Consider the following 461,373-nt stretch of genomic DNA (forward strand, 5'->3'; position numbering starts at 1 on the left):
CCTTGGTGGAAATTATGAAGTGATTCACCATACGCAATTCCTGAAACAGCTGATGGAGGAGGGAAGGCTAAAGATTGAAGGCGGAAGTTTCAAAGGAAAGAAAATCACCTTCCATGATCCCTGTTATCTGGGTCGCGGGAACAACGAATACGAGGCTCCGCGTATGCTTTTGGAAAAACTTGATGCCGAACTCGTAGAGATGAAGCGCTGCCGGACAAACGGTTTGTGCTGTGGTGCGGGAGGTGCCCAGATGTTTAAGGAGCCTGAAAAAGGGGATAAGGATATCAATGTGGAAAGGACAGAAGAAGCTTTGGCTGAAACTCCAAACATCATTGCAACAGGTTGCCCGTTCTGTAATACTATGATGACAGACGGAATTAAGCATTTCAATAAAAATACGGAAGTGGAGGTTAAGGATATTGTTGAACTCCTGGCCGAAGCTGAAGATCTCTAGCTAGACATGAGATTTCAGACATTAGATTTCAGATGTACAAATGTCTGAAATCTAAAATCTAACATCTAATATCTAAATCTATGAAAATCGAAGAATCCAATATAACAGAAACCAACGACTACCGGGTAATTATTTATCCTGCGTCGCGTCCTTTCACCCCAAAGGAGAGTAAGGTAATAGCAGAAAAACTCTACGATTTCCTGGCTACTTGGGCAGCACACGGAAAACCGTTATCTTCGTCCTTCAAGATAGAAAAGAACCAATTTATCATTGTTTGTGTTGATGAGGAAAAGGAAGCTGCTTCCGGTTGCTCCATCGACTCGCTGAGTGGCATTATGCGGGAGCTGGATCAGGAATTTAACCTGGGACTTTTTGACAGGATGAAAGCCAGTTTTGTAGAGGATGGTGAAGTGAAAACCATGAAACTACAGGAGTTCCGAAAAGGTTTGAAGGAAGGCAACATCTCTCAGGACATTGAGGTTTTTGATTTTTCAAAGAACAGCTATATCGCTTTCCTCAGCGACTTCCTGCTGCAACTGAATAAAAGCTGGGCAGGTATTTACATAAGTTAACAACAAGGCGAAATCCCTGACAGGGAATATTTTCGCTGTGCAGCCTGAGACTTATCCTCTAATTGCCCATGCTTAAAATCCTATTTCTTACAACTGCACACAGTTACAATGATGACAGGATTTTTCATCATCAGGCCAAAGAACTGAGGTCACAGGGGCATAGGGTGAAAGTATCGAGTCTGAGCTCAGACTATGCAGGTCAACTGGAGGGTGTGGAAATTGAGTCACGCCATATTCTTAACAGTGGTACCGCCAGTAAACTGGAATATTTTCTTAAGGTTTGCGAAGGTTTTAATCCGGACCGCATCATCTGTTCTGAACCACTGGCTGTTATTGCCGCAAACAGGTATACAAAGAAGCATCGCGCAACCGTCATCTACGACATTACCGAATGGTATCCTTCCGCCAGGATGGTTGCTCCTTACCCTGATCTTCTTAAACCCCTGCACGCACTAAGGTTTTTGCTCATCCATATTTATGCGGGGGCAGTAAGTGACCTGTTTATATTCGGTGAGTCCAGTAAGAAGTTCCCGCTTTCCAGGATATTTCCCTTCAAAAGAAAATTACTTTTACCTTATTATCCCGCGCCAGGGTATATAACTGAAAAGATTAATGTATTGAGCCGAGACCGCATTACTTTGGCTTATACAGGAACCTTCAGCAGGGAGAAAGGAATTGAGAATTTTTTTAATGCTGCTGCTGAATTGCGCACCCGCCGACCCAACCTTAGAATAAATATCCTGCTAGTCGGAAGTTCAGCAAGTGAGGATGGGAAGACGTACTTTGACAGACTTCTACAGAAATACCAGTGGGAGAACATCAGGATTCTTCAACCTGTGAGTCTGGAATCCTTCACCGAAAGCCTTACAGATGCTGATGTCTGTTTTGATTTGAGGCCTGTGACCTTTGAGAACCACCACTGCCTTCCGATAAAGATCTTTTACTACGCTGCCGCAGGAAAACCCGTAATTTACTCCGACCTGAAAGCTACGCGTAAAGGTGTGGATGTCTTGGATTTCGGTTATCTGGTAAACCCTGAGGACAGTGCTGCTATTGCAAGCCATATTGAAAGGTGGCTGGATAACCCAATGGAGTACAACAGGTATGCACACAACGCCCGTAAATCATTTCAGAAAAAATATAATTGGGACAGGATCAAAGCCTCTTTCAAGGAATTTGTAATCAACGGTAAAAATTAAGTGGATGCAGAAAACCTTCATCCATACTTTTCTCTCGCGGGCACTTATTCTGGTTCTCAACTTTGGAATCATCATTTTTGCTACCAATGTTTGGGGCAGCCAGGGGAAGGGAAGCATTTCCATGCTTATTGCCGATTTGTCCATTATCGGTTTTTTCAGCAATGTTTTCGTGGGTAGCATTACTTATCTTACTTCAAGATATAAAACAGCTGATATACTTGGTGTAGCCTATATCTGGTCCATAGTGGTGGGTATTTCCATACCGCTGGTAGTCCATTTTTCGATACGTCCGGTCTATGATTTAAGTTACCTTGTGCTTCTGTCTGTGCTGTTTTCATTACTCACAGCAAATATTAACTATTTCATAGGCAAACAGGATATCCCGAAATTTAATCTTTACACCATCCTTCAGCAGGGTGTGCATCTGGTGTTCCTGCTGGCTGCGGTCTATATCTTTGGTTTTGACAGTCTTGATGCCTACTTTATCACCCTAATGGCATGTTATGGTACTCTTTTCCTGGTCAGCACCCTCCAGCTTTATAAATCTGCCCAATTTCCTGAATTTTCGCTTTCAGGAACTGTGATCCGAAGTATGTTCAGTTACGGATGGAAAACACAGCTGAGCGCGCTGATGCAATTTATGAATTACAGACTGTCATTCTATTTTTTGGAAGTTTACCGCGGAATTGCCAGTGTAGGGGTATTTTCAATTGGTGTGGCACTTTCTGAGGGAATTTGGGCGGTAAGCAGGAGCCTTTCCACCATACTGTACGCTAAGGTGGTAAACAGCAGTGACCACCTGGAGTCGGTGGATACCGCTAAGGTCTCCATAAAACTCAGCTTCCTTGTAACATTATTCTTTATCCTGATAATTCTCTGTGTTCCGGCAAATGTTTACACGCTGGTCTTCGGTGCGGCTTTTCATCAAACCAAACTTATCTTCATGCTTCTGTCACCGGGCATTCTTGCCATCGCGGTAAGCAATATTATAGGTTCTTATTTTGCGGGCGTGAACAGGCTTCGGATACTGAACGTCAAATCTCTTGTGGGACTTGTCTTTACCGTGTTTTCGTCTGTATTTATTATTCCGGAATGGGGCATCATTGGTGCCTGTGTGGTGACTGCCGTTTCCTATTGCCTTTCTTCCGGCATCCTGTTCTGGCAATTCTATAAAACAACAACTTTTAAAGTTACGGATTTACTGCCCACAAAACACGAACTTACCTTAGTTAGGCAGTTGTTTCGCACCCGAAAATAAATGGTCGGTTCAGTGGAACTCTGTATATTTGTTAACATGAAAAACGTGATATTTTTCCTTGCCGTGGCTTTGTTGTCCGCAGCCAGTTGCCGCAGCGAGAATCCGGATGATATCCGGCGGATCGATCAGGTGCTGAACATCTACATAGATTCGCTGGGCCAGGATATGCTGGACAACACCCTTCCCGGTTCCTATATTTCTGTTACGATGAATGATGTGGATGGCCTTACGGATAATGCTCCTGTACAGTACAACCTTAGGAAAGATGAATCAAATATGTCCTTTATACAGTATACTGCCGGCGCGCGGCGGATCCTGCTGGAAAGTTTACCCGGCAATAAAGAAATCTACCGTTCCAGAATTGCGCTTAATATGAGAAAACAGTTGAATGACAGTGTACAGAGTGTTACAAATGATACCCTGGTGCTTAATTATACCTTAACGCCGCAGGTATTCGAAATTTCCACAGCATTATATAACGGTGTACCTGTTTTCACCAAGACTCCGGGCGCAGCCAATGTCATTAAAATAAACAAATAATCCGTAAATTCGCACTGTACAGGGTTTTGCCTGCTTTTCTGCAGCATATTTCCGTCAGTTTTCAAAATTCAATAATTAGAAATGTTACAAGTCAGTTACTTACGCGATAATAGAGACCTTGTGCTCCAGGGCCTCGCCAAAAGGAATTTTAAACAGTCTTCTTTGGTTGATGATGCCATCCGTCATGACGATGACAGAAAGAAATACCAGTTCGATCTGGACCGGAACCTTGCGGAGATAAACCGGATTTCCAAAGAGATCGGCATATTTATGAAAGAAGGTAAAAAGGAAGAAGCTGAAGCAGCTAAAGTCCAGACCGCCCAATTCAAGGAAAACGTTCAGACTCTGCAGCAGCAACTCAAGGACTCCGAGGCGAAGCTTCAGGAAATCCTTTACCTTATTCCCAATATTCCCTTTGAAAAAGTAAAGGCCGGAACAACTGCCGATGACAACGAAATCATCTACCAGTCACATGATGTCCACGGCTTGGGCGAAGGTGCAATCCCGCACTGGGAACTGGCAAAGAAATACAACCTTATTGATTTCGAATTGGGCGTTAAAATTGCAGGTGCCGGTTTTCCGGTTTATTTAGGTAAAGGCGCACGTTTGCAGCGCGCTTTGGTGCAGTTCTTCCTGGACAGAAACGTGGAAGCCGGATATATAGAGGTAAATCCGCCGCACGTGGTAAATGAAGCTTCAGGTTATGGTACGGGCCAACTGCCGGACAAGGAAGGACAGATGTATTTTGTAAATGAAGACAATCTGTACCTGATCCCTACGGCTGAGGTTCCTGTAACCAATATGTATCGTGATGTGATTATTGATGAAGCAGATCTGCCGGTAAAAAATACAGCTTTTTCCCAGTGCTACCGTCGCGAAGCCGGTAGTTACGGCGCCCATGTACGCGGTTTGAACAGACTGCACCAGTTTGAGAAGGTTGAGATTGTAAGGCTGGAGAAACCTGAAAACTCCTATGCTGCACTGGAAGAGATGGTAGAGCATGTAAAAGGCCTTCTTACCGATCTGGAACTGCCTTTCCGCATCCTGAGGCTTTGTGGCGGCGATATGGGTTTTACATCGGCTATGACCTATGATTTTGAGGTTTGGAGCGCTGCTCAGGAAAAATGGCTTGAAGTATCTTCAGTTTCTAATTTTGAAACCTTCCAGGCCAACCGTCTTAAGTGCAGATTCAAAGGTGCCGGAAAAACACAACTTGTACACACGCTTAATGGATCGGCGCTGGCCTTGCCACGAATTATGGCTGCACTGCTGGAAAACAACCAGACCACAGAAGGAATTAAACTTCCTGCCAAAGTAGCGGGTTATGCTCGCTTTGACCTTATTGGATAGCATTTTCATCTTCAAAAAATATAAAAACCACCTGATTACGGGTGGTTTTCTTGTTTGACTTGGGCGGTAAATTACCGCTTGCGGTTAAAGTTGCCATTATTTGGTATAGATAACCACTTTCCTGTCTTTGTTCCTGAGGTTTTTACCATCGTCCCAAATATCCGCGCTGCGCACGTTTATTTTTACAGTCCTGTCGTCTACCTGCTCCACAAAATCATGTTTTCCCACGATTGATTTTATCGGCTTCTGAAATTTAAGTGTATTGGTGAAATTACCGTTAAACATTTTTGCCATACCAATGATTCCGGAGGCCATTTGGCGGCCATAGGCCTCTATTGAATCCTGTTTTGTACGTGGGGTAGCTGCCTTTTCGTTTACTTTCACCTTCTGCATTTCATAAAGCGGTTCCGCGATATTGAATTTTTCGGTGTTGATCTCAAGTTTTTCACCGTCCCATCTTGCAATGTCCTGTAAAGGAATTGTTTTCAGTTCTTTCCTGCTGGCGAACAGACTGGCCACTTCTTCAGGCATCAGCTTGTCGTATTTGAGCGAAAGACCCATGATTTCGTCTTTCTGGCGGTTTACTTTTACATACATCTTTTTTAAGGCGCCAACCTCCTTTTCATTCAGCACAATTTTCCCGTCTTTCTGCATATCGTACAGACTTTGCCAGTTTGTAGAAAGTTTGGTAATGTCCGGCAGTGATTCTGACTTTCCTGAAGAATTCAGCATCTTCAGAATTCCCATCGTGCTTTGGTCCATCAATATGCTGGATTCCATACTGGTGGCCGCGTCTTTATAGTAGGTAGTTTCAGTATTTACCGAGCAGGACTGCATAATTCCCAGTGCTGCGGCGGCAAACCCTAACGTTAGTTTTTTAAGCATTTATCTTTAAGTTTGGCTTTTTTGATTCAAAATAGGGACCAAAGTTAAAGGCTGCCTTACAGCAGCCTTCATTTTCAATTTATTTCATTTCAGTCTGTTAATGACATGTGGAGTGATCGCCGCGCTGGTGTTCCTCGGAACCGTTATGGTTCACCTGCATGGCCTCATGTGCAGGCGAGAGGTAAGGAATTCCCAGTTCCATCCCGCGGATAACGAAAAGGGTTCCCAAGACAAGCATCATAACCGGAATTACCTTAAGGATCTTTATCCGGAATGCATTGGTCATCAAATTACCCAGTAAAACCACTGCGAACATAAACGGGAAAGTTCCCAGTCCGAAAACGGCCATAAACAATGCGCCCTGCCAGATGCCGCCGGCAGCCAGCGACGCTGTAAGGGCCATATACACCATTCCGCAGGGCAGGAAGCCGTTAAGGATACCGGTAGTGAACCGGGAGCGGTAATCTGCCTTTTGCAGCAAAGAAGCAAGTTTCTTCTTTACCTGAAGCAGTAAGCCCGACAGCCATGGGATCTTTGATGCAAAATCCCTCCCACCAAATGAAAAAACTGCCATGAAAATAAGCAGGATTCCCACCGCGATGGTTAAATATTGCTGAAGTCCTGCTATTTGAAATCCCTGGCCCACGATGCCCAGTAATGCTCCCAATAGTGCGTAGGTGACTATGCGTCCCAGATTATAAGTAATATTCTGCAGATGATAGTTGGCGGCCTGCTTCCTTGTAAGTCCCATGGACATGGCAATGGGTCCGCACATACCTATGCAGTGAAAACCTGAACCTATGCCCAGTACCAGCGATGATAATACTAGTGCATTTTCCATTTTACCATATTAAATCGTAATCCAACTGGTATTTTTTATCGGCCCTCGTCCAGAGCACGCGCAACACATAATTTCCTTTGGCAAGTACGGCCGCCGGAATAAAGAGGCTGTTTCGGCTGTCCAGGTCCATCTCCTTGATCACGTCCAGCTTTTGGTCTTCTGCACGGTGCAGGTCTATTGTGAACTGTGTATTGCTGTTGTTATAATCCTTAGGAAATATAACGCGGATGCCTGACTGGTCCTGCACGTATTCCGGCTTTTCAGGCAGGGCACCGGCAAGTGCCTTGGCATCTATGACATCCTGATAGGCGAGTTCTGCTTCATAATAATCATCTGTGATAAGCTCTGAGTTTTTCCATGTACTGGTGAAGTAGAAGATCATGGAAAGGATAAATATGATAAACAGCCCTAAGGCAAGGGCAACTCCATGGCCCCAAGTGAATTTTTTAAGCATTTTTATTTTAGTTAAAACTGTAATTTAAACGGACCCTCAAAATAAGTTTCGTATTCATCTATGAGTTTGCCTTCCGGATCGTAAATTCCAATAGTGATATTCTGTTTGGCCCTTGTAATTTCGTTTTCAGGGAATGAAACTGATACTGACCCTTTGGTCATTTTATCTTTATCTACCACTACTGTCTGTGCGCCGTTGGCAGAAACCGTACCGTGGTTGGGATTTGTAATCTTAAGCGTCACCGCTTTCTTATCGTTTGTCTTGTTAAGTAATGTGTAGTTGTATGTATTATAGATTCTGCCATCGCGGATCACATAGGATGAACCTACAGGCTTAATGAATTTGGCCTCCATTTCACCGCGGTTGTAAAGCAGGAAGCCAAGGAAACCGATAAGAAGTATCAGTACGGCTGTATAAGCTTTCATCTTGTTGCTGAAAACGAAGGGCTTCTGCTGTTCAATCTCGTCTTCTGTGGCGTAGCGGATCAGACCCTTCGGCAAACCAACTTTTACCATTACTTCGTCACATGCATCAATGCACGCGGTACAGTTTACACATTCCAGCTGCTGGCCGTCGCGGATATCAATGCCGGTAGGGCACACCACCACACACTGGTTGCAGGCAATACAGTCTCCCTTTCCGGCAGCACGTCTGTCTTCTCCTTTACGCCATTTCGCACGGTTTTCGCCACGTTTGAAATCGTAGAAAACATTAATGGTCTGTTTATCAATAAGCACACCCTGAAGTCGGCCGTAGGGGCAAACCAATGTACATACCTGCTCCCGGAACCACGCGAAAACAAAATAGAAAGCGCCTGTAAAAAGAATCATTACCAGGAAATTGGTAGGATTCTCGAAAGGTCCTTCACGCATGATTTCGAATACCCGACGGTATCCCACGATATACATGAACATAAAGTGGGTAATGATTACCGAGATCAGCGCAAAGATGGTCCACTTCAAACCTCTTTTCCATATTTTCTCTGTATCCCAGGCCTGGTTATCCAGACGGATCTGTTTGTTACGGTCGCCTTCAATGGCATATTCCACTTTGCGGAATATCATTTCGAGGAAAATAGTCTGCGGGCAGATCCATCCGCAGAATATCCGGCCGAAAACCACCGTAAAGAGCAGAATGAAGACAATGGATGCAATTGCCCCCAGTGCCAGTATAAAAAAGTCCTGGGGATAGAAAGGTTTACCGGCAATATAGAATTCCCGGTCCAGAACGTTGATCAGCAGTAAAGGATTTCCGTTGATCTCGACAAAGGGGATTCCAAAATAAATGATTAATAAAATAACTGAAACCAGATATCGGTAATTGGTATACCGGCCTCTGGGTTTTCTGGGATATACCCATTTTCTTTTGCCGGACTGATCCATGGTGCCTACAGAATCCCGAAAAGTTTCGGGACTGACCACCTGTCCCTGTCCGCCACTGTATTTTGTATCTTCTGACATAATTTATATTTAACCGAAAAAACATAATCCGTTACCTTTTCAATGCTGAACCGATAACGAATTATGCCTATACTATTTCATTTTTGATTTTTATTCTTCCCAGTTGGCCGGGTCACCCTGTGGATTCTGTCCACCCTGTGCCGGAGTAACCGGTGGTTTTTCCTGGTTGATATGATACACATATGCTGCCACGTTTTGGATGTCGAAGCCGCTAAGTACACCATTTTTCCCGAACGCCTGCATGGTAGGGTTGTTTTGGGAACCGTTTTCAACCATGTGGAAAACGTTTTTGAAGAGTGTTTTCTCAGGTTGGTTAATCCAGAAATTATCTGTCAGGTTAGGTCCAATACCGCCCTTACCGCCTTCCATATGGCAGGAAATACAGTTTGTCTTAAAAACTTCTTCACCTGCGGCAATATTATCTGCCGAGTACACCGCGTTCTCAATTGTTGGCGGCGGAGTTTCCTTCATCCACTTTTCAATGCTTGCTATCTGCTCCTTATGCTCAGCTTCGTATTCCTTATATGGATCTGCAAAATCGGTCAGGAAATAGGAAGTCATATAAACGATACAGTAAGCTACGCCAAAGTAAAACAAACCTAACCACCATTTTGGCAACTGGTTGTCCAGTTCCATAATACCGTCAAAGCCGTGGTCGATCAGGATATCCTTCTCTACAGTACTGGACTGTTTCTTAAAGGCGGCATCATAGAGTCTTCTGAAATACGGTGTATTCTTCCCTTCCAGGTATACCCTTTGCTCATCCGGGCTCAGTTTTTTGAACTGATCATTCTCGATAAGGTCTCCAATCGCACTGTGAATAAATGCCATTACAATACTTATAATCGCAGTTCCCCAGAAATAAGGCGAAGTGATAAAGGAGGTGTTCTGTACAAACATATAGTACAGTATAAAGAAGATTGTCAGTATTATCAGGATATTAATATAAACCGGCGTTCTTTGTTTCATGATATTTAGTTTTGTGTATTAAAAGGTTGATCGTCGTCTAAGGGTGCGTTTTCCTCTTCACGGTAGTGTTTCTTCGGCCGGCTGAATACGTAGAATACAAGGCCCAGGAAAAATACCATAAGGAGAAGCAATGAAATGATCTGAAGCCACGTAGCGCCGTCGTCATTTGCCATTATATCCTTTAAACTTTGAGGTATCATAATACTTGAATTTTTCGTTACCTGTTAATCGATATTGGCGGTTTTAATTTCAGTTGTTTTAATATCCGTACCCAATCTCTGCAGGTAAGCAATCAGCGCAATGATTTCCTTTTTCTCAAGTTCGCCGGCCGGTCTCTGTGCATAAGCTGCTTTCAAATCGGGTGCTTCATTATAGATTTCCTGTACAATCATAGCCGCCTGAGAATTTGCCCACTGATCTGCAGAATCAATTTCAGGTTTCGTATAAGGAACATCGAACACATTCCTCATCAGATTCAGTTTCGCTGTCATGTTGGAGCGGTCCAGGTCATTGGTAATTAACCATGGGTAACGTGGCATAATGGATCCTGCAGATGTAGACCTTGGGTTATACATATGCTTGTAGTGCCATGAACTTGGGTTTTTACCACCCTGTCTGTGTAAATCCGGACCGGTTCTTTTTGAACCCCAAAGGAACGGACGGTCGTACACGAATTCTCCCGCTTTGGAATACTGTCCGTTCTTACCGTTGAAACGTACTACCTCGTCACGGAATGGACGGATCATCTGTGAGTGACATGCATTACATCCTTCGCGGATATACAGGTCACGGCCTTCAAGTTCCAGAGGAGAGTAAGGTTTTACCGCCGAGATGGTAGGTACATTTTCCTTAATGGTTAGGGTAGGGATGATCTGTACCGCACCACCAATTGCCACTGCAATAAATGACAGGATAGCAAGGTATACAGGCATTCTTTCCAGCCAAAGGTGTGCACCTTCGCCTTCTTTTCTCTTGTTGCTGATGTTTCCGAGTGGGGGTGCTTCTGCAGGAACCTCTTTTTGGAAGGATCCCTGTCTAACTGTCTTTACAACGTTCACTGCCATAAGGAGTGCACCAACAAGGTAAAGAGATCCACCTACAAATCTCATGATATAGTAAGGAATAATCGCTGTTACGGTATCCAGCCACTGCTTATATACAAGTGTTCCGTCCGGGTTGAACTGCTTCCACATCAATCCCTGGGTAAATCCGGAGATATATAAAGGAACGGCGTAGAAAATGATACCCAAAGTACCTAGCCAGAAGTGCCAGTTAGCCAGTTTAACCGACCACAACTTGGTTCTCCACATTATAGGCATTAAGTAATAAATCATACCGAAAGCCATGAAACCGTTCCAGCCTAAAGCTCCAATGTGAACGTGACCAATAACCCAGTCGGTATAGTGACCGATCTTGTTTAATGTTTTTGTTGCTAAAAGTGGTCCTTCAAAGGTGGCCATACCGTAGCAGGTAATTGCAACTACGAAGAATTTCAGCACAGGATTTTCCCTAACCTTATCCCAGGCACCTCTAAGTGTAAGAAGTCCGTTAAGCATACCTCCCCAGGACGGTGCAATAAGCATGATGGAGAAACCGGTAGCCAGAGCCTGTGCCCAGCCCGGTAAAGCCGTATACTGAAGGTGGTGAGGGCCCGCCCAGATATAAACAAAGATAAGTGACCAGAAGTGGATAATGGATAGCTTATAGGAGAATACAGGTCTGTCTGCTGCTTTTGGCAGGAAGTAATACATCAGACCCAGAATTGGAGTCGTAAGTACAAAGGCTACGGCATTATGTCCGTACCACCACTGTACAAGGGCATCCTTCACACCGGCGTAAGCAGAGTAGGACTTCCATCCTGTAAATGACACAGGTACTTCAAGGTTGTTGAAGATGTGAAGCATTGCGATCGCGATCCAGGTACCAAGGTAGAACCAGATAGCCACATAAAGGTGACGTACACGTCTGATCGCAATCGTTCCAAACATATTCACCCCGAAGATGATCCAGATCACAGCGATGAGGATGTCGATTGGCCACTCATGCTCAGCATATTCCTTGGAGGTGTTTATACCCATAAAGAAAGTGATCACCACGGAAACAATCATCAGCTGCCAACCCCAGAAATGGATCCAGGAAAGCGTGTCACTCCACATTCTTGTTTTCAGCAGACGCTGTGTAGAGTAATAAGCTCCTGCAAAGAAACCGTTACATACAAACGCGAAGATCACCGCACTCGTATGCAGCATCCGGATACGTCCAAAACCGAAGGCACCCTGGGAATTGATGAGACCCTGAATGTTTCCGGACGCCAGACTTTTAATGGTATCATCGTCTGTACCCAGGAAAAATTCCGGCAACTCAGGATAAAACAGCATTAAGGCTGCTGTGAGGCCAAATAAAAACCCTACGATACCAAATATGACGGTTGCGTATAGAAAGGCCCGTACAATATTATTGTCGTAACTAAACTTTTGTGTTTCCATATTAACTAATCACTTTTTTCTTCTGTATTAATTTTTTTATTTTCTGTCTCTGTCTCTCTTTCCACCGGATTGTCACGGTCCAGAAGAATCCGGACGGCCGGCGACTCATCGTCTTCGAATTGCCCGTTTCTCGCGTTGTAGATGAAGATGATCAGGAAAACAATCCCCACCGAGACGCTGCAAAGGATCATCAGATAGAGTATATCCATTTCAGAGGCAAATTTAAGGTAAATGAAAGGCCAAATTTAATGAAAAATAATGACATTAATCACCTCGCTATTAAATCAATTAATTTAAAAGCCGTCTAAATAAGGGCTGCTGCAAGCCGCACTATATAGGCCTTCCGAAATATTTCATACTGCGTATCCATGTGGTCGCAGAGGTAAAAGCTACCACGCTGATGGAGCTTATAGGCATCAGTATCGCAGCAACCAGCGGTGACATATATCCCAGCACCGCGATGGTAAGGCCTACCACATTATAGGTGAGGCTAATCGCAAAGGTGATTTTTACAATTGTTATCGCGTCACGCGTAAGCTTCAGGTATTTGTTCAGTTCTGCAACTTTTTCACCGTTAATGATCACATCGGACGAGGGAGTAAAGGAGTGGGTATCATCGGCTACCGCGATTCCTACATTGCTCTGTTTCAGGGCGCCGGCGTCATTCAGGCCATCTCCCAGCATTGCGACTTTCTGACCTTTGTCCTGCAGCTCGCGTATAAAATTCAGCTTGCTTTCCGGATCCTGGTTAAACTTCATTTCCTGCGCCGTCGGAATCATGCTGCGCAGGTGGGCTTCCTCAGAAGAATTGTCTCCACTAAGCACATGTATTTGATAGCTAGTCAATTTGCCAAAGAGCCCGGGCAGATTTTCGCGGTATTCATTCTTAAAAATAAACCTTCCTAAGAACTCATTATTTTTGCTGATGTAAACCGCAGTCTCCATGTGCTGTGACTGCTGCCCATTGAAACTTGCAGAACCAATTTTGTAATGTTGTCCGCGTACCGTTGCGCTGTAACCTTTGGACGGAATGTCCTGAAAGCCTTCTGCTTCAAAATAAGAATCCTCAACATCCAGAAACTGGTACAGTGATTTTGAAAGGGGATGATTGGAGTTCTTCAGCAGTGATTTTAGGTTTAGCAGGTCGGCTTCTGCAATTTCCTGCCCGGCATAATTGATGCTCGACTTCTTGCTTTGGGTAATTGTGCCCGTCTTGTCGAAAACAAGAGTACCCACCTTAGCCAGTTTTTCGATCGTCAGTGTGTCCTTCACGTAAAATTTATTCCTCCCCAGAATCCGCATGATATGACCAAAAGTAAAAGGAGCCGAAAGCGCGAGGGCACAGGGGCACGCTACAATCAGTATGGCTGATACTACCTGCCACATTTTCTCTGCATCGATGCGGATCCAGTAAATTGCGGCCAGCAGGGTAATTGCCAGAATAATGATAGTGAAATACTTGCTTATGGTGTTCGTAAGTGTATCCAGACCGGTTTCGTGCTTTTTGAAGGCTTCTTTGTTCCAGAGTTGGGTTAGGTAACTCTGGTCTACATTTTTGATGGCTTCTACTTCCAGGATGGAACCGATCTGTTTTCCGCCCGCAAATATCTTGTCGCCGGGTTGCTTCGTTACAGTGGCGCTTTCGCCGGTGATGAAGCTGTTGTCTATATTGCCGGAGCCGCTTATCAGTATAGAGTCTACCGGTATAATTTCATGGTTGCGCACCATGATTCTGTCGCCTATCTTCAGTTCGGACAGCAGGATGTTTTCCTGTTTCCCGTTAAAGTCCAACCGTGTAACAGCGATAGGGTAAAAAGACTTATAGTCGCGGTCGTAAGAAAGTGCGCTGTAAGTTCTTTTCTGGAAGAACTTGCCCAGAAGCATAAAGAAGAGCAGTCCGCAAAGGGTGTCGAAATAGCCCGGGCCATAATCTGTTACGACTTCATATATGCTTCGGCCATACAGAACAAGTATACCAAGTACAATCGGCACGTCTATATTGATGACTTTATTCCGCAAGCCGTAAACCGCCGATTTGAAATAATCCGAAGCCGAATAGAAAACTACCGGCGTGGAAAGCAGGAAAAGAATGAATCTGAAAAGATGTTTATATTTATCAAACCAGAAATCCGTAGAGCCTAGAATTTCGCCCGCATATTCCGGGTAGGAGAAAAACATTCCGTTCCCGAAGGCAAATCCCGCGATACCCAGTTTGATGAGGAGGCTTTTGTCCCAGTGTTCATCTTTGCGGTCGGCAGTTTCCATATTGATAACCGGTTTATATCCCAGGTTAGTGAGGAAAGTGGCCAGCTCACTAAGTTTCAGCTGATGATGGTTAAATGATATCTGCACCGTTTTCCTCGTAAAATTAACCTGCGAATAGCGGATCTCCGGTTTCAAGGTGTGCAGGCTTTCCAGCAGCCAAATGCAGGAAGAGCAGTGTATAACAGGAATTTTAAACGTAACCAGGGTGGTTTCACCTTCAGAAAAATCTGTAACATTAGTGAAGATTTCCGGTGTATCCAGATAGCCGTATTCCAGGGAGTTTTCGTCCGGCCTCACCCCGGAATTGCGGTTCAGTTCATAAAAAGTCCCGAGATTATTAAGGTTCAGGATTTCATAAACCGATTTGCATCCGTTACAGCAAAAAATTCTGCTGTCGTAGCTTATGCGCTCTTTTTCTGCAGGTTGCCCGCAGTGAAAACAATTATCTGACACAGTACTTCTATATATGACCTACAAAAATAGGCCAAAAAAGGTTGTCCCTACGGTATAAAAATCCTACTTTTGCTGATAAATATCATAAAAAATGTCGCAGGAAAAACAGGTGATTTTAGAGGCCAGCATCAGGGATATTTTCAGCAAAGAAAGCCTGAAGGAAAGGCTGTCTGCTGAAGATTTTGAACGATACCAGTCGGCTACTGAAACTGTGAGCTATCATAAGGGTGAAATTCTTTTTGATGAGCAGGAACTTCCAAAAAGTGTTTTTTATCTGCATGAAGGTACCGCCAAACTCTCCAAACAGGGTGCTTACGGCAAGGAACAGATCCTTAGATTCATTAAGGAAGGCGATATCATCGGTTACAGATCACTGCTGTGCGGCGAAAATTTCCAGGCTAAAGCAGAAGCGATGACGGATGTGCAGGCTACCAAAATACCGGCGGACCTGTTTATGCATCTGCTGGAACATGACAGTAAGATGTCTTTCGTAATGCTTCAGAAAATAGCATTTGAATTAGGCGAAAGTTCAAACACAGTTACCTTTTTGGCACAGAAAACTGTCCGCGAACGGCTTGCCGAAATCCTTCTTTTACTGGAGCAGAAGCTTGGAACCGATCCGGAGGGCTTCATCAAGATCTCACTTACACGCGAAGAGATTGCCAACCTTATCGGTACAGCCACCGAAAGTGCCATCCGCCTGATTTCCGAATTCAAGCAGGACAGCCTTATTGAAACCGAAGGCCGCAATATCCGGATCCTTAACCACGAGAAACTCATCAAGTTGGGACATGTGGTTCTTTAACTGAGAGTCTGTTCACCTCAGGGCCCTGTGCCCAACTGTCCTTCACCGGACAATAATCCATAAAAAACAACCATGTCTGTACATTCAGAACTTAAGAAAATTACCACCGAAACTTTGCGGAAGATGAAGTTTGACGGTGAAAAGATCACCATGCTTACTGCATACGATTTTACAACGGCAAAGATGGTGGACAGCGGTGGAGTGGATTCCATTCTTGTAGGCGATTCTGCCGCCAATGTGATGGCCGGTTATGAAACCACTTTACCGATAACACTGGACCAGATGATATATCATACCCAGTGTGTGGTGCGCGGAGTGGAAAGAGCGCTGGTTGTGGCTGACCTACCTTTCGGGACCTACCAGAGTAATTCGGACAAGGCCCTGGAGTCGGCCGTACGTATGATGAAAGAGGGTGGTGCCCACGCCATTAAGATTGAGGGCGGTGTTGAGATCGAGAAATCCATTAAGAAAATAGTAAATGCCGGTATTCCCGTAATGGGCCATCTCGGACTTACGCCACAGTCCATTTACCAGTTCGGAACCTATAAAGTAAGAGCTAAGGAAGATGCCGAAGCCGAAAAACTTTTAAGTGACGCTAAACTTCTGGAAGAACTGGGCTGTTTCGCGCTGGTGCTTGAGAAAATTCCGGCGGGACTTGCGAAAAAGGTTTCCGAAAGCATTTCTATTCCAACTATCGGAATTGGTGCAGGTGCCGATTGTGACGGTCAGGTCCTGGTTTATCACGATATGGTTGGAATGAACAAAGGCTTTTCACCGAAATTTTTAAGACGTTACCGCGACCTCTATACGGAAATCACGAGCGCAGTATCTGAGTATGTAAAGGATGTTAAGTCCGCGGATTTCCCTAACCAAAACGAAAGTTATTAAATGAAAAATACCCAAATGATTCAGGGCATCCTGTCGATCGCGGCAATATTCTGCCTGGTTGTGGGCTGGTTCAATTTGTTTTCGCCGGAAATCAACGCTCTTCTGTCCCAAAAAATCTTTTATATCTTAATTGGAGCCAGTTTCTTCTTCCAGGCTCCGTTTTTGAGCAATCCAAAAATGCGCTATCCCATGTATCTGGCTGCAGCCTTCTGCATTATAGGTGCATTGCTTCCGGACAGTTTGAATCTTCAGTTCCTTAAAACCGCAGGTTTGTTTGGTGGTGTACTTCTGTCCATCTTCAACCGGCCGCGTCAGGTTCGTAACTAAAATTTGCCCAATCATTTTGTAATCAAATCAGGATATTACTGTTGTTAAAAGCAGCAGTATGTCCTATGTCGTAATCCGAAAACCGCCAAATTCCCGTACTTTTGCTTTTTTTAATGAATATGGGAAATGCAAAGCTGCAGTTTGAGGCTTCACAAATCGTTTTTGAAGATAATCATCTACTTATCGTCAACAAAGGAACGGGTCAGCTTGTACAGGGCGACAAGACCGGCGACCACTCTTTGCTGGACCTTATAAAGGATTTCATCAAAAAAAGAGATGCCAAGCCAGGTAATGTTTTCCTGGGGCTGGTGCACCGGATAGACAGGCCTACTTCCGGTTTGGTGATCTACGCCAAGACTTCCAAAGCGCTCACAAGGCTGACCCAAATGGTTAAGAACCGGGAAATCAAAAAAACCTATTGGGCAGTTGTGCCCAAAGTTGAAATCCCCGAAAAGCAGCGCCTTATCCATTATCTTCAGAAAAACGAGAAGACAAATAAGGCAACTGTCTTTATCAAACCCACAGATAATGCCAAGGAATCCATCCTCAACTATCAACTGATAAAGACCCTGGACAATTTCCAGTTGCTTGAAGTTGACCTCGAAACGGGCCGTCATCACCAAATCAGGGCGCAGTTATCCAAGATAGGTGTTCCTATAAAAGGCGACCTTAAATACGGTGCCGCCCGGTCCAATCCGGACGGTGGCATTCATCTGCATGCGCGGCATTTAGAGTTTGAACATCCTGTTACCCATCACAACATCCGTGTAACCGCGCCGGTGCCTCTGCACGATGCGGTTTGGAAAGCTTGCGAAGAGGAATAAACGCAGGCGGGACTGAACGGTCTTCAGTTCACCGGATTTCACTGTGTCCTCTGTTCAAACCTCCGTATTCTCCGTGGTTAATAAAAAACCCACTTCCTGAGGATCAAAACCCACTTTGTGTCCTTTTGAAAACCATTGTGCTCTTTGTGGTTAAATAGATCAACTGCTTTTTCAATTCTGGCTCTTCAAAATATTTTGGGGTTGCTTCGCTACGCTTCGTTCTGGTCGCAATGACGGCTTTGTGAAAGTGGTGCCGCACTTATTCTTTTTACTTTTGCCTGGGTCTTCAGTTCACCCGATTTCACTTTGTCCTCTGTTCAAACCTCCGTATTCTCGGTGGTTAATAAAAACCCCACTTCCTAAGGATCAAAACCCACTTTGTGTCCTTTTGAACCATTGTGCTCTTTGTGGTTAAATAAATCCACTACTTTTTCAACTCTGGCTCTTCAAAATATTTTGGGGTTGCTTCGCTACGCTTCGTTCTGGTCGCAATGACGGCGTTGTGAAAGTGGTGCCGCACTTACTCTTTATACTTTTGCCCTGGGTCTTCAGTTCACCCGATTTCGCTGTGACCTCTGTTCAAACCTCCGTATTCTCGGTGGTTAATAAAAAAACCACTTCCTGAGGATCAAAACCCACTTTGTGTCCTTTTGAAAACCATTGTGCTCTTTGTGGTTAAATAAATCCACTACTTTTTCAACTCTGGCTCTTCAAAATATTTTGGGGTTGCTTCGCTACGCTTCGTTCTGGTCGCAATGACGGCATTGTGAAAGTGTTGCCGCACTTACTCTTTTTACTTTTGCCCTGGCGCTTCAAACCCAGTACATAAGCATAGTAAACAGAAAAGACCGCAACAATCGCTGCGGTCTTCCTTATATGACTATTATGTACTGTTACATTGCTGCCTGTCTTGCTGCTTCAGCTGCAATAAGGTTGAGTGCGGATCCTGCTTTGAACCAGTCGATCTGCTGCTCGTTGTACGTGTGGTTTGCCATAATGGTGTCTTTCGTACCGTCGGCATGTACGATTTCCAAAGTAAGTGGCTTGCCAGGTGCAAACTGATCCAGATCCAGGAAGTTTACGGTGTCATCCTCTTCAAACTTCTCGTAATCTGCTTCGTTCTGGAAAGTTAGACCTAACATCCCCTGCTTCTTAAGGTTGGTCTCGTGAATCCTTGCGAAAGACTTCACAAGAACCGCCATCACGCCAAGATGCCTTGGCTCCATAGCGGCGTGCTCACGGGAAGAACCTTCACCGTAGTTCTGGTCGCCCACAACAATTGAAGAGATACCTGCTGCCTTGTAAGCTCTGGCAACCTTAGGAACTTCATCATATTCGCCCGTAAGCTGGTTTTTCACCTTATTGGTTTCCATGTTATAAGCATTTATGGCGCCGATAAGCATGTTGTTTGAAATATTATCCAGGTGACCTCTGTACTTTAACCATGGGCCCGCCATAGAAATGTGGTCGGTGGTACATTTTCCGAAGGCTTTTATCAGAACTTTAGCACCCGTAATGTTCTGCCCGTCCCATGGTTTAAAGGGTTCCAGCAACTGAAGTCTGTCTGAAGCCGGGTCTACCGCAACCTGAACATGAGATCCATCCTCAGATGGAGCCTGGTAGCCGTTATCGTCCACTGCAAAACCTCTTGGAGGAAGTTCAAAACCGTTAGGTTCATTCAGTTTAATTTGCTCACCGTTTTGGTTAGTCAGTGTATCGGTGATAGGGTTGAAATCCAGTCTCCCTGAAATTGCAACTGCGGCAACCATTTCCGGAGAGGCTACAAATGCATGGGTATTTGGGTTGCCATCGGCTCTCTTCGCAAAGTTTCTGTTGAAGGAGTGGATGATTGAGTTTTTCTCGCCTTTTTCAGCACCTTCTCTGTCCCACTGACCTATACATGGTCCGCAGGCATTTGTAAAGATTCTGGCCGATTCAAACTTTCTGAAGGAATCCAGGAAGCCGTCTCTTTCTGCGGTGAATTTCACCTGCTCGGAACCGGGGTTGATACCTAAGATTGCTTTTGGCTTCACGCCTTTGGCAACAGCATCCTCAACAATTGAAGCTGCTCTGGACAAATCTTCGTAGGAGGAGTTGGTACATGATCCGATAAGTGCCCATTCCACATCCAGCGGCCAGCCGTTAGCTTCAGCCTTTGCTCTGAATTCGGAAACGGGAGTCGCCAAATCCGGAGTAAACGGACCGTTCAGATGAGGTGCAAGTTCATCAAGATTGATCTCGATTACCTGATCGAAGTACATTTCCGGATTTGCGTAAACCTCCGCATCACCGGTCAGGTGTTCTGCAATCTGGTCAGCAGCATCTACAACGTCCTGTCTGCCGGTGGCAGCAAGGTATCTTCTCATTGAATCATCATAACCGAATGTAGAAGTTGTAGCTCCGATTTCTGCACCCATGTTACAGATAGTTCCTTTTCCTGTGGCAGAAAGGTTTTGTGCTCCTTCGCCGAAATATTCAACGATGCAGCCTGTCCCTCCTTTCACAGTCAGGATTCCGGCTACTTTCAGGATAACGTCTTTTGCAGAGGTCCAGCCGTTCAGTTTTCCGGTTAATTTAACACCGATAAGTTTAGGCATCTTAAGTTCCCACGCCATTCCGGCCATTACATCTACAGCATCAGCACCACCAACACCTATGGCTACCATACCCAAACCACCTGCGTTTACAGTGTGTGAGTCGGTACCAATCATCATTCCGCCGGGGAATGCGTAATTTTCCAGTACAACCTGATGAATGATCCCTGCGCCCGGTTTCCAGAATCCAATACCGTATTTGTCGCAAACAGAACTCAGGAAATTAAATACTTCAGAGTTTTTGTTAATGCCTTCCTGTAAATCGGCTTCAGCACCAACACGTGCCTGGATCAGGTGATCTGCGTGTGCTGTAGATGGTACTGCCACCTTGGCTTTACCAGCCTGCATAAACTGAAGAAGTGCCATTTGCGCAGTAGCATCCTGCATGGCCACACGGTCCGGTGCAAAATCCACATAAGAATTACCTCTTTCGTAGGCCTGAGTGGCATTTCCTTCCCAAAGGTGTGTATAAAGGATTTTTTCAGAAAGTGTTAGTGGCTTACCTACGGCTGCTCTTGCTGCGGCAACTCTCTCAGGATAACGCTCATACACTTTTTTGATCATATCAAGGTCGAATGTCATATCTGTATGTTTTATTTGAAAATTTAGAAACCCAAATTTACGAATTTTTAAGTTTAAAACAGTTTATACCCATTTAGAATAAGTATAAATAGAATGCAGCGAATCTATGGTGACTGCCTGAGGAACGCAATTGACGATGGTCCAGTTCTAAGTTGAGGCGTTATGCTTGTCTGTCTGCGCGATATTTTCTGAATTCCATTCTATTTTTTTCACGAAGGTATTCTGGCGCACCGGGCATTCCCACAATTCGCAGATCTCACATGAGAATGGTTTGCAGTCGTCCATATGAAAGTTGAACTCAATTCGCCTTGAAGAGTTTTCGGCAATGAGTTTTACAGCGTCCTCCATCTGTTGGTGGGCTTCCCGCAGTTCCAGATACCAGGGCAGGGTGAGGTGTGCGTCTATGTGCAGGCCGCTTCCGTGCTGCTGGATCCGCGTGTTATGGAGGTCTATCCACTGCGGCCGCCGGTTGTCATTCATCACTTTGGCCAGTTTTGCAAGCATTCCTAAGTCAGCTTCGTCCATAATTCCGCTCAGTGCCCTGCGGATAATCCTGTAACCGATGAAGATTATATAAACTCCGAAAATAAATGCCACGGCGGCATCCAGCCAATAGATTTTTGTATAGTATACGAGAATCATACTTAACACTACACCTACTGTGGTTAAGGTATCGCTCTGGAGATGTTTTCCCGAACTCTGGAGAACGGGCGAATTCTCCTTCAGCCCCTTTCGGTATGAAATGTATCCCATCAGGTAATTGATTCCGGCGGTTACAGCGATGATTAGGATTCCCCAATCCAGTTGTTTGGGAATATTACCGTGCAGAAGTGAATCGGCAGCTTCCACAATGATAATGATACCGGCAAAGATAATCAGCGCTCCCTCTACGCCGGACGTTACAAATTCAACCTTGCCGTGCCCGTAGGGATGCTCAACATCTTTCGGTTTGGCTGCCAGGTAAAGTGAGTACAGACCCATGAATCCTGCCACAATATTCACGATGCTTTCCATGGCATCGGAAAATACCGCATCCGAATTGGTGAGGTGCCATGCCACCAGTTTGGCGATAAACAGGACAATACCCACCAAAGCCACATTCCTCTGGAAGGCAAAGTTTTTCCTGGGTGAATCTTGAATTTCTGACTTCATATTACATATCAATAAGGCTGAATGTTTGAGCCTTCTAATAAAAAATGCTCACCTGAGTGAGCATTCATTTTAAACTAATTTATTTTCTACCAGGTATTCTGCTATCTGCACCGCATTGGTGGCGGCACCTTTTCGCAGATTATCGGCCACGATCCAGAGATTGAGGGTATTTGGTTGCGAGGAATCGCGCCGTATCCTTCCTACGAACACTTCATCTTTACCTTCGGCCAGTAGTGGCATGGGATAAATATTATTTTTTACATCGTCTAAAACAATAACACCTGCAGTTTCGGACAGGATTCTTTTAACCTCATCCAAATCAAATTCCTTTTCAAACTCAATATTTACACTTTCGGAATGCCCGCCCTGCACAGGCACGCGCACGGCTGTTGCTGTAAGGCTGAAACCGGAATCGCCCATAATCTTTTTGGGTTCGGTCATCAGTTTGATTTCTTCCTTGGTGTAATCATCATCAGCAAAAACATCACAGTGAGGCAGCGCATTCTGAAATATCCGGTAAGGATAGACGGTTGGTACATTCCCGCTGTTCAGGATTTCGGCATTCAACTGGTCTACGGCATTTTTACCCGTGCCGGTAACCGACTGGTAAGTGGATACCACCACTCTTTTTAAATTATATTTAAGATTAAGTGGGTGAAGTACCATGACCAGCTGGATGGTGGAGCAGTTCGGGTTGGCAATGATGCGGTCCTCTTTTGTAAGTGAAGAAGCATTGATTTCCGGAACAACCAGTTTCTTATCTGCTTCCATACGCCAGACTGACGAATTGTCAATCACCGTTGTACCGGCTTCGGCAAAGCTGGGCGCGTACTTCAGCGATGTTGTGCCTCCGGCCGAGAAAAGCGCAATATCGGGCCTCATGGCGATGGCATCTTCCATGGAAACGATGGTGTATTCGTTTCCTTTGAAGGTTATTTTATTGCCTACTGATTTTTCTGAAGCAACCGGGATTAGTTCGGTAACGGGAAAGTCCCTTTCTTCCAGAACCTTCAGCATCACCTGTCCTACCATTCCTGTGGCGCCTACTACTGCGATTTTCATACTTTATATTGGTTCAAATTGTTTAATTTTTGTTCAAATCGTTCAAAATTGTTAGTGACGGTCCACTTCTTCATCATATCAACAAAACAGACTCTTTGTCATTCAGAAGTGATCTCATGAGGCTGAATATCTGCCTGTATAGATTCCTGCGGAATGACATAATACGTACCAATAAATGGATGGTGTCTGAACCATCGGAACAATTTAAACGCTGCTAAGCGCCAAAAAGTCTCTGCCACTGGAATGCCCAAGCCATCAGCAAGAGCGCAACCAAGCCCATAATTACCCAACCCATACGCAGGGTATCGTTTGTTTTGAATTTTTTATTCAGGATGGTAAGCAGAACTGCCGCAACAATCATAGCAAACGGATGTTCAACATAGGTGTTTCTGGCAGTCGAATCACTCATTAGAGTTCCGGCTTCGGTAGCAGCTTTAAAACCAGGTGAAAAGAAGAACAGCATCACCAGTCCTACAAGTGCCTGAAGGTGGAAGAAAATCATGGTGAACAGTGTAGATTTTCTTAACAGTTTTGAAATTTTTCCTGAATAGCCAAACATGGTAAGCAGCAGTGCCACAAGGAAAATGACTGACAGCAAAAGGATTAGATAAGCAAAACCGCGGTGTGCCTGAAGCATAATGTTGAAATCCATAATTTATTTTTTTTAGTTAATGGCAAAGATAAAAAAAATCCCGACCTAAGGCCGGGATTTGAGGTTATTTGCGGGATAGAACCGCAGTCCTGTTAGAAAGAATATTTCATACCAAACATGGCAGACCAGGTAGTAAATCTGGAGCTTGCCGCTCTTGTTGGAGAGGTAAGCAACTCGTTACCCGATCTCTGCATCTGGAAAGTTGGATCCGGCGAAAGTGCTCCCGTTCTGCCAAGGATAGCAGCACCGTAAGAACTTACGTTGTTGTCCTGGATTCCCCACTCAGAGTTAAGCATATTTCCGAAATTGATTACATCCAGCGTTAACTGTACTTTATCACCTTTCTGAATCATATTCTTGAACAGATTCTGGCTTAATCTTACATCTACTCGGTTAAGCCACGGTAAAAGGAATTTGTTCCTTGGCAGAATCTGTCCGCGGTATTCTTCCAGACCATTATCCTGTATGAACTTATCAAAAGCTTCCCTTTGCTGAGCTGCGGTGAAGAGCACTGTGGTATTGGCTCCTGATCCCGTAGTAATGTCGGCAAACTTCATATCGGCTGTATTTGTAGGGATATAAAGAAGGTCATTTGCAAGTCCGTCACCATTTACATCGTTAGAATAGTAGTAGGAGTATCTGCCCTGGTTGGCTCCGGAATAGTAAACACCAATTGTTGTACCGGTTGGTTTAAGTTCGTAAGATACGTTAGCAACTATACGGTGAGGCACTGCAAAGTTAGAGATGCTCAGGAAATCCTGATTTGGCGTATCAACAACCGGGGATGCTAACCATGACGAAGATGCATTGGAACCTGAGTTGGAAGACACTTCTTCAGCCTGTGAATAGGTATAGAACGCTGAGCCGGAAAGTCCTTTCCATGGACGCAGGTTTGCTCCTACAGTGGCAGAGAAGGCGTAGCCTTTACTGTCAGTATTTGTCAGGATAGTAGCGTTGTTCGCTCCGATTGCCGTATTGTACTGATAGGAAGCCGCGTTTGGATAATAAGCACGGTCTGCATAAGTCATTCTTTCAGAGGACGGTTTTCTGTTGGCTCCAAACTGGAATACAGCGTTAACGTCTTTTGTGTAAAGAAGGTCTGTACTTAATGTCAGCAAAGAGTTTGGAACTCTATAGTCAATACCTAAGCTGGATCTCCAAACCTTAGGCATCCTGAAATCACTGTCTACAAGTGCGAAAGTACTTGGAGCACCGTCTTTAGGCGACTGGATAAATACACTTTCAGCACCTGCAGGAACATTATTCAGGTGATAATAGATATCCTGCGGCTGGAAGGTTACATTGTTAATCCATCCTGCAACCTGTGAGTAAGATGTAGGCTCTATAGTGTTCTGAAGTACACCGGCATTTGTTGGCATATTGGTTAACCATACAAACGGTACACGTCCGGAGAAGATTCCGCTACCACCACGGATGGTAAGTGTACGGTCGCCCATTACATCGTAATTAAATCCAAGACGCGGTGAAAGCATTACCCGGGATTTTGGCCAGCTGCCTGATGAGTAATGGGTAGGATTTCCGTCTTTATCCAATAGCTCCAGTGCATCAATCGCAGGGTTTGCTGTAAGTTCATTCTGGTAGAATGGCAGTTCTGCTCTTAAACCAAGAGTGAAGTTAAATCTGTCGCTAAGCGCGATTCTGTCCTGTACGTAAGCAGAACCCAAGCCGAAGTTAACGCGGGAATAAGTGTCCTGGTTTGCATAAGGATAAGTAAGTCCGAACATGATAGGCGCCACCTCATTAGGTGTACCCGTTGTTAGGAAGTCTGCAACAGAAGCATATCTGTAGTATCCGGTTCCCATACGCGTGTAGGAGTTACCGAATTTCTGCATCTCATAAGCTACACCAGCAGTAAACGTGTGGTTGTCTACGTTGTAGGTTAGGTTATTGGTGATGGAGAAGTTATTGTTGATTACATCGTTCAGGTAAGAGAAGAGTTCGGTACCGAAGCTGATGTAGTTTCCGCCGGTAGGCGATCCGTCCCAGATGTCAACAAACGGGAACAGGGTATCCGATGGAGTAGTCCTTAGGTCCTGGATTTTTGAATAGGTGAAAAGTAACTTGTTGGAAAGGCTTGAACTGAATGTAGAGTTAAGTTCAGCAGTAAGTGACTGTACTTTGTTTTCTACATTGAAGTTACCGTTCTCAAAAGTCATCGCTCTGTCGCTCACACGGCTCCAGGCAGATCTTGGAGACGGTCCGGAAGAAGCGTTTGCAACCTGCATGGAAGTTCCGTCCAGCACGTTGTAACGAACAGCAAATTTATGCTTATCGCTGATGTTCCAGTCCAGACGTGCCAGGAATTTATCTCCCTGCTGCTGTGCCTCGTTGGCATAACCCTGGTATCTTCCCGGATCGTAACCCCAACGGTTGATCAGGTGGTTACGTACAGCGATAAGATCGGATTCCTTAACTCTCGTAATATTGTTTTCAGGATCTGAAACACCGTCCTGGGAAGCCTTCCAAAGATTCGCACCCGATGCGTTTCCACCGGTCATCGTCTCTCTTTCCGCGCTTATGAAGAAGAAAAGTTTATTCTGAACAAGCGGTCCGCCAATGGTGAAACCGTTAGTCATTTGCCCACCGGATACTTTCTCCAATTCATTGTCATTGATTTTCCATCCGTTCAGCTCCTTACCGTTATAATATCCGTATAAAGACCCGTGGAATTTATTGGTTCCGGATTTCGTAACCGCGTTGATACCCGCACCGGTAAATCCGGACTGGGTAACGTCGAAAGGTGCGATGTTTACAGAAATCTCCTGTATTGCATCCAGAGAAATGGGCTGCGAGCTGCCTCCCGGAAGAAGGTTTCCGCTTAATCCAAATCCGTTGTTGAAGTTAGCACCGTCAACCTGAAGGTTGTTATATCTTGCATCTCTACCGGCAAATGAATTTCCGTTGGCCTGTGGTGTAAGCCTGGTGAATTCCGTGATACTGCGGTTAGCCTGTGGCAATTCCTGGATCTGCTTTTGACCTACATTGGTAGTAGCTCCTGTTTTGTTCACATTTACACTGCGGCCACCGGTAATAACTACCTCCGCGATATTTTCAGTCCTTTCGCCAATAACCGGGTTCAGCGAAAAAGGTTGTCCAAGCTCCAGGTATACATCTTCATAAACAAGCGGTGCATCACTGCCTGAAACAATTTCTACACGGTAAGGGCCGCCAACCCGCATGTTGGAAAGGTTGAACGAACCGGATGCATTTGCTGTAGCGCTGTACACAGTTCCGGAAGGAATGTGGGTAGCAGTAATTTTAGCACCGGAACTTTGCTTCCCGTCACGTGACGTTACAATGCCTGTCATGCTGCTGGTTGTAACCTGCGCGTGTACAGTTCCATAACCTGCGAATGCTATTGCAGCAATCAGAACGGTCTTCTTCAAAGGATTAAAATTCATATCAAATAATTAGAGATTATTATTTCTGCGCTGCAAAAATAATCTTTAATTATTTAAGAAGTATTAACATTGGGTTAATTATTGGAAAATAAGAATACTGTTATCTTAAAATACTGATTAAGAGGAATGTGGCAAAAGGATACATGATTAATATCATGTTATGCGCGCCATAAGGCATTGAATAATCATCAAAAAAAATAATATATAGGCGGTCTGTAAATAATTTAATCCTGAACGGCTTTAAGGCTTAAATCAATATTGGCTGCTGAATGCGTAAGTGCGCCCGCCGAAATAAAATCGACTCCGGTAGCAGCTACCCTGTGCAGCATATCCCTTGTAATGCCGCCTGAAGCTTCGCTTTCGCATTTGTCGTTAATGAGTTGCACAGCCCTCGCCATCGTTTCCACATCCATATTATCGAGCATAATACGGTGAACGCCTGCCTTCAGTGCTTCTTCCACTTCCTCCAGATTACGGGTCTCCACTTCAATTTTAAGTGGCTTCTTCAGTTTCTTTATATAATCCTTAGCCATTTTCACCGCATTGGTGATGCTTCCGTTATAATCAATGTGGTTGTCCTTCAGCATGATCATGTCGTAAAGCCCGTAACGGTGATTGGTGCCGCCGCCAATGGCCACCGCCCATTTTTCACAGATTCGGAAGTTAGGAGTAGTCTTTCTGGTGTCCAGTAACTTTGTTTTCGTACCCAACAGCCGCGAATCCCATTCATGGGTCATGGTGGCGATGCCGCTCATACGCTGCATGCAGTTCAGCACCAGCCTTTCTGTTGAAAGTATCGAACGTGCACTTCCTGTGACATAAAAAGCAATGTCACCCACCTTTGCCTGCTGCCCGTCTTCAATCAGAACTTCTACATTGAGGTTCTTGTCGAATTGGTTAAAGATGATCTTAGCCAGTTCCACACCTGCCAGAATGCAGTCCTCCTTTACAAGAAGTTTCGCTTTTTGCTGAAGATCCTTAGGAATAGTAGAAAGCGTAGAGTGGTCGCCATCCTGAATGTCTTCTTCCAGGGCGTTTTTAATAAAAATCTTAAGTGCTTCCTTGGTTACGTATGCCGGTTTTTTCATTTTGAAGATGATATTGGTAGTTTAAACTTATCTGTAATATTGAATTTCTCTTTTCCATAAATACAAATCTTCCCCGTCTACATTTTTAATACATTCTATCCAGTTATTATATTTGTCTAACTTATATTTAAAAATGGTCACTGTGGGATTCCTGTCTTTTTTGTTTTCTCCCCAATTATCCAAGTAAAAAAGTTTTTTAATTTGATTGCGTTTATCATATTCAAATCGAATTTGATGCTGTAGGTTCCCTTGGTAATAATGTGTTTTTCTATTTAACTTTCCATCATCAAAATAGGTGTATTGCGTTGAAGAAACACTTGCATATCCTCCTTCTTTAATTTCTTCGTGATATTTTCCGCTTTCATCTAAAATTAAGTATGTGTATTTGTCGTCCTGTAGTTGGGTCTCTTTAATTATTCTGCCTAGGGAATCCCGTTCGAACTTGGTGTGACCCTTTTGAAACAACTTTTTATTATAGTAATCAGTTTCATAATCATAGAATTTTGATTCTTTAATCTGAAAATCCTTGTCATAGTAATTTACTTGAGTGAGTTTTTGTCGAAAAACCGAATCATATCCCCTTTGGAAAGAATTTTCTCCAACTTTTTTCCATATAAAATCTGTCACTGTAAAAATACTGTCGGTCCGCGATAATGTGTCAAATTTTGTTAATATAAAAGGAGTGTCAAATTCGCGGTTATTAAAATAGGTTTTAGTCGGTTCATTTTCCCATTTGGTATGAGATTGAGTAAACTTTAATTTTTTGCTTATGCCGGCATAAATAAATTTTTCTTCACTCGTAGAATATTTGCTTTTGGATTTTTTCTTTATTAACCTTCCTAAGCTGTCATACTTATAATTGTAGTCACGCAAAATCTCACCGGATTTATAATACCAGGTTTCTGCTGTAATTTTGCCGTCTTTATCGTAATAAGTTTCATTATTAGTGTATCTGCAGAAATCACTTTCAAACCAGCTTCTCCTCATACTTGCTCTTAAATTCTCAGGAGTCGTTATTATTGCATGTCCATATTCACTATCTCCCTGCATAAAAGTATACGGACCCGAATTATTCAGGAAAACAACATATTCTTTAACATACTTAGGATTTCCCATAATTGAGTCCCTCATAACCTGAGCTTTACAATAAGAACAAATCAGAAACAGAATTAAGCCAAATTTTTTCATCTTGTATGTTAGTAGCCGGTAATTGTTAACGGTTTCTTTTCCAGATCTTTATTGTAGAATGAGCCTTTGTTCTCCTTCATCTGTATGGAATGTTTGATGATGAGGTAGGATACATTCACCAGGTTTCGGAGTTCGGACAGTTGTGGCGAGAGGATGGAGTAGTTGTACAGCTCCGTAACCGCATCAAAGATTTCCTGCTGCTTTCTTTTGGCCAGAAGCAGGCGTTCATTACTGCGTACTATGCTTACCAGGTCACTCATCATTTCCTGAAGCTGGCGGCGCAGGTAGGTAATGATCACCATTTCGTCCATCATCTTCATGCCGGCTTCATTCCATTCCGGTACCGCTTTCAGGTCATCAAAGTTAAAATCGTTGATGGTAAGGAGTTCCACCGTCTTCAGTGCAGCTTTGTGACCGAAAACCAAACCTTCCAGCAGCGAATTGGAAGCCAGTCGGTTGGCACCGTGGAGTCCGGAGTTGGTGCATTCGCCCACAGCGAAGAGGTTTTTAATTGAACTTTGGCCGTCGCGGTCCACTTCTATGCCGCCCATGAGATAATGGCAGGCCGGAACTACGGGAATAAGCTGTTTGAAAGGATCAATGCCTTCGCTCAGACATTTCTGGTAAATATTGGGGAAGTGTTCCACAAACTTTTCACGGTCCATTTCGCGGCAGTCCAGTCCTACATAATCATCGCCTGAAATCTTCAGTTCATTGTCGATGGCCCGGGCTACAATATCACGGGAAGCCAACTCTTCGCGTTCATCATATTTATGCATGAATTTTTCGCCGTTTTTCAGACGAAGCTTGGCGCCGTCGCCGCGCAGGGCTTCGGAAATAAGGAATAGCATTCCGTCCCGTTTGGAATATAAAGCAGTGGGGTGGAACTGATAATACTGCATATTGGAAACTTTGCCGCGTGCACGGTGCACAAAGGCAATCCCGTCGCCGGTGGCAATTTCCGGATTGGTGGTGTTCTTGTAAACGTGTCCCGCGCCGCCGGTGGCTACGAGGGTAATCTTAGCCGTGATTTTCTTTATTTTCTTATTCTTTGCATCCAGGATATAGGCGCCGTAGCAGGAAATATCACCTTCAACAAGTTCCTTTCCGGGTACATGGTGCTGCGTAATGAGGTCAATGACGTAATGGTGCGGCAGCATTTCAATATTTGCCGACTTTGTGACGGTCTCCAGCAAAGCCCTTTCAATTTCGGCACCGGTGATGTCTTTATGATGTACAATACGGTTTTCGGTATGTCCGCCCTCGCGTCCCAGTTTAAAGTCGCCGCCCTTTTCCATGTCGAAGCGGGTGCCCCAGTCCACGAGTTCCCGAAAACGTTCCGGACCTTCGCTTATCACCATCTTTACCGTCTCCAGGTTGTTTTCACCATCTCCGGCGCGCATGGTATCGTCTATATGTTTCTGGAAATTATCATTATTGAAATCGGTAACTACGGCCAGTCCGCCCTGGGCATATTTGGTATTGCTTTCGTCCTCATCGGCCTTCGTAACGATGATGATTTTGGCCTCAGGCATCCTTTCGGAGATCTTGATGGCGTAAGAAAGTCCCGAAATTCCGGAGCCAATGACAAGTACATCTGCTTTGATCATGTTTCCTATAAAAATTTAAACAGTTTGTCGTCCGGCTTCCGTACTTTTTTCATCCGCTGAAAATCATCGTCGTCGGCACGGTAACCCAGCGCTAAGGTCACTGCAACTCCTTCAGTGCTGGTGTCAAGCTTTAAAATTTGCTCCAGGACCTCCTTTTTGAAACCTTCCATGGGGCAGGTGTCCACATTTTCCAGCGCGGCAGCAAACATCAGGTTTCCCAGGACAATATAGGCCTGTTTCTCGGCCCATTGCTGTACTTCTATATTTTGAGTGTAGGTTTCAATACCCCGGCGGAACATTTCCATACTTTCCACCGGAACTTCACGGACTTCAGATATATGGCGGAAATAGCCGTCTACATAATGTCCGTCCACTTCCTTTTTTGCAATAATAACGATAAGATGTGAGCAGGTTGAGATTTGTGACGGGTTGTGAAAGGCGGGAATCAGGTTGTTTAACATTTGCTGACTTTCAACCACTACAATTTTGTAAGGCTGCAAGCCTAAAGAACTTGCGGAAAGTTTTCCGGCCTCCAGAATATCCTTCACGGTTTCTGCGGCAACCTTCCGGCTAGGATCAAATTTTTTAACAGAATAGCGCTTCTGTAAAGATTCAATATAGTTCATGAAACAAATATAGGAATTGACGTGTAAGGAGTTGTTATAAAACAGATATTTTACAGGTTTCGAACGGAAATTTGCTAACTTAGAAAATTGGACACACAAGTGCCAGCACCTTTTTCTATGATTCCTGTCTTTTTCCACAAATTTTATTCCGTAACCGACACCTTGTGCAATATCATTCTGTTGTGTTTAATTATGTTGGTTTCAGTTTCGGTTAAAGCACAGATGAGTGAATTTTCTAAAATTGAAGTGAAGTATATGACCACTTTTCTGCGCGACACAACCGACGTGACAAGTAAAAGGCAGGAAATAACGGTGTTGAGGGTTGGCGACAACAGATCCATCTTTAAAAGTGAGATGAAGTTGGTTCGGGATTCCCTTTTAAACGAAAACGAAGCACAGGTTAAACGGGAGGTAGCAATGGGTCAGTTCACCTTACGGATGCCAGGAAATCTACCAAGGGTTGCCTTCAGACCGGAGGTCTACAGGTACGGAGAGAAGATCACTGTCTATGATCAGTTAAGCTTAGACGTGTATTCCTTTGACGCACCCAATGCGCTGAAATGGAACATCACCAAAGAGAAAAGAAAGATTGCAACCTACAACTGCCAGAAAGCGGTGGCGCGGTACGGCAATAGAGATATTATTGCCTGGTTTACCAACGAAGTACCAATGGACGAAGGTCCTTATACCTTCAAAGGGTTACCGGGACTTGTGGTTGAAGTGTATGACTCTAAAAAACATTACCATTTCAGCCTGATCAGTGTGAGGCAATGGATGAAACGGATGACACCACCGCTGCGTAATGTAATACCAGCGACCTACGAACAATTCAGTAAAAAACGTCAGGAGTACCGCGACGATCCTACTGCTTACGTATCCCAAAACGGTATAAAGTTACCGGCACCCGCTAAAGAGCTGCGTGACCTTGCGCGAAGTAACCGTCAGCGGGATAATAACTTTCTCGATTAATCAGAAAAGACCACCGTCCTTCTGGCTTTCAAAATAAGCATCGACCTCCAGTATGGGTGATTGGGCAGCTTTTACAGCCAGCTGGTCGCAGATTTCGTTTTCCACATGCCCGGCGTGGCCCTTTACCCAGTGAAAAGTGGTTTTGTGTGTTTTCAATAACGGTACTAAACGGCGCCACAGGTCGGGGTTCTTCACGTTTTTAAAACCTTTCTTTATCCAGCCATAAATCCATTTTTGGTTAATGGCATCGGAAACATATTTGCTGTCTGTAAAAATGTGGATGTCATTATCCGGCGACTTCAGTTTCTCCAGCGCGACAATCACCGCCATAAGTTCCATACGGTTGTTGGTGGTTAGACGGTAGCCTTTGGAAAAACGCTTCTCGTAGTTCTTTTCCGGAACTTTCATCACAATACCGTAACCGCCCCTGCCGGGATTACCGCTGCAGGCACCGTCTGTGTAGATTTCAATTCTCAGCATTTAATATCAGTTCCTAGAATGCGAAATCGTCATCATCGTCCAGATCGTTCATGGAGGAACCGGAAAGGCCTGAAACTCCGGAATTATCCGGCAGGTCAAAAGCGGCACCCGGCTGGATGGTGGTCTTGATCTTTTCAAAACCGCTGGGTTCGTCCTGCTGTCCGAAATTGGAAGGCTGATAGCCGTACCCGCCACCAAAGAGATCGAGGTCGGCAAATTTCGCGATATTTTTGTGGAAGGATAATCTTACATCCGCTGTGGCACCGTTCCTGTGTTTTGCGATGATGAGTTCTGCCTGGTTTTCGGTTGGTGTTTCCGCACCGTCTTCGTCATTATCCCAAGTGGCGATCTTATAATATTCCGGCCGGAAAATGAAGGACACAATATCCGCATCCTGCTCAATCGCACCGGATTCACGCAGATCCGACAGCTGTGGTCTTTTTCCCGGCCTGGTCTCAACACTTCGCGACAACTGCGACAGGGCAATCACCGGCACGTTCAGTTCCTTGGCGATAGCCTTCAGTGACCTGGAAATCGTGGCAATTTCCTGCTCCCTGTTTCCCGCACCCTTGCCGGAATTGGCGGTCATCAGCTGAAGGTAATCCACCATGATAATTTTTACGCCATGCTGCATTACCAGCCTACGGCATTTTGCACGGAAGTCGAACACCGATAGTGACGGTGTTTCATCAATATAAAGCGGCGCATTTTCCAGAGCTGACACGTTGGAGAACAGTCTTTGCCATTCTTCATCACTCATCTGTCCTTTCCGTAGTTTTTCGGAAGAGATGCCGGTTTCCGAGGCAATCATACGGGTGATAAGCTGCACGGAAGCCATTTCCAGTGAGAAGAGCGCCATGGGAATGTCATGCTGAACCGCAATATTCCTAGCCATAGAGAGCAGGAAGGCAGTCTTACCCATTGCCGGACGTGCGGCAATAATGATGAGGTCGGAATTCTGCCAACCACCGGTTTCTTTATCGATATCGCGGAAGCCGGAGGGGATTCCGGAAATCCCTTCCTTGTCCTTCAGGGATTTTATGGTTTCAATGGCCTGCTTCACCAGCGAGTTGGCCGTGTCAAATCCTTTTTTGATGGTGCCGTTGGTGATCTCAAAGAAGCTTTGCTCGGCTTTATCCAGAAGTTCAAATACATCCGTAGTTTCCTTGTAAGAACTGTCAATAACGTTTGCCGAAACATTGATTAGGCTTCGCAGGATGTATTTTTCAAGTATCACCCGCACGTGGTATTCGATATGGGCACTGGACGAGACGCCCAGAGTAAGTTCAATGATATAATGGTCGCCGCCGGCCTGGCCCAGTTTCTCAGCTTTTTTCAGTTCATTGATGACGGTAACCATATCCACAGGGTGGTTTTCCAGATACATTTTCTGGATGGCTTCAAAGATTGTCTGATGCCGCGGATCGTAAAATACATCAGGCTGCAGCAGGTCTATGGAATAATCCAGTCCTTTCTTGTCGATAAGGAAGGTACCAATGACCAAACGTTCAAAATCCAGCGCATTTGGGGGCATTTTACCGTCTGAAATAGAGAGTTCGCGGGCAAAATTTCCGTGTATAAGAGAGGATAAAGTTTCTTTTTGAGCCATAGTGCAAAGATAGTTTTTTTGCGATGTCTAAGAGAAGTGATTAACTAACATAAAGTGCAGATGCTTGATAAAAGTCTGCACCTGAACAGAATAGGCTGTTGATAAAAAAAATCACCCTGCGGAAGGCGGGGTGATTTACAGAATTGCTTAGTTTAGATTAATCTCTGTTTTTTACCAGGATCCATCCGGAGTACTGCGTTGGTACATCGGTTACAGGGTCGTTCCAGGTTATGGTATACCAGTAAGTTCCGGTTTCCACTTTTTTCTTGCCTGTGCGGCCATCCCACTGGTACAGGTTTTTCTGATTTCCTTCATGGATTTTTGTTCCATAACGGTCATAAACATTTAGGATGAGATTTTTCTTGTGGCCGAGAGCCGAATAATCCAGGTAATCATTAACACCATCGTCATTTGGGGTAATTGCGTTGATGAGGTTTGGAACTGTTACCTCAATAAGTGCAGGGTCGCAGTCGTAGGCATCTTTAACATAAATCATGGCCTGACCACGGGGTACATTGGTGAATACATTGGAGTCCTGCCAGTTGATTCCATCAATTGAATACTGGTAAGGAAGCGTACCTCCTGTAGCAGTGATGGTAATGGTATTGTTTGTAATATCAAGTTTTGTAATTACAGGCGTTGGCGACGCGTACACTTTTACCGTTTGTCTGGTCACACAGCCGTCTGTCGTGAGATCTACCCAATACTCACCGACAGTTACGTTAGGCAGCACTTGTGTAGTAGCACCTGTGCTCCATTGGTAAGCCTGGAAGCCTGGTCCTGCATCAAGGGATGTTCTGTCTTCAACACAGATAATTTTATCCTTAAGGACTGATGAGTACGCAGGCGGTGTAACTACAAGATTGATTTTTGCGATATTCCAGCAGCCGTTTACGCTGATAATTCTGGCGTATACCGTTGTTGAGCTGGACAGGTACACATTCGGGTTGGCAATGCTGTTCGTGTCACTGATCGCGTCCTGAAGTGAAGGGTAGAATTTCTTGGTATTGGGAACCGTAGTTGTAATGTCAGCTGTTGTAAGATCAAACTCAGACATTTGCGGGTTGCCGGGCAGGAAACATTCTGTAAGAGTCGCTTCTTTTACATCAATCGGTGGGTAGAATGCCAGGGTGATGGTAGTGCTCTCTTCACAGCCGAATTCATTGATGTATTTCACGTAAACAATTCCCTGTGCTGACATATAGGCCTGCGCTGCGTTATTGGAAATCTCATTGGTTCCGTTCTGCATATCCGATAAAGTAGGAAAGTACTGAATGGAGGTCATATTCTGAGTTCCGTTATAAACCGTAGCTGTAGTAAGGTCGTACAGCGCTACACCACTTGTGTAGTTGCTGCAGGCAGTAAGTGTTGCCGGTGTCAGTTGGAATGATACATTCTCAAAATTAACTGTTCCAAATTCTTTACATTTACTGATGGGACTGTCCGGGTTGTTAGGGTCCACATAAGAAATTGCATAATGGTATGTTGTAGTGGTATTTACTGAGATTGGATTGACAATCGGGTTATCTCCGGCCAGCAGGTCATTCGTATTCAGGTGATAAGAAACTACAAAGTTTGGATTTCCATTTACGATTTGTGGTGTAAGAGTAGAGAAGTCAAACATCTGTGGGAACTCGCAAAGCTTTACGGTCCCGTCAAAATTTTGTCCCGGTTGCTGGAAAGGATAGGGCTGAATGGCAGGATCGTCAAAAGGTGAAAGTAACTCGGCAGTACCGCTCCACTGCAGGGTAAAGCCGTTGGTTGATTCACTATAATTATCTACGACAAGATAATAGGTTTGGCCGGGCAGTACATCAAGATATCCACTCCACTGAACTTGCACAGCAGGATGAACTACAGTTAGACTAAGACCTGTAGGACCGTCTACACCCGAATAATTACATCTTATTGGCGCACCAGCACCAATTCCTACTTGCGAGCATGGAATATTGGGTCCATAAACTGCGAAGTCATAGTCATCATCAGGGTCGTTGGGGTTAATTGTAAAGGCCAGTGTACCTGCCGATCCGGCAGTAAACTGATACCAAACGGTCATGTTTTCGTCACTGTACATACATCCCCCAAGTTCTTCATCAACAAGACCGATGCCCGAAGGTGTATAAGAAATATTGGAGTTTCCGCATACGGGAATTGCAGATATACAGTCTGACTGACCATAGCTGAAAGCCGATATTATAATTAATAAGGAGAGTAAAAGTTTTTTCATGAGGTTCCGGGTTATTTGGTTAATGTTGTTAAAACGGATTCATTGAAAGAGGCGTAATATTCCGCGATTTCCATTCCCCAGTTTGGGTCCGTTTTAGTTTTAGGTGTAAAAGTCCTGAACTTCTTCAGTGCTTCCTTATAAAGTTCAATACCTTCAGTCTTACTGCCTCCCTTATCTGCCGAAGTATGATACTTAAGTTCTGCCCTAAGCAGTGCAGCTCTCGGATTGTTAGCATCAAGTTTTAATGCCATTGCCAGGTAGTCAGCAGCCATTTTTCTGTCCTTTTCCGAGTTTTTTAAAGCAGCTTTTTGTGCGTGAAGCATTCCAAGTAACGCCACAAACTCTACATTGTTCAATTGCTGTTTGGTAACAGGTGAAAGATACTTAAGGCCAGTTACAGGGCCATCCAGTGCGGCATCAGATTTTCCCTCCTTCACGTAGGCCTGGCTTTCCTTCAGGCAGTTAAGGGCCGTATAGTAAATAGGCTGCCAATGGCTGTTTCCGTTACCAGCCAGGCTGGCAAAACTGTATCGGAGATTAGTAAAGTCCTGTACCGTGGTGGCAGTCTTCATTTTTCCGAGATTTTCAAGCATCTGCTTTTCGTAATTGCCTTGTGCACTGACGATTGCAGCAAAAGCAAATAAATAGAAAGTAATTAATATTTTTTTCATGTCTAAAAAGTAATGTCATCAAAATTAGATATTTATTACGTAATCAACAAACTTTTCCTTTTTTAATGTGAAATCGTAATGAGACTAATACTCCATCTGCCTTAATTTCTTATTTCGGCTCACTGCCAGTGCTATAAGAAGGGTCATCGTTCCTCCAAAGACTACCGACCGCACCACACCCAGCAATTTAGCTGCCAGGCCACTTTCAAACTGTCCCAGTTCATTACTGCTCATAATAAAAATTGAATTCACACTCAGTACACGTCCGCGAATTTTTTCAGGAGTTTTAAGCTGCACGATCGTTCCGCGGATCACTACTGAGATTCCATCCAGAATTCCGCTGAGCACAAGGAAAAAGAAAGAAAGCCAGTATAGTCTGGACAGACCAAATCCTATGATACAGAGGCCGAATCCCGCTACGGCAAAAAGCAGGATTTTTCCCTGGTTTCTGCGTAACGGCACAAATGCCAGCGTGACGATAATAATCATGGCTCCGATGTCGGGAGCAGCGTTCAGTAACCCGAATCCTTCGGAACCTACTTTCAGGATATCACTAGCGAAAACGGGGATCATGGCCACCGCACCGCCAAAGAGTACCGCAAACATATCCAACAGCAAAGCACCGAGAATCTCTTTTGTTTTGTAGATGTACTGCAGCCCCTCTTTCATGCTTTCCATCACTTTCATCTTTTCGCCCTGATTTTCACTGTGGTGTTTGTTGATGAACCAGAAAAAGAGCGAAGCCAGAAACATAAGGGCTACAATAATAAAGAGCGTTCCGGAAATATCAAACCAATGAATGAAGAAGCCGCCCAGTGCATGTCCGGAAACCGAAGCGGTTAGGAAAGTGGCCTGGTTCAGGGTTACTGCCGCCGCCAGTTTCTTTATTCCGACTACTTTTGGAATCATGGACGGAACCAGCGGACCAATAAATGCGCGGCAGATGCCGGTGAAGAAAACAGTTCCGTAAATGAAATAAGTAATTTCCCGGTTGGTAAGCGTGTGGGTACCCTCGGCAAAAAAAGCCAGTGCCGCCAGAAAACCGATCAGGATGACATAAGCATAATTGCAGATGAGCAGCAGCCGTTTTTTTTCGGTATTGTCTATTACGTGACCGGCATAAAGTGCTGAACTCACGGCCGGAATGACTTCGGAAAGACCTATGAGGCCAATTGCGAACGGATCTTTGGTGAGTTGATAGACCCACCATCCTAAAAGTGTAGCCAGCATCCGGAAGGAAAGGACAAGGAAGAAACGCCCTGCCATCAGGTTCCTGAATTCCGGTATTTTCAGGGTTTGAACCGGTCGGAAAGAAATCATTCGGCAAATATATAAATGGGGGAGTTAAAATAATCTATCAAATGAAGCATTAACATATGCACATTTCTTATTTTGTTATTTTTGCCATATGAACTGGATTATACTGATTATCGCTGGGCTTTTTGAAACAGGATTCGCCACGTGTCTGGGAAAAGCGCAGGAAACCGAGGGCCGTGAAAGTCTGTACTGGTGGCTGGGCTTCGGCAGCTGCCTTTTTATTTCCATGTTCCTGATGTACAAATCGATAAGTGGAGAAAACGCAATTCCCATCGGCACTGCCTATGCAGTTTGGACGGGAATTGGTGCGGTAGGCGGTGTACTGGCCGGAATATTCATATTCAGCGAGCCGGCCACCTTCTGGCGGATTTTCTTTGTAATTACGCTTATTGCCTCTGTGGTAGGGCTAAAAGCAGTATCCTCTTAAATATTCACTTTATTCGTTACTTGTCGCTTTGGTAGAACTGATGACAATTGCTGCCACACCCACTGCTCCAATTACATAAGCGGCAGTCTGGATCTTGGCATTCCTGAGATCTTTGGATTCTTTTACGTTCTTTTTGGCGATGGAGACGCGTGTGGAATCTCTTTTAGTGGAATAACCTACGATGCTGTCAGCGGTTAGGTTGGAGAACAGCATTTTTTTGGTTTCAGTGCTGTTTTTCAGTTTGAAACTGTAAGGTTTTCCGGCTCTGAGGTTGGAGAAATTATTCTGATTTACATCGTCGGAATATTTTGTAGTCGCGCAGGACGAAAGGGCAAAAACACCGGCCAGTAAAATTGATTTAGAGGATAAAGATAGTCTCATTGGATTTTTTTGTTTGCTCAAATTTATAAATTTTTTTCACAAGAGCAGGAACCTCTGCCAAATTGCGCTTAAATTTTATATCCGGTTAAGAGATCGGCAATCTGTCTGTCATTGGCCAGTCGGGGGATCTTATTCTGTCCGCCCAGCTTTCCTGCCGCTTTCGCATATTCGTGGAAAGCATTGCGGGAAAGGCGTGTAATTTTCAGCGGCTGCAGCACATTGCCTGTGATAAGGTCATTATAATAAGTGTTCCGCCGGCGCATTTCTTCATCCAGTTTCTGGCTGAATGCACTCAGGTCCTCAGGCTCTTTTTCAAATTCAACAAACCATTCATGGTAAGGCAGTCCAACCTCGGGAGTAACCTGTGGAGCCAGATGAAACTCGGTAATCTGTGCAGGGAGATTCTGGACCGTGGATTTCAGTGCTTCTTCCACTTCGAAGGCAATCACATGTTCCCCAAAAGCCGATGTATAATGTTTGGTGCGTCCGGAAACCATGATGCGGTGCGGGTTTTTACTGATGAAACGGACTACGTCGCCAATAGAATATCTCCAAAGTCCGGAGTTGGTGGTAAGTATAAGTGCGTAATCTTTGTTGAGTTCTACATCTTTAAGCGTAAGCCTTGTGGCCTCCGGCTTGCCATATTCTTCCAGTGGGATGAATTCGTAAAATATTCCATGATCGGTTAGCAGCAGTAAACCTTCCTGCTGATAATCATCCTGAAAGGCAAAAAATCCTTCGCTGGCAGGGAAGGTCTGGATAATGTCCACCTCACCGCCCAGAAGCTCTCTCATCTTTTCACGGTAGGGTTCGTAGTTTACTCCACCTGTTACAATAAGCTGCAGATTGGGGAAAAGTTGGGTGATTTTCCTGCCGTTCCTTTCAATGAGTTTTTCAAAATACATGATCAGCCAGGGTGGTATCCCGGAGATAAGCGTCATGTTTTCCTTTTCGGTTTCCACAGCGATCTGGTTCACTTTGGCTTCCCAGTCGTCGATCATATTGGTATCCCAGCTTGGCAGTCTGTTTTTCTGTAAGTAGGCGGGGATATGGTGAGCTACAATTCCGGACAGCCTGCCTGTTTTGATTCCGTACACCTCTTCGAGTTCGGGGCTGCCCTGCAGGAAGATCATCTTGCCGTTTACGAAATCGGCATTTCCTTTTTTTGCGATATAGTGGAAGAGTGCACTCTGCGCGCCTGCCAGCTGAAAAGGCATGCCTTCTTTAGAGATTGGGATGTATTTTGAACCGGACGTGGTTCCGGATGTCTTTGCGAAATATAAGGGAGTGTCGCTCCAGAGGATGTTGCGCTGCCCTTTTTTCATCTTTTCAATAAAGGGGCGCAATCCTTCGTAATCAGTAACCGGAACTCTTGCCTGAAAATCCTCAATTGAATGTATCTCTTCAAAATGATGCTGTCGGCCAAAAAGTGTCTTTTCGGCAGTACGCACCATCGCAAGTAACTGTTCCTCCTGCCTGGCTTCAGCATTCAGTTTAAAATCCCGGGTTTTCTTTACATGATTACCTGCCCAAATCTGTGCGGCTTTTTTCTTTAGGAAATTTAGCATAAGGCAAAAGTAAAGAAAGTATCCTGATCTTAGGTTACCAACAAAGAGCATCCGACAGAACTGCCGGATGCTTTAAGGTGGTGTTGATGTTCTATCTCACAAGATTGTTCTTTTTCAGCTGGTCCCCAAATTCGCGCTGGAAACGGACGGCATCTGCCTGGAGCTGTTTCAGGAGTTCTGCCTGGTTAACGGGTTCGCGCAGGGAGCGTCCGCCATAGTTGGTGAAATACTGCCTGCCGTTGGCATTAGTTACCTCGTATATGGTAGCCTGCAAATTAGGTACTTCAATGCGTGATACCTGCATCATGTTCATTCCCGCAGTGCCACCCAGTGCTGTGAGGTCGTTCGCCAGTTCTTTGTTGCCCAGCTCACCCAATCGCCATCCTCCATCTGCCTGACTGGTGCCGATAACTGTTACCACGGCATTGTCCGCTACAAGTGGAGTGGAAAGGCGGCGCGAATCTTCCAGCATTGTGGCTATGGAGTCACGCTGGTTTTGTATTAGCCGTTCAAAGTTTAAGGTCATTTCCGGTACTGCCTTACCCGGCGCTGATCTTTCCAGTGCGGCTGCATCAATACCCAGGTTAAATTCCTTATAGTTCTTTACCAGTGATAACAGGTCATTTTTTCCTTTCATAACGGCCTCCTCAGAGGTTTTGAAGAGATTTTCCTTTACAGGCTGGTTACCGTCATTATTGTTCATGCCCGAATTTTTATTGCAGGACGTCAGCAAAAAAGTAAGCAGTCCGGCTAAAAGTATAAATATAGTATTTTTCATGTCAGATATTTTTTTGATTATTTCTTAGCGATATCGTACCAGGTAGACCAGTGTGTTGAAGTCCCGGGAGGGTTCTCGTATTCTTCATAGGTGATGAACCTTTCCTGGCCCGAGCAGGGTGCCCATGGATCGTTCAGGGCCAGATAGCGCGTACCATTCAGGGTAATATATCCTTTTATCACAAGTACATGCCCTACAACACCGGGAGTGCCATAAGCGTAGCCCATAGGTTTTTTAGCACAGAAGATCTGTTTTTTCAGGGCATCCCAGCTAAGTGCGGTATTGGTTTCCGTGAATTTCAAACCTGCAAAATCCAGCTCCAGCCAGCCCGGCTTGTTGCACGCCGAGTTTTTTGGACAATTGCTCCCCTGATTCTGAGGTGTACAGCAGTTATTCATGCTGAATCGGTGATTGGCAAGGCTGCATTGTGTTACACTGATTGCAAAATGCTGGGCAAGCATTTGCGTGGTAGCCGCCCAGCACCAGTTGTTGGTTTCCTGCGGACGCAGAGTATTAGCCACATTACCGAGGGTTTCCGGTTTACAGCAGCTGCTTAGGATGAGCAGCAAGGCAAAAAATCCCATCAACGCGTTTTTGAAATCATTTTTCATCGTATTGTTTTTTTTGTGTTTCCTACTCTGTTGGCTTTTCGGACTCCGCCATTATTTTATGTAAAATTAAATGGAAGAGCGGAAAAAAATACAGGAAAAACACTTATTTTATAAATAATATTCATAATCGTGTGTTCAGATATTAAAAAAAAGCTGCTTCATAAGGAAGCAGCCTGATATTGATTTTTCAGATTGGATGTTTTATCTGGTGCAGTTTGCAGTCCAGGTCTTACCGTCTTTTGTGTAGAATATATCCAGGTCGTTATTGTCAATCTTGATGTAACTGGTACCGGTTGATCCTACGCTTACGAGTGTATTGTCGCCGGTTTGCTGAAATTCTATTCCGTTAAGGTCAGGAATTCCGTTCGAGAACTTGAAGTTGTACTTGGTTCCGCTCGCGATCTTTGTAACAAAGACTTTTCCGTCGGCAGTGTTAATGTTATTGCTGCCGTCCACATAGGAGATACTGCCGTTATAAGTTCCGGCAAAGAAATCATTGTCTGCAGGATCATCATCGCGGCTGCACGATACAATTACGAATAGAGAAAGAATGAGGATGCCAAATGTTTTCAGGAGGTTTTTCATACTAAAAATTTTATGTTAAGTTAATGTTATTTTGCTAGAGGATGGCGCGGAGGCCTTGGCGGTCTTGGTGGCGCGTCCGGTCTGCGGGGTCTATCTCCCGGATACAGTTTTTGTCCGTCCGGTGTGATAATATAAGGTCTTTCGCCCGGTTTTGGTGGTGCAGGTCTCGCCTTCTTCGCCTTTTTATTCTTAAGAAATTTAGGCAGCGGTGGCTTCGGAGGTTTGGGCGGCAGTTTTTGAGCCGATGTATATCCTAAACCCAGTACGATAAGCATTGATGTCAGAATATTTTTCATAATACAGATATTTTAAGCGCTACAGATTCAAAAAGGATGCAAATCTGTGCAGCGGTGTAAATTCTGAATACACTGCATGAAATTTTGTAAATTTGACCACTTCAAAAAGCGGTTTCAGAATGTCCTGAAACCGTATTTTTGCTTGCTACATTTTACGCATGGAATTAAAAAACATCAGCGAAAGTTTACTCCCGGAACTTCTGCGGCTGAATTTCGGTGAAACACTTTTTTCAGAACTTGACAAAAACAGGGCGGTCACTGTAAAAGGATTTGCCGGCTCTGCACCATCTTTACTCGCTGCCGAATATTTTTTCGTACATAAGAAAAACCTCCTTTTCCTCGTGAATGACAAAGAAGAGGGACTTTATATTACTGCCGAGATGGAAGAGCTGGTGGGTCAGGAGAACGTTCTCTATTTTCCACCGTCCTATCTTGAGCCTTATCAGGTGGAGAAAGTTCAGAATGCAAACCTTGTTTTAAGGACTGAAGTTCTGAATTCTCTGAGTTCATCGACTAAACCACGTGTAATTGTGGCCCCGTTTGCTGCACTGAGTGAGAAAGTACTTCAGCAGGAAGATTTCAAGGCGATAACGCATACGATAAAGGTGAGAGACCTTCTGGATTTTGATTTTATACTGGAGCTTCTGACTCAGTACGAATTTCATCAGACCGATTTTGTGTCGGAGCCCGGTGAATTTTCTGTACGAGGCGGGATTCTGGATGTCTTTTCATATTCGGCCGAACAGCCATACCGTATCACCTTTTTCGGAAGTGAAGTTGAAAGTATTAAGGTGTTTGATCTTGAAACCCAGCTTTCCAAATCGTCGGTTCCGGAGTTTCAGTTGGTGTCCAACATGAATTTCACGGCGTCCGGTACCAAGGTTTCCTTTTTCAGCCTGTTGCCTGCCGATTCTGTTGTTTTTTCAAAGGATGCCTACCTTGGCATTAAAAGGATCCGTGACTTTTTTGCCAGGGCCGAGCAAAATTTCAGTGAACTCAGTACGGCTCTGAAACATAAGCCGCCGGCAGAACTTTTTATTTCTGAGACTGAACTTACCGAAAGGATAACCTCTTTCCCTGTTATCGATTTTACTGCACAACAAATCTTTACTTCCGGAGTATTCCAACTGAGCCAACAGCCGCAGCCGGTTTTCCACAAAAACTTTGAGATGCTTGCGCGGGATCTGAAGGAAAAGAAGGAGATGGGATATCAAACCTGGATTTCCTTTTCATCGGAGAAGCAGATGGAGAGGCTTGAAAGCATTTTGGAAGAACTGAACCACGATGTATCATTCCGCCCATTTAAAAGTGAGCTTCACGCTGGCTTCGTGGATGCTGACCTAAAGGTTTCGGTATATACAGATCACCAGATATTTGACCGCTTTCAGCGCTTTAAAGCGAAAAATAACTTCGCGAAATCTGAACAGCTCACCCTCAAAGATCTTCTTTCCCTGAAGGTAGGTGATTATATTGCCCATATTGACCATGGAATTGGAAAATTCATGGGTCTGGTAAAGATAAACAACAACGGCAAAGTGCAGGAATGCTTTAAACTCGTATACAAGAATCAGGATTTGCTCTATGTAAGTATTCATTCGCTGGATAAGATCTCCAAGTACAACGGCCCCGACGGCAAAGAGATCGTGTTGTCCAAACTGGGCTCGCCGGCCTGGAAATCCCTGAAGCAGAAAACCAAAGCCAAGGTAAAGCAGATCGCCTTTGACCTTATAAAACTTTATGCACAGCGGAAATCGGCCAAAGGATTCAGTTACGCACCTGATTCCTATCTTCAGAATGAGCTTGAAGCCAGCTTTATCTATGAGGATACGCCGGACCAGGAGAAAGCTACCCAGGATGTAAAGAAAGATATGGAGGCGCAAACCGTAATGGACCGTCTGGTTTGCGGAGATGTAGGTTTCGGTAAGACTGAGGTAGCCATCCGTGCCGCTTTCAAAGCAGCTACCGACGGAAAGCAGGTGGCAATGCTTGTTCCTACGACCATCCTGGCTTTCCAGCACTACAGGAGTTTTCAGGAGAGGCTTAAAGATTTCCCGGTCGCAATTTCCTACATGAACCGGTTCCGGACGGCCAAACAGAAAGCTGAGACACTGGCGGGTCTTAAGGACGGCAAAATCGATATTGTAATCGGGACGCATCAGTTGGTTTCGGATAAGGTTAAATTTAAAGACCTCGGTCTGCTGATTATTGACGAGGAACATAAATTCGGGGTATCTGTTAAGGATAAGCTAAAGACGATGAAGGCAAATGTGGATACCTTGACGCTTACAGCTACTCCGATTCCGCGGACCCTTCAGTTTTCCCTGATGGCTGCGAGGGATCTTTCTGTAATCAAGACTCCACCACCAAACCGTCAACCTGTGGAAACTCATATTGTAGGTTTTGATGAAGAGCTGATCCGGGATGCGGTTTCCTATGAAATACAGCGGGACGGTCAGGTATTTTTCATCAATAACAGGATAGAGAATTTGAAGGATATTGCCGGACTCATCCAGAGGCTGGTGCCCGATGCTAAGGTGATCACCGGACACGGCCAGATGGAAGGCAAACAACTGGAACAAAATGTCCTGGATTTCATGAACGGTAAATATGATGTGCTGGTCTCCACCACAATCGTGGAAAGTGGGGTAGATGTTCCCAATGCCAATACCATCTTCATCAATGATGCGCAGCGTTTTGGGATGGCAGACCTGCATCAGATGCGCGGACGTGTAGGCCGGAGTAACCGCAAGGCATTCTGCTACCTTATTACGCCACCGTTTGATATGGTAACCTCCGATGCACGCAAGCGGCTGGAGGCAATTGAGCAGTTTTCGGACCTGGGCAGCGGCTTCCAGATTGCCATGAAGGATCTTGAGATCCGTGGTGCCGGTGATCTTTTGGGTGCCGAGCAAAGTGGATTCATTAACGAGATGGGTTTTGAGACTTACCAGAAAATCATGCAGGAAGCTCTGGAGGAACTCCAGCATAATGAAGAATTTGAAGATCTTTTTGAGAATGAAGAAGACCGCCGGAAACTGATCAGTGCCACTAAAGAGGTAAATATTGACACAGACCTTGAGCTGATGCTGCCGGACAGCTACGTGCAGAGTACGGAAGAAAGACTGAGCCTGTACCAGAGACTCGCGGAAGTGAAGTCGGCCGCAGAACTGGCTGTATTTGAAAATGAACTGAAAGACAGGTTTGGTAATTTACCGCAGGAAGCCCGTAACCTCCTGAAGTCGGTTGAGCTGAAATGGCTTGCCGCTGAGGTTGGGTTTGACAAGTTAATAGTGAAGAACGGCGTATTCCTGGGTTACTTTCCGGCGAATCCGCAAGACAGGTTTTATCAGAGCGATAAATTCCGCCACATCATCACTTATCTGACTCAAAATCCGGCGGAGGCAACATTGAAGGAAAAGAGTACTAACGAGGGTACGCAGTTAATGATGCGAAAGGAAAAGGTTAAAAACGTAGATGAAGTAACTGCGGTATTGGAAAGAATTTTAAATTAAATTTTAAAGGAAGTGCGTCCGTAACATAAAATCAGTTAGATTTGTTTAAAATAAATCTAATATGAAAAAATATTTACTCTGGTTCGTCAGTTTCCCGCTGCTTGGTTTAATTCTCTCCTGTGTGCCGCCTGATCCTGCCATGGTGTACGGATGGAACACCAATACGCCTGCAGGAATTACCGGTCCGCGAATCCTCCATAAGATAGACAGTGCCAATGTGACACGTAAAGAATATGTATCATCGCCCTCGGGCGTACTGGAAACTGTAAAATATTATGATACCGATGACGTAATTAAACTTTTTTACAACAGCAATAATAAAGTCAGCAAAATGACGCTTACTGACCCGGACATGTCAATGGACCTCAATTTTTCATATAACAGCGCAAATAAGATCACCAATGCGGTTATGACTACCAAAATGAATAACAGCAATCAGACGGTGATGGAAGAGACTCATTACTGGCTGGTATACAATAATATTGGTCAGCTAATTAAGGCAGACTGGAAAAGCAAGCTCTTTCCTTCAATAACAGGACCTTTCACTCATTACGGTGTCATCAACCTCACCTGGGTTGGTGATAATATTGTAAAGGTAATGCAGAACAATTCAGGCATTATTCACCCGGACGGGAGCATGGAGCCGCTGGATCCTATGGCCTCAATGGTTTATAAATTTGAGGATTACGATAACAAGATAAATCCATACACTACATTACCCGCAGAATTCAATATTGGAATGGGTATTCTGGCACCGCTCACCTTTTTCCAGTGCAGTTACAATAATCATCAGAAACTGCAGATGGAATTTTTAAACATGCCGGTAACCACCTATGGAAATTATATCTATGACACCCAGAATTATCCCGTGTCAGATGTCAGCGGAGTTACGAAATATATCTACAAGCCGGTACAGTAACGGAAAAGTAATTTAATATAGCTGAAGGCGCATTTAGGTGCGGGGTCGGAAACTTTAACATCAAATTATTGCCTTATCTTCAGAAAAAAAAGTAGTTTTGTATGTTATAAAAATTATAAAATTTTAATATGAAGAGAATATTACAATTTTTCAGTCTGATAATAGGTCTGGCCGTATTTAACTCCTGTGCGGAATCTGATCCTGCCGCAGTGTATGGTTTTGAGGATCCCAATGACATTTCGGGACCCCGTATGATCAGAAAGGTAAGTGATAATAACCGGACAGTGGAAGAATATGAACCCAATAACGGCAAGCTTTTCAAGGTAGTGCGCAATGCTTATACGGGTACTGCTCTGCAGGAGAACCAGAGTATTATCCTTTATTATCTTGGTAACAGGATTTCCAAGATGGAAATCATAACCACTGTTCCAAGTGGTCCGGGCACCGGCCGCCACGTACTGATCCCCAATTATGACAATACAACCGGAAGAATGGTAAGTCTGATGAATGATTTCTATGTGGGAAATACGCATACGAACCATTCAATAAGTATATTCAATTATGACGGCACAGGCAGGGTAATAAACGCTTACAAGAAGACAGCTGCGGTAAACCCAGCTACTCCTAATGTGTATGTATATCCGAACACGGTTACAGATGCCATTACCTACGACGGTCCAAATGTTGCCAAGGTGGAATCAAGCAAAAATGTCCTGGACATCAATACGGGAGTTATTACCAGCAGTGTGAAGAACACCTACGAATATGTGAATTATGACTGGCGGAATAATCCTTACCTGGGCATTTCAGACAATTATATTATCAATATCGCCAGTGTGTTTCCGGAAATGTACGCTTATATGTCCGACAATAACCCTGCGAAACTGAAGTTCACATCCGGTTCTGCACCAATGGTTGAAACGGTTTATTCCTATAAATTTGATACGCATAACTATCCTGTGACTAACGGCTTCAGGTCCTTCACCTACCAGCCGGCACCGCAGTGATAGCATGGGTCTGCCTGAAATTCATGCATACCGCACTGCCGCATTATAAATCATAAAAATACAAACAACCGAAAATGAAAAATATATTATATCTATTTGTATCGCTATTCCTTGTCCTGTCTGTTCAGTCGTGTAAACGTATGGGCGATGACGACGGAAACCTTCTGAACGATATGGATTACAATCAGGGAGGTATAGGTGAAGACCGTTTCTTTTATCAGGAGGTAACCTCAGCCGATACGATTGCCGGATATCACTACAACGGCAGAAAGCTTGTGAAAGTAGTAGGTAACAATACGGTAACCAACATCAGTTATTCCGGAGACCAGATTAATAAGATTGACTTTACCGGAGTGGTAGCAGGCGACAGTATAATCTACGCTCAGCTGTTTAACTATGATCCAAATAATAATACAAAGCTTTCAACAATAACTGAAACCAAAACTGTTTATCCTAACATTGCAGCACAAACGGCACCTCTGGTATTCCAGAAATCCAGAGCCCTGTATTCTGTTAAATTTAATGCAAACTCAAAACTGGATTCAGTAATTATCCGGAGAGGAAATGAAGTACCTGCCCAGAATTTTGTATTTACATCTTACCAGAAGTCGGCTTATCAGTATGATACGCTATGGAACGTTACTAAAGTGACCAACACCTACGGTAATGTGGTTGGGAATGTCCTGGGTGCCGCAATGGTTACTGAGTCTTATGACTTCTCTAACTTTGATGATAAAAGAAGCCCATACTCGCTTCTTCCTTTCGGGTACCTGCTTCACAAAACATTTGAAAACTCATTCAACTCTTACCGGTTTTCTGTGAATAATCCAAAGCGCGTAATGTACACAAGTGACGCAATCCCATTGCCTGTTCTGTATAACACCTTGTATACGTATGATAAGCTTGGGTATGCCGTATCTGGTTGGGGATCCAATTATGAATACCGGCCTTTCTAAAACTGAAACTTTAACTACGGGAAATGTAACTGCATTTCCCTTTTATTTTTATTAAAATTATGATGACGGGAAAATTTAAGCAATTAGGTATTTCATTGGCAGCAGTCCTAGCGGTAACCTCATGTGCCGATTCATCGGGAGATTTAGTAGGTCTGGAAAACACCCTGCCCAATTACACCGAGGTGAAAGTTTTAAGCAAAGTAAATATTGCGGAAGCTGGTGCCACTCCGTACGATATAAATTATCTGTACAGCAGCGGAAAGCTTACTGCAGTAACTGCCAATAATAACTCAGCCTCTTACACTTTGGAATACAGTGGCACCCAGATTTCCAAAATCATTAAAACTGATATGCAGGGCACGCAGCCTCAGGTTATTACTTCAATACTCAGCTACAGCGGCAACGTGCTTACACAGATCACCGGTACCATTACAGACGCGGGTACGGTTTCCGGTACGTTCAAATCGGACCTGGTTTATACCGGTGCTAAACCCAGTCAGATTAAGACCACACTTTATCTGCCAGGCTCAACCGTTGAGGCGGGAAAGCTGACATCAGACCTGGAATATTCAGGTAACAATCTTTCCAAATGGGTTTACAGCGCTGAAGTAAGCGCCGGTCCGGTGGTGGTTTCTCCTGTACAGTTTACTGCCACATTCAGTAATTACGACGGTAATACCAATCCTTACCGTACACTGCCGTTTGCCTTTACAGTTGCAACAGCAAATTTTGATATAGACGGTGCCGGTCCTACTGGTCTTTCATCCAACAATTATCAAACGGTTACCATACAGACGGGAGCAACCTCACAGTCTGAGACTCGGACACATACCGTGGGTACAGCCGGATTCGTCACTAAAACCCAGTCACCTTCCGCAGCTTGGACTTTTGATTATCAGAATCTTTAATACGCTACAGAAGTAAATAGATCTCAACTTCGCCGAAGTTGGGATTTTTTATACATAAAAATTACTTTTGCAAACTATAAAAATGAAGGTCGTGAAATATTTGATTGTAGGACTGGGAAACAAAGGAGAGGAATACGCAGAAACGCGCCATAATATAGGTTTTAAAGTTGCAGAGAAGATTGCTGCAACCATTGAGGCTCCCTTTAAATCTGCTAACTTTGGCTGGCTGGCGGAAGGAAAATACAAAGGGCGCAAAGTCTTTATCCTGAAACCGGATACCTATATGAATCTGTCCGGTAATGCAGTGAAATACTGGCTGCAGAAAGAAAATATTCCGCTGGAGAATCTTTTGGTCGTTACTGATGATCTGGCACTGCCCTTTGGCACACTGCGCATGAAAATGAAAGGATCCGACGCTGGCCACAACGGTCTTAAGAGTATACAGGAAAAACTTCAGACGCAGAATTATCCTCGTTTACGCTTTGGAATCTCTGCGGATTTTTCAGAAGGGAAGCAGGTGGACTACGTTCTTGGGAGATGGGAGGAAAGTGAAAAAGAAAAACTTCCCGATCTAATCGGAAAGTTTTCTAATGCCTGTCTCTCATTTGTATTTGCCGGCATACAGAATACAATGACCGCCTTTAACGGTAAATAGAAGTTAAAGCCAGGTTACAACTCCGCTTTCTACACAGTAGTTGGCACCAACGATCTTAATGCTGCCTTCCTTTTCCAGATTTCTCAGCGTCTCACTTTGCGCCCGAATCTGGGAAATCGTACGCTTAATATTGCATACATTAAGCCTTTCAAGCAGATCTTCATTCGAGGAAGACCTTTCTTCTCCCTCGTTGATTACTTCATTAATGCATTCTTCGAAGTTGCCGATGAGGTGATTCAGGTTTTCCATGCCTAAACCTTCAACTTTTCGGGCGTCCAGACCACCTTTCAGGGCACCGCATTTACTGTGTCCCAGTACGACTACGAGTTTGGAACCGGCTACATTGCAGGCAAACTCCATCGAACCCAAGATATCGCGGTTCACGAAGTTTCCGGCAATACGAATGCTGAAAATATCGCCCAGGCCCTGGTCGAAAATAAGTTCGGCAGATGTACGGCTGTCAATGCAACTCAGAATGGCCGCAAAAGGCCACTGCCCGGCACGGGTGTCATTAACCTGCTCCAGTAGGTTACGGTTTACTTTAAGGTTCTGTACAAAGCGCTGGTTGCCTTCCTGCAGGAAAGTAAGTGCTTTTTCCGGGGTAGTTGTGGTTTGGGTTTCTAAAGTATGTGCTTTCATTAATTTTTATTGTAGGTTGTTATTCTTGAATTAAATTGCTCTGCGGTGTGCGATAATGATGTGTGAATCCTGATCTTCCGCATATTCTTTGTAAGAGGTTTTAAATCCAAGCAGATTGACCTCTATGTCTTCTTCCTTTGCTCGGATGTTGGCAAATTCCTGTATCATTTCCAGTATATCGGTTGCGATATAGGAAGTAGACCGTGCATCGATGCAAACCTTAGAATTAGGTTTCACATTTTTAAGTGTTTTTTTAATTGCCGCTTTGTTCAGGAAGGAAACTTCTTCGGCCAGTTTAATATTGATCTCATCGGCATCATTAAGCTGTTCGCGGCTCAGGTAGTATGCTCTTTTCATATTTCCCTGAAGGATGTAGAATACCGAGATCAGCAGACCAATACCGACTCCCTTAAGCAGATCCAGTGATACAACTGCAATAATCGTGGCAATAAAAGGAATAAACTGATATTTACCTTTCTTCCAGAAATGCATAATGGTCGCAGGCTTGGCCAGTTTATAACCAATGAGGATCAGAACTGCCGCCAGTGTAGAGAGCGGAATAAGGTTCAGTATGAACGGGATGGTAAGGACAGAAACCAAAAGCAGCCCGCCGTGAATCATTGTTGACAGTTTGGAAGTTGCACCTGCATTCGCATTGGCAGAACTTCTTACTACAACGGAGGTCATTGGCAATCCTCCGATAAGCGAGGAAAGCAGGTTACCGATGCCCTGTGCCCGCAGTTCACGGTTAGTATCGGTAATTCTTCTGTGCGAGTCCAGTCTGTCTGAAGCTTCAATACATAGAAGGGTCTCGATGGATGCCACTATCGCGATTGTAGCTCCAACTACCCATACCTGTACATTCAGGAACCCACTGAATGCTGGAAATACAAGCATCCCGCGGAAATCGTCCAGACTTTTTGGCACGGGCAGAGATACCAAATGTTCAGATCCGATAGCCAGGCTGCTGCCGGTAACGGTGAATAAATAATTAAGAAGTATTCCGGACACCACAGCAACGAGGGCCCCGGGAATCATCTTTATTTTCTTCAGCGCCGGAACATTATCCCAGGCCAAAAGGATTGCTACCGAAACAAGTGTCACTATTACAGCACCCGGATGAATTCCACCTGCCATTGCTGCCAGTGAGTTCAGGCTGAATCCGTCAGCTCCCAAAACAGAATCTGTAAATCCGCTTTCAAAGCCAAATGCGTTTGGAATTTGTGTTATGATGATGATGATACCAATACCCGCCAGCATTCCCTCAATCACATTAGTTGGGAAATAGTTGGAAATACTTCCTGCGCGCAGGAAGCCGAGTAGAAGTTGCAGAAGCCCGGCTATTAACCCGGCACACAGAAACAGCTCAAAGCTGCCCAGGCCGGTAATAGCGGTAAGTACAATGGCAGTCAGTCCTGCCGCGGGTCCCGATACGGATATATTTGAATTACTTAGAAATCCTACCACCAGGCCACCTATGATACCGGCTATGATTCCTGATAACGGCGGTGCGCCGGAAGCCAGTGCAATGCCGAGGCATAGCGGTAAGGCTACAAGAAAGACTACGAGTCCTGAAGGGAAATTCTCTTTTATCCCTCCATATAATGATTTTGCTTTTTTCATTTTTTGGTAAAGTGTTGAGCATCCGTTTAACAGATAAACAGTGCAGATTGAAAATTTAAAAAAGTGCACAGCATTGCTGTCCTGAATATCAATATCCTGGTCAGTTTACATGTGAAAATACTTCGTTAAAGTTCCGGAGGGGGAGAAAAAATGGAGAGAAAGGGGGACAGATGTACCGAATCATCTGCTAAGTGGAAAGATTTGCTAAGCAAATCTGTTCCGAACTTCAGGAAATCATTTATATTTAAAGTATTCGGTATTGTTTTCTCGTGCAGTACCAATGGTCCGTGCTGGGTTTCTTCTTCAGAGACCATAACAGTTGAAACCGGAATATCCCAACCCAATGTGACAGCCATACTGGGTAAGACCATAAAGTTGAGAAAAATCGCTAATGTGATTAGACTCCAGATCCGCATCGGTAAAGACTTTTTAATCAATGAAGTTCCTGTTTTTTTTCCTGCTCATCACCCAGTCGGAGTTCGTCAGGTTATATATTTTCTGAATATCCTTAAGGATACTCTCAAAATCAATTTCCTGGTCAATTATCCTGCCTGTCTTCAGGTCAAAGACCCAACCGTGTACGATTGGATATTCATCTACGAGATACTGTTCCTGCACGACGGCCATTTTTATGACGTTGATGCACTGTTCCTGCACATTAAGCTCTACCAGTCGGTTATAACGTGCTTGTTCGTCAGAAATCTGATCCAGTTCCGACTGGTGCAGCCGGTAAACATCCCGGATATTGCGCAGCCAGGGGTTCAGCAGTCCCAGATCTTCCGAAGTCATTGCAGCCTTTACACCGCCACAGCCATAATGTCCGCAAACAATAATATGCTTAACTTTTAAATGCTCTACCGCGTACTGAATCACCGCTGTAGAATTCATATCCAGGGTGTTAACCAAATTAGCCACATTTCGGGTTACGAAAACCTCACCTGGTTTCATACCCATCATTTCCTCGGCTGAAACCCTGCTGTCCGAACACCCAATATATAAATATTCCGGGCTTTGTGTTTCAGCAAGTGTCCTGAAAAAATCAGGATTTTCGGCAACCTTGCGCTCAACCCATTTACGGTTATTCTCGAAGATAGCGTCGTATGATTTGCCCATAAGCAATGATTCAATATTACAAAGTTATTCAATTACTGATAACTTTTTCGGAAATCCAATAGATTTTATTAATAATGCAAAAATAGAATATTTACCGTGAAACCCGATATTTTTAACAGCATTTAACGCGTGATATCTATTTAACAAGTGCCTTCAAATAGTCACCGTAGCCACTTTTGCCATATTTAGCGGCAGCTTCCAGCAATTGCGTTTCATCAATAAATCCTTTTGAAAAAGCGATTTCCTCAATACACGAAATCTTAAAGCCCTGACGTTTTTCCAGTACTTTCACAAATTCAGACGCTTCATGGAGCGAATCAAAAGTTCCTGTATCCAGCCAGGCAGTACCACGCGACATCACTCCCACCTCCAGTTGCCCCATTTCCAGGTAAATGCGGTTCACATCAGTGATTTCGAGTTCACCTCTCGGTGATGGTTTCAGGTTTTTTGCAATTTCAACTACAGAATTGTCATAAAAATAAAGCCCCGGCACAGCGAAATTTGACTTCGGATGGTCGGGTTTTTCCTCAATGGAAACAGCTTTAAATTGTTCATCAAATTCAACAACTCCATACCTTTCAGGATCTGAAACCTGGTAGGCGAAAACGCAGCCTCCTTTTACCATGGTTTTACTTTCCAAAAGTTTGGGCAAACCTGCACCGTAGAAAATGTTGTCGCCCAGAACCAATGCTACTGAATCGTCCCCAATAAATTCTTCGCCTAAAATGAAGGCCTGTGCCAGGCCGTCCGGCGTGGGCTGAACTTTATATTCGATCTTGCAGCCAATCGATGAGCCGTCGCCCAGAAGCTTGATGAACCCCTCCTGGTCATGCGGTGTGGTGATGATCAGAATGTCCTTAATCCCCGCCAGCAGGAGCGTAGACAGAGGATAATAAATCATTGGTTTGTCATAAACCGGCATAAGCTGCTTGCTTACAGCGATCGTTAACGGATAAAGTCTGGTACCGGACCCACCGGCTAAAATTATTCCTTTCATTTTGTGTTGTTATTTTGTTAGAAGGTTAGAAGGTTAGGAAGTTTCAGTATAGGGGAAACGCTATTCCTTCAAGCTTGCTATTAAACGCACTAACATGTTTTTTATAAAATAAATTCTTTCTACAATTTCTTCATTTTTTTTCATAAAATGCAGACGTTCTGCTATTTCCAGCTGAGTATCCAGTTCGCTAAGAGAACCCAGTGCGATATAAAGAAAACGTTTCAATTCCGCGCTTCCTTTTCTTCCACAGCCTTCGGCAATATTTGAAGGCACGGAAACTGCAGCTCTTTTTAGTTGACTTGTTAGCCCATAAATTTCTTCCTTTGGAAAAACAGCAGTAGCACGATAGATCTCTTCAACAAGAATCATGGATTCCTGCCAAACCTTTAGATCCTTATGTGACCGAACATCCATCTCTTCCACAGGTAATTATAACAACTTTCTAACCGTCTAACCTCTTAACCCTTAAGTGTATTGTCTGTCATAATACTCCTGGTAGCTTCCTGAAGTGACATGCTCCAGCCATTCCTGATTCTCCAGGAACCAGTCAATGGTCTTGCTAAGGCCTTCTTCAAAGGTAACAGATGGTTTCCAGCCTAATTCTGCGTTCAGTTTCGTCGCATCAATGGCGTAACGCTTGTCATGCCCCGGTCTGTCTTTTACATAGGTGATGAGTTTTTCCGAATAACCAGCCGGCTTGCCCAGCTTTTCATCCATTTGTCTGATGAGTTCCTTTACCAAGTCAATGTTCTGCCATTCGTTAAAGCCGCCGATATTATAAGTTTCGCCGGTTTTTGCCTCAAAAAAGATGCGGTGAATGGCTTTGGCGTGGTCTATTACAAAAAGCCAGTCCCGTGTATACTTCCCGTCGCCATAGATAGGTAGTGGTTTTTCGTTGATGATATTTGAAATACAAAGCGGGATCAGTTTCTCTGGAAAATGATTAGGACCGTAATTGTTGGAACAGTTGGAAACGATGAAGGGCATGCCGTAAGTGTTCCCGTAGGCGCGAACTAAATGGTCCGAAGCGGCTTTACTTGCAGAATAAGGCGATTGCGGGTCGTAGGGCGTTGTTTCCAGGAAAAAACCTGTTTCGCCCAGACTGCCGTACACTTCATCCGTAGATACATGGTAAAACAGGTTGGTGCGCGTTTCATCCGGAAAGTTTCCATGGGTATGGTCTGGGTTTAAGGTCCAGAATTCGCGGCAAAGGTTCAGCAGGTTGGCTGTTCCGTTTACATTGGTGTTTATGAAGGCATTGGGGTCTGTTATGCTCCTATCTACATGACTTTCGGCCGCAAGATGGATCACGGCATCAGGATTATATTTTTCAAACACCTTTCGGAGTTCTTCCGGTTTGGTAATGTCCGCCTTTTCGAAAACATAATTGGGTTCGTTCTCTATATCCTTTAGGTTTTCAAGATTTCCGGCGTAAGTAAGGGCATCCAGATTGATGATTAAAGCTTCGGGATGGTTCTTTACAAATTCCCGAACAACATGGGAACCGATGAAGCCGGCGCCGCCGGTAATGATGATGTTTTTCATTCTTATTGGTTTATCACTGTGTTTTTTATTGTCCTTCGGCCTACACTTTTATAAAAAAATCCGTGCTGTTCCAGCGTATCAACGGAATACATGTTCCGGCCGTCAAAGATGGCTTTATGTTTAAGGCGGTCCGCGATCAGGTCAAAATTAGGGTTTTTGAATTCTGGCCACTCAGTTACAATCAGCAGACAGTCTGCACCTTCAAGTGCAGAATACATATCTGCAGCATATTCAATTTGGTCGCCCAGAAGTTTGCGCACATTGTCCTCCGCAATGGAATCATATGCAACCACATTTGCTCCTCTGTCCAGTAATGCCCGAATATTGTCCAGGGAAGAGGCCTCACGGATATCATCTGTATTGGCTTTAAATGCCAGACCCCAAACCGCAATCCGGCGACCTTTCAGATCGCCGCCGAAATAATTTGCAATTTCCGGAATGAGGATGGTCTTCTGGGTGATGTTCACCTGCTCGGTGGCCTGTAGTAACTGAAAGTCAAATTCCTCACTTTTCCCGGAAGTGATCAGTGCTTTTACATCTTTAGGGAAACAGCTTCCGCCATAACCAATGCCCGGAAACAGGAAGCGGTGACCAATCCGGTCGTCGGATCCCATGCCCAGACGTACCTTATCCACATCTGCTCCTACCTTCTCGCAGTAATTGGCAATTTCATTCATGAAAGTGATCTTGACTGCCAGGAAAGAGTTGGAAGCATATTTGGTAAGTTCAGACGATTTCTCATCCATAAATATAATAGGGATGCCTGTATTGGTGAACGGCTGATAAATGGCAGACATTATTTCGCGAGCCCGTGCCGAACTGCAGCCAACTATCACCCGCGAGGGATTCATTGAATCTTCTACCGCGAAACCTTCCCGCAGAAATTCCGGGTTCGAAACTACGTCAAATGCGATGTCTGTCCGGGAGCTTATCACCTGCCTTACTTTATCGGCAGTACCTACAGGTACCGTGGATTTATTTACGATCACTTTATAATCACTCATGTAAGTGCCTATTTTTTCGGCGACGCCCAGGACATAGGACAAATCTGCGCTGCCATCCTCACCAGGTGGCGTAGGGAGCGCCAGGTATATTACCTCACTTTTGTCAAGAGCTTCTTTAAGGTCAGTGGTGAAAAACAGCCGCTGAGCCTGGATATTCCGGGTAAACATCTCTTCCAGATTGGGCTCATAAATTGGTATTTTACCCTCTTTCATAGCCGCTACCTTTTGCTCATCAATATCTACACAATATACGGAGTTCCCCAGTTCGGCCAGCGTTGATCCTGTAACCAGACCTACGTATCCGGTCCCTACAATCGTAATATTCAAAATTTTTACTTTATAATTGCGCCAAAATTACAGAAAATTTACCTTTTATTATCAAATAATAGAAGATGCTTAATGATAGCGGTTAGAACATTTTCCTGCGTGGTAGTATCTTATACATATATCAGGACTTTTCATGCCAGCGTACACCCAATAATCTGAGAATCAAATCTGTTTTGTGTTTTAAGAATTTATTTGTATATTTGCACAGGAATTGCGGAAAAATGAAAAGGCTTCGAAAGAGAGCCTTTTTTCGTATCAGCAACCGTTCAGTAGATTATGGAGTTTAGAGAAAAGATAGAAAGCCTGATTGGCGAATTTCTGAAAGAGCGTGAAGATCTGTTCCTTATTGATCTTCGCTTTTCTGCCGCAGATGATATCACTGTCATTTTAGATGGTGATCAGGGTGTGTCGGTTCAGGATTGTCTGGATGCGAGCCGCGCAATTGAATTCAATATGGACCGCGAAGAGCACGATTTCTCACTGCAGGTCATGAGTGCAGGGCTCAGCGAACCTCTGAAATCAGAAAGGCAGTTCCGTAAAAATATTGGTCGGGAGTTGGACGTCCTGCTTGCAGACGATACCAGGGTGGAAGGCGAGCTACTTACACTGGATGAAAAAAGTATTACCTTAGTACTCCGGTACCGAAAGCCCAAGGAAGTGGGGAAGGGCAAGGTTGATGTAGTGGAAGAAAGAGAGATTCCCTACTCAGAAATAAAAAAAGCGCTGGTAACAGTAAAATTTTAACAATATGATGACCGACGGAGTTTCCGTACTACTCATTATTATCACTATATAGATTATGGACAGTTTAGCGTTAATTGAAGCGTTTGGCGATTTTAAAGACGAGAAAAGCATCAGTAAGATTGACTTGATGGCTATTATTGAAGATTCATTGAAAACGCTGCTAAGAAAAAGATTTGATTCAGACGATCACTTTGATGTCATTGTAAACCCTGATAAAGGCGACTTTCAGATTTTCCTGAATAAAACTATTGTGGAAGACGGAATGTCCGAAGACGATGATCTGGAAATTGAATTGCAGGAAGCCAAAAAAATAGATCCTACCTTTGAAGTGGGAGAAGATTATACCGTTGAAATTCCGATTGCTGAATTAGGCCGCAGAAATATCCTTACACTTAAGCAGATTCTTGCTACCAAACTTCAGGAGCATAATAACGGACTTTTGTATGCGCAGTTCCATGACCGTATTGGTGAGATTGTTGTTGGAGAAGTGCATCATATTAGGAAACAGCACGCGATACTGTTGGATGATGAGGATAATGAATTTATCCTGCCGAAGGAAAATCAGATCCCTTCAGACTTTTTCAAGAAAGGTGAAAGCATACGTGCGATTGTGGACAGTGTAGACTTTAAAGGTTCTAAACCGCAGATCATTGTTTCCCGAACTTCACCAAAGTTCCTGGAAAAACTTCTGGAGCTTGAGATTCCTGAGATTCAGGATGGTACTATCATACTTAAGAAGGTGGTAAGGATCCCCGGCGAAAAGGCGAAGATTGCTGTTGATGCCTATGATGACAGGATCGATCCTGTAGGTGCCTGTGTGGGAGTGAAGGGGTCCCGTATCCATGGCGTGGTGCGCGAACTGAAGAATGAAAATATTGATGTTATCCAGTGGTCCAAAAATCCTGAGATTATGGTGAAAAGAGCCTTGGGTAATGTAACGGTTAATAAAATTGACATCAATGAAGAGCAATCCTATGCAATGGTGTATACTCCGGTTGAAGAGATTTCCAAAGTAATCGGCAAACAGGGGCAGAACATTAAGCTTGCTTCATGGTTAAGTGGTTTTGAAATTGATGTATACCGGGAAACCAGTGATGACGATGATGTAGAACTGGACGAATTCAGCGATGAAATCAGCGAGTGGATCATCAAGGAATTTAAGAAAGTAGGATTAAACACTGCAAGAAGCGTCCTGGATAAGGATACTGAAGCATTGGTAAACCTTGTGGATTTGGAAGAGGAGCAGATCGATGAGGTGAAGCAGGTTCTTAAGGAAGAACTGGAAGCTTAAACGCGCCTCGTAAAATGCTGTACTGGGTACACGGGATTATAAAAATAAAATAGTAAATATTTGCATGCCAAAAATTAGATTAAATAAAGCGTTAAAGGAATTCAATATTTCAATGTCGAGACTTGTGGAGTTTCTGCAGGGGCAAGGCTTTGCTGTAGATGAAAATCCTAACGCTCAACTGGATGAAGCGGCATATGGAGCACTGAAGGCAGAGTTCATGAAGGACAGTGAGCAGCGTAAAGCTTCGCATGAAGTGGTTATGGCCAAAGTTCCTGAGGAAAAGCTGGTCGCGGAAGAGAAAGCACCGGAAGTGATTAAAGCGAGAGCTTCCGTAAGACCGGAAGCCAGGATCTTAGGTAAGATTGACCTTAACCCAAAGAAACCTGAAGCTCCTGCGGAAAAGCCGGCGCCGGCTCCGGAAACACCTGTGCAGAAAGAAGAGCCTAAACAGGAGACTCCAGCTGTGATTGAAAGGCAGGAATTCAAGATTCTTGACAAAATTGATCTGTCGCAGATAGAAAGCGGAAAACCGCGCTCATCCAAAAAGGAGCAACAAAAGCCAGAACCTGCCAAAGCGGCAGAGGAAAAGAAGGAAACTCCAAAACCCACAGAAGCCCCCAAAGCGGAAACTCCCGTGGCTGAAGCAACTAATGCAGCAGATACAGAGACACCGTCGGTACCTGCAATTCAGGAATCTGAAAACTTAGGCGATAATAAAATTGAAACCGTATACCAAAAACTGGATGGTCCTAAAATCTTAAAGCAGACTGTAGACCTGTCCCAGTTCAATAAGCCTAAATCTCAGGGAGCCAACAGCGCTGGTGCCAAAAAGAAAAGAAAACGTATTGAAAAGCCAAATCCTGCCGGTGGGACTCAGTCCGGTAGCGGAGGTGCTGGAGGGCAGGGTAACAGACCCGGCGGTCAGGGTAACCGTCCGCCAGGCAACCGTCCACCACATCAGGGCGGCAATAAGCCGGGAGGCTCCAGACGAGGTGCAGACCGCGTAATGCCGGTTGAGCTTACTGATGAGCAGGTGAAAAACCAAATCAGGGAGACTCTGGAGAAGCTGACCAACAAAGGCGGCAAATCCAAAGGCTCCAAATACAGAAAAGAAAAACGGACTTACAGAAGGGAGCAGGACGAACTGCAGGAGCAGATTGATGCTGCAGACCGCACCCTGAAGGTGACCGAGTTTATAACCGTGGGCGAACTTGCAAGCTTGATGAACGTAAGTCCGACTGAAGTTATTTCAGCGTGTTTCTCACTTGGCGTAATGGTAACAATGAATCAGCGTCTGGAAGCAGATACGCTCTTGCTTGTTGCTGATGAATTTGGTTATAAAATCGAATTTTCCGATGCAGATATTGAAGAATCAGCTGCTGAGGAAGAAGCTGATGCAGAAGAAGATCTGGTACCGCGTGCGCCTATTGTAACAGTAATGGGTCACGTAGACCACGGTAAGACCTCGTTACTGGATTACGTAAGGAAAACCAACGTAATCGCAGGCGAGTCAGGTGGTATTACCCAGCACATCGGAGCTTATAATGTACAGCTTGAGAACGGTCAGAAAATAACCTTCCTTGATACTCCGGGGCACGAAGCCTTTACCGCGATGAGAGCCAGGGGTGCACAGGTTACCGATATTGCTATTATCGTAATTGCTGCTGATGATGATGTGATGCCACAAACGAAGGAGGCGATTTCTCACTCCCAGGCTGCAGGGGTACCGATGATTATTGCACTGAACAAAGTGGATAAACCAAATTCCAATCCCGACAATATACGTCAGCAACTTTCCGGAATGAATATCCTTGTAGAAGAATGGGGTGGTAACGTACAGTCTCAGGAGGTGTCTGCCAAATTTGGTAACAATATGGACGCATTGCTGGAAAAAGTACTTCTGCAGGCAGAAATTCTTGAACTGAAAGCCAATCCAAATAAAAATGCACAGGGTGTCGTAATTGAAGCGTCGCTGGATAAAGGCCGCGGATATGTAGCAACAATTCTGGTTCAAAGCGGAACACTGAAGGTGGGCGATTACGTTCTGGCGGGTAAAAACCATGGAAAAGTAAAAGCCATGCTGGACGAAAGAGGTAAACCAATGCAGTCCGCAGGTCCGTCAATGCCTGTAACGATACTTGGCCTGGACGGTGCTCCGGGAGCAGGTGACAAATTCAGGGTATTTGATGATGAAGGTGAAGCCAAAACTATCGCAACCAAGCGTGAGCAGCTTCAGCGTGAACTTTCTATCCGTACCAAAAAGCATACAACACTGGAAGAACTGGGCAGAAGAATTGCGCTGGGCGAATTCAAGGAGCTTAATATTATCCTGAAAGGGGACGTGGATGGATCTGTGGAAGCTCTTTCAGATCAGTTGCAGCGTCTTTCAACCGAGGAAATCAGTATTAATATACTGCATCAGGGTGTAGGACCAATCACCGAATCCGATGTAAACCTTGCCACAGCCTCCGATGCCATCATCATTGGATTTAACGTTCGTGCCGGAGCAAATGCGAAAGAACTTGCGGATAAAGAAGAAATTGAAATCCGTACTTACTCCGTGATCTATGCTGCTATTGAAGAAGTAAAAGAGGCAATGGAAGGAATGCTTTCACCGGAGATTAAGGAACAGGTGGTAGGTAATGTGGAAATCCGTGAGGTATTCAAGATATCTAAGGTCGGAAGCATCGCCGGGTGTATGGTTCTCAGCGGAAAAGTAGGACGTAATTCAAAAATCCGCCTGCTTCGCGACGGTATCGTGAAATTTGACGGCGAGCTGGAGAGTTTAAAGCGTTTCAAAGACGATGTAAAGGAAGTAACAAAAGGTTACGAATGTGGTCTGAACCTGAAAGGGTACAACGACATTGAAGTTGGAGATATACTTGAAGTCTACGAGGAAGTAGCCGTGAAAAAAAAGCTTAAATAAAAATGATTTTCTAATATTAAAACCTGCTGATTAGCAGGTTTTTATTTTAATTGAATTCTAATTTATATTTATTCTAAATAAGTAAGTTCCTCATATTAATAATTTGTTAATATTGTATTCTGGTACAGAATGGTGGTGCGAATAATCAGATGATATGTTCAATTATTAAATAAATTGGCATACTTTAACAATTTATATCTGTAAATTTGAGATAAATATCTAATAATGCAAATCTTATTTGTGAGATTTAAATATTATTAACATATTTGCGTACTAAAATATATTAAAATTTTGTTAATATGAATGTTAAATTACGAGTATTAAGTGCAGGTGTTCTGTTTTTTATAGGGCACACTGTTTCAGCTCAGCAGCAGGAAGTGGATACCACGCAAACTGCTGAAATCGAGGAGGTAGTTGTACTAGGGTATAATAGAACTGCCACTAAACCAAAGGATGTTACAGCATCCACTACTGTGTCACAAGAAAAGTTTGAAAACCGTCCTACGACATCTTTCTTGAATTCATTACAGGGAGAATCTCCCGGTCTGACTATTAATGCTGCATCTGGGCAACCTGGGTCAGGAAAAATTGATGTGATCATCCGGGGTATTGGTTCTTTAAGTGCAGGTTCTGAACCTTTATATGTTATTGATGGAATTATTTCAAATGCTACGCAGTTCAGAAACCTGAACGATAACGACATTGAAAGTGCTTCTGTACTTAGAGATGCCGCGGCAACATCGATTTATGGTAACCGTGCGGCTAATGGTGTAATTGTTATCAAGACAAAGTCTGGTCGGTACAATGCTCCAATGAAGTTCTCATATAATGCTTCTACCGGGATGAGTTTGCTTCCGGAAAACAAATATGACCTTAATGATGCGAAGCAGGCGCTGAAACTGGAGCAGATGGCGGGCCAGGGTATGGGTGCTGATATGACAGATGCTGAAATAGCTGCATATAACGGTGTTGATACCAACTGGAGAAAAGTGTTCTTCAATCCTGGATTTACTCAGAGACATGACTTGGCGATGACGGTGGGTGGTGAGAATATGAATCTTTACTCTTCTCTTGGGTATATGGAGCAGACGGGTATTGTACCTGCAACTTCAGATTTCAAAAGATTTACATTCAGAAATAATTTCAACGGTAGATCTGAGAACGAACGTTTTCTTTATGGAGCACAAGTTGCTCTTTCATATTCCAGAAGACATCAGCTGGATGAGGAAACCAACACTGCAATCAGAAATAACTCCGTTCAGAACCCTTTACATGGTGCTAACGCTGGATTGCCTTACTTAATGTCCGGACAGTATGCAAACGGTATCGACTTATATAACGCAATTGGAACCGACTTTAGCGGTGGTAAGAATATCTTTGCGCTGGAAGACGTTGTTAAAGGTTCAATGCCTAACCGAAGAAGTGAGATAGGGATTCTTACAAATGTTAACATGAGTTATAAGTTAACAGACGCGTTGACTTTAGGAAACAAAACAGGTATCGACTGGAAAAACTCTGAAACCATATTTGCAAGAGCTCCATGGAACTATTTAGCTTTGGCAGTATCAATGGGTCAGGGGACAACTGCTTTACCTGCAGATCAGATACTTCCTGGTTTCGAAGATATGGCAAAAGCCAATGAGTTCAATATCAACAATGTAACAAGTCTGCAATATTCAAAAGTATTTGGAGAAAAACACACAGTTAACGCTGGTGCCTATCTGGATTATTTGAAGGTTCATTACAATACTACGAGCCAAAGAAGAACAGGTCTTGATTCCAGAACCTGGGTTTTTGGTAATGGTACTGGGTATGCGGCGCCACTGTATTTCGATAATGGAACAGGTGCACCAATTACTTATTATGTGCCAAGTGCTTCAGCAGGAAAAATTACAGCTGGTGGCCTAGCATATTTTGCTACTCTTGATTACGATTACGATGATAAATATGGTTTCAGTGGTTTGGTAAGAAGGGATGCTTCTTACCGTTTCATCGACGAAAACAAATGGGCAACTTTCTGGTCTGTTGCCGGTAGATGGAACATCGATAGAGAAAGTTTTATGGAAGGTTCTGCTTTCGATATGCTTAAGTTAAGAGTTTCCTATGGTGTACAGGGTAACCAAAACATCATTGCAGTTGCTTCCGGAAATAACCCGATGCTTGCAGCGACTAACTTGGTTCGTGAGGTATATGTTACTGGTAATGGGTACAACAACACCCCGGGTGCATTAGGCTTTGGTGGTTTGAAAAACCCGGATACGCAATGGGAAAAGATCTACCAATTTAACGTTGGTTTGGATTTTGTAACACTTAACAGAAAACTCGAAGGTAATATCGATGTATACGATAAAACTACAAAGGATCTATATAACGGAATTAACCTATCGGCTGTAACCGGTCAATATGGTATTGATGGTAACAATGGTGAACTTAGAAACCGTGGTGTTGAAGGTTTACTGAAATATACTCCAATCAGAAATCAGGATTCTAAACTTACATTCTATGTAAATGGTGGATACAACGAGAACAGGATTATGAATATCGCTGTAGAGGAGACATCAGGAGCAATTAGAAACGTTGTGGGAGGTCCGGCTTTCCAGTGGCATTATGCGCCGTACCTGGGTGTGAATCCATCTAACGGTAATGCGTTATTCCTTGATGCAAACGGTAATCCAACAGAAATTCTGGTAGCAGATGTTGATGATCGCGCAACTGGTAAAAATATGTTCCCGCTTTGGAGTGGAGGTTTCGGATTTAATTCTGAATACAAAGGTTTGTATCTTGATACTCACTTCTCATTCCAACAGGGCGCATGGAAGTATGATAACGCAATGGCTTGGTTATATGATCCAACTTCCATCGGCGAATGGAACCAGGCTTCAGATATGTTGGATGCTTGGTCTCCTACAAATACAGGCGGATCGCAGCCATCTTTGAATGCCACTAACTTGACATTTGCGGATTATTCGGACAGATTCTTGAAAGATGCATCTTTCATCAGGCTTAAGAATATTGCACTTGGTTATAATCTTCCAAAACGTGTAATTGAAGGTACATTCGTGAAAAGTATGAAGGTTTTTGTACAGGCGGAAAACCTTTACACATGGACCAAATGGCCAGGATATGACCCAGAACCAAACTTCTCATATTCACTGTCTGTATATCCGAATATGAAAACAGTTAGTTTAGGTACTAATATTGAATTTTAAATTATAAATAGAAATGAAAAAAATCAGATTATTAGCATATGCTATTTTGACTTCCTTTTCCATACTGTCTTGTACTGATGCTTATGAAATCATACAGGATGGGGAACTGACAGAAGAAGTGGCTCTACAGACGACAAAGGATCTTCGGGCGTTTCTAAATGGAAATGTTTACGGAGCCTTAAATACGCAGAATTCAATCTGGCTATCGTCAGTATTTACTGACGAAACTGGATTAGCACCAAATAATTCCGGATGGTATTTTGCAGAGCACAGATATATTATCAACCCTGATAACGGTTATGTGGCTGGTATCTGGGGAGATAATTACCTACTTATTAACAGAGTTAACAGACTGCTTAGAGCGGCAGAAAAAATTACTCCTGCGGCGTCAGAAGCAGCGAACTATAATTCAATACTTGCCGAAGCTCGTGCTATGAGGGCTCTGGCTTATTTACAGCTTCAGTCATATTTCACAACTGATATGGCCGATAATAATGCTTTAGGTGTGATTCTGTTAACAGATGTTCCAGAACTTACGGCACAAATGCCCAGAGTTGCGAATTCACAGATTTATGCTTTGATGGAAGAGGATCTTAACTTTGCTGATGCAAATCTGGATACTGTAAATCCACTCTCATATAAGTTTGTAACCAAAGGTATGATTCATGCAACTATGGCGCGGATGTATGCTTACAGAGAAATGTATACTCAGGCTCAACAGCATGCCCAGTGGGTCGTATCTAATGGACCGGCTTTAACACCTGCTGCAACATATCCACAGATTTGGACCGATGCAATTCAGGGAGAAGTAATCTTTGCAAGAAGCCACCCGTCCACAGAAGGAGCTGGAGGTATTGCAAGATTTTGGACTACTAACACAACAGACATTACAGGTTCGCCCTTGTTAAAGATGGGTATGAATTTGTACAACCTTTTAACTCCCTCACCAAACTGGGGTGATGTTAGAAAAACGGTGTTCGTTGATGCTACTTCTGAAGGTAATACGATAGTTATTAATAAGTATCCAGGAAAAGCAAATACGCCGTTACGTAACGATGTGAAAATTTTCCGAACTTCAGAAATGTATTTCATTTTGGCCGAGGCAGCTGTAGCTCAGGGAGACTTGGTTACTGCCGCTAATCTGGTTCGTTCTGTGAGACTAGCCAGAAAAGTAGCTAACAATACAACCGCTGTTCCATCCATCACCTACGCAAATGCTGGTGAAGCTTGGAGAGACATACTAAAAGAAAGACGTATTGAACTGAGCTTCGAAGGTCACAGATATGTAGACCTTAGAAGATTGGGCGAAGTTGCGGGTGTAAGTATTGACAGAAGTCCACTTGATGACGGTGGTAAATTCCTTGGAGCACCTCTTACACTTCCAATTTCGGATTACAGATGGACATTGCCTATCCCTTCTGCTGAGAAATTGGGTAATCCTTCTATCGTTCAGAACCCGGGTTATAACTAATCTTAAATTATTTGAATAATGAAAAATATTAAATTTATAGTATCACTGTTCCTGCTGGGACTATTTGTATTTTCTTGTCGGGAAGATCATACCGAACCAGTATACAATGGTGAGTCCTACGTACACTTTAATGAAGGTGTGGTGAAATCAGAATTTGTGCAAATCGGTACAGCTTCAAAAGATGTTGTAATTTCTTACGGAACAATCAAGCCAGTTGTGGGTTCCCACCAAGTTAAACTGGTTGTTGATCCGGTAAAAAGTACAGCCGTTGCTGGAACTGATTATGAAATTATTAACGGTACTGATGAAATCACCAATGGTGAGGTTGCCGGAACGTTCACAATCAGAATGAAAGAACCGGCGGTTCCAGGAGTTACAAAAACTTTAGTGCTTAAGTTGGAGTCCAGTACGATTTCAACAGCTGTTTTCGACAATGAGTTTACACTAAACTGGAAACTTCAGTGTCTTATTAACAACTTCCTTGGGACTGGAACCTTCAATTATGCGGGATGGTTCAATGGTACAGGTCAGCATATGATCGAGGAAGTGCCAGGACAGCCTAATACACTAAGGATTATAGATTTCCCAACAATAGGAACAAACTTTGTCTTCACATACGATGAGGCTGGTTTGGTATCTTTTGAACCACAGGATACAGGCGAGTTCCACCCTACTTATAATCAGAATATTATGCTGCGTATGTCGCAGAGTAATTTTGCAAATCATGGAAATTCAACCATTGATATGTGTGCTAGAAAACTTAATCTTAGAGTTAACTACTACGTATCAGCAGGTTCTTTCGGTAACCAGCCTGAAACTTTCACTGGCTTCTAATTTGCTTCTATTTATAATAGACCCCGCACCATGTGCGGGGTTTTTTATTTCCTTTATTTTCTTACTTTTGTTCTACAATTTTACTGATGAGATACCTATTTTTCCTGGCGCTGCTCTTTTCCAACCTATACGCTTCACAGGTCGTGAACAAGACAGACAGCAATAGGGTGAAGCCTGCCGACACTCTGGTTATTGATTCGGGTACCAGGGATTCTTTGAAGATTTTTAAACCTACCATACAGGATTATAAATCCTTTACACAGTTTTCAGAAAAACAGGTGATTGACACTGTTCTTTCCGGCGAGAAAACTTATGTCTTCACCCAGTGGAACAACCGTGATAACTTTGGCAGGATTCAGTTCGCAAATATCGGAGCAGGCTTTAATCCCTTGGTTTATGAGTTAAATCCTGAACAAAATCTGACCTTACTTCCCGAAAACAAATCTTTTGGATTTCTGGGAATTAAAGATATACGCTACTATGATGTAAAAACGCCCACAACTACGTTTATTTATCATAATGCGATGCGCAACGGCGCCGCACTCAATTCAACCTATACACAGAATATCGGCAACAATTTTAATTTTGCCCTTGAGTATATGGGACTCCGTTCGCAGGGAATCTATAGTAACTCCCTGGCTGCAAATAATAATACTGTTTTTTCCGGCCATTATATCTCGGACAATTTGAAATACGAGGCCTTCGCACATTTTATACATCAGAATGTGAACAACCAGGAATACGGTGGAATTGCGAATGAGGAACTTTTCAGATCCGATGCCGATGCGTACGACAACAGGGCAAATGTGGAAGTTACTCTGCAGGGGGTGACCTCACAGTTTTCGGCGCGCAGGTATTACTTTAGCCACCAGTTTGCACCATTTGATCCTGTAAAGTATCCATTCAAGATCCGTCATACCATTTACCATCAGGGTAATAAGTACCGCTTCTCGCAGGATGCGCTACAGGATTTTTTCTATGACACACCTTCCGGGCTTGTGCCGGGATTTTCTTTAAGCACTGGAAAATTCTCCAATAACCTAAGCAATACAGTGAGTCTGGTTTTGGATAATGAGCGGTTCAGGATTGATGCAGGAGTCAGGCATCAGCTGATGACGCTCGGAGTTACAGAGCCATTGAACTTGGCCGATTTAAGTGTACCATCAGAAATCCGCGAAAACAGAATAGGAGCGGTCGGAAATCTTGGGGTTGATCTTTGGGACCGAATCGCGCTTAATTCCTTTCTGGAGGTTTCCCGTGGTGAGCAGTTTGGAAATTACCTGCAGTCACGTAATCAGTTTAGGTTTGAACCTGTTGAAGGCTATTTTGTAAATGCTAAAGTGAACTTTCAGTCGGCTGCTCCCAGCTTCAATTATCACCTGAACACATCCCCTTATAAAGCCTATAATTTTTATGCAGGCGATCTGAAAAACCAGAATGTGCTTGAAATTGGGGGGAATGTTAATCTTAAATGGTTCGAAACCCAAGTCTTCGCTAATTATTTCAGAATTGATAATTACACCTATTTCCGGGCTGCGGTCCCACAGCAAAGTGATACTCCACTGAATATATCGCAGATTGGTGGCGATGCGACCTTCAGGTATGGAAAGTTCGGACTTAATTCCAGGTTGCTTTTCCAGAAGACGCTGACCAACAGTGACCTGTTCCCTGCTCCTGATTTTGTAGGAAGGGCCAATCTGTTCTTTCAAACCAAAGCCTTTAAGAATGCTGCCGAAATCCAGACAGGGATGAAGGGGCACTTTTTCACCAAGTTCGGCTCGCGGGAGTATTCACCTATTCTCAATGAATTCACTGTTCCTGGACCTCAAGGATATCAGATTGGCGGAATTCCTGTAATTGATGCCTATTTCAATCTTAAGGTAAAGCGGATGTTCTTTTTTATAGAAGGCCAGCATCTAAATACCTTGATTGATAATAATAAAGTATTTACAGCACCCTATTACCCATTCTATGATTTTCGTCTTAATATTGGAATCGTTTGGTATTTAATAAGTTAATAAACCGGTTTGAAATTATTTAAGAAAATACCTTTTGTGGAAATTAAGGAAATCCCTGATATGATCAAGGATTTTCTAAACTCGGATATTTCTTACGCTGAGGGCCACCTCTTTTCGCCTGCCAATATTAAAGCTAAGATTGCAGCGAAAAGTGCTGATTTCACCTCCGCACACCGGAAAGTGCTCTATGAAGTAATGCGGGAGCAGAATGCTGGATTGCAGGATGAAGTACAGCGTCAGCATCTGGATCTGCTTCGGGAAAGCACTACATTTACTGTGACCACGGGTCATCAGCTGAACCTGTATACAGGTCCCGTATTTTTCATCTACAAAATTCTTCAAACCATAAAAACTGCCACCTATCTCAAATCACAGTTTTCGGAATACGATTTCGTACCTGTGTTCTGGATGGCTACAGAGGACCACGATTTGGAGGAAATCAGTTTTTTCAATACCGAAAACCAGCGTTATGACCTGTCTGCCACTTCAGGTGGCGCAGTGGGCCGTATTGTTCTGGACGATGTGTCGTTTATTGACGGTTTCGCACAGGAATTCAAGGATACGGTATTTGGTACCGAATTGATTTTGATGATGAAGGAGGCCTATACTCCCGGCAATACGTTGGCTGAAGCAACGCGCAAGCTGGTGAACCGGCTTTTTGCGGAGTATGGCCTTCTGATTATTGACGGCGATGATGCACGTCTAAAACGGCTCATGATTCCGGCTTTCCGCGAAGAACTGATTAATTCTGAAATATTGAAAAACACAACATCCAGGGTAGAGTTTCTGACCGCGCGGTATGGTAAAGTGCAGGTCAATCCGCGGGAGGTCAATCTTTTTTACCTCACTGAAAGCAGGAATCGGATTGATAAGTTAGGTGGAGAATTTGTGCTGGCCGACAGTGACCGGACATTTACCCAGGATGAGATCATCAGCGAACTTAAAAGTCACCCCGAAAGATTCAGTCCAAATGCGTTGATGAGACCTGTGTACCAGGAATCGGTTCTACCAAATATAGCCTATATCGGTGGAAATGCCGAGATCATGTACTGGCTGGAACTGACAGGCTATTTTCAGGACAAAAACATTCCCTTTCCGGTTCTGATTCCGCGAAACTCCTTTTTAAATATCAGCAGTAAAACACTTAGCAAATTGTCCAGGCATTCGCTTGAGATCGATGATTTCTTCGGAGATTATAGTGAGGTAATCAATTCCAAAATCCTGCAGGACAACGCAATCCTGAAATTGCTGAATGAAAAGGAAGAGGAAGTGGCCGCGGCTTTCAAATCCATCCGCGAAATGGCTGCCAGAACCGAAAAGAGTTTTGGGAACCTGGTTGCTGCAGAAGAAACCCGACAGCTTAAATCCTATAAAAGAATGTGCCGGCGGCTGCTTCGTGCCGAGAAGGTAAAACAGTATGAGCGCGTAACCGCACTTCAGAATCTTTTTTTAAAGGTGCATCCGGGTGGGAAGTGGCAGGAACGGGTGTATAATTTCAGTGTATATTACGCTTTTGAAGGTAATTCTTGGCTTAAATCTTGTTTGGAGGAAATGGATGTACATACGTCCAGTTTGGTAGTGATGGTAGATTAATCCTAAAGCCTTAATTTTGTAAGGAATTCTTGTAATAAAGATGATGAAGAAAATATTCATAATGTCCGTCTTCCTGCTGTTCAGCAGTGTTTCGGCGCAACAGAAAATGCATACTGTGGCCAAAGGCGACAATGCCTACAACATTGCCCGCAAATACGGCATTTCACTTGACGAGTTTTATAAACTTAATCCTGCGGCCAAAAGTGGTAACCTCAAAATCGGAGATAAAGTTACTGTTAAAAACGGTTCTGCTGCCTCTGCCTCCTCAGCGGTTAGTTACATTACCGTCCAGTCCGGACAAACACTGTACGGTCTGCTCAGACAGTATAAAATCAGTGAAGCTGAACTCCGAAAGCTGAATCCGGGTCTGGAATCCAACCTTAAGATTGGCGACCGTATTGCTTTGCCTGCTTCTAACGTCAGCCGCTACGCAGACAGCAATACTTCGGGTACTTCTGAAAAAGCAAAACCATCTGCGCCCGTATCTGCATCTGCCAACACCTACACTTCCAGCGGAATATCTTCTGACAATTTTGTTACCTATACTGTGCAGTCCGGCGATACAACTTTTGGCATCGTTAATAAATTTTCGGTAAGTCTGGATGATCTGATAAGGCTGAACCCGGATCTTGCGAAGGGCCTTAGAAGCGGAATGGTTTTGAAGGTGAAGCCGGCTGATAAAGCGTATGTTAAAAAGTCCGGCGATGAACTTAATGTTGTGGTCATGCTTCCTTTCGGTTATGAGTCCGGCGACAGCAAGTATAGAACTATGTCCCTGGATTTCCTTTCGGGAGCCAAGCTCGCTATAGAAAGAAATGCACGCCGCGGGCAGAAACTGAATGTCAAAATTGTAGATGCGGGAAGTGAGGCCACCTTTAAGAACTCACTAACTCAAATTAACAGAGATAATACCGATCTGATCGTAGGTCCACTTTTCAAATCCAGTATACTTGAAGTGCTGGACTATGTGAAGGACAGCAAAATCCCGATTGTTGCACCTTTTGCCAATTCAGATGACCTTTATGGATTCAGTAATCTTATTATTGTTGAAACTAACGAGCAGACTTATGCGGACCGCATCATCCAGGAAGTAAAAACTGCCCACACTGACCAGAGAATTTTTATAGTTGCAGATGGTGACCGTACCCACGCAAATTATATCCGAACCGGACTTATAAAGGCACTTAAGAATCCAAATATACAGTTGGTGAACTCACCGTCAGAGATTACGGCAGATACGAATATGATGACAGGACAATCAGTGCCCGTGATCGCGGTTCTGGCCAGCAATGATGACAGTACAGGGCAGGCGTTTGCCGAAAAGATGATCGCAATGTCCGGTGAGGTGCAGGGAATGAAAGCATTCAGTATGTTTTACGTACCTGCATTTGAAAAGAAGGCCGACGAGCTTGGTAAGGCTAGTTTAGTGTACGTAATGGACAGAACCATTAATACAGAAGGTTCTTTTGAAAAAGAGATTCTGTCTGAATTCAACAGAAAATATTGCAAAACCCCCGGTAAGTACGCAATTATCGGTTTTGATGTGATGAATGATATGTTAAGCCGCGAAAACAGCCGCGGTGAGATCTTCAGTCAGATGGGTAAGACCCAGACTCAGTTGGCAACCAAATTTGAATTTGAACGTATACATAGAAACGGTGCTTACGTTAATACAGGTTACCGTGTAGTCCGTTTGGTACCCTGAAAACTTATTTCTTAAAGAAGTGCGGCATTGAAAATACATTTCAATGCCGTTTATTTTACGTAAATTTGCCGCATTAATTACTAATTAAAGTAGATGAAAGCACTTGTATTTCCTGGGCAAGGTTCACAGTTTGTTGGAATGGGAAAAGAACTATACGATTCCCGCAAAGACATCAAAGACCTGATGGAATCTGCCAATGATGTCCTTGGATTTGATATATTGTCGCTGATGTTCAGCGGTGCTGAGGAAGATCTTAAAAAGACAGAAATAACCCAACCTGCCATTTTTATCCATTCTTTGGCTGCACTGAAAGCTACTGATGCATTGGGCACCGAAATGGTTGCAGGGCATTCACTGGGTGAATTTTCCGCGCTGGTGGCAAACGGAGTGCTCTCTTTTCAGGATGGTTTGAAACTGGTGCATGAGCGTGCCAGGGCCATGCAGGAAGCCTGTGATGCTCATCCAAGTTCAATGGCTGCTATCCTGGGGCTGGAAGACAGTAAAGTGGAGGAAATTTGCGCCTCTGTAAATGGAGTGGTCGTTCCTGCTAATTATAACTGTCCGGGTCAGCTGGTAATCTCCGGCGAAACTGAAGCGGTTGAAGAGGCCTGTGTACGGATGAAAGAAGCCGGTGCGAAACGGGCGCTTTTGCTTCCCGTGAACGGAGCCTTCCATTCACCTCTGATGCAGTCTGCTCAGGATCGTCTGGCGATGGCTATTTCAAATACAAAATTCAGAAATTCTACAATTCCCGTATATCAGAACATAACGACTACTGCCGTATCTGATCCTGAAGAAATCAAGAATAACCTGATTGCCCAACTCACTGGACCTGTGAAATGGACCCAAAGTGTTCAGAATATGATTAAGGATGGTGCTACAAAGTTCGTTGAAGTCGGACCGGGTAAAACTTTACAGGGTCTTATTAAAAAGATAAACTCCGAAGTCGTAATTTCATAATCTGCTTATGATGGGCAGAATATTTTCGCCGGGAAAATTATTGCTGACTTCAGAATACTTTGTCCTGGACGGTGCTCTTGCTCTGGCTGTTCCTACAACGCCGGGTCAGGAGTTTTTTTTTGAAGAAAAGGAAAACGGCCGAAGCGAAGTCTTTTGGGAGGCATTACATCAGGGCCACCCTTGGCTGCAGGTGAAGCTGGATTATAAAACCTGGACCATTCTGGATACCAATTTACCGCAACCGGCAGAATTTGTGCTTCGTCTGTTGCAGTATATCCAGCAATATTCACCTACAAAATTTCAAGGTTCTGACACCTATTACCTCAAAACCAACCTGCAGTTTCCGGCAGATTATGGTTTAGGCAGCAGTTCTACGTTGATAAATAATATAGCTGAGTGGTCGGCCTGTGATGCCTATGCTCTAAATGAGATACTCTTGCATGGCAGTGGCTATGATATTGCAGTTGCGCGGGAGAAGAATGCAGTACTGTTCCAGAACTCTCCGGAACTGATGGTGGAAGTGGTGAACTATTCGCCGCCATTTAAAGATGACTTAATTTTTGTGCACATTAACCGCAAACAGGACAGCCGTGCGGGAATTAAGCTTTACCGTAGTAAGGAAAAGTCTGCGGAACTGATCAACCGGTTTTCCGCGTTGACTCAGGAAATTTATGAATGTACTGCGTTGCATGATTTTCTGGAATTATTGGAACTTCATGAAAATTTGGTTTCAGAATTCCTGGGAATACCGAAGGTTAAAGATCAATTGTTCACCGAGTACCCCGGAACCATCAAAAGTCTGGGCGCCTGGGGCGGCGATTTTGTAATGGCCTCCAGGGTTAAAGACTATCGTTCCTGGTTTGCGTCGCGTGGCTATACACGGGTTTTTGAGTGGGATGAATTGATTTCAGCCAAACCGTAAATGATTCTGTGCAAAATATTGGTGACCAATATCATTGTGTTTTAACATGTATAGCTTAGTAAATTTGCTTAAATTTGGCCCATTCAATTCGAAAAAAATCTATTTCTAGCATGAAACACATCAAAATTATTCAGCAGCTGAATGATCTGGGTATAACAGGTTATCAGGAAGTGGTGTACAATCCGTCTTATGAAGAACTTTTCCAGGCTGAGAACTCAGCAAAGAACGAAGGATTTGAGAAAGGCATCCTGACTGAGTCGGGCGCAATGTCCGTAAAGACCGGAATCTTCACAGGCCGTTCTCCGAAGGACCGTTATATTGTCCTGGACGACGAAACGCGTGACACTATTTATTGGGACGGCAAAGTAAACCTGCCTACATCCCCGGAAATATTCGCAAGCTGCAAATCTTTGGTTATGGACCAGCTGTCCAAATCCGAGAAGATTTATGTTGTTGATGCGTTTTGTGGCACCAACCCCGATACTCGTCTTAAGGTGAGATTCATTATGGAAGTGGCCTGGCAGGCACACTTTGTAACCAATATGTTTATCCGCCCTTCCAACCATGAGCTTGAAAACTTTGGTGCACCGGATTTTATGGTGATCAACGGTTCCAAAACTACTAATCCTAACTGGCAGGAGCAGGGATTGAACTCCGAGAATTTCGTGATGTTCAATCTTACAGAAAAGATGCAGATCATTGGCGGTACCTGGTATGGCGGCGAAATGAAGAAAGGAATGTTCGCTATGATGAATTATTACCTGCCGCTTAAAGGAATGGCTTCAATGCACTGTTCTGCAAATGTTGGTGAAGAAGGCGATGTGGCCCTTTTCTTCGGACTTTCAGGTACCGGAAAAACTACACTTTCTGCAGATCCAAAAAGATACCTGATTGGTGACGATGAGCACGGTTGGGACAATAACGGTGTCTTTAACTATGAAGGCGGTTGCTATGCCAAGGTAATTGATCTTTCTGAAGAAAAAGAACCCGATATTTTCAGAGCCATCAAGAGAGATGCACTTCTGGAAAATGTTGTTGTAGACGAAAATGGTAAGATTGATTACACAGACGGATCTATTACGGAGAATACGCGTGTTTCCTACCCGATATATCATATTAACAAAATTGTCCTTCCTTCCAAGGCCGGTCATGCAAGTAAGATCGTTTATCTTTCTGCTGACGCGTTTGGTGTATTGCCACCGGTTTCTGTACTTACTGAAGACCAGGCTCAGTATCACTTCCTTTGCGGCTATACCTCAAAACTTGCTGGCACCGAAAGAGGAATTACTGCACCTGAACCTTCTTTTTCACCAGCGTTTGGTGAGGCTTTCCTTACCCTGCACCCTACAATGTACTCCAAAACACTTATTGGAAAGATGAAGGAGCATGGAGCTAAAGCATATCTTGTAAATACAGGCTGGAACGGTACCGGAAAAAGAATTTCCCTGAAAGATACACGTGCGATAATTGATGCAATTATCGACGGCTCAATAGACCGTGCAGAAAAGGTGACTATTCCGATTATGAACCTGGAGGTTCCGACAGCATTACCTAATGTATCTGAAGGAATCCTTGATCCGCGTGATACTTATGAAAATCCTTCAGAATGGGAAACTAAGGCCAAAGACCTTGCTGCCAGATATATCAAGAATTTTGAGCAGTATTGTGACTCCGATGAAGCGAAGAAATTAATACCTTCAGGACCTCAACTTTAAAAAGTCAGGTTTCGAATTGAAAAATCCCCGAATTTATTTTCGGGGATTTTTTGTGGTTAATTATTTAGGCTTAAAATAGCCAGCCTGTAGCCTTTTATTCCGAAGCCAGTGATCACACCGTCTGTATGCGCTGCGGTTACGGATTTTTGGCGGAATTCCTCGCGTTTGTAAATGTTGGATATATGAACCTCCACCTTTGCCGCTGAGATGTTTTTCAGGCAGTCTGCCAGCGCGTAGGAATAGTGTGTATAAGCGCCGGGATTGATTATAAGCGCATCATAGTTGGCCTCCTGTAAACGGTTGATCAGATCGCCTTCCACATTGGATTGGTAGAAATCAATATGATGTGTACTGAACTCAGCCTTGAGCGATTTTAGTACTTCCTCCATAGTCGTGTGGCCATAAATCTCCGGTTCCCTTGTGCCCAGCAAATTCAGGTTAGGACCGTTTACAATCAGTATATTCATATAGGGTAGATTTATCTCAAATTTAGACATAAAAAAACTTCCGAAAAAATTTCGGAAGTTACTTGGTAGCCCGTAGGGGAATATTAATATACTTCAATAAAACACAATAAATATTCATTTCGTTGATTTTAAATAATTTACAAATATTTAAGAAACATTAAAGCGTTATAAACAATATTGAACATCCCTTGAATTTGTCCCTGATTTTTGAAGTAGGGACCAAAATCAATTCAGTTCAACCTTCTTAATTTAGTCATAATTATTTAGAACGATTTTGGAGTAATCGAACAATAAGTGAAAGACTGAAAACTTGTCTTTTGTTTCATTTGATTTTTGGTGTAGAGACCTGTAAGAACCTTCAAAGTTTGGTGCAAGAATCTCAGACTGCAAATCTTTAATAGTAGTCAAATTTTTATTAGATTTTAACTTTTTATTTATTATTGGAAAAATTGAAGAATGGGATATTTTGGGGTTTTCAATAAATCCGATTTGCCCTTCATAAGGTATTCGTCCTTTTACATAGCTTCTCTGTGAAAACTTTATAGTATCACCTATGTAAGCAATAGAATCTGTATTAGTTTTAATTCTTTTACATTCTATTGCAAAATAAGTCAACTTATCTTCTAAATCTAATTTCAAATAAGGATAATCAATTTTAATATCTATTTTATCGTCATGCATTAAACCATCCTTAGCATCATAATATGATTCAGCAGATTCCTTATTGATAAAATTCTCTATTGAATATTCATTAATGGGGCTGTCATTTAAAAGATTGATATTTTCCCTCATATAATCATCAACAAGTCCATTTCTTAAAAAATCTTCTTGCTTTATTTTCCCCCTTGTAGCATAATCATATTTCTTTCCATCCTTTAAAATAAGATGATAGCAGTCAATTACATATCTCATTATTTTCCTAACATGAGATTCTATAACCCGATTTCTATTCTTTTTAAAATTATCGGCGTTACTAATCATTGGCAGAAATGTTATTAAGACGTTTTAATTCTGCTTCTTGAATAGCCTGCTTAAATTCTGCAACATCATACCATGCCATTGCACGATGCCAACATTTATATTCATTTGGCTTTATAATATAAAAAGAATCACTTTCAAATCCTTTTATATCCTTTTGAATATATAGATTTTTTGATGGGTCGCTGGTATCTGTTATTCTTTCAATAGTCAAATTATTTGCCAGTTTCTCCAAAACATCTTTTTCATCAGTATTTTTAGGATATGATATTTTTTCTTTTGGCTTTTTGTCTGTAATAATGAAATTCATTGCAATGAAATGTCTCATTGTAAAAATCTCAACTTTTACAAACTCATCATAATATATTTCCTCAAATTCTTTTATGTAAACATCGGCATATTTCTCTAAAACTTGTTTTTGGTTACGGTGGTCAGAATCATTAAAATTAGTAACAAGATGCTGTTTGCTTTGTTGAAACTGATAACGAGAGACATTTAAAGCATAATCAATTAAATCCTTCTCGTAGTCTTTGACACCATAAGAGTCATTAATTATTTGATTATTTTTTTGGAGCAAAAAATGATTTACAGAAGGCTTTCCAAGATTAAATTTGTCATAAAAAGTGGCATAATATTCAATAATTGATTTAGCATTATTAACCAATTTTTCTAATACTGATTTATCAAAATCAAGCAATGGCATCCTTAGTAATTCTTCATCAAATCTTATAGCGGGTCTAGTTGCTACTCCCCAGGCACCAGAAATTAGAAAAAGAAAGTATTGACTTAAATCAGATTTAAGTAAAGAATATAATAATAATATAATATTTTCAGTTTTTGAAGAGATAGAAAACACCCCTTTTCTAAAAACAAAATCCTCACTTGAAAAAGAAATTAGTGGTTCTGATTCATTAAGAGCCTGTTCTTTAAATAAAACTTTATTGCCCAAAAAAATATTTTTATCTCTCCCCCTCGACAAATAAACGTCTTCTTTATTTAGAGATTTGTAATTTTTGGTATTAGTGTAGCCCTGTTCAATCTGAGAGTTTTCTAAAATTTTCATTCCAATTAATTCTGGAAAAAAATTCGGATCTTTCCCTCTTTCTATACCAGCCCCTTTATAGATAGTGTTATTATTGATAATTGACCCAATATTTTTTTGAGGTAATACTTTCAAGAAATTAAAATCCAAATAACTTCCATATAAGGCAACCTTAAACATCCAATCATTTTCTAAAAAATATTTCTGTGGTAACGCTTTTTGATCAAACCTTTCAATAACTAACATTTTGAAATATTTGATAAAACGATTAAATTTAACTGATTGATGATTAATTATATTCTTTTGGCAATCATTATCTTTTGATAGTCTAAAATAAACGATACTAGCAGGACTATTTTTCTTCTCAAAAATTAATCTTCTTACTGGGGATAAATCAAAAAACTTTTCTACACAAAATGTAGTTAAGAAATCCTTTTTAAATCCTTTAGTTTTTTGTGAAACATTATAGAAAATTGTACTAGTAACAATGAGTGCCGATTGTGTTTCATCACTCATAAAATCTTTAGCTCTCAAAAGAAATGACTGAGCAATTTCAAATCTGCCAACTGTTTTTTTATTGTCCTTTAACCATTTAACATGAACTACATCTTCTTTTTTGCTTTTCCATGGTGGATTCCCCAATATAAATTTTGGTGGATTATTTTTTATTACTTTATTAAAATCATGTGACTTATCAAAGAAATTAGCTTTGAAAAGATTAGTCCCTAAAAGATTAGGGAATGGATACTTATCAATGTCTTTTGGCTGTTGATAATCCAATAATGCTATATAAATTGAGAAACAAGTAACTTTTAGAGCCTCTTCATTTATATCAATTCCAAACAGATTATTTTTAGCAATTTCTCTAATTTTGTTACTAAATTCATTTTTATTTGAATCTCCATTAAGTTCAATTTCTTTTTCAATCATTCTTCTCAAAGATTGAACTAAGAATATTCCCGAGCCAACTGCAACCTCAAAAATTTTACATTCTGAAACATTATTTTGATTCAGATATTTATCAACAGTATCTGATAAAATATAATCAACTAAAAAAGACGGAGTATAAACTGCTGAATCTAAATCTTTAGTCTCATCATCAATCAAAGATTCATAAATACCCGATATTACTTCAACAGGAATAATTGAAAAATCAAAAATCTCAAAGAAAGAGCCTTCAAATAAAGAGCCTTGTTGCTCAAGCTCTCCTTTAAAAACATCAGCTAAATAATTTGCTTGAATTTGATTTAACTTTATATCTGTCTCTTTGAAAAGAACACCATTGAAATTATCATTAAGTCTTTCAAATAATTGATTGAGTTTTTCAGGTTCTGAAATTAAAAGAATAAAGTTTTTTCTTTTTTCATTAAGTGATTCGCCTGAAATATACGCCTCATCAATCTTGATACCTCTATCAATTAAATATCGAATAAAAATTAATCTTAGAATCAAAGAATTGGCAGATTTCTCATCAAGAAAATTTGATTTTGTTTTATCAGTTAAATAATTTCGTACATCTTTAATGTTTTGAAATAGTCTCTGATTAACCCGTGTTTGGTTTTCGTTTTTTTTAGACAAGTATTCATCTTGAAACCAAGCCCAAGTTTCCCCCGACTGCAAACTCCAAAAAGAAAATTTCTCGTCTCTTTCTTCATCAGATATTTCAACCTCTTGGAGATAACCGCCTCTACCATCTTTATTTTTGATATAATTTAAAGCATTATAGATAGAAATATCTTTGTCTTTTAATATAAAAACGATTGGGGAATTATCAAAAGACCAAACTTTTTTATGTATCTCAGATTCTTTATTTAAATCATCAGAATTGGTTAAATCAAAAAACAGTAATAAAGGTTGGTTATTGAATACATAGACTGCATCGGGAGAAATTCTTTTAATTTTATTTAGGATATCCGGATGAAAATCAAAATCATAAGAGCCATCCTGTTCATTTTTATAAAAAACAGTATTTTCCAAGTTTAACTTAATCAGAAGTTTATGTAGTTCAGAATTTTTCACCTTATTGCAAAGTTACAATAAAATATAATTCTTGCCGATTAAAAAACATTACCAAATCCCCTTGTCCCAATATTTAAATTATTAAATCAAATTTCTCCATTGCGGTTGCTTTTATTTCATCAGCAATATCTATATAGGGTTTCATGGCGCTGTAATCACTATGTCCAGTCCACTTCATTACTACTTGCGGAGGAATCCCAAGTGATAATGCATTGCAAATAAATGTTCTTCTACCGCAGTGAGTTCCAAGTAAAGAATATTTCGGTAACACTTCGTCAATTCTTTTTTTTCCCATATAATAAGTCTGCGTAATAGGTTCATCAATTTCTACTAACTCTGCCAACTCCTTTAGGTAGTCATTCATTTTTTGATTGCTAATAACGGGTAAAGCTCTATTTTGCACAAAATCTTCATCTTTGTATTTTAACAAAATTTCACGACTATGCGCATTAAGGTCGATTGTGAGATTATCAGATGTTTTTATAGAATTTATTTCAATGTGTTTTTCTTTGACGTCCGATTTCCGTAAATTAAAAACATCAGAATATCGCAGACCGGTAAAGCATTGAAATAAGAAAACGTCCCGAATTTTTTCAAGATGTTTTTTGTTTTCGGGAATTACATATTCACGAAATCTCTTCAATTCATCCTGTGAAAGAAAAATAACTTTTTTCGGAATGTTCTTTAGTTTTGGTTGAAATAGTTCGAAATAGGAATTTGTTTGATATCCTTTTCTTTTTGCCCATTTTAAAAACCACTTTAAAGACTTAAACTCTTTCAGAATAGTAGAGTTTTTATGATTTTTTGATTCCAAAAAATGTTGGAACTTGTTATAGCCCTCCTCATCCAAGTTGTCAAATTTTAAATTGGGATTAAATTCTGTTAACTTGTTTTTTAGCGTATTCATCTTCATCAAGGTTTTATCTTTCCAATATGAGTTTCTTGATTCTTCTTGAGTAAATAGGTCAAAAACATCAAAAAAAGACTTTTCTTCTACAATTTCAGTTTTCGAAGTTCTCCCAACTTCGCAATTAAAAGATTCACGGAATTGTTTTGAGCATGGAGACATTACATCAACTTCAAATTTTTGAAAAGTTCTTTGACAAGCCGATTCAAATTCTTGAATTTTCCTGTTGATAATGCTTGCGAAAATTTTCTTATCGCCGTGAGTTGTATTGGCCTTACAGCGTTGTGTTTCCTTGCTCCATTTTTGTATTTCTACTCTATATCCCAAATTGAAAGCCACAATATTGCCATCCCACTTAATGCGATATCGCAGTTTTGCAGTAGGATTGTCTTTTTCCCTGTCAAGAAGAAATTGAGCGTGATACTTTATATTCATATTAGAAAAATTGATTATCGATTTTCAATAGAACCCAATTTAAAGTCCCGTATTGACACTCCTTCTGCTTTTATAAAGTCATCTAAAGAGTATTTTAAAGTCTTTATCAGTTGGTTGTCAGCATAAATATTTATTGTTTTGGACAAGGTTGGTAAAGTTGTTTGTTCTGAACTGTTTTTATGTGTGTAGATTTTTAAAGAAAAATATAAAACAGGTTCGCGGGTTTCAAAAGATTCAATGGGCTTTAATGAGTTTGCTAATATTCCTGTTTCATTTCTATTACTTGTAAGCTCCTGGGAAATCTTCATTAAGTCAGTGAAAGATGTATAATTAAACCCTCCTGCTTCATCTTTCCAATTGTTCGTTCCCATTGTATTTGTAACAACTGAAATATCCTTATCTCTCGTATCAACAATCTGTTCTAAATTTCCATTATTCACTTTTACAATACGAAGCCATATATTTTGATTGTATTTCTCAATGTCCCCTTCGTTTATTATCTCAATTTTCAACTTTTTTTGAATTTTTATTAAATCTGCTTTTTCATCTTCTAATTTCTTATTTTCTTTTTCCTGATATTTTGAAAAAACCTTTTGTGCGATTTCTGCATCTCTACTTTTCCAATTATTCAAAGCATTTTTCTTCTGCTGAGCAATCACGATTCCCCCAAATAAAATAGCACTAATTATCAAAATCCTTTTCATAGTTATTTTTTTAAAATTTCAAGAAGTATAGTAACCTGTCTCATGCTATCCGATAGTTGCTCTTGACTGGTTTTCAATCTTTCTGTTAGTTCTTTTTGTATTTCTTGATAGCCTTTTTGAAGTTCTATCATATTAGAAAACTCGCTATGCGAAATAGTAACATTTCCACTAATATTTCCATTAATGTTGCTGTTTACATTATTTCCTGAGCCATTATTATTAATGTTTTGGTTGTTGGTTTTTAGCATTTCACCTGATTCCGAAATAAACCACTCTGGATTCAAATCGGTATAAGTGTATAGTATTTTTTCAATAGTATCTGAGTTGAGTCCCGAGTTGTTTTTTATAGCTCTGCCAATTAAACCAACAGACAAACCAGCTTCAACAGTGATTTTATTGGGGTTTAACCCTTTGTAGGTCATGTAACTTTGCAATCTTTCAGTTATAGTCATCTTTAATTTTTTTTTTGTTTTTGAGATTAAAATATAGATATATTTCAATATTTATTTTATATTTGCAATACAAATATAGTAAAATATATACAAATAAGTATTTTTTTAGAACAAATTACAATAAAAATTTCAAAATGGAAGATTATAATAGACCAATTTGGCAATTGACCATAGGTGAATTTGTGGAAATTTTAGATGCCAGAAAACAAGAATCATCAGAAAACCCCACACAAGAAAAGGTATTTAATGAAAAGTATGTTTACGGTCTTTCTGGATTAGCAAGAATATTGGGATGCTCTAAAAATCATGCAGGAAAATTGAAAAGTAAGGGAATTTTTGATGAAGCCATCATTCAAAATGGGAGAAAAATTATCATTGATTCGGAAAAAGCATTAGAACTTTTTAAAGATAACAGCTGATGGAAAACATAACCCCACAAACACCTCTTTGCAATCTGACCGTAAAAGAATTTTTAGAGATATCTAAAAATTTAAATTCTGAAAATATGTATGAATACGGTTTAAAAGGTTTGGCAAAAATTCTGGGCTGTTCCATTTCAAAAGCATCCAAGATTAAATCTTCAGGAATTTTGGATGAAGCCATCATTCAGAAAGGAAACATCATCATCATCGACAAGAAAAAGGCTATAGAACTTTTTGCAAGCAGTTAGAAATGTATTACTTGGAACTTATCGACCGATTTTGGGACTTCAATCACAAGGCAAGACTTGGCTCTTCGGCAATTTCGCTCTATCTGTACCTTTTGAAATTAGGAAAGGACAACGATAGTTATAAGGTCGTTATTTCCGATGTTGCACTCGGTAATGCATTGGGAATAACTAGAAAAACCGTAAAACCGACCAAAGATAAACTTCGCGAGTTGGGTCTTGTTGAATTTGAGTCCAAAAGTGGATTTCCTTGTAATTACAGAATTCTGTTAAATTACTTATCTGATATTCCCATACTGGAGAAAATAGAGAAGGAAAAAATCGAAAAAGTACCAAGTTTGGAAATTGTTGAAAAACATGAAACTTTAAAGAGAAGCGATTCGTCCAAGGAAGTTGTTCCCAAAATCAGTAAATCTAGTGATAAAGTTTCCATTACTGATACTTCCAAAAGCAGCAAGTCAAAAATTATTCCCGAATTGGAAGAATTTATTCAGTTTGCAACAACTTTAGAGGATTATCAGCCTCTTTTGGACTCTGTAATTGAAGAAAAATATCATTCGTGGTTAGAAAACGACTGGCGGAATAGTTCTGGAAGACCCATTTCCAACTGGAAATCCTCATTAAAAAGTATCCTGCCCTATTTGAAGAATAGTCAAAATGATGATACAGTTTCCGTCGATTCCATTCCAAATATCAAACGACCGAAAACATCATGAAATCAATAAAAAGTCGATTTCATTTCTAACAAATCGTAAAAACTTAAAACAATGAAAATATCTGACTTAAAACCTGGTCAAAAAGTAACCATCAATAAAATATCTTACGAATATCTGGGTATCCAGAAAGTGAGGATCCCCAATATAGGAGAAGCCGAAAAAAGGGTGTTCAAAGCAACTGGTGTTGATTCCTACAAACACTACAATCTCATTGATGGAGACAAAACACTGAAAAGTGAGAAAATAAAACTAGTAAAGAAAACTGTTCGAACCAAATAATTACCATCTGAAATCAGGAAATAAGAAATCAGGAACATTAAGAATAGAAAATGTCTTTATCTGAAAAAGATTTGCGCCATGTCCGAAAGAAGTTTGAGGACAAGGGAGAAAAAGTTCCCGACAAGATTCGGCTGGGAAACCATTTCGTGGACGACTTTATTTTTGATGACCAACAAGCGGCGGACATCCCAATCAATGCGCTTCGAGTCATTTTCAATATCGTTGCAATTATCGGCAATGAACAGTTTCGTCCCGAAGACCGTCCGAAGCAACTTTCCCTATTTGATGAAGAATTTGAAACAGAAAATAACATTTTCGCCTCCATCAAAATCCGGAACAGTAAAATTTCTCCGAGTGGTTCCACAAAGCAGGTTGTGGATGCCTATGAGTTTCTCGCCAAATTTAAGATGGGATGGTACAAATCGCTTAATTCAAAAGGGAAAGAAATCAAAACATTTGGCGGACTTATTTCTACGCCAACCTATGACCAAAGAGGTTTTACCACATTTCTAATTAGCAGTTACTGGCTGAAAAAATTATTGGTTATTCCCGAATATAATTATGTACTCTATCATCTGGTGTATAATATCAGAAACAACAAACACATTATTTTCTCCATCTGGCTTTCAAAAATTCCCGAATCGGGAACAATGCTGAAGCTGGGTAATTTCAATAAAAAGTTTGGGTTAAATTATAAAAATACCAAAGATTTCTGCTTCAAATTTCTAAAGCCCATCAAAATCAATCTCGACAGATACAATAGTTTTTCTTTCCAATACAGGTATGAAAAGGATTCCATATTTATTGTTCCTATCTTAACCAAAGGATTTTCTCATCCATTTGAAGAAGCAAAAAAACTTATAGAATCAAACCAAGAGAATTTTAACCAAAGTCATAAAATTAACCGAAGATTGCTCTATTTCAAAAAACGATATAGATTAGACGAAGCCGAAACAGTCCAGTTTTTCCATCAATACGAAAATATACCGCAGACAAGGGAACTGATTGAAAGAGCCTTCAAGGAATTTATTAGGAACTGCAGAATGAGAAAGATAGCATCGACCGACTTTAAAGGTCAAAAATTTCTTATTGAAATTCAGGCACACATCAAGCATTTGTATAGAAATACAAAAATGGGAGAAATATTCCCTAATGGCTATCCGATGATTGTCTGATTTCGGAATTGCACTCACCACCAATTCGGAATTGCACTCACTAAAGTTAAAGAAATGTTAAAAATGAACAAAATAACAGCATCGAATTCGGAATTGCACTCACCCGAAGATTTAGAAAACACAAAAATTGTGGATAACCTAGCTGTTTTGTGGATAACTACGGTTATCAGAATAAATGGAAAAATCGATTCGGAATTGCACTCACCCCAAAACAGGCTTTATTTCGGAATTGCACTCACCCAAATTTCGGAATTGAACTCACTAGTTTTCGGAATTGAACTCACCGAAAAACACCATTAAATCCTTTGTGGCAAAAGAAGAATGCCGTTTGCTAAAAGTAATATAAAAATAAATTAAAAGTCTTTTTTATTTAAAAGGGAAATGTGGATAAGTAATTTGCATTAAAAGAAAAAAAATGAATTGCGAAAAAGTCAAGAAAAACGTCGGAATTCGGGCGGTTTTGGAGTCGTTCGGGCTGTTTCCGGTCAAAGAAAATCCGAAAACTGCGTTTTATTTTGCGTTGGACCGGGAGGAAAAAATTCCAAGTCTGGCGGTCGATTTTGTCAAAAACAAGGCGTTCGATTTTGGAAATGGAAAAAGTTACGATGTGATTTCAATTGTCCAACAGATAAAGAAATGTTCCGTTTCAGAAGCATTGAAATGCCTTTCAACATTGGATTTTAGAGTTCAAAATGAAATAAAATATCACGAAACTACTGGTCAAACATGCAATCAGATTTTAGAAATCAAAGAAATCCAGCATCCTGCATTAATTCAGTATCTGAAGTCCCGAAGAGTTTTTGAGCAAAAGCATAGGGTTAAGGAAATTCACTACGAATTGAAAGGAAGAAAATATTTCGGAATTGGATTTCAGAATAAGTCCGGAGGTTTTGAGATTCGCAATCCACAGTCAAAAATATGTTTGGGAAAAAAGGATGTGACGTTGATTGTTAATGATAACAATCTCAAGAACGAGATTCTCATATTTGAGGGCTTTTTCGATTATCTGACCTACCGAAATTTAGACAAATCAGATAATTCAAACTGTGATTACTTGACTTTAAATTCAACTGCAATGTTTTTCAAGGTGGAAGAAAAACTGAAACAATATGAGAAAATTTCACTTTTTCTAGACAATGATAAGAATGGGAAATCGGTTAAATTAAAAATTAAAAGTCAATACAAAAATGTAGAGGATTGCTCTTTAATTTATCATAATTTTAAGGACTTGAACGAGTGGTTTTGTAATATTTGATCAGTTTAAATCATTGGAGAAACCATTTTCCAATGAATTTCCTTTAGTTTTCCATTAACAACCACGTCCATTGATTAAGTTTCCCAACTGCGGTTGGGCTTTTACGTTTGCAAATGTAGGACGGCACCACCCACACAAAAAAATCTTTTTGGGTTTCTAAAAAAATTCTTTCCACAAGCTCCAACAATTTTTCCAGACACTCCTAAATCCTTCGGACAAAAAGATTTCAAGCCCGATTCGGAATTTTCTGCCTTTATCCAGCGGAACCGAATCGGGTTTTGTATGGATGGTGCCGTCCTATGTTCATGGGCAAAGAAAAAGCCGGAACCTCAGTTGTACGAATCAAATCAACCATAGACGTTCTTTGAAATCAACGGAAAAACAATAAAAATCCAGCAAAAAATACTGTTTTCTAACTTAATATAAAAAAAGAAAAATGCCGAGTGTCCTCGATACCAAATCAATTCACTCCCAACATTTGACCTTTGACAAAACAAAAATTAACAAAATATTAACATTTTAAAATTTAAGATTATGAACACAATCGTAGGTAGAATTACCAAAAATGCAGAAATCAACACCTTGAAAAACGATAAACAGGTCGTAAACTTTTCGGTAGCACCCAATGACTAAATTACTAAAAAAAGTGGAATTGAAAAGCATATGCGGCTAAATATTTAGGCTTTTCAATTCAAGACTTCATCCCGCATTTTGCCAATACAATGTTGAACTAAACCTTCGGTAGCTTTCTCAGCGCTATATTTAGTTACTTTGTAAAACTAATTAAAAATCAGTAAAATGGCAACAAAAAAAAGAGTGTAGAAGAGCTTAGAGAAAACAAGATCATCAATCAGGCAAAGCGCGAAGTTCCGGGATTTGCGGAGCTTTTGCATAGGTTTGAACGTACGGTTTCTGTATTGGGAAGAAGCCAAAGTACCTTTCAAAATTACTCCAGACACGTCGCTGCGGTGTCGCTACATTTCGGAAAAATTCCTACAGAATTGGATCCCGAGCAAATTCACGATTACCTTTTTTACCTTCAGAAAAAATCAAAATCACCTTCACAGTCGTATTTTAAACACACCGTTTACGGACTTCGATTTCTGCTTAAATCGGAAGGTTTGAGCTATGATTATTTGAGTCTTCCGGAAATTAAAAGAGAGAAAAAACTGCCTGTAGTGCTTAGTAAACAGGAGGTTTGGCAGATGTTGTCCGGCTGTAAACTTTTAAAACATAAAATTTTGATCGGCATTCTTTACGGCTGCGGATTGCGCTGTATGGAAGTTCGAAATCTCCGTTTGTGCGACTTAGATTTTGGTCGAAAACAACTCAAAGTGGTTCAGGGAAAAGGCAAAAAAGACCGCTATTTACCACTTTCCGAACATCTGATTCGTGGGCTCAAAAAGTATATCGAAGCGGAAAAACCGGAAGATTATCTCTTTGGAGAACCTCGTGGAGGGCGTGCTGGTGGCGATTTCGATTCCCGTTACTCCCAGCGCGGCGTTCAGTGGGCGGTAAAGCAGGCATCAAAAACGGCAAATATCCTGAAAGAAGTGAGTGTCCATACGCTTCGGCACAGTTTTGCGACGCATCTTCTGGAAGATGGGATGGATATTTTGAGCATCAAAAATCTTCTCGGTCACGAAAGTATCGATACCACGCTGGTTTATCTTCAAATTGCCCAGCTTTCAACCCAAAAACTCTTTTCACCGCTCGATACCCTTTTTTCAGAATTTGGGAAAAAATGAGCGGTTTAAAAACCTCAAAAAAACAGTCAGTTCAACCTCAATCTCAACCTCAATACGAAGTCGCCGATGTTTTAAACAAATTAGGTTCAAAATTGGAAGATTTAGGACTTAATTCTTGGCAATTACGAACACTTTCAGCGTTGAAAAAATGCCGTACCTCTGCTTTGGGTGGTCATATTGACGCTTGTGATGAATGTGGAAATGTAAGCATCAGTTACAACTCCTGCCGAAACCGTCATTGCCCAAAATGTCAGAGCAAAAACCGAGAGCAATGGATTGAAAATCGGGAAACCGAACTGCTTCCGGTACCTTATTTCCACGTGGTTTTTACGCTTCCTGATGTATTGAACAAAACCGCGCTTCACGAGCCCAAAATGTTGTACGATTTTTTATTTGAATCTGCCTGGGAAACGCTTCAAACGTTTGGTGAAAATCGAGGTTTAAAAATGGGAATGATTGCTGTTTTGCACACTTGGGGGCAGAATCTGAGCCTTCATCCGCATTTGCACTGCATTGTTCCGGGCGGTGGAGTGGATGAAAGCGGAGCTTGGAAAAATCTACGTTCAGACGGCAAATTTTTGTTTCCGGTAAAGGCTTTGAGTAAAGTTTTCAGGGCTAAATTTTGTGAGAAATTAAAAGATAAAAACTTTGAAGAGTATACCAAAATCAGGCAAAATCTGTGGGAAAAGTCTTGGGTTGTTTACGCCAAAAAGCCTTTTGGAAGCCCAAAATCTGTGGTAGAATATTTGGGCAGATACACGCATAAAATCGCCATCAGCAACCAGAGAATCAGGAAAATTGACGCGGAAACGGTAACTTTTTCTTACAAAGATTACCGCCAAAAAGGCATCAAAAAGCAGATGGTTTTGAGCCATGAAGAGTTTATCCGCCGTTTTGTGATGCATATTTTACCGAAAAGATTTGTAAAAATCCGTCATTATGGTTTTTTGAGCAGCACCTGGAAGCGTATCAAACTTAAAAATCTACAACAAAATTTAGGCATCCAGCCCAAAGAAAAGCTTCCGCCAAAAGCTTTTCAGCCGAAATGTACGTGTTGTAAAGATGGAAATCTTGTGACGATTGCCACGTTCGATCTACGAGGTCCGCCAAGTTGGTTTTTGGAGATGAGCCGAAATTTACCTGCTCCTAAATCTGCATTTTAGCGGATTTGGGTAAGGGAAATGTTAACCTAACGTGAAGGAAAGCACGATAAAACCAAGAAAAACTCGCCAAAATCACCCACAAAAAAAGAGACTCTTCTCAAAGTCTCTTGTATCTCTAAAAATCTTTTGTCGATAAACCCATAGTGTGGGAAAATACCCAACCAAAAGCTGCCGAAGGTTCCGTTCAACAGGGTTTTCATTGTTCGTGCTGCGCACGCAACGAAAACTTAGCTATTATCTGCCGTATTTTTCATTTCTTTTTAATACATACTTGTGAAATTCCTGTCCAGTAGCAAGTTCCAGAACCAAGTTTTTTGAACTGTTGCGAATGTAATTTTTTAAGATTTAATTGTTTGTCAATAATTGTGGCTAAAAATTGAGCCTTTCTTCGACATTCATTTGGTTCAATTGTTTTTGATTCACTTTCTGGATAGACTTCATCAAAACCCTTGTTAAGAATGATTTTATTTTCTGTCACTGTAAAATTTAGTATATCGCCATCTAGATAAAAGTCACCACAATTAATTTTGTCATCCTCATTTTTCAATTGTAATATTCCATTATTCTTAAGGTCATTTATAATTATTTTCGCAATATTCTTATTTATTCTCTTTGTTTTGGTTATGTCCCTTTTACTTTTTTGTTTATGAAATTTTGAATTGATAGTTCCAGAAAATTTTTTATTATTTTTTTCTCTTAATATTACATTTTGCTCTCTTCCACAAAATGATATTTCATAAATCCTATTTTGTGAACTTACAGTGTTAAATAAAAATATCAGAATTACTACAGCGAATCTCTTCATAATATGGCAGATAACGGTTACGTATTGGCGATGGTGCGGCTTTAACGCGGACTTTTTCTTATTATAAAATAATCTGCGGAATATCAAAAATAATTAAAATTGCGATTCCTCCGCGCTATTGCCAATACGATGTTATCTGGCGTTTTTATTTTCAATTAATTCTTTCAGCAAGTTTTCTAGAACTTCATTTCCGTTTTGTTGATAGATAATTCCGTGGTCACCATTTGCTATAGATTCAAAATGCCAATTCCTTGACTTGTTTGTGTTATATATTTTTTCTACATCATCAAACTTAAAAACAGAATCATCTTTTGTATGGATTTCATAAAAAGGTTTATCGAAATTGAAATTAATATTTCCAATCTCTAATTTAGGATTAGCAGAAATCGCATAAAAACCTGTAAAAATACTTGGTCTTTGAGAAGCAAACCAAAAAGTTGCTGTGCCACCATTTGACATTCCTCCCAAATAAATATTTTTTTTATCTATATTATAAGTAGATTTAACTTGAGTCAGAATTTTATAGATGTTCTGAAAAGCCTTTTTTTGATTCATCCAGCCAAAATCTTTCTTACCAAATGGATAAATAATTATGGAATTAAAATGGTCTGCAACTTTAAAAATTGGTTCTTGCGTTATTTCAGGTTTATCAAAATTGAAATTTTCTGTCGAATTAATTCCTCCGTGTAGATATATTATCGCTTTTGTAGGTTTATTAGCGTTGTAATTTTTGGGAACAAAGACTAAATATGGAACATTGATATTTTCCGCGCTTGAATAATATAATGCAAAGCCAGAATTGGCGGTATTAAATTTTGATCTTTTTTTTTGAATAGCATTCTTTGTTATAGTGGAAACCCATTTTTTAGATTTTGCTTCTTCAATTAATTTTTTATCTGCAAATTTATTTTGCATAGTGTTGATAATTGAAGCCCATTTTTCTGTGCTTTTTAATTCCTTGAAATTTTTATCTTTTTTAATAAAATCTATTTCTCCATCTTTTAATCCTAAACCTTTTTCAGCAGCAACATTAAGCCAGTTTAAAGCATCTTCGTCTTTTTTACAATTGACAGCAGAAAGAGAAGCATAGTAATAGTCGTATATGGTACCTTGATTACTATCTATTAATAGAGGTTTAAATATTTCATAAGCGTTACAAAAATCTTTTTTGCTTACAAATTCTTCTGCTTTCGCTATTTGTTGTTCATAATTTTGAGCAAAAGAGAAACTAATAAGTAAAGTTGCTAAAATTGTAAAAATTGTTCTTTTCATACTTTTTTTTAAAATGACAGATAACGTGCCGCGTATTGGCGATGGGCGGGATTTTTAGCACTGAACTTTAATCGAAGAACAGAAGTTGAATTTTGCACTTCCGTTGATACGAAGCCGTTCAGCCCGCCTATTGCCAATACGATGTTGTACGACGTAGTTATGTTTTGGGTTTTAGTCCAGCTAAATATTTTCGTATGTCATTTTCTAATTTATCCGGGTATTTGTACTCTAATTTTTTTGACAATTCAGTTCCTATTTCTGAAACTAAATCAGTCATTGAAAATAGAGCAGTCCAATTTTCCTTTATATCGCTCCCTGAAAATGTTTGTTCTGTTTTAGCCCACATTTCCTGGTTAAGATACTTTTTGAAAAGTCGTCCATATTTATTGGTCGTTATGTTCCAATTGTGTTCACTTGCAATGTGCCATTCAATTAAAGGAATTAGATATTCTGTGCGAATAACGGTTTCCGACATAAATTTCGCATAGAATATTTCATCTCTCACAAGACACTTTGCCACGTAAGTTGTGTCCCACCAAAAATCGTTTATTAGATTTTGAAACTCTTTTTCAGACGGTTTTTTGATAATGGAAATTTGATAAGTTGGTTTCAGCATTTGCTTTGTAATACCATCTTTATCAATTAAAATTTTATAACCAATATCCCAATCTTCTGGTAATTCTTTCTCTTGCGTTTCCTTTATAAATTTTGATTTGCTGTAAAGTTTAAAATCTACTTTCACACCGTCTTCATAAAGTAGCATTTTCATTGCGTGTTTATGGTTAAAACAACTTTCGTCTTCTTCAATCATAGCAATTGGATTTCCGAATTTAAGCGTCCAGCTTTTGTCTGAAATGTAATTTGTATTATCCTCAAAAACAAATTCAATGTCTAAATCACTAAATTCGTCAACAAGTGCTAAAGGATTTACAAGTGAACTTGTCAGAAGAAGAACTCTTACATCTTCGTTTTTCTCCGACCATTCTATAATTGTTCTTAACTTTTCTTCTCTGACTTTCATTTTGTTTGGTTCGGTTTTACTATGTCGTACAACGGGAAACGCATTGGCGAAGTGGCGGATAAATTGAGCCGAAAGTTCAATTTAGCAATAACGTAGCCGATGTGTTTCCAAAGAAGCTAATTTATTAAAAAAAAGCTGAATGTGGAACACATTCGGCGGATAAAAAAGCACGAAAGTTCAGTTTTGCACTTAACCCGCCATTTTGCCAATGCGATGTTATGTGTAGTTTTTTTGTATATTTGTCAGATGAAATTATCAGATTAGCATATTTACTTTACGCAACGTATAGGAAGAGAATAGTTTAGTACTATTCTTTGTCTCCTTATTGTCTTATTGTAAATTAAATATGTTAAATAATGAAAAATTTCTTCGAAAGTCCTTTTAAAGGAAAAATAATCAAAGACCACATAACTAATCCCAATATAATTTCGGGTAAATATTCTTATTATTCCGGTTATTATCACGGTCATTCATTTGATGATTGTGCTCGTTATCTGTTTCCGGACAGGAATGATGTCGATAAACTAATTATCGGTTCTTACTGCTCAATAGGGAGTGGTGCAAGTTTCATAATGGCAGGTAATCAAGGTCATAAATATGATTGGATTTCCAGTTTTCCATTTTTTTATATGTCTGAATTTGATGTTTTCAGTAAAAGCCAAGATGGATTTCAAAAAGCAGGAGATACAGTTGTTGGGAATGATGTTTGGATTGGTAGTGAAGCTATGATAATGCCAGGAGTTCAGATAGGAGATGGAGCTGTTATTGGCAGTCGTGCTTTGGTTACAAAAGATGTTGAACCTTATTCAATTGTAGGGGGAAATCCAGCCAAATTAATAAAAAAGAGATTTAGCGATGATGACATCCAAAAGTTGCAGGAAATGAAATGGTGGGAATGGGATGAGGAAAATCTTTTTGAAGCAATGCCAATTCTTTGTTCAAATAAAATCGATTTGTTGTACAAGTTTTTTAGAAAAATGAAATGATAAAAAGAAGGTTCCGGAATTCGGAGCCTTTTTGTTTTAACTGCGTTTGCGGCTAAAATTACACATAACGGGAAACGCATTGGCGAAGTGGCGGATAAATTGGACAAAAAGTTCAATTTAGCGAGAACGTAGCCGATGTGTTTCCACAGAGCTAACTTACAAATAAAAAGCGAATGTGGAACACATTCGGCGGAATAAAATGCAGAAACTTTCAATTTAGCACTTAACCTGCCATTTTGCCAATGCGATGTTATGTGAAGGAATTTTTAGTATCTTTGTATTCAAATAATTCACATTTTATGTATTTCAGCAAGCCTTGGTAATTAAAAATTAAAGTAAATTATTAAATCGTCTTTTTGAGACGGTTGCTATTTGGTACGTTAATTTTTAATTTAAAATAAGGTAATAATGAAAAATATAAAACCCTTAACTTTTCCGTTTAATTCGGAAAATAATACATCCATAAAACAAAGTCTTTTTCGATTTCGAGAATATTTTGATTCTTCTACAATTGTTGGTTTAGGCGAAAACTCACATTTCATAAAAGAGTTTTTTACATTCAGGCATCAAGTTATTGAGTTTTTAGTAACTGAATGTGATTTTGACACCTTGGCATTTGAGTTTGGTTTTTCTGAAGGATTAGAAGTTGATAAGTGGATAAAATCACAAATTCCATTCGACGATTTGGATAAGTTACTGTCACACTTTTATTATCCAAATGAGTTTAAAGATACTTTGCTATGGCTTCGTCGGTATAATCAAGACAATAATAATCAAATTACCTTTTTAGGTGTGGATATTCCTAAAAATGGAGGTTCTTATTTTCCAAACTTTCGTATTGTATCTGATTATTTGCAAAGACTTTCAATCGTTTCTTCTGATGTCTTACAGAAGATTTTAAATCTTGCTGAGAAATTTGATTTCTATTCGACTTCTCAGCTTGCGTTAAATTTATCGCTTTTTGATGAAGCTGAACATAATGAATTAAAAGCATTGCTATTAAAAGTTTACATTCGTTTGATTACTCTTCAACCAAAATTAGAAAGTTTAGAATTTCAATCGATAGTTCATCAAGTTAAAGGCTTGATTTATATGAATTATAATGCTGATGCTATGGAAAGTTTCATTACTGAAAGGGGAATTGAAGGAGATATGGGAGCAAAAGACCAGTATATGGCAGAAAGCATTGATTGGTTTTTGAAAAATTCACTTGGTAAAAAGATTATTTTGGTTGCCCACAATGCTCACATTCAAAAAACTCCGGTAGATTTTGATGGATTTATTAGTTGTTATCCAATGGGGCAAAGACTTTCGATGACTTTTGGAGAAAAATATAAAGCATTTGCAATAACTAATCTACGTGGAGAAACTGCGGCATTGTATCCTGATAATGATTATCAATTTGGCTTTAGGGTTGATAAATTTCCACTTGATTTTCCAGAGTCGGATTCTGTTGAATTTATTATGCAAGAATTTGGAGGAAAAGAATGCTGTTTACTAATGAACAGAAGTACGGAATTAAAAAATTGTAATAAGATTCGATTTGATTCGATGTGCCTAAAAACTGAAATAGAAGAAGCTTTTGACGGAATTTTTCTAATAGAAAAATCAACTGTTTCAGAAGTAGTGGATTGAGAATTTATAAATTTAATTTCGAAACGGCACTTTCTTTTTGGAGGTGCCGTTTTATTCTTTCACATAACGTTTGGCAAATTGGCGATGGAGCCGACTTTTAGCACAAATGTTGAATAGAATTACTAATCTTCAACATTGCACAAAAGTTCAATAGAAGTACTTCACCGGCTCTATTGCCAATTTGTTTGTTATGTGCCGTTTTATTCCATTTTATACATTTAACAATTGCTGAAACGTAAAGTCGGGTTTAAACATTTCAATTTCGTTTTGAGTTGATTCTTCTTGTGCTTCTTTGCCATAGATAAACATTTGCTGTTCATAATTTTTAACAGCCTCTTCAATGCTATTAAATTTTCCATCGGCTAGATTATCAGACAATATCAAGGCATCCACCAACCCACTATTTACTCCCTGCCCTGCAAAAGGCGGCATCAAATGTGCGGCATCCCCAATCATTGTTATGGGTAATGGGCGCTTGCTTTTCCAAGGCTTTTCTAAAGGAAATATCCGTGTAGCCAATCCTACAAATGACAACGTCGTATGAATCAATTCTTTGTAGCGTTCGTCCCAATCGGAAAATTCTTTCAGAAGAAAATCAACGACACTATTTCTGTTTTGAAAATCTACCTGCGTTTGGTTTTTCCATTCATCAGGTGTTTTAAAACTTATTCCAAAATGCAATGCACCATTATTATTGGGGTTAGCAAATAATAAATTACCTTGGTGAGATGCCATTAGCCGGTTTCCATTGCATAGCTGAAAAAATCCAGGACAGTTTATCTCTGGTTGATGAATATCGGCTTGTATATTGAAAGTACCTGTTTCTTCAACTTCCGTGTCGGTAACAAATTTTCTTACCTTGGACATCCCGCCATTGGCAAGAATAACCAAATCTGCTGTTTCACTCGGTTTATTCTCAAAAGTTAGTGTCCACTTCTTCTTACCAGGTTCAAGCATAACAAGTTTTCTATCCCAAATAACCGTGTCGTTTTCTAAACTATTCAACAAGATAGCCCTTAAGTCATTTCTGTTTATTTCAGGATTGTCAAATCGATTTTCGGGCTTTACATTTTTTGTGGATAAAATATTGCCTTTTTCATCAGCAATATTTACACCCATTGGTAAGGCTAAGTCATAATAAGTTTGTAACAATCCCGCTTTTTTCATTGCTTCCTGACCTGAACCTTTGTGTAGGTCAAGGGTTCCACCAAAAATTCTTGCCTCTCGGTCGTTGTCTCTTTCGTAAACTGAAACGTCTATGCCGTTTTGCTGTAATAATTTTGCCATAGTCAGTCCAACGGGTCCACCACCAATTATTGCAACGTTCTTATCACTAAGTAAATTCATTTGTTTGTCTGTATCTATTCGCATTGTCATTCAAAAATGGCACATAACGGTCAAGTATAAGCGTAGTGCGGGATTTCGGAGCAATTCACTGTCCGCCCACCACAAAGTTTCTTAGGAGCAAAAATGCTCAAATTTAGCAGTTCAGCCCGCATTACGCTTATACAATGTTGGCGGTAGTTTTTTTTATTCAATTCTCCTTAATACCCCCTTTAATTTTGCTTCAACTCCAAGATTATCAAAAAGTTTTTCAGTCAATGTTAATGTCTTCTTGAAAGCTGTTTTAATATCTGTCGGATCTAATTCTGATGTTGTCTCCTGAAATAACGAATACCAATCTGGGTCTATGTCTTTTTCCAAGCTTTTTGTTGGACTTTCCCAATGTTTGGTTTGGTATGTTTCAATTCTTATTAACCAAAGTAAATATTTTTGAACATTTGATAAGCTTTGGTAAGCGTGAGCAAATTCCTGTCGTTTAATTAAGTTGCTTGTTGTAAGTAAAACATTCAACAATGATTGGCTCAACCACAGGATATTTTCATTTGTTGTTCGATCAGGTACTTTAGTTTTTATTTCTTTGAGCGTGTTAGTCAATAAATCTTCTTTATCTACTAAAATCATCTTGTCAAAGTCGCTAAACTCTACCAAACCGTCCCACGATTTGATAACTTCCATTTGGTCGTTTGTCAAAAAATGAAACTCCCCCCTTATCATATTTTCAAAAATGGCAACTTCACTTCCATACTCGTTGGTAAAATATAATGCCAAAGGATGAATTTGGCTTACCCAATTTTCAGCGGAAAAATTTTCTTTATCCTTCAAGAAGATGTAGAATTCAATATCTGAATATTTGTCCCCTTCATTTTTGGTAAATGACCCGTACATAAATACGGCAGAAATATTTTTATCATTTTGAGCTATTGACTTTGTTTTGTCAATCATTTGTAACTGTGTCATTTTCTAATTTTTTAATATTAACAATCGCCCTTTCTACTTTGCGTATTAAAGGATATTTCAATTCTTATTCTATCTTACAGTTACTTATAGCTTCATTTTCTTGAATGTTTTTCGTTGTTAATTGTTTCTTCAAATTACCGCCAACACTCAAATATATGAATATTTATGAATCAAGCATCATAAAATCGTAATTTTTTTTGAATCTTTATTAAGTATTTGTATATTAATATTTTATAGCTATATTTGGATTGCGTATTTTAAATTATTGGCGGCGGATAACATCCAACGCCATCTGATTTTAGCTTTTTTTAATATATAAAAAATACGCAGTGGTGGTATGGATTTTTCAGACAAAAGATTTCAGTTTTCCTCCGGAACTCACAACGGCTCCAACGTTATTTGGGTGCAGTTTGAAAAAGACCGGCAGCTCATTTCCTTTCTGCGCGAACACACAAAAGCACGGTGGTCCGCCTCACAAAAAAAATGGTATGTTACCGATAACAGGCACTACCGCAAACTTTTTGGGCTGCCCGAGAAAATAACCGGCAAGGCAGTACTCTCCAAAATTCACCTTGTCAATTTGCCGGAGTTCCAGCGTTTCCAGGAACATCTCCTGCTGAAGCGGTACAGTCAAAATACCTTACGCACTTACAGCATAGAATTTGCACAGTTGCTCTACATCCTAAAAAGTTATCCCGTGCAGGAGCTTTCTCCCGAACGTTTGCGGTCTTATTTCCTCTACTGCCACGAAAAACTGAAACTCTCGGAAAGCGAAATCCACAGCCGCATGAATGCCGTAAAGTTTTATTTTGAGCAAGTGCTCCACCGCCAAAAAATGTTTTTCGACATTCCGCGCCCAAAGAAAAAGCTGCTGCTTCCCAAAATGCTCAGCAAAGCTGAAATCAAGAAAATAATAGCTGCCACACTAAATCTCAAACATTCACTTGTTCTGAAAGTGTGTTACGGCATGGGGCTCCGTGTGAGTGAAGTGGTAGCGTTAAAACTTTCCGATATCGACAGTGCGGAAATGCTGGTGCGCATCGAACAGGGGAAAGGTAAAAAAGACCGCATCGCCGTACTTCCCCAAAGCTTACTGCCCGAATTGCGGGAATATTACCTGAGCTACCGCCCAAAGGTTTACCTTTTCGAGGGTAAAGAAGGCGAGGCATATTCTGTACGGTCTGCGCAGGCGGTATTTAGGAAGGCGATGGAAAAGGCAGGCATTCGCAAGAAAGTCGGTATTCACGGATTGCGCCACAGTTTTGCCACTCACTTAATGGAAACAGGAACCGATATCCGCTTTATTCAGGAGCTCCTTGGGCATAATTCCATTAAAACCACCCAAATCTACACGCATGTGACAGACCTTTCAAAGTCCAGGATAAAAAGTCCGCTGGATTCTTTATAATTTTTTTCTAAAACGGCTGTTCTTTCCTGTTTAAAAGTGTTTCTCCATTTTGATATTTGCTCTTTCGTAAACTCCACTTTCAAGTTCAACTTCTTCAAACCCATATTTTCTAAATAAATGAATAGCCGATTGCAACGTTGTGTTTGAGTATAAAATAAGTATCGTTATTTGTTTTTGTTTGGCAATATTTAAGCAATGTTCAATCAATATTGTCCCAATACCGTGTCCCTGTGCTTTGTCGCTGACAGCCAATTTACCTAATTCGTAAACCGTTTCACTTTTCTTTAACAGTGAGGCTGTACCAACAATTTCACCATTGAGTTTAGCATAATAAATATGGCCGCCTTTGTCTATGATATGCTTTTGGGGATCTGAAAGTGATGCAACATCACCTTCTTCTATACGAAAATATTTTTCAAGCCACTCGTAATTCAGTGTCTTAATTGGTTCAGATAACTCTTCTGAAAATTCTATGATATCAACCAAGTTTTTTTTACTCATTTGCCGGACAATTACATTTATAGATTTTTTTAAATCGACTGTTCTTCCCTGCTTACATCACTTCTTCCACAGTATAGATCCAATTTAAAACCAAAAATAAATTGGAGAAATAACAGATTTATTATAGATTTTTCTATTTTTTTAAAGAAATTAATAACTTAAAGATCCGCTGAACTAAAGCTTCGGCAGCTTTAACAACCGCCTAAATCTGTAACTTTGTAAAATTAACTAAAAACGGGTAAACCGCCCAAAAAAGAGACTCTTTCAGAAATCCCCTGTAAATCTCTAAAATCCTTCGCCGATAAACCCATAATGCTGAAAAAAAACTCCCGAAGCTTCCGTTAAATAGGGTATCACTGTTCGTTATTCGCACGCAACAAGAACTTAGCTGTTGAACTAAACCTCCGGTAGCTTTTCCCATTTGCCGTTTTAGTAACTTTGTTTTTATTAACCTTTTAAAAACTCATGAAATGGCTAAAAAAAAAAATCTACGGAGGATTTAAGGACCAACTATATAGCTCCAACAGATAATTGTATTCATGATGGCTCCACAGTTAATACAAAGAGTTTGGATATTGTTATGACGTATTTGGGACATTTTAAAATTTAATCTGATTCTCCGCAAACACACCTAATATTTTTAGTATATTAGCGCTCAAAAAGCAGGGATTATGAACATATTCAGTTTTACGGCTCATTTCGGTTCGGAGGAAGATTGTCGTTTGCATTTCAAGGAGCAGCGTGATAAGGAAGGGGTTGTCTGCAAGCGATGCGGGGGCACTTCCCATTATTGGTTACAGGGTAAATGGAGTTATGAATGCAAAGGTTGCCGTTTCCGCACCTCGTTGCGCAGCGGTACGATCATGGAGAGCTCCAAGCTGCCGTTTCTGGTGTGGTACAAAACGATGTTCCTGATGAGTTGCACAAAAAAGGGATTCTCCACCAACGAACTCCAGAAGCAATTAGGATTGAAGCGTTACGAACCGGTATGGGCGATGGTACACAAACTCCGCAGGGCGATGGGCAACCGGGATGCAAGGTATACACTGGAAGGGATGATAGAACTGGATGAGGGTTACTTTTCGGTGGCCAGTAAGGAAATCGAGCGAGGCAAGGGTACACGTGGCCGGGGAGCCGAGGGAAAGCAGAACGTTGCGGTGATGGCCGAAAGCACCCCGTTGGAAGATATCGAAACGGGCAAAAAGGAGAAGCATGTGCGTTATTTCAAGGCCAGGGTACTGGATAGCCATCAAAGTGAAGGAATCAACGGCGTGGTCAGGGACTGCATGGAGGATGATGCCATCGTATTTTCGGACAAAAGCACTTCTTACGTTGACATCTCCGATCTGGTGGAATTGCACGTCACCGAGAAATCAGACGCCAAAACCACCAAGGAAACACTCAAATGGGTGCATATCGCAATCAGTAATGCAAAACGGACATTGCTGGGCAACTACCATAAAATCAAAAGGAAATACTTACAGTTGTATCTCAACGAGTTTATTTACAAATTAAACAGACGGTATTTTGGAGACAAACTCTTTGACAGAATAGTAATTGCGAATATAACAGGTGCATAAACGGATAATCAGAATCTTTAAACATCCTAATTAACTACCTGCGGATTTTAGGTATTATTATAGAAGCCCCCATGAATAAATCGCTCATCATTTTCGGCATCGTCAACATAACCTCGGACAGTTTCTCCGATGGAGGCCGGTATCTGGCGCCAGACGCAGCCATTGCGCAGGCGCGTAAGCTGATGGCCGAGGGGGCAGATGTGATCGACCTCGGTCCGGCATCCAGCAATCCCGACGCCGCGCCTGTTTCGTCCGACACAGAAATCGCGCGTATCGCGCCGGTGCTGGACGCGCTCAAGGCAGATGGCATTCCCGTCTCGCTCGACAGTTATCAACCCGCGACGCAAGCCTATGCCTTGTCGCGTGGTGTGGCCTATCTCAATGATATTCGCGGTTTTCCAGACGCTGCGTTCTATCCGCAATTGGCGAAATCATCTGCCAAACTCGTCGTTATGCATTCGGTGCAAGACGGGCAGGCAGATCGGCGCGAGGCACCCGCTGGCGACATCATGGATCACATTGCGGCGTTCTTTGACGCGCGCATCGCGGCGCTGACGGGTGCCGGTATCAAACGCAACCGCCTTGTCCTTGATCCCGGCATGGGGTTTTTTCTGGGGGCTGCTCCCGAAACCTCGCTCTCGGTGCTGGCGCGGTTCGATGAATTGCGGCTGCGCTTCGATTTGCCGGTGCTTCTGTCTGTTTCGCGCAAATCCTTTCTGCGCGCGCTCACAGGCCGTGGTCCGGGGGATGTCGGGGCCGCGACACTCGCTGCAGAGCTTGCCGCCGCCGCAGGTGGAGCTGACTTCATCCGCACACACGAGCCGCGCCCCTTGCGCGACGGGCTGGCGGTATTGGCGGCGCTGAAAGAAACCGCAAGAATTCGTTAACTTTTCGGTGGCCAGTAAGGAAATCGAGCGAGGCAAGGGTACACGTGGCCGGGGAGCCGAGGGAAAGCAGAACGTTGCGGTGATGGCCGAAAGCACCCCGTTGGAAGATATCGAAACGGGCAAAAAGGAGAAGCATGTGCGTTATTTCAAGGCCAGGGTACTGGATAGCCATCAAAGTGAAGGAATCAACGGCGTGGTCAGGGACTGCATGGAGGATGATGCCATCGTATTTTCGGACAAAAGCACTTCTTACGTTGACATCTCCGATCTGGTGGAATTGCACGTCACCGAGAAATCAGACGCCAAAACCACCAAGGAAACACTCAAATGGGTGCATATCGCAATCAGTAATGCAAAACGGACATTGCTGGGCAACTACCATAAAATCAAAAGGAAATACTTACAGTTGTATCTCAACGAGTTTATTTACAAATTAAACAGACGGTATTTTGGAGACAAACTCTTTGACAGACTAGTAATTGCGAATATAACAGGTGCATAAACGGATAATCAGTAAATTTAATAATAAATTGGAAAAGGAAAAAGACATATTAGACAATCTTGAACTACGTTCAGAAAACGTGCAGGATATTCTCACGCAGCCGCCACATTGGATGATTCGATGGGGAAACACGGTAATTTTCGTCATTCTCCTGATGGTTCTCTTGATGAGTTATGTAATTAAATATCCTGAGTTTATACCTGCCCCCATAGTCGTAACTTCCAAAAATCCACCTGAAAAACTTGAAGCAAGAACAAATTCTAAAATTGAAAAAATTTTAGTGAAAGATCATCAGTCTGTAAATAAAAATCAAGTCATGATGGTGCTTCAGTCAGCTGCTGATTACAAGGATATTCTAGCTCTAAAAGATATAGTTGATTCAATGTCATCATCACAAGTTCTCTACTTCCCTACTCAACAGGCATCAACCTTCAAACTTGGCGAAATACAGGGAGAATACAATAGTTTTGCAAAAGCATTGCAGGATGAAAAACTTTTTACTCGTCTTAAGCCCTATGCTCCTGAAAATATTGCAGCAAACCAAAGTCTTGGGGAATACAGGGCAAGGATTGCTACATTACAACAGCAGCGGAACTTAGAAGTTACAAAATTTGACCTTACCAAAAAAAATACTTGCGCTCCCAAGAATTGTTCAATCAAGGTGTAATTGCCGCGATGGAACTAGAAAATGAAAAAACAAAATTTCTACAGGCAGAACAAAATTTGAAAAATATCAATATAACATTGTCACAGATGCAGGAAGCGGTTTCAAATCTAAATAAAACCAAAAGCGGTGCATCAATAAATACTGAGAAAGATAAGATTACATACAGCTCCCAAACGCTCCAATTATTTGAACAGCTAAGAAAATCACTGAGACAATGGGAACAAAATTATCTCATTATTTCTTCTACTGAAGGAGTAGTTAGTTTCCAACAATTTTGGGGCGAGAACCAATTTGTAAAACCCGGTGATATTGTGATGTCTGTTCTACCCAATGATAAGGAATTAGTTGTTGGTCGGATGTTGATTCCATCAGTGAATTCCGGTAAAGTTAAACCAAATCAAAAGGTTTTAGTAAAGCTTGATAATTACCGATACCAAGAATATGGAATCGTTGAAGGCAAGGTCCAAAACATTTCTCTTACTCCAGATGATAAAGGGAACTATTATGTTGACGTTTTGCTTCCAAAAGGATTGCGGACTTCTTTTGGGAAAAAGTTGCCATTTGACAGAGAGCTCAAAGGAAGTGCCGAGATTGTCACCGAGGATTTAAGGCTAATTGAAAGGTTTTTCTATCAAATTAGGAAATTGTTGGGGTATCAAGCTTGATGTTTTTTTTAAAAAAATAATTGTTAATGCTAAGATTTCTTACAGAAACGAGGGATTTCCGTGCATTATTAGTGCAAATTCTCAACAAATAAAGTCATCTTTTTCAAAAACCTGCCTGATTTAACCACAGGCAATTTTTCAACCTGCGTAAATTGGGCACATCCCAATCACAAAGCCGCGTAAAAAAGCCCATTTCCAAGAGAATCTTTTTCATTATTTTTAATTCCAAGATTATCTAAACTAAAATCTAAAAAATAACTCTGAAATAATCATCTACAGAATTTTCAGTCCTTCCGATTCTTTTGTTAAATATGCACTCCCAAAGTAACCACCTGCGAAAAATAGACACAAGTTCAAAATCAACCTGGGTAAAATAGACCCACCCTACATTTTCCTAAATGATAAGCATTCTGACAAAAATTTCAATGATAAAAAGACACACCTTCCTTCAAAACCTGCACCAAATAAACTTATCTTTTTCAATAAGTTGGGTAATTTAGCTACAGGTTATCATGCAACCTGCGTAAATCAGCCACATCCTACTCGCAAACGTGGGTAGAAAAGTTACACCTCAATTCTCCCCGTTTTCCATGTTTTTTTCCTTCCAAAGCAACTTTATCATAAAAAACCGCAAAACAACCCTAATATAAGCATTCGAGGAACCTTTTCAGACCTCTAAAAAAATCAGTAAACTTTTGTTGCAAGATGTGTCTTTGTACCCACAAACTTTTCAAGTTTTGGGACAAAGACGGTCTTGCCTTTTTGCAAAAGGGGAAAAAACGGCGGAACTTGTTTTTTTTAATCACCAAATCTGGTTCAAGCATCTAAACTCGTCTAAATTATTCTTTTTTAATCTTCGGAGAATCTAAACTCGTCTAAATTGTTCTTATTTAGCCCACGCCCCATGAACACTATTGTTTTCACGGATTTGATGTCCCAATTTTGCAACAGAAATTTTAATCAAAAAAATGAAAGCAACCCTCTATGTTCTCCTGACACTTTTTGCCATCAACCTCAATGCGCAGGTCGGAATAAACACACAGACACCCGAAACTACTTTTGATGTAGTAGGAAAACCAAACGACACCTCACATCATGACGGGATTATTCCTCCAAGGATAACGGGCGACCAGTTGGCGAACAAGTTTTACACACAGGCAAAAAAAGGTGCGGTTGTATTTGCCACCGCTCCGGCTTCCAATCTTTCGGGGCAGGTCATCAATATTTCAGAATCAGGAATGTATTATTTTGACGGCAACGTATGGCAGAATTTCGCAAAGGAGAAACAGCCTGTCGAATACAGAATTGTACTCACCTTCGATCCCAACAGCACCGCCGCACTGACAGCAACTTCAACTTGGTCCGCCCCTGTAAACTATTCGGGAAATAGCCACGCCTATCTTACCTCCTCAAAATATTACACCATCGGAACCAAAAATTTCGGAGGACTAAAGGGAGCGGTTTTGTTCAGAAAAGTACAGGGAATTGTAAATGTATGGTTTCAGATGTACAGGTCTTCTGATTCCGCACCGATTACGGGAAACGCCTTCATCAGCATTGCGAGCATCTACAGCGACATCGGATACATTCCCAACCAGATTGTCTTACTGCATACGGAAAATTCCACGCAATATTTTCCAGCCCTGCTGGAGAATTACAGCATCCAGATTCCGCAAACCTCCCTAAACGCAATGTCCACATCCTACTACACCTACGGAGAAGTTCAAGGATATTCCAACTGGATCAAGCCTTATCTGCCCTAATTGATGATTCAACAAAGTCCTTAATGGAAAAAGAAGACTACATAAAATTCAGAATATCCAAAACCAAAAAACAGGACTGGAAAAAAATATGCAAAGACAGAAACCTCACATTGACCGACTTACTGACGGCATCAGTTGAGAACAGAATTTTAGACAACGAAAGAAGACAGATACTGGCGTTCATTGAAAAACAAGACAACGTCTTCATCAAGATAGAGACCAACATCAACCAGGTAGCGAAAATTGCAAACGGACAAAAGTTTATTTCGGAATCAGAACTGAAAAACTTCACCGCAAAGCTTTCAGAAATCGCCAAATTGAAGAAGCAGCAAAACCAAATCTTCGAAAAGATCTATGAAATGCTCGCAAAATGATTGTCAAGATTATTCCTGCTTCAGGCTCGGATTTTCACGGCGTTCAGTACAACGACAAAAAGATGGAGAAAGGAACAGGAGAACTGATGCTGATGAAAAACTTTCCCTCCTTCATCAATGGGGAAAGCAGTCCGGAGCAGGTTCGGGACTACTTCAAATCCATTTCAAAAAATGAGAAGGTAAAGAAACCACAGTTCCACGCCGTCATTTCTGCAAAATATCAGAATCATGGCAAGGAAGAAATCACCGAAATCGCCAAAGACTTCATGCAGGAAATGGGCTACGGAAAACAGCCGTTCATAGTTGTTTACCACAGCGACACCGAGAACAACCACGTCCATATCGTCTCCACAAGGGTTGACAAGCAGACCGGAAAGAAAATCAACGACAGTTACGAACGCTTGAAAGCCCAAAAAGCATTGGCAGATACACTAGAAAAACGATACGGAGTAAGTTCCGAGGAAAAATTAGAAAAACTGCTAAACTATCAAATTGCTTCACTCAGCCAACTGGAACTCCTGCTTGAAAGAAGCGGGTTCAAACTAACTAAAGACACAAATGATGAAAATGACTTTTCCATTCTGAAGAACGGGGTAAAACTTAAAACCATCCACGGTAACCAAATCAGTTTTACCCCCAATTCGGACAACGGACGAATGAGACAGCTGAAAGCCATTTTGAGCAAATACAAAGACCTCTGTTCCAATAAAGTCTTCAAGGTAGAGGACAGAAGGGCGCAGGAATCACTGCTACCGGAAGAAAGGCACAGCGACCATTGGAAACCCAAGATAGAGTTCGAGAGCGAGCTCCAGAAAAAATTGCGGGACATCTACGGACTGGATGTGGTCTTCCACCACAAGGACGGACAGAAACCCTTCGGATACAGCATCATCGACCACAAATCGGGAAAGGTGTTCAAGGGAAGTGAGATCATGAAGATGGACGACCTGTTTGAGATGACCGATGAGAAAATTGACAAGAAACTTTTTGAAAGTCTAAAGGACTATAATCTGGCGGACAGTTTTTCAAAACAAATATTAATGGAGCATCTGAAACGCCAGAATCCCGAAAACGCTATAATAGAATTTATGCTTTTCGAGTCTAAGAAAATAAAGAACAGGGAGGTTTTCAACGCCATAAAAAACGAGGTAAAGGATTATGTCGAAACACAGAATAACAAGGATGTCCACCTCATAAAATCGGAAGATGGAAAATATTATGCCGTCCACTCCAAACTGCATTATGTGGGTTCATTGGAAAACTTAATTGGAGAGAATGCCTATCAAAAATTCCTCAATCCAAGCAAAGAATTGACACCGGAAAGTAGAGATGAAAATCTTTCCAAGGAACTGGATAGAACCATAGACGACCTGATTTTCCAATTCACCAAACCGTCGGGAGGAACAGGGAGAGACCCTGCCGAAGAAGAGTTAAGAAAAAGACGCAAAAATAAAAAAAGAACATAAGAATGATCATCACATTTGCCACCCAAAAAGGCGGAACAGGGAAAACCACCCTCGCCATCGCATTCGCCAACTATCTCTCCAGAATTTCTACAAGGAAGATCAAGGTGTTTGATTTCGACTACCAAAAATCCTTCTTCAACAAATGGAGGGAGGATGCGGACTCGGAACTGCCCAAACTCTACGAGGTGGAAGTCATTGGCGAAGATGACGATGAGCCGCCTTTCGAGGACTTGGAACAGGTTGTCGACCTGAAAGAAAGCAAAGACCTGTTCCTGTTCGATCTGGCGGGAACACTGGACCAGAGATACAGCGATGTTTTGGTGTACAGCGACTTCATCATCATTCCCTTTGAGTATTCCGATGTGTCCGTAAAATCAACCTTGGTATTCAAAAATCTTCTGGGTTTGTTGGAAAGCGAGGCGGAAAGAATCTTCATCCGCTCCAAATACGACAAGGGCTACAAATATCTCAACCAAAAGGAAATGGATATCGAGTTGGCAAAATACGGAACTCTACTAGAAAATCCCGTGTTCAAGAGAAACTGCCTCCAAACCATCGACACGAGAAAACTCACCTACGAGCAAAAATACGCCGTAAAGAAGCCGTTCGACGAAATTATACAGCAGATCAGCGAGGTCAAAAAAGTTGCGCTTTAACGAGAGACAAAAGAGACAAGAAAAAAATAATCCATAAACCACAAACCTCAAATCAATACATTATGTTAAAATACTCACTCATCCTTTTAGGAGCCTACTTTCTGTACTATGCCGGAAATATCGTCTACGACCTTTTCCTAAAAAAAGAGAAAACCGTTCAGACCGATGTTGCAGAAGAATACTCACTCGGCGACTTTGCACAGGCGGAGAATGAGGAACCCACCTTGATCGGCATCGAGGATGTGGAAAATCTCAAAACCCCGAAATCATTCCTAAAAAGCGAACCCATTCCGATTCAAAGACAGAACAATTTTGAAGACAATCCCAGTTTGGAAGAATTGAGGAAACGATTTGAAGAGGAAGAGGATTTGGATGGGACCAGCTCAAAACAGCCCGAAACCAAACACCATGAAAATCCGCCACAGCAAACGGAAATCAGCAAAAAGCCAGAAATTATTGAGCCAATAGTTTCCAAGAAAAAAAATGATGCACAGAGCAAGAAAGACCAATGGAAAGAATTTGTCAACCTTTCTGAAACCAACGTAAAACTGGTGGACAATATTGAGGGACAAAAGGTTTACCACTCGACGATTTAACCAATTTACCATACATAACTAACCTAAATTTTAAAAATGATGAAAAATTTTATCAGAAAAAACGTGACAAAAAAGAAAGTTCTAACCCTTGCCTTGGTGATGCTGGCAATGACCCCGATGCTTGCGCAGGGCGGAGCGACCGCCATCTCCAATGCCGCTTCCGACATTAAGGACTATTGGGACCCCATCAAGCTGATATTAAAGGCAGTCGGTGGACTCGTAGGATTTATCGGAGGATTGAGGGTGTACAACAAATGGACGAACGGCGACCAGGATGTCAACAAAGAAATCCTCGGCTACGGCGGTGCGATGATCTTCCTTATCGTGGTTCCGGAATTTGTAACCGCATTCTTTGCTTAAGATGGGATACTACCTGTACAAGGGGCTCAAAAAACCCCTTGTATTCTTCGGACTCAAAGGCAAATACATCATTTATGCGGTAGCCGTCATCGGCGCAGGTGTGGTTGCGGCACTCATCTTATCCAAATTCGGATTGCTGGGTTCATTATTAGGTTTATTGGTAACCGCAGGAGGTGTCTACCTCATTTTCAAGAAGCAGGACAAAAACGGACTCTACGACAAGACCAAAAATTTTGACCAGATATTCATTTTTCCAAAAAAACTCAACAACAAAAGATTTTTAAAAGATGGTAAAGACAAAGAAACAGGCATTTGACATTCCCTTCATCGGCTACGATTACGGAAAGGATTTTGGATGGGATTTTGATGTCCTCTTCGGACAGTACGGGAATCCGATTATCGGCATCAGAATTAAGAACATTGTGGAACAGTATTCCGCCGACCCAGACAACTACCTGAACTTCCATACCGTGCTGAATCAAGTCGTATCCATTATTGGCGAAGGAAGAATCGTTCAAAAACTCGACATCTTTTCCAAAAAGAGATATACCGCCGAATCCTCCAACCAGTTCCTCCAGCAGAAATACTCCGAGCATTTTGACGGAAGACTATTTAAAACCATCGAAACGGTACTCCTGTTTACGGACATTGTGGACGACAAACTCAAGAAGAAAAACAAGCACTACCAGTTTTCCGAAAAAAGTTACAAGGAACTTCGCGACAAATGCCAAAAGGTGTTGATGCTCTTGAAGCAGAGCGGTTGCGAACCCCAATTTTTATATGAGAAAGATTTTGAATACTACATTTCGGGTGTATTGTCGATGCAGTTTACGGAAACCCCGGTTTTTGACAATATCAAAAGTACCAACGAATATCTCCAAATCGGAAACCGCTTCGTCAAAAATATTTCCTATGTGGATGTCGAAAATATCGACCTGCCTTCAGAAATAGACCCTTTTTCCATACTGGGTGGAAATGGAGCCGCATCGGAAACAGCGGTGGACAATTTCACCTTCATCAATGAATTGGAGGATTACGAAGCCATCATCTACAATCAGGTCATCACCATTCCCCTGCAGGCGCAACAACAGCGGGAACTCGACAAAAAGAAGAAAAAGCACGAGGGAGCGGCAAACAACTCGCCATCCAACGCCATTATTGCAGAAGAAATCCAGACCCTTCTGCACAATATCGCCATCGACGGACAACTCGTGGTCAATGCCCATTTCTCCCTAATATTTTCAACACATACACTGGAAAAAATGGAAGGGATACAGTCGATGATTGAGAACAAGCTCTTTACGAAGGGGATTATCGTTTCCAAGAATGCCTACAACCAGCTCGAACTCTTCCGCTCCGCCATTCCGGGCAATGCCACGGAACTTCGAGAGTACGATTTATTTATGACGACAAGCGAAGCGGCCTTGTGTTTTTTTTTTAAAGAAAGTTACCCCGTGAACGAGGAATCCAATTTTTATCTGCGGTTTACGGACAGACAAGGCGTTCCTTTGAAAGTTGACCCAGCGGATTTGCCGATGAAGACGGGAAGAATCAACAACAGGAACAAATTTGTCCTCGGGCCATCAGGTTCTGGAAAGTCCTTCCTGATGAACAATATCGTGGAGCAATACCTGACCTACAATTACGATGTGGTGATTGTGGACACGGGCGATTCTTATTCGGGTACCTGCAAATACAAAGGCGGGAGATACATCCAGTACACCGAAGAAAAACCCATCACCATGAATCCCTTTCTGATGGACAAAAAAGAGTTCAACATCGAAAAAATAGAATTTTTGACCAATTTGATTTTCCTGATTTGGCAGGGTCCCGACGCCACGATGTCGTCCGCACAGAAATCCATTTTGGACAATGTGCTGATGTCGTACTACCACCAATATTTCAATTCGGGAACAAGGTGGTATGAAAGCAAGACTTCGGAAGAACTCATTCTCTATCTGAACAAATACAACATCCACGAGGAGGATATTATTTCAGATTTTGAGAAGCAGTCCAATGGACAAAACAACTACTACGACATTTTGGGAATCGCGTTCGATGCGGGTTCCGACGAAATCAAGGAGGCGTTCCGAAAACTCGCCATCGAATATCATCCGGACAAAAATATGAACAACCCGAATTACGACAGCGAAAAATTCTACAAGGTTTACGAAGCTTATGAAACCTTGAACGATGAAGATAAGAGAAAAATCTACAATGAGACGCAACTCATCCTCATCAAGTCCAACGAGATTATCAGGCAGCCGAAAACGGCGGAAGAATGGAACGAGTCCTTCCGAAAAACCATCATCAAGAAAATTAAGGAGCTCGAAGAAAAATTGGAGGCAAAAGAACTTTCCTTCAACGGATTCTATGACTACTGCGATAAATTTCTGCCCCTTTACCTGAACAATAAGAAACACCACATCACCGAAAAGGAATTTAATCTAAGGACATTCTTGTTCGTGCTGAAGGATTTCTACAAAGGCGGAAGATATGGAACGACACTCAACGAAAGTGCAGACAACACGCTCTTTGACGAACCATTCATCGTCTTTGAAATCGACAATGTGAAAGACAACCCGAAACTGTTTCCGATCGTGACACTCATTATCATGGATACCTTCATCCAGAAAATGCGTCTCCGAAAAGACCGAAGAAAGGCGCTCATCATCGAGGAAGCATGGAAGGCGATTGCCAGCAAATTGATGGGCGGATATATTCTCTATCTCTACAAAACCGTAAGAAAGTTTTGGGGAGAGGCGGTGGTCGTTACACAGGAATTGGACGACATCATCGGAAACGCCGTCGTAAAAGACAGTATTATTAATAACTCGGACACCTTCATATTGCTGGATCAGACCAAGTTCAAGGACAACTTCGACAAGATTGCATCACTGCTTTCATTGAACAAGGTGGAACAAAACAAGATTTTCACCATCAATAATTTGAACAACAAGTTTGGAAGAAGCCGTTTCAAGGAATTTTATCTGAAGCGGGGTTCCAAAGGAGAAGTGTACGGCAATGAGGTTTCCTTGGAGCAGTATTTAACCTACACCACGGAAAAACCCGAAAAATCCGCAGTCGAATACTATGTCCAACAATACGGAAACTACGACGAGGCTTTGCAAAAAATTGTAGGCGATTTGAAAAATTTCGGAGACAGCCTTGAAAACTTGGTATCGCTCGTCAACCTTTATCAAAAGCCATTGGACAAAAAGGTGGTTTCCTATTACAGGATGATGAAGAAGACGCACAAAGGGCAAAATATCTTCAAAATCATCTCGCAGGAATTGGAAAACCGAAATATCCATTTTTCAGAATTAATCAACCAAAAACACGAGGAATATGAAAAAGTATAAGCCCCAAAATCCCCAAAGGGGACTTTCAATAAATTCCCTCTCTTGGAGGGTTTGGAGGAGGCTTTTCCTGTTGATTCTCCCCCTTTGGGGGACATGGGGCTTCTCCCAAAACACCTACATCGACCCGACGGTAACGGCGGCGATGATCCTCTATTCAGAAAACTTGAAAGCCAAGCAGAACGATGTGATTGATGAAACCTCCAAACTGAAGGATGCCCAAGCGTGGGTGGGAACCCAGATGGTGGTTGCCAACGATATTCAGAATAAGATTCTGAAAGGTCTGAAGGAAGTTTCGGGAACCTTGCAGAACGGAATCCAGGTGAAGGAGATTTATTCGGAACTCAACAAATGCTACAATTATTCATCGCAGGTAGTTCAGTTGGCATCGGCACATCCACAATATGCCATTTTCGGGGTAAAGGCTTCACAGAAAACCTATGAACAGAGTATAAAAATAGTGACTGATGTCTCCGACATCCTCGCCTCGGGAGAGCTGAACCTTGCCACTGCGGGAGACCGATACAAGATATTGCACAACATTTCCGAGAATGTCAAAAACCTAAAGCTTTGGCTTCTGGCAATCAAGTTAAGACTGGAAAAAGCCAATCGTTTGGGATTCTGGAACTCCATCAATCCATTTGCAGGATACATCAATACCGACAAGGGAATTGTAGAAAATATTATGAACCGATACAAAAGAAATTTCTAGCCCCTGTCCCCAAAGGGGAACAATGTAAAAAAATAAGATGAAAATGAAACATCCCATAATTAACGCTTTAAAAAGCCCCCTTCGGGGGTTTGGGGGCTTGCTGATTTATTTTGTGCTCACTTCATCCAGTGGCGGCTCCACGCCGTCTTGGCAGCAGGAAAACGTATCCTTTCCGATGATGAACCTAGAAATCAAGGCGACGATGGATGAAAACGAGAGGCAGAAGGAGATGCGGAAAAACCAAATTGCCAATGCCACGGTGGAAACTGCCAACAAAACCCAGTGGAACAATTTCAAGGACAAGGTGACCAAAATTCAGGACAGACTTCGAATCGTATCGTTCGCCATTCAAGCGATTCCCACAGGAATTGCGATGAGCAGGGAGATTACGAAAATCACCCAAAACCAGCAAGCCATTATCCATGAAATCAGTACCGCACCTTATTCCATCATCGCGGTTCTGCCTTCACAGGTTCAGTTTGTGGATGATCTGCAAATGGTGACGAGGCTGATTGTCGGGATTGTGGTTTCCTATGGGGCAATGAACCAGATGGAAAAGTCGGAGCGCAAGATTTTATTGGATTATGCCTTGGGAGAAGTCAAGACGCTGAGCAGAAATTCTACCCATATGCTTTTAAAGATTCGGGACATCAAGGCAAAAGTCTTACGAAACAAAAGAGCCTTTCAATACTATGTGAATCGGGACAAACAGGTGGTCGAGAACATTATGAAAAACATCAAATCCTTTTAAAAATGAGAAAACTATTTATCGGAGGAATCTTGTTTTTTTCTGTTGGTTTTGTAAGCGGACAGCAGATTGTTATCAACGACAAACTCTTGGTGCAGATGACCACCAACCACGGCGTAAGGCTGGGAAGCGAGCAGGCATTTCTAAACTCTTATGAAAAACAGAAGGAACTGTACGACGACATTAAAAACAAGACTGCAAAGGTCATCGCCATTCAGGAATACATCTACCAACAACTAAAAAATGTCAACTCGGCACTCACGCAGAGCAAAAAGTTAATCTATCTGTACCAATATCTGGGAAAGGTAGCGAACAACTCCAACAAAATGCTGGACTTGTCGGCGCAACATCCAGAATATGCCGTCTTGGTTTCCAAATACTATGTCGAAATCGGCAAACAGACCTTAAAACTCAAGCAGGAAGTCACGCAGGATATTTTGAACGAGAACAAGGATTTCCTGATGGATCCGATGGACAGGGAGATGCTTATTGAAAAGGTGTTTACCCGAGTTCGGAACATCAATGGAAACATCCTCTACATCATATTGCGGTTAGAAAACGCCAAGAAGATTCCGTACCTGTACCAGGTTCCAGTGCTAAGAAACTACCTCAATATCGACAGGGCGATTGTCGGAGACATTATCCAGAAATACAAATACATATTCAATTAAAAAGATGAAAAAATTAGTTAAAAAATTTGCCCTCGTTCCGCTTTTGCTGACAGCAGTCGGCGTATTCGGGCAGTTTACCGTAAAGCGTTTGAACGACCCCTCCATCGTAGCCCAGCACAAAAGGATGGTGTTCCAGAGTTGGGGCGATTGGCGTCCCTATCCAAAATACCTTTTGGGGATTCAGACCAACTTCGCGTATGCCACCGTTTGGGGAATGTGGGCTCCCAGCAGAAACAGGGATTATAAGGATGGAGAAGATATCCGACCGCTAAAACCGACGGGACTTCAAAACCAGCGTTTTGCCCAAGTGAAATTTCAAGAGGAAGAGGCAAAAAAGATAAAGGCGGCATCCGACACCATCTATAAAAGAAGCGTCCAAGACTTTGCCCATTGGACTTCGGCGACGGTCGATGCAGACCCGCTCTGGTTGCTCTACTACAAAAGGATGCTCAGACCCATTACCGAATTTCCAGACAATCCTCAAAACTTTATCGAATGGAGGCTGAAGAACCAGCAAACCTACGAAACGCTCAATACCACGGGAACTTTAAAAAGACTTCAGGAGGAATTGGACTTAATCAAGGAAAAATATTCAATGTCGAGGTCGATGGATATGCCGAGAGGAAAACGCTTTTTGATGTACCATGACACCCTTATCAAATGGAGAAGGTTCGTGCAGGAATTAAGGAAACACAACGATAAGACGACACTTCTTTTGGACTATAAAAATATTCTGAAAAACCATTCGCCTTATGCATTGCCACAGGCTTGGACTCCCGCTTCCGACAAGCAGATCATCCACAACACGATGCAGCAGTACAAACATAAATTTTAGTGATGAAAAGAAATACTACACCCTTATTTTGCCTCTTGGCAATATTGCTGCCGATAATCGGCTTTGCCCAAACCGACGGCGACTACAGCAACCTGCTCCAATTTCTAAAGGGCGACGGCGCATTTGAGAAATGGTTTATGGAGGTCTTTACCAAACTGGACAACAGCGTTCAAAACGGTGCTGTCGGATCCGCTTTGGTTGGAAGGGCGATCGGAGGACTGGGAGCGTTGATGTATCTCGGATACATGGGTTGGCAAATGGCGGCGGGCGACCGGGAATGGGAAATCACCCCGATGCTCAAACCAATCCTCATTGGATTTACCCTGGTGTATTGGAGTGGTTTTGTCAATCTGATTCAGGCACCCTTTGAAGCCATTGCAGAACCGGGAATCGCCATTTTCAGCGACATTGAGTCCGAAGTGAATGATTTGAGGATTCAACGATTCAAGAAACAGCAGCAGCTACTCGATGCCGTCATCAAACTGAAAGCCGACGAGGATGCGAAGCAGGACGTCATCAACAACACCGGCAAAGATGCCGACGACTCTTGGTTCGACATCAGCGAGGGACTGGACAAACTCATCCAACCCATCAAGGAATGGCAGTTACGGATGGAGTTCCAGCTCCAAAAACTGGTTGCAGAAATTATCGAGTTCGTTTGCCTTTCCATCCTTCGAATCTGTGTCTACCTTATTTTCTTCATCCAAAAAATTTGGGCCTACATCCTCATTATTTTGGGGCCTATTGCGGTAGGTATGGCGCTCGTTCCAGGATTTGAAAACTCGCTGTACAGCTGGGTTTCCAAGTTCATCAACATCAACCTATACACCTTTGTAGCCTATACCATCATCAATATTGGTCAGCAACTGATCGCTTCGGGTTATGAAATGGAGATTGAGCGGTATGACACGCTTTTAACCAATGGAACCATCACCAATTTAGATGCCTTGATGGTTTATGTGAGCAATTCGGGAATGATCTACAACCAGCTCTTTACCTGTGTCGCCTATATCGTGACGGGAATCGGGGTATTGATGACGCCCACCATTGCCGACACCATTGTTACAGCGGGAGGTGCAGGTGCGATGACCAAGATGAAGAGTGCTGCTGGAAGAATGGCGAGTGCCGCTAAAACAACGGTATTGGCAGCCAAAACCGGTGGAGCTTCCGTAGCGGGAGCAGCAGCAAAATCGGCTGCATCAGGTTCCGCATCGGGAATGGTCAACAGTGCGATGAATAACAACAAAAAATAAATAAGATGCTGATCAAAAATATCGAACAAAGAATAAAAATCAACAAGGTAGTTTCGCTGGGAACAATAGCATTTGCCGTAATTATCGTATTGGCGGGCTTCTTCTTTGCCTATCGGATGATTCAGGATTCAAGAAAATCCATCTACATTTTGGACAACGGGGTTCCGGTACTGGCAAAGCAGACCGATGTCTTGTTAAACAGACCCGTAGAATACAAAGCCCAAATTGAACTGTTCCACCGACTATTTTTCACCTTGGCTCCCGATGATGCCTACATCAAGGAGAATATTCAAAAATCACTGTACCTCATTGACGACAGCGGAAAAAAAGAATACACCAATCTCAAGGAAAAAGGCTTCTACAACCAGATTGTGGCCTCCAGTTCCATGGTCAGTATTCATACGGATTCCATCTCGCTCAATATGGAGCAACAGAAATTCTCCTTTTTCGGAAAGCAGATGATTACCAGAAAGTCTGCCGTGATTACAAGAAAATTGATTACCGAAGGATACTTTGAGGACATCATCCGAAGTCCAAACAATCCGCACGGTGTGATGCTTAAAAATTGGAGGATTATCGACAACGAGGAAATCTCCAACCAAACCAAAAATTCCTATTAAAGATGAAAAATTTTCTAAAACAAACCGCAAAAAAGGGATTGGAATGGGCGGCAAAAAATCCGAAGAAGTTTTTCACCCATTCGATGGTTTTTCTCTCCGTGTCTTTTATCGGATCGCTGATACAGGGAATTTTCTTTCCGAGCCAGTCGACATTTAAAATCAAGCCCCCAAACCTCTATTCCAAAAGCAACACGACCCAGCAAATTAATAAAAACCAAGAGAAAGAAATGGAGAAAATAGTTAATGAACTCAAAATTTTAAAAATGAAAAGGGACCGAAAAGAACTCCAAAAAGAAGACAGCCTGAGAATAGAATATTTGTACAACCAATACCAAGAACTGCAACATGGACATTAAGAAAATCAACTTTAAGGAAAAAAAATATGTGATGCCCCTTCTGGCATTGCCGTTCCTGCTGCTCTTTGTGTATGTAGGTGCCCAATTTACCAAAGAGGACACCTCTAAAAAGGACAAGCCGAAAGAACTTTCCCTGTCTCTGGGAGAAACACGGGACTCCATCATGACGAAGAACGATGCCTACGACGCCTTTTTCAAGAAGGACGACAACAGGACGATGCTCGGAGGATTGGACAAGGAAGAGGACAGTCTGCTCAGTTATGAAGACCAGTTGTCTTTGGACCAGAAAAGAAAGATCGATTCACTGAAGGCGGTCTCCAGCAGACAAAATCAGCAGGCGTCAAAAGGAGGCAACTCTTCCTATTACAATCCAAAACAGCAAAATGAGGACAAGGATTTCAAGAGGTCTTCTGAAATCATCCGAATGCTGAACGACAAGTCCAATGGGAAACAGGAAAATGAGCAACTTTCAGAAAATCAAAAATCTAGTAATCAAAATGCACAGCAAGACCCCGTAAAATATCTGAAACAGCAGATGCTCGTCATGGATTCCCTAGAAAAAGCGAGGGATCCCGAATACCAAGCCAAACTCTTGGCGGAACAGAAACTCAAGGCAAACAAGGAAAAGATGGACGAGTTCCTCAATTCCACCTTCAATGTCGGCAAGTCGGGAATCAACAGCGAGTTCAATGCCTTCTACAGGGAAAATGAGAACAGTTTTATCAAAGCCGTCATTGATGAAAACAACAAGGGATTTCTGGGAAGCAGAATCCGGTTCCGATTATTGGAAGACATCTTCGTCGGCAACAGAAAAATTGAGAAAGGCTCCATCCTTTACGGGCAAATCTCGGGATTTTCCATGCAGCGGGTTGACCTCAAGATTGTCTCGGTATTTACCAAGGGAGAAATTCTTCCCGTCAACCTTTCCATCTATGATATCGACGGTTTGAAGGGACTTTATGTTCCGGAAAGCGTCTTCAGGGACATGATTCGGGAAATGGGGAGCAACTCCGTACAGGGAACACAGATGGATATGGGCGGACAGGGATTTTTCACGAGCATCGGCTCAAAATTGTTCACTTCCACCTCCAAATCCATAGCCAACCTCATTAAAACCAACAAAGCCAAACTGAAATACAACTCCTATGTATTTCTCATCGACGAAAAACAGCTTAAAGACTCACAAAACCAACAAAAGAAATAAAAATGAAAACAGCAATCAATATCCTATTATTCCTTATATCCAACCTTTTTATTGCCCAAACCGCAACCAAGGAACAAGTCATTTCGGAATTGCCCGAACTAGTGATTACGGAGGGCGTCAACCTGCACATCATCTCACCGGAACCCATCCAATATGTGGATTTGTCCACCCAAAAACTCACGGGTGATCTACCGAACATCAATATCGCGAGAATCAAGATCACGGATGCTCCTACCAACGTCGACCCAAAGGAAAAGGCAAAAACCACCTCTTTATTGAATGGCGACAAAATAGGAATAATAACCGTTGTAGGTCAGTCTTTTATTGCCCAATATAAGGCTATTTACAGAAATTCGGAAAATAAAAACACCGTGACCAACATCCATATCCAGCCAGAAGAGATGCAGCCGATTGAACTGGACAAAACCCGTTTTTCCAACTTGGAGCTGACCAAGTTTGCGATGGACATCATCCAGAAGAAGACGGAAGAAAATCCAATCAGGGAGCAAAAAGACCTTAAACTCAGTATGCAGCTCAACAATGTGTACGTTATCAGCGACTACATCTTTCTCGATATGACCTTCAAAAACAGCTCGAACCTGAGTTACGATATCGAAGACCTAAAATTTTCCATCGAGGACAAAAAAATCTACAAGGCGACCAACAATCAAAGCATCGAGATGACACCGATTTTTAGACTTTACGCCCCGAAACATTTCAGGAAAAATTTCAGAAACATCTATGTCTTCAAAAAATTCACTTTTCCGAACAGCAAGGTGATGATGATCCGCCTGATTGAGGAACAACTCTCGGGAAGAACCATCGAGATGAAGGTGAATTATTCAGATATTTTAAAAGCAGATACATTTTAGTTATGAACCCATTACCAACAGAATTAATTATTGTCCTTCTCCTGGCGTTCATCGCTTTCATCGCTTCTTGCATATCCATATTTTTTTTATTCCGTCTCAGAAAAGCAAAGAAGGAAATAGAAAAGGAAATTATAAAAATGGCTTATCTGAAAGCGTGGTATAAGGAGATTGCAGTGAAGATTTATGGTAAAGACCGTATTGAGGAAAAAGAGAAAGAGTTTTTAAAAAACTACAATTTATAGGAAGTAATGCAGGAACAACAACACCAAATTAAGATTTACGGATTCCTTCAGAAGGCGGTTTATGCGGTCGTGGCATTGGATTGTGCGTCGCTTTTCTACCTCGATGCAGATATTCCTATAGTTTCAAATCTATTGAAAAATTTCTCGAAGATGAGTTTCTTTTACCCACCCATCAACGCAAAGTTTGCGACCCTGATTCTGATTGGATTGGTTGCTGTCGGGACAAAGGCGAAGAAGAAAAAGGATTTGAACATCGCCACGGAAATCGTAATCCCCATGATATTGGGCTTGTTGATGATTTTTTCTTCACTCGTTTGGCAAAACGAGGCAGGAAACTCCAAACTCCCTAAAATTTTTCCTGCACTGAATCTTTATCAGGTCATCTATGCCGTATTGTCTTTTTTGGGTGCAGTAATCCTTCAAATGGGAGCAGACGCCATCTCAAAACTCATGCAACAAAAAATGGGAAAAGACCGATGGAATGTAGAGGAAGAAAGTTTTGCCCAAAATCAGGAACTGGTAGAAACGGACACCTCGATCAATATCCCATATCTCTTCAGATACAGTAAAAAAATCAACAAGGGATGGGTCAATATCAATCCATTTCGTGGGACGATGGTGATTGGAACGCCTGGAAGTGGAAAGTCTTTCGGAATCATCAATCCCGCAATCAGGCAAATGATAGCGAAAGGCTTCTGCCTGTGTATTTACGATTTCAAGTTTCCCGATTTGGCGCAGATTGCCTACTACCATTATCTGTTGAAGAAAAGCAAAGATTCAGGGTATGAATACGATTTTCATGTCATCAATCTGAACGAGGTAGAAAAATCCAAAAGGGTAAATCCATTGAAAAAAGAATACATCCAAACCTTGGCGGAAGCACAGGAAATGGCGGAGTCAATGGTATCGTCGCTCCAAAAGGGAGGTTCAAGTTCGGGAGGCGGCTCCGATGCTTTTTTCACCCAATCTGCCATCAACTTTCTTTCGTCGAGTATCTACTTTTTTGCCACCTACGAGGACGGAAAATATTCGGATTTACCACATATCCTGTCCTTTATGAACCGAAGTTACAAGGAGATTTTTGACACACTTTTTACCAACGAGGAAATATTCTCACTGCTTTCTCCCTTTAAGACGGCGTATGAAAACAAGGCATTTGACCAGTTGGAGGGACAGGTCGGAACCTTGAAGATATTTCTCTCACGATTGGCGACCAAGGAAAGTTTCTGGGTGTTTTCGGGCGACGAAGTGGAACTAAAAATTACGAACAGGGAGAATCCTTCCATCCTGATTTTGGCATCCGATCCAGGAACGCAGGACATCAATTCCGCCCTTTATTCATCGGTTTTAAACAGGACTTTACGACTCATCAACTCCAAACACAATTTGCCGGGAGGAATTATTGCTGACGAGTTTCCCACCATCTACATACATAAAATCGACAACGTGGTGGCGACCGCAAGGAGCAACAAAGTGGCGGTCTTATTGGGACTTCAGGAAATCCCACAACTCCGACAGTTTTACAAAAAAGAAGTTGCCGACACCATTTCCGCCATTGTTGGAAATATCCTTTCAGGTTCCGCAAGGGACAAAAATACTCTGGAATGGCTGGAGAAACTGTTCGGAAAAATCAAGCAAAAATCCTATTCCCAATCCATCTCCCAACAAGGAACGACGACCAGCATCAACGAGAAAATGGACTTTATGATTCCTGCAGGAAAAATTGCGACGCTCAAAACTGGCGAAATGGTCGGAATGATTGCTCAGGGCGAGGAAAACGACACCGAGGAATACAAAACTTCGGCGATGAACGGCAAAATCAATTTGGATATGAAGGCCATCAAACAGGAAGAACACAACTATGTGAAAATGCCTTCCTATTACTCATTTGTCGACAAAATGGGAAACAATAGGAAAAACGATGTCCTGATGACCAACTTCAGAAAAATCAATAAGGAGGTTGAATTAATCGTAAATGAATTTACTAAAAATGAAAAATAGAACGACAATAATAACATTAACAATTCTCCTTTTAACAGGCGGTTATTCCATGGCTCAATTCAATACGCTGATGCCGACAAAACCACACAAAACGGAAGACTTTAAAATTATGGAAACCCCAAAAGAGGAGAATTCCAACCAAAAAAAGGAGAAAAAATCGTGGAAAGAAATCTTCAACATCACCCCAAAATCGGAACTGAAAAACGAAACCGAAAGTTCAATGAAGATGTTAACGAGTCAAATCGACTCTCTAAAGACGATGCTTAAAAACTACCATAATGGAAACAATCAAAGTAACGTGGACTACAAAAAGATGAAAGATTCACTATTTGAACTGATGCAAAATTTTCAACCCGAAAAAAAGCAGGAAAAGGATTTTGAAACCACCTTTGAAGGTTTACGGAAAAATATCTCAATGCCTTTGCGCAATAGAATTAGCGTGACTTCGCCTTACGGAACAAGGATGCATCCAATTTTCGGCACTGCAAAAATGCACAACGGAATTGACCTCAAAGCCAACTACGAAGATGTTCACGCCGTGCTTGATGGAATCATTACCGAAGCAGGTTGGGATTCCAAAGGCGGTGGAAACTACATCAAAATCAAACATTTCAACCGATTTGAAACCTCCTATCTCCACCTCTCCGAAATCTACTACAAAGTCGGAGAAAAAGTCAGGGCGGGCTTCATCATCGGGAAAAGTGGAAACACAGGGAACTCTACCGGACCGCACCTGCATTTTGCAGTAAAGGAGTTTGGACAAAGCATCAATCCCTACCATTTCTTAAACGACCTAAACAAAGCAAACAATTTAATAGCAACCTACTATGCAAACTGAAAACCTACCTACCGAAGAACTTAAAAAGTTCGGAATCATCAATGAAGATTTGTCATTTTCAAAAAAACTGAAAGCGGACGACATCCAAAAATTTCTGCAGGGCTACACGATTGTCGCAGACAACGACAAAAACAGGGCAACTTTCCAACTCACGGAAAACAACACCCGACTGAAAGTCATCTTTCTGGAGCGGGATAAAAGCATCTCCGAAATCCTCAGAAACAGCAAGGATGGAATTGAGTATTCCACTATTCAAGACCTTTCAAACAAAAATGAGAAGAAACTTTCGCTTGAAAAAAAGGCATTCATCTACGACAAGGAAAACAACATCGTCGCCGAGTTCGACCTCATTAAAAATGCCACCGAACTCACCGCAATCATTGCCGACAAGAAGGATGTCGCGGAAATGAACCGCTACAAAAACGAACTTCAGAAACTGAAAAATTTCCTGATGGATAAAATCGACCAATATCCCGAAATCGCCAAGGAAATTTCCAACGACTTGAACATCGTTTCCAGAGAAATCAACACCGTAAACAGCATCTCACCCGATGAGAAGCAGATTTCAAAAGGTGGCAATTCCGAAATTGACCTGAACGTCAATGACAGGGATAGGTACGAAGACGCGAACAGAAACCGGGAAGAGCAGGAAGAAGAAATCGAACAGGAAATCGAACAGGAACAGGAAAAACGCCGTGGATTCCGCAGATAAATTTTTGAAAAGATGGAAACAGAAACGATCAATTACCAGAGCAAATATGGACCGAACACGAATTTCCAATTTCCGACGGACGAGGATACGCAATATCTCAAAACGTCGGCGGGCGAAATATTACCGTACAAACTCTTCAGTGGGAGAAATGATGCTGACCCAAATTCCGCCATCCTACGGGAAAAGGACAATCAAGGTTACGCCAATGACTTTGCGCTCGTAGAGCGGCAGTTTTCGGAAAACAAAAGTCTTTCATTCATGGCGGGAACCAAAATTTCTGATGTGAACGATGTGGCTTGGCTTTTCCGTGCGCTTGAAGACGAGGCGGTGGAACACACCTTTGCACTCTACAAATTCAAGGACGACAGTTATCTCGTTCAACATCTTTCGACAGGCGGAATTACTTCCACCGTTGTGGATTTACGGTTGTTGACGGGAAACGTCTTCAAAATGCAGCCCGAAAGCATCACGCTCGTCCACAACCATCCGAGCGGACAACTGATTTCGAGCAAACATGACCGACTCATGTTGCAAAGACTGCACGAAATTTTCGACCATACAGGAATAAAGGTGGAAGACGGCATCGTCATCAATCTGCGTTCGGGGAAATATTTGGTATTCAACGGAGATTTGGGAAGCGACCGTGTTCTGGAACTTTCCGAGCAAAATCAACAGCAGGGAAAAGTCAGCACCTTTTCCTTTAACAAGCAGATTTTTGCCGCCAATTATCAGCCGTTCAAAATCAACAGTCCCGAAGATTCCGCCGCCTACATTTCAAGCCAAAAGTTTGGACTGTCCGACAAGACGGAAGCCATCATCCTGAACAATGCGAACGACATCGTTGGGAAATTCATTCTTCCGCAGCATCGACAGTTCGAGAAACTGACCGAACTGATGACGATTCACGCCGGAACGGGTGTCATCCTTTATGGAAACAATGTAAACGAGCAGATGTACAAGGAATACCGCGACAAACTCGAACTGATGGGGTTCACGGCTTTGGATGCGATTTTATTGGAAAGCGGAAACTACCACTCCCTTTACGAAAAGACCAAAATCAACGTCTATGACCACCTTTTGGACAAATTCAGCAAGAACCATCTGAATGCGGAACCCATTGTCGGCGTATCGGAAAACAACCTAAATAATAGTTACTCTAAAAATTTTAGAAATATGGAAGAACCACCACAAAAGGATTACGTCAAACTGTTTATTGACGATTCCGAAGGTCATACCAAGCACGAATTTGAAATCTCCTTGACGGAAGACGACAAAGTGAACTACAGCCAGATTGCCTCAAAAATCCAGCTGTATCGAAAGCCGGAAGACCATGTTTTGCTATTCGTTGGCGGAGAACTGCTTACCTACGAGGGAAATGAGGAAACAGAAAAAATCATCGATTCCCTTAAAAGTCTTTTTCTTCCCGATGAGAAAAAACGGAGCAATTTATTCAGCCAAAGTAATTTTCATTCGAGATTTAAAGAAGAAATGGATGCCACAAGGTCAGGATTTTCGATAGACGACATCATTGGAGAGCCTTCTATAAAAGATTACGCCAAAATGAACGGAGATGACTTAACACAACACCTCAATAAAAACAAAGAATATTTTAACAATCAAACCCCAAACATTATGGAAACACAAAAAGAATTCAACCAGGTAGATTATCTAAAAAATCAGCTTAAATACCTCGGTTTCGGCGAAGACGAAAAACTTCACAAAGAATTGGAAAAAGGCATCAAGTCCAAAAACCAGCAATTCGAAATCAAAACTTCCTCGGACAAGGCACTGCCCGGAAACAAGGTTGATTTTGCCTTGAAATTCAACAAGACGGAAACGGGTGGTGTTTTCCTCAACTCTTACGACGCCAAATTGAAGAACGAGAAAGGCGAAGAAATCACCCACAATTTTTCGGTAAACAGAGAAAATACCTTTACCGCAAAAGAAGCCGTAAATCTTTTGGAGGGACGGAGCGTGAAAATCGAGTTCCACAACCCCAAAAGCGACCAGTCGGAAACCGCCTTCGTGCAGTTCAACTTTGAGGAGCCAAAGACGGAGAAAGGAAACTATATGTTCCAGAATTTCTACAAAAACTACGGTGTCGATACCGACAAAATCGTGGAAAAAGCCAACCTCGTTTTCGAAAAGCCGGAATACAGGGATAACACCATCAAGTCACTTGAAAAAGGAAATGTGGTGAAAGTGAAATTTGAAATGGACGACAAGGTGGTGGAAGGAAAAGCAGTGCTCAATCCGCAATACAAGAACCTGAACCTTTACGACAACGACATGAACCGCATCAACACCAACAAACCTTTGCAGGGAATGGAAAATGAAGAAAAACAGGAGAAAGCCCATGTGAAGGAACAGAGCATCAAACGATAATAAATAATACCTGACTATTATCCGAAGGCGGTAAGTCAAATTTTGATTTGCCGCTTTTTTTAAAATGTAATCATTATGAACATCAAATCCATATTTTTAGTTTTCGTTTCAGTATTTATCCTAAATTCCTGCCACAAGGAAATCAAATCCGAAAAAGGCGGAATCGACCTCATTACCAATGTCTATTTTGATGCCTCCAGAGGATTGGACAAGATGCAGAGTTTCCACATCTCGAAAATGAGTTATTCGGAAAACCAAATTATCGAACTGGTTCCAAACCACACCTTTCCCGAAATGAATCAAAATGCCTATCTCGTGAGAGATTCTTTCTGCTATCCATTGGATGCTGAAAACGGCAACATCATACTTTCCGATATTCTTGAAAAACAAAAACCCGCATTGGTTTGGAACAAGAAGGACGGCGCCATATTCTCAAAAGAAATGATTCCGAACTATAATAACAGGCGGAAACTCTCCGACACGGTGTTATTCAAGAAAAAATACAGACGCTTCGAAATCAATTCGCCTTGGAACTATACCCGTTTCTACATCTATCCGACAGACACGATTCTGCCGTATTCCCTCTACAGACACGCCGAAAAGGATTATGGCGGAAGATTGGAGCGCATCGATTCCTACAATAAAAAGACCGACATCTTTGTAAGCCTGCAACTGCTTCCAAGAAAAAACTGGGACGACACGGCGAAAGACATTTTTGAGTTCAACCACTTCGTAAAAAACAGAAAAAGTGAGTGAGACATCCTATTTAAATCATTCTAGTTCAGAAATTTCCATTATTGAGGGAACTAAAAACGAACTGATTGTCTTTAACAGCGATAACGACAAAGATTCGTTTTTGGAACTTTTGAAACTAAACAATCAAAACAACGGCAGAACCCTTGTAACACTCAATTATAATGAAAATACTGGAAGCTTTGTCGAACGGTTTAAAAACTACGACGGAAAGATATTTCTGTGTCTAACCGGTGATGATGACGGAAATAGGTCTACACAAAAAATCCTCAATGAATTTCAAAATAAAAATATCAAGGACATCCGCCTGCTGTATGGAATTTCTGAAAATGGGAACCAAAACCTGGAAGAATATTTAAAAAATAAACTCCAAGTTCAAGAGAAAAATACTACTTTAGTTGAACAAAAAACGATAAGAAATGAAGACGATGGAACTCAATCCGAAGGAATTTCCGACACTCAGCACTTGGGAGCCGAACTTTCTCAACGAAATTCTGGAGAATCTAACCAAACAAGCAAACCCAAGCAAAACGGAAATCACTTTGGAGGACAAGCTGTGGACGGCAACCATACTGGAAATGGACTTGAAGACACAATCTGGAAGCATCTGGTCGGAAAACCAGAGCGAGGACCCGTTGACGGAACACAACCGCAAAATGCTGCAAAAAATGAGGGAGCAGAACATTCCTTGGGCGGAATCGTATCCGGGAGAAATGTATCCAATAGAATAGCAGAAATAGTAAAAACATCTACTCAAAACAATGAGGCATTAGGGGTTCTTATTTCAAAATATAAAGGTCAAAAACTGACCAATGAACAAGTTGCGGAAGTTGTTTCCGCAGCTTGTTTTGTTTCCAGCGATAAGCAAGTTAAACTCAAGGAAAGTCTTAACATTACCGAGGATTTAAAAGAGATCTGTCATCAATTCAAAAGTGGCGGAACAGCTAAAGAAGGCAGGGGTATTTTGGATGAATACTACACCGATTCAAGGATTGTAGATGCCGTCAGAAATTTAATCAAAGACCAGTTTAAGAACAGGCAGGAAATTTCGGTATTGGAACCCAGCGTTGGAACGGGAAATTTTCTGTATGCAGTGAAAGAATTGGGAATCAAGTCCAATATCACTGCCTTTGAAATCAACGAAACCACCGCAAAGATTGCGAAAATCCTTCATCCCGAAGCCCACATCCATCTCCGCTCCTTTGAAACCGAGTTTATCGAAGAGAAAGGCAACAAGAAGGAATTTGCCGAAAAATACGATTTGGTTATCGGTAATCCACCCTACGGCGACCATCGCGGATTATACAAAGGTTTGGGAGAAGAACCCAAAATCTCCAAATACGAGGACTATTTTGTCAAAAGGTCTTTAGATTCTCTTAAACCCAATGGAGTTTTGGCAATGGTGCTTCCTTCGGGTTGGTTGAACCGACAAGCCCAACTAAAAAATGCAGATATTTTGGAAGGTTTTCGTCTGCCGAATGGTGCTTTTGCCGGAACTCAGGTAGGAACGGACATTATTATTCTGCAAAAAAATTCCCAGAAAATTTCTACAGATATTTCCAATTATTTTGAAAAACATCCCGACAGGATTTTAGGGGAAACCCGAGAGAAAACCAACCGTTTTGGGAGGTTGGAAAACTATGTCTATGGAAATTTAGAGGACGCCTTATCTAGGATTGAGCAACTCAAAAATAAAAAGCAGACCGAAAGAATTGGAAACCTCTTTGAAGATTTGTTTTTGGAGGTTGATCAACCTAAAGGAGAATCAAAAAGCAAAACTTTAGAAAACACCATTCCCGCTAAAACAGAAGAAATTGACCTTGCAGAAACGAAAGATAAAATTGAGCAAGTTCTTTCCAGACTTAATGAAGTAAAATTCAAATCTCCCGCAATTGAAAAGGAGATTGAGAAGTATTTCAAACTCCAAACCCAAATTTTTGATAATCCCCCAAATTTTTCGAAAGACCAAATTGATGAAATTCATCGTAAAGCGGATAAAATTATCCAGTCCCACAAAGAGAAAAATGCGGAATATCGAATTCAGACCAAACCGGAAATCAAGAAAGGGGTTTTAAAATACCAATTTTTCAAAGCCGATGAAATTGTGAATGCCTCGCTTCAGAACAGTACCGATATTACTAAAGAACAGATTGAGGCATTTCGGGACACTTCCTACGACGGCACATTAAACAATCACGGTAAGCACTACCAATTTGCCAACTATATGGACGGAAATTGGGTTCACGATTTTTATTACGCCGAAGGGAATATCTACGCCAAATTAGAACAACTGGAAATAGACTTTAAGGACAGGTTCTCGGTTGGCGGAACAGAAAATCAATATGAGAAACAAAAGGATTTACTCCTCAATGTTCTTCCAAAACCAAAAACTTTAGACGAAATCTCAATCAGTCCGAATCATGAATTTGTCCACCAGTTTGATTTGGGATCCATAGAAAAGGAACGCTGGAATCAAAACACAAGACAGACGGAAACTGTAACGGTTCCCTATAATCTTGCAGAAAAATTCAAGGATTTTGTCGGAACGCTTTCCAGTGAGGCATTTGCAGGTTCTTCATCTTGGGAAGTAAGAAGTTTTGTAGACAACGAAAACGTTACCGGAAGCGACAAGGAACGGAATGCCTTGGTTCGCGAAAGACGAAAAGTCGCCGCCAACGACTTGTTTCAAAAATTTTTGAGGGAAGAATTGTCGGACGCTTTAAGGAAGCGTTTTGTCAATGATTTTAACCGAAACTACAACAATATCTATGTTCCGGACTATTCAAAGTTTCCTTTGTTTTCAAAAATCCATTTGAATTTTAAAGGTCGAGAACTTAGATTAACTGAAGTTCAGAAAGCCGGAATCGGAAGGCAGACCACGAAAGGTGTCGGATTACTTGCACATGAAGTGGGATTTGGAAAAACATTGTCTGGAATCCTGTCAATGCACGAAGCGATGGAAAGAGCAAATGCGAAAAGACCGCTGATTGTCGTTCCCAATGACAGCATTCTGAAACAGTGGGTGGAAACCATTTTTGAAACCATTCCCGAAGCCAAAGTGAATGTCTTGGGAAATCTCGGAAAAGACTTCGACCTCTCAAAATTCGACAACAAGGATGGGGAAATCACCATCGTCACTTACGAGGGTTTTAACAATATCGGTTTTTCTGAAAATATTACCCAAAATCTGGCTTCCAAGTTCTCCTATATTTCAGAAAATGAATTAAGAAGTGTAAACACCATCAGCGAAAGGGATTTTCAGAAAGAACTGGAAAAAGAAAAAGAACTGGTGGGTAAAATGAAGCGTGGCAAGATTTACGATTGGGAAGACTTTGGTTTTGACCATCTGACTTATGACGAAGTCCACAACGCGAACCATATCGTAGGAAAAGTAAGAATAAAAGACCGCCGATTTGCTTCAGACTTTAGAAATCAAAACCAGCAGACTTCAAAGTTGGGTATCAATACTTGGATGGCTGCGCAATACATCCAAGAAAAGAACGACGGTAGAAATGTTACCTTGCTTTCTGCAACGCCATTTACCAATAAACCACTGGAATATTATTCTATTCTCTCCTTGATTGCGAACAAGAGATTAGAAGAATCGGGCTACTTCAATGTGAATACCTTCTTTGAAACCTTTATGGAGGCAGACAACGACATGGAGATTGACGCAAAAGGTGATGTGAAATTCAAGGCGAATGTTCGACGTTTTAAAAACAATTCGCTGTTTCAGCAACTTTTATCTGAATTTATTGATATCAAAGGCGAAGAAGACAATCCAGAATTGGTGCGGCCCAACCGAATCAACAAGGAATATAAGATTGAGCAGAACTATTTAACGAGTGAGCAATACGAAATGCTCAATGAAAACTTTACCGAAACCCAAAAAGGGGCAATTCTTACGCATATCCTTAATGCCCGTTTGATTGCGATTTCACCATATCTTTCTCCCTATTATGAAGGAGAAGAACCGTCTTTAGAAGAGTTTATAGAGGATTCTCCGAAACTAAAACAAACGATGGATTTGATTCGGCAGAACAAAAACGACATTCCGGATTCGGGACAGATTATCTACTCTGAATTAGCTGTTTCGGAATTTCCGAAACTAAGGGAATATTTGGTACGGGAGGTCGGCTACAAACCGGAAGAAGTCGGAGTCATCACCGGAGCAACCAGCAAACCAAACCGTTTAAAGATTCAAGATGATTTCAATTCCGGAAAAATAAAGGTGGTCATCGGAAGCGAGGCGATTCAGGAAGGAATGAACCTTCAGGAAAATACGACGGATATTTACATGCTTTCTCTTCCGTACAACTTTACCTCTCTACGGCAAGTGGAAGGTCGTGCTTGGCGACAAGGAAATAGGAACGAAAATGTAAGAATCAACTTTATGTTGACCAATGACAGCATTGATGTCTTTATGCTTCAAAAATTGCAATCCAAACAGGCAAGATACTTGGAGGCAATGAAGAAGGGAGCCGATGTTTTAGATATTTCTGACATCAGCACGCAGGAAATGAAAACCGCCATCATCACGAATCCCGAAACCAGAGCGAATATAGAAATTGAACTGATGAAAAAGCAAATTGAAACCGAAAAAAATAAATTTTTGGCTGATTCTGCTTTTGTGCTTCGAAAATATGACAGTTTTATTAAAATTCAGGAAGAAGTAACTAAAGCGCAACATAACTACAACCGAATCTTAGGCTATTCCAAGGAAGAGGGCGACAATGCCGAATACTGGAAAAACCAGCTTCCATTTTATCAGAAAACGATTGATTTGACAAAGGAGAAAGTCCAAGAGGAAATTGATATTCTTTCTCAAAAAGGCGTGAATGTGACGGAGATTGAACAGCAGACAAAAATTACTGAAGATAAGATTGCTGAATTGGATAAAAGGTTGGAGGATTTGCCTAATGTTCGGGAGGGATTGGTTGAGAAGTATAGGGAGGAGAAGGAAATGCAGTTGAAAATTAATGAGAGTAGGGGTTATTTAGAGGAGAGAATGGTGGAGAATTCACAATTATTTAAGACGAATATTATCAGAGTAATTGATAAAAATTTTGAAAATGAAAATGTACAAAAAATAGAAATACAACAATATGGAAGAAAGAGATAATAAAAAAACAGGGACTTGAAGTCCCTGTTTTAGTCCCCGCTATGCGTAAATCACTGATTTACAGCGTGTGTAGTAGCCCGTAGGGGAATCGAACCCCTCTTACCAGAATGAAAATCTGAGGTCCTAACCGATAGACGAACGGGCCATCCTGTTTATAATTACGCTAACTTGTTAACGTGCTTTGTAAGTTTACTCTTAAGATTAGAGGCTTTATTTTTGTGAATGATGTTTCTTTTAGCCAATTTATCCACTAAAGCAATCACTTTTGGAAGTTGCTCAGACGCTGCAGTTTTATCCTCTTCATTTCTTAGTGCCTTCACAGCTGTTCTTGCAGTTTTGTGATAGTACTTGTTACGCAGTCTTTTCGCTACGTTCTGTCTGATTCTCTTTAAAGCTGATTTATGATTTGCCATTATTTGTCTCTCAATTGTGGGTGCAAAGATATAGTTTATTTTTTATCCTGCAAATTTATTTTAAAAAAAATTAAAAAAAATTGCTTTTGTAGCCTATAGGGGAATCGAACCCCTGTTGCAAGAATGAAAATCTTGAGTCCTAACCACTAGACGAATAGGCCGGTGAATTTCGGACTGCAAAAATAGGCTTTAATTTTGATCTCCAAAAATTATTTCAGCTCTATTTTGCTACTTTCTGGATAACGGAGTTTTTAATTCCTTTTTCCTCCAGTGATTTCTGAAGTGCGATGGCATCTTCCAGCGTTTTTACATTACCGTAAGTATAATAGAACATTCCGTTCAGCTTCTCGCGCTTTACGTCCTTAAGGTTTTTCACAATATATGAATCAGAGGGAAGTTTGTCCTTGCCTACAAATACTTCAAGAGTGTAGTAACCGGAGCGCAGCGCCTGTTCGGGTACGAATCCGACCGGTGAAGCCGTTCGGAAACCTGCGTCACGGGCTGTTTTCAGGTTGGCATCCCGTACACTGGCCAGGTTAGATACACTGTAATAGTATTTGTACAGGCCGTTCTCCTTAAGAGCCAATATGTAATTGAGTCCTTTGAACGCAGGGTCACCGTAATTGTATTTAATTGGGCTGCTCATCAGCAGGATCCGGAAGTCATTTTTAAGTGGTACCTCCTTTTTTTCCTCTTTTTTGGGAGCTGCGGCGGGCTCAGATGCATTTACTTTGCGTGCATATCGGATGATGGCATCATATATCTGAGTGGCTGTCTTTTTCTGTCCCTCTTCGCTGTAAAGAAAATAGGCGTCGTCATAATTGTTTACAAAGCCCGTTTCAATAAGCACTGACGGCATGGCGCTCATCCTTAGGATGTGCAGGTTAGCCTGTTTCACACCTCTGGAAAACCGTCCTCCTTTTTCGAAATTCTCCTCAATAAAACTGCCGATAAACAGGCTGCGTTCCAGGTATTTACTTTGCTGAATTTTCAGTGCGATAAGTGATTCGGGTGAAGTAGGGTCGTAGGAGGCGAAAACTTCGCGGTCTTTGGCGTCCAGATAGATTACATCGTTTTCCTTTTTCGCTACCTCCAGGTTTTCGCGGTTTTGATTGGGGCCCTGCACGAAAGTTTCCGTACCGCGCGCGGTAGCACTTTTCGCCGGAGATGAGTTTACGTGTACGGATACAAAAAGGTCGGCTTTACTCCGGTTGGCAAGGTTAGTACGCTCAGTGAGGGAGGGATAAACATCAGTTTTACGTGTGTAAATAACTCTGAAGGCCTTATTTTCCTCCAGCATCCGGCCTAATTTAAGTACGATGCCCAAAGTGATGTCCTTTTCGCGTGGCGTACCGAATTCATACGATCTTGTTGCGCCCACATCATGGTCACCGTGTCCTGCATCCAAAACGATCGTAAACTTCTTTTGGGCGGTACCTGCAGTAAAAATTATTAAGAAAAGAAGTAAGAAATATTTTTTAAAACAAAAGTTTGTTATCATCATCAATTCTTAAAATTTATTATAATTTTGCTCGCAAATATTAAACAGTACCGGTATCAAAAGCGCCTCCAAAAATATATTACATATTTTAATTATCCTAATTTTTAACAGTTTTTTAGCACCACTGCATGCTCAGAACACTGCTGAAAATAAGGTGGTTAGTGACTCCGTACGCCGTACTGATACTGTACGTGTGCGGGGAGAGCAACTGGCTGATATCGTGAGGACTAAAGCGGACAGCGAACGGAATGACTTTCAGCATAAAATGACTTATCTGAACAAAAATGCACAGGTGAAGTATCAGGATATGCAGATTGATGCGGATTATATACGCATAGACTGGCGGAAAAATGAGATCTATGCACGTGGCGAGGTGGACAGCGCCGGCAGAATCATTAAACCAGCTGTGGCCACCCAGGCCGGTAAATCTTATGAATACAACGATTTTCAGTACAATTACAAAACCAGGCAGGCCATGGCCTATAACGCCCGGACCGAGGAGAGTGAAGGCGTAATTGTAGCTCAGAAAACCAAGAAATACAATGATTCGGTCTTTTTCATGCGCCGGGGACTCTTTACTACAGACGAGTATTTCCTGAAGAAAAAAGATACCGTTGCCGACTATCACCTGCTGGCTCCCAATATCAAACTGATTAAAGGCAAGCAGAATTCCCAGGTGGTTACAGGACCTGTACAGATGTATATTGAACAGGTACCTACACCTCTGATCCTGCCGTTTGCGATCCTTCCTTTTTCCGACAAAAGATCTGCCGGTATACTGATTCCGAGTTTTGGTGAAAGGCAGGATGTAGGGTTTTTCCTGAACAGTTTTGGATACTATCAGCCAATCGGTGAACATTTTGATGCAAAGATCATGGTTGATTTTTACACCAAAGGCAGCTGGAACATCAGGCCGGAAACGAACTATGTAAAGATGTACCGTTACAACGGTAACTTTGCAGCAGATATCGGATCTACCGTGCGGGGTATTAAAGGCCTGGACGATTACAGCAAGGTGAACACCTACCGAATCTCCTGGCGGCATTCGCAGGATACCAAGGCTAATCCTCTGCTGAATTTCAGTGCGTCGGTAGATCTTGTAAGTTCAAAATTCTACAACAATACGATCAACAACAATTATATATTTAACCAGAATGTGCTGAATACACAGCAGAATTCTACCGTGAGTGTAACAAAGCGCTTTCTCACATTGCCTGTGACCATTACCGGAACCGCCTCGTACTCCCAGAATTTTTCATCGGGACTTGCTGATTTAAGATTGCCCCAGATTAATGTGGCGGTGAACCAGTTTTATCTGTTTAAACCCCGTACCGGCATCCGGGAAGGACTCCTGGAAAACATTACTGTGAATACCGGCCTTAACTTTACCAACTATGCCAACACCGGCGAGGGCGAAATGTTCACAGAAGCCATGTGGGACAAAATGCAGACAGGCCTGCGGAATAATATCACCTTGGGAACGAATACCAATATCGCTAAATATTTTACATTTTCCGTAGGCGCTAATATCGACAATGCGCTTACCACCAAAACGCTTCGCAGAACCTACAATCCGATCACCAACGAGGTGGAAAATAATTTCAGTAATAAAATTGGCGGGTATTCGGTTTTCAGCACCAGTGCAAGTATTCAGACCACTCTTTACGGCACCAAAATCTTCAAGGCCGGCTCGGCCATCCAGGGAATCAGGCATATGGTAATGCCCAGTATAGGATTCAGCTACCGACCCGATTTTGGAACTCCCGGATTCGGATACTTCAGCAGTTATTATGATGCTGCCGGCTCCAATATTCCGTATTCAATATTCGATCAGGGTATAGTGGGTTCGCCTACCAGTGGTATGGAAGGGGCAGTGAATTTCAGTATCGGTAACAATATTGAAATGAAGGTGCGCAGTAAAAAGGACTCCACCGGAGTCAAAAAGATCAAAATTTTTGAAGCACTCAATATCGCAGGTGGTTATAATCTGGCAGCCAAAAACAATAAATGGTCTGTGTTTACTGTAAACGGTCAGTCTTCTTTTCTGGACAGTAAACTCAGTCTCAACAGTAGCTTGATCATCGATCCCTATGAGAATGTATTTGTGCCCGAAGAAAACAGGGTAGTGCGTACGGAGAATTTTGGTAAATTTAATGTACAGGGTTTCAACCTTCAGCTGTCTTATCCATTAAGTGACCTTATTTTCGGTGAAAAGGAGGAACTGGACAAGAAGTACAGCACCAAAGGCGAGATCAGAAATGAGAATTATTATTTTGATGATGACAATTATGCACGCTTTCATCAGCCCTGGACACTTAATATAAATGCGAATTACAGCTATAACAGAGGAGGAACGCTTTTCGGAAATACTGTGGCCTCTGTGGGGCTGGACGGCAGCATACAGCTTACTCCCTACTGGAATATCAATGGCAGCACCCACTATGATTTTATGACACAGGAACTGGCTTATACACGAGTGGGTTTCTCGAGAGATCAGCGGAGTTTTACAATAAATTTCAACTGGGTTCCTTTTGGACAGTATAAGGTTTACGACTTCTTTATCGGTATAAAGGCAAATATCCTGCAGGATGCTCTTAAATATAAGGACAGAAGTTTCACGCAACCTAACGCCCCATTCTAAGATTTCTTGCTGCAGCAGGCTGCTAAATTGCAGCTTTATCGCTAACTTCATTGGTTGACTGTTCCCGATTTAAGTTTTATATTTGCAAAAAATAAAAAATCTATGAAAAAAGTAATCACCACTACAAACGCTCCTGCTGCAATCGGTCCTTATGCACAGGCTAATATGGCCGGCGGCGTGCTCTATATCTCAGGTCAGATTCCGGTGGATCCTGCAACCGGTAATTTGGTGGAGGGTATTGAAAAGGAGACCCACCAGGTGATGAAAAACCTGAAAGCGATCCTGGAAGAAGCCGGTATGACATTTAAGAATGTAGTAAAAGCTTCTATTTTCCTGAAAAGCATGGATGATTTTGCGGTGATGAACGATATTTACGCGTCTTACCTGGATGCGGACAGCTATCCGGCACGTGAAACTGTACAGGTGTCCTGTCTTCCTAAAAATGTGGATATTGAGATCTCAATGATCGCCCATCAGGATTAATGAATTTTCTGCGAAATACTTTTGCGGTTCTTGTAGGTCTGACCATAGCATTGTTGGTGATCACTCTGGGTATACGAACCAATCCGGCCTGGATTACTTTTGAAGATTTTGCCCCATTTGAACATTGGGAAACATTCCTTAAGTCAGTGGAAGGCGATTACCGCTTCTTTGGTTTCCTGCTTCTCTTTACGGGTATTGGCTCAGTTATAGGTGGTGTGGCAACAGCTATTATTGTAAAATATGGTAAGGTGGCCTACGCAATTCTCATCGGCTTTGCGTTACTTTTCCTGGCAATGCTGGATATTATTATTTTTCCCTACCATCCCACATTTTACAAAATCTGTATCTTCCTTACCTTCTTTCCGTTTTCCTGGATTGGGGGCAAGATTGTGGAGGTAATCTATGAACGCAGAAAACGGCGCCTGCGCGGGACAGAACCTCAGGAGTAAATTGTGACTGTTATAAACAGAAGTGCCCCGGGACTCCCGGGGCGCTTTCCTTTACAATTATAATAATTAGTTAGGCATAACAAATCCTTTAGTATAGATACGGCCGTACTCGTCTACAAATTTGATCTGTACATTCCCTCTGTGGTTTTTAAGCAGGTTTTCTACATCTTTTTGAGAGTTTACCGGTTTACCGTTGACCTCAATTACAATATAGTTATCTACAATTCCAATTTTAGCCATCTCGCCACCTTCCTGCACGTTCTTGGTCACTACACCGCTGTTCAGTCCGTAATCTGTCTTGAACCTGTCGCTGAGCGGTGAGAAATCGGCGCCTATTTTTTCGCTTACAGTAAGGTCAGCCTTAGTCCTTACTGATGTATTTCCCTTCTGATCTTTAAGTACTACACGTGAAACCATTTCGCGTCCGTTCCTCAGGTAGGTGACATTGACTGCATCACCCGGTCTTTTACTGCCCACAGCCAGTGTAAGGTCTGCGAAATCGGAAATCAATGTATTGTCCACTTTAGTAATTATGTCTGCTTTTCTCAAGCCGGCATCCTCCGCACCGCTCTTCTCAGTCACTTCTGTAACATAAATTCCGTTGCCTACCTTCAGGTTGGTCTTAAACTGCTGGTTGTACTGTGCAACCTGCTGGTCATTCGATAGGTCCAGCGAATTTACACCCAGGAACCCCCTTTGAACAAGGCCGTACTTCTTAATGTCTTCCACAATCTTCCTGGCAAGGTTAGAAGGCACAGCAAAACCATAACCCTGGTAATAACCATTGGTTGATGAAATGGCAGAATTGATACCGATCAGATCACCATTTGGATTTACAAGGGCACCACCTGAATTTCCTGGATTAATTGCGGCATCCGTCTGGATGAAACTTTCAATTGGATTGCTGGCTTTGCCCTGACTGCCCAGAATTCCGATTCCGCGTCCCTTGGCCGAAATAATACCTGCAGTAACTGTAGAGTTCAGCCCAAGAGGGTTACCTACTGCCAGTACCCACTGACCCACCTCTACATTGTCTGAATTCGCAAAATTGAGGTAGGGTAATCCCTTTTCTTCAACTTTGAGTAAGGAGATATCAGTGTTGGGATCAGTTCCTACCAATGTGGCGATATAACTTTTCTTATTGCTTAAAACTACCTCAAGCTTATTGGCACCTGCTACAACGTGGTTATTGGAGATAATATAGCCATCCGGCGAAATAATTACGCCTGAACCCATTCCTGAGGGAATATTATCCGGTCTTTGCTGGTTTCGCTGACTTCTGTTGGGCTGGCCGAAAAACCACTCAAAAATATCCTGCTCACTGCTTCGGCCCGCAGACCTGTTAGAGTAGTTTTTAATCGTTACAACTGCCGGTACGGTCGTTTTGGCAGCTTTCACAAAATCTTCACCCAAAGCTGCCTGGTTAAAGCCGGCAAAGGAAACATCATTTTTGGCCGTGGAAAAATATCCTGTATCTGCAATGGAAGCATCATTGTTTACGTAATTGATAGCTCCGAAAGTTGTAGTGCCGGAAACTACACCTACGACGGCATACGGTAATAATTTTTTAAAAATATTCTTCATAATATCTCTCTATTGTCTTTCTAATTTAAACAAATATGATGCTATATAGGTATCTTGTCATATTAAGATGTTTCATCTTTAACTAAAATTTAACTACTAAACGCCCCTATTTATATATTTTTAAGGGATTTGCCTGCTTTTATTGAAGATTGGGTCAGAAGGGCTGTTTAAAGTTCTGTCATTTTGACCTCTAGAGCCATTTTTAAATAGCTTATCTTTGCAAAAATTTATTACAAAAATGACAAAAAGCGGTAAAATAGAACTTATGGCGCCGGCCGGCGACTTCACTGCCCTTCAGGCAGCTCTTGATAACGGAGCAGATTCTGTTTACTTTGGAGTGGAACAACTTAATATGCGCGCCCGGGCTTCCATGAATTTCACCCTGGGAGATTTGCCGGAAATTGCCCGCAGATGTGGGGAAAAAGGCGTGCGCACCTACCTTACACTTAATACCATTATATACGACCACGATCTTTCTATTATAAAGACGCTTCTGGATACAGCCAAGTCGGCTGGCCTTACAGCAGTTATTGCAATGGACCAGGCGGTTATTTCTTATGCCCGCCAGATTGGTCTCGAAGTTCATATTTCTACCCAGATCAATATTACAAATATTGAGACGGTGAAATTCTATGCACTCTTTGCAGATACCATGGTGATGAGCCGTGAGTTAAGCATCACACAGATCAAGAAAATCTGTGACCAAATCGTGAAGGATGATGTTCGCGGACCTTCCGGCAATCTGGTCGAAGTTGAAATTTTTGGTCACGGCGCACTTTGTATGGCCGTTTCCGGAAAATGTTACTTAAGCCTGCATTCAGCTAATTCCTCGGCCAACCGTGGAGCCTGTAAACAGAACTGCCGTAAAAAGTATACAGTAACCGATCAGGAAACGGGCTTTGAGATTGAGCTTGATAATGAGTATATGATGTCGCCTAAGGACCTTTGCACCATTGGATTCCTTAATGATATCGTTGATGCCGGTGTGCAGGTGCTGAAGATTGAAGGCCGGGGCCGTGCTCCCGAGTATGTAGCCACCGTGACGAAATGTTACCGCGAAGCGATTGATGCAGTAGCCGACGGCACTTTTACTCAGGAAAAAGTGGAGGACTGGATGAAGCGGCTGGAAACTGTATATAACCGTGGTTTCTGGAGCGGATACTACCTGGGACAGGAATTGGGTGAATGGTCTTCCAATTCAGGATCCAGCGCGACTCAGAAAAAAGTATACGTTGGAAAAGGCAGACATTTCTATCCAAAATCCAGTATCGCGGAATTCCTTATTGAAGCTTATGATGTGAACGTAGGTGATACGGTTCTTATACAGGGCCCAACTACGGGCTCACAGGAAATGGTACTGGAGGCCATGCAGGTGGATACCAGACCCGAAGCGGACAAAGCAACCAAATCCGATGTAATTACTTTTAAGACCGATTTCAGGGTAAGACCAAGTGATAAGCTCTACAAGATCGTTCAGTCATAACAGACCGGGCAAATCAATATCAAACGCATTCTATGATTATAGTTACGCTGCAGCGCGATAAATGTATTGGCTGTAACTACTGTGCTGAGTTTGCACCGGAGTTTTTCCGGATGTCCCGTAAAGACGGAAAATCAGTTCTGTTGAAGTCAGCAGATAAAAAAGGATTCTATACTCTTAAAACTCCCTCAGTTGATGCGGTGGAACCCTGCGAAAAGGCGGCTAAAGCTTGCCCTGTGAATATTATTTCTGTGAAAATAACTTAGCCTATGACTAAGCACGAATTACGGACTTTGTATCTTGAAAAGAGAAAAGCGCTTACTGAAACGGAAGTTAAATCAGCCTCCGAATGCATCTTTTCGCGTTTCCGTGAGGCTTTTCCGGTTACAGCCGGTCAGAAATTCCATATTTTTATCAGTATCAGTAAATTCAATGAAGTCCATACCGCCCCGTTCATCAAAGAGCTTTGGGAAAAAGGGGCACGTGTGTTCGTTCCTAAGATGTTGGACGGCGAAATAATTTCCGTTGAAATATTTCCGGACACCGAAATGATTCAGAACAGTTGGGGTATACGTGAACCGGAATCCAATAAGGATGCGAGGGTAAAAGATTTCAACTATATAATTACCCCATTGCTTTATTGTGACCGAAGTGGGGGCAGAGTGGGTTATGGGAAAGGTTTCTACGACCGGTTTTTCGCCACCCTTGAGCCAAACTGCAGTAAGGTGGGGGTGGGATTCTTTGCGCCGGGATTACCGGTGGCCGATCTGACAAAAGAGGACGTACCTCTTGATTATCTGGTTACACCTGATGAAATACTGTCTTTTAGTATAGGTTGCTGATAAAAATTCAGGAAAAAGAACTTGAATTCTTTCTTAAATCTGATTTCAGCGGGAACCAGTACATACTGAGCTTCACGCTGGAAACTACCGATGGGCCGGTTGTTGCGGTCAAAGTACTGAACGTCAAAACGGGCAAAATTCAGCGTATCCTCCTTAAAATAGCGTTCTGTAACTTCAAAGTTGCCAATACGCGCATTCCCAACATTCAGGCTGTCAAGTTCTGTAAGAAGGTTGTGGACGGTGAGTGAGTCGGGTTTATAGAAATAACCCAGAATTTGCTTATAAAGTGCAGCATCGATATCAGTATCCTGCTTTCCGGCTTTGTACAGAATAGAAAGTTCCAATACTTCCCGAACCTTTTGTTTGGTAATCTTATTGATGGCCTGCGCGCTGTCCATCTTTGTAGAGGGGTAGCTGGATTTGTTACTGTTGTATTTTACCTGCTCCAGGGACAGGTTGGGTGCCTGCTCTTTCTTACAGGCTACAGCCAGAAGAATTACGAATATCATTAATAACCTAATTATTTTCTTCATCTTCATTTATTTTAAATTTGATGGACACTATTTTTCCCTTTTCCCTAATCATCTCAATTACTGACAGGTTTCGGAGCGAGGTCGTAGGAGTGGTCACCAGAGTGATGTATTTCTGCTTATCCAGGGTTTCTATCCCATACAGGTCACTGTCATAAACCTGGTAAATGACGGCATTGTCACTTATACGGTTTTCAAGCTCGCTGCGTTTTTGTTTTATCAGTGTTAACGCCTCATCCGGGTTGCCGGAAATATCTTTTTTTGAGAAATAATAGACGGCCATTTTATAGTCGTCCGGCTTCAGTTCTAAATTTTCCTCACGCGGCGCAGTTTCCAGGTTTCGGTTTACACTCAGGTTTTCATAAAACGGTGAGGTAATTTCCATGCGTAACACCTTGTCTTTTGTGGAATACTGGAAGCACTCACCGGGTGGAATTCTGTACATAATGGGAGACTCGTTTTCTTTAATCACCTTGATCTCCAGCATATTCTGTATAGAGGCATTCCGGTCGGCGTCAGAAAAACAGTACATATAAGTCCTCTCAAATATCTTATCTCCAAATGCCAGCAATCCGGTCAGAACAGCCAGTACGATCGTTGCTGCACCTAGAAGATATTTTCTGATGGATTTCCGACGTGGAATCTGTTCCGTATCGTACGTATCGAAGGAGGGGCGGATTTCTTTAACCGGTTGATTTTCAGTATCCGATTTTTGTAAAATAACAGGGTTAGGTTCTTTGCTGGCGCTTTTTTCAGCAATTGAAGGTGCCGATTCTGCTGCTGGTGTGGCCTGGGGATTTTCCTCCTCCTGCGACAAAACAGCTGCTGCCTCGTTGAGAGATTCATCACCTAGGCTGCAGTTTTTCCGGAAGTCGTGCCATGAAACGAAACCCGCGTAAATACTAAGAAGGTTAAGCATGTCAATGCGCGGCAGCTTAGTTGCAGGCACCGTCTTGAAATAAGTATAAAAGGTCTTTTCGCTGATGTTGCCTTTGGCAATCTGACGGAGATCTTCCTGAAAATAGATGATATCTATACCTTTCCACTTGGATATATCTTCGTGGGAAGGTGTGTGATTCTTAAGATACTGAGCCTGCACAGCAAGTTTCAGCTGCTCAAAATGCAATAGATCTATATTTGACAATCTTTTTACTTTTTGTTAAGGTGCTGATAATCAGAGTTACTTTTTTGTAAAACAGTTTTACAAAGATAATACAATTAATTTTCTGCAACAAAATTACGTATGCCTATACCTTTGTAGTGTTGAAAATGAATGATTCTCTCATGTTGTCTTCAACAAAGTGTAAATTTAAACAACAAATCAAATAATTTAATAGTATTATGAAAAAATCATTTTTAATCACAGGTTTCGCTGCCCTTGCTCTTGTTGCGTGCGATAAAAAAGAAACAGTAGATACAACCAACTCTGCAGACTCAATGGCTGTAGTTGCTACAGATTCGGCTGCTATGGTTGCTGATTCAGCTGTAGAGGTTATCGATTCAGCTGCTGCTGTTACTGTGGATGCTGCTGCTGACGCTGCTTCTGCTACAACATCAAAAGGTGCTGCTGTTGCTAAAGACGCTGCTGCTGGTGCTGCTGAAGCCGCTAAAGGTGCTGCTGAAAGTGCTGCCGGTGCCGCTAAGGATGCTAAGGACGCTGTAAAAGAGGCAACTAAGTAATCTGAAAAAAAATATTTCAACCTGTAAATATTAGGTTTGGAATTCAAAAATAAAGTGTACTTTTGCACGCATTAAAAAAAGAACAATTAATTAATTTAAATATACATTATGAAAAAGTCATTATTCGTAGCTGCATTCGCTACATTAGCTCTAGTTGCTTGTAAGAAAACTGAAACTGTTGACACTACAGGTGCTGATTCAACTGTTGTAGAAATGGACTCTGCTGCGATCATCACTGATACTGCTGTAGTTGTTGCTGATTCTGCTGCTGTTGTTGCTCCAGAAGCTACTGTAACTGATTCTGCTGCTGTAACTAACTAATAGTTTACACAAACGAACAAAGAACCGTTCCTTTTTTGAGAACGGTTTTTTTTATGTCTTTTTCTGAAGTTTCTGTCTTAAGATTTCATAACAGGATATGGCTACGGCATTGCTGAGGTTCAGGGAATCAATGCTGCCCGCCATGGGAATTAAGGTATTCTTGCCTTTGCCTTGCCAAAAAGTACTGAGGCCTGAGTGCTCGGTGCCGAACACCAGCGCCGCTCTGCCGCTCAGATCCTGGGTGTGGATATCCCGTGCGCTGCTATCCATTATAGTTGTGAAAATTTTGAAATCCCGGTCTTTCATGAAAGAATGGATCTCTTCCTTTTCAGCTTGATAAACATTCATGCCGAAGAGACATCCTACGCTGGACCTTATCACATTGGGATTATAAATATCTAACCGGGGATCAGCAATCAGTAGCGCTTCTATTCCAAAAGCTTCGCAGCTCCGCAGTATCGCACCCAGATTTCCGGGTTTCTCCAGTGATTCAACAACTATAACTGATGACTGTGGCGACGGGTTAAAATCCTCAAGGCTGCATTCTTTTTCTCTGTAGAGTCCGATGATTCCTTCAGCTTTCCCGCGGTAGGCAAGTTTTTCATATACCTTCGGGGAAACCTCACAAACTTTCCCGCTTGGAGGTTCCGCATTATATATGCTTTGCGCAATATAGAACTCCTCTGCCTCGTACCCGAAACGAAGGGCCCGCTCATTCTCCTGTTTTCCTTCCACAACGAATATTCGCGCTTTTTTGCGAAACCTGTTGTCAGTAATTATCCTGGAAAGTTTCTTTATTCTCTCGTTCTGAAGGCTCTCAATCATTTTCATTATTATTTTCGTGGTCAGCAGTTGCCGGTTCCTCTACGCCTGATCTTTCCAGTAACTGGGCCGGCAATTTTTTCTTAGGCTTTGCGCCCAGCTGCCTCAGTTTATCTGCCGAACGGACCAGATTTCCATTACCGGTGGAAAGTTTTTTCATGGCATTCTCGTAATCTGCTTTAGCGCTCTCCATTTTCTTGCCTACATTCAGCAGATCCGAAACAAATCCTTCAAACTTGTCGTAGAGCGCAGCTGCCTGCCGTGCAATTTCCTCCGCATTCCTGTTTTGGTCTGCACGCTTCCAGACATCGGATATGAGTTTTAGGTAGGCTATTAAATTGGTAGGGCTCAGCAGTATTATATGTTTATATTAAGCGTAGTTCCAAAGCTGCGTATCGTACTGTACTGCGGTAAGAAAGGCAGGTTCTACCGGTATGAACATGATGGTGAAGTCAAGCGCCTCTTTCAGATTATCATACCGTTTATTTGCGAGGGTATCTACATGTTTTTTAATAGCTCCGATGTGCATATTCAGATTAAGCTGCCGGTCTTCGTCGGTTTCTGCGGAGCACATTCTCTCATAAGCATTAAGCGATACTTTGGAATCTATGATGACTATCTGGTTTCCGGGTAATTTCAGTACAAAATCAGGCCGCTGACTTTCGCCACTCTCTGTCCTTATATGATATTGCGAAAAGTATTCCCTGTCTTTGCAGAGTCCGGAATCCTCCAGAATTCTTTCCAGGATCATTTCGCCCCAATTTCCCTGTGTTTTTGTCTGACCTTTAAGCGCTGCAGCAAGATTATTGGCCTCCTGACTGACCTTAGAGGTTTGCTCCAGCATAAGTTTAATAGTATTGTTCAATGAGAACCTTTCACGTGCTTCATTTTCGTAGACTTCATTCACACGTTTTTTAAAGGTTTCCAGGTTTTCCCCCAGTGGTTTCAGCAATACGTCAAGATTTTCCCTGTTGGCATCGGTGAATTTTCTGGATTTCTCCTCCAGAATTTCATTGGCCAGATTTTTAAACTCGTTTTTAGCCAATTCCTGTATCCGCTCAATCTCCGCTTTCTGGTTTGTTAATGACAGCTGCAGGCTGTCGTTATTGGCAGTCAGTTCGGCATTTCTGCCAAACATTTCCTGTTTTTCATGAAAAAGGGCTTCAATCTGTTGGTTGAGCTTAAGATGGATTTCCCGCATTTCATTAAGTTGGCTTTCGGTGCGTTTGTTCTCCGCGGATACTGTTGCCAAGCTGTTCCGGAGGGAAGAGATCTCCTCTGTAAATTTTTGGTTTGCCGCCTTTTCGGTTTGAAACGCTTCGTCCAGTTCCTGTATTTTCTTTTCGGAATTTTTTAAATCAGCTTGTGTGCGGATGAAGTTTGTGTTTAATTCATCATTAACCTGCCTTGATACATGGGTGGACTTCAGCATAAAGTAGGCGATCACTGCCCCCGCACCTGCACCGCAGATAAGACCAATTATCAGTGATGTAATTTCCATTTTTCAAAAGTAAAAAGAAAAATGGGTATTCGGAGTACAGCACAGTCTTTATTCAGACGGGGGTGGCATAAAGCACATCAATATTCCGGGCTACGTTGCTGCTTTCGCACGCTTTCAGTTTAGCCAGGATGTGTTTCGGCGTCCTTGGGGATGTAATGATATTTGTTGCAATTTGTGCCGCAGCGTGATCCACGATGCGTACAAGGGTAGGCCTAATAAAGGATGAGGAATTGGAAAGCACTGTGGCGGCAGCCCATGAAGTTTGGCGGGCCTTTGAAATGGCAAAGTCCAGCATGCGGTTATCATTTCCCTGTGACAGCTTATCCAGTACTTCTACCGGATAACATATTTCACTCAGTGATTCCTGCACTTTTTGATTGATGGACGCAATGACGGTGTTAATTTTATTGAAATCATTTTTCAGCGGATTGATTTTGCGGTAGGGCATGATGGATGCTGCCGCAACACCCAGGTCAAGGTTGATGTGAGCATTGATACCTAATACAATATGCTGCATGATAAGCAACCGTGGGTCTTTGGCCGCTTCAAATGCGGTATGCCATGAATTGCTGCATTTCAATCTCTTTTTATATTGCTCATAGGCTTCAAAATACCTGCCCGCAAACGCCAGGTCCAGTCTTACCATTCGGGCCGGATCTTCAAATTCTTTTCTCTGCACACCCTTCAGCACAGCAATGGTCATACTTCGGTAGGTACACGCAAAATATCCGTTCGGACTCTGCTTTTTCCTGCAATCGTCAATGATTTCATCAAGCTTTCCGAGTACCTGTTCTATTGAAGTGAAATTTTTCATTACAGGAAATCTTTAAATGGATTCAAAAATGCCGGTTCAGAAAATAAGAATGTCACCTAAGGGCTATCTTTTGCTATTTTCTTATGATACTGCAGATGCATAGGAATGGCAGCCGATCCATACCAGGGGAGGATTTCCACATTAAATATTCCTGTCTTTACGGTAGGGTCATTTTGCAGAAGATCCCTTGCTTCAGCTTCTGTTTTTACATCAAGCAGGAAAATGCCACGGTAGCCCAGGTTGTTCTTAGTGGCGAAAGGTCCTGCCAACTTCAGCTTTCCGGTCTTCTCCATTTCATTCATGTTGGAGAAGTGTCCTTTAAAAAGTTCTTCGCGCTGCTTCTTATCGGTGATCAAGGCATCCTGCGGACCGGTTTTCAGGATGATTAACATATAGGATCGCATTCCCCTTTCATCTGCACCCAGGGAATCTGCCAGTTTCTGATCGAATTTCATTTCAGATTTACCGGACATACCTTCTTCTTTTGCACTCTTTACAGCGCAGGAGGATAAAATTATGATTAAAATACATAAAACGGAAACCTTCATATTTTCTGAATTTGGTTAATATGCTTTATCTGCTGAAACGAAAAAATTCCTCCAATTCGTGGCTGCCTCCCTTAAGATGAACAGAAAGCATTTCCATGCCTATAACTGAAAAGGTAATCCCATTTCCGCCGAATCCTAAAACAAAATAAGCGCCCGGAAATTTGGGATGTTCGCCAATATAAGGTAATCCATCTTTCGTTTCGCCGAAAATACCGGCCCAGGTAAAATCTGGCCTGAAGTCAAAATCGGGGAGTAGTTTTTTAACATAGTTTCTTAGCTTTTTTGACTTTATGTCCAGAAGCCGATCCCTTTTTTCCTTATTTATAAACTCTTCATCCTCTCCTCCCACTAAAATACGCCCATCGTCGGTACTTCGGAGATAGTGATAGGGCGAGGAGGTATTCCAAAATAACATACTTTCAAACTTAGGTGGCAACCGGGAACTCTGTTCACTTACAAGAGCATATGTAGAAAGGAGTTTAACAAAATCATCCTTTACCACCTCTACACTTTCAAAGCCGTTACAATAAATGATTTTTTTTGCTGAGATAGTATTGCCAAACTCTGTAGTAGCTTTTATTCCGGACTTTTTATAGACAACACTTTTAATATTGGTCTTGTCGAAAATTTTTAAACCTTTTTTTTGGTTAAAGTTAAGAAGATCATGCGAGAACTGAAATGCGTCCATGCTTCCGCCCTGATCTGAGAGGATTCCTCCAAAGCTGCTCTTAAGTCCGTATAATTTTTCAATTTCTGCCGCTTCCAGCCATTTTACCGGAAAATCATGCATTTCACGGGCGTTAAATTCTTTCTTTAAATCTGGAAGATCCTTTTTATATGCGGCAAAGTAGAGCGACTTCTTTTTCATAAAAACCGGCTTTGGATTTTATATTTTTTGAAATTTCAGCCAACTTATCGATAGAATGATAACACGCCCAGTAGCTTTGCACCGCACCTTTCTCACCAATCATTTCCTTGAGCTCGCACAGGGGGGTGTCTATTTCGTACTGCAGCATGGATGTGGTTGCAGAGGTGCTCCCGTTAGCAACTTCACGGCGGTCAATCAGCGTGGTTTCGTAACCGTCTGAAATACATTGGTGAGCAATAAGGCTGCCCGTAATTCCGCTGCCTACCACAAGGATTTCTGTTTCATGGTTTTCACGCAGGGAAGGATAGGAATTGATAATGCCGTTTTTTACCAGCCAAAATGGTTCTGAAGTTTTAAGATTCATTGCGTGATTAATGGTATTAGCCAGTTATATTTAAAAATTCTTTCGCTAAATTAATCATCCGTAATTCGCCGGTATGCTTTCCAGGTTCATCTGAAAGTTTCACTGTGGGTACCCAATCGCCGCTTTGGGATTTTACACCTGTCAGCTTCATCACGATATTCATGGGCTTTACACCCGCATCATTTGTAAGATTGGTACCGATTCCGAACGAAATCCCTATTTTGCCCCTGCAGGCCTGGGTAATTTCAGCAACTTTGTCCATATCGAGCCCGTCTGAAAAAATAATATATTTAAACAGCGGGTTGATGCCATGTTTGTTGTAATGGGCAATGGTTTTTTCTGCAAATTCAATTGGATCGCCACTGTCATGACGTACCCCGTCAAAAAGTTTGGCAAATTTCTTATCAAACTGGCTGAAGAAAACTTCCGTAGTATAAGTATCGGACAGGGCTACGCCAAGGTCGCCACGGTATACGTCCACCCAATGTTCCAGTGAGACCGCATTGGCCATCTTGAAACCATATTCTGCTGCATGAAACATAAACCATTCATGAGCATGAGTGCCAATAGGCTTTACGCCGTATTTCATTGCGAAATGCACATTTGAGGATCCCGTAAATCCGCTGCTGCTGTTACGGGTAAGCGCGTTCATGACAAGGTCATGCACTTTATACGAATGCCGGCGCCGTGTACCGAATTCGGCATATTTTACCTGTAGCCTTTCCAGTCCCTCCACCTTCAGTAATGCTTTCTGCTGCACGGTGTCATCAGCCTCACGCTCCATCTTGTTCAGCTCATAATGCAGTTCAGAAATAAGCGCCAGCAACGGGACCTCCCAAAGGATGGTGCGGTACCATTGGCCTTCTACAGTGACTTCCAGATCACTGCCCTGCTGCCGGATGTGAACTTCCGACGGATCATAATGGTAGCCGCCCAGGAAATCGAGATAGGGAAGGTCCAGATAAGGACAGGTAATCCGGAGGTAGTCTTTTTCTTCGCGTGTTAGTTTCAGTTCAGCCATCGCATCTACGGCTTTCCGGAGTTCGGCATCAAAACCCTCAGGGAAGTGATGGTTGCCGCGGTTAATAAACCGATATCTAACCCTTTCATTTGGGAACAGCTTCACCACCGCATTCTGCATGGTAATTTTATAGAAGTCGTTATCTAGTAGGGAGCGCAGCCGTACAGAATTTGTCATACTGATAAATATTAACAAATGTAGATAATCCAAAGAAAAATCGCCCTGTAATAAGGCGATTTTATTGTGAAGGAAGAGGAGATTACTTGCCGAGGAAGGAATTGTACATCCATACCTCTTTTTCCTGCTCCGTTATATAATCACTCATCTGTGAGTTGGTTCCCTCGTCACCTGCTTTTTCTGTCATGTCCAGAAGTTCTCTCTGCATATCAATGAGGATTTTAAATGATGCCAGGATGTTTTGAACACATTTATTGCCGTCCGAGACTTCGTTGCTTTCTTTGATTGTCGAAATAGTGAGGTAATCTGAATAGTTGTGTTTGGGAGTGGCGCCCAGTGTCAGAATCCTTTCCGCAATTTCGTCGATTTTAAGAACCAGATTATCATAAAGTTCTTCAAATTTTGGATGAAGGGTGAAAAAATCACTGCCCTTGATGTTCCAGTGGGCTCCTCTGGTGTTCTGATAAAATACCGAGTAGTTGGCCAGCAATTCATTCAGTTTTTCTGCAATAGGATTAATGTCGGTTTTTTCCAGCCCGATGATGTCAGGATTGTTCATAATATTTTTTTTAAAGATTTTTAATGTAAACAGAGGATGCAAATTCTGTGCTAACCAACTCTTGTGTCTAGGCGGGGTCAAGCCATAATTACGGTTTCCCGGGCTTATCTTGTAACAGTTTAATGAGTGAATAGTCGTAATCCAAGCTTCATGTTGATTATAATTTGTAATTAATTATAAATCAGTGTTTGTAGGTTGAATATTTATTTCTATTTTTGCACCCTAAAATAAAAAGCAATTAAATGCCTACTATTCAACAATTAGTAAGAAAAGGAAGAGCCACGCTTGCCAAGAAGAGCAAATCGGCTGCCCTTGATTCTTGTCCACAAAGACGCGGTGTTTGTACGAGAGTATACACCACTACCCCAAAGAAACCTAACTCTGCACTTAGAAAAGTAGCAAGGGTAAGACTTTCTAACGGGAAGGAGATCAACGCCTACATCCCGGGCGAAGGACATAATCTTCAGGAGCACTCGATAGTATTGGTGAGAGGCGGAAGGGTGAAAGACCTACCGGGAGTACGTTATCACATTGTAAGAGGTGCTTTAGACACTGCAGGTGTGAGTGGAAGAACTCAGAGAAGATCCAAGTACGGAGCTAAGAGACCAAAACCAGGTCAGGCAGCTGCTGCACCAGCAAAAGGTAAAAAGAAGTAATCATTAAAGTTTAAGGTACAGAACAATGAGAAAGACGAAAGCAAAAAAAAGACCGTTGTTACCGGATCCAAAGTTTAATGATCAGCTGGTAACAAGATTTGTAAATAACCTGATGCTTGACGGTAAGAAGTCAATTGCATTCAAAATTTTCTACGATGCGCTTGAGCTTGTAGAAGCAAAAAAAGGTGAAACTGAAAAGACTGCCCTGGAAATCTGGAAAGATGCACTTACCAACGTGATGCCTCACGTTGAGGTTCGTTCCAGAAGAATTGGTGGTGCTAACTTTCAGATCCCAATGCCCATCAGAGCCGACAGAAAAATTTCTATGGCGATGAAGTGGTTAATTAAATACTCTAAAGCAAGAAACGACAAGTCTATGGCTCAAAAGCTGGCGGCTGAAGTTATCGCTGCGTCCAGAGAAGAAGGTGCTGCTTATAAAAAGAAAACAGACACTCACAGAATGGCTGAAGCAAACAAGGCATTTTCACACTTTAAATTCTAATCTGAAATGGCAAGAGATCTTACACTAACAAGAAACATCGGTATCGCTGCGCATATTGACGCAGGGAAAACCACCACTACAGAAAGGATTTTATTTTACTCCGGTAAAAACCATAAGATTGGGGAAACTCACGAAGGTGGAGCAACTACCGACTGGATGGAGCAGGAAGCTGAAAGAGGGATCACAATTACATCTGCAGCAGTAACCGTAGACTGGAAATTCCCAACTGAGCAGGGTAAGCCACTTCCCGATGCGAAAAACTATCATTTCAATATCATCGATACCCCGGGGCACGTGGACTTTACCGTTGAGGTAAACCGTTCGCTTCGTGTACTGGATGGACTAGTATTCCTTTTCTCCGCTGTAGACGGTGTGGAACCTCAGTCTGAAACCAACTGGAGACTTGCAGACAATTACAAAGTTGCACGTATGGGCTTTGTGAACAAGATGGACCGTCAGGGTGCTGACTTCCTGAATGTTTGTAAGCAGGTGAAAGAAATGCTTGGTTCCAATGCGGTGCCAATCGTACTTCCAATTGGTGATGAGGCAGATTTCAAAGGTGTGGTAGATTTGGTTAAAAACCGTGCGATTGTATGGCACGATGATAATCATGGTTCTACTTTTGACATCGTAGACATCCCTGCGGAAATGATGGACGAAGTGAAGCAGTTCAGAGCTCAGTTGATCGAAGAGATCGCTGCGTACGATGAGAACCTTCTTGAGAAATTCATGGAAGACGAAAATTCCATCACTGAAGAAGAAATTCACTCCGCACTTAGAGCAGCAACTTTGGATATGAGCATCATTCCAATGACTTGCGGTTCTTCATTCAAAAACAAAGGTGTACAGTTCATGCTGGATGCTGTTTGCCGTTACCTTCCTTCACCAATGGACAAGGAAGCGATAGACGGAACAGATCCAAGAACCGACGAGCCTATCTCAAGAAAGCCTTCCGTTTCTGAACCTTTCGCAGCATTGGCGTTCAAGATCGCTACCGACCCCTTCGTAGGACGTCTGGCATTCTTCAGAGCTTATTCAGGAAGACTGGATGCCGGTTCTTACGTTCTTAATACAAGATCAAACAGTAAAGAGAGAATCTCCCGTATCTTCCAGATGCACGCTAACAAGCAGGAGCCAATCGAATTTATTGAGGCTGGAGATATTGGTGCAGCGGTTGGATTTAAATCCATTAAGACCGGTGATACACTTTGCGACGAGAAACACCCAATCGTTCTTGAATCTATGGTGTTCCCGGATCCGGTAATCGGTATCGCTGTTGAGCCAAAAACCAAGGCTGACCAGGATAAAATGGGTAACGCTTTGGCTAAACTTGCTGAGGAAGATCCTACTTTCCAGGTTAAAACTGACGAAGCTTCAGGACAGACGATTATCTCCGGTATGGGTGAACTTCACCTGGACATTATTGTGGACCGTATGAGAAGAGAGTTCAAGGTTGAAGTAAACCAGGGACAACCTCAGGTAGAGTACAAGGAAAACCTTACCATGACTGCAAACCACAGAGAAGTTTACAAAAAACAATCCGGTGGACGTGGTAAATTTGCTGATATCGTATTCGAACTTTCTCCGGCTGATGACAACAAGCCAGGTCTTGAATTCATCAACGAGATTAAAGGTGGTAACATTCCTAAGGAATTTATCCCTTCTGTAGAGAAAGGTTTCAAAGAAGCGATGAAAAACGGACCTTTGGCCGGATTTGAAGTTGAAGGTATTAAAGTGACGCTTAAAGACGGATCCTTCCACGCGGTGGATTCTGACCAACTTTCTTTTGAACTTGCTGCGAAGCTTGGTTTCAAGGAAGCTGGTAAAAAAGCGAAGCCTGTGATCATGGAGCCTATTATGAAGATTGAAGTGGTAACTCCTGAGGAGTACATGGGTGATATCGTAGGTGACCTTAACAAAAGACGTGGTACTGTAAACGGTATGGACGACAGAAACAATGCAAAAGTTATCAAAGGTTTCGTGCCGCTTTCTGAAATGTTCGGATACGTTACAACGCTTAGAACACTTTCTTCCGGTAGAGCTAGCTCTTCCATGGAGTTTGAAAGATACGAAGCTGCTCCAACCAACGTTGCTGAAGAGATCATTGCAAAAGCAAAAGGTTAACCAAGCTGTAAGCTTTAAGCTATCAAGCTGCAAGCGATTATAATTAGTACAAATTTTTAATTTCAAAGCAGTGAACATATAGCATATTGCTTACTGCATAAAGCATAAAATAAAATGTCACAAAGAATCAGAATAAAATTAAAATCTTACGATTACAATTTGGTAGATAAATCTGCTGAGAAGATCGTAAAAACGGTAAAGGCTACCGGTGCTGTAGTAAACGGTCCGATCCCATTGCCTACGAACAAAAGAATCTTTACAGTTCTCCGTTCGCCTCACGTAAACAAGAAAGCAAGAGAGCAGTTCCAGCTTTCAGCCCACAAAAGGCTGATGGACATTTACTCCTCTTCTTCCAAAACTGTAGATGCCCTAATGAAATTAGAGCTTCCTTCAGGAGTTGACGTAGAAATTAAAGTGTGATTTTGGCGGCTTGCTTTTAGCCTATTGCTAACAGCCAACAGCCAAAAGCTCCTTTGCTATGATAACGAATCCGTTTCCTTTGGGAAGCGGATTTTTTTGTAAGACCGATTTGTATTGGTAGCATAATATGTTTAGATTGATTATAAATAGGTTAATATAATGGTTTTATTTATAAATAACTTGCATAGTTTTAGTTTTAGTTTCAGTTTCGTGATACATTAACAAACAAAAACAATGTATTATGAAAAAGTGTTTATCTATGGCTATTTTTTTGATGGCAACTAGTTCTGTATTCGCCTCGCGGTCGGTTGTGGATTTCAATGATTTTGCAGATGAAAATAATGGAGGCTGTCTGAGCTATGGAATGTATATCAGGTGTACAGATTAAGTCGAATCAGATATTGTTTGTTGGGGAGAGGGGACTGGTACTCCTACCTTTCAAGATGCCAAGAACTGCATGGTTAAGAATGGTCAATTACTTACTGAAATGATCTGCGGTAGAGGCTTTGGGACTGGACCTATGGACCCCTCAATTGATTATAACTAAAATTTTATGTAATTTTTATGTTGAAGGTTTTTTTGTTGTGTGTGTTTTTCGGCACCGGCATTTTATATTCGCAGGAAACAAGATCAACTATTGAAGTTAAGTATCTTGTTACTTTCCTTAGTGACAGTACCAATGTGAACAGCAGTCAACAGGAGCTTACTTCTTTGTTGATCGGTAATGAGGTTTCTTCATTTAAACGTTTACAAAAGGCAAAATATGATTCCCTGACGGATGCGGAGGTTACACGTAGTGTAGCTGAAGCGAAAGGTGGCCGCGCTATTATCAACATTGGAAAATATCCGCCCGCAAAATTTAAACCTGAAACATACAAGTCCGGACCAGACGTTACTGTGTACGATGAACTGATGAAGACTGTTTACAGCTTCCCTTTGGAAAAACAGATTGTTTGGGAGATCTTAGAGGAAACTAAAATGATTGGTGGATATAGATGTAACAGTGCAAAAGCCAGCTTCAACGGAAGGAATTATGTGGCGTGGTTTGCAAAGGACCTGCCTTTTAATGTAGGACCCTATGTCTTTAAGGGTTTGCCAGGGTTAATACTTGAAGTTTACGATTCGCAACGCTTCTACGTTTTTACATTAGCAGCGGTGAATAGAGTTTCAAAATCAATAGTTATACCTTCCGCAATCGGGACAACTTATGAGAAATTTTCAAGGGCTAGAGCAAACTTTTATAATGACCCTGTCGGTGTTTTTGAAAGTGCAACCCGACTAAGGATCCCGGCAAATCAACGCGAGCGAGTAAATACGATGCATAAATCTTACAATAACCAAATTTACTGATAAAGTTAAAATTTTTCTTAGATCATTATTGGTCTGTGGATAGCCGTCCGCAACTTCTTCCTTACGAAAATTCCGTTTCCTTTGGGAAGCGGATTTTTTGCTGTTTACGGGAGAAGTCATTAAAAGATTATTAAAAGAAGGTGGCGTTCTGCCTAATAATACATATATTTGATTTAAAATCACACATTTATGCAATACTCATTCAGTGAAATTTTTATAATGGCCGTGCTGCTTTTGTATTTTCCTTTAACCATTTTTGTCATTAACAAAATTATTTCTTCAGAGTTGCAAAATGCTGTAAAGGTGGCTCTGACCTTGCTGACCTTCCTGGTGCCGGTTATAGGAATGATATTTTCGATAGCATATCTGGGTCTTAAAGTGAGGGGCACCCGGCTTCAGGAAAATTAACATTTAGTGAAGTAACAAAAGATGATTATGCCGGCTTTGTAGTTAACTGGATCCGCATATTACCTAATTAACTGCTTTGTATGATTAAAGCCGTATTTCTAAAATTTTCCCTTTCCCTTTTCCTGACGGTGTTTGGGAACCTATTTCGGGCGCAGGAAATGTTTTCGCCGTCTGTACTGGTCACCTATGAGATGAGATCTGTAGAAAGCTTAATGGAAAATGCGGTGCCTGAAGTCACTCATTATGTATTATTGGCCAACGAAAAAACCGCAGTTTTCAAGGCACAAAGCGCATTCAGGTATGATTCCATAAAACTGATTAACGGGGATCAGAGAACGCTAATGGCCAGTTTTGATCTTGAGGAACAGGCAAATATTGTCATTAATCCTAAGGAAATTGTTTATTCGGATCTCGTCATGAATACAGAAGTAGGCTATCGGGAAGGCATTGATTTCAAGTGGCAAATTATCCGGGAGTTTGGTGAAGTTGCTGGTCAAAAATGCCAGAAAGCGGTTACGGAGAAATTTGGCCGCAAATGGACAGCATGCTTTTCAGCCGTATCGCCCTTTATGTTCGGTCCTTATAAATTCAATGGTCTTCCTGGACTGATTTTGGAGGTGGAAGACGATGAAAACCACTACCGATTTAGGATGACAGGTATTAAAAAAATTGAAGGAACCTTTCCGCTAAGCCGTTTGAATCAAGTGAAGATGTTCAGTAAAAGTGATTACTTGCGCGTGAAGGACAAGTTGGAATCAGATTTCAGCCTGGGAGGTAAGATCAAATTAAATCCGGAACATACCAGGAAATTTCACGCAGCACGTGAACTGATGCTGAAATCAGCTAATCCGCTGGAGCGCGAACCGTAGTGATTCACTTCACCGCGCAGCAGATGTCAGATCCGACTTTGTAGTTAACCAAGAATCTTTTAGCGGTGAAACAGGTAAATGATATTTTAACTGCGGCAAAGTAATGATACCTCCATTTTTCAAGCGTTTTTTACAACAGTCTTTCATAAAATAGTAATCTTTAACAAAAACTTCGGCGCAGGACCGAAGTTTTTGCATTTACTTTTAAATATTTTTAAGTCACTGTTTGTCAGTTCAAATAATATCCATAAATTTGCACTCTCATTTTGGGGGAGAAGTATGCCTAATTGAAACATAGAAATTACTTCGTAACCGGAATGGAAAGCAATTTTATAATAGATATATATTAAATAAATGTCAGGTATTATTGGAAAAAAAGTCGGGATGACATCCCTGTTTAACGAGGAAGGGAAGAATATCCCCTGCACCGTTATCCAGGCAGGTCCATGCTCGGTTTTACAGGTCAGAACCGAAGAAACTGATGGCTATGTAGGCGTACAGTTGGGTTTCGATGACAAGAGTGAGAAGAACGTTGGTAAAGCGTTAGCCGGCCACTTTAAAAAGGCTGGTTCTGCTCCTAAAGCTAAATTGGTTGAATTCCACCACGGATTCGACGATTTGAAAGTAGGAGATGAAGTAAAAGTAAACCTATTCGCTGAAGGTGAGTATGTGGACGTAACAGGAACTTCAAAAGGTAAAGGATTCCAGGGTGTTGTGAAAAGACACAACTTTGGAGGGGTAATGCAGGCTACACACGGCCAGCACAACAGACTTAGAGCGCCGGGTTCAATTGGTGCAGGTTCTGACCCATCCAGAGTATTCAAAGGAATGAGAATGGCCGGAAGAATGGGAGGTAAGCAGGTAACTGTTCAGAATCTTCAGGTACTTAAGGTAGATGAAGAGCAAAACCTTTTAGTTGTAAAAGGCGCTATTCCGGGAGCTATAAATTCATATGTAATTGTAAGAAGATGGAACTAGTAGTATTAAACAACACCGGTAAGGAAACCGGCAGAAAGATAGCTCTGGACGAAACAGTATTCGGTATTGAGCCTAATAAGCACGCGGTATACCTGGAAGTGAAGCAATATCTTGCTGCACAGAGACAGGGAACTCATAAATCCAAGGAAAGAAGTGAGATTACGGCTTCTACCAAGAAACTTAAGAAGCAAAAAGGTTCCGGTTCTGCAAGATATGGTGATATTAAATCCCCAACTTTCAGAGGTGGAGGTAGAGTTTTTGGTCCAAAACCAAGAGACTACAGATTCAAACTGAACAAAGCGCTTAAGAGATTGGCTAAAAAATCTGTTCTTTCTCAGAAAATGAGAGACAACAGCATCCGCGTAATGGAAGATCTAAGCCTTAACGCGCCAAAGACCAAAGACTTTGTAACACTGCTTAATGCTTTTGAACTGAACGGTAAGAAATCTCTGTTCATCCTTCCTGAAGCGAACAGCAATGTGTATCTGTCTTCCAGAAACTTGCCTAAAACTAAGGTACTGAACTATAACGAAATCAGTTCTTACGACCTTATGAATGCTGGTGAGATCATTTTCTTTGAAGGGGCAGTAGAGAAATTTCAGGAAAACCTAAAGAAATAAATCATGTCTATTATAATTAAACCAGTTATTTCAGAAAAAGCCAATTACCTTACTGAGCTAAGAGGCGACTATTCTTTCCTGGTAAACCCAAAAGCGAACAAGATCCAGATCAGAAACGCAGTTGAAGCTGCTTACAACGTAAAAGTAGCCGACGTTAGAACAATGATTTATGCGCCTAAGGTTTCAGTTAAGAATACTAAGAAAGGACTTCAGGTTGGTAAGACCAACAAACTGAAGAAAGCAGTAATTACCCTTGCAGAAGGTGAAGTTCTGGATGTCTTTGCAGTATAGTAATCAGTATATAATAATATAAATAATAGTAATGTCTGTTAGAAAATTAAAACCTATCACCCCGGGACAGAGATTCAGAGTTGTAAACAACTTTGAGGAAATTACTACCAACAAACCAGAGAAATCTCTGACAGTTGGTATTAAAAAGTCAGGTGGACGTAACCAAACTGGTAAAATGACCATGCGTTACACCGGAGGTGGACACAAAAAGAAATACAGAATCATTGACTTCAAAAGAAACAAGTTTGATGTTGAAGCAACGGTTAAAACTGTAGAGTACGATCCAAACAGGACCGCTTTCATCGCGCTGCTGGAGTACGCGGACGGAGAGAAGAGATATATCATCGCTCCTAACGGTATTAAGGTAGACCAGAAAGTTATTTCTTCCGAAACTGCAGAGCCTAATGTAGGTAACGCGATGAAGCTGAAGAATATTCCTTTGGGTACTGTAATTTCCTGTATCGAGCTTAGGCCGGGACAGGGTGCTGTAATGGCAAGAAGTGCAGGTTCTTCTGCACAGCTAACCTCCAGAGACGGTAAATATGCGATTGTAAAGCTTCCTTCAGGTGAATCCAGAATGATCCTTACGGAATGTTTCGCAATGATTGGATCTGTTTCCAACTCCGACCACCAGCTTACCGTTTCCGGTAAGGCAGGTAGAAGCAGATGGTTAGGCAGAAGACCAAGAACCAGACCGGTAGTGATGAACCCTGTAGATCACCCAATGGGTGGTGGTGAAGGACGTTCTTCCGGAGGTCACCCAAGATCAAGAAACGGTATGCCTTCTAAAGGTTACAAAACCAGAAAGAAAAACAAAGCGTCTAACCGATTCATCGTCTCTAAAAGAAAATAATTATGTCAAGATCACTTAAGAAAGGACCTTTCATTCATCATACTTTAGATAAGAAGGTTCAGGCAAACGTAGAGTCTGGTAAAAAGACAGTAATCAAAACGTGGTCGAGAGCATCTATGATCTCTCCAGACTTCGTAGGACAAACCATCGCGGTACACAACGGGAAATCTTTTATCCCCGTTTATGTTACAGAAAACATGGTAGGTCATAAGTTAGGCGAATTTTCTCCGACTAGATCTTTCAGAGGTCACGGTGGTAACAAAAATAAAGGAAGCAGATAATCATGGGATCAAGAAAGCAAAATAGCGCAATCGCCAGAAAAGAGGCCGCGAAAGATGTGGTAAGCGCACGTCTTAACGACTGCCCGTCTTCTCCTAGAAAAATGAGATTAGTTGCTGATATCATTAGAGGAGAAAATGTAGATAAAGCCCTGTATATTCTAAAATATTCAAAAAAAGAGGCCTCAAATAAATTGGAGAAACTTCTTCTTTCTGCTATGGCTAACTGGCAGACTAAAAACGAAGGAGCTGATATTGAAGAAGCCAACCTTGTTGTAAAAGAAATATTTGTTGACAGTGCAAGACAACTGAAGAGACTGAGACCGGCTCCCCAGGGAAGAGGTCACAGAATCAGAAAGAGATCAAACCACGTGACAATAATTTTAGATTCAAAAGACATTAAATAATTCAAGGTATGGGACAGAAGACAAATCCAATTGGTAACAGACTAGGTATCATCAGAGGATGGGATTCTAACTGGTATGGTGGTAACGATTATGGAGACAGAATCGCTGAAGACTACAAGATCAGAAGATACCTTGAAGCTAGATTATCTAAAGGTGGGGTTTCAAGAATTTACATTGAAAGAACACTGAAATTAGTAACCGTAACCATCACTACTGCCAGACCGGGTTTAATTATCGGTAAAGGCGGACAGGAAGTTGATAAACTGAAGGAAGAGCTGAAGAAACTTACAGGTAAGGATGTTCAGATCAATATCTTCGAAATCAAAAGACCTGAGCTTGATGCCGTTTTGGTTGCAGACAGTATTGCAAAACAGATCGAGAACCGTATCTCCTACAGAAGAGCTGTGAAAATGGCTATCGCTTCTACAATGAGAATGGGTGCCGAAGGTATAAAAGTAATGATCTCCGGACGTTTGAACGGAGCTGAGATGGCAAGAAGCGAATCTTTCAAGGACGGAAGAATCCCATTGTCTACCTTCAGAGCAGATATCGATTATCACATAGGCGAAGCCCTTACACAATATGGTAAACTTGGTGTGAAAGTTTGGATTATGAAAGGTGAGGTTTACGGTAAAAGAGACCTTACTCCACTCGTAGGACAGCAGCAGAAGAAATCGGCCGGCGGCAGGGAAAGAAATGACAGGAATGACCGTGGCGGAGACAGAAGACCAAGAAGAAACAATAACAATAATTAATCAGAAGTTAGAAACGAGAAATTAGAAATTAGAACTTCCGTTACAAGAACTGATTTAAAATTTATCTAACATCTAACATCTAACATCTAACATCTAAAAGATTATGTTACAACCAAGAAGAACCAAGTTCCGTCGTGTTCATAAAATGAAGATGAAAGGAAATGCGCAGAGAGGAGCTCAGCTTGCGTATGGAACTTTCGGCATCAAGGCCACAGACGGTGCGTGGATCACGGCCAGACAGATCGAAGCGGCACGTATTGCAGCTACGAGATATATGAAGAGAGAAGGACAGCTATGGATTAAAATCTTCCCGGATAAGCCTATTACCAAAAAACCTGCTGAAGTACGTATGGGTAAAGGTAAAGGTGCTGTGGAATATTGGGTAGCCGTAGTGAAGCCAGGAAAAGTAATGTTTGAGGTAGGCGGCGTTCCTTACGAGGTAGCCAAGGAAGCCCTTAGACTTGCTGCACAGAAATTACCTGTGGTAACCAAATTCATCGTTGCTAACGATTTTGTAAAACCTGAATAAATCTTTGAATTATGAAAAATGCTGACATCAGAAATTTAAGCGCAGGTGATCTACAGAACAAACTTGCTGAACTGAAAGCTGAATATCAAAAAACTAAATTAGCTCACAGAATCAGCCCTGTAGAAAACCCGATTCAAATCAGAGATTTGAGAAGGACCATCGCAAGATTGGAAACAGAAGTAACCGCTAAACAACAATAATTCATTTTACAATGGACAGAAATTTAAGAAAAGAAAGAATTGGGGTGGTTTCCAGCAACAAAATGGAAAAAACTATTGTTGTAAGCGAGACGATGAGAATGAAGCACCCAATGTACGGTAAATTCGTTTTGAAAACGAAAAAATATACCGCACATGACGAAAATAACGAGTGCAGCGAGGGCGATACTGTTCTTATACAGGAAACCAGACCTCTGAGCAAGAGTAAAAGATGGAGATTAGTAAGAATCATTGAAAAAGCTAAGTAATGTTACAAACAGAATCAAGATTAAAGGTAGCTGATAACACCGGAGCGAAAGAAGTTTTGGTAATCAGAGTTCTGGGAGGTACCAGAAGAAGATATGCTTCAGTTGGTGATAAAATCGTAGTGACGATCAAGGATTCTACACCATCCGGAAACGCCAAGAAAGGTCAGGTATCCAAAGCTGTTGTGGTAAGAACCAAGAAAGCAGTTAGGAGAAAAGACGGATCATATATCAAGTTCGACGATAATGCCTGCGTATTGCTTAATGCGAACGGCGAAATGAGAGGTACACGTGTTTTCGGACCCGTAGCCCGCGAACTTAGAGACAAAGAATACATGAAGGTAATTTCCCTGGCTCCCGAAGTACTTTAATTTTTAAAAATTTACAGAAATGACAAAAGTTAAAATAAAAAGAGGAGACAACGTAATCGTAACTACCGGAAAAAATAAAGGTGGTAAAGGTGAAGTTCTGGAAGTGATCAGAAAAGAAGGGAAAGACCCTAGAGTAGTTGTAGCCGGAATCAATATCGTGAAAAAGCACGTGAAGCCGTCTGCTTCTAACCCACAGGGAAACATTGTAGAGAAAGAAGCTTCTATCCACATCTCAAACGTAGCTTTAATGGATAAAAACGGTAAAGCAACCAAAGTGGGTTCCAAAGTGGAGGGAGATAAGAAAGTAAGAGTTGCGAAATCAACCGGTGAAACTTTATAACAGCACAGACAATGGAATTTATAGCAAGACCAAAAAAATTATATAAGGAGCAAATTATTCCTGCGATGATGGAAGAATTTGGGTACAAATCTGTTATGCAGGTGCCTAAATTGCAGAAGATCGTAATTTCCCAGGGTCTGGGAGCTGCTACAGCCGACAAGAAAATTGTTGATTACGCCATCGAGGAATTAACTGCAATTACCGGACAGAAAGCTGTAGGAACCCTCTCCAAAAAGGATGAGGCTGCCTTCAAACTTAGAAAAGGAATGCCGGTGGGTGCAAGAGTAACTCTTAGAGCAGACAAAATGTACGAATTCCTGGACAGGCTTACTGCATCTGCACTGCCAAGGATCCGCGATTTCAACGGTATCAAAGCTGATGGTTTCGACGGTAGAGGAAATTATAACCTTGGTATTACCGAGCAGATCATTTTCCCGGAGATCGTGATTGACAAAGTGAAGAAGATCCAGGGTATGGACATCACTTTTGTTACTACTGCGAAAACAGACAAAGAAGCAAAAGCATTATTAACGCATTTCGGTATGCCTTTTAAAAAGAACTAAAAATGGCTAAAGAATCAATGAAAGCGCGTGAGCGCAAAAGAGAGGCTACAGTAGCTAAATATGCTGAGAAAAGGAAAGCTTTGAAAGAAGCCGGAGATTACGAAGCATTACAGAAGTTGCCTAAAAACGCTTCACCGGTTAGACTTCACAACAGATGCAAGCTTACCGGCAGACCAAGAGGTTACATGAGAACTTTCGGACTTTCCAGAGTTATGTTCCGCGAGATGGCCAACAAAGGCCTGATCCCCGGAGTTAAAAAAGCTAGTTGGTAATACATTTAGAACAATCGAGGTAGTAAAGTTGAACTTTAGACTCGAGACCAATAGACAAGAGATTGGAGACTTTTCATAAGTCTCTTATCTCAAATCTAAAAATCTCTTGTGCCGTTCAAAACTAACTATCATAAACCAATAACAACAAACAAGAAAAATGGTAACAGATCCAATTTCAGATTTCCTGACCAGAGTAAGGAACGCACAAAGCGCAGGCCACAAGGTGGTGGACATTCCTGCATCGAAAATCAAGAAGGAGATTACAAAAATTCTTTTCGACCAGGGTTATATTACAAACTACAAGTTTGAAGATAACGCTGTACAGGGGAACATCAAAATCGCTTTAAAGTATGACAAGCAAACCAACAAACCGGCTATTAAATCCATCCAGAGAGCATCAAGACCTGGTTTGAGATATTATGCAGGTTCTGCAGAACTTCCTAGAGTTCTGAACGGGTTGGGTGTAGCCATCATTTCTACCTCCAAAGGGGTAATGACAGGTAAGCAGGCCAGACAGGAAAAAGTAGGTGGAGAGGTAATCTGCTATGTTTATTAATTTTTTAAAAGAAGGAAAATGTCAAGAATTGGTAAATCAATTATAACCATTCCTGCCGGTGTTACTGTAACCGAATCAAACGGTGTAGTAACTGTTAAAGGCCCTAAAGGTGAGCTTACGCAAACCCTTACGGAAGGAATTACCTTAGAACAGAAAGACGGTGAACTTACAGTAAACCGCCCGTCTGAGTCTAAACAGCACAAAGCGCTTCACGGACTGTACAGAGCGCTTATCAACAACATGATTGTTGGTACATCCGAAGGTTTCGAAAAGAAACTTGAATTGGTGGGAGTTGGATACAGAGCAACACATTCCGGTCAGAAACTGGAACTTGCCCTAGGTTTCTCTCACAGTATCGTAATGGAACTTCCAAACGAAGTGAAAGTGGATACATTAACTGAGAAGGGTAAAAACCCTATTGTTACTTTAACATCTCATGACAAGCAACTTATCGGAATGGTCGCTGCAAAGATCAGATCATTCAGAAAGCCGGAGCCTTACAAAGGAAAAGGGGTAAGATTTGTTGGAGAAATTGTGAGACGTAAAGCTGGTAAATCTGCTTAATAAATTTTAAGAAAATGGCACTAAATAAAGTACAAAAAAGAAACAGGATTAAAAGTAGAGTAAGAGGCAAGATCTCCGGCTCTGCTGAACTGCCAAGATTATCTGTATACAAAAGTAATAAGGAAATTTACGCTCAGTTAATCGACGATAAAGAAGGTAAGACCCTTGCTTCAGCCTCCTCCAGAGCGCTTAATGCAACAGGTAGCAAAGTGGAAATATCTGCAGAAGTTGGTAAAGCAATCGCTGAAAAAGCCAAAGCTGCAGGAATTGAAAATATAGTGTTCGACAGAAACGGATTCGTATACCACGGCAGAGTGAAAGCTCTGGCTGACGGTGCGAGAGAAGGCGGACTAAAATTCTAATCACAAATTTCGGAAATAATGTTAGGACTAGATAATATTGAAAAAGTAAAACCGGGAGGATTAGAATTAAAGGATCGTCTCGTGTCTGTAAACAGGGTAACTAAAGTAACCAAAGGTGGTCGTGCGTTCGGTTTTTCTGCAATCGTGGTTGTGGGAGACGAAGCCGGAGTTATCGGTTACGGTTTGGGTAAGTCCAAAGAAGTTGCAACAGCAATCTCCAAAGCAGTGGAGGATGCTAAGAAAAATTTAGTTAAAGTTCCTGTTACTAAGGAAGGTACCATTTATCATGAGTCTACTGCCAGATTCGGTGGTGGCCACGTATTTATGAAGCCGGCTTCACACGGTACGGGAGTTATCGCAGGTAACACGGTGCGTATCGTACTGGAGTCTGCAGGTATCAAGGATATCCTTACAAAATCTAAAGGATCTTCCAACCCGCATAACGTGGTGAAGGCAACCTTCAAAGCATTGTTGGACATCAGAACTCCTGAAGAAATCGCAAGAATGAGAGGGGTATCATTAGACAAGGTATTTAAACACTAAAAGTTTTAAGACAGATGGCAACAATTAAAGTAAAACAAGTAAGAAGTGCTATTAACAGAACCAAAACCCAAAAGAGAACTCTGGAGGCTTTAGGACTGAAGAGATTGCACCAGGTGGTAACTCACGAAGCTTCGCCTGCTGTTCTTGGAATGGTGGCTGCAGTTAGACACTTAGTAGAAGTTCAGGAAGAAAACTAATTAAATTTTAAAACAATGAATTTAAATAACTTAAAACCAGCTTCAGGTTCCACTTTCAATTCCAAGAGAATTGGTAGAGGTCAGGGAACAGGAAAAGGCGGTACTTCAACAAAAGGACATAAAGGTCAGAAAGCCAGAGCCGGATACTCTCAGAAGATCGGTTTCGAAGGTGGACAGATGCCTATCCAGAGAAGATTGCCTAAGTTCGGTTTCAACAATGTAAACAGAAAAGAATTTAGAGGAATCAATTTAGATACTATCCAGAACCTGATCGATACAAAAGACATCAAAGGTGATATCACCAGAGAAGTTATGATCGAAAACGGTCTTGCATCTAAAAATGACCTTGTGAAAATTATGGGTAGAGGCGAATTGAAATCAGGTGTTTCAATCTCTGCAGATAAATTCACAAAATCTGCTGAAGAGCTTATTGCTAAAGCAGGAGGTAAAGCAATTACTCTATAAATAACATAATGAAAGGATTTATACAAACACTTAAAAACATTTGGAGTCTAAAGGAACTTAGGGATAAAATCTTATTTACTTTAGGAATGGTCCTAGTGTATAGATTCGCAACCTTTATTTCCCTGCCGGCAATTAACTTGTCCGAAGTTGGGAACTTATTGGATCATTACAAAAGTCAGGGCGGAAACAACCAGGGAGCAGGTCTTCTTGGTTTGCTTTCGTCATTTACAGGAGGTGCATTTGCCAATGCCTCGGTTATGGCCCTCGGGATCATGCCTTATATCTCTGCCTCGATTATTGTGCAGCTGATGGGTATGGCCATCCCATACCTTCAGAAACTTCAGAAGGATGGAGAGTCCGGCCGTAACACCCTTAATCAGATCACCAGATGGTTAACCATTGCGGTGTGTCTGGTGCAGGCGCCCTCGTACCTCACGTCAATTACACAGATGTTCCTGCCTTATTCGCAGTTTTCTGCAGCCTACTATATTCATCCGGAATCCGTGATGTTTTGGTTGCCGAGTATTGTTATCCTGGTAGCGGGTTCTGTGTTTGCTATGTGGCTGGGCGAAAAGATTACGGACAAAGGTATTGGAAACGGTATCTCTATCCTGATTATGGTGGGTATTCTTGCCGGTTTGCCGCAGGCATTCGTACAGGAATACGTTACACAGACAGGTAAAGGTGGTTCTGGAACCATCCTGATCCTGGTTGAAGTACTGTTCTGGATGCTGGTGGTATTGCTTGCAATCATCCTGTCTGTTGCAGTACGTAAAATTCCTATTCAGTACGTGAGCCGTGCACAGGCCCGCGGAGGTGTAAACAAAAACCTGATGCAGGGTGCCAGACAATGGATCCCGCTTAAGGTGAACGCTGCCGGGGTAATGCCAATCATCTTTGCTCAGGCGCTGATGTTTGTACCCGGACTGTTGGTAAAGCTGGACGACAGCAATACCTTCTTTGCAGGCTTCCAGAACGTTTTCAGCTGGCAGTATAATGTACTCTTTGCATTGCTTATTATTATCTTTACCTTCTTTTATACCGCAATTACAATTCCGGTAAACCAGATGGCCGACGATCTTAAGCGCAACGGTGGGCTTATTCCTAAGGTGAGACCGGGTAAGGAAACCTCTGATTATCTGGATGATATTTTATCAAAATTAACATTGCCAGGTTCAATATTTTTAGCTATTTTTGCAGTCCTTCCGGCACTAGTGTTCGGATGGTTGGTGGAGACGCAGAATTTTGCCCTGTTTTTCGGGGGAACCTCGCTTTTAATTATGGTGGGTGTTATCCTGGATACCGTACAGCAAATCAATACTTATCTGTTGAACCACCATTATGACGGTTTGATGCAGTCTAAATTATCAAGGTCATCAAACATCCAATAGTATAAATGGCTAAGCAAAAACATATTGAACAGGACGGCGTAATTACGGAAGCACTTTCGAATGCGCAGTTCCGTGTGGAATTGGAAAATGGGCATGTTTTAATTGCCCATATTTCCGGTAAAATGAGAATGCACTATATCAAGCTGCTGCCCGGTGATAAGGTAAAGCTTGAAATGTCTCCCTATGATTTGTCAAAGGGAAGAATCACGTTCAGATACTAAGTGTGTCTGGCGTTTGTAACTTTTTATAACAATTGCAATTAGCCTAAAGCCAATTGCCATAAGCATAAAGCAAAATCAAATGAAAGTTAGAGCATCTATTAAAAAAAGAAGTGCTGATTGCAAGATTGTTCGTCGTAAGGGCGTTCTGTTTGTAATCAACAAGAAAAACCCAAAATTTAAACAAAGACAAGGCTAAAATTAAATTATGGCGAGAATTTCCGGTATTGATTTACCAAAAAACAAAAGAGGAGTTATCGGTTTAACTTACATCTACGGGATCGGAAGAAGCACTTCTTCAGAAATCCTTAAGAATGCCGGTATCAGCGAAGACAAAAAAGTCAACGAATGGAATGACGATGAATTGGCCGCAATCAGAAACTACATCACCGAAAACATTAAGGTTGAAGGTGAACTGCGTTCTGAAGTGCAACTGAACATTAAGCGATTGATGGACATTGGGTGCCAACGAGGAATACGTCACAGACTCGGATTACCTTTAAGAGGCCAAAGAACGAAAAACAATTCTAGAACCCGTAAAGGAAGAAGAAAAACTGTTGCTAATAAGAAAAAGGCAAGTAAATAATCGTTAGAATTATGGCAAAACAAAATAAAGTAGTTAAGAAAAGAAAAGTAAAGGTAGAGGCCATCGGTGAAGCACACATCCAGGCATCTTTCAACAATATTATTATTTCTTTAACAAATAAAGCCGGAGAGGTGATCTCTTGGGCTTCTGCCGGTAAAATGGGTTTCAGAGGTTCTAAGAAAAACACTCCGTTTGCAGCTCAGATGGCTGCAGAAAACTGCGCTGCTGTAGCCCACGAAGCGGGTCTCAGAAGAGTAAAAGTGTTCGTAAAAGGTCCTGGTCAGGGTAGAGAATCTGCCATCAGAACGATTCACAATTCCGGAATTGAAGTTAGTGAGATTGTAGATGTAACTCCGATGCCGCATAACGGTTGCAGACCTCCTAAAAGAAGAAGAGTATAATTTATACACTTTACATTCTGGAGTTTGATTTTAAGGATCATTTCTTTTAATAATCCAAAATCCAGAATCTAAAATCTAAAATCTAAAAAAAATATGGCAAGATATATTGGACCTAAAACCAAGATTGCAAGAAAGTTCGGCGCCGCTATCTATGGTGACGACAAAAGCTTCGAAAGAAGAAAAAACCAACCACCGGGACAGCATGGACCTACCAGAAGGAGAAATGCCAAAAAATCTGAGTATGCAGTACAGCTTATGGAAAAGCAGAAAGCTAAGTATACTTACGGTATCCTGGAAAGACAGTTCTCAAACCTTTTCGACAGAGCAACAAGAGCGAAAGGTGTAACTGGTGAAATCCTTTTACAGCTTTGCGAATCAAGATTGGACAACGTAGTTTACAGAATTGGTTTCGCTAAAACCAGAGCCGGCGCAAGACAGCTGGTATCTCACAGACACGTAACCGTGAATGGTGAGTTGGTAAACATTCCTTCTTATATCCTTAAGGCAGGTGATGTGGTAGCAATCAGAGAAAAATCCAAATCTCTGGAAATTATTACAGATGCTCTGGCCTCCAAGGCAAACTACGAATGGTTGCAGTTTAACGATGAGAAAAAGGAAAGTACTTTCCTTTCAGCTCCTGAGAGAATTCAGATTCCTGAAGACATCAAAGAGCAGCTTATCGTCGAGCTTTACAACAAATAATAATTATAATCCAATCTTTGCTCAACCAATAATATGGCAATTTTACAATTCATAAAACCCGATAAAGTAATTCTATTAAGCTCCGACGATTTTAAAGGTCAGTTTGAATTCAGACCTCTTGAGTCGGGTTTCGGACTTACGATCGGTAATGCTTTGAGAAGAGTTTTGCTTTCTTCTCTGGAAGGATATGCTATTTCTTCAATCAAAATAGAAGGGGTAGAGCACGAGTTTTCAACAATTCCAGGTGTTATTGAAGATGTTACAGAAATTATTCTGAATCTGAAACAACTGCGCCTGAAGGCTCTTGGAGAAAATCAGACCGCTGAGCAGGTAGTTGCTAAAGTTTCCGGACAGTCTGTTGTTACAGGTGCAGATCTTGGTAAATCCATGAACGGATTCGAAGTTCTGAATCCGGATCTGGTGATCTGTAATATGAACCAGGACGTAAACTTCGAGATTACTTTCAATATTGAAAAGGGTAGAGGTTATGTTCCTTCCGAACAGAACAAATCCGGCACAGCTCCTTTGGGAACCATAGCCATCGATTCTATCTTTACTCCCATCAAAAAGGTGAAGTATGCAATTGAAAACTATCGTGTTGAGCAAAAAACAGACTACGAAAAACTTATACTGGATATTGAAACCGATGGATCCATTACTCCGCAGAATGCTTTAACCGAAGCTTCCAAGATTCTGATCTATCACTTTATGCTGTTCTCCGATGAAAGGATTACCCTGGAAACGGAAGCCGTAAAAGCTTCAATTCAGTATGATGAAGAAACTTTACATACAAGACAGCTCCTTAAATCCAAACTTGCCGATATGGACCTTTCCGTAAGAGCTTTGAATTGCCTGAAAGCTGCTGAAGTGGAAACACTGGGTGAACTGGTTTCTTACAGTAAGTCTGATCTGATGAAGTTCAGGAATTTTGGTAAAAAATCCCTGACGGAGTTGGAAGAATTAGTACACGCAAAAGGTCTTAACTTCGGTTTCGACGTTGCCAAATATAAGTTAGACGCTGATAAATAAATAATAATGAGACACGGTAAAAAATTCAATCACTTAGGAAGAACCGCTCCACACAGAAAGGCAATGCTTTCTAATATGGCTTGTTCTCTTATCGAGCATAAAAGAATCAACACTACTGTTGCTAAAGCAAAAGCTTTAAGAGTATATGTTGAACCACTTTTAACAAAAGCAAAAGAAGATACTACACATAACAGAAGAACAGTTTTCTCTTACCTGCAAAGTAAAGAAGCTGTTGCTGAACTTTTCAGAACTGTAGCCCCAAAAATCGCCGAAAGAAACGGTGGTTATACAAGAATCATCAAAACAGGTTTCCGTCAGGGTGATGCTGCGGACATGGCTATGATCGAACTTGTAGACTTCAACGAGCTTTACAATCCGAACGAGGAAGAGAAAAAGACGACAAGAAGAAGCAGAAGAACCGGTGCAGCCAAGAAAGAAACTGTTGCAGCTGCTCCAGTGGCTGAAACTGCTCCTGCTGATGATGCAAAAACCGAAGGTAATACCGAAGGAGCTGCAGAGTCCGGAGAAAACAAGACTAACTAATCCGTCTGTGAGATAAATTGAAAGCCGCTCAGGAAACTGAGCGGCTTTCTCTTGTTATTATGTCACTGGAGATTTATGTTGCACATAAGTATCTTATTTATTAGTTTTGATTACTTATCGCACGCTTAACTCCCTGAAAATTGCTCTATGAAACTGAAAATCTTTACATCTGCTGCACTAATGTGTGCTTCCTTTGCCTTCGCACAACGGGCCGACACTGTTTCAACGGTTCAGATCCGGCCGGAAAATCCCAATATCATCAAAACCAATGTGACGGCATATGCCTTCCGGAACCTCAACCTGTCCTACGAACGCACCATCAGCAAAACTACGTCACTGTCGGCATCATTTTCAGTCATTCCCTCCGGAAAGGTGCCCTATGTAAAATTGTTTCTGGATGGTGAGGATATTGGCGATGTTGAAAGCATGGTGATGAATTATAACTCCATTACTCTGGAACCACGATTCTATTTGGGGAAGCGCGGTTATGGTCAGGGCTTTTATCTAGCACCTTATTACCGTTATTCACATGGTGAATTCTCGGACTACCGCTACGAATTCCAGACCATAGAAGCGGGTGTAACCGAAACTCATTATGTGGAGCTGGAGGGAAATGTTACTGGTCACAGTATAGGTGTCATGTTCGGCAAACAGTGGTTCCTGGGCCAGAAAAAGGATTGGGTGCTTGACTTTAATATTTTGGGAGGACACTATGGCATTTCCAAAGGCGACCTCATAGCCGTGAGCAGTCAGAGATTAACCCCGGAAAGACAGAAGGAACTTCAGAAAGAACTGGACGAACTGGATGTACCTCTTGTTAAAATTGATGCAACCGCCAATGAGAATGGAGCAACCGCGAAAGTGAGCGGCCCCTGGGCTGGACTCCGTTTCGGCCTGGCCTTGGGCTACCGTTTCTAAACAGGATTTAACTTAATAACCTGCAGGTGCTGTTACTGTCCGCGAGCTTTCCGCAGTTCAATAACAGCACCTGCCTGGTCTATCGTAACCAACGAATCATTGGCTGTTACGGTAATGTCATGCTCCCTGTAGATATCGCCGGAATCAGTATCTGCTTCGTGTTTTACTCTAATGGTCTTGTTATTACTGCGGATGCTGATGTATTTGCCCTCCACTGAGTCACCAAATGTAACATGGGCACTGCTGCCGTCATCCGCTACATAACGTAAAGTTTCTTCCTTTGCATTTTGTGGGCTTACAGCCTCCGGTTGTTCTTTCACAACACCGGTATTTCCGCTTTCTTTGCCGCAGGCAGTTAGCACCACTGCTGTCAGTACGATTAATATTTTTTTCATAGCTCTTGTTTTAAGGGGTTTGGGGTATGTTCTGATCAAAATTACTTAAAATATGTGAAAGCTACGGAAAGCGCCGATTAATTGCAGAAATATCCTCTGCAAACCGCTCAAATTATTTAAATTTGTGAACCTTAATAAGGCCGATACTAAAATCCATTAAACACATAAAAATGAGTTACATTTCGTACATTGAAGCAAGACAGATTCTTGATTCCCGCGGTAATCCGACAATTGAAGTAGATGTTTTCACCGAAAGCGGAGCCATGGGCCGCGCAGCCGTTCCTTCGGGTGCCTCCACAGGCGAGCATGAAGCTGTTGAACTGCGTGACGGTGGCTCAGATTATTTAGGAAAAGGTGTTTTGAAGGCTGTTGAAAATGTGCGTGAAGTAATCGCACCGGAGCTTGTAGGCATGCCTGTGTATGACCAAAATCTTATCGACCGGATTATGATTGATCTGGACGGTACCAATAACAAAGGAAGTCTGGGTGCTAATGCTATCCTTGGTGTTTCGCTTGCGGCAGCCAAAGCAGCAGCAACAGAACTGCGCCTTCCTCTGTACCGTTACGTGGGTGGTGTTAATGCCAATACACTTCCGGTACCGATGATGAATGTAATTAACGGAGGATCGCACTCCGATGCTCCAATTGCGTTCCAGGAATTTATGGTGATGCCGGTAAAAGCAGACTCATTTTCACATGCATTAAGAAAAGGTACGGAAATATTCCACAGCCTGAAATCTATCCTTCACGGGCGTGGACTTTCCACAGCTGTGGGCGACGAAGGTGGTTTTGCACCAACATTCAGCGGAACTGAAGATGCACTGGATACCTTGCTTCAGGCTATTGAAAAAGCAGGCTACAAACCCGGAGACGATGTAATGATTGCTCTGGACTGTGCCGCGTCCGAATTTTATAAGGACGGAACCTACGACTACAGAAAATTCCAGACTCAGGACTCTGCGCAGTTCAGCAGAAGTGAGCAGGTTTCATATCTTGCGGAACTGGCTTCCAAATATCCAATTATTTCCATCGAAGACGGTATGCATGAGGATGACTGGGAAGGTTGGAAAATGCTGACCGAAAAAATCGGTGACCGCGTACAGCTTGTGGGCGACGATTTATTCGTGACCAATGTGGAAAGACTTTCACGCGGAATCAAAGAAGGTATCGCAAACTCAATCCTTGTTAAAGTGAACCAGATCGGTTCCCTGTCTGAAACCATGGCCGCGGTACAGATGGCTCAGCATAACCGTTATACAAGCGTAATGTCCCACCGTTCCGGTGAGACGGAAGATTACACCATCGCTGATCTTGCAGTAGCTATGAACTGTGGTCAGATCAAGACAGGCTCAGCTTCAAGGTCAGACAGAATGTCCAAGTACAACCAGCTTCTTAGAATTGAGGAGGCTTTGGGTGAAACAGCTGTGTTCCCGGGTCTGGATGCCTTCAAGGTAAAAAGATAATAGACAAAATTAATTAAGAATGGCTTCATCAATTTGCCGTTTACTATCAATATTCATAAATTAGTAAAAAATTATAAATAATGTCAGATAACAAAGTTGTACTGAACTATGATGGGAAATCATTTGAATATCCTATTGTAGAGAGCACCGTAGGTGACAGAGGAATTGATATTTCAAAACTGAGAGACGAAACTGGTTTAATCACGCTGGACTTAGGGTATAAAAATACTGGTGCCACTTTAAGTGACATCACCTATCTGGATGGTGACAAAGGTGAACTTTATTACAGAGGTTACCCCATTGAGCAGATTGCCGAAAAATCCAATTTCACAGAGGTGATGTATTTGCTGCTTCACGGCGAACTTCCGACCTCAGAGCAATTTGGCAAATTTGAAAACGGAATTAAAAAATACAATTTCGTAGCTGACGAAATGAAGAAAATCCTGGATGTATTTCCACGCTCAGCACACCCTATGGGAGTTCTTTCTTCGTTAACATCTGCACTTACAGCCTTCAACCCGAAAGCTGTGAATGTAAATTCCAAAGAAGAGATGGATGAAGCAGCAAATATGCTTTTGGCTAAATTCTCTCATCTTTGTGCGTGGACTTACCGTAAAAAATTAGGTCTTTCTATCAATCACGGCGATAACAACCTGAACTATGTAGAGAACTTCTACAAAATGTGTTTCCGTCGTCCGAACATGGATTTCGAATTGGATCCTGTTGTGGTAGGAGCTTTGGATAAATTATTAATCCTTCACGCAGACCATGAGCAAAACTGTTCCACTTCTACGGTAAGAATGGTAGGTTCTGCCCATACAGGTCTTTTCGCTTCAGTTTCAGCAGGTATTTCTGCACTATGGGGCCCGCTTCACGGTGGTGCTAATCAGGCAGTGATTGAAATGCTTGAAATGATTGAGCAGGATGGTGGTGATGTGGCTAAATATGTTGAAAAAGCGAAAAACAAGGACGATAACTTCCGCTTAATGGGCTTCGGACACAGAGTTTACAAAAGTTTCGATCCGCGCGCAACAATTATCAAGAAAGCCGCAGACGATATCCTGAACTCTCTGGGTATTGATGACAAAGCTTTGGACATCGCCATGCAGCTTGAAAGAGTAGCACTGGAAGATGAGTATTTCGTAAGCCGTAAACTGTACCCGAATGTAGATTTCTACTCCGGAATCATCTACAGGGCTTTAGGTATTCCAACCGAAATGTTTACTGTAATGTTTGCATTGGGCAGACTGCCGGGATGGATTTCCCAGTGGAAAGAGATGCGTTTGCATAACGACCCGATCGGAAGACCAAGACAGGTTTACCAGGGCGCTCAAAAACGCGATTACGTAGATATGAACGCGAGATAGTTTACAAAATATTGGATATTATAGTTATTCCTCCCGTTATTGGGAGGAATTTTTGTTAAAAGGAAAATTTTTCCTTACATACATGCGATACGACCTTTAAGGAGTACCCGTCTTCAGTCCTACCGAGACTGACATCAGTCCCACATTCTGCGTGGTCATTGCTTTTGTAAATAAAAAATGCCGTACCCAATCCTATAAACAGGATTAAAACAATCAGGGCAGGAACTAATCTTTTGTTTAAGGTCATTTTCTTAATATTTTCTCAAGTGTTTTTCCTTTGGCAAGTTCATCAACCAACTTATCCAGGTACCGCACTTTTCTGGTTAGCGGATTTTCAATCTCCTGAATTTTGTAACCGCAAATACTACCTGTAATCAACTCGGCCTTGGGATTTAGATTAGCCGACTCAAAAAAATCAGCGAAAGTGGTTTTACTGTTGATGTGTTGTCGCAATATAGTTTCATCATAGCCTGTAAGCCACTCAATTACCTGATGTAACTCGCTACTGCTTCTCCCTTTCTTTTCAACTTTGATAACATAGTGTGGATATACTGAAGCAAAGGTCATTTGGGTTATGCGGTCGTCATGATGTGAAGTACTTTTCATCTTCAGATTATTAAATTTTATAAAAATCAGGGAGAGGAGCCGTCAAGGTCTGCAATGTTTGCCATGATTAAAATGGCGGATTTTAGTTTTACATCCTGATCTAACTCCCCGTGTAGAGGCAACATTGTTAGTTCTATGCCAAAAAGTTTTTGTTTAAGAAGCAATTTTGCTTTGGGCTGTCCGTTTATCAGCAACTCGCCGTAATTTTCACTGAAAAGATAGTTGCGGTTGTTTGTTATAAAATATTGGTCATCACCGGATACTGCTTTGTTCCGGCTTACTAACTCATAGGGGTAATCCAGGCCGTTCACTACTTTTGAGACCTTGTCGGTAGTGCCATTGATGTGGAAGCTCATTGTCTGTGTCTCCGCAAGATAAATCTTTACATCGCAATTCCCAAACCATCCAAACTTTCTCTCGGCTTTAAGCATCAGGGGTCCGTCTGTAACAATTTCTTCAAAAATCCGGGATTTAAAAATCATAAATACGATGTTAAGATGGACAGCTAAAAGTACATATTATTTTTTGTTTGGATAGTGATTGCCTATATTTGTATCAAGCCACATTTTATGAAGTTAAACATCAATAACGAAACAGGTCTGTTAAAATCGGTAGTGTTGGGTATGCCACATTCTATGGGTCCTGCCCATACGCTGGAGGAAAGTTACGATGCCAAATCTTATCACAGTCTCTATAATAATATTTACCCTAAGGAGGAGGCTATTGTTCATGAAATGACAGAATTTGAAAAAGTTCTGAAAAAATATGATGTAGAAGTTTTCCGCCCGCACATCATTGAAAATTATAATCAGGTCTTTGCGCGCGATGTAGCTTTTGTGATAGAGGATAAGATGATTATTTCCAACATTATTCCTGAGCGGTACAATGAACAGGATGCCTACCGCAAAATTTTTGCACGGGTAGGTTGGAAAAAAATCATAAATCTGCCGGATACCGCTCACGTGGAAGGGGGTGATGTTATTGTATGGAATGATTTTCTTTTTGTAGGCACCTGCTTTTCTGAAGATTACAGGAATTTCAAGACTGCGCGGACCAATGAATATGCCATTGAGATTCTGAAGGAGTACTTCCCGAAAAAAAGGGTGATAGACCTGGAGCTTAAGAAGAATGACACCGATCCTTTCTCGGGAGTTCTGCATCTGGACTGCACTTTCAATCCGGTTGGAACAGATAAGTGCATTATTTATAAAGACGGTTTTGTGGATGAAAGTGATTACCGTTTACTGCTTGATATTTTTGGGGAAGAAAACTGCTTTGAAGTTACCAAACAGGAAATGTTTGAAATGAATCCAAACATATTCTCCATATCACCGGAAATTGTTGTTTCAGATTCTTCCTTTGCCCGGCTTAACAATCATCTGCGTAACGAGTGGGGTATGACTGTTGAAGAAATTCCTTACCGTGAAATTTCTAAAATGGGTGGTTTACTGCGCTGCTCAACCTTACCGTTGGTACGCGAATAAACAACAGAGTTTAAATTAATGGTCCGGCCGGATTACCATCTGCAGTTTGCGGATTTCCTCTTCATTGGCAAAACTTTCGTATTGGGGTATGGCTGAGGAGTGAAAATGCCGGCCGCCCGTGACTTCTTTCAGTTCGGCGATATTTCCCGAGCGTACACCGCCACCTACCAAAATGTCCAGTCTGTGGGAGTAAGAGGTAATTAAATCCCTTAGAGGTTCCCGTCCTTCCCATGCTGTAGCTTTTCCGCCGGAAGTAAGCACTGCACGGAATCCAAGCCTTATTAAACTCCTTACGCCAGTCTCCAGATCTGAAGTTCGGTCTATGGCCCGGTGAAAGGTGCAGGGCAACGGTCCTGCAAGCTCAATCAGGAGGCTGTTCCGGTCCATATCAACAGTATTACCGTGCCCTAAAATCCCAAAAACAAATCCGTCGGCACCGGCATGTTTAAATTCAAGTAAACTCCTGCGCATTTCCCGAAACTCAGTATCAGAGTACATAAATCCGCCGCCCACAGGCCGTATCATTACGTATATCGGCTTTCTGTATACCGATTTTAAATAGCGGAACTCTTCAATATCCGGTGTAAGTCCGCCAAGATGTTGGTCCGAGCAGAACTCAATTCGGTCGGCTACCGACCGCAGCGCTGTCTCGGCAGAGGTTATTTCAAAGCAGGCAATTTCAAGCATCTTGATTTTGTATTTGTGTTATGTAAATATAGGATAAACGGAAATTTTACATGCGTCCTGCTGCCAATTCATTTTTTTTAACTATTAATGGTTCGAATCCTTGGGTATTACACCTCCCCAATACCTATTGAAATATTGACTATTTTTGCCACAAAATTTAATAAAAGATGCAAACTACAGATACGGTAATGATGATTGAACCGGTGGCCTTTGGTTATAATGCGCAAACTGCCGAAAACAATTATTTTCAGGTCAATGTTCAGAATGATGATACGCAGAAGAAAGCGTTGGCCGAATTTAATGCCTTCGCAGCTATACTTGAAGAAAAGGGTGTGAATGTGGTGAAGGTGCAGGATACACCTGAGCCGCATACGCCCGATTCAATATTTCCTAACAACTGGGTGAGTTTTCACCGTGACGGAAAGGTAGTTCTGTATCCTATGTTTGCACCAAACCGCAGGGTAGAACGCAGACAGGACGTGCTGAAAGCGGTAGAGAATCAAGGTTTCAGAATAGACCGTGTGGTGGATGTGAGTCATTTTGAGGAGGAAGGGAAATACCTGGAAGGAACTGGAAGCATGATCTTTGACCATACCAATAAGATTGCTTATGGTTCTGTCTCACTTAGGCTGGACGAAGGGCTGTTCCGCAAATTCTGTGCAGAGAACGGTTACGAGCCGGTTGTATTTCACAGCTATCAGAATGCCGGAGAGGAAAGGCTGCCCATCTATCACACCAATGTAATGATGTGTGTGGCAGACCGTTTCGTGGTTATTTGCCTGGACTGTATTGATAATGAAATTGAACGTGAAAAGGTGCAGGAAGTAATTAAATCTACAGGCAAGGAACTTATTGAGATCTCCGAGGAGCAACTGCAGAATTTCGCCGGCAATATGCTTCAGGTTCATAATTCTGAGGGAAAGACCTTTCTCGTAATGAGTCAAACTGCCTTTAATTCCCTTTCAGCTGAACAGGTCAGCAGGATCGAAAAATATTCCGAAATTATTTCTGCGGACCTGAATACGATTGAGGTCAACGGCGGTGGCAGTGCCCGGTGCATGCTGGCCGAGGTTTTTCTGCCCAAAGCGTAAACAACTTGTTGTGCCATGAAAAAAATCCACCGGTCCGCGGTGGATTTTTTATGTATAAGTATAGTCCTTATCTGGTTCTGGATTTGGCATCCTTGCTGGCATCTTCTATTTTGCGAAGTCCTTTCACCTTTTTGTTACCAAAATTATAGGTAACGGAAAACTGCACGCCGCGGTTAAACTGGTCATTGGTTACAAAGTTATAATTTCCGTTGCCCTGGGTATCATCCACTTTTACTACGTTGGTTCTTAAAAGGTCCGTGGCTTCCAGGTTGAATGTCCAGTCGTTCCAGATTTTCTTGATGCTGACATCCAGCGAAGACAGGGGTTTTAGGGTGCCGATGTTCAGAATCTGTGCACCCACGTACCAATAGTTGACACCCAGATACCAGTCTTTTTTAGGTGAAAGCCGAATGGTATTGTTGGTCTGGATAAGAAGAGAATTCGTATGGGTATTGATAGAAAATGGTGAAAACTGGTCTCCTGTAATTGGGTCATGATCCAGAAATGCATCTACACGGTTTATCTGTAATCCTACATTGGTGTTAGTGGTGAATATACTTCCGAAGAAGGATTTCTGAGTACCCACTGTGGCCGAGAACTCCACTTTATCTCCGTAATTGGTGCGGATGTAGCGCAGTTCATCGCCCTTTTGAAGGGGAATCTGGGAAAAATCATCCCTGGTTAAACTGTGACTCACCACAAAGAAATAGTATTGTTTCAACATATAAGTGAAATTGTGGTTATATACTTCCGAAGCCTTTACAAACGGATTATTCTGAATATAGTTTGTAGGTGTAAGGTAAACACGCACCGGATTCAGTTCCCAGAAGGAGGGTCTGCGAATCCTGCTGGAAAAGGAGTACGAAACATTGTTTTGGTCATTTATGTCATAACTGAAACTGGCAAAAGGCAGAAGATTGCTGTAATCTCTCTTTATATTGACATCAGAATTCAGTATCTCGCCGAAGGAATGAGTGTTCTCCCATCTTACTCCAAGTTTTCCGGAAAATTTCTCACCAATTTTCTTTTCAGCGGATAGGTAAGCACCGCTGATCTGTTCGCGGTACAGGAAATGGTTGGATTGGTTCTCATCTTTTATATAGTTGCCTGTAAGCGGATTCAGCTGTTCAAAATAGGTATCGTTGTCTGTTTCAGTCTTGCTGAAGTTTCCTCCTGCCGCCAGGGTAAGTTCATTTTTAAACTTATGCAGGTAATCTGCGGTGGCAGCATAGTTATCAATGATCTGCGGCGCGCGCTGCCTGAATATATTTGTCAGGCCCAAAGTTTCCCTTAAGGTATTGCTTTCAAAGGTCGAGTTGGTGTTGTGCTGGAATCTCTTATAGTTCAGGTAAGCAACATTCAGATTAAGTTTGCTTCCCAGTGAATCGGTTTTTAATTCATAGTTCAGATTAAGTGAATTGTTATAAGAGCGTGAATTTTCATTATTGATTGTTTTATTGTAGTTGATACCCGCCGGAGTAGTGATTGAATTAAAGAGTTCACCTCTCGAGTCATAGCTTCTGTTAGCCCATGAATTCCAGCTTAGCGCAATATTCTGGCGGTCGGTGAGGGCATAGTCCATATTCAGGTAACCGCCCAGGTTGAGGTTAGGGTCCGAAACCGGTCCTTCCGATGTATTTTGGTAGCCTGCCGTGCCGTTTTGAAGTTTGTAGTACTGTCTTCTTTGCCAGTTGGAACCGTTGATATTGGTAGATATACCAAGTTTATCCTTTCGGAAGTTCAGAGATACGGCACTGGATTGCTGATTGTAATAATCCTGATGGTTGGTTACCCTGAAGTTACCGTTCATTCCGTCATCGAGTTTTTTCTTAAGTATGATGTTAATTACTGCCTCAGACGATTCCACATTATATTCACTTCCGGGTACAGTGATGACTTCAATTTTGCTGATGTTTTCTGCAGGGGTGTTTTTCAGAAGTTCCACCACTGCTTCCGCATTCATATTGGTGCGGCGGCCATTAATGAAAATCACTGCATTTGATTTTCCCAGGACTTTTATCGTCTTGTCGTCAGTGCTGGATACCATGGGGGTTGCTTTCAGGATGCCGAATGCCGTATTCCCTTTGGCTACGTGTGATCTCGCAACATCGTACACGAAACGGTCCGACTCCTTTTTGAAGTTTTTCTTGATAAGGGTGACTTCTGCAATTTCTTTTGTGGCTACAGTGTCATTCTGATGCATGTCCTGTGAATAAGAAAATGACAGTGCAAGCATGGAAATGAAGGTAACTTGTTTTTTCATGGTTATTGTTTTTGTTGTAATCTTTGGCCCGCGGCCTGAAATCTCTATTTACCCAATAAGTATATAGTACTTATAGATTGTTACTAATTTCCATTGCAAAGAAATAAAAGATTGGAAGTAATTGGTAATGCAAAGTAATAATGCGGCAGTGAAGTTCCATATTATAGCACTATATCGAGATTTTTTATTTTATGATTTTGCGAGGAGCTTTTCTATTTTTTTACGTTTGGCAATGCAAATGGATCATTAATGTATGGATTTTAAAAATTTTCCTTGTACTTTTATATAATGATAAATCTTACATATGAAAAATTTCTATTTATTATTCTTAATTTTTATTCTTCTAGGTAGTTGCGCAGGATCTGACAATATAATGGATGAATCAAAATCAGAGACTTTATTCAAATACGACTATGGGAGTACGGTAAACCGTAATTTTTATGGAACAGTTACCGACCGTTCGGGTAATGCAGTTTCAGGAGCGGTAGTATCCATCGGATCATCTACCGTACAAACAAATGACAAGGGTTTTTTCCTACTGAAAAATACTTCAGTGAAGGAGAAGTTTGTATATGTTAAGGTCAAAAAGGCGGGGTATATTGATGGCTCCGACGTTTTAATTGCGAGCCCCGGTAATAAAAGAATAGATGTGATGCTGGTGCCTGCGACCACAACTGCAACTATTGTAACTGGTAATTCTTCAACGATAGCGCTACCCAATGGGACAAAGGTTAAATTTGGAGGTAGTTTTATAGATCCAAACGGAAATCCCTATTCTGGGAATGTGAATGTCTTCCTGTTCCATCTGAAACCTTCGGACACTTATTATATTCAAACCCAACCCGGTAATATTATTGGTGCTGATGCGGCCGGAAACCCTGTTGCGTTGAAGAGTTATGGAATGATTCATGTGCAGCTTACCGGAAGCACGGGACAGAACCTGCAATTAGCTGCGGGACAACCCGCCGAGATTACGATGCCAGTGGACGGAACACAGTCTTCAACCGCTCCTGATATGGTCCCACTTTGGTCTTTTGACGAAGAAATAGGGATTTGGAAACAGGAAGGTTCCGCTACAAAAAGCGGTAATTTGTATACAGCAATGGTTTCGCATTTTTCATGGTGGCATTTGTCCTATCCAGATCCATTGGCTACTCTTTCAGTAACTGTTCAAACGCCTGCAAACCAACCGTTCGCCGGACTTTTTGCAGTTATTAATTCATCTCACGCCATTGCAACCGACAATATGGGAGTGGCTGCTGGATTTGTTCCCGCTAATCAGCCGCTGGTTTACCATATAGCCGATGGGTGTTATACTGTTCTTCATTCCCAAAATATTGGCCCCTTTGCACCGGGATCCACCAATGCTTTTTCCGCAACGGTTTCTACACCCAATGCAGTTATAGTGGAGGGTACGCTAAAAGACTGCAGCGGGAATGATGTTACCGACGGAATGGTTTCATTGTCATCGCCAAATTATGGATTTATTAATCCTAACGTACAGTTGGTGACCGGAGGTAACTTCAGTTTTGCAACAGCGGTAGCATGTGCCGGTGGATATCAGTTTCAGTTAACAGGTTATGACTTTACCAACTCTCAACAAACCCCTACCGTAAATTTCACCGCTACGGCTCCAACAACCAACGTTGGAATTTTGATGGCTTGTAATCCTGTTACCGAATTTATCTCTTATCAGATTGACAGTCAGGCTCCGGTAATTTGCCAGGGAAATTTAACAGCTGAATGGTCTCCGAATGGCACTTTTATTTATTCTCAGGGTTTAAAGATTTTTTCGTTTACTTATCCGAACGCTATTTTATCTACTGGTCTGGTTCTAAATTCCAATTTTGTCCTAGGGCTTCCCGCAGCTTCCCCAACCCCCGGATACGCGGGAATTTCTGTGATTGCTAATCAACCCGGAAATAATTTAACTTTTCAGGTTAACAATTGGGGACCGGTGGGAACGTATGTAGACTTTACATTTAGCGGAACCTATATGGATACCTCGGTGTCACCTGCTGTTCAGCGAACAATCACAGGCACGGGGCATGTTCTTCGTTCGTACTGACAATCTACATGTGAAAAGGAGCACCTCGCTCCTTTTTTTTATTCCCGCTCCATTTTTGCCAGCCTTTTATCAATCCAAATGGTTGCAAAAGGAAAGAATGCGGCGAGAAGTGCAAACACGGTGTCTTCATCATCCCATTTGAAGATCCTGCGGGCAGGTGCCAGAAGTAACAGGTAAAGTGTGAAAAACAGCCCGTGAATATTACCTACGATAATGATATAGATGGTTGGCAGCAGTCCCTCACGGTCATACCGTATCCAGATCATAGCCGAAAAAAGAAAAATCCAGGACACCGCCTCCAGCAGGCATACCATCCTGAACCAGCCAATAATTTTCTCGTTGGAATATTTTGCAAAAAACTTGTTGATGAATTCCATATTATATTTTAACCCTGTTTACAGGTCAGTTTTACTTATAAAAAGCACTGCCGTCCAGATACTCAAAAACTTCAGGAGGGAGCATGGGCCGCACATTCTTACCGGCTTTTATCATCTGACGTATTTCAGTGGCTGAAAGTTCAATTACAGGCGCGTTCACAAATGCTATATTTTCATGCTGAATATATTCGTGGTCCTTCTTTTCACCTTCAAATGTCCGTGGGTACACAATAATCTGATGATTTTTGATCAGCATCTCAGAATTTTTCCATTTTGCCAGACCTTCCAGATTATCCTCACCCATTATCAGCGCAAAGGAATAGTCCGGATATTTTTCATGCAGATACGTTAATGTATCAATGGTATAGCTGGGTTGCGGCATGGAGAATTCCACATTGGAGGCACGCATCTTGGGATAGTTATTAATGGCAAGCTGTACCATGTCCAGGCGGTTGTGGTCTTTGAGCAGTGATTTTTTTTCTTTGAAAGGATTTTGAGGGCTCACCACAAACCAAAGTTCCTCCATATCCGAATTTTCCAGGATATAGTTGGCCAAAATCAGATGGCCGATGTGTATCGGATTGAAACTCCCGAAAAAAAGACCTACTTTCTTCATGAAATATTTTCCGTAGGTGAGCTTATCAGTCCGGGAGTTTCTTCGGAAGCGATAAATTTTACATCGCGGATATTCAGGAAATAGGTCACATTGCCTTTCCAGTGATTTTCTTCGGCCGTAAATGCGATATCAAAACGCTTGTTTCGGAACTCGTCCGCATACTTGCCCAGTTTAAAACCTACACATTCAATGTTCCGGCCTGTAGATTCCTGGCGGATGTAGAACTTCAGATGGCATTCATCCTTTCCCATCGTCTTTACAAAGCCTGATATTTTCTGGTTTTTAAGTACCAGCACCGGTTTCATATTATTAGGTCCAAAAGGTGCCAGCTTACGGTGGAAGTTGAAGAAATCCTTATTCAGTTCATCCACATCTACCACAGAATCGATAGTGATACTTGGTTCCTTTTGATGATCTTTTATTTTGTCAGATACAATTTTCTCAAACTTCTCACGGAACAGGTCAAACTTATCTTTCTCCATTGAAAGTCCTGCAGCAGCAGGATGTCCGCCAAATTTCAGGAAAAGGTCTGAACAGTTTTCCAATGCATCATGCACGTCAAAATCAGCCACGGTTCGTGCGGAGGCTACCATTTCGCCATTGTTCCCGTCGGTAAAGACAAGTGTCGGCTTATAATAGGTTTCTGTAAGCCTGGAAGCCACAATTCCGATGACTCCTTTATTCCAGCCCGCTCCGTAAACAATTGTGGTAAAATTCTGCACCTGCCCGGACTCTTCAACCTGAAGAAGTGCCTCGGTGGTACTGCTCATATCCATCTCACGGCGGCTGTCATTGAGGGTGATGATGTCATTGACGATCTGGTGTGCCTGCTTCAGATTGTCAGAAACCATCAATTCGACCGCTGCTTTTCCGTGCGAAATGCGGCCTGCGGCATTAATTTTCGGTGCAATTTCAAATACGATATTGGAAATCTCGAAAGTTGCCAGTTTATCAGCGGGGATCAGCAACCTTAAACCTAAGTTGCGGGTTTTCCTCAGTACTTTCAGTCCCTGCTTGGCCAGCACTCTGTTTTCGCCTGTCATGGAAACTATGTCCGCAGCAATTGAAATGGCCAATAGGTCGGTCAGTTCAAAAAGTTCAGCGTCGGGGATTTTATAAATGCTGTTCAGTCCCTGGCAAAGTTTAAAACCGACGCCACATCCGGAAAGTTCTTTAAAGGGATAACGGCAGTCTGCTCTTTTTGGATCCAACACGGCAACTGCCTCCGGAATCTGCTCTCCGGGCAGGTGATGGTCGCAGATGATGAAATCTATTCCCAAACCTTTTGCGTATTCAACCTTATCAATAGCCTTTATACCGCAGTCCAGAGCAATGATGAGGGTATAACCGTTCTGTCTGGCGAAGTCTATTCCTTCTTTGGAAACGCCATAGCCTTCAGAATTTCGGTCGGGAATGTAAAATTCCAGATATTTCTTGTCTACAATCTTGCTGAGGTAAAGGTACATGAGCGCAACAGCAGTAGTTCCGTCCACGTCATAGTCGCCGTAAACAAGTATTTTCTCGCCGTTCTCAATAGCAGTGGCTATGCGGTCCACGGCTAGCTGCATATCCTTCATGAGGAACGGATTATGAATATCGTTGAGGTTGGGCTTGAAGAATTCCCGTGCTTTCTGGTAGTTGTCAATTCCTCTGAGAACCAGTATTTTGGATTCAAAAGTTCCAAAACCCAGAGACGAACTTATGCCGTCTACGATATCTTCATCCGGTTCGGGTTTGTAAATCCATTTTTGACTCATAGTTCAACAAAAATACGAAAAAAAATATGGGAAGACATAGGGCGTGAACTCACCGTAACATAAAAGTATCCGTCACTAAAACCGCAGGTGGGTTAAGCATTTTCAAAAGATACATTTAATCACAGGCAGGCTTCAAGATCAAAAAAAAGGCTGTTTTCACAAAATGTGAAACAGCCTCTTTTAAGATGCAGGGTAAATTATTTCTTAAGAATACATCTGCTGCTGAAGTTCTTTAACTTTTTTATCAGCCAGGTATTCGTCGTAACTCATTTCGCGGTCTATGATACCTTTTGGCGTAAGCTCAATAATTCTGTTACAGACTGTCTGAAGCATTTCGTGGTCATGAGAAGCCAGGAGGAGCGTGCCCTTAAAGTTGGTGAGCGAGTTGTTCAGCGTGGTGATACTCTCCAGGTCCAGGTGGTTGGTAGGTTCGTCCAACAGCAGTACATTGGCTCGCTGAAGCATCATTCTGGAGAACATGCAGCGCATCTTTTCACCTCCCGAAAGTACGGTACAGGATTTCAGTGCCTCATCTCCGGAGAAAAGCATTTTCCCCAGGAAACCGCGCATATATTCCTCATGTCTTTCCTCATCGTTCTTTGTGAACTGACGCAGCCAGTCTACAAGATTGATGTTTTCCTGAAAAAACGAGGTATTGTCAAGCGGCATATAAGACTGAGTAGTTGTAATTCCCCAGTTAAAGGTTCCTTTGTCAGCCTCTGAATTACCGCCCAGGATTTCAAAGAATTCTGTGATCGCCAGGCTGTTTTTGGAAAGAACAGCTACCTTGTCATTCTTCTTAAGGTTCAGGTTGATGTCCGAGAACAGAAGTTCGCCGTCTTTTGTTCTCTCCAGGCCTTTAATTTCGAGGATTTGGTCTCCCGCCTCGCGTTCCGTATCAAAAATAATAGCCGGGTATCTTCTGGAGGTCGGTTTTATCTCATCAATATTTAACTTGTCAATCATTTTCTTACGTGCGGTGGCCTGTTTTGCCTTTGCAACGTTGGATGAAAAACGCGCTATGAAGTCTTGAAGTTCTTTCTTTTTTTCCTCCGCTTTTTTATTGGCCTGCTGGCGCTGGCGGGTAGCAAGCTGTGACGCCTGATACCAAAACGAATAGTTACCGGTATATAAGTTCAGTTTGGAGTAGTCCAAATCGGCAATGTGCGTACAAACGCTGTCCAGGAAGTGACGGTCGTGAGAAACCACAATTACTGTGTTTTCATAATCCGCCAGGAAATCTTCAAGCCATGAAATGGTTTCAATATCCAGGTCATTGGTAGGTTCATCCAGGATAAGGACATCCGGGCTACCGAAAAGTGCCTGAGCCAGCAAAACTTTAACCTTATTCTGATTTTCCAACTCACCCATAAGCTGGTAATGCATATCGTCCTTGATGCCTACGTTGGAAAGCATGGTCATTGCGTCGGATTCTGAATTCCAGCCGCCCATCTCGTCATAAATTACGCCCAGTTCACCGGCTTTAATCCCGTCTGCATCAGAGAAGTCCTCCTTTGCATACAGCGCATCCATTTCCTCCTTTATTTCAAAAAGCTTTTTGTTTCCTCTCAGTACTGTTTCCAGCACGGTATAGTTATCATATGCAAAGTGATCCTGCTCCAAAACAGACATTCTTTTGCCGGGCTCCAGCGATACGTTGCCGGTTGTTGGGTCCTGTTTGCCGGTCAGGATTTTCAGAAAGGTGGATTTGCCGGCGCCGTTTGCTCCAATAATACCGTAGCAGTTCCCTTTGGTAAACATGATATTCACATCATCAAAAAGAACTCTTTTCCCGAATTGCAAGGATAGGTTAGATACTGTTAACATATAGTTTTGTAAATTTGGTGCAAAAATACGAAAAGATTTTCACTATTACAGTGCCTTTGCAGCCGTCTTAGAGGCAGTGAGTGGTGATGGCCAATTCATATTATGTTAAAAATTGGATGAATGTTAAAATCTTTTATAAAAATTATATAAAGCTGACAGCCACTAATTTGGAGAAATTTGCCCTATAAGATGAAGATCGAAAAATCTGTTACAATATTAAACAAACGTGCCCGGTTTGAATATGAGATTCTGGAAGAGGTGGAAGCGGGCATTGTGCTTACCGGAACAGAGATAAAGTCACTCAGGTCCTCTAAAGCCAGTATCACCGAGGCTTTCTGTCAGTTTATTGATGGTGAGCTGTATATAATAAATATGTCAATAGACGAGTATAAACTCGGTACCTATTACAATCATAAAACTAAAAGAGAGCGCAAACTGCTGCTGCATAAGAGGGAACTTCAGAAGCTTGAAAAGAAAATGAAGGATGTGGGGAATACCATCGTACCCCTTAAACTTTACATTAACAGCAGGGGAAAAGCTAAGGTGCTGATCGCGCTTGGAAAAGGTAAAAAACTCTTTGATAAAAGGGAATCCATAAAAGACAGAGAGAACAGAAGAACCCTTGACAGAATTCTTAAGAAAAGTTAAATAATCTCTTTGAAACTTTGTTTATAAGGAAAAATTATATTTATTTTGCAATATCAATTATTTAATCATTTAATTCTATGAAAAATCTAAAATTAGGAATTTCAGCATTGGCACTTACGGTTGCCACTACTGTTTTCGCTCAGACCAGCAACAATCCGTGGTTAATCGGGGTTGGTGCTCACGGGGTGAATCACATGGCCGTACAGAACGGCGGAATTGGTGACAAATTCGGTGCATTCGATAGACTCTTCAATATCGGTGACTACCATATTACTCCACCACTTTCTAAATTAACTGTAGCAAGACATCTTGCAGGTCCATTAGTACTGGACTGGCAAACTTCTGTAGGTAACGTTCCAAACCCAAGATTTAACATGGGTAAAGAATTTATGCTGATGACTGGTTTAGGTCTTCAACTTAAAGCGAATACGCTTTGGAACGAAGAGTCCTGGTTTGACCCATATTTAAGAGTAGGAGCAAGTTACCTGAGACATGATTATTCAGGTGTTAGTTTCCCTGCAGCTGATGCGGCAAACAATAACGATGTAATTGCTTACGATAAAAACGGTACTACTACAGGAAAAGCTAATCACTTTGCCACTCCAGTGGGTCTTGGTTCTAATTTCTGGATCACCAAGAACTTTGGTTTAGGTATTCAGGGTGATTATGTTGCTACTCCATTTAACGATGGTTCCAACGTGCCAAACTTCTGGCAGGCTTCTGCTTCCCTGTTGTTCAGATTCGGTCAGAGAGACAGAGATAAGGATGGTATCCTGGATAAAGATGATCTTTGCCCGGATACTCCAGGTTTACCGGAATTCCAAGGATGTCCTGATACTGACGGTGACGGAATCCCAGATAAAGATGACGAATGTCCAGAAGTTGCAGGACCAGTTGAAAATAACGGTTGTCCTTGGCCAGATACAGATGGTGACGGAATCATCGATAGAGACGATAACTGTCCTAACGTTCCTGGACCAGCTGAAAACGCAGGATGCCCATGGCCAGATACAGACGGCGACGGAATCCTTGATAAAGATGATGCCTGTCCTACAGTTCCGGGTCTTGCTCAGTACAACGGATGTCCTAAGCCAATCGAAGTTTGGGGTGAGGAAGCTACAGTAGCATTGGAGAACATTCTGTTCAACTTTGACAAAGCGACTCTTAGACCAGAATCTAACGAGAAACTTGATAACGCAGCCAAAATCATCAAAGATTCTCAAGGAAGATTCATGATCATCGGTCATACTGATAAGAAAGGATCTGAAGCTTATAACCTGAAACTTTCAAAACAAAGAGCAGCAGCGGTTGTACAGGCTCTTGAAGCAAGAGGAGTAAACGAAAGTTCTCTTAAATCAATGGGTGTTGGTGAGCAGGATGCTGTTGTACCGGAATCTGCTTCTAACGCTGAGAGAGAAAAAGACAGAAAAGTAATCGTTAAGCCAGCTGATGCAGCTACTTGGGATGCTATGAAAAAGAGAGATTACTAAGACGTAATTCCCTTCAATAAAATGCACCTCCGAATTTTCGGAGGTGTTTTTTTGTGTGAACTTTTTAGCTATTTTTGCACCCTAATCATAATAGAATATGGGACGCGCGTTCGAGTACAGAAAAGCTTCTAAGATGGCCCGCTGGGATAAGATGGCCAAAACATTTTCCAAGATCGGGAAAGATATCGCACTTGCTGTAAAAGCGGGTGGGCCGGATCAGGATTCCAATCCCGCACTGCGCAGGTGTATCCTGAATGCCAAAGGTGCCAATATGCCCAAGGACAATGTTGAACGTGCCATCAAGAAGGCCAGTGGCGCTGATGCTGAGAATTATGAAGAAGTAACTTACGAAGGTTATGGTCAGGGTGGTGTCGCATTCTTCGTGGAATGTACCACTAATAATACCACGCGTACCGTAGCAAACGTTCGGGCAATCTTTAACAAATTTGACGGAAACCTGGGTAAGAATGGTGAACTTGCCTTTCTATTTGACAGGCAAGGTGTTTTCACTATAGACCGCGCTGCGATTAAAATGGACTGGGACGATTTTGAAATGGAAATGATAGACGGTGGTGCCGAGGAGATCGACCAGGATGAAGATGAGGTATACATCACCACCAAATTTGAGGATTTCGGTTCGTTGTCACATAAACTGCACGAACTTTCAATTGAGGCTAAAAGCTCCGAACTTCAAAGGATTCCCAATAACAGCAAAGCGGTTAATGCGGAACAGTTCAAGGCAAATATGAAGATGCTTGAGCGTTTCGAAGAAGACGATGACGTTCAGAATGTTTACCACAATATGGAAATCACGGACGAGCTGATGGACACCCTGTAATCAGCTGCTCCAGATATAAAAAAACAGACTGCTACATTATTTTTGTAGCAGTCTGTTTATTTTACCGGTGCAGCATAATATCTTCTACATCATTCATCCGGTTCATTACCGCACGCGCATAGGAGCAATGTGGGTAGACCTTCCAGTTATTTTCCCTCGCATACGCCACAGTGGCTTCAACGAGATATTTTCCCATTCCCCGCCCTTCAAACTGCGGATGTACAAGCACAAACGAGATAATTAATTTCTGCTCAGACGGAAAAACGGTATATGTTGCTCTGCCGATCTCTGCCTCATCATTGGAAAGTGTAATTACACCTCCGTTACCGGATTTATTGTTTGTATAGTTCATGGCAAGGCTGATGAAATAAATATACCAAAGCCGGCCGCGTCATTCATCCCGGCCCGTATAATGACTGTAATCTTTTATAACCGTCCGGATAAACTGCTGTTCAGTCTGTTTAACCTGATCCGGGTCCAGCTTTATTGTTTCGCGTATTTTCGCAGCAATTGCGGAGATTACCTGCCGGTCATAGGTGGTCATTGCACGCGTGAAGGTTTCCTTGATGATGCGTACATCGTTATCAGTAAGAGCCACCACCTGCGGATAGGTACCTGTATACCCCTCATCCAAATGTTCCAGTATGGTTTGTGATATTCCTGTCTTATTTTTCAGCGATATGACTGCAGTTCCGGAGGCAATGCCACCCAAACGCTGATTATTTTTGCTGACAATCATTGAGATAATACCAACTACCCCTGAGTTACTTGTAATATCGATTAACCTGAAAACCCAGCGCACCAGATAATCTCCAAAAGAAGCCTGATAACCGTCAATCTTTACCACCCGTATCTTCATAAGTCGTTTGCCCGGGGTCTGACCTTCCATTAAGCTCTCAAAAACAAGAGTATACAGATGAACTGGAAGCGTAATCATTGTGAGTATAGCGACAATTGACGCACGGTCCAGTGAGTTGAAATAGGTTTCGAGATTAAGGAATTTTGAAAGAACAGTGTAAAGCACAATGACATAGGCGATTTTTATGATCATGTCTATCAGGAAAGCCGCAATCCTTTCGCCGATACCCGCCACCTGATATTGTATATTTATGTTTTGTGAGGTAGTGATGTCAATTTGCGACATATATTTTACTATTTTAGCTACGTATGAGGGAAGTGGCGTTTATTAAACAAAATAAAGAAAAATGGCTGGGAATTGAACAGGTTGTGGACGGAAAGATAAAAAAAAATCCGGACGACCTGTCTTCACTTTATATTAACCTGCTTAATGATCTTTCCTTTGCACAAACATACTATCCCAAGAGTAAAACCACTGTCTATCTTAACCATCTTTCAGGTCGGATCTTTCAGCGAATTTATAAAACAAGACGTACGGAGAAGAACAGGCTAAGCTATTTTTTCCTGACGGAAGTACCGCTGCTTGTTTATCAGTACCGCAGATTCTTAAGTTATGCATTTCTTTTCTTCTTCCTTTTTGTGCTGATTGGGGGGGTATCCACATTCTATGACAAAGATTTTCCAAAGCTGATCCTGGGTGAGGATTATGTGAACAGAACGCTTGAAAATATCAGGCAGGAAAACGCGGTCGGGGTCTATCAGCAGGGATCCAACTGGGGCATGATGGTTTATATCATAGTTAATAATCTGGCTGTAGGAGCAAAACTATATATTTATGGCATCTTTGGCGGGCTCGGAACTCTTTTTGTGCTGATGCAGAATGCCATTATGGTGGGTACTTTTCAGTATTTCTTTCATCAGCAGGGAGCACTTCAGGAAAGTGCCCGTGGGATCTGGCTGCACGGTATATTTGAGATCTTCAGCATGGTTATTGAAGCCATGGCGGGCCTGATTTTGGGGGCCTCCATTCTTTTTCCGGATACTTATTCGCGGTTCAATTCTTTTAAGATCGGTTTTAAAAATTCGTTTAAGATTTTTCTTAGTACCGTCCCCTTCACTTTATGCGCCGGAATTATAGAGGGATATGTGACCAGATATGCGCTTAAAATGCCTTTGATGCTTAATCTGATATTACTTCTGCTTACCTTCACTATCATTTCCTTTTACTACCTTGTTTATCCTTTTATTGTTCACCGGAAACTAAAGACACAATATGACACAGTTTTATAAGATCAGAGATTTCAGCGCACTTATTTCAGATACCTTTGGTTTTTTCCAAACCCATGGCCGAAATTATTTCAGGAACTGGCTATTGCTGAACGGGCCACTGCTCATCCTGTTGGTGGTAATGTTTGTGATTGGGTACAGTGAGTTTTTTTCACAGATTTCGGGTGCTGCCGGAGATGGAAGCAGTTACCTGTGGCAGGAGTATTTTGAGGAGAACCAAATTATGCTCTTCCTGTCACTTGCCGCCGTATTTATTGTCTTTCTGGCTGCCAGTATAATAAGCTATACTTTCCCGGTCTTTTACATGAAGAGGTTGAGTGAAACAGGGAACAAAGACATTAAGGCCGACGAAATCTTGTTTGACATACGCTCCAACGCTTCCAGATTTGTACTCTTTTTCCTGGGAATGCTTTTTATTGTAGCACCAGTGTTCTTAGTGGTTATCGGCATATCCTATGCACTGATGATTATCGTTATCGGCTTTTTTATGCTGCTTTTTCTGCTGCCGCTGGCTATGAATGTCATCAATTTTCTCCTGTTCCATTATTTCCATACCGGACAGGGGTTTTTTCAGTCCCTTAGCTACGCGTTCCGGTCGCAGTTTAATTACGCCAATTTTCCCAACCGTTCACCTCTCTGGAAATACTGGGGCTCTACTTTTATTATGTATCTCATCATTAATGTAATAACCACCATATTTACAATGATACCGCTGGTAATCATGATGTTCCGGATTTTTGCGGTAATGGAAGATGGGAGTGGGACAGGTCCTCAAAATCCTATGGCCGGCGGCATGGGAATGCTGTTTTTTATGACCTATGGAGTTTCCATCCTGGTCTCCTTTATTCTTATGAATCTGATATTGGTAAATGGTGGTTTGATGTATTATGACAGCCGAACCGATCTGCACCGCAATGTAGACCTCTCCAACATAGATGCTATCGGACGCAATGAAGCTTAGATTTTCACTACTCTTTCTACTCTTCCTTTGCGCTGCTTTTTCGGCTCAGGAACCCGTGTCCGGTACCACTAAAATAGACTCGATATTACTCAGCAGGTATAGTGGGAGTGCGGCATCAGATTCCTTTTCCCACGGTTCTGCTGTAACCGACAATCAGGTTTATCCCAAAAAGTTTGCTCAGAATTACAGACAACAGTACAGGGGAGCGGATTTCGATTATTCAGGGGTGAAGCCACGTGAATCCATATGGCAGAAATTTCTGAAGAAGGTGGAGGAGATTATCGATTTCCTTTTTGATGAACTTAATCCAGGCAAGGCTATGGGGATTACCGGCATAATTATAAGGGTTTTGGCCATCCTCCTGATTTCTTTTTTAATCTATTTTTTACTTCGCTTTCTGGTTTCCAGGTACGGAACCTTTTCTGCGAAGAAGAACAACAAAGTAATTATAAACGGCACGGAAGTTCATGAAAATATTCATGAAATCAATTTCGCTGAAACTATTCTGGCTTATGAGCAGCAGGGTGATTTCCGATCTGCGGTGCGCTACAGATTTTTAAATGTGCTAAAGAACCTTACAGACCGTAATGTGATTCTCTGGACTCCCGAGAAAACAAACAGGGATTATCTTTCCGAGATTACGCAACCTGACTTAAAACAGCAATTTTCGGATCTTGTCTATATTTATGATAATGTATGGTATGGTGAATTTAGTATTGATGAAGCCAGCTACAAACATTTTTCAGTAAAATTTGATTCAGTCGTACCTTCAAAAGGGTAATTCAACAGGTTATGAATAAAACTTTTAGACTTTACGGAATTATCTTCATCATCACCCTGGTGCTGTTGGCATTGCTGCAACTGAACAAAAGGCAGGTTACAGACTGGCGGAGGCATTTTGATGTAAATATGAAATCGCCTTTTGGACTGTTTGTTTTCAATAAGGAAGTTGATGCTGTTTTCAGTAACAGGTTGGTCCGAACCTCGCGGTCGCCCTATCAGTTTTATACAGACAGCACCCGGGATGCACATAATATTATCATAATTGAGAAAGAAATTGACCAGGAATCAGCAAAGAAAATCCTGGAGCAGGTGTCTAAGGGTTCCGATGCCATGATTGTAAGCACAGTATTTCCGAAGATTCTGGCAGATACGCTAAAATTCAGGACCCGTGAATATGTAGAGCAGCTGGATAAACTTAAACTTACCGACAGGAAGTTTAAAAGCGATTCACTTATTTTGGACAAACGGCCATCGAATATGGTGTTTGACAACCCAAATGAAGATAGCGAAGTGTTGGGATTTGTTGGATCTGATGAAATGATGCCTTCATCGAACTTCATTAAAGTGAAATGGGGCCGGGGTAACTTTTATCTTCATTCCGAACCTTTAATTCTCACCAATTATTATCTGCTCAAACCCGGATCCGAAGTTTATGTTCAGAATGTTTTTTCTTATCTCCCGGACAGGCGAACCATCTGGTTTACAGATGCCACTTTCGAATCTTCATCTTCGCCACTGCGTTTCATCCTTTCGCAACCGCCACTCAGGTATGCGTGGTGGCTCTTCCTTGCTTCACTGCTTATGTTCGTAGTGTTCAATGTGAAGCGCCGGCAGCGAATCATTCCCATAATCCAGCCTCTTCCCAACAAATCTGTTGAGTTTGTACGAAGTATTGGGAATCTGTATCTTCAGGAAGGCGATTTTCATGATATGATGGCTAAAAAAGCGCAGTATTTCCTGCACAGGGTGCGAACGGAACTGCTGTTGGACACCCGGATTCCGGATGAGAATTTCGCTGCGAAACTTTCACTGAAAACAGGCACCGACATCAACGATGTGGAGAAAGCGCTGGTGCTGATTGGCAAAGCCCAGGATCCTTACGCCCAGGTCACAAAGGAAGATTTGATGATTATGAATACATTACTTGATAAAATTCTAAAATAATTTTAAACATAAATTGATATAAAATGCACGATACAGATATGAACTTCCGTCCGGATGCCTCCGGAGACTTCCGGCCACGCATAGACCTTCAGCATTTACAAAGAAGCGTGAGCCTGGTGAAGAGTGAGATCGGGAAGGTAATTATTGGCCAGGAAAGCATGATTGAACACCTGATTGCGGCACTCCTGGCTAACGGGCATGTACTTATAGAGGGAGTACCGGGAGTAGCTAAGACCATCACCGCGAAGCTGCTGGCAAAAACAATTGACGTAGGTTTCAGCCGTATCCAGTTTACGCCGGATCTTATGCCGTCTGATATTTTAGGCGCATCTGTGTTCAATGCGAAGACTACGGAATTTGAATTCAGAGCGGGTCCGGTATTCTCAAACTTCATCCTTATTGACGAGATTAACAGATCTCCGGCCAAAACTCAGTCGGCACTCTTTGAGGTAATGGAAGAGAGACAGATTACAATGGACGGGACGCGTTATGAGATGGAACAGCCTTTTCTGGTAATCGCCACTCAGAATCCGATCGAGCATGAAGGTACTTACCGCCTGCCTGAAGCGCAGCTGGACCGTTTCCTTTTCAAAGTAAATGTGGGCTATCCGGATTTGCAGCAGGAAATTTCCATCATTACAAATGAACATTCCAACAGGCTGGCCGATAAAACAGATGCCGTGCAACCGGTAGTGAGTGCATCCGAATTAAAAGAATTTCAGGGACTTGTACGTAATATTGTTGTGGAAACGCACCTGCTGGAATATATTGCCGGCATCATTGTAAATACCCGGGAGAATCCGTTTCTATACCTTGGTGCCTCGCCCAGGGCTGGATTGGCATTGCTCGCGGCCTCAAAATCCTTTGCCGCTATCCGAGGGCGCGATTTCATAACTCCGGAAGATATTAAAGAAGCCAGCTACGCTGTGCTGCGTCACCGCGTGATGGTTACTCCGGAGCGCGAGATGGAAGGCCTCACTTCAGATGAGATTGTAAGGCAGATTCTGGAGAGTATTGAAATCCCAAGATAATTTCAGTAAACAGGCATCAATATTTTAAATCCCCTCCGGAACAATGAAGAATCTTTATATCAATTCCCGTTTTTACATGGCGCTCCTTGCTGTGGGGTCATTATATGTGTTGGCATTCTTCTTTTCGGTGCTTTTATGGTTTGCCCATATCCTGCTGATTTTATGTTTAATCCTACTGGCTGTCGATATTTTCCTGCTCTTTGGTAAAAAGAGTGCGCTCCTGGCACGCCGAACTCTTCCCGAAAAACTTTCTAATGGAGATCAGAATGAAATCCTTGTGAGTGTTAAAAATAATTATCCCATTCCAATTAGCGTCCGGATCATAGACGAGATTCCTTATCAGTTCCAGAAGAGGGATTTCCTGCTCAGCAGGCAAATGAAGTCCGGTGAAGATGTGGTCTTTCAATATCCGCTGGTGCCCAAAGCAAGAGGTACCTATCATTTCGGTAAGTTAAATGTATTTGTAAGATCCCAATTATTATTTATTTCCCGCCGGTTCATATTCCAGGAGGGCGAATCTCTGCCCTGTTATCCTTCTTTCATACATTTGCGGAAATATGAGCTGATGGCCCTTCAGAACGAATTCATGATGGGTGGCCTTAAAAAGATCCGGAAACTGGGTCATACCATGGAATTTGAGCAAATTAAAGATTATGTTTCAGGCGATGACATCCGTACCATTAACTGGAAAGCTACAGCGAAGAGGAATCAGCTTATGGTTAACCAGTTTCAGGATGAAAAGTCCCAGCGTATCTTTCTTATTATAGACAAGGGGAGGACAATGCAGATGCCCTTCCGCGGTCTCAGTTTACTGGATTATTCCGTTAATGCCGTAATGGCGCTGAGTCATATTATTCTGAAAAAGAGCGACCGCGCGGGGCTTATGACTTTCAGCAAACAAACCGAAAACAAAGTGGCAGCTGATAACAGGTCCGGGCAACTTCGGAAAATCTCTGAAGCGCTGTACCGGATCCAGACCGATTTCTTTGAAAGTGATTTCAGCAGGCTTTATCAGGACGTCAGGTTTACCGTGGGACAGAGAAGCCTGATCCTTCTTTTCACTAATTTTGAAACCTTGGATGCGGTTACCCGACAAATGAAGTACCTTCGCGGGATTGCCAAAAACCATCTGCTTGTGGTGGTGTTTTTCCGGAATTCTGAACTCCACGACCTCATTCAGGCTAATCCGGAGAATATGAAAGAGGTCTACGACCAGATTATTGCAGAAAAACTTGAATTCGAGAAGAAGCTTATCATTCAGGAGCTCAGGAAATATGGTATTCACTCTATATACACACTGCCTGAAAATCTGAATATTGAAGTCATCAATAAATACCTTGAAGTAAAAGCGAGAGGTCTCCTTTAACAAAACATAAATTAATGAAAGTAAGTTTAAACCGAATCAACGACGATTATTTATTTGAATGCACAAATGAAGCAGGCAATAAGATACTGATGGATAATACATCGCAGCCGAATGCGAAAGGGGTGTCGCCAATGGAAAGCCTGCTTATGGCTGCAGCTTCATGCAGCGGAATAGATATCATAAGCATCCTGAAAAAGCAGCGGCAGGAAATAACCAGTTTCAACGCTGAGGTAGAAGGCGAGCGTATACAGGTTGATGAAGCCAAACCTTTCAGCCATATAAAATTGACTTTTAATATTGAAGGTGCTGTAGATCCCGCAAAAGCCTTAAAGGCCGCCGAACTTTCCTTTCAAAAGTACTGTTCGGTCACTAAAACCCTGGAGCCTAACGTAACTGTTTCATTTGAGGTTACGGTAAATGGACATATGGCGTAGGGCAATTATTGATCAGGAAAATTTTCCCTTGGGCGTACGGCCCGGCTGAAGCAGTTTGGCCACGGTAGCTGTCCAGCCTGTTTGGTGTGAGGCGCCGATTCCCTTTCCGGTATCTCCGTTGAAATATTCATGGAAGAGCAGATAATCCCGGAAGTGTTCATTATGGTTCAGCAGTTTTTCGCCGCCGTTAAAAGGCCGCTCGCCATTCCCGTCGCGTTTGAAGATGGAGCAGAGTCTGCGGCTCAGGTCCGTTGTTACAAAATCCAGGTTACGCATTTCACCGCTTTTGGAAGGATATTCAATTTGCAGGCTTTCGCCGTAATAATAATAGAATCTCTGCAGGCTCTCCACAATCAGGAAATTTATAGGAAACCAGATGGGTCCCCGCCAGTTACTGTTGCCGCCAAACATTCGGCTGTCGCTTTCTGCCGGTGTATAACGTACCGTAAAATCCTGCCCGTCTACTGTAAACCGGAAGGGCTGATCTTCATAAACTTTAGACATGGAGCGGATTCCGTAATCCGAAAGAAATTCCCCTTCATCCACCATCCTGTTAAGAATTCTTGTAAGCCTGGTCTTGCGCAGGATACTCATGAGGTGTTTCCGCCCCTGACCCTCCACTTCCCAATGTGAGACCAGGTTGGCTAGCTGAGGTTTGTTTTTAAGGATCCAGTCCATCCTTTCGGTAAAATTGGGCAGTTTCTCCAGGGTTTCATGCTCCACAATTTCAACGGCAAACATTGGAATGAGTCCAACGATACTTCGCAGCTGCAGCGAAATGGAATCTCCGTCATTAAGCTGTAGTACATCATAAAAAAATCCGTCCTCTTCGTTCCACAGACCTCCTTTGGCATCTCCAATATTCTCCATGGCTTCTGCGATGTAGAGATAATGCTCAAAAAATTTAATGGCCATATCCTCGTAAACCGGATTATGAAGTGCGAGTTCCATGGAAATGCGCATCATATTCAGGGCAAACATAGCCATCCAACTCGTGCCATCGGCCTGCTCCAGATGATCGCCGTTCTTAAAAACCATATTCCTGTCGAACGCACCTATATTGTCGAGGCCCAGGAAACCGCCACCAAATACATTGTTGCCGTTTTTGTCCTTGCGGTTTACCCACCACGTAAAATTGAGCAGTAATTTCTGAAAAACACTTTCCAGAAAAGGTACATCCGGCCGGCCATTAATCTTTTCGTCAATTTTATAGACTCGGAATGTGGACCACGCGTGAACGGGTGGATTGACATCACTGAAATCCCATTCATAGGCCGGCAACTGACCGTTGGGATGTATATACCATTCCTTTGTAAGCAGCCGGAGCTGGTCTTTGGCGAATTGGGGGTCTATTAGCGCAAACGGAACACAGTGAAATGCCAGGTCCCAGGTCGCAAACCAGGGATACTCCCATTTGTCCGGCATGGAAATAATGTCTTTATTCTGCATGTGTTCCCATTCGCGGTTCCTGACGTGGTTCTTAAAATCGCGGTTTGCATCAAGCTTGGGATCGCCTTTCAGCCATTTGGAAACATTATAATGGTAGAACTGTTTATTCCATAACAGACCTGCAAAGGCCTGCCGCTGTATATTTTTTTCATCCTCATCCGGAATTTCGCATTGAAGGATATCGTAAAATGCATCGGCTTCCATCTTACGCTGAAGAATCATTTCATCAAAATCATAAAACGGATTATCGAGCTCTTCCGGACTGAGCCTGAAATCGAAGGTTCGGCTTTCACCGGCTTCCAACTCCGCCTTCACTAAAAAGCAGGCTTTGGTCCCTGTCCTGTCAGGATTTACTGCATCTGCTCTGTTGTGAACCAGAAAGTCATTGATACCGTCCTTGTAGTACTTTGCCTCCGCAGCTGTTCCGGAAATTTTATTGAAATTGGTTTCATTGTCGCAAAAGAGGGTAACTGCGGAAGTATCACGTGCGTACAGCTTTTTAATACTTAAACGGTCGTGCTCAATTTCTAAAATTCCCTCGGCGCCGGCCTTAATTGCGGGCTTATATGTACCGTAACCCCAGGACCAGTTATTGCGGTACCATACTGTTGGGAGGATGATAAGCGGCTGTTTTTGCCGGCTTCTGTTTACGGCAGTGAGTCGGATCAGAATGTCATTATGAGCAGATTTTGCATATTCTATAAACAGGTCGAAATAAGCATCGTGCTGAAAGATTCCGGTTTCAATCAGTTCAAATTCCGGTTCTTTCTTACTTCTGCGCGAGTTTTCAGAAATGAGCTGTTCATAGGGGAAGGCATTGACCGGATACTTATAGAGCATTTTCATATAAGAATGCGTGGGCGCATTATCCAGATGGAAATACACTTCCTTTACATCCTCACCATGGTTGCCCTGAGGGTTACTTAGGCCAAAAAAGCGCTCTTTGATTAATGAATCCCGGGTATTCCAGAAAGAAAAAGCAAAACAGAGCCTCTGTTTATAATCGCAAATTCCTGCAATACCGTCTTCGCTCCACCGGTAAGCACGGCTTACTGCGTCATTGTAATTGGTGTAACCCCAGGCATTGCCGTCTTCACTGTAATCTTCGCGAACCGTACCCCATTGTCTGTTACTTAGGTAAGGTCCCCATTTTTTCCATTCCGGGTTTTTCAGTCTCTCCGTTTCAGCATTCATACTCAGAAAATCAGATAGGAAACTTTATGAAGCGGCCCTTAGCGAGATACAGAGGGCAGCTCCAAAATTAGTTTGCCGTCAGATTAATTATCAATAAATCTCATCACCCTTTTTATGTCAGCGTCGGTAGTAAGTTTGATGTTGTTGGTCTTAATGAATTTCTGAATTTCATCCTTTCGGGCCGGAAATAAGGAGGCAAATGCTTTAGGATTACTTGGAAGTTCCACCAACTTGTCAGAAATCAAAGTGTAATAGGTGTCGGGTAATTTCAGGAATTTTGCAGGAGTATCGTCCACATATCCACTCGTAGCCTTCTTATACTTCTGAAATTTAATTTTCGGTTTCCTGTAAGCCTGATAATTTTTTCCCTGAAAAATGTGAAAATAGTAGCTGTCGTTTATCAGGTCAATTTTTTCATCCGTTAGCATGAAATGGAAACTTCTATATACCTCCTCTTTTGGAACAACCATTATTTTTTCATCCTTGATGAACTCTAAATTGTCATGATATACATTATAACGGGCTGAAAGTGTCTCGTTGGTTCCCGTAAGCTTAGCAGGCTGAAAGTTTTTTTCGTAGTACGGTGTGCCTTCTACATCGGCAATATTCTGGTTAAATACGGTTTTGAACCACATATCCTCCAACACCTTATTACCGCTAAAATTTAAATCAGTTTGAGCCACAGCAAAAATCGTTGGTAGCAAACAAATTATCGTTATCAGTTTTTTCATAGTTTCTATTTTTAATTTTTACCAAAATACAAAATATTAAGCATCTAATTACAAGACTTTTATAAAGTTACAGCTCAGGATGCCTTTTAAATTCTGCGCCCGCATCAAACAGGTATCTGTAGGTTGCTAACTTTCTGGTAACCACCGTATCCAAGGCTTCCGCTATTTTAATCATTTTAGGGTTAAAGTCGCCAATCCACTGAAGTTCCGTTGTTTCAAAGTCGGTATGTTTCCGCAGGTGCTGTGTGCCTTCCCAGATCATATAGCCGTCTATGCCGGTCCTCTGCCATTCCGGCACTACTCCAAAAACGATGCCTACCATTTTTTTATTTTTCCTGAACTGTTTGATCCACAGAAATTTCAGTTTCTGCAGAAGACCGAATTTTCCGTTGAGGTATTTAAACCATTGATTCATATCCGGAATATTCATCCAGACAGCGATGGGTTTTTCATTTTCATACACGAACCAGGAAATGTACTCATTGATGACCGGCCTCATGCTCATAAACATCTTGAGGGTTTTTTTATACTCCAACACTTTCCCGTCGCCATGGCTGGCCCAGGCCCTGTTATATACCTCAGTGAAATCTGCCGCAAATTTTTGGAGTTTATTTTTTTTTAGGGGTTCGGCGGAGATTGCCGGATTTCGGGCGTGCTTACTGTGCATTACCCGGAATACCCGGGAGACTTCGGCATGTACAGGTCTTGTGTAGCAAAGTTGATTATAATACACCTTAAATCCATAATTTTCAAAAAGTCTGCTGTAGTAAGGTGCATTATAGTTCATACCATACAGAGGCTCGGTAAATCCCTCAGTAAGCACGCCCCAGAACTTGTCTCTCTCGCCAAAATTAATGGAGCCGTCCATGGCTTTCATTCCGCGCTGCAGTAACCACTGTTTACAGTGGTCAAAGATAAAATCAGCAGTTTCCTGACTGTCGGTGCAGTCGAAGAAACCTATGCCGCCTGTAGGCTGTTCGTTTTTGTATTTCGGATTCACAAAAACAGCTACACGCCCAACCGTTGTATTGCTGCTGTCCTGGAACAGGAAGCGGGCACATTCGCCGCTGCCGAACAGTTTATTTTTAGCAGGATCAAAAACTTCTTCCACATCCTTATCCAAAGGCCGGATGTACTGCGAATCATTTTTGTAAAGATGTGCGGGGAAATCCAGAAACTCCTTTCTCTCCTTTGCGCCCATTACGGGTACAGCTTTCAGCATAAAATCTTTTTAGATAAAGCGAATGTAATATTTTTTGAACTGATTTTAAAATAGTAAGAAAATTTAAATCCTTAATTTTGCCCCATATAACTGCACTATGAACGATTTTAGTGATAATGATGATGATATTTTCTCGGGACGCGAGCACACACCTCTGCGGGATAATGCTTTTGAAAAATCTCCGGAAGAAAAGATAGAGATTATCAAACACCATTTTCACCAGATTATGGAAACTTTGGGAATGGATATGACTGATGATTCGCTGAAAGATTCCCCGCGCCGGGTGGCAAAAATGTATGTCAACGAAATATTTGGCGGTCTTTTGCCGGAAAACAGACCAGCAATTTCCACGTTCTCTAATAAGTATAAATACCGCCAGATGCTGGTGGAGAAAGATATTACCGTGTATTCTTTTTGTGAGCACCATTTCTTGCCCATCATCGGTAAAGCGCACGTGGCGTATATCTCTAACGGCGAAGTAATTGGCCTTTCAAAAATAAACAGGATAGTGGACTATTATGCCAAGCGTCCGCAGGTGCAGGAGCGTCTGACGATGCAGATTGTGTCGGCCCTCAAGGAAGGACTGGGTACAAAGGATGTAGCCTGTATCATTGATGCAAAGCATCTTTGCGTAAACTGCCGCGGTATAAAGGACACAGCAAGTTCTACAATAACCGCCGAACTGAGTGGGATTTTCCGTACCAACCCCATTACACGGCAGGAATTCCTTCATTATGTTGGAACACATGCGAAATTCGACTAATTAATTATACTGCAAACAGACACCATAAATGTAATGAGAGAACTTAAAGTCTATAATTCAATCAGTGGAACAAAGGAGGTTTTCAAAGCTATCCATGAGGGCAATGTGGGTATGTACGTTTGCGGACCTACCGTTTACAGCAATGTTCATCTGGGTAACGTCCGTACATTTATGTCCTTCGATTTTATTTACCGTACGCTTATTTATTTTGGGTTTAAGGTACGTTATGTCCGAAACATTACCGATGCTGGTCACTTGACTGATGATGGCGATGTGAACAATGACCGCTTTGTGAAACAGTCGCGACTGGAAAAACTGGAACCTATGGAAATTGTCCAGAAATATACCGTTGATTTTCATAAAGTCCTGGATACTTTCAATCTATTGCCACCTACCATAGAACCAACAGCCACAGGACATATTCTGGAACAGATTGAACTTACACAGGATTTGGTGGCGAAGGGCTTTGCATACGTAAGCAACGGTTCAGTGTATTTTGATATGCAGGAATATAACAGCCGGGGCTTAAACTACGGTGAACTGTCCAGGCGCAACATTGAGGAACTGTTCGCCAATACACGGGATCTGGATGGGCAGAATGAAAAGAAAAACCCGCAGGATTTTGCACTTTGGAAAGCAGCCTCACCCGCTCATATTATGCGGTGGAATTCACCCTGGGGTGCCGGCTTCCCCGGTTGGCACCTGGAGTGTACTGCAATGTCCACCAAATATCTGGGCGATCAGTTCGATATTCACGGAGGTGGTATGGACCTGAAGTTTCCGCATCATGAATGTGAAATTGCACAGGGGAAAGCATGCAATGGTGTTTCTCCGGTAAACTACTGGCTGCACGCCAATATGCTTACCATGAATGCACAAAGAATGAGTAAATCCACCGGTAACTATATCCTGCCCATGCAATTGGTAAACGGGGATAATGATTTCTTCGAAAAAGCGTTCCATCCGGCAATAGTGCGTTTCAATTTTATGCAGGCGCATTACCGCAGTGTGCTGGATATCTCCAATGAAGCCATGATTGCCAGCGAGAAGGGCTACAACCGCCTTATGGAAGCGGTATCCATCATTGATAACTTTCATGCAACCGCTGAGGTTTCAACGTTTGACCTTGCACTTTGGAAAGAAAAATGCCAGGAAGCCCTGGCGGACGATTTTAATTCGCCCATACTTATCGCTCATCTGTTTGAAGCAGTGAACTTTATATTTAAACTTAAAGAAGGTAAAGAAACCTTGACGGCTGCTCATCTGGAGGAATTACGAATCGCTTTGCATGAATTTGTTTTTGATGTTCTGGGACTTCAGACAGTGGAGGAAGGTGGAAATACAAAACTGGATGATACGCTGCAGGTACTCATTGACCTTAGAACTCAGGCGAAAAAGGCCCGTAATTTTGAGCTTTCAGACCAGATCCGCGACCGTCTTCTTCAAAAAGGAATTCAGCTTAAAGATGGCCGCGAGGGAACGACCTATTCTCTTGTTTGATTTCTGACCAATCATCCTGTTTGACCAAACACCGCCGCCGGCGGTGTTTTTTGTTCATATAAAAATTGGTAAGAAGGTGAACTGTATTATTAAATGCTGCGTAATGTTCATTAAATGAACCAAAAATTTGCGTTTGTGTAATATAAAGTAGTAATTTTAATGTGAATTTATCTTCAATCCAAATAATATTGCTATGAAAAAATCTTTACTATCACTCGCAGTGCTGTTCAGCGGGGCCACAGCCTTCTCACAGCAGGATATCTATGCATTAACAGGTAAGCCGGGAACTCAGATTCATTTTAAAGAATTACGGACATTAAATCTGGAGTCAGCGACGCCGGAAAGAGTGCTTCTTTCTTCAGATTCGGATATCAACGTGTTTTCGCAAAATGCCAATTCGGTAGTCCGGGAAAGCCGGCAGTCACTTCATCATGCTCAGGCACCTGCGATGGCAGCGCTGGCCTATGACCGGGTGACCGGTGAGGTCTTCTTCTCACCCATGTACTCTTCCAATGTTTATGTGCTGAATGAGAAATCCGGTAAAATTACCCTGGTTGAAAATACAGCTGTTAAAGCGACAGCCTGTGATCTGAATTCCCATATTACCCGGATGGCAACCGGTGCCGATGGCAGTGTTTACGCCATGAATAATGCCGGTACACAACTAATTAATATCCGAAAAGAGGCGGGTAAATATAATGTTAAAGACCTGGGGTCAATACAGGATTCCTCCACGCGCCCGGAAGAGTCACTGCGCACTGTACAAATTGGCTTTGGCGGTGATATGGTGGCCGATGCCCAGGGCAATCTTTATATATTTTCAGCCTCAGGTAATGTATTTAAAATCCCGGTCAAGTCGCTGACCTCCGAATATGTAGGGAAAATTACAGGCTTGCCCGAAGGCTATTCACTCAATGGGGCCGCTGTGAGCGCCGATGGTGGAGTGATTGTCGGCAGTGCGAAATCTGAGGGCTTATTTAAGGTTAATATTGATGACCTTAGCGCAGTTTCTGTGAAATCGGAATCCACTTACCCTGTTTATGATCTGGCGAGCGCGCATTTGCTCAGACAGAGTGGCAACGACTTACCCGAAACTGCAATTGCCGGTATAGAAGTATATCCAACAAGAATTACTGCCGGTGAACTTTATATCCGAATCTCCAACAATTCCGTTCCCATGGCTTTGGTTGATTTATACGACAGTGCAGGCACCAGGGTTCTTAGCCAGCGGATCAAGGTGTCAGAGAATTCAGGCAGTCACCTCATTAATGTGGGCAATATGAAGAAGGGTGTTTATATCGTCAGCATTAGCACTGAAAAAGGTGAGAAACTGCGTAGTGTAAAAGTGCTTATTGAGTAAGTTTTTTTGATTTTCCGGTGTTTAAGCTGAGGTTCACCAGGTGCAACCTCAGCTTAAATTATTTGTACTCTGTATATTCCCGTCCCTTTATTCGCCTTTTGCTGACGGTGAAAATGAATGTCATCGCTTAAATTTCAGTTTGCTAACTTGCTGTCTGTAAATCACACAGGAGATGAAGCTAACCTTTAGGATACATTACAATACGGCATTTGGCACCAATCTGCAGATCCGGATCATTGAAGAAGGCCACCCGGATCAGGTTCACGCGATGCATTATTGTGGGCATGGTTACTGGTCTGTTGAGCTTGATTATTTCAACCGTTCTCTTTCTTACCGCTATCAGCTTACAAATGACGGCGTTGTTACTGATCAGGAACTGGTGACTCATAGACTTACATTTCCACATACTATAAAAGAGTACCGTATATTTGATTTTTGGAATAAGAAGAATTTCCCGGAGAACTACCTCTCCAATAAAATACTGACGCTCAGGCTTCGATCAGTAAAATTTGAGAAAGTCACCATTCTAAGGAAACACACACATTACTTCCGTTTGGAAGCCCCGCTTTACAGTACATACCACCATGTCGTGATTTGTGGCGAAGCAGATGAGCTGGGAAACTGGGATTATGATAAAGCACTTCCAATGTGTCAGACAGCACCTGGTGTTTGGGAACTGGCATTAGCCCTGAAAAGCGCCGGTGATGTTCATTACAAATATGGAATTCAGGAAACAGGTTCGGGAGCAGTAGAACTGGAGTCCGGAAATAACCGTGTAGCTGAACGAAATGAGGAGGTGAATGTGTTATACGTACATGCTGATCACTATTTTAGGTTTAAAAACCATCAGATGTACCATGCTGCCGGTGTAGCAGTTCCGGTCTTTTCTTTGCGCAGTGAACGGGGCTATGGAGTTGGTGAATTTGCGGATTTAATGGAATTTGGCGATTGGGCGAACCTTGCAAACCTGTCGCTGATCCAGGTTCTGCCTATAAATGATACCACAGCTACGCACACCTGGACGGACAGTTACCCTTATGCGGCTGTTTCGGTGTATGCCCTGCACCCGCAATATCTTTCTATAGACAGACTCGGATATAAGTTGACCGGTGAATTTAAGGTCCAGTATGAAAATGAACGCAGACACCTGAACAGTTTAGAAAAGATTGATTATGAGCAGGTACTTCGGGGTAAGTGGCGGTATCTGACAGAGTTATTCCGCGAAAATAGAGAGCATATTACCGGGGACCGGAATTTCAGGAAATTCATTAAAGAGAATGAGGCCTGGTTAATACCCTATGCCGCATTCTGTGTTCTGCGCGATAAATATGATACTCCCAATTTTAATAAGTGGAAGACACACCGGAAATTTGTAGCGGGAAAAATTAGGCTGAGTTTCAATTCAAAAAGTAAAGATTATGAGGTCTTTCTGCTTCATCAGTGGGTGCAGTATGAACTGCACCGGCAACTCATAGAAGCAGTGGATTATCTGCATAGCCTCGGAATTTCACTGAAGGGTGATCTTCCCATCGGAATTTACCGCTATTCTGTTGAAGCGTGGACGGAGCCGCAGTTGTTCGGCCTGGAATATCAGGCAGGTGCACCGCCTGACCAGTTTTCAGATTTGGGTCAGAACTGGGGTTTTCCGACTTATAACTGGGAAGTGATGCAGGCGGACGGTTTCCGCTGGTGGAAAAACCGCTTCGCCGCGCTTGAGAAATATTTTGATGCGATGCGTATAGACCACATCCTGGGCTTTTTCAGAATCTGGCGAATGCCATTGTCTGCAGTTCAGGGTATACTTGGCTATTTCCATCCTGCTGTACCGGTTACCATAATGGAATTTAAGACACGAGGGATTCCCTTCACAGAAGCGCGTTACTGTCAACCCTTCATTAACCGTGAAATCCTGCAGGAGGTTTTTGGTGATGAATATGATGCGGTGGTACTGTATTTTTTTGATGAAAAGGAAGATGACACCTATCGCTTCAAGCCAGAGTTCAGCAGTCAGCGGAAACTGAAGAAGTATTTTGAAAGTTCCGAAAATAATTCGCTGCAGGATAAGTTATTGAATATAAGTGCAGACCTGCTTTTCCTAATGGAGATGATTGGCAGGGAAACGGTGTATCATCCAAGATTTAACCTGCATAAGACCGCCAGCTACAGGTTTTTGTCAGAAAGTGAAAAGGCATCCGTTTACGAACTCTATCTGGATTATTATTACAGGCGCCAGGAAGGCCTCTGGTATAACAGTGCAATGCAAAAACTGCCACTCATCCTGAACTCTACCGAAATGCTGATTTGCGGTGAGGACCTGGGACTGGTTCCGGACTGTGTTCCAAGGGTGATGGACCGTCTTGGAATTACGGCTCTTAAAGTGCAGCGAATGCCCGCTGAAGATACAGCTTTTTACAACCCTAAATATGCCGGTTATCTCAATGTAGTTACTACAAGTACCCACGACAGTTCCACTATGCGGCAATGGTGGCAGGAAGACCGTGCAGTGACAGAAAAATATTTTAGGGAACAGCTGGTCCAGCGTGGAACCGCACCATCGGACCTGATGCCGCAGCTGGCGGAAGTAATAATGAAACAGCATCTGTACAATGAGGCGATGCTTTCGGTTTTTCCCATTCAGGAGTTTTTGGCCACCGATGAAGAGCTCAGAAATCCTGATCCGGATTCTGAAAGAATTAATGATCCGTCAGTATTTCCCCACTTTTGGAACTACAGAATGCATCTCGATATCAATAAATTAAAGGAAGCAGAAAAATTTAACAAAAAAATTTCAGCGTGGATCAGGGATTCCGGGCGCAATTAATTGTGACTGATTATCAGTACTTTGACTAATTGGGGAAGGAAGTTTTATCAAATGATTTAACTTCTTTTTTTATTTCATATCCAACTATCAGTTGAAAGTTTACAAACGCCCTGCTGTAAAGGGTTTGCTAGAATTTTTATATAAAAAACGGCATGTTTTTTTAATCACTTTTAACAGAACAATCAGATATTTAAATAAGATGAAAAAATTACTTTTAGGATTGGCAATGGCTATAGGAACATTGTCTTTCGCACAATACCAGAGCAGCAGCTATGGAAATGTTGGATATGGCAACTATGACGGATATTATAATGACAGTTATTACTTTCCGGACGAGTATTATTACGATTATCCAAGAGATTATTACGCGGAAAATTATTACCAAAGTTATTATAATGACTACCGTACCAGCATTGTGATGATTAACTGGAATGATTTCTTCCGCAGGCACAGGCTTTCTTCCTGGCAGGTGCAGCAAATCATGATGCTTAATGACATGTATGCCTCATACTCGAGCTGGAGTTCTTACTACAGGTACAATCCGGACAGATGGTATTTTGACAGGTTTTATTCGCTTCAGCAGATTTTGGGGCCTAAGATCTTCATTGTGTTTCAGAACAATTATTATAACGGATACCATCCTATTGCCTATTTCCAGAACTACAGACAGGAATATTATGTGCCGAGGTACCGAGTAACACCACGATACAGAAATGTAAATATTAATATTTACCGTGTAGACCGAAACCGTTTTATCGAGAAACATGGAAATAAGTTTGGCTGGAATGAAACCCGCAATCCTCATAATGCCGCCGGTGTGCGCCAACCCACAGGCCGTCGGGACGGTACCGCTACTGTATCTCCTTCCATCCGGAACAACCAGGCACTGAGAAGTGGTAGTCAAAGGGTAGAGCAGCAGGCAACGCCACGAAGAACCGGGACTTCCTCCGGTGTCAGAAATGTTGCTTCGCCCCGCAGCTCAGCAAGTGAAAGTGTACAAGGCCAGAGACTGCCTTCGCGCACAGTTTCACCTTCAGCAGGTCAGCCTGCAGTATCCAATAGCGGTGGTATGCGCGGCGGTTCCGCACCGTCGGTACGCAACAGTCCGGCGGGCCAGAGAAGTACAGCGTCAGCCGAAGGATCAGGTACTGGAAGGCGTGTAAGCAATTCCGCTAGGGGTGGAAGGTAAATTTAAGCCTCTTAATTACCGATAATAAATTTGTTCTTAACAAAAATTTATAATACGTCTAATTTAACCCGAAATATTTTTCGGAATCATAAAGACAGTACAATACAACTAACGTATATGAAAAAGTTTATTATTGCAGCCTTATTAAGTGTAGGAACTTATGCAGTGGCGCAGCAAACCCCTTCGATGCCTGAGCGCAAAGCCATGATGGAGCAGAAAAAGGCTGAAATGGAAAGAGCCCGTGCGGTAAAGCAGCAGCAACATCTAGCGGAAATGCAAAAGAGCCTGAATCTGACTGAACAGCAAATGAATAAGATCCGTGTTATGCAGCAACGTCAGATGGAAGAGCGAAAAGCTCAGTTGGAGAAAAACCGTGAAATGCAGAAAGACCGTTTGCAGGCCATGAAGTTAAAGCAGCAGCAAAAGGAAGCTGAAATGAAGTCCATCCTTACTCCTGAGCAGTTTGCCAAGTGGCAGGAAAACCGGCAGAAGATGATGGCTCAGAGGCAGGCAAAAATGCGCAGTTCGGCTGAAGGTATGAAAATGAAAAGACACGGGATGCATAAAAAAATGGATCTCCAGAAGAAACCATAGTAGTTCATAGTTTTTGATTTTTAATGTGAGGAGGGCAGAGGTTAATTATAGCTTCTGCCCTTTTTTGTGCCTCATTTTCCAGATCATAAATAATTCAGTACTTTTGGATTTGAACTAAAACTTAGAAAATAAAATGATCAGCGATAAAATAGCTCAGCTTTTGAATGAGCAGATTTCCAAAGAACAATATGCCGCTCAGTATTATCTTTCAATGTCAGCCTGGTTTTTTGCCCAGGACTTGGATGGTATTGCCAACTATTTCCGTGTTCAAAGCAAAGAGGAACTCATGCATGCAGATAAGATGTTTGATTACCTGAACGATGTAGGTGCCGAGATTGTAGTAGGAGAAATCCCCAAGCCACCGCACGAATTTACGAGCCATATAGAGGTATTTGAAAAGGCTTTGGAGCATGAAAAAACAGTAACCAGAAGTATTTTTAACATTGTAAAAAATGCCAATGATGAGGGTGATTTTGCAACTGTTTCCTTTCTTCAGTGGTTTATTAATGAACAAGTGGAGGAAGAAGCAAGCGCCTCTCAGCTTGTAACCAAGATCAAGATGGTTCATACAAATCCTTCAGCTCTCTATCTGTTTGATCAGGAACTGAGCCAAAGAGTATTTACCGCAGAGCCTGCGAAATAGTTACATAAACACATAATGATGAAAAAATTTTATGGCCTTTGCCTTGTAGCTTGGTCAGTGTTCTTCATTGCGCAAAATTACAGCGTTGCAGCAATTCCGGAATCCCTTTTAAAAAATTCGAATGCGGTTATACGTGAGAGTAGTGAAGTTTATACACTCAAATCGGTATCCGATTTAGTCATTGAAAGAGAGCATGCAGTCACCGTCCTAAGCAGCGCTGGAGATGAGTTCGCGAATGTTTACATTCCTTACAATCCGACGACAAAAATCAGTGATGTCAAAGTAGAGCTGTACGATGCCGCAGGCAAATTAAGCAGAGCTTTCAGTAAGAAAGATTTTTCCGATTTCAGTCATAATCCCAGTGCTGCCCTTTATGTGGACGACCGTATTATGATTTTACGTCCAGTGTTTCCTAAATATCCATTTACAGTCCGCACAACCTACACCACTAATACCTCCAATACGGTCTACCTTAGTTCATTCCGACCTGTATCCAGTTTTAATGTCGCTGTGCAGAATGCGTCATTCACACTGATAAATACTTCAGGTATTGATATCCGGACTAAAGTTACGGACAGGCCTCAGGCTAAAGTTACGGAATCGCGGTCTGGAAACCGCTGGCAATACAGCTATGTAAATATTCCCTCGATCCGAAATGAGGAATTGGCGCCCAGTTTAAATAACCTGGTTTCTTATGTTGAGTTTTCGCCGCAAAAGTTTACACTTGCCGGGCGGCAGGGCGATATGAGCGACTGGAATACCTTTGGAAAATGGTATTACTCCGAACTTATAAATCCGATGTCTGAGATAACCCCGGAGATACGCGCAGAAGTTGCGGCACTTAATCTGAAAGGAACGACCTCGGATAAGGTGAAAACCATTTACCAGTATATGCAGAACAAGACAAGGTATGTACTGATTGCAATGGGAATTGGTGGTTGGCAGCCAATGCCCGCTGCGGAGGTAAGCAAGAAAGGCTATGGAGACTGCAAAGCGCTTACGAACTATATGAGGACTCTATTAGAGGCTGCAGGTATCCCATCCTACTTCTCAGTGATTTACGATGACCGCTCCGAGATCAGTTTTGACAGGAACTTCCCGCGACTTTCAGGAAATCACGCAATTCTTATGGTGCCCACCGAAAACGGTAACATCTGGCTGGAGAATACTTCGCAAAAACATGCCTTCAATCATTTGAGTTTCACCTCGCACCACCGAAATGTGCTAGCCGTAAACAAAGATGGGATCCAAATAGTGGAAACCCCGAAATACCGCCCCGAGCAAAGCAGGGAAGTCCTTCGGTCTGAGGTGCAGTTGTCGGCAAATGGAAACATGTCATCAAAAGCTTCTCTGGAGTTTACCGGAGGTCAGTACGACACGAACCTGACACTCTTCGGACTGAGCAGCAATGAGATTGAGCAGTCGCTGAAAAACCGCCATTATACTTTGAACACGGTAAAACTTGCGGTTCACAACCTGAAAAATGACCGCGAATCCGGCAAGGTAATGTATGACTTAAATATTGATGCGAATGGATTTGCCAAAAAACTGGGCGATGATCTGTTTTTCCCGGTTATGCCTTACTATCAGGATGTAGTTTATTCTGCGAACGAAGAAAGAACATTGCCATTTGAGACTTCTTTTCCGTATCAGGACGATTACGAGATTAAATTCAAGGCGCCGGCCGGTTATAAATTCTCAGAAATACCGGAATCCAAATCCTTCAGCACCGAATTCGGTTCTTACTCCCTGACCTTCACTCCTGAAGGTGAACATTTAATAGTGAGCAGGGTGATCACGGTAAATAAAGGCCAGTATCCAAAAGAAAAGTTTGCAGATTATATCGCGTTCAGAAAGAAAACGACCAACAGCGACAGTACAAAAATACTATTAATCAAATTATGAAGAAAATTTTATTCCTTTCAGCTATCCTGATCATAGGATTGGCAAATTCACAACATAGATTTCTGGAAATTCCCAAACTCTCTGAGGCCGACTTAAAAAGCCAAAAATCGGAAAAGTATGCGGATGCACCTGCTGAAGTTCTCTACCGTTCTACACATTTCAACATTGATAACAAAGGACATATGTTTCAGAAGGTAGTGAGCCGTGTTAAGATTTACAATAGAGAAAAAGCAGTTGATTATCTGGATCATGAAATAGTCCTTTATGATGATAAGAAGGGATCTGTGGAAACACTTACAGACCTGAAGGCACATACTTACAATTATGAAGATGGAAATATTGTTGCCACAAAGGTGGCTAAAGACGAAAAATACAGATCTAAAGAAGACCGGCATTATAACGTAACCAAATTTGCATTTCCTAATGTAAAGAATGGATCTGTTGTGGAGTATTCCTACCAAATAATGACTCCATTCCTTGTTTCAACTCCGAAAATTATGATAGAGGAGGAAATTCCTGTCCGTTACAGCGAGTTTATTCTGGACTATCCTACCGTACTATCCTACAATATTAATTACAGGGGAAATCTAATGCCCACGCACCGGACAGTGGAAGAGAAGCGGCTGTATGGCGATTCCTACAAAACCTATAGATTTGGTTATGAAAATATAACTCCCTATATCAATGAAAAATATGTATTGAACAACCAAAATTACAAAACAGGAATAAAAGCTGAGCTCAATGCTGCCATGACGGATAATAGCGTGAAATCTTTTGCAGGTTCATGGCTGGATATTAGAAAGCGCCTGTACGATCATCAGGCATTCGGGCAGGAACTGAAAAAACTTAATCTGGTTAAAGGTGTTCTGCCACAGGATATTTCATCCATAACTCCCCCAATGGAGAGGGCAGCCGCAATACTTAAATTTGTACAGAAGAACTACACCTGGAATAATGAAAACTCGGTGTTTACAGATAATGGAATTAAAAACCTGTTGTCTACCAAGGTGGGTAACTCAGCAGAAATTAATCTGCTACTTACCCAATTGCTTCAAACTGCAGGGTTAAAAGCTGATCCTGTGGTGCTGTCCACCGTTGATTTGGGAATGCTGCTGGCTTACTCACCATCTATTTCCCAACTTAACTACGTAGTCGCCTCAATTTCTGTAAATGACAGGATACACCTATTGGATGCAACTCAAAAACAAAGTGAGATTAACATGATTGCACCGCAGGCATTAAATTATTCGGGATTTATCATGACTCCTAAAGAAGCTACGGAAATCAGCCTGTTGTATCCGGACAGGAGCAAGACCATTCTCTCAATAGATGCTAAGATGAACTTAGACGGAACATTTGGTGGGAATTTCAAAGACCGCGATACAAAGCTTTATGCCATGATGGTGAACAGCAGATATAGCAGCGATACATCTGCTTTCGCCGACTCTTATAAAAGCGGTTACAAATTTCCGATTTCCAATCTTAAGCATGGTATTCAGGACAATAATGATTTTGAAACCAGCTTTGACTTCACATCAGATAACTTTGTAGATGCTATTGGCAGTAAGCTTGTTTTCAACCCACTGCTTTTCCTGTATTCCCAAAATCATAATTTTGATCAGAAAGAGCCACGGAAAGCCCCACTGGAATTCTATTCAGCATACGACCGGACAAAGAAGGTCACAATTACAATCCCTGATAACTATGAATTTCAGAATGTGCCGAAATCAAAGAAATTCCGGACAGATGACAACGCTCTCCAATACTCTTATGTGGTTACGCAGGCGGGTAACAAATTAACTGTAGAGACTACTGTGAGTACCGACGATTCTGTATACCCTAAAGAATATTATCCTGCATTTGCGCAGATATTTGATAACATTACCAAACAGGAAGCTCAGGTGGTAACAGTTGTACGGAAATAGGTTTAATAAATTCCACATTTAACCGGTCCACAGTTTATCTGTACACCGGTTTTTTTTAAAGATAGATTACTTCGCTGCGTGCTACCTTCAAATTAAGTTTTTGCAGTACCTGACTGTAAGTGTTTATCTGATCCTGATGCTTTTTGCTTTCGCTTCCGGTCTTAAAATCAATTATAATAAATCCTTCTTCCGTATTAATAAGACGGTCCGGCCTGTACACTTTTGAGTCTCCGTTCTCGGTAAGCATAATGTCCTGCTCATTGATGATCCTTAAATCTTCGCCAAAATAAGCCGGATACTTTGTAATAATTTGAAGTATTGATTTCTCTATATCTGCCTTTTCCTGCAGGGTAAGAATTCCCTCAAGAACGTATCTCTCCAATACGCCATCCACATCCTTTTCAGAATTGATCTTCGACAGTATTTCGTGGGTGAAGATCCCGTTTCGTACCTTTTCATCCCTGTTTTGGTAGCTTTTGGAGGGTGTTGCGATTTTTATTGCGGACGGAGCTGGTGTCCGCCGTGTAAGCCCCTGTATGGATTCGGTTCTGTATTCCTTAGTCTTAATCTTACCTTTTTTGCTGTAGTCGTGGCTGGGATAAAGGTCAAAATCATCTTTCTGCTCCGGATTCATCTGCTGTACAAAATCCAGGATTTCTAAACTGTTGGTTTTACCTGCCTTCTGTATGTATAGAAAAAGCTGCTCCACAGGTCTGGTGGTGGCCACATACTGGAGGCAGGTGCGGTCAATCCGGTTCTTGTAACTGTTCACTTCATTAAACTGACGGATATCAGCATCATAGATTTCCAAATCCCTGCTGAAATGGCCGGTATTTACGGAATGCAGTCCAAACTCATGGTCTGTTTCAAACCAGTCATTGAACTTGTAATCGCGCTGACTGTTCACCATGGGATAAAAGACCACCGGGAATTCCAATCCTTTGGCTTTATGAATGGTCATCAGCTGAATGGCATCCACATTATCCGAAGCCTGGATACTCATATTTCGCGCTTCTTCATTCCAAAACTTGATGAAATCCTTCAGGCTGGCTCCGGAATTTTGGGTAAATCCGTACAGAACCTCCAGGAAGTTCAGCAGGTAATCTGTCTCCTTGTCCTGTACAGCAAATTCATGCAGGTAATGCTCAACAAAATTATACATGTTCAGCTTGGGGGAATCTGTTTTATGAAGTTGAAGTCCGTATTTCTCCTTCAGAAAGGCTGCAATGCTTTCCTTTTCTTTGAGCTGTAGTATTTCGGTCATTTCCTTTGTGAAATCATGCATCACGATGCGGCCCAGGCGGTTCAGGTAATACATCATACGCACCGGATTCTGCAGGTTACGCGGGTTTTCTTCCCAACTCAGATACTCCATGAGGGCAGCCAGTGTATCGGACAGTTCCAGTGTGAGTCCACTTTCGGAAATCGTTTTAATGTTGATTTCTTGACCGCGGTAATTAATGGTAAGTGCTCCCAGTCGTTCGGAAAAGTGGAAAATATCTCTGTTCCCGCGGCATAGTATGGTGATATCCGAAAGAGCAAAACCGTTATCGGCTAGATCCTGGATATCATTGCGCATGCGCTGCGCTGTATCGTTATAAAAATCTTCTTTGCGTCTGTTCTCTATAAGGCTTACCTTCACGCGGCCTTCAATTCCGTCCTGATACTGCTGTTGTGCCGAAGCGCCGAAAATATCTTTATGCTCTTCGGCCAGTCTGCAGGAAATAAAGCTGTACAGTTCATTGTTGAAGATCACAATATTTTTTGCACTGCGCCAGTTCTGCTCCAGAATATGCACATCAGCCATTTTAGGTGAGACTTCACTGTGGTTGATGATGCCCAGCATCAGTTTACTTTCGCCACCCCGGAATCTGTAGATACTTTGTTTCGGATCGCCCACAACAGTAAAGGAAGTACCGTTTTCGGACACGCTGTGATCCCGCAGAGGCAGGAAATTTTGCCACTGAAGTTCGGAAGTGTCCTGAAATTCATCAAAGAAATAATGCTGGAACTGTGTTCCGATCTTTTCATAGATAAAAGGTGAGGGTTCATTTTTCAGATTTTCATTGATCAGTATGTTGAATTTGGAAAGGAGGACTATATCGTTCTCACTTTCAATCTTTTCCAGCTCTGTCTGTATGTCCCTGTTCACCTTCAGAGGCAGGAGTGCTGCCAGTACTTTTCCTTTTTTTTGGCTGATGATATAGTTTCTGATAATTTTCCGGCGGCTCTCAATTAGGAAGTCAATGATTTCCATAATCAGGTGTTCTTTTGCCTTTCCTTTTACTGAGGCACCTGACAGGTATTTATTAATTTTTTTCTCTTCTGCTTCCACCGAAACGGGTAGTTTAGGAGCTTCGTTGGCAAGATAGTAGTCAAAGAAATACTGAATACTTTGGTTTCCGCCGCCGGCAAAATCAGCATTCTCAAGACCTTTTTCTTTAATCAGCTGCAGCGCTGTGTTTGCAAGGTTTTTATTTTCGGCTTTCAGGTCTGCAATTTCCTTACGGAGCTTCGCCGTGGCCTCCCGGTAACTTTCATTATTGAAATTACTGTTCTGCTTAAGGTTTTCGTAATGGATGTCATTTACAAATTCTTTTGCTGACTTATAGAGGGTTTGGTTCAGGTTAATTCTTTTCTCATTGTCCAGTCCATAGTTCACGTAGTCAATTAGGGATTCAGACATTTCCCTGTCTTCACCTACCTGATTAAGGAGTTGGTCCACCGCTTCAATAAGAAAAGGTTCCGCCTGGATCTCCAGGTTGAAATTCTTTGCAAGACCGAGTTCATAAGAAAAACTGCGTACCAGCCTTGAATTAAATTTGTCAATGGTCCCGATATTAAGGGTGGAATAATGATGAAGCACATAGTCCAGCATCTTGCGGGAGCGTACATGAAGTTCGTCCAGGGTAATATGTTTACCTTCCTTTGCCAAAGCCTCCTGCAGGGCGGAAAGTTCGCGGCAGTCCTGATAGTCTGCAGCTGCAAAATTGCCCAGCCAGGTAAGGATTCTTTCCTTCATTTCGTTGGCAGCTTTATTGGTGAAGGTCAGCGCCAGGATATTCCTGATGCTCCTGTGCTGGTTGGGCTGTCCCAGGCATATCATCAGGAGGCGCTGTACGAGGGTATAGGTTTTTCCCGAACCGGCGGAAGCACTGATCACGCTGTAAGAATTCTGCATTTTGTGTGGAATATTTCCTGCAATTTAATGAAAATTTAGGTGTGGGTTTTAACGCTTTTCCACCTGATTTAACAAAAGCTTAAAGATAAAATTTACTGAAATTGCCAAAAGCTGTTAACCATTGTTAAACTTAAATCATCCTCTGTTTTAACGCTTACATTTGAAAGAAAAACCGTGAAAATAAAACTACTTTTTCTTTGTCTCATCCTTACTGTACTGGCCGATGCCCAATCTTATATTTTTGGCAAGGTGACCTCTGAAGAGGGCATACAGCTGTCCGGAGTTTCTGTGATCAATTTGCGCACGGATGAAAGGTCTGAAACAACAGCTGAAGGGCAGTTTATGATACGGGCAGACAGAGGCGATGAGCTCCGTTTCAGCCGGAAAGCTTACACAAGAAGTTCCCTCACTGTCAATGAAACTCATTATGAAAATCCGGTAACCATAGTGCTGCATAGTATTCCTACGGAAATTGAGGCAGTTAATATCCGTTATCAGGCTACCGGAAATCTGAAGGAAGATGTAAAACATTTCGGTGACCGGGGTAAAGTAAAGGCGCTTAAAGATGATTTAGACTCTTACATTGCGAGAAAATCTTCACCTGAAGCTATGGCGCCGCGGCACGGAGAATTTGTGCAGCCGGTAGGTCCCGGAATCCCTGTGGGCAAAGTGAAGGACCGCTGGGACGATGTAGATCTTATGCAATACCTTGCAGAGAGTCTGGGCAGTGAGTTTTTTACTGAAGAACTGAAGTTGTCACCTACCGAAATACAGCCGTTTATTTATTTCGTTTTTACTAACTTTGATAGAAAGCAGGCACTGAAATACGGCGCAGCGGACCGCTCCGTAGTTGCACGGTTTGCAGATGCCGCTCAAAAACAGGTAGAGCCGTACCGCAGCCGTACGGCAGTTCAGCACAGGACGCCTTAGAAGATTACGAAATTTTAAATAACATGAATAAAGGAGTACTTTCCGTTGGTATTGCAGCATTGGGATTCGTATTGGGTCTCTGGTTTTTAGGTAATGCGGTGAAAAACAGAAATAAATCGCAAAACACCATTTCAGTTACGGGTTTGGGAACAAAGAAGTTTACATCTGACCTTATCACCTGGAGCGGAAATTTCTCGCGCAGCAGTTTTGAGCTGAAGGCTGCATACGACGAACTGGCCAATGACAAACGTATTATTGAAAATTATTTGGCTTCTAAGGGCATCAGGAAGGAGGATATGGTCTTTTCGGCGGTAGATATCCAAAAACAATACAGTTATGGGACCGATTCTAACGGGAGAAGCACCCAGACTTTCTCTGGCTACCAGCTTTCACAGCGCGTTTCGATAGACAGTAAAAATGTGGATCAAATAGAGAATCTCTCCAGAAATATTACTGAGATAATAAACCTTGGAATAGAATTCACTTCCTCGCCACCCAATTATTTTTATACAAAACTGGCAGATGTAAAACAGCAGATGATAGCGGATGCTACTAAAGATGCCAAAGCAAGAGCCGAAAAGATAGCCGAAAACGCCGGAAGTTCGCTGGGTGACCTTAAAAAGGCGACAATGGGTGTCACCCAGATCACTGAACCCAACTCAACAGAAGAATTTTCATATGGGGGAACCTTCAATACTGCCTCGCGGGAGAAAGAAGCCAGTATAACTATTAAACTTGAATATGAAGTAGAATGAGTTTAGCTGAAGTTTTGCAGATCAGCAGTATACCACATCGTAAATCTCCTCTTTTATCCAATCCGTTTTTTCGGGTTGCCAGTTCGCCAGAAGCCACAAATTCAAAGGATTCTTACCCGCTTCATAACATGGCTGCACGTAACTCTCATCTATTACGCTGAATCCGTTTCTTTTGTAAAAAGCGATCCTTCTTGCGGCATCTTCATTAAGCTGTTGGGGTTCAGCTTCAAGTACGATATGCGAATAGGTACGGAAGAGATGCGACAGCATCTCGCTGCCGAATTTAAGGCTCCGGAATTCGGAGAAGATCTCAAAATGTTCAATAAAGACAAAATCGGTAAGTTCCCAGCAAATCAGATAGCCTATATTGTCCAGATCATTCAGTATAGTGTGGACCTTAACTTTTGGATTACTGAAAAGTTGTCTGAACTGATCCTGGCTGCGGCGCTCATCCTCCGGAAAAGTGCTGCAATAGGACTTGTAGATATAATTAGCGCGAAAATCGTCTGCCGTGCCAACCTGAAGATATTCCATAGAAAATACGGGGTTTAACCACACTCTGCAAATTGCTTTCCATAATAATTAACACTGCAAAAATTTTTTGAATTCGGTTAGAGGTCAAACACATTAGGACGGCGTGTTACAAAAATGTCTTTTACCCAAAGTGAAAAGGCAAGGATAAGATAAATCAGGAAAAATATTCCAACTGTTGCGAAGGTGGAATAGATAAAGAAAACGCGCAGTTTTGCCACCGGAATGCCAAGTTTTGAACCCATCCGTGTAAGTACGCCAAACCATTCGCGTTCTACATTATGACGTATTTTGGTGATGAAGTGAGGCTCGCGCATATTTATTTTAACTTTTCTTTAAAAGTTGAAAACCGATACTGCAATTTAAGCAATTTTTGGTTTCGCAAAAATGTTTATGATGATAAATAAATGCCTGACTTTGGGCCGCATCCTTAATATCAACTCCAAGGGAGGTCCATCCGTTGGTAATGCTGTTTTTTTCAGGAGCAAGATTACGGTAAAGCCCCACAATATTTTCGGCGGCATCTTCGTCGGTGTTCTTTGTATATACATATTTCAGAGGCAGAACAGCGTTTAACAGAACGAGGTCAGTAAATTCGCGGGAGAGGTACTTTTCACCGGTCACCGTACTTTCCCTGCCGAAATTAAACCGCGTATCCCAGTATTCACTGGCTTTCACCTGGCCGAAGAGATCATAAAGGTCTGTGGTCCGGCGTGCTGAAATCATTTTTGAAAACAGATTCTGGTTCAGGTGGTATAGTGAAGCCAACTGGGAAAGCCGTACCGTAGGGAAATTGGGTGGTCTGAGTTTGGAAAATTTGGGGAAGACACGCCATGGTGCGAGGCTGTATTTAACTTTCAGAAAGTCGAATTCACGCCGCCACAACTTCATCTGGTCGTCTATGGCTTGGTCCAGCCAGCCACAGAGACCGAAGAAAAGTGCTTCCAATTGAAGGAGGTTGCGGCTTATTTTAGTTATCAGAGAAAAGTCTATACCTTCCGCCATCAGTTTGAAGTGTTCCGCATTGACCTTAAGTCCAAACGCGTAGGCCATATTCTGAAAAAGTACAGCTTCATAGTTATTTCTTGTGCTTTTAAGCGATTTTTCGATGTCCGCTGCCTTCTCATCAAGTTTTCTGAGAAGGGTTTCCTCACTAAACCCAACCGGAATATTGTCTGGATTGAAAATATCTTCACAGGGTATAAACCTGTTTTCTTTAAGAAGAGATTCATACTTCCAAAGCAGGGAAGTGTCAATATAATCCTGAAGTTCAAGTGTAGGCACGTTCCGCTCTTCAAGTTCCGGAATCTCCGCATCATGAATCAGAACTGCATGCAGAATGACATTCTCAAACTCCGGGTTTCCCGAATGTCGGTGAAAAATCCAGTCTGATGATTTAAGATGAAGTTCAATATGACCGTATAAAGTAAGTCCGTTTATCTGCACCGCACTGTGCAGGAAATCGGGTCCTGAGTCATAGTTCCACTTGCCAAAATCAAGAATCTCAACCTTATTACCAGCCGTATCTTTAAAATCAAAACTTTTAAAAATTTTGAAGTTCCAGAGATATTGCAACAATTTTTCGTTCATCGCCGTAAGATTTTAATAAGTTTAAAATCACCGAACCGGCGCGGAGCTTAGCTAAGGTATCACCTTTGTAGGGACGGTGTTAAATTTCCTGAGCGTTTCCGCATACATTTCCTCGTAAACAGGCAAAATATTCTGCAGGTCAAACCGGATGGCCTGTTGCTTTGCATTTTCCTTCATTACATTCAGCAGCTGTTCGTCAGAAAGCAGTTTGATGGTATAGTTACTCATTGCTTCCACATTTCCGATTTCTGCCATAAAACCCGTTTCACCCTGTATGTTTACTTCGGGTATACCTCCGGCATTGGAACTGATCACCGGAGTGGAGGCTGCCATGGCTTCCAAAGCCGCAAGACCAAAACTTTCCTGTTCCGATGGCAGCAGGAAAACATCCGAAAGTTGCAAGATTCTGTACAGGTCATTTACCTTACCCAGCAGGCGGATCTCACCAATCAGTTCAGGGTTTTCCTCCAGAAACTGGTTGATCTTCTCCATTTCAGGACCTTCGCCGATGATGATAAGTTTCGACTTTATGCGGGCATGCACATTTTTGAAGATCTGCAGAACTTCCATGATTCTCTTTACCGGCCTCAGGTTCGAGACGTGAATCAGGATTTTCTCGTCGTCCTTAGCAAACTGTTTTCGCTGGCAGGTCTGTACGCCTCCGCCGAAATCTGAATTATCAATGAAATTGGTGATGACCTGTATTTCTTTCTTTATGTTGAAGAACTTCAGTGTATCTGCTTTCAGGCTCGCGGAAACAGAGGTAACGGTATCGGACTGGTTGATGGAGAATTCTACCGCATGTTTATAACTTGGATGCTGGCCAACCAGCGTGATGTCTGTCCCGTGAAGTGTCGTGACCAGCGGTATATCCCTGCCTTCTTCCTTCAGCATCTGTTTGGCAGTAAAAGCAGCGTAGGCATAAGGAATCGCATAATGCGCATGCAGCAGATCCAGTTTATACAGATTCACGACTCTGTAAATCATTGAGGAAAGTGCTATGTCATACGGCTGATATTCGAAAAGAGGATAAGTCTCCACATTCACCTTGTGAAAGAAGATGTTTGGGTTGGTAATATCCAGGCGGGCAGGCAGGGCAGAACTGATGAAGTGTACTTCATAACCTTTATGTGCCAGGGACATCCCCAGTTCTGTAGCTACAATACCGCTACCGCCGTAGGTGGGGTAGCAGAGAATTCCTATTTTCATCATTTTAATTTAGCTGAGCATTTTACTCAATTACAGTAGTACTGTTCTCTCTTTATATTTATTTCCCACGGGCCGGTAAATCCATTCCTGCTCCGGCTTTCAGCTTTTGGTTCACCAGAACCGGAAGTCTGCCGGAAATTGCGGTTTTCCCCACTAATGCTCCTGCGGCTGCGGCCATTGAGTCGTCATTGTTTTCGTACGCTACCAGGACTGTTGGTATTTCTGACAGGTCAAGATCCTGCAGTGCGTAAGCCGATCCGAAAACACTGAGGATCACCTGATGATCTTTGGCTAAGCCAGCGATCAGCTTCCTGGATTCCAACGATATTTTATAAGGTTTATAAGCTGTGGAATTATCCTTGTGCAATCCTACGATTACCTTGGAATTGGCCGGGATTGATGCAATCTCCGCTGGCTTTTTCGAAATAACTGTGGTGTTAAGGTTCAGTTGGTTTACAACTGTCTGGTATGGCGCCTCTTCCAAAGCAACATAATAATAAGTCTCCTTACAGTTCAGGGGAAGTAATTTTTGATCGTCTTTAAGTAGGGTGACTGCATTGGCATACATCTTCTGAACAATTTCTTTGTGGACGTTATTATTCAGGTCAGTATTAATGTTAACAGGATTACGCGCATCATATTTGGTCAGTCCAAGGTAATATTTCGTAAGCAGGATCTTCTTTACACTTTCCTCCACACGGTCTTGTGAAATCTCATTTCGGTCTATCGCTTCCTGTATAAGCCTTTTGCCTTCCTTCACACCATCTGAAAATAACATGATGTCGTTACCGGCTTTAAATGCCAGGGCGTCCAGTTCGCCGGGTTTGTACCGCTTGGCCACGGCACCCATATTTAGTGCATCGGTTATAATAAGACCTTTGTAGCCAAACTTTTCCTTTAAAAGTCCGGTAATGATGCTTTTGGATACAGAAGCGGGGATGCCTTTCTCTTTTTCAAGTGCCGGCACATAAAGGTGGGCTACCATTACACCGCCAATGCCCTGGTCCATTAGTGCTTTGAAGGGCGCCAGTTCAACATCGTTCAGGCGCTGCAGATTATGTGAAACGACAGGCAAATCCAGGTGCGAATCCGTATTCGTATCACCATGACCTGGGAAATGTTTAATGGCCGCGAGTACATTGCTATCCTGCAGGCCTTTTGAATAGGCGGTTGCGGACGTAACAACATTATTTACTTCCGATCCGAAACTCCTGTTTCCTATAATGGGATTGTTGGGGTTGGTATTTACATCCACCACCGGAGCAAAATCCCAGTTTACGCCCATCCTTTTGGCATCTGCTGCAATCTGGCCAGCCATTTCTGTAATAAGCCTTTTATCCTGTATGGCTCCCAAAGTCATGGCCCAGGGAAATTTATGGGCTGCCGCTATTCTTTGAAAAAGTCCCCATTCAGCATCCATGCCTATCATCATTGGGATTCTGGATTTTGACTGAAATTCGTTTACGAGTTTGATATGTTTTTCAGCATCATCCTGCATCAGTATCAGCCCTCCAATCTTTTCACTGAGTACCAGATTTCGGACGCCAGTTATATGTTCATCGCCCTTGTTTGTATAAAGGGCTACAATGAAAAGCTGTCCCAGTTTCTCGTCCTGAGAAAGTGAGTTATAAGTGGCATTTACCCAATCGGCAGCTTTTTTCTCTTCAGCGACAGTAAAGTGTTTGGGCCGGTACTGAGCCGAAAGTGTTGCACTGCATACCGTAATAAGCGTAATGAAGCTTAGGAAAATCTTGTACATTCAGGAATTGCTTTCAACAAAAATACAACAAATCCGGTAATACCCCGGCTATACAAATAAATGGTATACGTTTTGAATAAGCCACCACAATTCAACAAATAAAATTATTTACAATGAAAAAATACTTTTCTCTCTTTTTAATCGCGCTTTTCGGTTTGGTTGCGGTGAGTTGTGATACCAGGAATGATGATCCTTATCAGGACTACGATACGTATAGTGTCGTTTACGATATTACAAATGTAAATTTCATCAATGATCCAACTTATGGCTGGTCTACTTCCCACACCTTCAAAAAGCCTTTTTACAATACTGATGTACTTTTGGTTTACAGGAAAAGTGGGAGTACAGGCAACGGATCTCCGGTTTGGCAGCAAATCCCAAGGACACTGTACATCTCGGCCACCCAGGAACTGGATTATGATTTTGATTTTACTATGAATGATGTAATGATCTATGCGGGTGGGAATTATGATATTGCTACAACGCCTTCTTACCTGAACAACCAGACATTCAGAATTGTGCAGGTGCCTGCCAGTGCCGGTAAAAATGCAAACGTCGACTTCAGTGACTACAACTCTGTTATTAAGCATTTCAATATTGATGATTCCAAAACGGTTGAATTGAAGTAATACCGACAAAGAAACTTGTGATCCCGTAACCGTGTTACGGGATTTTTTATTTCACTATACCCGAACTTAAGTACTACAGCATTCTTCGTATCTTTGAAAAAAAAATTATGAGTGTACATATAGCTGCCGCCAAAGGTGAAATAGCAAAGACAGTCCTGCAACCGGGAGACCCCTTAAGGGCAAAGTTTATTGCTGATAATTACCTGGATTCTGCAAAACTGGTTAGTCAGACGCGTAATATTTTCTATTATACCGGAACTTATAAAGGTTCCGAAATCACAGTAGGAGCCAGCGGCATGGGCATTCCCAGCATTGGGATTTATTCCTATGAACTCTTCACAGAATATGAAGTAGATACCATTATCAGGATCGGTACCTGTGGTGCTTACACTTCAGACCTTAAGCTGTTTGATGTTATTAATGTGAACAATGCTGCCAGCGAGTCTACGTACGCTAAATTCGCATGGGGCATAGAGGAAGAACTGATTCCGCACCAGGGAAATATCTTTGAAACCATCAACAAAACAGCCGCGCAGCTTGGAAATGATATTGTAGAGTCAAATATCCATACCAGTGATATTTTCTACCGGAAAGACTCGGCAGTGCCGGCTATTGCGCAGAAACATAGTTGTCTGGCTGTAGAAATGGAAGCTTTCGCACTGTTTGCGAATGCGAAACACCTTGGGAAAAGTGCGGCGACCCTTCTTACTGTTTCAGACATAATCCCGACAAGGGAGCAGATCAGTTCTGATGAGCGTGAAAAAGCTTTACGTGTTATGATTGAACTGGCACTGGAATCTGCGGTTAAGGCGTAAATCAGTTGTCAGGCTCAAGGTCATCAAGCAGGTGACCGAAGAAATCTTTTTTGGTCTTAAGATAGGAACGGCTCATGTCATGAGCGAGAATTTGAAGTGGTATCCTGCTGTTCAGCCGGATATCACTTTCTTCCACATACCGCACCTTATTGGGGTTATTGGTAAGCAGATTTACTTCTTTTACCGAAAGTAATTTAAGGATTTCAATAGCTACGCCGAAATCCCTGTCATCTGCCGGCAATCCCAGTTCAAGATTTGCCTGCACAGTATCCATGCCCTTTTCCTGGAGTGCGTAGGCTTTTAACTTATTAATGATGCCAATATTACGGCCCTCCTGCCTAAGATAAATAATGATGCCCCCATTGGTCTGAATGTACTGCATTGCAGCGTCCAGCTGCTGGCCGCACTCGCATTTGCGCGAATGGAAAACTTCACCTGTGATGCATTCCGAATGAAACCTAACATTTACGGGTTTGGAAAAATCTGTGTTTTCGGCTACGATGGCCATATGCGGCATCCAGTCCTGAGTATTATCGGAAAAAGCCATCATCCTATAGGTACCGTAATCGGTAGGTACATTGGCTTCTGCCTGCATTTTTAACATGGCTAAAATAAATTTTTAAGGCTGTAGTAATGTGGGAGTTTCCAGTACGGTAATGTTGGTTTTTATCCGTGTAAGATAACGGTTTAGGATAATATCTTCATCTTTATTCAGGAATTTACGGAGTTTCTGTATCTTCCGGTAACTTTTTTCAATATTCCTGTTCGCTTTCTGCTTTCCGATGAGGTTATATTCACTGTAAGCATAGATATATTCCTGCAAATGCACCTTAAGGACGGAAACCTCCCTGTTCAAAGCATCATTGGTAAAGCGTGGGAAAGTAGCGATCAGATTTGTGATTTCGGCAGCATTAATGTTTTCTTTAAGGCTGGCCCCAAATCTCTCTTCCAGCGACCCACCACCGTTTACCGAATAAGTGCTCCCGTTTACAGGCGACGGTGTGAACTTGTCTGATGCGCACGAAGTTAACAGTAATATCGAGAAAAATAAAAATACCGAACTTTTAATCATTATTTTGCCTTTTGATAAAGGACGGGGTTAAGACTTTCATCATTATACATTTTCATCTGCTTATATGTTTTCATCTTAACCTTACCGTTCTCAATCTCAGCTAATAACTGATTAATTGATGTCATCAGATCCGTTTTCTGTTCCAGCAAAACATTAAGTTTTGCTGAACACTTCATACGGTGCTCTTCGCTGGCGGACAGTCGTTCTGCTTCCTGCCTCATATGGTACACCTTGAGGGCCAGAATTGAAAGCCTATCTACCGCCCATGCGGGCGTCTCTGTATTTATCCTTGCCTCCGGATGTGGAGTAATGTCTTTATAGCGGGTTAAAAACCAGCTGTCCAGGTACTCCACTAAATCGGTACGCTGCTGATTTGAGGCATCTATCCTTCTTTTCAGCAACAAAGCTGCTTCCGGATTAATGTTTTCATCCCGGATAATATCCTCTAAATGCCACTGAACGGTATCAATCCAGTTCTTTGTATACAATAGTTGTTCCAAACTACCCGCCGGAAAAGGTTGCTTCTGAGGTTCATCCACCTCATCGGTAAGATGATAGTCTGATATTGACTGGCTGAAAATCTCCCACGCACTTGATGCGAAATCCATATTCTCTGTCTTTACGCCGTGCGGTCTGTATTTTGTGTAGGCTGTTCTGTGTTAGCTTTCTTGTCGTCCTCCTTCACAGCATCTTTAAATTCCTTGATTCCTGATCCCATTCCCCTCATCAGTTCCGGAATTTTCTTGGCACCAAACAGTACGATGATGATCAGTGCAATGATTAATATTTCTCTAAATCCTAGTCCTCCCATGACATAAATATTTTTGCAAAGTTACGTTATTTTTTAGTTTACCCAACCCAGTGGGTCAACCGGCGTGGTGCCGTTCCAGATCTGAAAATCCAGTGTATATGAGCCGTCAAAATCTTCAGCAACAAGTCCGATGTTGGTACCTGCGGATACCTGTTGGTTCTGTGAAACAGATACGGAACTCAGGTTGGAATAGATGGTGAAATAATTTCCGTGCTTCACGATTACCGTACGTGTTCCGTCGCCGGAAGCCATCACTTTTGAAACTGTTCCCGGATAAATAGCTTTTGCACCCGTACCTTTGGCTACGGCTATTTTAATCCCATTGTTTTCCTCAACAATATTTTTAAAAACAGGATGCGGCTGGCGGCCAAAACGGTGAGTAATCGTTCCGTAGGCGGGCATGTTCATCCGTCCCCTGTTTTCTGCGAAATTACTTGCTGCATTGGACGATACTCCGTAGTTGGTGAGTGCCTTACTTTCTGCAGCTTTTTTCTCAACATCGGTCTTTCTGGTCAGTTCTGCCTCTGCAGCCCGTGCCGCGGCCAATTTTTCATTGGCTTCACGCGCCTTCTGTGCAGCCTCGCGTGATTCTTTTTCTGCAGCGATCTTCCTGGCCTCATCGCGGGCACTCGCTTCGGCTTTTGCAGCTTCTTCTGTGCGTTTCCGTTCATCGGCCAGTTTTTTCGCTGCAAGATCTGCCGCTTTCTTAGCCTCAGCTTCCGCCAGACGTCTTTCTTTTTCCAGTGCATCAGCCTTCGCCTTATTTTCTGCATCAATCCTCGCTTTTTCGCGGGCAGCGGCTTCTTTTGCCAAACGGATCTTTTCCGCTTCGGCTTTTCTTACCGCTTCCTCATTGGCTTTGGCAATTCTGATTTCTTCGGCGATGATGGCCCTTATCTGTCCTTCCAGATTTTTGCTCTGCGTCTGTTTCTGCTTTAGTTCAGCACTCAGGTTAGCCTCATTTTTCTTAAACTCCTGAACGAGTTTTTCTTTTTGCTGCTTTTCTGCAGAAATGGTTGTTATTTCTTTCTTCTGATTGGCGAGAAGGATTTCCTTTTGCTTTGCCGATTTGGCTTTCTCGGCTATCGTGCGCTCCAGGTCACTGGCAGCTTTTGCAATCTTGGCAGCCTGTTTGTCCTGATAATCTGAATAGAAACGCAGATACTGCACCCTTCTGATAGCTTCGCCCAAACTTTTGGACGAGAGTATGAAGGTCACTTTATTTTTCAGGTCACGGTTTTTGTAGGCATTTACCAGTACATTGGCGTAATTTCGGCGCAGCACGGCAAGCTCCCTGTTCTGACGGTTGATCTCGAGCTGACGCAGATAAATATCATCCTCAATAAATCGCTTTTCCTTCTGCGTGTTTTGATACACTTTTTCACGAAGCTCAATCTTTTTATTTACGCCTTCCAGATAGGCCACCGAGAGTTTGGACTCATTACGGCTTTTGGCAAGCTGCGAATTGATCTGTGCAATCTGTTTTTTTAATTCAGCATTTTGCTTCTGAAGCTGCTCCTTATTCTGGCCGAAAGAAAGTCCAAAAAGGAGAACTGCGGTTAAAAGACTGACCTTTTTAATCATTTAATTTCAATTTTGGTATAGTTTCCGGGTACTGAAAACGGAGTCTGCATTTTAGTGTCGTCAAATTTCGTATTTTCAAGCAATATCTGACCTTCTTTAGACCCTTTTATAAGTATTTTAACGTTTTTTGGCAAGCGGAAATCTTTGTAGGCAAACCAGTCATTATAAGAAATCTGAAGTTCATCGTTTCTGTTCACTTCCTTCAGGTACACGTTCATCAAATCGTAGTTGGGAGCGTACTGCAGTTCAATTTTATATTCGCTCGCCTTACCGTCTTCGGTCTCAATCCGCTGATTCACGGTGGAAGCCATCTTAAAGCCCTGTGCATTACGGGTGAGACGGAATTCACGGTCATTGATTCTGACAAAAGTTCGTCCCAGCAATAACCTCTGCAATGAATTATAGTTAATGAAATCAGTGTTCAGCAGTTTGTTCAGGTAGTCAAAATCCGAATCGATGAATGTCCTGTCGGTCTTATTGTAGGCCTGTATTCCCTCCGGTGTTGCAACTCCTCTGGCCATGCTTATGAAAAATGCCGAAAGATTCATCCAGACCTTTTCATTGTTCTGGATATAGATGGTGGCATCCAGCGTAGGTAAATAACTGGTTTGGGTTTCTACATTTATTTTGGAGTTTATTTTCAGCTGCTCAAACTTCGGCGGCACAAGTACCTGCTGAAAGAATTTAGCATCGGCATCAATAGGCTTATTTACATCACGCGGATTTTGGGCGACTGCAGTACTGTCGGTGGCACCACCATCTGCTGCCGCTTTTCTTGCTTTGCAAGAAAAAAGTAAAATTCCGGCCAGGAACAGTAGAAGATATTTCTTCATGATTCGTAAATTATTTGGCATAACGATAATAAGTTGCAATATTAACGCCAAACCACACAAAAAATTTGTGTGGTTTGGCTTCATATATTGTTTGAACTGAATCAGTCTTTGGAGAGGAAATCCAGGACCGAGTAATCGCCTAATGAGATTTCACGGGACACGCCATGGTACTCCGCAGAATTCCCTATCATTGAATTGCTGAGGTTTGCGTGATTGATTACCGTATTTTCCTGTATCAGTGAGTTGTCAATATTGGAATTGATAATTCTTGTATTGTTGCCCACGCTTACATTGGGGCCGATTTTTGAGTTGGAAATACTCACATTCTCGCCTATAAAGCAGGGTTGGATAATCAGACTGGTCTCTATGTTTGCAGAGGCTGGATGATTCAAAAATTCTTCCTGCTCATAATTCAGGATTTTACCGTTGGTTTCAACCGTTGCATTTTTGTTTCCGCAGTCCATCCAGTCGTCCACTTTACCCAGAGAGAACTTTGCGCCTTTCTGTCTCAGGTTTTCCAGTGCTGTTGTAAGCTGATATTCACCACCCTGCATAATATTGTTATTCATGATGAAGTTGATTTCCTCCATGAGCTTCTCTGCAGACTGGAAATAGTAAATCCCTATAATGGCCAGATCGGACACATATTCTTTCGGTTTTTCTACAAAATCCGTGATATAGCCGTCTGAATCCAGTTTTACCACGCCGAAAGCAGAAGGATCTTCTACACTCTTTACCCAGATTACACCGTCCGAATTTTTATCCAAGTGAAAATCGGCACGGAAAAGAGTATCGGCAAACGCTACCACAACATCACCCTGCATGGAAGCTTCGGCACACTTAATGGCGTGGGCTGTTCCCAGGGGTTGATCCTGAGTATAGATGCTTCCTTTGGCGCCAAGTTTCTCAGCGATCTTTAAAAGCGAGGCTTCCACCTCCGGCCCGAAATCACCTATAATAAAGGCAACTTCATCAATTTCCTCACCCGCAACTTTAGCAATGTCCTCTACAAGACGCTGCACAATGGGTTTTCCGCCGATGGGAATTAAAGGTTTTGGAACTGTAAGTGTGTGTGGTCTCAATCGGGAACCACGTCCCGCCATAGGAACGATTATTTTCATATTTGGTTTTAGTTTTTTATCATCATTCGGAGCATTATACTACCCGTGTTTTTATTTTGCCGATGTACTGCCGAAGCCTCCTGCTCCCCGTTCTGTACCCGTTAGTTCTGTTACCTCTTCCCATTCGGCGCATTCATGTTTTGCAATCACCATCTGTGCGATGCGGTCTCCACGCTGAAGGGTAAATTCGCGGTCCGACAAATTTACTAAAATTACGCCGATTTCACCTCTGTAATCTGCATCTATGGTCCCGGGTGTATTGAGGACCGTAATCCCGTTTTTAATTGCCAGGCCGCTCCGCGGACGGATCTGAGCCTCATAACCTTCGGGCAGTTCGATAAAAAGTCCGGTAGGAATCAGTTTTCTCTCCAAAGGTTTAAGTGTAATCTCTTCATGCACGTCAGCAAAAATATCCATTCCAGCTGCGCAGGGAGTCTGGTATTTCGGTAAATCCAGTCCGGATTTGTTAATGACTTTTATTTTCATTTCTTCAATCTTTTTAGTAGCGCCTGTGGCAACAGTTTTTGATAGGCGATGAACGCGGCTGCCAAGATAATAAACAGCAGGTTACCTAACATAATATGTTGCTGAAAATTTTGGTAGTAGGCAAGTCCGGCAACGATGGTGATCAATATTATAACTGCATTTTTGTAAAGTTGATAGGGTATGGGATATTTGATCTGGCCCCATACCAATGAGATGACCATCATTATGAAATAAGCTGCTAATGTAGCCCATGCGGACGCCCAATATCCGAATAGCGGAACAAAATAGTAGTTGATTGCTACGGTTACGGCTGCCCCAGCTAATGAAATATAGGCGCCGTTGATGGTTTGGTCCGTAAGTTTGTACCAGATCGATAGGTTAAGATAGATTCCTAAAAACAGGGTGGCTATAAAAAGTATCGGAAGAATGTCAATGCCTACAAAATAGGCTGGATTCTTAAGGTACATTGGTGCCAGCCAGCTGAGGTTAACTGTAAGCCACAGAATGATCAGGCAGTTGGCTGTAATGAAGACATCCATAAGACGGGCATAGGCCCGGCCTGAATTCTCATTTTTGGAATGACTGAAGAAAAATGGTTCAATGCCCAGCACATAAGCCTGCTTAAACAACAGGACAAAAGTTACGATCTTAGTTACACCACCATATATCCCAAGTTGTGTTTGTGCAATGCCGTCGGGCAAAAGGAATTTAAGAAACTGCCGGTCCAGAGTCTCATTCACAATTCCTGCCAGCCCGGCAAACATGATAGGTAGAGAATATTTCATCATCTTTTTCCAAAGCGCAAAATCAAAGTACCGGAAACGGGCTACGATTACCTCGCTGAAAAGAAGCGCAAATGTGACAGCGCTGGCCACCAGGTTTGCTACAAACACATACCCGATTCCAAAGTCCGGCTGGTATCTGAGCCCCAGCAAACCCTGGGGATATTTTGGTAACAGAACTATAAAGAATAAGGTAAGGGAAAAGTTGATGAGACCGTTAATGATCTTAATTGCAGCAAACTTGATCGGTCTTTCCTGCTTGCGCAGAATTACAAAGGGCATAGCCGAAAGGGCATCAAGCGAAAGGATGATTACCAGGAAGGTAAGCAGGTGAACCTGAGTAGGAGTCTTGAAAGCCACTGCCAGTGGTTCGCGGAAAATCAGAGCCATCAACAGAAAACTTAGTGCAACAGTTACCACACTGAAAAAAGCCGTGGATACCAGTTTTTTCTGATCCTTTTCCTTAAGCGCAAAACGGAAGAAGGTGGTTTCCATTCCGTGAGTCAGCAAAACAGTAATGATTCCCGCTACGGAGTAAAAATCGGCGTACGGGGCATAGGCTTCAGGTCCGAAAGCCCGGAAAATAAACGGGCTCAGAAAAAACGGAAAAAGTCGAATGATGATTGTGGTTAGACCGTATAGGGCGGTTTGTCCCATAAGTTTTTTATACACTGACCGGCAAATTTTCCGCAAAGGTAATTATTCGCTTTAACTTGTTAGTGAACACCTTCTCAAATTGAATCCGGTTGTTTTGGTGGTAATGCGTACTTTTACCCAAACGTTGAAAAACTCATCATAAATGAAAATCCTTATAAAAAACGCCCGTATTGTTAATGAAAACCAAATCGTAGAAAGTGATCTGCTCATTGAAAACGACCTTATTCAAAAGATTGCCGTCAATATAGATTCTGATATAGCGGACCATGTAATTGATGCTGCCGGAAAATATCTGCTGCCCGGTGTGATTGATGACCAGGTACATTTCCGCGAACCCGGCCTTACGCATAAAGGAGATATTGAAAGTGAATCACGTGCAGCAGTGGCAGGCGGGGTGACAAGTTTTATTGAGCAGCCCAACACGGTGCCCAATGCGGTAACTCAGGATTTATTGGAGGATAAATATCAGATCGCAGCCCAGAAATCATTTGCCAATTATTCCTTTATGATGGGTGGCACAAACGACAATCTGGAGGAAGTGCTGAAAACCAATCCGCGCAATGTGGCAGGGATCAAACTTTTCCTGGGTTCCTCCACCGGAAATATGCTCGTTGACAATCCCGAAACGCTGGAAAATATCTTCAGCAAGACCAAGATGCTGATTGCTGTTCACTGCGAAGATGAAGCCACCATCCGGAAGAATACGGAAATGTACCGCGAGCAGTATGGCGACGATATACCGATGGAATATCACCACCTCATCAGAAGCGAGGCGGCCTGCTATATCTCCTCATCAAAAGCGGTGGAACTCGCCGAAAAGACCGGTGCCAGACTCCATGTTTTCCATGTTTCGACCGCGAAGGAAACTTCCCTTTTCAGAAATGATATTCCGCTCCGAGAGAAAAAAATCACTGCAGAAGTCTGCGTTCATCATCTTACATTTACCAACAAAGATTACGAAACCAAAGGAACACTGATCAAATGGAATCCCGCCGTTAAAACAAGGTCAGACCGTCAGGGTCTGTGGGATGCCCTCCTGGACGACAGGATTGACGTTATCGCTACGGACCACGCTCCCCATACAATGGAGGAGAAGGAAAATGTTTACACAAAGGCACCTTCCGGAGGGCCATTGGTGCAGCATTCACTGCCGGTGATGCTTGAGAACTTCCGCAGTGGCAAGATTTCAATTGAAAAGATTGTGGAGAAAATGTGCCACAACCCGGCAATACTTTTCCGGATCGAAAAGCGCGGCTTTATACGCGAAGGTTATAAGGCAGATCTGGTTTTGGTGGATGATCAGTCGGAATGGACAGTTGCTAAAGACAACCTCCTTTATAAATGTGGCTGGAGCCCGCTGGAAGGCATGAAACTGCACTCAAAAGTGACGCACACCTTTGTCAACGGAAACCTGGCGTATGAGAACGGTGAAGTAAAAGCGGAGAAATTTGGCGAAAGGCTGCTTTTTGTAGTTTAAACGGTTTAAATTTTTCAGGTCTGAAATTTTTATCAAAAATTCCGGTTCCATTGCAACATTTCCATAAAACAATCGTCTAATACCGTATTAACAACAATATATTATGATCAGAAAAAAGTTTTTAATGCTTTTTGCTGTTGGGATTCTCTTCACCGCTCAGGCGCAGGATTACCAGTGGAAGGAAGCTAAGAGTGGTGGTTACACTTACAGGTACGTAACCAATGATCCCACGCAGGCCAGATTCTATACCCTGCAGAACGGACTCACCGTAATCCTGAGCCCTACCAAGAAAGACCCGAGAATTCAGGCGTACATCGCCACCAAAGCGGGCAGTAAGACAGACCCGGCAACCAACACAGGTCTGGCGCACTATCTGGAGCACATGCTCTTCAAAGGAACCGATAAGTACGGTTCCCTGGACTGGGCAAAGGAAAAAGCTGAACTCGACAAGATTGACGCGCTGTACGAACAGTACAACAAGTCCAAAGATGAGGTGCAGCGTAAGGCCATCTACAAAAAGATCGATTCCGTTTCAGGTGTAGCTGCAAAATATGCCATTGCCAACGAGTACGACAAAATGATGACGGCCATGGGTGCCCAGGGTACCAATGCCTGGACGAATTTTGAGGAAACTGTGTATACAGACGATGTTCCGTCCAGCTCACTGGACCGTTACCTGGCTGTTCAGGCTGAAAGGTTCAGAAACCCGGTGCTGAGGATTTTCCATACGGAACTGGAAGCGGTGTACGAGGAAAAAAACAGGACTTTGGATAATGACGGCAGAAAAGTCTTCGAGACGCTGTTCGCTACACTGTTCAAGAATCATAATTACGGTAAACAAACCACCATCGGAACCGTTGAACATTTAAAGAACCCTTCGCTGGTTGAGATCCGCAAATACTTCAACAATTACTATGTTCCCAATAACATGGGCGTCATCCTATCCGGTGATTTCAATCCGGATGAGGCAATCGCGAAGATTGACCGGGCTTTCTCCTATATGAAGAACAAGCCGGTGCCGAAATATACCTTCCAGCCGGAACAGCCTATGACGGCTCCCGTGGTTAAGGAGATCGTAGGTCCCGATGCCGAAAGCCTTACCATCGGTTACCGCTTGCCGGGGAACAAAGACAAAGACGTTCTGCTTGCCGATTTGGTGGGATCCATCCTGACCAACGGCAAAGCCGGACTTTTGGACCTGAACCTGGTTAAGAAGCAGAAACTGCTTCGCGCAAGTGCATTCACCTACACTTTGCAGGATCACGGCATCCTTTATCTTTCAGCTGCGCCAACAACAGGACAGACTTTGGAAGAAGTACAGACTTTAGTTCTCAGCGAGATCGAAAATCTGAAAAAAGGAAATTTTGATGCTGATCTCATTCCATCCATCGTCAATAACATCAAGAAAGAGAAAATCCAGAGTCTGGAACGTTACGGCGACCGCGCCTCTATGCTGCAGAGTGCCTTCAACGCCGAGCTGGACTGGAAAGATCAGGTAGCGTATGTAGATGATATCTCCAAAATCAAAAAAGAAGATGTTGTAGCCTTTGCCAATAAATATTTCGGAAATAATTATGTGGCTATCTTAAAGAGAAAAGGCGAAAACAAAAACCCGCAGAAAATCGAGAAACCGGCCATCACGCCTGTTGAAACCAACCCGGACAAACAGTCTGCCTTTGTGAAAATGGTGAACGAAATGCCGTCTACACCTTCACAGCCTGTATTCCTGAACTTTGATAAGGACATCCAGAAATCAAAACTTGGAAAAGCTGAGGTTCTTTATGTTCCGAATACTGAAAACCAACTGTTCAGACTCAGATACCGTTACAAAATTGGAACACTTAACGATCCTAAACAGTCGCTGGCATCACAGTACCTTCAGTTCCTTGGAACCGACAAAAAATCTTCAGAAGAAATTTCAAAGGAATTCTACAAAATTGCTTCCAGCTTCAATGTATCTACAGGTGAGGAATACACCATGGTGACCATTGAAGGTCTGCAGGAGAATTTTGACAAAGCCGTTAAGCTTTACGAAGACCTGGTAATGAATGCCAAGCCGGACGAAACCGCACTTGCAGCGCTGAAAGCACGTATCGCCAAGTCCAGGAAAGATGCGAAAGCCAACAAAGGCGCCATCCTGCAGGGACTTACAAGCTACGCAATGTACGGCCCGAAGAACAAATTCAACAACACACTTACCGATGCGGAAATCAACGCGGTTACTGCGCAGGAACTGGTGGACAGGATGAAGAACCTGAACAACTACGAGCAGACTGTGATCTACTACGGTCCGGAACCGCTTAAAAACCTGACGGCAAAACTCGGAACCATGCACAAAGTGCCGGCAACCTTTGCCTCGGCAGGCCCGCTGAAGACGTTCAAACAGCTTCCGCAGACCAAGACTCAGGTGCTCTTCACCGATTATGATATGGTGCAGGCCGAAACCAGATGGATCCGCAATACCGAAAACTATGATGCAGCCAAAACCCCGATGGTGATGGTGTTCAACAACTATTTCGGTGGCGGTATGGGTTCTGTGGTTTTCCAGACCATTCGTGAGAGCAAGGCTTTGGCCTACAGTACTTACGGATATTATGTACAGCCTTCCAAGAAAGACGACCAGTACTATATGATGAGTTATGTGGGCAGCCAGGCCGATAAGTTTGGTGATGCGGTAGGAGCGATGAACGAACTCCTTACCACCATGCCTCAGCTTCCGGTAAACCTGGATCTGGCCAAGAGCTCCGTGAAAAAGGACATCCAGACCGAAAGGATTATGCAGGACGATATCATCTTCCGCTATCTGGCCGCGCAGCAGCTGGGTCTGAAAGACGATATCCGCAAAGACCTCTACACCAATGTGGACAGGATCACGATGAACGACCTTCAGAAATTCCATGCGACAAATATTTCAGGAAAACCTTACACTTATGCGTTGGTTGCCTCTGAGAAGAATGTAAAAATGGACGATCTTAAAAAGATTGGCGAGGTGAAGAAGATTACCCTGGAAGAACTTTTCGGGTACTAAACCTTACAGAATACTGTTTACAGAAACTGCTCCGGATTGGAGCAGTTTTTTTTGTTGTTGTTGTGGGACGGTAATCTTTCATTGCCGGGAGCTTTATTGTGTCATTGCGAGGAGGCGGGACGACGACGAAGCAATCCCAAAGTTTAAAAGCAAAGCAATCTCGATTTTGTATTTATTTGGGCGCCTTTAACCGCCCTCCGTTCCCGCTTTTTTCTGTTCCGCTTCGCTACACATAAACTATTCACCAGACATTATTTCATCAAATAATTGCTCGGTAGATAATTGATTTGCATCTTTTAAATAACGGGCAACCTTGTTGCTAATCTCTAAAGCACCGCCTCGTCCCGAAAGTCCTTTAAAACTACCTTTGTTACTCCAATCCCAATCCTTTCCAGATTGTAAAATTTCTAACATACTTGCCGAATCAAATTTATTATTTAATAAAGCACGATCAATTACCTGAGCTCCTAAAAAACTGATCGCCCATAGACCTGCCCCCCGTAAAATAATATAATCTTTAGATTGCGACCATGCTTTTGGTTGCCACAGTTTTACTGCACCAAAATAGTTTTTAATTACTCTGTATTGTGCTTCCGCATCCGGAAGTCTAGGAAGTTGTGTCGATCTTGAAAGCATATACTGAACTCCAGTTCGCAAACCGCGCAGAGGAATTTCGACACCTACAGGCTTCTTTCCGCCTTCATAAATTCTTCCATGTAAAACACTTGTGGTGTCTGCGCTTAGTTTTTGTGCAATGAATAGATCTGGAGTTCTTCGTTTAAGTTCCTCTTCAGGTGATAATCTAACCTCAATTTTATCAAGATGGCTAGTGTTCATAGCCTTTTGATTTTTGTTTATATCCTTGAAAAGTTGGATTTCCTCGTCCTTAACTAAATCATAAGCTAAACAAAATGAGACTTCCTTATCAATGCGATCAAAACCTCTTGCGGTACCATTACCGTAATTAAGCCTATGATTACCATCAACACGGGAGATTATAATACTTTCTGTGTCTGAGATTTTATCCCAGTCAATTTCAAGAATACCCATATCAGGAAATTCCTCTGAAATTGATCTAAAGGTTAAAACATCATTTTTTCTCGCACATAGAAAAACTTCAGGCCAGAATCCTAAATCGGTATTTTTAACATATTCATAGGCATCGCGCGCATGCTTCGGACTCAAATCACGTTGTGTCCCTTGGGGGTTATTTACCATATCGTATATGTCCGCTTTTGAAATATCCGCAAGTTTGCCAAGTGGAGCAAACCCTCTATAAACGCTGACGCCCAAAACTTTACCCCTAATAACTGGGAATTTTAAAGGCTCTGTTTCTGTCTTTTTTATCATTTTCTTCAGCTTTTTGAAATTTTGATTGTTTCATCATTAATTGTCGTTTTCACAATCTTTTGTTGAACTGCTTGCAAAATTACGCACAAAGTTAACAATATACATTGAAGCTCCCGTGTACTGGTAAAGGTCAAGTTGCTAAAGTATCTACTTTTTGTTAATTCAAATGATTTGCGTCCCAAAAGTTCATTTCGAATATTAGAAAGGTGATCTTTAAACGGGGACTTTAGTATATCAAATGTTACGTTGTGAGCACTTTTATTTCGAATTGCCCTCAGTTGTTCTAGAAGGTTGTAATAGGACTTGTCAATGATACCAAGCCGATAAGTTGCTTTTATTTTTGATGAAAATGTCGCAAGGGGTTGGTCTCCTTCAAGTAAATCGTCTTTTTTTCCTGATATTTTTGGTAACAGATAACTGTCTAAAATGGCAAAAAGTAGGTCGTCGATTTTAGACGCACATACAATTACGATGATCCGATCTGACTTTTCCATCAGAAGGTCCTCTGCAAAATCATCAAATTGGTCAAACATTCTCTAAGTATTTAGTAGGAATATGCCGCCTAAAGTTTAGAACTGCAAATAAATTCATGTCCTTGCATTCACGGTGGACTTCATATGAATTAGCATCCATTTCCCCAACAAATCTACTCAAAAAACCCACCCACGCAAACACTTCCCGCCAAATGTTTTTACGGAATAACCCGAATATGCCAATATCATTCATTACACTTAAAATATTCAGTTGAAACTTTACCAGTTCAGCAATATATTTTTTAATTTTGATAGAGCCCGAAAGCATAGATGCGCACGCTATGCAGGTTGTTTTCAGCACACAGAGGGGGCGCGGTTGCTGGTTTTCCGGTCTTGCGGAAAACTTCCTTCATTACGGAACAAGCCCAAAGTATAAGCGAGTTTTGAAACGTGGGATTGCCGCGCTGCACTCCGTTCCGCTCGCAATGACTTTGTGCTGTGAGCCAAAAGCTAAAAGCCAGGAGCCAACAGCTATGCATTTTCGATTACCCTTTGCGCGCTTTGTGAAGCCTTTGTGTTCTTTGTGGTTAGATAGAGCCAGGAACCGAGAGCCAGGAGTCAAGAGCCAAGAACTAGGATTCAAGAATGAAGAACCAGAAAGAACAGTGCATCAATAATCCAAAATCAAAAAATCCTGAATCTAACCACCAGTCACTAATCACTAATCACCAAGCCCTATATTAATTTGTAACTCGTAGCTACCGCGATGGCCTGCGAGATATTGGGGACTTCAAGTTTTTCAAAAAGTTTTTTCCGGTGGAATTTAATTGTATCCCGGGCAACGCACATTTTGTCGGCAATCTCATTAATAGAAAGCCCCTGTGAAGCGTACATCAGGATCTCGGTTTCGCGGGAACTCAGGTTTACCTTTTCCCTGCTTGTCCAGACTTCCCCCACTTCATCATACTCATGGATGATATTGCTGCCTTGGCGCTGGATCTGAATATTGCCAGCCTCGGTATTGTTGGAGAGTGAAAAGATGCAGAGCGCCTTCCAGATCTTTCCTTCATCGGTTAAAAATATTGGGGTGTATTTATGATTAACCAGAATTTTGCGCTTCTCCGCGGTGATAAGATGAAAATCGTAAGTAATGGAGTATTGTTTTCTGTCAGCTACCGGGATCCCATCGTAGAATTTAAAACCAACTTCATTGATCTTCAGCAGCAGTTCCTGATCTTTGGTGGGGGCATGATGGATATAGAATTCATATCCCATCGCTACAATTTCTTCCGGCGTACGTCCGCACAAGAACAAACGGTTGTCGGATACATAGTCAAAACCCTGCTTCAGATAGTCTATGACATACATGCTTTGATAGGTTGTATTCTCAAAAGCTTTCACTACCTGCAGGAAATCCGTAGACTGTGCAGCTTCGGTATCTGTAAGTTGGTTTACTATGTTTTGGGTGAGGAAAAAATCGTCCGCGGCAGGAAATTTCATAAATCATGGTTAGTTAAAAGAACTACCCGCGCGGGTAGTTTCAGGGCGGCCAAATCTACATATTTTTGCTGAGTTATTAATACCGTGCAAAATGATGGTTTTTTTTCTGGAACTGCTCTTATTCATTGCCGGTATTTTGGGTGCGCTTTCATAGCGCATTTTCGTGCCGGGATAACAGTCTGACACTAAAAACACATTTCTATATAGCACCCGCCAGGGTATACCAAAAGTTTACAGGATATCAAAGACATCCTGTAAACTTTTTTTAAGTCCGGACGTCTGTGGGTGTCGCTTAAAGCTGAAAACTTCAGATCATAACGTATGCCGTGATGCTGCAACAGCAATCCACCTTTTCGCTGTTTACCACATAGCATTCTTAAAACCCCGCGCTCAAATTTTCATTAACTTTAAGGCTTAAATTCAACCTCAACCTCAATCTTAACCTCAACCTTAACCTATGAAATACACAGAACCCATGCTGCGCGAAGGCGCCCTGAAAGATAAAGTAGCCATTGTAACCGGTGGCGGCAGCGGTCTGGGCAAAGCCATGACCAAATACTTCCTGGAACTCGGTGCAAAAGTTGTGATTACCTCCAGAAACCTTGAAAAACTTCAGGCCACGGCTAAAGAACTCGAAGACCAGACCGGCGGAAAAGTCCTCTGTGTAGCCTGCGATGTGCGGAACTGGGATGAGGTGGAAGCTATGAAAGAAGCGGCGGTTAAAGAATTCGGCCAAATTGATATCCTGCTCAACAACGCCGCCGGTAACTTTATTTCACCAACTGAGCGGCTTACGCATTCGGCCTTTGATTCCATACTGGATATTGTGCTGAAGGGCACCAAAAACTGTACGCTCTCCGTGGGGAAATACTGGATTGACAATAAAATTCCGGGTACCGTACTCAACATCGTGACCACCTATTCCTGGACCGGATCTGCCTATGTAGTCCCTTCTGCCTGTGCAAAAGCCGGTGTGCTCGCCATGACTAGAAGCCTTGCTGTAGAGTGGGCGAAATACAATATCCGTTTCAACGCCATCGCACCGGGACCGTTCCCGACCAAGGGTGCCTGGGACCGGTTGCTGCCGGGAGATTTGCAGGAAAAATTCGACATGCGTAAGAAAGTGCCGTTGCGCAGGGTAGGCGAACATCAGGAGCTGGCCAATTTAGCGGCGTATCTGGTTTCCGATTATTCGGCTTATATGAATGGTGAAGTCGTAACCATAGACGGTGGCGAGTGGCTGCAGGGTGCCGGCGAATTCAATATGCTCGAAGAAATTCCACAGGAAATGTGGGATATGCTGGAGGCGATGATCAAAGCCAAAAAATCAACTTAACTGAAAATTTACTGTTTTATTAGACGCCCGAACCAAAGGTCCGGGCGTTTTTGTGTTTTTATATATAAGGGAAACAATTTAAACTCCGGATTATTGGTTCACTGATTATATTTCACAAAAAAGGTGTTTTTCCTTAAATGCAGTTTTTATTTGTTTCTAATTTTGATATTCAAATCCTTAAAAATATCATCATGGAAACTTTAAGATCAATTCTGGAAAAAGACCAGTCCAAAAAAACGAAATCGGAGTTAATTCAGTTGCTTACCGGCCTGGAAAGTATAGTGTCGCCTGCCGTGTATGAAAAAATAAGCGGTTTAAGTCCATCGGAACTTCAGGATTTGCCAAAACGGGACATCCTGGAAATCCTCAACAGCTTTAGAGACGGTTACGATGCCAAATGGGAAAATGCTGTGGCAAATGTTTCCTCAGGCGTGATAAGCGCGGTGTTCGGGCAGATGCGCGCAGATGAAAAGGCTTTTGCTGCGGCCGCGGTTTCGGACGGAAATTTTGCTGCTGAACTGGGAAGTATCGATTTTGCCAAAATCATTGGAGGGCCGCTGGATGCCTGCGTTTCCGCACAGACCAATGCCTCTGTGAGTACCGTAAGTTTCATTAATGAAGTTGGTTTTGAAACCACTGCTGAAGGTAAGAAGTTGCGGATGGCCGAATTCAAATATAAAAAGAATGTAGCCAACCCCGAATTTGATGAAGACGAGGCAGAAAGTGATTCCAATCCTAAGACCATTGAGCAGGATGTTGAAATCACCGTTCCGTTCATAGCGCTGCTTAATGTGCCTTCCTTCCGGATAGAAAGCTGTGATATTGATTTTAATGTAAAACTGAATTCCACCTTTACACAAAATACACAGACGGAATTTGGGATCAATACCGGCTTCAGTTCTGAATCTTCAGGTCTGGCCAATCTGTTTGCCAAAGTGAAATTTAAAGTTGATGTTTCGATGAAAAGGACTTCCACTACCGGTGTGAAGATTGAGAAAGAATATTCGCTGGGGGTAAAAGTCAGGGCTACAAACGACGAAATGCCTGCAGGTCTGGAAAAAGTTCTTGGATTGCTGTCTAACTAGATGATTTTGGAATGATTAAATTATCTGATTACCTGGATTATCTGAATCAGGAAATTATTCAGGCACGTAAAAAGGCCGATGAAAATGCGGTGCTGGTAGCGAAGCAGTACGCTCAGCATCCTTATCTCAAGTTTTTTAAGGTTCCCCGGTATTCCATTCCGGTCATAAAGATGGATATCCCGATAAAAGTTGCTGATATTGATGCCGATTCCAAATTTAATTTCAAGATTGATCCTAAGCTGTTCATGGTGGAGGTGAATGAAAAAATCGCGTTGGTGAATAAGGAGAAAAACCTGAACATTTCACCTGTTACAGAAGCCCAGACCCGTAATGATGATTTCAAAAACCTCTTTAAGACGCTGGAAAACAGGGATCAGCGCTATATCAAAAACCTCAGCACAGTCATCAAGAAAATTGATTTGGCACCGCAGATCAAATCTTTAAATCTGGGCATCACCCGTCCACAGGCGGGCGAAGATGAGAATAACGAGTTGGCGCGGATCCTTTCTGAAACCATTGCGAGTAAATATACGCTGGTGGCCTCAAGGCTCAATAACCTGTATATAGATCCTGACACGACAAAGGCGGAGGACAAGGATAAGATGTTCATTAACCTCCATGTGGAAATGGAAGAGGAAGGTTTGCGCATTGTGAAGTTTACAAATAAAGAAGGACAGGAGATCGAGGAGATAACGTTTGAGTAATGCAGGATTTCATTCATCACAAAGTTAAACTTGCGGAGGAAATGCTCATGCAGTTCAATCAGGTTCAGCGGCTGTTTGCAGCGCGTGCCTTTGAATTTGACCAAAAGTTGGATCAGCTGCTTAAAGAGCTTCTTCTGCATTATTCACAGTCCGGCAATAATTCGGCCGAGTCAGAGATTCTGCGCCTTGTAAATTCTCTGTCTCTGGTAAAGAAAGGTTTTAATCCGCTAAAAATGGAAAAACTTGCTTCCGGTAGGAGGGAATATTATTATGGATTTGCATTTTCCGCCATGGAAGTCGTACACGGATTGCTGGCCGCGGATTTGAATGCGCAGCAAAAGAAACTGGATGAGGCCTCGGAGCTTATCTCCAACCTGATACTGAGCATGCATCAGAATGGCGTGCTGACGGACAGGAAAATAAAGAACCTGAATTCCGTTGCCAAGATTGAGGCCTTCTGGAACAGCATGGTAAGTCAGAATGAATCGGTTTCCAGCATTTATAAGAAGCTCCGGATGACCCTCATTCCGGAGGATATTTACCTACTTACTGAGAAAATTCTTCTGAAAATTACATAAAGAATAAAATGGAAAGTAAAAAATATGTAGTGCTGCTTCAGGATCAGAATTCTTCGGCAGTAAAAAAGGTGGAACGTGAATTTAAGGTCAGTTTAACCTCCTCGGAAAATCTTTCCTCCACCAACAAATCTTATGACATCATTGATGCAGATAACGGTGTTCTGTATAAGAATCTTGGTGTGGCCGTAATGGACGAACCGGATGTTGAGCAATTGGAAGCTGCTGTAAATAATGACAGGAGTCCAATACTTTATTACGAAGAGGAAAGGGAATTTTTTGCGGTAAACGAAATGGATCTGATCAATAATGTGAAGCTTAAAGCGGCAGAACTGAGTTCATTGATTTCCGAACTGGAGAGTTTTTTAAATAATAAGCCACTTCCTCAAAAATCACTCACCGAAATGGAATGGGGACTCAAGGCGATTGGTATAGACCTCGCGCAGTTTACCGGCAAAGGAATTGACCTCTGCGTGCTCGATACCGGATTTGACCTTTCTCATCCCGACTTCTCTGCCCGCAATATTGAAGGCAAATCCTTCATACCCGATGAGGTTTGGGACAGGGATCCCTACGGGCATGGTACGCACTGCGCGGGTACGGCTGCCGGTAATGTGCGCCAGGACAGCGGCAAACGGTATGGAATTGCCGGAGACTGCAATCTGAAGATCGGAAAGGTGCTGAGCAACAAGGGAAAGGGCACGACATCCGGTATCATTGACGCAATAGACTGGGCGCTTGAACATAAATTCAGAATTATATCCATGTCGCTGGCCTCTCCTGTAAAAATAAATGAAAAACCTTCTCCTATTTTTGAAGCGGTGGGCCGTAAGGCGCTGGCCAGCAATTGTCTGCTTATTGCTGCGGCAGGAAATGACAGTAAAAGGCCGGCCGTCCCGCTTCCTGTTGGTGCGCCGGCTAACTGCAGCTCCATTATGGCAGTGGCGGCAATTGACAGTCAGATGAGAGTGGCCGCTTTTTCCAATGGTGGTATTAATTCTGCCAATGGGGGCAATGTGAATGTTTGTGCGCCGGGCGTCGATATTCTAAGTGCCCGTCCTGTAAAGGCACCCGATAATTTACCCTATACGATGATGAACGGTACCAGTATGGCCACGCCGCATGTTGCCGGCCTGGCCGCGCTCTATATGGAAAAGTTTCCTGATCTTACAGCAGATAAGATTTGGGAGTTGCTGGAAAATACAGCGAAACCGATTCAGAATTTAAAGTACCGTGATATAGGTAGTGGTTTAATACAGTTTGTACCTTAAGATGATGGAAATTTATATAGCACTGCTAAAGCAGGATGTGAAGCTTGGTGACGTGAAGGAAAAGCTGGCTGAGGAAGGCATGGACTTCCTTAAATTTTATCCGATGCTCAATATGGTTAAAATCAGGGCTGAGAAAGATCCGTCCAAACCCTGCCATGAGATTTTTGAAACGGTGGAGAAAGAGAAAGATGATTTCTCCTCACACACTCATTAACTTAACGGAAAAATATTACTGCTGGCTGAATAAAAAAGAGTCCGCTGAAAAATCAACGGACCCCAAAAACACAAATGATGAAAAAAAATTTCAACTTAAGAACGCAGGAAAATGCGTTGTATTATGTTAACGGAAGTTAAAGTTTAAATCTCTGTCGGACGGAAAACCAATCCGCTTTCCTCGAAGTAATCCAGAGTGATCCGGTCGCCGTCATTTACCTCTCCGGCCAGCAGTGATTTGGAAAGCTTGTTCAGGACTTCCTGCTGAAGGACTCTCTTAAGCGGTCTGGCACCGAAACTTGGGTCATAACCCTTATTCATCAGGTAATTTACCGCGTCTTCTGTGGCAGTCATAATAATTCCTTTTCGCTCCAGCATGTGGTTGAATCCACGTAACTGATACTGCACGATCTTACCGATTTCCTTTCTTGTAAGAGGCTGGAATAATACGGTTTCGTCAATCCTGTTCAGGAATTCAGGTCTTAAAGTCTGTTTCAGCAGAGCAAAAACTTCATCTTTCGTCTTGGCCACGATTTCATCAACATTCTCGTCAGTGATATTTTCAAAATTCTCCTGAATAAGATGCGACCCCAGGTTGGACGTCATTATTATGATGGAATTCTTGAAGTTAACCACACGGCCTTTGTTGTCAGTCAGGCGTCCGTCGTCCAATACCTGCAGCAGCGTGTTGAACACATCCGGATGCGCTTTTTCAATCTCATCCAGTAAGACTACAGAATAAGGCCTTCTCCTGACAGCTTCCGTGAGCTGCCCGCCTTCATCATAACCTACGTATCCCGGGGGCGCACCCACCAGTCTTGACACCGAATGTCTTTCCTGGTATTCACTCATGTCAATGCGGGTCATATTGTTTTCATCATCGAAAAGATATTCTGCCAGTGCTTTTGCCAGCTCAGTTTTTCCGACACCGGTGGTGCCCAGGAAGAGAAATGATCCAATAGGCTTTTTCTCATCATTCAGGCCGGCACGGTTTCTCCGGATCGCATCTGCCACAGATTCGATGGCTTCATCCTGACCAACGACTCTCTTGTGGAGTTCGTCTTCCAGGTGCAGAAGTTTTTCCCTCTCGCTTTGAAGCAGTTTTGTAACCGGGATTCCGGTCCACTTCGAAATGACCTCGGAAATATTTTCGGCAGTCACTTCCTCAGTAATGAGCTCGTTCTGGTTGTTCTGCATTTCAAGTTCCAGCTTCTCCAAGTCACTTTCCTTCTCTTTTATTTTGCCGTACTGAATCTCGGCTACCTTTGCGTAGTCCCCCATCCGGCTGGCTCTTTCGGCTTCGAGTTTTAATGCCTCAATGTCTTTTTTGATAGAGGTCAGGTCTTCGGACTTCTGTTTTTCCTTCAGCCATTTCGCATTAATCTCATTACGCTCTTCAGAAATCCTGGAGATATCCTCTTTTAGATGGTTAATCCTTATTTCGTTACCCTCGCGCGAGATGGCTGCAAGCTCAATTTCCAGCTGCATAAGTTTGCGGTCCAGAACGTCCAGTTGCTCCGGTTTGGAGTTGATTTCCATCCTGAGTTTCGCGGAAGCTTCGTCAATCAGGTCAATGGCTTTATCCGGCAGAAAACGGTCAGAGATATAACGCTGCGACTGTTCCACAGCGGCTATAATCGCTTCATCCTTTATTCTGACTTTGTGGTGTGCTTCGTATTTGTCTTTAATCCCCCGCAGGATGGAAATGGCGGATTCGGTATCCGGTTCTTCCACCATCACCTTTTGGAAACGCCTTTCCAGTGCTTTATCTTTTTCGAAATACTTTTGATATTCGTTAAGTGTGGTAGCTCCCACTGCACGCAGTTCGCCCCGCGCCAGAGCAGGTTTCAGGATATTGGCGGCATCCATTGCACCTTCGCCGCCGCCGGCACCTACCAGGGTGTGAATCTCGTCTATGAAAAGGATGATCTGACCGTCGGATTTAATCACTTCGTTAACTACCGATTTCAGTCTTTCCTCAAACTCACCTTTGTATTTAGCTCCGGCAATCAGGGCTCCCATGTCCAGGGAATAAAGGGTTTTATCGGCGAGGTTTTCGGGAATGTCACCGGCAATGATACGGTGGGCAATTCCTTCGGCAATAGCGGTCTTACCCACACCCGGCTCGCCTATGAGGATTGGGTTGTTTTTTGTTCGTCTGGAAAGGATCTGAAGGACCCTGCGGATCTCCTCGTCACGCCCGATTACAGGATCAAGTTTTCCCTCCGCAGCCAGTTCATTAAAATTCTTTGCATATTTGTTCAGGCTTTGGTAGGTCTCCTCGGAGCTGGCCGAAGTTGCTTTCGATCCTTTTCTCAGTTCATTAATCGCGGATTCCAGACCTTTTTTGGTCACACCCATATCTTTGAGCATCTTGGCGACTTCGGAACCGCTTTCCAGTAGTGAAAGCCAGAGATGTTCAATGGTTACGAACTCGTCGCCCATCTTTTTTGCAATGTTGGGTGCATCCAGCAGGACTTTGTTTGCCGATTGTGAGAGGTAGATGTTACCACCTTCCACTTTAGGGAGTTTCTCAAGGGCACCGCGGTTCCTCTCCCGCACCAGTGAGAGTTCGGCTTCGGATTTCTTCATCAGGAAATCTGAGATATTCTCATCTGTCTGGAAGATACCTTCCAGTAAATGTTGTGGTTCAATACTTTGGTTGCCGAATTCCATCGCAATCTGTTGCGCTTTCTGGATGGCTTCCTGCGATTTTACAGTATATTGGTTTAAATTCATATTAATGTGATTTTAGTTTTTTTATTATGTTTATTTTACAGATATCAGGAATTCAGTTTGATTTGAGTTCCCGGTATCATTATCAAGTAATTAATCACCACAACTGCGGCAAAAATTGTACTTTACCATTATTTCACCCTCTTTTTCAGCCAAAATTTCCGAAATTAACGTTTTGAGCCTGTGGGAATTAGGTCATTTTTACCGAATTTAATTTGCTCAGTCATTATCTTGATTAATTTAATAGCGGTATTAAGGGTGGTTTTTATGCCTTGTAAAAAATAAGTATATTTGTAGAACTCACTTATATAGAGTTTTTATAAAAATATGCATCATTTTCATCTGTTAAAAACGGTCCTTGTAAAGAAGGAAACCAATGATTCCATACATATCGCATTTGAGATTCCGGCGCACCTGCGTCATGAATTTTCATTTAAACAGGGACAGTATATCAATGTCCGCTTTATTTTTGGTGATGAAGACCTTCGCAGGTCTTATTCCATTGTAAATGCACCAAGTGAGGGGAATTCACAAATTGAAATATTGGTAAAGCACCTGACTGACGGAAAGGTCTCAACTTTCCTGAATAGTGAACTGAAGTTAGGTGACGAGGTCGAAGTTCAGGCGCCAATGGGTCATTTTTATACCCACTATCACGCATCCAACCAAAAGACCTACGTGGGTCTGGCGGCAGGCAGTGGAATTTCGCCCGTGCTTTCCAATTTGAAAGAAGCATTGTATCAGGAGCCGAAGAGTAAAGCATATCTGTTTTTCAGCAATAAAAGTGTAAATGATATTATTTTCCGTCAGGAAATAGATGATCTTGTTGCGAAATTTGAGGGAAGGCTTCAGGTAATTTATCTGCTTTCCCGCGAGAAACATTTTGAGGACGAACTTTTTGAAGGCCGGATCTGTGCCGATAAACTGGAGCAGCTTTTCAGCAGGTATACTGATATTCCGGTTCAGGACGCCACCTATTTTATCTGTGGCCCTTCGGAAATGATCAAGGATATTTCAGGTTACCTCAAGAATTCATGTAAAGTGCCGTCGCTACAGATCATGTATGAGTATTACGCTGCGCCGGATGATGATGAGAATGCGGAAATGAGCGACGAGTTTAAGGCGATCCCAAACTTGGAAAGTATGGTAACCTTAATAATTGATGATGATGAATATTCATTTCACCTGAACTCAAAGAAGAGAAATATTCTTGATCAGGCTCTGCATGACAATCTGCCTGTACCGTTTGCCTGCAAAGGTGGGGTTTGCTGTACCTGCAAGGCACAGGTGATGGAAGGCGAAGTTTTTATGGAGAAGAACTTTGCGCTTACAGAGGAAGAGGTGGAGCGCGGCTTTGTTCTCACATGCCAGTGTCACCCCACGACAAATGTAGTGATGCTGAATTATGATGTTTAATGTATGTCTGAAGCAGCTGCATATTAACAATACAAATAAAAGCTATGACTTACTGGAAGTTTTCTAAGGCCATTAACGAAAATGAAGAATACAGGATTGAAGGACTCAATATCTGGAATCATTACTGGCACTGTGTAGATAAGAAAGTGGAAGTAAAAGGGCCGGACAGCGGCAATGTATACTTTTTCAAGGAATACCAGATTGAAGGTGACGGCAAAACAGTCAATTTTGTCGCAGGAGAGTTCATCGACTCTAAAGTCGGGATCTATCTGAAAGACGATTTGCACGACGGCAAATTGTAAATCAGCAACTATCAGCGCTTACCTATTATAATATTAAGATGAATCAGGAAAAATTTTTAGAATACGTTCAGGCAGAAAACAAGGTAGAGCCTAAGGATGTTATGCCGGAAGATTACAGAAAACTTCTCGTTAGGCAGATCTCCCAGCATGCTCACTCCGAGATTGTAGGTATGCTGCCCGAAGCCAACTGGATTACAAGAGCACCTTCCTTAAGAAGGAAAATGGCCCTTTTGGCTAAGATCCAGGATGAAGCAGGGCACGGTTTATACCTTTATGCTGCTACAGAAACCTTAAATAACGGCGAAATAGCCGCAGACCGCGACACCACCTACAATGATATGCTGTCCGGGAAAGCAAAATACTCAAGCATCTTTAACTATCCGGCTCTTTCATGGGCCGATATTGGTGCCATTGGCTGGCTGGTAGATGGTGCGGCCATCATGAACCAGGTAATGCTGATGGGTAACTCCTACGGACCTTATTCCAGGGCCATGGTGAGGATCTGTAAGGAAGAATCCTTCCACCAGAGACAGGGTTATGAAATCCTGATGACGCTTTGCCGCGGTACCAAAGAACAGAAAGACCTGGCACAGGAAGCGCTGAACCGCTTCTGGTGGCCGGCACTGATGATGTTCGGACCTAACGACGATGCTTCACCAAACTCTCAGAAATCCATGAATTACCGCGTAAAGCGCGAAAGTAACGATGCTTTGAGACAGCGTTTTGTGGATGTAACCGTTGGTCAGGCTGAGTTCCTGGGTCTAAAGATCCCGGATGAAAAACTGAAATGGAATGAGGAAACCCAACATTATGATTTTGGCGAACTTCCGTGGGATGAATTCATGGAAGTGCTGAAAGGCAACGGCCCATGTAACCGTAAGCGTTTGGAAACAAAAAGAAAGGCGCAGCGTGAGCATGCCTGGGTTAAAGAAGCAGCTATGGTTTATGCCGCGAACGAAAATACGAGAAAAGTAAGCTGAAGATACAGTCAGCAGAACGATTAAAATTACGATTGAATAATGAGCAATTTAGAAATGTGGGAGGTCTTTATCCAGACCAAACCGGGACTTTCACACAAACATGCAGGTACCGTGCAGGCACCGACGGCCGAAATGGCACTGCAGAATGCCAGGGACGTTTATACCCGCAGGATGGAGGGCACTTCTATCTGGGTGGTACCCAGCAAATATATGGTGACCTCCGAAGGTGTAGACAAGGAAGCTTTCTTTGACCCCGCTGATGACAAACTATACCGTCATCCAACCTTCTATACCATCCCGAACGATGTGAAAAATATGTAAACAGAGCCAAGAACCGAGACCCAAGAACCGAGACATGGTCTCGCAGTCTTGATTCTTGATTCTTGATTCCTGAATCTAAAAATAATGAATCCACTTTACAACTATACCATAAAACTGGCCGATGATACCCTTATTTTCGGGCAGAGGCTGGGTGAACTTTGCGGGCAGGGACCATATCTGGAAGAAGATATTGCCCTTACCAATATCGCACTGGACTATCTGGGACAAAGCAGCAATTTTTTCAAATATGCCGCGCAGCTTCAGGGTGAAAACCGTACCGAAGATGACCTGGCATTTCTTAGACTTGAAAAAGAATACCTGAACTGCCAGCTATCCGAACTTCCGAACGGTGATTATGCCAATACCATCCTGAAAGTATACTTCTTCTCATTATATCAGAAATTGCTTTATACAGAACTGATGAAGAGCCCGGACACTCAGTTGGCAGCCATCGCTGAAAAATCCTTGAAAGAAGTGAAATACCACTACACCCATTCATCAACGTGGGTAAAAATGTTTGCCGGCGGCACGGAAGAAAGCAGGACGCGGTTGACAGATGCTGTGGCAAATCTTTGGGAATACACTCAGGGAATGTTTGCGGAAACACCGGGTGAGCAGGAACTTATAGACTCTGAAACAGTGCCGGATTCAAAGATCCTGCATGAAATCTGGACGGCTACCGTTACCGAAGACTTTGCAAATTTTGGAATTCAGATCCCGGAAAGCACTTTTATGCAGAAAGGCTCGCGCACAGGCTACCATACCGAATACTTCGGCTTCATCCTTTGCGAGCTTCAGTACATGCAGCGTACCTATCCCAACTGTACCTGGTAAGTGTTTTGTTTGAACATTCAACAGAATAAAACCTCTTAAACCGGCTTCTTTTAAAACAAGTGAACTGGAAATAAAGTATGCAGAATTTACTCGAAATATTAGCTGAAATCCCGGATCCTGAAATCCCGGTTATCAATATCGTGGAACTCGGTATTGTGCGGGAGGTCAAAATGACCGCTGAAGATGAGGTGGAAGTTGTAATTACGCCCACCTATTCGGCATGTCCGGCTATGTTCAATATTGAAGAGGACATTATTAAACTGTTTCGTGAAAGAGGAGTAACTGCGAAAGTTATTACAAAGATTTCACCCATCTGGACTACCGACTGGATGACTGATGAAGCGCGCGAGAAACTGCGTGCCTATGGAATCACGCCACCCGAAAGAGGTGCTGATAAAGATCATCTGGATATTCCCAAGAAATGTCCGCGTTGTGGATCTGCCAACACAACGCAGATTAGCCGTTTTGGCTCCACACTGTGCAAGGCAAGTTACCAGTGTAACGACTGTCTGGAGCCCTTTGACTATTTTAAATGTCACTAAATGTTAGTATCTTTAAGGAAATAAAAAAACAGACTATGTATATCTATTCACAATTTGATGTGGAATCTCATTTGGGAGGCCGGTTAAAGATCGGCTATTTGAACCAGCCGGAAACCATGAATGCGCTTACCAAACCGCTTTTGGCAGAATTGCGTGATTTTGTTGAGTTTTATAATAAGGATGAAGATACACGCTGTATCGCAATTGCGGGCCGCGGCAAGGCTTTTTCTTCCGGTCAGAATCTGGCAGCCATTGATTTTATGGATCCTGAGGTAAATGTTCCCCGTGAAGTGGAGCGCATTGTACTGGATTACTATAATCCACTGGTTATGTCCATTGCCTATGCGCGTAAGCCGGTGATTTCTCTGGTAAACGGTCCTGCGGTGGGAGCGGGAGCTATGCTGGCACTGATCTGTGACTTCTCGGTGGTTTCGGACAGGGCTTATTTTTCGCAGGCATTTTCAAACATAGGTCTGATTCCCGACACGGGAGGTACGTATTTTCTGCAGAAAGTTCTGGGCAGACAGATGGCTCATTATCTGGCCTATACCGGAAAGAAACTTAGCGCTGAAGAAGCGTACAGACTTGGTATGGTAGCTGAAGTATGGCCCGAAGATGAGTTTGAAGCAAAAGCCATGGAGATGCTGGAAACCATTACCAACCAGCCCACCACAGCATTGTCTTTAACAAAAAGAGCATTGCGTAAATCCTATGATAACAGCCTGAAGGAGCAACTGGACATTGAAAGCAGGTACCAGTCCGCTGCATCGGCAACTGAGGACTTTCGTGAAGGAATACTGGCATTTTCGGAAAAAAGAAAGCCTCTTTATAAAGGCAAATAGTTTAAAATTTAAAACATTTCAAGATAGTTTTGGTTATTCAAAGCTATCTTTTTACATTAAGGTCTTATGAAACAAATAGGAATAATTGGTTCCGGCACCATGGGAATCGGTATTGCACAGGTAGCAGCTACCGCAGGCAGTACTGTTTTTCTATATGACGCAAACTCTGCACAAACTGAAAAATCACTAGCTGGTTTGCAAAGGACACTGGCAAGGCTGGTGGAAAAAACAAAGATTTCGCAGGAGGAATCTGCAAATATATTCGGAAGGATAAAGTTTTGCCGGGAAATTTCTGACTTGAAAGATTGTGACCTTGTAATAGAAGCGATTATAGAAAACAGGGAAATAAAAACTGAGGTTTTCCGCAAGGTAGAGCAAACGGTTTCTGAAAACTGTGTGATTGCAAGTAATACCTCTTCAATTTCCATTACATCGCTTTCGGCAGAACTTCAGCATCCGTCACGGTTCATTGGAATTCATTTCTTCAATCCGGCACCTCTGATGCCACTGGTAGAGGTGATTCCGGGCTTACTGACGGAGAAGGAACTTCCCCAGCAAATTTATGACCTGATGAAATCATGGGGCAAAGAGCCCATCATTGCCAAAGATGTTCCCGGTTTCATTGTTAACCGTATCGCCCGGCCATTTTATGGGGAAGCCTTACGGATTGTAGAGGAAAATATCGCCACCCCCGAACAGGTGGACGATGCCATGAGAACATTAGGTAATTTCCGGATGGGACCGTTTGAACTGATGGACCTTATCGGTATCGACGTTAATTTCTCGGTAACCAAAACAGTTTATGCCGATTATTTCTTTGATCCAAAATACAAACCGAGCCTACTGCAGCAGCGGATGAGCGAAGCCAAACTGCACGGACGCAAGACCGGCAGGGGATTTTATGATTACAGTGAAAATGCAGTAAAACCAGAGCCTGTAAAAGACGAGAACCTGTACGCGGAGATCTTTATGAGAATTATTTCTATGCTTATCAACGAAGCTGTAGAAGCCAAACGTATGGGAATCGCCAGCGATGCCGATCTTGAACTTGCAATGCAGAAGGGCGTAAACTACCCGAAAGGCCTGCTGGCGTGGGGCAGCGAGATTGGCTACCGCTATGTGGGCGCTACATTGCAGAGGCTTTACGAAACCTATCAGGAAGAAAGATACAGGCAAAGTCCGCTGCTTTCTAAATTATAAACCTCCTGATGAAAAACCTCATATTTAAAAGTTTACTGAAAGCACTTTTCTTTACATTGCTTGTTACAGTTTTCAGTTATTTTTTTGAGGAAGATGTTTCATTCAGTCAATATGTTCAACGTGAATGGTTAGGGTTTATGATTACAGTTCCCGTTATATTCGCACTCTTCTTTGTTTTTGACTATTTCCAGTATAAGAAAATAAAAAAAAGTCATGGAAAGAACTGATTGTAGATAACCTGCTAAGCACAGAAAATAAACTTTTACTAAACTAAATTGATATGATAACGAACATACTTCTTAAAAGCCTGCGCGGAACCATCTCTTTCGGCGTGCTGTTTTTTTTGCTTCAGTTTATTTGGGACGGCTTCAATATGGAAACGCTGAATTCGGTATTGGCCGATGCTCCGCGGCATCTTTTCATGCTCCTCTTTATTTTTATTGTTCTGATACTGCAGAATATTATCATCCAGCAAAGAAAAGTTAAGCTGCAAAGTGACTTAAATAAAAAGGTTCGCCGTTAATTACTTTTACATTGTTAAACTATTACATTGACACATTAAACTAAATGACTCCATTAGAAACTGCTCAATACATGCTCAATCAGGACGAATTCTCAAAATGGATGGGAATTCAACTGGTGGAGGTTCGGGAAAAATATTGCCTTATTGAGATGCCTGTAAAAGCCGAAATGATCAATGGTCTGAAGACCGTACACGGCGGCATCACCTTTTCCCTGGCCGATTCGGCGCTCGCATTCTCCAGTAACAATACTAATGAAGCTTCTGTTGCGCTGAACTGCGTAATCAATTTTACAAAAGCTGTGAGGATGGGCGATATCCTTACAGCTGAAAGCGTACTGATCTCCGATACGCGGAAAACAGGAATTTATGACATCTCGATAAAGAATCAGGATCAGGTCCTGGTGGCATCTTTCCGGGGAACGGTCTATAAAATTGAAAAGAAAGTTACGGATTTGTAATTATATAATGTTTATAGGATGCAGGAACTTAAATTAATGCACTCAACAATCTTGATTGATGATAATGAACTGGTTATTAAAGACCGCCTAAAATATCAGAAAATATTTTCCATTATTGCAGGAACGTCAGTGATATTGTTTGCGCTTACCACTTTTATGAATGGCGGCCAATCATTTGCGTCTGAAAAGTTTTATTACTTTTTCCTTTTCCTGTGCGGAATCTCCATGGTTTTTTTCAGTTTAAAGCTGAATGTTAGAGACCGGCTATCGAAAGATGAAATCCTGTTGGTAAACTTCCAGAAAGACGTATTCCGTTTTGAGCATGCTTATTTTATTCTGCAAAACGGCAAGAAGAGAAAAACCTATTTTTTTCCTGACGAAAAAGAAAAATTAGTAAGTTTTTTAGAATTCAACAATATTAAAACCCGTAATTCAAAGTACATTAAATTATAATATGGTAGAAAGTTATCTGCCCACCTTATCATTATAAATTAACCTGACATGAAACTAAAAAATTATATATACGGCCAGTGGACAGAAGGTTCCGGCGAAGAGATTCCATTATACAACGCGGTAAACGGTGAACTTGTTGCCATTTCTGATACGGGCGGCATCGATTTTCAGCAGGCGCTGGATTATGGTAGAACGGTAGGGTACAAAAACCTTTCGTCTATGACCTTTTACGACCGCGGCGAAATGCTCAAGAAAGTCGCTCTTTATCTTCTGGAGAGAAAGAAGAAGTATTATGAGCTTTCTTACAAGACCGGAGCCACGCATACCGACTCCTGGGTGGATATTGAAGGTGGTTTCGGTACCTTCTTCACTTATTCGGGTCTGGCAAAAAGAATGTTGCCCAACACTCCCTTTTGGGTAGACGGCGATACCCAGAAGATTTCAGCCAACGGAACCTTTCTGGGAACTCATATCCTGACGCCAAGTGAAGGTATTTCGGTTCAGATCAATGCCTATAACTTTCCTGTTTGGGGTATGATGGAGAAACTTTCCACCTCACTGTTAGCCGGTGTTCCCAGTATTGTAAAGCCGGCAACGCCGGGATCTTACCTTACCAATGCGGTGTTTGCTGATATGATTGATAGCGGTCTCCTTCCCGAAGGTGCCATACAATTGGTTTGCGGTGAGCCCGGAAATATGCTGGATTATGTTCAGGACGGGGACTCAGTGCTGTTCACCGGTTCGGCCAGAACAGGTAAGAAACTTAAATCGCTTCCGTCAGTATCAACCAATGCGGTACGCTTCAATATGGAAGCCGACTCACTCAACTGTTCCATTTTAGGCTTGGATGCAAAACCGGGTACACCGGAATTTGATCTCTTTATCAAGGAAGTCCGCAATGAAATTACAACCAAGGCGGGGCAGAAATGTACAGCGATCCGCCGTATTATGGTACCGGAAAATTTGGTTGATGAAGTTCAGACTGCTTTAGGTAAAGCGCTGGACCAGACTAAAATCGGTAATCCGCTGAATCGGGAAACCCGCATGGGCTCGCTGGTAGGAAAACAGCAGTATGAAGAAGTCCTGAAGAATGTAAATCTGCTGAAAGCCGAAACCGAACTGATCTATGACGGACAGCATGAACTTCTGGATGCCAGCTATGAGTCAGGCTCCTTTATGAGTCCGAAAATCTTTTATAACGATAAGCCTTTCGAAAAAAACATCTCTCACGATGTGGAAGCGTTCGGACCGGTTTCTACACTGATGCCTTACCGCGATGCCGAAGAAGCTGCGGCACTTGCAAAGCGCGGAAAAGGCAGCTTGGTAGGCTCCATTGTTTCCAACGATGAAAAATTTGTGGCTGAAACTTCCTGGAGAATGGCATCACAGCATGGACGAATCTTCGTGCTGAACCGCGACAGTGCCAAAGAAAGCACCGGTCACGGCTCGCCTCTGCCGACCTTAATGCACGGCGGTCCTGGCAGGGCAGGTGGAGGTGAAGAGATGGGCGGCCTGAACGGTCTGCACTTCTTCCTTCAGAAAACAGCTGTTCAGGGCTCGCCCGATATGCTTACGGCCATAACAAAAGTGTATCAGCAGGGGGCAGTGCAGAAATTCTCAGATAAGCATCCTTTCAGAAAGTTCTTTGAAGAGGTGGAAATTGGTGATTCTCTGGAAACCGCCGGCAGAACGGTAACAGAAGCCGACATTGTCAATTTTTCCAATGTTTCCTGGGATCATTTCTACGCCCATACAGATGCCACCAGCCTGAACGGAACCATCTTCGACAAAACGGTAGCACATGGGTATTTTATCCTCTCAGCGGCAGCCGGACTGTTTGTGTCGGGTAAAAAAGGTCCGGTGATTGCGAATTATGGGCTTGAAAATGCGAGTTTCTTTAAACCCGTTTACGCTGGCGACACGATTACCGTCTATCTGACGGCAAAAGAGAAAATCAACAAAGGTGTTAAAGGCCGCAACATTCCAAGTGGGGTAGTAAAATGGCTTGTAGAGGTCGTGAATCAGCGTGATGAGATCGTGTGTGTAGCTACCATCCTGACTTTGGTTGCGAAACAGTCACCGTTTATGGAACTGAATGCGAAGGATATTCAGAAGCGCCTGAACGGTCTGACAGAATCCACCGAAAGAAAATTCGGCGAAATGACGCCGCAAATGATGGTAGAACATCTGGAAGAAGTTATGCGCAACGGTTTCAGTAAACTGGATCCTTCAGACTTCCCCGAAATTCCCGCCGAGAAAATGGAAAAGCTGCAGGACTGGATCTATACCGACCAGAAAATAAGACCCGGTGCGCAATATCCATTACTGAAAGAAGGCGAAAAACCTGCCCTCAGATTTAAGAACCTTGCCCAGGCAAAAGAGAATCTGATGCAAACCCTGAAGGAATATCTGATCTACTACCGGGAAAACCCAGATGCCGAACATTACCATCCACGCTTCGGAACTTTAAACAAAGAAATGATGGAACTATTCCACAGGAAACATTTTACGCATCATTTCGAGCAGTTCGGTCTGTAAAGAGGTGCACAGAAGGGTTTAAAATTATTTTATCCTGCGGATTCGCTTTGGTGTTCCATAGGAACACCATCTGTGTAGAAATAATCATTTGATAAATTTGCGCTCCGTAGGAGCGCAATCTGATGTTATAAAATATTGAGAATGCCAAATACCTACTCGCAAATATATTTGCAATTATTTTTTGCCACGAGAGGCAGGGAAACTAAAATAGTATCTGCAATTAAGGATGAACTTGAAAAGTACATCTGTGGGATTTTTCGTAATAAAGGTCAGAAGGTAATAGCTATTTATGCCAATCCCGATCATATTCATATTCTTTTAAGTTATAAAAATCTTCAAATAGCTATTCCTGATTTAGTAAAAGTTGTAAAAACTGAGTCCACGAAATTTATTAATGAAAAGAAAATGATTGTTGGACATTTTTCGTGGCAAGAAGGTTACGGTATATTTTCATATTCTAGAAGTCAGAAGGAAGTAGTAAGAAACTATATTTTAAATCAGGCTGAACATCACCAACGAAAAAGTTTCAGAGAGGAATATCTGGATTTTCTGCAGAAATTTGCTGTAGATTATGAAGAGAAATATCTTTTTGATTTTTACGAGTGATTAGAGATAGCGTCCCTACGGGACGCCCTTTCACAACATCTCAAAACCTCTACACAGATACGATTCCTCTGGAATCTCTAGGAGGAAACGTTGGTGATATTAATACAAGCACTCAAAAGTATATAGTTACATAGTAAATTTAAAATGCAAAAATCCTTTGGCCAGAAAGTAATAACCTTCAACAAAAACCTGAAGTACACCGGATCTCTCCCGCCTGGTTTCGATGTCCTCAATCCATTCTTTGATAATCCGGAAACATTGGAGGTGATGACCGCTTTTTACCATAAGTTCTATAATGATAATCGAAAGCGGAAATTCATAATAGGGATTAATCCGAGCCGGCATGGCGCCGGAGTGACGGGTGTTCCGTTTACTGATACGAAACGTCTGGAAACAGTGTGTGGCATTGAAATGAAATCGGCGAATACACACGAGATTTCGTCAGTATTTTTATATGAGGTCATCAGTCAGTACGGAGGTCCTGAACGGTTTTATGCAGATTTTTATATAAATTCGCCCTTCCCTTTGGCTATTATCAGAAAACAAAAGAACGGCAGTTGGCTGAATGCGAATTACTACGACGATAAATCACTGTTTGAAGTGGTGAAGAGTTTTATGACTGAAAGCATCAGATGCCATATCGGTTTAGGCCTGGATACTTCCGAAGTGTTTGTTTTGGGAAAGAAAAATGCTGCTTTCATTGAAAAACTCAACAGTGAGAACCGCTTTTTTGATAAGATGACTGTGCTGGAACACCCCCGGTACATTCAGCAATACAAAAGTAAAGAGAAACAGCTATATATTGATAAATATTTAATTGCGTTAAATAAAGAATAATGAACAACGGATTTGTAAACCACGAAGTCAGAAACAATATTGCCGAAATAACTTTCGGACATCCAAAAAGTAATTCGCTGCCGGGTGAAATACTTGAAAAACTGGCCCAAACCATTCTGGACAAGGGAAAAGATGAAAGTGTGAAAGCTATTCTGCTTAAATCGGACGGTGAAAAAGCCTTCTGCGCCGGTGCCAGCTTTGATGAACTGTTAGCAATTGAAGAGCTTGAGGCAAGTACAAAATTCTTTGGGGGATTTGCAAAAGTGCTGAATGCCATGCGTAATTGCGGCAAGCTTGTAATCGTTCGAGTGCAGGGTAAAACAACCGGTGGTGGAGTAGGAATTGCCTGCGCGGCAGACTACTGCTTCGCTGTTGAAAGTGCAGCCATGGCACTCACAGAACTCAATCTTGGTATCGGCCCATTTGTTATCGGACCTTATGTGGAGCGTAAAATCGGTAAGTCAGCTTATACGGCCATGTCTATTGATGCCGACTTCCGCAGCGCAGACTGGTGCGAAAAGCACGATGTTTACCATTCGGTTTCGCCAACAATTGCTGAGATGGATGCGCAACTTCAGCAGTTCCTTACCGGACTTTCAGCCAGAAGTACAGATGCTTTGGCCTTAATTAAAAAGGTTTCATGGGAGGGAACTGAACATTTTGAAAACCTAATGCCGGAAAGAATTCATATGAGTGCAAGTCTGATCCTGGAAGATTCTGCAAAGCAGAACATTGAAAAGATCAAAGAAAGGCTGCGCTCTAAGTAATTATCAGCTTCGGTAAAAATAAAAAGCAAAGATTTTGTCTTTGCTTTTTTGATTTATGCCTTCAACAGGTTAATGGAAACCGTTGCCAAATCTGAGTCGGGATATTTTTTAAACAGATCTTTATCCACGGTCAGTCCTACTTCATTGCATATTTTGTGGAAAACGTCAATCTCAACAATATACTGATCCGAAAATCCATGTGTGGCATCGTAAGCTGTTGCGGCCGTCTCACCAAGATGTTGGCGGGTAAGTTCAGGATTCAGGGTATGAAGTTCTATCACCAGTAAGCCGTTCTTCTTAATATAGGGAAGCCAGAGATTAAGGTGTTCCCTCAGATTTTCTTCCACCAGTTTGTTGGGAATCCTTCTTCCCCGAAAAGCAAAGGCTCCACTTGATGTGGAAATTCGGTCCGGATTCATATTCGCGGGATCTTTCCAGATTCTGTTGTGATCCAGGAAGGTACGGATGTTCACCAGATCAGACAGGTCTATTTCATAATTTTCTTTCAGGTCCTTTGCCAGTCGGTCGGGATCACCAATATCGCCCCAGATCACTTTCGCCCAAATGTCATTGTTGATGAGGTTAGCGCGCGTAACATTAAGTGCTGCCTGGTTGTAATCGGCGCCCACGAGGAAAAGTGGGTAATCCTCAAGCATTCTTCCGCGTAAAGTATGCCTTTCAATAGTTTCAAAAATGTGCTGGATAAAGGCACCGTTGCCACAACCCATATCCAGGATTCCTTTCGGCTGCAAATGTATAGGCTGATTGAAAATGGAGACGATGAAATCTGTGACTACTTTAAAGTAGGTAGAGTGGGCGCCACCGCTTCCCCAAACGTTCATTTTCCTGTCCACATGGATTTCGTCTTCTCCTTCGGCAGTTTCGCGCAACTTTTTTGGATCACCAAAAAGTAGGTCGTCCAGCCGGTTGAACAGGGGTAAATAGGACACGGTCACACCATACGAGGCAGCGCGCCGCGCGAAATACAATCCACTTTCGGTGAATTTATAATTCTGATTGTTTTTGGTAAACCAGCCCAGGTCACTCAGGAAATCTAGAATCTTTTCAAAGTTGTCCGGGTTTTTGTGAAATTCGACGGCCTGGAATGAAGTCTCCATGAAATATTTATGGAACATGCCGTTCATCCCGAGTTGAACAATTATTGGCCCCACCAGACAGCCTTCAATATGTTTAAGTACCTGCTGCTGAATTCCTGATGCGCCCTGCTTCCCGGAATTTTGGATGCCGAAACCGTTCCGGAACTCCTCAAACAGTAAGACGAGGTTATTGAAGGACTGAGGTTCAAGCTGCTGGAAATCGAAGGTGGTGGATTCCCGCTGAAAAGGGATAACCTTTTCATATAAAGAAACGAAAGAGAGCAGCTGGGTGGTATTGTCATTTGCAGAAATTGTAACCGTTTCATCATCGCTGTTCAGCTGGTAGTCCAGAAATCCCTGCGATGCCAAAACTCTTAAGGCTACATTCAGATAACCTTCATTGGCCCCTGTTTTTTCGGTTAGTTCCCGCAGTGTAATTGTTTTTGCCTCTGTGATGAGGTCCAGGATCTGTTTTTTCTGCAGCGCAGCAACAACCGGCGCGGTTACTATACCGTCCAGATGCCTGAATATGGAACTGCGCAGTTCTCTTTTATCCATATAATTTTTAGAATGATGCTGTTAAATATAGGAATATTTTGACTCTGTGGAGATATTCCGGCACTGATAATTTCAAATTTGGACCTTTCAAAAAAAAATTATCAGTAAACTGTTTGTCTAATCAGATTTTAATTTAACTTTGTAATTCAAAGTTCTTTTTATGGAGTCAAAGAATTATCACGAAGACCTGGCGCACATCCGCAGCATGATGGAGCGCAGTTCCCGCTTTATTTCCCTAAGTGGCCTCTCCGGAGTCTTTGCAGGCCTGGTGGCCCTGGTGGGATCAGTTTATGTTTATTTTGTATTCAAGCGGGAGGGAATTGATTACTTTGATGGGAAAAGAAACGTTTTCAGTGAGGTCCTTGTGAGCGAACTGGTGATAATTGGTGCTGTAATTCTTATTTTGGCTGTATTTTCCGGTTATATTTTTACGGCCAGAAAGAGTCGGGAGAAAAATCTGCAGATTTGGGACCATACCACAAAAAGACTGCTGTTTAATTTCTCGGTGCCGCTTGTAGCCGGCGGGGTATTCTGTTTGGGTTTGCTTTACCATGATTTTTTTGTCTTTGTGGCTCCCGCCACCCTGATCTTTTACGGACTTGCTTTGGTTAATGCTTCAAAATATACATTCACTGATATTCAGTATCTGGGGTATTGCCAGATTTTGCTGGGCCTGATCGCTCTCTTTATTCCGGGTTGGGGACTGCTGTTCTGGGCACTTGGATTCGGCATTCTCCATATAGTCTATGGTTTGGTGATGCATAGAAAATACAGGTAATTGTCTGAGCCAGGAACCGGGAACCAGGAATCAAGAGCCAAGAATCAAGAGCCAAGAACCATGATGTAAAACACACCAATCAGCACGAACAGCAGTTCATCTTAATTCAAAATTCAAAATTCAAAATTCAAAATTTTACAAAGCGTCAATCAAATCTCTAACTTCTAACTTCTAACCTCTAACCTCTAATAATGATAAGTAAACTCAACAAAGAATTCGAAAGCCGCGTCAGACTGGGTATTATGTCCGTTCTGATGGTGAATGACTGGGTTGACTTTACAGAGATGAAAAATTTGCTTGAAATCACAGACGGTAATTTGGCGAGTCACAGTACCGCACTGGAAAAATCTAAATTTATTGAGGTAAAAAAAGAGTTTGTGGGCAAAAAACCAAAGACTTCCTATAGGGCAACTGAGACAGGAAAAGATGCCTTCAGGGAACATCTGGTGGCTCTGGAAAAACTGCTGGGACGGTAGTTCTATATTTTTTTGCCTTTGAACTTTGAAACACAAAGGACTTTGAATTATATTGTTAAGAAAAAACAACATATCTAAATAATTAAAAAATTAAAAAATGAAAACACACCAACTGATTCTCCTCACTACGGTACTTTTTGTAACCTTATTTTATGACGAAGATATGGGCCTGAACCTGGGAATTTTAGGAATTTCCTATGCCTTGCTTACTTTATTCCGTACACCGGAAGCCCTGCGCACCCGTACTTTCCTGCTCCTTTTTGTCCTCAGCATCCTGTCGGGCGTTTCATTTGCCTGGTACGGCGATTTTGCTTCTTTTTTGGCAGTATTCACTTCGCTTGCGCTCCTCACGTTTCACTCCCGGGAGCACGGATTAAAATCCCTGTTCGTAATCCCTGTATTCGGTGTAAATTTTATCACCTTTATCTACAGAGTATTTCAGTTTGGCGAATGGCTGCCCGCGATAAGTACCTCCTCAGCCTTTAGAAGACTGATTGCGGTGATATTGATCCCGGCATTTTTCATCCTGGCCTTCTTCGGCATTTACTCACTGGGAAGCACGCACTTTGCCGGAATTTTTGATAATTGGGAGTGGAATTTTGATGTCTGGCAGTTTATTGTTCTCACCTCGCTGGGATTTTTTATAGCGTTTAACTTCTGGAATTTTAAGATTTATAATTTCTTTCCCGAGTGGAATAATTTTTTGAAGAATGATTTTAATGCCGCCCACCTGGCACAGAAGCCTACCTCGTCTTTTCTTGGCATTGAAGCAGAACGGACCAGTGGAATTATATCCTTTGCCGCACTGAATATCCTGCTGCTGATCTTTATTATTACATTTAATTTTGAACAGTTTTTTGAAACACCTGCTTCTGCAGCTGAGTTGTCAATTGAAACGCATGAGCGGGTGAACGCTGTAATACTCTCCATTGTGATGGCAGTGTTGGTCATTATGTTTTACTTCAAAGGAAGTTTTAATTTCGATCATAAAGCCCGGCCATTAAAGGTTCTTGCCGAAATCTGGCTTGCATTGAATGTGATACTGGTGCTATCAGCATTTATCAAGAATTCAGAATATGTACTTCATTTGGGGCTTACCTACAAAAGACTGGGAGTGTATACCTTTGTGATTCTCTGCATTATCGGCCTTGTGCTCACATTTGTCAAAATAAGAAAGCGGAAGACCAACGCTTATCTCTTTAATCACATGGCCTGGTACTTTTATGGAACAGTATTGGTGGCTGCTTTTTTTAACTGGGGGTATCTGGCCACTTCGTATAACATCAGCAACAATAAAGGTAGTTTCGAATTTCACCGGACAATGAACTATAATGATGATCTTCTGCTTGAAAAATATCCCCTTGAAGCAGCCAATGTTACAGAAAAAGTAGCGGAGCAAAAGGACAGGACCTTCCTTTCCAGCATCCTTTATTACCAAACGATTAATTATTAAGCAATATGAAAGTGTACGTCCTGGGAATTTTTTCCTTGCTTTTTACAGCATGCAGCAAAAAAGAAATAAAGGAAGCACATTACACAGGAAATGATTCCAGTTCTGTTACGGGAAAAACAGCCGCACAACAAAATGCAGCTGTTCCGGAAAGGGCGGTGTCGGTTCAGGAAACAGCTGATTCAACCGGGCACTCAGAAACTTTCCGCACAATAGACGGTAATAAAATTATCAAAACAATCAGTGGGGATATGATTCCACTTACTGTTGAGGACGAATTTTCCGATCCCGATCAGCAACTAATTGTAAAAATAAAGAATTTCACAGGCTCAAAGATATCTGCCAGGATCGTCCCGTCGATACCTGAGATGAACATCCGTGTCAATCAGCTTCGTTTGCCCGACGGTCAATGGGATGGCCCATTCGGCAGAGAATTTTCCTACGAAATAAAAGATTCCGGGGATATTTGGTTAGTCGTGGGGAAGAGCAATATGGCATCGGGTCGTTCTTTAGGTAAGTTCAAACTGTTTCTCCGGTGAATAATGTTAATTACTGTTAAGAATTTAACTCTGGTATAATATCTGAAGTACGGTTTTGCAGAAAATCAATACTATGAAAAATACATTCCTTACCGCAGTTTTTGCTACCGCAACTTTAGCAAGCTGTTCCACAGTTTCATCCATTATGCAGAATACTTTTCCCTATACTACCAATATCGTGGTGACCCAGGCTTCGCCTGCAAACACTACACTAAGTGCTGTAGGTGCAGGTACCAGCATCAATCAGTTGGTGGGTGCTACTTCTAATGTGAAAGATATCCGTGTTGCCAGCGCGAATATGACAGTTACCGCCGGTGGCCAGAGTATGGGTGTCTTCCAAAGTGTTAAAGTATATCTTTCCGCCGGTGGAAGTGAAGTTCTGGTAGCTTCCCGTGAAAATATTGCCGATAATATTGGTAATACGCTTTCTTTGGATGTGAATTCAAATCAGGTTCTGGACAGTGTGATGAAGTCCGGCAATGCTGTGCAGCAAAGGATTGTCTATGTTTTGAAAAGCAGTCCTGCCACGGATTTGGGCATCAGAACTTCAATGAATTTCAGCAGCCTGCCCGTTACAACCAACTAAGCACCAATTTCTCATATATATTTCAGTAGAAGGTCTTCATTTTTAATGAAGGCTTTTTCGTTTTAGGGCCTGCTGTCCATGGTGATGGTAACCGGGCCATCATTTAGCAGTGAAACTTTCATGTCTGCACCAAAGATGCCGCTTTGGACATTTAACTGCGATTTGGAAAGTTCAGTTTTAAAATATTCAAAAAGGGGAATTGCTGTTTCGGGTTTGGCAGCTCTAATAAATGAGGGACGATTGCCTTTCCGGTAATCGGCTATCAGCGTAAACTGGCTGATGCAGAGTATTCCGCCGTTAATATCCAGGACAGAACGGTTCATCTTGCCTTCTTCATCGCCAAAGATGCGAAGGTTGATGATCTTCTGTGCCAGCCATTCAGCATCTTTGTGAACGTCTGTTTCTTCAATACCCACAAGAAGCAGGAGCCCGGTTCCGATTTCTCCCGCAATTTCACCGTCTACCTTTACGCTGGCTTGCGACACTCTTTGAACTACTACACGCATTCCTTTCGTCTAATTATAAATGTTAAGGATGTTTGTTCCGGCGTTATAATTGGACTGATAGGTCTTGGGCGGAACCTGCGCAATCTGGGTAGGCTCGCCGGTATATAATATCCATTCGGCACCGTCTTTGGCGCAGGTGATCTTTATATTGTCCGTTACCATAAGTGTGGTATTGGAATCCGGACAAAGGTGAGGCGCGTTACGGTCGTAAACTTTAAATCCGGTAGTGGTACGTACTACAATCAGGCCGCGCGTACCGGGACTTTGTTCATTTACATAAATCCACCCACCTACATTTTGCAGACTTTGGTATGAGGGTAAATTCAGATTAAGAACTACATTTATATTCGTGTCGGGAAAGCAGCTCACAGTTTCAGCGGTCCGGCCGCAGGAAGTTAGATTTAATGCGCTGAATACCAGAATAAATACTGCTGTTATCAGGGTGCCGACCTGTTTCATATTAAATTATATTTTATATATTTGTACAACGAAATACAAATATAATCATTGTCCGGGCTGTAATGGTCGGATAATTTTTTTTTACTTAATATAAAAATAAGATCATGTCAACATACGTAACGCAGGAGGGATTGGATAAGATGAAATCCGAACTGGACAAACTTGAGAGTATTGAAAGACCAAAGATTACCCAGCAGATCGCTGAGGCGCGGGATAAAGGCGATCTTTCCGAAAATGCAGAGTATGATGCCGCAAAGGAAGCACAGGGTATGCTGGAAATGAGAATTTCCAAACTGAAAGACCTGATTGCTAATGCCAAAGTAATTAACGAGAACCTTCTGGATACTTCTAAAGTATCTATACTTACCACGGTGCGTCTCAAAAATAACGGAACCAAGCAGGAGCAGAAATTCACCCTGGTTCCTGATAACGAAAGTGATCTTAAGAGTGGTAAGATCTCTGTGAACACGCCGATTGCAAAAGGACTTTTAGGTAAGGCCGTTGGCGACCAGGCAGAAATTGAGTTGCCTAACGGTAACAAACTGTCTTTTGAGGTGCTGGAAATCTCACTGTAATATTGAAAAGTTATTTTACTGACTGTAATATGAGCACAGTATTCACTAAAATTATTGAGGGCGAAATCCCGGCATATAAAATTGCTGAAGATGACCGTTTCCTGGCATTCCTGGATGTGATGCCCCTCGTTAAAGGACATACACTGGTAATTCCGAAAAAAGAAACGGATCTTATCTTTGATATGGAAACGGAAGAATATAAGGAACTTTGGGCTTTCGCACAGAAGGTGGCTGCCAAAGTTGGCAAGGCCATTCCCTGTGTCCGCGTTGGAATCGCGGTGGTGGGTCTCGAGGTTCCCCATGCACACATTCATCTCGTTCCGTTAAATTTAATTGGTGATCTCAATTTTGCAAATGTGAGGCTCAAACTAAGCGAAACAGAATTCAGGGACATTCAGGAAGCTATAGTTAAGGCCTGAACATAAATTAAGTCGTAAAATTTATTTTTTTACGACTTTTTCATCCGGTGAACAGCACCATTTTACCTTACAAATTATATTTAAGAAAAAACATGAATAAAAATCAGTGTTCATTTTGTGGCAGAAAAAGAAACGAAGTGGAGATGCTTGTGGCCGGTCAGGAAGGCTTTATCTGCGAAACCTGTATTGAACAGGCACACGGTATTGTGAAGGAAGGCACAAAGAAGGATGGATCGGCACCGGCTCAAAAGCTGGAGGACCTGAAAAAACCGAAGGAGATCAAGACTTATCTGGACGAATATGTAATAGGACAGGATCAGGCTAAAAAGCAGCTCTCGATTGCAGTATATAATCATTACAAGAGGTTGCTTCATTCCAAAGTGGAAAACAGGGAAGTGGAGATCGAAAAGTCCAATATCATTATGATCGGCGAAACCGGAACGGGTAAGACCCTCTTGGCCAAAACTATCGCCAGGGAACTTAACGTCCCTTTCTGTATTGTTGATGCTACTATTCTTACCGAAGCTGGTTATGTAGGCGAGGATGTGGAAAGTATTCTGTCCAGACTCCTCATGGTGGCTGATTATGATGTTGAAAAAGCGGAGCGCGGAATCGTTTTTATTGACGAAATAGACAAGATTGCCAGAAAATCAGACAACCCGAGCATCACACGCGACGTTTCCGGCGAAGGAGTGCAGCAGGGTCTGTTGAAACTTCTGGAAGGAAGCATTGTTAATGTACCGCCGCAGGGTGGGCGCAAGCATCCGGATCAGAAATACATCCAGGTAAATACACAGAATATTCTTTTTATCGCCGGTGGAGCTTTCGACGGGATAAAAGAAATCATAGAAAGAAGACTGAATAAGCAGGCTATCGGTTTCAGTGCCGAGAAACTGAACAGTACAGCCGAGGGAAGTTATATCCTGAGCCAAATCAATGCAATTGACTTAAGAAAATTCGGACTTATTCCCGAACTGTTGGGCCGCTTTCCAATCGTTACACATCTTGATGCCCTTACAAAGGAAACGATGATAAGGATTATGACCGAGCCTAAGAACTCAATCGTAAACCAGTTTGTGGAACTCTTTAAGATGGACGGAATCAAGCTTGAATTTACCGAAGGCGCGATTGAAAGAATTGTAGAAGAGACCATTGAAAAAGGGTTGGGCGCCCGTGGTCTTAGAGGTACTACCGAAAAGGTGCTGGAAGATCATATGTTTTCCATTGGCGAGCATGACGAAATCATTCTCACTCCGGAAGATATCAGGATCAGTAGTTAAACGGAACTTCAGCGGCTTTTTGCCGGAGGATTTAACCATCACTCTCAATTTCAATCAATACAATTCGGTTCTTTCAATTATTTCAGAGACTTTATAAATAAATATGAGCAAATACGCATTTCTTATCGCCATCATTACAGGGTCTTTTTTGCAGGCACAGTTTTCGGTTACAGTAGACGCACCGCCGGCATTTACTGCAAAAGAAGCAATTCTCTATACACTAAACGGTTCCAAGGATATTATTGTGTCCAGGGAAATGAAAAAGAATTCGGGCTGGACCTTTAAAGTGCCGCAGCGTTACGTGGGGATGATGAAAATTTACTTTCCGGAGAACAATGCTTCATTCAGCATGATTTCTGAAAATAAGGATGTCAGTCTCAAACTCGAGTCCGAAGGCAATAAGATAAATGTGGTATACAATGATCCTGTAAATATGCTGATGGAAAAGGTACAGGACCAGCAGAAGAAAAAAGATCTCATTTATCCTGCCCTCGTCCAGATTAAGGAATATTACAGGCCGGGGACAGATTTTGGCAAAGCTTTGGAAAAGGAAATCCGGGAAATCGGCCAAACCTATACCGTTGATCCGTCCAGCAATCCGTTTGTGAACTATTACAACACCAATTACAATAAATTTCTGGTAGAGAGATCTGCCGAGACGATGCCGGCACAAAAAGAAATTGCCGATTTTATTGCGAATTCGGGTGAGATGCTGGAGTCATCATCACTGCTTCGTCCGGTACTGGTGAATTTCCTGAACTCCGCCGGAAGTGCTAATGTGGATTCCTTCGTTGATGCCTTACTCAAAAGGTTGAATGTAGAAACACCTCGCGGACAGACGGTGATGTCGGAACTCATTGATATTTTTGATGTTTATGGTATGACAGCTTTAAAAGATAAATACCTGACCCAAGCCAAAAACCTCAAATGTACAATCAATGACAGATTGGCTTCTACAATAAAAGCGAATAACAATGTGGAATTGGGAGCCCTTTTCCCTGACTATAAGTTTGTACGCTCCTCCAATACATCGGCCAAAAATCTTCACAGTGTAAAAGCGGATAAAAAAGTGATTGTTTTCTGGTCCGCTACATGTTCACACTGCGAAGCTGAACTTCCAAAATTATTGGAAAGATACAATGCCATGAAGGCCCAAAATATTGAAGTAGTTGGATTTTCATTGGATTCTGACCGCGGAGTGTACGAGAGCAAGGTAGCGGCATTGCCCTGGATTAACGACAGTGAACTGCGCGGCTGGAACAGTTCCTATACGGAAACCTTTAATATCCATGCTACGCCTACCTATTTTGTTGTAGATGCCCAAAACCGCATCATTGCGAAGCCTGATCATGTAAGTGATGTTTTACAGTTTTTAAACCTAAAATAATTTTGTCAGATTTTAAAAACTTTATATATTTGCACCACTTTAACGGCGAGGTAGCTCAGTTGGTTAGAGCGCAGGATTCATAACCCTGAGGTCACGGGTTCAATTCCCGTCTTCGCTACACAATCCCATCTATATCAGGTGGGATTTTTTTGTTTATGGATGAATTTGTAGTTTATGTGTTATACAGCAGAAGCTCCGGCAAGACTTATGCCGGATTCACCTCGGATTTAATCACCAGGTTTCATTCGCACAATCATTTTTCTGCCAAAGGCTACACAGCAATGTTTCGGCCTCGGGAAGTTGTACATGTTGAATTTTTTCAACGAAGTATGAAGCGATGGTTCGTGAACGATGGCTGAAGTCCGGTGCCGGTCGGGAGTGGCTCCGGGCGAATATACTGTTTTGAGCAGGATTCCTATCCGCCGCGGCGGACCGGGTTTAATTCCCGTCTTCGCTACACAATCCCACTCTATACGGTGGGATTTTTTTGTTTATGGATGAATTTGTAGTTTATGTGTTATACAGCAGAAGCTCCGGCAAGACTTATGTCGGCTTCACCTCGGATTTAATCACCAGGTTTCATTCGCACAATCATTTTTCTGCCAAAGGCTACACAGCAAGGTTTCGGCCTTGGGAAGTTGTACATGTTGAATTTTTTACAACGAAGCATGAAGCTATGGTTCGTGAACGATGGCTGAAGTCCGGTGCCGGTCGGGAGTGGCTCCGGGAGAATATCCTGTTTTGAGCAGGATTCCTATCCGCCGCGGCGGACCGGGTTTAATTCCCGTCTTCGCTACACAATCCCACTCTGTACGGTGGGATTTTTTTGTTGATGAATGAATTTGTAGTTTATGTGTTATACAGCAGAAGCTTCGGTAAGATTTATGTCGGATTCACCTCGGATTTAATCAACAGGTTTCATTCGCACAATCATTTTTCTGCCAAAGGCTACACAGCAAGGTTTTGGCCTTGGGAAGTTGTACATGTTGAATTTTTTACAACGAAGCATGAAGCGATGGTTCGTGAACGATGGCTGAAGTCTGGTGCCGGCCGGGAGTGGCTCCGGGCGAATGTCTTATTTTGAGCAGGATTCCTATCCGCCGCGGCGGACCGGGTTCATTTCCCGTCTTCGCTACACAATCTCACCCTTATTCGGTGGGATTTTTTTGTTGATGAATGAGTTTGTAGTGTATATATAATGGTAGTATATATATCTAATAGGAATATATCGCTGACGCTATTGGTCTTATCTTGGAACATTCATTCTTATATTAGTAGTAAACATCAATTATAATCAGCGGGGCCAACCCTGGAATTTATATATTTTTAATTTTAGATAAGCTGAGGAATGCTGTTCGGACGTATAAGTTGCTGCTAACGGATTTGAGCAGAGTTTCGTTGAATATTTTCCCCCTTCACCCTCAGTCATTTACACAATTTCCTGAGATTTTTATAACATTTAATTTGGAGCGAGTGGATATTTGGGTATCTTTGCAGTCCCAAATCGAGAGACCAGGGAGCGAAGTAGAAGACAAGTCAGGATGTAGGTAATAAGAGAGTGGAATTGCGGGAAGCGGTTTAAAATTTTATTAAAAAACATTTGGCAGTTTAAAATTAAGTTGTACTTTTGCAGTCCCAATTCGAGGTAACGAGAAGAGGGGAAGCGCAGGAGAGACTTAAGGGTCAGATTTGAGAGAGGAGGTTAGTTAAGGAGGGGTTTGCTGAACAATACAGTGAATATCCGGACTTAAAAATTTCTTAAAAAAGATTTGGTCATTTAAAAAATAGTTTATACTTTTGCACTCGCAATTCAGAGGCACAACGACAGAAGATGCGTCTGAAAATAAAGCGAAGAGAAGAGAGATCATTGACATACAAATAACAACCAAAAAAAGTAAGGAAAAACCAAAGCGTCAATAACTTTGAGTGAGCGTAAGACAAACATACAATGGAGAGTTTGATCCTGGCTCAGGATGAACGCTAGCGGGAGGCCTAACACATGCAAGCCGAGCGGTATTTCTTCTTCGGAAGAGAGAGAGCGGCGTACGGGTGCGTAACACGTGTGCAACCTGCCTTTATCTGGGGGATAGCCTTTCGAAAGGAAGATTAATACCCCATAATATAATGACTGGCATCAGTTACTATTGAAAACTCCGGTGGATAGAGATGGGCACGCGCAAGATTAGATAGTTGGTGAGGTAACGGCTCACCAAGTCAATGATCTTTAGGGGGCCTGAGAGGGTGATCCCCCACACTGGTACTGAGACACGGACCAGACTCCTACGGGAGGCAGCAGTGAGGAATATTGGACAATGGGTGAGAGCCTGATCCAGCCATCCCGCGTGAAGGACGACGGCCCTATGGGTTGTAAACTTCTTTTGTACAGGGATAAACCTACCCTCGTGAGGGTAGCTGAAGGTACTGTACGAATAAGCACCGGCTAACTCCGTGCCAGCAGCCGCGGTAATACGGAGGGTGCAAGCGTTATCCGGATTTATTGGGTTTAAAGGGTCCGTAGGCGGGCCCGTAAGTCAGTGGTGAAATCTCGCAGCTTAACTGTGAAACTGCCATTGATACTGCGGGTCTTGAGTAAATTTGAAGTGGCTGGAATAAGTAGTGTAGCGGTGAAATGCATAGATATTACTTAGAACACCAATTGCGAAGGCAGGTCACTAAGATTTAACTGACGCTGATGGACGAAAGCGTGGGGAGCGAACAGGATTAGATACCCTGGTAGTCCACGCCGTAAACGATGCTAACTCGTTTTTGGATTTTCGGATTCAGAGACCAAGCGAAAGTGATAAGTTAGCCACCTGGGGAGTACGAACGCAAGTTTGAAACTCAAAGGAATTGACGGGGGCCCGCACAAGCGGTGGATTATGTGGTTTAATTCGATGATACGCGAGGAACCTTACCAAGACTTAAATGGGAATTGACAGATCTGGAAACAGATTCTCCTTCGGGCAATTTTCAAGGTGCTGCATGGTTGTCGTCAGCTCGTGCCGTGAGGTGTTAGGTTAAGTCCTGCAACGAGCGCAACCCCTGTCACTAGTTGCTAACATTCAGTTGAGGACTCTAGTGAGACTGCCTACGCAAGTAGAGAGGAAGGTGGGGATGACGTCAAATCATCACGGCCCTTACGTCTTGGGCCACACACGTAATACAATGGCCGGTACAGAGGGCAGCTACACAGCGATGTGATGCAAATCTCGAAAGCCGGTCTCAGTTCGGATTGGAGTCTGCAACTCGACTCTATGAAGCTGGAATCGCTAGTAATCGCGCATCAGCCATGGCGCGGTGAATACGTTCCCGGGCCTTGTACACACCGCCCGTCAAGCCATGGAAGTTTGGGGTACCTGAAGTCGGTGACCGTAAAAGGAGCTGCCTAGGGTAAAACAAGTAACTAGGGCTAAGTCGTAACAAGGTAGCCGTACCGGAAGGTGCGGCTGGAACATCTCATTTTAGAGACTATACGTCACAACTAATTAGGTACGCAAGTACCACAAGCACTCACTTAGAGGATGCTTTGGTTTTTTTACTTTGGTTGCTTATTAAACAATACACCCACTAGAAATTAGTAATAGGGAAGAGATACAAGAGCCAGGAGCCAAGAGTCAAGACAAAAAAGTCTTGTATCTTGAATCTTGATTCTGGAAGTCTGAAAAGACAGTCTCGTAGCTCAGCTGGTTAGAGCGCTACACTGATAATGTAGAGGTCGGCAGTTCGAGCCTGCCCGAGACTACTAATTACAAGACGGGAGATTAAAAGACAAGAGATGGGAGACGAGAAAAGTCTCAGATCTCAAATCTAAACATCTCAAGTCTAAAACTAGAGGGGGAATTAGCTCAGCTGGCTAGAGCGCCTGCCTTGCACGCAGGAGGTCAAGGGTTCGACTCCCTTATTCTCCACAGTTTTATAAGTTTGATTTAAAAGTTACGGATAGAGCCAAAAACAATATCCGTTCATCAGGCTAATAAGAAGAAAAAAGATCATTGACATTAACGGTAAGAACATCACAAAGAGAAAACCGAGCACCTGCGGGTGTGAAAGTTTACAAAATAAAAGGCAGCACGGTTGTGCTGTTATTAAAAATACTTAAACTAATAAAAATATTAGGAAAGAAATCGTTAAGGGCGTATGGCGGATGCCTAGGCTTTCAGAGGCGAAGAAGGACGTGGTAAGCTGCGAAAAGCTCGGGGGATTGGCACACACGAATTGATCCCGAGATGTCCGAATGGGGCAACCCGGCTGGTAGAAGACCAGTCACCCGCCGCAAGGCGAGGAGCAAACCCGGAGAACTGAAACATCTAAGTACCCGGAGGAAAAGAAATCGAAGAGATTCCGTAAGTAGTGGCGAGCGAAAGCGGATTAGCCCAAAAGCTTTTATATGTTTAATAGAACGTTTTGGAAAGAACGGCCATAGAGGGTGACAGCCCCGTATATGAAAGGCATACATAAGTGATAAATGAGTAGGGCGGGACACGTGAAATCCTGTCTGAATATGGGGGGACCATCCTCCAAGGCTAAATACTCCTGAAAGACCGATAGTGAACAAGTACTGTGAAGGAAAGGTGAAAAGCACTTCGAATAGAAGGGTGAAAGAGAACCTGAAACCGTACGCCTACAAGCGGTCGGAGCCCACAAGTTGGGTGACGGCGTGCCTTTTGCATAATGAGCCTACGAGTTAATTTTACTAGCGAGGTTAAGCACTTCAGGTGCGGAGCCGGAGCGAAAGCGAGTCTGAACAGGGCGCATAGTTAGTAGGATTAGACGCGAAACCTTGTGATCTACCCATGGGCAGGTTGAAGCTTTGGTAACACAAAGTGGAGGACCGAACCGGTTGACGTTGAAAAGTCTTCGGATGACTTGTGGGTAGGGGTGAAAGGCCAATCAAACTGGGAGATAGCTCGTACTCTCCGAAATGCATTTAGGTGCAGCGTCGATGTTAAGTTTATTAGAGGTAGAGCTACTGATTGGATGCGGGGGAGTCAAATCCTACCAATTCCTGACAAACTCCGAATGCTAATAAATGTTCGTCGGCAGTGAGGGCATGGGTGCTAAGGTCCATGTCCGAGAGGGAAAGAACCCAGACCAACAGCTAAGGTCCCCAAATATATGCTAAGTTGAAATAACGCGGTTGGACTGCATTGACAGCTAGGATGTTGGCTTGGAAGCAGCCATTCATTTAAAGAGTGCGTAACAGCTCACTAGTCGAGCGGTCCGGCATGGATAATAATCGGGCATAAGCATATTACCGAAGCTATGGATTTATAACTATGGAGTTATATCTGGTAGGAGAGCATTCTATTTGCGCAGAAGCAGTACTGTGAGGTATTGTGGAGCGGATAGAAAAGAAAATGTAGGCATAAGTAACGATAAAGCGGGCGAGAAACCCGCTCACCGAAAGACTAAGGTTTCCTCAGCCATGCTAATCAGCTGAGGGTTAGTCGGGACCTAACGCGAACCCGAAAGGGGTAGTGGATGGACATAGGGTTAATATTCCCTAACTTGCTCACATTAAAAAGGGGACGGATTTACGTACTTGCTGGAGACTGACGGAATAGTCAAGGCCTAGCCTTCGGGCGAAGCTGCTGCAGGGAAATAGATTCCAAGAAAAGCCGAAGTGAAGCAACCCGTACCAAAACCGACACAGGTAGTCGAGGAGAGAATCCTAAGGTGCTAGAGTGAATCATGGTTAAGGAACTAGGCAAAATAGTCTCGTAACTTCGGAAGAAGAGACGCCATCAGCAATGGTGGCCGCAGTGAAGAGGCCCAGGCGACTGTTTATCAAAAACACAGGACTCTGCTAAATCGAAAGATGCTGTATAGGGTCTGACACCTGCCCGGTGCTGGAAGGTTAAGGAAGGTGCTTAGGAGCAATCCGAAGGCATTGACTGAAGCCCAGTAAACGGCGGCCGTAACTATAACGGTCCTAAGGTAGCGAAATTCCTTGTCGGGTAAGTTCCGACCTGCACGAATGGTGTAACGATCTGGGCACTGTCTCAACCATGAGCTCTGTGAAATTGTAGTATCGGTGAAGATGCCGATTACCCGCAATGGGACGAAAAGACCCTGTGAACCTTTACTATAACTTCGTATTGACTTTGAATAAACAATGTGTAGGATAGGTGGGAGACTTTGAAGCCGGCACGCCAGTGTTGGTGGAGTCAACGTTGAAATACCACCCTTTGTTTATTTGGAGCCTAACTCGCCTCGGCGAGGACACTGCGTGGTGGGTAGTTTGACTGGGGTGGTCGCCTCCAAAAGAGTAACGGAGGCTTTCAAAGGTACCCTCAGCACGCTTGGTAACCGTGCGTAGAGTGTAATGGCATAAGGGTGCTTGACTGTGAGACCTACAAGTCGATCAGGTGCGAAAGCAGGACATAGTGATCCGGTGGTTCCGTATGGAAGGGCCATCGCTCATAGGATAAAAGGTACTCCGGGGATAACAGGCTAGTCTCCCCCAAGAGCTCACATCGACGGGGAGGTTCGGCACCTCGATGTCGGCTCGTCACATCCTGGGGCTGGAGAAGGTCCCAAGGGTTGGGCTGTTCGCCCATTAAAGTGGCACGCGAGCTGGGTTCAGAACGTCGTGAGACAGTTCGGTCTCTATCTATTGCGGGCGTTAGATGTTTGAGAGGGCTTGAGTTTAGTACGAGAGGACCGACTTGAACAAACCTCTGGTGTATCTGTTGTGCCGCCAGGCGCACCGCAGAGTAGCTACGTTTGGAAAGGATAAGCACTGAAAGCATATAAGTGCGAAACCTGCCTCAAGATGAGACATCTTTTAAGGGTCGTGGGAGATGACCACGTTGATAGGCTACAGGTGTAAAGTCAGTAATGGCATAGCCGAGTAGTACTAATTACCCGTAGATTTATAGCCTGATATAGGCGCACCCTGCAGGTGCATGCACGGTTATCTCTTTGTGAACGTTTTTATCGATAAAATAGAACCAAGATATCAGAACCAAGAACCAAGATTTTAGTCTTGCATCTTGAGTCTCGGATCTTGACTCTAAATAACATATTTAGGGTGGTTTTAGCAGAGGGGCTCACCTGTTCCCATTCCGAACACAGAAGTTAAGCCCTCTAGCGCCGATGGTACTGCGAAAGCGGGAGAGTAGGTCGCCGCCAGTTTTTTTCATTCGCCTCGGCGGGACACAATCCTCAATCACACACGTGGTTGGGGATTTTTTTGTTTGGTGGAATAAAGAACAAAGAATAAAGAACAAAGAACAAAGAGCAAAGACTTCAGATATGAGATATTAGAGGTTAGAGGTTAGAAATTAGAGGTTAGAAGTTAGAGGTTAGATATGAGAGTTTAGAAGTTAGATATGCCTGGTTAATCTGCCTACAGCTTACTGCCTATAGCTTACTGCTTATAGCCTACTGCTTACCGCTTACAGCAGCTATATGCCCGCTAAATGCTGACCGGAAGACGCATAAACCAATCACCAGTCACCAGTCACCAACGGCCAGTTAGAGGTGAGATATGAAAGGTTAGGCTGCTTACAGCTTCCTGCTTACAGCTTACAGCTGATGCCTGACTGCAGACCGCTGATGGCTGACTGCTGGCCGCAGAAACCAATCACCAGTCACCAGTCACCAACGGCCAGTTAAAAGTGAGATATGAGAGGGTAGACTGCTTACAGCTTACTGCTTACCGCTTACTGCTTACAACTGATGGCTGACTGCTGACCGCAGAAACCAATCACCAACCACCAGTCACCAATCACCAGTCACCAATCACCAGTCACCAAAAAAATAAACTCTTAAAACAGCGTCAGCGGCATTTTTTCCGGTTCCCGGTTGTCCGCCGTTAAGGCAGGATCGAACGTCGGATAGGTGAAGTTTTCAATGGGTTCCTCATTCAGGAACCTGTGAGCCATTTCCCTGTTCATGCATATGGGCATCCTGTGTTTGGAATTGTGTATGGCCCTCATTAGTTCATTGGCCTGTGTAGTTACTATGCCAAATCCAATTTCATTATTATCCCAGACATCGAACAGGCCCGCCAGATAGAAATGGTCGGCCTCCTTCCAGTGCATCCTGTGCTTAACCTTCAGGGGCATCTTTTTTCCGGGATTACTTACATGCATCCAGTCGTAAAAACCACTTACTGGAATCACACAGCGGTTGCTCAGGTAGTTTTTGTAGAGTGTATTTGCTTTTTCGGCCGTCAGGTTAATTCCGAGGGCCGGCCGGTCTTTGGGGATTTCCTTACTCAATCCCCAGGTGGCGTGGGTGATCTTCCTGCCGTGATGGTCCAGAATCACAGGAAGGGCTGGCCTGTCGAAAGCATTCACTTCTGTCGCTGAGTAATACTTTTCCTCAGCTTCCTCAGCATTCAGCTCCTCTGAAATTTTTTCGATGGATATCCCGAAATTATCGACTCTGTTGCACATTTTAGTACTTTTTTATAGTCAAATATAAAAAATTGAGAGCCAATGAAAGGATATTCTGAATTTTAGACCTGGACTCCGTACAGTGATCATAAACCGCTAATGATGACATTTGACCAAGAGTAATGCTCTATGCCTAATAGTTCAGTCTCTTCATACTTTTGGTTTCTCCAGACCATTCATTCTCTTAAGCTCATTGATTTCCTTCTTCAGGCTTATAAACATGTCTTTTATGGAATTCATGTCCAGGCCGCTGCCGCCCAGTTCTTCGGTGTTGATGCTGCAGGCGTATTCCCAGATTTCTAAAATCTGCGACTTTGGGATGTCGTAGGGTTCGTAAAAATCATTGTCCGGAGTGACTGAAATACTTTCTGTGGAGGTTTTCTGAAACCTTTTATAGGTAATCCCTTCGTTTCGGGTGATAAAGATATAGGTCTTGCCCTTTTTCAGGTCGGCAATATTTTCCACGTATTTGCCCACCACATAGGTGCCGTCGTTATAAGGCGGCATGGAATCTCCTTCCGTGGGGAAAGCCCTGTATTTCCCGTTCCTTAGGAAGGGCAGGGAAAGAGACTGCAGGTTCTCAATGTACTCCGGATCCGAATAACCGTTCAGGTAACCCATGGACGCCTTCTGCGGAATGATCTCAATCTTGTTTTCACCCTTTCCATCCACGGTAATAGGCAGAATAATCCGGTTATCCGCCAGAGTAAGTATCCTGTCAATTGGATATTTGGCGAGATCTACCGTGAGGAGCAAATCCAGGCTGATTTTAAAATATTTGGACATGCTGATGAGTACGTCTATGGGCGGTTCATTGGCGCCGTCTTCATATTTGGCATAGCGGCCCCGAGTGAGCTTCAGGCTGTCGGCCAGTGCCTGCTGCGAGAGATTCAGCTCACCTCTCAAATACCTTATGTTTTCTGACAGTTTTGACATTGCTACAATTTATAGCAACAAAGATAGTGTTTTTTGTAATAAAACGTAATAATTTTGTCCCCATGGAGAGAGCAATTGTGCATATGGATCTGGATACTTTTTTTGTCTCCTGCGAAAGGGTAATTAACTCTGAACTGGTAGACAAACCCGTTATCATTGGCGGTGGCGACAGAGGCGTGGTGGCTTCCTGTTCTTACGAAACAAGGTATTTTGGCGTTCACTCGGCCATGCCCATCAAGATGGCGCTGAAGCTTTGCCCGGAAGCCAGGGTCATTAAAGGCGACATGGAACTCTATTCCAGGATGTCGCAGGAAGTAACGGAAATTATCCGCGAGAAGGTTCCTGTACTGGAGAAAGCCAGTATAGACGAGTTTTACCTGGACCTTACCGGGATGGACCGCTTTTTCGGCTGCTACAAATGGACCAGCGAGGTGGCGGGTTCGGTGACTAAAAATACAGGCCTGCCCATCAGTTTTGCGCTGTCCACCAATAAGACGGTTTCTAAGATCGGTACGGGCGAGGCCAAGCCTGTGGGCAGGTTCGAAATCCGCGAAGAAGGTATCCGGCCGTTTTTGAACCCGCTGTCCATCCGCAAGATTCCCATGGTGGGCAATGTGACCTTCCAGCTGCTTTCAAGGGTAGGCATCCGGACCATCCAAACCCTCTCGGGCATGCCGGTGGAGGTGTTGCAGCAACTCATCGGCAGGAATGGCAAGGAGCTTTGGAAAAAGGCCAACGGTATAGACGAAACCCCTGTAATTCCTTATTCCGAGAAGAAATCCATCTCCAAAGAGCATACTTTTTCCACAGATACTATTGATATTGAATCCATTAAAAGTATTATTACGGGAATGGTGGAAAATTTGGCCTTCCAGCTCCGGGAATCCGGGTGGCTTACCTCCACCGTGGCCGTCAAGATCCGTTATTCCAATTTCGATACGGAAACCAAACAGTTTAAAATCGCTTATACCGCAGTGGATCATACGCTTACGCGTGTCGCTCTGGATCTTTTTAACAAACTCTACACCCGGCGGATGAGGCTAAGGCTTGTGGGGGTAAAGTTTACAGGTCTCGTGCACGGGAACCACCAAATGAATCTGTTTGAAGATACCGAAGAACTGATCTCGCTGTACCAGACCATGGACAGGATTAAGAACCGTTTTGGCAAAGCTGCTGTAGGCAAGGCTTCAGGTTTTAATTTTAACATCAGTCAGCATGTATCTTAACTGTCACAGCTACCACAGTCTTCGCTACGGAACACTCTCCATAGAAGAGCTCGTTCAGCAGGCGGAGAAACTGCAGGTTTCCGCGTTGGCCCTCACGGATATCAACACGGTAACCGGGATATATGATTTTTATAAACTTTGTTTGGCTAAGGGTATAAAACCGCTAGTAGGAGTTGAGATAAGGGAGGGAAATGAACTTTATTATATTGCGCTGGCAAAGTCCCAGAGCGGCATTGGCGAAATAAACCGTTTGCTTACCGGTCATAACTGCGAAAACAGTCCGCTGCCCAAATGCAATCCCCCTTTCAGCCAGGTGTATGTGGTGTATCCGCTGGAGAATGTGCCGGAGACACTTCTGGAACATGAATTCATAGGAGTCCGCCCGGAACAGCTTAATCTGGTCTTTAATTCAATGTGGAAAAGACTGATCCATAAAATGGTAGTCCTGGCTCCGGTTACGGTACGTACACGCCGCGATTATAATCTGCACCGGATTCTGAGGGCAGTAGACCACAATACCCTGATCAGCAAATTGACTGAGGCGGACTTCTGCAATCCCCACGAAATCCTGAAGCCTGTTTCCGAACTTCGGGAGACTTACCGAAACTATCCGCAGATCCTGGCGAATACCGAAAAGATCCTGGCAGACTGCCACTTCAGTTTCGATTTCTCCACTCCTAAAAACAAAAAACATTTTACGGGAACTCAGGCGGGAGATGAAGAGCTGCTGCGTACTTTGGCTTATGAAGGCCTGAAGAAAAGATATCCTGCCGGTCATACTACCGCCCGGTTGCGGGTGGAAAAGGAGCTGAAGGTCATTAACAGGCTCAATTTCTGCGGATATTTCCTCATTACCTGGGATATTGTACAGTACAGTAACAGGATGGGTTTCATGCATGTGGGACGCGGCAGCGGCGCCAACAGTATTGTGAGTTACTGCCTGGGGATTACGGATATTTGCCCGATTGAACTGGATCTTTATTTTGAAAGATTCCTGAACCTGAACAGGAACAGTCCGCCAGATTTCGATATAGACTGGAGCTGGCAGAACCGGGATGTCATCCTTCGGTATATATTTGATAAATACGGAAAGGACCACGTGGCATTCTGTGGGACAAATGTGGAATTTAAATACCGTTCCATCTTCCGTGAGGTCGGAAAAGTGTTTGGCCTGCCAAAGGACGAACTGGATGTGCTGGCTACTAAACCTATGGCAGAACATGAAGAGAATTCGGTGGTCCGGTTGGTGCACAAATACGGAAAACTGCTGGAAAAGTTTCCAAACCAGCGCAGCATGCATTCCTGCGGTATCCTGATTTCCGAGGAGCCTATCACCAATTTCACGGCTTTGGAGATGCCACCCAAAGGTTTCCCCATTGTTCAGTTTGATATGCACGTAGCCGAAGATATCGGCTTTGAAAAGTTTGATATCCTGTCGCAGCGCGGTTTGGGAAGCATTAAAGATACCGTGGACCTTATCCGCAGGAACAGAGGTGTTTTTGTGGACATTAAAGACACCACAATGTCCAAAGACGAAGCTGCGGCCAACGAATTTCTGAGCCGCGGAAAGACCATTGGTTGCTTCTATATTGAAAGTCCGGCCATGCGTGGGCTTTTGCGGCGCCTGAAGTGTGATAATTACCGTACGCTGGTGGCGGCTTCATCCATTATCCGGCCCGGCGTGGCTCAAAGCGGAATGATGAGGGAGTACATTTTCCGGCACAACAATCCTACCCGGTTTGAGTATTTCCATGAGGTGTTTAAGGAACAGTTGGGCGAAACTTACGGAATCATGGTCTATCAGGAAGATGTAATTAAGATTGCGCTCTATTATGGAGGGCTTTCGGCGGCAGACGGTGATATCCTGCGGCGGGCCATGAGTGGTAAGGGCCGGTCGCTGGCGGCCCTGCAGAAAGTGAAAGATGATTTCTTTGCGTCTTGCCGTAAGCTTGGTCATCCGGAGCAGCTTTCAAAAGAGGTTTACCGCCAGATCGAATCCTTTGCGGGCTACTCTTTCTGTAAGGCCCACTCGGCGTCCTACGCGGTAGAGAGTTACCAGAGTCTGTTTCTGAAAGTATATTATCCGGTGGAGTTTATGGTGAGTGTGATCAATAACCAGGGTGGTTTCTACCGTACGGAGGTTTATGTGCACGAGGCACGCATGTCCGGCGGAATTATACATAATCCCTGTGTAAATAAAAGCTTGTTTGAAACTACGGTATATGGCAAAGATATCTACCTGGGGCTGATGCATATTGAGAAAGTGGAAGGCCGGATTGCCCGGCATATTCCGGAGGTACGTGAAAGAGAGGGTGAATATAAATCGCTGGAGGATTTCATCAAAAGAATTCCTGTGGGCATTGAAACCCTTCAGATTCTTATATTCATAGGTGCCTTCCGGTTCACCGGCAAACAGAAAAATGAACTCCTTATTGAAGCACGCTTAATTCTCTCTACCTATAAGCCGGAGTGCCGCATGCAGTCACTGCTGGAAGAACCTCCCAGAAAATACAGCCTGCCCCAACTGCAAAGGGATAAGTTTGAAGACGCCTTTGATGAAATTGAAATACTGGGTTTCCCTGTAACCTGCAGCCCTTTTGATTTGCTTCAGACCAAATTCCGGGGCCGGATTATGGCGAATGACCTGGTGAGGTACCACAAAAAACAGGTGAAGATGATTGCTTATCTCATCTCCCGAAAGCATGTTCCCACCAAAAAAGGTACTATGTTTTTCGGGACCTGGATTGATGCGGAAGGCGAATACTTCGATACAGCCCATTTCCCCGATAACCTTCAGAAATATCCCTTCCAGGGCGGTGGCTGCTATCTTCTTCTGGGGCAGGTGGAGGTGGATTTTCATTTTCCCACCATCACCGTGCTCAAAATGGCCAAGATGCCTTTTATTCCGGATCCAAGGTATGCTTTGGACAAGGAAAAAGCATACGAAGTACACCGGAAAATTAACGAGGATGTAAGTATGACCTGGCGACAGCCCTACCCCCAGGAAAGTGAGATTGGCCTGCCCAGAAACAAGATGGTATAGTCCACCGTAGGCAGAGGTAGTTATAAACTGCATACAGGTTGCTTATCAATGAGTTGCAGCAATGGTTGCCCACTAAAAAAAATAGCAGAAAATGGGGATTGTATGTGCAGTGATAAACCTATAATTTTGAACAAAACGCAACCCCATGATGACTCTGAAATTATTTGCCAGGAAAAAGTTTGCCCACTTCTTTACCCACGAGGATTGGGTACCGAATCCATCTGTGAACAGCTATTCGCTCCGCATTCCCCTGGGAAAGACCAAGATCAACAGTGGCAAGAAAGTCTATCTGTACATGCGGCAGGGAGACCGTTATATTTACATGAATGAGGGTTTTGAAACGGTAAAGGACAACCAGATTTTCTACACCGCGCACTTTCCCTTCAGTGGCAAAATATCTATAAAATAGCCCTGCAGCTTCTGTACCTTCGCAGGATTAATATTTCGTAACCTTTTTTAATTATAAAAATGGAATGCTGCCTTTATGGCGGCATTTTGTCTATTGTGGCCTGTCCTGCGGTATGCCTAGGTCCTAGGTTTCGGAGAAGAACAATATTCATAGAGTGAGCCAGGCAGTGCTGTACCCGATGTGCGGAAAAACAGGGCTTCAGTATGGGCTTTCTAAGCCCTCAAGTTTCCTTAAGCAATAAAAAAAGTATAAGTTGAAATAGAATTTTATATATTTGCAGCATTAACAACATAAAAAATAAAATTACTATGTCAGACATTGCATCAAGAGTAAAAGCTATCATTGCTGATAAGCTTGACGTTGAAGAAACGGAAGTTACCCCAGAAGCTAGCTTCACAAACGATTTGGGGGCTGATTCTTTAGATACTGTAGAACTTATCATGGAGTTCGAAAAAGAATTCAACATTCAGATTCCTGACGATCAGGCTGAAAAAATTACTACTGTAGGTCACGCTATCGCGTATATTGAAGAAGTAGTAAACAAATAATATTTCTTTTAACAGAAAAATTAAATTTATGGAATTGAAAAGAGTGGTAGTAACCGGTTTTGGAGCTTTAACGCCTATTGGCAACAATGCGAACGAATACTGGGAAAACCTTGTAAAAGGTGTGAGCGGTGCTGCTCCTATTACTCTTTTCGATGCCACAAACTTCAAAACCAAGTTTGCCTGCGAAATCAAGAATTGGGATCCACTGAATCACTTCGATAAGAAAGAAGCCAAGAAGATGGACCGCAATACTCAGTACGGAATGGTAGCTGCCCGCGAGGCTGTAGCTCATTCCCGTATTATTGAAGATAACGTAGACAAAAACCGGATCGGGGTAATCTGGGGTTCCGGCATAGGTGGGCTCGAAACTTTTGAACATGAAGTTCTGGGCTGGGCCAATACTGAAATTCCACGTTTTAATCCTTTCTTTATTCCAAAAATGATTGCCGATATCACTCCGGGACACATCTCGATTGAATACGGTTTTCACGGACCCAACTACACCACAGTTTCTGCCTGTGCTTCTTCTGCAAACGCTCTGATTGATTCCAAAATGCTTATCCAGCTGGGTAAAGCGGATGTCATTGTATGCGGGGGATCCGAAGCTGCAGTTACTGCCAGCGGTGTAGGCGGATTTAATGCCATGATGGCACTATCCACACGCAACGATGATCCTAAAACAGCTTCCAGACCTTTTGATAAAGACCGCGATGGTTTTGTACTGGGCGAAGGGGCCGGATGTATCGTTCTGGAGGAATACGAACACGCCATGAAAAGGGGCGCTACAATTTATGCCGAGCTGAAAGGTGGAGGTATGAGTGCGGATGCTTACCACATGACCGCCCCACATCCTGAGGGACTGGGTGCACATATGGTAATGAAAAACTGCCTGGAAGACGCCGGCATTTCGGCAGACGAGGTGGATCATATCAATATGCACGGTACTTCAACTCCGCTGGGCGATATAGCGGAGTCCAGTGCTATTTCCAAACTCCTGGGCGACCATGCTTATGATATTCAGATCAACTCAACAAAATCAATGACCGGACACCTGCTGGGTGCTGCCGGCGTAATTGAGGCTATTGCAGCCCTTGGGACTATTGTACACGGTATCGTACCGCCAACCATCAACCATTTCACGGATGATGAGAATATTGACAGCCGCCTGGATTTCACCTTTAATACGGCTGTAAAGAAAGAGGTGAACGTAGCAATGAGTAACACATTTGGCTTTGGAGGTCACAATGCCTGTGTCCTCTTTAAGAAACTGTAATACTGCTCCATGGAGTTACAGAAATATCTGCCTAAATTCCTAAAAAAAAGAAAAAAAGTACTTTCGGAAAAAGACTACTGGTTAAGTTCGGAAATCAGCCGTATCCTTGGCTGCGAAATCCAGAACATAAGTCTGTACCGCGAGGCATTTTCTTTAAAGGGTTCATCCAAGAATTCCGAACAAAAAAATTATGAGCGTCTGGAATTTCTGGGCGATTCTATTTTAGGGTCCATTATTTCCTGCCATCTCTTCACTACATATCCCCAGGCAAATGAGGGTTATCTTACCCAAATGAAATCCAAGATCGTAAACAGGAAAAATCTCAATAAGCTGGGAGAGGACCTTCGGCTTACCAAATTCCTGATTAACGGAAATTCCTGTACTCTGAGTGAAAATATCTCGGGAAACCTGTTTGAAGCGCTTATAGGGGCCGTGTACCTGGATCAGGGATATACCATATGCGAAAGTATTGTACTGGAGCGCCTTCTGACGCCTTCAGAGATCAATAAACTGGAAAACAAGATAGTCAGCTATAAAGGTCTTCTGCTGGAATGGAGCCAGAAACGCAAGATGAATATCCGTTATGAAACCTGCGAAGAGACCCAGGCCAAAACCACTGTTTTCCGATGCACTGTCTGGATTGGAGACGACAAAATTTCGAATGCTGTAGAGTCCTCCAAGAAAAAAGCTGAAGAAAAAGCAGCACAGCGCGCATTTTACGTTTTAAATAAGAAAGAAAAGATAATTGGACCTGCAAAAACTAACACTTGATAACTGTGAGGAGGACGATGTGATGATCGCCCTGGTGAGGTTGGTGAAGAGAATTCCTGATCATGAATTTTTTTTCCATATTAACAGGATCAATAGTTTTTGCTTTGAAAGGATAGACGATTTAATAGTAGAAGGTGTTTTCTATACCTACCACTTCTCTGCTTTCAGGGGTTACAGCAGGGAGAGCCGCACGTGTTTTCGTTTTATCAGCAATAAGTCCGTTTTTAGTGTACAGAAAAAGGAAGTTACAGAACTTTTTGCCGGCGAGGAGGAAGTAAAGTTTTTGCTTGAGGCATATCCTGATTCGGATTATATCCTGACATCCCCTGACAAATGTGCCGATTTTTCCTTAATTTTACTACCTGAAAACCTGTGCTTTCAGCTGCAGGAGATTCCATTGGGTTTCGATGAGAAACTCTTCCATACACTTCAGTATTATGAATAAATATTTAAAGAAGACCAAGATAATAGCCACTTTGGGTCCGGCAACGGCAACCAAAGAAATCATGACTGACATGGTGAAGGCAGGCGTGGATATTTTCCGGATTAATTTCTCCCATGCAGACTATGAGATCGTACGCAATAATGTGAAACTTATACGTGAGATCAATCAGGAATTGGGTTCTTCCGTAGGTATTTTGGGCGATCTGCAGGGCCCCAAGCTCCGCGTAGGTGTGGTGAAAGAAGGTTCATATCTTAACCCGGGAGACATTCTTACGTTTACAAATGTGAAAATGGAAGGTGACTCCAAGACGGTGTACATGACCTATAAGGATTTCCCAAAAGATGTGAAACCCGGCGAACGCATCCTTATTGATGACGGAAAACTCGTGCTTCAGGTTATTGAAACAAATGAAGTGGATATAGTGAAGGCAGTGACCGTTCAGGGTGGACCGCTGAGCTCAAAGAAAGGCGTAAACCTTCCAAATACAAATGTTTCATTACCGGCGCTTACAGAGAAGGATATTCAGGACGCCAATTTTATGATGGACCTGGAACTGGACTGGATAGCACTCTCCTTCGTGAGGCATGCACAGGACATCACTGACCTTAAGCAGTTGCTGGCTAAGCATCCAAATCAGGTTAAGACACCCATCATCGCTAAGATAGAGAAGCCTGAAGGTGTAAAGAATATTGAGCAGATCCTCCTGGAGTGTGACGGCCTGATGGTGGCACGTGGTGACCTGGGTGTGGAAGTACCTATGGAAGAAGTTCCGGCCATCCAGAAGATGCTTGTAGAAAAGGCACGTAATTATGCCAAACCGGTGATCATTGCTACCCAAATGATGGAAACCATGATTACAAGCCTAACGCCCACGCGTGCGGAGGTAAATGATGTGGCCAACTCTGTTCTGGACGGTGCCGATGCGGTAATGCTTTCCGGCGAGACTTCCGTGGGACGCTATCCGGTGGAAGTAGTACAGAATATGACTAAAATTGTTAAGAATATTGAAAATACTAACTTCTATATTCAGAAAAATTCTCCAATAGAAAAGGAGTTTAACTGTATAGACACCCGTTTTATAACCAACAGGATTTGTCTGGCGGCTGTCCGTATTGCCAAAAGTACGGATGTGGAGGCCATTATTACACATACCCATTCCGGATATACAGCATTCCAGATTTCCGCACACAGGCCCAATTCGCACATCATTGTCTTCAGTTCCAACCGAAGAGTAACTACCATGCTGAATTTACTTTGGGGGGTGCGCGCCTACTATTACGATTCCCAAAAGTCTACGGACGAAACGATCCTGCAGGTAAATGAAATGGTGAGTAAACTCGGTTACGTGGAGGAGGGCGATTTCGTGATCAACCTGAATGCAACACCGGCCGGTGAAGGGGGCAAGACCAATACTTTAAGATTGACAACTATTTAAAGATATAGTCTACCTAAAGAAAGAAGTTATCGGGCATACCCATGTGCTCTCATTTATCTCTGCAGAAAGCCTCTATGCTGTTTATTGATAATCGGAGATGTACTAAAGTTAAACAGAATATACTCTTAGAAGCACAGTCTGCTGAGACTGACAACCCTAACGGAATTATCTTATCTTCACCGGAGTATTCTCCGTCATTTGAGCTTCATGCCTGATGTATAATAGTATGGCTCTAAACATCAGATTTTCCTAATAGCTTTTCAAGCCTCTCCATCATCTCTTCCTTCTCCTTTAACATCCTTTCGTAAAGCGCAATCTTTTCCTCGTGTAACTCGATTAATTTATCAATTGGATTGATAGTGGCATTTTTAATATATAAAGAATGCATTACTGAATGATCATTATTATTAATTGTATTAGCGATAATATTCACAGCCTGCTCCTCATCAAAATTCTGAAATGCCTCCACCGGGATTTTCAGCACCTCCGAGATTTTCTTCAGCAAAGGATCCTCAATCACGTCTTTCTGCTCAAGCAGTGAGATTTTCTTCTGGTTCCAGTCTTCACCCAGGTCAAAGGCCAGTGCCTCCTGCTTAATGCCCAGCATTTCCCTGAAGCGTTTTACATTCCGGCCCTGATGTATTTTCTGTTCCATGACGTGCGGTTTTTTACTTGCCATAAAGATAGGCGATTCAGGGCATTCCTGTGATCTTTTTTTATTCTAAAATACCGAATGTATGGTATATTTTATCCGCCTGCAGAATAGCATATCCACTTAGGCTGATTTTCCTTTGCTTGAAATAATATCGTCATGGAAACAAACTGGCATCCTCTTAATGCGGAACTGTGGACCGCCAGCTCAGCCTCCGACCCCTTCAAACTCATCGATGCATTCTTCAATCTGGAACATCTGGACCGCTACAAGCACACACTCTCAGAAATAATGTTCTTCATGTACACCAAACAAATCTACAGGCCTGACAATCCTGGTACTGTACTGATTACCTACGCTGCGCTGCGCTCTTTTCTAAACGCCTCCTGCCAACTGCAGCACTTCAAACCGGTCACCGGTTCTCCAGCGCAACTTGTGCCCGGGCAAAACTCTCTGCTGACATTGTCCTCCCTCAGCCGCGATGAGTTCCGCCAGCCTTTCGGCGTCTTCAAATCGGCTTTCCGCATACAAAGTCTCGCCTCCTACGAAGTCTTCCTTTTCGAAGCGGTATACCTGGCACTGTCGCCTCACACTGGTCCCTCAATCCCGGATATGACCACGCCCTATATCTGGCTCCTTAAAAAGCTGGATGCAGCACAACTTATCCGTGAAAGACACGGCAACAGTGCCGGTCCCTTAAATCCTGCCGGGGAGCAGCTAAAGAGTCGGTATTGACAGCTGAACTTATATTGAACGCCAAAATCGCTATGGACAGCTTGATTATCAAATTGTCAGTGTACAGCCTCCGATTAATGCCTAATCTGTGCTACCGTTTGCCTGGCACAACAGCAGCAACCAGCATTGATCAGGAATAGCTTATCGGTCACTCTAAGCCTTGCCAAATAGATCACTGTAATTTCCGCTGCCTCCGCCTACTTTTAGGTGAAGAGTTTATTATTTACAGAAAGTAGTTGCGTGGTTGTCAAATATTTATTACTTTTATTTCTGATGCAGACTTCAAAAGGCAAAAATGCCAACACATTTGGAAATTTGGGTATTTTAACTCATTAATTTCTTCTCAGCGCCTTTCCCTAAAGACTTCCCGGACCTTGCACCGTAGTTGCAGTATACATACCCGCCGGATACTACACGGATAGCCCGTATCCTCCCCGGGTATACATGGGTCTTACGTCTATAGTACGCCTGCCGACATCAAATAGGAATCAACCATCAGACATCCCGCGTCCGCATCAGTACCAGTACCTTAACCTCCGCATATGGAGCGTGTTAAAGTTTTAAACCTTGACACGGCTCTCAGAACCCACCATCAGCTTGCCAAATAGCTCGCGCGGTCGCGTATTGCAACCACGGCATTGTAAGGTTGCTTGGCGAAATACGCCAACCTACAAGGTTATTCGATTATAGCGTACCTACGGCACGCCAAAACATCCTGATCTCAACCGCTACACAGATAATGTTCCTATGGAACATACCCCCGCATAATAAAGGATGATATGATCAACCGTTGTGGTCTTGTTTTTCTTTTTGCTCAAACTAACCGTGTTATGGTTTAAAACTTGGCACGGTTCTCAGAACCACGCTGCGCGAAGTGTCCTCACTTCGTGCCGGTGAACTTCAAATAGCAGCGTCTTTATCCCGGAGTACCGACACCTCTACAACGCTATTTGGGTAGCTGAACGCAGTTGAAGCTAGCATAGTTGAAGAAATAAATGTGACGTGATTATCCTTAATTTGTTCACTCAAGGGTTAAACCTTTGCACGTTTCCTCAACACCAATTTTGGATTTGCCGCGTCCCAACCTTCGCCCGCTCCTCGCCAGGACTGTCCCGGTATTTGTGACGAATAATGTCACCCCTTCGGGGTTTCAATGCAACGTTACCTGCGTCTATAATCATTACACCCCTTCGGGGTTAAGCTGACGCTCTAACCCTCTAACCTCTCATATCTCATGTCTGAAATCTGAAATCTGAAATCTGAAATCTGAAATCTCATGTCTGAAATCTTCTATGCACTACAGCTTCACGTCTTCCCAAACCTGTATATGCCACAGCCGGTTTCCGCACTGTACTGCGTAATTAAATAGCTAAATTTGCGTGATGACCCGTGCTGAAAAGAAAATAATTCACGTTGATATGGATGCGTTTTACGCTTCTGTGGAGCAGTATGACCAGCCCGAACTTAGAGGCAAACCTGTTTGTGTGGGCGGTGGCCGCTACGGTGTGGTAGCTGCCGCCAGTTACGAAGCCCGAAAGTTTGGTATCCGCTCTGCAATGCCGGGACGGTTGGCGCTGGAAAAATGCCCCCACCTGATTGTGGTGAAGCCCCGCTTCCAGCGATACAAAGAGATTTCAAACCAGATCCGCCAGATTTTCTTTGAATATACGGACCTGGTAGAACCTCTGTCGCTGGATGAGGCCTACCTGGATGTTACTGAAAATAAGATGGGAATCCAGTCCGCAAATTCCATCGCGAGGGAAATCAGACAGAAAATTTTTGAGCGTACCGGTTTAACTGCTTCTGCGGGCATATCTGTTAACAAATTCCTGGCGAAAGTGGCCTCAGATTACAATAAGCCGAACGGACAGAAAACCATTCATCCCACTCAGGTACTGGCCTTCATGGAGAAACTGCCGATTGAGAAGTTCTATGGAATTGGTAAAGTAACCGCCAACAGGATGCACAGCCTACATATATTTACAGGTGCAGACCTTAAGGCAAAGTCGCTGGAGCAACTGACCGAACTTTTCGGTAAGGCCGGAAAATATTATTATGATGTCGTACGTGGAATACATGATCATCCCGTAAGACCGGAGCGAATTGCTAAAAGTGTGGGAGTTGAAGAAACTTTTTGGGAGAATCTTGTAGATGAAGATGCCGTTTTTGAGCAGCTTAAAGACCTTGGTAAAGAGCTGGAAGCACGGCTTACAAAGAAAAACCTGAAAGGAAAGACGCTTACGCTTAAAATTAAGTACAGCGATTTCAGTCTCTTTACAAGGTCCAGATCCGGTGAAAAGTTCTTTTGTGATTATGACCATATTTATAATATGGCCTTGCAAATGTGGCAGTTGCGACCCTTTGACAGACCCGTGCGTTTGTTGGGCCTTTCAGTTTCCGGCCTTGATAACGGGAATACAAAACAGGTATCGGTGCAGCTTAAAATACCTTTTGAGGATTATCTAACATAAATCAACAAATAAAGATATTTAGTACATCATTTTTTTTGATATATTTATATTATTATTTCTGAAAAGAAATATACCCCTTGAAAACACATTAAATGAAGACTCTAAGAGACTGGGGCCTTAGTGCCCTCAGCGATATACAGGATGAGGACCGGATGATCAACTTTGCCGGTTACTCCATTCTGTATACCGCTACTGAGAATGTACATCTGCTTATTTTTGACAATGAGGTGCATCTGCCTCCGGAAACATTCTATTATATTCCGCCGGACAGTCCTATTCAGTTCATGAGCGAAACCCGTCAAGCAATCCTGATGTGGTTTAAAGTTGATCTCTTTGTAGACCGCCTGGAATTCCTGAGCCACATAAAGAGAGGTATCTTTTTCCGTAACCCGCTTGGGTGGGCCGTTCCCAATAATTTTATGCCTTTTGAGTCCATTATGAAGTATTATTATTTCCCGACTCAGGAAAAGGTGATGAATAAACTTTTCGCCAAAAATCTGCTCATCAACTTTCTGGAGTTTATCCTGATCCGTACCCTTATGGAATACGATCCGAAAATGGATCATTACCGGAAAGACAGCTACGAAAAGGAGATGGCGAATAAATTTATCTTTCTGCTGCTTAATGAGTCTTCCTTTAATTTTACAGCTGTGTATTACGCCGATAAGCTGAACATCAGCAAGAGAACGCTGGACAATGCCGTGCAGACGGTGTATGGATGTACAACCAAATCCTTCATTATAGCTAAAGCTCTGGAAAAGGCAAAGAAACTGCTGAGGGGAACGGAGATACCTGTTAAGAACATCAGCCAGGACCTTGGTTTTTCTGAAGAAAGTAATTTCAGTAATTTCTTTAAGAAGCATACCGGCAGCTCGCCCCGTGAATTCCGTGACCATGCGGTGAGCCAGATTCCGAATCTGAGACTAGTGAAGTCCTGAGGTATAACAGTAAAGTAATGGCCTATGATACGTATTATTACAATCTGCACGCTTATCGTTTTATCGCTTTGGTCCGGAAGTTTCTCGGCACAAAGCGGCTCTTCCACCGTTCTCAAAATTGTGCTGCATCCTGTGCAGACCATTGAATTGAGCGCGATGGATCAGAATGTTAATCTCACCTATAAAACCAAGCAGGATTATAGCCAGGGTGTAAGCCTGAACAGGGATAATCATCTAAAGGTATACAGTACTGGGGGTTATGTTGTAAATGTAAGAACATTGGATGCCAAACTTAAATCTGCAGGAAGCGATGCTTACATCAATGCAGGTGATATTACCCTTACAGCTTCAAAAGGTTCAGCCAGCGGTTCGGATTCATTTACTACTGTGCCCGTCCAGCTTTCCAGTGCTGATACCGCTTTCATCACTTCGGCCACCGGTACTTCCAGCAGTAGTTACAGTGTTACGTATGCCGCAAAAGGCGAAGATGCTTTCATCAATCATTACTCAACCGGGCAGGATCCAACAGTATATAGTACTGAAGTTTTATACAGCATATTGCCACACTGATCACTCTTAATGCTTAACCATAATCAAATGAAGCCCCCCATAACAGGAGGGCTTCGTTGTTTCTTTCTTATGATTTCATAAATTCAAATATGCTTCTAATAATTTGTGGCGAAATTTCAGGGATGAGAATATTTGATTATAAATACCAAATCCGCAAATCTATATATAAATAATAATAGTAATATTAATTTTATTGTCAAAATTTTATGAATGACATTTGCATAAGTTTTTTGGATGTTTTCATAAAAAGCTATTTGAAGTGCCGTATTACTTTTGTAGTGTTAAAACAAGGGGTATAAGTCTTAACAAATAAGCACTAAAATTAAAAATCTACAAATATGAAAAAGGCCATTTTATTAGCAATGTTTATCGGAGGTGTTTTTGCAGCTACTGCACAAACCACTCAAACAAAACTGAATGTTATTCTCAACCCTATACAGTCTATAACTGTAAATGATGCTTCCAAGGAAGTAACTTTAGAGTATGTAACTACGAATGATTATCTTACAGGTGTATCTTCTCCGGTCCTGAATAATCACCTTACCGTATACAGTACGGGTGGATTCCAGGTAAAGGCAAAAGCAGCTAATCTTACAAACGGACTAACTGCAGCTCCTGGACAGAATGTTGAAATCCTTTCCAGCGGTATATCACTTTTAATAGCGAAGGGAACGGGGAACAATGGTTCAGACATTAATCCAAGTACAGTAAACCTGGGTACGGGTGATGTTAATCTTTTCAGCAGTACTACCGGTGGTGTATCCATGGGTTACAATGTAACCTACAAAGGTGCCGGTGGTAATGAATATGTTGGAAAACACTTCAGCGGTACGGGTAAAACCACTTACACAACCAATGTGATGTATTCCATTGTAGCTCAATAAAACTTAGACAAAATATAAAATTGGGGCAATGTGAGGATACTTATATTGCTCTTTTTATTTATGAAAACGAGGTCTTATTTTTACGCCGTTCTGATACTGTTTGTGGCATGCGGTTTCGTAAATGCTCAGACGGGGCTTGATGTTACGCCCCCCAGATCATATTTTGTGTCTGCCCCCGGCTCCTCCAGTTCAAACAAGATAAAGGTTACAAATTCAAGTAAGACAAATTCGCTTACTCTCACTGTATCCACCCACGACTGGGAGTACGATACTGAAGGGAATAATGTCATAGCAGATGCAGGTACTCTGAAAAACTCTGCGACAAATTGGGTTACCATCAGTCCGCAAAGCTATTTTTCATTGGCTCCAGGCGAATCTCAGGATATTATAGTGACAGTGAAAGCTCCTGCTTTACAAGCTGATACACTTAATGTGCATACAGCTCTTTTATTTATCACCCAAACCAATCCTGTGGATTCCTACAATCAGGAAGGTGCCATGGTTAAGGTAACACTGCGTTCGGGAATAAAACTTTATCACCGCTATAATTCTCCGGAGGATCCCAATGTTGAGTTTCAGGATTACCGTTATAACAAAAAAGCAAAGATGCTGGAACTGGATCTGGAAAATACCGGAAATATGTGGACAGACGGCACTGTCTTTACTGAGCTGGTGAATTTGAGCAACGGTCGGAAACAAACACTAGAAGATCAGATCTTATATACGCTTCCGGGAGACCGCCGATCAGTAAAAATAACACTTCCAAAGGACCTGCAACCCGGGAAATATACCGCTTCATCAACTTTTTCTTACGGTAATGATGATACGATTAAAATGGCCGAACTGGCATTTGTACATGAGTAAATTTATAGCCCTGTTGGCTGTACTTATTTTTTCAGTTGCAGATGCGCAGACATTTGCCCGCCTCAGTGTACATAATACCGGCTGGGTACCTGTTGATACATATGGCGAAACGCGGATTAAAAACCTTAAACGCTTTTTTATTGAAGTTCAGAATGCAAACGGATTGCAAATGGACAGATGGTCGGTCACATTCAGGGTAAACGGACCTATAACCAACGGTATTAAAACTTTTCCGCCGCAGAAACTGAAATATCAGTTCAGCTATTTATCAACTGCGGGTGCAGATAACGGGACACCCGTAAATGCCTCTTCTTTAGGCCTTAATACTGCGGTTATGCCTTTTCAGATTAGCGGTACTGATATAACCACTCAGTCACAGTCGGTTTATGATCTTGGTATAAAGAACTATTTTGCTATCAATCTTTACTATGATGTGATTGTGGAAGCAGGCGCTTACCTGGAAGAATATAAATCGTGGAGCAATTTCAAAGTTAATATGATAATGGAGCTGCGGAACAGGAAAGGTGAGTTGATGACACAAATTCCCGTGTCGTTCGATTTGCGGATTATGCCGTTGGATTCTCCGCCTACCACCCCGACATTCGGAATGGTATTCGACGAAAATGCCAAAAATGTTCTTCTTGAATTTAAGACAGCTTCCGATTATGCTAATGGTGTAACCAAAACACAGTCTAAAGCTTTTTCCACATTCTCCAATACTCCTTATACTGTGCGGGTAAATACAATCGGTAGTTCCCTGTCCAGCAACAGCAACAGCACCCTGCCGGTAAATGCCCTGAAAATGCAGATACGCGAAAATCAAACACAACTCCTTACAGGCAATATAAATCTCTCTGCTTCGCAGCAGAATATCATCAGCAGCGCCGCACATCCGGCTCTTAAGTTTTATGACATCACCTACTCCACACAGGCAGGTGACCTTACATTTTTCAACAGGTCCTACGACCAGTACTCCGGAACTGTTGTATTTACCATGATTCCCCAGTAATATCGTGTTGACTCTCAGGAATGTTTTCCGCTTTTTTTTTGTCTTATTTCCCTTGCTGCTTTTTTCGCAGGCAGGTAAGGTTTTAATTAAGACAGACACCGCTGTTGTGGTGGCCAATGGTGAAATGCGCAGCCTTATGGTACAGATCAGCAACGGTACAGCGACTGCGAAGAACCTGAAGCTTAGCATAAAAGCACCGGAAGGCGTACGACTGTTAAACCCCGGAACTACCGTAAATTCTGAAGCCGGTGAAAACCTCTTTATTCCGGTAAAGATTTTTATTGAGAAAAAGCTCCCTGCAGGAAATTCTCCTGTCTCACTTTGGTTGCAGGATGCTGCCGGAAAAATTGTTGCCTCATGTGAGACTGTGCTGAAAGTGGAAGCACGGCGGCAACTACGTATTTTCTCGGATGAGCCACAGATACTGATTTACAGGGTGGGCGACAGTTTAAACATCAGCACGCAGGTAAGTAACGGGGGCAACCGTACAGAGGAAGCCGAAATCTACGCTAGTTTCCCTCAGGGTATCGGGAATGAATTGATACTCCGTAAAAAAGTTATACTCGCACCCTTCAGCAGCCAGAAAGTTGAGTTTTCACGTATTATAGACAGGGAGATGCTCCGGATGGAGGTCTTTACTGTTAATGTGGCCGTAACTGACGCTTCTAAGGAGTTTTTTGGTAATACTATGGTTACCGTGCAGAATGCTTTGGGCAACAGACGTTATGTGGATCCTGCACAGAATCCATTTTACAGAGGAATTGAAAATAACTATATCTCCTGGAGTTCCAATAATCCTTTTGATCAGATTTCAGCCAGCCATATGCTTAATTTACATTCCACGGTAAATATTGGAAATACAAAAGCCATTGTGAATATGAACGGTACGTTCTGGCCTACCCTGGATACCAAAATGATGTTTCAGAATACGTGGCTGAAACTGGAGCACAACGAATTTTCAATGCATTTGGGTAATATTAACGATAATAATATGGAAATCACACTGAACGGTCGTGGTTCTCAGCTTACATTTACGCCAAGTCCCGAAACCGGAACCGCAATTTCCGCAGGTGTGGTGGAAAAATCTTTTAACCTGTTTGAGCCTGTTCGCGTAAATAATTTTCCACGCGGTTACTCAGCTTTTGCCAGAGCCAATTATGCGCTTAACGGTTACCAGAGTTTGGACGGTGAAGCCATTTGGGATACTGATATTTTCCAGAGAAGTTTTATTCTGAAAACGGGATATACATACAGTAACAAAAAGGATAAATCATTTGATGTTGATCTGGGTTACGGATATGCAAGGTCTGTCTCACACAGCGACGTGGCAGAGCCATCGCTTTCGGCAGGACTCAATTACCGTAAAAACTGGAAAAACTATTCCTTTACTTCTTCCAATTCCTACAGTAGCGGCTACTATCCTGGAATTCGGAGGGGAAGTACAGTTCTGGAGCAGCGCCTGTTCCGCAGTTTTGATAAATTCACACTTTACGGTGCGTATGGTCTGAATCATTATAATCCTAAGAATATAGATCCGCTGTACCAGTTCAGTTCTTTTTCGGAACGTCACCGAATAGAATTAGGTTCCAGCTTTCGGTATTCCCGTAAAATGGATATCAGTTTGCTATCGCAGACCTCAACCGAAAATTCAGAGGTTTTTCTTGGTGAAGTCTTTGCCCGTACTGCAATTAAATTTGAAAGTGCTACAGCAGGAATTACGCTGAACTACGCCACAGACGACCAGAAAAACCGTTTTACACTTTCTCATACGCAGGGAATTTCTTATTACCGGGGTATCACCGAGCCAAGTCATATCTATAATCTTCAGGCGGGTTGGCATCACCGTAACCTGCTCATAAGCGGAAATTATCAGAAAGGTAATTTTTTACTGTACGAAGGCAACAGGAACGGGAAAATTAGTGATGGTAATGAGAGACTGTCTGCTGTGGCTTCTTACAGGTCTGTTTTGCTGAATAACAAGCTGAATCTCAACTTTAATGCAATGGCAAATTTGGACCGTCAAAGCGGAAAAAGTCTCGCCCTAAGTTCCAATGCTGATTACCGCATATTCCGAACCACCCGCATCTTTGGCAGTTTCAGTTACAGCTACTATTCAAGCGGAGCACATGGTAATAAGAATATTTTTTATCAGGCCGGCATCTCACAGGACCTTCCGACTATTGGCGACGAGCCCGTGAAATATAAAAACGGCACAATCCGCATGTTCACCTTTTTTGACCATAATAATAACGGTACCTATGATCCGGGTATCGACCAGCCTGCCAACGGTGTGAAAGTGAGAATCAATAATATTCTGTTCATGGCAGCTGAAGACGGCTATGTGAAATACCGTAAACTTCCTTTTGGCAAATATGTAATAAAGTCAAATGAGAACGAGTGGTACAGTGAAATTCAGGAAGTAGACCTGCAGCAGAAGGAGGAGTTTATAACTCTTCCACTGGTTAAAACGGGGGTTCTTAAAGGTAAAATAACTTACGAAAAAACCGGTAAATTCCAGTATGAAGTCCAGGAGCATCTTGCCGGAATTCCGGTGCTGTTTCGAAGCACCACAGGTAAAACATTTACATTCTACAGTAATGCTCTTGGGGAATACAGTGCCTACCTGCCCTTAGGTCGGTACCAGGTTTCTCTGGAAAGTCAGGCGTTTCAGAAAAATGTTTATACCGAAAGTAGTTTTAATGATGTAATTGTTGAGGCCTCCACCACTAAGTCTCTTGAGGATTTTTTACTTAAGGTCCGGGAAAAGAAGGTTGAAATCAAGCGATTCGGGACCGCGGAATAAACATTTCTGAAAACCTCATCATTTGGCCACCTGCCGGATTGGATTGTTTTTTGCTAAATTGATGCCTCCAAACTACTTCCATGAATCCAACAATGATCCAGTTTTTCCACTGGTATTCCGCCGGTGACTCCACACTTTATACCGAAGCTGTACAGGCTGCAGATTATCTTGCAGAACTTGGAATATCGGCTGTGTGGTTTCCGCCGGCATACAAGGCTGCAGGTGGCGGGTTTTCAGTAGGCTACGATCCCTACGACCTTTTTGATCTGGGCGAATTTGACCAGAAAGGCGGCATTGCTACAAAATACGGAACCAAAGAACAGTATTTGGACGCCTGCAGCGTACTGAAAAGCAAAGGGATTTCCATCATCGCTGATATCGTGCTCAATCACAAAGCAGGAGGCGACGAGAAGGAAAAATTTCACGCAATGCGTGTCAATCCAGAAAACAGACATGAAATACTCTCCGAACCGATAGAAATTGAGAGTTATACCAAATTTACATTTCCGGGAAGGGGCGAAACTTACTCCGATTTCAAGTGGGATTTCCAGTGTTTCTCTGGTGTGGATTATGCCGAAGGGCAGGAGCCCGGCATCTATCAGATCATCCATGATCATGGTGACGGCTGGGAGGAAATTATTTCAGATGAGCTGGGCAATTATGATTTCCTGATGCATAATGACCTGGAACACCGCAATCCCTTTGTCCGCGCCGAACTGAACCATTGGGGAAAATGGTACCATGACCAGATCGGATTCGATGGTGTGCGGCTCGATGCTGTGAAGCACCAGTCACCGGATTTTTATAAGGAATGGCTTTATACGCTTCGGGCTAATACGGGAAAGAACATTTTTGCCGTTGGCGAATACTGGGCACCCGGTGCTCTGGATCTCAAACTGAAATATATTGAAGCCACTGAAGGCTGTATGAGTCTCTTCGATTCGTCGCTGCATCACAACTTTCATGTCGCGTCACTGCAGGGCGGCGATTTTGACCTTCGCACCATTTTCAATGATACGCTAACACTCGCCAATCCACTGCTTTCCGTGACAGTGGTGGACAATCACGACACGCAACCGCTGCAGGAACTGGAAGCACCGGTGGAGCATTGGTTCAAACCTCTTGCCTATGCGCTTATTCTGTTGCGCAAAGATGGCTATCCCTGCATTTTTTATCCGGATCTTTTTGGCGCGCACTATACAGATGTAGACAAAGAGGGCAATGAGCAGGAAATATTTCTGAATAAGGTGGAGAAAATTGAGGAGTTGCTTAAAGCCAGACAACTTTATGCGTACGGTACACAACGCGACTATTTTGAAGATGCCAACTGTCTGGGTTGGGTGCGCGAAGGTGACGGTGAACATCCCGGTTGCGCCGTGGTTCTCAGTAACAAAGAGGCTTATGAAAAACCTATGGAAATGGGACTTCAATATGCCGGTCAACCTTTCCGTGATTACCTTGGTTGGTTTCCGCAGGAGGTTGTTATCGACGAAAACGGCTGGGGAAGTTTCCCTGTCCCTGCCGGAAATGTAAGTGTTTGGGTACCTGTCTGAAACGGTGTATTCCCTGTACTGAATGCCTCATAGTAAATAGTTTTTCACACTTACTTTAAATGGTATAATCTTTTACTAATTATTATTTTGGTGCGATATTATTTACTATTTTTGTGTATCGCATTTAACATAATAATATGAATTTTGAACGCATACAGGAGAAACTGGAGATACTTGCAGATGCAGCCAAGTATGATGTTTCGTGTTCATCCAGCGGTGGAAACCGTAAGAATAAGGGCGGTTTGGGTAACAGTCACGCCTCCGGCATCTGCCACACCTATACGGAAGACGGACGCTGTGTATCGCTGCTCAAAATTCTGCTCACTAACCACTGCATTTATGATTGCGCTTATTGTGTCTCGCGTAAGACTAATGATGTAAAGCGTGCTGCCTTTACGGTGGAGGAGGTCGTAGACCTCACCATCAGTTTTTACCGCCGGAATTATATAGAAGGACTTTTTCTGAGTTCAGGAATTTTCAAAGATTCGGATACCACAATGGAGAGGTTGGTTAGGGTGGCAAAAAAACTTCGTTTAGAACATAATTTCAACGGATATATTCACCTTAAGTCCATTCCGGGAGCAAGCGACGAACTCATGAAAGAGGCCGGCCTGTATGCCGACAGGCTCTCCGTCAATATTGAAATTCCAACCGAAAAAGGTTTGAAACTTTTGGCCCCGGACAAGTCGCATTCGGAAATGATTAAACCAATGACTTTTGTGAAGAACGAGTTGGTTCTCTACAAAGAAGAAAAGAAAATCTTCCGGAAAGTTCCCAGGTTTGCTCCTGCAGGTCAATCTACTCAGATGATTGTAGGGGCTTCCAATGAAACGGACCTTAAGATCATCAAGGTGGCCGATCATTTTTACCGGAATTTCAACATGAAACGTGTGTATTATTCAGGTTATGTGCCGGTCCTGGAGGACAGCCGTCTTCCATCCATCCATTCCCAGGTTCCCATGCAACGGGAAAACCGGCTTTATCAGGCCGACTGGCTCATGCGGTTTTACGGTTTTGAAGCAACCGAAATTCTGGATCCGGAACAGCCTTTCCTTGACCTGGAAGTAGATCCTAAACTTGCCTGGGCGCTCAGACACCGTGAACAGTTCCCGGTGAACATTAACACAGCTTCAAAAGAAATGATTTTGCGTATTCCTGGCATAGGCACCAAATCAGCAGGTAAGATTCTGATGGCCCGTAAATTCCAGAAGCTGGGGATGGATCAGCTCCGGAAAATGGGCGTTGCGGTGAACCGGGCTAAATATTTTGTTGAATTTGACAGTTCCAATGTCTTCAGCAAATTCATAGATGATCAGAATCTCAGAAAAATTCTGCTGAGCGGTATGACATCCAAATATCAAAATCCCTTTTCCCAACAGCTAACTTTATTCTAAGGCATGACCACGCTTGTCCATGACGGTTCCTTTGAAGGTTTGATGACCGCGGTTTTTGAGGTTTTTGAATACCGTTACGAACCGGCGCGCATTATTGGCGAAGAACATCATCAACATTATGCTTTTTTTGATGAGGTACATACGGTAATCACTGATCAGTCAAAAGCGGACAGGGTTATAAAAAAAATGGAAAATGTTCTGGGCAAAAGTGGAGTTAGGCAATTGTTACTTGTCTATCTTTCGGAAAGACCCGAAGCCGGCGATCTGATACTTTCAGCTGTGAGGCAGTCTGTGAAAAATCCCGGAGCAGATATTCTTCAGAATTTTGGCGACAGCGATATTATGGACATTGCCAAAATCTGCAAAAGTATGGGTCGTGAAATCCACCGGCTGCATGCTTTTGTCCGTTTTGAAGAACTGGAGGATGGAATGTTCTTTGCAAAAGTGGAACCCGACTTCAATGTTCTCCCTGTAGGTTTCCGTTTCTTTAAGGACCGTTATGCCGATCAGAAATGGATGATTTATGATTTGAGGCGTCGGTTCGGCGTAGTGTACGACCTTAATGCTACCACTTTCTTTTATCCAGAGGCAGAGCAATTGGGTATGCTTAAGAATCCTTCAGATTTATACAGCGAAAAGGAGAGGAAATATCAGCAGTTATGGCAGCGCTATTTTACCAAAACCAACATCAACGAAAGGAAAAATATGAAGCTGCATATTCAGCATGTGCCAAAGCGATACTGGAAATACCTCACCGAAAAAGGATAATGTATGTTATGCAGAATTTTTTTATTGAAACTTTAAGAAATAATTAATAGAGGTCTGTTTCTCCTTTCATTAATTTTGAAGATAAATCACATTAACAATCAACAATAATGAATACTAAAGAAGTAAAAGCCTTCGGTACGGAGGCTAAAGATAAAGATCTGGAGCAGATCACCATCCTGCGCCGGGAAGTTACCCCTACTGACATTGAAATTGAAATCATGTACTGCGGCGTATGTCACAGTGATCTTCACACGGCCCGCAACGACTGGGGAGGTACGGTTTATCCCGCCGTTCCCGGTCATGAGATCATTGGTAAGGTGGTTTCCGTCGGTTCGGATGTAACAAAATTCAAGATCGGAGATCTTGCGGGAGTCGGTTGTCTGGTCGATTCTTGCCGCGAGTGCGACAGCTGCCGTCAGGACTTGGAACAGTACTGTCTGAACGGTTCTACAGGTACCTACAACAGTAAGGATCCTTTCATCACCGGACAAAGGACCTACGGCGGCTATGCCGAAACTGTAGTAGTAGACGAAGCCTTCGGTCTGCATATTCCTGAAAACCTGGATCTGAAAGCGGTAGCACCTTTGCTTTGCGCCGGTGTAACTACGTGGTCACCGCTGATACACTGGAAGGTAAAGGAAGGCAGCAAAGTGGCGGTTGTTGGTTTGGGTGGTCTGGGCCACATGGCTATTAAACTGGCTAAAGGCCTTGGTGCAGAAGTGACACTTTTTTCCAGGACGCCGGATAAGATTCAGGACGCGTTGGATTTGGGCGCTGATGCTGTAATCATTTCAACTTACGAACATGAGATGAAGGAAGCCGCCGGACAGTTTGATCTGATTATCGATACTGTACCTTACGATCATGATATCAATCCCTACATCGCTACACTAAACATCAGCGGAACACTGGTATTGGTTGGTTATCTGGGTAAGATGGAAGACATGCTTCATACCGTTCCGCTTATTTTAGGTCGAAAATCCGTAGCAGGTTCCGTTATTGGCGGAATTAAGGAAACTCAGGATATGCTGGATTTCTGCGGCGAGAAAAACATCCTCCCGGAAATTGAAATGATTAAGATGCAGGAGATTAACGAAGCCTACGAGCGTATGCTGAAAAGCGATGTACGCTACCGTTTTGTTATTGATATGCAGAGCCTGAAGAGACAGGTGAACTGATTTTACCGCAGCAGTTTATCTGACTGTACATACGAAATCCGTCTCAATACCCAATTGAGGCGGATTTTTATTCTGGGAGGGTTTTATGTTTGGTGTTAAAAAAAAGAAAGTTGCTCCTTTTTAACCTTGACAAGGTTAAGCCGTTAGAAAGTCGGTAGAGCGAGATGCTTTGGCTGCGCCGAACCACGGTTTTAGCCTGACAATGCCGTGTTTGTCATTCCATTGAATCTAAACGTTTTTTATAAGCGTAGAGATACTGCAGCATGACAAAGTTGCATAATATTGAATGGTGAGTGAAATGATGTCAATCCCAGACGAATATTCATAAGCTTGAAGTAAACCGTCTTACTTTGGCGGTATGCCCACCTATATTTGTGGTATAATTAATACTTCAAAAACAGGCAGCATGCAGGAAATTACGCGTCCATCAGATAAAGGTTTTCAGGAAGTCTCCATTTTAACAGTACTGTTCAGTATGCTGCTGCTTATAGCGGTTGCTGCTGATTCAGTTAACATATTGTCACTATCTGATTATTCTGATCTGCTGATAATGGCAGTCCTGGCAGTGATAAATTTTCTGTTTACCTATACCCGGGGTGCACTTCGGTTTTATGTAGGGTACCGGCTTACGGAACGGGTTTACAATCTTTTTCTGTTGGGGTGGTGCACTTATTTGCTGTATTATTTATTTAACCAGTTGATTTCTATAATTCTCATTCAATAACCATGAAACACAAATGATGAGAGGATTCCCGTACCGTTGCCGGTGCGGGTTTTTTTATTTGAATTATTGATTTTGGATAAACTTTGTCAAAGTTTGGAACTTTGACAAAGTTGTATCGGGAATAGGCAACCCATAGCCCTGATCGCAGCGGCATCCTTTTTTGGTGGCTGAGGCACGAAGTCACCAAAAAAGATACAGCGGAGAGCAGGTTCCCGGCTCCTGAAAGCATGAAAAATCCCGGTTCATTACTGAACCGGGAATTATAAATTAGCCTTGTTAAACTTTGTCAAAGTTCCAAACTTTGACAAAGTTGGTTTCAGCATTTAATTATGCCTGAACGTTATTGTTCTGTCCCAATACGAAAGGCTCAACTTCCTTAATTTCGCCAAACTGCTGCTCGTAGTTTGCGATATTTTGCTGAAGCGCAGTAAGCACTCTCTTAGCGTGAAGTGGTGCAAGAATCACTCTTGATCTTACATTTGCCTGCTGTACACCCGGCATAAGCTGGATGAAGTCCAGTACAAACTCGGAAGGAGAGTGGTTTACAAGTGCCAGGTTACAGTATACACCTGCAGCTACCATTTCGTTAAGGTTAATGTTAATGTTGTTTGGGTCCTGATTTTGGTTTTGGTTGTTGTCCATTTTATTAGTTTAGATTTTTGTTGTTAGACTTTAGATGTTAGATATTGGAGGTTAAATTTTAGTTTCGACTTTGTACACAATGTTTACAAATTGTCTAATGTCTAAAATCTAACCTCTAATTTCTATATTAATTGATATCTTCAAACTCTTTGCGGGAGCCTACGATTACATTCTGATAGTCCTTAAGACCTGTACCTGCAGGAATTCTGTGTCCTACAATTACGTTTTCTTTCAGACCTGTCAGGTAATCCACTTTTCCGGAGACTGCTGCTTCGTTCAGAACTTTTGTAGTTTCCTGGAACGATGCTGCCGACATGAAGGACTTCGTCTGAAGTGCCGCTCTCGTGATTCCCTGAAGAACCGGAGTTGCCGTGGCTGGGAGTGCATCGCGAACCTCAACAAGAGCAAGGTCCTCACGCTTTAGTTTGGAGTTCTCGTCTCTGAGCTCTCTGGCAGTAATCATCTGACCCGGCTTCAGTTCCTTGGAATCACCGGCGTCCGTAACCACTTTCAGTCCGAATACACGGTTGTTCTCTTCCAGGAAGTCGAATTTGTGTTCTAGTGCTCCCTCCAGGAACTGGGTGTCGCCACCGTCCACAATTTCTACCTTAGTCATCATCTGACGTACGATGATCTCAAAGTGCTTGTCGTCAATCTTTACACCCTGCAGACGGTAAACCTCCTGGATTTCATTCACAAGATATTCTTGAACCGCGGTTGGTCCTTTGATTTTCAGGATGTCATCCGGAGTTACAGAACCGTCTGAAAGTGGTGACCCTGCAGTTACAAAGTCATTTTCCTGTACAAGGATCTGCTTGGAAAGTTTAACAAGATAAATCTTTCTCTCACCGGTTTTGGCTTCTACTATAAGTTCGCGGTTACCTCTCTTGATCTTACCGTAAGATACAACACCGTCAATTTCAGTTACTACCGCCGGGTTGGATGGGTTACGTGCTTCGAAGAGTTCAGTTACCCTTGGAAGACCCCCTGTAATATCACCCGCTTTCGCAGATTTTCTTGGGATCTTGATCATAACCTTACCGGCCTTGATCTTCTCACCATCGTTTACCATAAGGTGGGCACCGACCGGAAGGTTATAAGCGCGCTGCTCAACACCTTTGGCGTCTACTACTTTAAGTGTTGGTACCGCCTTCTTGTTACGGGATTCAGAGATTACTTTCTCCTCAAATCCGGTCTGTTCGTCAATCTCAAGCTGGAAGGATACACCCTGGATAATATCTTCGTACTCTACCTTACCGGCAGATTCTGCAATAATTACCGCATTATAGGGATCCCACTTTGCAATTACATCGCCTTTCTTCACTTTATCGCCCGGCTTCACCAATAATTCGGATCCGTAAGGGATGTTGGTGATCATAAGCGGAGTTCTAAGCTCATTATCGGCTACCAAACGGAATTCAGTAGAACGTGAAACAAGGATTTCTGCTTTTTTGCCTTCCTCATTTTCAGAAGTAACTGTTCTTACTTCATCCATTTCAACGATACCGTCTCTACGTGCAACGATGGATGGATTTTCGGATACGTTACCCGCAGTTCCCCCCTGGTGGAAGGTTCTAAGAGTAAGCTGAGTTCCCGGTTCACCAATGGATTGTGCACCGATTACACCTACAGCTTCGCCCATGTGAATTGGCTTACCTGTTGCCAGGTTACGTCCGTAGCACTTGGCGCAGATTCCTTTCTTGGTTTCGCAGGTCAGCGGAGATCTCACTTCTATGGTCTCAATACCGGCATCCTCAACAAGTTTAGCATAAGCTTCGTTGATGATGGTATCAGCATGGATCAGAAGTTCGTCAGTTTCCGGGTGATACACATCGTGCAGAGAAACCCTACCCAGGATTCTCTCGGAAATTTTTTCAACGATCTCATCATTTTTCTTCAATGGAGAAACTTCAGTACCTCTAAGAGTACCACAGTCGTCCTGAGTGATGATTACATCCTGAGCCACGTCCACAAGTCTACGTGTCAGGTAACCGGCATCCGCCGTCTTTAGAGCGGTATCTGCCAGACCTTTACGTGCACCGTGGGTGGAGATAAAGTACTCAAGGATGGAAAGACCTTCCTTAAAGTTCGCCACAATTGGGTTTTCAATAATCTCCGCACCTGTAGAACCGGCTTTTTGCGGTTTCGCCATCAGACCTCTCATTCCTGAAAGCTGACGGATCTGCTCCTTGGAACCCCTTGCTCCGGAATCAAGCATCATATACACAGAGTTGAAACCGCCCTGGTCGGTTTTCATCCTGCTCATGATCATCTCGGTAAGTCCGGCGTTGGTGTTGGTCCAAACGTCAATTACCTGGTTATATCTTTCTGTATCTGTAATAAGACCCATGTTATAGTTGGCCTTAATCTCATCCACATTTTCAACGGCCTGTGCAACCATCGTTTTCTTTTCTTCCGGGATCACGATGTCACCAAGGCTGAACGAAAGTCCACCGCGGAAGGCGTTTTCGTAACCCAGGTCCTTCATATCGTCCAGGAACTTCACGGTGGTCGGGAAGTCAGTATCGGCCAGGATACGCCCGATCACATTTCTCAGCGACTTCTTAGTAAGAAGTTCGTTGATGAAACCTACCTGTTTTGGCACGATCTGGTTAAACAGAATTCTACCTACGGTAGTATCTATCAGTCTTGTAACGATCTCACCGTTCTCCTTAACAGGAAGACGGCATTTTACTTTCGCATTAAGTGAAATCTGACCTTCAGCATAGGCAATTTCAACCTCTTCCGGTGAATAGAAGGCAAGTCCCTCACCTTTGATCTTCACTTCGTCCGTTGAGTGGGCTTCTTTGGTCATGAAATACAGACCCAAAACCATGTCCTGGGAAGGAACCGTAATAGGGGAACCGTTGGCAGGGTTCAGAATGTTCTGGGATCCCAACATTAAAAGCTGAGCTTCCAGAATTGCTTCCGGGCCTAACGGTAAGTGTACCGCCATCTGGTCACCATCGAAATCCGCGTTAAATGCTGTGGTTACCAAGGGGTGAAGCTGAATTGCTTTTCCTTCGATCATTTTTGGCTGGAACGCCTGGATACCCAAACGGTGAAGTGTAGGTGCCCTGTTCAGAAGAACCGGGTGGCCTTTCATAACATTTTCCAGAATATCATAAACAACAGGTTCTTTTCTGTCGATGATTCTCTTAGCTGACTTTACCGTCTTTACTATTCCTCTTTCAATCAGTTTTCTGATGATGAACGGTTTGTAAAGCTCGGCTGCCATATCTTTAGGGATACCGCACTCGTGAAGTTTCAGGTTTGGTCCTACAACAATTACCGAACGTGCCGAGTAATCCACACGCTTACCAAGCAAGTTCTGACGGAAACGTCCCTGCTTACCTTTCAGTGAGTCAGACAGCGATTTCAGTGGTCTGTTGGATTCCGATTTTACAGCAGAAGATTTTCTGGTATTATCGAAAAGTGAATCCACAGATTCCTGAAGCATCCTTTTTTCGTTTCGAAGGATAACTTCCGGAGCTTTGATCTCAAGAAGTCTCTTCAGACGGTTATTACGGATAATCACCCTTCTGTAAAGGTCATTAAGGTCAGAAGTTGCGAATCGTCCTCCATCCAGTGGAACCAATGGTCTCAACTCCGGTGGTATAACAGGAAGAACTCTCATTACCATCCATTCGGGACGGTTAATCATTCTTGTGTTTGCTCCTCTTAAAGCTTCAACCACATTCAGACGCTTAAGGGCTTCGGTCCTTCTCTGCTTGGAACCTTCGTTATGTGCTTTGTGTCTCAGGTCAAAGGAAAGTTCGTCCAGTTTGATTCTTTTCAGAAGCTCTTCCACGGCCTCGGCACCCATTTTCGCCAGGAATTTATTTGGGTCAGAATCGTCCAGATACTGATTATCCGGCGGCAGGGTTTCCAGAACATCCAGGTACTCCTCTTCTGTAAGGAATTCCATTGGTTCGAAATCAGAACCGTCGGCTTTTTTGGCAATACCCTGCTGAATAACTACATACCTTTCGTAGTAGATGATCATGTCCAGCTTCTTGGACGGCATACCCAGAAGATATCCTATTTTGTTCGGTAAGGAACGGAAGTACCAGATGTGAGCAATAGGAACTACCAGGTTGATATGTCCGATTCTCTCTCTACGTACTTTTTTCTCCGTCACCTCAACACCACAACGGTCACAAACGATACCCTTATAACGGATTCTCTTGTACTTTCCGCAGGCACATTCGTAATCCTTTACAGGACCGAATATTTTCTCGCAGAACAGACCGTCCCTCTCAGGCTTGTGGGTTCTGTAGTTAATGGTTTCGGGCTTCAGGATCTCTCCCCTGGATTCCTGCAGGATAGATTCCGGTGATGCAAGACCGATGGTGATTTTATTAAATCTGCTTGATTTATTTTTATTTGACATTTTTGAAATTTTAGATTATAGATTTTAGATTTTAGATTGATTATCAAACTGCTCCGACGCGGAAACAATTCAATTCATAATTTAAAATTTAAAATTTATTCTTCAAGTCTTACATCCAGACCCAGACCCTGTAATTCATGCAGCAATACGTTGAATGATTCAGGAATTCCCGGTTCAGGCATAGCCTCACCTTTGGCAATGGCTTCATATGTTTTTGCTCTACCAATAACGTCATCCGACTTCACGGTCAGGATTTCCCTAAGGATATTGGATGCACCAAATGCTTCAAGAGCCCAAACCTCCATTTCACCGAATCTCTGACCACCGAACTGCGCTTTACCACCTAATGGCTGCTGCGTAATAAGGGAATAAGGTCCGATGGAACGTGCGTGCATCTTGTCGTCTACCATGTGACCCAGTTTCAGCATGTAAATGATACCCACTGTAGCCGGTTGTGAGAATCTCTCGCCGGTACCGCCGTCATACAGGTAAGTACTTCCGTATTTTGGTAGGTTGGCCTGGTCTGTATATTCCGTGATCTGCTCCAGCGAAGCACCGTCGAAGATTGGTGTGGCAAACTTAAGCCCCAGTTTTTTACCGGCCCATCCAAGTACCGTTTCGTAGATCTGACCAATGTTCATACGCGAAGGTACCCCAAGTGGGTTCAGTACGATGTCCACAGGTGTTCCGTCTTCCAGGAACGGCATGTCCTCCTCGCGAACAATTCTGGATACGATACCCTTGTTACCATGACGGCCTGCCATTTTATCACCTACATTCAGCTTACGCTTCTTGGCGATATAAACTTTAGCAAGCTTCATGATACCTGCAGGAAGTTCATCACCTATGGAAACTGCAAATTTCTCACGGTTCTTGATACCTGCGATATCGTTGAACTTGATCTTATAATTATGGATCAGCTTGCGGATAAGGTCATTTTTCTCCTCATCAACAGTCCAGCCTGCACCACTGATGTTCACATAATCTTCAATGGAGGTAAGCAGTTTATGGGTGAATTTAACACCTTTACCGATCACTTCTTCTTCCAGGTCGTTATTAACCCCCTGGGAAGTTTTACCGTTTACCAGTGAGCCCAGTTTTTCGATAAGTGTATTTCTAAGGTCATCAAATTTCGCTTTGTAGCTGTTTTCGATTTCCTCAAGCTTCAGTTTTTCCTCAGCTCTTTTCTTTTTATCCTTGATGTTTCTGGAGAAAAGCTTTTTGTTGATCACAACACCTCTGAGAGAAGAGTCAGCTTTCAGGGAAGCATCCTTCACATCACCGGCTTTATCACCGAAGATAGCTCTAAGTAATTTTTCTTCCGGTGTTGGGTCGGATTCGCCTTTTGGCGTAATCTTACCGATCATAATGTCACCGGGCTTCACTTCAGCACCAATACGGATCATACCGTTTTCATCAAGGTCTTTGGTAGCCTCTTCGGAAACGTTAGGGATATCTGCTGTAAGCTCTTCCATACCCAGTTTGGTATCACGGACTTCCAGTGAATATTCGTCCACGTGGATGGAAGTAAACCAGTCCTCACGAACGATTTTCTCGTTAATAACGATGGCATCCTCAAAGTTGTATCCTTTCCATGGCATAAATGCTACTGTAAGGTTACGTCCAAGTGCAAGCTCACCGTTTTCGGTTGCGTAACCGTCGCAAAGAACCTGTCCTTTTTCCACTCTTTCGCCTACTCTTACGTTAGGTCTCAGGGTGATGGTTGTACTTTGGTTGGTCTTTCTGAACTTGGTCAGTTTATAAGTCTTCACAGAAGAGTCGAAGCTTACGATATCTTCATCTTCGCTTCTTTCGTAGTTAATCACGATTTTGTCTGCATCAACATATTCAACAACACCGTTTCCTTCTGCATTGATCAGGATACGTGAATCCTTGGCAACCTGCTTTTCCAGACCTGTACCAACAACCGGAGCTTCAGGCTTCAACAAAGGAACAGCCTGACGCATCATGTTGGATCCCATCAGTGCACGGTTCGCATCATCATGCTCCAGGAATGGAATAAGGGATGCCGAAATACCTGAGATCTGGTTTGGTGCAACATCAATCAGGTCTACCTGGTTACCTTCAACCACAGGGTAGTCACCATCCAAACGGGCAATGATTCTGTCTGTTTCAAAAGTACCTTCGTCGCTAAGTTCAACGTTAGCCTGTGCGATAACTTTATTTTCTTCGTCCTCAGCATTCAGATAAATAGGCTCAGACTTCAGGTTTACCTTTCCGCCTTCCACTTTTCTGTATGGAGTTTCGATGAATCCTAAATTATTGATCTTGGCATAAATTCCCAAGGAAGAGATCAGACCGATGTTTGGTCCTTCAGGAGTTTCAATCGGACAGATACGGCCATAGTGCGTATGATGCACGTCACGAACCTCGAAGCCGGCACGCTCTCTGGAAAGTCCGCCAGGTCCCAGTGCGGAAAGTCTGCGCTTGTGCGTAATTTCCGATAGTGGGTTGGTTTGGTCCATGAACTGCGAAAGCTGGTTGGTACCGAAGAAAGAGTTGATAACTGAAGTTAACGTTTTCGCGTTTACAAGGTCTATAGGCGTAAAGATCTCGTTATCTCTAACGTTCATTCTCTCGCGGATAGTTCTGGCGATACGGGAAAGACCCACGCCGAACTGTCCTGCCAGCTGCTCGCCTACAGTTTTAATCCTTCTGTTGGAAAGGTGGTCAATATCATCAACCTCCGCCTTGGAGTTTACAAGTTCAATAAGGTGTCTTACAATGGCAATGATGTCCTCTTTTGTAAGAACTTCAGTAGTGTCAGGAATGTTAAGACCCAATTTCTTGTTCAGTCTGTAACGTCCTACTTCACCTAGAGAATATCTCTGTTCGGAGAAGAAAAGTTTCTCAATAATACCTCTTGCAGTTTCCTCATCTGGTGGATCTGCGTTACGCAGCTGACGGTAGATATACTCTACGGCCTCCTTTTCGGAATTGGTAGGGTCTTTCTGAAGGGTATTCTGGATGATGGAGAACTCGTTGGAGTTTTCCTTATGGATCAGGATGGATTTCACACCCGCTTCCAGGATCATATCGATATGCTCTTTTTCAAGAACGGTCTCCCTGTCCAGGATGATCTCATTCCTTTCGATGGAAACCACCTCACCTGTATCCTCGTCAACGAAATCTTCAAACCAGGTGTTCAGAACTCTTGCGGCAAGGGTACGTCCTTCCACTTTCTTAAGTGCTGCTTTGGAAACCTTTACTTCTTCAGCAAGGTCAAAGATCTGAAGAATGTCTTTGTCAGATTCAAAACCGATGGCTCTGAGAAGGGTAGTTAAAGGCAATTTTTTCTTACGGTCAATGTACGCATACATTACGTTGTTGATGTCCGTAGTAAATTCCATCCATGATCCTTTGAAAGGGATAATTCTGGAATAGTAAAGTTTGGTTCCGTTCGCGTGGTAGGTCTGTCCGAAGAACACACCCGGTGAACGGTGAAGTTGGGTTACAATTACACGCTCGGCACCGTTGATGATAAAGGAACCGGACGGAGTCATATAAGGTACAGGCCCCAAATAAACATCCTGGATAACCGTTTGGAAATCTTCATGTTCCGGGTCGGTACAGTAAAGCTTCAGTCTCGCCTTCAGCGGAACAGAATAGGTAAGACCTCTTTCCACACATTCGTCAATTGAATAACGCGGGGAATCTACCAGATAGTCCAGGAATTCCAGCACAAACTGGTTACGGGAATCGGTAATTGGGAAGTTTTCCTGAAAAGTCTTGTACAGACCTTCACTCACACGGGATTCCGGAAGCGTGTCCAGCTGGAAGAAATCCTTGAAAGAGGCAATCTGCACATCCAGGAAATCAGGTGCTGCCACACGGCCCTTTGCTGTAGAAAAGTTAATTCTTTCCTTAACAGCTAATTCCGCAGTGTTTTTTGTAGCTTTAGATTTACTCATAAAGTAATAAAAAAAAGTGTTGGGTTAAAAAATATTTTGTTGTTCACAAAAAATATTTAGTAAGTTTGGCAGGAGAAGCGGGGAGGTTAAGTTATCCGTTACAATTACTGGCTCCCGGGCTGTTCCCGGCTCTTACTAATTGCAACACCGGTATATCTTTTCACGGAGTAGTGCAAAATATTTTTTACTTTCCTAAATTCGGAAATCCGAAATTTCAAAAGGACTAAAACGCCGAAAACCCCATCACCACGGGCGAAAGAGTTAATAATGGATATGTTTTTAAGGCTTTTGGAACAACGGATAACTTCAAAAGGATTGCAAATGTACGGTTTAATTATCTAATGTACAAACCTTTAGAGCGTTAAAATATTGTGAATGTTCTGTATCCGTCTAAAGCTGCCAAATCAGCAGCTATGAACTGGATCTGATATAATTCAGAATGGCCTGGTTAAAGTCTTCCCGCTTATCTATATTCACGTTTATTGGCCAGTAAAAAACCAGATCCCTCAGCATATCGAAGGTTTTCAGCCGCACAAAATCCTTTTCCGTAGTCAGGATCAGACGGTACTCGCCCAGTTTTTTATATTCCGACAGTATTTTTTTGATGTCATCTTCAGAAAAATCATGATGATCCTTAAATTTAAGATGTGTTACGCGCTGTGAAAATTTAGCCAGATGTTCGGTCAGTGGTTTAGGATTGGCAATGCCTGTAATCAGCAGTATGTCATAGTAAGCCAGGTTGTTATCAGGAATTGACTTGCTAAGTGAAAATACCTGTTCATCATAGGAGATGGATGAAAAGAATACCTTTTGGTAATGCTGAGGACGGATTCTGGAGATGTAATACTGTCTTTTTTCATCGGTGAGTTCAGCAGGACATTTGGAAACGACGATAATCTGCGCCCTGGAAGCTCCACTGCGGCTTTCCCGGAGGTCACCTGCCGGCAGGATATGATCTTTGAAATAAGGGTCATTATAATCCGTCATCAGGATATTGAAGCCTGCTTTTATAGCGCGGTGCTGATAGGCATCGTCCAGAACCAGGACTTCAAGGTCCATATCCTCAATGATTTTCTTTGCGCCGGGAACGCGCTCCTCTGAAACACCAATTACAAAACGGTTCCTGAAACGTTCGAAAAGCTGCATGGCCTCGTCGCCCACCATCTTATAATTGCTTTCGTAGTTAACGATGGCGTAACCTTTGGTCACCCGCCCGTAACCGCGGGAAAGCACTCCTGTGCGGTAGTTTCTGGAAAGCAGATCAGCCAGATACATTACCATGGGTGATTTCCCGCTGCCGCCTACAGACAGGTTACCTACATTGATAATAGGAGTGCGGAAGCGTGTCGACTTTTTAATACCTACATTATATAAGGTATTGCGGATTCCCGTACCAAGGTGGTAAAGCAGGGAAAAAGGGTAGAGGTACCATCTTTTCATACCGCGCAAAAATAGACAATTTTAAGAATTCTTTAACTAATTCCACCCTGACTTTTACCTGATATCATTTAGAATGATTTCTATATTTTTGCAGCGTAATTTTAGATTTTGAGGTATTTTATTGAGTTCGCCTACAGCGGTAAACACTATTTCGGTTATCAGATCCAGCCAAATGAAATTTCAGTTCAGCAGGAACTTGAAAAAGCACTGAGTACCATGCTGCGTGAACCGGTAAAAACCACAGGCGCGGGCCGTACGGATACGGGCGTGCACGCCAAGCAGATGTTTGCCCATTTCAATACTGAAAGTGTAATCCCAGCCGACCTGCCGTACCGGCTCAACAGTTTTCTGCCGTCTGATATTGCCGTAAAAAGGATTTTTGCCGTGGCGGATGACCTTCATGCCCGGTTCAGTGCGACTTACCGAACCTATGAATACTATATCGCTTCCGAAAAGAATCCCTTTTCGCAGGATTCCGCCTGGCAATTGTGGCGACGGAAACTTGACATTGTAAAAATGAATGAAGCCTGCAAAATCCTTTTCGAATACGAAGATTTTACAAGTTTTGCCAAACTGCATACAGATAACAGGACCAACAACTGCAAAATATACAGGGCATTTTGGGAACAGAATGATTCAGAGCTTAAATTCACGGTTTCGGCGGACCGTTTTTTAAGAAATATGGTGCGTGCCATCGTTGGAACGATGGTTGAAATCGGAGCCGGTAAAATGCTGCCTCAGGAACTTCGTAAGGTTATAGAGGGGAAAAACCGTAATTTGGCCGGAACATCTGCACCTCCACAGGGACTTTTCCTGGTAGAAGTAGGTTATAACTTCAAAAATTAGTAAATGCTTGCAATCTTAATTATTTTCGCGGCCTACCGTTTTTATTCCTCATTGGCGGGAAGATTCAAAAAAATGAAGTGGCACTATGGCCTTCTGGGCATTGGTGTTTATCTGGGATCGCAGTTGGTCGTTGGCTTTGTGTATGGGCTATACATGGCGATTGCAAATCCAGACACCGTTTATGAAAATTCCTTTACAAGTTATACTATGGTGGACTTTGTGGGCTGGTTAATTTCCATAGGAGCTGTTTACGGTGTCTATATATTGTTAGAGAAAAGATTTGATAAAGAACGGGCAGCACCTATGTCCGAAATCAACGAAATTGGAAAGTCTGAGGTATAAATAATGAAGAAGCAAACCACATGGCAAATCATACAGCGGCTGTTCCGGATCGGGATGAAGTTCCGGTCGTGGTTTATCATCACTCTGATTATTTCGGTAGTCCTTTCGGTAATTTCCACATACCGGCCATATCTCACGATGCAGATTGTAGACACCGACATCATTGCTCTGGGCGACCGCGAACAGATGATGAAGCATATTTACATCCTGATTGCTTTGGTATTTGGTGAATCGCTTCTCAATTTCTTTTTGGTTTACTTCTCCAATTTCATTTCGCAGAATGTCATTCGCGATATCCGGGAGCGACTTTATGAAAAGCTGATTTACTTTCGTACTGCCTTTTTCGACAGGACACCTATTGGCCAGTTGGTAACCCGTGCTGTGGGCGATGTGGAAACTATCGCAACCGTGTACACAGACGGTTTCCTGATGGTGTTTGGAGATATTCTGAGGATTGTGTTTGTGCTGTTCATGATGTTTCAGGTAGATGTGAACCTGAGTTATATCTCCCTTGCCATTCTTCCGCTGATGGTGGTAATTACCCGGTTTTTTCAGAAAAGACTGAAAAAAGCCTTTGGCGATGAGCGCACCTGGACCTCCAACCAGAATTCCTTTGTACAGGAAAGACTTAGCGGAATGACCCTTGTTCAGGTCTTCAACCGACAGGAAGCCGAGTTTAAGAAATTTGACGAAATCAACATCACCCTAAAAGCTGCGCTGCTCCGGACAGTATTTATATTCTCCCTCTTTTTCCCTGTGGTGGAACTTATTTCTTCGCTTTTCATAGGTTTTATTCTTTTTTACGGTGGTTATGTAACCATTACAGCGGGTAAGGTAATTGCTTTTATACAGTTCATCTCAATGCTGATACGCCCACTGCGGCAGATTGCCGACCGGTTCAACAATATCCAGCGCGGAATTGTGGGTGCCGAAAGGGTTTTGGGAATTATGGATGAAGATGATGCTCTGTCCAATGAAGGCAAGGTGTGCAAAGATCATTTTGACGGTCGGATTGAGTTTCGGGACGTACATTTTTCCTACGATGATAAACAGGAAGTCCTGAAGGGAATCAGTTTTAAGGTAAATCCCGGCGAGACGGTAGCCATCGTAGGTGCTACCGGTGCAGGCAAATCAACAATTATCAGCCTGATTACACGGCTCTATGATATTAATTCAGGTAAGATTCTGCTGGATGATATTGAACTTAAGGAGTACGAACTCTATAACCTGCGGAGTCATGTCGGCGTGGTACTTCAGGATGTTTTCCTTTTCCACGGCAGTATTTTCGAAAACCTTTCCTTTGGCGATGACACCATAACAATGGAGCAGATTCGGAAGGTGGCCCAGGAAGTAGGTGTGCATGACTTCATTGAAAGTTTGCCCGGTGGTTATGAGTATGTAGTTAGCGAACGTGGCTCGTCCATTTCGTTGGGTCAGCGGCAATTGCTGTCCTTTGTGCGGGCCTATTTGTCCGATCCGAAAATCCTGATTCTGGACGAAGCTACCTCATCAATAGACCACGAAAGTGAGAAGCTGATACAGCGGGCCACTGAAAAAATTACCAAAAACCGCACCTCCATCATCATCGCGCACCGCCTTTCTACAATTGAAAAGGCGGATAAAATCATTGTAATGGATGGCGGACGAATTGTGGAAGAAGGAAAGCACATGGAATTGCTTCAGAAAAACGGTTATTATGCGACACTCTACAAATCACAGCTGAAGCACGAAGTGGAAGAGTCAGAAAAATCATAAAATGGATAAAAGTATTTTTGATGAATTCCAGGAATTCAAAATCGAACTGAAAAAATTTAATATCGAAGTCCTGAATATTGTAAAAGTTGGGAATGGAAGTATGGATTTCCATGAGATCCAATACCGGTCACCACGCTTTGAGGAGGTAAAAAAAGTATTTGTACACCGCCACAGGCTGGACGAACTGCTTCAGCAGTTTAGGGAGACATATAAGCAGTAATATCCTCTATCTTTTGTAACCAAATCGGGGTGGACTTTCTGGTTTCTTTAGAAGTTCAGGCTGTATTCCGACTAAACAAATTCCAAATATTTTTGGAACTATATTCAATTAAATAAAATTATAGGTTTTTTTATCCTTTTTTATGTGTTTTAGAACTGTAAGTTATGTTTAAACAACAAAAATGCATTTTCCCAAAAAATACAGCTTCCGTAATTGATTGATAGATAGTGGGATGTTAAACAAAAGCAAAAATCAATTAAATAAAAGTTGGTGGATTAGCTAATTAGTTATACTTTTACAGGGCTTTCAGGAGGCTTGTACTCCGAAGAGGCAATAAATTTTTTTTCATCATTTGTGTTTTTTGAACCGCTTCGCAAGAAGCGGTTCTTTTTTTAGCGTTTAAGCGCGTTCGTTTCTTCATAACGTACCAGCAAATTCACAAAATAGGAATAGGTTACGGCACCATCCTGTCGGTTTGATTTCAGAAACAAATCGTTAGTTATTCCAAAGAAAACTTCCAGCCAGCCTTCATGTTTTTTCCTGAACATCAGTTCTGCCATACGGTCGCGTTTCATACCGGGAGAATAATTTCTAAGGACCTCTTTTACAAATTCCGGATCGGATTCTGCCAGGGCATTCAGCAGCGACTTTAGCACATAATAATAGGTACTGTACCGAAGGTTAGCATCACCGGAGTTCTTTCCGGTCAAGAAAGCTATGAAGTTAGCCTCCTGTTCCCGTGCAAATCCGTTTTGATGGGCATGCTCGTGCGCCAGCGTAAAAGGAAGGTAGGTGGAAGGTAGTTCGGGATTATACTGAGCCTCGGCGGTGAAAGGGTTGTAATACCCCTGGATTCCCGTAAAACTTATTATGCTGCTGTAGAGACTGGGTTTAAAGGATAAGACTGAACGCTCACTATTTAAATTATTAAATAACGGCCCTTCATTTTGAATTTCAACAATTGCATGCTGAAGTTTAACCGCATCATAAACCTTGAACACGCCATTCCTGTCTTCTTTAACCTCAGTCCTGCTTTCGCGGGAAAGTTCAAGATAGCGTTTAGCTAAGTCCTTTAGTTTTTCCTCTGTAATTTCCACTTCCGGTAATTGGTCGCTTATGGGCTTCTGAAAGTAGAGCATACCCCACCATAAATGATAAGTGAGGTAAAGGAGGTTGAGTAATATAAACAGAGACAGCACAGCCCGATGCCTCAGACTCTTGCGGCTCAAATAATAAAAGATGAGCCCAAATACTATTACAAGTACAATATAAAATACATCGCCTGCTGAAAATTCCGTACCTGCAAAAATCAGCTGATGATGATTCTTCTGCCAGGCAAAAAACCGCTCGAACAGGGATACCGCCCGGTCTGACAGTGAAAGCAGGTAAAACAGAACAGCCTGGGCAAGTAAAATACCTGCCCAGAACCTTTTTCTATGATATGTCTTTCTGCTGTCAGTGCGCACGTTCAGTTTCCAGGTCATCAACATCTATACCCTGTTTTTGCAGGGCTTTCTTAGCCAGATAGGCAAAGGCGGTAATATAGACGAAACATAAAACTGGGATAATGTAGGAATTGTGGATACCGATGATGTCGGAAAGTTTTCCCTGCAGAGGTGGAATGATACCGCCACCCAGAATCATCATTACCAAAAATGCAGATCCCTGTGCTGTATATTTACCAAGTCCTGTTATAGCCAGGGCAAAGATGGAGGGCCACATTATGCTGCAGGCCAGTCCGCCCGACAGAAACGCATAGACTGCAATATTTCCGGTGGTAAGCAGTCCAATAACCATTGCGGTGATACCAAAAAATCCAAATATAATAAGCGTTAATGCAGGTTTATTTTTGGTGAGCAGAAACAGAACGATCTGGATAAATACACATAGGACGTAGTAATAAAGATGCGACATGTCCTTTTCGGTAATGGTATTGATGCCAATGATTACCAGAAAGGCAATAAGCGGAACTACTATGGTTGCAGCAAATTGCTGCTGCTTGGTTAAATTGAACACACTTATAGCTCCGGTCCAGCGGCCGATCATTAAACTTCCCCAGTACATTGAAATATAAGGCGCCAGGTCTGAAGACTGATGGCCGCCGAATTCCGGCAAACTTAACAGTTCGCCCAAATTACTTCCTATCGCCACCTCAACTCCTACATACGCCAGTATTCCAAGCATTCCCAGAACAAGCTGAGGATATTTCATGGCACCCCAGCCATCAGGTTGCTTTTTGGACTTCATGTTGGCAAAAACAAGGCAAAGCACCACTGCCAGCAGTGCACCCGTAAGGTAAATCATCCTGGTTCTTTCCAGCGGATGTTTTATTGCTTCCAGTTCAGCGGTTTTTACTGCAATCGTGTTGGCTGCGGCTTCGCGGCCGGCTTCGTTGGGTGCTGCAGAAATACTGCTGTTCAGTGTAGTGATTTCGGTAGTAAGCACTTCAATTCTCTTTGCCGAATCCGAGTTATAACTTGCAAAAACCGGAATGAAACAGATGATCACCAGGAGCGTCATAATGATGAGGTTCGTTCTGGCTTTTCCGGCTTTCTCCATAGGTTCATTGATGATTCCTGCAGGCAGCTTCTTTGAGAAGTAAAAAATCCCGGCTGCGATCAGGAAAAGCGCGCCTACTGCGGTATACAGCAGTATTACCTTATCCAGGGCCAGATGTTTGATCTGGTCATCATCTACAGTGGCGGTGGTTCCGAAGAGGGCCAGACCTACGATAATGGGACCGATGGATGTACCGAAGGAATTAATCCCGCCCGCCAGATTTTGACGGCTGGCACCGGTTTTTGGGTCTCCCAACAGGATGGCAAATGGATTTGCGGCGGTTTGCTGAATGGAGAACCCCAGAGCTACTACAAAAAGGCCGATAAGCATACCGTAGTACACATTACTCTTCACTGCAAATATCATAATGGCGGCACCAACAGCCGAAAGCAACAGGCCATACACAATACTGTTTTTGAAACCCCACCGGCCAATGATGTCCACACCCTTCAGTGTGCTGCCAATGAAAAGTACAAGGGCGCCCAGAAAGTAGGCGGTATAGAAGGCAAAATCAATAAGCTGCGACTGAAACTGGTCCAGCGAGAAATAGTTCTTGCAGAAGGGAATGAAAATGCTGTTTCCGGCAGCAATGAATCCCCAGAAAAAGAACACCAGGATCAGGGTGTACAGTGCCGGATAATTGGTAGGTTGGTTTTTTGCAGACATAGAGTTGAGGTTTCTTTTAACAAATATAATTTTTTATTGTCTGGAATAATGCTGCTCCAGGGTGCTTTTAATTTCGCGGAAACAGGCCGGCTTCATCTCATTCACCGTGGTGGGCTCCATTATCTTGTTCAGATATACAGTTACTTTACCGGGATGCCCTTTCCCATTGTCAAAGGGAAACATTTCCTTTAAACCGGCAAATGTGTACACTGCGATGGGGAAATCATGTTTGGTGGATAATATAAATGCACCGTCCTTAAATTCGTCCAGGAGGATATTTGGGTCTTCGGCTACACCACCTTCCGGGAAAATGACAATGTTCTGGCCGTGGCTCATCTTCTCTGCAGCGCGGCGGTAAACATCAGCGCGGCTTTTCGGACTTTTTCTGTCTACCAGAATGGCGATCCGCTTGTACAGCATTCCGAAAATGGGAATTTTTGCAAGTTCAGCCTTGCCAATGAAACATACCGGATGATGCCTGTGCAGTACGGTCATCAGCATAATGTCAATCGTTGAAGTATGGTTGGCAATGAAGATATAGTTACGCTTCCTGTCCAGTTTTTCGCTTGTTTTTCTGATGAGGCTGTAGCGGAAACCCATCCCGAAAAAGACAATGACGCAGAATAACCAAATAAATACATAGGCGTATTTAAAATCCTTTTCGCGGATGGAAAGCAGAAGTACCGGAATGCAGAATAGGATGATGAATACAAAGGCCAGCAGGATAAACCAGGCACGCCATATATAATTGAGGATACGGGTCATAATTTTACGTAAAGGGTCAAAAATAGGAATTTTATCCGTTGAAGATCACCCTTTTTTTTACGGTGTAGTTGATGACGGATACCAGACCAATGGCCGCAATCTTACTGATCATAATGGGGCTGAGCGTATAGAAGCCCAGGTTCAGATTGTCGCGGAACACAAAATAGTAGAAGATCTGGAATACTGTTAAACTGAGAAGTGTAGAGAAAAAGGACACAAACATAAAATAAGCGAATTCGCGTCTTCTGGAATGTTTACCCCTCTCAAATACAAACCATATACTCAGAAAGTAATTGAAGAAAATGCCGCAGGTAGTGGAGAGGATGTTGCTGAGCGGGTAGTGGATTCCGAAAAAATTCTCTTCCCAGGCCAGAAATTGAGGCAGAAAAAGACTGAAAACCTTAAAACTTCCGATTTCTACAACTGCGCTTGCCCCTCCTGCAAAAATAAACGATAATACCTGTTTTTGTTTTAACAGCAGTTGCTTCATCATAATTGGAAAAGTACAAATTTACATATAATGTTAAATATTTTAAAATTGTGTTAAACTATTTTTTTGCCTTGCATTTCTTTCTAACTTTATTTTTTCATAACGGAGTACAGGTTGTAAGCGGCTTGCTTTCAATGCATTGAATAGCCTTCCTTCAAGGCGCGCTTGTCCCTCCCTTTCATCATTAATTAATATACTAAGACTGACTGAAATGAAAAATCCCAATCCATACAGAAAATTCCGGGGCCAGCAGGACAAAATTGCTGTGCTGGAAAAGACCAATCCCCGGTTCAAAAGAGTATACAGTGAGTACGAACTTCTTTCGGAAGAACTCTGGAAACATGAAACAACAGAAGGGGTAAGCATTCCTGATGATTTCCTTAATTCATTTAAACTGCAGACAAGTTTTCTGGAAGATGAAATCAAGTCCTGGCTGATGGAACGGGCGGGATGAAGTGAGAGCTTAGACTCCATTATACTGCTACATCATAAATTTATTCCTATTTTAGCGCTTCGTTTTCCTAAAAGATGAAATATGATAGCTATTGTTGATGGCGGTTCTACCAAATGCGACTGGGTCGTTTTGGATAAATTTGGAAACTTGTTCCTGAAAACCGAAACCACAGGCTTTAATCCGAATATAATCAGTCCCGAACTCATTGTTCCGGAAATTGAGAGAAACCAAAACCTTCTCACTGTTAAAGACAGTATGCAGAAGGTTTTTTTCTATGGCTCCGGTTGCGGCGTGGCCGAAAATGCCGCCGTGGTAGACCTGGAGCTTCGCAAGGTTTTCCGCCATTCTGATATTGTGGTTAAGGAAGATCTTACAGCTGCAGCCTACGCTGCCTACAATGGTAAACCGGCGATTATCTGTATTCTGGGTACGGGCTCCAACTCCTGTTACTTCGACGGAAATGTGGTAAGGCGTGAATTGCCTTCCCTTGGTTTCCTGATTGGTGATGAGGGCAGCGGCAGCGCAATGGGCAAACACCTGCTTAGGCGCTTCTTCATGAAGAAACTCCCTCATGACCTGCATGTAAAGTTTTCCGAACGCTACCAACTCACCATTGAGGATGCGCTTAAACATATGTATCACAGCCCGCGTGCTAATGCATATCTGGCTGAATTCAACAAATTCGTCGTGGAAAACAAATCACATCCCTATTTCCAGAATATGGTTTTCGACGAAATGAAAAATTTTCTGGATTATCAGGTCCTGCCTTATGAAGAGGCAAACAGTTCGGAGATTAACTTCATAGGTTCCATAGCCTTCTATTATGAGGATATCCTGCGGGCCGCCGCCGCCGAACTTAATCTTAGGGTAGGGACAGTGGTGCAGAAACCCATTGAAAGTCTGGTTGCGTATCATAAAAAATACCTTTTACCAGAACTTCATTAATATATTGTTAAAATCTTCAGAATGTCAAGCAAAACAAACAGAGACGAAAAAAACTTTAACCAGGCAGCCCTGGATTACCATAGAGCAGAACCTAAAGGGAAAATAGAAGTAATCCCATCCAAACCGCATTCTTCAGCACGTGATTTATCATTGGCCTACTCGCCAGGAGTAGCCATTCCATGTCTGGAAATTGAGAAGAATCCCCAGGCAGTATACGATTATACCGGAAAAGGCAATCTAGTAGCCGTAATATCAAACGGTACCGCCGTTCTGGGGCTTGGAGATATTGGTGCCGAAGCATCTAAACCTGTCATGGAGGGTAAGGGCCTGCTGTTCAAGATATTTGCGGATATCAATGTCTTTGATATTGAGATCAATGAGAAGGATCCCGATAAGTTTATTGATATTGTTAAAGGTATCGCACCCACATTTGGTGGTATCAACCTGGAAGACATTAAAGCTCCGGAGGCTTTTTATATAGAACAGCGCCTAAAAGATGAGCTGGATATCCCACTGATGCACGACGACCAGCACGGAACGGCTATTATTTCCGCTGCAGCACTGATCAATGCCCTGGAAATTGCCGGGAAGAAGATTGATGAGGTAAGGCTGGTGGTAAACGGAGCCGGTGCCGCAGCTATTGCCTGTACCAAACTGTATCTGGAACTGGGGCTGAAGAAGGAGAATGTATTGATGTGCGACAGCAAAGGAGTGATCCATCAGGACAGGCAGAACCTAACGCCTGAAAAGCTGGATTTTATTGCCAATACAGAATTGCGCACCCTGGAGGAAGCACTTGTGGGTGCCGATGTCTTTATAGGACTTTCCAAAGGTGATGTGATGACACCGGAAATGCTGAATACTATGGCTGAAAATCCTGTTGTTTTCGGTTTGGCCAATCCTACACCGGAGATTGACTATGACCTGGCCATGCAGACCCGGCCGGACGTTATTATGGCCACCGGGCGCAGCGACTTCCCTAATCAGGTGAACAATGTTCTGGGTTTCCCCTACATTTTCCGCGGCGCGCTGGATGTGCAGGCATCCACCATTAACGAAGCTATGAAACTGGCAGCGGTGCTGGCGATTGCTGAGCTAGCTAAGGAGCCTGTGCCCGAAGCTGTTATGCTGGCCTATAATTTGCGCAATTTAAGTTTCGGAAGGTCTTATTTCATTCCTAAACCTTTTGATAACCGCCTCATAACAACAGTTTCAATCGCCGTGGCGAAGGCCGCGATGGAAAGTGGTGTAGCTGGAAGGCCGATTGCAAGTTTTGAGGACTACGAGACCAGCCTGCTGGACCGCATGGGCCGCGACGAAAAGCTGATCCGGATGATGCAAACCCGCGCCAGGTCCAATCCGAAACGCGTTACGTTAGGTAATGCCGAGGAATATAATGTATTGAAGGCGGCCCAGATTCTTTACGAAGAAGGCATTGCACACCCGATTCTGCTGGGCGACAAGAAATTCATCAAGCAACAGATGGAAACCTACGGCATCAACCTCGATGTCCCCATCGTGGATCCGATAGACGATGACCAAAAGGAAAACCGTATAAAATACCGGGAAACTCTCTGGAAACTGCGTCAGCGCAAAGGAATGAACGAATATAAGGCGAAAAGATTTGTGAGGCAGCGCGATTATTTCGGTCCGCTGATGCTTAAACATAACGATACCGATGCACTTATTGTTGGCTTTTCCAAAAACTACACCTCGGTCCTTAGACCTGTTCTTAAGGTGATTGAAAAGGAGAACGGTGTAGAGAAGATCGCTTCAATGATGATGATCCTGTCCGGCAAGAAACCAATTTTCTTTTCAGATACATCGGTTCAGGCCAATCCAAGCGCTGAAGATCTGGTAAATATTGCCCGGATGTCGGAAAAAACCGTGAAATCTTTTGCTATTGAACCACGGATCGCAATGCTGGCGTACGAAAATTTTGCCTCCATTTCAGAAACCTCCCGTAAAGTAGCCAAGGCGGTATCGATCCTGCATGAAAAATATCCGAAGATGGTTGTTGATGGTGAAATCCAGCCGGATTTTGCAATGAATGCAGATCATTTGGCCGATTATCCCTTCTCCAAACTCGGAGGTACGCCTGCCAATACATTTGTTTTCCCAAATCTGGAAAGTGCCAATATTGCTTATAAGATCATCCGCGGAATGAAAGTAGCACAGGTCGTAGGTCCCATACTGATGGGCCTGAAACAGCCGGTGCATGTGCTTCAGATGCGCGCCAGTGTGGACGAGATTGTAAACCTCGCAACCATTGCCGTACTGGATGCTCAGAGAAGGGAGGTAAAATAGGTTTAGTATGCAGGTTTCGGAAGTTGGAAAATATGCTGTACCCGCGCAGTTCACCACGTTAATGTTATATATTCTGCAGGGCGTCTACAGAAGATATGACCTGGCAATACCGAAGCTGGTACTTATTTTTTTGGCTGCAGTTAATTTAGTTTTTGCAGTTTGGTCGGCCTATAAGATCCAAAGGCAAAAACAGGAATGTAAAACAGCGGGGCGCAGAGTAAAAGGCAGTTTACTCACGGCTGCCATAGCTGCCGGTTTGTTTGTCTTTATCCTTTTTCTTTAAAAATACTATTAGGCCTCGCCATAATTAAATTATTCAAATGCAGCTTTTAGGGCTGCATTTTTACTTTGTCACCATTTTCCTATATTTGAATACTTCAATTAATAACATGATTTACTCCTTAAAAGGCTTGGTACAGGAGCTTACGCCCACTTACGCTGTTCTGGATGTTGGAGGCGTTGGTTACTATGCCGGTATAAGCCTTCAGACTTCTCACCGCATGACTCCGGGCACCCAGACCTTTCTTTATATTCAGCAGATCATCCGCGAAGATGCGCACATGCTTTTTGGCTTCTATACGAAGGAAGAAAAGGAACTTTTTAACCTTCTTATTTCTGTAACCGGCGTGGGACCTGCTTCTGCATTGATCATGCTTTCCTCCCTCAGCCTGGAAGAGATTGCAAACGGTATCCAAAGCGGAAACAGTGTACTGCTCCAGAAAGTGAAAGGGATTGGTGCCAAAACCGCCGAAAGAATCATTGTAGACCTGCGGGATAAGGTATTAAAATTCAGCGTTTCAGGAGAAAATATTTCTACATTTGTAGATAATAAAGTAAAGGACGAGTCGTTATCTGCATTAGAGGTTTTGGGTATACCAAAGAAGATGAGTGAAAAAATTGCAGACCGTATACTTAAGCAAAATCCTGACCTTTCTGTAGAAGATTTGGTAAAACAGATTTTAAAAAACATTTAATATTTTGGTAAAAAACAGCCTCTTGCTCTATAAACTGCTCGCCGTATTATTCCTTTTCTTTTCCCTCTCCGCATACGCGCAGCAAACACCTGAAAATGAAGCCTCAGTGAGGCAGCAATATGAACTTCCGGACCCTACAGTTTACGAAGGGTTTTATGATATCAAGACTGGGATGTATTACGTATACCCCAAAATTGGTGATATCGTAACAGGTCCACCATTTGTAATGACGCCTAAGGAATATCAGGATTTTATGATGATGCAGGCTTCCCGCGACTATTACCGCGACAAGTCCGACCGTTACAGCCTCATGTTCCGTAAGGATGTGGATGAAGCACGCCGGCAGGGAATTCTTCCCACTTTAAGTGTACGGAACAAGATTTTCGAAAGTATTTTTGGAGGTAACAAGATTGAAATCATTCCCTCCGGTTTCGCTTCTTTTGATTTGGGCGGCCTCTACCAGAAAATTGATAATCCATTGATTCTGCCTCAAAACCGAACCAGTTTTGCTTTTGATATTGAACAGCGTATCCAATTAGGACTTTTGGGAAAAGTAGGTGAAAACCTTCAGCTTAAAGCCAATTATGATACCCAAAGCGGTTTTGCGTTCGAGAACCGGATGAACCTGGTTTGGCAGGCCAAAGGCACGTGGAAAGACCTGCAGAGCAAAGGTCTGAACGATCCTACTACGGGCGGTGAAGATAAATTTATAAAAAGAGTTGAATTCGGTAATGTAAATATGCCGCTGTCCACCAGCCTAATGCGTGGATCCGAGTCGCTTTTCGGAATAAAGACGGAATTTCAGGCCGGAAAGACCTATGGAACCGTGGTCTTTTCCCAGCAGCAAGGTGAGGCGCGAAACATTGTTGTACAGGGCGGCGGTGTGATGAGTACATTCAAAATCAATGCGATTGATTATGAGGATAACCAGCACTATTTCCTGGGGCATTATTTCCTTAATGATTATGATCAGGCCTTGCTGAATTACCCTCAGATCAATTCCCGGATCAACATCAACCGTATTGAAGCCTGGGTTCTGGATCAGGGCAACGGAAACCTGTCCTATCAGAAAAGTATCGTGGGTGTCCGTGACCTGGGAGATGGGGTTTCCGGATTGCCGGATAATTCACAAAATAACCTTTACCAGGCGGTAAATGCGCTGGGCCCTGGTCTTAGAGACGTGAACACAGCCTACAATACCATAAACGGACAGGCATTGCCAAACGCTGCCGGTGGTACAGAAACCTTTCAGGATGGCGAGCATTTCATCTTCAACCGTAAAGCCCGCCGGTTGTCTGAAAATGAATTCCGTTACCATCCTCAGCTGGGTTATGTTTCCCTAAATCAAAAGCTTAACGACAATCAGCTTCTGGCTGTTTCTTATTCCTATACAGTAAGCGGCTCCAATCAGGTTTATAAGGTGGGTGAATTTTCCGAGGAAAGCCCGGTAGTCATTACCAAAGTGTTGAAGCCGAATACCAATGTGAAAACAACATCACCTATGTGGGACCTGATGATGAAGAACATGTATTCGCTGGAAAGTATGCAGGTGGATCCGGACAATTTCATGCTGAACATCTACTACCGCGATACACAGACCGGTGGAAAAGTTAACTATCTTCCCAATACTCCGGTTCAGGACATCAACCTGCTTAAACTGATGAATTGGGACCGCCTGAACCTGAACAACGATTTACAGTCCAGTAATGGTCAGCTAGGCGACGGTATTTTCGACTTTGTGCCTAATATCACCATCCGGCCGGAAGACGGGAGGGTCATCTTTACAAAGGTGCAGCCTTTCGGTAGTCACCTCGCATCTGTATTGGGCAGTAACGACCCTCAGTATGTATTCACCGACCTGTATACACAGCAGAAGCAGGTGGCATCACAAAGCAATTTGGCACTGCGTTATACCATGGAAGGGCGGTATAAAGGTTCGCAGGGACAGGGAATTTCGCTGGGTGCCATCAACGTCCCTCAGGGTTCTGTAAAGGTGACTGCCAATGGCGTTCAGCTTACCGAAGGTGCGGACTATACGGTGGATTATATGCTCGGACAGGTTACCATCATCAACGAACAGGTGAAACAGAGTGGTCAGGCCATCAATATCTCACTGGAGAACCAGCTTACTTTTAATACGCAACGAAAACGTTTCCTTGGACTGAATTTGGAAAGAAGGTTCAGCGACAACTTTCTCCTGGGGGGTACGGTAGTTAATTATTCGGAAGCGCCCCTCACGCAAAAGGTTAATTTTGGCCAGGAAGCCGTGAACAATACAATGGCGGGCATCAATCTGATGTACAATAATGAGCTGCCATTCCTCACCCGTCTTGCGGATAAAATTCCTCTGGTAAATACAGAGGCTCCTTCCAACCTGAACTTCAAAATGGAAGGTGCCTACCTTATTCCGGGACTGAATAATGCTATAAACAATCAGTCTTATATTGACGATTTTGAGCAAACCACGTCCAGAATTTCCTTAAAGGAACCTTCAGCATGGTCTCTGGCCTCAAAACCCGAAAAAAATCAGCTGGATCCTGTTTTTGCCGGCGCCGGACAGAACAATACGTTGCTTAATGGTTACGGCAGAGGTCTGATTACCTGGTATAATATTGATCCCCGTTTCTGGGGTGTGGGCGGCGATGCACCTAACGGTATAGATGCACAGGCAGTTTCCAACCATGCTTCCAGGCGCGTGCGTGTTCAGGAACTTTTTAACAGTAAAGATCTTGTAGCCGGCGAGCAGGTTTTCACCAATACCTTTGACATCACTTATTATCCGCAGGAACGCGGACCTTATAACGCCAATCCGAACCCCGAAACCACGCAGCAGCGCTGGGGCGGACTAATGCGTCCGATTTCTGTGTCCAATTTCATCAATTCAAATATTGAATATGTAGAATTCTGGATGATGGACCCATATGCCGACGGCAATAATCTGGGTGCAAACCCCAAAATGTTGCTGCAGCTGGGTAATGTTTCCGAGGATGTACTTAAAGACGGGCTTATGCAGTATGAGAATGGCTTGCCCACTCCATCCACACCGGCTACCGTTTCCAATTCGAATCTGGGGATTCAGCCTAAGCAACCACCCATCCTGTACGCCTTTTCAACCGAAGGTACCGAAAGGACACAGCAAGATCTGGGTCTGGACGGCTTGGATGCCGGTGGCGAATCACTGATGTTCGGGACTTCTTTCATAAATCCTGTAACCAACCTTCCGGATCCGGCTGCCGATGATTTTGTCTTCTACCTGAATGACCAGTTTCCTGGTAACCTGGCTTCTTCCGTGCGGGAACGTTACCGCTATTTTAGAAACCCGGAAGGTAATTCCAGGAGCAATTCGCTTGAAGTAGCCTCTCAAACACCGGATGCCGAAGATGTCAACCGTGATTTCAATCTGGACCAAAGCGAATACTATAACCAATACGAAGTAAATCTTGATCCTGCGAGCCTTGCTGCCGGGCAGAGCAATCATATTGTGGACGAGAAAACAGTGCCCGTCACTTTTGAGAACGGAACCACAAGCGATGTAAAATGGTACCTCGTGAGAATTCCTGTTGCGGACTATGTAAGCACCGCCGGCGACAATGACCCGTCGGTACTTAACAATGTACGTTTTGCCAGACTGTTGCTTACCGGTTTTGATGAGACCTCCACAATAAGGTTGGGGACTTTTGACCTGATTCGCTCGGACTGGAGAAAGTATACCAAGAATATATTCCCCACTTTAACCGGAGGCGGAACCGATGAGGGAACAACACTTGTAAACAATTCGAACTTTGAAGTTGGGAGTGTAAATCTGGAGGAAAACGGACTGAACCAGCCACCTTATGTATTGCCTCCCGGAATTGACCGTCAGGTACTGAGCGGGAACGCTGGTGCACAGCGTCAGAACGAAGGTTCTCTTTATATGAAGGTGAAAGGCCTTTCCAATGAATCCCGCGGTGTATTCAAAAATACAAGTCTGGACCTCAGAAGATTTAAGAAACTTAAACTTTTTGTTCATGCCCAGAACCTGAACGATGCAGATCCTTTCCAGAATACCATAGATCCTAACACGAAATTCTTTATCCGTATGGGTAGTGATGCCACGGATAACTATTATGAATATGAAGCATCGCTGAAATACACGCCTAAGACCGCAGTTTCTCCACTGGACATTTGGCCGGCTGAAAATGAAGTGGATCTGGAGGTGCAGAATTTTGTGGATGCAAAGATCCTGCGCGACAAATCCGGTGCCCAGATCATGGACCGTTACCAGTACATGCAATACGGTGATGAGTATAAGAAAATCTTCATAAAAGGACGTCCGACTTTGGGCGGAATTACTACTATTATGGTAGGTGTTCGTAATGAGATCAGGGGAACAGGCAAAGACCTTATCCTTTGGGTTAATGAAATACGACTTTCAGACATCGAGAATAAAGGGGGCTATGCCGGAAATGCAAGCCTGAACTTCAATCTGGGCGATTTTGCCCTTGTGAATACCAATGCGGCTTACTCTACAATCGGTTTCGGAAATATAGATTCACGGCCGGCCGAAAGAACACAGTCTACCCAGTCGGCTTTTAATGTGAATGCCTCAGTAAATGTAGACAAGTTTCTGCCGGAAAAAACGGGAATCAAAATTCCGGTGAACTATTCCTATTCGCAAACCATTGAAGACCCAAAATACAATCCGCTTGATAATGATGTGGAATTCAGTAAAGCTGCAAACAAAGAACAGCTGAAAGATGTGGCGCGCACTTATACACAGCAGCGCAGTTTAGGCGTTGTGAATATGCGTAAGGAGAGGGTAAATGCACAGCGCAAACCCAGACCGTATGATGTAGAGAACCTCTCGCTTACCATGGTTTATAATGACGATTACTTCCGGGATATTTACACTAAGAATAATTACAGACAGTACCTGCGCGGAAATCTGGATTACAATTACAATTTCAAACCGTGGGTGCTGAGACCGTTCCAGAAGATGATCAGTGATACGGCAAAATCTGCCAAATATTTAAGATGGGTTAAGGAATTCAACATTAATCCCATTCCAACAAGATTGTCTTTCCGTACAGATATAGACCGTAATTACAATGAACTTGAATTCAGGAATATTGAAGCCTTGCTGAACGGTAATCTGGGCAGCGATTTTGATGTACTGAAGAACAGAAATTTCTATTTCGGCTGGCAGTATGGTCTGGGCTGGAATTTTACAAAATCACTCAAACTGGAAGTGAACTCGGTGATGCGTACCCTGAATGATAATCTGGATGTTAATCAAATGGATAACAAATCCATCTTTCAGAATATGTTCCGCGCAGGCCGGCCTGTCCTTTACAACCACAGGATTCAGGCCAATTACCGCCTGCCTTTTGAATACCTGCCTTTCATTGACTTCATTGACGCCGAAATCGGATATGGCATGACCTACAACTGGAACTCACGCTCTACTGCATTACTAACAAGTCCCGAGGGGAGTCTGGGCACCATTGGCCAGAATACCAATACAGTTGTTGCCACGGCCTCAGCGGATTTTCCTAAACTCTTCAGTAAACTGAAGTACTTCCGCGACATCAATACTACAATGCAGAAAAGAAGACGTGAAATTGATTCCTTAAACACCGTGTATACTACCCAGTGGGAGAAAAGGAGATTCAGGTATAAGGATTACAAGTTTAAAAACAAACTTAATATAGGCCAAAGTCTGGCATACGGTCTGGCATCCATCAGACAGTTGGATTTCAGCTACAACGAGAACAGCGGAACTGTTTTACCAGGACTGCTTTCTGCTCCAAACTGGTATGGTTATGGCCAGACACTTGGTGGACCTACAGCAGGTTTCCTTTTGGGTTCACAGGCAGACATCAGGAGGATCGCTTTGGAAAACGGCTGGATCAGCACATCCAGTTATATGACGGATCCATATATACAGATGCGTAACCGGAATATCACCGCCAATCTTCAGCTCATGCCGGTTAGTGACCTGCGTATAGATTTTAACGTATTACATAACTATACGCGTAACTTTACGCAGGCCGGATTTAACGACCCGCAAAATCTGACAAGGCAATATCATGATTATGCTTTTGCGAATGACTTTATTACCTACAGTAATTCAGCATTATTGCTTAACACTTCCTTTATGGCCGGCGATGAAATTTACCGGAACATGATTGCCAATGCACGCGCCATTTCCCAGCAAATGAACACACCAATTGTTGCAGATGGATTTAAAGACGGTTATGGTTTAGGAAACGCCTACGTATTGATTCCGGCATTCCAGGCCGCTGTAGAAGGAAGAAACCCTGACGGCTTGTTGGGTGATGCCCGTAAATCCGGTTTCCCGCTCCCTAACTGGCGACTGGTGTATTCCGGTTTGCGCAATTTCCCCCTTATCAATTCCTATTTTGCTAAATTTGATATCCTTCATTCTTATAATGCGACTCAGGTTTCCACGGGTATCCAGTCCAATATTGATTATTTTAACGATCCAACCCAAAGGGACGTGAACGGTAACTTTGTCAATCCTTTTACATTTGCGCAGGTTGGTTACGAGGAAAGGTTTGCGCCACTGATCGGGGTAGATTTAACCATGCGGAATAATATCCAGTTACGGGCGCATTACAACCGGGACCGTATGTTTATGCTGGGATTGGTGAATAACACCATGACTGAAGATTCCGGTACAGACTATGTGGTAGGTTTTGGATACATCATTAAAGATTTCCGTTTGGGCGGCCCACCGGTTCGGCGTCGCGGTGCATCAAAACTGAACACCGATCTTAATATCCGCGGCGATTTCCACCTTAGGGATAACAGAACCAGAATAAGCAATATTCTTTTGAATGATTCGCAGATCACTGGCGGGCAGAGACTCTTCAGCATTAAGATCACAGCAGACTATAATGCCTCGCAGAATCTTAACCTGATGCTGTTCTACGACCAGATGATGACAAAGTATAAGATTTCCACCGCATTTCCGCTTTCCACGGTACGTGCGGGTATCAGGGCTACATTTACTTTTGATGGCGCAGGCGGATTTTAATCGGTGGGTGTTCAGCAGATCGTGTGGCTGGTATCCACCTGCCTGTGTTGCAGCAGTTGTGATTTTGCTTGCCGCTCTCAATATCTTTAATTAATTTTGGAGAAATAATTTTAAGATGAACACACCAGCTGAATTAAAGTACACCAAAGACCATGAATGGGTTAGAATTGAAGGTAATACCTGTACCATTGGGATTACAGATTTTGCACAGGGCGAACTGGGCGATATTGTTTTCGTTGATGTTGATACTGTGGATGATGAATTGAGCTCCGGTGATGTTTTTGGCAGTGTAGAGGCAGTTAAAACGGTTTCGGATCTTTATATGCCGGTTTCCGGTACGGTAACTGAGTTTAACAGTGCCCTGGAGGACCAGCCTGAACTTCTTAATACAGATCCTTATGGTGAGGGTTGGATTATAAAAGTTCAGATTGACGGAGATGCGGATCAGTCTTCTCTGATCACAGCAGAGGAATACCAGGCGACACTTGGATAAGGTTTCAAAGATATTTGTTAAGATTTTGCCCATTTATTGGGCATTTCTTACTTATATGCTTTTAAGGCCTGGCAGTCAGAACGTGGATTACTGGTTTGTATTTCAGGGAATAGATAAGATCATTCATCTGTCCACTTTTATTGTTCTGGGATTTAGCTTCATGGCAGCCTTTCCAAAAACCAGGTTCAGTAACTTCATTATGATTATGTTTATTTATGCAGTGCTTACAGAGATACTGCAGGATCAGATGAAACTGGGCAGGTCTATGGAGCTTTATGATCTTCTCGCTGACACGGCGGGCGTATTGCTCGGGCGGCTGCTCTTCAATAAAACCAAACAGTTTTAGATATAACGTGATTCCGGCTCCAGCCGGAATTTTTTATAGTTATCTATTTCTGCCGAGGGCGGATTTAAAGGGGGTTTTAACGGGTTAATTTTAAAGTTGTAGATCCATTTACACTTTGTGGAAAACTGTTACCCTGTTGTAACGGTCTGTATATAAGCGTTTAATCACAATATTTATCCACAATTCGGTCTCCTGTTGTTAATTTATTTGCAAAGTGGGATTTTGTTACCATATCTTTGCAGTCACTTAACAGTGGAGCAGAAGTAGTATAAATATACAGGGTTAAAAAAATATTTAATATTTTTCTTGTGTAGTTAAAATTAAGTTGTACTTTTGCAGTCCCAATTCGAGGTAACGAGAAAGGGGAAGCGCAGGAGAGACTTAAGGGTCAGATTTGAGAGAGAAGTTTATTATAAGGCGGTTAGTTGCTGATTGAAACAGTGGTTAATTCGGGCTTAAAAATTTCTTAAAAAAAGATTTGGTCATTTAAAAAATAGTTTATACTTTTGCACTCGCAATTCAGAGGCACAACGACAGAAGATGCGTCTGGAAATAAAGCGAAGAGAAGAGAGATCATTGACATACAAATAACAACCAAAAAAAGTAAGGAAAAACCAAAGCGTCAATAACTTTGAGTGAGCGTAAGACAAACATACAATGGAGAGTTTGATCCTGGCTCAGGATGAACGCTAGCGGGAGGCCTAACACATGCAAGCCGAGCGGTATTTCTTCTTCGGAAGAGAGAGAGCGGCGTACGGGTGCGTAACACGTGTGCAACCTGCCTTTATCTGGGGGATAGCCTTTCGAAAGGAAGATTAATACCCCATAATATAATGACTGGCATCAGTTACTATTGAAAACTCCGGTGGATAGAGATGGGCACGCGCAAGATTAGATAGTTGGTGAGGTAACGGCTCACCAAGTCAATGATCTTTAGGGGGCCTGAGAGGGTGATCCCCCACACTGGTACTGAGACACGGACCAGACTCCTACGGGAGGCAGCAGTGAGGAATATTGGACAATGGGTGAGAGCCTGATCCAGCCATCCCGCGTGAAGGACGACGGCCCTATGGGTTGTAAACTTCTTTTGTACAGGGATAAACCTACCCTCGTGAGGGTAGCTGAAGGTACTGTACGAATAAGCACCGGCTAACTCCGTGCCAGCAGCCGCGGTAATACGGAGGGTGCAAGCGTTATCCGGATTTATTGGGTTTAAAGGGTCCGTAGGCGGGCCCGTAAGTCAGTGGTGAAATCTCGCAGCTTAACTGTGAAACTGCCATTGATACTGCGGGTCTTGAGTAAATTTGAAGTGGCTGGAATAAGTAGTGTAGCGGTGAAATGCATAGATATTACTTAGAACACCAATTGCGAAGGCAGGTCACTAAGATTTAACTGACGCTGATGGACGAAAGCGTGGGGAGCGAACAGGATTAGATACCCTGGTAGTCCACGCCGTAAACGATGCTAACTCGTTTTTGGATTTTCGGATTCAGAGACCAAGCGAAAGTGATAAGTTAGCCACCTGGGGAGTACGAACGCAAGTTTGAAACTCAAAGGAATTGACGGGGGCCCGCACAAGCGGTGGATTATGTGGTTTAATTCGATGATACGCGAGGAACCTTACCAAGACTTAAATGGGAATTGACAGATCTGGAAACAGATTCTCCTTCGGGCAATTTTCAAGGTGCTGCATGGTTGTCGTCAGCTCGTGCCGTGAGGTGTTAGGTTAAGTCCTGCAACGAGCGCAACCCCTGTCACTAGTTGCTAACATTCAGTTGAGGACTCTAGTGAGACTGCCTACGCAAGTAGAGAGGAAGGTGGGGATGACGTCAAATCATCACGGCCCTTACGTCTTGGGCCACACACGTAATACAATGGCCGGTACAGAGGGCAGCTACACAGCGATGTGATGCAAATCTCGAAAGCCGGTCTCAGTTCGGATTGGAGTCTGCAACTCGACTCTATGAAGCTGGAATCGCTAGTAATCGCGCATCAGCCATGGCGCGGTGAATACGTTCCCGGGCCTTGTACACACCGCCCGTCAAGCCATGGAAGTTTGGGGTACCTGAAGTCGGTGACCGTAAAAGGAGCTGCCTAGGGTAAAACAAGTAACTAGGGCTAAGTCGTAACAAGGTAGCCGTACCGGAAGGTGCGGCTGGAACATCTCATTTTAGAGACTATACGTCACAACTAATTAGGTACGCAAGTACCACAAGCACTCACTTAGAGGATGCTTTGGTTTTTTTACTTTGGTTGCTTATTAAACAATACACCCACTAGAAATTAGTAATAGGGAAGAGATACAAGAGCCAGGAGCCAAGAGTCAAGACAAAAAAGTCTTGTATCTTGAATCTTGATTCTGGAAGTCTGAAAAGACAGTCTCGTAGCTCAGCTGGTTAGAGCGCTACACTGATAATGTAGAGGTCGGCAGTTCGAGCCTGCCCGAGACTACTAATTACAAGACGGGAGATTAAAAGACAAGAGATGGGAGACGAGAAAAGTCTCAGATCTCAAATCTAAACATCTCAAGTCTAAAACTAGAGGGGGAATTAGCTCAGCTGGCTAGAGCGCCTGCCTTGCACGCAGGAGGTCAAGGGTTCGACTCCCTTATTCTCCACAGTTTTATAAGTTTGATTTAAAAGTTACGGATAGAGCCAAAAACAATATCCGTTCATCAGGCTAATAAGAAGAAAAAAGATCATTGACATTAACGGTAAGAACATCACAAAGAGAAAACCGAGCACCTGCGGGTGTGAAAGTTTACAAAATAAAAGGCAGCACGGTTGTGCTGTTATTAAAAATACTTAAACTAATAAAAATATTAGGAAAGAAATCGTTAAGGGCGTATGGCGGATGCCTAGGCTTTCAGAGGCGAAGAAGGACGTGGTAAGCTGCGAAAAGCTCGGGGGATTGGCACACACGAATTGATCCCGAGATGTCCGAATGGGGCAACCCGGCTGGTAGAAGACCAGTCACCCGCCGCAAGGCGAGGAGCAAACCCGGAGAACTGAAACATCTAAGTACCCGGAGGAAAAGAAATCGAAGAGATTCCGTAAGTAGTGGCGAGCGAAAGCGGATTAGCCCAAAAGCTTTTATATGTTTAATAGAACGTTTTGGAAAGAACGGCCATAGAGGGTGACAGCCCCGTATATGAAAGGCATACATAAGTGATAAATGAGTAGGGCGGGACACGTGAAATCCTGTCTGAATATGGGGGGACCATCCTCCAAGGCTAAATACTCCTGAAAGACCGATAGTGAACAAGTACTGTGAAGGAAAGGTGAAAAGCACTTCGAATAGAAGGGTGAAAGAGAACCTGAAACCGTACGCCTACAAGCGGTCGGAGCCCACAAGTTGGGTGACGGCGTGCCTTTTGCATAATGAGCCTACGAGTTAATTTTACTAGCGAGGTTAAGCACTTCAGGTGCGGAGCCGGAGCGAAAGCGAGTCTGAACAGGGCGCATAGTTAGTAGGATTAGACGCGAAACCTTGTGATCTACCCATGGGCAGGTTGAAGCTTTGGTAACACAAAGTGGAGGACCGAACCGGTTGACGTTGAAAAGTCTTCGGATGACTTGTGGGTAGGGGTGAAAGGCCAATCAAACTGGGAGATAGCTCGTACTCTCCGAAATGCATTTAGGTGCAGCGTCGATGTTAAGTTTATTAGAGGTAGAGCTACTGATTGGATGCGGGGGAGTCAAATCCTACCAATTCCTGACAAACTCCGAATGCTAATAAATGTTCGTCGGCAGTGAGGGCATGGGTGCTAAGGTCCATGTCCGAGAGGGAAAGAACCCAGACCAACAGCTAAGGTCCCCAAATATATGCTAAGTTGAAATAACGCGGTTGGACTGCATTGACAGCTAGGATGTTGGCTTGGAAGCAGCCATTCATTTAAAGAGTGCGTAACAGCTCACTAGTCGAGCGGTCCGGCATGGATAATAATCGGGCATAAGCATATTACCGAAGCTATGGATTTATAACTATGGAGTTATATCTGGTAGGAGAGCATTCTATTTGCGCAGAAGCAGTACTGTGAGGTATTGTGGAGCGGATAGAAAAGAAAATGTAGGCATAAGTAACGATAAAGCGGGCGAGAAACCCGCTCACCGAAAGACTAAGGTTTCCTCAGCCATGCTAATCAGCTGAGGGTTAGTCGGGACCTAACGCGAACCCGAAAGGGGTAGTGGATGGACATAGGGTTAATATTCCCTAACTTGCTCACATTAAAAAGGGGACGGATTTACGTACTTGCTGGAGACTGACGGAATAGTCAAGGCCTAGCCTTCGGGCGAAGCTGCTGCAGGGAAATAGATTCCAAGAAAAGCCGAAGTGAAGCAACCCGTACCAAAACCGACACAGGTAGTCGAGGAGAGAATCCTAAGGTGCTAGAGTGAATCATGGTTAAGGAACTAGGCAAAATAGTCTCGTAACTTCGGAAGAAGAGACGCCATCAGCAATGGTGGCCGCAGTGAAGAGGCCCAGGCGACTGTTTATCAAAAACACAGGACTCTGCTAAATCGAAAGATGCTGTATAGGGTCTGACACCTGCCCGGTGCTGGAAGGTTAAGGAAGGTGCTTAGGAGCAATCCGAAGGCATTGACTGAAGCCCCAGTAAACGGCGGCCGTAACTATAACGGTCCTAAGGTAGCGAAATTCCTTGTCGGGTAAGTTCCGACCTGCACGAATGGTGTAACGATCTGGGCACTGTCTCAACCATGAGCTCTGTGAAATTGTAGTATCGGTGAAGATGCCGATTACCCGCAATGGGACGAAAAGACCCTGTGAACCTTTACTATAACTTCGTATTGACTTTGAATAAACAATGTGTAGGATAGGTGGGAGACTTTGAAGCCGGCACGCCAGTGTTGGTGGAGTCAACGTTGAAATACCACCCTTTGTTTATTTGGAGCCTAACTCGCCTCGGCGAGGACACTGCGTGGTGGGTAGTTTGACTGGGGTGGTCGCCTCCAAAAGAGTAACGGAGGCTTTCAAAGGTACCCTCAGCACGCTTGGTAACCGTGCGTAGAGTGTAATGGCATAAGGGTGCTTGACTGTGAGACCTACAAGTCGATCAGGTGCGAAAGCAGGACATAGTGATCCGGTGGTTCCGTATGGAAGGGCCATCGCTCATAGGATAAAAGGTACTCCGGGGATAACAGGCTAGTCTCCCCCAAGAGCTCACATCGACGGGGAGGTTCGGCACCTCGATGTCGGCTCGTCACATCCTGGGGCTGGAGAAGGTCCCAAGGGTTGGGCTGTTCGCCCATTAAAGTGGCACGCGAGCTGGGTTCAGAACGTCGTGAGACAGTTCGGTCTCTATCTATTGCGGGCGTTAGATGTTTGAGAGGGCTTGAGTTTAGTACGAGAGGACCGACTTGAACAAACCTCTGGTGTATCTGTTGTGCCGCCAGGCGCACCGCAGAGTAGCTACGTTTGGAAAGGATAAGCACTGAAAGCATATAAGTGCGAAACCTGCCTCAAGATGAGACATCTTTTAAGGGTCGTGGGAGATGACCACGTTGATAGGCTACAGGTGTAAAGTCAGTAATGGCATAGCCGAGTAGTACTAATTACCCGTAGATTTATAGCCTGATATAGGCGCACCCTGCAGGTGCATGCACGGTTATCTCTTTGTGAACGTTTTTATCGATTTTTTAAATCAGACAGAAGATTTAAAGACAAGAGATAAGAGACTAATGTCTCGTGTCTCAAATCTATCCATCTCCAATCTATTTAAATAACATATACTGTACAACCTTTTGTACAAAACAACCTTTAGGGTGGTTTTAGCAGAGGGGCTCACCTGTTCCCATTCCGAACACAGAAGTTAAGCCCTCTAGCGCCGATGGTACTGCGAAAGCGGGAGAGTAGGTCGCCGCCAGTTTTTTTTCATCCGCCTCGCCGGGACACAATCCTCAATCACACACGTGGTTGGGGATTTTTTTGTTTGGTGGAATAAAGAACAAAGAACAAAGAACAAAGAGCAAAGAGCAAAGACTTCAGATATGAGATATTAGAAGTTAGAAGTTAGAGGTTAGAGGTTAGAAGTTAGATATGAGAGTTTAGAAGTTAGATATGCCTGGTTAATCTGCTTACAGCCTACAGCTGATGGCTGACTGCTGACCGCTGATGGCTGACTGCTGGCCGCAGAAACCAATCACCAATCACCAGTCACTAGCCACCAGTCACCAATCACCAACTGCCAGTTAGAAGTGAGATATGAGAGGTTAGGCTGCTTACAGCTTACTGCTTACCGCTTATTGCTTACCGCTTACCGCTTACAGCAGCTATCTGCCCGCTAAATGCTGACCGGAAGACGCAGAAACCAATCACCAGTCACCAATCACCAACGGCCAGTTAGAAGTGAGATATGAGAGGTTAGGCTGCTTACAGCTTCCTGCTTACAGCTTACAGCCTACAGCTGATGGCTGACTGCTGACCGCTGATGGCTGACTGCTGGCCGCAGAAACCAACCACCAGTCACCAATAACCAGTCACCAGCGACCAGCCATCACAAATCAAAAAACCACTCCTTCTGCGGGAGTGGCTCTGTTAGGTCGGCTAAATCAATTACACCTGAATAACGCCTAAGTTGAATTTTTCAGTTATGGGCGCGTGATCTGCTGCCTCAATACCCATTGAAATCCACTTGCGTGTCTCAGTAGGATCAATAATAGCATCCGTCCAAAGTCTTGCCGCAGCATAAGTAGGTTCTGTCTGCTTTTTATAACGTTTTGAAATGGTATCCAGAATCTCCTGATGTTCCTCTTCCGTAATTTCTTTTCCCTGCTTCTTCAGAGTCGATTCCTGGATTTGTGCCAATACTTTGGCAGCCTGCGATCCTCCCATAACCGCCAGGTCTGCCCATGGCCATGCCACGATCAGCCTGGGGTCATACGCTTTGCCACACATTGCATAGTTTCCGGCTCCATAGGAATTTCCGGTAATTACGGTGAACTTCGGAACAACAGAGTTGGCAACCGCATTAACCATCTTAGCGCCGTCTTTAATAATACCACCATGCTCAGATTTGGATCCCACCATAAATCCTGTTACGTCCTGAAGGAAAATTAACGGGATCTTACGCTGGTTACAGTTAGCGATAAAACGCGTGGCTTTGTCCGCAGAATCAGAATAAATTACTCCACCAAACTGCATTTCACCTTTACCGCTTTTTACCAGTTTACGCTGATTAGCTACAATTCCTACGCTCCAGCCATCTATTCTGGCTGTTGCGCAGATGATGGTCTTGCCATAATCCGGTTTATATTCTTCGTATTCGGAATTATCCACCAGACATTTTATTATATCAGCAGTGTCATACTGATCTGTTCTGGAAACAGGCATAATTCCGAAAATATTCTCAATTTTCTCCTTTGGTGGTGCACTTTCAATTCTGCTGAATCCTGCTTTTTCGTAAGATCCAACAGATTTCATAATATTCTTAATCCGGTTTAATGCATCCGCATCATCTTTGGCTTTATAATCGGTCACACCTGAAATCTCGCAGTGTGTTGTTGCACCGCCGAGTGTTTCATTGTCTATATTTTCGCCAATTGCTGCTTTTACAAGATAGCTTCCGGCTAAGAATATAGAACCGCTTTTATCCACTATCATTGCCTCATCACTCATAATCGGCAAGTATGCGCCACCCGCTACACAACTGCCCATCACTGCTGAAATCTGGATGATTCCCATAGCGCTCATCTTGGCATTGTTCCTGAAAATACGTCCGAAATGTTCCTTATCCGGAAATATTTCGTCCTGCATAGGCAGATAAACTCCTGCAGAATCCACAAGATAGATGATAGGTAACCGGTTTTCAATGGAGATTTCCTGTGCACGTAAATTTTTCTTGGCGGTAATCGGAAACCAGGCACCTGCCTTCACGGAAGCATCGTTGGCCACCACAAGGCATTGTTTTCCTGAAACATAACCCATGACAACAACTACGCCGCCACTGGGACAGCCGCCATGTTCTTCATACATTTCAAATCCGGCAAAGCCCCCAATCTCTATAGATTCACGGTCTTTATCCAGAAGATAATCAATCCGCTCACGGGCAGTCATTTTACCCTCCTGTCTCATTTTTTCCAGACGTTTTTCGCCGCCACCTTTTTTAATTTCGGAAAACTGACGGTTTATTTCGGAGAGTTTAAGTTTGTTTTGATCTTCGCGTTTATTAAATTCTAAGTCCATATAAATTTTTCGGTGCTTAAAGATAGCCATTTTCACCTAAAACAGTTCGGAAGAGAGCTCGGGCATTAATGAACTGATGTTGAGTGTGATATGTTAAAAATATTTAACATAATAGTTTTGAAATACTGACAATAATAGCACAATTTTTGCGTTTGAAATAATAACTGAAATCCTGCAAAGGGTACAGTTACAATCCCTAGTTTATTTTTTTAATAGTTTATTAATTGAGGACCCCGGAAGTTTAGTTACTTCCGGGGTTTTCAATGGAGGTTAATATTACATTTCACCGTCATTGGTGTGTGAATAAAATTTCGGCATCTGCCAGTGGTACTTTACCGCCAGCGTCCTGATGACAACAATGAGTAGTATGGTGAAAATTTGAATAAAGGTGAAGGACATGGCGGTGAAATGGAGCATTAGCAGAAAAGTGCCGCCGCCCAGGATACATGCAGTTGCATAGATTTCCTTTCGGAATATGAGCGGAATTCTGTTAAGCAAAGTGTCCCGGATTATTCCTCCAAAGCAACCCGTAATCGTACCAAGGGTTACACAGATTACAGGATGAAGTTGCGCATCCAGCCCTTTCTGAATACCGATTGTAGTAAAAAGTCCCAGGCCCAGACTGTCAAACAGGAAAAGGGTTACCTGAAATTTCTTGTCGAAGTATTTAACCACAAAAGCCAAAACAGCTGCCAGGAAAATGACACTGCAGATAAAGATATCGTGCATCCAGAACACCGGTACACCCAGCAATAGATCCCGAACTGTACCACCGCCTACCGCGGTAATGAAGGCAATTATGAGGACGCCGAAAGGATCAAACCTCTTTTGCATAGCCGCAAAAGCGCCGGACATTGCAAAGGCAATGGTTCCGATGATTTCAATTGCAAAGTTAAAGTTATCGTGAATGTCCAAGTCCGTGACAAATAAGATTAGATGCGTACAGCCGGCGGAACCAGTAGTTTATAATCGCCGCGAAAAGTAATTATTTCCCTTACTATACTACTGCTGATAAAGGATTTTCCGGAAGAGGTAAGGAGGAAGATTGTTTCAATCTTGCGGTCCCTGGTGAGTTCCCGGTTGGTTTGTGCAATTGCTTTTTCAAATTCAAAATCGGCGGGATTTCTAAGGCCACGTAAGATGAAGCTTACATTTTTGCTTTTGCAGTAATCAATGGTAAGGCCTTCAAAATGATCTACCTCAACATTGGGAAAGTCGCTGAATGTCCTTTTTATGAAATCCATTCTCTGTTCCAGTGAGAACATATATTTTTTTTGGGAGTTCTGACCGATGGCGATAATGATTTTGTCGAAAAGGGGAGCTGCACGCTCCACAATATCATAATGTCCCAAAGTGATAGGGTCAAAGGAACCCGGGAATACTGCTGTTCTCATATTAATTATGTTTTTTATTGAGGGCTTTCTGCACTTCATTACCGCAGAGCTGCTGAATGGAAATTCCATAGATCTTTGCCTGCTGCGGCAATATGGATGCCGGTGAGAATCCCGGGTTGGTATTCATTTCCAGCATATAAGGCGTACCATCCATTATTATAAATTCGCTGCGTGAGAAACCACTCATTCCTAAGGATTCGTAGGCTTTTATGGCAATTTCTTCAACCTTCAGACGGGTGTCTGCATCCAAACGGGCCGGAGTGATTTCTTCTGAGGCTCCTTCGTATTTAGCTTCATAATCAAAGAATTCCTTTTGAGGAACGATTTCGGTAATTCCCAGTACAATGGTCTTCCCTTCGAAATCCACAACACCAACTGATACTTCCATACCGTCCAGGGCAGACTCTATAAGTATTTCCTCATCCTGCTCATACGCAAGTTCAAAAGCTCTGTCGAATTCGTCAACGCTTTTGACCTTTGATATACCCAGCGAGGAGCCGCTCTGATTGGGTTTTACAAAGCAGGGTAGGCCAAGCTGTTCAACAATTGAGACAATGTCAGTCCTTTCTCCTTTTCTCAGGTAAATACTTTTTGCAGAAGGTATTCCATATTTGCTCAGTACCGCGAGTGTATCTTTCTTGTTAAATGTAAGTGCGCTCTGATAGAAACTGCAGCCGGTATATCTCTGGCCTATGATGTCCCAGTAAGCCTGAAGTTCACCGTTCTCGCCAGGTCTTCCGTGAATGATGTTGAAGCAGACATCAAATTTCACTTTATAACCGCTGTCCAGATCCACGCTGAAGTCTGATTTATTGATTTCCACCTTCACATTATGATCATCTACAAAGTACCACTTCTCTTTAAGGATCACTACCCTGTATACATTATAAAGTTCACGGTCCAGCGACTCGTAGATAAGTTGCCCGCTTTTCAGGGAAACCACGTATTCATCAGAATAACCGCCCATTACAACGGCCACATTTTTCTTGTCCATAATAAATCACACAGTGAGGAGGCAAATTTACAGAAATTGTTTATTTATAATCCGACAGCAGGCTAATTTAGTGACCTAATGTGCAGTAAAGGTACGCAGGCGCAGCTGATTGCAGTGAAACATTCTAAAATTATTATTTATATTTGCCGCTACATTTAAAGTAAAAACCATGCTGAAATCACTTTTCCATTGGAAAGTTCTGGTAAACCTTGTGCTGGCCGCAGTAATCTTCATCGGCCTGGTATGGCTGACCTTTCGCTGGTTGGAGCTCCATACCAATCACGGTAAGGAAATACCGGTTCCCAATGTAATGAACAGGTCTGTTCATGAAGCTATCAAGATCCTGGATGACCAGGGATTGGAATATAAGGTGGACAGCGGTACATATGATCCAAAGTACAAACCATTTCAGGTACTTAATATGTTTCCCAAGCCGGGTTCCCGCGTGAAGAACGGCCGTATAATAGAAGTTCGTGTGAACCCGCGTACATGGGGTAAAGTTACTATTCCTGATATTCTGGACCGTTACAAAGGCCTGGCGTTCCGCCGTCTGGCGCAGGTGGGTCTTAAAGTCGGTGATACCATATTTGAGCCAAGCATACAGAGAGATGCAGTGATCCGAATGCTTCATAACGGCGTGGTAATAAAACCGGGCAGCCAGCTCCCTAGATTTTCCACCATTGACCTGGTGATCGGTGCAGGTCCGAAAAGGAATATTGCAATCCCAAACCTGGTGGGGCTGACAGTTGCTCAGGCGAAAGCCATCGTGGCCAATAATCTTTTTGAAATAGGTCTTGTGGAATACGAGGACGGTAAAGGTGATGATACTGATATAGTGTATTATCAGGATCCTGCAGGCGGCGACCTTCGTGACCAGGGGATGCAGGTAGACCTCTGGGCGAGTAAAAAATCGCCTGCTGAAATGAGCGGAAGGATTTCCCAGCTCAATTCCATGTACAGGGTAAAGATTGATACTACGCTTCCGCCGGTAAGGTATGAGGAAATTCCTGTTTATCAGGAGCCTACATTTGAAGCCCCACGCAGGCAACCTGCGGAACCGAAACCTGCAACTCCAACTTCGCCCACGAATACACCTGCGGAAAATACTTCAAAAAAACCTTCCAATAATTCTGGAACGGCCGTACCTAAGTCAGAACCTGCCAGCGGTAAACAACCAGCTGCAACTCCTGCCAACAAAACTGCCGAAAAGCCCAAAGTAAAGAAAGTGGTAGAGTAATAGTAAATTACCGGGGTTTCAGCATCTGCGAAGCCTGTATTAAACTAATATGTTAGAGGATAGCGAAGAATTATTTGAAGAAGACTTGCCGGAATCCGAAGCGGATAGCGGTGAAAACAGTGGGCTGTTTGAACATCTGAGCTTAAAGGTAGACAGAGGACAGGAACCTTTGCGGATAGACAAGTACCTGCTTAACTTCCGCCAGAATTCTTCAAGAAATAAAATTTCCCAAACCTGCCGGGCCGGCAATGTGGTTGTGAACGGGAGTGTGGTCAAGCAAAACTACAGGGTGAAACCCGGAGATGAAATCTCTGTTCTGCTGGCGCGTCCGCCGCGGGTAAATGTAGTTGTGCCGCAGGAAATTCCGATTAATATTATTTACGAAGATGACGACCTGGTTGTTGTAGACAAAGAAGCGGGAATGGTGGTTCATCCGGGCCACGGCAACTGGGACGGAACCCTGGTTAATGCCCTGGCGTTCCACTTTGAAAAGAACGGCGTAAAGTCCGATCTGGACCGCGTGGGTCTGGTTCACAGGATAGATAAAGATACCTCCGGGCTTCTGGTAGTGGCTAAGAACGAGTATGCACTTAGCTTTCTAGCCAAGCAGTTTTTTGACCGCAAAACAAAAAGGCTCTACTGGGCTTTTGTGTGGGGTAATATGGAAAATGATGAAGGAACCATTACCGGGCATATTGGGAGGCATCCGAAGAACCGTATGCAGATGACAGTGTATGAAGACGGGAGCCAGGGTAAACATGCAGTTTCCCATTACAGGGTGCTGGAGAGGTTCCGGTACATGACCTGGATTGAATGCAAACTGGAAACCGGGCGCACCCATCAGATACGGGCGCATTTCAAACATATTGGTCATACCCTGTTTAATGACGAACGTTACGAAGGTCATATCCCGTTGCGCGGTGAAAACCTGCCCAAATACCGGCAGTTTATCAATAATGTATTTGATATCCTGCCGAGGCATGCCCTTCATGCACATACTTTAGGCTTCGTTCATCCGGTTACAAAGAAGGAAATGTACTTTGAAAGTCCGATGCCCGCAGATATGGATGCCGCGGTAAAAAAATGGAGAAATTATTTAGAAAAATAAAAATATACCAATAAATTTTCTATATTTGTTCAACTGAAATCTTGATTTGTTATGAGAAAACTATATGCTGTTGTTTGTTTCGCCCTATTCTCTGGCGCGTACCAGGCACAGGAAACATTACCATATTATCAGCAATATCTGTTAGACGGTGATTTTCTTTTTAATCCGGCCCAATATGGTAAAACGGATGATGTGCACGTAAATGCAAACTATCAAAAACAGTATTCCTCATTCAGTGAGTCACCTAATGTGCAGTCTGTAGGATTGCATGCCAATATTTTCGACAGGGTGGGTGCCGGTCTTTCTGTTTTCAGAGATCAGAACGGGCCTATCAGCGCAGGTGGTATTACACTGGGAGCTTCCTATTTTATTCCTATCAGTGACGAAGGAACCAGGAAGGATCAGTTCTCTTTCGGTACAAGTGTTACAGCGTATAATATGAATTTTGATTATACCAAGCTTAATACAGACAGCCCTAATGACCCATTGCTTTCCGGCGAAAACAGCATCTTTATGATGTATGCCAATTTCGGTCTTGCGGCAACCTATAAAAACATCTTTGCAGGTGCATCGGTAAACGACATCGCATTAAGTAACGATGAAGCTATTGTAAATAACTACGAACCTTCTCCTATTAAGATTTTCCTTAATCTTGGATACGACTGGGAAATTACAGACGGAATAATCATTACTCCTTCTGCCCTTATGAAACTTGATACCAATTCATCCCTAATGCTGGACGGAAACCTTATGGGAACTGTAGCAACAGATTACAACAGATTCTCTGCCGGAGCAAGTTTCAGATATGTACAGAACAGATTTGACAACCAGACTTTAAGTATTGCACCCGTTGTGAAGGTAAATCTGAACAAAATTATGATTGGTGCTACCTATAACATCGGTCTTTCTGATATTGCCGAATACGGTGGTAACAGTTTTATGATCGGTCTGGGGTATAACTTTGATAACTTCATTAACGTAAGAGGTTACAGATATTAATAAACTACGATTACAATATTTTGGAGCTCCGGTAAAACGGAGCTTTTTTTTATGATTTACCTCCATATTCCATTCTGCAAACAGAAATGCAGTTACTGTAATTTTCATTTTTCCACTTCGTTACGCGGTAAAGAGGAGATGCTGCAGGCTATTAAGAAGGAATTATTCCTCAGGAAAGAGGAGCTGGATAACAAAGTCCTGAAATCACTTTATTTTGGTGGCGGAACACCTTCGGTACTTACTGGGGATGAGATCAAAGGCTTAATTGATGAAGTGTTGAGATATTATTCCTTTGCGGATGATATTGAAATCACCCTTGAAGCTAATCCGGATGACCTTGACGGTATTTTTGTTAAAGAGTTGTCCTCCACCGCAATCAACAGGTTATCTATTGGTACCCAAAGCTTTTTCGATGATGACCTGAGACTCATGAACCGCGCACACAATGCATCGGAAGCTGATGCCTCGATAAAGCGTGCGCAGGATTATGGTTTTGAAAATTTAAGTATTGACCTGATATACGGTTCTCCAACTTCCAGTCTGACCATGTGGAAAGAGAATCTTAACCGTGCGGTGGCCCTTCAGGTCCCTCACATATCGTCGTACGCGCTCACTGTGGAACCGAAAACTGCACTGGAAAATTGGGTGCGAACCCAAAAAATAACTGCACCTGCTGAAGAGGAGCAAAATGAGGAGTTCCACTATATGTGCAGTTTCCTTAAAGAAAACGGTTTTGAACATTATGAGATTTCAAATTTCGCCAAACCCGGTTTTCATTCCCGGCACAATGCTGCCTACTGGCAGTATGAACCTTATTTAGGAATAGGCCCCTCGGCCCATTCTTACGATGGCCTGAACAGGCGTAGCTGGAATGCGGCCAATAATGCTTTTTATATAAAAAATCTTGAAGCAGGAATATTGCCTGCCGAAGCTGAACACCTTCAGGAAAAAGACCGTTTCAACGAAATGCTTATGATCGGACTGCGGACCGTTTGGGGTGTAGATTTGCACAGACTTAGCCGGAATTTCAGTCCGGAAATTCTTCAAGGCTTTAATCAGGACGTTGCCGGTAAAATTTCTGAGGGAATTCTGAAGATCGAAAAAGACCACCTCTTAATTCCGGAGGAGCATTGGTTCATGGCAGACGGTATTGCTTCGGATCTCTTCGTACTTTAATAATATGGCTTAGGCAGAACCATATGGTTGGCACGTTTAAAAAATCGTTATTTTTGCAGTTAAATATCCATTATCCTTGAAAAAGCAGAAAGAGGACTATTCCCACCTTCAGGCCAGTCAGCCTATTGGCATTTTCGATTCCGGCGTTGGCGGACTTACGGTTGCCCGGGAAATAAAAAGGATGCTTCCGCAGGAAAACCTCATCTATTTCGGCGATACCAAGCATCTGCCGTACGGCGACAAATCACGGGATGCCATCATTGGATATTCAACAAAGATCACGAACTTCCTGCTGGAAAAGAACTGTAAAGCCATTGTAGTGGCCTGTAATACTGCTACTGCCAATGCGCTGAACCAGGTTCTGGACATTGTGGACCGAAAAGTTCCTGTAATCGACGTAATTCATCCTGTAGCCGAAAAAGTCGCTTACGAAATCCATAATAATGTAGGCGTAATTGCAACCAAAGCTACCGTAAGTTCAGGTCTTTACCGCAAGAGCATCCGTAAGCATAATAAATTTATCAAAGTGGATGAGCTTGCAACCCCACTTCTCGTTCCTGCGATTGAAGAAGGATTCAGGAACCATCCTATAACCAATGCCATTATCTATAATTACCTGAGTAACAGCAAGCTTAAAAACATTGAAACGCTAATTCTGGGCTGCACGCATTATCCGCTGCTTATGGCCGAAATAAAACAGTTTTATGGCAACCGCGTTCGGGTCATTGATTCGCCGAGTATTGTGGCTACCCAGCTTAAACATATACTGGACAAGCACCGTCTGCTGAACAGTGATAACGCCAGTCCGAGCTATGAATTCTTTGTATCTGACCTGACGAAGAATTTCGAAAAAATATCAAAGAAAATATTTGGAAATTCAATTAAGCTTGAGCTAAAAGTGCTTTAAATAATAAGCGGGGAAATGAGTCATCATCTCCCCGCTTATTCCTTTCCTGTTTAAAAGTTATTATTTCTTTTTCAGATCCAGGTCTTCAAAATCGAAGCTGAAATCGGTGATGTCGGAAATTGGTTTAAGGGTCGCACTCTGTGCTTTGCCGTTCTCATCCAGGCTGAAATTGATGAAAGCGTCGGCGTCATAACTGCGGTCGTCCCATTTAATAATCATCACATTTGGAGTATACGGGATAAGTTCACCTTTCAAACGCGGCGAATTCTGACAAACTATTCTGTAGGTTTTGCCGTCGTGGGTAATATTAATATCGCCAAACCATTTGTCATTATAGGTTCCGGTAATCTGTTCCGGCCTGATCTGCTGATTTTTCAGTTTGGCAAACGCTGAAGATTTCGCAAACACTTCTTTCTTGCCTTTTTCTATTTCCGCATTGTATTTCGCCATACGGTCTCCATATGTTTTCAGCCAGTTCTGGTCGGGCATGCCCAGGTAAGAATCCTTAACTGTATTTGTAATTGTGCTGAAGGCGGCACCGCTTTGCTGGTTGGTAAGTACCACAATACCCAGTTTCAAATCCGGAATCAGTGTAAACTGAGTAACTGTGCCTATCAGTCCGCCGGTATGATAGACTTGCTTGTGTCCTTTCACATCGGTGAGAAACCATCCCAGGCCATAGCCCGCAAAATTGGAATGATAGGTGTTCTTGAGTGCTACCGGTGTAGAGATCTGAAGATTCCACAGTTGCTGGATTTGTTTGTCCGAAACAAGTTTTTTGCCGTCTTTGGTCGTGAAGCCGTTCATCAGGAAATCAGCCCAGGTCAACATATCTGTTATATTGCTGATGATGCCACCGGCAGCATCGGCGGTCTCGTTCCAGTCGTGCGGAACCATAACTGCTTTACCGTTTACAGGCGCATGAGCATCTATGATGTTGGTTACTCCGGCCTTTTTAGCGCGGTTATAGGATCCGTAGCTGGCGTTCATTCCCACAGGTTTCAGAATTCTCTGTTCAATAAATTCTGCCCAGGTTAAACCTGAAATACGCGTAATTACCTCGCCGGCCACAATGAACATAATGTTGTTATAATCCAGCGTGGAGCGGAAACGGTTTTCGGGTTTCAGATACCTTACGTTATGAACTATATCCTTCACGGTAAGGTTTCCACCTTCCGGGAAGAACATAAGGTCGCCCTGGCCCAGTCCCAGTCCGGTTCTGTGCGTGACAAGGTCCTTTATTGTAACCTCATGAGTAAGATACGGGTCATACATCTGGAATTCCGGAATGTATTTGGTCACTTTATCGTCCCAGTTCAGTTTGCCTTCATCCGCCAGGATGGCAAGTGCCGTGCCGGTAAAGCCTTTGGAGTTGGAAGCAATGCCGACCAGGGTATTTGCATCCATCTTATTCCGGGCAGCCAATGAATTCACGCCGAAACCTTTAGCATAGATTATTTTACCCTCTTTTATGATTCCTACAGACATTCCCGGGACATCAAAAGTCTTCAGGGTATTTTGAATGAGTTCATCCAGTTTTTTTTCTTCCACCTGCCCAAAGGAGAGTAGGGAAAGTAGGATAAGGAGAAAGGAAAAGTTCTTCTTCATTTATAATAATTTTCTCAAAGATAACTGAATTCATTAACTTTGAGAAACAGCATAAACAGAACGAATGGTTAAAGCCGGTAATAGAATAGGTACAGAATATTTTCAACAAAGAATTTTACAGATTATCCTGCTTCTGGCGTTCTCCCCGGTCTATGCTCAGTTGGCGAAGCATGAACTTCCGCTTTGGCAAAAAGAGAATGCCGGCGTGAAGGAAATCAGGATTTTTCGGGATGGTGAGCAGGTAGCTTTAAGGCAGTTCCGATCTGACGGTAAAACTGCGTTTCAGATGGTCAGAAATGTAAATTCCAAAGCAGAGCATTCCGTACATTTCTATACGGCAGACGGAGGGACGGACCGGACCGTTATGGCCAACTCCAGGTCGGGCTTTCTGGTAATTAGAGTACAAAAACTGGGGAAGACCAGGAAATATTTCGCTAATCAAACTTTAGATTATAGCAGTTTAGATTTGGACAGGAATAATTTTCTGTCTCAGGTTCGCAAAATTCGGGACAGTATTTCTTTGCTGTCTCATACAAAGGTCCGCCACCTGCTGGACGAAACTCCACATTTAATACAAACTAATCACTTTGATGACGGCGGAAAAAGAGTTAAATCGTATAACTTTCATAACGGAAAACTAATTGGATTATCAGCTAATACCGGCGAAGCAGATGATACAGAGAACTATACTAAGCCTGACGGAACACCGTCGGGAATCAAAATAGAGCGCAAAGAGGATTTAGTGGTCAGTATAAGGACAGACAGGACAGAAGATTTTTTTGGCTATAATAATGACAGGTTGTTAGTTCAGCACACCACTTATGAACTTGGAAAGCTGCGATATACTACTAACAACCGTTATGATGCGGGGAAATTGATACACCGCAAGTTTGAAGATTTGGACCGTAAAAAAGTGATTGAGTATTCATTTAATTATGACGGTAGCGGAAAACTGAAATCCATTTTACAGAATGACGGTAAAAAAACTATGACCTATAATTACGAGTATAGTTATTATACAGAGTCTCGCTAAAAATGAAAAAAATATTTTTTTTATCTCTGATACTGATTGCTGCCTTAAGCTTTTTCTATTTTAAAGATGCAATATTGCTTGTGAAGGAAGAAAACTACGCCATCGTAAATGAAACGAACAGGAAAATCCCTGCGACTTTTTACTCGAAGAATGTAGTTGTAGATATAGGCGGAAAAGCGGAAAGCGTTTATGAAATATTAATCTTCTTTGACGAAGAACAGGAATTGAACCCCATCGTAATTATTCCGAAATACAAATTAATTGGATTGGTTGAAGGTGGCAGGAGAGGGTTTATAAAATTTGGAAGTAATGTCCTTCAATTATCAGATGATTCAAACAAGTTTAACATGTTAAACGATACTGCTTTTTTTGATGATCCTCCGATAAAGCAAATGCGCTTTGACCACGATTATATTGTCTTTAATACCTTTAAAGGACTCAAAAAGTATGGGGCAACCATTATCCTTAGAAAACAGTAATCCGATGTTGTCCCGCGAAACTTATCGAAGCTGTCCAGCAAAATTATTTTTGCTTCAATGATAAAAATAAGTATCCCTTCAGTTTTATTAAGTATGAGACCAAAAATAAGTTTGATAATAAGTTTAGTATTTGTGATGGGTTTGTTCTTTTACCTCAATCGCATTGATTATCATAGTAATTCACAGGTATTAGCTGCGGAAGAATGTATTTTAGTTGTAGAAACACCTCCCTCCTTCTATACTTCTGCCATGTTCAGAACAAAAGGTTACGACCCCCTAACTAAAGAACCTTGTGAATGTAATCATTACAACAGATGGTGGAGTTCCTATAAATATGAAATCGGACTGGGTGATACTATCGTAAAAAAAAAAAAGGGGAACTGGTTTTTAGTATTCATAAAAAAGATACTACTATTACCTATAAGTTTCAGACCCAATATTGAGAAATACAATGTAAATTTTTCCATTGTATTTTTTTGATACTATCAGCGCTGCTTTAAGACCTCGGTAATCCAATGGAGCCAATCCCTCCTCTAAACGCCATATCCCACCAGCCAATAGCTACTATTAGCATTTTTTAACCTTTCTGCATTCGGCCGGTTTTGCCCGAAAACCCTAACTTTGTAAGAAAGTAAAATGATCAATGGAAAGTAAGAAAGAATTTTTTCTGGAATGTTATAAGCTGGGTATTATTAAGTTTGGACGCTTCACGCTCAAAAGCGGTATAGAAAGTCCTTTTTATGTGGATTTAAGGCCGCTGGCTTCCGATCCTAAAATTTTAAAACACCTGGCGAACTACCTTCTGGACATGCTTCCGCTTGATAATTTCGACCTTATTTGCGGCGTACCTTATGCCGCTCTTCCTATGGCGACGGCCATGTCCCTTGAAAGTTATATTCCGCTGATCATCAAACGTAAGGAAGCCAAGGATTACGGCACCAAAAAGATGATTGAGGGTATCTTTACCAAAGGTCAGAACTGCCTTTTGGTGGAGGATGTTATTACCAGTGGTAAATCTCTGCTTGAAACCATCCCTGAAATTGAGAATGAAGGTATTTCCGTGTCAGATATCGTAGTGGTTCTGGACAGGCAGCAGGGTGGTAAGGAACTTCTGGAATCGAAAGGTTATCGTGTTCATACACTCTTCACCATTTCCGAAGTCTGCGGAATGCTGCAGGAAGAAGGTCACCTGAGCAGTGATGAAGTACTTAGAATAAGCGACTTCCTGAAGGGTAATGAAGTAAGGTTTGAAGAGAAAAAAAGACTTTCCTATGCCCAGAAACTGGATGTGGCAGAACATTCGGTAGCCAAAAGGCTTCTTGAGATCGCGGTTGCAAAGCAAAGCAACCTGATTGCCTCCGCTGATGTAATGACCACAGCCGAACTACTGGATTTGGCTGATAAGGTGGGTCCGCATATTGTGGCGCTTAAAACCCATATCGACATCATTACAGATTTTGATCCGGATGCCACCATTCTTCCGCTGAAAGACCTGGCGGCAAAACATAATTTCATGCTGATGGAAGACCGTAAGTTTGCCGACATTGGTAATACGCAGGAACTTCAGTTCTCCTATGGCATCTATAAAATTTCCAACTGGGCCGATTTTGTAACCTCGCAGGTAATCGGTGGCTATGATTCACTGGACTGTTTCAGGAATGTTGGCGTAGTGGCTATCCTCGGGATGTCGTCCAAAGGCACACTTACCGACGCCGGATATCACGCAGAAGCCCTGAAGGTGGCACAATCGCACCCGAACGTGATTGGCGGGGTTTCCCAGAAACAGATTCCGGAAGAACTTCTTCTTTTTACACCCGGCGTAAGCATGGCTGAAACAGGTGACGGAAAAGGTCAGCAGTATAACACACCTGAAAAGGTTTTTAACGATTTGCATACCGACTTCATGATTGTTGGACGCGGCATTTATAAAGCAGATAATCCTGAGGCTGCTGCACTGAACTATAAAATTGCCGGCTGGAACGCCTATACCGCAAGTCTGTAAAGGTTGATCTGAAAAAAATATGAAGCTGTGGGAAATGATTCCGCAGCTTTTTTTATATACCGGTCTTAGGGTCTGTAAAGTCGAGACAGATGTTATTATATAGCTTTCGGTCAGAATAGATCACCAGAGGGATGTCATGGGTCTTTACGCGGTTCCAGTACGAACTTCCTGCAAACCGGCTTTCAATAACCTGGGCAGGTTTACCCTTGTCGGCGACCTTGATTTGGTGAGGGTACCACAGATTCCGGTTGAGTTTCAAAGTGTTTTTCTCGTCATCTGTCAGTACATTTACCTCGCCAAAAAGTTGTGCCACATAAGCATTATAAGGATTAAGGTAAGTCTCCTCCGGACTGTCATTCTGAATCAGCCTGCCATCCTGCATGACAATGATCCTGTCCAGCCACGGCATAACTTCCTGTATCTCATGGGTAGAGATCATAAGCGAGAGGTTATTTTCCTTTACGAAGTTGAAAAGTCGCTCCCGTAATTCAATCTTTCTGGAAAAATCCAGGTTACTGAACGGTTCATCCAGTAATAATAGCTTGGGAAGTACCGAAAGTGCTCTGGCAATAGCCACCCGCTGCTGCTGCCCACCACTCAGGAACTGCGGTTTTACATCAGCGAAATCTTCCATGCCCACTACGCTGAGTAGCTCCTGAACCCTGGCTTTTTTCTCGCCTAAATTAATATTGGATATGAACTTGCCTACATTTTCAGACACCGTGGAGTAGGGCATCAGGTCGTACGTCTGCGCAACAAACTTCATGTCTTTTTCGCCCGGCACCAGGTTTCCCTTTGGACCCATCAGGCTTACTCCGTTGAAGATGATTTGCCCTTCTTCCCAGTCCAGTAAACCATAGATAAGGTTGAGCAGTGTGGATTTTCCACAGCCGCTTTCACCTGCCAGCGCAACGATCTGGCCCTCATCAATGTTCAGGTTCAGATTGTTGAACAGTTTCTTGTCGGGTGTGTGTGAAAAGTGGAGGTTCTTTACTTGCAGGAGCATGACGGCAAAATTATGTTTTTTCGCGGTTAAATTATATTTTCTTAGTTTAGCGTAAATGTAACTATTAAAAGACTAATATATGACTTCCAAGTCTCTATCTCCTCTTTTTGCAGCCCTGATACTGGGCACAGCAACTATTTCCTGCGGTAAGGATAAACCTGTGACCAGTGAAACCTCAGAAGTGACTACCACACGGGAAGGGCAGGTGTATGTGATCGATACCATGAACAGCCGTATTGAATGGAAAGGGTTCAAGGTTTTCAAATCTGAAAATACCAGTCATTTCGGCACGATCAAGTTTGAGAGTGGTGATGTTACAGTGAAGGATGGACAGCTGGAAAGCGGAAAATTTGTGGCCGACATGGCTACGCTGGAAAATGTGGATCTTAAAAGTGATGCCGAACAGAAATCTAAACTCGAGGGTCATCTGAAGTCCGGCGATTTTTTTGAGGTAGAAAAGTTTCCTACCGCATCATACGAGATTACAAATGTGACCCCATTGTCCGAAGGTGATTATAACACCTTGCTTGACGGTAACCTTACCATTAAAGGAATTACCAAGCCGGTGAAGTTCAATGCAAACGTAGCCGTTAGCCAGGGTGAAGTCTCGATTGCCACGGAACCTACAGACATAATGCGCGAAGATTTTGGTGTAAAGTTCCAGGTGCCGGTTCAGAACGGCCTTATTAAAAATGAAGTAAATGTCCAGATCCGCATCAAGGCGATGGAACAGAAATAAGAACTGCATCATTATTTACAGGCAGGGCGCGATAAACGTGCCCTGCTTTTTTACTTTGTCCTGAATGTTGTAAATTTGCGCCACTAAGAAAAATGACGATAATGTTTGATGACATTGACCAGCTGCTGCACGAGGTAAACTCATTCACCTCATCCGGAAAGGAAGAAACGGAACAGTTCCGACTTCGCTTTAACGGAAAAAAGGGAATCCTGAACGGTCTGTTCGAGACGTTTAAGGAAGTACCCAATGACCGTAAGAAGGAGTATGGCCAGCGGATAAATGCGCTCAAGCAAGCCGTAGCTGCAAAACTGGAAGCGTTGAAGAATGAAGGGGAAGCCGTGGCTGCTTCTGAAAAGGAAGATCTTACCCGTCCCGGATATCCTCTGGAAATGGGTACAAGACACCCCATCAGTATTGTAAGGAACAGGATCAATGATATCTTCCGGTCCATAGGTTTCGCCGTTGCCGAGGGACCTGAGATTGAAGACGACTGGCATAATTTCTCAGCACTTAATATGCCCGAATACCACCCTGCAAGGGATATGCAGGATACTTTCTTTATTGAGCAGAATCCGGATGTGCTGTTGCGTACGCACACTTCTTCTGTTCAGATTCGGCATATGGAGAATAATGAACCTCCGATCAGAATACTGGCACCGGGACGCGTGTTCCGCAATGAAGCTGTTTCTGCAAGATCACACTGTATCTTTCATCAGGTCGAAGGTTTATACATAGACGAAAACGTAAGCTTTGCCGATATGAAACAAACCATTCAGTATTTCACTACAGAGCTTTTCGGAAAATCAAAAATCCGCATGAGGCCGTCCTATTTTCCTTTCACTGAACCAAGTGCGGAGGTAGATGTATATTGGGGACTGAACAGTGAAACCGATTACCGTATTACAAAAGGTACCGGCTGGCTGGAGATTATGGGTTGCGGTATGGTAGATCCGGCCGTACTGTCCAATGTGAATATCGACCCTGAAAAATATTCGGGTTATGCTTTCGGTATGGGGATAGAAAGGATTGTCATGCTGCTTTATCAGATTGGCGATATCCGTCTGTTCTTCGAGAATGACAAAAGAATGCTGGATCAGTTCAGATCAGTATAAACAGAAAAGTGGCCTTACGAAGCCACTTTTCTTATTTAATGAATCTCATAGGAAATTTTACGTTCCGGTAACCGTCCAGATCAGCCTTAAGCGATCCCACGGCCAATTCTGCCTTAATAGAGATCGGTATATGGTTGGCATCATTGCTCACCCATAGAGTTACTCCTTCCTTTGCTTTGAAAACGCGCCCGCTCTTTACCAACGGAATGATTTTTAGACAGTTAATCCGTCCATATTTGGTGTTGATATATTCCGTTCCGGTTACACGGATCTGAAAGGGAAACATCTCATCGTCAATCCAGATATTCATATTCTTAACTGTACCCACACGCAACTCCGAAGGATCCAGCGTGCGCAGATGGTAGAATGCGGACAGCATGTCCTGAACTCCCGCCACGGATTTTATGGTCCTTGAACCATTGGCCGGTGTCTTTTTATCGGTAAGCACCAACGTTTGATTGGCATGGTTAAAAGTTGTCTGTAGATGCTGGCTGTACCCGCCCTCTTTTACATTCCTTACATAAAAACTTGGTAAACCTGTATTGTAATTGATGTAGCTTTCATATAGATCTTCTACTCTGAAGACTGCTCTTACCGCACCCGTAGTACGTCCTACACCCTTTACATACATATGCGGTTGCCCGCGGTAGGTTGTTTTCTGTGTGGTAAGCGTAGCATTACCGGCGGTAAGCAGTCCATAATGGATACGGTAGGTCAGCATTTCACCGGAATTTATATTGTCAAGTTTTTGTGGGAAAATATAGAGGAACATCAGGGCAGCAAGAATGCTGAGTAATTTTTTCATACATATGTTTTTACAAAATCTTTGCCACAAAGATAAGTGCTTTGTGATTGACTTTTGTCAGGTATTTCAGGGCTTGAATATGGCAGCGCGTCACCGGAGCTTCATAATTTTTTTAGTATTTTTGCAAAGTTTTACTTCAAAAAAATAAAAGATTCAATCAATGATTACAACGGATTTGCTGATTATCGGAGCCGGACCTACAGGACTTTTTGCTGTGTTCGAAGCTGGTTTGCTAAAGATAAAGTGCCATATTATTGACGCACTGCCCCAGGCCGGCGGTCAGTTACAGGAGTTGTATCCGAAGAAACCTATATTCGATATCCCCGGCTATCCCACCATCAATGCAGGTGAGCTTGTAGATAACCTTATGGAGCAGATCAAACAGTTTCAGCCGGGATTTACGCTTGCTGAAACAGCAGAAACATTAACGAAAATTGATGACAACTGGTTTGAAGTGGTGACCAACAAAGGTACAATACACAGAGCAAGAGCTGTGGCTATAGCCGGTGGGTTGGGAACTTTCTCACCGCGTAAGCCGGAACATCTCGAGAATCTGGACAAATTTGAAGAAAACGGTGTTGAGTATTTTGTTAAAGAGCCTGAACATTTCCGGAATAAGAAGGTAGTTATTGCAGGTGGGGGCGACTCTGCCCTGGACTGGAGTATTTTCCTGAGCAATGTGGCCAGTGAGGTGACGCTGATTCACAGACGCAATGAATTCCGCGGCGCATTGGATTCTGTGGAGAAAGTACAGGTGCTTAAAGATGCCGGCAAACTGAAACTGATCACTCCGGCCGAAGTAACCGCATTGCATGGCGATACACATCTGCAATCCATTACGGTTGATGCAGGTGGTGAAACCCGTGATATCGAAGCCGATTTCTTTATTCCTCTTTTCGGACTTACGCCTAAGCTGGGCGACTTGGCCAACTGGGGACTGGAAATTGAGAAAAACGCCATTAAAGTAAATAATGCACTGGACTATCAAACCAATATTGAAGGGGTGTACGCCGTAGGTGACATCAATACCTATCCGGGTAAACTTAAACTTATCCTTTGTGGTTTCCACGAAGCCACACTGATGTGCCAGAGTGTGTACAACCGGATGAATCCGGGTAAGAAATTCGTCCTCAAATACACAACGGTAAGTGGGGTTGACGGTTTCGACGGCAGCCGCAAGGAAGCGGAAAAGGCCGTGGTGAAGAAAATCGATTAAGTATTAATTAACTTTGAGTACCGTCATGTCTGATATCAACATAAAAATTACCGACCGCGAAGGCATTACGCACGATATTGCGGCACCCACGGATATGTCCATGAACCTTATGGAGGTTATCCGCGCTTACGAGCTTGCCGAAGAAGGCACTATAGGTGTCTGTGGCGGTATGGCGATGTGTGCTTCCTGTCAGGTCTATGTTATAAATAATGGCGACAAACTGACTGAGATGGGTGATGAAGAAGATGCCATGCTGGGCGAAGCCTTCCATGTGCAGGACAACTCGCGTTTGGGTTGCCAGATCCATATCAGTGAGGAAATAGAAGGTTTGGAAGTAGAAATAGCACCTTACCCATAAACCATAATAAATACAGTTTACAGCGCGCGGATCTTTCCGGGCGCTTTTTCATTATAAAACTAAAAAATAATAGTCTGTCAAGACATTCCACTTTTATATAAATGCACTAAAGCCCATGTATTTTACATTTTTATGCAGTTCTTAGCCCTAAGGATATTCGGAATAGTAAAATAATATCTTTACATTTACATTTATATATGAGTAACGGATACTTTGGCAGTGCTATTCACGAACTGGCCGTTTTTTACAATACAGAGAATTTCTACAGTGCAGAGGCCCGGACTTCACAACTTCCCAATATTGAGTTCTCCGGCCTGCGCAACTGGGACCGGTTCCGTTTTCAGAATAAACTGCAGAAAATTGCACAGGTTTTTCAGTTGATCCGCGATAAGCACGGCGTCTTGCCCATGGTAATCGGTTTGGCTGAAATTCAGGGTGACGCTGTGCTTCAGGAGCTGGTGGCGCAGCCTGTTTTTGAAGGTCGGTTTCGCGTGGTTCATTATGAATCCATGGATGAAAGGGGCGTGGATGTGGCGCTCATATATGACAGTTCAAAAGTGGAGGTAATATCCAGCGAACCCATCAGTTACTTCTTTGAAATTGAAGGGACCGATCCCGAAAAATATGATACTACACGGGACGTACTTCACGTAAAACTTATGTACGGCTTTTCCACGGTGAATGTCTTTGTATTCCATTTGCCTTCCAAAAGGGAAAAGGACATTAACAAACCCAGGCGGGATGTCATCCTCACGGATATCAGGGAAAGGATTGTTGAAATGACTGAATTGGGTGAAGCTGTTCTGCTTATGGGTGATTTCAATGAAAATCCGGATGAGGAAAACATTAGAAGCATTACTTATGGAAGCAATAATGAGAAAATACTTTCCAATCCGTTTCTGGAACTCTTTATGAAAGGTAAATTTTCAACTTATCACCGTCAATTTGGCTTACTTTTTGACCAAATGCTTATTTCTGATGATTTTTTTAAAGAAGAGGCACTTCTGAAGTATGAGTCAGCAGATGTTTTTGATCACCCAAAGCTGAAGAGTTGGGACCGTAAGTTTGAAGGCAGACCATTCCGCACTTTTGTAGGTTCACGTTACCTGGGAGGATACAGCGATCATTTTCCCGTGCTGTTAAAATTCCGCAAAAATTATAAAAAAAATTGAAAAAAAATAGTATGAAAAACGCAACTAATATTGGCTATCTGCTGGATGCTATTGACAAGAAAATAATTCATATGCTTATGGATAATGCCAAAACATCTCTTGCGCATATCGCCAAAAATGTAGGCATATCTACTACGGCTGTTCATCAGCGTATTAAGAAACTGGAACAGGCGGGCGTGATTGAAAACTCAATCTCCTTCCTGAATGCACGTAAAATAGGTTACAAAGTGGTAGCATATATCGGTGTTTTCCTGGAGCAGCCCAACCAGTATCCGGATGTGGTAAAAGCGCTGAAAGAAGTTAATGAGGTTGTGGAAGCTCATTACACCACCGGAAACTATACCGTCTTCCTGAAGGTCCTGTGCAAGGACAATGATCACCTGATGGAGATACTGAACAAACTTCAAAAACTGAAAGGCGTTACCAGAACGGAGACTTTCATTTCGCTGGAACAGAGCATCGGCCGACAGCTCAAAGTGTGATATTTTAATGAATTTTAGCTGAAGATAAATGGAAATCAATAAGTATCTCGACTCAACTTATCTGAAGACCTCGGAACAGTCGGGGCTTTCTGAAAAGGAAACACTTGAAACCGTCCTTTCGCTGGTGGATGAGGCAATTGCAAATAATATTTTCGCTGTCATGATCCGCCCGGATTATGTGAAACAGGTTAAAGAATATATTTCTGATAAAACGGCGGACGTAAAGGTGGGTACGGTGATTGGATTTCATGAAGGTACCAACTCCACAGAAGCAAAACTGGGTGAAGCCCGTAAAGCAATTGATGACGGCGTTGATGAACTGGATTTCGTGATTAATTATGAAGCTTACAAAAAAGGTCAACTTGATCTTGTAGAAGATGAGGTGGTGCAATGCACACGCTTCTGCCTCGATCATAATAAGGTAGCAAAGTGGATTATTGAAATTGCCGCGCTTACCGACGCCCAGGTAGCAGAAATTACTGCGCTGATTGCAAAATGGATCACTGAAAACTTCCCCGGGAAAGAAGACCAGGTCTTTGTGAAATCCTCTACAGGATTCTATGTTACAGAAGGTGGTAAACCAAACGGTGCTACTTTTGAGGGCATAAAAATCATGCTGGACCATGCCGGAAAGCTTCCTGTAAAAGCCGCCGGCGGTGTGCGCTCTCCCGATGATGCCGAAAAGATGATAAGTTTGGGTGTTAAAAGGATTGGAACGTCTTCAGCTTTGGCTTTACTTAAAAACTCGGGCTCTTCGGCAGGTTATTAAATAATTGCTCCATAAAAAAATGAACCCACAGAAAAATTTGTGGGTTTAATATTTTATGAAAATTGATGCTCTCTGTAAAAATTACTGGCCTCTTCAATTACACCATCCATTTCCTCCAACGTAAATACTTCCAGGAATTTTCTTCTGAAATCTTTGAAGTGCGGGATTCCGCGGAAATAATTGCTGTAGTGCTGCCTCATCTCAATAAGTCCCAGACGTTCGCCTTTCCACTCAGCACTCCATTCCGCATGCTGACGGACCGCCAGCAGCCGGTCTTCGATGGTGGGCTCCGGTAAATGCTCGCCGGTCGCAAAGAAATGTTTTATTTCGTTAAAAATCCAGGGATAACCAATGGCACCACGTCCGATCATAATACCGTCGCAGTCGTATTTCGTTCTGTATTCCAGTGCTTTTTCCGCCGAATCGACATCACCATTGCCAAAGATTGGAATTTCAATATTTGGGTTGTTCTTTACCTTGGAGATATAGTCCCAGTCGGCCTGGCCTTTATACATCTGTGCGCGTGTTCTGGCATGGATCGTGAGTGCCTTGATTCCGGTTTCCTGCAGCCTTTCTGCCACCTCCATAATATTGATGGTTTCGGTGTCCCAGCCCAAACGGGTTTTCACTGTTACCGGTAAATGTGTGGAATTCACCACCGCTTTCGTAAGCCGGATCATCAGGTCAATGTCTTTCAGTACGCCGGCGCCGGCACCTTTGCAAACCACTTTCTTCACCGGACAGCCAAAATTGATATCCACCAAATCAGGGTTTACGGTTTCAACAATCCTGGCCGAAAGTGCCATCGCTTCCTCATCACCACCGAAAATCTGTATGCCCACAGGCCTTTCGTAATCGAAGATATCAAGCTTTTTACGGCTTTTCATGGCATCACGGATCAGGCCTTCAGAGGAGATGAATTCAGAGTACATCATATCCGCGCCATGCATTTTGCAGAGCCTTCGGAACGGTGGATCCGAAACATCTTCCATAGGAGCCAAAAGCAGGGGGAAATCCGGAAGTTCAATATTGCCAATTTTAACCATTCTGCAAAGATAAGGAATTGGATTGTTAGAGGTAAAGACGTTAAGTCGTAAAGGTGTAGTGGCGTTGGGGGTGAAATCGTAAAGTTGTAAAACTGCAAAATCGGATGGCTTAAAAGATGTTCAGTTGTAAAGTTTTGAAATCGAGAAGCATTGGGTGTAAAAGTTGTTTAGTTGATTAGCGCCCGGGACAAATTGCTGGTCGTGAAGTGGTTTTGGAGAGCGAAACATCATTGCGAATTTACGCTTTCCTACGCGACTTTACGCCCAACAACTTTACACCATTATTTCAGTGAGTTATAGAACGCATTAAGTTGATTGGTGATTTTTTCAGTTTGATGTCGAAGTTCAATGTATTCTTCTTCAGAAATTAAATCCAGATCACGCGCCAGGACTAGAAAACTGATAACCTCTAAACCTGTACTGTAAGCAATATTTATGAATCTGGATTTATCCTTATTCGTGCTTTTTCCCGTGCCCTCCGCATTGTTTGCCATAATGCCCGTCGCTGCCCTCCTGAGTTGGTTAGTAATGCCAAACCTTTCCTCGTCTGGAAATTTACGGGATACCAGATATATATCCTTTACCAGATTGCGTGCATTCTGCCAAACTTCAAGTTTTTCAAAGTAGAAAGTGTACATGATCCAAGGTATTGTATTTAGTGTGAAACAATGTAGCCGTAAAATCGTAGAATTGCAAAGTTGCCAGGTTGACATTTACTTAATTGAACCCCACTAAAGTACGCAATTCTTCTTTTACAAAATTATCGGATAAACAACTTAACTAATAAACGACTTTACGCCCAGCGACTTCGCGATTAAGCTTCCTTAAAAACTCGCCTTCAGCTGCATACTTCCGATGTGAATCGTTCGCTCACCAGAGTTGCGGCCTTCATAGTTCACATTCAGCGTGATGAAGGAATTGATAGCCTGCTGCAGGAACAGACTCCACAGCTGGTTTTTTCCCGGTTTAAGCCCGTCCAGCATCTGGTTTCCAACAATGGAAAAGTTGTTTCCCGTAAAATCGTTATTGATGAAAGAGAAATTGGCGCGTACCGACGTCCTGTTTCTCTCCCACTGAAGAGCACCTGTAAGATCAAGGGTTTTAAGAAATTCTTCACCGTCTGCCCTGTCTTTTTGGCGGAGTGCCGCAGATAGTTCGGCCTGCATGCTTTCGGAGAATTTGTACGTGGCTTTAGGTTTGGTTTCAAAATTATTCAGTATGAAATCGCGCGTGTCAAAGATCTGAGAGGCGTTTTCGATATGGTGCAACGAGTTTTCCCAATCGAAACGCAGACTTTTAGTAATACCGTAGCCCACATTCAGGAAGTGGGAATTTTGGTTCCGTTCTTCATTGCTGAAATTGGCGTTTACCAGATTATTATTGGCTATAAAACGGTAGTTCCCATTCCAGGCGGACTTTTCGGTTGGGTTAAACTGTGCCGAGGCCAGGAAGTTCTGGTTTTTCAGGATCTGATCTTCATCTTTCTCGAAAGGGTTCAGCACCAGCACACGGTCCTTTTTGTAAAATGAGTTCTGCGAGTTCAGCGAGATGTTGAAATTCCAACGTTTCAGGAATTCATTCGATGAATTTAATACAGCCGACGGATTTACAAAAAGCGCCAACTGAAGTTTATTTTTATTGGACGGGATATAATTTACCGAGTTGGTGTAGATCCGGATGTACTGGGCAAGATCCGCATATTCAGCAATCTCGAATTCATCCAGCTGCTGCACACCGTCACCGTTGTAGTCGGTCCATTTATAAACACCCTGGCCGTCGGTCACCTTTATATACTGAAATTCACGCTGGGCTTCCTGCCCGTTCCCCAGTTCGTAAAAAGCCTGCAGTCGCATACCGTTATTGAACAGCTGCTGATTGTACAGAATGTTTCCGACTACAAAGTCATTATTCAACTGAGTCAACAGATCATCGTTCTGATAATAAAACTTGCGGTAATGAACCAGGGCGTTAAGCGTAGTCCTTTCGCTTTTTATTATCTGGCTTTCCACCATAACACCCAGGATATGATTTTGGTCTTCCAGCTGATTGTTCCGGATGGAATCGTTGTCGCGGAAATAGACCTTCGCCAAAAGTTTTGTACGCGCCGAGTCACCGATGCGTTTCTGAGCAAAAACCTCCTTCCAGCTGAAACTGGTCACACCAAACAGACCGGTGTCATTGAACTTTTTCACATTATGTTCCAGACTTCCGCCCAGTCCCCAACTTCCTTTTTCACCCTGACGTTCCGAAATGACAGCACTGCGGATGAACTTTGTATCCTGAAATGTGGCTTTGGTGTCCAGATAGGAAAAATTACCTTTAGTATTGAATTTCCCCGTGATCCAGCCAAAGTCCAGGTCATTCTTAAAGCCTTTGTAGAAGTCCTTTTCGTCCAGGAAGTTCATGCGGTAGTTCAGGAAAGATAAGTTTTTCCACTGGTTCAGGAAACTGAATATAAACCGGTTCTGTGTGCGGTTATTAAACTCGTTCGTCAGGTTAAAATCGCGGGAAAATTCCACATCATTAATGCGGTCCAGAATGTGGAACTGTGAATTGATATGCTGATATTCGAAAGCAGGAGTTCCCTTCCAGTTCTGATGAGTGAAAGTCTTGTGTCCGAAGATCCGTGCGGCGTAACCGAGGTTCTGCTTTGCATCTTTGGAAGAAAAAAGGTTGATGTCATAATTGCTGAAGGAAACGTCAGTGCCAATTTTTCCGTCATTCAGCAGATACTCGGCATTATAGGAGAATACCTGTGCTTTTTGGGGTGAAGGCAGTTTACGGACTGCCCGGTACTCGCCCTGATTGGGTCCCACATACTGGAAAACCCTGCCGTTATTTGTGGTTTGCGCCAGCGTATAATCGCCCAGCTGGTTTCCGAAATAGGTGAAGGCAACCTGGTAGAGGGTTAAGGTTTGATCGGCCGAAAATTCATAATAATCACCATTCGGGTCGTTTACGAGCCTGTAAAGGATTTTATTTACATCATATTCCGCAACTGTTCCCGACGGTGCAAACATGAGGTCAGGATTGTTACCAGCGTTTACAAGCACCTGCTGATCGGCATCGCTGAGGTTTAAGGCCAGTGGTGCGTTTTTGTTATCCTGTTCCAGAAACCAACTGAAGCCCGTGCGAAAACGTTCGCGTTCGTGCCTAACCTCACCCGTGAAAAGATATCGGGAGTAATTTCTGTTCGTATAATTATAGGAAATCGTGATGAAGTTCTGCCTGAAAATGGGGCGGAAACTCGTAAAGGTCACCTCACCGGTATTGTAGTTTACGGTATAATCCAGGTTTTCACCCCTTTTCATAAGTATGCCGTCTATATAAACCTGTTCTGAACCGGAAATCACGGTGATGAAGTTCTCGCCGTTTTTTCCCGTCAGCCGGTAAGGACCCTGGTTGCCTTCGATTCCCTGGAAACGTATCCTGTGAAATTCACTTCGCGCTACGCCACCCGCGACGTCCAGAAACGTTTTGTTTTCTTTGCCGAAGTTGGTCTGGAACTGCAGTCCCATGCTCCGGCGCTGGTAGCGGCCAAAATAGGTGCGGTTATCCTCCAGGTCCAGATGTCCGGCCCGCAGGATGGAACGGTCCTTTATGTTGAGCTGCATATAAATCTTGTCAAACTCTTCCAGGGTCTGTGTATACCCATCGGCCTGAATGGGCAGGTTATGATCGGAAATTGAGGCAAGGATGGAGACGTCCTGAGAAAGTTTTCCTGTAATCTGCAGGTCCATTGAGCTTTGTACGGAAGATCCCTGATTGTTGCCGAAAGTAACACCGCGGATGATCGACCCTTTGGAATTAAGGTCGCCCAGGAATTTCTGTCTGTCATTTTTTACAAGTACAGCTTCATCAACAATGACACGGTTCTGGGTACGTATAAAATCCAGCGTATCGCGGGTAAAAACATCCTGCTCCAGTTTTACTGTAAGAATGGAATCTTTTTTGATGCTGTCTTTTGGAAGATTAGGATTTTTCCAACTGAAAACCTGTGCTTTATGCAGAATAAAGCAGGACAGGAACAGGATGAAAAACAGGAATTTTTTTACCAAAACAATTACACAAAAGCGGTGTAAAAGTAACGAAAAATATGCTGTTGGATTGTGGTGTTTTACTTAACATAAAATTAAAGCTCAGGATTTTCTCTTTTCAATATTAAAGAGTAATTTTGCGGTATCAATAATTTAAACTTAAAATTTTATTAAAATGAAAAAAATCTTTACATTTTTCGGAATTGCTGTCATGGCAATTTGCGTTAGTGCCCAAGGTACTGAAACCTTCACTTCACAGACAGTATTAACGTCAAGCTATGCTGACGGAACATTCACTAGCGAAACACCGGGAGTTATTGTGAATTTTCAGCACAGTCGTGACGAGGGATTAGGCACGAGTGATGATTATGCAATTAATGGAAAAGGAATTATGCTTCGTAGGTCAGATGAGCCTAGTTATGTAGAATTTATTATTCCTAATGGAGTAGGCCAGTTCTCTTTTAACTATAGAAAAGCATTTACTGGTGGAACCAATAACAGAGTTCTTGCGGTTTTTGTAAATGGTGTACAACAAGCTACTACTCCTACTTTTGGGGCTGCCGGAGCAGATGCAACCATCAATTATTTTGTAACAACGATTAATCAGGCAGGGCCTGTAACTGTTAGAATTTCATACCCAACAGGAACCGCTACAGGAAATAAGCAAGTAACAGTAGATAACGTAGCTTGGTCTGCAAATGGGTCTACTTTAGCTGTAAACGATCTAATCAGCGTGAAATCTGCTTTCGTACAGAACACTCAAGTTACAGATGCAATTCACTTCGGTGCAAAAGCTGATGTTAAAATTTATAACATGAACGGTCAGGTGGTGAAAACTGCTTCAGTTTCCAACACACGTGCACTTGATGCTTCAGAACTTCAGCCAGGTATGTACATCGTTACAGGTTCTGTAGATGGACAGCCAGTATCCCAAAAAATTCTGAAGAAATAACTTTTCTTTAAGATAATATCAAAGGCTGCTCAGATTTGGGCAGCTTTTTTTGTGTCAAAAGCTAAGGAGCTGGAATATTTCTCTTGCAATTCCTTGGATTGTTGCCAGTGGTCCATCGTAAACTATAAAGAAGCCTGGACCTGCCTGAAAAGGGTTCCCGGAAATATCAATACCAACCTCTTCTGGCTGTATTCACTACAGCACCCAGATTCAGTACCAGTGTAAAGCGGATTCTCTGCGCATAGTCCTTAAAAGACGGTTCAAAACCCAGCGTGGAGTAAACCGGCAGATAAACCTCCAGGAAATCCGGAATAATCCGCACCTTCACGCCGCTGTCCCAGATAAATTTCGGACTGACCGAACGGTTTTTATAAATTCCTGCATCGGCATAGATATTAAACATCTTCCACACATGTGAGTCCACATTCAGTGACGTTATCCATTGGTTGGCCGTGGAGTCGATAAAAGATTTAAAGCCCCCGTCGGCCATCACGAATTGCTGAGACAGTAAACCAGAAGTGGCACTCTGCCCCAACAGGCCGTAGGAGAATGAGTAATTGGAAACGCGCGAGATTCCAAAATCGAAGATGTCATTACGGGTTTTATTGTTCAGAAAATAACCTGCAAAAAGGCGAAACGCTATTTTTTTGTTGGCAGCATATTCGTAACGGTAGGTTGCTTCTGCCGCAACCTTGTTGAAATCCTGCATTCCCTGCACATAAGCACCGAAAAACTTCTCGTGAATCAGTCCGTTGTCTGCAAAGGCATAATTTACATTCCAAAGGTTATACCGGTCATATTCATTCTCAAATATCATTTCCGGCGTCAGGTCCTTTTCATAATGATTAAATGAAACGCCTAAACTCCTTGAGATTGCACTGCGCGGCTCTTTAGCAAAATTAATTGAAGCACTTGCCGTAAACTTTCGGTAACTCAGGTCATAATCATAATGAAAATAAGAGCCGGAGACTCCCATATTCAGGCTTTGGAAAAAGCTTTCGGGCGGCATGATGCTGTAAGTCACACTTCCGGAACCAGTAATCTGCCCGGTTCCCGTACTGTAATAGGGCGTCAGTGAGTAGGCAAATTTATGATTGAAGAGTGACTCGTTCCGAAAATTCAGACCGAGCAGGACCTTGTCATATGCATTAAAGGTAAGACGCGGATTCAGATAAATCTCATTGTATTCGGGGTTTGGAATGTCCTTGATGAGTTTCAGCTTGATCTTCTTCATGTTGCTGAATAAACCTTTGGTATACAGATAGTTGTCACGGAAATTCTTCTCCGGAAAAAAATGCCCGCTGTTGATCACAATTTTATCAGCATCCATTTCGGGAATAATATATACGTCCTGAGAAGGATGTTCCGGCGTGCCGAACCAGTGTGTTTTAGTACCTCCCTGTTCCGAAATTGTCTCCAGTTTAAAGGGTACCGGATCATAGGTGTTCTTGCGGACGGTTACCTCCAGATTGCCGTCGGCTCTTTTAAATTTCTTAAGGTTAAAGTTAACTCTGTGCTTGCGCGACATGAGTTTGTCCAAAAATACAGATGAGTAGTGCGAGCGCATGGCCAGTCTGTCCAGGAAGTGGCCGGTGTCAATCTGCTGCGAAGCATTGGACTGAAAATATTCGCTCAGAAAGTCTTCAAATTCAGAGGTGCCCATCTTTTCGGCCACGAAGTTCAGCAGACTGCCAATTTCAAAGTTGCTCACCGTCATTTCATTGAAATTGCTGAGGTCTTTGAAGTCTTCATCAATTTTCTGATCAAGATTCTGCGTCATCATGTACTGGTAGGCAATACCGTAACGCTCAATCAGCTTAAGACGGGAAGCGTGAAAGAGCTTCAGCGGTTTTATTCCGATAATTGAGGCCTCTGTAAGCTGGCCCAGCAATTTATGGTCTCCGTAATATTTTTTGAGGTACTGAAGTTCCAGGTAGGTCTTGATACCGTTTTTAAACCAGTGGTCGTCATCCTTATTGGTGATCAGTCCCTGTTCCAGGATGTTCTTGGAGATGATGCTGAAATAATCAAGGTCAGCATTTTCTTCCGGGGTAAAGAGCGGGAAGCGGAACTTCCAGAATGCGATATCGTCATTACCGAAAAAATCTTCCTTATTCCGGAATTTTTCTGAAATGAAAATCTTTGAGGGTACAAGTCCCGTTTTACTTTGCAGATATTCCAGCTGTTGCGGAATTTTATTTTTAAGATGCTGTTGCTCTTCTGCCTCCAGGCGGTAGCCAAAATCAACCTGGGTCTGTACTCCACCTGTTTGAAAAGTCAGGGTGGGATAAATGTTAAATGAGATCAGAAATTCCGGATCTGCTTTCAGCAAACCTGTGTAGTAATTAGGATGCAGTTCCGTAAGGTTGCTTTTTGAATGATAGTCGGTGGGTAAATCCAGATTTACTGTCCAGTGCGTGCTGTGGTTGGCTGTTTCCTCAATGTCCAGGAACCTGCGCTCATTGCCGTTGGCTTCAGCAAAACTGTCCGGTACCAGAAAAAAGTACTTAAGAGCAATATTTTGCTCAGACATTCCATAACCGGTGAATTTGGCTAACGGAAGCTGCAATTGATACTTTAGCCTCAGTTTTACACTTGCACCCGGCTGAAGGGGTTGAGCCAACTGAATATAAAGGTTTTCAGAATTAAGATCGGCCGGGGAAGTTAGCTCAGACAGATCTGTTTTAACTTCAAGGGTTTTCAGCTTCCCGAGCTCCTGAGGTTGTGCAAAATGAAGTTCCTTGTTCCTGTCTTCTATTTTCCTGTCGTAAAGGGGTGTGCCACGATTTTTATAGGCAGCAATCCAGTTTAGCAACTGTACCTCTGTCTGTGCTGAATCCGTTTTATTGTAATAGCGGAGTTCCTGGGTTACATTAAGCGTCCGGAGGTCCTGTTCCAGTTTGGCCTGTAGGTAAATGCTGTCTCTTTGTGCCGATGCCAGCACAAAAAACCCTCCGAATAAAAAACCTGCAATTAATCTCTTCAAAATAACCAAAGGCCAAATATAAAGTAATGCTTTTTATTTAGCAGGATAATCCCTATCAAAAAACAGACCCGAATTGCTTTGGGCCTGCTCACATTTAAAATAAATATACTATGATTATTTCTGGGTCAGTTCAAAATCACCTTTAATCCTAACCTGGTCGCTGATTACAGCTTCGGGGAATCCCGGACCAACATTAAAGTCGGATCTTTTTATGGTAGCCATTACCTGGTAGCCATGGGTATCTTTTTTGTTCATCTGGTTCACTACAGACCCGCGGTAAACAAGTACCACTGAAACCGGTTTTGTAATTCCGTGCATGGTAAGGTTACCGTTCACATTGTAATAGTTTTTCTGTTTTCCTTTGGTAATGGAAGTTGAAGTGAAGGTCATTTTCGGATGATTGGCCACATCAAAGAAATCAGCACTTCTAAGGTGGTTGTCACGTGCTTCAATATGGGTGTTGATTGAATTTACATCAACTTCAAAGGTAACTTTGGAATTCAGAAAGTTCTTCTCATCGGCATTGATGGTCAGATTTGCAGTTTCAAAGTTACCGGTGATATCACTGATGGTAAGGTGAATTACCGAAAACTGGATTCGGGAGTGTGCGGGGTCGCTCACCAATACTTTCTGTGCATATACACTAACACTAAGCATGATAAGCATTAATAAAGACATTAATTTTTTCATAACTGATATTTTTTACTGATTAATTTATGGTACAAAGATAGCGCAGTGCCATTCTGCCGGGGTTGATGTATGTTAAGAAATCCTCAGTTGCAGTTGCCGTCAGTATCGCAGCTGTCGCCATTGATGATTTTAAGGCCCTGGTCGCCCGCGGAAAATTCTTTCCATGACTTTTCCAGGACCTCCAGAAACAGTTCGGGTTGCTGTGCACCGGACACTCCGTATTTGTCATTGAATACAAAAAAAGGAACGGAACTGATTCCCAACTTTGAAGCCATCTGCATATCCTGGGTTACAGCGTAGGCAAATTCATCCGATTCAAGCGCCGCCCTTATGTCATCTTCCAGCAGGCCGGCCTGTATGCCCAGATCTACCAGTGTAGGAATATCATCAATGTTCTTACCGTCAAGAAACTGCGCTCGGAACAGTACCTCTTCAATTTCGCTGCCCAGGTTTTTGGTTTTTGCCAACTGGATCAGCAGGTGTGCTTTGTAGGAATTGGCAACCTTCTGATTTTCAAAATTAAAGTCAATGCCTGCCTCTCTGCCCGCATTTTCTGCATGCGCGTGCATGGCCTGCGCCAGCTGCCGGGAAATTCCTTTCCTTTCTGCAAAAAATTCAAAAGGATCACGTCCTGCCTGCGTCTCCAGGGACGGATCCAATTGGAAACTGTGCCATTCTACCTGTACAGAAGCGGCTTCAGGAAATTGGGAGAGTGCTTTTTCAAATTTCTTCTTGCCCACATAACAGAAGGGGCAGCGAACATCACTCCAAATATTTACTTTCATATTAACCGTTTTTTAGTGTAAAGCAAAGATACTGCTATACATCGTGAGCCGTGTTGACGTATGTTAAGAATCGACAGACACTGGATCTTCAGGTTTGTGCGCCGCAAAGAAAGATATCTGAAACGCACTTAGACCCTGAGCAACCCTCTGAACCCACGTGCGGCATAATACGAATCGGCGCCGTTATGGTAGATGAAAACAGTGCCGTAACGGAAATCGCCGAAAATAGCGCCGCCCAAACTGCGGATGTTTTCCGGTGTAAGGAGCCAGCTCGATGTTTTGGTATCGAATGTACCCAGCGTCTGCAGATAGCTGTACTGTTCCTCGTCCAGCAATTCAATACCTATTTCAGCCGCCGCATCCATCACGTTGTTCTTGGGTTTATTTTCTTTCCTCTTGTCAAGAGCTGCCCTGTCGTAGCAGAAACTCCGTCTGCCTTTGGGACTTTCAGCCGAACAGTCCATGAAAAGATACTCACGTGACTTTTTATCAAAACCTACCACATCCGGTTCACCGCCGGTGTCTTCCATTTTCTGGAGGATTTCAAGCTTCTCCGGTTTGGCTTCCAGTTTTCTCTGAATTTCGGACCATTCCAGGTTTTTATGACGCTGGGAATTTTGTTCGAAACGTGTTTGGAGGATAATTAAAAGATTGTCAGCTAACATATTAGGTGGTATTTTGTGAGCGGTTTTTGATGTAAAATTATTAATCCTTTTTCTGAAAATGGCTTTTAAAATGCATTTTTTGAAATGTTACTTCCCGTGATTCTCTATTCATTCATGTTATTTCGCATAGTAAAATCATTAAATGCATGAAAAAAAATATCCAAAACACCTGCGCATTTTGGATATTGGAATTTATTGATTTTCAAATTATTTCTTCGGTGTTTCCTTCAGTATTTCTTTCAGGAAACTCCAGAATTTTTGGGCTGAAGGAATGTTGGCTCTTTCGTCCGGCGAGTGAGCCCCGCGGATGGTGGGTCCAAAACTTACCATCTCCATCTTTGGATAATTAGCGCCGATGATCCCGCATTCCAGTCCGGCATGACAGGCTACAACATGAGGCTTGCTGCCAAAATCCCTTTCATAAATGTTTTCCATCAGTTTCACGATGTCGGAACCGGGTTTTGGTTTCCAGCCGGGGTAGGAGCCACTGAATTCAACTTCCATTGCGGCAAGTTCAAAGACTGATTTCAGCTGCTCTGCAACAGCATATTTTGAAGATTCTACAGAAGAACGGGAAAGGTTTAAGATTTTGAGTTCACCGTTTTTAAGTTCCACCCGGGCTACGTTATTGGAGGTTTCTACCAGATCTGCCACATCGGGACTCATGCGGTATACACCATTGTGAGCCGACTTAAGCGCAAGGATTATCCTGCGGGAATCCTCCTGCGAAATCGCTTTTTCATTGCTTGAAAAGTTTTCAATGTTAATTTGAAGGTCTTTTTCTACACTTGCAAACTCCTCCAGGATGGCTTCCTTAAGTTCCGTAGCCTGCTCTATGAACTCTACGGAGTTGCGTACGGACAGTATGGCCATCGCCTCACGCGGAATAGCATTGCGAAGTCCACCGCCGTCTACACTGATAAGCTGGATGTTCTCGTTTGCAATACCTGTGTACAGAAGTCTGCCCAGGATAACATTGGCATTTCCGAATCCTTTATGAATATCCATACCGGAGTGGCCTCCCTGCAGTCCCTTGATTTCTATCTTTACGATCTGTCCTTTAGCCTCTTCCAGATTATATGTCTGTGAAGCAGTTACATCAATTCCGCCGGCACAGCCAATGTCGATTTCATCATCTTCCTCAGTATCGAGGTTCAGGAGGATTTCACCCTGCAAAGTTCCGGGTTTCAGGCCCATTGCACCGGTCATTCCGGTTTCTTCGTCTATCGTGAAAAGGGCTTCCAGTGCCGGGTGAGGAATGTCCCTGCTTTCCAGGACGGCCATTATTGCAGCCACACCAAGTCCGTTGTCGGCACCCAGGGTAGTTCCTTTGGCCTTCAGCCAGTCTCCGTCAACCTCCATTTCAATTCCCTGACTGTTAAAATCAAAATTAACATCGGAGTTTTTCTGATGCACCATATCCAGGTGGGACTGAAGCACCACAGTTTTGCGGTCTTCCATACCTGCAGTCGCGGGCTTTTTAATGATTACATTGCCAACTTCGTCTACAGTTGTTTCGAGTCCCAGCTTTTCGCCGAAATTCTTCATGAATTCAATAACACGCTCTTCTTTTTTGGATGGTCTTGGCACTGCATTCAGCGCAGCAAAGTTTTTCCAGACGGATTGCGGTTCTATTTGTGTAATGTCCATATGTAAAGTGTATTTTTAGAATCTAATGTTTTTAGGGTTATATAATGCAGTGCTTCAACAGCCGCATTCACCATAAACAGGTGTGGTAATGGTGCGGTTTTCTTTTTTAATTAAAACGGTAAGCTGCCCCGTAAACATCATGGTTTCATCCTGCTCACTGGTCTTTTTACCGCTCATGCTGATCCTGTACTCGGAATCCTCCAGCACTTTGCTGAAATTAGACGGGTCAAAATCGCCTTCTTCCATCGGAATCTTAATCATATGGCCGTCCAGTTTAATATAGGCATTGTTTCCATAGTCATCCACATATACATACTGCTCATTTTCATACTCCTTCTGATTCCTGGCAAAATAACAGGAGCAGCCTTCAACCTCCGCAGGCATTGGAAAACTCTGAAGCATCAATTTCGCTGGCGCTTCCGGCTCTGCAGGTTCTATTGATACAGTTGTTGTGGAGTCGGATGTTTGACTTATGGAATCACTGGTATATTCTTTTTTACAGGAATGAAATGTTATTAGGCTAAATAAACCGAGGAGAAATTGTTTTCTGATAATTGTCTTCATATTGTTCATTTGCAGTGGCACAAATATAGTAAATATGAGGAACTCCCTTGGGCACTGGCCCGAGGAAGATTGTTCACCTAACGCGGCTTAATGATAACAGTATTCCGGATCTTTTGTCAGGATGGCTGTAATTACCCTCGCTCCCTTTCCAAAAGTACCATCATTAAAAAACTGAGTACGACAAGGGTTTCATCTTCATCTGCAATATCGGTAAGGCGGGCCAGCTGGAATTTCCGCCCGAAAAGCGAAGGCATTTTCTTTAAGCGGAAATACGCGTTGCCGGCATTATCCCGAACGGTGTAGGAGGGGTTCAGGAAATAACCGGAAAGCATACCGATAAGCGGAATTTCGCCCACGATGCCGTCCAGAACTTTTATCCAGCCATTGTCTTCATTGATCTGGTACTTTGTTTGTCCGTTGCCAGCAGCAATGTCGTACTGTGATTTCCACAGTGAACGCATTCCTCTGCGGGAAAGGTTGCCGAACTGTTTTCCGGTTATCTGATCAGTAATGGCATAGGACGCATTGAAATCAATCCACTGGTTAGCTTTTATCCTGAAAAGTTCCTTAGTCCTGCTTTCGTCGCTGAAGACAATGACATCTTCTTTCAGTTTAAACATTTTCTGACGCACGTACGCTACATAGTTTCCGTTCCTGTCGGTAATGTTAAAATCACTGGAAAGTGTTGTGATCTTAAATTTGAAATCAAGGGGGTAGTTCAGGTTCTGCAGCATTCCGGTTTATTTTTGCATTAAAGATATTAAAAGAAGGCAGATTTGCACCCTGAGCTTATAAATTTTATTTTTGTTGAATGGAGTATCCCAGTAAAGTTTTGGCCAAAGCCGTAGAAGAGATTTCCGGACTTCCGGGAATCGGTAAGAAGTCGGCTCTGAGGCTTGCGCTGCATTTGCTACGGCAGCCTGAAAGTCAGGCTATTGTGTTGGGTGAATCTCTGCAAAAACTCGTTACGGAAATCAAGTATTGCCGGGAATGCCACAATTTTTCCGATGCGGAAGTTTGCGATATATGCTCCAATCCTAAGAGGAATGAGGAGGTGCTCTGTATTGTAGAAGATGTACGGGACGTAATGGCTATTGAGAATACCGGGAAGTTTAGAGGCAGATATCTTGTACTTGGCGGTAAGATTTCGCCAATGGAAGGTATAGGTCCCAGCCATCTCAATATAGCTGCCATACAGCGCAAACTGGAGAACGGTTCCGTTAAAGAATTGATTTTTGCACTTAGCGCTACTATGGAAGGAGACACGACCGCCTATTATATCTATAAAAAGTTTAAAGACCTCCAAGTGAATTTTTCGACTATTGCCCGCGGAATCTCGGTGGGCGATGAACTGGAGTATGCAGATGAAATATCACTCGGACGCTCTATTCAGAACAGAGTTCCTTACGACGAAAAAGATTAGCCGAAAAATTATTAAAGCAGTTTACGACGACAGGATGACGGTTTCGGTAATAATTCCCATGTACAATTCTGAACAGAGCATCATAAAATGCCTGGATTCGGTTAAGTCCCAAACCTGGGCGGGAAACTTTGAGATCATTATTGTAAATGACGGTTCGACGGACCAAAGTGCCGAAGTCGTTCTGGACTATATGGCTCAAAATCCTGATTTGGATATTACCCTTATTCATCAGCACAACCAGGGTGTGTCAAAAGCGCGGAATGTGGCAATGGAAAGATCGAAAGGTGAGTTTATTGCCCTTTTGGATGCAGATGATGAGTGGTTGCCGCAGAAAACGGAGAAGCAGATTAATACTTTTGAAAAGTACGCAACAGAGATTGATTTTCTGGCCTGTTTGAGAACAGGGCAGCGAATTCTGTTTCCTTATAAATTGGCGGAGGACAAGCTTGCCAAGATTTCCTTCAGGAAACTGATGATACGCAATGAAGCCCAGCCTTCTACCGTTATTATCCGAAGACGAGTACTGGAAAACACAGGACTTTTTGACCCAGAGCAACGCTATGCGGAAGACCTTAATTACTGGCTACGGATTTCGCAGAAAAATAAAATGTATATTTTGGCTGAAAATTTAGTGTTTGCGGGCAATGGTAAGAGAACGTTTGGCGTGTCGGGTCTCTCCGCCAATTTAACTGAAATGGAAAAGGGTTTTCAGAAAAACCTGTCGGAGATGTACCGTGCGGGCAGAATCGGGTCCTCTGAGCTTATTATTTACTCTACATTCTACAGCTTAAAATATGTGTTTCGGTTGTTCAGAAATTTATTTTATACATTGAAGGGCAAGTAAACGTCTATTAATGCAAATGGAACTTTCGGTAATCATAGTCAATTATAACGTCACCCAGCTGCTGGAGAAGTGCCTGCAGTCGCTGCACAGGTTTATCGGGAATGTTGCCTATGAGGTTATCGTCATCGATAATGCATCGCCGGACACATCCTGGAAAGAACTTCGAAACCGCTTTCCACAGGTTCACTTTATTTCATCCGCTACCAATATTGGTTTTTCGAAAGCTAATAACAGGGCAGTAACGGCGGCCAAGGGCGATTTTATACTGCTTTTGAATCCCGATACCGAACTGGAAGGATACTATATGCAGGAACTGTTAAGCTTTGCCCGGAAAAGAACAGATTTTGGCTGTCTGGGCGTCAGGATGCACGATGCTAAAGGAAATTATCTGCCTGAAAGCAAACGTGATGTTCCCAATATGGTTAATTCATTCCGAAAGCTTTATGTGTTTTCCGGAAATAAAAATTCCAGGTCCTATTACCGGAACGACATTGCGGAGGACACAATCGCTGAAGTGGAAATTCTTACGGGTGCTTTCCTGCTGATGAATAAAGAGGTCTACCTTCAGGTGGGCGGCCTGGATGAAAGATATTTTATGTATGGCGAAGATATCGATCTTTGTTACAGCGTGCTGCAGAAGGGATACCGCAACTGGTATTACGGCAAATATTCAATCCTGCACCACAAAGGGCAGAGTACAGTTAAGGATATTAAATACCTGCAGAGATTCTACGGTGCCATGCAGCTCTTTATTGAAAAGTATTACCGGAAAGACAAGCCCTTACAGTACCGTGTACTTCGGGTAGGCCTTATGTTACGCTATGCGCTCGAGAAAATGAAATTAAAAATAAAAGCGGTCTAGATAAATCTGACCGCTTTATATATTTATTTAAAGGAGCTTGCTTAGTTAGCTGCCGGAGTCTGTACCGGAGCCGGAGTATTCTGAGCCGGTGCTGATTGTGCAGGAGCTTCAGTTCTTGCTGGAACAGCCGTATTCACTTTAGGCTTGGCTGTAAGGATCACACTCAGCATGGAGATTACTACAATGGTAATTCCCAACGTCCAGGTTGCTTTTTCCATGAAATCGTTGGTACGCTGTACACCAAACTGAGCCGAAGATGCACCACCGAATGTAGATGAAAGACCGCCGCCTTTTGGATTTTGCGCCATGATGATGATCACCAGAAGAACACAGGCTATCATGATTAATACCATGAACAAAGTAAATATCGTACTCATTGAATTATAACAGTTTTAGAGTTGGCAAATTTAACTTTTTTTTAATGAACTGCAAAAATAACTGTGCACTATCTTGAGGTAATTGCAGTTTTGCACTCTGTTAATAAAAAAACGGTGGCATTTGCCACCGTTTCTTAGATCTTTCTTTCTGTCTTACTTGAAATCTGCGGCAGTTGCCTGATTAACCTGATAAGAGCTTACTTTAAAATCTACATCCATACCGCCAATGTTCTGGCTGAAGGAGTAAGGCATTTTCACACCCGCTACCTCCTTATAATCGCCCCAGGTCACAGGAATGGTCTGGCCACTCTGAGTTTTAACCTCACCGGTTTTAAGTCCGGTTTTGGTGCTGTAGTAATAAGTAGCGTTCTTGCCTTTTACTACATAAGCATCTTCACCGTTGTTTTTCTCAATTCCGGTAACCTTGAAATCGGAAGATTTTGCGAAGGTAAGTTCAGGGAAAAGTTCTGTTTCCTGAGCCATTTCAGCCGCAGTTTCTGCCGGAAGCGGCATTTTCTGACCCTGAGCCTCCATATATCCGGTTTTACCGTCAAAAACTATTTTTTGGAGTGTATTACCCATCATCTGAATATCCATAAGCGTCTTTCCGCCTTTACCCTGTATCAGTTTAAGCATCAGGTCCATACCCTGTACTTTTGCAGTGGCATTGGTTGTGATGAAGTTCACTTTCTGCACATTGGCAAGGCCTCCAATAGCTGCAATATATTTGTCAGCTACGGCTGCCGGAGTGATGCTGGCATCAGCCGCTTTTGCAACCGGTTTTGCCACCGGATTTGCCTGGCTGTCGTAATATTTTACAGGATAACCAAGTTTTTCCAGACCTTCGGAAATTTCTGCCACCTTACCGGCAATAAAAATTCTGGATTTGTTTGGAAGGATAGTAGCTTTCACCGCATTGGAAACATCAGCCGCCGTTACTCTGTCAATAGATTTCAGGTAATTGGTGTAAAAATCAGCCGGAAGGCTTTGTGTCCTGGTGTTCACCGCAAATCTGGCGATGGTCTCCGGTCTTTCAAGTGAACGGATAAAATCTCCTTTCAGTTTCGCTTTTGCATTGGCAAGTTCCTCAGGAGTTACCTTGGAAATAGCGTTAAGTTCATTCATGAATTCCTTCACTGCCTTGTCTGTAACTTCGTTACGAACGCTGGAAGATGCCGAGAACATTGGGGAATACTTGCTTGTAGAAAGGGAAGAGTATGCACCATAGGTAAAAGCATTTTTCTCACGTAGGTTCATGAAAAGTCTGGCCTCACCACCGCCACCCAGGATGTAGTTCGCAATGGCTGCGGCAAAATACCTGTTGTCGTTCATTTTCAGATCATGCAGGTTGTTCACGCTGATCACGGACTGTACTGCTGTAGGTACATCTACGATGTCAATCTGTGTGGCAGTAACATTCGTTGCGGGCTCCAGCGCTGCATATTTTGTATTTGACTTTTTCCAGCCGTTGAAATTCTTTTCAACCAGCTTTTTTACTTCGTCATATTTTACATCGCCAACGATTACGAGGTAAGCATTGTCTGGTGCATAATGTTTCTTGAAGGTGTTCTGCACGTCGGCCAATGTAACGGCTTTGATTGAAGCTTCTGTTTCAAACTCACCTCGGGAAGTGTTTTTTCCATAAATAACCGCATTGGAAACTCTGGAGGCAATTGCATCAGCACTTTTCTCCTCGGTCTTCAGGCCTTCAATCATTCTTTCCTTGGACTTCTCCACCTCTTCAGCCGAGAATTTTGGATTAATGATGGCATCAGACATCATTCCAAGTATTTCAGGGAAATATTTTGAGAGTGAGTTGGCAAAAGCACCTCCGGAAGAGAAGTTAAGGCTTGCTCCAAGATAATCTACTCTTTTGTTAAAGGCATCTTTACTCATTTTGGCAGTTCCTTCACCAATCTGGTCGGCCATGATCTGGCTTACACCTACGATGTTCCCTTCATAATAAGGAGGCCTGTCCATGGAAATGGTAGCGCTCACACGCGGCAGTTTGTTGTTTTCAACCACCATCACCGTAAGACCGTTTTTCAGTGTGAAAGTCTTGGGCTGGGCAATGTTGATTACCGGTGTTGGTCCGGCCACCGGCATTTTGTTGATATCTATTTTCTGGGCGCTCACCATTCCTGAAATAAGGAATGCAACCGCGATATATTTAAAGTTGAATTTCATAAGAATTTTAATTTTTGTTTGATTTCACCTCGTAAATTCTGCAATTACTTCGATTCAGGAACATAGTTCAAAATTACCCGCTGGTTAGGGCTCAGGTATTTCTTCGCTGCATTCATAATGTCCTGACGTGTAATTCCGCGGTAGATATCAATTTCTTTGTTGATAAGGTTGGTATCGCCCATCAGCATATAATTGTGCACCAGTGAATGTGCAATTCCCTGGATGGATGAGTTTGAGTTAACGAAGTTGTTTTCAAACTGATTCTGAAGTTTCTGGTAGTCCTCTTCAGAAATCATGGTAGTCTGCATTTTCTTAATCTCGGCATCGATATCCTTCTGAAGTACTTCTTTGGAAGTCGCCCCCATTGGGATTGCGAAGAAGCCGAAGATTCCGTAATCTTCCAGTCCCTGGCTGAATGCCTGAACTTGAAGTGCTTTTTTCTCCTCGTCTACGAGTTTCTTATAAAGTACGGAAGATTTACCTGCGCTCAGATAAGCGGAGACCATATTCAGGATATAAGCATCGCGCTCTTTGGCACCCGGAGTTCTGTAGGCGAAAACATAAGCGGGCAGCTGGATATTCTTATCCGTTACCGTCACTTCCTTCTGAGTCGTAATTGGATCTTCTTTCGCGTAGTTCTTAGGATAAACTGTTCCTTTTGGAATGCTTCCGTAATACTCCTGTATCCATTTTTTTGTCTGCTCCGGCTTAATGTCACCTGCAACAACTAAAACGGCATTATTGGGTACATAATATTTCTTATAGAAATTCTGGAATTCTTCCAGTTTTGCCGCGTTCAGGTCTTCCATGGAACCAATTGTGGTCCAGCGGTAAGGGTGCTTGGAGAAAAGGTTGGACTGAAGTGCTGTCATGATGTTACCATAAGGCTGGTTGTCCATACGCAGACGCTTCTCTTCCTTTACAACTTCACGCTGAGTGTCTACACCGATCTGGTTGATCACACCGCTTCTGAGTCTTTCGGCCTCCATCCACAAGCCAAGCTGCTCGTTATTTGAAGGGAAAGTTTCATAGTAATAAGTACGGTCGTTGCTGGTATTGGCATTGTTTGTTCCACCGTTTGAGGACACCACTTTGAACCACTCGCCACGCTTGATATTGGCTGTACCTTCAAAAAGGAGGTGCTCAAAAAAGTGCGCGAAACCGGATCTTCCCGGATCTTCATCCTTTGCACCTACATGGTACATTACACCCGTTGTAACCACTGGTGCCGTATTATCCTGATGAAGGATGACATGCAAGCCGTTTGGCAGCTTATACTCTTCGAACTTGATTTGCTGCGCATTTAGCATCATGCTCACAAAAGCAACTGCAGCAGCAGAAAGTATTCTTCTTTTCATGAAATTAATTTATTTAAATAAAATTAGTAATAATAACCCTCAAATTGTTACACCCAAAACCTATTTAAGGTGATTTAACTGACAATAAATTGGCGGTCACGGATCAGCTGTGCAATCTGCAGCATATCCTCGCCGATAAGCCTGTCGTCTTCAAGTTTGGCTACCTTTGAACGGAGAATGCTGTAGTTTTCTTCAATGACCGGGGAACAAACGGCGGGACGTCTGAATTCCAGACCCTGGGCGGCAAACATAAGTTCTACAGCAAGAATATTAACAAGATTGTCCAGAACCTGATTGAATTTGCGGCCTGAAATACTGCCCATGGAAACATGATCTTCCTGTCCTAGGCTGGTAGGAATACTGTCTGCCGATGCCGGAAAACATAGTGTCTTGTTTTCTGTAACCAGTGCGGCGGTGGTGTACTGCGGAATCATAAATCCTGAATTTAGGCCCGAACTTTCTGTGAGCAGTCTCGGTAAGCCAAATTTACCTTCCAGCAGCAAATAGCTACGGCGGTCGGAGATATTTCCAAGCTCGGCCGCGGCCAGTGTGGCATAATCCAGTGGTAGCGCCATAAGCTGCCCGTGGAAGTTTCCGCCCGAAATTGTTTCTTCGGCACTTAAAACGATAGGATTATCTGTAACAGAATTTAGTTCAGTCTCGGCGAGTTGTTTCAAATGTTCAAAAGCATTGCGGCTGGCGCCGTGCACCTGCGGGATGCAGCGGAAAGAGTAGGGATCCTGAACCCTGTCGCAGAATTCATGTGATTTCAGGTTGTCCGAATTTTCAAGCAATTTAACCATTCGTGCGGCTACCTTCTGGCTTCCCGCGAACGGGCGGATTTCATGCAGTTCCCTGCGGAAAGGGCTGGCAGATCCTCTGTAGGCTTCCAACGACATTGCGGCAGTAACATCGGCCAGATCAAGCAGGTATTCCATCTTCTCAAGACCTTTTATGGCATGTGCCAGGATGAACTGGGTACCGTTTATAAGACCAAGACCTTCTTTAGGCCCCAGTTTAAGTGGCCGTAATCCATGTCTGTTCAGTGCGTCGGCAGTTGGAACCGGCACTCCGTTTTCCCAAACCTGTCCCAGGCCTAATAGGGGCAGAACCATATGAGCAAGCGGCGCCAGGTCACCTGAGGCACCGACGGAACCCTGCTCCGGAACACACGGAATAAGGTCTTTTTCAAGCATCAGGATCATCCGTTCAATCACTTCCAGTGTAACGCCGGAAAAACCGCGGGAAAGTGCGTGTATCTTGGCGATCATCATAATGCGGGAAAGTTCCCTGTCAATAGGTTTGCCTACGCCCACCGCATGCGAGATAATCAGGTTATGCTGAAGCTGCGCGGTTTCTTCCTCGGAAATCTTTACATCGCAAAGCGGACCAAAACCCGTGTTTATGCCGTAAACGGTGCGGTTGGACTCTACAATTTCGCGCACATTCCGCTGGGACTGAAGTATTTGCTGCCGGGATTGATCGCTTAGCTGTGCCAGTGACGGATTTTTTGCTATTTCTAAAATTTGATGGAAAGTTAAAGTATCTGTTCCGTAGGTCATGAGTGATAAAATTTGGTCTTAAAAGTACGGTTTTTTGACGATAAGAAATGTTCTCTAAAGTTTTACCTATTTTTGAACCTGTGAATCCACAGCTCGAACTTCAGTTAAAAACCCTCTCCTCAGACCCCGGCGTTTACCGTTATTATGATAAAAACGGGCAGCTTCTTTATGTAGGCAAAGCCAAAAACCTGAAGAACCGCGTCCTCAGTTATTTCAATAAAAATCTGTCCGGTTACCGTACACGTATTATGGTAGGGAAAATCTTCCGCCTGGAAACCACAATCGTTCCCAGTGAGTATGACGCTTTGCTGCTGGAGAATAATCTGATTAAGGAGCATCAGCCGTTTTACAACGTCATGATGAAGGACGACAAAACCTATCCCTGGATTTGTATTAAAAACGAAGATTTTCCAAGGATTTTTATGACGCGAACCATGATTAAGGACGGTTCCGAGTATTACGGACCTTTTGCCAAAGTAAGACCTGCGCGCGTTCTGCTGGATACTGTGCGAAGCATTTACAAACTGCGGAGCTGTAACCTGAACCTGGCGCCACCCAAAATTGCCGAAGGCAAGTACAAGGTTTGTCTGGAATACCATATCAAAAACTGCAAAGGTCCCTGCGAAATGCTGGAGTCCAAAGAGGCTTACGATAAAAAAATAGATGCCATCCGCGGTATCATTAAAGGAGATTTCCGCCAGGCACGTAATTATCTTGTGGATGAAATGCAGGCCTACGCCGAAAATCTGGAATTCGAAAATGCCCAGATGGTGAAGGAGAGACTGGATTTGCTGGAAAGTTATCAGTCCAAACACACGGTGGTAAACCCCAATATTAATGACGTGGATGTTTTCGGCATGACCAGCGATGAAACGGCGGCTTATGTGAATTACTTCAAGATACAGAACGGAAGCATTATCCAGAGTTACACTATTGAAATCAAGAAGGTAATTGAGGAATCGGACGAGGATATCCTGGAGCAGGCACTTGTGGAGATACGGCAGAAATTCAACTCAGACAGTGTGGAGATCCTGCTGCCGTTCCATCTTAATTTTGAGATTCCCGGCGTAAAACTGATTGTTCCCAAAGTGGGAGATAAGAAACGGATAGTGGAACTCTCCGAGAAAAATGCAAAGGAATACCGCATCGAGAAACTGAAGCAGGTTCAGATCGTTGATCCCGAAAGGCATACCAACCGCATTATGGCCGAGATGCAGAAGCTCCTGCGAATGCCGGAAGAACCACGCCATATTGAAGGTTTCGATAATTCCAATATTCAGGGAACCAATCCAGTGTCATCCTGTGTAGTGTTCAAAAACGGCAAACCCAGTAAAGCGGATTACCGCATATTCCATGTAAAATCGGTGGAAGGGCCCAATGACTTTGCAAGTATGGAAGAGGTGATTTACCGCCGCTACCGCCGTTTGCTGGAGGAAAACGAGCCATTGCCGCAGCTTATATTAATAGATGGTGGCAAAGGACAGCTTTCATCCGCCGTAAAAAGCCTTAAACTTTTGGGGCTTTACGGGAAGATAACAGTCATTGGAATCGCCAAGCGGCTGGAAGAGATTTTTTTTCCGGAAGATTCCATCCCGCTTTACCTGGATAAGAAATCGGAAACACTTAAAATTCTCCAGCGGGTTCGTGACGAGGCGCACCGCTTCGGCCTGAAGCACCACCGTACAAGGCGTAAAAATTCAACCATAAAAAGTGAACTGGAAGAAATTCCCGGAATTGGAGATAAGGCAATTGAATTACTTTTCTCCAAACTGAAATCGGTAAAGCGCATTAAGGAAGCACCGCTGGAAACGCTGGAAGAAATTTTGGGGCGGTCCAAAGGAGGCATTGTATGGAAATATTTTAATCCGGAGGGGCAACGCGGTGACGGTCTGTAACCTGATTTTTTTTTAGACTTTTTCATTTTCGCAAAATTTGCCATGCTTTTTTATGGATTTTTTGCAGAAACTTTTGAAAATATTATTTGCAATAAAAAAAATTGTATATTTGCACCACAATTAGAACGGGTCACAGCCTTTGCTTCTTCTGTTGCAGTCTAGAATTACCATTTTTTTCTCTCAGTTTTCGCACCAACCGCCGCCGTTTTTTAGCCATATTTCCATTGATTGATTTTGTTCAGTCTCCGTAATCAGTTAAAAAAATCCGTTTTAATTATATTTGAAAACGCGATCCGTAAAACAGTGTAACGGAAAAAGGACAATTTTAAAACAATAATATACGATTATCATTTATGGCAGATTCTTTCTCAAAAAAAGAAAATTTCAAGAAAAAACTTCAGAAAGCAAAAGAAAAAGCGCAGAAGCGTGAGGAACGCAAGACCAATAACAATAAAGGAAAAAGTCTGGACGATATGTTGCTGTACGTAGATGCCAATGGGCAGCTTACGGACGTAAGGCCGGAAGACCAGGAAAAAATAGAGATTAACGCAGAGGATATCCAGTTAGGGGCTGCACCTATTGAAGCTGAAGAGCTTGTAAAAACGGGAATCGTAACCTTCCTTAGTGACAAGGGTTATGGCTTCATTACAGAAAACAGTACCAAGGACAATATCTTCTTCCACGAAAATAACTGTGCACACCAGGTAAAGAAGGGAAATAAAGTTTCCTTCGAAAAAGAAAGATCTCCAAAAGGTTTTTCTGCGGTAAACATTCAGATCATAAAATAGAATACAATAATTTTTTAATATCAATACCATGCAAGAAGGCACAGTAAAATTTTTCAACGAAACCAAAGGTTTCGGATTCATTACTCCATCAAACGGCGGAGAAGATATCTTTGTACATACAACCGGACTGGTAGACAGAATCCGCGAGAATGACAGAGTTACTTTTGATGTAAAGCAGGGAAATAAAGGAATGAACGCAGTAAATGTTAAATTGGCATAAGCTGTTTTTATCATCATACTCTAAATAAAGCTCCGCAAGGAGCTTTATTTTTTTTGCCTGAATTTTCCTGCTACGCAACCGGTGATCATAGATTCAATTTTTTTATAATGGCACTGTTGTAACCTAACCGACGGTTTTTTCTATAAATATCAGGCATAAAATTTTCCGTAAATTTGTGTCCCTCAAAAAGAGTATTGCCCCATGGATTATTTGAAAGGATTGAATGAAGCACAGTATGAAGCCGTTACCACCCTGGAAGGACCGCTTATGGTCCTTGCCGGCGCCGGTTCCGGTAAAACACGTGTGCTTACCATGCGTATTGCCCACCTGATCACCAATCTGGTGGATCCTTTCCATATCCTTGCCCTTACTTTTACCAACAAAGCCGCCAAGGAAATGAAGGAAAGGATCGCAAAAGTGGTGGGGCAGAGCGAAGCCCGTTCGCTTTGGATGGGTACTTTTCACTCCGTTTTTGCCAGAATCCTGCGCAGCGAAGCGCATTATCTGGGCTATCCTTCCAATTTCACCATATACGATTCCCAGGACTCGCTGAATGTGCTGAAAAAAGTGTTGAAAGATGCCAATATAGACGCCGACCTTTACAAACCCAAAAAGGTGATGGCGCGGATTTCCAATTACAAGAACAACCTCATTACCGTTAAAGCTTATTTTGGCAATCCGGAGCTCATTGAAAATGACGAGCGTGCCAATATGAAGCATATGGGTCTGATTTACCAGAAGTATGTGGAAGCATGTTTTAAAAATGGTGCTATGGATTTTGACGACCTTCTTTTAAGGACGAATGAATTACTCACCCGGTTTCCTGAAGTGCTAGCCAAATACCAGGACCGCTTCCGCTATATTTTGGTTGATGAGTATCAGGATACCAATCACTCTCAGTACCTTATTGTAAAAGCTTTGGCTTCCAAATTTGAGAATATCTGTGTGGTGGGAGATGATGCGCAGTCCATCTACTCCTTCCGTGGAGCCAACATCCACAACATCCTGAACTTCAAGAAAGATTACCCCGATGCGGTAACGGTTTCTCTGGAACAGAATTACCGATCCACGCAAAATATTGTGAATGCGGCCAATGTCGTAATCTCAAAGAACGTACAGCAGTTCAAGAAAAATGTATTCAGCGATAATGAAGAGGGTGAAAAGATCAAGGTGTACCGCTCGCTTTCAGATGCCGATGAAGCCAACTTTGTAGCCTCCAATATTTGGGAACTGCACAACACGCAGCAGCGAAAGTTTACGGATTTTGCGATCCTGTACCGTACCAACTCCCAGACCAGGGCTTTTGAAGATGCCCTCAGGCGTAAAAACATTCCTTACCGTGTCTATGGCGGACTGTCCTTTTACCAGCGTAAAGAGGTGAAGGACCTGGTAGCGTACCTTCGTTTGCTTATCAACGAAAATGACGGCGAGGCACTTTCGCGAATCATCAATTATCCCGCCCGTGGAATTGGTGAAACTACCCAGAATAAGCTTATTGTTTTTGCCGATTCACAGAATGTTTCCATCACAACTGTTCTGGGCAATCTTGGCATGTACGCGCCCTTGCTGGGACTTAATAACGGTATCCTGACCAAACTGGCAGATTTCTGGGCGATGATCCAGGCCTTTAAGGTCATGCTGAAGACCGAAAATGCATACACCGTAGCCATGGAAGTGGCCAAACGTACCGGGCTCATCAAATTCCTGAAAGATGACCAGACGCCGGAAGGTATTTCACGCCTGGAAAACGTGCAGGAACTCATGAACTCCATGCAGGGCTTCATTGAGGAGCAGCAGCAGCTGGAAGACGGTGATCCGTCTCTTTCCAATTTCCTGGAGAATATCGCGCTTTCGGCCGATACTCAAAACGATAAGAAGGAGGAAGGTGACCAGGTTTCACTTATGACCATTCACCTTTCCAAAGGACTGGAGTTTCCGGTGGTGCATTTGGTGGGACTGGAGGAAAACCTTTTCCCAAGCTTCATGAGTTCATCTACCCGTGAGGAGTTGGAAGAAGAGCGCCGCTTGTTTTATGTAGCACTTACGCGTGCGGAAAAACAGGCCTTTTTCTCTTATGCCGTTTCACGCTTCCAGTGGGGCAAGATTACGGATGCCGAACCTTCACGGTTCCTTAGTGAGATGGATACTTCGCATCTGGAATTCATCAATCCGGCCATTGAAAGCCGCTTTGTAAATCATTCCGGCTTGAAGTCGAGTATTTTTGATGATGAACCGGCAGCGCCCAGATTCTTCAAAAAGAAAGAAGAGAAAAAGACCATACAGCGGAGTGAACCGTTACCGCCCTCACAGAAACTTAAACCCGTAGCCACAGCCAGGATTATCAATCCGAGCGGCGCCTCATCTGAAAATATTGAAGTGGGCGACCAGGTGCGTCACGACCGTTTCGGTGTGGGCGAAGTGATCTTTCTGGACGGTACTGACCCGCAAAATATCAAGGCAAAAGTGAAATTCCAGCACGAAGGCGAGAAAAACCTTATACTGAAATTTGCGAAACTGACGAAGATTTAGGAGAAGTTGGAAGAAGGAAACTGAAGGATTAAAACAGTTGCATTCTGAGTTTGTATTGCGGGAATGGAACACAGGCAGAATGACGCGGCGCCTCCGGAGATAAACTTACTAAGGGAACGCTTCTTCGCCATACTTCTTTATCGCAATTATGTTCTTGCTTAGTATTTTTTTTCTCCCGATTACTGTTTTAGTTTCCATCTGTGGGCTGTATTGGGTTAATATTTTCATTTTTTTTTGGTTAAATAATGTCCGGATGTAAATCTGAATGTATTTTTCATTAATTTTATTTCTTATTGAAGTAAACTTATTAACCATTAAAAACACAAATTATGTCCACATCTGTAGCAAAGGCGTATGCCAACACCGTGAGGAAAAATCAGAAAGTTTTATATGCCGTTTGGGAGCCCGGTTTACCGGTGGAGCTTGGTGATTATGGCACCATGAACGGGAATATCTTTGTTCCGCTGGGAAATATCAGGGAAATCGAAGCCCTGAAGCATTTTAAGATTACCACACGGAAGGATACTACGCAGGATGAGAAAACATTTACCTCTCAGAGAGGCGTAGAGTATAAGCTGATACCCAAAGCCAGCGCTTCGGTTCAGGGTATTCCGGTGAAGGCATCCATAGAATTTAATTTTTCAGAGGAGAATGCCGTATTTTTCAATGCCGCCGGCTGCGTTTTCGAGATGATTGAAAACAAACATCAGCTCGGACAGAAAATTAAGGAAATCCATGAGGCTGACAGGAGTATATGGAAGAAGGATTTCGTCCTGGTTACCTCTGTGGTGCATGCAAAACGTGCGCTTATTTTGGTTTCCACCTCCAGTGATTTTGCCATCGGTTTTGAAGCTGCGGGTGAGGTTCCGGCAATCGATTTAGCAAGTGCGTCACTTAATCTGAATCTTAAATTTCAGAAATCGAGCGGCTACAAGGTGAATGCAGAAGAAGGCCTGATTCCCCTTATCGGACTCGGTAAAATTCAGCGGAAAACCATATTTCATAAGGAAGATTTCGGGGCTTTATCGGACTCAGTTAAGAGCGCTGCATCATCCAAAGAAAAGGAATATGAAATTGTTTTCGACGATTATACGGCTGATAAGGAATCGGATGAGGATTGATCTCAGGTCTGGATAATTACCGTAATCAGTTTTTCTGTATATTTAATAATCAGAGCAGGCGGAGTTGCAATATCAATAATTCTCAGGAATCTGTTAGGATTGTTTCTCCGTTTGCTTTATGCAATTTCCTTACTTCACCAGTTCATTAAACAACCTCTCGAAAGTCTTATCCAAATCCTTTGTTTTCCCGGGGTGCGGGCGCGACGTTTGGATAACCGAACTGCGCACTGCTGTAAGCCAGCGGAAACGCTCGGGGATGTCGAAGGCTGCGATTTCACCACCGGCTTTATCGCCGTTTGCTACGTGGCGGAAATTTTCAAGGTTTTGCAGTATGGCCTCCTTATCCATTTCACATTTCATCAGCTCAAATTTTTCCGCACAAAGATGAAAGTCCACACGGATGTACTTTTCTCTTTTCGAAAACATCACCAAACCGATATTGAAGAACTCTTCGCGCTCCACTTTCGGTACCAGACGGATTACAGCGTATTCGTAAATTTTAACCTCTTGCATTTTGGGCTTCTTTTACAAAGTTAGCAGAGTTCTCCAGCCTGGTTTTCATGAAAGTAAAATATACTTCCCGGATCTGTTCAGGCGTTTCGTCGGTATCTTTCCACTGCAGCCAGTCATCAGGAATAAGTTCCACAATTTGGCGCAGCATTTCAGTATTCAGTACAGTTTTTGCAAAAGCATCCGCTTCGTCCAGCATCGTAGCTTGTGAAAGCAGTACATGGTCCTTCACGTAAGCAAAAGGACTTAAAGCAAGCTTTTCGAAATTCATCCATGAATGGTGGAAATAAAAGGAAGCACCGTTGTCGATGACCCACAGCTCTTTATTCCACATCAGAAGGTTGGTGTTTTTGTGAGTGCGGTCTATATTGGTGATAAATGCGTCGAGCCAGACAATTTTTGAAGCCAGCAGCGGATCCACTTTTACAGAAGCGTCATAAGCAATGGCTCCAGAAAGAAAGTGCAGTGCAAGATTAACACCTTCAGAAAACTTCAGTAAATCATGGATTTCTTCATCGGCTTCTGTACGACCAAAGTCCACATCCAGGTTAGCGAACACCAACTCAGGAATCTTCAGACCCAGAACTTCAGCGATCTTGCCGCCCAAAAGTTCGGAAATCAGCATTTTTACGCCGTGTCCTCCGCCCCTGAACTTGAGTACATATTTAAAATCGTCATCGGCTTCTGCCAGGGCCGGCAGTGAGCCGCCTTCCCGAAGTGGAAGGATGTAGCGCATCACAGTAACCGTCCGTAAAGATAAATCCCGCATAGATTACAAATTAACGCTAAAAGCGCGAAATAAAAAAGTTGCCCAAAAAGAGCAACCAAAAACGGTAGAAGTTTTCTCTACTCTCTACTCTCTACTCTTTATTCTTTCTTCTTTCCTCTTTGGTCACTCTTTCTTCTTCCTATAATGTTCATCCCGAAACATAATGTTATAAACCAGATATAAGCCCAGACTGATTGCGATTATAAAGAAAATGAATGGCAGGATGCCATAGCCTAGTATCGAATAACTGGATGGAATACGCATCAGCAGAGCGGCACCAATGATCATTGCAGCAATGATCAGTCCGGAAGTGATTCTGTTCGCCACTTTCTGGAAACCGTCTGTCAGCCGGTCTTCATCCAGTGCCTGGATCTTCAGTTCAAATTCATTGGCAGCCAGTCGCTCGGTAATCTTGTTAAGACGTCCGGGCAGGTTTTCGGCCAGCTTTTTATTGTCCAGCAGGAAACCGTAGAAATTTTCCGGCTTCAGTTCCTGTTTCATTTTCTGGTTCACCATTTTCTCCATAAACCTCCGTATGGCCTGCTGCAAATCGTACTTCGGCGTCAACACGGCAATAATCTGGTCCAGGTTCAGCAGGATCTTACCAAGGATGTTGAGTTCTACGGCGAGTTTAATACCCTGATCTGCTGCAATTCGGTTCATTTGCAGCAACACACGGCCGGTTTCCATGTCCTCCGCGTTGGTACTTGTGCTGTCCATTACCAGCCTGTTAATGTTCTTTCTGAATGAATCTACATTGGCTGTTACATTATCAAATTCGCTCATTTCCAGCAAAGCTTCGCTAATGGCATCACCATCCTTTTTGCTCATTCCTACCAGCAGCATCATGATCTTTTCCTGAAGCTTGGGACTGAATTTAGCCACCATGCCCAAATCCATCAGAGCTACTTTATTGTCCGTTGTTAGGTGAATGTTACCGGGATGCGGATCGGCATGCGCGAAACCGTCTACGATAATCTGTTTCAGATAGGCTTCTACAAGATCATCGATGAGTGGGTTGAAATCTACTTCCGTGCGGATGAGTTTTCCGAGTGAAGTAATTTTCTTGCCTGCAATAAAATCCATCGTAAGAACCTTGGACGAAGAATATTCAGCCACAGGAGATGGAATGATGAGGTAATCGAACATCTTAAGGTTTTCTCTTAGGATGGTCAGATTCTGAGCTTCCTTATTATAGTCCAGTTCATTAAGCAGGATATAGCGGAGTTCCTCTATGATGTCGTTCAAAGCATACTTCCGGGCTGCCTTGGAATGTGAGACCGCCAAATCGGCCATTTGCTGCAGTGTATCCAGGTCTTCCAGAAAATTCCTGCGCACTCCGGGGCGCTGTATTTTAACAGCAACTATCCGCCCTGAGTGCAGTACTGCTTTATGCACCTGCCCAATAGATGCGCTGGCCAGCGGCACGGGATCAAATTCAACAAAAGCCTTTTTTATGCGGACGCCAATTTCCTCCTCAAATATCTTTTCCACTTCTTCATAGGAGATGGTTTCCACATCGTCCTGTAGGTTTGCCAGTGCTTTCAGATAATGGTCCGGCAACAAATCAGGCCGTGTGGAAAGCAACTGGCCAAGTTTTACATAAGTTGGTCCCATTTTCTTAAGATCTTCCACCAATTCCTCAGGCTTTTGGCTGAATTCCAGGTCTGTTTCGGCCTCTTCCTTCAGGGCTGTGTTTGCGGTGGATTTTACGATATCGCTGTCGTAATATTTCAGGATGAAACTGAAAAATTTGGTATAATTGCTGAGTTGCTCCATGGCCATAAGGATGTTTTCGCACTTTACAGAAAAAAATGTACCACAGGCAATTTTTTTTACCTGAAAGGTCGTGCTGCTTCCGGAGTTTAAAGAGGTGGTAATTTCGTAGGCTGCTGAAGGTCTCTTTCCCAGCAGCGAATTAAACCAATTTCCTATCTTTGCTTCATGTCACACAACAACGATAAAAGGCTCTTTCTCATTGATGCCTATGCCATGATTTTCCGTGGATATTACGCTCTAATCCGCAGTCCGCGAATGACGAGTGACGGCAAGGATACTTCCGCGATTTTTGGATTTACGAACTCGCTTATCGAACTGATCCGCCGGGAAAAACCTTCGCATTTAGCCGTGGTTTTTGATGTGGGTGTGGCAAGTGTAAGAACTGTTGATTTTGCTGATTATAAGGCCAACCGAAGTGAAACCCCGGAAGCAATTACCATTGCCATCCCATACATTCACCGTATTCTTCAGGCTATGCATGTACCCATCCTGGGTGTGGAAGGCTATGAGGCGGACGATGTGATTGGCACCATTGCCTGCAAGGCTGAAAAAGAAGGTTATACCACTTATATGGTTACCCCCGACAAAGATTTTGCGCAGCTGGTCACTGAAAAAATAAAAATCTACAAACCGGGTATCAAAGGCGCGGAATTTGAAATCCTGGGTGTGGAGGAGGTGAAAGCCAAATATGAGATTGAAGATCCAAAACAGGTCATTGATTTCCTGGCCATGATGGGCGATTCCGTAGATAATATCCCCGGACTTGACGGTGTGGGCGAAAAGACCGCCAAGAAGTTCCTGAAGGAATACGGTAATATTGAAAATCTGCTGGCAAATACGGATCAGATCAAAGGAAAGCTCCGCGAAAAAGTGGAAGCAAGTGCGGAGCGCGGAATCCTTTCAAAGAAACTGGCCACTATTATCTGTGATGCGCCAATTGAGTTTCATCAGGAACAGTATGATCTTGAAATCCCGGATTTTGAGCAGGTTAAATCTGTTTTTGATGAACTGGAGTTCCGGCGTCTATACGAAAACCTTTACCGGGCTTTCGCACCTTCAGCAAATGAGAACAGTGAGGTTAACAAACTTGCCGGCTTTGAGCAGGTGAATGTAAATAATGCTGATGAATCCCGGACTGCCGGACCGACCCAGCTGGATCTTTTTGCCAATTATGAAGAGCTGGACAGAGCAACCGAAACCAAAACCACAATTGAAAGCAATGACCATCTTTATCAGTTTGCGGATACGGCTGCAGCGCAGGAACTGTTGGTAAGCAACCTGCTGAAGCAGCGTGCAGTAAGTTTCGATACTGAACTCAACTCGCTGAATGAAATGGAGGCAGATATCGTGGGCATCAGCTTCTGTTACCGCAAAGGACTGGCTTATTACGTGCCGCTTTCGGAAAACCGTGATGAGGCTTTGCAGACGCTGGAAAGATTCCGTACGTTTTTCGAAAAGGAGGATATTGTAAAAATAGCCCACAATCTGAAGGTAGATTTCAAGATCCTTCAGCAATATGGTATAGATGTACAGGGAGCCATGTTCGACACAATGATCGCGCATTACCTGCTGAACCCTGACGGCCGCCATGGTCTTGATTATCTGTCGGAAGTTTTCCTGCAGTACAAACCTGTCGCTATCGAGACACTCATTGGCAAAAAAGGCAGGAAACAGGGCACCTTACGAGATCTGTCCGTGGAAGAGCAGACCGCCTTCGTGGCCGAAGATGCCGATATTACCTGGCAGCTGTACGAACTATTTGCGCCTCAGCTCAAAAAGGAAGACCTGGAAGATCTTTTCTATAAAGTTGAAATGCCGTTGATGGAAGTTCTGGCAAAGATGGAACTGGAAGGAGTGTCGCTGGACCTGGCATGGCTGCAGCAGGAGAGTAAAGACCTGGAAGAGGATCTGCGCGCGTTGGAGAAGAAGATATTTGAACTCTCGGGCGAAGAGTTCAACATGAATTCACCGCGCCAGCTGGGCGAAATTCTTTTTGACAAACTGCAACCGGATCCAAAAGCCAAAAAGACGAAAACAGGCCAGTACGCCACCTCCGAAGATATTCTGCAGAAACTTTCATCCAAACACGAAATCATAAAGCATATCCTGGAGTACCGAACCTATCAGAAACTGAAGTCCACGTATGTGGATGCGCTTCCGCAGCAGATAGACAAAGATGACAACCGTGTGCACACCACTTTTTCCCAAACCACGGCTGCGACCGGCCGTCTGGCAAGTGTGAATCCCAACCTGCAGAATATTCCAATACGAACTGAGCGCGGGCAGCAAATCAGGGGTGCATTTGTAGCCGGTGAGGGGAAGAAAATTATTTCGGCAGATTACTCCCAGATTGAACTTAGACTTATTGCGGAGATTTCCAATGAGGATAATATGATCCAGGCATTCCGTAACGGTGAGGATATTCACGCATCTACAGCCTCTAAACTCTTCAATATTCCTTTGGAGGAAGTCAGCAAAACCCAGCGCAGCCAGGCCAAAACCGTCAACTTTGGGATTATCTATGGGCAGGGTGCTTTTGCGCTGGCCGAGCAGACCGGTCTTTCCAGAACTGAAGCTAAACACATGATCGAAGCTTATTTTGAAACCTATCCGCAACTCAAAAAATATATGTCGGAACAGGTAAAGAAAGCGCAGGAGCAGGGTTATGTGGAAACAGTACTGAAGCGCAAAAGGCATTTGAAAGATATTAATTCTGCCAATTTTGTGGTGAAGGCTCATGCGGAAAGAAATGCCGTGAACGCACCGATACAGGGAAGCGCCGCGGACGTTATAAAACTGGCCATGATTAAAATAGATAAGAAGTTAACGGAACGGAATATGGAAACCAAAATGCTTCTGCAGGTTCATGATGAACTCCTTTTTGAAGCACCTGTTGAGGAGGTAGAGGCAGTAACCGAACTCATACGGACCGAAATGGAATCGGCGCTGGAAACCAAAGTTCCCCTGCTTGTGGAAGTGGGAGCCGGCGCAAACTGGCTGGAAGCACATTAACATTAATTTTAAATAAATAATTGGAAATGAAAGCGGTACTTTTTTACGGAACCAAACCGGATATCACCATGGAGAGGGTTATGGAAGTTTACCCAAGGCATGCTGCCGTGGTAGACGATTTTAAGAATTCCGGAAAAGTTTTGGGCATAGGCCCCTACGGTAACCCGGGGGAAGGCTCAATGGGAATATTTATTGACAAAGCTTCAGCTGAGGAATTCAGTAGAATAGACCCGTTCGTGCTGGAAGGAATTGTTTCCGAAATCACCATCAGGGAATGGAATGACTCGCTGTTGGGATAGCTTAGCTTGAAGTGAAATTTCTAAAATAAAGCATTCCGCCGCGGAATGCTTTTTGTGTCAGATTCCTGCGCAGTACTGATGGCTAACGGATTAGGAGCCGATTATCCAATATAAATATAAATATTGATCTTGAAAACAAAATATACCGCCGTTTCGCACACAGATGCGAACGGTTACAGATACATCATTGTTGAAAATGATGAAAACGATGTAAGGATTTACACGCTTAAGAACGGTTTACAGGTTTACCTGGCTCAAAACTTCGACGCCCCGCGTATACAAACCTATATTCCGGTTCGAACAGGCAGCAATAATGATCCTGCTGACAATACCGGACTGGCTCACTATCTGGAGCATATGATGTTCAAAGGGACTTCAAAGATAGGCACATTGGATTGGGAGAGTGAAAGCGCGTTGCTGGAAGAGATCGCTGAACTTTACGAGCAGCATAAAGCTGAAACAGACCCAGAACGGAAAAAAGACATTTACAGGAAAATTGATGAGGTTTCCCAGCGGGCAAGCAAGTTTGCTTTGGCCAACGAATATGACAAGTGTATTTCAGCACTGGGCGCATCCGGAACGAATGCCCACACCTGGCTGAATGAGACCGTTTATAAGAACAATATTCCGAAAAATGAACTTGAACGATGGCTAAAGATTGAAAAAGAGAGGTTCAGCGAACTTGTCCTGCGCCTGTTCCATACCGAACTGGAATCAGTGTATGAAGAGTTCAACCGTGCGCAGGATCACGATGGGAGGCTGGTCAATAATGCGCTTATGGAACTGCTGTTCCCGACTCACCAGAACGGGCAGCAAACAACGCTTGGAAAGGCAGAACACCTGAAGAATCCTTCCATGAAGGCCATACACCGTTATTTTGACGAGTTTTATGTGCCGAACAATTATGCCATGGTCCTGGTGGGCGATCTTGAATTTAACGAGACCATCCGCCTGGTTGATGAATATTTCGGTGAATTCAGTTACCGCGAACTGCCTGCTAGAACTCCTGTGGTGGAAGAGCCTATGACGGGCATTGTGAGCCGCATGGTAAAAAGTCCTACGGTGCCGAGACTGCAGCTGGCCTGGAGAACCGACAGCTATGGAACAGATGAAGCCTTGCTGGCAGATCTGACCGCGCACATCCTAAGCAATAGTGGCGAAGCCGGGCTTTTGGACCTTCACATCAATAACGCACAAAAAGCACTTTATGCCACAGCATATGCCACCGCATATAATGAATATGGCTATTTTTCAATAGTTGTAGTGCCTAAGGAGGAGCAGACTTTGGATGAGGCTAAAGAACTTGTCCTGGCAGAACTTGAAAAAATAAAGCAGGGGGATTTTCCGGAATGGTTGCTGCCTGCCATCATCAACGACTTCAAGGTACAGCGTGTGAAAGGTCTTGAAACTGCTGACGGTCTGGCTACAAACCTCTACCAAACTTATATCCGAAAACAAACGTGGCAGGACGAACTTGCGGAAATGGACAGGTATGAATCCATCAGCAAGGAAGAAATTGTTCAGTTTGCCAATAGGTTTTTCCTTGATAATTACGCCATTGTTTACAAAGAAAAAGGGGTGAACGAAGATCTTTTGCGTGTAGAAAATCCCGGAATTACGCCCGTGACCATCAACCGGGATGCCGAATCAGATTTCTTAAAATCTTTGCTGGCAGAAAAAACAGAAGACATCCAGCCCGAATTCATCGACTATAAAAATGAAATTGAAGTGATGGTGCAAGACGGTGTAAAATTCAGTTTTGTGGCAAACCGTTTCAATAATCTGGCGCAGGTACACTATATTTTTCCCTTCGGCAGTGATCATGACCGCGAACTTGCCCTGGCCACACAGGTGCTGCAGTACCTTGGTACTGCGGCTATATCGCCGGATGAACTGAAGCAGGAATTTTATAAAATCGGGATATCGCATGAATTTAAGACCGCACCGGATCAGTTAACTATAAGTTTAACCGGTCTTGAAGAAAATATGGTTAAAGGTGTGGAACTTCTGCATCACTGGATTCAGGATGCCTTACCCGACGGGGCTGTTTACGATGAATATATAGAAACCATACTGGAGAGCCGCAATGCCGCAAAACGTGATAAGGGCAGGATTATGCGTGCACTTCAGAATTATGCGAAGTTCGGCACGGAATCGCGTTCCCGTGACGTAGTTTCTGAGCAAAGACTGCGCGAAATTACCTGCAAAGAACTTACGGACAAGTTAAAGGAACTTTTGTCCTTCCCTCACGAGATCTTCCTGTACGGGAACAGCATGCAGGATCTTAAAGCGGCCTGCATACCATTTCTCAGAAAGATCACTGCCACAGTTCCGCAAAGAAAAATATACCCCCAGCCGGAAACGGGAGGCAAAGTATACTTTGTAGATTATGACATGGTGCAGACGGAGCTCAGTTTGCTGGGACGCGCGGGAAAGGTAGATACTTCCACTTTTGGACGCATTAATGTTTTTAATGAGTATTTCGGCAGCGGTCTTTCCTCCATTATCTTTCAGGAACTGCGTGAAAGCAGAAGTTTGGCCTATTCGGCTTACGCTGTTTATCACTCGTCACCCGAATTACAGGACGCGGACTACATTACCACTTATATCGGTACGCAACCGGACAAACTGGAAACTGCAGTGCAGGCTATGGAAGAGTTAATGGTGAATCTTCCGAAATATGAGGCACAGTTTGAAAGTGCCCGGCAGGCTACTCTGAAGCAACTGGCCTCCGGCCGTGTAACAAGGACCAATATTTTCTTCAATCATCTCAGATTGCAGAAGCTGGGCATTGACTATGATTTACGGAAAGATATGTATGCGGAGGTGGCAGAACTTACCCTGGACGGACTGGAAAAATTCTATAAAGAAAAAATTCAGCCTGTAAAATATAATGTCGCTGTAATGGGGAAACGTGAGAACCTTGATCAGGAAGTCCTGGGACAGATGGGCACTGTCAGTGAGCTTACGCTGGACGAAGTTTTTGGCTACTAAGAGAAAATTTTTTCATTCAAAAACCTCATTATTTACGGATAATGAGGTTTTTCTTTAGCGGTGCCTTCAGGCGGAAGTAAGCTGTTTCCCTGCGCAGGATAGTGGCCGCCGCATCATGTTCCATAGGAATTCTTTGAAGATTTTGGATGAAGGAATCGGTTTTGATTCCGGCCGTGCCGAAACTGTAGACATGGGGATACCTTTGGTACATCTGCTCGAAGAAAGATTTGCTTACGCCATAATCCGTGAAGGGAAATGCGAATGCATCCTGCAGGAAACCGTTCGTTTTCATGAAATCCAAACTTCGGAATGTGGTTTCCAACTGCTCATCAACAGTCAGTTCTGAATAATAAGGATGATCCCAACTGTGCGCTCCAATGCCAAAGCCTTTACTTTTGAGTTCCTGCAGCTGGGTGAGGTCCAGATAGGGTTTATTTACCCGGATGTATTCAGTAAAATTAAGGCCAATGGATTCGGCAATCAGATCCAGCAATGCCCGCCGTTTATATGCGGTCTTTAAAATATAATGGCTTATTTCCTGTACGCCGGCATTTTGTAAACCGCTTATACTTTGCAGCAGTTTCAGATCGGCTTGTTCAGTTTGGATTTTTTCAACCAGCAGACTGGCCTTACACCGAAAAAGCATATCCTGCTGATCCACAAACGCAGGATTCACAAAATTTACCGCATAAATTCCTTTTCGTTCCAGAATTGGAGCTGCGACATGCAGAAATTCGGAAAGACCATCATCAAAGGTTAGCAGAGCCACTTTCTTACCCACCGGAACTCCGGATTTCTTAGACTTTGTGAAGCTCTGCCAGTCTTCTGCAAAGATGAAATGTTTCAGCAGGTAATCAAGATCTTTTTCAAACTCCTTTTCAGACTTTACCCGATACAAATGCTTCAGATGAGGCAAAGGTTGATCCGAAACCGTGTGATAAAGAGGAATACAGTAATCCAGCGGGTAGTTTTGGGCGTTCAGTGGACCCGAAAATTTAGACACGAGATTGATGACTAGGTCTTTAAAAGGCATATTCAAATATAAGTAAAGATAAGCTGTCAAACCTTCGTACCTAACCTTTGGTCTTCAATCTGAAGTGTTCCCAAACGTTCGCGGTATATGCTGATGACTTCCAACAGCTCTTCAGGTGTGAATTCCAGATACCTGTGATTAAAATTATAGTTTTCTTCGTTGATGCGCAGGAGGTTCTTCCTGGTAATAAGCGTTCCGCGCCTTTGTGTACGGGTCTTGACAGTTCTGTAAACGATCCGTAACTCGTAAATCTGATCCCATTCGTAAAAATCCTTTCCGTAAACCGTAATCCCTTCGGCAGTAAGCTTGACTAAAACCTTATTTTGGGTACGGATCATCTCGATAATAAGCAGGACGGTGAGAGGCACGTAATATGCAATTGCCAGGAAGGTGATGAGGTGGCGCGCCGACTCGGTGAAAAAGAAAACGAGCAGGAGCGGCGTGAAAAGCAGAAAGGCTTTCAGATAATATTTCAGCAGAACCTTCAGCGAAGCTTTTATATAAACGGGATTCATTTTGCCTAAAAATAGTCAAAAGGAGGTGGTCCCACAAGGTATTGACTTTAACCGCCCAATTTCAGTAGTATGTAACTAGGTCGGCGAGGAGAGTATATTTTGGTACAGTTTATAATTTTCATCATCAAAACAAACAAAAATTATCTTACCGATACTTCGATTTTGGATGAATTCCTGAGCCGCAGTTACCGCAATGCGGGCGGCACGTTCCTTTGGAAATCCGTAGACTCCTGTGCTGATGTTTGGAAAGGCAACCGTCTTACAGCCATTTTTTAAGGCTAAGTTCAGGGAATTCACATAACAGTTGGCCAGCTGCGCGTCCTCACCATTACTTCCGCCCTTCCACACCGGCCCTACGGTGTGGATGACGTACTTTGCCGGAAGTTTGCCGGCGGTTGTAATTACAGCTTCCCCGGTCTTGCAGCCACCCTGGCGTGCAATAATTTTCCGGCAATCTGCCAGAATTTCAGAACCGCCGGCACGGTGTATAGCGCCATCCACACCTCCGCCACCCAGAAGTGAACTGTTGGCGGCATTAACAACGGCATCGCAGGTAATTTTAGTGATATCTCCCTTAATCAATTCAATCATATTCAAAGCTAAAAAAATCCCGCGACAAAAGCCACGGGATCTGTGATATGAGTTATGAAAATCTTATTTGACGATTTTCATTTCATCGATAAGCCATTTTGCATCGGCATACTTATCAATGATGAAAAGAATATATTTGGTATCAACCATAATGTTCCGGCTGAAACGGGGATCGAAGTTAATGTCACTCATGGTTCCTTCCCATTGTCTGTCGAAGTTCAGACCGATCAAGTTACCATTTGCATCAAGGGCCGGACTTCCGGAATTACCACCGGTGGTATGGTTGGTAGCCGTGAAGTTGACAGGAACATCGCCAGTCTTATCCTTGTAAATGCCGTAATCTTTGGAATTATACAGGTCGATGAGTTTTTTCGGAACATCAAATTCATAATCTCCAGGGATATATTTCTCCATAATTCCCGCCACGTGGGTCTGATAGCCATAAGTTACAGCATCCCTTGGATTGGATCCCTTCACCTGACCGTAGGTTACACGCAGGGTAGAGTTGGCATCAGGGAAGAACTGACGGTCCTTATCGGTTTCCATTTGCTGGGCCATGTATTTTTTCTGAAGCACATCGATTTCAGCCTGAAGTGAAGAAACTTTGGCATCTGTAGAAGAAAGATAGGCTTCTCTCATTGCCGCCGCCAGTTTCAGTAACGGATCATTTTTCAGCGTCTTTATCAGTTCCGTTGGATTCGCAAAAACCTTATTGATGTCAGTATCCACAGTAGCACCGTTAAATGCTTTTCTGCCTGTAATAATGGAGTTTTTGGACCATTCCTCGATTACCGGGATATTCTTCTTATCGTCCTTGTACTGGCTAAAATTTGCAGGAAGGAATTGCTGTGGTGTCTTATTGGCATAAAGTGCAAGCAGTTCAGCAGTTACGACAGCATCAAGCTCACCACTGTAATTTTTGTAAAAACCTGCTAAACGGTCAGTGAAGGCAGTCATGGTCTTGCTGTCTATTTTCCCGGCTTCATAATTCTGCATAAAACTTAAATACTGATTAGCCAGGGTAAGTGTTTCTGCGTTCCGCACCACTTCGGTATAGTACGCTCGGTTCAGGGCGTAAGGAGCCTGTTCAGTATAAAGTCGGTTCAGGCCGTCAATGGTAGGCTTGATCTTAGCGTTTTTGGCAATCAGTGACTGCTCATAGCGCTGCTTTTTACCCACGGCATCCGATTTTTTAAGGCCTTCCACTTCGCCTATCCATTTTTTCCAGTAGTTGGCAATGGAAGCGTACTTGGAAGCATATTTAATACGGGTGGCGGCATCTGTACGCATTTTAGCGTCAAGTGTTTTCAGTGCTACCTCACGAACTGAAATCATGGCCGGGTCAATCTCGGTCATTACTTTTTCCACTGCAATAGCCGGAAGATATTCTGTTGTTCTGCCCGGGAAACCAAAAACAAAGGTAAAATCATTTTCCTGCTTGTCCTTTATAGAGACCGGAAGGAAATATTTCGGTTTGTAGGGAATATTATCTTTGGAATATTCCGCAGGCTTGTTGTTCTTATCGGCATAAATCCTGAACATCGCAAAGTCGCCTGTATGACGTGGCCATACCCAGTTGTCCGTATCAGAACCGAATTTCCCGATGCTGGACGGCGGTGCACCTACCAAACGGACATCTTTGTATGTCTCAATTACATATGCGTAATATTTATTGCCATAATACATAGGTTTTACAACCACCTTTTGCCAGGGCTCAAGTTTGAAAGCGGCTTTGGCTTTTTCAATGTTTTTATTAATCAGCTCTTCAGCTGCTTTTCCTTCCAAATTTTGAGTGCCGGCCAGCACTGTTCCGGTAACTTCCTTTATGTCAGCAATAAAATCAACTGTAACTCCCGGATTTGGCAGTTCGCCGGTCATGTTTTTGGCCCAAAAGCCATCTGTAAGATAATCGTTCTGAACTGAACTGTGACTTTGGATCTGTCCGTAACCACAGTGATGATTGGTGAGCAGAAGCCCCTGAGGCGAAATAATTTCCGCAGTACACCCACCATTGAACTGAACTACTGCATCTTTAATACTTGGTTTGGAAGTGTCAAAGATCTGTTTTGCGGAAATCTTCATTCCCAGTTGCTTCATCTCCTTTTCATTAAGCTCGGTGGGAATCCACATTCCGCCGTACTGCTGCCCGAAGGCCAGGGCTGCAGGAAGTAAGAGTGCTGTTATCAGCACTTTTCTTGTATTAATCATATATCCTGAATTATTTTTCCGGTTAAGAGACCTATAAGTCTCAGGTTTAAACAAAATTGCCCTAAAAATACAGAATTTTAGGGACTTGGGAAAACCGTTCTCGTGAAGACCTGCACCCCTAAAAAACTACTTAGTGGCTTTTTTTTCCAGCCGGGCAGCGGCACTGCACGAAATCTCCATGAGAACTTTCCAATCGCTCTTATGCCGGAAAGGTATGGTATACCATCCACCCATAGGTCTGCCTTCTGCCGGAGTGAAAACACTGACTCCCGAAAGCTTCTCGGCTCTACTCAGGGTTTCGCCTGATAGTTTCACAACCAAGAAATCCCCCCCAAAATATGGCACCGGCTTTTCCGTTTGGCATTTTTACACAAAGGGCACCAAACATTTTTCCTGGTTTGGCTTCAGGAATCTGTGTGGTCAGTTCATTAAAATAGAGTTCTGCGTCAGACATTGTTTTATTTATTTGATGAAAAATTCTTGTGTTGTATCCTCACTGCGTTCAGTATTGCTAATAGTGCTACGCCCACATCCGCAAAAACAGCTTCCCACATCGAAGCTAAACCGCCCGCACCCAAAATCAGTACGACCGCTTTTACGCCAAATGCCATGATGATGTTTTGCCAGACTATCTTTTTGGTTTCGCGACCTATCCGGATTGCCATTGGGATCCGGGAAGGCCTGTCGTCCTGAATCACCACATCAGCAGATTCAACAGTAGCGTCGCTGCCAAGTCCACCCATGGCTATTCCCACATCGCTCAAGGCGACCACAGGGGCGTCGTTTACGCCATCACCAACAAAGGCCACGCTTTTCTGCCCGGATTTAAGTGCCTTTACTTTAGTGACCTTATCTTCAGGTAACAGATCACCATAAGCATCCGTAATGCCAATTTTATCTGCAACCTCCTTTACTACAGCTGTTTTGTCGCCGCTAAGCATCGTAATATTGACACCCAGTTTTTTAAGTTCTTTCACCGCATCGGCTGCATCTTTTTTAATCTGATCGGAAATAGTAAGATATCCAGCGAATTTCCCGTCTACAGCAACAGCCACAAGTGTGTCTGAAATGGATGAATGTTCAATTTGATGATCAATATTAAATTTGTCCATCAGCTTAAAATTACCGGCCAGATATTCCTTTCCATCTAAAATTCCTCTTAATCCATGTCCGGCAATTTCTTCAAAATTCTGTACTTCTGTATGGATTAAAGGCCCTACAAATTCCCGGATTGCCGTCGCGATAGGATGGGTAGATTTGCTTTCAAGCGTGTTGATACGCTGTAAAACTTCATCTTTGTTAAAACCTTCCCGAATGTATACTTCCTGAACCTTAAAAACACCTTCTGTCATGGTTCCGGTTTTATCCATAACTACATGCCTTATACCTGCCAGTACATCCAGGAAATTACTTCCTTTAAATAGAATACCGTTCCGGCTGCCGGCGCCAATGCCCCCAAAATATCCGAGAGGAATGGAAATGACTAAAGCACACGGGCAGGAAATTACGAGAAACACAAGCGCCCGGTACAGCCAGTCCCGGAATTCATAATCAGCTACCAAGAAATAGGGTAACAGACAGATGGACAATGCGAGTACGACGACGATGGGCGTGTACACTCTGGCAAATTTGCGTATAAAAAGTTCGGTTTTCGCTTTTTGGGAAGTGGCGTTCTGAACCATTTCCAAAATGCGTGACAGTTTTGAATCTTCGTAGGGTGTGGTAACTTCTACCAGAGACAAAGTGTTGACATTAATCATTCCCGCAAGCACGATATCGCCGCTTTTATATGTGCGGGGCTTGCTTTCACCTGTGAGCGCAGCGGTATTGAATGATGCCGACTCGGTAATCAGTTTTCCGTCCAAAGCCAGTTTTTCACCCGGCTTTAGTTGGATCATCTGTCCATTTGCTGCACTCTGAGCTTTAATGAGTCTCGGAATTTTGTTTTCTATAACCGTCACCTCATCCGGCCGTTGGTCCAGCAGCGACTTGATGTTCAGTTTGGCCTTTTGGACAGCCATAGCCTGGAATACCTCGCCTACAGAATAGAACAGCATTACGGCCACGGCCTCCGGATATTCGCCAATAGCAAAAGCACCAATGGTTGCAATGGTCATCAGGAAAAATTCAGAAAAGAAATCGCCGTGCTTAATACTGTGCCAGGCTTCCCTTATTACCGGAAAACCGACCGGTATATAAGACGCCAGGTATAATGCCAGTCTTAAGCCCTCATTTAACCAGTCTGGCTTCAGTACATACTGAAGCAGCAGTCCTATACTAAGTAACGTTAGTGATATAATGGCAGGCAGAAAGTGCTGAACAGTTGTTTTTTCGCCCGAGTCGTGGCTGTGGTCGTGATTATGACCATCTTCTGTTTTATTCTCGTTTTTATCTTTAGGAGATGGTCTAGTATTAGGGCCGTTTTTCTGCGGTTTTTCCTCAATACTGCAGCATTCTTTTGACATAATATAAGGGGTATTTTATGCAAGATACAAAACCGGCACCACAATTCTCATGGCATTACTTTTGAATTTAAGTCGGAAACTTAATCATGGAGGTTCTTTCTGTACAAATCCTGTGGCTTCTCATTTTAGCTGTACCCGTAGCATGTATTGCCTGGACAGTAACTCATGAAGAAATTTTCCGGGAGCCCCGTGAGTACTGCGTGAAGAAGTCGCAGGAAGAAGAAAAGCTGCTGAGCCGCAAATTCTTTTATCTGTTTACCTGCGAATACTGTTTCAGTCATTACGTGACGGCATTTTTCCTTATCGTCACAGAATACAAACTGCTGTTTGAAGACTGGCGGGGATATCTGATTTCTTTTTTTGCGCTGGTATTCATGGCCAATGTGTATATGAGCCTTTTTGCCTATTTGAGGCAAAGCCTTAAAGTGGAAAAAATAGAAGCTAAGTTAAAGGATAATGAATGGCATGAGGTGAAGGAGGACATTGACGAGACGAAAGATGACCGATAATTTAATAAAAACATTAAAACGATAATATTATGGAAGAGCAGGACAGGTTGCAGAAGTATACTTTTGAAGGGTATACCGTAGTAACAAATTTCGAAACAGTTGAAGATGCTGAGCAGTATGCCGCCGAAAAAGGGGGTGAACTTATAGAAGTTGGTTTTACAGATGGTTCAGATAACCCAACACCTAATGAAGACGGCAAGCTTATAGAGGACAGGCGTGTTTTCCGGGTTGCGCTGGATCCTGAATATAAGGTTTACTATGGCCACGATGAAGGATTTCAGGACATGGCGCAGGATATCCTGGAAGAAATGAAGCGTAAGGAAGACGATGTACTTCCCGAGGACTGGTTGGCCGACCAAAACATTGCCACCGGAGACAGGATCATCGTGGTAAAGGATGGTGAGATCAATACAGTGACTACTCGTGAACGGATTAAGTTCCTGATGCGGGGCAATTTATATGAGCTGGCTGTGAAGGTAAATCATTAGTTTTCAGCCGCTGTGGATTAAGTCTCTCGGGGTTTGCGGCGGCGAAGCCGCCGCAAACCCCGAGAGACTGTTTAACTTATCAAATCCAGAAACTGCTGCTCATCCAACACTTCTATCGTGCCTATTTCCTGTGCTTTTTTAAGTTTGCTGCCCGCTTTCTCACCAACCACCAGATAGTTAAGGTTTTTAGAGACCGCTGAAATATTTTTTCCGCCATGTTTTTCTACCATTTCTTCAGCTTCGTCGCGCGTGAAAAGTGAGAGTTTACCGGTAAAAAGAAAGGTCTTGCCTTCAAAAGTATTGCTCAGAACTTCATTCGTGTTTTCGCCTGCTTCCAACTGTACACCATACGCCTTTAGGCGCTCCAGCATCAGCAGGTTTTCAGGATTCTGAAGGAACGCAGTGATGGTTATCGCAATCTTTCCTCCAATATCCTCCACCTGAACCAGCTCATCGGCCGTAGCGTTTTTCAGTTCTTCAATACTTTGGAAATTCTTGGCCAGTTTCTTAGCTACAGTCTCGCCCACATGCTTAATGCCAATTCCGTAAAGGACTTTTTCGAAAGGTATTTCCTTTGATTTTTCTATTCCTTCTATGATATTTTGGGCCGATCTTTCGGCCATCCTTTCCAGTGGTAAAAGCTGCTCTTTTGTCAAAGCGTAAAAATCGGCTGGGTTTTCCACCAGTTTCGCCCGGTAAAGCTGTTCAATGGTTTCGCTCCCCAGATTATCTATGTTCAGGGCTTTGCGCGAGACATAATGGATCATCCGACCCACCACCTGTGGCGGACAGTGCAGGTCATTCGGGCAAAAGTGAATGGCCTGATCTTCCACCTTAACCAGTTCAGTACCGCATTCGGGGCAATTTTTTATGTATTGGATGGGCAAACTGCCGGCTTCTCTTTTGTCATGATTTACCCCCACAATCTTTGGAATGATTTCGCCGCCTTTCTCAACATAAACAAAGTCATGATCGTGAAGGTCTAGTTTGGCTATGATGTCCTCATTGTGCAAACTCGCTCTCTTTACTACGGTTCCGGCCAGCAGGACCGGTTTCAGGTTGGCTACGGGTGTTATGGCTCCGGTTCGTCCTACCTGATAGGTTACCTTTTGAAGCTGCGTTTCCACCTTCTCTGCCTTGAACTTGTGCGCTGTGGCCCAGCGCGGGGATTTTGCTGTGTAACCCAACTTTTTCTGCTGAGCCAGGCTGTTCACTTTCACTACAATTCCGTCTATATCAAAGCTCAATTCATGACGGTGGCTATCCCAGTAGGTGATGAACTCCTTTACTTCGTCCAGGCTTTTACAAAGTTTCATCTGCTCCGAAATTCTGAAACCCCACGACTTCGTTTTCTGCAAAAGTTCCCAATGCGTTGCAGCGGTATTTTCTTCGGAAATAAACTGATACAGAACGGAAGACAGTCCGCGTTTCCTAACTTCTGCCGAATCCTGAATCTTCAGACTGCCGCTGGCTGTATTCCGCGGGTTCATGAACGGGTCGAAACCTTCTTCCTCCCGTCTTTTGTTGATCTTGTCAAAGTTTTTTCGGGTCAGGTAAATTTCGCCTCTAACATAGAATTTATCAGGAAAATCACCTTTAATCTGCAACGGAATATCTGAAATGGTTTTCACGTTAGGTGTAATCTCATCGCCGCGGAAACCGTCGCCGCGTGTTACTGCCTCCTTCAGCAGGCCGTTTTCGTAAAGGATTGAAATGGAGGCTCCGTCATATTTGAGTTCTGCCACATACTCAACAGGTTCGTCTAAAGTTCGCTGCAGCCGTTTTTCCCAATCTTCCAAATCGACGAAATCATAAGAATTGTCCAGGGAATACATTCTGAACTGGTGGGTAACAGTAGGGAAGTTTTTGGTAATGGCTCCTCCCACCCGCATTGTAGGTGAATTGGCGTCATAAAATTCCGGATGTTTTGCTTCCAATTCCTGAAGTTCTTTCAGCAGCATGTCAAATTCAAAATCAGAAATGGAAGGCTCATCCAGCGTATAATAGTTATAGTTATGCTGATGAAGTTCTGTGCGTAGGTCTTCTATTTTTTTTTGAATATTGTCGGTCATCGCGAAGTCGTTTCAGCAAAAATAAGCAAACTTGAGATTTAGACACGGCAAAATGATAGTGAGGTTTTGTAGGTACAGGATGTTGGGTGCTTGGCAGGATGCATGATTAAACCTATTTTTGTAAAAAATTACTGCAATGCAAAACTATCTGGAATTCGACTTTAAGATTAGCCCTTTACAGCCTTGGAACGAAATCCTGATGGCTGAACTGATTGAAGTGGGCTTCGACAGTTTTACAGAAGAGCATGACGGTATCCTGGCTTATATTCCTAAAGATATTTTTGATGAAAAGGAGCTTTCCGGTATTGCATTGATGAATAACGAGGACATTAAAATTTCCTACACCTTCCGCGAAATGCCCAATATCAACTGGAACGAAGAGTGGGAAAGGAATTTTGAACCTATTTATGTGGCCGATAAAGTGCTTATCCGCGCAGAGTTTCATGAGCCGAACCCAAATCTTCACGAAATCGTGATCCAGCCAAAGATGTCATTCGGTACCGGCCATCATCCAACTACTCATTTGATGATTGAGCAGATGCTGGAAATGGATTTCAGGGACAAAACCGTTTTGGATATGGGCTGCGGAACTTCAGTACTGGCTATTTTTGCCAAACAGAGAGGTGCCGGCAGAACTGTTGCAATTGATATTGACGAGTGGTCGGTGGAAAATTCAAAGGAAAATGCAGCACGGAATAATGTGGAACTTGATATATCATTGGGAACTGCAGAAAATCTTGGTAGCGAAAGATTCGACATTATCCTGGCCAATATTAACCGCAATATCCTGATTTCGGATATCCCAACCTACGAGGCTGTTTTAAACAGTGGCGGGCAACTGCTTCTTTCCGGACTTTGCTTTTTTGATGTAGATGATATTCTGGAAGTTTGTAGCAAATGCAATCTAGTCCTGAAAAACAAACAGCAGCGCGAGGAATGGATGTCCCTGCTCCTGGAAAAGAACTAGGTTAATTAAACGGTTCGCGGTTTTTCTCTTCAATCCATTTGCCCATATACTTAGTGCTATGGAACTGATGATGCTGTAAGATCTGTCCCATATAATTTTTCGCCCTTAATTCGCTTAAATTTTCGGATATACGGACTAATTTGCTGGAGAACTCAGGCAAAAACAGGTCTTTGCTGAAGCGCTCATTTATAATTCTGAAACCGTTGTTGCACGCAGTATCCCAAGCCGCACTGTCCCTGTAGAGATGGGCGGCTTTTTCAATAAAATCTGCATCCTCATCAGCGATATGGCCGCTCCACTGTAGTGAACCAGGCATGCCCTCAGCGCCAATTGGACTTGTAACATTGGGCAATCCCAGCGACATCGCATCAAGCAACTTGCCCTTTATGCCGGCACCAAATGGGATGGGAGCCAGCAAGACGCGGGCTTTATTAAAAACTTCAGGAACATCAGATGCACGGCCTTTCACGAGAAAACCTTCTTTTACATTATGTAGTTGCATGGCTTTCTGCGGGACATAGGCGCCATAAATATGAACCTCGGCATCATGGATTTGACGTCTGATTTCCTTCCAGATTTTTTTGATTCCTAAAACTGTCTGCCAGTTGGGTTCGTGCAGGAAATTTCCGATACTTATGAAGTGCCGGCGGTGTTCAAAACCCGGACTTTCGACTGAATTTTCTGCAAACAACGGCAAGTAGTGAAGCAGTTCACGCTGTATTTTAAAGGTATTGGTAAGTAAATCCATTTCAAACTCTGAAATGATCAGGCTTAGGTCACACCTCAGTATTGAAGCCATCTCTCTTTTGAAAATGTCATTGGTCAGATGCGAAAGACTGCATTCAACTCCCTGCTTAAATGCTTCTTCTCTGCCTTTGCGCAGAAAGTGGAGGTCTTCCGTATCAAGGATCCTGACTGCCTGCGGCACTACTTCGGCAACTTTCCAGCCGAACTGCTCTTCCGTAGTGAACCTGTCAAATAATACAGTACCGGGATTCAGTTCCTGAATCACCTTTTCAAAAGAACTTTCGTTTAATTTTACGGTTTTGGTTTGAACTCCGATCGATTCTAGATTGGTGCTGTACTCAGTGGGTAAGGCGGCGCACAGAAATGTGATTTTGTAATTTTCGGAAAGGAAAAAGTTGATGAGTTGCATCATCCTGCTGCCTGCTGCCGTAGAATTGGGTTCAGGAAAAACAGTGCCGATAATTACAAGATGCTTCATAGGGCAAAAATAAAAAAAGAGAAACCATTTCTGATTTCTCTTTTCAGTGAGCGCGCCAGGATTCGAACCTGGGACCGTCTGCTTAGAAGGCAGATGCTCTATCCAGCTGAGCTACGCACCCTAAAGTGCCAATAAAAAAAATTCCCGAAGGAATTTTATAAAAAAAAGTCGGGGCGGCAGGATTCGAACCTGCGACCTCCTGGTCCCAAACCAGGCGCGATGACCGGACTACGCTACGCCCCGAGTATACTTTCCAAAGGTTGCGGAGGGTGTGGGATTCGAACCCACGCGACCCTTGCAGGTCGACAGTTTAGCAAACTGCTCCGTTAACCACTCCGGCAACCCTCCTATTGCAATATTTTGATGACCTTCTGTTCTGTAATTGCGAGTGCAAATATAGAAATGATTTAGTTACGAACCAAAAAAATTTACTTATAAATTTTCGTATTTTTGATAAAAATAAACGCATAAACAGGGAAAATATGACTAAGGCATTATATATCATGGGATTAAGTACGCTGATCGTTTCGTGCACTTCTCAGAAAAGAACTACGGTAAGGAAGACACCGGTGAAAACAACGGCGGTCCCAAAAAGTCAAACTCCAAAACCTGCACCTGCCGCACCTGCAAAATCCGGACTCACGGTGTCACATGGAGTTGAGTTTTATACTCAGAACATTGGAGACATCACAAAGAATGACAACACAATGAGTCACGGCTCCATAGTGAGTGCCAGACCTGCCGGATACAATGTTGTTAAAACTTATTTTCCTGCCGTCGCCCAAAACTTCCGGCAGAAATATGTAATCCTGCATTATACGGCGCTGGATGAGGAAAAATCCAAAACCGTACTTACGCAACAGGCCGTAAGTTCGCATTATTTGGTAAATGCTACTGGGGATAATGAAATTTATCAGCTGGTTGATGAAAACAAGCGTGCGTATCATGCCGGCATCAGTGCCTGGAGAAAGGATAAGAATTTAAACGACACTTCCATTGGGATTGAAATAGTAAACACGGGCTTCACCACAGATGCATCCGGTACCCGCGTTTTTGTTCCTTACGATGAGGTTCAGCTGAAAAAAGTGGCTGCGCTGGCGAAAGATATTGTTAACAGGTATCAGATTCCGCCAACCAATGTTTTGGGGCATTCAGATGTGGCGCCTACCAGAAAGCAGGATCCGGGACCTTTGTTCCCATGGAAGAGGCTCTATGACGAGTATCAGATCGGAATGTGGTATGATGATGCCACTATGATGAGTTATATGACTACAACAACACCGGAAGCCTTTATGGCAGCGCAGAACAGTTCATCTTTCATTATGCAGGTTCAGGCAATGCTGCAGCAGTTTGGCTACGACATTACTCCAACAGGAACATGGAACAGTGAGAACCGTAAGGTCGTGGAAGCTTTCCAGTATCATTTCCGCCCACAGAAAGCTGACGGCACGGTGGATATGGAAACCTGGGCCATCTTACAGGCGCTGATACAGAAATATCCTCAAAAATAGGATGATGCAAATCATTTACAGAACGCATTTTCAAAGGGAAATGCGTTTTTTGCTTTATGGAAAAAGCCTTAACTTTCCCAAAATAAAAACAAATGGAAAACTATAGAAAAGAGAGTGATTTGCTGGGCGAACTCAGCGTTCCTGTAAACGCTTACTACGGCGTTCAAACCCAGCGTGCAATCGAGAACTTTAAAATTTCAGGTCAGCTTCTCTCTTCTTATCCGGAGTTTATCCGGGGTCTTGCTTTTGTAAAAAAAGCAGCGGCTGAAACCAACTATGAACTCGGCTTGCTGGACGAGCAACTGTACCATAAAATTGCCGAGGTTTGCGATGAACTGCTGGAGGGGCAGTTACATGACCAGTTTCCTATAGATATGATTCAGGGTGGCGCAGGTACTTCTGTTAATATGAATGCCAATGAAGTAATAGCTAACCGTGTTTTGGAAAAAATGGGTAAAAATCGTGGCGATTACCAGTTCTGTTCACCAAATGACCATATCAATCTTTCGCAGTCTACGAACGATGCCTATCCAACGGCCATCAAACTGGCCCTGATACAGATGAACCAGAAACTAGTTGAAAAGGTAAAAACCACAGTAAGTGCCTTTCGTGCCAAGGGTGCAGAATTTCAGGATGTCCTGAAAATGGGCCGCACTCAATTGCAGGATGCCGTGCCGATGACTTTGGGACAGGAGTTTGAGGCTTTCGCTGCAAATCTTCAGGAAGATATTGAGAAACTTAACAATAATGCCAAACTTTTTGTCGAGGTAAATATGGGTGCCACAGCCATTGGAACCGGTCTTAATGCGCCATTGGGCTATGCCCGGCTTTGTGCAGAAAACCTGGCCGAAATTACCGGTTTACCCATTGTTTCCGCTCCTAATTTGGTTGAAGCTACACCCGATACCGGCTCGTATGTGATCTATTCATCAGCCACCAAGCGACTCGCGGTTAAGCTTTCCAAAATTTGTAATGATCTGAGGCTTTTGTCCTCGGGACCACGTGCAGGTCTTTTTGAAATCAACCTGCCGCCTATGCAGCCGGGGTCTTCCATTATGCCTGGAAAAGTAAATCCTGTTATTCCCGAAGTAGTGAATCAGGTGTGCTATAAAGTGATTGGTAATGACCTCACGGTGACATTCGCTGCTGAAGCAGGGCAGCTACAGCTTAACGTAATGGAACCGGTGCTTTCGCACGCCATTATGGAAAACATACAGTTCCTGTGCAACGCGCTGGATACACTCCGCGAGAAATGTATTGTAGGCATAACAGCCAATAAAGAGGTGTGCCTGAATATGGTAAAAAACAGTATCGGTATCGTAACCGCGCTGAATCCCTATATTGGATACAAAAACTCTACAGTCATTGCCAAGGAGGCGCTGGAATCGGGCAAAAGTGTGTACGATCTGGTGTTGGAACACGGTCTGCTTACCCGCGAAAAATTGGATGATATCCTGGATCCGAAAAATATGCTTCAACCGCATAAATAATCACGTGAAGTGAAATTTCTTATAATCATTCCCGCTCATAACGAGGAACAGAATATCGCTTTTTGCCTGGAATCGCTGCGGCACCAGAGTTTCACGGATTTTTCTGTCGTGGTAGTTAATGACGGATCAACCGATAGTACCGAAAAAATTGTCCGTGATTTCGTGAGCAGGGATTCCAGATTCAGCCTTAAAAATCTTGATGAGTCGGTGCACGAGCCCGGAGCCAAAGTGGTGCGCACTTTCAATCAGGGACTTGCCACTGCAGATCTTGATCTTTTTGATGTCATCTGTAAATTCGATGCGGATATAATATTTCCCGCAGATTACCTTCAGAAGGTTCAGCAGGTCTTCCGCGACTTCCCGAAAGCCGGTATGGTTTCGGGTTTGGTGCGGATCAAGAAATCCGTATTCGAAAAACAGCTGGCTTATGATTTTAAGGATGAGAAGCGGCAGTGGATTTTTGAAAATCTGTCGTCCAAAAACCATGTGCGCGGGCCGATAAAAGCCTACCGAAAACAGTGTTTTCTCGATATGAGCGGTCTGAGACCTGTACTTGGTTGGGACAATATAGACGTCATGCTGGCTAAAAAGAACGGCTGGGAAATTCACACTGTGAAAGACCTCTGGGTAAAACACCTTAGACCTACGGCCTATAAATACAAAAATCAGAAAGCCAGAAAGCTGGGTGAATATTATTACAATATAGGGCTCAGTTTGCCTTTGGCGGCTATCTCATCGGTCAAATCTTCCCTGAAGAACAAATCCCTGTCAGAATTTTTTATTACAATGAACTCTTATATAAGGCAAAACAGTAATCGGGAACTGACTGAGGATGAAATAATGTATATCAGGAATTTGCGGTGGAAGGAGATGTGGCAGAAATCACGCCTGAAGTGACAGGTCGTGACCTTTCACTTTGCGCTATGGTTGACAGGTCACGACTTGTCACTAAAAAAACCACGAAAATGCAAAGCAGGAAAAGAAACAGAATGCTGAATTATGATTACAGTCAGGATGGAATCTATTTTATAACCGTTTGCACAAAAGACCGCCGCCATCACTTTGGGAAAGTACATTATGCCGAAGTTTATCTAAATGATTCCGGACTGATTGCTAAGAGGCAGATTCTTTGGCTGGCGGAGCAATATCATTATCTGGACCTTCATAATTTTGTAGTTATGCCAAATCATGTACATCTTCTGTTTCAAATTGACAGATCAAAGGTTGAAAGCGAAGAATTAAAAATTAAGACCGTTTCGTCATTAATGGGTGACTACAAAACCACCAGTTCTAAGGCAATTCACCTTAAAGGAAATGCTGGTTTTAGGTGGCAGCGATCTTTTCACGATCACATTGTGCGCAGCAAGGAAGCATATGAGAAAATTTTCCAATATATTTCAAACAATCCTCAGAACTGGGAAAAAGACAAATTTAGAGATGAAGAATAAAATGAATATAATTTTCACCCATACGGACAAGTCGAGGCTTGTCTCTACAGTGATCCTGCTACTGTTTTCAATTTTGCTTACCGCTCAAAAACCGGCCGATCTCATTATCCATAACGCCAGGATTTATACGGTCAACCAAAGTTTTGACACCGCTGAAGCCATGGCGGTTTCAAAGGGTAAAATTGTAGCAGTCGGAAAATCCAGCGACATCCTTAATTTCTACCGTTCAAAAAATACTCAGGACTTGCAGGGAAAAACTGTTTTCCCCGGTTTCATTGATGCGCACTGCCATTTTAGCGGCTACGCAACCGATAAATGGAAATGCGAACTGTGGGGCACAAAATCCTGGGAAGAAATTATCCAGAGACTGACGGCGTATTCTAAAACGGCACCTTTGGAATGGATTTACGGCCGCAGTTGGGACCAGAATAACTGGACAGTAAAGGAATTTCCCAATAAGTCGAAACTGGATCAGTTGTTTCCCGACCGTCCGGTGTACTTAAAAAGGGTTGATGGCCACGCAGCAATTGCTAACCAGAAAGCACTGGATATCGCCGGAATCACAGCTAAGACCAAAGTAAGGGGTGGGGAAATTGAAAAGATTAACGGAAAACTCACAGGTATTCTTATTGATAACGCCATGCTGCTGGTGGAGAAACATATTCCCGAAATTTCGGACGATTTGGCGATCCGGTATTTCGGTGAACTGCAGCAAAAGTGTTTTTCCTACGGTCTGACCTCGCTGCACGACTGCGGCATGTCGGTACATACATTTGGACTTTTGGAAAAAGCCCAGGAGCAGGAAATTCTGAAAATGAAAATCTTCGCTTTACTTGAAGATAATCCGGGCACCTATTCAGAATGGATTGGCAAAGGACGGTTTACCAATGGTAATATCACTTTTGGGGGCTACAAGGTTTATTCAGACGGAGCACTAGGCTCGCGGGGCGCCTGCCTGCTGCACGATTATTCAGACAAAAAGGGGTGGAGAGGATTCCTGCTAAAAGATAAAAAACACTTCCTAAATCTGGCGCAGAAACTCAGCAAAAGTAATCTTCAAATGTGTACCCACGCCATCGGTGACTCGGCCAACAGGACCATTCTCCAAATCTATGGCGATGTCCTTAACGGTAAAAACGACAGACGCTGGCGTATTGAGCATGCCCAGATTGTGGATAAAGATGATGTTGGGTTGTTCGGTAAGTATAGTGTCATTCCGTCTGTGCAACCTACCCATGCAACCTCGGATATGAACTGGGCTGAAAGCAGAATTGGAAACGAACGGTTAAAACATTCGTATGCCTATCAGGATTTGCTGCAGCAGAACGGCTGGTTGCCATTGGGAACGGATTTTCCGGTGGAGGAGATCAATCCGATCAAGACTTTTTATGCGGCTGTAGCCAGAAAAGATGCTAAGCATTTACCTGTCGGCGGTTTTCAAAAAGAAAACGCGCTTACACGGGAACAGGCGCTGCGCGGTATGAGCATTTGGGCAGCAAAGGCAGCCTTTCAGGACAATGAACTGGGCAGCCTGGAAGTGGGGAAATCTGCTGATTTTGTAGTTTTAAGTGATGATCTGATGAATATTTCTGAAGACAGAATTCTGCAGACAAAAGTATTGCAAACTTTTTCCGGCGGTCAGAAAGTACACGGCCAGTGAAAAGAATTGCCTACATAGAAATGGATACCCATGCGGAAATCGCGGGTAATTTTGTACAGCTGATGCAGGATTCTGCAGAGTTTAAAGTAGATTATTATTTATCAGAAAAAGTTTTTAAGCTTATTGAGAAGCCGGCCACGGACAGCATTATTACAATACCTCCTGATCTTTTGGGAATGCTGAAAGACGCTGATTATGATTTGGTGATTATCGGTACCGTACACCGCTATTTTAATATATTTAAAAAGATTACTGAACAGTTCAATACAGCTGTAATCGTCCACAATCAGAATTTCAGCTGGGCGTCTGCATTCCATCTGTTTACCAGGGTATTTCAGGATGATATTGCTTATCGCATCAAGTTGTTACTGACCGAAGGCTTGCTGTCCGCACCACGGGTTTACAGTAAAGTCAAACATCTTTTGCTACTCAATCCTGATGGTGTAAAAGCTCCTTATAAATCTTTGCCGGTTTTGTTTAATGAATTCTCTGATACGGTCAACCCAGACAGATTCTGCATCGTCATTCCCGGCTCTGTATCGCAAAAGCGGCGGGATTATGCCGGCATATTCCAAAAACTCAGACATTTTAGGTCGGAGGTTGAGGTCGTTTTTCTTGGTAAGGCAGCCGGCGAGGAATTGAAATGGATTGTCGAATTCGGCAAAAGTAAACCCGGTAATGTGAGTATTCGGTACTTCACGGAAAAAGTAGATTCAAAAACGTTTGAAACGTGGATGCGAAAAGCATCGGTTCTCTGGTGTCCGTTACAGTCTGAAACCACTTTTTTCAGTCAGAAGGAATTTTATGGAGTTACCAAAATGACGGGTAATCTGGGTGATGCGATCCGTTTTGGCAAATGCGCTGTTTTCCCCGAAGATTATCCTGCACAGGAATTTCCTTTTATTTTTAACGAAAGAGAAAATATTGAGGAATTGTTATTAAATGCTTCGGCATGCTCATTTAATTTTCAGCAGGCGTATTCGCAAAAAGCAGTTGCGGACGCGCTGCATGCAGCATTGCGTTCAATGATTTAAAAGTTATTTACCAAGTCTAAAAATACTGCGGATAAAATTCCTGTTCACATAGTCATGGATAGGGAAAATCTTCAGGAAATGGTTCCCTACATAGATCATTATTAAAACAATGATGGGCTTGAAAATGAGGTTGATGAAGTTATTGCTGAAATCGGGCAGAATAATGGCGACGGTGATGGCCATTGTTGTAATAATGGACACAAAAATCATTTCAATTGACAGCGGATGTACGCTGAATTTATAATAATTGAAACTTATTTTTACGACGTTGTACAGTGTGAGCGATATCGCCGTGGCCAGCGCAACACCGGCTATACCCAGACCGGTATGCTCCAGGAAATAATAGTTGAGTCCAATGGTCAGTGCCGCCAGGAAAATCATGAATACGATATTATAACGGTAGTATTTGGACATTGATATAATGTTTCCGTTGAAGCCGGTAGCCAGGTCGAACAGAATTGCCGAGCCCAGGATCCAGATTACTGGTTCGGATTCGCGCAGCATGGTGCCGTTCTTAATAAAGCTTACCAGATAGGGGAAGCCAACGAGAAGGCAGGAAAACAGTACAGCACCTAAAAAGAAGAGACTCAGTGACGTCTTTTTGTGGAAACGGTCCAGTTGTTCCATATCATTTTCAGCAATGCTTTTATTGATAATTGGGGCCGATATATTGAATAGTCCCAGTTGCGGTATCGATATCAGCGAAATCATGGCGAACAGAGTAGAGTAGATACCCAGTTCTTCCATTCCCAGCGAATTGCCGATCATGAATTTATCAATTTTTATAGCGATATAGTTACCTATATTGCCCAGGAATCCAAAAAAGCTGTAGTTCAAAATATCCTTCCATAACGCATCTTTTTTTACATATGCAGTACTGAAGTCCGGCTTTATTTTTTCCAGTGAGTTGGCATACACAAAATAACCCACCGTAGACATTACAAACATGGCGAAGAAAAAGCCGAAGGCCGAGGGCTGGCTCATTCCAAAGAATATAAACAGGCAGAACGCTCCCAGATTGGCCAGTTTCGGAAAGATATTCTCAAAAATATTGGGTACTACAATCCTTTTGAAATTGGATACATACCTGTTCAGTACGTGGGAGATGGACAGTACCAATACCAGCAGAAGAATAATATATTTCAACTTCCACCACTCTTCCTGTTTGTATTCGGGGAAAACATAATGGAACAGGAGAAAAAGGCCGGTAAAAACCACAAAATTAAACAGAATTCCTAACAGTGACAGCGAAAGCACATTCTGATGCCGGCCTTCTTTCTGTGTTTGGTGAAAGAATTTAACATTAGCATAGGAAAGTCCGAATACAACTACAGGGACCATGATCTCGGCGGTGGTAAGGATATAACTCAGCTTGCCGTAAAATGCAAAATCATAGGGAAAGACAAAATAAGTTGAAAGTGCGCCCAGGATAAATCCCAGATAGCCTATAACTGTATATTTAAAACCCTGCCTTGCTACTACACTCATCTACCGGAAATATAGGATCATTGTCAGAAAGCTGCGAAGTCTTTATAGTAATGAAATATACTCATCGAGACCGTACCGCAGCACCAGAACACACAAGAGGCAAAGATAGAAAAATATGTTAATAATTGTTAATAAACGGCTGCTTTGTGCATTGCGGCGATAAAAAATTCATGGGGCTACAGTCTTTTTCCAAAGTGTTGCCAATACATCAAAAATTGTCATACCCCTTTTAAATCATTATCTTTGCGCGAAATAAAAGTAAAGATGTCCGATATTAAACTCAATACTATTCCGGAAGCCATAGAAGACCTGAAAAACGGTAAGATCATCATTGTTGTTGATGATGAAAACCGTGAGAATGAAGGTGATTTTCTGTCAGCCGCGGAACTTACAACACCCGAAATCATTAATTTTATGACCATTCACGGCCGCGGGCTGATCTGCACACCGCTGCCGGAAAAACGTTGTGATGAGTTAGGCCTGGACATTATGGTTACAAGAAGCAGCGATCCCAAGGAAACAGCTTTTACCGTATCTGTAGACCTTCTGGGTGAAGGTGTTTCAACCGGTATTTCTGCCAGCGACCGCTCCAAGACTATCCTGGGACTGATGGACGAAAATACGAAACCTGCCGACTTTATGCGTCCGGGACATATTTTCCCGCTGCGCGCTAAGAAAGGGGGTGTACTGAAACGTGCCGGACATACCGAGGCTGCCATTGACCTTACTAAACTGGCCGGCCTGAAAGAAGGTGGTGTAATTTGTGAAATCATGAATGAGGACGGTTCAATGGCCCGCTTGCCGGAACTCATGGAGCTTGCAAAGAAACTGGACCTGAAAATAGTTTCCATTGAAGATCTGATTCATTACCAACTTAAAAAAGGTGACCTTATTGAAAGAATTGAGGAGCGTAAAGTGAAGACGATGTATGGTGAGTTTGACTTTTATGCATTTAAAGAATCAAGCACAGAACAGTTACACTTTGCATTTACAAAAGGCACCTGGACGGTAGATGAACCGGTTTTGGTACGCGTGCAGGCATCCAATTCCTATTTTGACGTCTTGAGCCGTCTGATTACCGGTGAAAAACCGCTACTGGAAAAGGTGACATCTATGATTAATGAGGAAGGTAAAGGCGCCTTCATCTTCATCAACAATGTATCCAATTCCGAAAATACAATGCGCAAACTGCAGCAGTTCCTGGATTATCAGGACGGCGCCGAAAAGCGTCCGACACTGGCTTCCAATTTCCGCGATTACGGCATCGGCACACAGATCCTGAAGAATTTGGGCATCAACAAATTCCGCGTCATCACTCAGAGCCCGGACCTTAAGCCTCTTGTAGGCGGGTACGATGTTGAGGTTTCCGAAATGGTGGAACTGAAGTAGAGAGTCATGAGATTCTCCTTAATCCTTCTGGTCTTTGCTCTTCTCGCATGTAAGCCGGCCTCAAATGAAGCAGTATTGCCTTCCGAGTTCCAGTTCGAAAAGCAGATAGGATATGTGAATGATTTCACCGATATTCTCACAATGGAGCAGGAAAATAAACTTGAGAAAATTTTTTCGGATTACGACCTTTCAAGTACCAATGAACTTGGTGTACTGACCATAGATTCAATAACTCCGTTCACGGATATCAATAAATTTGGTGATGCTGTTCTTAATGACTGGCGTTTTGGTAAGGATGACAAATTTAATGGACTCCTGATTATAATATCTCCCAAAGAGCGTCAGGCCAGTATTCGTTTCGGTTCGGGTATTCAGAAATATATTTCAGATAAGGAGGCTAAAACAATTATGGACCAGGTTTTAATTCCTGAGTTTAAAAATGAAAATTATTACAGTGGTGTACTGAATGCCGTAAAAGTAATTAAACAGAAACTGGACAAGAAAACTGATGAACTCTAAAGCAGAAAAGTTAGAAGCTTTCTCCCGTCTCCTGGATATTATGGACGATCTGCGGGAAAAATGTCCATGGGACAAAAAGCAAACCCTTCAGTCGCTGCGCCATCTTACGCTGGAGGAAGTTTATGAACTTTCGGATGCTTTGCTGGAAGAGGATATACCTGAAATCAAAAAAGAACTTGGCGATGTGCTGCTGCATTTGGTTTTCTACGCTAAAATCGGCTCCGAAAAAGGGAGTTTTGATATTGCAGATGTCATCAACTCGCTGAATGAAAAACTTATTTTCCGCCATCCGCATATTTACGGTGATGTTGAGGTAGCTGATGAAGAAGAAGTGAAGCAGAACTGGGAAAAACTAAAACTTAAGGAAGGTAACAAGTCCGTTCTTTCCGGTGTCTCCAAAGGCACGCCGAGCATCGTAAAAGCCTACCGCATTCAGGAAAAGGTAAAGGGTATTGGATTTGAATTTGCCAATGCTGAGGATGCCTGGAAAAAGGTAGATGAAGAGCTTGCCGAGTTTCATGCGGAAACCGATCCGGATAAGAAAGAAGCAGAACTCGGGGATGTCTTCTTTTCGCTTATCAATTATGCACGCCTAACCGGAATTAACCCTGATTCTGCACTGGAAAGAACCAATCACAAATTTATTTCCCGCTTCCAAAAGATGGAATCCATAGCGCTGCAGAGAAATTTGGTAATGACTGACCTGTCGCTTCAGGAAATGGACTTACTTTGGGACGAGGCGAAATCCCAGGAGTAAGTTTTACCGTAAAGCATAATGTTTGGTATTTAAATAAAATCTGATAAAACGAAAAGCACCCTGATTGAGTGCTTTTCGCTTTTCCTAAAAACCTTGCTTCTTCACTTTTTCATATTCCATGTATTGGTGATAAAGCAATGTGTCTTCCAAATTATCAAGTTCCTGCTGACTGAAAAGCCGGTAATTGATCTTGAAGGTCTTTTTTTTAGCTGTTTCCAGTGAAAACCCACCTGCGCCGAAGCCTTCCACTACATCCAACTCAAAATGGCTGTATTTCCAGTATTCAAATAAATCATGATCTATCCAAAAATGAAAGCCGAGTACGGTCCCGATGCTTACATCCTTAGTTCTGGGATAAAAATGACCTTTACGGAAACACTGGGGCTGTGTCCCTTCACAACATCCACCCGCCTGGTAAAACATCAGCTCGCCAAATTCTTCGGAAAGCTGTCCTATAAGCTCCAATGCTGCTGGTGTTGCTGAAAATCTTGATATCTTATTCATTTGGAATTTATTAATGTTGATTTTTAAGCAAAGAAAGGCGGATTTTTTATGCAAATCCGCCATTTGTTAATTAGAAGAACCCTAATTTTTCTTTGCTGTATGAAATAAGCATATTCTTGGTCTGACGGTAATGATCGAGCATCATCTTATGGTTTTCCCTACCAATACCGGACTGCTTATATCCTCCAAAAGGTGCACCCGCAGGATAGGAATGATATTGGTTTACCCAAACTCTTCCCGCCTGGATCGCTCTGGGAACCTGGTACAGTTGGTGAGCATCACGCGTCCAAACGCCTGCACCCAAACCGTACATTGTATCGTTGGCTATCGCGATTGCTTCTGCCTCATCCTTGAACGTAGTTACCGCCAGAACAGGTCCGAAGATTTCTTCCTGGAAGACTCTCATCTTATTATGACCTTTAAGCAGTGTAGGCTGAACGTAATATCCATTCTCTAATTCTCCTCCCAGTTTGTTGGCATCTCCACCGGAAAGAACTTCACAACCTTCTTCCTGACCGAGTTTTATATAATTGAGGATCTTATCGTACTGAATTTTTGAAGCCTGTGCTCCAATCATTGTTGAAGTGTCCAGAGGATTCCCTGCTTTAATGGCTTTCACTCTCTCTACAACCCTCTCTATAAACTTATCGTAAATGCTTTCCTGAATTAGTAACCTGGACGGACATGTACAGATTTCCCCCTGGTTTAAAGCAAAGAGGGCCGCACCTTCCAGGGCTTTGTCGAAAAAGGCATCATCTTCATCCATTACAGACTCGAAAAATACGTTCGGTGATTTGCCTCCAAGTTCCAAAGTGACGGGAATGATGTTTTCGGTCGCATACTGCATCACCATTCTCCCTGTCGCTGTAGAACCTGTGAAGGCTGCTTTAGCCACTTTTTTGTTGGTTACCAACGCGTGTCCCAGTTCACCGCCAAAACCATTCACCACGTTCAGAACGCCAGGTGGCAGCAGATCTCCTATAAGCTCCATCAGTACGAGAATAGAAATAGGAGTGTTTTCGGCTGGTTTTAAGACCACACAGTTGCCCGCAGCCAGTGCCGGGGCTATCTTCCATACTGCCATAAGAATTGGGAAATTCCAGGGGATGATCTGAGCAACTACACCCAGGGGCTCATTCACGATCAGGGAGACAGTATTACTGTCCAGTTCCATAAGTGACCCTTCCTCGGCGCGGATTACACCCGCAAAATATCTGAAATGATCAATTGCCAGAGGTATATCAGCATTAAGTGTTTCCCGTATCGGTTTTCCATTGTCCATGGTTTCCACCACCGCGATCTTTTCCAGATTTTCTTCCATCCGGTCCGCTATCTTATTCAGAATAATACTTCTTTCGGTAACGGACGTTTTACCCCAATCCGTAAATGCAGCTTCGGCTGCGTTAACGGCCATTTCCAGATCCTGCTCATTGGAATGGGCGGCCTGGCTCATCACGGTCCCGTCCAAAGGTGTTATTACGTCAAAATATTTTCCGCTTGCCGGTGGCGTCCAGGTGCCGTTAATGTAGTTTTCATATCTTTCTTTCAGTTCAACTCTGTCATAAATTTTTGTACTCATATTAAAATTGTTTAAAAGATTGTTTTTAAAATTACCACTTTATTTGCTGATTTAAAAACAATTAGCGGTATAATACCGTTTGCACTTCAATTCGTGTTGATTGAAAATTTCAATTGAAATTGTTTGGACTGAAAAAAGCCTTCAGGAATTCCGAAGGGTTTACATCATTTAATTTGAATGCTGATCTAAAGTTAGGCGTTACTGTACGTTCGCAAATAAAAGTTAAATAATATAAATTGTTCAAAAACAAAGAGCGCAGCTCCTCTGAGCTGCGCTTTATATTTTTGTTGTTTTTTGTAGACTAAAGACCAAACTGCATGGCAAAAAGATCCGGATAAACACCCAGGGCTACAATGGCAACGATTACGAAGACAGCCAGGATATTATAAGTTAAAGTAACTTTTTCAGTGGTCTTGAAGCTGCTTTCGGTGAAGAAGAACATAGCGATGATCAAACGCAGGTAGTAAGCAATCGATATTGCTGAACCCAGCACCGCCACGAGCACAAGAAATGCTGCACCGTTCATAGCCTGTGCAAACAGAGAAAACTTACCCATAAATCCGGCAGTAAGCGGGATACCTGCCATAGACAGCATTGAAATCGCAGCCACTGTAGCCAGCAATGGTTCAGATTTAGCCAGACCTTTAAAGGCTGCATAGGAAGTTTCGCGTTTCAATTTCTCTACCCAAATCAGACTCATCATCACTCCTACAGAAGCCAGGGCATAGGCAAACAGGTAGAAGGCGAGATTGTAGGTAGACATATTATTCATGCCGAAGAAGATCAGGGCTATATAACCCGCATGAGAAACGGAAGAATAGGCCAGCATACGCTTGGCATTGCTCTGGGCCAGAGCCATTACATTGGCGAGGAACAGAGTGATGATCAGGAAGACACCTAATATATTCACCCACTCGTCATAAACACCTGCAAATGCGATTGTCATCAGTCTGAAAAGCGCATAGAACCCGGCAATCTTAACAACGCTCATCATGAAGGTGGTGATCAGTGAGGGAGATCCCTGGTACACGTCAGGACTCCACATATGGAAAGGTGCCAGAGCCACTTTGAAGGCCATTGCACAAAGCATCAGAATCATACCCATGATCAGCATTGCATCTTTTGGGAATTGCAGTGCATAAGCATGGATTGTATAAAGGTCGAAACTACCTGCGGTTCCGTAAACGAGCGTGATACCGAACAAAAGGAAACCGGTGGCAAAGCAGCCCATCAGGAAATATTTTAAAGAGGCTTCGTTGGAACGAAGATTGGTCTTGCTGGCCCCGGCCATTACATAAAGGGGAATGGACAGGATTTCAATACCCAGGAAGAGAGTTACCAGATTCTGATATCCGAAAAGCACAACAGCACCGGAAAGAGCAAAGAGCATCAGTGCGTACAGCTCCGACTGGTGGCTGCGGTGATTGCTGAATGAAAATCCACCCAGAAAAAACAGCAGAAGCGTGATGACAATTGAAATTTTGCTGAACAGCGCACTGTTGGGTCCAAACTCGTACATTGCCCGGTACTGGCTGAAGAACTGAGCTTCCGGCAGATAAGATACATACAGGGCCGCCAGCAATCCGGCAATCCCAATATACCTGGCCAGTTTACCCTGGTTAAAGACTCCCGAAAACAGGGCTACAACCGCTGTGAGAAATATAATTACTAATACACTCATTTCTTTATTATCAAATTAATTTACCATGGACTGGTAGATGAACTTCAATGAACTACTCACCATTTCAATTACCGGTTGGGGATACACACCGAAAAGGATAACCATACCGGCTAAACTGGCCAGAACTGCAAATTCCACATCGGAAAGGTCTTTTGCAGTCGCCAGAACCGCATCATCTCCGTTGGTGAACATCGCTCTGCCATAAAATCTGAAAAGATAAGCAGCAGCCAGTATGATGGTAATACCTGCAACGATAGCGGCCATCACACTGAAATCGAATATGGATTTCAGTAGGATAAATTCACCAATGAAACCGTTTGTAAGCGGTAACCCTACAGAACCTAAGATAACGATGAGGAATAGTACGGCAAACCGGGGTGCAACACGTGCAAGACCACCCATCTGACGGATGTCGCGGGTTTTGAATCTTTTATAAAGGATGTCGGCACAATAGAAGAGTGCCACCACATTGATACCGTGTGCGAAGGCCTGAACCATTGCACCGGTACCACCTTCAGTAGTAAAGGTACCCTTCATTACCAGCATTGCTGATGCAAATATCCCCGCCAGCATGAGGCCTACATGTGAAAATGAGGAATATGCGAGGATCCTTTTGGAATCATTTTGAATGAGTGCGATAAGTGCTCCGTGAAGTACGCCTATTATGGCCAGCATAATGACAATGGCACCGGAGATGCCTGCCACAGCCTCGGGTGTAACCGGTAGCAGATATCTGAGTACTCCGTACACAGCCATTTTCAGCATAATACCTGCAAGCAGCATGGTTCCCTGCGTGGGCGAAAATGTATAGGTGTCAGGCTGCCAGGTATGGAATGGGAAAACCGGCAGTTTTACCGCAAATGCGAAGAAGATAAACCAGAAGACTACCGTTTGCTGAGTAAGGTTCAGGTCGGCATTATACATATCCGTCAGTGCAAATGATGCCGAGTAATTGTAAACGTAGATGAATCCGGCCAGCATAAACAGCGATCCAACAAAGGTGTATACGAAGAACTTTGTTGTAAATTCAAACCTTTTGTTTTCCTGACCCCAAAGCCCTGCGATGAGCCAGATTGGAATAAGCGTTACTTCCCAAAAGATATAGAATAGAAGTCCGTCCAAAGCGGTGAAAACCCCTACAAGACCAAACTGCATAAGCAGGATCAGCGCATAGAAAGAATTTCTGTATAAAGTTTTCTCGTTGAATGAGGACAGGATGATTAGTGGTGAAAGGATGTTGGTAAGCATCAGCATCAGCATACTCATCCCGTCTATACCGAAATGGAGTTTGCTTTTTATGGAGACAAACCAGGCCTCGTTGATTTCGTGCTGCAGTACGCTGTCTACCGTAGGTTTGGTGTCAAAGGAGTAAAGTATGGCAAACGTAACCAACATCTGAACAATTGCAGTCCCGAAGGCGAGATATTTACCGGCCTTACCTTTGAAGGCAAACAGCAGTGCTGAACCGATTAGGGGTATAAGTAATAATGCTAATAGATGGTACGACATTATTATTGGATAAAAAAGTTAACAATCAAAATTATTCCTACAGCCAGGGACATGACCAGTACATAATTCTCTACATTACCGTTTTGGAGCCTCTTCATGGCTTTACCGCTGTCTTCAGCACCTTCGCCAATGAAGTTTACCAGCCTGTCCAGGACATTGTTGTCGAACATTTTGCCTGCACGTCCGAAACCTTCAGTAGTCCTTACGATCAGCGCGTTATAAAGTTCGTCGACATATAATTTTCTGGCAGACAGTTTCTCCCAGCCAGTGTATTTCTCTTCGGGAACCGGAAGGTGGCGTTTCACAACATACCTGTTCCTTACCAGAAACCAAACTATGAAGAACATAGCCACCGTAAGACCTAACAAAATCAGTTCTGTAGTAAGGGTTATTCCCTGCAGGTTGGCTTCCCGCTGGCTTTTGATATCTTCGGAAAGTAAGGGACTCAGCCATTGCTGCAGTTTTGAATAGTCGCCGTGAGCGATGATGTGCGGCAGGTTTATAAGACCACCAATAACCGATAGTACAGCCAATACCATAAGCGGCAGTGTCATGTTCAGCGGGCTTTCGTGCAGATGATGTTTCTGCTCTTCACTGCCACGGAACTCACCATGGAAGGTCAGGTAATAAAGTCTGAACATATAGGTAGCGGTCATCGCTGCAATCAGGAAAAGGATCACCCAGAAAACAGGTCCTTTAGCCCACGCGGCTACAAGGATTTCATCTTTTGAGATCATACCGGAGAAAAAGGGCATCCCGGCAATGGCGAAGGTTCCGATCAGAAAGTTGATATGAGTGATTTTTATCTTGTCCTTCAGTCCGCCCATGAAACGCATATCCTGTTCACCGCTCATTGCATGGATTACTGAACCTGAACCAAGGAAAAGCAGTGCTTTGAAGAAAGCATGTGTCATCAGGTGGAACATAGCAGCTGTATAAGCACCTACACCCAAAGCCACAAACATAAACCCAAGCTGTGAAACCGTGGAGTAGGCCAGAACTTTCTTGATGTCGTTCTGCCTCATGGCATAAAATGCAGCCAGGAAAGCTGTAAGCAAACCAATGAAGAGGATACCGTCCATCACAGTAGGTGCCAATACATAAAGGAAGTTTGAACGGAATACCAGATATACACCGGCAGTTACCATGGTAGCTGCGTGAATTAATGCTGAAACCGGTGTAGGCCCGGCCATGGCGTCAGGCAACCAGGTATATAATGGAACCTGGGCAGATTTTCCGACAGCACCTATGAAAAGAGCTGCACATATGAAAATGATGACAGACCCGTCTGCTTCAAACTTAGATGCGTTTTGAGCTACGGAAAGGTAATCCAAAGCATTGGTGTGAAAGGCGATCATAAATATACCCATCAGTAGACCCAGGTCACCGATGCGGTTCATTATAAATGCTTTTCTGGCAGCTTTCCCGTACTCCTTGTTTTTAAACCAGAAGCCAATTAACAGGTAAGAGCAGAGTCCTACACCTTCCCAACCGATAAACAGGATCACATAGTTGCTTCCCATTACAAGAAGTAGCATCATAAAGACAAAAAGGTTCAGGTAGGCAAAAAACCTGTGGAAACCTTTATCAGTATGCATGTAACCAATGGAGTACAGATGGATAAGCGAGCCGATTCCGGTAATGATCATAATCATCATCAGTGACAGCTGGTCTATCTGGAAGCTGAAGTTGATCTGGATACCATTGATGCGGAACCACTCGAAGGCCCGTACAATTATGGGCTGAGAGTCCTTGTCAAAATTCAGGAAGAGATACAGACCAATGCAGAAAGAAGCAAAAACAGCCAGGGAAGCTATCCCGCCAACCACGTTTTTTGGCAGCTGTTTTCCGAAAAGTCCGTTGATCAGAAAGCCGGCTAAGGGTAAGAGTATAATTGCAAAAATCAAGTTTTCCATCATCGTTTATCCTCTTAATTTGTTAAAAATACTGACATCCACTGATTTCGTGTTTCTGTACATCATCGCAATGATGGCCAGACCTACAGCCACTTCCGCGGCAGCAACGACCATGATAAAAAATACCAGGATCTGTCCGTGACCGTCGCCCATATAACTGGAAAATGCAGCCAGTAAAAGGTTTACCGAATTAAGCATAAGTTCCACACATCCGAGGATGATAATGGCATTTTTGCGGAGCAGGACGCCCAACACACCAAGGCTGAAGAGCAGTGTACACAAAATTACGAAGTAATTGAGCGGTACCGTCTGTATAAAAGTATTCACTTCTCCCATAATATTAGATATCTTTCTTACCAATAAGAACAGCTCCTACAATACCTGCAAGAATCAGGATGGAGGCAAGTTCAAACGGAACTACATATTCGTTAAACAATAGTCTTCCCAGATTTTTGGTCAGACCTACAGAGTAATCAATATCCGGGGAAGCAAGAATTTCCTCATTGAATCCGCGGAAAGCTCCCAGCATACCTACGAGCAGTATACCTGCACTGAAGACGCCGATAAATTTAAGTGTATTCTGCTTACGGCTTTCATCTTCCTTATTCAGGTTCAGCATCATTAGGATGTAAAGGAAAAGTACCATGATGGCGCCCGCATAAACGATTACCTGAACAATGCCCAGGAACTGAGCATTCAGCAAAACATACATTCCTGCAATCGAAAACATGGTTACGATAAGCGACAGAAGCGCATACATAGGATTTCGGGCAAAAACGAAATAGCCGGCACTGATTACTGCTATGGCAGCAACGATGAAAAATAAAATCTGTTCCATATTATTTCACTGCCTTTTTTTGAAGTTCAGACTGTCGGTCCGTGATGTCAATTCTGTTATTCACATCTTCCACCAATTTGTCTTTACCATAGATGAAGGAGCCTCTGTTCGTTTCAACATCTACCAGACGGTCGGTGAGGTAGATCGCAGACTTTGGACAGGCTTCTTCGCACATTCCACAAAAAATACAGCGCAGCATATTTATTTCGTACACAGCGGCATATTTCTCTTCGCGGTAAAGATCTTTTTCTTCTCTGGTTCTTTCAGCCGCCGTCATGGTTATGGCTTCTGCCGGGCAGGCTACGGCACACAGTCCGCAGGCGGTACATCTTTCGCGTCCTTCCTCATCACGTTTCAGTACATGAAGTCCGCGCCATACCTTAGCTCTGGGTTTTTCTACCTCCGGATAGGAAAATACCTTGCCTTTAGGTCCTTCTATTGCATGCCTCAAAGTGATGAACATGCCCTTCGCGATTTCCGGAAGGTATAGCTTTTCCATGAAGGTCATTTTCTTATTCGAAACAACTTTTGACCTGTTTGTAAGTTTCATTTAACTAAATTTCTTATTAATATTTGAAAATCAAATTTTCAAACTCTCTAATTTCCAAAAAGTAGGATTACAGCTCCGGTAATCACAAGATTGAGCAATGCCAGCGGAATTAAAGTTTTCCAACCTAAATGCATCAGCTGGTCATAACGGAATCTCGGGATGGTCCATCTTATCCACATAAATATCATAATACCGATGATCGCTTTGGACAGTATGGAGACAATGCTCAGGATCCCGGCCACGTTTTCGCCCCAGTTTTCGGCTACCCAACCCATTCCCGGATAGTTGAATCCACCAAAGAACAGCGTCGCTATCAGTGCGTTGGAGATGAACATATTCACATATTCACCGAACATGTACATTCCGAAGTTCATGGAAGAATATTCCGTCATATAACCGTTTACAAGTTCGGATTCACATTCCGGTAAATCGAAAGGGTGACGGTTGGTCTCTGCCATTGCAGCTACGAAGAAGATGATGAATGCCAGAGGCTGATAGAGGATGTTCCAGTTGAAACCGTCTACGGCAAACAGTCCCCAAAGTTTACCTGAACCCTGGTCCATTACAATTTTGTTAAGATCCAAACTACCGCTCATCATAATGATGGAAAGTAGGGAAAGACCCATGGCAAGTTCGTATGAAATCATCTGCGACGAGGCGCGTATGGCTCCTATAAGTGAATATTTATTGTTGGAGGCCCAGCCACCGATCATCATGCCGTAAACACCTATGGAAACCATTCCAATCAGGAACAGCACACCTACGTCGATATTTGCAATCTGAAGACTGAAGGACTCGCCACCGATGTTAAGTGTATTCCCCCAGGGAATCACTGCTCCGGTAACCAGAGCGATAAACATTGTGATGGACGGTCCCAGTATGAAAAGGAACTTCTCGGCACCTGCCGGAATAAATCCTTCCTTAAAGAAAAGTTTACCGCCATCGGCCAGTGGCTGCAGCAAACCGAAAGGTCCGGCTCTGTTCGGACCGATACGGTCCTGAAGAACAGCGGCAAGTTTACGCTCGCCCCAGGTAGAATAAGCTGCTATTCCCAGTGATACAGCAAATAATGCTAGTACCAGTATAATTTTAAAAGTGATTAATTCCATAAAAAATGTTCAAATGTTGGGATGTTCAGAATCCCTTTCCCACAATTTATTATTTTTCTGTTCTCTGATCGTCGGCTGTACTTATTTCCTTTGCATGCGAATTGTTAAGCAGGGTATGCTCGTCGGCAGGCTTCTGATAGTGGTTCAGCGAGATTACCGAGTGGCGCGAAATATGGCGCGGACCTTCGATAGTCCACTGCGAAAGGTCTTTACGTTCGAAACGGCATTCGTTACAGATCCAGTCTTCCACCTCGTCATACTGGTCTTTCCTGGCTGTAACACGTACGATCTCATCTCCCTTCATCCAAAGCACCGCTTTTCCGGCACATTTACCGCAGTTGCAGGTAGCATTCATCGGTTTGGTGAACCACACACGGCTTGCAAATCGCGCAGTTCTGTCGGTAAGTGCTCCCACCGGACAAACGTCAATTACATTACCGATGAAGTCATTGTCCAAAGCTTTGTTCAGGTAAGTTGAAATTTCAGCATGGTCGCCGCGGAACAGGATGCCGTGCTCCCTTTCTTCGGTAAGCTGATTGGCAGCCAGTACACATCTTGCACACAGGATGCAGCGGTTCATGTGAAGTTTTATATAAGGACCGATATCTTCCGGTTCAAATGTTCTTCTTTCAAAATCAGTACGTGTAGCCTGAACTCCATGCTCATAGCCAAGATCCTGAAGGTGGCATTCGCCGGCCTGGTCACAGATAGGGCAGTCCAGCGGATGATTTACAAGTAAAAATTCGGTTACGGCTTTACGGCCTTCCTGAGTTTTTTCCGAGGTCAGGTTCTTAACTTCCATCCCGTCCATCACGCCTGTACGGCAGCTGGCTACAAGTTTGGGCATCGGGCGCGGATCCGATTCGGAGCCTTTGGAAACTTCCACCAGGCAGGTACGGCAACGACCTCCACTGCTTTCCAGCGGTTTGTAGTAGCACATGGCCGGGGGAACGGATTTGCCACCGATCTGTCTGGCGGCTTCCAGTATAGAAGTGCCGGGCATAACTTCAGTAGTCTGTCCGTCTATGGTTATCTTGAATTTTTTAATTTCTGTGCTCATATTTATCAGCTTTAAGCCTGCTCATTGGGCTATATTGTCCCTGTAAGGGGTATTTGCGATTTAAAAATTCCGCTGGTGGACCCGCGTTTATATATTGGCGGCAGGTACCGGAATTGGGTCTGCATATCCGGCCAGACCGTAATTCTGAGTCTGGGCAAGCTCAGGATTGTTGATATGCCACTCAAATTCATCGCGGAAATGACGTATGGCCGCGGCAACAGGCCAAGCAGCTGCATCTCCAAGCGGGCAGATGGTGTTTCCTTCAATCTTTCTCTGAACGTCCCACAGAAGATCAATGTCTTCCATTCTTCCTTCGCCACTGTTTATTTTTTTCAGGATCTTATACATCCACGGTGTTCCTTCGCGGCAAGGTGTACACTGACCACAGCTTTCGTGCGCGTAGAAGCGCGCTAATGTCATCGTGTGCTCTACAATGCACTGGTCTTCATCCAATACTTCGAAACCGCCGGAACCCATCATGGTTCCTGTAGCGAATCCGCCATCGGACAGGGATTCGTAATTCATCAGTCGTGGTTCACCGTTGATGGTTTTCAGCATCAGGTTAGCCGGCAGGATGGGAACGGAGCTTCCGCCCGGGATACAGGCCTTGAGTTTCTTTCCGTTAGGTATGCCGCCACAGTATTCATCAGAATAAATAAATTCCTCTACAGTGATCGTCATGTCAATTTCGTAAACCCCCGGTTTGTTGATGTTACCGCAGGCAGAGATCAGTTTTGTACCGGTAGATTTACCCACACCGATCTTGGCATACTCCGCTGCGCCGATGTTGATGATTGGGACTACTGCTGCAATTGTTTCTACATTATTCACTACAGTCGGACTTTCCCAAAGACCTTTTACAGCAGGGAAAGGTGGTTTCAGACGCGGATTTCCTCTTTTACCTTCCAGAGATTCCAATAGGGCGGTTTCTTCACCGCAGATGTAAGCTCCTGCACCACGCTGAACATAAATTTCACAGTCGAAACCGGTACCCAGGATGTTCTTGCCTAAAAATCCGTTGTTTCTGGCTTCTTCAATAGCTTCCTCCAGAATGTCCGGAATCCAGGAATATTCGCCGCGTATGTAGATGTAAGCTGTGTTGGCACCCAAAGCAAAGGAAGAGATTATCATTCCCTCAATAAGGATATGTGGCAGGAATTCCATAAGGTATCTGTCCTTAAAGGTTCCCGGTTCGGATTCATCAGCATTAACTACCAGATATCTGGGTACGCCTTCCGGTTTGGCCAGGAAACTCCATTTCAGTCCGGTAGGGAAGCCCGCACCTCCACGGCCACGAAGACCGGAGGCCTTCACTGCTTCCACAATTTCTTCCGATGACATTTTTAGGGCTTTTTCAACTGCTTCATAACCTCCCTGCTTGCGGTAAGTATCGAAGTAGCGAATCCCTTCTATGTGTGCGTCCTTAAGTAAAAGTTTTTTACTCATTTTATTTATATTGCCAGAGTCAGAACTCTGCATTGATTATTGTTAATGAAAAAACTGATTTGAAATATGAATTCTAGTCCAGCGCAATGGCACCCTGACGGCATAATTCAATAATTTCATCTACTTTTTCAACGGTCAGATTTTCGTGATAAAATTTGCCCAACTGCATCATCGGCGCATAGCCGCAGGCACCGAGACACTCCGCAGGCTTTAAGGTGAAAAGGCCGTCTGCAGACGTACCGCCGTCGCTGATGTTCAGTTTTGTTCGGATATGATCCAGGATTTTCTCACTGCCTCTTACCATACAGGGACCTGTCCTGCAAACTTCAAGAACATACTTACCCACAGGTTTCATGTTAAACATGGTGTAGAAAGTCGCAACTTCGTAAACCTCGATAGGTTTCAGCTGAAGCACCTGCGCTACATAATCCATAACGGGAACATCCAGCCAGCCGCCAAATTCCTTCTGCGCAATGTGCAGGACAGGAATCAGGGCAGATTTCTGTTTGCCTTCCGGATATCTTTTGGTTATTTTTATAACCTGTTCTAAAGTTTCAGGTTTGAAAGCTATAGTATCGCTCACTTTTTTAAATTTTTAATTTTAGATATCGAATCTAAACCATTTCAATTTTTACATTGGTCCGGATCATTTTAAAACATCATCCAAAGCCGATAATTATTTCTACGCGTCCAGTTCGCCGGCGATCACGTTCATTGAACACATCGTTACGATGGCATCGGAGATCATGGATCCTTTTATCATTTCGGGGTACGCCTGATAATAGATGAAGCATGGTCTGCGGAAGTGAAGCCTGTAAGGAGTTCTGCCGCCATCGCTCACCAGATAGAAACCAAGTTCGCCGTTTCCGCCTTCCACCGCGTGGTAGACTTCACCTTTCGGAACATCGGTTTCACCCATCACAATTTTGAAGTGATAGATCAGTGCTTCCATATTATTGTATACTTCAGCTTTCTCGGGCAGGTAGAACTCAGGAACATCAGCGTGGAAAGGTCCTTCAGGCAGGTTTTTATAAGCCTGCTCTATAATTTTCAGACTTTCCCAAACTTCCTGCTGGCGCACCATGAACCTGTCGTAAGTATCGCCCGCACTGCCTACCGGAATGATGAAGTCAAAATCCTGATATGAAGAATACGGACTTGCAACACGTACATCGTAATCTACGCCCGCGGCCCGAAGGTTAGGACCGGTAAAACCGTAGCTTAGAGCACGTTCTGCCGAAATTGCACCTACCTTGATGGTACGGTCCATGAAGATTCTGTTTCTTTCGTTAAGTGCACAGAATTCGCCCCAGATCTTAGGGAATTTCTTCAGCCAGTTTTGCAGAAGTTCATGGAATTTTGGGTTAAAATCCCTTTCAAATCCCCCAATGCGGCCCATGTTGGTAGTCATTCTGGCACCGCAGATCTGCTCGTACATTTCATAGATGGCCTCTCTTTCGCGGAAGAGGTAGGTAAGACCGGTAATCGCTCCGGCATCCATGGCGGTAACACCGTTACATACCATATGGTCGGCGATACGTGCTAGTTCCATCATGATAACGCGCATATAATCTACACGTTTTGGAACCTCGCAGCCAATCAGTTTCTCAACCGTCATGTGCCAGCCCATATTATTGATGGGTGCTGAACAGTAATTCATACGGTCGGTGAGGGTAGTAATCTGAGCGAAATTCCGTCTCTCGGATATTTTTTCAAAAGCACGGTGAATGTAACCTACGGTCTGTTCGGAGTGCAGGATTCGCTCGCCGTCCATGGTAAGCACATTCTCAAAAATTCCGTGGGTAGCCGGGTGGGTAGGTCCCAAATTCAGCGTGTATAACTGCCCGTCTATATGCTCAGAAGAGTCGTACTGTGTGATTATATTTGATAGTGCGTTGTCTTTCATTATATTGACTTTAAGTCATGAACATTTATCTGCCGAACATTTTATCTTCCTTGTCTGTTCTGGTTCCGTCTTCCAGGCGGTATTCCTTGTACATCGGGTGATACCCAATATCTTCCATATTAAGGATGACACGCAAATCAGGATGACCTTTGAATTTAAATCCGTAGAAATCGTAAGTTTCCCTCTCCATCCAGTTGGCTCCTGCAAAAAGGTCGGTAACTGAGTCGAATTCTGCGCCTTCCCTTTTTGTAAAGGCCTTCAGCCTTACACGTACTCCCTGACGCATATTATGCAGATGGTAGATGACACCAACCTCTTTTTCATGGTCTTCGGGATAGTGGATTCCGCAAATATCGGTAAGGAAGTTAAAATCCAGCGAAGAATCCCTGAGGTGGTGGATGACCTTCTTGATGTCTTCCTTCTTAATCTCAAGGGTCAGCATGCCGTAAGGTTCAGAAGCAGAAATGACACTGTCCGGAAACTCTCTTTTAATCGCATCTAATACAAAATCGTTAGTCATAATTGGTTTCAGAAGGGTTGCTGTATTCAGGCAGATTATTTAATTCCGTAAGATTCCAGAAGATTTTGATATTCAGGCATATCTCTCCGGCGGATGCTTTCGCTCTCGGCCAGTGCCTGCACCTGCATCACGCCTTCGATGATCTGCTCCGGTCTTGGCGGGCAGCCGGGTACATAAACATCTACAGGAATTATTTTATCTATGCCCTGCAACACGGAGTACGTGTCGAAAATTCCTCCACTGCTCGCGCAGGCTCCCACAGCGACTACCCAGCGTGGCTCTGCCATCTGTGTATATACCTGCTGAAGAACAGGGCCCAGCTTCTTGGATATTGTTCCGCACACCATAAGCATATCAGCATGTCGCGGCGAGAAGGAGTTTCTTTCCATCCCGAAACGTGACCCGTCGTAGGTAGGATTCAGGAAAGCCATATATTCAATACCACAGCAGGAGGTGGCAAACGGCAAAGGCCAAAGTGAGTGCTTTCTCGCCAGGCCTACAACACTGCTGAGCTGGGTGGCAAAGAACCCTTCGCCCTCAAGTCCTGCAGGTGGTTGGGCATCCATACGGATTACCGGTTTATTATCAGACATAATTATTTCTTTAAAAAGTTAAACATATCCGCGGGAATACCTAAGTACTTTACCCGCGAATTAATTTATTTGTCCCAGTCCAGGGCGCCGCGTTTCCAGACATATACAAATGCCATAAAGAAAACGGATACAAACATCAGTACTGCCAGAAATCCTTCCATCCCGAATTCGCGGAAATTGACCGCATACGGATAGAAGAAAACGATCTCAATATCAAACAGAACAAAGAGAATGGCTGTAAGGAAATATTTAACTGAGAATGGAGTTCTTGCATTCCCCTCAACTTCAATGCCGCACTCAAAACTTTCGTTTTTACGGGTATTGGATTTTTGCTGTTTTGGTCCCAGAAAATGGGTTCCTGCCAGTGAAAGCAAAACGAAACCAAGGCCAACTGCTGCCTGTATGAGGATGGGAATATATGATTCAGGTAAACTCATGTAAATTATTTTTTAAATTTAATTAACAGCGGAAGAAGGTTCCTAAACCCCAGTTTCCGCAGTTACAACCTAGTCCTGGTAAATACAAGATGCAAATTTAGGTATTTATAGGCAACAGGCGAAATATAACCAACATAAATAATCCGGCGTAGAAAAAAGAGAGAACTAATTTAGAATAATTCCAAATAATTACTTTTTTGAAATATTCCTGATCTTTTTCAGCGCCAGAAAAGCCAGATAAGCGATATAAAGAAACAGTATGCTGGCAAAAAGTATATTGACGATTTCGTTGAGCCGCGGATCCTGCAACTGAAAAAACCGGTTGTAAAGGATATACGCCGCAATGAGAACTGCGTAAATGATAAGTTGTTTTTTCATTATCTATACTAATTTTGAAAATGTGGCCCGGCGTTTATGATTTACCGGATTATAGTCCTGCCAAAGCAGCTGTATGGCTTTATTATCTGCCAGTTCAGGATTGGTTTCCAGGTACTTAACACCTTTACGTTTGAAGATGTCATAGATCTCCTTGAAAATGATGGACGTTACCCCCCGCTTCTGGTAATCGGGATGGATACCGATCAGGTAAAAGTTCGCTCTTTCATTCTTTTTGCCAGCCTGCAGGAAATGCCACCATCCAACCGGCAGCAGGTGGCCGTTGGCCTTTTGAAGAGCCTCGGAATAAGAAGGCATTGTAACTGCAAAAGCAATTAGGTTGTCATCTTTGTCCGCGATGCAGATGATGAAGTCCTTATCCAGCAGTGAAAAGTACTTATCCTTATAACTCTGAACCTGTTCCGGTGTAAGCGGCGTGTACGTAGACAGCGTGCTGTATGTTTGATCCAGAAGTTTGAACATAGGGTCCACCAGTGGCAGAAATTCCTTCTTCGACCTGAATTTCATTACCCGGAGTTGGTATTTTTCTTTTATCAGTTCGTTGAACTTCACCACTTTCTCCGGCAAAACTTCAGGAAAAACGATTTCATACTCTACCCATTCCTTTTCTCTGGTCAAGCCCAGTTTTTCAAAGTGAATTGGATAATATTCATGGTTATAAATGCCGATCATTGTGGCCATTTTGTCAAAACCCATGGTCAGGGTTCCGGCCTTGTCCAGATTTGTAAATCCCATGGGACCTTCAATTTTTGAAATACCGTTAGCCTTTGCAAATTCTTCTGCTTTCTCCAGAAGTGCCCTGGATACATTTAGGTCATTGATAAAATCGATCCAGCCAAACCGTACTTTGCTGATTCCCAATTCCTCCTTTTCCTTTCCGTTGATGATTACTGCAATCCGTCCTACAGTTTTACCGTCTTTCCTGGCCAGAAACTGTTTGGCTTTGCAATAGGCCAATGCAGGATTTTCGCGGGGATCCCACGTCTCCCGTTCGCCCTGTATGAGGGATGGTACGTAATTTTTATTATTTTTGTAGAGTTCCATCGGGAAGCGGATAAATTCCATTAATTCTTTCCCGGATTTTACTTCCATCACCTGGATTTCAGACATCGTTTTCGTACTTTGTTTTGTGATGAACAAATATAACGGAAAGCATGTTAAAAATGCTGGTATTTGGCATAGTTTTTAGAGGAAAAGAGGTACAGAAAAGACAGATAGAAAGATAAAGTTATGATGACCTATTATTTAATTATTGGTGTAGTATTTATCATCAGTATGATCGTCCAGAACCGCTTGCGGTCAAAATTTGAGCATTACTCAAAAGTACATCTCCAGAACGGGATGTCCGGAAAGGAAATTGCAGAGAAAATGCTGCGTGACAGTAATATTCACGATGTGCAGGTAATTTCGGTTCCCGGCCAGCTTACCGATCATTACAATCCTATGAACAAGACAATTAACCTTTCGGAAGGTGTTTATATGCAGCGAAATGCAGCGGCTGCAGCGGTTGCAGCTCATGAAACGGGCCATGCAGTTCAGCATGCGGTAGGTTATTCCATGCTGCAGCTCAGATCCAAGATGGTACCGATGGTAAATGTTGCCTCCAGACTGCTGCAGTTTGTACTAATGGCTGGTATTGTGTTGATGGCAATGAGTGGCTCCAAGACGGTATTACTGATCGGAGTTATTCTATTCGCAGTAACTACAGCGTTTGCCTTTATTACTTTACCGGTAGAATATGACGCAAGCAAAAGAGCCTTGGTTTGGCTAAAAACATCGGGTACACTGGCCAATAATGCAGAGTATGCAGGGGCGGAAGACAGCCTGAAATGGGCAGCACGTACTTATGTGGTGGCAGCCCTGGGATCTCTTGCGCAACTCATTTACTTCGCATCCATGCTTGCCGGAGGAAGAAGTAATGATTAATTCCGGAACTTAAATGAAACATGCTGCATCTCCGATAACTGATCGGAGATGTTTTTTTTATGGGTGAGCGTGAGCGAGGCGGTGATCATACATGAATTTGCTGACCTGAAATCCAAAATCTTTGCACCATATCTGTTCAGCAGGGTGAACACAGTATTCTGCAGACCGAACGGAAATTCAACGTCCAGTTCACATTCCAGTTCCCGGGCAATTATAATTCCCGCTTCCAGTGTGGCTTTTGCACATTCCTTATAGGTCTTCACCAGACCCGAAACTCCAAGTTTTGTTCCGCCGTAGTAGCGCACGACCACCACCAGGATATTAGTCACACCGTGGGCGAGCAACTGATTGTAAATGGGAAGACCCGCACTTCCTGAGGGCTCACCGTCATCATTTGCACGGTATTTTTCCCCATTGATGCCAAGCCGATAGGCATAACAATGATGGGTGGCTTTCGGATGTTCATCTTTCAGGGTTTCCAGGCGTTCGCGAATTTCCGCTTCACTCTGCACATTCCACGCAAATCCGATGAAACGGCTGCCTTTCTCCTTCAGAATGATGTCTTCAACAGGCTGCTGAAGGGTATTGTAACTGTGCATGATCAATTTCGGTAAAATTCAATGACATTATCACGGTAAATCTCTTTCTTTTCAGGAAGGGCATTCCACAAGGGTGCTTTCGTCCCGGATTCCAGAAGCAGGCCTGGATTACGGATCAGAATGGCTTCGTCCCACAGATCCGCGTCTATGAACTGCTGAAGGGTAAAACTTCCGCCTTCAACGATCAGCGACTGTATTTCCAGGGTGTAAAGTGTTTCCAACATTGCCTGAAGGAAGTTTTCGGCAGGTATCTTAATCAGCCTGAAATTATCTTCAGTTCCGGTTTCAAGAAAATTAAATATAATTGTGGGGGCTTCGCCGTCATAAATCTTCTGATGCCGCGGAACAATCAGATGCGGGTCTATAAGGATTCTAACCGGATGGTTTCCCGGAATATGCCTTACTGTCAGTCCCGGGTTGTCGCGCAGTGCAGTAGTGGCACCCACGAGGATGGCATGTTCATCTGCTCGCAGCTGATGGGTGAACTGATTCACAAGATCGTTGGATATACGCGCCGGTGTAAAGCCCTGATCCAGGAATCCATCGCCCGACTGAGCCCATTTCAGGATAATATGCGGACGTTTCTTTTCATGATAAGTAAAAAAACGCCTGTTCAGTATGCGGCTGTCTTCTTCCAGAATACCGGAAATTACCGCGCAGCCGCCCTCTTTCAGGATCTGTATTCCTTTTCCGTCTACTTTATCATGCGCATCACGCGCGCCTATCACCACTTTTTTAATGCCTGCCTCAACAATGGCATTCGCGCATGGCGGGGTGCGACCGTAATGAGCGCAGGGTTCCAGTGAAACATAAATGGTTGCGTTCTTCAGAAGTTCAGGATTCTTAACGGAATGAATTGCATTGATTTCCGCGTGTGCTTCGCCGGCTTTGTGATGGTAGCCCTCGCCGATAATACGGTTATCCGAAACAATCACACTTCCCACCAAGGGGTTAGGGTAGGTCTGTCCGCTGGCTTTCCGGGCCAGCTCAATACATCTGCGTATGTAAAATTCGTGGTTCATGGTTATAAAAAACACCCAACTTATGTTGAGCGTTATTACTGGTAAATATAGGGTGGCCTTAATATTCCGGCTTGATCTGAATCATTTCCGGCAGCTTAGTTACAACTGATTCTTTATCGGGATTACCACCGAAATACTCAATCACAAAACTTCCCTTGGACTTTGCATCTACGGCATTCACATTTCCGATCAGGATTTCCCTCCTCTCGGCTTTCTTATCTGTTGTATAAAGATATTTGATGCTGTGAAATCCTTCATCATCACTGTTCATCTCAACCTCAGATAATTTTTTGTCGTCACTACCTTTAATTTCCTCGGCTTTCAATTCCCAAATTTGCACAGCTTCTTGACCAGGATGAAAGGACACCATTACACGGTCACCGGCAGGGGATTTAGGTTGATATTCCTGCGTAATCACTCTGGTCTTCGGATTAACGCTGCTTTTTGTAAGCTTATATTCTACTGTAGCGTCGGCAGTTTCAAGTTTGAGCGGCCCCGGTACCCCGAGTCTGTCCTTCTGTTGTGCAAATGCGGTTAATGCAGCGAAGATGAATAATGTTTGTAAGGTTTTCTTTAGCATAATATTTCTGTAAATGATTATTCGCCGGTGATCATATGATGAAGGCTTTGCTTCATTGATTCAAGCTGGGATTTCTTTTCTTCGATTTTCTTATAAGTATCCTTCAATAACGGATTTTCCGGCGTGGGATTGTGGAAGAAACCAAGATTATTTTCCAGTTTAACAATTTCAGCTTCCAAATCGGCAATTTGGTTCTTGATTTTTCTGGCCTTATCGGTTACCTGATTTTCGGATAGACCCTCCTCTTTCAGGTCGTAATCGTGGATTTTGTTGAGTTTCATCTTCTCTCTCAGCACCCTGTTAAAATCTGTGTTGATGGATAATTTCTCACGGGGAACTTTGCCGATACTGTTCCAGCTGTTTTTGATCTGTTCAATTTTTTCCACGCTGCCTTCAGCTTCCTGCACTTCAGACAATTCGTCCAGCAACGCTTTTTTCTTCTTATAGTTTTCCTTCCAGTTATCACCGCCTGAATCATTCTTGGCGCGGTAATTTTCAAAAAAAACATTGCAGGCATTTCGGAATTCATCCCAAACTTTGTTGGTCATGCTTCGCGGTACGTGGCCGATTTTTTTCCAGTCTTCCTGCAGTTTTTTGAACAGAGGTATCGCGGTTTCCCAGTCTTCCGTGTTCATATGCGCCTTAGCCGTTTCTATAAGCTTCAGTTTTTCATCCAGGTTGTGCTGCTGACTGTTTTTCAGGCCTTTATAAAACTCATTCTTACGGTTATTAAAAGTGCGAAGTACCTGCTTAAAGTCATTCCAGTTCTGATTGGAGATCTTGCGAGGTACGCTGCCGGTTTTCAGAAACTCAGTACGCAATTCCTCTACCTGCTTTATTGCATTTTGCCAATAGTTGTGATTGGGATCTTTTTCCGGCTGAACCAGTTTCTTAATCTGCTCTATAATGCCGTTCTTCTTTTCCAGATTGGCGGTTTGCTCACTTTCTATCTGGCTGCTTAGTTCGGCCCGGCGTTCGTGCACCCTGTTTGAAATTTCCTTAAACAGCTGCCAGGTTTTCTCGCGGAATTCCTCTGCTACGGGTTCTGCCTCTTCTTTCCAAAGTTTGTGCAGGTACTGCAGTTCATTCAGTGCTTTCTGTACAGACGGCTCGTTTTCCAGTTCCCGGGCGCGGGCAATTATATGTTCACGCTTTTCCAGGTTGTGAGCATATTCCTGTTCCAGATATTCTTTGTTCATATCAAGCATCTGGTAAAACTGATTAAGATGGTGGAAGTAATTATTGTTCAGTAATTTGAATTCCGACTTTGGAACCTGTCCGGCCTGGCTCCAGGCCTCCTTAATCTCACGAATCTCCCGGAAAAAGTTGGTACCAACCTCAGAGTTGGTATACAGATTTTTTAACCGTTCAATAACGGCTTGGCGTGTTTCCATGTTTTTCGCATGTTCTTCTTCCTGCTTTCTGTGGAATTCGTCCTGTTTTTCCCGATAAATGTTACTTAGGCCCGAAAGTTTCGCTTTGGAAGGATGTTCATAGCTGAAGTCCTCCTCACCATTTCCCGCGGATGCCAGTTCCTGCTTCTTCTCTTCGGTTTCGTCATGAATAATTCGTGAAGCCTCATCCCGGAGTTTGGCAAATAATTTAAAATCCGCTCCGCCATCCTTGCTGTTGATGACCTTTTCCATCCGGTCAAAAATTTGCGTCAGGGACAGGCCCGAAACTTCGTCGTCAGCAGCGTGCCTTTCCTCCTGATTTTTCTCAGCTGCGGTATTTTCTTCTTCAGACGTGGCAGTATTGTTATTTACTGATGCTCCAGTCGCTGGTTTGGGGGTTTCTGGCTCCTGCACAGGCATCGGTTCAGTATCGGTTGTTGGTGCTTCAACGGGCGTTTCGGAAACACCGGGACTGGAAGGTTCCTCCTCGCCAGAGCTGCTTTGCTCAGCCGAAACCTCCACATCAGGTACAGTTACACCTGATTCGGCAGTTGCTTCACTGACCTGTGGAGTCGCTGTGTTAGGCTCAGTTGGTAATTCGGAAACAGTTTCCGGCTGTTGTACATCAGCAGGTTTTTTTTCTTCGTTCTCGGAGTGGGATGGTTCCGGTGTCATAGCCAGTCTTTTTTAGTTATATTTCGTTAAATGGTGATTCAGTTGCTTACAGCAACTGTTTTGTGCAATAAATATAAACAAAAATTATAACTCACAGAAAAGGTAACCTCAAACGTGCACTGATTGTTTGTGGATCATCCTGTTCACGCCTCCCTATTCCAAATTTCCCAGGCTTTTTCTGCCTGCTGCTCCAGCATCATCTGCCCGTTAGCAGTTATGGCGCCCCTTGAGGCAGATTCACGCAAAAAAAGGGTTTGGGAGGGATTGTAAATAAGGTCTATGACCAGATGTTGAGAGGACAGGGCATCGAACGGAAAATTTAAACAGTCCTCAATATTTGGAAAAGTACCCACTGGGGTAGTTTGTATAATGATCTTATGAGCCTGTACCTCTTCAGCTGTAAGTGTATCGAAATTGAGCGCGCCTTTTCTGTAAACGGTATTATACGGAATTTGATGGTGCTTTAGCACAAATTTAACCGCTTTAGCTGCACCTCCATTACCTAAAACAAGTGCGGACCGGTGATGATCCCGTTTCAGCCTCATCAGGGTGGCCTCAAACCCTGCTGCGTCGGTATTGTATCCCTTCAGTTGACCGTTCCGGACTGCAACAGTATTTACGGCACCAATCATCTTTGCTTCTTCGCTGAGGCTGTCCAGCAGCGGAATGATCTTTTCCTTGAACGGAATGGTGACGTTAAAACCACTTAATTTTTCTTTTTCACAAAACTGCCTTAAACTTTCGAGGTCATTAAGATCAAATATTTTGTATGAATAGTTATCCAGACCGAGCTGCCTGAATTTCTCTGTAAAGTATTTTCCCGAAAAAGAATAGGAAATATTCTGTCCGATCAGACCAAACTTTTTTGCTGCACCCATGATTCAAAAGTACAAAAAAGGCCGGTTAAAATGCCGGCCTCACTTTTTTTGGATGTACAGTAAATGCTATTTCACAATGAATTGTATTGATTTACCGTCCACGGTCAGGAAATAGACTCCTGATTTTAAATTAGTCAGTTTAATGCTGTCCGATTTTACAAAGGGTTTTGCCACACTTTGAACCAATCTTCCGTCTGCGCTGTAGATATCTGCTTTGAGGACCTTTTTCAAATCAGTACCTTTTACAAAGATCTCATCGTTTACCACAGGATTTGGATAAAGGCTGAGGTTCGGCACTGTGGAAGTTTCGCCTGTACTTAGGGTATAGCAAGTCCAGCTAAGGTCGTCAAAGGCCACACGGTTACCGGTGATGCTGTTGTCGGTGATGCTGATCACGGCATTACCCGATATATTGAGATTGTCTACAGTTGTGGTTACCGAAGTGTCCGGTGTGCCGCTGTAGGGGATGGTTCCTACAATATTGCCGTTTACGCGAAGGTTAAATGTACCTGCATTAGCGCCAAATTTTAGCTGTGTAGTTACCGTAATGCTTTTGATTCCGCCCGTAACAGTCGAAGAGGTCAGGGATCCGTTTCGGATGGTGACAGCACGGCCGTTAATGGTTTGGTCGGTACGGGCGTCCGTTGCCGTCCAGGTAATATTGTTGGAAGTCCAGGTACGGACTGCGTAACCACTGTTATTGGCCGGCATTCCGTCAAAAGTTTCGGTCCCGCAACTTCCGCCAGGTGTGCCTGCCGAAGTAGTTGCCGTTACGGTATTGCTCGCAGGTGAAAGATTACCCGCCAGATCTTTGGCAATCACGTGAAAAGTGTAGGCGGTAGCAGGTGCAAGTCCGCTAACCGTTGCCGACGTTCCTGAAACAGTAGAATGGTACACACCGTTAACATAAATATCATAAGCCACCACAGCAATATTATCGGTAGAGGCAGTCCAGTTTAAAGGAACCGAAGAGCTGGTAGGAGTACCTGCGGTAAGTCCTGCCGGCGCGCTGGGAGCAATAATGTCTGAAGTACCCCAAATCGTATTTACCCATTGAGGGTTGTCAATAAAGGGATTTCTGTTACCCTGAAAGGTGTATGAAGCATTGTTTATGGCAATTTCTACCTGTGAAACAGGATCCTGCGCGTGCCACAGCAGGAGCTGCTGCAATTGCCAGGACTGCAGGCCCGGGTAAGCAGAGCCACCCAGCATATCGCCTGAACTGAAGCTGCTTAGCTGGTTTTCATATCTTGTTACGAAATAAAAGATCATTCTGGCTACGTCACCTTTGAACGCGTCAATGGGCTCGAAAACCGTACCGCTGAAGCCCGGAGAAACCGAAGTTCCCAGTTTTGACCCGTTTAACGAAGTGAATGTAGCTGAACCTACCATTCCAAAAGGAAAGTTACTTCTCATGCCGTTTACCTTACCGTCTGTAGCGCGAACGAAATGAATGTCATTTTTCATGGGGCTGGCTTCATTGAAAAGACTTTGTGGTACAATGTGTTCACGGTTGTAGCAGTCGCCTTCACTGGAGTAATTGCCGCACTGATCTGTTATGGGAGTAAAAGTATAGGGATCCGGACCTGCCACATTTTCGGAGTAGATATCAAGGATAGTACCGTCATTTTCGTAAAAATAATCGCGGTCTGTAGTCAGGTAGCCGGTCCAGAGACCGCCGTAACCCATATCCGAGTGCCCGTTGGTAATGATGATGCTTAGCTGTGTTTTCAACTGTGCGCCGGTGCCTGTAGCGCCGTTGTAATAGCCTGCAGGTGGCTGTGCGGAAAGCAGGCCGAAAAACAGACTCAGAATAAATATTACTGATGACTTTTTCATAATGTCTTGAACTGTAAAAAATTGGAAGGCAAAATTACTAAAAAAATAAGTAGCAGGATGTTAAGCTTTAGTAATGTGCTGCCTGTTGATTTTGGAGAATGCCCACGAGATCAGCAGGCCAAAGGTTGCTGCCGTAGTGGCTACAATAAGATAGTTAATGGGCAGTATACGCACCGGAAATGCCAGGTCTATGGCCGCGTTGGCTTTAAAGAAACCTGTTTGAAGCTGTATGAAACAAACCACTGTTCCTATAAAGAGTCCTGAAATAATGCCCGTAAAAACAATTAGCATGCCCGTAAAGAAGTAGGTTCTCCTTAATTCGCGCAGCGGCAGACCCAGTGAAAGCAACGAGCGGGCCTGTTCTTTTTTGTCCAGTTGCAGGATAATAATTGCGCCCGCAAGGTTAAAGGTAGTAATGAATATTACCAGAACGAAAATGAAGTAAATAAACAGTTTTTCAATATTGATCATTTTCCAGAAAGCAGCATTCTCTTCCTTTTTGGTGGTGATTATATAATTGCTGCCCACCTGCTTCTGAAGCTCATCCCGAACCGAATCGGCCTGGTCGCCGTTGCGAAGCTTCACCAACAGTTGATAAGCCGCGCTTTCCGGAAGATTCAGAAGTTGCTGTGCCAGTGTTATGGGCGCAATGATATAATTGTTAAGCTGATCGTTGCCCGAGAATACCCCGGTTACATAAATGTCCTGCCTGTTAAAAATATCTTCTTCCTTATTGATAAGTCCCGTTCCGGCTTTGGGCATGAAGACGGTAGCAAAATCTGCCTGACTGCCCACCGGGATGGAGAGCCGATTGCCAAGCTGGTTTTCCATTACCACCTCGTTCGGAAACTCAAAAGTGGGGTAGGAGCCGTAAAAAATGTTTTTATTAACCGGATTTACAGAAATGTAAGCTGAATCTACACCACGCAGGTAGGCAATATCGCCTTTTCCGCCGTAATCAATATAGACTTTCTCTTCAATGGCCTTGGAAAGTCCGGCCACATCCTCTCTTTTGCTTATTACTTCCTGGAGTTTGGCCACATCCTTCAGGACTTTACCCTGTGTGCTTTTCACCGTGAGATCGGCGTGCAGGTCGGAGATCAGTTCACGGTTAAGATCCTCCAGGCCTGAAAATACCGAGATGATAATAAACATCGCGGCAACCGCCACCGTCATGGCCAGTGCGGCCAGCCAGGTAATAAAAGTTACGGCCGTACTGCCTTTTTTGGCAATAAGGTAACGTTTGGCTATGTGAAAAGCAGTCCCGGGCACTTTAGGAATTAAAGCATTGGATTATCACCTTCGCCCCGAAGTTCTTTTTCAATCTTTTCAACATCGTCCAGCGACGTATCCAGATAGAAGTTAAGCTGGGGAATGACACGTACCTGCTTGCCCATTTTCTGGCCAATAAAATTACGGTACTGGGATTTGTTCACCTCAATTTCCTGCATAATCGGTTTACGGAATTCCTGGGGGAAAATACTCAGGTAGATTTTGGCAATGCTGAGGTCGGGAGTAACTTTTACATCAGAAACACTCACCATAAAGCTTTCCTTACTCTCGGATGACTGCTTGCGGAAGAGTTCAGCAAAATCTTCCTGGATAATCTGTGCTACTTTTCGCTGTCTGTTACTTTCGTTCATGGGGCAAATTTACTACTTTTGTTTCAATTATCAGGGCGTGGCCATCCTGTTGCGCGGCCGCAGGCCGCGCAACAGGATGGCCGGTCTCCGTGCAGTCGCTTTTTCTCTGTTTGGGGGCGGCGGCGCAGCCGCCGCCCCCAAACAGAGAAAAGAGCTCCAACAATGCACTCCGCCCTCACGCGCAGGAAGTCATCAAAACAAATTCAGCATGAAAATAGAACATTTAGGAATCGCCGTAAAATCACTTGAAACATCAGATAATTTATTTGCCCGCCTTCTGGGAAAAGACAGTTATAATAAAGAGTCCGTGGAAAGGGAAGGCGTAACTACTTCCTTTTACCAGGTAGGTGAAAGCAAAATTGAACTTCTGGAAGCAAGCAATACCAACAGTCCCATCGCTAAGTTCCTGGATAAGAAAGGGGAGGGAATACACCATATCGCTTTTGGCGTAGAAGATATCCGGCTGGAAATCGAGAGATTAAAGAAGGAAGGTTTTACATTTATCTCCGAAGAGCCTAAAGACGGTGCCGACAATAAACTGGTGGTTTTTCTTCATCCAAAGTCAACGAATGGTGTATTGGTAGAATTATGTCAGGAAAAGCCCTGAAAAATTTTTACAGATTCAAAAAAATGTTTACATTTGCAACTCGCAAAACAAAAGGTTTAGTCCGATTGTTTTCTGGCCTTGTAACTCAGCTGGTTAGAGTAGCTGACTCATAATCAGCAAGTCCTTGGTTCGAGCCCAAGCTGGGCCACTTTAAATTGAAGCACTTACAGAAACGTAGGTGCTTCCTTCTTTTTATTACAGCTCTTTCTCCTGCTTGTATACATCCAATCCTTATTGATATACTTTATTTTATAGGTAAGCTGCCCACTAATTTCCTATTTTACTTATTTGTACGTTCGATCAGATTTAATATCTGTTGGAATAAATATTGACAAGAGTCTTCAAATCTTTTTTATCACAAAATCAATTAACATAAAAAATAGAATTATGAATGTACTGTTTGTCCTAACGTCCCACGCTGAGTTGGGAGATTCCGGTAAGAAAACCGGTTTCTGGATTGAGGAATTTGCCAGTCCTTATTATTACCTCACGGACAGGGGTGTTGAAGTGACCTTGGCATCACCGGCGGGAGGTCAGCCGCCAATTGATCCTACCAGTGATCAACCTGAAAACCAGACTGAATCCACCATCCGCTTTAAAGGAGATGAGGCCCTGCAGGAAAAACTTAGCAGAACGCTGTCGCTGGCAGATGTAAGCGCAGATGATTATGATGCCGTTTTCTATCCGGGAGGTCACGGACCGCTTTGGGATTTGGCGGAAAGCGAGGATTCAAGGTTACTGATACAGACCTTTTATGGGATGCAGAAGCCTGTTGGATTCGTTTGCCACGCGCCGGCAGCTTTAAAGAATGTAAAAGATGATAAGGGTGAAGCGTTGGTAAAGGGTAAAAAAGTAACCGGGTTTTCCAATACTGAAGAGGAGCTTGTTCAGCTCAAAGAGGTCGTGCCCTTTCTTGTAGAAGATATGCTGAAAGAAAACGGTGGCAACTATTCCAAAGCGGGTGATTTTGAACCCTATGCTCTGGAAGACGGTCTTCTAATTACAGGACAGAATCCTGCTTCATCCGAAAAGGTAGCAGAACTTTTGCTGGCTCAGCTGAAAAAATAGTTTTACACGGATAGGTGTAAAGTTCCGTGATGCATGTCGCGGAATTTTTTATTGGTAGATAGCTCTCATTCCACTACGATGCAGGCTCGTGGACTCAATAAGTGAGGACAACCGATGCCATTACAGATTTTGTGCGAAATAAAATGTCAGCAATTTCTGCTTCTTCATTGCCTCAGAAATCAATAAATTGCTTGCTCTTATTCATAATACCATGAAACTTACTGCCCAGGCTACCCTCCAGATTCAAAAAACCGTTGGTGAGGTTTTTGAAGCCATAGTCAATCCTGATCACATGACTCAGTATTTTATTTCGGAAAGCAGCGGCCGACTGGAGTCCGGAAAGAATCTGACTTGGAAATTTCCGGAGTTTGAAGATGAATTCCCGGTGACACAGGTACGCATCCAGGCTCCGAACCTGATTTCATTTGTTTGGGACCCCGAAACCACAGTAAACATTTTCCTGAATGCTCAGGCCGACCAAAGTACGTTGGTCAAAGTTACAGAAGGCGATAAAGAGCTGGATGACGATAACCTGAAATGGCTTATCAGTAATACCGAAGGTTGGGCCAACTTTCTGGCCTGCCTAAAGGCTTACTTAGAATATGGCGTGCACCTCCGCAAAGGCGCCTACGATTTTATGAGAAAATAAACAGTTGGCTTGGGGACTCATACAGGTACAGAGTTTAGGTTACGCGTTTATTATTGCTGGAGCTCACCCACTTTTCCTTTCCGCAATGTGAACATTTGCCCGCTGCACCGGGCGTTTTTTCTTCAGTATAACCACAGAAGGTACAGGAGTAAAAACCCGCCTTTTCAATGACCTTTACAGGATGATCCAGGGAATTCAGCATAATGGGAAGGCCGTAGCGGATTTCATCAGTTTCCCGGAAAAAGACACTAACACCGCCTGAGGTTTCCTCGATAGCTGTTTCTATCTGTCCCAGGTGGGAGATTCCGCGTAAACGGAGCTCAGCGAAGAATTCGTCGTTCCCGAGATTCTCTTTCTTAAAATTTTCAATTTCAAAAACCCCGTCCCTGATCAGGCATACCGGCTTGCCCTCTACCATGTCCTCAAATCTTTTGGATTTACCAAGAAAATAGGTAAGTAGCGCATACAATGCGATGATTACGATAAAAACCAGAAGCGAGAACACGATACCCACATCCTTATAAAACATAGGGTCGCCCGCGGCCGATCCCAAACCTATAATGACTACGAGCTCAAAAACCG

420 protein-coding genes, 11 tRNA genes, 6 rRNA genes and 2 pseudogenes (2 of these 439 only partly in view) are annotated in these 461,373 nt (G+C 43.1%); 265 read left to right on the plus strand and 174 right to left on the minus strand.

The features are described from left to right. From F7R58_RS00825 to serS, 6 genes are all read left to right on the plus strand, one after another. A protein-coding gene (locus F7R58_RS00825) for a (Fe-S)-binding protein (RefSeq protein ID WP_158063133.1) crosses the window boundary here: on the plus strand, positions 1–454 show its 3' portion. 332 nt of this gene lie to the left of the window's left edge; the window shows 454 of its 786 coding nt (coding positions 333–786); its start codon lies off the left edge, out of view; it ends in the stop codon at positions 452–454. Positions 455–534: 80 nt separating this feature from the next. Continuing rightward, positions 535–1,026 carry a hypothetical protein gene (locus F7R58_RS00830; protein ID WP_158063134.1) on the plus strand — a complete coding sequence of 164 codons (492 nt, stop codon included), beginning with the start codon at positions 535–537 and terminating at the stop codon, positions 1,024–1,026. Between the two features lie 68 nt (positions 1,027–1,094). Then, positions 1,095–2,225 (plus strand): glycosyltransferase, encoded by a 1,131-nt coding sequence (locus tag F7R58_RS00835; RefSeq protein ID WP_158063135.1) that lies wholly within the window; start codon positions 1,095–1,097, stop codon positions 2,223–2,225. 4 nt (positions 2,226–2,229) lie between these two features. Next, positions 2,230–3,483 (plus strand): polysaccharide biosynthesis C-terminal domain-containing protein, encoded by a 1,254-nt coding sequence (locus tag F7R58_RS00840; RefSeq protein WP_158063136.1) that lies wholly within the window; start codon positions 2,230–2,232, stop codon positions 3,481–3,483. A gap of 36 nt (positions 3,484–3,519) precedes the next feature. Further along, on the plus strand, positions 3,520–4,023 hold the full coding sequence (locus tag F7R58_RS00845; protein ID WP_158063137.1) for a hypothetical protein: 504 nt from the start codon (positions 3,520–3,522) through the stop codon (positions 4,021–4,023). Positions 4,024–4,104: 81 nt separating this feature from the next. Continuing rightward, entirely contained in the window at positions 4,105–5,373 is a 1,269-nt protein-coding gene (serS, locus tag F7R58_RS00850; RefSeq protein WP_158063138.1) for a serine--tRNA ligase, read from the plus strand. 96 nt (positions 5,374–5,469) lie between these two features. Here serS and F7R58_RS00855 read toward each other — a convergent pair whose 3' ends face one another. From F7R58_RS00855 to F7R58_RS00895, 9 genes are all read right to left on the minus strand, one after another. After that, complete coding sequence (locus tag F7R58_RS00855) at positions 5,470–6,258, minus strand: hypothetical protein (RefSeq protein WP_158063139.1); 789 nt, start codon at positions 6,256–6,258, stop codon at positions 5,470–5,472. 97 nt (positions 6,259–6,355) lie between these two features. Further along, positions 6,356–7,099: a sulfite exporter TauE/SafE family protein gene (locus F7R58_RS00860; RefSeq protein WP_158063140.1), complete on the minus strand. Its 744-nt coding sequence runs from the start codon at positions 7,097–7,099 to the stop codon at positions 6,356–6,358. 1 nt (position 7,100) lies between these two features. Next, on the minus strand, positions 7,101–7,553 hold the full coding sequence (locus F7R58_RS00865) for a FixH family protein (RefSeq protein ID WP_158063141.1): 453 nt from the start codon (positions 7,551–7,553) through the stop codon (positions 7,101–7,103). 11 nt (positions 7,554–7,564) lie between these two features. Further along, the gene (gene ccoG / locus F7R58_RS00870) at positions 7,565–9,013 is read right to left on the minus strand and encodes a cytochrome c oxidase accessory protein CcoG (protein WP_158063142.1); all 1,449 of its coding nucleotides are present in this window, start codon (positions 9,011–9,013) and stop codon (positions 7,565–7,567) included. A gap of 90 nt (positions 9,014–9,103) precedes the next feature. Further along, positions 9,104–9,982 (minus strand): cbb3-type cytochrome c oxidase N-terminal domain-containing protein, encoded by an 879-nt coding sequence (locus tag F7R58_RS00875; protein WP_158063143.1) that lies wholly within the window; start codon positions 9,980–9,982, stop codon positions 9,104–9,106. Between the two features lie 5 nt (positions 9,983–9,987). Further along, on the minus strand, positions 9,988–10,155 hold the full coding sequence (locus F7R58_RS00880) for a cbb3-type cytochrome c oxidase subunit 3 (protein WP_317132565.1): 168 nt from the start codon (positions 10,153–10,155) through the stop codon (positions 9,988–9,990). Between the two features lie 51 nt (positions 10,156–10,206). Continuing rightward, on the minus strand, positions 10,207–12,468 hold the full coding sequence (gene ccoN, locus F7R58_RS00885; protein ID WP_158063145.1) for a cytochrome-c oxidase, cbb3-type subunit I: 2,262 nt from the start codon (positions 12,466–12,468) through the stop codon (positions 10,207–10,209). A 5-nt stretch (positions 12,469–12,473) separates the two neighbouring features. Beyond that, the gene (ccoS, locus tag F7R58_RS00890) at positions 12,474–12,677 is read right to left on the minus strand and encodes a cbb3-type cytochrome oxidase assembly protein CcoS (RefSeq protein WP_158063146.1); all 204 of its coding nucleotides are present in this window, start codon (positions 12,675–12,677) and stop codon (positions 12,474–12,476) included. A gap of 121 nt (positions 12,678–12,798) precedes the next feature. Next, the gene (locus F7R58_RS00895) at positions 12,799–15,186 is read right to left on the minus strand and encodes a heavy metal translocating P-type ATPase (RefSeq protein WP_158063147.1); all 2,388 of its coding nucleotides are present in this window, start codon (positions 15,184–15,186) and stop codon (positions 12,799–12,801) included. Between the two features lie 91 nt (positions 15,187–15,277). On the opposite strand from F7R58_RS00895, the gene F7R58_RS00900 reads away from it, so the two are divergent. The 4 genes from F7R58_RS00900 to F7R58_RS00915 all read left to right on the plus strand — a co-directional run bounded on the left by F7R58_RS00900 (position 15,278) and on the right by F7R58_RS00915 (position 18,030). Then, entirely contained in the window at positions 15,278–15,991 is a 714-nt protein-coding gene (locus F7R58_RS00900) for a Crp/Fnr family transcriptional regulator (RefSeq protein ID WP_158063148.1), read from the plus strand. 72 nt (positions 15,992–16,063) lie between these two features. Then, a complete protein-coding gene (gene panB / locus F7R58_RS00905; protein ID WP_158063149.1) occupies positions 16,064–16,879 on the plus strand; it encodes a 3-methyl-2-oxobutanoate hydroxymethyltransferase in 816 nt (271 codons plus the stop codon). Then, positions 16,880–17,206 carry a hypothetical protein gene (locus F7R58_RS00910; protein ID WP_158063150.1) on the plus strand — a complete coding sequence of 109 codons (327 nt, stop codon included), beginning with the start codon at positions 16,880–16,882 and terminating at the stop codon, positions 17,204–17,206. 119 nt (positions 17,207–17,325) lie between these two features. Then, positions 17,326–18,030, plus strand: coding sequence for an RluA family pseudouridine synthase (locus F7R58_RS00915; RefSeq protein ID WP_158063151.1), 705 nt, complete (start codon positions 17,326–17,328; stop codon positions 18,028–18,030). An 893-nt stretch (positions 18,031–18,923) separates the two neighbouring features. Here the strand turns inward: F7R58_RS00915 and F7R58_RS00920 are convergent. From F7R58_RS00920 to F7R58_RS00960, 9 genes are all read right to left on the minus strand, one after another. Continuing rightward, positions 18,924–21,206, minus strand: a complete 2,283-nt coding sequence (locus tag F7R58_RS00920; protein ID WP_158063152.1) for an aconitate hydratase — start codon at positions 21,204–21,206, stop codon at positions 18,924–18,926. Between the two features lie 147 nt (positions 21,207–21,353). Further along, complete coding sequence (locus F7R58_RS00925; protein WP_158063153.1) at positions 21,354–22,358, minus strand: cation diffusion facilitator family transporter; 1,005 nt, start codon at positions 22,356–22,358, stop codon at positions 21,354–21,356. A gap of 69 nt (positions 22,359–22,427) precedes the next feature. Next, a complete protein-coding gene (locus tag F7R58_RS00930) occupies positions 22,428–23,420 on the minus strand; it encodes an aspartate-semialdehyde dehydrogenase (RefSeq protein ID WP_158063154.1) in 993 nt (330 codons plus the stop codon). 214 nt (positions 23,421–23,634) lie between these two features. Next, positions 23,635–24,072, minus strand: coding sequence for a hypothetical protein (locus F7R58_RS00935; protein ID WP_158063155.1), 438 nt, complete (start codon positions 24,070–24,072; stop codon positions 23,635–23,637). 92 nt (positions 24,073–24,164) lie between these two features. Further along, a complete protein-coding gene (locus tag F7R58_RS00940; protein WP_158063156.1) occupies positions 24,165–27,494 on the minus strand; it encodes a carboxypeptidase regulatory-like domain-containing protein in 3,330 nt (1,109 codons plus the stop codon). Positions 27,495–27,718: 224 nt separating this feature from the next. Beyond that, a complete protein-coding gene (gene nadC, locus F7R58_RS00945; RefSeq protein ID WP_158063157.1) occupies positions 27,719–28,582 on the minus strand; it encodes a carboxylating nicotinate-nucleotide diphosphorylase in 864 nt (287 codons plus the stop codon). Between the two features lie 27 nt (positions 28,583–28,609). Then, positions 28,610–29,770, minus strand: a complete 1,161-nt coding sequence (locus F7R58_RS00950) for a hypothetical protein (protein ID WP_158063158.1) — start codon at positions 29,768–29,770, stop codon at positions 28,610–28,612. An 8-nt stretch (positions 29,771–29,778) separates the two neighbouring features. Next, positions 29,779–31,380 carry an L-aspartate oxidase gene (gene nadB, locus F7R58_RS00955; RefSeq protein ID WP_158063159.1) on the minus strand — a complete coding sequence of 534 codons (1,602 nt, stop codon included), beginning with the start codon at positions 31,378–31,380 and terminating at the stop codon, positions 29,779–29,781. Positions 31,381–31,385: 5 nt separating this feature from the next. Continuing rightward, the gene (locus F7R58_RS00960; RefSeq protein ID WP_158063160.1) at positions 31,386–32,006 is read right to left on the minus strand and encodes an NAD(P)H-dependent oxidoreductase; all 621 of its coding nucleotides are present in this window, start codon (positions 32,004–32,006) and stop codon (positions 31,386–31,388) included. Positions 32,007–32,123: 117 nt separating this feature from the next. On the opposite strand from F7R58_RS00960, the gene F7R58_RS00965 reads away from it, so the two are divergent. Continuing rightward, the gene (locus tag F7R58_RS00965) at positions 32,124–32,975 is read left to right on the plus strand and encodes a GLPGLI family protein (protein ID WP_158063161.1); all 852 of its coding nucleotides are present in this window, start codon (positions 32,124–32,126) and stop codon (positions 32,973–32,975) included. Here F7R58_RS00965 and rnhA read toward each other — a convergent pair whose 3' ends face one another. The 5 genes from rnhA to F7R58_RS00990 form a co-directional block, all read right to left on the minus strand. After that, entirely contained in the window at positions 32,976–33,452 is a 477-nt protein-coding gene (rnhA, locus tag F7R58_RS00970) for a ribonuclease HI (RefSeq protein ID WP_158065327.1), read from the minus strand. A gap of 16 nt (positions 33,453–33,468) precedes the next feature. Continuing rightward, the gene (gene dnaB, locus F7R58_RS00975) at positions 33,469–35,064 is read right to left on the minus strand and encodes a replicative DNA helicase (protein ID WP_158063162.1); all 1,596 of its coding nucleotides are present in this window, start codon (positions 35,062–35,064) and stop codon (positions 33,469–33,471) included. A gap of 157 nt (positions 35,065–35,221) precedes the next feature. Beyond that, on the minus strand, positions 35,222–37,291 hold the full coding sequence (locus tag F7R58_RS00980) for a gliding motility-associated C-terminal domain-containing protein (RefSeq protein ID WP_158063163.1): 2,070 nt from the start codon (positions 37,289–37,291) through the stop codon (positions 35,222–35,224). An 11-nt stretch (positions 37,292–37,302) separates the two neighbouring features. Beyond that, positions 37,303–37,962, minus strand: coding sequence for a tetratricopeptide repeat protein (locus F7R58_RS00985; RefSeq protein ID WP_158063164.1), 660 nt, complete (start codon positions 37,960–37,962; stop codon positions 37,303–37,305). A gap of 84 nt (positions 37,963–38,046) precedes the next feature. Further along, positions 38,047–39,282 carry an MFS transporter gene (locus tag F7R58_RS00990; protein WP_158063165.1) on the minus strand — a complete coding sequence of 412 codons (1,236 nt, stop codon included), beginning with the start codon at positions 39,280–39,282 and terminating at the stop codon, positions 38,047–38,049. Between the two features lie 88 nt (positions 39,283–39,370). On the opposite strand from F7R58_RS00990, the gene F7R58_RS00995 reads away from it, so the two are divergent. After that, the gene (locus tag F7R58_RS00995) at positions 39,371–39,706 is read left to right on the plus strand and encodes a DMT family transporter (protein WP_158063166.1); all 336 of its coding nucleotides are present in this window, start codon (positions 39,371–39,373) and stop codon (positions 39,704–39,706) included. A gap of 9 nt (positions 39,707–39,715) precedes the next feature. Here F7R58_RS00995 and F7R58_RS01000 read toward each other — a convergent pair whose 3' ends face one another. The 6 genes from F7R58_RS01000 to F7R58_RS01025 form a co-directional block, all read right to left on the minus strand. Continuing rightward, the gene (locus tag F7R58_RS01000) at positions 39,716–40,087 is read right to left on the minus strand and encodes a hypothetical protein (RefSeq protein WP_158063167.1); all 372 of its coding nucleotides are present in this window, start codon (positions 40,085–40,087) and stop codon (positions 39,716–39,718) included. Positions 40,088–40,155: 68 nt separating this feature from the next. Then, complete coding sequence (locus F7R58_RS01005; protein ID WP_158063168.1) at positions 40,156–41,655, minus strand: GH3 auxin-responsive promoter family protein; 1,500 nt, start codon at positions 41,653–41,655, stop codon at positions 40,156–40,158. A 91-nt stretch (positions 41,656–41,746) separates the two neighbouring features. Beyond that, positions 41,747–42,433, minus strand: a complete 687-nt coding sequence (locus F7R58_RS01010) for a hypothetical protein (protein WP_158063169.1) — start codon at positions 42,431–42,433, stop codon at positions 41,747–41,749. 17 nt (positions 42,434–42,450) lie between these two features. Further along, a complete protein-coding gene (locus F7R58_RS01015) occupies positions 42,451–43,044 on the minus strand; it encodes a papain-like cysteine protease family protein (RefSeq protein WP_158063170.1) in 594 nt (197 codons plus the stop codon). Between the two features lie 201 nt (positions 43,045–43,245). Beyond that, a complete protein-coding gene (locus tag F7R58_RS01020; protein ID WP_158063171.1) occupies positions 43,246–43,629 on the minus strand; it encodes a hypothetical protein in 384 nt (127 codons plus the stop codon). A gap of 26 nt (positions 43,630–43,655) precedes the next feature. Beyond that, entirely contained in the window at positions 43,656–43,925 is a 270-nt protein-coding gene (locus F7R58_RS01025) for a hypothetical protein (RefSeq protein ID WP_158063172.1), read from the minus strand. Between the two features lie 158 nt (positions 43,926–44,083). On the opposite strand from F7R58_RS01025, the gene mfd reads away from it, so the two are divergent. From mfd to pth, 6 genes are all read left to right on the plus strand, one after another. Beyond that, positions 44,084–47,437 carry a transcription-repair coupling factor gene (mfd, locus tag F7R58_RS01030; protein ID WP_158063173.1) on the plus strand — a complete coding sequence of 1,118 codons (3,354 nt, stop codon included), beginning with the start codon at positions 44,084–44,086 and terminating at the stop codon, positions 47,435–47,437. Positions 47,438–47,498: 61 nt separating this feature from the next. After that, a complete protein-coding gene (locus tag F7R58_RS01035) occupies positions 47,499–48,356 on the plus strand; it encodes a hypothetical protein (RefSeq protein WP_158063174.1) in 858 nt (285 codons plus the stop codon). Positions 48,357–48,484: 128 nt separating this feature from the next. Continuing rightward, positions 48,485–49,363, plus strand: coding sequence for a hypothetical protein (locus tag F7R58_RS01040; protein ID WP_158063175.1), 879 nt, complete (start codon positions 48,485–48,487; stop codon positions 49,361–49,363). Between the two features lie 74 nt (positions 49,364–49,437). Beyond that, positions 49,438–50,319, plus strand: coding sequence for a hypothetical protein (locus F7R58_RS01045; RefSeq protein ID WP_158063176.1), 882 nt, complete (start codon positions 49,438–49,440; stop codon positions 50,317–50,319). 59 nt (positions 50,320–50,378) lie between these two features. Continuing rightward, positions 50,379–51,227: a hypothetical protein gene (locus F7R58_RS01050; RefSeq protein ID WP_158063177.1), complete on the plus strand. Its 849-nt coding sequence runs from the start codon at positions 50,379–50,381 to the stop codon at positions 51,225–51,227. Between the two features lie 91 nt (positions 51,228–51,318). Then, positions 51,319–51,882: an aminoacyl-tRNA hydrolase gene (gene pth / locus F7R58_RS01055; RefSeq protein WP_158063178.1), complete on the plus strand. Its 564-nt coding sequence runs from the start codon at positions 51,319–51,321 to the stop codon at positions 51,880–51,882. Between the two features lie 3 nt (positions 51,883–51,885). Here pth and F7R58_RS01060 read toward each other — a convergent pair whose 3' ends face one another. The 8 genes from F7R58_RS01060 to F7R58_RS01095 form a co-directional block, all read right to left on the minus strand. Next, the gene (locus tag F7R58_RS01060) at positions 51,886–52,521 is read right to left on the minus strand and encodes a carbonic anhydrase (protein WP_158063179.1); all 636 of its coding nucleotides are present in this window, start codon (positions 52,519–52,521) and stop codon (positions 51,886–51,888) included. Positions 52,522–52,551: 30 nt separating this feature from the next. Further along, a complete protein-coding gene (locus F7R58_RS01065; RefSeq protein WP_158063180.1) occupies positions 52,552–54,144 on the minus strand; it encodes a SulP family inorganic anion transporter in 1,593 nt (530 codons plus the stop codon). Positions 54,145–54,269: 125 nt separating this feature from the next. Beyond that, positions 54,270–54,515, minus strand: coding sequence for a hypothetical protein (locus F7R58_RS01070; RefSeq protein WP_229723827.1), 246 nt, complete (start codon positions 54,513–54,515; stop codon positions 54,270–54,272). A gap of 58 nt (positions 54,516–54,573) precedes the next feature. Next, positions 54,574–55,257 carry a carbonic anhydrase gene (locus tag F7R58_RS01075; RefSeq protein ID WP_158063181.1) on the minus strand — a complete coding sequence of 228 codons (684 nt, stop codon included), beginning with the start codon at positions 55,255–55,257 and terminating at the stop codon, positions 54,574–54,576. A gap of 136 nt (positions 55,258–55,393) precedes the next feature. Next, positions 55,394–56,254, minus strand: a complete 861-nt coding sequence (rfbA, locus tag F7R58_RS01080) for a glucose-1-phosphate thymidylyltransferase RfbA (protein WP_158063182.1) — start codon at positions 56,252–56,254, stop codon at positions 55,394–55,396. A 60-nt stretch (positions 56,255–56,314) separates the two neighbouring features. Beyond that, entirely contained in the window at positions 56,315–56,668 is a 354-nt protein-coding gene (locus tag F7R58_RS01085; protein WP_158065331.1) for a four helix bundle protein, read from the minus strand. 51 nt (positions 56,669–56,719) lie between these two features. Next, positions 56,720–57,799, minus strand: coding sequence for a dTDP-glucose 4,6-dehydratase (rfbB, locus tag F7R58_RS01090; RefSeq protein WP_158063183.1), 1,080 nt, complete (start codon positions 57,797–57,799; stop codon positions 56,720–56,722). A gap of 2 nt (positions 57,800–57,801) precedes the next feature. Beyond that, the gene (locus F7R58_RS01095; protein WP_158063184.1) at positions 57,802–59,130 is read right to left on the minus strand and encodes a UDP-glucose dehydrogenase family protein; all 1,329 of its coding nucleotides are present in this window, start codon (positions 59,128–59,130) and stop codon (positions 57,802–57,804) included. A gap of 276 nt (positions 59,131–59,406) precedes the next feature. Between F7R58_RS01095 and rimP the strand changes: the two genes are divergently transcribed. The 12 genes from rimP (at position 59,407) to pckA (ending at position 78,518) form a co-directional block, all read left to right on the plus strand. Continuing rightward, positions 59,407–59,874, plus strand: coding sequence for a ribosome assembly cofactor RimP (gene rimP / locus F7R58_RS01100; protein ID WP_158063185.1), 468 nt, complete (start codon positions 59,407–59,409; stop codon positions 59,872–59,874). A gap of 55 nt (positions 59,875–59,929) precedes the next feature. Further along, positions 59,930–61,165: a transcription termination factor NusA gene (gene nusA, locus F7R58_RS01105; RefSeq protein WP_158063186.1), complete on the plus strand. Its 1,236-nt coding sequence runs from the start codon at positions 59,930–59,932 to the stop codon at positions 61,163–61,165. 64 nt (positions 61,166–61,229) lie between these two features. Further along, positions 61,230–64,091, plus strand: a complete 2,862-nt coding sequence (gene infB / locus F7R58_RS01110; RefSeq protein ID WP_158063187.1) for a translation initiation factor IF-2 — start codon at positions 61,230–61,232, stop codon at positions 64,089–64,091. A 299-nt stretch (positions 64,092–64,390) separates the two neighbouring features. Beyond that, positions 64,391–67,300: a SusC/RagA family TonB-linked outer membrane protein gene (locus tag F7R58_RS01115; protein WP_158063188.1), complete on the plus strand. Its 2,910-nt coding sequence runs from the start codon at positions 64,391–64,393 to the stop codon at positions 67,298–67,300. 13 nt (positions 67,301–67,313) lie between these two features. Continuing rightward, entirely contained in the window at positions 67,314–68,771 is a 1,458-nt protein-coding gene (locus tag F7R58_RS01120; RefSeq protein WP_158063189.1) for a RagB/SusD family nutrient uptake outer membrane protein, read from the plus strand. A gap of 18 nt (positions 68,772–68,789) precedes the next feature. Then, positions 68,790–69,605 carry a hypothetical protein gene (locus tag F7R58_RS01125; RefSeq protein ID WP_158063190.1) on the plus strand — a complete coding sequence of 272 codons (816 nt, stop codon included), beginning with the start codon at positions 68,790–68,792 and terminating at the stop codon, positions 69,603–69,605. An 86-nt stretch (positions 69,606–69,691) separates the two neighbouring features. Further along, positions 69,692–71,623: a putative porin gene (locus F7R58_RS01130; RefSeq protein ID WP_158063191.1), complete on the plus strand. Its 1,932-nt coding sequence runs from the start codon at positions 69,692–69,694 to the stop codon at positions 71,621–71,623. Between the two features lie 9 nt (positions 71,624–71,632). Then, complete coding sequence (bshC, locus tag F7R58_RS01135) at positions 71,633–73,216, plus strand: bacillithiol biosynthesis cysteine-adding enzyme BshC (RefSeq protein ID WP_317132566.1); 1,584 nt, start codon at positions 71,633–71,635, stop codon at positions 73,214–73,216. A gap of 43 nt (positions 73,217–73,259) precedes the next feature. Further along, positions 73,260–74,921, plus strand: a complete 1,662-nt coding sequence (locus F7R58_RS01140) for a LysM peptidoglycan-binding domain-containing protein (protein WP_158065335.1) — start codon at positions 73,260–73,262, stop codon at positions 74,919–74,921. 93 nt (positions 74,922–75,014) lie between these two features. Further along, positions 75,015–75,881 carry an ACP S-malonyltransferase gene (fabD, locus tag F7R58_RS01145; protein ID WP_158063192.1) on the plus strand — a complete coding sequence of 289 codons (867 nt, stop codon included), beginning with the start codon at positions 75,015–75,017 and terminating at the stop codon, positions 75,879–75,881. 7 nt (positions 75,882–75,888) lie between these two features. Then, entirely contained in the window at positions 75,889–76,803 is a 915-nt protein-coding gene (locus F7R58_RS01150) for a GYDIA family GHMP kinase (protein WP_229723828.1), read from the plus strand. Positions 76,804–76,913: 110 nt separating this feature from the next. Further along, complete coding sequence (gene pckA / locus F7R58_RS01155; RefSeq protein ID WP_158063193.1) at positions 76,914–78,518, plus strand: phosphoenolpyruvate carboxykinase (ATP); 1,605 nt, start codon at positions 76,914–76,916, stop codon at positions 78,516–78,518. 56 nt (positions 78,519–78,574) lie between these two features. On the opposite strand, the gene aroQ is transcribed toward pckA, so the two are convergent. The 6 genes from aroQ to F7R58_RS01185 all read right to left on the minus strand — a co-directional run bounded on the left by aroQ (position 78,575) and on the right by F7R58_RS01185 (position 85,522). After that, positions 78,575–78,985 carry a type II 3-dehydroquinate dehydratase gene (aroQ, locus tag F7R58_RS01160; RefSeq protein WP_158063194.1) on the minus strand — a complete coding sequence of 137 codons (411 nt, stop codon included), beginning with the start codon at positions 78,983–78,985 and terminating at the stop codon, positions 78,575–78,577. A 249-nt stretch (positions 78,986–79,234) separates the two neighbouring features. Continuing rightward, a complete protein-coding gene (locus F7R58_RS01165; protein ID WP_139351752.1) occupies positions 79,235–79,897 on the minus strand; it encodes a hypothetical protein in 663 nt (220 codons plus the stop codon). A gap of 61 nt (positions 79,898–79,958) precedes the next feature. Beyond that, a complete protein-coding gene (locus tag F7R58_RS01170) occupies positions 79,959–82,982 on the minus strand; it encodes an Eco57I restriction-modification methylase domain-containing protein (RefSeq protein ID WP_228050545.1) in 3,024 nt (1,007 codons plus the stop codon). Positions 82,983–83,097: 115 nt separating this feature from the next. Beyond that, entirely contained in the window at positions 83,098–84,366 is a 1,269-nt protein-coding gene (locus F7R58_RS01175; RefSeq protein WP_024564037.1) for a site-specific integrase, read from the minus strand. A gap of 14 nt (positions 84,367–84,380) precedes the next feature. Beyond that, positions 84,381–85,070 (minus strand): hypothetical protein, encoded by a 690-nt coding sequence (locus F7R58_RS01180; RefSeq protein WP_024564038.1) that lies wholly within the window; start codon positions 85,068–85,070, stop codon positions 84,381–84,383. A gap of 2 nt (positions 85,071–85,072) precedes the next feature. After that, on the minus strand, positions 85,073–85,522 hold the full coding sequence (locus tag F7R58_RS01185) for a hypothetical protein (RefSeq protein WP_133159943.1): 450 nt from the start codon (positions 85,520–85,522) through the stop codon (positions 85,073–85,075). A gap of 134 nt (positions 85,523–85,656) precedes the next feature. On the opposite strand from F7R58_RS01185, the gene F7R58_RS01190 reads away from it, so the two are divergent. The 9 genes from F7R58_RS01190 (at position 85,657) to F7R58_RS01230 (ending at position 92,525) form a co-directional block, all read left to right on the plus strand. Further along, positions 85,657–85,941, plus strand: a complete 285-nt coding sequence (locus F7R58_RS01190; RefSeq protein WP_024564040.1) for a DUF3853 family protein — start codon at positions 85,657–85,659, stop codon at positions 85,939–85,941. Continuing rightward, positions 85,941–86,192 (plus strand): DUF3853 family protein, encoded by a 252-nt coding sequence (locus F7R58_RS01195; protein ID WP_024564041.1) that lies wholly within the window; start codon positions 85,941–85,943, stop codon positions 86,190–86,192. Before F7R58_RS01190 ends, F7R58_RS01195 begins: the two co-directional genes overlap by 1 nt. 11 nt (positions 86,193–86,203) lie before the next feature. Further along, positions 86,204–86,905, plus strand: a complete 702-nt coding sequence (locus F7R58_RS01200; RefSeq protein WP_133159944.1) for a hypothetical protein — start codon at positions 86,204–86,206, stop codon at positions 86,903–86,905. A gap of 51 nt (positions 86,906–86,956) precedes the next feature. Beyond that, positions 86,957–87,184 carry a hypothetical protein gene (locus F7R58_RS01205; RefSeq protein ID WP_024564043.1) on the plus strand — a complete coding sequence of 76 codons (228 nt, stop codon included), beginning with the start codon at positions 86,957–86,959 and terminating at the stop codon, positions 87,182–87,184. A gap of 50 nt (positions 87,185–87,234) precedes the next feature. Then, positions 87,235–88,359, plus strand: a complete 1,125-nt coding sequence (locus tag F7R58_RS01210) for a hypothetical protein (protein ID WP_024564044.1) — start codon at positions 87,235–87,237, stop codon at positions 88,357–88,359. Between the two features lie 415 nt (positions 88,360–88,774). Beyond that, on the plus strand, positions 88,775–89,614 hold the full coding sequence (locus F7R58_RS01215) for a toprim domain-containing protein (RefSeq protein WP_158063195.1): 840 nt from the start codon (positions 88,775–88,777) through the stop codon (positions 89,612–89,614). A 534-nt stretch (positions 89,615–90,148) separates the two neighbouring features. Then, the gene (locus tag F7R58_RS01220; protein ID WP_228460372.1) at positions 90,149–90,247 is read left to right on the plus strand and encodes a single-stranded DNA-binding protein; all 99 of its coding nucleotides are present in this window, start codon (positions 90,149–90,151) and stop codon (positions 90,245–90,247) included. Between the two features lie 488 nt (positions 90,248–90,735). After that, on the plus strand, positions 90,736–91,362 hold the full coding sequence (locus tag F7R58_RS01225; RefSeq protein WP_214649561.1) for a tyrosine-type recombinase/integrase: 627 nt from the start codon (positions 90,736–90,738) through the stop codon (positions 91,360–91,362). Next, positions 91,359–92,525, plus strand: coding sequence for an IS91 family transposase (locus tag F7R58_RS01230; RefSeq protein WP_024564049.1), 1,167 nt, complete (start codon positions 91,359–91,361; stop codon positions 92,523–92,525). Before F7R58_RS01225 ends, F7R58_RS01230 begins: the two co-directional genes overlap by 4 nt. 250 nt (positions 92,526–92,775) lie before the next feature. On the opposite strand, the gene F7R58_RS01235 is transcribed toward F7R58_RS01230, so the two are convergent. From F7R58_RS01235 to F7R58_RS01245, 3 genes are all read right to left on the minus strand, one after another. After that, the gene (locus F7R58_RS01235; protein ID WP_024566454.1) at positions 92,776–93,330 is read right to left on the minus strand and encodes a hypothetical protein; all 555 of its coding nucleotides are present in this window, start codon (positions 93,328–93,330) and stop codon (positions 92,776–92,778) included. A gap of 132 nt (positions 93,331–93,462) precedes the next feature. After that, positions 93,463–94,602, minus strand: coding sequence for a prolyl oligopeptidase family serine peptidase (locus F7R58_RS01240; protein ID WP_069148669.1), 1,140 nt, complete (start codon positions 94,600–94,602; stop codon positions 93,463–93,465). Positions 94,603–94,759: 157 nt separating this feature from the next. After that, positions 94,760–95,623, minus strand: a complete 864-nt coding sequence (locus tag F7R58_RS01245; protein WP_003013318.1) for an aminoglycoside 6-adenylyltransferase AadS — start codon at positions 95,621–95,623, stop codon at positions 94,760–94,762. A 356-nt stretch (positions 95,624–95,979) separates the two neighbouring features. Here F7R58_RS01245 and catB point away from each other — a divergent pair, with 356 nt between their 5' ends. Next, the gene (catB, locus tag F7R58_RS01250) at positions 95,980–96,609 is read left to right on the plus strand and encodes a type B chloramphenicol O-acetyltransferase (RefSeq protein WP_035589996.1); all 630 of its coding nucleotides are present in this window, start codon (positions 95,980–95,982) and stop codon (positions 96,607–96,609) included. 408 nt (positions 96,610–97,017) lie between these two features. Further along, entirely contained in the window at positions 97,018–98,244 is a 1,227-nt protein-coding gene (gene ere(D), locus F7R58_RS01255) for an EreD family erythromycin esterase (RefSeq protein ID WP_095073170.1), read from the plus strand. A gap of 210 nt (positions 98,245–98,454) precedes the next feature. On the opposite strand, the gene F7R58_RS01260 is transcribed toward ere(D), so the two are convergent. Then, on the minus strand, positions 98,455–99,621 hold the full coding sequence (locus F7R58_RS01260) for a tetracycline-inactivating monooxygenase Tet(X2) (protein WP_008651082.1): 1,167 nt from the start codon (positions 99,619–99,621) through the stop codon (positions 98,455–98,457). A gap of 153 nt (positions 99,622–99,774) precedes the next feature. Further along, complete coding sequence (gene lnu(I) / locus F7R58_RS01265; protein ID WP_008992950.1) at positions 99,775–100,545, minus strand: lincosamide nucleotidyltransferase Lnu(I); 771 nt, start codon at positions 100,543–100,545, stop codon at positions 99,775–99,777. Between the two features lie 337 nt (positions 100,546–100,882). Between lnu(I) and F7R58_RS01270 the strand changes: the two genes are divergently transcribed. Beyond that, entirely contained in the window at positions 100,883–101,953 is a 1,071-nt protein-coding gene (locus tag F7R58_RS01270; protein ID WP_024567409.1) for a tyrosine-type recombinase/integrase, read from the plus strand. 30 nt (positions 101,954–101,983) lie between these two features. Here the strand turns inward: F7R58_RS01270 and F7R58_RS01275 are convergent, their stop codons facing one another. Beyond that, positions 101,984–102,454 (minus strand): GNAT family N-acetyltransferase, encoded by a 471-nt coding sequence (locus F7R58_RS01275; protein ID WP_024565583.1) that lies wholly within the window; start codon positions 102,452–102,454, stop codon positions 101,984–101,986. Between the two features lie 671 nt (positions 102,455–103,125). On the opposite strand from F7R58_RS01275, the gene F7R58_RS01280 reads away from it, so the two are divergent. From F7R58_RS01280 to F7R58_RS01415, 29 genes and pseudogenes are all read left to right on the plus strand, one after another. After that, positions 103,126–104,034, plus strand: a complete 909-nt coding sequence (locus F7R58_RS01280) for an IS1595-like element ISBbi1 family transposase (RefSeq protein ID WP_095073168.1) — start codon at positions 103,126–103,128, stop codon at positions 104,032–104,034. Positions 104,035–104,105: 71 nt separating this feature from the next. Next, positions 104,106–104,921, plus strand: a complete 816-nt coding sequence (sul2, locus tag F7R58_RS01285; protein WP_001043260.1) for a sulfonamide-resistant dihydropteroate synthase Sul2 — start codon at positions 104,106–104,108, stop codon at positions 104,919–104,921. 1 nt (position 104,922) lies between these two features. Then, a pseudogene (locus F7R58_RS01290) lies at positions 104,923–105,423 on the plus strand (IS1595-like element ISBbi1 family transposase); the annotation flags it as partial. A 28-nt stretch (positions 105,424–105,451) separates the two neighbouring features. Further along, positions 105,452–106,090 carry a hypothetical protein gene (locus tag F7R58_RS13000; protein ID WP_214649541.1) on the plus strand — a complete coding sequence of 213 codons (639 nt, stop codon included), beginning with the start codon at positions 105,452–105,454 and terminating at the stop codon, positions 106,088–106,090. Between the two features lie 8 nt (positions 106,091–106,098). After that, complete coding sequence (locus F7R58_RS13005) at positions 106,099–106,755, plus strand: HlyD family efflux transporter periplasmic adaptor subunit (protein ID WP_214649542.1); 657 nt, start codon at positions 106,099–106,101, stop codon at positions 106,753–106,755. A gap of 968 nt (positions 106,756–107,723) precedes the next feature. Further along, on the plus strand, positions 107,724–108,518 hold the full coding sequence (locus F7R58_RS01300) for a hypothetical protein (protein WP_024565584.1): 795 nt from the start codon (positions 107,724–107,726) through the stop codon (positions 108,516–108,518). Positions 108,519–108,541: 23 nt separating this feature from the next. After that, entirely contained in the window at positions 108,542–108,892 is a 351-nt protein-coding gene (locus F7R58_RS01305) for a hypothetical protein (protein ID WP_024565585.1), read from the plus strand. Next, complete coding sequence (locus F7R58_RS01310) at positions 108,889–110,358, plus strand: relaxase/mobilization nuclease domain-containing protein (protein ID WP_024565586.1); 1,470 nt, start codon at positions 108,889–108,891, stop codon at positions 110,356–110,358. The genes F7R58_RS01305 and F7R58_RS01310 overlap by 4 nt, the downstream gene beginning before the upstream one ends. 2 nt (positions 110,359–110,360) lie before the next feature. Next, a complete protein-coding gene (locus F7R58_RS01315) occupies positions 110,361–111,014 on the plus strand; it encodes a ParA family protein (RefSeq protein ID WP_024567408.1) in 654 nt (217 codons plus the stop codon). 62 nt (positions 111,015–111,076) lie between these two features. Then, a complete protein-coding gene (locus F7R58_RS01320) occupies positions 111,077–111,610 on the plus strand; it encodes a hypothetical protein (protein ID WP_024567407.1) in 534 nt (177 codons plus the stop codon). 36 nt (positions 111,611–111,646) lie between these two features. Further along, positions 111,647–111,970, plus strand: coding sequence for a DUF4134 domain-containing protein (locus F7R58_RS01325; RefSeq protein WP_024567406.1), 324 nt, complete (start codon positions 111,647–111,649; stop codon positions 111,968–111,970). A gap of 1 nt (position 111,971) precedes the next feature. After that, on the plus strand, positions 111,972–112,286 hold the full coding sequence (locus F7R58_RS01330; RefSeq protein WP_024567405.1) for a hypothetical protein: 315 nt from the start codon (positions 111,972–111,974) through the stop codon (positions 112,284–112,286). Continuing rightward, positions 112,258–115,332 carry a TraG family conjugative transposon ATPase gene (locus tag F7R58_RS01335; protein WP_158063196.1) on the plus strand — a complete coding sequence of 1,025 codons (3,075 nt, stop codon included), beginning with the start codon at positions 112,258–112,260 and terminating at the stop codon, positions 115,330–115,332. Before F7R58_RS01330 ends, F7R58_RS01335 begins: the two co-directional genes overlap by 29 nt. Then, positions 115,319–116,041 carry a hypothetical protein gene (locus F7R58_RS01340; protein WP_024567403.1) on the plus strand — a complete coding sequence of 241 codons (723 nt, stop codon included), beginning with the start codon at positions 115,319–115,321 and terminating at the stop codon, positions 116,039–116,041. Before F7R58_RS01335 ends, F7R58_RS01340 begins: the two co-directional genes overlap by 14 nt. Before the next feature lie 43 nt (positions 116,042–116,084). Then, positions 116,085–116,792, plus strand: a complete 708-nt coding sequence (locus F7R58_RS01345; protein ID WP_024567402.1) for a hypothetical protein — start codon at positions 116,085–116,087, stop codon at positions 116,790–116,792. 2 nt (positions 116,793–116,794) lie between these two features. Next, a complete protein-coding gene (locus F7R58_RS01350) occupies positions 116,795–117,460 on the plus strand; it encodes a hypothetical protein (protein ID WP_158063197.1) in 666 nt (221 codons plus the stop codon). Between the two features lie 4 nt (positions 117,461–117,464). Then, a complete protein-coding gene (locus tag F7R58_RS01355; RefSeq protein ID WP_024565595.1) occupies positions 117,465–118,295 on the plus strand; it encodes a hypothetical protein in 831 nt (276 codons plus the stop codon). 2 nt (positions 118,296–118,297) lie between these two features. After that, on the plus strand, positions 118,298–119,548 hold the full coding sequence (locus tag F7R58_RS01360) for a type IV secretion system protein (protein ID WP_158063198.1): 1,251 nt from the start codon (positions 118,298–118,300) through the stop codon (positions 119,546–119,548). Between the two features lie 5 nt (positions 119,549–119,553). Beyond that, a complete protein-coding gene (gene traK / locus F7R58_RS01365; protein ID WP_024565597.1) occupies positions 119,554–120,168 on the plus strand; it encodes a conjugative transposon protein TraK in 615 nt (204 codons plus the stop codon). A gap of 2 nt (positions 120,169–120,170) precedes the next feature. After that, complete coding sequence (locus F7R58_RS01370) at positions 120,171–120,524, plus strand: hypothetical protein (RefSeq protein WP_024565598.1); 354 nt, start codon at positions 120,171–120,173, stop codon at positions 120,522–120,524. Beyond that, positions 120,520–121,728 carry a conjugative transposon protein TraM gene (gene traM / locus F7R58_RS01375; RefSeq protein ID WP_024565599.1) on the plus strand — a complete coding sequence of 403 codons (1,209 nt, stop codon included), beginning with the start codon at positions 120,520–120,522 and terminating at the stop codon, positions 121,726–121,728. The genes F7R58_RS01370 and traM overlap by 5 nt, the downstream gene beginning before the upstream one ends. A gap of 2 nt (positions 121,729–121,730) precedes the next feature. Beyond that, positions 121,731–122,600, plus strand: coding sequence for a DUF4138 domain-containing protein (locus F7R58_RS01380; RefSeq protein WP_024565600.1), 870 nt, complete (start codon positions 121,731–121,733; stop codon positions 122,598–122,600). A 2-nt stretch (positions 122,601–122,602) separates the two neighbouring features. Beyond that, positions 122,603–122,842 carry a hypothetical protein gene (locus tag F7R58_RS01385; RefSeq protein ID WP_024565601.1) on the plus strand — a complete coding sequence of 80 codons (240 nt, stop codon included), beginning with the start codon at positions 122,603–122,605 and terminating at the stop codon, positions 122,840–122,842. A 6-nt stretch (positions 122,843–122,848) separates the two neighbouring features. Continuing rightward, a complete protein-coding gene (locus F7R58_RS01390; RefSeq protein WP_024565602.1) occupies positions 122,849–124,843 on the plus strand; it encodes a type IV secretion system DNA-binding domain-containing protein in 1,995 nt (664 codons plus the stop codon). Next, positions 124,833–125,681 carry a M23 family metallopeptidase gene (locus tag F7R58_RS01395; protein ID WP_024565603.1) on the plus strand — a complete coding sequence of 283 codons (849 nt, stop codon included), beginning with the start codon at positions 124,833–124,835 and terminating at the stop codon, positions 125,679–125,681. The genes F7R58_RS01390 and F7R58_RS01395 overlap by 11 nt, the downstream gene beginning before the upstream one ends. Further along, positions 125,671–126,393, plus strand: coding sequence for a hypothetical protein (locus F7R58_RS01400; RefSeq protein WP_024565604.1), 723 nt, complete (start codon positions 125,671–125,673; stop codon positions 126,391–126,393). The genes F7R58_RS01395 and F7R58_RS01400 overlap by 11 nt, the downstream gene beginning before the upstream one ends. A 12-nt stretch (positions 126,394–126,405) precedes the next feature. Continuing rightward, on the plus strand, positions 126,406–128,778 hold the full coding sequence (locus F7R58_RS01405; RefSeq protein ID WP_024565605.1) for a JAB domain-containing protein: 2,373 nt from the start codon (positions 126,406–126,408) through the stop codon (positions 128,776–128,778). Positions 128,779–128,853: 75 nt separating this feature from the next. Continuing rightward, on the plus strand, positions 128,854–129,534 hold the full coding sequence (locus F7R58_RS01410; RefSeq protein WP_024565606.1) for a hypothetical protein: 681 nt from the start codon (positions 128,854–128,856) through the stop codon (positions 129,532–129,534). Beyond that, positions 129,527–134,653 carry a helicase-related protein gene (locus F7R58_RS01415; protein WP_024567399.1) on the plus strand — a complete coding sequence of 1,709 codons (5,127 nt, stop codon included), beginning with the start codon at positions 129,527–129,529 and terminating at the stop codon, positions 134,651–134,653. The genes F7R58_RS01410 and F7R58_RS01415 overlap by 8 nt, the downstream gene beginning before the upstream one ends. Before the next feature lie 73 nt (positions 134,654–134,726). Here the strand turns inward: F7R58_RS01415 and F7R58_RS01420 are convergent. The 4 genes from F7R58_RS01420 to F7R58_RS01435 form a co-directional block, all read right to left on the minus strand. Beyond that, positions 134,727–134,798 (minus strand) — tRNA-Glu (locus F7R58_RS01420). 13 nt (positions 134,799–134,811) lie between these two features. After that, entirely contained in the window at positions 134,812–135,066 is a 255-nt protein-coding gene (gene rpsT / locus F7R58_RS01425) for a 30S ribosomal protein S20 (RefSeq protein WP_158063199.1), read from the minus strand. An 89-nt stretch (positions 135,067–135,155) separates the two neighbouring features. Then, positions 135,156–135,227 (minus strand) — tRNA-Glu (locus tag F7R58_RS01430). A gap of 59 nt (positions 135,228–135,286) precedes the next feature. After that, positions 135,287–136,570: an N-acetylmuramoyl-L-alanine amidase gene (locus F7R58_RS01435; protein ID WP_187695246.1), complete on the minus strand. Its 1,284-nt coding sequence runs from the start codon at positions 136,568–136,570 to the stop codon at positions 135,287–135,289. 34 nt (positions 136,571–136,604) lie between these two features. Between F7R58_RS01435 and F7R58_RS01440 the strand changes: the two genes are divergently transcribed. The 3 genes from F7R58_RS01440 to F7R58_RS01450 all read left to right on the plus strand — a co-directional run bounded on the left by F7R58_RS01440 (position 136,605) and on the right by F7R58_RS01450 (position 140,140). Further along, a complete protein-coding gene (locus F7R58_RS01440) occupies positions 136,605–139,208 on the plus strand; it encodes a putative LPS assembly protein LptD (protein ID WP_158063200.1) in 2,604 nt (867 codons plus the stop codon). Positions 139,209–139,310: 102 nt separating this feature from the next. Then, entirely contained in the window at positions 139,311–139,691 is a 381-nt protein-coding gene (locus F7R58_RS01445) for a RidA family protein (protein ID WP_158063201.1), read from the plus strand. Then, entirely contained in the window at positions 139,691–140,140 is a 450-nt protein-coding gene (locus F7R58_RS01450; RefSeq protein ID WP_158063202.1) for a hypothetical protein, read from the plus strand. Before F7R58_RS01445 ends, F7R58_RS01450 begins: the two co-directional genes overlap by 1 nt. Before the next feature lie 66 nt (positions 140,141–140,206). Here the strand turns inward: F7R58_RS01450 and F7R58_RS01455 are convergent, their stop codons facing one another. Then, the gene (locus F7R58_RS01455; RefSeq protein ID WP_158063203.1) at positions 140,207–141,724 is read right to left on the minus strand and encodes a trypsin-like peptidase domain-containing protein; all 1,518 of its coding nucleotides are present in this window, start codon (positions 141,722–141,724) and stop codon (positions 140,207–140,209) included. A gap of 238 nt (positions 141,725–141,962) precedes the next feature. Between F7R58_RS01455 and F7R58_RS01460 the strand changes: the two genes are divergently transcribed. The 3 genes from F7R58_RS01460 to F7R58_RS01470 are packed head-to-tail and all read left to right on the plus strand — an operon-like array spanning position 141,963 to position 144,046. Continuing rightward, a complete protein-coding gene (locus F7R58_RS01460; RefSeq protein ID WP_158063204.1) occupies positions 141,963–143,207 on the plus strand; it encodes a peptidase U32 family protein in 1,245 nt (414 codons plus the stop codon). Positions 143,208–143,239: 32 nt separating this feature from the next. Beyond that, the gene (locus F7R58_RS01465) at positions 143,240–143,470 is read left to right on the plus strand and encodes a ferredoxin (protein WP_158063205.1); all 231 of its coding nucleotides are present in this window, start codon (positions 143,240–143,242) and stop codon (positions 143,468–143,470) included. 3 nt (positions 143,471–143,473) lie between these two features. Further along, a complete protein-coding gene (locus F7R58_RS01470) occupies positions 143,474–144,046 on the plus strand; it encodes a 5-formyltetrahydrofolate cyclo-ligase (protein WP_158063206.1) in 573 nt (190 codons plus the stop codon). Here the strand turns inward: F7R58_RS01470 and F7R58_RS01475 are convergent. Continuing rightward, a complete protein-coding gene (locus F7R58_RS01475) occupies positions 143,998–144,579 on the minus strand; it encodes a hypothetical protein (protein WP_158063207.1) in 582 nt (193 codons plus the stop codon). The genes F7R58_RS01470 and F7R58_RS01475 overlap by 49 nt on opposite strands. Beyond that, the gene (locus F7R58_RS01480) at positions 144,563–145,720 is read right to left on the minus strand and encodes a hypothetical protein (RefSeq protein ID WP_158063208.1); all 1,158 of its coding nucleotides are present in this window, start codon (positions 145,718–145,720) and stop codon (positions 144,563–144,565) included. The genes F7R58_RS01475 and F7R58_RS01480 overlap by 17 nt, the downstream gene beginning before the upstream one ends. Before the next feature lie 197 nt (positions 145,721–145,917). Here F7R58_RS01480 and F7R58_RS01485 point away from each other — a divergent pair, with 197 nt between their 5' ends. Together F7R58_RS01485 and F7R58_RS01490 are read left to right on the plus strand one after the other, a co-directional pair. After that, the gene (locus F7R58_RS01485; protein ID WP_158063209.1) at positions 145,918–146,256 is read left to right on the plus strand and encodes a hypothetical protein; all 339 of its coding nucleotides are present in this window, start codon (positions 145,918–145,920) and stop codon (positions 146,254–146,256) included. A gap of 108 nt (positions 146,257–146,364) precedes the next feature. Continuing rightward, a complete protein-coding gene (locus F7R58_RS01490; RefSeq protein ID WP_158063210.1) occupies positions 146,365–146,577 on the plus strand; it encodes a hypothetical protein in 213 nt (70 codons plus the stop codon). Positions 146,578–146,628: 51 nt separating this feature from the next. Here the strand turns inward: F7R58_RS01490 and F7R58_RS01495 are convergent, their stop codons facing one another. The 8 genes and pseudogenes from F7R58_RS01495 to F7R58_RS01525 all read right to left on the minus strand — a co-directional run bounded on the left by F7R58_RS01495 (position 146,629) and on the right by F7R58_RS01525 (position 153,251). Further along, a complete protein-coding gene (locus F7R58_RS01495; RefSeq protein WP_158065340.1) occupies positions 146,629–147,402 on the minus strand; it encodes a TrmH family RNA methyltransferase in 774 nt (257 codons plus the stop codon). After that, positions 147,395–148,900 (minus strand): annotated as a pseudogene (gene rmuC, locus F7R58_RS01500) (DNA recombination protein RmuC). Before rmuC ends, F7R58_RS01495 begins: the two are co-directional and overlap by 8 nt. Positions 148,901–148,952: 52 nt before the next feature. Next, positions 148,953–149,714, minus strand: coding sequence for a DUF5995 family protein (locus F7R58_RS01505; protein ID WP_158063211.1), 762 nt, complete (start codon positions 149,712–149,714; stop codon positions 148,953–148,955). A gap of 56 nt (positions 149,715–149,770) precedes the next feature. Continuing rightward, entirely contained in the window at positions 149,771–150,187 is a 417-nt protein-coding gene (locus tag F7R58_RS01510; protein WP_158063212.1) for a YciI family protein, read from the minus strand. Positions 150,188–150,287: 100 nt separating this feature from the next. Then, positions 150,288–151,130 carry an NAD(P)/FAD-dependent oxidoreductase gene (locus F7R58_RS01515; RefSeq protein WP_262714089.1) on the minus strand — a complete coding sequence of 281 codons (843 nt, stop codon included), beginning with the start codon at positions 151,128–151,130 and terminating at the stop codon, positions 150,288–150,290. Then, positions 151,096–151,494, minus strand: a complete 399-nt coding sequence (locus tag F7R58_RS13080) for an FAD-dependent oxidoreductase (protein ID WP_262714090.1) — start codon at positions 151,492–151,494, stop codon at positions 151,096–151,098. Before F7R58_RS13080 ends, F7R58_RS01515 begins: the two co-directional genes overlap by 35 nt. 16 nt (positions 151,495–151,510) lie before the next feature. Continuing rightward, positions 151,511–152,692: a nicotinate phosphoribosyltransferase gene (gene pncB / locus F7R58_RS01520; RefSeq protein WP_158063213.1), complete on the minus strand. Its 1,182-nt coding sequence runs from the start codon at positions 152,690–152,692 to the stop codon at positions 151,511–151,513. 82 nt (positions 152,693–152,774) lie between these two features. After that, the gene (locus F7R58_RS01525) at positions 152,775–153,251 is read right to left on the minus strand and encodes a Dps family protein (protein ID WP_158063214.1); all 477 of its coding nucleotides are present in this window, start codon (positions 153,249–153,251) and stop codon (positions 152,775–152,777) included. A gap of 242 nt (positions 153,252–153,493) precedes the next feature. On the opposite strand from F7R58_RS01525, the gene rpsL reads away from it, so the two are divergent. From rpsL to F7R58_RS01705, 36 genes are all read left to right on the plus strand, one after another. Beyond that, on the plus strand, positions 153,494–153,907 hold the full coding sequence (gene rpsL / locus F7R58_RS01530; protein WP_158063215.1) for a 30S ribosomal protein S12: 414 nt from the start codon (positions 153,494–153,496) through the stop codon (positions 153,905–153,907). 25 nt (positions 153,908–153,932) lie between these two features. Next, positions 153,933–154,409 carry a 30S ribosomal protein S7 gene (gene rpsG, locus F7R58_RS01535; protein ID WP_158063216.1) on the plus strand — a complete coding sequence of 159 codons (477 nt, stop codon included), beginning with the start codon at positions 153,933–153,935 and terminating at the stop codon, positions 154,407–154,409. Between the two features lie 6 nt (positions 154,410–154,415). Further along, a complete protein-coding gene (fusA, locus tag F7R58_RS01540) occupies positions 154,416–156,533 on the plus strand; it encodes an elongation factor G (RefSeq protein ID WP_158063217.1) in 2,118 nt (705 codons plus the stop codon). Positions 156,534–156,647: 114 nt separating this feature from the next. Next, positions 156,648–156,953, plus strand: coding sequence for a 30S ribosomal protein S10 (rpsJ, locus tag F7R58_RS01545; protein ID WP_002661363.1), 306 nt, complete (start codon positions 156,648–156,650; stop codon positions 156,951–156,953). A 564-nt stretch (positions 156,954–157,517) separates the two neighbouring features. Beyond that, the gene (locus F7R58_RS01550; RefSeq protein ID WP_158063218.1) at positions 157,518–158,303 is read left to right on the plus strand and encodes a GLPGLI family protein; all 786 of its coding nucleotides are present in this window, start codon (positions 157,518–157,520) and stop codon (positions 158,301–158,303) included. A gap of 189 nt (positions 158,304–158,492) precedes the next feature. Continuing rightward, positions 158,493–158,711, plus strand: coding sequence for a hypothetical protein (locus tag F7R58_RS01555; protein WP_158063219.1), 219 nt, complete (start codon positions 158,493–158,495; stop codon positions 158,709–158,711). Between the two features lie 80 nt (positions 158,712–158,791). Then, a complete protein-coding gene (locus F7R58_RS01560; protein ID WP_158063220.1) occupies positions 158,792–159,580 on the plus strand; it encodes a GLPGLI family protein in 789 nt (262 codons plus the stop codon). A gap of 354 nt (positions 159,581–159,934) precedes the next feature. Next, positions 159,935–160,558 carry a 50S ribosomal protein L3 gene (gene rplC, locus F7R58_RS01565; RefSeq protein ID WP_158063221.1) on the plus strand — a complete coding sequence of 208 codons (624 nt, stop codon included), beginning with the start codon at positions 159,935–159,937 and terminating at the stop codon, positions 160,556–160,558. Beyond that, positions 160,549–161,178: a 50S ribosomal protein L4 gene (rplD, locus tag F7R58_RS01570; protein WP_158063222.1), complete on the plus strand. Its 630-nt coding sequence runs from the start codon at positions 160,549–160,551 to the stop codon at positions 161,176–161,178. Before rplC ends, rplD begins: the two co-directional genes overlap by 10 nt. 3 nt (positions 161,179–161,181) lie before the next feature. Continuing rightward, complete coding sequence (rplW, locus tag F7R58_RS01575; RefSeq protein ID WP_158063223.1) at positions 161,182–161,469, plus strand: 50S ribosomal protein L23; 288 nt, start codon at positions 161,182–161,184, stop codon at positions 161,467–161,469. A 31-nt stretch (positions 161,470–161,500) separates the two neighbouring features. Continuing rightward, the gene (gene rplB / locus F7R58_RS01580; protein WP_158063224.1) at positions 161,501–162,322 is read left to right on the plus strand and encodes a 50S ribosomal protein L2; all 822 of its coding nucleotides are present in this window, start codon (positions 161,501–161,503) and stop codon (positions 162,320–162,322) included. Between the two features lie 2 nt (positions 162,323–162,324). Further along, a complete protein-coding gene (gene rpsS, locus F7R58_RS01585; protein ID WP_158063225.1) occupies positions 162,325–162,603 on the plus strand; it encodes a 30S ribosomal protein S19 in 279 nt (92 codons plus the stop codon). Positions 162,604–162,605: 2 nt separating this feature from the next. After that, on the plus strand, positions 162,606–163,007 hold the full coding sequence (gene rplV / locus F7R58_RS01590) for a 50S ribosomal protein L22 (protein ID WP_158063226.1): 402 nt from the start codon (positions 162,606–162,608) through the stop codon (positions 163,005–163,007). Between the two features lie 8 nt (positions 163,008–163,015). Next, entirely contained in the window at positions 163,016–163,762 is a 747-nt protein-coding gene (rpsC, locus tag F7R58_RS01595; RefSeq protein ID WP_158063227.1) for a 30S ribosomal protein S3, read from the plus strand. A 103-nt stretch (positions 163,763–163,865) separates the two neighbouring features. Further along, positions 163,866–164,291 carry a 50S ribosomal protein L16 gene (rplP, locus tag F7R58_RS01600; RefSeq protein ID WP_158063228.1) on the plus strand — a complete coding sequence of 142 codons (426 nt, stop codon included), beginning with the start codon at positions 163,866–163,868 and terminating at the stop codon, positions 164,289–164,291. An 11-nt stretch (positions 164,292–164,302) separates the two neighbouring features. Continuing rightward, the gene (rpmC, locus tag F7R58_RS01605) at positions 164,303–164,491 is read left to right on the plus strand and encodes a 50S ribosomal protein L29 (protein ID WP_158063229.1); all 189 of its coding nucleotides are present in this window, start codon (positions 164,303–164,305) and stop codon (positions 164,489–164,491) included. 11 nt (positions 164,492–164,502) lie between these two features. Further along, on the plus strand, positions 164,503–164,757 hold the full coding sequence (rpsQ, locus tag F7R58_RS01610) for a 30S ribosomal protein S17 (protein ID WP_158063230.1): 255 nt from the start codon (positions 164,503–164,505) through the stop codon (positions 164,755–164,757). Next, entirely contained in the window at positions 164,757–165,125 is a 369-nt protein-coding gene (rplN, locus tag F7R58_RS01615) for a 50S ribosomal protein L14 (protein ID WP_158063231.1), read from the plus strand. Before rpsQ ends, rplN begins: the two co-directional genes overlap by 1 nt. Before the next feature lie 19 nt (positions 165,126–165,144). Further along, positions 165,145–165,465 carry a 50S ribosomal protein L24 gene (rplX, locus tag F7R58_RS01620; RefSeq protein ID WP_158063232.1) on the plus strand — a complete coding sequence of 107 codons (321 nt, stop codon included), beginning with the start codon at positions 165,145–165,147 and terminating at the stop codon, positions 165,463–165,465. 11 nt (positions 165,466–165,476) lie between these two features. After that, complete coding sequence (gene rplE / locus F7R58_RS01625) at positions 165,477–166,028, plus strand: 50S ribosomal protein L5 (RefSeq protein ID WP_158063233.1); 552 nt, start codon at positions 165,477–165,479, stop codon at positions 166,026–166,028. A gap of 2 nt (positions 166,029–166,030) precedes the next feature. Further along, complete coding sequence (rpsN, locus tag F7R58_RS01630) at positions 166,031–166,300, plus strand: 30S ribosomal protein S14 (RefSeq protein WP_158063234.1); 270 nt, start codon at positions 166,031–166,033, stop codon at positions 166,298–166,300. Positions 166,301–166,457: 157 nt separating this feature from the next. After that, positions 166,458–166,856, plus strand: a complete 399-nt coding sequence (gene rpsH / locus F7R58_RS01635) for a 30S ribosomal protein S8 (protein WP_158063235.1) — start codon at positions 166,458–166,460, stop codon at positions 166,854–166,856. A gap of 18 nt (positions 166,857–166,874) precedes the next feature. Further along, positions 166,875–167,420, plus strand: coding sequence for a 50S ribosomal protein L6 (rplF, locus tag F7R58_RS01640; RefSeq protein ID WP_158063236.1), 546 nt, complete (start codon positions 166,875–166,877; stop codon positions 167,418–167,420). A gap of 14 nt (positions 167,421–167,434) precedes the next feature. After that, positions 167,435–167,782, plus strand: coding sequence for a 50S ribosomal protein L18 (gene rplR, locus F7R58_RS01645; RefSeq protein ID WP_158063237.1), 348 nt, complete (start codon positions 167,435–167,437; stop codon positions 167,780–167,782). An 18-nt stretch (positions 167,783–167,800) separates the two neighbouring features. Then, on the plus strand, positions 167,801–168,325 hold the full coding sequence (gene rpsE / locus F7R58_RS01650) for a 30S ribosomal protein S5 (RefSeq protein ID WP_158063238.1): 525 nt from the start codon (positions 167,801–167,803) through the stop codon (positions 168,323–168,325). A 14-nt stretch (positions 168,326–168,339) separates the two neighbouring features. Next, complete coding sequence (rpmD, locus tag F7R58_RS01655) at positions 168,340–168,522, plus strand: 50S ribosomal protein L30 (RefSeq protein WP_158063239.1); 183 nt, start codon at positions 168,340–168,342, stop codon at positions 168,520–168,522. Positions 168,523–168,537: 15 nt separating this feature from the next. Next, positions 168,538–168,987: a 50S ribosomal protein L15 gene (gene rplO / locus F7R58_RS01660; protein WP_158063240.1), complete on the plus strand. Its 450-nt coding sequence runs from the start codon at positions 168,538–168,540 to the stop codon at positions 168,985–168,987. An 8-nt stretch (positions 168,988–168,995) separates the two neighbouring features. Beyond that, a complete protein-coding gene (secY, locus tag F7R58_RS01665) occupies positions 168,996–170,378 on the plus strand; it encodes a preprotein translocase subunit SecY (protein WP_158063241.1) in 1,383 nt (460 codons plus the stop codon). Positions 170,379–170,383: 5 nt separating this feature from the next. Continuing rightward, complete coding sequence (gene infA, locus F7R58_RS01670; RefSeq protein ID WP_029297754.1) at positions 170,384–170,599, plus strand: translation initiation factor IF-1; 216 nt, start codon at positions 170,384–170,386, stop codon at positions 170,597–170,599. 79 nt (positions 170,600–170,678) lie between these two features. Further along, entirely contained in the window at positions 170,679–170,795 is a 117-nt protein-coding gene (rpmJ, locus tag F7R58_RS01675) for a 50S ribosomal protein L36 (protein ID WP_007839480.1), read from the plus strand. 9 nt (positions 170,796–170,804) lie between these two features. Then, on the plus strand, positions 170,805–171,182 hold the full coding sequence (gene rpsM / locus F7R58_RS01680) for a 30S ribosomal protein S13 (RefSeq protein ID WP_158063242.1): 378 nt from the start codon (positions 170,805–170,807) through the stop codon (positions 171,180–171,182). Between the two features lie 11 nt (positions 171,183–171,193). After that, the gene (gene rpsK, locus F7R58_RS01685) at positions 171,194–171,583 is read left to right on the plus strand and encodes a 30S ribosomal protein S11 (protein WP_158063243.1); all 390 of its coding nucleotides are present in this window, start codon (positions 171,194–171,196) and stop codon (positions 171,581–171,583) included. Positions 171,584–171,676: 93 nt separating this feature from the next. Further along, positions 171,677–172,285, plus strand: a complete 609-nt coding sequence (gene rpsD, locus F7R58_RS01690; protein WP_158063244.1) for a 30S ribosomal protein S4 — start codon at positions 171,677–171,679, stop codon at positions 172,283–172,285. Between the two features lie 33 nt (positions 172,286–172,318). After that, the gene (locus F7R58_RS01695; RefSeq protein WP_158063245.1) at positions 172,319–173,314 is read left to right on the plus strand and encodes a DNA-directed RNA polymerase subunit alpha; all 996 of its coding nucleotides are present in this window, start codon (positions 172,319–172,321) and stop codon (positions 173,312–173,314) included. A 6-nt stretch (positions 173,315–173,320) separates the two neighbouring features. After that, positions 173,321–173,857 carry a 50S ribosomal protein L17 gene (rplQ, locus tag F7R58_RS01700; RefSeq protein ID WP_158063246.1) on the plus strand — a complete coding sequence of 179 codons (537 nt, stop codon included), beginning with the start codon at positions 173,321–173,323 and terminating at the stop codon, positions 173,855–173,857. A gap of 147 nt (positions 173,858–174,004) precedes the next feature. After that, positions 174,005–174,775: a DUF3575 domain-containing protein gene (locus F7R58_RS01705; protein ID WP_158063247.1), complete on the plus strand. Its 771-nt coding sequence runs from the start codon at positions 174,005–174,007 to the stop codon at positions 174,773–174,775. A 32-nt stretch (positions 174,776–174,807) separates the two neighbouring features. Here the strand turns inward: F7R58_RS01705 and F7R58_RS01710 are convergent, their stop codons facing one another. After that, the gene (locus F7R58_RS01710; RefSeq protein WP_158063248.1) at positions 174,808–175,170 is read right to left on the minus strand and encodes a hypothetical protein; all 363 of its coding nucleotides are present in this window, start codon (positions 175,168–175,170) and stop codon (positions 174,808–174,810) included. A gap of 170 nt (positions 175,171–175,340) precedes the next feature. Between F7R58_RS01710 and eno the strand changes: the two genes are divergently transcribed. Together eno and F7R58_RS01720 are read left to right on the plus strand one after the other, a co-directional pair. Next, entirely contained in the window at positions 175,341–176,633 is a 1,293-nt protein-coding gene (gene eno / locus F7R58_RS01715) for a phosphopyruvate hydratase (protein WP_158063249.1), read from the plus strand. A gap of 80 nt (positions 176,634–176,713) precedes the next feature. Beyond that, positions 176,714–178,000: a citrate synthase gene (locus F7R58_RS01720; protein ID WP_158063250.1), complete on the plus strand. Its 1,287-nt coding sequence runs from the start codon at positions 176,714–176,716 to the stop codon at positions 177,998–178,000. Positions 178,001–178,243: 243 nt separating this feature from the next. Here the strand turns inward: F7R58_RS01720 and F7R58_RS01725 are convergent, their stop codons facing one another. After that, the gene (locus F7R58_RS01725; protein ID WP_158063251.1) at positions 178,244–178,606 is read right to left on the minus strand and encodes a DUF2200 domain-containing protein; all 363 of its coding nucleotides are present in this window, start codon (positions 178,604–178,606) and stop codon (positions 178,244–178,246) included. A 26-nt stretch (positions 178,607–178,632) separates the two neighbouring features. Further along, entirely contained in the window at positions 178,633–179,088 is a 456-nt protein-coding gene (locus F7R58_RS01730; protein WP_158063252.1) for a hypothetical protein, read from the minus strand. 87 nt (positions 179,089–179,175) lie between these two features. Here F7R58_RS01730 and F7R58_RS01735 point away from each other — a divergent pair, with 87 nt between their 5' ends. Beyond that, complete coding sequence (locus tag F7R58_RS01735; RefSeq protein WP_158063253.1) at positions 179,176–180,090, plus strand: dimethylarginine dimethylaminohydrolase family protein; 915 nt, start codon at positions 179,176–179,178, stop codon at positions 180,088–180,090. Between the two features lie 15 nt (positions 180,091–180,105). On the opposite strand, the gene F7R58_RS01740 is transcribed toward F7R58_RS01735, so the two are convergent. Further along, positions 180,106–180,777, minus strand: coding sequence for a copper homeostasis protein CutC (locus tag F7R58_RS01740; protein WP_158063254.1), 672 nt, complete (start codon positions 180,775–180,777; stop codon positions 180,106–180,108). A gap of 167 nt (positions 180,778–180,944) precedes the next feature. Between F7R58_RS01740 and ctlX the strand changes: the two genes are divergently transcribed. Beyond that, a complete protein-coding gene (gene ctlX / locus F7R58_RS01745) occupies positions 180,945–181,868 on the plus strand; it encodes a citrulline utilization hydrolase CtlX (RefSeq protein WP_158063255.1) in 924 nt (307 codons plus the stop codon). 67 nt (positions 181,869–181,935) lie between these two features. Here the strand turns inward: ctlX and F7R58_RS01750 are convergent, their stop codons facing one another. After that, entirely contained in the window at positions 181,936–184,131 is a 2,196-nt protein-coding gene (locus F7R58_RS01750; protein WP_158063256.1) for a TonB-dependent receptor domain-containing protein, read from the minus strand. A 373-nt stretch (positions 184,132–184,504) separates the two neighbouring features. Between F7R58_RS01750 and F7R58_RS01755 the strand changes: the two genes are divergently transcribed. Further along, a complete protein-coding gene (locus F7R58_RS01755; protein ID WP_187695247.1) occupies positions 184,505–186,199 on the plus strand; it encodes a carboxypeptidase-like regulatory domain-containing protein in 1,695 nt (564 codons plus the stop codon). 38 nt (positions 186,200–186,237) lie between these two features. Here F7R58_RS01755 and F7R58_RS01760 read toward each other — a convergent pair whose 3' ends face one another. The 4 genes from F7R58_RS01760 to F7R58_RS01775 all read right to left on the minus strand — a co-directional run bounded on the left by F7R58_RS01760 (position 186,238) and on the right by F7R58_RS01775 (position 190,776). Next, positions 186,238–186,576: a DUF3817 domain-containing protein gene (locus tag F7R58_RS01760; protein ID WP_158063258.1), complete on the minus strand. Its 339-nt coding sequence runs from the start codon at positions 186,574–186,576 to the stop codon at positions 186,238–186,240. Positions 186,577–186,607: 31 nt separating this feature from the next. Continuing rightward, the gene (gene nadD / locus F7R58_RS01765; protein ID WP_158063259.1) at positions 186,608–187,192 is read right to left on the minus strand and encodes a nicotinate (nicotinamide) nucleotide adenylyltransferase; all 585 of its coding nucleotides are present in this window, start codon (positions 187,190–187,192) and stop codon (positions 186,608–186,610) included. Continuing rightward, the gene (gene recJ, locus F7R58_RS01770; protein ID WP_158063260.1) at positions 187,189–188,949 is read right to left on the minus strand and encodes a single-stranded-DNA-specific exonuclease RecJ; all 1,761 of its coding nucleotides are present in this window, start codon (positions 188,947–188,949) and stop codon (positions 187,189–187,191) included. Before recJ ends, nadD begins: the two co-directional genes overlap by 4 nt. A gap of 204 nt (positions 188,950–189,153) precedes the next feature. Then, complete coding sequence (locus F7R58_RS01775; protein WP_158063261.1) at positions 189,154–190,776, minus strand: ABC-F family ATP-binding cassette domain-containing protein; 1,623 nt, start codon at positions 190,774–190,776, stop codon at positions 189,154–189,156. Positions 190,777–190,965: 189 nt separating this feature from the next. Here F7R58_RS01775 and smpB point away from each other — a divergent pair, with 189 nt between their 5' ends. From smpB to F7R58_RS01790, 3 genes are all read left to right on the plus strand, one after another. Then, entirely contained in the window at positions 190,966–191,424 is a 459-nt protein-coding gene (gene smpB / locus F7R58_RS01780) for an SsrA-binding protein SmpB (protein WP_158063262.1), read from the plus strand. Positions 191,425–191,501: 77 nt separating this feature from the next. Continuing rightward, entirely contained in the window at positions 191,502–192,914 is a 1,413-nt protein-coding gene (locus F7R58_RS01785; protein WP_158063263.1) for an OmpA family protein, read from the plus strand. A gap of 97 nt (positions 192,915–193,011) precedes the next feature. Then, a complete protein-coding gene (locus F7R58_RS01790) occupies positions 193,012–193,752 on the plus strand; it encodes a YebC/PmpR family DNA-binding transcriptional regulator (protein WP_158063264.1) in 741 nt (246 codons plus the stop codon). A 61-nt stretch (positions 193,753–193,813) separates the two neighbouring features. On the opposite strand, the gene F7R58_RS01795 is transcribed toward F7R58_RS01790, so the two are convergent. Both F7R58_RS01795 and F7R58_RS01800 read right to left on the minus strand, forming a co-directional pair. Beyond that, the gene (locus F7R58_RS01795; protein WP_158063265.1) at positions 193,814–194,104 is read right to left on the minus strand and encodes a GNAT family N-acetyltransferase; all 291 of its coding nucleotides are present in this window, start codon (positions 194,102–194,104) and stop codon (positions 193,814–193,816) included. A gap of 39 nt (positions 194,105–194,143) precedes the next feature. After that, complete coding sequence (locus F7R58_RS01800; protein WP_158063266.1) at positions 194,144–194,896, minus strand: RDD family protein; 753 nt, start codon at positions 194,894–194,896, stop codon at positions 194,144–194,146. 23 nt (positions 194,897–194,919) lie between these two features. On the opposite strand from F7R58_RS01800, the gene F7R58_RS01805 reads away from it, so the two are divergent. From F7R58_RS01805 to F7R58_RS01835, 7 genes are read left to right on the plus strand one after another with little or no spacing between them, the layout of a single operon-like run. Continuing rightward, a complete protein-coding gene (locus tag F7R58_RS01805) occupies positions 194,920–195,900 on the plus strand; it encodes a stage II sporulation protein M (protein WP_158063267.1) in 981 nt (326 codons plus the stop codon). Further along, positions 195,884–196,858, plus strand: coding sequence for a DUF4013 domain-containing protein (locus F7R58_RS01810; protein WP_158063268.1), 975 nt, complete (start codon positions 195,884–195,886; stop codon positions 196,856–196,858). The genes F7R58_RS01805 and F7R58_RS01810 overlap by 17 nt, the downstream gene beginning before the upstream one ends. After that, positions 196,848–197,639 carry a DUF4129 domain-containing protein gene (locus tag F7R58_RS01815; RefSeq protein WP_187695248.1) on the plus strand — a complete coding sequence of 264 codons (792 nt, stop codon included), beginning with the start codon at positions 196,848–196,850 and terminating at the stop codon, positions 197,637–197,639. Before F7R58_RS01810 ends, F7R58_RS01815 begins: the two co-directional genes overlap by 11 nt. A gap of 11 nt (positions 197,640–197,650) precedes the next feature. Beyond that, a complete protein-coding gene (locus F7R58_RS01820; protein WP_158063270.1) occupies positions 197,651–198,805 on the plus strand; it encodes a hypothetical protein in 1,155 nt (384 codons plus the stop codon). Positions 198,806–198,828: 23 nt separating this feature from the next. Then, a complete protein-coding gene (locus tag F7R58_RS01825; RefSeq protein ID WP_158063271.1) occupies positions 198,829–199,836 on the plus strand; it encodes an AAA family ATPase in 1,008 nt (335 codons plus the stop codon). A gap of 43 nt (positions 199,837–199,879) precedes the next feature. Next, positions 199,880–201,202, plus strand: coding sequence for a DUF58 domain-containing protein (locus F7R58_RS01830; RefSeq protein ID WP_158063272.1), 1,323 nt, complete (start codon positions 199,880–199,882; stop codon positions 201,200–201,202). 14 nt (positions 201,203–201,216) lie between these two features. Next, positions 201,217–201,636: an OsmC family protein gene (locus tag F7R58_RS01835; protein ID WP_158063273.1), complete on the plus strand. Its 420-nt coding sequence runs from the start codon at positions 201,217–201,219 to the stop codon at positions 201,634–201,636. 12 nt (positions 201,637–201,648) lie between these two features. On the opposite strand, the gene F7R58_RS01840 is transcribed toward F7R58_RS01835, so the two are convergent. The 3 genes from F7R58_RS01840 to F7R58_RS01850 form a co-directional block, all read right to left on the minus strand. Beyond that, the gene (locus F7R58_RS01840) at positions 201,649–204,279 is read right to left on the minus strand and encodes an MGH1-like glycoside hydrolase domain-containing protein (protein ID WP_158063274.1); all 2,631 of its coding nucleotides are present in this window, start codon (positions 204,277–204,279) and stop codon (positions 201,649–201,651) included. A gap of 83 nt (positions 204,280–204,362) precedes the next feature. Beyond that, positions 204,363–205,010, minus strand: a complete 648-nt coding sequence (locus tag F7R58_RS01845; protein WP_158063275.1) for a hypothetical protein — start codon at positions 205,008–205,010, stop codon at positions 204,363–204,365. Positions 205,011–205,077: 67 nt separating this feature from the next. Further along, the gene (locus F7R58_RS01850; protein WP_158063276.1) at positions 205,078–206,232 is read right to left on the minus strand and encodes a hypothetical protein; all 1,155 of its coding nucleotides are present in this window, start codon (positions 206,230–206,232) and stop codon (positions 205,078–205,080) included. A 97-nt stretch (positions 206,233–206,329) separates the two neighbouring features. Between F7R58_RS01850 and folE the strand changes: the two genes are divergently transcribed. The 9 genes from folE to F7R58_RS01895 all read left to right on the plus strand — a co-directional run bounded on the left by folE (position 206,330) and on the right by F7R58_RS01895 (position 218,932). Beyond that, entirely contained in the window at positions 206,330–206,995 is a 666-nt protein-coding gene (folE, locus tag F7R58_RS01855; protein ID WP_158063277.1) for a GTP cyclohydrolase I FolE, read from the plus strand. A 33-nt stretch (positions 206,996–207,028) separates the two neighbouring features. Continuing rightward, positions 207,029–208,495, plus strand: a complete 1,467-nt coding sequence (gene cysS / locus F7R58_RS01860; protein WP_158063278.1) for a cysteine--tRNA ligase — start codon at positions 207,029–207,031, stop codon at positions 208,493–208,495. A 193-nt stretch (positions 208,496–208,688) separates the two neighbouring features. Then, on the plus strand, positions 208,689–209,855 hold the full coding sequence (locus F7R58_RS01865; RefSeq protein WP_158063279.1) for a T9SS type A sorting domain-containing protein: 1,167 nt from the start codon (positions 208,689–208,691) through the stop codon (positions 209,853–209,855). 172 nt (positions 209,856–210,027) lie between these two features. After that, on the plus strand, positions 210,028–212,676 hold the full coding sequence (locus tag F7R58_RS01870; RefSeq protein WP_158063280.1) for a 4-alpha-glucanotransferase: 2,649 nt from the start codon (positions 210,028–210,030) through the stop codon (positions 212,674–212,676). Between the two features lie 199 nt (positions 212,677–212,875). Further along, on the plus strand, positions 212,876–213,865 hold the full coding sequence (locus tag F7R58_RS01875) for a hypothetical protein (RefSeq protein WP_158063281.1): 990 nt from the start codon (positions 212,876–212,878) through the stop codon (positions 213,863–213,865). Positions 213,866–213,982: 117 nt separating this feature from the next. Then, positions 213,983–214,459: a hypothetical protein gene (locus tag F7R58_RS01880; protein ID WP_158063282.1), complete on the plus strand. Its 477-nt coding sequence runs from the start codon at positions 213,983–213,985 to the stop codon at positions 214,457–214,459. Between the two features lie 133 nt (positions 214,460–214,592). Continuing rightward, on the plus strand, positions 214,593–215,102 hold the full coding sequence (locus F7R58_RS01885; protein WP_158063283.1) for a ferritin: 510 nt from the start codon (positions 214,593–214,595) through the stop codon (positions 215,100–215,102). 15 nt (positions 215,103–215,117) lie between these two features. After that, positions 215,118–217,007, plus strand: coding sequence for a DUF3857 domain-containing protein (locus F7R58_RS01890; RefSeq protein ID WP_158063284.1), 1,890 nt, complete (start codon positions 215,118–215,120; stop codon positions 217,005–217,007). Beyond that, positions 217,004–218,932, plus strand: a complete 1,929-nt coding sequence (locus F7R58_RS01895) for a DUF3857 domain-containing protein (RefSeq protein WP_158063285.1) — start codon at positions 217,004–217,006, stop codon at positions 218,930–218,932. Before F7R58_RS01890 ends, F7R58_RS01895 begins: the two co-directional genes overlap by 4 nt. Positions 218,933–218,987: 55 nt before the next feature. Here the strand turns inward: F7R58_RS01895 and F7R58_RS01900 are convergent, their stop codons facing one another. Beyond that, a complete protein-coding gene (locus F7R58_RS01900; protein ID WP_158063286.1) occupies positions 218,988–222,113 on the minus strand; it encodes a UvrD-helicase domain-containing protein in 3,126 nt (1,041 codons plus the stop codon). A 174-nt stretch (positions 222,114–222,287) separates the two neighbouring features. Between F7R58_RS01900 and F7R58_RS01905 the strand changes: the two genes are divergently transcribed. Both F7R58_RS01905 and F7R58_RS01910 read left to right on the plus strand, forming a co-directional pair. Beyond that, positions 222,288–223,043 carry a hypothetical protein gene (locus tag F7R58_RS01905; RefSeq protein ID WP_158063287.1) on the plus strand — a complete coding sequence of 252 codons (756 nt, stop codon included), beginning with the start codon at positions 222,288–222,290 and terminating at the stop codon, positions 223,041–223,043. 23 nt (positions 223,044–223,066) lie between these two features. After that, positions 223,067–223,798, plus strand: coding sequence for an SIMPL domain-containing protein (locus F7R58_RS01910; RefSeq protein ID WP_158063288.1), 732 nt, complete (start codon positions 223,067–223,069; stop codon positions 223,796–223,798). 21 nt (positions 223,799–223,819) lie between these two features. Here F7R58_RS01910 and F7R58_RS01915 read toward each other — a convergent pair whose 3' ends face one another. The 5 genes from F7R58_RS01915 to F7R58_RS01935 all read right to left on the minus strand — a co-directional run bounded on the left by F7R58_RS01915 (position 223,820) and on the right by F7R58_RS01935 (position 228,887). Next, positions 223,820–224,332 carry a GNAT family N-acetyltransferase gene (locus F7R58_RS01915; RefSeq protein ID WP_158063289.1) on the minus strand — a complete coding sequence of 171 codons (513 nt, stop codon included), beginning with the start codon at positions 224,330–224,332 and terminating at the stop codon, positions 223,820–223,822. A 77-nt stretch (positions 224,333–224,409) separates the two neighbouring features. Further along, positions 224,410–224,646 (minus strand): PspC family transcriptional regulator, encoded by a 237-nt coding sequence (locus F7R58_RS01920; RefSeq protein WP_158063290.1) that lies wholly within the window; start codon positions 224,644–224,646, stop codon positions 224,410–224,412. A gap of 7 nt (positions 224,647–224,653) precedes the next feature. Continuing rightward, complete coding sequence (locus F7R58_RS01925) at positions 224,654–225,919, minus strand: DUF2851 family protein (protein ID WP_158063291.1); 1,266 nt, start codon at positions 225,917–225,919, stop codon at positions 224,654–224,656. Between the two features lie 51 nt (positions 225,920–225,970). Continuing rightward, the gene (bshA, locus tag F7R58_RS01930) at positions 225,971–227,128 is read right to left on the minus strand and encodes an N-acetyl-alpha-D-glucosaminyl L-malate synthase BshA (RefSeq protein WP_158065342.1); all 1,158 of its coding nucleotides are present in this window, start codon (positions 227,126–227,128) and stop codon (positions 225,971–225,973) included. Between the two features lie 58 nt (positions 227,129–227,186). Then, positions 227,187–228,887: a glycoside hydrolase family 3 protein gene (locus F7R58_RS01935; RefSeq protein ID WP_158063292.1), complete on the minus strand. Its 1,701-nt coding sequence runs from the start codon at positions 228,885–228,887 to the stop codon at positions 227,187–227,189. 113 nt (positions 228,888–229,000) lie between these two features. On the opposite strand from F7R58_RS01935, the gene F7R58_RS01940 reads away from it, so the two are divergent. Continuing rightward, positions 229,001–229,516, plus strand: coding sequence for a hypothetical protein (locus F7R58_RS01940; RefSeq protein WP_158063293.1), 516 nt, complete (start codon positions 229,001–229,003; stop codon positions 229,514–229,516). 107 nt (positions 229,517–229,623) lie between these two features. After that, on the plus strand, positions 229,624–230,331 hold the full coding sequence (gene deoD / locus F7R58_RS01945; RefSeq protein WP_158063294.1) for a purine-nucleoside phosphorylase: 708 nt from the start codon (positions 229,624–229,626) through the stop codon (positions 230,329–230,331). 1 nt (position 230,332) lies between these two features. Here the strand turns inward: deoD and ribA are convergent, their stop codons facing one another. From ribA to F7R58_RS01990, 9 genes are all read right to left on the minus strand, one after another. Next, positions 230,333–230,935, minus strand: a complete 603-nt coding sequence (gene ribA / locus F7R58_RS01950) for a GTP cyclohydrolase II (RefSeq protein WP_158063295.1) — start codon at positions 230,933–230,935, stop codon at positions 230,333–230,335. A 15-nt stretch (positions 230,936–230,950) separates the two neighbouring features. Further along, on the minus strand, positions 230,951–231,403 hold the full coding sequence (locus tag F7R58_RS01955) for a hypothetical protein (RefSeq protein ID WP_158063296.1): 453 nt from the start codon (positions 231,401–231,403) through the stop codon (positions 230,951–230,953). Beyond that, complete coding sequence (locus F7R58_RS01960; protein WP_158063297.1) at positions 231,403–232,011, minus strand: DUF4254 domain-containing protein; 609 nt, start codon at positions 232,009–232,011, stop codon at positions 231,403–231,405. Before F7R58_RS01960 ends, F7R58_RS01955 begins: the two co-directional genes overlap by 1 nt. A gap of 11 nt (positions 232,012–232,022) precedes the next feature. Beyond that, complete coding sequence (locus F7R58_RS01965; RefSeq protein ID WP_158063298.1) at positions 232,023–232,214, minus strand: twin-arginine translocase TatA/TatE family subunit; 192 nt, start codon at positions 232,212–232,214, stop codon at positions 232,023–232,025. Positions 232,215–232,247: 33 nt separating this feature from the next. Continuing rightward, the gene (locus F7R58_RS01970) at positions 232,248–233,798 is read right to left on the minus strand and encodes a peptidoglycan DD-metalloendopeptidase family protein (protein WP_158063299.1); all 1,551 of its coding nucleotides are present in this window, start codon (positions 233,796–233,798) and stop codon (positions 232,248–232,250) included. After that, a complete protein-coding gene (locus F7R58_RS01975; RefSeq protein WP_158063300.1) occupies positions 233,795–234,631 on the minus strand; it encodes a DUF4292 domain-containing protein in 837 nt (278 codons plus the stop codon). The genes F7R58_RS01970 and F7R58_RS01975 overlap by 4 nt, the downstream gene beginning before the upstream one ends. A 101-nt stretch (positions 234,632–234,732) precedes the next feature. Next, positions 234,733–235,752, minus strand: a complete 1,020-nt coding sequence (locus tag F7R58_RS01980) for a sugar phosphate nucleotidyltransferase (protein WP_158063301.1) — start codon at positions 235,750–235,752, stop codon at positions 234,733–234,735. A 51-nt stretch (positions 235,753–235,803) separates the two neighbouring features. Continuing rightward, positions 235,804–236,238 (minus strand): dUTP diphosphatase, encoded by a 435-nt coding sequence (dut, locus tag F7R58_RS01985; RefSeq protein WP_158063302.1) that lies wholly within the window; start codon positions 236,236–236,238, stop codon positions 235,804–235,806. Then, positions 236,235–237,692, minus strand: a complete 1,458-nt coding sequence (locus F7R58_RS01990) for a lipopolysaccharide biosynthesis protein (RefSeq protein WP_158063303.1) — start codon at positions 237,690–237,692, stop codon at positions 236,235–236,237. Before F7R58_RS01990 ends, dut begins: the two co-directional genes overlap by 4 nt. 127 nt (positions 237,693–237,819) lie before the next feature. Here F7R58_RS01990 and F7R58_RS01995 point away from each other — a divergent pair, with 127 nt between their 5' ends. Together F7R58_RS01995 and F7R58_RS02000 are read left to right on the plus strand one after the other, a co-directional pair. Further along, on the plus strand, positions 237,820–239,154 hold the full coding sequence (locus F7R58_RS01995; RefSeq protein WP_158063304.1) for a dihydroorotase: 1,335 nt from the start codon (positions 237,820–237,822) through the stop codon (positions 239,152–239,154). A gap of 103 nt (positions 239,155–239,257) precedes the next feature. Continuing rightward, on the plus strand, positions 239,258–242,182 hold the full coding sequence (locus F7R58_RS02000) for a M16 family metallopeptidase (protein ID WP_158063305.1): 2,925 nt from the start codon (positions 239,258–239,260) through the stop codon (positions 242,180–242,182). Positions 242,183–242,419: 237 nt separating this feature from the next. Here the strand turns inward: F7R58_RS02000 and F7R58_RS02005 are convergent, their stop codons facing one another. The 3 genes from F7R58_RS02005 to F7R58_RS02015 all read right to left on the minus strand — a co-directional run bounded on the left by F7R58_RS02005 (position 242,420) and on the right by F7R58_RS02015 (position 245,505). Further along, positions 242,420–243,532 (minus strand): DGQHR domain-containing protein, encoded by a 1,113-nt coding sequence (locus F7R58_RS02005; RefSeq protein ID WP_158063306.1) that lies wholly within the window; start codon positions 243,530–243,532, stop codon positions 242,420–242,422. 5 nt (positions 243,533–243,537) lie between these two features. Next, a complete protein-coding gene (locus F7R58_RS02010; protein ID WP_158063307.1) occupies positions 243,538–244,065 on the minus strand; it encodes a hypothetical protein in 528 nt (175 codons plus the stop codon). A 675-nt stretch (positions 244,066–244,740) separates the two neighbouring features. Further along, positions 244,741–245,505, minus strand: a complete 765-nt coding sequence (locus F7R58_RS02015) for a response regulator transcription factor (protein WP_158063308.1) — start codon at positions 245,503–245,505, stop codon at positions 244,741–244,743. A gap of 457 nt (positions 245,506–245,962) precedes the next feature. On the opposite strand from F7R58_RS02015, the gene F7R58_RS02020 reads away from it, so the two are divergent. The 6 genes from F7R58_RS02020 to F7R58_RS02045 all read left to right on the plus strand — a co-directional run bounded on the left by F7R58_RS02020 (position 245,963) and on the right by F7R58_RS02045 (position 250,690). Then, complete coding sequence (locus F7R58_RS02020; protein WP_158063309.1) at positions 245,963–246,841, plus strand: SDR family oxidoreductase; 879 nt, start codon at positions 245,963–245,965, stop codon at positions 246,839–246,841. 191 nt (positions 246,842–247,032) lie between these two features. Further along, positions 247,033–247,926 (plus strand): DUF2589 domain-containing protein, encoded by an 894-nt coding sequence (locus F7R58_RS02025; RefSeq protein WP_187695249.1) that lies wholly within the window; start codon positions 247,033–247,035, stop codon positions 247,924–247,926. A gap of 11 nt (positions 247,927–247,937) precedes the next feature. Further along, the gene (locus F7R58_RS02030) at positions 247,938–248,630 is read left to right on the plus strand and encodes a hypothetical protein (protein ID WP_158063311.1); all 693 of its coding nucleotides are present in this window, start codon (positions 247,938–247,940) and stop codon (positions 248,628–248,630) included. Next, positions 248,630–249,208, plus strand: coding sequence for a hypothetical protein (locus tag F7R58_RS02035; RefSeq protein WP_158063312.1), 579 nt, complete (start codon positions 248,630–248,632; stop codon positions 249,206–249,208). The genes F7R58_RS02030 and F7R58_RS02035 overlap by 1 nt, the downstream gene beginning before the upstream one ends. Positions 249,209–249,216: 8 nt before the next feature. Next, positions 249,217–250,476 carry a S8 family serine peptidase gene (locus F7R58_RS02040; RefSeq protein ID WP_158063313.1) on the plus strand — a complete coding sequence of 420 codons (1,260 nt, stop codon included), beginning with the start codon at positions 249,217–249,219 and terminating at the stop codon, positions 250,474–250,476. 1 nt (position 250,477) lies between these two features. Continuing rightward, positions 250,478–250,690, plus strand: a complete 213-nt coding sequence (locus F7R58_RS02045; RefSeq protein ID WP_158063314.1) for a hypothetical protein — start codon at positions 250,478–250,480, stop codon at positions 250,688–250,690. Between the two features lie 143 nt (positions 250,691–250,833). Here F7R58_RS02045 and clpB read toward each other — a convergent pair whose 3' ends face one another. Beyond that, on the minus strand, positions 250,834–253,428 hold the full coding sequence (gene clpB, locus F7R58_RS02050) for an ATP-dependent chaperone ClpB (protein WP_158063315.1): 2,595 nt from the start codon (positions 253,426–253,428) through the stop codon (positions 250,834–250,836). A gap of 324 nt (positions 253,429–253,752) precedes the next feature. On the opposite strand from clpB, the gene F7R58_RS02055 reads away from it, so the two are divergent. From F7R58_RS02055 to F7R58_RS02130, 16 genes are all read left to right on the plus strand, one after another. Beyond that, positions 253,753–254,841, plus strand: coding sequence for an FAD-binding oxidoreductase (locus F7R58_RS02055; RefSeq protein ID WP_158063316.1), 1,089 nt, complete (start codon positions 253,753–253,755; stop codon positions 254,839–254,841). A 44-nt stretch (positions 254,842–254,885) separates the two neighbouring features. Further along, entirely contained in the window at positions 254,886–255,143 is a 258-nt protein-coding gene (locus F7R58_RS02060; protein WP_158063317.1) for a hypothetical protein, read from the plus strand. A 38-nt stretch (positions 255,144–255,181) separates the two neighbouring features. Next, complete coding sequence (paaA, locus tag F7R58_RS02065; protein WP_158063318.1) at positions 255,182–256,123, plus strand: 1,2-phenylacetyl-CoA epoxidase subunit PaaA; 942 nt, start codon at positions 255,182–255,184, stop codon at positions 256,121–256,123. A 39-nt stretch (positions 256,124–256,162) separates the two neighbouring features. Then, positions 256,163–256,444, plus strand: coding sequence for a 1,2-phenylacetyl-CoA epoxidase subunit PaaB (gene paaB, locus F7R58_RS02070; protein ID WP_158063319.1), 282 nt, complete (start codon positions 256,163–256,165; stop codon positions 256,442–256,444). Between the two features lie 84 nt (positions 256,445–256,528). Next, entirely contained in the window at positions 256,529–257,278 is a 750-nt protein-coding gene (gene paaC / locus F7R58_RS02075) for a 1,2-phenylacetyl-CoA epoxidase subunit PaaC (protein WP_158063320.1), read from the plus strand. A 77-nt stretch (positions 257,279–257,355) separates the two neighbouring features. Next, entirely contained in the window at positions 257,356–257,820 is a 465-nt protein-coding gene (gene paaD / locus F7R58_RS02080; protein ID WP_158063321.1) for a 1,2-phenylacetyl-CoA epoxidase subunit PaaD, read from the plus strand. 41 nt (positions 257,821–257,861) lie between these two features. Continuing rightward, positions 257,862–258,662 (plus strand): enoyl-CoA hydratase/isomerase family protein, encoded by an 801-nt coding sequence (locus F7R58_RS02085; protein WP_158065344.1) that lies wholly within the window; start codon positions 257,862–257,864, stop codon positions 258,660–258,662. 66 nt (positions 258,663–258,728) lie between these two features. Beyond that, the gene (locus F7R58_RS02090) at positions 258,729–259,862 is read left to right on the plus strand and encodes a 3-hydroxyacyl-CoA dehydrogenase NAD-binding domain-containing protein (RefSeq protein ID WP_158063322.1); all 1,134 of its coding nucleotides are present in this window, start codon (positions 258,729–258,731) and stop codon (positions 259,860–259,862) included. An 8-nt stretch (positions 259,863–259,870) separates the two neighbouring features. After that, entirely contained in the window at positions 259,871–260,089 is a 219-nt protein-coding gene (locus tag F7R58_RS02095; protein WP_158063323.1) for a hypothetical protein, read from the plus strand. Positions 260,090–260,142: 53 nt separating this feature from the next. Beyond that, on the plus strand, positions 260,143–260,385 hold the full coding sequence (locus tag F7R58_RS02100; protein ID WP_158063324.1) for a hypothetical protein: 243 nt from the start codon (positions 260,143–260,145) through the stop codon (positions 260,383–260,385). A gap of 44 nt (positions 260,386–260,429) precedes the next feature. Further along, positions 260,430–260,843: a PaaI family thioesterase gene (locus tag F7R58_RS02105; protein WP_158063325.1), complete on the plus strand. Its 414-nt coding sequence runs from the start codon at positions 260,430–260,432 to the stop codon at positions 260,841–260,843. A 36-nt stretch (positions 260,844–260,879) separates the two neighbouring features. Next, positions 260,880–261,296, plus strand: coding sequence for a hypothetical protein (locus F7R58_RS02110; RefSeq protein ID WP_158063326.1), 417 nt, complete (start codon positions 260,880–260,882; stop codon positions 261,294–261,296). Positions 261,297–261,344: 48 nt separating this feature from the next. Beyond that, positions 261,345–263,834: a phenylacetic acid degradation bifunctional protein PaaZ gene (gene paaZ / locus F7R58_RS02115; protein ID WP_158063327.1), complete on the plus strand. Its 2,490-nt coding sequence runs from the start codon at positions 261,345–261,347 to the stop codon at positions 263,832–263,834. Positions 263,835–263,975: 141 nt separating this feature from the next. Further along, a complete protein-coding gene (gene tnpA / locus F7R58_RS02120) occupies positions 263,976–264,440 on the plus strand; it encodes an IS200/IS605 family transposase (RefSeq protein WP_158063328.1) in 465 nt (154 codons plus the stop codon). 144 nt (positions 264,441–264,584) lie between these two features. Further along, positions 264,585–265,277 carry an SMUG2 DNA glycosylase family protein gene (locus tag F7R58_RS02125; RefSeq protein WP_158063329.1) on the plus strand — a complete coding sequence of 231 codons (693 nt, stop codon included), beginning with the start codon at positions 264,585–264,587 and terminating at the stop codon, positions 265,275–265,277. After that, positions 265,277–266,044, plus strand: coding sequence for an enoyl-CoA hydratase/isomerase family protein (locus tag F7R58_RS02130; RefSeq protein ID WP_158063330.1), 768 nt, complete (start codon positions 265,277–265,279; stop codon positions 266,042–266,044). Before F7R58_RS02125 ends, F7R58_RS02130 begins: the two co-directional genes overlap by 1 nt. Before the next feature lie 53 nt (positions 266,045–266,097). Here the strand turns inward: F7R58_RS02130 and F7R58_RS02135 are convergent, their stop codons facing one another. Continuing rightward, positions 266,098–267,699 carry a class I SAM-dependent methyltransferase gene (locus tag F7R58_RS02135; protein WP_158063331.1) on the minus strand — a complete coding sequence of 534 codons (1,602 nt, stop codon included), beginning with the start codon at positions 267,697–267,699 and terminating at the stop codon, positions 266,098–266,100. Positions 267,700–267,859: 160 nt separating this feature from the next. Here F7R58_RS02135 and F7R58_RS02140 point away from each other — a divergent pair, with 160 nt between their 5' ends. The 5 genes from F7R58_RS02140 to F7R58_RS02160 all read left to right on the plus strand — a co-directional run bounded on the left by F7R58_RS02140 (position 267,860) and on the right by F7R58_RS02160 (position 271,528). Next, the gene (locus F7R58_RS02140; RefSeq protein WP_158063332.1) at positions 267,860–268,477 is read left to right on the plus strand and encodes a hypothetical protein; all 618 of its coding nucleotides are present in this window, start codon (positions 267,860–267,862) and stop codon (positions 268,475–268,477) included. A 191-nt stretch (positions 268,478–268,668) separates the two neighbouring features. Beyond that, on the plus strand, positions 268,669–268,953 hold the full coding sequence (locus tag F7R58_RS02145) for a winged helix-turn-helix domain-containing protein (protein WP_158063333.1): 285 nt from the start codon (positions 268,669–268,671) through the stop codon (positions 268,951–268,953). A 97-nt stretch (positions 268,954–269,050) separates the two neighbouring features. Then, positions 269,051–270,406, plus strand: coding sequence for a DUF4173 domain-containing protein (locus F7R58_RS02150; protein ID WP_158063334.1), 1,356 nt, complete (start codon positions 269,051–269,053; stop codon positions 270,404–270,406). 5 nt (positions 270,407–270,411) lie between these two features. After that, positions 270,412–270,942 (plus strand): hypothetical protein, encoded by a 531-nt coding sequence (locus F7R58_RS02155; RefSeq protein WP_158063335.1) that lies wholly within the window; start codon positions 270,412–270,414, stop codon positions 270,940–270,942. A gap of 73 nt (positions 270,943–271,015) precedes the next feature. Beyond that, entirely contained in the window at positions 271,016–271,528 is a 513-nt protein-coding gene (locus F7R58_RS02160; protein ID WP_158063336.1) for a hypothetical protein, read from the plus strand. Positions 271,529–271,590: 62 nt separating this feature from the next. On the opposite strand, the gene dtd is transcribed toward F7R58_RS02160, so the two are convergent. Then, positions 271,591–272,034 (minus strand): D-aminoacyl-tRNA deacylase, encoded by a 444-nt coding sequence (gene dtd / locus F7R58_RS02165; RefSeq protein ID WP_158063337.1) that lies wholly within the window; start codon positions 272,032–272,034, stop codon positions 271,591–271,593. Between the two features lie 9 nt (positions 272,035–272,043). Beyond that, entirely contained in the window at positions 272,044–272,493 is a 450-nt protein-coding gene (locus F7R58_RS02170) for a hypothetical protein (protein ID WP_158063338.1), read from the minus strand. Between the two features lie 104 nt (positions 272,494–272,597). On the opposite strand from F7R58_RS02170, the gene greA reads away from it, so the two are divergent. The 13 genes from greA (at position 272,598) to rrf (F7R58_RS02235) (ending at position 283,291) form a co-directional block, all read left to right on the plus strand. Beyond that, a complete protein-coding gene (greA, locus tag F7R58_RS02175; protein WP_158063339.1) occupies positions 272,598–273,068 on the plus strand; it encodes a transcription elongation factor GreA in 471 nt (156 codons plus the stop codon). Between the two features lie 29 nt (positions 273,069–273,097). Then, positions 273,098–273,487, plus strand: a complete 390-nt coding sequence (locus F7R58_RS02180; protein WP_158063340.1) for an HIT family protein — start codon at positions 273,098–273,100, stop codon at positions 273,485–273,487. A 92-nt stretch (positions 273,488–273,579) separates the two neighbouring features. Beyond that, positions 273,580–274,767 carry an ATP-dependent Clp protease ATP-binding subunit ClpX gene (gene clpX / locus F7R58_RS02185; RefSeq protein WP_158063341.1) on the plus strand — a complete coding sequence of 396 codons (1,188 nt, stop codon included), beginning with the start codon at positions 273,580–273,582 and terminating at the stop codon, positions 274,765–274,767. Between the two features lie 103 nt (positions 274,768–274,870). Further along, positions 274,871–276,154 carry a TlpA family protein disulfide reductase gene (locus tag F7R58_RS02190; RefSeq protein ID WP_158063342.1) on the plus strand — a complete coding sequence of 428 codons (1,284 nt, stop codon included), beginning with the start codon at positions 274,871–274,873 and terminating at the stop codon, positions 276,152–276,154. A gap of 44 nt (positions 276,155–276,198) precedes the next feature. Further along, a tRNA-Met gene (locus F7R58_RS02195) sits at positions 276,199–276,272 on the plus strand. A gap of 37 nt (positions 276,273–276,309) precedes the next feature. Further along, the gene (locus F7R58_RS02200) at positions 276,310–276,513 is read left to right on the plus strand and encodes a GIY-YIG nuclease family protein (RefSeq protein ID WP_229723829.1); all 204 of its coding nucleotides are present in this window, start codon (positions 276,310–276,312) and stop codon (positions 276,511–276,513) included. Between the two features lie 134 nt (positions 276,514–276,647). Continuing rightward, positions 276,648–276,899: a GIY-YIG nuclease family protein gene (locus F7R58_RS02205; protein ID WP_158063343.1), complete on the plus strand. Its 252-nt coding sequence runs from the start codon at positions 276,648–276,650 to the stop codon at positions 276,897–276,899. Between the two features lie 87 nt (positions 276,900–276,986). Further along, a complete protein-coding gene (locus F7R58_RS02210) occupies positions 276,987–277,238 on the plus strand; it encodes a GIY-YIG nuclease family protein (protein WP_158063344.1) in 252 nt (83 codons plus the stop codon). 861 nt (positions 277,239–278,099) lie between these two features. Further along, positions 278,100–279,616, plus strand: a 16S ribosomal RNA gene (locus F7R58_RS02215). Positions 279,617–279,822: 206 nt separating this feature from the next. Continuing rightward, positions 279,823–279,896 (plus strand) — tRNA-Ile (locus F7R58_RS02220). Positions 279,897–279,988: 92 nt separating this feature from the next. Continuing rightward, positions 279,989–280,062: transfer RNA gene (locus F7R58_RS02225), tRNA-Ala, on the plus strand. 209 nt (positions 280,063–280,271) lie between these two features. Beyond that, a 23S ribosomal RNA gene (locus F7R58_RS02230) occupies positions 280,272–283,037 on the plus strand. 146 nt (positions 283,038–283,183) lie between these two features. Beyond that, positions 283,184–283,291 (plus strand): 5S ribosomal RNA (rrf, locus tag F7R58_RS02235). Together the 16S, 23S and 5S rRNA genes with 2 tRNA genes alongside form the textbook arrangement of a ribosomal RNA operon. Before the next feature lie 635 nt (positions 283,292–283,926). On the opposite strand, the gene F7R58_RS02240 is transcribed toward rrf (F7R58_RS02235), so the two are convergent. Together F7R58_RS02240 and F7R58_RS02245 are read right to left on the minus strand one after the other, a co-directional pair. Further along, positions 283,927–284,559 (minus strand): SOS response-associated peptidase family protein, encoded by a 633-nt coding sequence (locus tag F7R58_RS02240; protein WP_158063345.1) that lies wholly within the window; start codon positions 284,557–284,559, stop codon positions 283,927–283,929. A 150-nt stretch (positions 284,560–284,709) separates the two neighbouring features. Continuing rightward, complete coding sequence (locus F7R58_RS02245; RefSeq protein ID WP_158063346.1) at positions 284,710–285,495, minus strand: XRE family transcriptional regulator; 786 nt, start codon at positions 285,493–285,495, stop codon at positions 284,710–284,712. A 62-nt stretch (positions 285,496–285,557) separates the two neighbouring features. Between F7R58_RS02245 and dinB (F7R58_RS02250) the strand changes: the two genes are divergently transcribed. The 8 genes from dinB (F7R58_RS02250) to pyk all read left to right on the plus strand — a co-directional run bounded on the left by dinB (F7R58_RS02250) (position 285,558) and on the right by pyk (position 294,645). After that, positions 285,558–286,721 (plus strand): DNA polymerase IV, encoded by a 1,164-nt coding sequence (gene dinB, locus F7R58_RS02250; protein WP_158063347.1) that lies wholly within the window; start codon positions 285,558–285,560, stop codon positions 286,719–286,721. Continuing rightward, a complete protein-coding gene (locus F7R58_RS02255) occupies positions 286,711–289,764 on the plus strand; it encodes a DNA polymerase III subunit alpha (RefSeq protein WP_158063348.1) in 3,054 nt (1,017 codons plus the stop codon). The genes dinB (F7R58_RS02250) and F7R58_RS02255 overlap by 11 nt, the downstream gene beginning before the upstream one ends. Before the next feature lie 145 nt (positions 289,765–289,909). Further along, the gene (locus tag F7R58_RS02260; protein ID WP_158063349.1) at positions 289,910–290,173 is read left to right on the plus strand and encodes a hypothetical protein; all 264 of its coding nucleotides are present in this window, start codon (positions 289,910–289,912) and stop codon (positions 290,171–290,173) included. Positions 290,174–290,481: 308 nt separating this feature from the next. Continuing rightward, positions 290,482–290,721 carry an acyl carrier protein gene (locus tag F7R58_RS02265; RefSeq protein WP_002976354.1) on the plus strand — a complete coding sequence of 80 codons (240 nt, stop codon included), beginning with the start codon at positions 290,482–290,484 and terminating at the stop codon, positions 290,719–290,721. A gap of 28 nt (positions 290,722–290,749) precedes the next feature. Beyond that, positions 290,750–291,994 (plus strand): beta-ketoacyl-ACP synthase II, encoded by a 1,245-nt coding sequence (gene fabF, locus F7R58_RS02270; protein ID WP_158063350.1) that lies wholly within the window; start codon positions 290,750–290,752, stop codon positions 291,992–291,994. Between the two features lie 9 nt (positions 291,995–292,003). Beyond that, entirely contained in the window at positions 292,004–292,765 is a 762-nt protein-coding gene (gene rnc / locus F7R58_RS02275; protein ID WP_158063351.1) for a ribonuclease III, read from the plus strand. Continuing rightward, entirely contained in the window at positions 292,740–293,210 is a 471-nt protein-coding gene (locus F7R58_RS02280) for an IPExxxVDY family protein (protein WP_158063352.1), read from the plus strand. Before rnc ends, F7R58_RS02280 begins: the two co-directional genes overlap by 26 nt. Continuing rightward, complete coding sequence (gene pyk / locus F7R58_RS02285; protein WP_158063353.1) at positions 293,203–294,645, plus strand: pyruvate kinase; 1,443 nt, start codon at positions 293,203–293,205, stop codon at positions 294,643–294,645. The genes F7R58_RS02280 and pyk overlap by 8 nt, the downstream gene beginning before the upstream one ends. Before the next feature lie 232 nt (positions 294,646–294,877). Here pyk and F7R58_RS02290 read toward each other — a convergent pair whose 3' ends face one another. Continuing rightward, positions 294,878–295,300 (minus strand): helix-turn-helix domain-containing protein, encoded by a 423-nt coding sequence (locus F7R58_RS02290; protein WP_158063354.1) that lies wholly within the window; start codon positions 295,298–295,300, stop codon positions 294,878–294,880. A 156-nt stretch (positions 295,301–295,456) separates the two neighbouring features. Between F7R58_RS02290 and F7R58_RS02295 the strand changes: the two genes are divergently transcribed. The 12 genes from F7R58_RS02295 to F7R58_RS02350 all read left to right on the plus strand — a co-directional run bounded on the left by F7R58_RS02295 (position 295,457) and on the right by F7R58_RS02350 (position 310,464). After that, the gene (locus F7R58_RS02295) at positions 295,457–296,032 is read left to right on the plus strand and encodes a hypothetical protein (protein WP_158063355.1); all 576 of its coding nucleotides are present in this window, start codon (positions 295,457–295,459) and stop codon (positions 296,030–296,032) included. Between the two features lie 1,382 nt (positions 296,033–297,414). Next, positions 297,415–298,503: a DNA polymerase IV gene (dinB, locus tag F7R58_RS02300; RefSeq protein ID WP_158063356.1), complete on the plus strand. Its 1,089-nt coding sequence runs from the start codon at positions 297,415–297,417 to the stop codon at positions 298,501–298,503. A 92-nt stretch (positions 298,504–298,595) separates the two neighbouring features. Further along, positions 298,596–299,441 carry a helix-turn-helix domain-containing protein gene (locus tag F7R58_RS02305; protein WP_158063357.1) on the plus strand — a complete coding sequence of 282 codons (846 nt, stop codon included), beginning with the start codon at positions 298,596–298,598 and terminating at the stop codon, positions 299,439–299,441. A gap of 24 nt (positions 299,442–299,465) precedes the next feature. Beyond that, entirely contained in the window at positions 299,466–300,011 is a 546-nt protein-coding gene (locus F7R58_RS02310; RefSeq protein ID WP_158063358.1) for a hypothetical protein, read from the plus strand. Positions 300,012–300,349: 338 nt separating this feature from the next. Further along, a complete protein-coding gene (locus F7R58_RS02315; protein WP_158063359.1) occupies positions 300,350–300,895 on the plus strand; it encodes a hypothetical protein in 546 nt (181 codons plus the stop codon). A 60-nt stretch (positions 300,896–300,955) separates the two neighbouring features. Continuing rightward, complete coding sequence (locus F7R58_RS02320) at positions 300,956–301,759, plus strand: molecular chaperone (RefSeq protein WP_158063360.1); 804 nt, start codon at positions 300,956–300,958, stop codon at positions 301,757–301,759. After that, the gene (locus tag F7R58_RS02325; protein WP_229723830.1) at positions 301,752–302,768 is read left to right on the plus strand and encodes a hypothetical protein; all 1,017 of its coding nucleotides are present in this window, start codon (positions 301,752–301,754) and stop codon (positions 302,766–302,768) included. Before F7R58_RS02320 ends, F7R58_RS02325 begins: the two co-directional genes overlap by 8 nt. 52 nt (positions 302,769–302,820) lie before the next feature. Further along, a complete protein-coding gene (locus F7R58_RS02330) occupies positions 302,821–305,571 on the plus strand; it encodes a hypothetical protein (protein ID WP_229723831.1) in 2,751 nt (916 codons plus the stop codon). Between the two features lie 80 nt (positions 305,572–305,651). Next, positions 305,652–307,124: an alpha-amylase gene (locus tag F7R58_RS02335; protein WP_158063362.1), complete on the plus strand. Its 1,473-nt coding sequence runs from the start codon at positions 305,652–305,654 to the stop codon at positions 307,122–307,124. A 137-nt stretch (positions 307,125–307,261) separates the two neighbouring features. Beyond that, the gene (locus F7R58_RS02340) at positions 307,262–308,518 is read left to right on the plus strand and encodes a putative DNA modification/repair radical SAM protein (RefSeq protein WP_158063363.1); all 1,257 of its coding nucleotides are present in this window, start codon (positions 307,262–307,264) and stop codon (positions 308,516–308,518) included. A 3-nt stretch (positions 308,519–308,521) separates the two neighbouring features. Then, complete coding sequence (locus F7R58_RS02345; RefSeq protein WP_158063364.1) at positions 308,522–309,286, plus strand: TIGR03915 family putative DNA repair protein; 765 nt, start codon at positions 308,522–308,524, stop codon at positions 309,284–309,286. 107 nt (positions 309,287–309,393) lie between these two features. Further along, a complete protein-coding gene (locus tag F7R58_RS02350; protein WP_158063365.1) occupies positions 309,394–310,464 on the plus strand; it encodes an NAD(P)-dependent alcohol dehydrogenase in 1,071 nt (356 codons plus the stop codon). Between the two features lie 1,051 nt (positions 310,465–311,515). Here F7R58_RS02350 and F7R58_RS02355 read toward each other — a convergent pair. The 4 genes from F7R58_RS02355 to lpxK all read right to left on the minus strand — a co-directional run bounded on the left by F7R58_RS02355 (position 311,516) and on the right by lpxK (position 321,595). Next, positions 311,516–311,830 carry a DUF3467 domain-containing protein gene (locus F7R58_RS02355; RefSeq protein WP_158063366.1) on the minus strand — a complete coding sequence of 105 codons (315 nt, stop codon included), beginning with the start codon at positions 311,828–311,830 and terminating at the stop codon, positions 311,516–311,518. Between the two features lie 127 nt (positions 311,831–311,957). Further along, positions 311,958–316,223: a DNA-directed RNA polymerase subunit beta' gene (gene rpoC / locus F7R58_RS02360; RefSeq protein WP_158063367.1), complete on the minus strand. Its 4,266-nt coding sequence runs from the start codon at positions 316,221–316,223 to the stop codon at positions 311,958–311,960. Positions 316,224–316,318: 95 nt separating this feature from the next. Next, a complete protein-coding gene (rpoB, locus tag F7R58_RS02365; RefSeq protein WP_158063368.1) occupies positions 316,319–320,155 on the minus strand; it encodes a DNA-directed RNA polymerase subunit beta in 3,837 nt (1,278 codons plus the stop codon). A 411-nt stretch (positions 320,156–320,566) separates the two neighbouring features. Then, complete coding sequence (lpxK, locus tag F7R58_RS02370) at positions 320,567–321,595, minus strand: tetraacyldisaccharide 4'-kinase (RefSeq protein ID WP_158063369.1); 1,029 nt, start codon at positions 321,593–321,595, stop codon at positions 320,567–320,569. A gap of 105 nt (positions 321,596–321,700) precedes the next feature. Here lpxK and truA point away from each other — a divergent pair, with 105 nt between their 5' ends. Genes truA through F7R58_RS02390 form a run of 4 tightly spaced genes read left to right on the plus strand, consistent with a single transcriptional unit; the run spans position 321,701 to position 324,758 of the window. Next, a complete protein-coding gene (truA, locus tag F7R58_RS02375; RefSeq protein ID WP_158063370.1) occupies positions 321,701–322,441 on the plus strand; it encodes a tRNA pseudouridine(38-40) synthase TruA in 741 nt (246 codons plus the stop codon). Between the two features lie 3 nt (positions 322,442–322,444). Then, positions 322,445–322,783 (plus strand): hypothetical protein, encoded by a 339-nt coding sequence (locus F7R58_RS02380; RefSeq protein WP_158063371.1) that lies wholly within the window; start codon positions 322,445–322,447, stop codon positions 322,781–322,783. Between the two features lie 3 nt (positions 322,784–322,786). Beyond that, complete coding sequence (locus tag F7R58_RS02385) at positions 322,787–324,538, plus strand: ABC transporter ATP-binding protein (RefSeq protein ID WP_158063372.1); 1,752 nt, start codon at positions 322,787–322,789, stop codon at positions 324,536–324,538. 1 nt (position 324,539) lies between these two features. Next, positions 324,540–324,758: a hypothetical protein gene (locus F7R58_RS02390; protein ID WP_158063373.1), complete on the plus strand. Its 219-nt coding sequence runs from the start codon at positions 324,540–324,542 to the stop codon at positions 324,756–324,758. 392 nt (positions 324,759–325,150) lie between these two features. On the opposite strand, the gene F7R58_RS02395 is transcribed toward F7R58_RS02390, so the two are convergent. From F7R58_RS02395 to F7R58_RS02410, 4 genes are read right to left on the minus strand one after another with little or no spacing between them, the layout of a single operon-like run. Continuing rightward, positions 325,151–326,248, minus strand: coding sequence for a DUF3810 domain-containing protein (locus F7R58_RS02395; RefSeq protein ID WP_229723832.1), 1,098 nt, complete (start codon positions 326,246–326,248; stop codon positions 325,151–325,153). Beyond that, on the minus strand, positions 326,214–327,983 hold the full coding sequence (locus tag F7R58_RS02400; protein ID WP_158063374.1) for a sugar MFS transporter: 1,770 nt from the start codon (positions 327,981–327,983) through the stop codon (positions 326,214–326,216). The genes F7R58_RS02395 and F7R58_RS02400 overlap by 35 nt, the downstream gene beginning before the upstream one ends. A 33-nt stretch (positions 327,984–328,016) precedes the next feature. Further along, positions 328,017–328,748 carry a lysophospholipid acyltransferase family protein gene (locus F7R58_RS02405; protein WP_158063375.1) on the minus strand — a complete coding sequence of 244 codons (732 nt, stop codon included), beginning with the start codon at positions 328,746–328,748 and terminating at the stop codon, positions 328,017–328,019. 31 nt (positions 328,749–328,779) lie between these two features. Next, entirely contained in the window at positions 328,780–329,238 is a 459-nt protein-coding gene (locus F7R58_RS02410) for a GtrA family protein (protein ID WP_158065349.1), read from the minus strand. A 211-nt stretch (positions 329,239–329,449) separates the two neighbouring features. Between F7R58_RS02410 and F7R58_RS02415 the strand changes: the two genes are divergently transcribed. The 12 genes from F7R58_RS02415 (at position 329,450) to rrf (F7R58_RS02470) (ending at position 347,683) form a co-directional block, all read left to right on the plus strand. Next, positions 329,450–329,692 (plus strand): hypothetical protein, encoded by a 243-nt coding sequence (locus F7R58_RS02415; RefSeq protein ID WP_158063376.1) that lies wholly within the window; start codon positions 329,450–329,452, stop codon positions 329,690–329,692. An 81-nt stretch (positions 329,693–329,773) separates the two neighbouring features. Then, entirely contained in the window at positions 329,774–330,637 is an 864-nt protein-coding gene (locus F7R58_RS02420) for a BadF/BadG/BcrA/BcrD ATPase family protein (protein WP_158063377.1), read from the plus strand. 21 nt (positions 330,638–330,658) lie between these two features. After that, the gene (locus tag F7R58_RS02425; RefSeq protein WP_158063378.1) at positions 330,659–332,944 is read left to right on the plus strand and encodes an NADP-dependent malic enzyme; all 2,286 of its coding nucleotides are present in this window, start codon (positions 330,659–330,661) and stop codon (positions 332,942–332,944) included. Positions 332,945–333,333: 389 nt separating this feature from the next. Continuing rightward, entirely contained in the window at positions 333,334–333,918 is a 585-nt protein-coding gene (ruvA, locus tag F7R58_RS02430; RefSeq protein WP_158063379.1) for a Holliday junction branch migration protein RuvA, read from the plus strand. Positions 333,919–333,940: 22 nt separating this feature from the next. Next, positions 333,941–340,957, plus strand: coding sequence for a cell surface protein SprA (gene sprA, locus F7R58_RS02435; RefSeq protein ID WP_229723833.1), 7,017 nt, complete (start codon positions 333,941–333,943; stop codon positions 340,955–340,957). 115 nt (positions 340,958–341,072) lie between these two features. Beyond that, positions 341,073–341,450: a glycine cleavage system protein GcvH gene (gene gcvH, locus F7R58_RS02440; protein WP_158063381.1), complete on the plus strand. Its 378-nt coding sequence runs from the start codon at positions 341,073–341,075 to the stop codon at positions 341,448–341,450. A 55-nt stretch (positions 341,451–341,505) separates the two neighbouring features. Next, positions 341,506–341,796 (plus strand): VanZ family protein, encoded by a 291-nt coding sequence (locus F7R58_RS02445; protein ID WP_187695250.1) that lies wholly within the window; start codon positions 341,506–341,508, stop codon positions 341,794–341,796. Positions 341,797–342,450: 654 nt separating this feature from the next. Then, a 16S ribosomal RNA gene (locus F7R58_RS02450) occupies positions 342,451–343,967 on the plus strand. A gap of 206 nt (positions 343,968–344,173) precedes the next feature. After that, positions 344,174–344,247 (plus strand) — tRNA-Ile (locus tag F7R58_RS02455). A gap of 92 nt (positions 344,248–344,339) precedes the next feature. Next, a tRNA-Ala gene (locus F7R58_RS02460) sits at positions 344,340–344,413 on the plus strand. Between the two features lie 209 nt (positions 344,414–344,622). Further along, positions 344,623–347,389, plus strand: a 23S ribosomal RNA gene (locus tag F7R58_RS02465). 186 nt (positions 347,390–347,575) lie between these two features. After that, positions 347,576–347,683, plus strand: a 5S ribosomal RNA gene (gene rrf, locus F7R58_RS02470). A 686-nt stretch (positions 347,684–348,369) separates the two neighbouring features. Here rrf (F7R58_RS02470) and F7R58_RS02475 read toward each other — a convergent pair. The 4 genes from F7R58_RS02475 to F7R58_RS02490 all read right to left on the minus strand — a co-directional run bounded on the left by F7R58_RS02475 (position 348,370) and on the right by F7R58_RS02490 (position 352,386). Beyond that, positions 348,370–349,998: an acyl-CoA carboxylase subunit beta gene (locus F7R58_RS02475; RefSeq protein ID WP_158063383.1), complete on the minus strand. Its 1,629-nt coding sequence runs from the start codon at positions 349,996–349,998 to the stop codon at positions 348,370–348,372. Between the two features lie 276 nt (positions 349,999–350,274). Continuing rightward, entirely contained in the window at positions 350,275–350,907 is a 633-nt protein-coding gene (locus F7R58_RS02480; RefSeq protein ID WP_158065351.1) for a trimeric intracellular cation channel family protein, read from the minus strand. Positions 350,908–350,930: 23 nt separating this feature from the next. Beyond that, positions 350,931–351,392, minus strand: a complete 462-nt coding sequence (gene coaD, locus F7R58_RS02485) for a pantetheine-phosphate adenylyltransferase (RefSeq protein ID WP_158063384.1) — start codon at positions 351,390–351,392, stop codon at positions 350,931–350,933. Position 351,393: 1 nt separating this feature from the next. Further along, positions 351,394–352,386, minus strand: coding sequence for a D-alanine--D-alanine ligase (locus F7R58_RS02490; protein ID WP_158063385.1), 993 nt, complete (start codon positions 352,384–352,386; stop codon positions 351,394–351,396). Between the two features lie 169 nt (positions 352,387–352,555). Here F7R58_RS02490 and F7R58_RS02495 point away from each other — a divergent pair, with 169 nt between their 5' ends. From F7R58_RS02495 to murI, 5 genes are all read left to right on the plus strand, one after another. Further along, the gene (locus F7R58_RS02495; protein WP_158063386.1) at positions 352,556–353,623 is read left to right on the plus strand and encodes a PASTA domain-containing protein; all 1,068 of its coding nucleotides are present in this window, start codon (positions 352,556–352,558) and stop codon (positions 353,621–353,623) included. Between the two features lie 49 nt (positions 353,624–353,672). Further along, entirely contained in the window at positions 353,673–354,731 is a 1,059-nt protein-coding gene (locus F7R58_RS02500) for an RluA family pseudouridine synthase (RefSeq protein ID WP_158063387.1), read from the plus strand. Positions 354,732–354,782: 51 nt separating this feature from the next. Continuing rightward, entirely contained in the window at positions 354,783–355,730 is a 948-nt protein-coding gene (locus F7R58_RS02505) for a PorP/SprF family type IX secretion system membrane protein (RefSeq protein WP_158063388.1), read from the plus strand. A 51-nt stretch (positions 355,731–355,781) separates the two neighbouring features. Further along, entirely contained in the window at positions 355,782–356,906 is a 1,125-nt protein-coding gene (gene hemW / locus F7R58_RS02510; protein WP_158063389.1) for a radical SAM family heme chaperone HemW, read from the plus strand. Between the two features lie 76 nt (positions 356,907–356,982). Next, a complete protein-coding gene (murI, locus tag F7R58_RS02515; protein ID WP_158063390.1) occupies positions 356,983–357,813 on the plus strand; it encodes a glutamate racemase in 831 nt (276 codons plus the stop codon). Positions 357,814–357,873: 60 nt separating this feature from the next. Here murI and F7R58_RS02520 read toward each other — a convergent pair whose 3' ends face one another. Beyond that, the gene (locus F7R58_RS02520) at positions 357,874–359,421 is read right to left on the minus strand and encodes a serine hydrolase (RefSeq protein ID WP_158063391.1); all 1,548 of its coding nucleotides are present in this window, start codon (positions 359,419–359,421) and stop codon (positions 357,874–357,876) included. Positions 359,422–359,485: 64 nt separating this feature from the next. Between F7R58_RS02520 and F7R58_RS02525 the strand changes: the two genes are divergently transcribed. From F7R58_RS02525 to pyrF, 3 genes are all read left to right on the plus strand, one after another. Beyond that, entirely contained in the window at positions 359,486–360,454 is a 969-nt protein-coding gene (locus F7R58_RS02525; RefSeq protein ID WP_158063392.1) for a hypothetical protein, read from the plus strand. Between the two features lie 2 nt (positions 360,455–360,456). After that, on the plus strand, positions 360,457–360,933 hold the full coding sequence (locus F7R58_RS02530) for a hypothetical protein (RefSeq protein WP_158063393.1): 477 nt from the start codon (positions 360,457–360,459) through the stop codon (positions 360,931–360,933). A gap of 643 nt (positions 360,934–361,576) precedes the next feature. Next, positions 361,577–362,935 carry an orotidine-5'-phosphate decarboxylase gene (pyrF, locus tag F7R58_RS02535; RefSeq protein ID WP_158063394.1) on the plus strand — a complete coding sequence of 453 codons (1,359 nt, stop codon included), beginning with the start codon at positions 361,577–361,579 and terminating at the stop codon, positions 362,933–362,935. A gap of 52 nt (positions 362,936–362,987) precedes the next feature. Here pyrF and F7R58_RS02540 read toward each other — a convergent pair whose 3' ends face one another. Continuing rightward, positions 362,988–363,941, minus strand: a complete 954-nt coding sequence (locus F7R58_RS02540; protein ID WP_158063395.1) for a sulfate/molybdate ABC transporter ATP-binding protein — start codon at positions 363,939–363,941, stop codon at positions 362,988–362,990. A 79-nt stretch (positions 363,942–364,020) separates the two neighbouring features. On the opposite strand from F7R58_RS02540, the gene F7R58_RS02545 reads away from it, so the two are divergent. Both F7R58_RS02545 and pheS read left to right on the plus strand, forming a co-directional pair. Further along, positions 364,021–364,680, plus strand: a complete 660-nt coding sequence (locus F7R58_RS02545) for a YceI family protein (RefSeq protein ID WP_158063396.1) — start codon at positions 364,021–364,023, stop codon at positions 364,678–364,680. Between the two features lie 101 nt (positions 364,681–364,781). Continuing rightward, on the plus strand, positions 364,782–365,792 hold the full coding sequence (gene pheS, locus F7R58_RS02550) for a phenylalanine--tRNA ligase subunit alpha (RefSeq protein WP_158063397.1): 1,011 nt from the start codon (positions 364,782–364,784) through the stop codon (positions 365,790–365,792). A 31-nt stretch (positions 365,793–365,823) separates the two neighbouring features. Here pheS and F7R58_RS02555 read toward each other — a convergent pair whose 3' ends face one another. Further along, entirely contained in the window at positions 365,824–366,597 is a 774-nt protein-coding gene (locus tag F7R58_RS02555; protein WP_158063398.1) for a DUF3108 domain-containing protein, read from the minus strand. A gap of 160 nt (positions 366,598–366,757) precedes the next feature. Here F7R58_RS02555 and F7R58_RS02560 point away from each other — a divergent pair, with 160 nt between their 5' ends. The 5 genes from F7R58_RS02560 (at position 366,758) to deoC (ending at position 370,594) form a co-directional block, all read left to right on the plus strand. Then, on the plus strand, positions 366,758–367,813 hold the full coding sequence (locus F7R58_RS02560; RefSeq protein WP_158063399.1) for an NAD(P)/FAD-dependent oxidoreductase: 1,056 nt from the start codon (positions 366,758–366,760) through the stop codon (positions 367,811–367,813). Between the two features lie 25 nt (positions 367,814–367,838). Then, on the plus strand, positions 367,839–368,171 hold the full coding sequence (locus tag F7R58_RS02565) for a 2Fe-2S iron-sulfur cluster-binding protein (RefSeq protein ID WP_158063400.1): 333 nt from the start codon (positions 367,839–367,841) through the stop codon (positions 368,169–368,171). A gap of 197 nt (positions 368,172–368,368) precedes the next feature. Then, the gene (locus F7R58_RS02570; protein ID WP_158063401.1) at positions 368,369–369,343 is read left to right on the plus strand and encodes an endonuclease/exonuclease/phosphatase family protein; all 975 of its coding nucleotides are present in this window, start codon (positions 368,369–368,371) and stop codon (positions 369,341–369,343) included. Positions 369,344–369,354: 11 nt separating this feature from the next. Next, positions 369,355–369,825, plus strand: coding sequence for an Lrp/AsnC family transcriptional regulator (locus F7R58_RS02575; protein WP_158063402.1), 471 nt, complete (start codon positions 369,355–369,357; stop codon positions 369,823–369,825). Between the two features lie 28 nt (positions 369,826–369,853). Further along, complete coding sequence (gene deoC, locus F7R58_RS02580; protein WP_158063403.1) at positions 369,854–370,594, plus strand: deoxyribose-phosphate aldolase; 741 nt, start codon at positions 369,854–369,856, stop codon at positions 370,592–370,594. A 53-nt stretch (positions 370,595–370,647) separates the two neighbouring features. Here the strand turns inward: deoC and dusB are convergent, their stop codons facing one another. The 3 genes from dusB to F7R58_RS02595 all read right to left on the minus strand — a co-directional run bounded on the left by dusB (position 370,648) and on the right by F7R58_RS02595 (position 375,698). Further along, complete coding sequence (gene dusB, locus F7R58_RS02585; RefSeq protein WP_158063404.1) at positions 370,648–371,640, minus strand: tRNA dihydrouridine synthase DusB; 993 nt, start codon at positions 371,638–371,640, stop codon at positions 370,648–370,650. A 281-nt stretch (positions 371,641–371,921) separates the two neighbouring features. Further along, positions 371,922–372,278: a four helix bundle protein gene (locus tag F7R58_RS02590; protein ID WP_158063405.1), complete on the minus strand. Its 357-nt coding sequence runs from the start codon at positions 372,276–372,278 to the stop codon at positions 371,922–371,924. A 186-nt stretch (positions 372,279–372,464) separates the two neighbouring features. Continuing rightward, positions 372,465–375,698: a hypothetical protein gene (locus tag F7R58_RS02595; protein ID WP_410493607.1), complete on the minus strand. Its 3,234-nt coding sequence runs from the start codon at positions 375,696–375,698 to the stop codon at positions 372,465–372,467. Positions 375,699–375,852: 154 nt separating this feature from the next. Between F7R58_RS02595 and F7R58_RS02600 the strand changes: the two genes are divergently transcribed. Beyond that, positions 375,853–376,629 carry a T9SS type A sorting domain-containing protein gene (locus F7R58_RS02600; protein ID WP_158063406.1) on the plus strand — a complete coding sequence of 259 codons (777 nt, stop codon included), beginning with the start codon at positions 375,853–375,855 and terminating at the stop codon, positions 376,627–376,629. Positions 376,630–376,795: 166 nt separating this feature from the next. On the opposite strand, the gene F7R58_RS02605 is transcribed toward F7R58_RS02600, so the two are convergent. From F7R58_RS02605 to F7R58_RS02635, 7 genes are all read right to left on the minus strand, one after another. Beyond that, positions 376,796–379,615 (minus strand): aminopeptidase, encoded by a 2,820-nt coding sequence (locus F7R58_RS02605; RefSeq protein ID WP_229723834.1) that lies wholly within the window; start codon positions 379,613–379,615, stop codon positions 376,796–376,798. A gap of 114 nt (positions 379,616–379,729) precedes the next feature. Continuing rightward, positions 379,730–380,305 carry a YceI family protein gene (locus tag F7R58_RS02610; RefSeq protein WP_158063408.1) on the minus strand — a complete coding sequence of 192 codons (576 nt, stop codon included), beginning with the start codon at positions 380,303–380,305 and terminating at the stop codon, positions 379,730–379,732. Between the two features lie 83 nt (positions 380,306–380,388). Continuing rightward, positions 380,389–381,090: a DsbA family protein gene (locus F7R58_RS02615; RefSeq protein WP_158063409.1), complete on the minus strand. Its 702-nt coding sequence runs from the start codon at positions 381,088–381,090 to the stop codon at positions 380,389–380,391. A gap of 128 nt (positions 381,091–381,218) precedes the next feature. Beyond that, the gene (locus F7R58_RS02620; protein WP_158063410.1) at positions 381,219–381,755 is read right to left on the minus strand and encodes a DUF4256 domain-containing protein; all 537 of its coding nucleotides are present in this window, start codon (positions 381,753–381,755) and stop codon (positions 381,219–381,221) included. A gap of 207 nt (positions 381,756–381,962) precedes the next feature. Then, complete coding sequence (locus tag F7R58_RS02625) at positions 381,963–383,405, minus strand: aminoacyl-histidine dipeptidase (protein ID WP_158063411.1); 1,443 nt, start codon at positions 383,403–383,405, stop codon at positions 381,963–381,965. 54 nt (positions 383,406–383,459) lie between these two features. Further along, positions 383,460–383,807: a hypothetical protein gene (locus F7R58_RS02630; protein WP_158063412.1), complete on the minus strand. Its 348-nt coding sequence runs from the start codon at positions 383,805–383,807 to the stop codon at positions 383,460–383,462. Positions 383,808–384,100: 293 nt separating this feature from the next. Next, positions 384,101–384,703, minus strand: a complete 603-nt coding sequence (locus F7R58_RS02635; protein ID WP_158063413.1) for a hypothetical protein — start codon at positions 384,701–384,703, stop codon at positions 384,101–384,103. A gap of 77 nt (positions 384,704–384,780) precedes the next feature. Between F7R58_RS02635 and recR the strand changes: the two genes are divergently transcribed. Genes recR through F7R58_RS02650 form a run of 3 tightly spaced genes read left to right on the plus strand, consistent with a single transcriptional unit; the run spans position 384,781 to position 387,098 of the window. Next, positions 384,781–385,392: a recombination mediator RecR gene (recR, locus tag F7R58_RS02640; protein ID WP_158063414.1), complete on the plus strand. Its 612-nt coding sequence runs from the start codon at positions 384,781–384,783 to the stop codon at positions 385,390–385,392. Beyond that, positions 385,334–386,236: a glycosyltransferase family 2 protein gene (locus F7R58_RS02645; RefSeq protein ID WP_187695251.1), complete on the plus strand. Its 903-nt coding sequence runs from the start codon at positions 385,334–385,336 to the stop codon at positions 386,234–386,236. Before recR ends, F7R58_RS02645 begins: the two co-directional genes overlap by 59 nt. Positions 386,237–386,246: 10 nt before the next feature. Continuing rightward, a complete protein-coding gene (locus F7R58_RS02650) occupies positions 386,247–387,098 on the plus strand; it encodes a glycosyltransferase family 2 protein (RefSeq protein WP_158063416.1) in 852 nt (283 codons plus the stop codon). Positions 387,099–387,139: 41 nt separating this feature from the next. Here the strand turns inward: F7R58_RS02650 and secG are convergent, their stop codons facing one another. The 4 genes from secG to hutH form a co-directional block, all read right to left on the minus strand. Then, on the minus strand, positions 387,140–387,475 hold the full coding sequence (gene secG, locus F7R58_RS02655; RefSeq protein WP_158063417.1) for a preprotein translocase subunit SecG: 336 nt from the start codon (positions 387,473–387,475) through the stop codon (positions 387,140–387,142). Positions 387,476–387,628: 153 nt separating this feature from the next. Beyond that, a complete protein-coding gene (locus tag F7R58_RS02660) occupies positions 387,629–389,662 on the minus strand; it encodes a M16 family metallopeptidase (RefSeq protein ID WP_158063418.1) in 2,034 nt (677 codons plus the stop codon). A 44-nt stretch (positions 389,663–389,706) separates the two neighbouring features. Then, complete coding sequence (locus F7R58_RS02665; protein ID WP_158063419.1) at positions 389,707–391,020, minus strand: M16 family metallopeptidase; 1,314 nt, start codon at positions 391,018–391,020, stop codon at positions 389,707–389,709. Between the two features lie 74 nt (positions 391,021–391,094). Further along, complete coding sequence (hutH, locus tag F7R58_RS02670) at positions 391,095–392,582, minus strand: histidine ammonia-lyase (protein WP_158063420.1); 1,488 nt, start codon at positions 392,580–392,582, stop codon at positions 391,095–391,097. An 80-nt stretch (positions 392,583–392,662) separates the two neighbouring features. Between hutH and uvrC the strand changes: the two genes are divergently transcribed. From uvrC to F7R58_RS02695, 5 genes are all read left to right on the plus strand, one after another. Further along, positions 392,663–394,477, plus strand: a complete 1,815-nt coding sequence (uvrC, locus tag F7R58_RS02675) for an excinuclease ABC subunit UvrC (RefSeq protein ID WP_158065355.1) — start codon at positions 392,663–392,665, stop codon at positions 394,475–394,477. Positions 394,478–394,830: 353 nt separating this feature from the next. Continuing rightward, the gene (locus F7R58_RS02680; protein ID WP_158063421.1) at positions 394,831–395,265 is read left to right on the plus strand and encodes a cold shock domain-containing protein; all 435 of its coding nucleotides are present in this window, start codon (positions 394,831–394,833) and stop codon (positions 395,263–395,265) included. 28 nt (positions 395,266–395,293) lie between these two features. Then, positions 395,294–395,485, plus strand: a complete 192-nt coding sequence (locus F7R58_RS02685; protein WP_158063422.1) for a cold-shock protein — start codon at positions 395,294–395,296, stop codon at positions 395,483–395,485. Positions 395,486–395,686: 201 nt separating this feature from the next. After that, a complete protein-coding gene (locus F7R58_RS02690) occupies positions 395,687–398,014 on the plus strand; it encodes an ATP-dependent helicase (protein WP_158063423.1) in 2,328 nt (775 codons plus the stop codon). Between the two features lie 329 nt (positions 398,015–398,343). Continuing rightward, complete coding sequence (locus tag F7R58_RS02695) at positions 398,344–399,135, plus strand: hypothetical protein (RefSeq protein ID WP_158063424.1); 792 nt, start codon at positions 398,344–398,346, stop codon at positions 399,133–399,135. A 129-nt stretch (positions 399,136–399,264) separates the two neighbouring features. Here the strand turns inward: F7R58_RS02695 and F7R58_RS02700 are convergent, their stop codons facing one another. The 3 genes from F7R58_RS02700 to F7R58_RS02710 all read right to left on the minus strand — a co-directional run bounded on the left by F7R58_RS02700 (position 399,265) and on the right by F7R58_RS02710 (position 402,199). Beyond that, a complete protein-coding gene (locus F7R58_RS02700; RefSeq protein ID WP_158063425.1) occupies positions 399,265–399,648 on the minus strand; it encodes a DUF3037 domain-containing protein in 384 nt (127 codons plus the stop codon). Then, complete coding sequence (locus F7R58_RS02705; RefSeq protein ID WP_158063426.1) at positions 399,635–400,414, minus strand: HipA family kinase; 780 nt, start codon at positions 400,412–400,414, stop codon at positions 399,635–399,637. The genes F7R58_RS02700 and F7R58_RS02705 overlap by 14 nt, the downstream gene beginning before the upstream one ends. A 123-nt stretch (positions 400,415–400,537) precedes the next feature. After that, positions 400,538–402,199: an ABC1 kinase family protein gene (locus F7R58_RS02710; protein ID WP_158063427.1), complete on the minus strand. Its 1,662-nt coding sequence runs from the start codon at positions 402,197–402,199 to the stop codon at positions 400,538–400,540. 159 nt (positions 402,200–402,358) lie between these two features. On the opposite strand from F7R58_RS02710, the gene polA reads away from it, so the two are divergent. From polA to F7R58_RS02725, 3 genes are all read left to right on the plus strand, one after another. After that, on the plus strand, positions 402,359–405,205 hold the full coding sequence (gene polA / locus F7R58_RS02715; protein ID WP_158063428.1) for a DNA polymerase I: 2,847 nt from the start codon (positions 402,359–402,361) through the stop codon (positions 405,203–405,205). Between the two features lie 26 nt (positions 405,206–405,231). Continuing rightward, a complete protein-coding gene (locus tag F7R58_RS02720; protein WP_158063429.1) occupies positions 405,232–405,504 on the plus strand; it encodes a YciI family protein in 273 nt (90 codons plus the stop codon). Positions 405,505–405,630: 126 nt separating this feature from the next. Next, positions 405,631–408,498 carry a M16 family metallopeptidase gene (locus F7R58_RS02725; RefSeq protein WP_158065356.1) on the plus strand — a complete coding sequence of 956 codons (2,868 nt, stop codon included), beginning with the start codon at positions 405,631–405,633 and terminating at the stop codon, positions 408,496–408,498. A gap of 28 nt (positions 408,499–408,526) precedes the next feature. On the opposite strand, the gene F7R58_RS02730 is transcribed toward F7R58_RS02725, so the two are convergent. The 6 genes from F7R58_RS02730 to F7R58_RS02755 form a co-directional block, all read right to left on the minus strand. Further along, entirely contained in the window at positions 408,527–409,531 is a 1,005-nt protein-coding gene (locus F7R58_RS02730) for a polysaccharide deacetylase family protein (RefSeq protein ID WP_158063430.1), read from the minus strand. Between the two features lie 26 nt (positions 409,532–409,557). Then, complete coding sequence (locus F7R58_RS02735; protein ID WP_158063431.1) at positions 409,558–410,046, minus strand: hypothetical protein; 489 nt, start codon at positions 410,044–410,046, stop codon at positions 409,558–409,560. 75 nt (positions 410,047–410,121) lie between these two features. Then, on the minus strand, positions 410,122–410,637 hold the full coding sequence (locus F7R58_RS02740; protein ID WP_158063432.1) for an O-acetyl-ADP-ribose deacetylase: 516 nt from the start codon (positions 410,635–410,637) through the stop codon (positions 410,122–410,124). A gap of 63 nt (positions 410,638–410,700) precedes the next feature. After that, a complete protein-coding gene (locus F7R58_RS02745) occupies positions 410,701–412,845 on the minus strand; it encodes a S46 family peptidase (RefSeq protein WP_158063433.1) in 2,145 nt (714 codons plus the stop codon). A gap of 126 nt (positions 412,846–412,971) precedes the next feature. Then, positions 412,972–413,160: a hypothetical protein gene (locus F7R58_RS02750; RefSeq protein WP_158063434.1), complete on the minus strand. Its 189-nt coding sequence runs from the start codon at positions 413,158–413,160 to the stop codon at positions 412,972–412,974. Between the two features lie 143 nt (positions 413,161–413,303). Next, a complete protein-coding gene (locus F7R58_RS02755; RefSeq protein ID WP_158063435.1) occupies positions 413,304–415,310 on the minus strand; it encodes a heavy metal translocating P-type ATPase in 2,007 nt (668 codons plus the stop codon). An 86-nt stretch (positions 415,311–415,396) separates the two neighbouring features. Here F7R58_RS02755 and F7R58_RS02760 point away from each other — a divergent pair, with 86 nt between their 5' ends. Continuing rightward, positions 415,397–415,819, plus strand: a complete 423-nt coding sequence (locus F7R58_RS02760) for a hypothetical protein (protein ID WP_158063436.1) — start codon at positions 415,397–415,399, stop codon at positions 415,817–415,819. Positions 415,820–415,848: 29 nt separating this feature from the next. After that, positions 415,849–416,307: a hypothetical protein gene (locus F7R58_RS02765; RefSeq protein ID WP_158063437.1), complete on the plus strand. Its 459-nt coding sequence runs from the start codon at positions 415,849–415,851 to the stop codon at positions 416,305–416,307. 71 nt (positions 416,308–416,378) lie between these two features. Here F7R58_RS02765 and ligA read toward each other — a convergent pair whose 3' ends face one another. Continuing rightward, positions 416,379–418,379, minus strand: a complete 2,001-nt coding sequence (gene ligA / locus F7R58_RS02770; protein WP_158063438.1) for an NAD-dependent DNA ligase LigA — start codon at positions 418,377–418,379, stop codon at positions 416,379–416,381. 136 nt (positions 418,380–418,515) lie between these two features. Here ligA and prmA point away from each other — a divergent pair, with 136 nt between their 5' ends. Continuing rightward, the gene (gene prmA, locus F7R58_RS02775) at positions 418,516–419,346 is read left to right on the plus strand and encodes a 50S ribosomal protein L11 methyltransferase (RefSeq protein ID WP_158063439.1); all 831 of its coding nucleotides are present in this window, start codon (positions 418,516–418,518) and stop codon (positions 419,344–419,346) included. Position 419,347: 1 nt separating this feature from the next. On the opposite strand, the gene F7R58_RS02780 is transcribed toward prmA, so the two are convergent. From F7R58_RS02780 to F7R58_RS02795, 4 genes are all read right to left on the minus strand, one after another. Continuing rightward, positions 419,348–420,571: a glycosyltransferase gene (locus F7R58_RS02780; RefSeq protein WP_158063440.1), complete on the minus strand. Its 1,224-nt coding sequence runs from the start codon at positions 420,569–420,571 to the stop codon at positions 419,348–419,350. 47 nt (positions 420,572–420,618) lie between these two features. Continuing rightward, positions 420,619–420,692: transfer RNA gene (locus tag F7R58_RS02785), tRNA-Arg, on the minus strand. Positions 420,693–420,739: 47 nt separating this feature from the next. Then, positions 420,740–420,814: transfer RNA gene (locus tag F7R58_RS02790), tRNA-Pro, on the minus strand. A 20-nt stretch (positions 420,815–420,834) separates the two neighbouring features. Further along, positions 420,835–420,919: transfer RNA gene (locus F7R58_RS02795), tRNA-Ser, on the minus strand. A 134-nt stretch (positions 420,920–421,053) separates the two neighbouring features. Between F7R58_RS02795 and F7R58_RS02800 the strand changes: the two genes are divergently transcribed. From F7R58_RS02800 to F7R58_RS02825, 6 genes are all read left to right on the plus strand, one after another. Further along, entirely contained in the window at positions 421,054–422,082 is a 1,029-nt protein-coding gene (locus tag F7R58_RS02800; protein WP_158063441.1) for an N-acetylmuramoyl-L-alanine amidase, read from the plus strand. Positions 422,083–422,174: 92 nt separating this feature from the next. Then, the gene (gene aspA, locus F7R58_RS02805) at positions 422,175–423,572 is read left to right on the plus strand and encodes an aspartate ammonia-lyase (RefSeq protein ID WP_158063442.1); all 1,398 of its coding nucleotides are present in this window, start codon (positions 422,175–422,177) and stop codon (positions 423,570–423,572) included. Between the two features lie 9 nt (positions 423,573–423,581). Next, positions 423,582–424,469, plus strand: a complete 888-nt coding sequence (locus F7R58_RS02810; RefSeq protein WP_158063443.1) for a glycosyltransferase family 2 protein — start codon at positions 423,582–423,584, stop codon at positions 424,467–424,469. 68 nt (positions 424,470–424,537) lie between these two features. Next, positions 424,538–425,020, plus strand: coding sequence for a transposase (locus tag F7R58_RS02815; protein ID WP_158063444.1), 483 nt, complete (start codon positions 424,538–424,540; stop codon positions 425,018–425,020). Between the two features lies 1 nt (position 425,021). Beyond that, a complete protein-coding gene (locus F7R58_RS02820; RefSeq protein WP_158063445.1) occupies positions 425,022–426,680 on the plus strand; it encodes an amidohydrolase in 1,659 nt (552 codons plus the stop codon). Next, entirely contained in the window at positions 426,677–427,714 is a 1,038-nt protein-coding gene (locus F7R58_RS02825) for a hypothetical protein (protein ID WP_158063446.1), read from the plus strand. The genes F7R58_RS02820 and F7R58_RS02825 overlap by 4 nt, the downstream gene beginning before the upstream one ends. A 3-nt stretch (positions 427,715–427,717) precedes the next feature. Here F7R58_RS02825 and F7R58_RS02830 read toward each other — a convergent pair whose 3' ends face one another. Beyond that, positions 427,718–429,202: a lipopolysaccharide biosynthesis protein gene (locus tag F7R58_RS02830; RefSeq protein ID WP_158063447.1), complete on the minus strand. Its 1,485-nt coding sequence runs from the start codon at positions 429,200–429,202 to the stop codon at positions 427,718–427,720. A gap of 264 nt (positions 429,203–429,466) precedes the next feature. Between F7R58_RS02830 and ribB the strand changes: the two genes are divergently transcribed. Genes ribB through mazG form a run of 3 tightly spaced genes read left to right on the plus strand, consistent with a single transcriptional unit; the run spans position 429,467 to position 431,867 of the window. Beyond that, positions 429,467–430,591, plus strand: a complete 1,125-nt coding sequence (ribB, locus tag F7R58_RS02835; protein WP_158063448.1) for a 3,4-dihydroxy-2-butanone-4-phosphate synthase — start codon at positions 429,467–429,469, stop codon at positions 430,589–430,591. A 6-nt stretch (positions 430,592–430,597) separates the two neighbouring features. After that, positions 430,598–431,110: a TPM domain-containing protein gene (locus F7R58_RS02840; protein WP_158063449.1), complete on the plus strand. Its 513-nt coding sequence runs from the start codon at positions 430,598–430,600 to the stop codon at positions 431,108–431,110. Further along, complete coding sequence (mazG, locus tag F7R58_RS02845; protein ID WP_158063450.1) at positions 431,100–431,867, plus strand: nucleoside triphosphate pyrophosphohydrolase; 768 nt, start codon at positions 431,100–431,102, stop codon at positions 431,865–431,867. The genes F7R58_RS02840 and mazG overlap by 11 nt, the downstream gene beginning before the upstream one ends. A gap of 84 nt (positions 431,868–431,951) precedes the next feature. On the opposite strand, the gene F7R58_RS02850 is transcribed toward mazG, so the two are convergent. From F7R58_RS02850 to F7R58_RS02935, 18 genes are all read right to left on the minus strand, one after another. Continuing rightward, the gene (locus F7R58_RS02850) at positions 431,952–432,371 is read right to left on the minus strand and encodes a DUF779 domain-containing protein (RefSeq protein ID WP_158063451.1); all 420 of its coding nucleotides are present in this window, start codon (positions 432,369–432,371) and stop codon (positions 431,952–431,954) included. Between the two features lie 70 nt (positions 432,372–432,441). Then, a complete protein-coding gene (locus tag F7R58_RS02855; protein WP_158063452.1) occupies positions 432,442–433,950 on the minus strand; it encodes an aldehyde dehydrogenase family protein in 1,509 nt (502 codons plus the stop codon). Positions 433,951–434,251: 301 nt separating this feature from the next. Continuing rightward, positions 434,252–435,631, minus strand: coding sequence for an NADH-quinone oxidoreductase subunit N (locus F7R58_RS02860; RefSeq protein ID WP_158063453.1), 1,380 nt, complete (start codon positions 435,629–435,631; stop codon positions 434,252–434,254). 15 nt (positions 435,632–435,646) lie between these two features. Continuing rightward, the gene (locus F7R58_RS02865; RefSeq protein WP_158063454.1) at positions 435,647–437,140 is read right to left on the minus strand and encodes a NuoM family protein; all 1,494 of its coding nucleotides are present in this window, start codon (positions 437,138–437,140) and stop codon (positions 435,647–435,649) included. A gap of 2 nt (positions 437,141–437,142) precedes the next feature. Then, positions 437,143–439,056, minus strand: a complete 1,914-nt coding sequence (gene nuoL / locus F7R58_RS02870) for an NADH-quinone oxidoreductase subunit L (RefSeq protein ID WP_158065358.1) — start codon at positions 439,054–439,056, stop codon at positions 437,143–437,145. Between the two features lie 6 nt (positions 439,057–439,062). Beyond that, on the minus strand, positions 439,063–439,392 hold the full coding sequence (nuoK, locus tag F7R58_RS02875; protein ID WP_158063455.1) for an NADH-quinone oxidoreductase subunit NuoK: 330 nt from the start codon (positions 439,390–439,392) through the stop codon (positions 439,063–439,065). Positions 439,393–439,396: 4 nt separating this feature from the next. Next, positions 439,397–439,894, minus strand: a complete 498-nt coding sequence (locus F7R58_RS02880; protein WP_158063456.1) for an NADH-quinone oxidoreductase subunit J — start codon at positions 439,892–439,894, stop codon at positions 439,397–439,399. 1 nt (position 439,895) lies between these two features. Beyond that, positions 439,896–440,444, minus strand: coding sequence for a NuoI/complex I 23 kDa subunit family protein (locus tag F7R58_RS02885; RefSeq protein WP_158063457.1), 549 nt, complete (start codon positions 440,442–440,444; stop codon positions 439,896–439,898). 47 nt (positions 440,445–440,491) lie between these two features. Continuing rightward, positions 440,492–441,553 carry an NADH-quinone oxidoreductase subunit NuoH gene (nuoH, locus tag F7R58_RS02890; RefSeq protein ID WP_158063458.1) on the minus strand — a complete coding sequence of 354 codons (1,062 nt, stop codon included), beginning with the start codon at positions 441,551–441,553 and terminating at the stop codon, positions 440,492–440,494. 49 nt (positions 441,554–441,602) lie between these two features. After that, complete coding sequence (locus tag F7R58_RS02895) at positions 441,603–442,613, minus strand: 2Fe-2S iron-sulfur cluster-binding protein (RefSeq protein WP_158063459.1); 1,011 nt, start codon at positions 442,611–442,613, stop codon at positions 441,603–441,605. 87 nt (positions 442,614–442,700) lie between these two features. Continuing rightward, positions 442,701–444,059: an NADH-quinone oxidoreductase subunit NuoF gene (nuoF, locus tag F7R58_RS02900; RefSeq protein ID WP_158063460.1), complete on the minus strand. Its 1,359-nt coding sequence runs from the start codon at positions 444,057–444,059 to the stop codon at positions 442,701–442,703. Between the two features lie 73 nt (positions 444,060–444,132). Next, the gene (gene nuoE / locus F7R58_RS02905; RefSeq protein ID WP_158063461.1) at positions 444,133–444,642 is read right to left on the minus strand and encodes a complex I 24 kDa subunit family protein; all 510 of its coding nucleotides are present in this window, start codon (positions 444,640–444,642) and stop codon (positions 444,133–444,135) included. A 99-nt stretch (positions 444,643–444,741) separates the two neighbouring features. Beyond that, complete coding sequence (locus tag F7R58_RS02910; protein ID WP_158063462.1) at positions 444,742–445,965, minus strand: NADH-quinone oxidoreductase subunit D; 1,224 nt, start codon at positions 445,963–445,965, stop codon at positions 444,742–444,744. Positions 445,966–445,990: 25 nt separating this feature from the next. After that, positions 445,991–446,485, minus strand: coding sequence for an NADH-quinone oxidoreductase subunit C (locus F7R58_RS02915; protein ID WP_158063463.1), 495 nt, complete (start codon positions 446,483–446,485; stop codon positions 445,991–445,993). 35 nt (positions 446,486–446,520) lie between these two features. Next, positions 446,521–447,078 (minus strand): NADH-quinone oxidoreductase subunit B, encoded by a 558-nt coding sequence (locus tag F7R58_RS02920; RefSeq protein ID WP_158063464.1) that lies wholly within the window; start codon positions 447,076–447,078, stop codon positions 446,521–446,523. A gap of 65 nt (positions 447,079–447,143) precedes the next feature. Continuing rightward, positions 447,144–447,515 carry an NADH-quinone oxidoreductase subunit A gene (locus tag F7R58_RS02925; protein ID WP_158063465.1) on the minus strand — a complete coding sequence of 124 codons (372 nt, stop codon included), beginning with the start codon at positions 447,513–447,515 and terminating at the stop codon, positions 447,144–447,146. 189 nt (positions 447,516–447,704) lie between these two features. Further along, on the minus strand, positions 447,705–447,893 hold the full coding sequence (locus tag F7R58_RS02930; RefSeq protein WP_158063466.1) for a hypothetical protein: 189 nt from the start codon (positions 447,891–447,893) through the stop codon (positions 447,705–447,707). 3 nt (positions 447,894–447,896) lie between these two features. Beyond that, the gene (locus F7R58_RS02935) at positions 447,897–449,021 is read right to left on the minus strand and encodes a GNAT family N-acetyltransferase (protein WP_158063467.1); all 1,125 of its coding nucleotides are present in this window, start codon (positions 449,019–449,021) and stop codon (positions 447,897–447,899) included. A 123-nt stretch (positions 449,022–449,144) separates the two neighbouring features. On the opposite strand from F7R58_RS02935, the gene F7R58_RS02940 reads away from it, so the two are divergent. After that, positions 449,145–449,837 (plus strand): zinc metallopeptidase, encoded by a 693-nt coding sequence (locus tag F7R58_RS02940; protein WP_158065360.1) that lies wholly within the window; start codon positions 449,145–449,147, stop codon positions 449,835–449,837. On the opposite strand, the gene F7R58_RS02945 is transcribed toward F7R58_RS02940, so the two are convergent. The 8 genes from F7R58_RS02945 to rbfA all read right to left on the minus strand — a co-directional run bounded on the left by F7R58_RS02945 (position 449,834) and on the right by rbfA (position 458,467). Beyond that, positions 449,834–450,436 carry an IMPACT family protein gene (locus tag F7R58_RS02945; protein ID WP_158063468.1) on the minus strand — a complete coding sequence of 201 codons (603 nt, stop codon included), beginning with the start codon at positions 450,434–450,436 and terminating at the stop codon, positions 449,834–449,836. The two genes, F7R58_RS02940 and F7R58_RS02945, sit on opposite strands and share 4 nt — an antisense overlap. A 2-nt stretch (positions 450,437–450,438) precedes the next feature. Further along, entirely contained in the window at positions 450,439–451,458 is a 1,020-nt protein-coding gene (gene ribD, locus F7R58_RS02950; RefSeq protein WP_158063469.1) for a bifunctional diaminohydroxyphosphoribosylaminopyrimidine deaminase/5-amino-6-(5-phosphoribosylamino)uracil reductase RibD, read from the minus strand. A gap of 58 nt (positions 451,459–451,516) precedes the next feature. Beyond that, positions 451,517–452,038 carry a hypothetical protein gene (locus F7R58_RS02955; RefSeq protein WP_158063470.1) on the minus strand — a complete coding sequence of 174 codons (522 nt, stop codon included), beginning with the start codon at positions 452,036–452,038 and terminating at the stop codon, positions 451,517–451,519. Positions 452,039–452,055: 17 nt separating this feature from the next. Continuing rightward, positions 452,056–453,852 carry a DUF349 domain-containing protein gene (locus F7R58_RS02960; RefSeq protein ID WP_410493614.1) on the minus strand — a complete coding sequence of 599 codons (1,797 nt, stop codon included), beginning with the start codon at positions 453,850–453,852 and terminating at the stop codon, positions 452,056–452,058. Positions 453,853–454,250: 398 nt separating this feature from the next. Then, the gene (locus F7R58_RS02965; RefSeq protein ID WP_158063472.1) at positions 454,251–454,985 is read right to left on the minus strand and encodes a shikimate dehydrogenase family protein; all 735 of its coding nucleotides are present in this window, start codon (positions 454,983–454,985) and stop codon (positions 454,251–454,253) included. A 66-nt stretch (positions 454,986–455,051) separates the two neighbouring features. Beyond that, on the minus strand, positions 455,052–456,824 hold the full coding sequence (locus F7R58_RS02970; protein ID WP_158063473.1) for an endonuclease: 1,773 nt from the start codon (positions 456,822–456,824) through the stop codon (positions 455,052–455,054). A 60-nt stretch (positions 456,825–456,884) separates the two neighbouring features. Beyond that, positions 456,885–458,096: an ABC transporter permease gene (locus tag F7R58_RS02975; protein WP_158063474.1), complete on the minus strand. Its 1,212-nt coding sequence runs from the start codon at positions 458,094–458,096 to the stop codon at positions 456,885–456,887. Between the two features lie 8 nt (positions 458,097–458,104). Then, positions 458,105–458,467 carry a 30S ribosome-binding factor RbfA gene (rbfA, locus tag F7R58_RS02980; protein ID WP_158063475.1) on the minus strand — a complete coding sequence of 121 codons (363 nt, stop codon included), beginning with the start codon at positions 458,465–458,467 and terminating at the stop codon, positions 458,105–458,107. 208 nt (positions 458,468–458,675) lie between these two features. Between rbfA and mce the strand changes: the two genes are divergently transcribed. From mce to F7R58_RS03000, 4 genes are all read left to right on the plus strand, one after another. Next, complete coding sequence (gene mce / locus F7R58_RS02985) at positions 458,676–459,074, plus strand: methylmalonyl-CoA epimerase (protein WP_158063476.1); 399 nt, start codon at positions 458,676–458,678, stop codon at positions 459,072–459,074. 74 nt (positions 459,075–459,148) lie between these two features. Next, positions 459,149–459,222, plus strand: a tRNA-Ile gene (locus F7R58_RS02990). Positions 459,223–459,461: 239 nt separating this feature from the next. Further along, positions 459,462–460,142 (plus strand): type 1 glutamine amidotransferase domain-containing protein, encoded by a 681-nt coding sequence (locus F7R58_RS02995; RefSeq protein WP_158063477.1) that lies wholly within the window; start codon positions 459,462–459,464, stop codon positions 460,140–460,142. A 211-nt stretch (positions 460,143–460,353) separates the two neighbouring features. Beyond that, on the plus strand, positions 460,354–460,791 hold the full coding sequence (locus tag F7R58_RS03000; protein ID WP_158063478.1) for an SRPBCC domain-containing protein: 438 nt from the start codon (positions 460,354–460,356) through the stop codon (positions 460,789–460,791). A gap of 34 nt (positions 460,792–460,825) precedes the next feature. Here the strand turns inward: F7R58_RS03000 and F7R58_RS03005 are convergent, their stop codons facing one another. Then, positions 460,826–461,373 carry the 3' portion of a DUF421 domain-containing protein gene (locus F7R58_RS03005; RefSeq protein ID WP_158063479.1) on the minus strand. Its footprint extends 154 nt past the window's final position, so 548 of the gene's 702 nt are visible here — the last part of the coding sequence; its start codon lies beyond the right edge, outside the window — the gene reads right to left on this strand; the stop codon is at positions 460,826–460,828.

It is taken from the genome of Chryseobacterium sp., assembly GCF_008831505.1.
GTDB lineage: Bacteria > Bacteroidota > Bacteroidia > Flavobacteriales > Weeksellaceae > Marnyiella.

Excerpts from the sequence above, each read along its gene's own strand:
- F7R58_RS02060 (WP_158063317.1), top strand. The coding sequence starts at position 254,886 with ATGACTTACTGGAAGTTTTCTAAGGCCATTAACGAAAATGAAGAATAC.
- F7R58_RS01445 (WP_158063201.1), top strand. The coding sequence starts at position 139,311 with ATGAAAAAAGTAATCACCACTACAAACGCTCCTGCTGCAATCGGTCCT.
- F7R58_RS02000 (WP_158063305.1), top strand. The coding sequence starts at position 239,258 with ATGATCAGAAAAAAGTTTTTAATGCTTTTTGCTGTTGGGATTCTCTTC.
- F7R58_RS02685 (WP_158063422.1), top strand. The coding sequence starts at position 395,294 with ATGCAAGAAGGCACAGTAAAATTTTTCAACGAAACCAAAGGTTTCGGA.
- F7R58_RS01130 (WP_158063191.1), top strand. The coding sequence starts at position 69,692 with ATGAGATACCTATTTTTCCTGGCGCTGCTCTTTTCCAACCTATACGCT.
- F7R58_RS00990 (WP_158063165.1), bottom strand. The coding sequence starts at position 39,282 with ATGATTTCTTTCCGACCGGTTCAAACCCTGAAAATACCGGAATTCAGG.
- F7R58_RS01925 (WP_158063291.1), bottom strand. The coding sequence starts at position 225,919 with ATGAACGAAAAATTGTTGCAATATCTCTGGAACTTCAAAATTTTTAAA.
- paaA (WP_158063318.1), top strand. The coding sequence starts at position 255,182 with ATGAATCAGGAAAAATTTTTAGAATACGTTCAGGCAGAAAACAAGGTA.
- F7R58_RS02705 (WP_158063426.1), bottom strand. The coding sequence starts at position 400,414 with ATGCGGGATTTATCTTTACGGACGGTTACTGTGATGCGCTACATCCTT.
- F7R58_RS01960 (WP_158063297.1), bottom strand. The coding sequence starts at position 232,011 with ATGGATTTCGCATCAAGTGCGTGGGAGATTTTCAGCCAGTCAATATCA.
- traK (WP_024565597.1), top strand. The coding sequence starts at position 119,554 with ATGCTGATCAAAAATATCGAACAAAGAATAAAAATCAACAAGGTAGTT.
- F7R58_RS01370 (WP_024565598.1), top strand. The coding sequence starts at position 120,171 with ATGAAAAATTTTCTAAAACAAACCGCAAAAAAGGGATTGGAATGGGCG.
- F7R58_RS02940 (WP_158065360.1), top strand. The coding sequence starts at position 449,145 with ATGACCTATTATTTAATTATTGGTGTAGTATTTATCATCAGTATGATC.
- F7R58_RS01915 (WP_158063289.1), bottom strand. The coding sequence starts at position 224,332 with ATGGAATATCTTCAGGTTGGCACGGCAGACGATTTTCGCGCTAATTAT.
- F7R58_RS01920 (WP_158063290.1), bottom strand. The coding sequence starts at position 224,646 with ATGCGCGAGCCTCACTTCATCACCAAAATACGTCATAATGTAGAACGC.
- nadB (WP_158063159.1), bottom strand. The coding sequence starts at position 31,380 with ATGATCAAAGCAGATGTACTTGTCATTGGCTCCGGAATTTCGGGACTT.
- F7R58_RS02345 (WP_158063364.1), top strand. The coding sequence starts at position 308,522 with ATGACCACGCTTGTCCATGACGGTTCCTTTGAAGGTTTGATGACCGCG.
- rpsE (WP_158063238.1), top strand. The coding sequence starts at position 167,801 with ATGTTAGGACTAGATAATATTGAAAAAGTAAAACCGGGAGGATTAGAA.
- F7R58_RS02150 (WP_158063334.1), top strand. The coding sequence starts at position 269,051 with ATGAAAACACACCAACTGATTCTCCTCACTACGGTACTTTTTGTAACC.
- F7R58_RS01775 (WP_158063261.1), bottom strand. The coding sequence starts at position 190,776 with ATGTTAACAGTATCTAACCTATCCTTGCAATTCGGGAAAAGAGTTCTT.
- F7R58_RS02180 (WP_158063340.1), top strand. The coding sequence starts at position 273,098 with ATGAGCACAGTATTCACTAAAATTATTGAGGGCGAAATCCCGGCATAT.
- F7R58_RS01740 (WP_158063254.1), bottom strand. The coding sequence starts at position 180,777 with ATGCTTGAAATTGCCTGCTTTGAAATAACCTCTGCCGAGACAGCGCTG.
- deoC (WP_158063403.1), top strand. The coding sequence starts at position 369,854 with ATGGAAATCAATAAGTATCTCGACTCAACTTATCTGAAGACCTCGGAA.
- F7R58_RS00950 (WP_158063158.1), bottom strand. The coding sequence starts at position 29,770 with ATGAAAAAATTTGGCTTAATTCTGTTTCTGATTTGTTCTTATTGTAAA.
- F7R58_RS01330 (WP_024567405.1), top strand. The coding sequence starts at position 111,972 with ATGGGATACTACCTGTACAAGGGGCTCAAAAAACCCCTTGTATTCTTC.
- F7R58_RS01710 (WP_158063248.1), bottom strand. The coding sequence starts at position 175,170 with ATGAAAAAAATATTAATCGTACTGACAGCAGTGGTGCTAACTGCCTGC.
- F7R58_RS01890 (WP_158063284.1), top strand. The coding sequence starts at position 215,118 with ATGATGAAAAAATTTTATGGCCTTTGCCTTGTAGCTTGGTCAGTGTTC.
- F7R58_RS02130 (WP_158063330.1), top strand. The coding sequence starts at position 265,277 with ATGAACAACGGATTTGTAAACCACGAAGTCAGAAACAATATTGCCGAA.
- panB (WP_158063149.1), top strand. The coding sequence starts at position 16,064 with ATGTCTGTACATTCAGAACTTAAGAAAATTACCACCGAAACTTTGCGG.
- F7R58_RS02125 (WP_158063329.1), top strand. The coding sequence starts at position 264,585 with ATGCAAAAATCCTTTGGCCAGAAAGTAATAACCTTCAACAAAAACCTG.
- F7R58_RS02965 (WP_158063472.1), bottom strand. The coding sequence starts at position 454,985 with ATGGGTGCAGCAAAAAAGTTTGGTCTGATCGGACAGAATATTTCCTAT.
- dut (WP_158063302.1), bottom strand. The coding sequence starts at position 236,238 with ATGAAAATAAAAGTCATTAACAAATCCGGACTGGATTTACCGAAATAC.
- rbfA (WP_158063475.1), bottom strand. The coding sequence starts at position 458,467 with ATGAACGAAAGTAACAGACAGCGAAAAGTAGCACAGATTATCCAGGAA.
- F7R58_RS02780 (WP_158063440.1), bottom strand. The coding sequence starts at position 420,571 with ATGAAGCATCTTGTAATTATCGGCACTGTTTTTCCTGAACCCAATTCT.
- F7R58_RS00910 (WP_158063150.1), top strand. The coding sequence starts at position 16,880 with ATGAAAAATACCCAAATGATTCAGGGCATCCTGTCGATCGCGGCAATA.
- F7R58_RS02590 (WP_158063405.1), bottom strand. The coding sequence starts at position 372,278 with ATGTACACTTTCTACTTTGAAAAACTTGAAGTTTGGCAGAATGCACGC.
- F7R58_RS02490 (WP_158063385.1), bottom strand. The coding sequence starts at position 352,386 with ATGGACAAGAAAAATGTGGCCGTTGTAATGGGCGGTTATTCTGATGAA.
- rplB (WP_158063224.1), top strand. The coding sequence starts at position 161,501 with ATGTCTGTTAGAAAATTAAAACCTATCACCCCGGGACAGAGATTCAGA.
- prmA (WP_158063439.1), top strand. The coding sequence starts at position 418,516 with ATGCAAAACTATCTGGAATTCGACTTTAAGATTAGCCCTTTACAGCCT.
- F7R58_RS01175 (WP_024564037.1), bottom strand. The coding sequence starts at position 84,366 with ATGAATATAAAGTATCACGCTCAATTTCTTCTTGACAGGGAAAAAGAC.
- ctlX (WP_158063255.1), top strand. The coding sequence starts at position 180,945 with ATGCAAACTACAGATACGGTAATGATGATTGAACCGGTGGCCTTTGGT.
- secG (WP_158063417.1), bottom strand. The coding sequence starts at position 387,475 with ATGAGTACGATATTTACTTTGTTCATGGTATTAATCATGATAGCCTGT.
- F7R58_RS01880 (WP_158063282.1), top strand. The coding sequence starts at position 213,983 with ATGAAAAAGTTTATTATTGCAGCCTTATTAAGTGTAGGAACTTATGCA.
- F7R58_RS02320 (WP_158063360.1), top strand. The coding sequence starts at position 300,956 with ATGAAAACGAGGTCTTATTTTTACGCCGTTCTGATACTGTTTGTGGCA.
- F7R58_RS01140 (WP_158065335.1), top strand. The coding sequence starts at position 73,260 with ATGAAGAAAATATTCATAATGTCCGTCTTCCTGCTGTTCAGCAGTGTT.
- rpsT (WP_158063199.1), bottom strand. The coding sequence starts at position 135,066 with ATGGCAAATCATAAATCAGCTTTAAAGAGAATCAGACAGAACGTAGCG.
- F7R58_RS01785 (WP_158063263.1), top strand. The coding sequence starts at position 191,502 with ATGAAAAATCTAAAATTAGGAATTTCAGCATTGGCACTTACGGTTGCC.
- F7R58_RS00925 (WP_158063153.1), bottom strand. The coding sequence starts at position 22,358 with ATGAAGTCAGAAATTCAAGATTCACCCAGGAAAAACTTTGCCTTCCAG.
- bshA (WP_158065342.1), bottom strand. The coding sequence starts at position 227,128 with ATGAAAATAGGAATTCTCTGCTACCCCACCTACGGCGGTAGCGGTATT.
- F7R58_RS02305 (WP_158063357.1), top strand. The coding sequence starts at position 298,596 with ATGAAGACTCTAAGAGACTGGGGCCTTAGTGCCCTCAGCGATATACAG.
- F7R58_RS02525 (WP_158063392.1), top strand. The coding sequence starts at position 359,486 with ATGGTTAAAGCCGGTAATAGAATAGGTACAGAATATTTTCAACAAAGA.
- F7R58_RS02745 (WP_158063433.1), bottom strand. The coding sequence starts at position 412,845 with ATGATTAATACAAGAAAAGTGCTGATAACAGCACTCTTACTTCCTGCA.
- paaD (WP_158063321.1), top strand. The coding sequence starts at position 257,356 with ATGCAGAATTTACTCGAAATATTAGCTGAAATCCCGGATCCTGAAATC.
- dtd (WP_158063337.1), bottom strand. The coding sequence starts at position 272,034 with ATGCGTGTAGTAGTTCAAAGAGTGTCGCAAGCCAGCGTAAAGGTAGAC.
- catB (WP_035589996.1), top strand. The coding sequence starts at position 95,980 with ATGAAAAATTTCTTCGAAAGTCCTTTTAAAGGAAAAATAATCAAAGAC.
- F7R58_RS01045 (WP_158063176.1), top strand. The coding sequence starts at position 49,438 with ATGAAAAATATATTATATCTATTTGTATCGCTATTCCTTGTCCTGTCT.
- F7R58_RS01465 (WP_158063205.1), top strand. The coding sequence starts at position 143,240 with ATGATTATAGTTACGCTGCAGCGCGATAAATGTATTGGCTGTAACTAC.
- F7R58_RS01235 (WP_024566454.1), bottom strand. The coding sequence starts at position 93,330 with ATGAAGAGATTCGCTGTAGTAATTCTGATATTTTTATTTAACACTGTA.
- nusA (WP_158063186.1), top strand. The coding sequence starts at position 59,930 with ATGGACAGTTTAGCGTTAATTGAAGCGTTTGGCGATTTTAAAGACGAG.
- F7R58_RS02340 (WP_158063363.1), top strand. The coding sequence starts at position 307,262 with ATGAATTTTGAACGCATACAGGAGAAACTGGAGATACTTGCAGATGCA.
- F7R58_RS01790 (WP_158063264.1), top strand. The coding sequence starts at position 193,012 with ATGGGACGCGCGTTCGAGTACAGAAAAGCTTCTAAGATGGCCCGCTGG.
- F7R58_RS01015 (WP_158063170.1), bottom strand. The coding sequence starts at position 43,044 with ATGAAAAATGATTTCAAAAACGCGTTGATGGGATTTTTTGCCTTGCTG.
- F7R58_RS02630 (WP_158063412.1), bottom strand. The coding sequence starts at position 383,807 with ATGCTTCAGAGTTTTCCAATGCCTGCGGAGGTTGAAGGCTGCTCCTGT.
- F7R58_RS02620 (WP_158063410.1), bottom strand. The coding sequence starts at position 381,755 with ATGTTAGCTGACAATCTTTTAATTATCCTCCAAACACGTTTCGAACAA.
- F7R58_RS01320 (WP_024567407.1), top strand. The coding sequence starts at position 111,077 with ATGTTAAAATACTCACTCATCCTTTTAGGAGCCTACTTTCTGTACTAT.
- F7R58_RS01275 (WP_024565583.1), bottom strand. The coding sequence starts at position 102,454 with ATGAGTAAAAAAAACTTGGTTGATATCATAGAATTTTCAGAAGAGTTA.
- F7R58_RS02105 (WP_158063325.1), top strand. The coding sequence starts at position 260,430 with ATGACTCCATTAGAAACTGCTCAATACATGCTCAATCAGGACGAATTC.
- F7R58_RS02755 (WP_158063435.1), bottom strand. The coding sequence starts at position 415,310 with ATGTCAAAAGAATGCTGCAGTATTGAGGAAAAACCGCAGAAAAACGGC.
- mce (WP_158063476.1), top strand. The coding sequence starts at position 458,676 with ATGAAAATAGAACATTTAGGAATCGCCGTAAAATCACTTGAAACATCA.
- F7R58_RS02735 (WP_158063431.1), bottom strand. The coding sequence starts at position 410,046 with ATGAATCCCGTTTATATAAAAGCTTCGCTGAAGGTTCTGCTGAAATAT.
- F7R58_RS01335 (WP_158063196.1), top strand. The coding sequence starts at position 112,258 with ATGGTAAAGACAAAGAAACAGGCATTTGACATTCCCTTCATCGGCTAC.
- F7R58_RS02245 (WP_158063346.1), bottom strand. The coding sequence starts at position 285,495 with ATGTCAAAACTGTCAGAAAACATAAGGTATTTGAGAGGTGAGCTGAAT.
- F7R58_RS02405 (WP_158063375.1), bottom strand. The coding sequence starts at position 328,748 with ATGACCCGTATCCTCAATTATATATGGCGTGCCTGGTTTATCCTGCTG.
- F7R58_RS02265 (WP_002976354.1), top strand. The coding sequence starts at position 290,482 with ATGTCAGACATTGCATCAAGAGTAAAAGCTATCATTGCTGATAAGCTT.
- F7R58_RS02025 (WP_187695249.1), top strand. The coding sequence starts at position 247,033 with ATGGAAACTTTAAGATCAATTCTGGAAAAAGACCAGTCCAAAAAAACG.
- F7R58_RS01190 (WP_024564040.1), top strand. The coding sequence starts at position 85,657 with ATGGAAGATTATAATAGACCAATTTGGCAATTGACCATAGGTGAATTT.
- rplW (WP_158063223.1), top strand. The coding sequence starts at position 161,182 with ATGTCTATTATAATTAAACCAGTTATTTCAGAAAAAGCCAATTACCTT.
- F7R58_RS00855 (WP_158063139.1), bottom strand. The coding sequence starts at position 6,258 with ATGCTTAAAAAACTAACGTTAGGGTTTGCCGCCGCAGCACTGGGAATT.
- clpB (WP_158063315.1), bottom strand. The coding sequence starts at position 253,428 with ATGAATTTAAACCAATATACTGTAAAATCGCAGGAAGCCATCCAGAAA.
- tnpA (WP_158063328.1), top strand. The coding sequence starts at position 263,976 with ATGCCAAATACCTACTCGCAAATATATTTGCAATTATTTTTTGCCACG.
- sul2 (WP_001043260.1), top strand. The coding sequence starts at position 104,106 with ATGAATAAATCGCTCATCATTTTCGGCATCGTCAACATAACCTCGGAC.
- ligA (WP_158063438.1), bottom strand. The coding sequence starts at position 418,379 with ATGACCGACAATATTCAAAAAAAAATAGAAGACCTACGCACAGAACTT.
- rfbB (WP_158063183.1), bottom strand. The coding sequence starts at position 57,799 with ATGAAAAACATCATCATTACCGGCGGCGCCGGCTTCATCGGTTCCCAT.
- folE (WP_158063277.1), top strand. The coding sequence starts at position 206,330 with ATGAACGATTTTAGTGATAATGATGATGATATTTTCTCGGGACGCGAG.
- F7R58_RS01035 (WP_158063174.1), top strand. The coding sequence starts at position 47,499 with ATGAAAAAATATTTACTCTGGTTCGTCAGTTTCCCGCTGCTTGGTTTA.
- F7R58_RS01405 (WP_024565605.1), top strand. The coding sequence starts at position 126,406 with ATGGAAACAGAAACGATCAATTACCAGAGCAAATATGGACCGAACACG.
- F7R58_RS01270 (WP_024567409.1), top strand. The coding sequence starts at position 100,883 with ATGGATTTTTCAGACAAAAGATTTCAGTTTTCCTCCGGAACTCACAAC.
- paaB (WP_158063319.1), top strand. The coding sequence starts at position 256,163 with ATGAGCAATTTAGAAATGTGGGAGGTCTTTATCCAGACCAAACCGGGA.
- rplC (WP_158063221.1), top strand. The coding sequence starts at position 159,935 with ATGTCAGGTATTATTGGAAAAAAAGTCGGGATGACATCCCTGTTTAAC.
- F7R58_RS02865 (WP_158063454.1), bottom strand. The coding sequence starts at position 437,140 with ATGTCGTACCATCTATTAGCATTATTACTTATACCCCTAATCGGTTCA.
- F7R58_RS02615 (WP_158063409.1), bottom strand. The coding sequence starts at position 381,090 with ATGAAAGTAAATATTTGGAGTGATGTTCGCTGCCCCTTCTGTTATGTG.
- ribB (WP_158063448.1), top strand. The coding sequence starts at position 429,467 with ATGTCCGATATTAAACTCAATACTATTCCGGAAGCCATAGAAGACCTG.
- nuoH (WP_158063458.1), bottom strand. The coding sequence starts at position 441,553 with ATGGAATTAATCACTTTTAAAATTATACTGGTACTAGCATTATTTGCT.
- F7R58_RS02155 (WP_158063335.1), top strand. The coding sequence starts at position 270,412 with ATGAAAGTGTACGTCCTGGGAATTTTTTCCTTGCTTTTTACAGCATGC.
- F7R58_RS02565 (WP_158063400.1), top strand. The coding sequence starts at position 367,839 with ATGTCTGATATCAACATAAAAATTACCGACCGCGAAGGCATTACGCAC.
- F7R58_RS02600 (WP_158063406.1), top strand. The coding sequence starts at position 375,853 with ATGAAAAAAATCTTTACATTTTTCGGAATTGCTGTCATGGCAATTTGC.
- F7R58_RS01040 (WP_158063175.1), top strand. The coding sequence starts at position 48,485 with ATGAAGAGAATATTACAATTTTTCAGTCTGATAATAGGTCTGGCCGTA.
- F7R58_RS01300 (WP_024565584.1), top strand. The coding sequence starts at position 107,724 with ATGAAAGCAACCCTCTATGTTCTCCTGACACTTTTTGCCATCAACCTC.
- F7R58_RS01505 (WP_158063211.1), bottom strand. The coding sequence starts at position 149,714 with ATGAAAAATTTCACTTCAATAGAACAGGTACTCGGAAAGCTTGATGAA.
- pckA (WP_158063193.1), top strand. The coding sequence starts at position 76,914 with ATGAAACACATCAAAATTATTCAGCAGCTGAATGATCTGGGTATAACA.
- F7R58_RS01830 (WP_158063272.1), top strand. The coding sequence starts at position 199,880 with ATGAAGAATCTTTATATCAATTCCCGTTTTTACATGGCGCTCCTTGCT.
- F7R58_RS02385 (WP_158063372.1), top strand. The coding sequence starts at position 322,787 with ATGAAGAAGCAAACCACATGGCAAATCATACAGCGGCTGTTCCGGATC.
- F7R58_RS00845 (WP_158063137.1), top strand. The coding sequence starts at position 3,520 with ATGAAAAACGTGATATTTTTCCTTGCCGTGGCTTTGTTGTCCGCAGCC.
- F7R58_RS02930 (WP_158063466.1), bottom strand. The coding sequence starts at position 447,893 with ATGAAAAAACAACTTATCATTTACGCAGTTCTCATTGCGGCGTATATC.
- hemW (WP_158063389.1), top strand. The coding sequence starts at position 355,782 with ATGATTTACCTCCATATTCCATTCTGCAAACAGAAATGCAGTTACTGT.
- F7R58_RS02740 (WP_158063432.1), bottom strand. The coding sequence starts at position 410,637 with ATGATTGAATTGATTAAGGGAGATATCACTAAAATTACCTGCGATGCC.
- rimP (WP_158063185.1), top strand. The coding sequence starts at position 59,407 with ATGGAGTTTAGAGAAAAGATAGAAAGCCTGATTGGCGAATTTCTGAAA.
- F7R58_RS01895 (WP_158063285.1), top strand. The coding sequence starts at position 217,004 with ATGAAGAAAATTTTATTCCTTTCAGCTATCCTGATCATAGGATTGGCA.
- F7R58_RS01825 (WP_158063271.1), top strand. The coding sequence starts at position 198,829 with ATGCACGATACAGATATGAACTTCCGTCCGGATGCCTCCGGAGACTTC.
- F7R58_RS01555 (WP_158063219.1), top strand. The coding sequence starts at position 158,493 with ATGCAATACTCATTCAGTGAAATTTTTATAATGGCCGTGCTGCTTTTG.
- rpmC (WP_158063229.1), top strand. The coding sequence starts at position 164,303 with ATGAAAAATGCTGACATCAGAAATTTAAGCGCAGGTGATCTACAGAAC.
- F7R58_RS01260 (WP_008651082.1), bottom strand. The coding sequence starts at position 99,621 with ATGACAATGCGAATAGATACAGACAAACAAATGAATTTACTTAGTGAT.
- F7R58_RS02020 (WP_158063309.1), top strand. The coding sequence starts at position 245,963 with ATGAAATACACAGAACCCATGCTGCGCGAAGGCGCCCTGAAAGATAAA.
- F7R58_RS01460 (WP_158063204.1), top strand. The coding sequence starts at position 141,963 with ATGACAAAAAGCGGTAAAATAGAACTTATGGCGCCGGCCGGCGACTTC.
- F7R58_RS02820 (WP_158063445.1), top strand. The coding sequence starts at position 425,022 with ATGAATATAATTTTCACCCATACGGACAAGTCGAGGCTTGTCTCTACA.
- dinB (WP_158063347.1), top strand. The coding sequence starts at position 285,558 with ATGGAGAGAGCAATTGTGCATATGGATCTGGATACTTTTTTTGTCTCC.
- F7R58_RS02570 (WP_158063401.1), top strand. The coding sequence starts at position 368,369 with ATGAGTAACGGATACTTTGGCAGTGCTATTCACGAACTGGCCGTTTTT.
- F7R58_RS02540 (WP_158063395.1), bottom strand. The coding sequence starts at position 363,941 with ATGCTCCTGCAAGTAAAGAACCTCCACTTTTCACACACACCCGACAAG.
- F7R58_RS01435 (WP_187695246.1), bottom strand. The coding sequence starts at position 136,570 with ATGATGATAACAAACTTTTGTTTTAAAAAATATTTCTTACTTCTTTTC.
- nuoF (WP_158063460.1), bottom strand. The coding sequence starts at position 444,059 with ATGAGTAAAAAACTTTTACTTAAGGACGCACACATAGAAGGGATTCGC.
- F7R58_RS02110 (WP_158063326.1), top strand. The coding sequence starts at position 260,880 with ATGCACTCAACAATCTTGATTGATGATAATGAACTGGTTATTAAAGAC.
- clpX (WP_158063341.1), top strand. The coding sequence starts at position 273,580 with ATGAATAAAAATCAGTGTTCATTTTGTGGCAGAAAAAGAAACGAAGTG.
- F7R58_RS01810 (WP_158063268.1), top strand. The coding sequence starts at position 195,884 with ATGACACAGTTTTATAAGATCAGAGATTTCAGCGCACTTATTTCAGAT.
- F7R58_RS02100 (WP_158063324.1), top strand. The coding sequence starts at position 260,143 with ATGATAACGAACATACTTCTTAAAAGCCTGCGCGGAACCATCTCTTTC.
- F7R58_RS02410 (WP_158065349.1), bottom strand. The coding sequence starts at position 329,238 with ATGAAGCAACTGCTGTTAAAACAAAAACAGGTATTATCGTTTATTTTT.
- F7R58_RS02660 (WP_158063418.1), bottom strand. The coding sequence starts at position 389,662 with ATGAAATTCAACTTTAAATATATCGCGGTTGCATTCCTTATTTCAGGA.
- F7R58_RS01065 (WP_158063180.1), bottom strand. The coding sequence starts at position 54,144 with ATGAAAAAAGCAAAATCATTATATGGAGGGATAAAAGAGAATTTCCCT.
- F7R58_RS02710 (WP_158063427.1), bottom strand. The coding sequence starts at position 402,199 with ATGGCCATGGAGCAACTCAGCAATTATACCAAATTTTTCAGTTTCATC.
- F7R58_RS01230 (WP_024564049.1), top strand. The coding sequence starts at position 91,359 with ATGAGCGGTTTAAAAACCTCAAAAAAACAGTCAGTTCAACCTCAATCT.
- F7R58_RS01550 (WP_158063218.1), top strand. The coding sequence starts at position 157,518 with ATGTTGAAGGTTTTTTTGTTGTGTGTGTTTTTCGGCACCGGCATTTTA.
- F7R58_RS01965 (WP_158063298.1), bottom strand. The coding sequence starts at position 232,214 with ATGGGAGGACTAGGATTTAGAGAAATATTAATCATTGCACTGATCATC.
- rpsJ (WP_002661363.1), top strand. The coding sequence starts at position 156,648 with ATGTCACAAAGAATCAGAATAAAATTAAAATCTTACGATTACAATTTG.
- fusA (WP_158063217.1), top strand. The coding sequence starts at position 154,416 with ATGGCAAGAGATCTTACACTAACAAGAAACATCGGTATCGCTGCGCAT.
- F7R58_RS01115 (WP_158063188.1), top strand. The coding sequence starts at position 64,391 with ATGAATGTTAAATTACGAGTATTAAGTGCAGGTGTTCTGTTTTTTATA.
- F7R58_RS02925 (WP_158063465.1), bottom strand. The coding sequence starts at position 447,515 with ATGAGTTTACCTGAATCATATATTCCCATCCTCATACAGGCAGCAGTT.
- F7R58_RS00835 (WP_158063135.1), top strand. The coding sequence starts at position 1,095 with ATGCTTAAAATCCTATTTCTTACAACTGCACACAGTTACAATGATGAC.
- F7R58_RS00860 (WP_158063140.1), bottom strand. The coding sequence starts at position 7,099 with ATGGAAAATGCACTAGTATTATCATCGCTGGTACTGGGCATAGGTTCA.
- F7R58_RS01485 (WP_158063209.1), top strand. The coding sequence starts at position 145,918 with ATGAAAAAATCATTTTTAATCACAGGTTTCGCTGCCCTTGCTCTTGTT.
- F7R58_RS01730 (WP_158063252.1), bottom strand. The coding sequence starts at position 179,088 with ATGATTTTTAAATCCCGGATTTTTGAAGAAATTGTTACAGACGGACCC.
- F7R58_RS00960 (WP_158063160.1), bottom strand. The coding sequence starts at position 32,006 with ATGAACTATATTGAATCTTTACAGAAGCGCTATTCTGTTAAAAAATTT.
- paaZ (WP_158063327.1), top strand. The coding sequence starts at position 261,345 with ATGAAACTAAAAAATTATATATACGGCCAGTGGACAGAAGGTTCCGGC.
- F7R58_RS02030 (WP_158063311.1), top strand. The coding sequence starts at position 247,938 with ATGATTAAATTATCTGATTACCTGGATTATCTGAATCAGGAAATTATT.
- F7R58_RS01470 (WP_158063206.1), top strand. The coding sequence starts at position 143,474 with ATGACTAAGCACGAATTACGGACTTTGTATCTTGAAAAGAGAAAAGCG.
- rpmJ (WP_007839480.1), top strand. The coding sequence starts at position 170,679 with ATGAAAGTTAGAGCATCTATTAAAAAAAGAAGTGCTGATTGCAAGATT.
- F7R58_RS01695 (WP_158063245.1), top strand. The coding sequence starts at position 172,319 with ATGGCAATTTTACAATTCATAAAACCCGATAAAGTAATTCTATTAAGC.
- F7R58_RS02855 (WP_158063452.1), bottom strand. The coding sequence starts at position 433,950 with ATGAGTACAAAAATTTATGACAGAGTTGAACTGAAAGAAAGATATGAA.
- rpsS (WP_158063225.1), top strand. The coding sequence starts at position 162,325 with ATGTCAAGATCACTTAAGAAAGGACCTTTCATTCATCATACTTTAGAT.
- F7R58_RS02255 (WP_158063348.1), top strand. The coding sequence starts at position 286,711 with ATGTATCTTAACTGTCACAGCTACCACAGTCTTCGCTACGGAACACTC.
- F7R58_RS01820 (WP_158063270.1), top strand. The coding sequence starts at position 197,651 with ATGAATAAAACTTTTAGACTTTACGGAATTATCTTCATCATCACCCTG.
- mazG (WP_158063450.1), top strand. The coding sequence starts at position 431,100 with ATGAACTCTAAAGCAGAAAAGTTAGAAGCTTTCTCCCGTCTCCTGGAT.
- paaC (WP_158063320.1), top strand. The coding sequence starts at position 256,529 with ATGAATCCACTTTACAACTATACCATAAAACTGGCCGATGATACCCTT.
- F7R58_RS01355 (WP_024565595.1), top strand. The coding sequence starts at position 117,465 with ATGAAAAAATTAGTTAAAAAATTTGCCCTCGTTCCGCTTTTGCTGACA.
- F7R58_RS01910 (WP_158063288.1), top strand. The coding sequence starts at position 223,067 with ATGAATAAAGGAGTACTTTCCGTTGGTATTGCAGCATTGGGATTCGTA.
- F7R58_RS02190 (WP_158063342.1), top strand. The coding sequence starts at position 274,871 with ATGAGCAAATACGCATTTCTTATCGCCATCATTACAGGGTCTTTTTTG.
- F7R58_RS01025 (WP_158063172.1), bottom strand. The coding sequence starts at position 43,925 with ATGAAAAATATTCTGACATCAATGCTTATCGTACTGGGTTTAGGATAT.
- F7R58_RS02720 (WP_158063429.1), top strand. The coding sequence starts at position 405,232 with ATGAAAGCGGTACTTTTTTACGGAACCAAACCGGATATCACCATGGAG.
- F7R58_RS02035 (WP_158063312.1), top strand. The coding sequence starts at position 248,630 with ATGCAGGATTTCATTCATCACAAAGTTAAACTTGCGGAGGAAATGCTC.
- F7R58_RS01495 (WP_158065340.1), bottom strand. The coding sequence starts at position 147,402 with ATGATTGAGAGCCTTCAGAACGAGAGAATAAAGAAACTTTCCAGGATA.
- F7R58_RS02880 (WP_158063456.1), bottom strand. The coding sequence starts at position 439,894 with ATGGAACAGATTTTATTTTTCATCGTTGCTGCCATAGCAGTAATCAGT.
- F7R58_RS02955 (WP_158063470.1), bottom strand. The coding sequence starts at position 452,038 with ATGCTAAAGAAAACCTTACAAACATTATTCATCTTCGCTGCATTAACC.
- F7R58_RS02560 (WP_158063399.1), top strand. The coding sequence starts at position 366,758 with ATGATTACAACGGATTTGCTGATTATCGGAGCCGGACCTACAGGACTT.
- F7R58_RS01970 (WP_158063299.1), bottom strand. The coding sequence starts at position 233,798 with ATGATTAAAAAGGTCAGTCTTTTAACCGCAGTTCTCCTTTTTGGACTT.
- F7R58_RS02815 (WP_158063444.1), top strand. The coding sequence starts at position 424,538 with ATGCAAAGCAGGAAAAGAAACAGAATGCTGAATTATGATTACAGTCAG.
- F7R58_RS02970 (WP_158063473.1), bottom strand. The coding sequence starts at position 456,824 with ATGAAAAAGTCATCAGTAATATTTATTCTGAGTCTGTTTTTCGGCCTG.
- F7R58_RS01805 (WP_158063267.1), top strand. The coding sequence starts at position 194,920 with ATGAGGGAAGTGGCGTTTATTAAACAAAATAAAGAAAAATGGCTGGGA.
- rpmD (WP_158063239.1), top strand. The coding sequence starts at position 168,340 with ATGGCAACAATTAAAGTAAAACAAGTAAGAAGTGCTATTAACAGAACC.
- F7R58_RS01220 (WP_228460372.1), top strand. The coding sequence starts at position 90,149 with ATGAACACAATCGTAGGTAGAATTACCAAAAATGCAGAAATCAACACC.
- secY (WP_158063241.1), top strand. The coding sequence starts at position 168,996 with ATGAAAGGATTTATACAAACACTTAAAAACATTTGGAGTCTAAAGGAA.
- rplD (WP_158063222.1), top strand. The coding sequence starts at position 160,549 with ATGGAACTAGTAGTATTAAACAACACCGGTAAGGAAACCGGCAGAAAG.
- F7R58_RS01840 (WP_158063274.1), bottom strand. The coding sequence starts at position 204,279 with ATGAATGCTGAAACGGAGAGACTGAAAAACCCGGAATGGAAAAAATGG.
- F7R58_RS02390 (WP_158063373.1), top strand. The coding sequence starts at position 324,540 with ATGGATAAAAGTATTTTTGATGAATTCCAGGAATTCAAAATCGAACTG.
- rplQ (WP_158063246.1), top strand. The coding sequence starts at position 173,321 with ATGAGACACGGTAAAAAATTCAATCACTTAGGAAGAACCGCTCCACAC.
- F7R58_RS01150 (WP_229723828.1), top strand. The coding sequence starts at position 75,889 with ATGATGGGCAGAATATTTTCGCCGGGAAAATTATTGCTGACTTCAGAA.
- F7R58_RS01935 (WP_158063292.1), bottom strand. The coding sequence starts at position 228,887 with ATGTACAAGATTTTCCTAAGCTTCATTACGCTTATTACGGTATGCAGT.
- rpsD (WP_158063244.1), top strand. The coding sequence starts at position 171,677 with ATGGCAAGATATATTGGACCTAAAACCAAGATTGCAAGAAAGTTCGGC.
- F7R58_RS02295 (WP_158063355.1), top strand. The coding sequence starts at position 295,457 with ATGGAAACAAACTGGCATCCTCTTAATGCGGAACTGTGGACCGCCAGC.
- dinB (WP_158063356.1), top strand. The coding sequence starts at position 297,415 with ATGACCCGTGCTGAAAAGAAAATAATTCACGTTGATATGGATGCGTTT.
- F7R58_RS03000 (WP_158063478.1), top strand. The coding sequence starts at position 460,354 with ATGAAACTTACTGCCCAGGCTACCCTCCAGATTCAAAAAACCGTTGGT.
- F7R58_RS01400 (WP_024565604.1), top strand. The coding sequence starts at position 125,671 with ATGCAAACTGAAAACCTACCTACCGAAGAACTTAAAAAGTTCGGAATC.
- F7R58_RS01410 (WP_024565606.1), top strand. The coding sequence starts at position 128,854 with ATGAACATCAAATCCATATTTTTAGTTTTCGTTTCAGTATTTATCCTA.
- F7R58_RS02325 (WP_229723830.1), top strand. The coding sequence starts at position 301,752 with ATGAGTAAATTTATAGCCCTGTTGGCTGTACTTATTTTTTCAGTTGCA.
- F7R58_RS02920 (WP_158063464.1), bottom strand. The coding sequence starts at position 447,078 with ATGTCTGATAATAAACCGGTAATCCGTATGGATGCCCAACCACCTGCA.
- F7R58_RS02555 (WP_158063398.1), bottom strand. The coding sequence starts at position 366,597 with ATGAAAAAATTACTCAGCATTCTTGCTGCCCTGATGTTCCTCTATATT.
- nadC (WP_158063157.1), bottom strand. The coding sequence starts at position 28,582 with ATGAAAAAACCGGCATACGTAACCAAGGAAGCACTTAAGATTTTTATT.
- F7R58_RS01195 (WP_024564041.1), top strand. The coding sequence starts at position 85,941 with ATGGAAAACATAACCCCACAAACACCTCTTTGCAATCTGACCGTAAAA.
- rpoC (WP_158063367.1), bottom strand. The coding sequence starts at position 316,223 with ATGTCAAATAAAAATAAATCAAGCAGATTTAATAAAATCACCATCGGT.
- F7R58_RS01875 (WP_158063281.1), top strand. The coding sequence starts at position 212,876 with ATGAAAAAATTACTTTTAGGATTGGCAATGGCTATAGGAACATTGTCT.
- F7R58_RS02665 (WP_158063419.1), bottom strand. The coding sequence starts at position 391,020 with ATGAAAAGAAGAATACTTTCTGCTGCTGCAGTTGCTTTTGTGAGCATG.
- F7R58_RS02995 (WP_158063477.1), top strand. The coding sequence starts at position 459,462 with ATGAATGTACTGTTTGTCCTAACGTCCCACGCTGAGTTGGGAGATTCC.
- rplR (WP_158063237.1), top strand. The coding sequence starts at position 167,435 with ATGGCACTAAATAAAGTACAAAAAAGAAACAGGATTAAAAGTAGAGTA.
- F7R58_RS00830 (WP_158063134.1), top strand. The coding sequence starts at position 535 with ATGAAAATCGAAGAATCCAATATAACAGAAACCAACGACTACCGGGTA.
- F7R58_RS02530 (WP_158063393.1), top strand. The coding sequence starts at position 360,457 with ATGAAAAAAATATTTTTTTTATCTCTGATACTGATTGCTGCCTTAAGC.
- F7R58_RS01360 (WP_158063198.1), top strand. The coding sequence starts at position 118,298 with ATGAAAAGAAATACTACACCCTTATTTTGCCTCTTGGCAATATTGCTG.
- F7R58_RS02420 (WP_158063377.1), top strand. The coding sequence starts at position 329,774 with ATGATAGCTATTGTTGATGGCGGTTCTACCAAATGCGACTGGGTCGTT.
- F7R58_RS02210 (WP_158063344.1), top strand. The coding sequence starts at position 276,987 with ATGAATGAATTTGTAGTTTATGTGTTATACAGCAGAAGCTTCGGTAAG.
- F7R58_RS02140 (WP_158063332.1), top strand. The coding sequence starts at position 267,860 with ATGGAGTCAAAGAATTATCACGAAGACCTGGCGCACATCCGCAGCATG.
- pyk (WP_158063353.1), top strand. The coding sequence starts at position 293,203 with ATGAATAAATATTTAAAGAAGACCAAGATAATAGCCACTTTGGGTCCG.
- F7R58_RS01350 (WP_158063197.1), top strand. The coding sequence starts at position 116,795 with ATGAGAAAACTATTTATCGGAGGAATCTTGTTTTTTTCTGTTGGTTTT.
- F7R58_RS01240 (WP_069148669.1), bottom strand. The coding sequence starts at position 94,602 with ATGAAAAGAACAATTTTTACAATTTTAGCAACTTTACTTATTAGTTTC.
- F7R58_RS01165 (WP_139351752.1), bottom strand. The coding sequence starts at position 79,897 with ATGAGATATGTAATTGACTGCTATCATCTTATTTTAAAGGATGGAAAG.
- F7R58_RS01870 (WP_158063280.1), top strand. The coding sequence starts at position 210,028 with ATGAAGCTAACCTTTAGGATACATTACAATACGGCATTTGGCACCAAT.
- rpsC (WP_158063227.1), top strand. The coding sequence starts at position 163,016 with ATGGGACAGAAGACAAATCCAATTGGTAACAGACTAGGTATCATCAGA.
- F7R58_RS01120 (WP_158063189.1), top strand. The coding sequence starts at position 67,314 with ATGAAAAAAATCAGATTATTAGCATATGCTATTTTGACTTCCTTTTCC.
- F7R58_RS02475 (WP_158063383.1), bottom strand. The coding sequence starts at position 349,998 with ATGGACTTAGAATTTAATAAACGCGAAGATCAAAACAAACTTAAACTC.
- F7R58_RS02625 (WP_158063411.1), bottom strand. The coding sequence starts at position 383,405 with ATGGACATTACACAAATAGAACCGCAATCCGTCTGGAAAAACTTTGCT.
- F7R58_RS02395 (WP_229723832.1), bottom strand. The coding sequence starts at position 326,248 with ATGTTGATGACCTGGAAACTGAACGTGCGCACTGACAGCAGAAAGACA.
- pncB (WP_158063213.1), bottom strand. The coding sequence starts at position 152,692 with ATGACAAATTCTGTACGGCTGCGCTCCCTACTAGATAACGACTTCTAT.
- greA (WP_158063339.1), top strand. The coding sequence starts at position 272,598 with ATGTCAACATACGTAACGCAGGAGGGATTGGATAAGATGAAATCCGAA.
- F7R58_RS02355 (WP_158063366.1), bottom strand. The coding sequence starts at position 311,830 with ATGGACAACAACCAAAACCAAAATCAGGACCCAAACAACATTAACATT.
- rpsN (WP_158063234.1), top strand. The coding sequence starts at position 166,031 with ATGGCTAAAGAATCAATGAAAGCGCGTGAGCGCAAAAGAGAGGCTACA.
- eno (WP_158063249.1), top strand. The coding sequence starts at position 175,341 with ATGAGTTACATTTCGTACATTGAAGCAAGACAGATTCTTGATTCCCGC.
- F7R58_RS02200 (WP_229723829.1), top strand. The coding sequence starts at position 276,310 with ATGGATGAATTTGTAGTTTATGTGTTATACAGCAGAAGCTCCGGCAAG.
- ribA (WP_158063295.1), bottom strand. The coding sequence starts at position 230,935 with ATGTTAAAAATGCAGGCAGAAGCCAATGTACCTACCGATTACGGTACC.
- F7R58_RS00880 (WP_317132565.1), bottom strand. The coding sequence starts at position 10,155 with ATGGCAAATGACGACGGCGCTACGTGGCTTCAGATCATTTCATTGCTT.
- F7R58_RS01735 (WP_158063253.1), top strand. The coding sequence starts at position 179,176 with ATGAAGTTAAACATCAATAACGAAACAGGTCTGTTAAAATCGGTAGTG.
- F7R58_RS02885 (WP_158063457.1), bottom strand. The coding sequence starts at position 440,444 with ATGAAACTTACAAACAGGTCAAAAGTTGTTTCGAATAAGAAAATGACC.
- F7R58_RS01215 (WP_158063195.1), top strand. The coding sequence starts at position 88,775 with ATGAATTGCGAAAAAGTCAAGAAAAACGTCGGAATTCGGGCGGTTTTG.
- F7R58_RS01955 (WP_158063296.1), bottom strand. The coding sequence starts at position 231,403 with ATGATTAAAAGTTCGGTATTTTTATTTTTCTCGATATTACTGTTAACT.
- F7R58_RS01515 (WP_262714089.1), bottom strand. The coding sequence starts at position 151,130 with ATGAAAAAGAAGTCGCTCTACTTTGCCGCATATAAAAAGGATCTTCCA.
- ruvA (WP_158063379.1), top strand. The coding sequence starts at position 333,334 with ATGATTTACTCCTTAAAAGGCTTGGTACAGGAGCTTACGCCCACTTAC.
- F7R58_RS02055 (WP_158063316.1), top strand. The coding sequence starts at position 253,753 with ATGCATCATTTTCATCTGTTAAAAACGGTCCTTGTAAAGAAGGAAACC.
- dnaB (WP_158063162.1), bottom strand. The coding sequence starts at position 35,064 with ATGGCTCAAAAAGAAACTTTATCCTCTCTTATACACGGAAATTTTGCC.
- F7R58_RS02335 (WP_158063362.1), top strand. The coding sequence starts at position 305,652 with ATGAATCCAACAATGATCCAGTTTTTCCACTGGTATTCCGCCGGTGAC.
- F7R58_RS02135 (WP_158063331.1), bottom strand. The coding sequence starts at position 267,699 with ATGGATAAAAGAGAACTGCGCAGTTCCATATTCAGGCATCTGGACGGT.
- infB (WP_158063187.1), top strand. The coding sequence starts at position 61,230 with ATGCCAAAAATTAGATTAAATAAAGCGTTAAAGGAATTCAATATTTCA.
- F7R58_RS02700 (WP_158063425.1), bottom strand. The coding sequence starts at position 399,648 with ATGCAAGAGGTTAAAATTTACGAATACGCTGTAATCCGTCTGGTACCG.
- F7R58_RS02090 (WP_158063322.1), top strand. The coding sequence starts at position 258,729 with ATGAAACAAATAGGAATAATTGGTTCCGGCACCATGGGAATCGGTATT.
- nuoK (WP_158063455.1), bottom strand. The coding sequence starts at position 439,392 with ATGGGAGAAGTGAATACTTTTATACAGACGGTACCGCTCAATTACTTC.
- F7R58_RS01005 (WP_158063168.1), bottom strand. The coding sequence starts at position 41,655 with ATGCTAAATTTCCTAAAGAAAAAAGCCGCACAGATTTGGGCAGGTAAT.
- F7R58_RS01835 (WP_158063273.1), top strand. The coding sequence starts at position 201,217 with ATGAAAGTAAGTTTAAACCGAATCAACGACGATTATTTATTTGAATGC.
- F7R58_RS00840 (WP_158063136.1), top strand. The coding sequence starts at position 2,230 with ATGCAGAAAACCTTCATCCATACTTTTCTCTCGCGGGCACTTATTCTG.
- F7R58_RS02765 (WP_158063437.1), top strand. The coding sequence starts at position 415,849 with ATGGAAGAGCAGGACAGGTTGCAGAAGTATACTTTTGAAGGGTATACC.
- ribD (WP_158063469.1), bottom strand. The coding sequence starts at position 451,458 with ATGAACCACGAATTTTACATACGCAGATGTATTGAGCTGGCCCGGAAA.
- F7R58_RS02505 (WP_158063388.1), top strand. The coding sequence starts at position 354,783 with ATGAGAAAACTATATGCTGTTGTTTGTTTCGCCCTATTCTCTGGCGCG.
- F7R58_RS01050 (WP_158063177.1), top strand. The coding sequence starts at position 50,379 with ATGATGACGGGAAAATTTAAGCAATTAGGTATTTCATTGGCAGCAGTC.
- F7R58_RS02170 (WP_158063338.1), bottom strand. The coding sequence starts at position 272,493 with ATGAAACAGGTCGGCACCCTGATAACAGCAGTATTTATTCTGGTATTC.
- hutH (WP_158063420.1), bottom strand. The coding sequence starts at position 392,582 with ATGACCTACGGAACAGATACTTTAACTTTCCATCAAATTTTAGAAATA.
- F7R58_RS01980 (WP_158063301.1), bottom strand. The coding sequence starts at position 235,752 with ATGAAAATAATCGTTCCTATGGCGGGACGTGGTTCCCGATTGAGACCA.
- rnc (WP_158063351.1), top strand. The coding sequence starts at position 292,004 with ATGGAGTTACAGAAATATCTGCCTAAATTCCTAAAAAAAAGAAAAAAA.
- F7R58_RS01315 (WP_024567408.1), top strand. The coding sequence starts at position 110,361 with ATGATCATCACATTTGCCACCCAAAAAGGCGGAACAGGGAAAACCACC.
- F7R58_RS00900 (WP_158063148.1), top strand. The coding sequence starts at position 15,278 with ATGTCGCAGGAAAAACAGGTGATTTTAGAGGCCAGCATCAGGGATATT.
- F7R58_RS01865 (WP_158063279.1), top strand. The coding sequence starts at position 208,689 with ATGAAAAAATCTTTACTATCACTCGCAGTGCTGTTCAGCGGGGCCACA.
- F7R58_RS01210 (WP_024564044.1), top strand. The coding sequence starts at position 87,235 with ATGTCTTTATCTGAAAAAGATTTGCGCCATGTCCGAAAGAAGTTTGAG.
- rpsL (WP_158063215.1), top strand. The coding sequence starts at position 153,494 with ATGCCTACTATTCAACAATTAGTAAGAAAAGGAAGAGCCACGCTTGCC.
- cysS (WP_158063278.1), top strand. The coding sequence starts at position 207,029 with ATGAGAGAACTTAAAGTCTATAATTCAATCAGTGGAACAAAGGAGGTT.
- F7R58_RS02425 (WP_158063378.1), top strand. The coding sequence starts at position 330,659 with ATGTCAAGCAAAACAAACAGAGACGAAAAAAACTTTAACCAGGCAGCC.
- rplE (WP_158063233.1), top strand. The coding sequence starts at position 165,477 with ATGGAATTTATAGCAAGACCAAAAAAATTATATAAGGAGCAAATTATT.
- F7R58_RS01725 (WP_158063251.1), bottom strand. The coding sequence starts at position 178,606 with ATGAAAAGTACTTCACATCATGACGACCGCATAACCCAAATGACCTTT.
- dusB (WP_158063404.1), bottom strand. The coding sequence starts at position 371,640 with ATGGTTAAAATTGGCAATATTGAACTTCCGGATTTCCCCCTGCTTTTG.
- F7R58_RS01940 (WP_158063293.1), top strand. The coding sequence starts at position 229,001 with ATGAAAAAATACTTTTCTCTCTTTTTAATCGCGCTTTTCGGTTTGGTT.
- F7R58_RS02575 (WP_158063402.1), top strand. The coding sequence starts at position 369,355 with ATGAAAAACGCAACTAATATTGGCTATCTGCTGGATGCTATTGACAAG.
- F7R58_RS02680 (WP_158063421.1), top strand. The coding sequence starts at position 394,831 with ATGGCAGATTCTTTCTCAAAAAAAGAAAATTTCAAGAAAAAACTTCAG.
- F7R58_RS01245 (WP_003013318.1), bottom strand. The coding sequence starts at position 95,623 with ATGAAAGTCAGAGAAGAAAAGTTAAGAACAATTATAGAATGGTCGGAG.
- F7R58_RS02010 (WP_158063307.1), bottom strand. The coding sequence starts at position 244,065 with ATGTTTGACCAATTTGATGATTTTGCAGAGGACCTTCTGATGGAAAAG.
- F7R58_RS01280 (WP_095073168.1), top strand. The coding sequence starts at position 103,126 with ATGAACATATTCAGTTTTACGGCTCATTTCGGTTCGGAGGAAGATTGT.
- rplP (WP_158063228.1), top strand. The coding sequence starts at position 163,866 with ATGTTACAACCAAGAAGAACCAAGTTCCGTCGTGTTCATAAAATGAAG.
- fabD (WP_158063192.1), top strand. The coding sequence starts at position 75,015 with ATGAAAGCACTTGTATTTCCTGGGCAAGGTTCACAGTTTGTTGGAATG.
- F7R58_RS01070 (WP_229723827.1), bottom strand. The coding sequence starts at position 54,515 with ATGGTCTTACCCAGTATGGCTGTCACATTGGGTTGGGATATTCCGGTT.
- ccoG (WP_158063142.1), bottom strand. The coding sequence starts at position 9,013 with ATGTCAGAAGATACAAAATACAGTGGCGGACAGGGACAGGTGGTCAGT.
- F7R58_RS01075 (WP_158063181.1), bottom strand. The coding sequence starts at position 55,257 with ATGGGCAAATCATACGACGCTATCTTCGAGAATAACCGTAAATGGGTT.
- F7R58_RS02860 (WP_158063453.1), bottom strand. The coding sequence starts at position 435,631 with ATGAGTGTATTAGTAATTATATTTCTCACAGCGGTTGTAGCCCTGTTT.
- ccoS (WP_158063146.1), bottom strand. The coding sequence starts at position 12,677 with ATGGATATACTCTATCTGATGATCCTTTGCAGCGTCTCGGTGGGGATT.
- F7R58_RS00915 (WP_158063151.1), top strand. The coding sequence starts at position 17,326 with ATGGGAAATGCAAAGCTGCAGTTTGAGGCTTCACAAATCGTTTTTGAA.
- rplN (WP_158063231.1), top strand. The coding sequence starts at position 164,757 with ATGTTACAAACAGAATCAAGATTAAAGGTAGCTGATAACACCGGAGCG.
- F7R58_RS01885 (WP_158063283.1), top strand. The coding sequence starts at position 214,593 with ATGATCAGCGATAAAATAGCTCAGCTTTTGAATGAGCAGATTTCCAAA.
- aroQ (WP_158063194.1), bottom strand. The coding sequence starts at position 78,985 with ATGAATATACTGATTGTAAACGGTCCTAACCTGAATTTGCTGGGCACA.
- F7R58_RS01760 (WP_158063258.1), bottom strand. The coding sequence starts at position 186,576 with ATGGAATTCATCAACAAGTTTTTTGCAAAATATTCCAACGAGAAAATT.
- F7R58_RS01705 (WP_158063247.1), top strand. The coding sequence starts at position 174,005 with ATGAAACTGAAAATCTTTACATCTGCTGCACTAATGTGTGCTTCCTTT.
- F7R58_RS02760 (WP_158063436.1), top strand. The coding sequence starts at position 415,397 with ATGGAGGTTCTTTCTGTACAAATCCTGTGGCTTCTCATTTTAGCTGTA.
- F7R58_RS01010 (WP_158063169.1), bottom strand. The coding sequence starts at position 42,433 with ATGAAAAATACTATATTTATACTTTTAGCCGGACTGCTTACTTTTTTG.
- F7R58_RS02350 (WP_158063365.1), top strand. The coding sequence starts at position 309,394 with ATGAATACTAAAGAAGTAAAAGCCTTCGGTACGGAGGCTAAAGATAAA.
- F7R58_RS02800 (WP_158063441.1), top strand. The coding sequence starts at position 421,054 with ATGACTAAGGCATTATATATCATGGGATTAAGTACGCTGATCGTTTCG.
- F7R58_RS02935 (WP_158063467.1), bottom strand. The coding sequence starts at position 449,021 with ATGTCTGAAATCCAGGTGATGGAAGTAAAATCCGGGAAAGAATTAATG.
- F7R58_RS02005 (WP_158063306.1), bottom strand. The coding sequence starts at position 243,532 with ATGATAAAAAAGACAGAAACAGAGCCTTTAAAATTCCCAGTTATTAGG.
- serS (WP_158063138.1), top strand. The coding sequence starts at position 4,105 with ATGTTACAAGTCAGTTACTTACGCGATAATAGAGACCTTGTGCTCCAG.
- F7R58_RS01125 (WP_158063190.1), top strand. The coding sequence starts at position 68,790 with ATGAAAAATATTAAATTTATAGTATCACTGTTCCTGCTGGGACTATTT.
- rpoB (WP_158063368.1), bottom strand. The coding sequence starts at position 320,155 with ATGAGTAAATCTAAAGCTACAAAAAACACTGCGGAATTAGCTGTTAAG.
- gcvH (WP_158063381.1), top strand. The coding sequence starts at position 341,073 with ATGAACACACCAGCTGAATTAAAGTACACCAAAGACCATGAATGGGTT.
- F7R58_RS02830 (WP_158063447.1), bottom strand. The coding sequence starts at position 429,202 with ATGAGTGTAGTAGCAAGGCAGGGTTTTAAATATACAGTTATAGGCTAT.
- F7R58_RS02500 (WP_158063387.1), top strand. The coding sequence starts at position 353,673 with ATGTTAGAGGATAGCGAAGAATTATTTGAAGAAGACTTGCCGGAATCC.
- F7R58_RS01560 (WP_158063220.1), top strand. The coding sequence starts at position 158,792 with ATGATTAAAGCCGTATTTCTAAAATTTTCCCTTTCCCTTTTCCTGACG.
- nadD (WP_158063259.1), bottom strand. The coding sequence starts at position 187,192 with ATGAAGAAAGTAGGTCTTTTTTTCGGGAGTTTCAATCCGATACACATC.
- F7R58_RS00935 (WP_158063155.1), bottom strand. The coding sequence starts at position 24,072 with ATGGATTTCAACATTATGCTTCAGGCACACCGCGGTTTTGCTTATCTA.
- F7R58_RS02850 (WP_158063451.1), bottom strand. The coding sequence starts at position 432,371 with ATGAATAAGATATCAAGATTTTCAGCAACACCAGCAGCATTGGAGCTT.
- F7R58_RS00995 (WP_158063166.1), top strand. The coding sequence starts at position 39,371 with ATGAACTGGATTATACTGATTATCGCTGGGCTTTTTGAAACAGGATTC.
- F7R58_RS00875 (WP_158063143.1), bottom strand. The coding sequence starts at position 9,982 with ATGAAACAAAGAACGCCGGTTTATATTAATATCCTGATAATACTGACA.
- F7R58_RS02415 (WP_158063376.1), top strand. The coding sequence starts at position 329,450 with ATGAAAAATCCCAATCCATACAGAAAATTCCGGGGCCAGCAGGACAAA.
- F7R58_RS01390 (WP_024565602.1), top strand. The coding sequence starts at position 122,849 with ATGCAGGAACAACAACACCAAATTAAGATTTACGGATTCCTTCAGAAG.
- F7R58_RS01510 (WP_158063212.1), bottom strand. The coding sequence starts at position 150,187 with ATGTCCGGTAAATCTGAAATGAAATTCGATCAGAAACTGGCAGATTCC.
- rpsQ (WP_158063230.1), top strand. The coding sequence starts at position 164,503 with ATGGACAGAAATTTAAGAAAAGAAAGAATTGGGGTGGTTTCCAGCAAC.
- F7R58_RS13005 (WP_214649542.1), top strand. The coding sequence starts at position 106,099 with ATGGAACTAGAAAATGAAAAAACAAAATTTCTACAGGCAGAACAAAAT.
- F7R58_RS02400 (WP_158063374.1), bottom strand. The coding sequence starts at position 327,983 with ATGTCTGCAAAAAACCAACCTACCAATTATCCGGCACTGTACACCCTG.
- F7R58_RS02690 (WP_158063423.1), top strand. The coding sequence starts at position 395,687 with ATGGATTATTTGAAAGGATTGAATGAAGCACAGTATGAAGCCGTTACC.
- F7R58_RS02160 (WP_158063336.1), top strand. The coding sequence starts at position 271,016 with ATGAAAAATACATTCCTTACCGCAGTTTTTGCTACCGCAACTTTAGCA.
- F7R58_RS02635 (WP_158063413.1), bottom strand. The coding sequence starts at position 384,703 with ATGCTGCAGAACCTGAACTACCCCCTTGATTTCAAATTTAAGATCACA.
- F7R58_RS01345 (WP_024567402.1), top strand. The coding sequence starts at position 116,085 with ATGAAACATCCCATAATTAACGCTTTAAAAAGCCCCCTTCGGGGGTTT.
- F7R58_RS01845 (WP_158063275.1), bottom strand. The coding sequence starts at position 205,010 with ATGAAAAAACTGATAACGATAATTTGTTTGCTACCAACGATTTTTGCT.
- smpB (WP_158063262.1), top strand. The coding sequence starts at position 190,966 with ATGAAGATCGAAAAATCTGTTACAATATTAAACAAACGTGCCCGGTTT.
- F7R58_RS02315 (WP_158063359.1), top strand. The coding sequence starts at position 300,350 with ATGAAAAAGGCCATTTTATTAGCAATGTTTATCGGAGGTGTTTTTGCA.
- F7R58_RS00865 (WP_158063141.1), bottom strand. The coding sequence starts at position 7,553 with ATGCTTAAAAAATTCACTTGGGGCCATGGAGTTGCCCTTGCCTTAGGG.
- F7R58_RS01475 (WP_158063207.1), bottom strand. The coding sequence starts at position 144,579 with ATGAAGAAAATAATTAGGTTATTAATGATATTCGTAATTCTTCTGGCT.
- F7R58_RS01020 (WP_158063171.1), bottom strand. The coding sequence starts at position 43,629 with ATGAAAAACCTCCTGAAAACATTTGGCATCCTCATTCTTTCTCTATTC.
- F7R58_RS01395 (WP_024565603.1), top strand. The coding sequence starts at position 124,833 with ATGAAAAATAGAACGACAATAATAACATTAACAATTCTCCTTTTAACA.
- F7R58_RS02310 (WP_158063358.1), top strand. The coding sequence starts at position 299,466 with ATGATACGTATTATTACAATCTGCACGCTTATCGTTTTATCGCTTTGG.
- F7R58_RS00920 (WP_158063152.1), bottom strand. The coding sequence starts at position 21,206 with ATGACATTCGACCTTGATATGATCAAAAAAGTGTATGAGCGTTATCCT.
- ccoN (WP_158063145.1), bottom strand. The coding sequence starts at position 12,468 with ATGGAAACACAAAAGTTTAGTTACGACAATAATATTGTACGGGCCTTT.
- F7R58_RS02205 (WP_158063343.1), top strand. The coding sequence starts at position 276,648 with ATGGATGAATTTGTAGTTTATGTGTTATACAGCAGAAGCTCCGGCAAG.
- F7R58_RS13080 (WP_262714090.1), bottom strand. The coding sequence starts at position 151,494 with ATGAATCTTAAAACTTCAGAACCATTTTGGCTGGTAAAAAACGGCATT.
- F7R58_RS01900 (WP_158063286.1), bottom strand. The coding sequence starts at position 222,113 with ATGCAGAATTCTTACAGCGTGATCAGTGCTTCCGCCGGTTCGGGAAAA.
- mfd (WP_158063173.1), top strand. The coding sequence starts at position 44,084 with ATGGAATTAAAAAACATCAGCGAAAGTTTACTCCCGGAACTTCTGCGG.
- F7R58_RS02445 (WP_187695250.1), top strand. The coding sequence starts at position 341,506 with ATGCTTTTAAGGCCTGGCAGTCAGAACGTGGATTACTGGTTTGTATTT.
- F7R58_RS02240 (WP_158063345.1), bottom strand. The coding sequence starts at position 284,559 with ATGTGCAACAGAGTCGATAATTTCGGGATATCCATCGAAAAAATTTCA.
- F7R58_RS01795 (WP_158063265.1), bottom strand. The coding sequence starts at position 194,104 with ATGAACTATACAAACAATAAATCCGGTAACGGAGGTGTAATTACACTT.
- nuoL (WP_158065358.1), bottom strand. The coding sequence starts at position 439,056 with ATGGAAAACTTGATTTTTGCAATTATACTCTTACCCTTAGCCGGCTTT.
- F7R58_RS02015 (WP_158063308.1), bottom strand. The coding sequence starts at position 245,505 with ATGAAATTTCCTGCCGCGGACGATTTTTTCCTCACCCAAAACATAGTA.
- F7R58_RS02520 (WP_158063391.1), bottom strand. The coding sequence starts at position 359,421 with ATGAAGAAGAACTTTTCCTTTCTCCTTATCCTACTTTCCCTACTCTCC.
- F7R58_RS00985 (WP_158063164.1), bottom strand. The coding sequence starts at position 37,962 with ATGAAAAAAATATTAATTACTTTCTATTTATTTGCTTTTGCTGCAATC.
- F7R58_RS00980 (WP_158063163.1), bottom strand. The coding sequence starts at position 37,291 with ATGAAAAAACTTTTACTCTCCTTATTAATTATAATATCGGCTTTCAGC.
- F7R58_RS01525 (WP_158063214.1), bottom strand. The coding sequence starts at position 153,251 with ATGAACAATCCTGACATCATCGGGCTGGAAAAAACCGACATTAATCCT.
- F7R58_RS01450 (WP_158063202.1), top strand. The coding sequence starts at position 139,691 with ATGAATTTTCTGCGAAATACTTTTGCGGTTCTTGTAGGTCTGACCATA.
- F7R58_RS01800 (WP_158063266.1), bottom strand. The coding sequence starts at position 194,896 with ATGTCGCAAATTGACATCACTACCTCACAAAACATAAATATACAATAT.
- F7R58_RS00965 (WP_158063161.1), top strand. The coding sequence starts at position 32,124 with ATGATTCCTGTCTTTTTCCACAAATTTTATTCCGTAACCGACACCTTG.
- F7R58_RS01340 (WP_024567403.1), top strand. The coding sequence starts at position 115,319 with ATGAAAAAGTATAAGCCCCAAAATCCCCAAAGGGGACTTTCAATAAAT.
- F7R58_RS01305 (WP_024565585.1), top strand. The coding sequence starts at position 108,542 with ATGGAAAAAGAAGACTACATAAAATTCAGAATATCCAAAACCAAAAAA.
- F7R58_RS01185 (WP_133159943.1), bottom strand. The coding sequence starts at position 85,522 with ATGACTATAACTGAAAGATTGCAAAGTTACATGACCTACAAAGGGTTA.
- aspA (WP_158063442.1), top strand. The coding sequence starts at position 422,175 with ATGGAAAACTATAGAAAAGAGAGTGATTTGCTGGGCGAACTCAGCGTT.
- F7R58_RS01310 (WP_024565586.1), top strand. The coding sequence starts at position 108,889 with ATGATTGTCAAGATTATTCCTGCTTCAGGCTCGGATTTTCACGGCGTT.
- F7R58_RS02145 (WP_158063333.1), top strand. The coding sequence starts at position 268,669 with ATGATAAGTAAACTCAACAAAGAATTCGAAAGCCGCGTCAGACTGGGT.
- rplV (WP_158063226.1), top strand. The coding sequence starts at position 162,606 with ATGGGATCAAGAAAGCAAAATAGCGCAATCGCCAGAAAAGAGGCCGCG.
- F7R58_RS01385 (WP_024565601.1), top strand. The coding sequence starts at position 122,603 with ATGAACCCATTACCAACAGAATTAATTATTGTCCTTCTCCTGGCGTTC.
- F7R58_RS02290 (WP_158063354.1), bottom strand. The coding sequence starts at position 295,300 with ATGGAACAGAAAATACATCAGGGCCGGAATGTAAAACGCTTCAGGGAA.
- lpxK (WP_158063369.1), bottom strand. The coding sequence starts at position 321,595 with ATGAAAAGATGGTACCTCTACCCTTTTTCCCTGCTTTACCACCTTGGT.
- F7R58_RS02695 (WP_158063424.1), top strand. The coding sequence starts at position 398,344 with ATGTCCACATCTGTAGCAAAGGCGTATGCCAACACCGTGAGGAAAAAT.
- F7R58_RS01720 (WP_158063250.1), top strand. The coding sequence starts at position 176,714 with ATGTCAGATAACAAAGTTGTACTGAACTATGATGGGAAATCATTTGAA.
- rplO (WP_158063240.1), top strand. The coding sequence starts at position 168,538 with ATGAATTTAAATAACTTAAAACCAGCTTCAGGTTCCACTTTCAATTCC.
- F7R58_RS00940 (WP_158063156.1), bottom strand. The coding sequence starts at position 27,494 with ATGAATTTTAATCCTTTGAAGAAGACCGTTCTGATTGCTGCAATAGCA.
- F7R58_RS01205 (WP_024564043.1), top strand. The coding sequence starts at position 86,957 with ATGAAAATATCTGACTTAAAACCTGGTCAAAAAGTAACCATCAATAAA.
- rplF (WP_158063236.1), top strand. The coding sequence starts at position 166,875 with ATGTCAAGAATTGGTAAATCAATTATAACCATTCCTGCCGGTGTTACT.
- F7R58_RS01325 (WP_024567406.1), top strand. The coding sequence starts at position 111,647 with ATGATGAAAAATTTTATCAGAAAAAACGTGACAAAAAAGAAAGTTCTA.
- F7R58_RS02960 (WP_410493614.1), bottom strand. The coding sequence starts at position 453,852 with ATGCCTGTGCAGGAGCCAGAAACCCCCAAACCAGCGACTGGAGCATCA.
- fabF (WP_158063350.1), top strand. The coding sequence starts at position 290,750 with ATGGAATTGAAAAGAGTGGTAGTAACCGGTTTTGGAGCTTTAACGCCT.
- F7R58_RS02095 (WP_158063323.1), top strand. The coding sequence starts at position 259,871 with ATGAAAAACCTCATATTTAAAAGTTTACTGAAAGCACTTTTCTTTACA.
- rpsH (WP_158063235.1), top strand. The coding sequence starts at position 166,458 with ATGGTAACAGATCCAATTTCAGATTTCCTGACCAGAGTAAGGAACGCA.
- F7R58_RS01060 (WP_158063179.1), bottom strand. The coding sequence starts at position 52,521 with ATGAAAGCACATACTTTAGAAACCCAAACCACAACTACCCCGGAAAAA.
- F7R58_RS01085 (WP_158065331.1), bottom strand. The coding sequence starts at position 56,668 with ATGGATGTTCGGTCACATAAGGATCTAAAGGTTTGGCAGGAATCCATG.
- F7R58_RS02045 (WP_158063314.1), top strand. The coding sequence starts at position 250,478 with ATGATGGAAATTTATATAGCACTGCTAAAGCAGGATGTGAAGCTTGGT.
- pheS (WP_158063397.1), top strand. The coding sequence starts at position 364,782 with ATGTTTGATGACATTGACCAGCTGCTGCACGAGGTAAACTCATTCACC.
- F7R58_RS01815 (WP_187695248.1), top strand. The coding sequence starts at position 196,848 with ATGAAGCTTAGATTTTCACTACTCTTTCTACTCTTCCTTTGCGCTGCT.
- F7R58_RS01850 (WP_158063276.1), bottom strand. The coding sequence starts at position 206,232 with ATGCTGAAAGCTGTACCCGTAATGGGCGCAAAGGAGAGAAAGGAGTTT.
- F7R58_RS02040 (WP_158063313.1), top strand. The coding sequence starts at position 249,217 with ATGGAAAGTAAAAAATATGTAGTGCTGCTTCAGGATCAGAATTCTTCG.
- F7R58_RS01755 (WP_187695247.1), top strand. The coding sequence starts at position 184,505 with ATGGATGAATCAAAATCAGAGACTTTATTCAAATACGACTATGGGAGT.
- rplX (WP_158063232.1), top strand. The coding sequence starts at position 165,145 with ATGACAAAAGTTAAAATAAAAAGAGGAGACAACGTAATCGTAACTACC.
- F7R58_RS01380 (WP_024565600.1), top strand. The coding sequence starts at position 121,731 with ATGAAAACAGCAATCAATATCCTATTATTCCTTATATCCAACCTTTTT.
- F7R58_RS01995 (WP_158063304.1), top strand. The coding sequence starts at position 237,820 with ATGAAAATCCTTATAAAAAACGCCCGTATTGTTAATGAAAACCAAATC.
- F7R58_RS02840 (WP_158063449.1), top strand. The coding sequence starts at position 430,598 with ATGAGATTCTCCTTAATCCTTCTGGTCTTTGCTCTTCTCGCATGTAAG.
- F7R58_RS02610 (WP_158063408.1), bottom strand. The coding sequence starts at position 380,305 with ATGAAAAAATTAATGTCTTTATTAATGCTTATCATGCTTAGTGTTAGT.
- coaD (WP_158063384.1), bottom strand. The coding sequence starts at position 351,392 with ATGAGAACAGCAGTATTCCCGGGTTCCTTTGACCCTATCACTTTGGGA.
- F7R58_RS02495 (WP_158063386.1), top strand. The coding sequence starts at position 352,556 with ATGCTGAAATCACTTTTCCATTGGAAAGTTCTGGTAAACCTTGTGCTG.
- F7R58_RS02910 (WP_158063462.1), bottom strand. The coding sequence starts at position 445,965 with ATGAAAGACAACGCACTATCAAATATAATCACACAGTACGACTCTTCT.
- F7R58_RS00930 (WP_158063154.1), bottom strand. The coding sequence starts at position 23,420 with ATGAAAATCGCAGTAGTAGGCGCCACAGGAATGGTAGGACAGGTGATG.
- pyrF (WP_158063394.1), top strand. The coding sequence starts at position 361,577 with ATGGAAAGTAAGAAAGAATTTTTTCTGGAATGTTATAAGCTGGGTATT.
- F7R58_RS02260 (WP_158063349.1), top strand. The coding sequence starts at position 289,910 with ATGATGACTCTGAAATTATTTGCCAGGAAAAAGTTTGCCCACTTCTTT.
- F7R58_RS02730 (WP_158063430.1), bottom strand. The coding sequence starts at position 409,531 with ATGCCTTTTAAAGACCTAGTCATCAATCTCGTGTCTAAATTTTCGGGT.
- F7R58_RS01180 (WP_024564038.1), bottom strand. The coding sequence starts at position 85,070 with ATGAAAAGGATTTTGATAATTAGTGCTATTTTATTTGGGGGAATCGTG.
- F7R58_RS02545 (WP_158063396.1), top strand. The coding sequence starts at position 364,021 with ATGACTTCCAAGTCTCTATCTCCTCTTTTTGCAGCCCTGATACTGGGC.
- F7R58_RS02645 (WP_187695251.1), top strand. The coding sequence starts at position 385,334 with ATGAAATATCACTCGGACGCTCTATTCAGAACAGAGTTCCTTACGACG.
- F7R58_RS02895 (WP_158063459.1), bottom strand. The coding sequence starts at position 442,613 with ATGAGCACAGAAATTAAAAAATTCAAGATAACCATAGACGGACAGACT.
- polA (WP_158063428.1), top strand. The coding sequence starts at position 402,359 with ATGTCACACAACAACGATAAAAGGCTCTTTCTCATTGATGCCTATGCC.
- rpsG (WP_158063216.1), top strand. The coding sequence starts at position 153,933 with ATGAGAAAGACGAAAGCAAAAAAAAGACCGTTGTTACCGGATCCAAAG.
- recR (WP_158063414.1), top strand. The coding sequence starts at position 384,781 with ATGGAGTATCCCAGTAAAGTTTTGGCCAAAGCCGTAGAAGAGATTTCC.
- rpsM (WP_158063242.1), top strand. The coding sequence starts at position 170,805 with ATGGCGAGAATTTCCGGTATTGATTTACCAAAAAACAAAAGAGGAGTT.
- rpsK (WP_158063243.1), top strand. The coding sequence starts at position 171,194 with ATGGCAAAACAAAATAAAGTAGTTAAGAAAAGAAAAGTAAAGGTAGAG.
- F7R58_RS02915 (WP_158063463.1), bottom strand. The coding sequence starts at position 446,485 with ATGACTAACGATTTTGTATTAGATGCGATTAAAAGAGAGTTTCCGGAC.
- F7R58_RS01750 (WP_158063256.1), bottom strand. The coding sequence starts at position 184,131 with ATGAAAAAACAAGTTACCTTCATTTCCATGCTTGCACTGTCATTTTCT.
- infA (WP_029297754.1), top strand. The coding sequence starts at position 170,384 with ATGGCTAAGCAAAAACATATTGAACAGGACGGCGTAATTACGGAAGCA.
- F7R58_RS01975 (WP_158063300.1), bottom strand. The coding sequence starts at position 234,631 with ATGAAGAAATATCTTCTACTGTTCCTGGCCGGAATTTTACTTTTTTCT.
- recJ (WP_158063260.1), bottom strand. The coding sequence starts at position 188,949 with ATGAGTCAAAAATGGATTTACAAACCCGAACCGGATGAAGATATCGTA.
- F7R58_RS02380 (WP_158063371.1), top strand. The coding sequence starts at position 322,445 with ATGCTTGCAATCTTAATTATTTTCGCGGCCTACCGTTTTTATTCCTCA.
- F7R58_RS01000 (WP_158063167.1), bottom strand. The coding sequence starts at position 40,087 with ATGAGACTATCTTTATCCTCTAAATCAATTTTACTGGCCGGTGTTTTT.
- F7R58_RS01490 (WP_158063210.1), top strand. The coding sequence starts at position 146,365 with ATGAAAAAGTCATTATTCGTAGCTGCATTCGCTACATTAGCTCTAGTT.
- rfbA (WP_158063182.1), bottom strand. The coding sequence starts at position 56,254 with ATGAAAGGAATAATTTTAGCCGGTGGGTCCGGTACCAGACTTTATCCG.
- F7R58_RS02945 (WP_158063468.1), bottom strand. The coding sequence starts at position 450,436 with ATGCACAGTTACAATACCCTTCAGCAGCCTGTTGAAGACATCATTCTG.
- F7R58_RS02650 (WP_158063416.1), top strand. The coding sequence starts at position 386,247 with ATGCAAATGGAACTTTCGGTAATCATAGTCAATTATAACGTCACCCAG.
- deoD (WP_158063294.1), top strand. The coding sequence starts at position 229,624 with ATGAGTGTACATATAGCTGCCGCCAAAGGTGAAATAGCAAAGACAGTC.
- F7R58_RS01455 (WP_158063203.1), bottom strand. The coding sequence starts at position 141,724 with ATGAAGAATATTTTTAAAAAATTATTACCGTATGCCGTCGTAGGTGTA.